General features: G+C 36.5%; 273 protein-coding genes, 4 tRNA genes, 3 pseudogenes and 4 riboswitches. Of the genes and pseudogenes, 219 read left to right on the top strand and 61 right to left on the bottom strand.

Annotated features, from left to right (window positions below; translation table 11 throughout):
- Positions 1 to 69 precede the first annotated feature (69 nt).
- The 4 genes from AB3I12_RS03730 to yqeK all read left to right on the top strand — a co-directional run bounded on the left by AB3I12_RS03730 (position 70) and on the right by yqeK (position 3,798).
- Positions 70 to 141: transfer RNA gene (locus AB3I12_RS03730), tRNA-Gln, on the top strand.
- Between the two features lie 9 nt (positions 142 to 150).
- A tRNA-Leu gene (locus tag AB3I12_RS03735) sits at positions 151 to 235 on the top strand.
- An 831-nt stretch (positions 236 to 1,066) separates the two neighbouring features.
- Positions 1,067 to 2,080, top strand: a complete 1,014-nt coding sequence (locus AB3I12_RS03740; RefSeq protein ID WP_063626847.1) for an acyltransferase — start codon at positions 1,067 to 1,069, stop codon at positions 2,078 to 2,080.
- A gap of 1,124 nt (positions 2,081 to 3,204) precedes the next feature.
- Positions 3,205 to 3,798 (top strand): bis(5'-nucleosyl)-tetraphosphatase (symmetrical) YqeK, encoded by a 594-nt coding sequence (gene yqeK, locus AB3I12_RS03745; RefSeq protein WP_063626849.1) that lies wholly within the window; start codon positions 3,205 to 3,207, stop codon positions 3,796 to 3,798.
- Positions 3,799 to 4,217: 419 nt separating this feature from the next.
- On the opposite strand, the gene tenA is transcribed toward yqeK, so the two are convergent.
- The 5 genes from tenA to AB3I12_RS03770 all read right to left on the bottom strand — a co-directional run bounded on the left by tenA (position 4,218) and on the right by AB3I12_RS03770 (position 8,392).
- Positions 4,218 to 4,901, bottom strand: coding sequence for a thiaminase II (gene tenA, locus AB3I12_RS03750; protein ID WP_063626851.1), 684 nt, complete (start codon positions 4,899 to 4,901; stop codon positions 4,218 to 4,220).
- A gap of 4 nt (positions 4,902 to 4,905) precedes the next feature.
- Positions 4,906 to 5,544 (bottom strand): thiamine phosphate synthase, encoded by a 639-nt coding sequence (thiE, locus tag AB3I12_RS03755; RefSeq protein WP_063626853.1) that lies wholly within the window; start codon positions 5,542 to 5,544, stop codon positions 4,906 to 4,908.
- On the bottom strand, positions 5,528 to 6,349 hold the full coding sequence (gene thiM / locus AB3I12_RS03760; RefSeq protein WP_063626855.1) for a hydroxyethylthiazole kinase: 822 nt from the start codon (positions 6,347 to 6,349) through the stop codon (positions 5,528 to 5,530). Before thiM ends, thiE begins: the two co-directional genes overlap by 17 nt.
- A 4-nt stretch (positions 6,350 to 6,353) precedes the next feature.
- Positions 6,354 to 7,157 (bottom strand): bifunctional hydroxymethylpyrimidine kinase/phosphomethylpyrimidine kinase, encoded by an 804-nt coding sequence (gene thiD, locus AB3I12_RS03765; protein ID WP_053766473.1) that lies wholly within the window; start codon positions 7,155 to 7,157, stop codon positions 6,354 to 6,356.
- Positions 7,158 to 7,232: 75 nt separating this feature from the next.
- A riboswitch (TPP riboswitch) is annotated at positions 7,233 to 7,331 on the bottom strand.
- A gap of 113 nt (positions 7,332 to 7,444) precedes the next feature.
- The gene (locus tag AB3I12_RS03770; protein ID WP_063626857.1) at positions 7,445 to 8,392 is read right to left on the bottom strand and encodes a sugar-binding transcriptional regulator; all 948 of its coding nucleotides are present in this window, start codon (positions 8,390 to 8,392) and stop codon (positions 7,445 to 7,447) included.
- 246 nt (positions 8,393 to 8,638) lie between these two features.
- Between AB3I12_RS03770 and AB3I12_RS03775 the strand changes: the two genes are divergently transcribed.
- Genes AB3I12_RS03775 through AB3I12_RS03800 form a run of 6 tightly spaced genes read left to right on the top strand, consistent with a single transcriptional unit; the run spans position 8,639 to position 13,981 of the window.
- Positions 8,639 to 9,172 (top strand): PTS glucitol/sorbitol transporter subunit IIC, encoded by a 534-nt coding sequence (locus AB3I12_RS03775; RefSeq protein WP_010737301.1) that lies wholly within the window; start codon positions 8,639 to 8,641, stop codon positions 9,170 to 9,172.
- 24 nt (positions 9,173 to 9,196) lie between these two features.
- Positions 9,197 to 10,234: a PTS glucitol/sorbitol transporter subunit IIB gene (locus AB3I12_RS03780; protein ID WP_063626858.1), complete on the top strand. Its 1,038-nt coding sequence runs from the start codon at positions 9,197 to 9,199 to the stop codon at positions 10,232 to 10,234.
- A gap of 15 nt (positions 10,235 to 10,249) precedes the next feature.
- A complete protein-coding gene (locus AB3I12_RS03785; RefSeq protein ID WP_063626860.1) occupies positions 10,250 to 11,323 on the top strand; it encodes a zinc-binding dehydrogenase in 1,074 nt (357 codons plus the stop codon).
- On the top strand, positions 11,320 to 12,315 hold the full coding sequence (locus AB3I12_RS03790) for a 2-hydroxyacid dehydrogenase (RefSeq protein ID WP_081248808.1): 996 nt from the start codon (positions 11,320 to 11,322) through the stop codon (positions 12,313 to 12,315). Before AB3I12_RS03785 ends, AB3I12_RS03790 begins: the two co-directional genes overlap by 4 nt.
- 40 nt (positions 12,316 to 12,355) lie before the next feature.
- A complete protein-coding gene (locus AB3I12_RS03795; RefSeq protein ID WP_034867482.1) occupies positions 12,356 to 13,603 on the top strand; it encodes an NAD(P)H-dependent oxidoreductase in 1,248 nt (415 codons plus the stop codon).
- 15 nt (positions 13,604 to 13,618) lie between these two features.
- Positions 13,619 to 13,981 (top strand): PTS glucitol/sorbitol transporter subunit IIA, encoded by a 363-nt coding sequence (locus AB3I12_RS03800; RefSeq protein WP_063626862.1) that lies wholly within the window; start codon positions 13,619 to 13,621, stop codon positions 13,979 to 13,981.
- A gap of 158 nt (positions 13,982 to 14,139) precedes the next feature.
- Here AB3I12_RS03800 and AB3I12_RS03805 read toward each other — a convergent pair whose 3' ends face one another.
- The 7 genes from AB3I12_RS03805 to celB form a co-directional block, all read right to left on the bottom strand.
- Entirely contained in the window at positions 14,140 to 15,135 is a 996-nt protein-coding gene (locus tag AB3I12_RS03805; protein ID WP_063626864.1) for a DUF916 and DUF3324 domain-containing protein, read from the bottom strand.
- Positions 15,136 to 15,151: 16 nt separating this feature from the next.
- Entirely contained in the window at positions 15,152 to 15,760 is a 609-nt protein-coding gene (locus tag AB3I12_RS03810; RefSeq protein WP_010719619.1) for a WxL domain-containing protein, read from the bottom strand.
- Between the two features lie 21 nt (positions 15,761 to 15,781).
- On the bottom strand, positions 15,782 to 17,140 hold the full coding sequence (locus AB3I12_RS03815) for an adhesive domain-containing protein (RefSeq protein WP_063626866.1): 1,359 nt from the start codon (positions 17,138 to 17,140) through the stop codon (positions 15,782 to 15,784).
- A gap of 458 nt (positions 17,141 to 17,598) precedes the next feature.
- Positions 17,599 to 18,207, bottom strand: coding sequence for an alpha/beta hydrolase (locus AB3I12_RS03820; RefSeq protein WP_063626868.1), 609 nt, complete (start codon positions 18,205 to 18,207; stop codon positions 17,599 to 17,601).
- A gap of 63 nt (positions 18,208 to 18,270) precedes the next feature.
- A complete protein-coding gene (locus AB3I12_RS03825; protein ID WP_034867486.1) occupies positions 18,271 to 19,245 on the bottom strand; it encodes a VOC family protein in 975 nt (324 codons plus the stop codon).
- Positions 19,246 to 19,402: 157 nt separating this feature from the next.
- Entirely contained in the window at positions 19,403 to 20,122 is a 720-nt protein-coding gene (locus AB3I12_RS03830) for a GntR family transcriptional regulator (RefSeq protein ID WP_010719615.1), read from the bottom strand.
- 214 nt (positions 20,123 to 20,336) lie between these two features.
- Positions 20,337 to 21,608 carry a PTS cellobiose transporter subunit IIC gene (gene celB, locus AB3I12_RS03835; protein WP_063626869.1) on the bottom strand — a complete coding sequence of 424 codons (1,272 nt, stop codon included), beginning with the start codon at positions 21,606 to 21,608 and terminating at the stop codon, positions 20,337 to 20,339.
- A gap of 153 nt (positions 21,609 to 21,761) precedes the next feature.
- Here celB and AB3I12_RS03840 point away from each other — a divergent pair, with 153 nt between their 5' ends.
- The 7 genes from AB3I12_RS03840 (at position 21,762) to thiD (AB3I12_RS03870) (ending at position 43,028) form a co-directional block, all read left to right on the top strand.
- Positions 21,762 to 23,159: a glycoside hydrolase family 1 protein gene (locus AB3I12_RS03840; RefSeq protein WP_063626871.1), complete on the top strand. Its 1,398-nt coding sequence runs from the start codon at positions 21,762 to 21,764 to the stop codon at positions 23,157 to 23,159.
- A gap of 315 nt (positions 23,160 to 23,474) precedes the next feature.
- The gene (locus AB3I12_RS03845; protein ID WP_063626874.1) at positions 23,475 to 30,299 is read left to right on the top strand and encodes a hypothetical protein; all 6,825 of its coding nucleotides are present in this window, start codon (positions 23,475 to 23,477) and stop codon (positions 30,297 to 30,299) included.
- A 145-nt stretch (positions 30,300 to 30,444) separates the two neighbouring features.
- A complete protein-coding gene (locus AB3I12_RS03850; protein ID WP_196763506.1) occupies positions 30,445 to 35,928 on the top strand; it encodes a hypothetical protein in 5,484 nt (1,827 codons plus the stop codon).
- A 72-nt stretch (positions 35,929 to 36,000) separates the two neighbouring features.
- Complete coding sequence (locus AB3I12_RS03855) at positions 36,001 to 37,455, top strand: hypothetical protein (protein WP_063626876.1); 1,455 nt, start codon at positions 36,001 to 36,003, stop codon at positions 37,453 to 37,455.
- A 148-nt stretch (positions 37,456 to 37,603) separates the two neighbouring features.
- Positions 37,604 to 41,326, top strand: coding sequence for a hypothetical protein (locus AB3I12_RS03860; protein ID WP_231105535.1), 3,723 nt, complete (start codon positions 37,604 to 37,606; stop codon positions 41,324 to 41,326).
- Between the two features lie 75 nt (positions 41,327 to 41,401).
- Entirely contained in the window at positions 41,402 to 41,842 is a 441-nt protein-coding gene (locus AB3I12_RS03865) for a universal stress protein (RefSeq protein ID WP_010719609.1), read from the top strand.
- 337 nt (positions 41,843 to 42,179) lie between these two features.
- Complete coding sequence (gene thiD / locus AB3I12_RS03870; protein ID WP_010737316.1) at positions 42,180 to 43,028, top strand: bifunctional hydroxymethylpyrimidine kinase/phosphomethylpyrimidine kinase; 849 nt, start codon at positions 42,180 to 42,182, stop codon at positions 43,026 to 43,028.
- Positions 43,029 to 43,223: 195 nt separating this feature from the next.
- Here thiD (AB3I12_RS03870) and AB3I12_RS03875 read toward each other — a convergent pair whose 3' ends face one another.
- Entirely contained in the window at positions 43,224 to 43,970 is a 747-nt protein-coding gene (locus AB3I12_RS03875) for a MurR/RpiR family transcriptional regulator (protein ID WP_034700219.1), read from the bottom strand.
- Between the two features lie 176 nt (positions 43,971 to 44,146).
- On the opposite strand from AB3I12_RS03875, the gene pfkB reads away from it, so the two are divergent.
- The 9 genes from pfkB (at position 44,147) to AB3I12_RS03920 (ending at position 52,781) form a co-directional block, all read left to right on the top strand.
- The gene (gene pfkB, locus AB3I12_RS03880) at positions 44,147 to 45,085 is read left to right on the top strand and encodes a 1-phosphofructokinase (RefSeq protein ID WP_063626878.1); all 939 of its coding nucleotides are present in this window, start codon (positions 44,147 to 44,149) and stop codon (positions 45,083 to 45,085) included.
- Positions 45,082 to 46,506, top strand: coding sequence for a PTS fructose transporter subunit IIC (locus tag AB3I12_RS03885; protein ID WP_063626880.1), 1,425 nt, complete (start codon positions 45,082 to 45,084; stop codon positions 46,504 to 46,506). The genes pfkB and AB3I12_RS03885 overlap by 4 nt, the downstream gene beginning before the upstream one ends.
- Positions 46,507 to 46,517: 11 nt before the next feature.
- Positions 46,518 to 46,976 (top strand): fructose PTS transporter subunit IIA, encoded by a 459-nt coding sequence (locus tag AB3I12_RS03890; RefSeq protein WP_063626883.1) that lies wholly within the window; start codon positions 46,518 to 46,520, stop codon positions 46,974 to 46,976.
- On the top strand, positions 46,977 to 47,954 hold the full coding sequence (gene lacD, locus AB3I12_RS03895) for a tagatose-bisphosphate aldolase (protein WP_063626884.1): 978 nt from the start codon (positions 46,977 to 46,979) through the stop codon (positions 47,952 to 47,954).
- A 358-nt stretch (positions 47,955 to 48,312) separates the two neighbouring features.
- Positions 48,313 to 48,624, top strand: a complete 312-nt coding sequence (locus AB3I12_RS03900; protein WP_010737322.1) for an LPXTG cell wall anchor domain-containing protein — start codon at positions 48,313 to 48,315, stop codon at positions 48,622 to 48,624.
- Positions 48,621 to 49,280 carry a WxL domain-containing protein gene (locus AB3I12_RS03905; protein ID WP_063626886.1) on the top strand — a complete coding sequence of 220 codons (660 nt, stop codon included), beginning with the start codon at positions 48,621 to 48,623 and terminating at the stop codon, positions 49,278 to 49,280. Before AB3I12_RS03900 ends, AB3I12_RS03905 begins: the two co-directional genes overlap by 4 nt.
- A gap of 28 nt (positions 49,281 to 49,308) precedes the next feature.
- The gene (locus AB3I12_RS03910) at positions 49,309 to 50,019 is read left to right on the top strand and encodes a WxL domain-containing protein (RefSeq protein ID WP_010737324.1); all 711 of its coding nucleotides are present in this window, start codon (positions 49,309 to 49,311) and stop codon (positions 50,017 to 50,019) included.
- 13 nt (positions 50,020 to 50,032) lie between these two features.
- Positions 50,033 to 51,046 (top strand): DUF916 and DUF3324 domain-containing protein, encoded by a 1,014-nt coding sequence (locus AB3I12_RS03915; RefSeq protein WP_063626888.1) that lies wholly within the window; start codon positions 50,033 to 50,035, stop codon positions 51,044 to 51,046.
- A gap of 13 nt (positions 51,047 to 51,059) precedes the next feature.
- Positions 51,060 to 52,781 (top strand): hypothetical protein, encoded by a 1,722-nt coding sequence (locus tag AB3I12_RS03920; protein WP_063626889.1) that lies wholly within the window; start codon positions 51,060 to 51,062, stop codon positions 52,779 to 52,781.
- A gap of 197 nt (positions 52,782 to 52,978) precedes the next feature.
- On the opposite strand, the gene cls is transcribed toward AB3I12_RS03920, so the two are convergent.
- Positions 52,979 to 54,430, bottom strand: a complete 1,452-nt coding sequence (gene cls / locus AB3I12_RS03925) for a cardiolipin synthase (protein ID WP_063626891.1) — start codon at positions 54,428 to 54,430, stop codon at positions 52,979 to 52,981.
- Positions 54,431 to 54,780: 350 nt separating this feature from the next.
- Between cls and AB3I12_RS03930 the strand changes: the two genes are divergently transcribed.
- The 3 genes from AB3I12_RS03930 (at position 54,781) to AB3I12_RS03940 (ending at position 61,368) form a co-directional block, all read left to right on the top strand.
- The gene (locus AB3I12_RS03930) at positions 54,781 to 57,447 is read left to right on the top strand and encodes a cation-translocating P-type ATPase (RefSeq protein WP_010719606.1); all 2,667 of its coding nucleotides are present in this window, start codon (positions 54,781 to 54,783) and stop codon (positions 57,445 to 57,447) included.
- Positions 57,448 to 57,831: 384 nt separating this feature from the next.
- On the top strand, positions 57,832 to 58,560 hold the full coding sequence (locus tag AB3I12_RS03935; RefSeq protein WP_034867499.1) for a class I SAM-dependent methyltransferase: 729 nt from the start codon (positions 57,832 to 57,834) through the stop codon (positions 58,558 to 58,560).
- Positions 58,561 to 59,142: 582 nt separating this feature from the next.
- On the top strand, positions 59,143 to 61,368 hold the full coding sequence (locus AB3I12_RS03940) for a putative mucin/carbohydrate-binding domain-containing protein (RefSeq protein ID WP_231105536.1): 2,226 nt from the start codon (positions 59,143 to 59,145) through the stop codon (positions 61,366 to 61,368).
- A 207-nt stretch (positions 61,369 to 61,575) separates the two neighbouring features.
- Here AB3I12_RS03940 and AB3I12_RS03945 read toward each other — a convergent pair whose 3' ends face one another.
- Complete coding sequence (locus AB3I12_RS03945) at positions 61,576 to 62,727, bottom strand: hydroxymethylglutaryl-CoA synthase (RefSeq protein WP_010719603.1); 1,152 nt, start codon at positions 62,725 to 62,727, stop codon at positions 61,576 to 61,578.
- A 185-nt stretch (positions 62,728 to 62,912) separates the two neighbouring features.
- Between AB3I12_RS03945 and AB3I12_RS03950 the strand changes: the two genes are divergently transcribed.
- The 3 genes from AB3I12_RS03950 to AB3I12_RS03960 all read left to right on the top strand — a co-directional run bounded on the left by AB3I12_RS03950 (position 62,913) and on the right by AB3I12_RS03960 (position 67,986).
- Positions 62,913 to 65,354, top strand: a complete 2,442-nt coding sequence (locus AB3I12_RS03950; RefSeq protein ID WP_081248809.1) for a hydroxymethylglutaryl-CoA reductase, degradative — start codon at positions 62,913 to 62,915, stop codon at positions 65,352 to 65,354.
- A gap of 221 nt (positions 65,355 to 65,575) precedes the next feature.
- A riboswitch (M-box (ykoK) riboswitch) is annotated at positions 65,576 to 65,743 on the top strand.
- Between the two features lie 281 nt (positions 65,744 to 66,024).
- Complete coding sequence (locus AB3I12_RS03955) at positions 66,025 to 67,164, top strand: FtsW/RodA/SpoVE family cell cycle protein (RefSeq protein WP_063626893.1); 1,140 nt, start codon at positions 66,025 to 66,027, stop codon at positions 67,162 to 67,164.
- A gap of 45 nt (positions 67,165 to 67,209) precedes the next feature.
- Positions 67,210 to 67,986, top strand: coding sequence for a phosphatase PAP2 family protein (locus AB3I12_RS03960; protein WP_034700241.1), 777 nt, complete (start codon positions 67,210 to 67,212; stop codon positions 67,984 to 67,986).
- A 249-nt stretch (positions 67,987 to 68,235) separates the two neighbouring features.
- Here the strand turns inward: AB3I12_RS03960 and AB3I12_RS03965 are convergent, their stop codons facing one another.
- The 3 genes from AB3I12_RS03965 to AB3I12_RS03975 all read right to left on the bottom strand — a co-directional run bounded on the left by AB3I12_RS03965 (position 68,236) and on the right by AB3I12_RS03975 (position 70,309).
- Complete coding sequence (locus AB3I12_RS03965; protein ID WP_034867500.1) at positions 68,236 to 68,952, bottom strand: hypothetical protein; 717 nt, start codon at positions 68,950 to 68,952, stop codon at positions 68,236 to 68,238.
- Between the two features lie 230 nt (positions 68,953 to 69,182).
- Positions 69,183 to 69,437 (bottom strand): hypothetical protein, encoded by a 255-nt coding sequence (locus AB3I12_RS03970; protein ID WP_010719598.1) that lies wholly within the window; start codon positions 69,435 to 69,437, stop codon positions 69,183 to 69,185.
- A 20-nt stretch (positions 69,438 to 69,457) separates the two neighbouring features.
- On the bottom strand, positions 69,458 to 70,309 hold the full coding sequence (locus tag AB3I12_RS03975) for an aldo/keto reductase (protein WP_034700247.1): 852 nt from the start codon (positions 70,307 to 70,309) through the stop codon (positions 69,458 to 69,460).
- 171 nt (positions 70,310 to 70,480) lie between these two features.
- On the opposite strand from AB3I12_RS03975, the gene AB3I12_RS03980 reads away from it, so the two are divergent.
- The 4 genes from AB3I12_RS03980 (at position 70,481) to tuf (ending at position 74,107) form a co-directional block, all read left to right on the top strand.
- Positions 70,481 to 71,485 (top strand): nucleoid-associated protein, encoded by a 1,005-nt coding sequence (locus AB3I12_RS03980; protein ID WP_010719596.1) that lies wholly within the window; start codon positions 70,481 to 70,483, stop codon positions 71,483 to 71,485.
- A 341-nt stretch (positions 71,486 to 71,826) separates the two neighbouring features.
- Entirely contained in the window at positions 71,827 to 72,207 is a 381-nt protein-coding gene (locus AB3I12_RS03985) for a VOC family protein (protein ID WP_010719595.1), read from the top strand.
- A 44-nt stretch (positions 72,208 to 72,251) separates the two neighbouring features.
- Positions 72,252 to 72,656 carry a GNAT family N-acetyltransferase gene (locus tag AB3I12_RS03990; RefSeq protein WP_063626896.1) on the top strand — a complete coding sequence of 135 codons (405 nt, stop codon included), beginning with the start codon at positions 72,252 to 72,254 and terminating at the stop codon, positions 72,654 to 72,656.
- A gap of 263 nt (positions 72,657 to 72,919) precedes the next feature.
- Positions 72,920 to 74,107: an elongation factor Tu gene (gene tuf, locus AB3I12_RS03995; protein ID WP_010719593.1), complete on the top strand. Its 1,188-nt coding sequence runs from the start codon at positions 72,920 to 72,922 to the stop codon at positions 74,105 to 74,107.
- Positions 74,108 to 74,212: 105 nt separating this feature from the next.
- On the opposite strand, the gene mprF is transcribed toward tuf, so the two are convergent.
- Positions 74,213 to 76,798 (bottom strand): bifunctional lysylphosphatidylglycerol flippase/synthetase MprF, encoded by a 2,586-nt coding sequence (gene mprF / locus AB3I12_RS04000; protein WP_010737339.1) that lies wholly within the window; start codon positions 76,796 to 76,798, stop codon positions 74,213 to 74,215.
- Between the two features lie 21 nt (positions 76,799 to 76,819).
- Positions 76,820 to 77,536 (bottom strand): alpha/beta fold hydrolase, encoded by a 717-nt coding sequence (locus AB3I12_RS04005; protein WP_010719591.1) that lies wholly within the window; start codon positions 77,534 to 77,536, stop codon positions 76,820 to 76,822.
- A gap of 211 nt (positions 77,537 to 77,747) precedes the next feature.
- On the opposite strand from AB3I12_RS04005, the gene AB3I12_RS04010 reads away from it, so the two are divergent.
- The 17 genes from AB3I12_RS04010 (at position 77,748) to AB3I12_RS04090 (ending at position 98,279) form a co-directional block, all read left to right on the top strand.
- Positions 77,748 to 78,380: a lysozyme family protein gene (locus AB3I12_RS04010; RefSeq protein WP_053766455.1), complete on the top strand. Its 633-nt coding sequence runs from the start codon at positions 77,748 to 77,750 to the stop codon at positions 78,378 to 78,380.
- Between the two features lie 144 nt (positions 78,381 to 78,524).
- Positions 78,525 to 79,307 (top strand): DUF368 domain-containing protein, encoded by a 783-nt coding sequence (locus AB3I12_RS04015; RefSeq protein WP_225792594.1) that lies wholly within the window; start codon positions 78,525 to 78,527, stop codon positions 79,305 to 79,307.
- A 167-nt stretch (positions 79,308 to 79,474) separates the two neighbouring features.
- Positions 79,475 to 81,796: a cation-translocating P-type ATPase gene (locus AB3I12_RS04020; RefSeq protein WP_196763512.1), complete on the top strand. Its 2,322-nt coding sequence runs from the start codon at positions 79,475 to 79,477 to the stop codon at positions 81,794 to 81,796.
- A 186-nt stretch (positions 81,797 to 81,982) separates the two neighbouring features.
- Complete coding sequence (gene dnaG, locus AB3I12_RS04025; RefSeq protein ID WP_063626901.1) at positions 81,983 to 83,824, top strand: DNA primase; 1,842 nt, start codon at positions 81,983 to 81,985, stop codon at positions 83,822 to 83,824.
- Positions 83,825 to 83,847: 23 nt separating this feature from the next.
- Entirely contained in the window at positions 83,848 to 84,957 is a 1,110-nt protein-coding gene (gene rpoD, locus AB3I12_RS04030) for an RNA polymerase sigma factor RpoD (RefSeq protein WP_010719586.1), read from the top strand.
- A gap of 374 nt (positions 84,958 to 85,331) precedes the next feature.
- Positions 85,332 to 87,665: a cell division site-positioning protein MapZ family protein gene (locus AB3I12_RS04035; protein ID WP_063626902.1), complete on the top strand. Its 2,334-nt coding sequence runs from the start codon at positions 85,332 to 85,334 to the stop codon at positions 87,663 to 87,665.
- Between the two features lie 201 nt (positions 87,666 to 87,866).
- Positions 87,867 to 88,730 (top strand): S1 RNA-binding domain-containing protein, encoded by an 864-nt coding sequence (locus AB3I12_RS04040; RefSeq protein ID WP_010719584.1) that lies wholly within the window; start codon positions 87,867 to 87,869, stop codon positions 88,728 to 88,730.
- 103 nt (positions 88,731 to 88,833) lie between these two features.
- Complete coding sequence (locus AB3I12_RS04045; protein WP_010719583.1) at positions 88,834 to 89,307, top strand: Fur family transcriptional regulator; 474 nt, start codon at positions 88,834 to 88,836, stop codon at positions 89,305 to 89,307.
- A gap of 92 nt (positions 89,308 to 89,399) precedes the next feature.
- Positions 89,400 to 90,287: a site-specific tyrosine recombinase XerD gene (gene xerD, locus AB3I12_RS04050; protein WP_010719582.1), complete on the top strand. Its 888-nt coding sequence runs from the start codon at positions 89,400 to 89,402 to the stop codon at positions 90,285 to 90,287.
- A gap of 18 nt (positions 90,288 to 90,305) precedes the next feature.
- The gene (locus AB3I12_RS04055) at positions 90,306 to 90,677 is read left to right on the top strand and encodes a hypothetical protein (RefSeq protein WP_010719581.1); all 372 of its coding nucleotides are present in this window, start codon (positions 90,306 to 90,308) and stop codon (positions 90,675 to 90,677) included.
- A complete protein-coding gene (locus AB3I12_RS04060; RefSeq protein WP_277749450.1) occupies positions 90,674 to 91,441 on the top strand; it encodes a segregation/condensation protein A in 768 nt (255 codons plus the stop codon). The genes AB3I12_RS04055 and AB3I12_RS04060 overlap by 4 nt, the downstream gene beginning before the upstream one ends.
- Positions 91,425 to 92,000 (top strand): SMC-Scp complex subunit ScpB, encoded by a 576-nt coding sequence (scpB, locus tag AB3I12_RS04065; protein ID WP_010719579.1) that lies wholly within the window; start codon positions 91,425 to 91,427, stop codon positions 91,998 to 92,000. The genes AB3I12_RS04060 and scpB overlap by 17 nt, the downstream gene beginning before the upstream one ends.
- The gene (locus AB3I12_RS04070; RefSeq protein ID WP_010719578.1) at positions 92,000 to 92,716 is read left to right on the top strand and encodes a pseudouridine synthase; all 717 of its coding nucleotides are present in this window, start codon (positions 92,000 to 92,002) and stop codon (positions 92,714 to 92,716) included. Before scpB ends, AB3I12_RS04070 begins: the two co-directional genes overlap by 1 nt.
- 80 nt (positions 92,717 to 92,796) lie before the next feature.
- Positions 92,797 to 92,920, top strand: a riboswitch (FMN riboswitch).
- A gap of 121 nt (positions 92,921 to 93,041) precedes the next feature.
- A complete protein-coding gene (locus AB3I12_RS04075) occupies positions 93,042 to 93,656 on the top strand; it encodes an ECF transporter S component (protein WP_010737347.1) in 615 nt (204 codons plus the stop codon).
- Positions 93,657 to 94,252: 596 nt separating this feature from the next.
- Complete coding sequence (locus tag AB3I12_RS04080) at positions 94,253 to 95,776, top strand: YfcC family protein (RefSeq protein WP_010719576.1); 1,524 nt, start codon at positions 94,253 to 94,255, stop codon at positions 95,774 to 95,776.
- A 151-nt stretch (positions 95,777 to 95,927) separates the two neighbouring features.
- A complete protein-coding gene (locus AB3I12_RS04085) occupies positions 95,928 to 97,268 on the top strand; it encodes a M20 family metallopeptidase (protein WP_063626904.1) in 1,341 nt (446 codons plus the stop codon).
- Positions 97,269 to 97,553: 285 nt separating this feature from the next.
- The gene (locus tag AB3I12_RS04090) at positions 97,554 to 98,279 is read left to right on the top strand and encodes an alpha/beta hydrolase (protein ID WP_025480478.1); all 726 of its coding nucleotides are present in this window, start codon (positions 97,554 to 97,556) and stop codon (positions 98,277 to 98,279) included.
- A 375-nt stretch (positions 98,280 to 98,654) separates the two neighbouring features.
- On the opposite strand, the gene AB3I12_RS04095 is transcribed toward AB3I12_RS04090, so the two are convergent.
- Positions 98,655 to 98,873: a ferredoxin gene (locus tag AB3I12_RS04095; protein ID WP_010719573.1), complete on the bottom strand. Its 219-nt coding sequence runs from the start codon at positions 98,871 to 98,873 to the stop codon at positions 98,655 to 98,657.
- Between the two features lie 30 nt (positions 98,874 to 98,903).
- Between AB3I12_RS04095 and AB3I12_RS04100 the strand changes: the two genes are divergently transcribed.
- The 5 genes from AB3I12_RS04100 (at position 98,904) to rpsA (ending at position 104,099) form a co-directional block, all read left to right on the top strand.
- Complete coding sequence (locus tag AB3I12_RS04100) at positions 98,904 to 99,932, top strand: helix-turn-helix domain-containing protein (RefSeq protein WP_063626906.1); 1,029 nt, start codon at positions 98,904 to 98,906, stop codon at positions 99,930 to 99,932.
- Positions 99,916 to 101,307, top strand: a complete 1,392-nt coding sequence (locus AB3I12_RS04105) for an ATP-dependent DNA helicase RecQ (protein WP_063626908.1) — start codon at positions 99,916 to 99,918, stop codon at positions 101,305 to 101,307. Before AB3I12_RS04100 ends, AB3I12_RS04105 begins: the two co-directional genes overlap by 17 nt.
- Before the next feature lie 84 nt (positions 101,308 to 101,391).
- Positions 101,392 to 102,018: an SAG1386/EF1546 family surface-associated protein gene (locus tag AB3I12_RS04110; protein WP_010719570.1), complete on the top strand. Its 627-nt coding sequence runs from the start codon at positions 101,392 to 101,394 to the stop codon at positions 102,016 to 102,018.
- 46 nt (positions 102,019 to 102,064) lie between these two features.
- Positions 102,065 to 102,742, top strand: coding sequence for a (d)CMP kinase (gene cmk, locus AB3I12_RS04115; RefSeq protein ID WP_010719569.1), 678 nt, complete (start codon positions 102,065 to 102,067; stop codon positions 102,740 to 102,742).
- A gap of 124 nt (positions 102,743 to 102,866) precedes the next feature.
- Entirely contained in the window at positions 102,867 to 104,099 is a 1,233-nt protein-coding gene (gene rpsA, locus AB3I12_RS04120; RefSeq protein ID WP_010719568.1) for a 30S ribosomal protein S1, read from the top strand.
- A 311-nt stretch (positions 104,100 to 104,410) separates the two neighbouring features.
- Here rpsA and AB3I12_RS04125 read toward each other — a convergent pair whose 3' ends face one another.
- Complete coding sequence (locus AB3I12_RS04125; RefSeq protein WP_063626910.1) at positions 104,411 to 105,283, bottom strand: ROK family protein; 873 nt, start codon at positions 105,281 to 105,283, stop codon at positions 104,411 to 104,413.
- A 224-nt stretch (positions 105,284 to 105,507) separates the two neighbouring features.
- Positions 105,508 to 107,451, bottom strand: a complete 1,944-nt coding sequence (locus AB3I12_RS04130) for a sucrose-specific PTS transporter subunit IIBC (protein ID WP_063626912.1) — start codon at positions 107,449 to 107,451, stop codon at positions 105,508 to 105,510.
- Between the two features lie 184 nt (positions 107,452 to 107,635).
- Between AB3I12_RS04130 and AB3I12_RS04135 the strand changes: the two genes are divergently transcribed.
- From AB3I12_RS04135 to AB3I12_RS04150, 4 genes are all read left to right on the top strand, one after another.
- The gene (locus AB3I12_RS04135; protein WP_063626915.1) at positions 107,636 to 109,075 is read left to right on the top strand and encodes a sucrose-6-phosphate hydrolase; all 1,440 of its coding nucleotides are present in this window, start codon (positions 107,636 to 107,638) and stop codon (positions 109,073 to 109,075) included.
- Position 109,076: 1 nt separating this feature from the next.
- Positions 109,077 to 110,039, top strand: a complete 963-nt coding sequence (locus tag AB3I12_RS04140; RefSeq protein WP_010737356.1) for a LacI family DNA-binding transcriptional regulator — start codon at positions 109,077 to 109,079, stop codon at positions 110,037 to 110,039.
- An 815-nt stretch (positions 110,040 to 110,854) separates the two neighbouring features.
- Entirely contained in the window at positions 110,855 to 112,165 is a 1,311-nt protein-coding gene (der, locus tag AB3I12_RS04145; protein WP_010719563.1) for a ribosome biogenesis GTPase Der, read from the top strand.
- Positions 112,166 to 112,409: 244 nt separating this feature from the next.
- Positions 112,410 to 112,685, top strand: a complete 276-nt coding sequence (locus AB3I12_RS04150; protein ID WP_002290178.1) for an HU family DNA-binding protein — start codon at positions 112,410 to 112,412, stop codon at positions 112,683 to 112,685.
- A gap of 533 nt (positions 112,686 to 113,218) precedes the next feature.
- Here the strand turns inward: AB3I12_RS04150 and AB3I12_RS04155 are convergent.
- Positions 113,219 to 114,961: a hypothetical protein gene (locus tag AB3I12_RS04155; protein ID WP_063626916.1), complete on the bottom strand. Its 1,743-nt coding sequence runs from the start codon at positions 114,959 to 114,961 to the stop codon at positions 113,219 to 113,221.
- A 266-nt stretch (positions 114,962 to 115,227) separates the two neighbouring features.
- On the opposite strand from AB3I12_RS04155, the gene AB3I12_RS04160 reads away from it, so the two are divergent.
- From AB3I12_RS04160 to AB3I12_RS04170, 3 genes are read left to right on the top strand one after another with little or no spacing between them, the layout of a single operon-like run.
- A complete protein-coding gene (locus AB3I12_RS04160) occupies positions 115,228 to 116,274 on the top strand; it encodes a hypothetical protein (RefSeq protein ID WP_063626919.1) in 1,047 nt (348 codons plus the stop codon).
- Positions 116,275 to 117,534 carry a tetratricopeptide repeat protein gene (locus tag AB3I12_RS04165; RefSeq protein ID WP_010719560.1) on the top strand — a complete coding sequence of 420 codons (1,260 nt, stop codon included), beginning with the start codon at positions 116,275 to 116,277 and terminating at the stop codon, positions 117,532 to 117,534.
- A gap of 5 nt (positions 117,535 to 117,539) precedes the next feature.
- Entirely contained in the window at positions 117,540 to 118,121 is a 582-nt protein-coding gene (locus AB3I12_RS04170) for a ReoY family proteolytic degradation factor (protein WP_010719559.1), read from the top strand.
- A gap of 176 nt (positions 118,122 to 118,297) precedes the next feature.
- On the opposite strand, the gene AB3I12_RS04175 is transcribed toward AB3I12_RS04170, so the two are convergent.
- On the bottom strand, positions 118,298 to 119,173 hold the full coding sequence (locus tag AB3I12_RS04175) for a YitT family protein (protein ID WP_063626922.1): 876 nt from the start codon (positions 119,171 to 119,173) through the stop codon (positions 118,298 to 118,300).
- A 159-nt stretch (positions 119,174 to 119,332) separates the two neighbouring features.
- On the opposite strand from AB3I12_RS04175, the gene AB3I12_RS04180 reads away from it, so the two are divergent.
- From AB3I12_RS04180 to AB3I12_RS04205, 6 genes and pseudogenes are all read left to right on the top strand, one after another.
- The gene (locus tag AB3I12_RS04180) at positions 119,333 to 119,686 is read left to right on the top strand and encodes a nucleotide pyrophosphohydrolase (RefSeq protein ID WP_010719556.1); all 354 of its coding nucleotides are present in this window, start codon (positions 119,333 to 119,335) and stop codon (positions 119,684 to 119,686) included.
- 26 nt (positions 119,687 to 119,712) lie between these two features.
- Positions 119,713 to 120,921 carry a CCA tRNA nucleotidyltransferase gene (locus AB3I12_RS04185; protein ID WP_063626924.1) on the top strand — a complete coding sequence of 403 codons (1,209 nt, stop codon included), beginning with the start codon at positions 119,713 to 119,715 and terminating at the stop codon, positions 120,919 to 120,921.
- Between the two features lie 264 nt (positions 120,922 to 121,185).
- Positions 121,186 to 121,641 (top strand): hypothetical protein, encoded by a 456-nt coding sequence (locus tag AB3I12_RS04190; protein ID WP_010751262.1) that lies wholly within the window; start codon positions 121,186 to 121,188, stop codon positions 121,639 to 121,641.
- A 231-nt stretch (positions 121,642 to 121,872) separates the two neighbouring features.
- Positions 121,873 to 122,148, top strand: a complete 276-nt coding sequence (locus AB3I12_RS04195) for a hypothetical protein (protein ID WP_010719553.1) — start codon at positions 121,873 to 121,875, stop codon at positions 122,146 to 122,148.
- 12 nt (positions 122,149 to 122,160) lie between these two features.
- Positions 122,161 to 124,245, top strand: coding sequence for a sodium:proton antiporter (locus tag AB3I12_RS04200; protein WP_063626926.1), 2,085 nt, complete (start codon positions 122,161 to 122,163; stop codon positions 124,243 to 124,245).
- Positions 124,246 to 124,329: 84 nt separating this feature from the next.
- Positions 124,330 to 124,550: pseudogene (locus tag AB3I12_RS04205) on the top strand (type IA DNA topoisomerase); the annotation flags it as partial.
- Between the two features lie 128 nt (positions 124,551 to 124,678).
- Here AB3I12_RS04205 and AB3I12_RS04210 read toward each other — a convergent pair.
- Together AB3I12_RS04210 and AB3I12_RS04215 are read right to left on the bottom strand one after the other, a co-directional pair.
- Positions 124,679 to 124,993 (bottom strand): multidrug efflux SMR transporter, encoded by a 315-nt coding sequence (locus AB3I12_RS04210; RefSeq protein WP_063626928.1) that lies wholly within the window; start codon positions 124,991 to 124,993, stop codon positions 124,679 to 124,681.
- A 3-nt stretch (positions 124,994 to 124,996) separates the two neighbouring features.
- A complete protein-coding gene (locus AB3I12_RS04215; RefSeq protein ID WP_010737365.1) occupies positions 124,997 to 125,326 on the bottom strand; it encodes a multidrug efflux SMR transporter in 330 nt (109 codons plus the stop codon).
- Positions 125,327 to 125,758: 432 nt separating this feature from the next.
- Here AB3I12_RS04215 and AB3I12_RS04220 point away from each other — a divergent pair, with 432 nt between their 5' ends.
- From AB3I12_RS04220 to AB3I12_RS04270, 11 genes are all read left to right on the top strand, one after another.
- A complete protein-coding gene (locus AB3I12_RS04220) occupies positions 125,759 to 126,526 on the top strand; it encodes a cyclase family protein (RefSeq protein ID WP_010737366.1) in 768 nt (255 codons plus the stop codon).
- A gap of 318 nt (positions 126,527 to 126,844) precedes the next feature.
- Positions 126,845 to 128,740: an ABC-F family ATP-binding cassette domain-containing protein gene (locus tag AB3I12_RS04225; RefSeq protein ID WP_063626930.1), complete on the top strand. Its 1,896-nt coding sequence runs from the start codon at positions 126,845 to 126,847 to the stop codon at positions 128,738 to 128,740.
- Between the two features lie 10 nt (positions 128,741 to 128,750).
- Positions 128,751 to 129,698, top strand: coding sequence for a thymidylate synthase (locus AB3I12_RS04230; protein WP_034700291.1), 948 nt, complete (start codon positions 128,751 to 128,753; stop codon positions 129,696 to 129,698).
- A 19-nt stretch (positions 129,699 to 129,717) separates the two neighbouring features.
- Positions 129,718 to 130,212, top strand: coding sequence for a dihydrofolate reductase (locus AB3I12_RS04235; RefSeq protein ID WP_010719546.1), 495 nt, complete (start codon positions 129,718 to 129,720; stop codon positions 130,210 to 130,212).
- 230 nt (positions 130,213 to 130,442) lie between these two features.
- A complete protein-coding gene (locus AB3I12_RS04240) occupies positions 130,443 to 131,285 on the top strand; it encodes a DegV family protein (RefSeq protein WP_010719545.1) in 843 nt (280 codons plus the stop codon).
- A 145-nt stretch (positions 131,286 to 131,430) separates the two neighbouring features.
- A complete protein-coding gene (locus AB3I12_RS04245; protein WP_010719544.1) occupies positions 131,431 to 132,324 on the top strand; it encodes an SGNH/GDSL hydrolase family protein in 894 nt (297 codons plus the stop codon).
- Entirely contained in the window at positions 132,324 to 133,025 is a 702-nt protein-coding gene (locus tag AB3I12_RS04250; RefSeq protein WP_063626932.1) for a YpmS family protein, read from the top strand. The genes AB3I12_RS04245 and AB3I12_RS04250 overlap by 1 nt, the downstream gene beginning before the upstream one ends.
- A gap of 29 nt (positions 133,026 to 133,054) precedes the next feature.
- The gene (msrA, locus tag AB3I12_RS04255) at positions 133,055 to 133,573 is read left to right on the top strand and encodes a peptide-methionine (S)-S-oxide reductase MsrA (protein WP_010737371.1); all 519 of its coding nucleotides are present in this window, start codon (positions 133,055 to 133,057) and stop codon (positions 133,571 to 133,573) included.
- The gene (locus AB3I12_RS04260) at positions 133,570 to 133,791 is read left to right on the top strand and encodes a YozE family protein (RefSeq protein WP_010719473.1); all 222 of its coding nucleotides are present in this window, start codon (positions 133,570 to 133,572) and stop codon (positions 133,789 to 133,791) included. Before msrA ends, AB3I12_RS04260 begins: the two co-directional genes overlap by 4 nt.
- Before the next feature lie 121 nt (positions 133,792 to 133,912).
- Complete coding sequence (gene lepB / locus AB3I12_RS04265) at positions 133,913 to 134,464, top strand: signal peptidase I (protein ID WP_010719472.1); 552 nt, start codon at positions 133,913 to 133,915, stop codon at positions 134,462 to 134,464.
- A gap of 217 nt (positions 134,465 to 134,681) precedes the next feature.
- Positions 134,682 to 135,695, top strand: coding sequence for a lipoate--protein ligase (locus tag AB3I12_RS04270; RefSeq protein WP_063626934.1), 1,014 nt, complete (start codon positions 134,682 to 134,684; stop codon positions 135,693 to 135,695).
- A 91-nt stretch (positions 135,696 to 135,786) separates the two neighbouring features.
- Here the strand turns inward: AB3I12_RS04270 and AB3I12_RS04275 are convergent, their stop codons facing one another.
- Entirely contained in the window at positions 135,787 to 136,185 is a 399-nt protein-coding gene (locus tag AB3I12_RS04275) for a VOC family protein (protein WP_010737374.1), read from the bottom strand.
- Positions 136,186 to 136,528: 343 nt separating this feature from the next.
- Here AB3I12_RS04275 and AB3I12_RS04280 point away from each other — a divergent pair, with 343 nt between their 5' ends.
- From AB3I12_RS04280 to AB3I12_RS04335, 12 genes are all read left to right on the top strand, one after another.
- Positions 136,529 to 136,975, top strand: a complete 447-nt coding sequence (locus AB3I12_RS04280) for a LytTR family DNA-binding domain-containing protein (protein ID WP_034700296.1) — start codon at positions 136,529 to 136,531, stop codon at positions 136,973 to 136,975.
- Positions 136,972 to 137,403, top strand: a complete 432-nt coding sequence (locus tag AB3I12_RS04285; RefSeq protein WP_063626935.1) for a hypothetical protein — start codon at positions 136,972 to 136,974, stop codon at positions 137,401 to 137,403. Before AB3I12_RS04280 ends, AB3I12_RS04285 begins: the two co-directional genes overlap by 4 nt.
- 667 nt (positions 137,404 to 138,070) lie before the next feature.
- Entirely contained in the window at positions 138,071 to 138,931 is an 861-nt protein-coding gene (ylqF, locus tag AB3I12_RS04290) for a ribosome biogenesis GTPase YlqF (protein ID WP_010719467.1), read from the top strand.
- On the top strand, positions 138,924 to 139,691 hold the full coding sequence (locus AB3I12_RS04295) for a ribonuclease HII (protein WP_010719466.1): 768 nt from the start codon (positions 138,924 to 138,926) through the stop codon (positions 139,689 to 139,691). Before ylqF ends, AB3I12_RS04295 begins: the two co-directional genes overlap by 8 nt.
- 61 nt (positions 139,692 to 139,752) lie before the next feature.
- On the top strand, positions 139,753 to 140,610 hold the full coding sequence (gene dprA, locus AB3I12_RS04300) for a DNA-processing protein DprA (RefSeq protein ID WP_063626937.1): 858 nt from the start codon (positions 139,753 to 139,755) through the stop codon (positions 140,608 to 140,610).
- 120 nt (positions 140,611 to 140,730) lie between these two features.
- On the top strand, positions 140,731 to 142,809 hold the full coding sequence (gene topA, locus AB3I12_RS04305) for a type I DNA topoisomerase (RefSeq protein WP_063626939.1): 2,079 nt from the start codon (positions 140,731 to 140,733) through the stop codon (positions 142,807 to 142,809).
- Positions 142,778 to 144,151 carry an FADH(2)-oxidizing methylenetetrahydrofolate--tRNA-(uracil(54)-C(5))-methyltransferase TrmFO gene (trmFO, locus tag AB3I12_RS04310; RefSeq protein WP_051092533.1) on the top strand — a complete coding sequence of 458 codons (1,374 nt, stop codon included), beginning with the start codon at positions 142,778 to 142,780 and terminating at the stop codon, positions 144,149 to 144,151. The genes topA and trmFO overlap by 32 nt, the downstream gene beginning before the upstream one ends.
- Before the next feature lie 282 nt (positions 144,152 to 144,433).
- A complete protein-coding gene (xerC, locus tag AB3I12_RS04315; protein ID WP_010737380.1) occupies positions 144,434 to 145,333 on the top strand; it encodes a tyrosine recombinase XerC in 900 nt (299 codons plus the stop codon).
- A gap of 39 nt (positions 145,334 to 145,372) precedes the next feature.
- The gene (gene hslV, locus AB3I12_RS04320) at positions 145,373 to 145,921 is read left to right on the top strand and encodes an ATP-dependent protease subunit HslV (protein WP_010719461.1); all 549 of its coding nucleotides are present in this window, start codon (positions 145,373 to 145,375) and stop codon (positions 145,919 to 145,921) included.
- A gap of 12 nt (positions 145,922 to 145,933) precedes the next feature.
- Positions 145,934 to 147,334: an ATP-dependent protease ATPase subunit HslU gene (gene hslU, locus AB3I12_RS04325; RefSeq protein WP_063626940.1), complete on the top strand. Its 1,401-nt coding sequence runs from the start codon at positions 145,934 to 145,936 to the stop codon at positions 147,332 to 147,334.
- 15 nt (positions 147,335 to 147,349) lie between these two features.
- Complete coding sequence (gene codY, locus AB3I12_RS04330) at positions 147,350 to 148,141, top strand: GTP-sensing pleiotropic transcriptional regulator CodY (RefSeq protein ID WP_063626942.1); 792 nt, start codon at positions 147,350 to 147,352, stop codon at positions 148,139 to 148,141.
- A 202-nt stretch (positions 148,142 to 148,343) separates the two neighbouring features.
- Entirely contained in the window at positions 148,344 to 149,219 is an 876-nt protein-coding gene (locus AB3I12_RS04335) for an aldose 1-epimerase family protein (RefSeq protein ID WP_034700304.1), read from the top strand.
- A gap of 163 nt (positions 149,220 to 149,382) precedes the next feature.
- Here the strand turns inward: AB3I12_RS04335 and plsY are convergent, their stop codons facing one another.
- Complete coding sequence (plsY, locus tag AB3I12_RS04340) at positions 149,383 to 150,021, bottom strand: glycerol-3-phosphate 1-O-acyltransferase PlsY (protein WP_010719457.1); 639 nt, start codon at positions 150,019 to 150,021, stop codon at positions 149,383 to 149,385.
- 103 nt (positions 150,022 to 150,124) lie between these two features.
- Here plsY and AB3I12_RS04345 point away from each other — a divergent pair, with 103 nt between their 5' ends.
- From AB3I12_RS04345 to pflA, 5 genes are all read left to right on the top strand, one after another.
- Positions 150,125 to 150,559 (top strand): CoA-binding protein, encoded by a 435-nt coding sequence (locus tag AB3I12_RS04345; protein ID WP_010719456.1) that lies wholly within the window; start codon positions 150,125 to 150,127, stop codon positions 150,557 to 150,559.
- 199 nt (positions 150,560 to 150,758) lie between these two features.
- Positions 150,759 to 152,783: a DNA topoisomerase IV subunit B gene (parE, locus tag AB3I12_RS04350; protein WP_010737383.1), complete on the top strand. Its 2,025-nt coding sequence runs from the start codon at positions 150,759 to 150,761 to the stop codon at positions 152,781 to 152,783.
- A gap of 11 nt (positions 152,784 to 152,794) precedes the next feature.
- A complete protein-coding gene (gene parC / locus AB3I12_RS04355) occupies positions 152,795 to 155,245 on the top strand; it encodes a DNA topoisomerase IV subunit A (RefSeq protein ID WP_010719454.1) in 2,451 nt (816 codons plus the stop codon).
- 274 nt (positions 155,246 to 155,519) lie between these two features.
- Positions 155,520 to 157,751 (top strand): formate C-acetyltransferase, encoded by a 2,232-nt coding sequence (gene pflB, locus AB3I12_RS04360; RefSeq protein WP_010719453.1) that lies wholly within the window; start codon positions 155,520 to 155,522, stop codon positions 157,749 to 157,751.
- 151 nt (positions 157,752 to 157,902) lie between these two features.
- The gene (gene pflA / locus AB3I12_RS04365) at positions 157,903 to 158,670 is read left to right on the top strand and encodes a pyruvate formate-lyase-activating protein (RefSeq protein ID WP_010737384.1); all 768 of its coding nucleotides are present in this window, start codon (positions 157,903 to 157,905) and stop codon (positions 158,668 to 158,670) included.
- A gap of 178 nt (positions 158,671 to 158,848) precedes the next feature.
- Here the strand turns inward: pflA and AB3I12_RS04370 are convergent, their stop codons facing one another.
- The gene (locus AB3I12_RS04370; protein WP_063626944.1) at positions 158,849 to 159,073 is read right to left on the bottom strand and encodes a hypothetical protein; all 225 of its coding nucleotides are present in this window, start codon (positions 159,071 to 159,073) and stop codon (positions 158,849 to 158,851) included.
- A gap of 9 nt (positions 159,074 to 159,082) precedes the next feature.
- Entirely contained in the window at positions 159,083 to 159,850 is a 768-nt protein-coding gene (locus AB3I12_RS04375; RefSeq protein WP_010737385.1) for a DeoR/GlpR family DNA-binding transcription regulator, read from the bottom strand.
- A gap of 465 nt (positions 159,851 to 160,315) precedes the next feature.
- Between AB3I12_RS04375 and AB3I12_RS04380 the strand changes: the two genes are divergently transcribed.
- Positions 160,316 to 162,550, top strand: a complete 2,235-nt coding sequence (locus AB3I12_RS04380; RefSeq protein ID WP_063626945.1) for a helix-turn-helix domain-containing protein — start codon at positions 160,316 to 160,318, stop codon at positions 162,548 to 162,550.
- A gap of 290 nt (positions 162,551 to 162,840) precedes the next feature.
- Here AB3I12_RS04380 and AB3I12_RS04385 read toward each other — a convergent pair whose 3' ends face one another.
- The 4 genes from AB3I12_RS04385 to AB3I12_RS04400 form a co-directional block, all read right to left on the bottom strand.
- Positions 162,841 to 164,145, bottom strand: coding sequence for an alpha-L-fucosidase (locus AB3I12_RS04385; protein WP_063626947.1), 1,305 nt, complete (start codon positions 164,143 to 164,145; stop codon positions 162,841 to 162,843).
- Positions 164,146 to 164,155: 10 nt separating this feature from the next.
- Entirely contained in the window at positions 164,156 to 164,641 is a 486-nt protein-coding gene (locus tag AB3I12_RS04390) for a hypothetical protein (RefSeq protein ID WP_063626948.1), read from the bottom strand.
- Between the two features lie 15 nt (positions 164,642 to 164,656).
- Positions 164,657 to 166,525 (bottom strand): beta-N-acetylhexosaminidase, encoded by a 1,869-nt coding sequence (locus AB3I12_RS04395; protein ID WP_063626950.1) that lies wholly within the window; start codon positions 166,523 to 166,525, stop codon positions 164,657 to 164,659.
- Between the two features lie 422 nt (positions 166,526 to 166,947).
- Positions 166,948 to 167,592 carry a DUF624 domain-containing protein gene (locus AB3I12_RS04400; protein ID WP_063626952.1) on the bottom strand — a complete coding sequence of 215 codons (645 nt, stop codon included), beginning with the start codon at positions 167,590 to 167,592 and terminating at the stop codon, positions 166,948 to 166,950.
- A 256-nt stretch (positions 167,593 to 167,848) separates the two neighbouring features.
- Here AB3I12_RS04400 and AB3I12_RS04405 point away from each other — a divergent pair, with 256 nt between their 5' ends.
- From AB3I12_RS04405 to AB3I12_RS04460, 12 genes are all read left to right on the top strand, one after another.
- A complete protein-coding gene (locus AB3I12_RS04405; protein WP_063626953.1) occupies positions 167,849 to 169,195 on the top strand; it encodes an alpha-L-fucosidase in 1,347 nt (448 codons plus the stop codon).
- A 33-nt stretch (positions 169,196 to 169,228) separates the two neighbouring features.
- Positions 169,229 to 170,182, top strand: coding sequence for a sugar ABC transporter permease (locus AB3I12_RS04410; protein ID WP_034867549.1), 954 nt, complete (start codon positions 169,229 to 169,231; stop codon positions 170,180 to 170,182).
- Between the two features lie 13 nt (positions 170,183 to 170,195).
- Positions 170,196 to 171,104: a carbohydrate ABC transporter permease gene (locus tag AB3I12_RS04415; RefSeq protein WP_034700323.1), complete on the top strand. Its 909-nt coding sequence runs from the start codon at positions 170,196 to 170,198 to the stop codon at positions 171,102 to 171,104.
- A gap of 32 nt (positions 171,105 to 171,136) precedes the next feature.
- A complete protein-coding gene (locus tag AB3I12_RS04420) occupies positions 171,137 to 172,759 on the top strand; it encodes an extracellular solute-binding protein (protein WP_063626954.1) in 1,623 nt (540 codons plus the stop codon).
- Between the two features lie 302 nt (positions 172,760 to 173,061).
- Positions 173,062 to 174,471 (top strand): glycoside hydrolase family 1 protein, encoded by a 1,410-nt coding sequence (locus tag AB3I12_RS04425; protein ID WP_010719440.1) that lies wholly within the window; start codon positions 173,062 to 173,064, stop codon positions 174,469 to 174,471.
- Positions 174,472 to 174,746: 275 nt separating this feature from the next.
- Positions 174,747 to 175,673 (top strand): manganese-dependent inorganic pyrophosphatase, encoded by a 927-nt coding sequence (locus AB3I12_RS04430; protein ID WP_010719439.1) that lies wholly within the window; start codon positions 174,747 to 174,749, stop codon positions 175,671 to 175,673.
- Positions 175,674 to 175,899: 226 nt separating this feature from the next.
- Positions 175,900 to 176,781: a DUF1803 domain-containing protein gene (locus AB3I12_RS04435; RefSeq protein ID WP_063626956.1), complete on the top strand. Its 882-nt coding sequence runs from the start codon at positions 175,900 to 175,902 to the stop codon at positions 176,779 to 176,781.
- A 1,313-nt stretch (positions 176,782 to 178,094) separates the two neighbouring features.
- The gene (locus tag AB3I12_RS04440) at positions 178,095 to 178,484 is read left to right on the top strand and encodes a hypothetical protein (RefSeq protein WP_010719436.1); all 390 of its coding nucleotides are present in this window, start codon (positions 178,095 to 178,097) and stop codon (positions 178,482 to 178,484) included.
- 4 nt (positions 178,485 to 178,488) lie between these two features.
- A complete protein-coding gene (locus AB3I12_RS04445; protein WP_063626959.1) occupies positions 178,489 to 179,253 on the top strand; it encodes an alpha/beta fold hydrolase in 765 nt (254 codons plus the stop codon).
- A gap of 520 nt (positions 179,254 to 179,773) precedes the next feature.
- Positions 179,774 to 180,721: a LacI family DNA-binding transcriptional regulator gene (locus AB3I12_RS04450; protein ID WP_063626961.1), complete on the top strand. Its 948-nt coding sequence runs from the start codon at positions 179,774 to 179,776 to the stop codon at positions 180,719 to 180,721.
- A 98-nt stretch (positions 180,722 to 180,819) separates the two neighbouring features.
- Positions 180,820 to 181,554, top strand: coding sequence for a hypothetical protein (locus AB3I12_RS04455; protein ID WP_010737399.1), 735 nt, complete (start codon positions 180,820 to 180,822; stop codon positions 181,552 to 181,554).
- 72 nt (positions 181,555 to 181,626) lie between these two features.
- Positions 181,627 to 182,679, top strand: a complete 1,053-nt coding sequence (locus AB3I12_RS04460) for a zinc-binding alcohol dehydrogenase family protein (protein ID WP_063626963.1) — start codon at positions 181,627 to 181,629, stop codon at positions 182,677 to 182,679.
- Positions 182,680 to 182,718: 39 nt separating this feature from the next.
- On the opposite strand, the gene AB3I12_RS04465 is transcribed toward AB3I12_RS04460, so the two are convergent.
- Entirely contained in the window at positions 182,719 to 183,384 is a 666-nt protein-coding gene (locus tag AB3I12_RS04465; RefSeq protein ID WP_010719430.1) for a YitT family protein, read from the bottom strand.
- Positions 183,385 to 183,511: 127 nt separating this feature from the next.
- Here AB3I12_RS04465 and AB3I12_RS04470 point away from each other — a divergent pair, with 127 nt between their 5' ends.
- The 10 genes from AB3I12_RS04470 to AB3I12_RS04515 all read left to right on the top strand — a co-directional run bounded on the left by AB3I12_RS04470 (position 183,512) and on the right by AB3I12_RS04515 (position 195,060).
- Positions 183,512 to 183,799, top strand: a complete 288-nt coding sequence (locus AB3I12_RS04470; RefSeq protein WP_034700338.1) for a hypothetical protein — start codon at positions 183,512 to 183,514, stop codon at positions 183,797 to 183,799.
- Positions 183,800 to 184,238: 439 nt separating this feature from the next.
- Positions 184,239 to 185,777: an ABC transporter permease/substrate-binding protein gene (locus tag AB3I12_RS04475; protein WP_063626965.1), complete on the top strand. Its 1,539-nt coding sequence runs from the start codon at positions 184,239 to 184,241 to the stop codon at positions 185,775 to 185,777.
- Positions 185,774 to 186,739: an ABC transporter ATP-binding protein gene (locus tag AB3I12_RS04480; protein ID WP_063626966.1), complete on the top strand. Its 966-nt coding sequence runs from the start codon at positions 185,774 to 185,776 to the stop codon at positions 186,737 to 186,739. The genes AB3I12_RS04475 and AB3I12_RS04480 overlap by 4 nt, the downstream gene beginning before the upstream one ends.
- On the top strand, positions 186,726 to 188,048 hold the full coding sequence (locus AB3I12_RS04485; protein WP_034700340.1) for an NAD(P)/FAD-dependent oxidoreductase: 1,323 nt from the start codon (positions 186,726 to 186,728) through the stop codon (positions 188,046 to 188,048). Before AB3I12_RS04480 ends, AB3I12_RS04485 begins: the two co-directional genes overlap by 14 nt.
- 391 nt (positions 188,049 to 188,439) lie before the next feature.
- Entirely contained in the window at positions 188,440 to 189,924 is a 1,485-nt protein-coding gene (locus AB3I12_RS04490) for a helix-turn-helix domain-containing protein (RefSeq protein WP_063626969.1), read from the top strand.
- Positions 189,925 to 190,305: 381 nt separating this feature from the next.
- Positions 190,306 to 191,778 carry a helix-turn-helix domain-containing protein gene (locus AB3I12_RS04495; protein ID WP_010719424.1) on the top strand — a complete coding sequence of 491 codons (1,473 nt, stop codon included), beginning with the start codon at positions 190,306 to 190,308 and terminating at the stop codon, positions 191,776 to 191,778.
- Between the two features lie 246 nt (positions 191,779 to 192,024).
- Positions 192,025 to 192,363, top strand: coding sequence for an LPXTG cell wall anchor domain-containing protein (locus AB3I12_RS04500; protein ID WP_223603537.1), 339 nt, complete (start codon positions 192,025 to 192,027; stop codon positions 192,361 to 192,363).
- Positions 192,364 to 192,418: 55 nt separating this feature from the next.
- Positions 192,419 to 193,048 carry a hypothetical protein gene (locus tag AB3I12_RS04505; protein WP_010737408.1) on the top strand — a complete coding sequence of 210 codons (630 nt, stop codon included), beginning with the start codon at positions 192,419 to 192,421 and terminating at the stop codon, positions 193,046 to 193,048.
- Between the two features lie 304 nt (positions 193,049 to 193,352).
- Entirely contained in the window at positions 193,353 to 193,859 is a 507-nt protein-coding gene (locus AB3I12_RS04510; protein WP_063626971.1) for a hypothetical protein, read from the top strand.
- Positions 193,860 to 194,157: 298 nt separating this feature from the next.
- Positions 194,158 to 195,060 carry a plasmid recombination protein gene (locus AB3I12_RS04515; RefSeq protein WP_080649354.1) on the top strand — a complete coding sequence of 301 codons (903 nt, stop codon included), beginning with the start codon at positions 194,158 to 194,160 and terminating at the stop codon, positions 195,058 to 195,060.
- A 107-nt stretch (positions 195,061 to 195,167) separates the two neighbouring features.
- Here AB3I12_RS04515 and AB3I12_RS04520 read toward each other — a convergent pair whose 3' ends face one another.
- From AB3I12_RS04520 to AB3I12_RS04530, 3 genes are all read right to left on the bottom strand, one after another.
- Complete coding sequence (locus AB3I12_RS04520; RefSeq protein WP_010737411.1) at positions 195,168 to 195,785, bottom strand: LysM peptidoglycan-binding domain-containing protein; 618 nt, start codon at positions 195,783 to 195,785, stop codon at positions 195,168 to 195,170.
- A gap of 355 nt (positions 195,786 to 196,140) precedes the next feature.
- Entirely contained in the window at positions 196,141 to 196,350 is a 210-nt protein-coding gene (locus AB3I12_RS04525) for a DUF378 domain-containing protein (RefSeq protein ID WP_010719419.1), read from the bottom strand.
- Positions 196,351 to 196,973: 623 nt separating this feature from the next.
- A tRNA-Leu gene (locus AB3I12_RS04530) sits at positions 196,974 to 197,056 on the bottom strand.
- Positions 197,057 to 197,124: 68 nt separating this feature from the next.
- Here AB3I12_RS04530 and AB3I12_RS04535 point away from each other — a divergent pair.
- From AB3I12_RS04535 to nagA, 4 genes are all read left to right on the top strand, one after another.
- Positions 197,125 to 197,286 carry a hypothetical protein gene (locus tag AB3I12_RS04535; protein WP_010719418.1) on the top strand — a complete coding sequence of 54 codons (162 nt, stop codon included), beginning with the start codon at positions 197,125 to 197,127 and terminating at the stop codon, positions 197,284 to 197,286.
- A gap of 143 nt (positions 197,287 to 197,429) precedes the next feature.
- A complete protein-coding gene (locus AB3I12_RS04540; RefSeq protein WP_010719417.1) occupies positions 197,430 to 198,647 on the top strand; it encodes a pyridoxal phosphate-dependent aminotransferase in 1,218 nt (405 codons plus the stop codon).
- 206 nt (positions 198,648 to 198,853) lie between these two features.
- The gene (locus AB3I12_RS04545) at positions 198,854 to 199,690 is read left to right on the top strand and encodes a helix-turn-helix transcriptional regulator (RefSeq protein WP_010719416.1); all 837 of its coding nucleotides are present in this window, start codon (positions 198,854 to 198,856) and stop codon (positions 199,688 to 199,690) included.
- Positions 199,691 to 199,764: 74 nt separating this feature from the next.
- A complete protein-coding gene (gene nagA / locus AB3I12_RS04550) occupies positions 199,765 to 200,913 on the top strand; it encodes an N-acetylglucosamine-6-phosphate deacetylase (protein ID WP_010719415.1) in 1,149 nt (382 codons plus the stop codon).
- Positions 200,914 to 201,078: 165 nt separating this feature from the next.
- Here the strand turns inward: nagA and AB3I12_RS04555 are convergent, their stop codons facing one another.
- The gene (locus tag AB3I12_RS04555; RefSeq protein ID WP_063626973.1) at positions 201,079 to 201,843 is read right to left on the bottom strand and encodes a DeoR/GlpR family DNA-binding transcription regulator; all 765 of its coding nucleotides are present in this window, start codon (positions 201,841 to 201,843) and stop codon (positions 201,079 to 201,081) included.
- Positions 201,844 to 202,060: 217 nt separating this feature from the next.
- On the opposite strand from AB3I12_RS04555, the gene ulaG reads away from it, so the two are divergent.
- The 7 genes from ulaG to araD are packed head-to-tail and all read left to right on the top strand — an operon-like array spanning position 202,061 to position 207,665.
- Positions 202,061 to 203,128, top strand: coding sequence for an L-ascorbate 6-phosphate lactonase (gene ulaG / locus AB3I12_RS04560; RefSeq protein WP_063626975.1), 1,068 nt, complete (start codon positions 202,061 to 202,063; stop codon positions 203,126 to 203,128).
- A 16-nt stretch (positions 203,129 to 203,144) separates the two neighbouring features.
- A complete protein-coding gene (locus tag AB3I12_RS04565) occupies positions 203,145 to 203,597 on the top strand; it encodes a PTS sugar transporter subunit IIA (protein WP_034866766.1) in 453 nt (150 codons plus the stop codon).
- A 12-nt stretch (positions 203,598 to 203,609) separates the two neighbouring features.
- The gene (locus tag AB3I12_RS04570) at positions 203,610 to 205,100 is read left to right on the top strand and encodes a PTS ascorbate transporter subunit IIC (protein WP_063626978.1); all 1,491 of its coding nucleotides are present in this window, start codon (positions 203,610 to 203,612) and stop codon (positions 205,098 to 205,100) included.
- Between the two features lie 43 nt (positions 205,101 to 205,143).
- Positions 205,144 to 205,443, top strand: coding sequence for a PTS sugar transporter subunit IIB (locus AB3I12_RS04575; RefSeq protein ID WP_010719408.1), 300 nt, complete (start codon positions 205,144 to 205,146; stop codon positions 205,441 to 205,443).
- 14 nt (positions 205,444 to 205,457) lie between these two features.
- A complete protein-coding gene (locus AB3I12_RS04580; protein ID WP_010719407.1) occupies positions 205,458 to 206,099 on the top strand; it encodes a 3-keto-L-gulonate-6-phosphate decarboxylase UlaD in 642 nt (213 codons plus the stop codon).
- A 2-nt stretch (positions 206,100 to 206,101) separates the two neighbouring features.
- Positions 206,102 to 206,962, top strand: a complete 861-nt coding sequence (locus AB3I12_RS04585) for an L-ribulose-5-phosphate 3-epimerase (protein WP_063626980.1) — start codon at positions 206,102 to 206,104, stop codon at positions 206,960 to 206,962.
- On the top strand, positions 206,949 to 207,665 hold the full coding sequence (gene araD / locus AB3I12_RS04590; RefSeq protein ID WP_010719405.1) for an L-ribulose-5-phosphate 4-epimerase AraD: 717 nt from the start codon (positions 206,949 to 206,951) through the stop codon (positions 207,663 to 207,665). The genes AB3I12_RS04585 and araD overlap by 14 nt, the downstream gene beginning before the upstream one ends.
- A 165-nt stretch (positions 207,666 to 207,830) precedes the next feature.
- Here the strand turns inward: araD and AB3I12_RS04595 are convergent, their stop codons facing one another.
- Positions 207,831 to 208,613 carry a MerR family transcriptional regulator gene (locus AB3I12_RS04595; RefSeq protein WP_063626982.1) on the bottom strand — a complete coding sequence of 261 codons (783 nt, stop codon included), beginning with the start codon at positions 208,611 to 208,613 and terminating at the stop codon, positions 207,831 to 207,833.
- A 178-nt stretch (positions 208,614 to 208,791) separates the two neighbouring features.
- On the opposite strand from AB3I12_RS04595, the gene AB3I12_RS04600 reads away from it, so the two are divergent.
- From AB3I12_RS04600 to AB3I12_RS04610, 3 genes are all read left to right on the top strand, one after another.
- Positions 208,792 to 211,395 carry an HAD-IC family P-type ATPase gene (locus tag AB3I12_RS04600; protein ID WP_063626983.1) on the top strand — a complete coding sequence of 868 codons (2,604 nt, stop codon included), beginning with the start codon at positions 208,792 to 208,794 and terminating at the stop codon, positions 211,393 to 211,395.
- Positions 211,396 to 211,590: 195 nt separating this feature from the next.
- On the top strand, positions 211,591 to 212,115 hold the full coding sequence (locus AB3I12_RS04605) for a hypothetical protein (protein ID WP_063626984.1): 525 nt from the start codon (positions 211,591 to 211,593) through the stop codon (positions 212,113 to 212,115).
- 15 nt (positions 212,116 to 212,130) lie between these two features.
- A complete protein-coding gene (locus AB3I12_RS04610) occupies positions 212,131 to 213,618 on the top strand; it encodes a flotillin family protein (RefSeq protein WP_010719401.1) in 1,488 nt (495 codons plus the stop codon).
- A 77-nt stretch (positions 213,619 to 213,695) separates the two neighbouring features.
- On the opposite strand, the gene AB3I12_RS04615 is transcribed toward AB3I12_RS04610, so the two are convergent.
- Positions 213,696 to 214,289 carry an aromatic acid exporter family protein gene (locus AB3I12_RS04615; protein WP_010719400.1) on the bottom strand — a complete coding sequence of 198 codons (594 nt, stop codon included), beginning with the start codon at positions 214,287 to 214,289 and terminating at the stop codon, positions 213,696 to 213,698.
- Positions 214,290 to 214,398: 109 nt separating this feature from the next.
- Here AB3I12_RS04615 and AB3I12_RS04620 point away from each other — a divergent pair, with 109 nt between their 5' ends.
- Positions 214,399 to 215,352, top strand: a complete 954-nt coding sequence (locus AB3I12_RS04620) for an aromatic acid exporter family protein (protein WP_034700359.1) — start codon at positions 214,399 to 214,401, stop codon at positions 215,350 to 215,352.
- Between the two features lie 111 nt (positions 215,353 to 215,463).
- Here the strand turns inward: AB3I12_RS04620 and AB3I12_RS04625 are convergent, their stop codons facing one another.
- The gene (locus AB3I12_RS04625; RefSeq protein ID WP_063626985.1) at positions 215,464 to 216,417 is read right to left on the bottom strand and encodes a Gfo/Idh/MocA family protein; all 954 of its coding nucleotides are present in this window, start codon (positions 216,415 to 216,417) and stop codon (positions 215,464 to 215,466) included.
- 183 nt (positions 216,418 to 216,600) lie between these two features.
- Here AB3I12_RS04625 and AB3I12_RS04630 point away from each other — a divergent pair, with 183 nt between their 5' ends.
- The 6 genes from AB3I12_RS04630 (at position 216,601) to AB3I12_RS04655 (ending at position 221,753) form a co-directional block, all read left to right on the top strand.
- Complete coding sequence (locus AB3I12_RS04630) at positions 216,601 to 217,137, top strand: hypothetical protein (protein WP_014834723.1); 537 nt, start codon at positions 216,601 to 216,603, stop codon at positions 217,135 to 217,137.
- A 14-nt stretch (positions 217,138 to 217,151) separates the two neighbouring features.
- Entirely contained in the window at positions 217,152 to 217,955 is an 804-nt protein-coding gene (locus AB3I12_RS04635) for a D-alanyl-D-alanine carboxypeptidase family protein (protein ID WP_034700361.1), read from the top strand.
- A gap of 9 nt (positions 217,956 to 217,964) precedes the next feature.
- The gene (locus tag AB3I12_RS04640; RefSeq protein ID WP_010737427.1) at positions 217,965 to 218,582 is read left to right on the top strand and encodes a glycoside hydrolase family 73 protein; all 618 of its coding nucleotides are present in this window, start codon (positions 217,965 to 217,967) and stop codon (positions 218,580 to 218,582) included.
- 22 nt (positions 218,583 to 218,604) lie between these two features.
- Positions 218,605 to 219,288, top strand: coding sequence for a hypothetical protein (locus AB3I12_RS04645; protein ID WP_010737428.1), 684 nt, complete (start codon positions 218,605 to 218,607; stop codon positions 219,286 to 219,288).
- 321 nt (positions 219,289 to 219,609) lie between these two features.
- Positions 219,610 to 219,707, top strand: a riboswitch (purine riboswitch).
- Positions 219,708 to 219,858: 151 nt separating this feature from the next.
- The gene (locus AB3I12_RS04650) at positions 219,859 to 220,440 is read left to right on the top strand and encodes a xanthine phosphoribosyltransferase (protein ID WP_010719393.1); all 582 of its coding nucleotides are present in this window, start codon (positions 219,859 to 219,861) and stop codon (positions 220,438 to 220,440) included.
- A gap of 2 nt (positions 220,441 to 220,442) precedes the next feature.
- On the top strand, positions 220,443 to 221,753 hold the full coding sequence (locus AB3I12_RS04655; protein ID WP_010719392.1) for a nucleobase:cation symporter-2 family protein: 1,311 nt from the start codon (positions 220,443 to 220,445) through the stop codon (positions 221,751 to 221,753).
- Between the two features lie 203 nt (positions 221,754 to 221,956).
- On the opposite strand, the gene AB3I12_RS04660 is transcribed toward AB3I12_RS04655, so the two are convergent.
- On the bottom strand, positions 221,957 to 223,234 hold the full coding sequence (locus AB3I12_RS04660) for a hypothetical protein (RefSeq protein ID WP_063626986.1): 1,278 nt from the start codon (positions 223,232 to 223,234) through the stop codon (positions 221,957 to 221,959).
- 335 nt (positions 223,235 to 223,569) lie between these two features.
- On the opposite strand from AB3I12_RS04660, the pseudogene AB3I12_RS04665 reads away from it, so the two are divergent.
- The 4 genes and pseudogenes from AB3I12_RS04665 to purB form a co-directional block, all read left to right on the top strand.
- Positions 223,570 to 224,499, top strand: a pseudogene (locus AB3I12_RS04665) (transposase); the annotation flags it as partial.
- A gap of 106 nt (positions 224,500 to 224,605) precedes the next feature.
- Positions 224,606 to 225,094 carry a 5-(carboxyamino)imidazole ribonucleotide mutase gene (purE, locus tag AB3I12_RS04670; protein WP_010719389.1) on the top strand — a complete coding sequence of 163 codons (489 nt, stop codon included), beginning with the start codon at positions 224,606 to 224,608 and terminating at the stop codon, positions 225,092 to 225,094.
- Positions 225,087 to 226,211, top strand: a complete 1,125-nt coding sequence (gene purK / locus AB3I12_RS04675) for a 5-(carboxyamino)imidazole ribonucleotide synthase (protein ID WP_172595681.1) — start codon at positions 225,087 to 225,089, stop codon at positions 226,209 to 226,211. Before purE ends, purK begins: the two co-directional genes overlap by 8 nt.
- A 13-nt stretch (positions 226,212 to 226,224) precedes the next feature.
- Complete coding sequence (gene purB / locus AB3I12_RS04680) at positions 226,225 to 227,532, top strand: adenylosuccinate lyase (protein WP_063626987.1); 1,308 nt, start codon at positions 226,225 to 226,227, stop codon at positions 227,530 to 227,532.
- A gap of 156 nt (positions 227,533 to 227,688) precedes the next feature.
- On the opposite strand, the gene AB3I12_RS04685 is transcribed toward purB, so the two are convergent.
- Positions 227,689 to 228,066, bottom strand: coding sequence for a hypothetical protein (locus tag AB3I12_RS04685; protein WP_010737435.1), 378 nt, complete (start codon positions 228,064 to 228,066; stop codon positions 227,689 to 227,691).
- Between the two features lie 261 nt (positions 228,067 to 228,327).
- On the opposite strand from AB3I12_RS04685, the gene purC reads away from it, so the two are divergent.
- The 42 genes from purC to holA all read left to right on the top strand — a co-directional run bounded on the left by purC (position 228,328) and on the right by holA (position 278,481).
- Entirely contained in the window at positions 228,328 to 229,044 is a 717-nt protein-coding gene (gene purC, locus AB3I12_RS04690) for a phosphoribosylaminoimidazolesuccinocarboxamide synthase (protein ID WP_063626988.1), read from the top strand.
- A 14-nt stretch (positions 229,045 to 229,058) separates the two neighbouring features.
- Positions 229,059 to 229,313 carry a phosphoribosylformylglycinamidine synthase subunit PurS gene (gene purS, locus AB3I12_RS04695; RefSeq protein ID WP_010737437.1) on the top strand — a complete coding sequence of 85 codons (255 nt, stop codon included), beginning with the start codon at positions 229,059 to 229,061 and terminating at the stop codon, positions 229,311 to 229,313.
- Position 229,314: 1 nt separating this feature from the next.
- Positions 229,315 to 229,986, top strand: a complete 672-nt coding sequence (gene purQ / locus AB3I12_RS04700) for a phosphoribosylformylglycinamidine synthase subunit PurQ (RefSeq protein ID WP_063626989.1) — start codon at positions 229,315 to 229,317, stop codon at positions 229,984 to 229,986.
- A 1-nt stretch (position 229,987) separates the two neighbouring features.
- On the top strand, positions 229,988 to 232,210 hold the full coding sequence (gene purL, locus AB3I12_RS04705) for a phosphoribosylformylglycinamidine synthase subunit PurL (RefSeq protein ID WP_063626991.1): 2,223 nt from the start codon (positions 229,988 to 229,990) through the stop codon (positions 232,208 to 232,210).
- On the top strand, positions 232,195 to 233,637 hold the full coding sequence (purF, locus tag AB3I12_RS04710) for an amidophosphoribosyltransferase (RefSeq protein ID WP_063626993.1): 1,443 nt from the start codon (positions 232,195 to 232,197) through the stop codon (positions 233,635 to 233,637). Before purL ends, purF begins: the two co-directional genes overlap by 16 nt.
- Before the next feature lie 13 nt (positions 233,638 to 233,650).
- Positions 233,651 to 234,694, top strand: a complete 1,044-nt coding sequence (gene purM / locus AB3I12_RS04715) for a phosphoribosylformylglycinamidine cyclo-ligase (protein ID WP_063626995.1) — start codon at positions 233,651 to 233,653, stop codon at positions 234,692 to 234,694.
- Positions 234,691 to 235,284 carry a phosphoribosylglycinamide formyltransferase gene (gene purN / locus AB3I12_RS04720; protein WP_010719379.1) on the top strand — a complete coding sequence of 198 codons (594 nt, stop codon included), beginning with the start codon at positions 234,691 to 234,693 and terminating at the stop codon, positions 235,282 to 235,284. Before purM ends, purN begins: the two co-directional genes overlap by 4 nt.
- A complete protein-coding gene (gene purH, locus AB3I12_RS04725; protein ID WP_063626997.1) occupies positions 235,277 to 236,812 on the top strand; it encodes a bifunctional phosphoribosylaminoimidazolecarboxamide formyltransferase/IMP cyclohydrolase in 1,536 nt (511 codons plus the stop codon). Before purN ends, purH begins: the two co-directional genes overlap by 8 nt.
- A 17-nt stretch (positions 236,813 to 236,829) precedes the next feature.
- Complete coding sequence (gene purD, locus AB3I12_RS04730; RefSeq protein ID WP_063626999.1) at positions 236,830 to 238,104, top strand: phosphoribosylamine--glycine ligase; 1,275 nt, start codon at positions 236,830 to 236,832, stop codon at positions 238,102 to 238,104.
- A gap of 119 nt (positions 238,105 to 238,223) precedes the next feature.
- Positions 238,224 to 239,138: an aldo/keto reductase family oxidoreductase gene (locus tag AB3I12_RS04735; protein WP_063627001.1), complete on the top strand. Its 915-nt coding sequence runs from the start codon at positions 238,224 to 238,226 to the stop codon at positions 239,136 to 239,138.
- Positions 239,139 to 239,246: 108 nt separating this feature from the next.
- Complete coding sequence (locus tag AB3I12_RS04740; RefSeq protein WP_063627002.1) at positions 239,247 to 239,762, top strand: hypothetical protein; 516 nt, start codon at positions 239,247 to 239,249, stop codon at positions 239,760 to 239,762.
- Between the two features lie 217 nt (positions 239,763 to 239,979).
- Positions 239,980 to 240,957, top strand: coding sequence for a GMP reductase (gene guaC, locus AB3I12_RS04745; protein WP_010719374.1), 978 nt, complete (start codon positions 239,980 to 239,982; stop codon positions 240,955 to 240,957).
- Between the two features lie 116 nt (positions 240,958 to 241,073).
- Positions 241,074 to 242,501 (top strand): PLP-dependent aminotransferase family protein, encoded by a 1,428-nt coding sequence (locus AB3I12_RS04750; protein WP_063627005.1) that lies wholly within the window; start codon positions 241,074 to 241,076, stop codon positions 242,499 to 242,501.
- Between the two features lie 457 nt (positions 242,502 to 242,958).
- A complete protein-coding gene (pdhA, locus tag AB3I12_RS04755; protein ID WP_010719372.1) occupies positions 242,959 to 244,068 on the top strand; it encodes a pyruvate dehydrogenase (acetyl-transferring) E1 component subunit alpha in 1,110 nt (369 codons plus the stop codon).
- A gap of 2 nt (positions 244,069 to 244,070) precedes the next feature.
- Positions 244,071 to 245,048 (top strand): alpha-ketoacid dehydrogenase subunit beta, encoded by a 978-nt coding sequence (locus AB3I12_RS04760; RefSeq protein WP_010737448.1) that lies wholly within the window; start codon positions 244,071 to 244,073, stop codon positions 245,046 to 245,048.
- Between the two features lie 26 nt (positions 245,049 to 245,074).
- Positions 245,075 to 246,712 (top strand): dihydrolipoyllysine-residue acetyltransferase, encoded by a 1,638-nt coding sequence (locus AB3I12_RS04765; protein WP_063627006.1) that lies wholly within the window; start codon positions 245,075 to 245,077, stop codon positions 246,710 to 246,712.
- Between the two features lie 7 nt (positions 246,713 to 246,719).
- Entirely contained in the window at positions 246,720 to 248,126 is a 1,407-nt protein-coding gene (gene lpdA / locus AB3I12_RS04770) for a dihydrolipoyl dehydrogenase (protein ID WP_010719369.1), read from the top strand.
- Between the two features lie 338 nt (positions 248,127 to 248,464).
- On the top strand, positions 248,465 to 251,686 hold the full coding sequence (locus tag AB3I12_RS04775; RefSeq protein WP_231105537.1) for a hypothetical protein: 3,222 nt from the start codon (positions 248,465 to 248,467) through the stop codon (positions 251,684 to 251,686).
- 403 nt (positions 251,687 to 252,089) lie between these two features.
- A complete protein-coding gene (locus AB3I12_RS04780; protein ID WP_081129106.1) occupies positions 252,090 to 252,623 on the top strand; it encodes a hypothetical protein in 534 nt (177 codons plus the stop codon).
- Between the two features lie 386 nt (positions 252,624 to 253,009).
- Entirely contained in the window at positions 253,010 to 253,315 is a 306-nt protein-coding gene (locus AB3I12_RS04785; protein ID WP_063627010.1) for a hypothetical protein, read from the top strand.
- A 3-nt stretch (positions 253,316 to 253,318) separates the two neighbouring features.
- Positions 253,319 to 254,308: a hypothetical protein gene (locus tag AB3I12_RS04790; protein WP_063627013.1), complete on the top strand. Its 990-nt coding sequence runs from the start codon at positions 253,319 to 253,321 to the stop codon at positions 254,306 to 254,308.
- A 479-nt stretch (positions 254,309 to 254,787) separates the two neighbouring features.
- The gene (locus tag AB3I12_RS04795) at positions 254,788 to 255,312 is read left to right on the top strand and encodes a hypothetical protein (RefSeq protein WP_155727567.1); all 525 of its coding nucleotides are present in this window, start codon (positions 254,788 to 254,790) and stop codon (positions 255,310 to 255,312) included.
- Between the two features lie 659 nt (positions 255,313 to 255,971).
- The gene (locus AB3I12_RS04800; RefSeq protein WP_063627017.1) at positions 255,972 to 256,466 is read left to right on the top strand and encodes a hypothetical protein; all 495 of its coding nucleotides are present in this window, start codon (positions 255,972 to 255,974) and stop codon (positions 256,464 to 256,466) included.
- Positions 256,467 to 256,585: 119 nt separating this feature from the next.
- Positions 256,586 to 257,485, top strand: a complete 900-nt coding sequence (locus AB3I12_RS04805; RefSeq protein ID WP_063627019.1) for a hypothetical protein — start codon at positions 256,586 to 256,588, stop codon at positions 257,483 to 257,485.
- 288 nt (positions 257,486 to 257,773) lie between these two features.
- Positions 257,774 to 258,049: a UPF0223 family protein gene (locus AB3I12_RS04810; protein WP_063627020.1), complete on the top strand. Its 276-nt coding sequence runs from the start codon at positions 257,774 to 257,776 to the stop codon at positions 258,047 to 258,049.
- Positions 258,050 to 258,053: 4 nt separating this feature from the next.
- Positions 258,054 to 258,842: an inositol monophosphatase family protein gene (locus AB3I12_RS04815; protein ID WP_231105538.1), complete on the top strand. Its 789-nt coding sequence runs from the start codon at positions 258,054 to 258,056 to the stop codon at positions 258,840 to 258,842.
- 151 nt (positions 258,843 to 258,993) lie between these two features.
- Positions 258,994 to 260,823 carry a translational GTPase TypA gene (gene typA / locus AB3I12_RS04820; RefSeq protein WP_368015553.1) on the top strand — a complete coding sequence of 610 codons (1,830 nt, stop codon included), beginning with the start codon at positions 258,994 to 258,996 and terminating at the stop codon, positions 260,821 to 260,823.
- Between the two features lie 721 nt (positions 260,824 to 261,544).
- Positions 261,545 to 263,296 carry a DNA helicase RecQ gene (recQ, locus tag AB3I12_RS04825; protein WP_063627024.1) on the top strand — a complete coding sequence of 584 codons (1,752 nt, stop codon included), beginning with the start codon at positions 261,545 to 261,547 and terminating at the stop codon, positions 263,294 to 263,296.
- A 162-nt stretch (positions 263,297 to 263,458) separates the two neighbouring features.
- Positions 263,459 to 263,761, top strand: coding sequence for a DUF1507 family protein (locus AB3I12_RS04830; protein ID WP_010719354.1), 303 nt, complete (start codon positions 263,459 to 263,461; stop codon positions 263,759 to 263,761).
- Between the two features lie 2 nt (positions 263,762 to 263,763).
- A complete protein-coding gene (locus AB3I12_RS04835; RefSeq protein WP_063627026.1) occupies positions 263,764 to 264,930 on the top strand; it encodes an FtsW/RodA/SpoVE family cell cycle protein in 1,167 nt (388 codons plus the stop codon).
- Between the two features lie 20 nt (positions 264,931 to 264,950).
- Entirely contained in the window at positions 264,951 to 268,379 is a 3,429-nt protein-coding gene (locus AB3I12_RS04840) for a pyruvate carboxylase (protein ID WP_010737454.1), read from the top strand.
- A 13-nt stretch (positions 268,380 to 268,392) separates the two neighbouring features.
- A complete protein-coding gene (locus AB3I12_RS04845; RefSeq protein WP_368015554.1) occupies positions 268,393 to 269,520 on the top strand; it encodes a CAP-associated domain-containing protein in 1,128 nt (375 codons plus the stop codon).
- A complete protein-coding gene (locus AB3I12_RS04850; protein ID WP_010737456.1) occupies positions 269,507 to 269,935 on the top strand; it encodes a YlbF family regulator in 429 nt (142 codons plus the stop codon). The genes AB3I12_RS04845 and AB3I12_RS04850 overlap by 14 nt, the downstream gene beginning before the upstream one ends.
- Positions 269,928 to 270,269: a YlbG family protein gene (locus tag AB3I12_RS04855; protein ID WP_010719349.1), complete on the top strand. Its 342-nt coding sequence runs from the start codon at positions 269,928 to 269,930 to the stop codon at positions 270,267 to 270,269. Before AB3I12_RS04850 ends, AB3I12_RS04855 begins: the two co-directional genes overlap by 8 nt.
- Before the next feature lie 122 nt (positions 270,270 to 270,391).
- Positions 270,392 to 270,973 carry a 16S rRNA (guanine(966)-N(2))-methyltransferase RsmD gene (gene rsmD / locus AB3I12_RS04860; protein ID WP_223603477.1) on the top strand — a complete coding sequence of 194 codons (582 nt, stop codon included), beginning with the start codon at positions 270,392 to 270,394 and terminating at the stop codon, positions 270,971 to 270,973.
- Positions 270,970 to 271,461 carry a pantetheine-phosphate adenylyltransferase gene (gene coaD, locus AB3I12_RS04865; protein ID WP_034700679.1) on the top strand — a complete coding sequence of 164 codons (492 nt, stop codon included), beginning with the start codon at positions 270,970 to 270,972 and terminating at the stop codon, positions 271,459 to 271,461. Before rsmD ends, coaD begins: the two co-directional genes overlap by 4 nt.
- On the top strand, positions 271,451 to 272,494 hold the full coding sequence (locus AB3I12_RS04870; protein ID WP_025480486.1) for a SepM family pheromone-processing serine protease: 1,044 nt from the start codon (positions 271,451 to 271,453) through the stop codon (positions 272,492 to 272,494). Before coaD ends, AB3I12_RS04870 begins: the two co-directional genes overlap by 11 nt.
- A gap of 596 nt (positions 272,495 to 273,090) precedes the next feature.
- Positions 273,091 to 273,378 carry a hypothetical protein gene (locus AB3I12_RS04875; RefSeq protein WP_063627029.1) on the top strand — a complete coding sequence of 96 codons (288 nt, stop codon included), beginning with the start codon at positions 273,091 to 273,093 and terminating at the stop codon, positions 273,376 to 273,378.
- Positions 273,379 to 273,941: 563 nt separating this feature from the next.
- Positions 273,942 to 274,637 (top strand): helix-hairpin-helix domain-containing protein, encoded by a 696-nt coding sequence (locus tag AB3I12_RS04880; RefSeq protein WP_063627032.1) that lies wholly within the window; start codon positions 273,942 to 273,944, stop codon positions 274,635 to 274,637.
- An 18-nt stretch (positions 274,638 to 274,655) separates the two neighbouring features.
- On the top strand, positions 274,656 to 275,138 hold the full coding sequence (locus AB3I12_RS04885) for a ComE operon protein 2 (protein WP_010719343.1): 483 nt from the start codon (positions 274,656 to 274,658) through the stop codon (positions 275,136 to 275,138).
- The gene (locus AB3I12_RS04890) at positions 275,131 to 277,401 is read left to right on the top strand and encodes a DNA internalization-related competence protein ComEC/Rec2 (protein ID WP_063627034.1); all 2,271 of its coding nucleotides are present in this window, start codon (positions 275,131 to 275,133) and stop codon (positions 277,399 to 277,401) included. Before AB3I12_RS04885 ends, AB3I12_RS04890 begins: the two co-directional genes overlap by 8 nt.
- Positions 277,402 to 277,437: 36 nt before the next feature.
- Positions 277,438 to 278,481: a DNA polymerase III subunit delta gene (holA, locus tag AB3I12_RS04895; protein WP_034700673.1), complete on the top strand. Its 1,044-nt coding sequence runs from the start codon at positions 277,438 to 277,440 to the stop codon at positions 278,479 to 278,481.
- A gap of 212 nt (positions 278,482 to 278,693) precedes the next feature.
- On the opposite strand, the gene rpsT is transcribed toward holA, so the two are convergent.
- The 8 genes from rpsT to AB3I12_RS04935 form a co-directional block, all read right to left on the bottom strand.
- Entirely contained in the window at positions 278,694 to 278,948 is a 255-nt protein-coding gene (gene rpsT, locus AB3I12_RS04900; RefSeq protein WP_010719340.1) for a 30S ribosomal protein S20, read from the bottom strand.
- Positions 278,949 to 279,349: 401 nt separating this feature from the next.
- On the bottom strand, positions 279,350 to 279,619 hold the full coding sequence (locus AB3I12_RS04905; RefSeq protein ID WP_005878685.1) for a hypothetical protein: 270 nt from the start codon (positions 279,617 to 279,619) through the stop codon (positions 279,350 to 279,352).
- Between the two features lie 318 nt (positions 279,620 to 279,937).
- Positions 279,938 to 280,069 (bottom strand): hypothetical protein, encoded by a 132-nt coding sequence (locus AB3I12_RS04910; protein WP_010719339.1) that lies wholly within the window; start codon positions 280,067 to 280,069, stop codon positions 279,938 to 279,940.
- A gap of 77 nt (positions 280,070 to 280,146) precedes the next feature.
- On the bottom strand, positions 280,147 to 280,602 hold the full coding sequence (locus AB3I12_RS04915; protein ID WP_010719338.1) for a DUF441 domain-containing protein: 456 nt from the start codon (positions 280,600 to 280,602) through the stop codon (positions 280,147 to 280,149).
- Positions 280,603 to 280,684: 82 nt separating this feature from the next.
- A complete protein-coding gene (locus tag AB3I12_RS04920; RefSeq protein ID WP_063627036.1) occupies positions 280,685 to 282,604 on the bottom strand; it encodes a heavy metal translocating P-type ATPase in 1,920 nt (639 codons plus the stop codon).
- Between the two features lie 180 nt (positions 282,605 to 282,784).
- Complete coding sequence (locus tag AB3I12_RS04925) at positions 282,785 to 283,618, bottom strand: undecaprenyl-diphosphate phosphatase (RefSeq protein WP_010737464.1); 834 nt, start codon at positions 283,616 to 283,618, stop codon at positions 282,785 to 282,787.
- A 165-nt stretch (positions 283,619 to 283,783) separates the two neighbouring features.
- Positions 283,784 to 284,488, bottom strand: a complete 705-nt coding sequence (locus AB3I12_RS04930; protein ID WP_053766367.1) for a histidine phosphatase family protein — start codon at positions 284,486 to 284,488, stop codon at positions 283,784 to 283,786.
- Between the two features lie 27 nt (positions 284,489 to 284,515).
- Positions 284,516 to 285,142, bottom strand: coding sequence for an MBL fold metallo-hydrolase (locus tag AB3I12_RS04935; protein WP_063627038.1), 627 nt, complete (start codon positions 285,140 to 285,142; stop codon positions 284,516 to 284,518).
- 638 nt (positions 285,143 to 285,780) lie between these two features.
- Here AB3I12_RS04935 and AB3I12_RS04940 point away from each other — a divergent pair.
- Positions 285,781 to 288,144, top strand: a complete 2,364-nt coding sequence (locus AB3I12_RS04940; RefSeq protein WP_063627039.1) for an ATP-dependent DNA helicase — start codon at positions 285,781 to 285,783, stop codon at positions 288,142 to 288,144.
- A gap of 134 nt (positions 288,145 to 288,278) precedes the next feature.
- Here the strand turns inward: AB3I12_RS04940 and AB3I12_RS04945 are convergent, their stop codons facing one another.
- A complete protein-coding gene (locus tag AB3I12_RS04945) occupies positions 288,279 to 288,770 on the bottom strand; it encodes a YajQ family cyclic di-GMP-binding protein (RefSeq protein WP_010719331.1) in 492 nt (163 codons plus the stop codon).
- A 152-nt stretch (positions 288,771 to 288,922) separates the two neighbouring features.
- Between AB3I12_RS04945 and AB3I12_RS04950 the strand changes: the two genes are divergently transcribed.
- From AB3I12_RS04950 to AB3I12_RS04975, 6 genes are all read left to right on the top strand, one after another.
- Entirely contained in the window at positions 288,923 to 289,870 is a 948-nt protein-coding gene (locus tag AB3I12_RS04950; protein WP_174270241.1) for a YitT family protein, read from the top strand.
- A 131-nt stretch (positions 289,871 to 290,001) separates the two neighbouring features.
- Complete coding sequence (locus AB3I12_RS04955; protein WP_010719329.1) at positions 290,002 to 290,346, top strand: metal-sulfur cluster assembly factor; 345 nt, start codon at positions 290,002 to 290,004, stop codon at positions 290,344 to 290,346.
- A 287-nt stretch (positions 290,347 to 290,633) separates the two neighbouring features.
- A complete protein-coding gene (locus AB3I12_RS04960; RefSeq protein WP_063627040.1) occupies positions 290,634 to 290,912 on the top strand; it encodes a DUF2089 family protein in 279 nt (92 codons plus the stop codon).
- The gene (locus AB3I12_RS04965; protein ID WP_010719324.1) at positions 290,905 to 291,195 is read left to right on the top strand and encodes a hypothetical protein; all 291 of its coding nucleotides are present in this window, start codon (positions 290,905 to 290,907) and stop codon (positions 291,193 to 291,195) included. The genes AB3I12_RS04960 and AB3I12_RS04965 overlap by 8 nt, the downstream gene beginning before the upstream one ends.
- A 431-nt stretch (positions 291,196 to 291,626) precedes the next feature.
- Positions 291,627 to 292,388 (top strand): class I SAM-dependent methyltransferase, encoded by a 762-nt coding sequence (locus AB3I12_RS04970; RefSeq protein ID WP_063627041.1) that lies wholly within the window; start codon positions 291,627 to 291,629, stop codon positions 292,386 to 292,388.
- Positions 292,389 to 292,471: 83 nt separating this feature from the next.
- Positions 292,472 to 293,008 (top strand): ClbS/DfsB family four-helix bundle protein, encoded by a 537-nt coding sequence (locus AB3I12_RS04975; RefSeq protein ID WP_063627042.1) that lies wholly within the window; start codon positions 292,472 to 292,474, stop codon positions 293,006 to 293,008.
- Between the two features lie 66 nt (positions 293,009 to 293,074).
- Here the strand turns inward: AB3I12_RS04975 and AB3I12_RS04980 are convergent, their stop codons facing one another.
- Positions 293,075 to 293,692, bottom strand: a complete 618-nt coding sequence (locus AB3I12_RS04980) for a LysM peptidoglycan-binding domain-containing protein (RefSeq protein WP_063627043.1) — start codon at positions 293,690 to 293,692, stop codon at positions 293,075 to 293,077.
- A gap of 343 nt (positions 293,693 to 294,035) precedes the next feature.
- Here AB3I12_RS04980 and AB3I12_RS04985 point away from each other — a divergent pair, with 343 nt between their 5' ends.
- The 3 genes and pseudogenes from AB3I12_RS04985 to AB3I12_RS04995 all read left to right on the top strand — a co-directional run bounded on the left by AB3I12_RS04985 (position 294,036) and on the right by AB3I12_RS04995 (position 295,084).
- On the top strand, positions 294,036 to 294,470 hold the full coding sequence (locus tag AB3I12_RS04985; protein ID WP_010719320.1) for a universal stress protein: 435 nt from the start codon (positions 294,036 to 294,038) through the stop codon (positions 294,468 to 294,470).
- A gap of 12 nt (positions 294,471 to 294,482) precedes the next feature.
- Positions 294,483 to 294,683: pseudogene (locus tag AB3I12_RS04990) on the top strand (hypothetical protein); the annotation flags it as partial.
- A 209-nt stretch (positions 294,684 to 294,892) separates the two neighbouring features.
- Positions 294,893 to 295,084, top strand: a complete 192-nt coding sequence (locus AB3I12_RS04995; RefSeq protein WP_010719318.1) for a hypothetical protein — start codon at positions 294,893 to 294,895, stop codon at positions 295,082 to 295,084.
- 80 nt (positions 295,085 to 295,164) lie between these two features.
- Here the strand turns inward: AB3I12_RS04995 and AB3I12_RS05000 are convergent, their stop codons facing one another.
- The gene (locus AB3I12_RS05000; RefSeq protein WP_010719317.1) at positions 295,165 to 295,422 is read right to left on the bottom strand and encodes a hypothetical protein; all 258 of its coding nucleotides are present in this window, start codon (positions 295,420 to 295,422) and stop codon (positions 295,165 to 295,167) included.
- Positions 295,423 to 295,585: 163 nt separating this feature from the next.
- Between AB3I12_RS05000 and AB3I12_RS05005 the strand changes: the two genes are divergently transcribed.
- The 3 genes from AB3I12_RS05005 to AB3I12_RS05015 all read left to right on the top strand — a co-directional run bounded on the left by AB3I12_RS05005 (position 295,586) and on the right by AB3I12_RS05015 (position 296,654).
- A complete protein-coding gene (locus AB3I12_RS05005) occupies positions 295,586 to 295,849 on the top strand; it encodes a hypothetical protein (RefSeq protein ID WP_010737474.1) in 264 nt (87 codons plus the stop codon).
- Positions 295,850 to 295,867: 18 nt separating this feature from the next.
- Positions 295,868 to 296,056, top strand: coding sequence for a hypothetical protein (locus AB3I12_RS05010; protein WP_010719315.1), 189 nt, complete (start codon positions 295,868 to 295,870; stop codon positions 296,054 to 296,056).
- A gap of 226 nt (positions 296,057 to 296,282) precedes the next feature.
- Positions 296,283 to 296,654 carry a YxeA family protein gene (locus AB3I12_RS05015; protein WP_053766359.1) on the top strand — a complete coding sequence of 124 codons (372 nt, stop codon included), beginning with the start codon at positions 296,283 to 296,285 and terminating at the stop codon, positions 296,652 to 296,654.
- Between the two features lie 76 nt (positions 296,655 to 296,730).
- Here the strand turns inward: AB3I12_RS05015 and AB3I12_RS05020 are convergent.
- From AB3I12_RS05020 to AB3I12_RS05030, 3 genes are all read right to left on the bottom strand, one after another.
- A tRNA-Gln gene (locus AB3I12_RS05020) sits at positions 296,731 to 296,803 on the bottom strand.
- A 45-nt stretch (positions 296,804 to 296,848) separates the two neighbouring features.
- Complete coding sequence (locus tag AB3I12_RS05025; RefSeq protein WP_063627044.1) at positions 296,849 to 297,268, bottom strand: hypothetical protein; 420 nt, start codon at positions 297,266 to 297,268, stop codon at positions 296,849 to 296,851.
- 58 nt (positions 297,269 to 297,326) lie between these two features.
- Positions 297,327 to 298,058: a C39 family peptidase gene (locus AB3I12_RS05030; RefSeq protein WP_034700662.1), complete on the bottom strand. Its 732-nt coding sequence runs from the start codon at positions 298,056 to 298,058 to the stop codon at positions 297,327 to 297,329.
- A gap of 346 nt (positions 298,059 to 298,404) precedes the next feature.
- Here AB3I12_RS05030 and AB3I12_RS05035 point away from each other — a divergent pair, with 346 nt between their 5' ends.
- The 3 genes from AB3I12_RS05035 to AB3I12_RS05045 all read left to right on the top strand — a co-directional run bounded on the left by AB3I12_RS05035 (position 298,405) and on the right by AB3I12_RS05045 (position 302,052).
- Complete coding sequence (locus tag AB3I12_RS05035) at positions 298,405 to 298,602, top strand: hypothetical protein (RefSeq protein WP_010719311.1); 198 nt, start codon at positions 298,405 to 298,407, stop codon at positions 298,600 to 298,602.
- Positions 298,603 to 298,711: 109 nt separating this feature from the next.
- On the top strand, positions 298,712 to 299,200 hold the full coding sequence (locus AB3I12_RS05040; RefSeq protein ID WP_010719310.1) for a hypothetical protein: 489 nt from the start codon (positions 298,712 to 298,714) through the stop codon (positions 299,198 to 299,200).
- A 395-nt stretch (positions 299,201 to 299,595) separates the two neighbouring features.
- Positions 299,596 to 302,052 carry a phosphatidylglycerol lysyltransferase domain-containing protein gene (locus tag AB3I12_RS05045; RefSeq protein WP_063627045.1) on the top strand — a complete coding sequence of 819 codons (2,457 nt, stop codon included), beginning with the start codon at positions 299,596 to 299,598 and terminating at the stop codon, positions 302,050 to 302,052.
- A gap of 556 nt (positions 302,053 to 302,608) precedes the next feature.
- Here AB3I12_RS05045 and AB3I12_RS05050 read toward each other — a convergent pair.
- Positions 302,609 to 303,205, bottom strand: a complete 597-nt coding sequence (locus tag AB3I12_RS05050) for a nitroreductase family protein (protein WP_063627046.1) — start codon at positions 303,203 to 303,205, stop codon at positions 302,609 to 302,611.
- 364 nt (positions 303,206 to 303,569) lie between these two features.
- On the opposite strand from AB3I12_RS05050, the gene AB3I12_RS05055 reads away from it, so the two are divergent.
- The 6 genes from AB3I12_RS05055 (at position 303,570) to pheT (ending at position 316,731) form a co-directional block, all read left to right on the top strand.
- On the top strand, positions 303,570 to 305,036 hold the full coding sequence (locus tag AB3I12_RS05055) for a peptide MFS transporter (protein WP_010719307.1): 1,467 nt from the start codon (positions 303,570 to 303,572) through the stop codon (positions 305,034 to 305,036).
- Positions 305,037 to 305,311: 275 nt separating this feature from the next.
- Positions 305,312 to 308,842, top strand: a complete 3,531-nt coding sequence (locus AB3I12_RS05060; protein WP_063627047.1) for a PD-(D/E)XK nuclease family protein — start codon at positions 305,312 to 305,314, stop codon at positions 308,840 to 308,842.
- Positions 308,839 to 312,555 (top strand): helicase-exonuclease AddAB subunit AddA, encoded by a 3,717-nt coding sequence (gene addA / locus AB3I12_RS05065; protein WP_063627048.1) that lies wholly within the window; start codon positions 308,839 to 308,841, stop codon positions 312,553 to 312,555. The genes AB3I12_RS05060 and addA overlap by 4 nt, the downstream gene beginning before the upstream one ends.
- Before the next feature lie 70 nt (positions 312,556 to 312,625).
- Entirely contained in the window at positions 312,626 to 312,967 is a 342-nt protein-coding gene (locus AB3I12_RS05070; protein WP_010719304.1) for a helix-turn-helix domain-containing protein, read from the top strand.
- A gap of 294 nt (positions 312,968 to 313,261) precedes the next feature.
- Positions 313,262 to 314,305 (top strand): phenylalanine--tRNA ligase subunit alpha, encoded by a 1,044-nt coding sequence (gene pheS, locus AB3I12_RS05075; protein ID WP_034699979.1) that lies wholly within the window; start codon positions 313,262 to 313,264, stop codon positions 314,303 to 314,305.
- Positions 314,306 to 314,310: 5 nt separating this feature from the next.
- Positions 314,311 to 316,731, top strand: coding sequence for a phenylalanine--tRNA ligase subunit beta (gene pheT / locus AB3I12_RS05080; RefSeq protein WP_063627049.1), 2,421 nt, complete (start codon positions 314,311 to 314,313; stop codon positions 316,729 to 316,731).
- Between the two features lie 62 nt (positions 316,732 to 316,793).
- Here the strand turns inward: pheT and trpS are convergent, their stop codons facing one another.
- Positions 316,794 to 317,804 carry a tryptophan--tRNA ligase gene (gene trpS, locus AB3I12_RS05085; protein WP_010719301.1) on the bottom strand — a complete coding sequence of 337 codons (1,011 nt, stop codon included), beginning with the start codon at positions 317,802 to 317,804 and terminating at the stop codon, positions 316,794 to 316,796.
- Positions 317,805 to 318,054: 250 nt separating this feature from the next.
- Here trpS and AB3I12_RS05090 point away from each other — a divergent pair, with 250 nt between their 5' ends.
- The 8 genes from AB3I12_RS05090 to AB3I12_RS05125 form a co-directional block, all read left to right on the top strand.
- Positions 318,055 to 318,792, top strand: coding sequence for an amino acid ABC transporter ATP-binding protein (locus AB3I12_RS05090; RefSeq protein ID WP_010719300.1), 738 nt, complete (start codon positions 318,055 to 318,057; stop codon positions 318,790 to 318,792).
- 13 nt (positions 318,793 to 318,805) lie between these two features.
- On the top strand, positions 318,806 to 319,621 hold the full coding sequence (locus AB3I12_RS05095; protein WP_010719299.1) for a transporter substrate-binding domain-containing protein: 816 nt from the start codon (positions 318,806 to 318,808) through the stop codon (positions 319,619 to 319,621).
- A 12-nt stretch (positions 319,622 to 319,633) separates the two neighbouring features.
- A complete protein-coding gene (locus tag AB3I12_RS05100; protein WP_063627050.1) occupies positions 319,634 to 320,281 on the top strand; it encodes an amino acid ABC transporter permease in 648 nt (215 codons plus the stop codon).
- Positions 320,282 to 320,296: 15 nt separating this feature from the next.
- Positions 320,297 to 320,953 carry an amino acid ABC transporter permease gene (locus AB3I12_RS05105; RefSeq protein WP_010719297.1) on the top strand — a complete coding sequence of 219 codons (657 nt, stop codon included), beginning with the start codon at positions 320,297 to 320,299 and terminating at the stop codon, positions 320,951 to 320,953.
- Between the two features lie 299 nt (positions 320,954 to 321,252).
- Positions 321,253 to 321,462 carry a hypothetical protein gene (locus AB3I12_RS05110; RefSeq protein WP_063627051.1) on the top strand — a complete coding sequence of 70 codons (210 nt, stop codon included), beginning with the start codon at positions 321,253 to 321,255 and terminating at the stop codon, positions 321,460 to 321,462.
- A gap of 519 nt (positions 321,463 to 321,981) precedes the next feature.
- Positions 321,982 to 322,296: a hypothetical protein gene (locus AB3I12_RS05115; protein WP_231105539.1), complete on the top strand. Its 315-nt coding sequence runs from the start codon at positions 321,982 to 321,984 to the stop codon at positions 322,294 to 322,296.
- 14 nt (positions 322,297 to 322,310) lie between these two features.
- Positions 322,311 to 322,835, top strand: a complete 525-nt coding sequence (locus tag AB3I12_RS05120) for a hypothetical protein (RefSeq protein ID WP_231105540.1) — start codon at positions 322,311 to 322,313, stop codon at positions 322,833 to 322,835.
- A 367-nt stretch (positions 322,836 to 323,202) separates the two neighbouring features.
- Positions 323,203 to 323,967 (top strand): hypothetical protein (locus AB3I12_RS05125; protein ID WP_368015562.1); only part of this gene is annotated, 765 nt, incomplete at its 3' end.

Here is a 323,967-nt window from a genome sequence, read left to right on the forward strand (position 1 = left end):
AGTGGTTAACGCACCGGATTGTGGCTCCGGCATTCGTGGGTTCGATTCCCATCATTCGCCCTTTCTTATTGGGGTATAGCCAAGCGGTAAGGCAAGGGACTTTGACTCCCTCATGCGTTGGTTCGAATCCAGCTACCCCAGTTTTTTTACGCCGGCGTGGCGGAATTGGCAGACGCGCTGGACTCAAAATCCAGTGCCCGTTAAGGGCGTGCCGGTTCGACCCCGGCCGCCGGTATCATAATGAACCCCTAATGTGTCTTACATTAGGGGTTTTCTTTTTGGTCTCTTTGTTAAATGATGTTGATAAAGAGAAATCTTAGAATCATTTGGACAGAAAGAAGAAAATTTCGGCTCTTTGTCAATAAGAACTGATGCGTGGTGTTAAAAAAAATCTGAGACAGAATGAGGTTCATTCTGTCTCAGATTTTTTTGTTATAGAGCCATTTTCTTTTTGAAGCGGACTATTGTCCTACTCTCTATACAGAAAATCATTCCACATCATGAAAAGAACCGTACCTACTGCCGTATAAGAAGCTAAAATGAATAGAGGTAATGAAGATGAAGAAAACGTTTTTCTATCTGATGATTTTTATGAGTTGCTATCGCTACTGCAAAGAGCAGAAAATAGTCATTATCATGGGTGAGGGTTCTACAGGGATTCAAACGTTAGATAGCCTATGATTTTTCTGGCTTCTAGGTATAGTGAAAGTCGTTTTTACCCACTCATCTGTGTTTGAAATGATTCATCTAATCAAACTGAGTAAAGAAAATACAATAATGGTAATCATCTAATTAAAAAAATAGGGATCTATCTATTGTTTTTTTGAATACCTCAATAGTTTAAAATTGCTCCCACTCTATACAATTATGAATTAAATGAATTGGACTTTAGTCTAATGTTTTTTACATTAATCAATACTATAATTAATATAGTATTGTGGATTTAAGAAATTAAAGAGGAAAGAGAAAATATAGATGTTAGAGTTAATTATCTCCAATTTTTTTTTGTACATATTCTATTTTTATTTCTAGCCTATTAAAGTCAAATTTGCTTGTTGGAGGGATTATGGATAATAAGAATCAAAAACTATTTATTGCTCAGTTTATTGCAACAATTTGTGTTGTTGTTATTCATTGTGGAACCATTACTAATCACCCGATAGTGCATTTTTTTCTAAAAAGTATGGTTTGTCGTATTGCTGTTCCATTCCTTTTTGTAAATAATGCATATTTCTTTCGGATAAATAGTAAGAGGGAAGGCTATTCGAAGATGTGGCTAAGAAGAATAGTACGTCTATATACTATAGTGTTTTTGCTGTACATTCCGTTTGGTGTTCAACTGTTACAAGATACAGTTGATATTCAGTGGAATTTATGGTCAATATTATTGGCATTGGTAGTTAGTTTCCTATATACTGGAAGCTTCTATCACTTATGGTATTTTCCTGCTTTGATAAGTTCATTAGCTATAGTTAAATATATGTTTCAAAGATTTAGATATAAATGGATTTTTCTGGTTTGCTTTTTATTTTTTTCTGTTGGTTCCCTTGAAACGTATTCCTTATTTATATCAAATCCAATGGTCATATCAGTTATGGAAAAATACTTTAATATTTTTTTTACTACAAGAAATGGGTTATTCTTTAGTCCACTCTTTATTTCCATAGGATTTGTTTTGGCTGATAATGTACATAATTTAGAAAAGCATCGAAAGTTATTAATATATGGACTAGTCGCTGCGTGTTTTTTAGGAGGAGTCGAAGGGATAATCACATTTTATAATCAAGGAATCGATAAGAATTTTATGTATTTCACAATCCCTTTTATTTTTAGTTTGTATGGACTGCTGGTTATTTCTAAAAGTAAAATCAAAAGTTTTGAAAATTTAAACTCCTATAGTAAGAATATATTCTTGTTTCATATGATACCTATTCAAATTTTTAATATGAGGCATGGCGAAATAACACCTATAAATGGATTATTCCGCTTGATGTTAGGGGTGTTTGTTCCAATAAGCATTGTTTTGTTTTACAATAAAATTGTGAAACAAATATCAATTTTTTACAAAATTAAAATGTGAGATGAATTGATGCAGCATATTTGTTTGATTATGCTGAATTAGGATTTAAGTCAGCAATCTTGTTTTGAAATAAATCATCTAGTTAAACTGAACTAAGAAAATACGAGATGGGTAATCATCTAATTAAAATAATCAGGGTTCTAGCTAAACCCCAGCCTTCGGGTATCATAGAACTTCTAATGGATCTTACATTAGGGGTTTTCTTTTTGATCTCTTTGTCAAATGATGTTGGTAAAGAGAAATCTTAGAATCATTTGGACAGAAAGAAGAAAATTTCTTTCTGTTCTTTTTATTTGGTTAAAATAGTATTACCAGGACAGATAGTATTCTAGTATCTCTAAAAACGAATAAACGGTGTTCAAACATCAGCTCCTTGAAATAAGCCTGAATTTTTCAAAACATGAGGAGCTGTTTCAAAAAATTCTTTCTTATTGTCATCAGAGCTACCCGATGTTTTCACGACCTCTGATTCACGGTGTTCAAAGAGCTGACCTTCGGCGATAAGTCAAAAAATCTCAAAACATGAGGAGCTATTTCGAGATTTTCATCCTTAATGCTCCTGCGATTACTCGTCGCAGTTTTTACTTGGTGAGCGCTCAGGTCAAGACATTCTTTTCACAACCTCATGAAATAATGAGGGAGAAGTAAGAAGTAGTTAGTCTCTAAGGATAAACGATCGCCTGTGATAGCTGGGTTATTAATAGGTAGTATGATAAAGTATGAGTAACATATAAAGGATGGTGAATCATATGAAAGTTTTTAAGTTTCTCGTTAAAATGTTCTTAGCTATAGTAATTCCTGCTTATGCCACTTATGGTTTGTTATCTGATAGGAATAAGTCAGACAGTAAGAAATCAAAACGCACTTAGATTGATTTGATGATTTTATTCGTTGTACCCTGATCCAGGGGAATCGAAAAGCTAAAAAGGAGCAAACATCAATTTTTCATACTGCAAATCAGTCTATCTTCATTTTTCTTTTAGCTTTTTTCCTAAAATCATCTGAGCTGATAGATGAAAGCTTAAAGGAGCAAAACTATCAGAGGATGGAATGATTGTCGAACTTTATTTTTGACCTTATTAATATATAATAATGTAAAGGTATTCATTGGAAGGTGAGTTAAAATGAAGAATATTATTGAGTATAAGATACCCTTTAGTTCTAAAAATATTGAAATACAAGTCAGAGAATTTTTGAATTATTATGGGAAAGATAAAACCGTCTTTCACTCGTATGAAGTAGCCAACAAGGCGAAAGAACTTGCAGAAAAGTTTAACGTACCAAAAGATAAAGCCTATCTTGCTGGTTTGTTACATGATATTAGCGTAGTCATTCCTGATGATGAAAGGATAGAACTACAAAAGAGTTTAGGGGAGGAAGTTCTAAAAGAAGAAGAGAAACTACCTATGATTCTCCACCAAAAACAATCAGTATGTATAGCAAAAGAACTATTCAATATCAAGGATAGAGAAATATTATCAGCTATTGAATGTCATACAACGCTTAAAAAAAATGCTTCTAGTTTAGATAAAGTTGTTTTCATTGCAGATAAGATTAAATGGGATAGAGACCATAGTGCTCCTTATTTAAAACAATTGAACAAAGCTTTAGACATCTCTTTAGATCAAGGGTGTAAAACCTATATTGAGTGGGCTTTAACGGATATTTTCGTTTTACATCCTTGGTTAAAAGACGCAATGTGTGACTTAGGAATGTGAGTTTATGGGAAATTTCTATTTGGTTCAATAAAGAATTTGTGCTTTTTTATGATTATATTTTCGTCAGTTAATTTTATAGAGAGATTACTATTTTTTATGTCGAATGAGTGCAATCACCGATGAGGACTAGACAAACGGTTATTCTCAAAGCAGTAAAAGACATACACAATTTTACTTAGTAGTTTGGCGTGATCAAATAAGTTCTTTCAGATTGATGGGGTGAATAACTTCATCTTAGCGGTAGTGTGGTAGTTTTTTATAAAAAAATCAGGACCGATAGAATACTCTATCCGTCCTACAATGGTTGAGTGTTCGTCTGGTATAGAGATTAAAAGGTGAGTGTCCTAGACTTAACATGTTTTACTAGATCTGCTTTAAATGAAAGCAGAAGAAGTTGTCTACTGAGATCACTATACAATTTATTCTGATAATGGAATCAGATTCATTTCTTCATGATAAGACATTTCCCAAAAAAGATACTCAAATTCCAAACTTGATATAAAAATTTGTTTTATTTTTTGTTGGTCCTTCGCACTTTTCATTTCGACTAATTCATCCAACAGGTCAAACATCCACTCAAATGATTTTTCAAAACTAGGATCTGCATATAAATCAATCCAGGAGCGATAGGGGTTCTTTTCTAAACTAGATTGATATCGTTTTTTTAAACGACTCGCATAATCGTAATAGGTCCAAGCACATGGAAGGATAGCTGCGATGATTTCAGCGACACCTCCACTATGGCCGATCGCTAGCATATTTGTTGTATAAGAGCGATTGTAAAAAGAAGGTTGTACGGTGTTAAATTCTTCTTTTTCAATAGCATAATCCAACATATATTGGCGATGTAAGTCAAGTTCTGTTGCTAGAATACTGTATTGTGCTTCAACAAAATGAAATAATTGATGTTCATTGTCTGATTTGGTGGCAGCTAATGCGAATACTTTAGCATATTCAAATAAATACAAGTAATCTTGTAGTAAATAAAATTGAAATGTCTTTTTAGCAAGAATACCTTTTCCTAATTCTTGAATAAATGGATGATTAAATCCTTTTTCCCAGCTGTCATAAGCTTCGATTTTTAAATTTTTTGAAAATGACATTGATTTACCTCCCAATCGTCTGATCAATCAATCCTAAAAGTTCCTGACTGGCTTTTTTGATATCTTTTTTTGACAAAATAGCAGATACGACAGCAAAACCTTGAATGGGAAGTGAGTGAAAAGCTGGGATTGTTTGCTGATTGATTCCACCGATCACAATGATTGGAAGCGAGATTTGCGCACAGATTTTTTCTAATTCTTCAGTTGTGACATGTATTGCATCTGGTTTGGTATCTGTAGGAAACATTGCACCGACTCCTAGATAATCCGCACCATTTTTTTCTGCTTCGATGGCTTCTTCAACCGTTTGTACTGAAACACCGATTAGTTTATCTGGTCCAAGATGCTTACGAGCTATATTTATAGGTAAGTCATTTTGACCTATATGGAGACCGTCTGCATCACATGCCAGAGCAATATCAAGGCGGTCATTGATGATCAAGGGAACGTTATATCTTTTGGTTAATCGCTTTATCTGTATGGCTTCTTCGTAAAACTTTCTAGAATCTAACTGTTTTTCTCGGAGTTGAACAGCAGTAACGCCTCCTTCAAGTGCTTGTGAGACAGCTTCTAGCAGTGTATTGGTAGTGAACAAGAGTGGATCTGTTACTAGGTAGAGCCGGTAATCAATCATCGAATGCAATATAGTCACCTCGTTCTGATAAGGTTTGATCCGTTAGTTTACTTATTTCATCTATTAAATGGGTGCGTAAACTACCTGTTCCTTTGGTTTTTGCCTTTTCAAAAGCTAATTCACCAGCAACACCCATTGCAATCACGCTACTTACGGCTGCTTCAAAAAAATCATCGGAATAACCACCACAAAAAGTAGCAATTAGAGAATCTAACATACAACCAGTACCAGTAACATGGCGCATTGCAGCACAACCATTTTTTACCTGCATCGTTCGAACACCATCTGAAACGATATCGATTGCGCCGGTTATGACGATGATACAGTGAAAAGAAGAAGCTAGTGTTCGTGCAATATTGATGACTTCAGTTTCTTTTTTTTGATTCACAAGCGAAGTGTCTACTCCTTTAGCTGAAGTTTGAATACCTGCTAGACAAAGGATTTCTGAATAATTTCCACGAATGACTGTAAAATGGATACTGTTTAATAACTTTTTAGTCACATCCATACGAAATTGAGAAATACCCACACCGACTGGATCGAATATGACCGGAATTCCATGCTTGTTCGCTTCTTTGCCAGCAAGAATCATCGAATCAACGGTTTGTTCATTCAAGGTTCCTATATTGAGAACGAGTGCATCCGTTTTAGCTGTTATTTCTGCTACTTCTTGAATCGCATCAGCCATTATCGGAGAACCACCAATAGCTAAAGTAATATTGGCACAATCATTGACTGTTACATAGTTCGTCAGATGGTGAACCAACGGATTGCATGCACGAATCTGTTGGATAATCGTTTCGAATGATGACATAAAATTACTCCTCTTCAACGGTATTTTGGTAAAGCGAGTAGAAATGATTCGTAGGACCATGTCCTTGACCGATCGCCAACGAATGTTGGATTGCAAGTGTAACGTATTTCTTTGCTTCACAGACAGCCTGCTCTAAAGATTTTCCTAGAGCTAATTCAGAAGCAATAGCAGAAGATAACGTACACCCTGTCCCATGAGTATTTTTGGTTTCGATTCGTTCTGCAGTAAAGTGATAGAATTTATTTCCATCAAAGAGCACATCAGTAGCTTCGCCAGATTTATGCCCACCTTTGATTAAAACAGCTGTTCCGCTATTTTCGTAGATGGTTCGTCCGACTTGTTCCATATCTGCTATTGATGAGATCGTACATTGAGCAATTTTTTCTGCTTCTGGGATATTAGGTGTAATCAAGTTAGCTAAGGGAAGAACCGTCTGAATCAGTGTATCAATCGCAGTTGGCTCCATCAACGCATTGCCGTTTTTAGCGTACATCACTGGGTCTAAAACAATATTTTGTGGTTGCCATTTTTTTAAACTTTCAGTCACTGCAAGCATTGTTTCTTGGCTAGAAAGCATCCCAATTTTTACGGCATCGGGAAAAATGTCTTCAAAAACCGCATCCATTTGATCTTTGATGATTTGAGGGGAAATATCTTGGTAGGTCAATACACGAACCGTATTTTCAGCTACGACTGAGGTGATAACCGACATTCCATACACTCGATGAGCAGAAAAAGTCTTTAAATCGGCTTGTATACCCGCGCCACCACTACAATCTGATCCTGCAATACTAAGCACTTTTTTCATCTGTAATCCTCCTTAAAATAGAAAAAGACATTCCCCTAGAAAGAAGAATGTCTTGTTTGTTTTGATTTCGCATCAACAAAAAGGACATTTGCTCCCTACGCTGGTATCAACCAAACAGGTTCAAAGGGTCAGGTTTTACCTTCTCAACGCAACAGCGTCCCCCTGCAAACAAAATCATATTTTATTACTTTTTAATCATAGCGGAAATAGTTAGGAGATTCAAGAGCAGATAAAGGAAACAGGTGAGAAACGGAATTGCTCTTACGTAACTTCCGTTTTTGTCATTGCTAAATATCCATATGGATCAAGTGATCCGCAATGGTGTCGGTAGTAATGATGGAGTCAATCAGTTGATTTTTACAAGCATAATAGATTCCTTGCCATTTCGCATCATCATAAGCAATAGCGATGGTTTCAGGAATCGCTTTAAGCTCTTCAAGACTTAAACCAACCACATGCTTATTGATTGGATGATTTACTTCTTGACCATCTTTATCATAAAAACGGGAGTTGATGTCCCCAACTGCACCAATCCCTCTTAATTGTGCCATTTCTTTTTTATTAGTATACCCGATTTCTTCCATCGTGTTGAAATGATCAGGGGAGGAGATACCGACAAGTGCTAATTCGACTTTTTTGGCTTCAGATAGAATTTTATCAATGTAGATATTACCTTCAAATTCTTGACGGATTATCTCATTAGAAACCAGTGCTGGAGTGTAAAGATATTTTGAAGAACCACGCGTCTTTCGAGCAAATTCATGGCAAAGTTGATTGGAGTGGATATCAAAATGATCATATCCCATGCCGCCGATTAATGGAATGAATGTTGTATCAGGATAATTCTCAAATGGAAATTGAGTAACTAAGCTTTTGATTGACTTTCCCCATGAAATCCCGATTGTTTTCGTAGCTGCAATCTTATCTTTTAAAGAAATTGATGCAATTTGTCCAACCATTTTCTCGATTTCTGGATAAGATAGATTCGTTGTGTCCACCACTTTAACAAAAGATAAGGCAAATTTTTTCTCTAGTTCGGTTTCTAATTCAATGGCATAGATATTTTCACTATTAATAAAAAATTCAATGAAACCTGCTTTTCGAGCATCAATTAACCATTTAGAAATGAGTGAACGAGAGACTCCCATTTTCTTAGCAATCTGTGCTTGTGTCAGACCTTCTTTATAATATAAAGTTGCTACTTTCACCATGTTTCTTTCTTCAGACTTACTCATTTTTTCCTCCAATTGATCGTTTAACTCCAGTTATTCACTTCACTTAAATAGATCAAGTCGATCGGGTAATCATAACTGTCATACATTTAATAAAAAACATTTCCATTTTTAGTGTACTTTATTTTTTCGAAAAAATCAATTGACATTAATTTTGTCAAATGATATATTCTTGGTGTGGTATCATATGACAAATGAATTGTCTTTTGATAAAAGCGCGCAATTTGATCTTAAAAGGAGGAATGGGATTTGAATTTTCTGGTGAAGTTGTCAGATGGCTTTATGGGAATGTTTCAAGCTGGAGCAGATACTTTTGTTGGATTTTTAACGACGATCGTTCCGCTGTTGATTTCTTTGATTCTTTTTGTAAACGCTCTAATAAAAATTATCGGAGAAAAAAGAGTATTTGGATTCATGCAACGATGTACGAAATTCACGTTATTACGCTATACATTGATTCCGTTTTTAGCGTGTTTCTTTTTAACAAATCCAATGTGTTATACATTTGGACGATTTTTAAAAGAAGAACACAAGGCAGCTTACTATGATGCAACGGTTTCAATGCTTCATCCCATCGTGGGATTATTTCCTCATGCAAATTCAGCTGAACTATTTGTTTATCTTGGTGTGGCAGCTGGCTTTGGTAAAGTGGGAAATCAAAGTGAATTAGGTCTAAGGTATTTATTAGCTGCTTTTATGATTATCTTAGTACGAGGAATCATTACAGAAAAAATTGCTCGTTTCTTAACACAAAGAGAAGCAAAAAAAACAACAGAAGCATAGACGAAACTGAGAATGGAGGTAGAGATGGAAGCGAAAAAACTAATTATCCATAAAGGAAATGGTGGCTGGGGAGGACCATTAACCATTCCGTTAAATGATGAACGTAAAAAGTACGTTATCAGCGTAACCGGTGGGGGTATTCATCCCGTCGCTGAAAAGATTGCGGAATTAGCTGGGGTAACAGCGGTTGATGCATTTAAAAATCCAGTGGAAAAAGAAGAAACCTTGTGTGCAGTCATTGATTGTGGCGGAACAGCACGCTGTGGAACGTATCCAAGAATGAAGATCCCAACAATCAACGTAAAATTGCAAGCGCCTTCTGGGCCGTTGGCGAAATTTATGACAGAAGATATTTTTGTTTCAGGAACAACGATTACAAACATAGAAATTATTAGTGAGAGCGAAGCTGCACAAGTACATAATAAAGAAGATAAGAATGAAAAAACATCAAATATCAACACAAATAAACCGGAAACAACTACAGAAATAACAAAAGAAACCACTGAAAAGAAAAATCATAGCAATAAAAAAGGTGGGGTTTTTGGCTTGATCGATACCATCGGACGTGGTGCGGGGAGCTTTATCAATATCATGTATCAAGCAGGGCGTGAAACGATCGATACCGTGCTAACAAATATTATTCCATTTATGGCTTTTGTTGCAACTTTGATTGGTATTATCAACTATACAGGAATTGGGGATATTATTGCGAAGTTTTTGTCACCTTTAGGCGGTAGCTTACTTGGCTTAGTTCTATTAGGTGCTATTACTAGTTTGCCGTTTTTATCTCCTTTATTAGCACCAGGGGCGGTGATTGCTTCGGTGATTGGTTTATTGATCGGAACAGAGATCGCTAATGGTACAATCCCGCCACATTACGCTCTACCAGCACTGTTTGCTATCAATTCACAAGTTGGCTGTGATTTTGCACCCGTAGGAATGACTTTGGGAGAAGCAAAACCAGAAACGATTTCTAATGGTGTGCCAGCTGTGTTGTTTTCGCGAATTTTAACTGGTCCGATCGCAGTTATCATTGCGTATGCCTTTTCAATTGGATTATAGAATAGGAGTGGGAAAATGCAACCTAAAAACATAACGTTTGGCTATTTAGCTGAGAAGAAGAATGCAAAGATCAAGGAAATGCCGATGCCTGAATTGGCAGAAGATGAATTGTTAGTAAAACAAGAAGCTTGTAACATTTGTACAACTGACTATCAACAATGGTTAGGACTTAGAGAGCATCAAGGCTATCCTATGGCTGGCGGACATGAATGTTCAGGAATTGTCATAGCAAAAGGCAAAGCTGTCGGCGATACCTACCAGATCGGCGATCGAGTCAGTGTACTTTATGATTATTGTGGTTACTGTGATGAGTGTAAATTTGGTGAAATTACGAATTGTGAAAACAAACGGCAATTTGGAAAGAATTATTCAAAAGAATTTTATGGGATTTTTGGATTTGCGAATTATTTTGTTCGTAAAGCCAAGAGCTTCGTCAAGATGAGACCAACTTTATCTGCCTCAGAAGCTGCTTTTGTCGAACCCTTATCCTCCGTCGTTCAAAATATGAAAAAATTACGAATAGTGCCTGGGAAAGAAACGATCGTGATCATCGGTGGAGGAACAATGGGACTTCTTAATGGACTAACAGCACGAGCAATGGGCGCAAGGGTCATTATTTCTGAGGTCATGCCTAAAAAGTTAGCTCTGATCAAGGAATTAGGGTTTGAAGCGATTGATGCAAGTCAAACCGATCCAGTCCAAAAAGTCAAAGAACTCACAAATGGGAGAGGGGCTGACAGCGTTATTGTCGCAGTTGGATCAACTTTGGCGATGAATCAATCCCTTGAGATGGTGAAAGAAAAAGATGGGAAAATCTCGATTTATGCTGCGGGTTATCCAGCGCCTGAAATGGCTATCCAGCCAAATACGATTCATTATATGCGTCTCGAAGTGATCGGTACGTATGCTTCCACATTAGAAGATTTTTATGACGCAGCTACACTCCTAAATGAAGGGCGTGTCGATGTATCAAAATTGATCGAAACCAAAATTCCATTAATGGATATTCAAAAAGCATTCGAGATCGCTAGTACCCCAGGAAGCTACCGGGTATCAGTTGTATTAAATGAGGAGGGGAATAAAGAATGATCAAATGTTTAGCAATCGCAGATTTATTTATCAATCGAGAAATGATGGAAGAAGGCTTAAAAGATTTAGCTACAAAAGGAATTTCTGTAGACATCAAAGAATGGCGGCATTCTGATTTAGATAGTCTGCAAAAAGATAATATCAAGATTGAAAAACATGGGTGTGATGCAGTCGAATTACCAGAGTATCTCTTAGAAAATATTGAAGAGTATCAGTGGATCATTACTCAATTTGCACCGATTGGTAAAAAAGTGATCGAACGGGCGGAAAATTTGGAATTAGTTGGCGTACTGCGAGCAGGTACAGAAAATGTCGCTGTTAACTATGCCGAAGAAAAAGGCATTGCTGTTTATAATACTCCTGGCAGAAGTAAGACTAGTGTGTCGGAATTTACTGTTGGTTTGATTTTGACAGAAATTCGAAATATCGCACGAGGAAATCAAAAATTAAGAGAGCATCAGTGGCAAAAGTACTATCCTAATGGGCTATTAGCACCTGAATTAAAAGAGTCAACGATTGGTTTAATTGGTTATGGCGAAATTGGCCAACGAGTTGCTCATTTGTTGCGACCTTTTGGATGTAACATTCTTTTCTTTGATGATTATTTTGATGGTACGTCCCCTGATACTCAAGTTAGCTTAGAGGAACTTGTGGAAAAAGCAGATATCTTTTCGATGCATTATCGATTGACTCCTCAAACAAAACATATGATCAATGAGTCGCATTTCAAGAAAATGAAACCTTCTGCTGTTTTCATCAATAGTGCCCGTGCTGGATTAGTCAATGAACAAGATTTGATTCAAGCATTAAGAAACAAAGAGATTACGGGAGCGGCAGTGGATGTTTTTGAACAGGAACCATTACCCGCAGACCATCCTTATCTAACATTAGATAATCTCACGATCACTCCTCATATTGCGGGCTCGACAATTGGTAATTTTGCCAATTCGCCTAAAATATTAGTGAACCGAATCTTTAGAGAATATTTATAAAAAAACATAAAAAATTGAATGAGTGGAGGAAATACATAAGATGACTTTATATGGTGAATTACAATTAAGAGAAAAAACAGGAAATCCAATCAAAGTGGGTGTAATTGGTGCAGGACAAATGGGCAGGGGAATGATTGCACAAATAGCGTCAATTCCAGGGATGATCGTAACAGGGATCAGCGACTTGTCCCTTGATTATGCACAAAAAGCGAAAGAAGCGTATCTAGCTTCGGCAAAAGTTAAAAATGATGTCCTTATTTCAACAGATGCTAAAGAAATTATTCACTCTGATTGGAATGAAGTAATCGTAGATGCTACTGGTGTACCTGAAGCAGGAGCAAAAATTGCGCTTGAAGCGTTATTAGCAAAAAAACATCTTGTCTTATTAAATGTTGAAATCGATATCACTATTGGACCTTTGATGCATAAACTCTATGATTCAGCAGGGTTGATCTATACTGGATCAGATGGCGATGAACCTGCAGCAACCACCGAATTATTTGAATTTGCTTCGTCTATGGGGATGGAAGTCTTAGTTGCGGGAAAAGGGAAGAATAATCAATTGAATATTTCCGCAAATCCGGCAACTGCTGAAAAAGAAGCTCAGAAAAAACAAATGGCTCCTCATATGCTAGCTGCTTTCCAAGATGGAACAAAAACAATGGCTGAAATGAATCTTTTATCAAATGCGATTGGCTATATCCCTGACAAGGTAGGTATGCATGGTTTGAAAGGGGATCTAGATTCTGTCATTACTTCGTTAGATTTAAAAGAAAATGGTGGGGTCTTATCTCAATTTGGTGTAGTGGAATATGTGGATGGTTTAGCGCCAGGCGTCTTTGTTATCGTTAAGGGGCAAAATAGCGAAGTAGCTGAAGAAATGAATTACTTGATGAAGAAAGGGGAACGGGATCATCATATCTTATATCGCCCGTATCATTTAGCAAGTTTAGAAACACCAATTACGATTGCAAAAGCTGTCTTACAACAAGATCATGCCATTGTTCCATTAGGCGCCCCAATTTCAGAAACCGTTGCGGTAGCGAAAAAAGATATTCAACCTGGGGATCATTTAGATGGAATCGGTGGTTTTTGTGTCCGAGGAGTACTTGAGACCCACGAAGAAATGAAGCGAGAGGGACATATCCCGATCGGACTGATCTCTGGAGAAGTAGTAGCAAAACGTTTTATACGGGCGGGTTCTTTCTTAACTGAAGATGACGTTGAACTAGATGCCAGTACCACTGTTTGGCAGTTACGTCATTTACAAGATACGACGTTATCATAGAAGGAGGAGAAAACCATGCACACAACAAAGATTGTTGAGGTTGGTTCTTTAGTGGAAGAATTTGCGGCAGAGTACTTAATGATTCTTTTCGGACAACAGGTACCACCTGAATTAAAAGACATCTGTGTGGTTCATAACAATCATGAAACGGCTAAAAATGTCATCAAAACAGGGGATATACTGACCATCGGCAACCAAGAATATCAAATCAAAGAAGTTGGCAGTGAAGCCAATCATAACTTTGAAACCCTTGGCCATATCTCCATTTATTTCCGCACAGGAGAAAACGAAGTTTTGCCAGGAGCAATCGTTGTAGAGCCTCAAATCTTTCCAGAGTTTGCGATTGGAGATACCATTCGATTTGGAGAATCACAATAAGAAGCTGTTAGTTAGAAATAAATAGATGGAATCACTGTTGTTCGTGAAAAAGAACAAATGAGGTTGGTGGTATATCCTTCGATAAAAACTATACCAGAAATAAAAACTAACTCTGCCTCGTGAAAATTTAGGTAGAGTTAGTTTTTGTTTGATAACAGTTATCGTTTTTTCTTTTTTACAATATACAGTAAAAAGACAATAATGAGGACGAGAGCGAAAATAATACCTCCAGCTAGCCAAAGGAGCCAATTGTTTTGCGGCTCATCCTTTGTAGTAGATATATTTTGTTCATTATAAGTTGCAGCTGTTTTTTGCGAAATAGTAAAATTTATCTTTTGCTGCCAATTGATTTCCTTGTTTTTGACATTCGTCATTAGCTGATAGGTTCCTGGTTCGAATTCTTTTCCTTCTAAAAAAATCAAATAGTCCGTGCCGCTGTTAGGGGCGAACGAAATGGGCTGGGTCCCAGTTAGTACTGGGGTTTGTTGTTGTTCTTTTTTGATCTCATAGTGTATACGAGCACTAGATAGATAAGTAGCATTAGTATTTTCCAAAGTTGCTTTGATGGCATTTCTCTGGTTGATTTGGGTAGGTGCTGCTTTTTTTAGTTCTAAGTTCGGTTGGATTTTGTTTAGTTGTGTTTTAAGTAAGACAGCAATCTCCCGAGAAAAAACATGTTGAATATTTCCTTGTATATCTTTTTTTGGTTCTTCTTGGAGGTAGAGCCCACCCGCAATTACTCCATCAAAATCTTTTTCTGGCATTTTGATGGTTAAAGGAATCTTTTTTTGTTCATGTCCCGCAAGAGTAAACTTTTGCTTATCAACAGAAACAATTTTCTCGATATCAATGGGCAAATTATTAGGACGATCTTGATTTCTACCAGAATATTCAACAACACCTAGTTGATTAGTCTTTGCACGATTAAAGGACGGAATGATCGTGATCTCAGTTTCTTTTAGATTCGTGACTAAGACATTCAAAGTCGATTCCTGTCCAGGTTTTAGTTGTAGATCAAAATAATTGTCGTTTGTTGATGGTGTTGATTCATTGCCTTGCATTTGTGCATCAAAACTTTGTAAGGATTCGCCGTAGACGGTAAGATTTCCCATCAGTAGAAAGAAGAAGGGTAGTATCCAAAACCACTTTTTCACGATCATTCCTCCTTTCTTAGTTGGTTGGACTGGATGAGAAAGTCCAATTTAATGTAGTAGTATATTGTTCGGCTACTTTATTTGTATTCGCTGGAACAGATAAGCTGAATTGATTAATCGCTAGTGCAGTATCGCCCGAGTTTTGACCTGCGGTTGCATCTAAAATCGTAGCATCTTGATTGAATACTTGGATCGCTAATTCATCGTTTTCATAGGCACTGGTAGGGGCTAACCCTAAGTTATTTGTAAGTGCGCCAAAAGATAAATTGAGCTGTGCACCTGATAGCTCAACATCATCCGCTGTTTTGAACTGGTCAGTTTGAGATAACTTGACTGTCCATGTAGCTGCAGGATTTCCTCGGTTGTCTCGAACTGCTACGGTTCCAGTAGTAGGTGTAGAGCCGGTTTGTTCACCTGTAGCAGTAGCAATCCAGTTTTCAGCAGCTGCAGTTTGCAGGGGATGATCCCCAAAGTCTAAATTAGTTGGTATACCGCCAGCATAGTCAAATTCAAGTGCGCCTTCCACATAGGCCACTTCTCCTTGGGTTTGTGAATCAGCAAAAACGAGAGAACTTGAAAACAAGCTGATCCCCAAGACAAAAAAAGATAACGTTTTCTTTTTCATTTCTTCTTCCTCCTAAATAAATTACGGTGTATCCGATAAGAGCCATTCCACCATTGTTTGGTAGGTTCCCTTTGTTTTCAGACTTTCTTTGGGAACCGCTAATGAAAACTGATTGATTGCTAATTGGACTTGACCAGGATCAGTTACACCATTTAATTTGAGTAATGTTTGTTGCGTGCCTATAGATAGAGGGACCATTTGATTAGCAGTACTTGTGATCCCAGTGATAGGAAAGGTAGTTGTTAAATCTGCTGTTGAGATTTGTAATTGGGACGTTAATTGATTGGTTCCGTTTTGCCAAGGACTAAGTTGTTGGACTTTTATTTGCCAATTTTTTACAACTGTCCGTGTATCAGTAATCGAAATTGACCCGGTAGTTACTTGATTGTTATTGGTGGCTACTAAGTGCTCATCCTGTTGGGTCTGGATCAAGTGCTGACCAAAGTTCAAGTGAGTCGGCAAGCTTGTGCTCTGCCAGGTGAGTGCTCCAGCTGAAAAATAAACAGGTGTTGTACCAGTAGTAGTTCCTAACTGAATCGTCGACTGATCTGTTTGAATAAAACCGCCCTTAAAATTAGCTGTTAGATCTTGGGTCAATTTGGGCGAAGATAAAAGAAATGGTAGCGAAACACTCGTATTACCTAAAATCGAAGCAGCAACCAAATTTTTACTATTATCAGAAGTTGGTGAATTTAAACTCGTAATAAATTGAGACAAAGCTGTGACAAAGGGGGACAATAATGTTCCTAAAACAGTCCCAATCAGCGGTAAAGCTTGGACGATCGTTAATAAATTTTGAATCCGATTTTTTAATGTCGTTGTCAGGATGGGTAATAGCCCTTGACTAATCGCTACGCCATACTGAGTGCTCGACCGTGGGACGATAGCTAGAGTAAGATTCTGGGCACCAAAAGTTTCCGAACGTAATTCTGACAATGCCTGATTAACCGCTGTTTTATTTTGTGTGGAAACTAAAGGTGAGTTGACGATCAACGAAATCACAGAGGTTATGGTCGGCAAAATCAATTGTAAAGGGGACTGACTAAGTGGCACAGTAACAGTAGTTTGAACAGTCGCATTCCCATTAGGTTGGATATACCCGACCATTTCAGTCGGTGCTTCTAAAATGGCATATTTATCGCCAGTTGTGATAACCCCAGCGCTGATGCCATTTTTTCCTTCAATGAGAAAAGTGACAGGGACATTTACTCGGTTTAAAAAAGGCGCATTTGGACTGGTTTGACTGTTATTAGTTGCGGTAGTCGTACCAAATAAATTTAACGAAACTGCTTGAACAACATTTGTTTGTGCAAGCACTGACAGAAGTGTCAATAACAGAAAGATTACTTGTTGAATCTGTTTTCTTTTTTTGTGAAGCATCGTGCCCCCTCCCTAATGAGTGAACCATATTAACTCGACAAAAAATTGGCGAACGCTAAAATGATTGCAACTCTGATTAATTAAACTATAGCAATTTTTCGGAAATCTAGCTAATCAAAAACTCATTTTTTTCTAATTTTTATAATAGAAATCCATATTCTACAGTTTTTTCAAATGAGGAATATTTCTATTTATCTTTAATATGATGCGTTTATAATGAGGGGGAGCCAAGAAGGATTTTCCAAAATGAAAGTTAAAAGAGATGATTTGAGAAAAATGGATAGTTGGATCTAGCACTTACATTCATTTTTCTGTTTCGTGAGTAGAGGTCGAAACAAAAAAATACGCTCCAAAAATTGTCGTTTTCACGTACAACCTTTGGAGCGTACCTCATTATAGAGTCTTTGAAAAAGAGACTTTGAAAAAATAATCCGATGCATCACAACCTTGGTCCAATATTAGTTAACCGAAAGCGAAGAAAGCCAACTTTTTGCGGCAATTAATTCAGCCTTTGTTAATTGATGACCAGTAAACGTTTCTTGGAATGTGAGGTGAGCTTTTTGCATTTCAAAATCTTTGATCAGATTCGTAATCGCTACAGAGGAGACGATTGGATCGGTCTTGCTGTAAGAAAGCCAGATCTGAGTATCAGTCATTATTTTTGCTGGATAATTGACGTTTAAAGACATTGGATGAAAAAGGATTCCTTTTCGCAGCTCAGTATTTCTCGATAATAGCAAGTGAGCAGCGATATTCGCTCCATTGGAATAGCCTACGATCACCCAGTCATGTAACGAGATGTTTTCTTTTTGGCTAACTGCTGAGATTTTATGATACAGAAGCGCTGTTTCTTCTGCTAAACTCTGGTAATCGAATTGATTCAATCCATTCCGTCGAAAGAAGCGATTCATTCCGTCTTCTTTGATTGAACCACGAAATGAAAGAATCGTAGCATCCGGTTCAAGGAACTGGACGGTTTCAAGTAAAGAATATTCATCGCCACCTGTACCATGAAGAAGGAGTAAATTTCTACTTGTTTGTTTTCCCGCTTGAAAAAAATATTCCATGATTTGACCTCTTTTTCTTGAAAGATATGCTTCTTGGAATCGAATGTCTGGATAGAAAGAAGATCATTCTCGTTGTTGGTTGGCATCCTGAGTATCGAAGGGACGAATGTACGCTTCGATTTCTTCTCTTTTACTTTCGAGTTGTGGTGGGAGTGATAGTTTTTCGCCAGCTGTATCTGCTGATTCATCTCCAAAAAAACCAGGTCCATCTGTTGCTAATTCAAAGAGAACGTGGGTGGCAGCTAAGAAGTATTCTGATTGGAAGTAGAAGCGATCCACAAACCCTGAACTTGGTACGTTTATCTGATTGATCACATGTATCCAGTGACGTAAGGCTTCTTCATCAGCGACACGCAAGGCAAGGTGATGGATATTGCCGAATCCTTCGATTGCTTTTGGTAAATCTGCTCGCTGTTCAACAATGATGCTTGCTCCATTACCGCCTTGACCGACTTCAAAGAGCGAAAAAGCTCCTGTTTGATCAGTAAGTTTAAACTCTAAAGTCTGTTCTAATAGTAACTGTAATGGTTCCATTTGACTCACTCGGACAAAAACTGGTCCCAAGCCTGTAATTGCATATTCTGATGGAATATTGCTGTTCTTCCAAGGAGTACCACCAGCAACACCTGTATTGTTTTCATCAGAAATCAATTGATAGAATTGATGATCAAAGTCTTCAAACTCCAGATATTTTTTTGAAAAACGTTCCTTGATCGCAGAGTGAAGAACATTCTTTTCTTCAAAGCGTTTGAACCAATAAGTCAATGCTTCATCAGTTGGTACTCGAAAGGACACTCTAGAAATCGTATCCGTTCCTTTACTTCCTTGAGGTTGATTAGGAAAAGCGAAAAAAGTCATGTCAGTTCCAGGGGAGCCGTATTCATCTGTAAAATAAAGGTGATACGTTTCGATATCATCTTGGTTGATCGTTTTTTTTACTAAGCGCATTCCTAAAATATCCGTAAAAAAACGATAAATTTTAGTGGGACTTGAAGTCATAGCGGTAACATGGTGGATGCCTTTGATTTGAGTATCCATGAGAGTTCCTCCTTTGCACTTACAAAAAGTAAGCGTTGTGTTAATTACAGTATAGTGAGTGGGAACGTTTCTGGCAATTATTCTGTTTGACTCCGCTCTTTTGTAAACATCAAAAAATCCGTTTCACAATAGTTTCCTATTTTTGAAACGGATTTTTTTAGTTTGAACGGACATCAAGTAAGGAATAGTTGCGGACATCAAACCGATTTCTACTAGATGAATATTCGATGGGCTGACCATCTTTTAGATAAACGACTTGTTGCACATCCAAAACAGGATCTATTTCCGAACAATTCAAGTATTCCTGATCAAAGTGCGTACTTTTATCTGCTGAAATTGCTCGATAGGCGCCTGCAAAATGAAGATTTAGATCTTGGTGCAAGTAATCATAGATAGAAGAAAGCAGATGTTCTTTTTTTAGCCCTGGAACTAAATGTACAGGCATAAATGTATGTTCCAAAATATAAGGTTCGTTGTCTAAAATTCGTAAACGGTGAATATTATAAACAGGTTGTTCGGCACCAATCATTAATTTTTCTTGAATAAATGGGTTCGGAAACTCGACATCAAATTGAATGATTTGACTCGTCAGTGAACGATGACGACGCTTCATTTGATGGCTGAGTCCCTCATACTCATTGGCAGGGGAGGTATCTTTCTCGATAAAAGGATGATCTAAAATTTTGGTTCCAGCCCCTCTTTGCGAATAAACTAATCCTTCCATAGCCAGAATATTGATGGCTTTTTTGATGGTCATTCGACTTGCGCCAAATTCTTCGACTAAAGTGATCTGATTAGGCAAAAAGCTGTTTGGTGGATATTCTTTTGAACGGATTCTTTCCCTTAAAACATTTGCGATTTCTTCATATTTTGGCACGTTATTCACCTCGTATTGAGTATAACGAAAGTTATTTCGTTCGACAAGAAAGAAATAACGAAGTTTAGTTGTTGAATCACTCATTTCAATGAAACAAGCATGAACAAATCAATTCACATCATTCCATGTTTTGACTGTTCATGCTAGATTATAAAATTTGCTTAATCTCTATTAGAAAGAAGATGATTTGCTTCACAGGTGAGTAGATAAGGCTTTACACAACGTCTAAATCAGGTTGTTTATCTAATACTTTTAAGAATGGGTACCAAATAAAAGCGACGATCACAAAATCGACTACTTGTAAGAGACCGCCTAGCCATGAATTGGTAGCTAAAACACCACTAGCAATGATCGGCACAGTCCACGGAACTGAAACACCTGTAGGCGGAGGAACGATGCCAGCTGCCATCATCAAGTAGTTGAACGTTGTCACGACCAAAGGAGCAACGACCCAAGGAATCAAAATGGTTGCGTTCAATACGATTGGTAGACCAAAAATTGCAGGTTCATTGACATTGAAGATTCCAGGTGCTAGCGCTAAACGACCAACATCACGGTATTGTTTTTTCTTCAAGACAAAAGCCATCAATAATACTACTGCTAACGTCATTCCAGAGCCACCGATACCAACGGTAAAGGTTTCCATAAATGGTTTTGTGATGATATGTGGTAGTTCTTTCCCATGCTGATAAGCTTCTAAATTATCAAGCATCAATGTATTCCAGATAGGGTCCATAACAGAATTAACAATAATTTGACCGTGAAGACCAAAGAACCACAAAAATTGAACAAAGAATAAGGCAATCAACGTGGCAGGTAAACTACTACCTAAACCAGTTAGAGGTTTTTGGATAACTTCATAGACTAAGTCATGAAGGTTCGCATTGAATACGCCAGTCATGACAGCGTTGATGATCAAGAAAACAGTCAATGTGACTACAGCTGGAATCAAAGCAGCAAAAGATTTCGTTACTGCAGGTGGTACGCCATCAGGCATTTTAATTTGCCAACCACGTTTGGTGATTCGACAGTAGATTTCCGCAGCTAAAAAGGCAGCAATCATTCCAATGAACATTCCTTTAGCACCTAGACGATCAAGTGATAGGACACCCGAAACTTCTTCACCACCAGCTGTTGTCATCACAAAAGGTGTGAGAATCAAAAAGCTTGCGAATGAAACAGCGCCACCAAAAATACCTTCTACATCATATGATTTTGATAAATAATAGCCGATACCAAATGTAACAAAAACGGACATGATACTCATCGTCGCATTTTGACCATTGCCAAAAAGGGTGCTTAACGTGCCTTTGGTACCATCACTGAGGAACGGTAGATTATTCACAACGACCACAATTGATCCAAACATTGTTAGCGGAAATGACAACATAAATGCATCCCGTAACACAGTTAAGTAACGGTTTTGCCCTAAAAGATTGGCTAAGGGCATAATTTTTTGAGAAAGTTTATCCATAAAACCATTCATTTTTTTCACCTCAAATTTATTTTGCAATCGATTACAAACGTAGTATAACGTCTGTCTGTTTAAATGTCTAGTCATTTTTATCAAAAGTATTGATTTATTTTCAGTGATTGTTTATGATTACGGTAATTACTAAAAGAATTGAGGGATTATGAAATGAAACACTACGATTTTCCAAAGAATTTTTGGTGGGGAACCGCCGCAAGTGGACCACAAACAGAAGGCAGAATCAAAGGAGATGGGAAAGGAGAAAACATTTGGGACTATTGGTATGATCTAGAGCCAGAAAAATTTTTCAATCAAGTTGGTCCTGAGAAAACCTCTCAAGTTTACACGAAATATCGAGAAGACGTTCAATTGATGAAAGAGACAGGTCATAATACTTTCCGAACATCCATTCAATGGAGTCGTCTATTCCCTAAAGGAAAAGGAGAAGTGAATCAACAGGCTGTATCATTTTACCGTTCATATTTTACAGAATTACTGGAGCAGGGAATTGAACCATTTGTCAATTTATATCATTTTGATATGCCTTTAGAATTACAACAAACAGGTGGCTGGTTGTCTCGTGATACGGTTGACGCCTATGTGGCCTATGCAAAAACCTGTTTTGAGTTATTTGGGGATTTAGTAAAGAAATGGTTTACCCATAATGAACCGATTGTTCCAGTAGAAGGCGGTTATCTCTATCAGTTTCATTATCCTAACCATATCAATCTAAAAGAGGCTATTCAAGTTGGTTTCCACGAAAATTTGGCAAGTGCCAAAGCAATTGAAGCCTATCATAAGATGGGACAAAAAGGAGAAATTGGAATCATTTTGAATTTAACTCCTAGCTACCCGCGAGACGAAACAAACCCTGAGGATGTCAAGGCTGCTAGAATCGCTGATGCTTTTTTCAATCGTTCTTTTCTTGATCCTGCAGTAAAAGGAGAGTTTCCATCAGAGTTGGTTGCTATTGTGAAAGAATTAGCGATAATGCCAGAGATGGGGCCCGATGATTTAACGATTATCAAAGAAAATACGATTGATCTATTAGGAATCAATTATTATCAACCTCGGAGAATCAAGGCAAAAGAAACACCGATTGATCATCAGAATGGACCAATGCCAGAAGATTATTTTGATTATTATGATATGCCTAATAAAAAAATGAATATCTATCGTGGTTGGGAAATTTATGAAAAAGGGATCTATGATATCTTGACGAATACGAGAGAGAACTATAGCAATATCAAATGTTATATCTCTGAAAATGGTATGGGTGTAGAAGGGGAAGAACGTTTCGTTAACTCGGAAGGCGTGATTGAAGATGATTATCGGATCACTTTTGTCACAGACCATCTGAAATATGTGCATCAGGCAATCCAAGAAGGAACGAATTGTGTGGGTTACCACATGTGGACTTGCATGGATAACTGGTCTTGGACGAACGCTTATAAAAACCGTTATGGACTGATTGCTGTCGATCTAAACAAAGACGGTAAACGGACGATTAAAAAGTCGGGCCATTGGTTTAAAACCGTAGCCATGAAAAATGGGTTTGAAGCCTAAAAATTTTTGTAAATAGTTTTTAGAATAAAAACGAATGAAACTGGGACAAAAAGTTGTGAAGTACAAAGGTCATAATCGCAATAAACGATTTTATTATTTTTACCAATCTTCAGAAATTTCAGCTTATCGGCTTATTTCTTGAGAATAAAAACTTTTTGTCTCAATTTCATTGGTTTATTACATAAAAAATGGTAGGAAACAATACTAAAAAGCAGTGTGAACCGACACAGTTATCCATACTAGTAAGAACAAGGATACGAGTGATTAAAATTTGTTGCAATTTACAAAAACGGACGATAAAGAAAAGGAGATCGAATGGAAAAAAACGAAGGTTTATTTAATGTATATTTTAAAGCAGATCGAGTGGACTATGGAAAAAATGGCTATGAATCTATCAATTTAAAAAATAACCCGAGTTTGATGTCAGATAGTATTTATTTATATAATCTTTTATTCATGAATAAGCCGGCATTTGTTCCAAGGGATTGGGAACAACACCAAGTTAACTTTGAAAGATATGTTATGCCGCGTTTAACTGTGAACGAACAAGCAATAGTTAGAGAATGGATAAATACTCTTCATAAAAATGAATTGTTACAGTACAGATCTTTAGAGGGAATGGCGAAAACTTACGTTACTTTTCATAAGCTGTTAAAAAAAATAACTAATGAAGCGGACCAAGCTTTTGAAGATCAGTTTAAAGATGTTCAGTCATTAGATCAGCAATCACGAAAGAAAACAATCGATATCTATAGTTTTTATCATAAGATTTCTAATGAAAAAACAGCAGAATCAACTAAAAGACTAGAAGCGCAGGTCAGTGATTTGTTGATCAAACCAGTGGTAAATAAAGGTGAAAATAGTCCTAATTGGTTTAATGATTTAGTGAGAGCAGTTATGGTTCTGGAGCGAGGGATAGAGTCAGAGAAACTAAAAACAAAAATATTTACTGAAATAAAAAAATCCGGTAATCAACCTGTTCTTGAAGAAAAATGGGATTCATTCATTAAAAACCATGCGATTCCACGCATGCAAAAAAATAATGGTTTGGATAAAGTCTATTATGAATTATCTCAAACAATCAATGTTTTGAACAAGAAAATTAAGGTATCTGTAGAAGAAGCACAGTCTGTTTCTTCTGTTTTTTATAATAAAATATTTCCCAATTTACTCCGTTTGCCTGACATGTCTCATCTGGAAAAAATAGCAATTTATGAAATTTATATCGATGAAAGTAACTTATTACCGAAAACCAAAAATAAAATAAAAAAAACTTTGGAGAAAAATTTATTAAAAAAAGAAAAAAAGAAACTTGAAGAAGTCAAGCTTTTAAAAAAACAAAATATTCAGATGATAGAAGAGGTAGGACCGCATGATTTATTAGCCCTTGAAGAAATACAGCGAGGAAAGCAAAAAGCAACAGTAGATTTTTTTACAGCTATTTATAAAAAGTATGGTGCATTAAATAGAACAACAATGACTAGAGAAAAATATTTAAGTGAAGAAGTACAGCGAGGAAAGCAAAAAGCAACGGGGGATCTTTTTACAGTTATTTATGAAAAGAATGGTGCATTGAATAGAACAGCAATTTCTAGAGAAGCGAAGAAATATTTAAGCAAAGTAGGCTATTTAGAATTTGAATTTATAGTACATAATAGTGAACAAAAAAATCATATAATAAAACAAGAATCCACTTCTTTAAGTGTACTTAAATCTATGCTTAAACGGAAAGATTTATCTCCTTATGCAGTGAAAGCTTATTGTTTAGCCTATTTAGAAGAGCGACAACTGGAAAGCAATATCAAAAAACTTTGGAGAAAACCTTTTTTGAAAGATTTAACACCAGAAGAGATTAAAGTAGTGGAGAATCTAGTTTCTGAAAAAAGATTATGTCTACAATTGGGGAAGGAAGTAGGACCAGAACTTGCAGTCAGATATGAAAGAAGCAATCAAGATAATCAAGTAGAACGACTGAAATTGTTCAATGAAATGGATCAAAAGGTTTTTTCAGTGACTTGTCGCCAATTCATCAAAGAGCAAGCTAAAAAATGTTTGAGTGCAACGAATTATACTCGATTTGAAGTAGCTCAAATGATACGAAATATAGAGAGAAAAAAAGGGTTACAGGAGAGAGAAAAAAACAATTTTTTTGATTCGATTATTAATAGTCAAGATTTATCTTCTAACGAAATTAGAGCCTATTGTCTAGCCTATTTAGAAGAGCAACAAATGGAGAGCAACATCAAAAAAAATTTGAGAAAACCTTTTTTGAAAGAGTTGAAACCAGAAGAAATATTGAAAGTGAAGAATCTAGTTTCAGAAAAAAGATTATATTTACAATTAGGAAAAGAAGTAGGTCCAGAACTTGCAACTAAGCTTGACAATAGCAAGGAAAGCGACCAAGTAGTCCTATCTCAATTGTTCAAAGAGATGGATCAAAAAGCTTTTTCGGTAACTTGTCGCCAATTCATCAAAGAGCAAGCTAAAAAACATTTAAGTGAAGAAAACTATGTGAGATTTGAAATAGGTCACGTGATACGAGAGGGAGAGAGTAAAAAAAATTTACAGGAATGGGAAGAAACAGATTTTCTTAATCCATTTCTTAGTCGCGAAAATTTATCTCCTAACGAAATTAGAGCTTATGAGATAGCTTATCTAGAAATGAAATACGAACCATTTAGCCAAATGAATAGTTGGAAAAAGAGTTTACAACAATATTTTGAGAAAAACTTAGCAAGTGAAGAAAGAAATGAAGTGCAAGCCTTAGTTCCTCAAAAAAGAGTTCTTATCCAATTGTCAAAAGAGCTAGATTTAAAAAACGTATTCCAGCTTGAAGAAATACAGCAAGGAAAACAAGAAGGAAGGCTTGGTTTTTTCACAGATATTTATGAAAAATCCTTTTCAACGACTAACCAAGAATACATCAAAACACAAGCAAAAATATATTTAAGTCCTGCTAACCATGCTGAATTTGCAGTGAAAAGTCAGATGCAAGATGCATTGAGAGAAAAAGGATTAAAGCTAGCGAATATTAAGTTTAGCGAAGATAAAATTCGGGTGTTTCTTGACCAGAAAACGCAATCACCACTTGAAATTAGAGCGTATTACTTAGCCTGTATAGAAGAACAAGTGATACCAATGGATATCAAAAAAAGTTTGATACACGCTTTGAAAAAAGTTTTAACTGTAGACGAAAATCTGAAATTGTCAGAACTCATTTCAGAACAACAAAGACTTATCCACTTGTCTGAAGAAATAGGCCCAGAACGTACATTGGAATTCTTAAAAATAAAAAAAGAAAACAAAGCAGCAACAATTGATTTCTTTACAGATTTATATAACAACGTATCTTCCTATACCCAACAATGGATAAAAGAACAGGCATCTTTACATTTAAATCGAAAAGAACATTTAGAGTTTACTAAAAAAGTCAAACTAAAAGAAATAATCAAAGAAGGTGGGCCTGATTTAAAAGCATCTGCAGTCTATAACCAACGTAAACGAGCATTCGAAAAAGCAATGAGTCTTCCAGTCATTGAAGAGCTGCAAGTGAAAAACGGGCTGCAACAAGTCAATGCTAATCTTTTAGATCCTCTTGAACTTAGGCGATTAAACAAGGAACAACTAATCGATTCTTTGGTCAAAGTCCAAGTGAGATTTCCACATTGGGAACAACGTTTAAAAGATCAAGCAATCGACCGCTCCATCTCGCATTTAAACGATTTAGAAAAAAAAGAGATCAAGACTTCTTTAAAAGTTGAAGAATTGAAAGGATTTTTAAATAAAGTTAAGTTTCATGATTCTGATGGATTTAGCTTAATTTGGGGTTATGCTAAATTTCACGTTGACAATGATCGTAGAATTATTAAACTCCAAAAAATTAAAGAACAACTAGATGAGATCGCGCCAGCCAATTTACTTCAGCCAGTTGTTGTAAAAATATTAACGAACAATAAGTGTGATTATCAAGATCTAAAACTAAGAGAAGCTATTGTGTCCTATGATAAAACAGCGATAGAAATCAATCATCAATTAAAAAGTGAATTTAAAGCAATGGGTGTAACATTTAAAGAGGTAAGTAGAAATCAAATACTAAGAAGAATATTCAAAAATCTTGATAAGGGACTAAAGTCAGAAAAAGAACAAATTGCGGAGGTTCTGTCAGATTCCAACTTACACTATAATAATTTACTAAATACATTGCTCGTTCAGTTTGAAAAGAAGGTACATGAGTATATTCCATATTTAGATACGTTGATTCAAAAGGATTATGAGGATAAAGGTGACGTGTCATTAACGAATAAAAGGATTTTAGAACTTGTAGAAAACGAACCGGGCCTTAAAGATTTACTCGTTTGTTGCCAAAATATGCTGCCTTCTTATCCTTTAAAAAATTATGCTCAGACGATTCCAATGGTGTCTACCTATTTTGCCAATTTAGCGCATCAAATTGAGGAAACATATCAAAGTCCAGGAAAAAAATTAGCAAAGCAAATTTTCATGCTAGGGAAACTGGATCCATTATATTGTGCAAAAATGATTCAGTACTTGAGCGCACAATACACTAATAAGCAACCTAACCCTTTACCAATACATCCAAATATTTTAATACAAAATAAAATGGAGAAGATAGTAGAAAGCTATCATGACCTATACCCACTTCCGTCCTTGCGTAGCGAATTGACTGGCAAAAAAGTAGTTAATAAAGTAGCTAATGAAGTAGTTGGAAATGTTGAAAGGCCAATCTCAATATCAATCATAGAGCAATCAAGTCAGCCGTTTGATTGGAATCCTTTTGTCATTTTAAATCAAGAAGTAAGACCGACTGAAACAGCTAAGGCAATTGTTGCGTTTCACAATAAATACCATGATCTAGAGATGACTAAGCAGTTTACAGCTTTTGCAACGAAACCAAGGCTTGAGAGAGAAAAAGACAAAACCAATACAACTAAAGAAGAAAGTCTCAAAGAAGTTGCCTATCAAGAATTTCTTAAGAAAAAAAAGAGCTATAAAAAATCAAAAAATTCCGCTGGAAGAGAGATTGCTCATAAAGAAATGGAACTAGCATTAAAAAAATATCAGCATATCGTGCAAAAAAAACAAGATCAAAAAGAATGTGCGAACAATATGGAGAATCAAGAATTAGTTCGAGCTGGTGTGTATTTGACTCAACAATTACAGTCAGATGAGCTGACGAATTATCTGGTGGAACGAATGATTGCTCCTGAAACCAGTTCGCCTGAAAATAGGAGACCCGCTAATGTTCAATTACAATATTTTATTAAAGAATTAGTACATGATTTAAATACAGCAACAGAAAGAGAAGCGGCAATTCAAACGATCATGCAACCCTATTTAAGTGTGGAAGAAAGACAAAAGTTTTATGCTTTTATGAAGCAGGATACGTATCTTCAACAGTTTCTTAAGCAAGAAAACCTATCGAAAATTGAATTAAAAGCATGTGTTAGTGCTTGCCTACATAAAAGTGATTTGCCATTTAAAGAACAAGTGGATCAGAAACTAGATGTTTTTTTAACAGACAAGGAACAACGTCAGTTGAAAGAAATGGTTAGTCAAAAAGAGATAGTACGTGTCTTAGCAGAACAACGGGATTATGAAACAGCAGTGAAATTTGAAAAGGTATTAAAGAAAGAAGAAGTAGGTGAGATAAATTGGCTAGTATCCATTTATAATGATACGCCATTCCTATTAATAAAAGAATCAATTACATCACTGATTGATTCTTCTTTTAATGAAGCAGATCGTATGCAATTTTATAATAAAATTAACTCTAACCATAAGCTGAAAGACCTTAGCAAACAAGTATCTCTTACTACAGCAGAGGGAGAAAATTCTCGGTCAAACAAGGAAGACATGTTTTCGTTAGTTTCTGCAATCAGTCCAGAAGTTGCAGAGAGGATAGAAGCAACTAACTTAAAACGATTGCCATTAATTACTGAAATAAAAGCCAATCTAGAAGAGAAAGGGATCAAGTATTATCTTCCTGAAATAATCAAAGAAATTGGAAAGATTGATTGGAACAACCATCAGGGAAATTCTGAAAATGAATTAATAAAAGAAAAATTGAGACAAGTAAGCATAACTTGTTCAGATGAGCAAATAGAAAATTGGAAAGATATATTTTTTGATAACTTTATAGAAGGCATAAGGATAGGGGATTTAAATGAACAAAAAGAAATATATCCTTTAAGTGGAATGGGAGTAACATTTAACACAACTATTGAAAAAATAAACGAACTTTTAAAGATAAAATATGAGAAACAATTGAATCAAGTGGAAAGCCCATCAATGAAGAAGTCTTTAGATGAGGCAAAAGAAAACTTAATCGAAGAAATTGAACAATCTGTGCGTATGATTAACCCAAACGATAAAAAAAGGACTATAGAAGATCAATTTGTTGAAAATTTTACTCATTGCAGAATTCAAAAGTATGGAGGAAAAGGTCTACAAGTCAAAAATATCTTAGAGGAATCACCTACATTGAAAAAGGTATTGTTAAAAAAATTACCCACTATTAATCTTTCTTACCCTATTGAATTACGTAAGCTAATCAATGAATGGTATGAAAATACCCCATTTTCTCCATTTTTAAAAGAATATTATGAAACAGAACAAGAAAGAATCCAAGTTGAGAAATCCATTTACAAATTATTTTATAATGATGACAATTATTGTGCAGAAAATATGCGTGTGATGCTTGTCGATTATGCGGGGATATCGGTAAGTTTAGACCCAAGAGATAGAGAAATGTATGGTTATCCCCTAAGAAAGAAGGCAGAATCAGTATTAGTGGGCTATAAAGAAGTAATGAAAAAACAAGGTATATCAAAGATACTTCCGAAAGAATTACAAGAATTGCAGAAAAACATTCCTGGGCAAAAAAAAAGTACTATGATCTCATTTGATTTTATCACGCAAAATGATCAATCAGTGAAGGGCAATCAAAGAACGCAAGTTAGCATGCAACAAATAATGGAAAAAGCAGGAAATTGCTCTACTAATTCACCATTGGTATCAGAAAGAACACACGGCACGTCAATAAACAGAGGTGAAAGCACAAATGAGAGGAGCATGCCTAACGATAGACAATTATCAGAAAAACTTAGTTATAATCGATGAATTCGGTAATCATCTTTCTTGAGTTCAGTATTCTTCCTGATTGCCATCTGACTTGAAGAAAAAGTCAGTCAATCTATTGATTGATAGAAAATTAGATAGATAAAAACATAATGAGGGCAAATTCTGAATAAAAGGAGCAAAACAAATGGGAAGAGACTCTTATAAGAAAGACTATATGCAGATTAAAGGAAGTAAAGTAACTTGTAAAGAAAATGAAGAGTGGATCACAATTAACCTAGACAGTAATCCCAACTTATTGGCGGCTAGTATTTATTTATTGAATAAATTATTAGATGAACAAGATGTACTACCTCGAAAGGATACGGAGGAGAAAAAAGAAATTTTAAAAACAAGTATATCAGAACGATTGGTAGGAGATCAGAAAAAAATTTTTTTAGATTGGCAAGAAGTCACCCAGGCAATCTCTGAAGGCAATCTTACAACACGACAAAAACTTATGGAGGTGTTCCATAAGAAAAGATTATTTTCTTTAGAAGAAAAGGCGAAAGTTTGTGTGCTGTTTCAAGAGTTGATAAACGATATCAAAGATAAAAAGGAAAAAAAGTTTAAAGAGCAATTTTATGCTAATTATTCATTAAATGATAACGAACTAAGTGAATCCATAGAAGTTTATCATTATCTATATCCATTCGAGAATGAGAAAATAGCCAAATCAATGAACAATATCGAACAACTATTTATTGATTTGGTGTCTCCTTCCAGTAGTACAGATAAAAGACGTAAAATGTATGATGTAGTCAGAGCCAGTTTGATTTTAAAACGGAAATTATCCTCGACACAATTGAAAAATGATTTACTCAAAAAAATGGTGGAACCTCAGGTTTTTTCCCATGAACAACCCGAGTTTGATACGTTTATGGAGATAATCGTTAACCCCTATCTTAAGAAAAATCCTGCCACAGATCCTGACTATAGTCGTTTTCCAATTGAAAACGAACAGGAACAAGTTGAATTATCCCTGACAAACGAGGTAGAACCATACTACTTATTAGCATTGAAAGAAGTCCGAAAAGGATTTAGAAAAGCATCAACAGAGCTATTCACACATATCTACTTACAGACAACGATTGAAGAGAAAAGAGATATCATTGATGGGTATGCAAAACAGTATTTAACTAAATTTGATTATTTGGATTTTATGTTCAGGATAAGACAACAACATATTCAGAAAAAATGGAATAAAAACAATTCTTTACAAGAAAATTTCCATCTGCTTCTAGATGGGAAAAGCAGAACGGCTTACGAGGAACGAGCGTATTATTTGGCTTATCTTGAAGAGACGACATTACCAAAGTCTCTAAAAGATACTTTGAAATACCTTTTATTGAACGAGCTATTTTCTGGTGAATACAGACAAGTGATAGAGCTTGCTCCTGAGAAAAGACAATTGTTGCTGTTGGCAAAAGAAATAGATATAGAGACTGTATATGAATTTGAAGCAATCCAACAAGGCAAAAAAAAGGTGACGTACGCTTATTTCTTAGAGTTATATGAAAAAACCAATTCGAAAAAGGTTCAAGAAATTATCACGGAACAAGCCAAAAAACACTTAACTGAAAGTAAGTATGTTGAATTTGAAATTTATACCTATTTTCAAGAAGAATTTAGAAGAAAATCGGTTACACAACCGAATGTAGATTTTAAAGAAAAAGTATTCAGACGATTTATTGAGAGGGAAGACTTATCTGCTAATGACATTCGAGCTTTTTACTTGGCGTATATAGATGCACAAAAATTTCCGAATGATATCCAAGTAATTATTGAAGAACACTTAACTAAAGATTTAACGGATAAAGAAAAAAATGAAGTGATAACGCAATCTTTAGAAAAAAAACAATTGTTACTGTTGGGGAAATACTTAGAAAGCGACATTATATTAGAACTTGAAGCAATCCAAAAAGGTAAAAAAAAGGGAACAGATGATTATTTTCTAGCGATATATAAAAAGAGTGACTCGATATTGGCTCGAGAAGTGATTAAAGAGCAAGCTAAAAAATATTTGACTGAAAGTAATTATCTGGAATTTGATATAAACATCCAACTCCAAGAGGAAAGTAGAAAAATAGACGTCACTTTACCGACAGTGGACTTTAAAGATGAAACACTACGGTATTTTGTTGACCATGAAGTATTATCCAAAAATGAACTGATTATTTATTGTCTAGCCTATCTTGAATTTAAAGAAATACCCAGTGATTTAGAAACAATAAGAAATTTAAAAAAAGCTGTCGTAACTCCAAGTCAAATCGATGTCGAGGATTTGGTTTTAGAAAAAAAACAACTTTTATCAATAGCTAACAAAATAGATCCAAGTGTATATGAAAGATTAAGAACTAACGCAGGAATATCAATCGGTGTCTTTACGGAGATGTATGAAAATGTGAAGTCTAATGAGCATCATCAATTTATTAATAAACAAGCACAATTATTTTTAGATGCTGAAAAACATTTAGAATTTAAAAAACGCATTGCACTTTATGAATTAAGCAAGTCTGACGAACTAACCTCTGAAGTTGCTTTTTTTATTGGACTGCAACGTCATTATCAACAAAAAAATGGGGAGAACCATCGAACGAAAGTCAGTCTCCAAGACATAGAAGAATTGAGGAAGCAAAACCTGTCTTTTCTAGCTAAGACGATGGTTTTAGATCAGAAATCTACCGAAGGAATAGAAAGCAAAAAAAACGATGAACAAAAAACTGTCAAGGAAGAATTAAAAGATTTCATTACTTTAATTTCTCGTTTTGATAGTAATGATTCATATACATTTATAGATAGTAATTTGAAAGATATATTCAGGTACGTCAGACATTATGCTCATCTGAGGAACCAAGTTTATTCTATACCACAATCAGTTAGAACGTTTAATAAATTGAAACATCTGAGGGTACCATTTATTGAAGAAAATAGAAGCAACTGGCTGTTCGTGTTAGATCTGAATGACAAGAAACAATCGAAGTATATCAAAATAATTAAACAATTCATTTTATTGCCTGAATGGCAATTTGTAGCTGAAATTGATCCTTTATTTATCGCTGTAAAGAAGAGAATAGAGAAAAAATTAGAACGATTTAGCCAAGAGGTGGAAGCAAGTCAACTGAAAACGGATGAAGAAATTTTAGCGATCGCAGAAAAAGACCCTAAAGTCAAAGAACTACTTACATACTATCAAAACATTGCTCCAGCAGTTCCGTTGAAAGATTTTGCAAAGGCGATGCCAACCGTCGTTGCTCATTTTAAAAATTCAGCACATCAACTTGCAAGAGAATACTTTGGAAAAGATGCGGAATTATCTCAACAAATTTATGAACTGGGAAAGCGAGACCTACCGTTTTGTGTAGATGTAATTAGGTATCTGCTATCAACTGACAATAATGAGAAAGCGAAAGGTATTCCGAAATCTTTTGATAAGGAAAGTCAAGAAAGAGCCGAATATATAATAGAAAATTATCATCAAAAGTTCATAAAGCCACAGCAAACTAAGCAATCGAAAAAAGTTCTACAAAAGGAAAGGAAAGAAAAGCAGATTGCAAATGACACCCAACTGAAAGAATTAGTAAGACATGGCGTTTATAATTATCAAATGGGTGAGGGGAAAGAAATACATATAGGACAGGCTAATATTGGTTCTGTTTCGGGCAACACTCGATTACAGCAATTTATAAAAGAACTAGCTGAAAATTTAGATACAAATATGCAAAGAGAAGCAGCGATTCAAACAGTAATGAAACCAAATTTAAGCTTGGAAGAAAGGAAAGAGTTTTACGCTTACCTAAAAAACGACCCGTTTCTTCCATTATTCTTACAGAAGGATAACTTATCAAAACTTGAATTAAAAGCTTATGTAGATGTTTGTCTTAAAAAAACAGACTTATCTTTTAAAGGGAAAATTTCTAGCTGTTTGAGGGATTATTTAACAGTAACTGAAAAAGAAAAGCTAAACAAATTGATTACTGAAAAAGAAGTCATCCGTGCAGTTGCAGAAGAAATCGATCATCAAACAGCATTGGAATTGGAGCAAGTAGTAAACCAAAACAAACAAGAGATTGATCCACTCGTAACTGTTTATCGTCAAACAACCTTTACAGCGATTAAAGAGTTTGTCCTACAACAAGTTGATTCATCATTGACTGGTGAAAATCGCTCTGAATTTTATCAGAAAATTGATTCTGCAGCTTCTATAAAGCATCTAGATCAGACTAATTTTGGGGCACACTTAACAAACAAAGAGGAATTAGGACAAGAAACTAAAATAGGCTTTCTTTCACTAATTAATGAAATGAAAGAAACATTAGAACAACAAAAAATTGCCTATTACTTTCCTGAAATAGTCGGAGAATTTAATTCTCATCAAGTAACGAGAGAAAGTTTGGAAAAATTAGGTATCCATTTTACAGACGAGCAAATGAAAAATTGGGAAGCTACATATAAAAAAGGCCCAATAGTAACCGATAATATTCAAATATCCATACTTCAAACAATCGCAAAAGTAATTGAAAAACATATGGAACGAAAAGGAACTTTAATAGAAGATATCCCCACCGAAAAAGAAGAAAAAAATAGCACAAAAGAAAGACTGAAAAAAGAAATCGAACAATCAGTAGCTAAGATTAATAAGAATGACCCTAGGATCAGTATAGAAGAGCAGTTTATAAATCATCTTTCGACTCAGCCAATCTTCAACCATTTAGTAAGGAAAGAACCCAAAATAGGGGAAAAATTATTGAAAAAATGTCAGAACAGACTTCCTTTTATTTCGCTACCTTCTTCAAAAGAATTTCTTCAGATGATGAATAGAGAGTTCCTCAAAAAACATACCGGGATTAGACGTTTTGCATTAGAATATGCGAGAGAAAAAAGAGCACGATTGTTTGAAGAAAGAAAAATTTATAAGTTGTATCAAGAAAATCCATTCTGGTGTTGTGAAAATTTACGAGTGATCCTCGTCAATTATGCTGGGTTCAAGAAGATAAAGTTAAACCCAATATATAGACCTGAATTATACTCTTTTCAAGTGGATAGGAGTTTTAGTCAGCAGAGATTACTAAATAAAGCCAAAAAAATAACCGATTTTTATATAGATATCTCTTTAGATTTAAAAAAAGTATTGCCTAAGGAACTTCAAAAAAAAGAATCAACGAATAAGGAAAGCCAAACTGAAGTATCATTTGAGTCAATAGTACGCGACCAAGAGAAGTTAAATAATGATATGGCTTTAACAGAGGCGAGAGAAAAGAAGAGGTTATTTCCTGCCACAAATCATTTTGAACCGAAAAGTAATTTAGGACAAATGGAGCCGTTAGACAAAAAACTGCGTTTGACTCAGATAAAAGAATCAGCGAATAAGGAAAGTCAAACTGAAATATCATTAGAATCAATAGTGATCAAGCATGAGAAGTTAAATAATGATATGGATGTAACAGAGACGAAAGAAAAGAAGAGACTATATCCTTTTCTTAGTCAATCCGAATCAGAAAGTAATGTAGAGCAAATGAAGTCGCTAGAAAAAAAGCTGCGTATGACTCAGATAGAAAAAGTAAGACTAGAAGGTTACAGCTCTAATGAGAGAAAAACGCATGAACAAGTTCAAAGACAAGCGAATCGCTGAGTTTTGTCATTGCTAGTAAATTAGTTGTTCCCTAAAAAACTAAGTATATTAATGAAGAACGGAGAAATGCAAATGGAAAGAGACTTTTATGAGAAAGAATATATGGAGATTAGAGGAAATGAAGTATCTTGTAAAGAAAATAAAGAGTGGATCACAATTAACCTATACAACAATCCCAACTTATTGGCGGATAGTGTTTATTTATTGAATAAATTATGGGATGAAAAAGATGTACTATATGGACATGTTTTTCAGAATAAAAAGGAAATTTTAGAAAAAAGTATATTGAAACGATTGCCAGAGAATCAAAAAAAAATATTTTTAGACTGGCAAGAGGTTACACAGTTAATCGCTAAGGCTGACTATGGAACAAGACAAAATTTTAGGGAGTTGTTCCTTAAAAAAAAATTATTTTCTTTAGAAGAAAAGGCAAATTTTTGTGTGGCTTTTCAAGAGTTGATAAACGATATCAAAGATAAAAAGGAAAAAAAGTTTAAAGAGCAATTTTATGCTAGTTATTCATTAGATGATAGCGAACTAAGTGAATCCACGGAAATTTATCATTATTTACATCCATTCGAGAATGAAAAAATAGTTAAATCAATGAATAATATCGAACAACTATTTATTGATTTGGTGTCTCCTTCTAGTAGTACAAAAAGAAAATGGGGGAATCAAATGGATGATGTAGTCCGAGCCAGTTTGATTTTAAACCGGAAATTATCCTCGACACAATTGAAAAATGATTTATTTAAAAGAATGGTGGAGCCCTATGTTTTTTCTGATAACCACCCCAACTTTAATACGTTTATGGAGACAACCGTTAACTCCTATCTTAAGGAACATCCCACCACAGATCCTGACTATAGTTATTTGCCAATTAAAAAAGAACAGGAACAAGTTGAATTATCTCTGACAAACGAGGTAGAACCATACTACTTATTAGCATTGAAAGAAATCCGAAAAGGATTTAGAAAAGCATCAACAGATCTATTTACACATATCTACTTACATACAACGATTGAAGAAAAACGATATATCATTGATGGCTATGCAAAACAGTATTTAACTACATTTGATTATTTGGATTTTATGCTCAGGACAAGACAACAACGACCTCAGGGAAAATGGAATGAAAATGATCGTTTACAAGAAAGTCTCCATCTACTCGTGGATGGAAAAAGCAGAAGGGCTTACGAGGAACGAGCGTATTATTTGGCTTATCTTGAAGAGACGACATTACCAAATTCTCTAAAAGATACTTTGAAATACCTCTTATTGAACGAGCTAACTTCTGCTGAAAAAGCACAAGCGTTAGAGCTTGTTCCTGAGAAAAGACAATTGTTACTACTGACAAAAGAATTAGATAGAAAGACTGTATATGAACTTGAAGCAATCCAACAAGGCAAAAAACAGGTAACAGATGATTATTTTTTAGTGGCCTTAGCGGCGTATAAAAAGACCGATTCGAAAAAGCATCAAGAAAAAATCAAAGAACAAGCCAAAAAATACCTAACGGAAAAGTAAGTATGTTGAATTTGAAATTCATACCCAATTTCAAGATGAATTTAGAAAAAAATCAGTCATACAACCAAATGTAGATTTTCAAGAAAATGGACTAAGTCGTTTTCTTAAGAGGGAAGACTTATCTGCTAATGAAGTTCGGGCTTTTTACTTGGCGTATCTTGATGCACAAAAATTACCGAATAATATCCAAATGATTTTTGAAAAAGTTTTGACTAAAGATTTAACGGATAAAGAAAAAAAAGAAGTGATAACGCTATACTCAGAGAAAAGGCAATTATTATTGCTGGCAAAATACTTAGAAAGCGATATTGTGTTCGAACTTGAAAAAATCCAACAAGGGAAAAAAAGGGGAACAGATGATTATTTCAGAGCGATATATAATAACAGTGTTTCGATACTAGCTCGAGAAATGATTAAAGAACAAGCTCAAAAATATTTGACTGAAAGTAATTACCTAGCATTTGATATAAACAACCAACTCCAAGAGGAAAGTAGAAAAACGGACTTTACTTTACCGACAGTTGACTTTAAAGATGAAGTACTACGGTATTTTATTGACCATGAAGTATCATCAAAAAGTGAAATGATCATTTATTATCTAGCCTACCTTGAAGCTAAAGAAATACCAAGTGATTTAGAAACAATAAAAAACTTGAAAAAAAATGTCGCAACCCCAAACCAAATCGATATCGATGAATTGATTTTAGAAAAAAAACAACTTCTAACAATAGCTAACGAAATAGGCCCAAGCGCATATGAAAGATTAAGATATGACATAGGAGTATCAATCGGCTTCTTTACGGAGATGTATGAAAAAGTGAATTCAGTTGATACTCAGCAGTTCATCAAAAATCAAGCACAGTTGTCTTTAGATGCTGAAAAACATTTAGAATTTAAAAAACGTATTGCACTTTATGAACTAAGCAAATCTAGTAAATTAACCTTTGAAGTTGACTCTTTTATTCAAAGACAACGTCATTCTCAACAAAAAAATGGGGAGAACTATCGAACAAAAATCAGCCTTGAAGACATAGGAAGATTGAGAGAGCATAATCTGTCTTCTCTAGCTGAGAGGATGGTTTATGTCCAGAAGTCTACCGAAGAAATAGAAAGTAAAAAAAACGATGAACCAAAAAGTGTCAAGGAAGAATTACAAGTTTTTCTTGCTCTAATTTCTCGTTTTGATGATGATGATAAATATAGATATATGGACAGTCATTTTGAAAATATATATAGTTCAGTCAAAAAAAAATCTCATAATGGGAAACACATTTTATCTCTACCAAAAAAAAATAAGGCTTTAAATAAATTAAAGGATAAGTGGGTACTGTATGATGAAGAAAAGGGAAGAAACTGGCAGTCAGTATTAGAACTTAATAAACAAAAACAATCGAATATTACCGGTTTTATTAGCCGAATCATTTTATTACCTACATGGCAATCTGTAGCCGAAATTGAGCCTTTATTTATCGCTGTAAAGAAGAGAATAGAGAAAAGATTAGAACGATTTAGCCAAGAAGTGAAAGCAAGTCAATCGAAAACGGATAAAGAAATTTTAGACCTTGCAGAAAAAGACCCTGAAATCAAAGAACTACTTACATACTATCAAAAAATTGCTCCGGCAGTTCCGTTGAAAGATTTTGCAAAGACAACGCCAACCGTCGTTGCTCATTTTAAAAATTCAGCACATCAACTTGCAAGAGAAGATTTAGGGGAAGATACAGAGTTATCTGAACAAATTTATGAGCTAGGTAAGCAAGACCTCCCGTTTTGTGCAGATTTAATCCAATATTTGGCATCAACTGGTATCAATGAAAAAGCGAAAGATATTCTAATATCTCCTAATGAGGAAAGTCAAAGAAGAGCCAAACAAATAATAGAAATTTATAATCAAAAGCTCGACATGGCGCAGCAAAAAAATATTTTGGAAACTGAAAAGAAGCAGCAGCAGATTGAGAATGATACCCAACTGAAAGAATTAGTAAGGAATGGTGTCTTTAACTTTCAAAAAGATAAGCGTAAAGAAATACATATAGGACAGGCTAATGTTGATTCTGTTACGAAAAATAAACAATTACAGCAATTTATCAAAGAACTAGCTGAAAAATTAGACACCAATATGCAAAGAGAAGCAGCGATTCAAACAGTAATGAAACCAAATTTAAGTTTGGAGGAAAGGGAAAAGTTTTACGCTTACCTAAAAAACGACCCGTTTCTTCCATTATTCTTACAGAAGGATAACTTATCAAAACTTGAATTAAAAGCTTATGTAGATGTTTGTCTTAAAAAAACAGACTTATCTTTTAAAGGGAAAATTTCTAGCTGTTTGAGGGATTATTTAACAGTAACTGAAAAAGAAAAGCTAAACAAATTGATTACTGAAAAAGAAGTTATCCGTGCAGTTGCAGAAGAAATCAATCTTCAAATAGCTTTAGAATTGGAGCGAGTAGTAAACCAAAACAAACAAGAGATTGATCCACTCGTAGCAGTTTATCGTCAAACGTCCTTTACACCAATTAAAGAGTTTGTCCTACAACATGTTGATTCATCATTGACTGATGAAAATCGCTCTGAATTTTATCAGAAAATTGATTCTGTAGCTCCTATAAATCAACTAGATCAGACTAAATGGAAGGCCCCCTCAACAAATAAAAATGTAAAACAAGAAAATGATAGATTCTTATTTTCATTGATGGATGAAATGAAAGAAACATTAGAGCAGCAAAAACTTGTTTATTACTTTCCAGAAATAGTTAAACAAATTTTGCCTCCTAAAATTAGGAATTTGGAGGAAATAGATAAAGAATATCAAATAACAAGAGAAAGATTAGAGGAAATAGGTATCCATTTTACATACGGGCAAATGCAAAAGTGGATAGACACTTTTGATGAAGGTCCTATAGTAAACGATAATAATCATATATCAATACTTAAAACAATTGCAAAAGTAATTGAAAAACATATGGAACGAAAAGGAATTCTAATAGAGAATATTCCAACCGACAAAGCGGAAAATAATATAGTAAAAGAAGAATTAATAGCAGCAATCGAACAATCAGTAGTCAAGATTAACAAGGATGACTCCGATAAAAGTGTAGAAGAAAAGTTTAGGGATCATCTTTCGAATTATCCAATTATTCTAAATTTAATAAAGGAACAACCTGAAATAGGGAAAAAATTACTGAAAAAATGTCAGGACAGACTTCCTTTTGTTTCGCTAACTTCTTCAAAAGAATTTCGTGAAATTGTCGATAATGAGTTCGCTATAAGAAATACTAAAATTAGGAAGTTTGCACGAAAACATGCCCCGCAAGTAAGAAACCAAACGACAGTAGAAAAACAAATCTATGATTTGTATCAAGAAAGTCCAGCTTGGTGCTGTGAAAATTTACGAGCGATCCTCGTCGATTATGCTGGGTTCAAGAATATAAATTTAAACCCAATATATAGACCTGAATTATACTCTTTTCAAGCGGATGGGGATTCTGATAAATGGAGATTACTGGGTAAAGCACAAAAAATAACGGATTTTTATACAGGTATCGCTTCAGATTTAAAAAAAATATTACCTAAAGAACTTCAACAAAAAGAATCAGTGGATAAGGAAAGCCAGACTGAAATATTAACAGAATCAACAGTGAGCGAGCATAAGAAGTTAAATAATAATATGATGGATTTAACAGAGACAGACGGAAAGAAAAGGTTATTTCCTACCACGGATCATTTTGAACCGAAAAGTAATTTAGGACAAATGAAGCCGCTAGAAAAAAAACTGCGTATGACTCAGATAAAAGAAAAAGCAAGCCAAGAAGGTTACAGCTCTAATGAGAGAAAAACGCATGAACAAGTTCAAAGACAAGCGAATCGCTGAGTTTTGTCATTGCTAGTAAATTAGTTGTTCCCTTAAAATAATCGTGCTACACTGATTGTAAAGGAGGCGGTTTCAATGGCAGACACCTATAAAAATATATTAGTAGCAATTGATGGATCAGAAAAAGCAGAAAAAGCCTTTTCTGAAGCAGTTACAATTGCAAAAAGAAATCAGGCAAAGCTACACATTTTGTACGTAAACGAAGTAACGGGTAACTATTTCGGTGATTTTGCATTTGTTACAACGAACTTACAAGAGGAATTAGATGAAGTTGCAGAAAACCAAATGAAAGAGCATCGCAACTTAGCAATTGAAAAGGGACTAACAGATATCGAGACGTATATTTTGTATGGATATCCGAAAACATTGATTGCAAATTTCAATGAATCAAAGGAAAAAATTGATTTGATTGTTATGGGGGCTACAGGATTGAATGCCGTGGAACGTGTCTTAGTTGGGTCAACTACTTCTTATGTAGTCACACATGCACCGTGCAATGTGTTGGTAGTAAAATAACGTCACTCGCTAGTTAGTGAGAGGATGCTAGACCTGAGCTGTGCACTGAAGAAGCAAATAAAAAAGTAAGCCGAAGAAGCTGAGCATCATCTCGTTTATGTCAGTATTCTTCGGTTTTTTTATGCTGTATTTTGCTTATTTCATCTTTTTAACTAATTAGTAAGTGATTAGTTAAAAAGATCACTATTCTTAAGGAGATATCTTGAATATTACTAATTTGACAAAAGCTGCAATCAACAATTGTCCATCCACTACGATTTGATTCCTTAAAGTAAGAAGTGGTATAGTTGTGTAGAATAGGGAATGAGTTGAAAAAATAAAAAAGGGAATGAAGTGTATGAACGACCAATATGTACAAGTCATGACGATCGCGGGATCAGACAGTGATGGAAGTGCAGGAATGCAAGCAGATATGCATACTTTCTTTACCCGTGGCGTCTATGGTGTATCAGTTATGACGGCTTGTGTGGCAGGAAATTCTTATGGGATCGGAGCAAGTGTGACCTTACCAAGTGCGTTCATTGATAAAGAATTTTCTTTGATCGCTGAAGACTACCAAATAAGAGCGGCTAAAACAGGTATGCTAGCTGATGCAGAATTGATTGAAACAGTAGTTAAAAATTATCAACAGTATAACTTTGGTCCATTAGTGGTCGACCCGGTAATCGTGACGAAGCATGGGAATCTATTATTAGAAGAAGCTGCTTTAAGTAGTCTGAAAGAAAAACTAGTACCGTTAGCGACTGTCTTGACGCCGAATTTCTATGAAGCAGAGAAATTAACTGGAAGAACCTTAACGACAGATGAAGATTATGTTCAGGCCGCTGTTGACTTACAGGCAATGGGTGCCAAAAATGTGATGATCAAAGGATTTCATACGAAAGAAAGTAATCAAGAAGAAGTAAGAGATTATGTGTTGCTGGAATCAGGACGATCATTTTGGTTAAGTGCAGTCTTTTATCCGACAGATCGAATCAACGGTACAGGAGACACATTGTCGGCTTGCATCGCTGCAGAATTAGCGAAGGGAAAAACAGTAGAAGAAGCAATCCGAACGGCAAAAGACTACGTCAATATTGCAATTGGTGAAGAAATCATTGTCGGTCACAAGTATGGTCCCATCAATCACTGGGCAGCAGAAAAGCAACTCTCAGCAAAAAACTGTTCTTCAAAAAAGAATCAATAGCTATCTAAAAGAATCGTTTTTTTTGCTTTTGTAATTTTTCAAAATAGTATAAGTAAATCATATAAATAGCTGGTTAAAGTAACCGAGAAAGACAGAGGAGGATCATTCATTGATGATCACTCCACTGTCTTTCGTTTGTTTTATTCAAAAAAAATAAGTTCATAGAGTATGAAAGTAAACGATTCGTTTTCTCTTTTACTCGCTTGTTCTCAATGCGTATGCATCTAATAAAATACGCGCTAATATCGACAATGGGAGTCTGGATCTTACTTCGTAATCAGGAAAAAATGAACCCTCTGATTTAAACCCAACAAAAGCGATTTCAATAAATTGCATCATACTAGAGTATTGATTCGCGGTTAAGAGTACCGTCCCAATCTCTGCGTTATAACAATTTTGAGCAGCAACTACTAATTCGCTTGTTTCGCCATTTAAAGAAACAAAAATAGCAATATCTTCTTTATGTAACGTTTTACTGATATTTTTGATGATTTCAGGATCAGTGTGAAGCTCACAGTATTTGCCTGCAAGTTGAAATTTAACCATCATTTCTTGGGCGATTAATTCTGAAAAGCCACGCGCAAAAATAATGATCCGACGTGCAACTTTGATTTTTTGGATGGCATCCTCAATGTTGCCGATTTCAATCATATTGATCGTACGAGTTACTTCTTCTTCATTTTTTAAAATAGCTTTCCGAATCCCTCGATCCACTTTTTCTAAAGTAGAAAAGTTGATCGTTTGATTTCCCTTTTCTTTTAAATGGTGTTTGAAAGAAGTAAAACCTTCATAACCTTTCTTTTTCATAGTTCGAACGATGGTTGCCGTTGACACATTAGCTAATTCACTCAGTTTGATGATCGAATAATCAGGAATATCTAAAATATGTGCCTCAATAAAACGCCACAAATATTGTTCAGACTCACTTAGCTTGTTTTCCATGTATGATCCCTCGCTTGATGTATAGAATAGAAAGAAATTGTGGCACTTTTTCTGTAGAAAAGAATAAAAACAAATGTTTTCTGCTATTTGTAAAAGTTTTCATTGAATATGTTTGATTATGAAAACATTTACAATAGGCTCTGCTTCATAATAAAGGAAAGAAGGGAGGGAGTCAATTGGCCGTTTATACGTGTACGTTAAATCTAGCAATTGATTTATTTATTGAAACGGATCAATTAAATCCTTTTGTTGTAAATCGCACGAATCAAGATGATATTCAAGCGAATGGTAAAGGTGTCAATGTGTCGCTGATTTTAAAAATGTTAGGTATCGAAAGTACAGCAATGGGGATTAAAGCAGGTTTTACTGGACAATATATCGAAGATTTTTTAAAAGAAAGAAGTATCAAAACGGACTTTTTAGAAGTTCCTGGGATGACTAGGATCAATGTATTTACTCAGGTAAAACAAGAAAATGCAGAATACAAACTGGTAAACAAAGGCCCAGAATTAACGAAAAACCAAGTGATGCAATTTTTAAAGAAAATTGAGAATCTTAAAATGGGCGATTATCTTTGTGTTTCAGGAAGCTTGCCTCAAGGTGTTTCTCCAGCAGTTTTAGTCGAAATCAGTCGCATTTGTCAAAAGAATAAAGTCTTTTTGATTATTGACAGCAGCTACTCCGAAATATTGGATTGTTTACCATACCAACCGTTTTTGTTAAAGCCAAACGAAGAAGAATTGCGAATATGGTTCCAGACAGAGAGGAATACCAAAGAAGCGTATATTTTTTATGGAAAAGAGTTGTTAAAACAAGGAGCTCAAAATGTGTTAATTTCACTCGGTAGTGAAGGCGCTTTATTTCTGAATAAAGAACAAGTATTATTCGGTAATTCGCCAAAAGGAATAGTAGTGAATACCGCATGTGCGGGTGACAGTTTACTAGGGGCATTTTTAGCTGGGTGGTTGAAACAAAAAACAATTCAAGAGTCATTGAAAGAAGGGCTCGCAGCTGGGAGTTCTACGGCTTTTCGTAAAGGGTTAACCGATTTTTCGGATGTTGAGGAATTAATGACACAAATCAATGTGATTCAAGAAGAGGGGGAGAAAGTATGACGAAGTATCAACTGATTGCAGCCACTGGTTGCCCAACAGGAATTGCCCATACGTATATGGCACAAGAAGCATTAGAACAAGCAGCCAAACGAAAAGGTATTACGATCAAGGTTGAAACGCACGGACAAATAGGAGTAGAGAATGAACTGTCACATGAAGAGATTCAAGAAGCTGATGCGGTAATTGTTGCAGCAGATAAAGATGTTCAGCCAGAACGATTTGCGGGGAAACGAATCATTGATGTTTCTGTTAGTGTGGGGATTAAAGAAGCAGATCGTTTGATTGAAGAGGCGCTAGCTGGTAAAGGCTCAATTGTAACAAAAGCTCAAGTAGCCGATACGATTGAAGATGTGGACCAGCGTTCCGCTAATTCACTGGGACACAGTGTCTATAAGAATTTAATGAATGGTGTTTCACATATGCTGCCATTTGTTGTAGCCGGTGGTGTTTTAATTGCTATCTCTTTTGCTGTGTGGGGCATTTATTCCTTTGATCCGACAAATGCCCAATACAATGCAACTGCTGCAATGCTGAAAAGTGTCGGAGATGTAGCGATGGGGATGATGGTTCCTATCTTATCAGCTTATATTGCAGAAGGAATTGCCAAACGACCAGGTTTAGTAGTCGGTTTAGTAGGTGGCTTGGTAGCAAATGCAGGAGGAACAGGCTTTTTAGGGGGGATTTTATCAGGCTTTTTAGCAGGTTACTTTATTCTACTTTTGCAAAAACTATTAAAAAACTTGCCAAAGTCATTAGATGGATTGAAAGCAATTTTTCTTTATCCCGTGATTGGTGTAGCGACGATTGGGACAATTATGGCCCTTTTAGCAGAACCAATGAGAATGATCAATGAAGGAATGATGAATTGGTTAGCTAGTTTTCAACATTCTAGTCCACTTGTTTTAGGAATCATTGTGGGATGTATGTGTGCATTTGATATGGGCGGACCAATCAACAAAGCGGCGTATGTCACTGGGACCGCTTTGCTAGCGCAAGGAAATACAACCTTTATGGCAGGAGTTTCTGCTGCTTGTATTGCCCCACCGTTAATTACCGGTTTTGCGACATTGTTTTTTGGTAAATATTTTGCGACAAATGATCGAAACGCTGGTTTAGTGAACTTTATTCTAGGTTCGACACATATTACCGAAGGCGCTATTCCTTTTGCTGCCAAAGACCCATTGAAGATTTTACCAATCATGATGTTTGGATCCTCGATTGCTGCAGTTTTAACCTATATTTTCGGGGTACAAGTCCCTGCTCCTCATGGTGGATTTTTAGTATTACCTGTTGTTACACATGGGGTGAAATGGCTGATCGCTATTTTAACTGGCTCTTTAATTGGCGGCTTTTTATTAGGATTTTTGCAAAAAAGAACTGTAACTATGAAAAATAAAATCATGGTTAAATCAATAGACTAGGAGATAATAAGATGGGTTTTATCCAAGAGCAAAATATATTTTTGAATCAAACAGGTCAAACTCAAAATGATATTTTTGAGTTTTTAGCTAAGAAAACCGTTGATTTGACTATTGCAGACAATCAAAAAGAAGTATTGGAAAAGTTAATTGAAAGAGAAAATGAAGGTACTACTGGAATGATGGACGGTTTTGCGATTCCTCATGCGAAAGCTTCAGCGATTCATCACCCGGCAGCGATTATTTTAAAACTAAAAGAAAAAGTAGTGTGGCAAAGTTTGGATGGTCAGCCAATCCAATTTATTATTGCTTTGTTTGTTCCCGATACACAAGCTGATGACGCGCATTTAAAGTTATTGTCAACAGTGGCACGTTTATTGATGCGTGATGATATAAGAGCTAGTTTAAAAGAAGCCAGTTCAGCAGATGAAATAGCCAAATTACTAAATAATCAGATAGACGAGGTAGCTTAAATGAAAAAGATCAGTCAAGGGAAACGAAACCATTTAAAAAATATAGTTGATGAAAATGGAAGGATCGGTGCCTTAGCAATTGATCAACGGGGCGCATTGAAGAAACTAATTGGTCAATACAGAGAAACAAACGATCGCGATATAGTTGGTTTTAAAGAAATCGTTTCAAAGGAATTAACACCTTATGCCTCAGCTATTTTGTTAGATCCGGAGTATGGATTACCAGCAGCGAAAGATCGTGCCCATAATACAGGACTATTATTAGCTTATGAAAAAACCGGTTATGATAGTTCGCTGCCAGGACGGTTACCAGATAGTTTGAATACTTGGTCTGTAAAAAGATTAAAAGAGGTGGGGGCAGATGCCTGCAAATTTTTATTGTATTACGATGTGGATGAAAACGAAGAAATCAATGAACAAAAGAAAGCCTATATCGAAAGAATCGGCTCAGAATGTCTTGCAGAAGAACTACCATTTTTTTTAGAAATCATTTCGTACGATGCGATTTGTTCTGATACAACGACAAAAGAATATGCAAAAATAAAACCGCGAAAAGTAATTGAAGCGATGCGGGAATTTTCAAAAGAGCGATATCATGTAGATGTATTAAAAGTAGAAGTTCCTGTCAATATGAACTTTGTCGAAGGCTTTGGGAAAGAAGCTGTGTATTCAAGAGAAGAAGCTAAAGCATTCTTTCTAGCACAAAGCGCTGCAACTGAACGTCCGTTTATCTTTTTGAGTGCAGGAGTTAGCACAGAATTATTTCAGCAAACATTACGATTTGCTCATGAAGCAGGTTCTGATTTCAACGGAGTATTATGTGGACGAGCTACTTGGGCAGAAGGAGTGCCACCATTTATGAAAGAAGGCAACGAAGCTGCAGTAGATTGGTTTCAAACCATTGGAAAAGAAAAGTTACATTCGTTAAACAACGTATTAGAGCAAACTGCTTCTTCCATATTCAATAAAATTCAATAAATCTTCATTTCATAATTTTTATACTGAAAGAAAAGTATCTATATTTGAGAAGGAAGTCGAAGAGCCAAAAGTAGTTTAACTTTGGGGCTCTTCGGCTTATTTTGTTTCATGAATGACCTAGTCTCAGCTAGTTTAGTTTAACTAGTTAAAAAAAATTCAAAAACCTCAAAAAACTCTCATTGAAAATTGTATGGCATACATTTATTACGTTGCTGGGAAAAGAGGAAGCGTGTATGATTCTGGTTTGAAAAGATATAGACCTATTTTTTGTTTTTGAGTGTTCTAACTAGTCAAGAACGAAAAATCGATCCTATCTGTCATTTAATAACTATTTAAAAAGGGGAGATGCAAAATACATGTGAAGACATTTCAAAAGATTGTTTTGTATGTTTTGATTTTTTTATCGGTCCAATTATCCGTTTTAAATGATGAAGTATTTGCTTCAAGTGAAAAAAGTCAGGTGGGGATCACCTTTAAAGGGGAGCTTCCGAAAGACCCAAGTACTCTATTTTCTGCATCTGAAAAAAATCAGGTAACAAAAAAAGAAGAAAAAACACGATTTCCACAGACAAATGACCGATCCTCGTTCTTTTTAGAATGGCTGGGTTTTCTTACTTTAGTGATAGGTCTATGGCAACTGTTCAGGAAAAGAAAGAAGGAACAACAGTGAAAAAAATAATCTTAACGACTGTATTACTCAGTACAAGTTTTTTAATGGGGGCTTTAACCGTACATGCCGATGATTTAAGTGGAAAAAGTACAGCAAAAATCGGCTTGACGAAACAAGATCCTGATCATCCAGTAGGGCCGATTGACCCTCTTGATCCAGATGATAACCCATCATCGAATCAACCTACTGGTAACACAGGTGATTTGCGTATTGACTATATCTCAAATATTGATTTTGGGACTCAAATGATTTCTGGGAAGACAGAGACTTACCAAGCAACAGCACCAGCTAACATGGTCGAAGCTCAAATCTCAGATTTACGAGGAACAGGGGCTGGTTGGAATCTGCAAGTAAGCTATGATCCAGCACAATCTGGTTTTTCTTCAGCTGATCAAACATTAAAAGGGGCAGAACTCACGCTACCAGTTGGGCAAACTAAAACTGTCGCAGATAGTCAATCCGCTGCGCCTGCTACAAATGAAATCACCGTCAATGATGATGCCCAAAATATCATGTCAGCAGTGAAAGATACTGGTCTGGGTACTTGGGCAGATGAAATGACAACGTCTCAAGTGAAGTTAAAAGTTCCTTCAGGGAATTTGGCAGGAGCCTACACGGCCACTTTAGTTTGGACATTAACTGATGCACCAGCATAGTTTTAATTAAAGGAGAAATGGAATAACAATGAAAAAACAAGTACTTTATACGCTAGCAACGGCCTCATTATTTTCTACTATTTTATTATCTACGATGGTGAAAGCAGACGAAACGATTGATGATTCAACTACTTCTACTGCAAAGATCACTTTTGATGGAACCAATACCGATCCGGTCACACCAGTCAATCCTAACGATCCGGATACGCCAGTTGATCCAAATAATCCGATTGATCCAGATGATCCAGATAACCATGGAACAGGAGACAATGGTCCATTATCGATCGATTATGTTTCGAATATTACATTTGGTACCAAAGATATTGCTACGACTGGACAAGTATATCATGCAGTCAATGCTTCCCCTTATGTCCAAGTAACGGATAAGCGTGGTGTAGAAGGTGGTTGGGTTTTGACAGCCTCAGCCTCAAAATTTACAGCTAGTGACAACTCAGAATTAAAAGGAGCCATTCTTTCATTTAAAAATGGTGAAGCAGCTACTAATTCAGATAATATCAGTAAAAAACCAGTGACGAATGATGTCGTTTTTGCCAATACAGAAGCACAAACGGTCATGACAGCAGATAGTTTAGCTGGAGAAGGCACTTGGGTAGATGTCTTTAATGGAACACAAGGAGACAATGCAAATGTGCAGTTAGCGGTTCCTTCAGGATCGGCACAAGCAAAAGAATATACGGCTACGATTACCTGGACATTGACGGCAGGCCCAACGGAATAGAAAGAGGAGTAAGATGAATAAACTACGAGCATTGATTGTTTTGGTTCTTGGATTATGGGTGACTATGTCGCCAATGTCCGTCTATGCTGATTCAAATGAATCAGCATATAGCGTTAGCGCGGATATTCCAGATTTCCAAGTTGACAAGAATCTTTCGTATTTTGATTTACACCTTCAGCCCAATCAACAAAAAACAATTAAGATCCATCTAGCGAATACTGGGAAAGAAACAGCTGCTTTTCTTGTGAACGTGAATAATGCTGCAACCAATAGCAATGGTGTGATCGATTATGGAAAAAATGAATTTAAAAAAGATCCGTCAGCCAAATACGAGTTGAATCAACTAGTAAAACCCAAAACACAAGAAGTAGAATTACCTGCGGGAAAAGCTGAGGATGTTCAATTCCAGATCACCATGCCAAAAACTGCTTTTAAGGGGATCGTTCTTGGCGGGATTCACGTTAGTAAGAAGGATGACATTAGCCAAAAAGCAAAAGGAACGGCGATCCGTAATAAATATGCCTATGTCATTGGCGTTAAATTACAAAATAGTTTGGTTAAAGTGACTCCTGACTTAAAATTAAAAAAAGTCAACGTAGGATTACAAAACTCGTATACGACAATCTTTGCAAATATCCAAAATCCGACAGCTACGATCATTAGTAAGGTGGCATTTGATGCTAAAGTGACGAAAAAAGACAGTAATGAGATACTGTATGAAACGAAAAAGGAGAATTTGTCGATCGCACCCAATACAAATTTTGATTTTCCGATCGGTTTGAACAAAGACAAAATCGCTGCAGGTAACTATACAGTGACCATTGATGCAAAAGAGCAAGGAACCACTCATCGCTGGCATATGACCTCTGATTTGACAATTAAAGCTGATAAAGCAAATAAACTAAATCATGATGCTGTGACAAATGAAAAGGGAATCCCTTATTTATCCCTCATTATCGGAATTGGACTATTTCTTGTGCTGATCATTTTATTTTTAAGTTGGAAATTACTGAAAGCAAAAAGGTAGGTGAGCTAGTCAAATGGATGCAAAAAAACAATTAAGACAAGAGCTCTTTATCTTTTTATTCTTTTTTTGTTTTTTGATCACTCTTTTCTTTTCTACTACTTCGGTGTTAGCGGATGTTACTTATCCAGAAAAGACGGAAGGACTCATTTTTGATGGGCATGTAAAAGCAACCATTTCTTATACAAAAGATCATGCACCTAATTACACATCTGTAGGCGATAAAATTACTGTCACGACGACTTTAGAAAAACAGGACGAAGGAATTCTGCCAGATGTGTACAAGCAGTCTTCTGTCGTGATTTTATATCCCGAAGAAACTCAAGGGCTAAAATTATTCGGGGATCCAGCCTTTACTTATCAGCCAATGAATGGGGAAAATCAAACAGGTGCCTTTATTGATAGCAATACACAGTTGCAATCAACGATGTTGTGGTATTTTAATACGAATGTAAAAATATTATATTCAGACGATATCACATATAACGGTAGGATGACCCAAATCTCTGACTCAGGTTTTACAGATGGAAACTACGACGATCAATATTCCTTACAAAAATTATTGCTTCATCAAGGGGATAAAGTGTCATTATCTTACCAAGCGGAGATCACAAAAGAAGCACTAACGAAAAGTAAATTTACTTTTCATACAGCTATTTTCGATAGTCAGACAGCTACGATTGACTGGAATAATTTCCTAACAGTATCAGCGCCAAAGATTCAAGAACTAGGCCTTTCTTTTGATGAAGCAACAAAAAATAAGCAAATCACTGTTTCAGATGAGCAGTCCTACCAAACAACATTGACAGGAAATTGGGTGGGCGATCAAAGCAATCTTTCTCCTGACTTGACGATCAATGGGCAAACGATCCCAGTATCAGTAACAGATTTTAAGGAAGACGGGACGTTTTCAATTCCTGTTGATTTGAAAAATCATGGGAAATTAGGAGATAATGCAGTTCATCTTAAGATCACTAACGGCACGCAAGTAGCTGAAGATGATGCAGTGCTATCACTTGTTCAAGCAGACACACCACCAGAGGTCAAACTATTAGAACCCACAAGTGAAGTCACGGTTTCACCGACCGATCAGTCACTAGTGATCAAAGGTCAATGGAAAGATAAAGAAAGTGAGAGTATCCGTGTTTTCTATCAATTAAATGGTACGGAAAATGTTTTAGTAGATTCTATTAGTAATGAAAAGAAAGATACGTGGACAGATTTTTGTCAAAAACTCCCACTAGATCAGCTCCAATTAGGAGAAAACCACGTAGAAATTTATGGAAAAGATGCGGAAGGACAGGTTTCTGAAAAGGAGAAATTGATTATCCAATTGGTTCAAGGAACGATTTCATTTAAACAGATTGATCCAGAGATGTTATTTCAAGATTTAGTGATCACAGGGCAAACGAGCCAATCAACGACACAAAAAGCAGTGAATGTGATAGTAGAGGATACAACAGGCAAGCCAAAGGATTGGGATTTAACCGTTAAACAAGTTCAACCGTTTAGTAATGGAGATCAAAAGTTAGCGGCTCAGTTAGCCTATCAAAATGACTCGGTCCGTTCAGTGATTTCAACGACACCTGTCAATCTTTCATTAAGACAGATCAATGATAGGGAGTATTCTTTACCTCAAGACCAAGATCATCAATTCCAACTAACAGTTGCTCCAGGAGGGAAAAGTGGGGTATATCAATCTGAATTAGAATGGACTATCGTAAAAGCTCCTGGATAGAGTCATTTTTTGATAAGAGACTTACTTCATTTTTCCGCTAGCAATTTTCGATGTTTCCTAATAAGCAATAGTTAAACATAAAGAAATAAGCCGAGAAATCCAGAAACAAAAAATGTTTCTGAAGCTCTTGGCTTTTTTTGTGGCTCAAGGAAAAAACACTAGTTTCTCATATTTTGTAAGTCTTTCCTGCGTATGATTTATAAGATAGGTGAAAACAAACGAGAAATTTGTTGTTTGAATAACAACCAGCCAGACATTTCTTTGACTGTTTCTGTGGTCATCGGTGTACATTGTTTTTCATCTTGTAAAAATTGATCTGCTAACTGGGTTAAAAAGGCTGGATCATAAATGACAGCACTGGTTTCGAAGTTCAACCGATAACTTCGAACATCTTGATTGGCAGAGCCCACCATACAAATTTCATCATCCATGATCAATGTTTTCGCATGTAAAAAACCATTCTCATAAACCAAGATTTGAACGTTTTCTTTGATCAATTGACGTGCATAATATTGGGTTGCTCGGTAAATAAACGGATGATCAGGTTTATTAGGAATCATGATCTTGACCTCTACGCCAGAAGAAGCGGCAATTTTTAAGGCAGCGATCACACTTTCATCTGGAACCAGGTAAGGTGTTTGAATCCATACCCGTTTTTTAGCAGCTGTGATCAATTTAATAAAGGATAATTTAATTTGTTCACGTTCGTTGTTAGGACCGCTTGATACTAGTTGAATCGAAGTATTTTTATGCTTGTCGTCTTTCCCAAGTTCTTTTTGAAAAAAGTAATCAAGATGATAGGCAACCTTCTTTTGTTCGGGTACTGAAACATTCCAATCCGTTAGAAAACGTAGCTGTAATAATGAAGCAGCAGCGCCATAGATTCGAATATGAGTATCACGCCAATAACCAAACTTTTTGGTTGGATTGACATATTGATTGGCGATGTTAAAGCCACCGGTATAGCCGATTTTACCATCGATCACGACGATTTTACGATGGTCGTGATAATTTAAGCGGAATCGAAGTAATGCTCTTTGTGACGTGACGAATGTGTGGACGTGACCACCATTTTGGATCAAACGGTTAAAGTCTTTCGGTTTAGTGCCGTGTGAGCCAAACGCATCATATAATAAGCGGACTTCAACCCCTTCAGCAGCTTTTTCTTCAAGTAATGTCAAGATTTGTTGTCCGATGTTGTCCGTGACGAATGCATAATATTCGATATGAATCGAATGCTTTGCCTGCCGAATATCACTTAATAGAGAAGTTAACTTTTGTTGACCATCTGTTAATAAAGTGACGGAATTACGTCGGGTTAATGGCATGCGATTCAAAGAAGAGAAGAAGTCAACAAATTGTTGATGCTCTTCATTATCCATGACGGGATCATAGTGATCGATCGTATCTCCTTTGAAATCTTGAAAATTTTCTAGTTCTTTCAAGTCGCTTTGTCTCAAATAAAATTTTTTCTTATCAGTCAATCCGCGACCGAAGAAGAGATATAGGATAAATCCAAGACCTGGAAGAGCAAATAGTACGAGCAACCACGCCCAGATTGCAGCTACGTCACGAGGTTTGATTAAAATAGTTACTAAAGCAATTAGTGCATTGATGAAATAAAGGATCGTGAGAATAGTGATAACCAAAATAGCTTCCTCCTTATTTAGAATAACAAACAGTATTATATCATGAGAATCCTTAGAATCCTAAATTTGAAGTTGCAGAGATTATAAAGTGATTTGAAAAAATAAAGAACCAAAAGGCAAAGTGGTTGCAATTTTCTATTCATTCATGTAGGATAAGAATATAGTTGAATATCTCCTTAGGGGAGTAACCGACAACGTTTGTTGTGATAATATCAACAGTAAGTTAACCATTTGGTTTTCTGGTATTGTATGAAATGGTGAGACCTAAGACAAATCCGCATTTGTCTTAGGTCTCTTTTTTTTCAGTCAGAAAACTTTTTGGTAACGAAAAACAAAATGGGGGATGGAATTTGGAAAACAAAGAACAGGCTCAGCAAGTTGTCTATAAAGAACCAATTGACTCGCTGATGCAAAAAACACAGAGCTCAATCGATGGTTTGAGTACATCACAAGCAAAAGAAAAGTTAGAAAGAGACGGATTGAATCAGTTAAAAGAAGCACCTAAGAAGCCAACGTGGAAATTGTTTTTAGAAACATTTAAAGATGCAATGGTTATTGTCTTGTTGATTGTCGCTTTGATTCAAATGGTCATGGGAGATTATATCGAATTTTTCGTTATTTTTGCCGTATTGATGTTGAACTCCGTGATTAGTGTGATCCAAACGAAGAAAGCAGAAGGTTCTTTAGAGGCATTGAAAAATCTTTCTGCACCTGATGCACGTGTGATTCGTGATGGAAAAGAAAAAACGATCCCTGCGAATGAACTGGTTGTAGGAGATATCGTTTTATTGGAAGCAGGAGATTATGTCCCTGCCGATGGTCGGTTGTTAGAAGCTGGATCATTGAAAGTGGATGAAGGGATGCTAACTGGTGAATCGACAGCATCGGAAAAAGAAGTAACTGATATTAGTCAGACAGTGCCGATTGGTGATCGTATCAACATGGTATTTAGTGGAACAATCATTACTTATGGTCGTGGGAAATTCTTAGTTACCGCTACTGGAAATAACACAGAAATCGGTGAGGTGGCAGGGTTACTTGAATCAACAACTGAACAAGTAACACCACTACAGCGTGGATTAGATAAATTTAGTAAGAAGTTAAGTTTAGCGATTTTAGCTTTATCGTTAGTTATTTTAGGTATCCAATTGTTCCGAATCTATCTTGGCGGCGGCACAGGTGATTTAACTGCTGATATCGTTAGTGCAGTAATGTTTGCAGTCGCTGTTGCGGTTGCTGCCATCCCAGAAGCATTACAATCAATCGTAACGATCGTTTTATCCTTGGGAACCAATAAAATGGCGAAACGACATGCTATTATCCGAAAATTACCAGCAGTGGAAACACTGGGTTCGACTAGTATTATTTGTACAGATAAAACTGGGACATTGACCCAAAATAAGATGACGGTAGTTGATTATTATCTAGCGAATGGTTCGACTGGAGATTTTACCGATGATCCAAAAAAATGGACAGACGATGAAAGACGCTTGATTGAAATCAGTGTATTAGCCAATGATGCTTCCATCAGTGAAGATGGTACGAAACTTGGAGATCCGACAGAGGTAGCGTTTATTGATTTTAGTGAAAAATTGAATCAACCGTATCAAGAAATCCGTAACAACTATCCAAGAAAAGCTGAATTACCATTTGATTCTGACCGAAAATTAATGTCGACTGCTCATAACATTGATCAGGGACACTATCTTTTTGTTAAAGGTGGACCAGATATCGTGTTTGCTCGCAGTAAAAAGGTCTTGCTAAATGGTGAAGTTGTACCAATGACAGAGGAATTGATGAAACAATTCAAAGAACAAAATGAAGCTTTCTCAAACAAGGCATTGCGTGTTTTAGCCTTTGCTTATCGCCCAATTGAAAGTCCAGAGTTGTCATTTGAAGATGAAAATGACTTGATTCTAGTTGGATTACTTGCCATGATTGATCCTCCAAGAGCAGAAGTCACACAAGCAGTTAAAGAAGCTCGAAGCGCTGGAATTAAAACGATTATGATCACTGGAGACCACAAAACGACTGCTGTTGCGATCGCGAAAGAAATTGGGATCTTTGCAGAAGGAGATCAAGCACTTACAGGGACAGAGTTAGATGAATTGACCGAAGATCAATTAAACGAAGTCTTGGAAAAAGTGACTGTGTACGCACGTGTATCTCCTGAAAACAAGATCCGAATCGTACGTGCATGGCAAACAAAAGGACACATTTCTGCGATGACAGGCGATGGTGTTAATGATGCTCCGGCCTTGAAACAAGCGGATATCGGTATTGCCATGGGTACGGGTACGGATGTATCGAAAGATGCGGCAGCGATGGTCTTGACTGATGATAACTTTGCTTCAATCGTTAGTGCCGTAGAAGTAGGACGTAATGTTTTTGATAATATCAAAAAGGCGATTGCCTATTTATTCTCTGGAAACTTAGGTGCGATCATTGCGATTGTCTTCGCTTTAGTTGCTGATTGGTCCAATCCATTTACAGCATTACAATTATTGTTTATCAACTTAGTCAACGACTCATTACCAGCGATTGCTTTAGGAACAGAAAAAGCCGAACCAGCTACAATGAAACGTCCACCAAGAGATCCAAATTCAGGAATCTTTACCGATAAAACATTGATCTCGGTTACTTATCGAGGCGTATTAATCGGTATCGCAGTCATTTTTGCGCAATGGTTAGGAATGCAACATTCGCCAGAATTTGGCGTAGCAATGTCGTTTTCTACATTGATCTGGTGTCGAACATTACAAACATTCCCTGCGCGTTCTAACACACAAACAGCGATCCAAGCAGGTTTCTTCGCAAATCGAAGCGTATTGTTAGCTGTTGTAGTATGTAGTGCATTGTATTGCTTGACGATGATCCCAGGCTTGAAAGAAGTCTTTTCAATTCCAGCAGCATTTGGTTTGACAGAAGTCTTTACGTCAATCGGGATTGCCTTAGTAACGATCATTTTAATGGAAATCACAAAACTGATCCTTGTACACGTACAAAAAGAGAAATAAAAAGGAATACCTGGGATAATTTTTTGATGTGCTATTCAAAAGTTAATAGCAGAGTATTTCACCAACTGGCTGGTATGGCTTCGGGATTCAACCGAATGTATACCAGCCAGTTTTTTGTTCAATGACATCTTTATTCTTTACTTGATGATAGCTGTCTAATATACATAGTGAAGAACTATATCGGCAATTTAAAAATTTGGCTCTGATGAGATAGAAAGAAAGGAAAACACATGTGAATCATGTATAATGAAAGGACAGAAATTTTAAAAATAATTATTTCGATAAGCCTAAGAGCAGGTTGGTTTTGGTTATGAATTAGTCAGTATATTATTTATTCCGAAAAGTGAAAAAGCGATATAAAAATAGAGAAATAGAGGAATGAAAATGAACGAAGAAGAATGGGACGCCTTTGCAAGCGATTACTACATGAATCAAAAAGAATCAGACAAAACAATTGTCCGTGATGTCATTGAGTATCTAAAAAAAGAAGCTGCATTACCAACTGAGAAAATAGTGGATGTAGCAGGTGGCGCTGGACGCTATCTAGCGATGTCAAAAGAAGCAACTACATATGAATTGATAGATTTTTCGGATGAAATGTTGAAGTTTGCTACTGAAGAAGCAGCTAGATTGGGGAGGGAAAACATTCATCTAACGAAACAGACTTTTTCTGAATTTCTGGAAAATGGAAAAACGTATGATTTTATTTTCTCTGCTTCTAATCCGGCTTTAGACGATTCCGTAAAGTTAAGTAGAATGTTAACAAAGATGAAAAAATATTGTGTCATCCTAAGAGTTGTCTCTTCTAAAGAAGATCTGTTTACATCGTTGGAAAAAAAATTAGGAATTTTCGAAGAAGATGCTGTGACTTCACCAGTAATAATGGATCAATTGGAAACTTATTTAAAAGATGAAGAATGGTCCTATAAAAGAAAAGAATTTACGTATACGTTTAAAGAAGAAATTACGGAAGATTTTATGAGAGCTTATTATCAAGAATATCTAGAAGAAACAATTTTTAAAGAGTATATTCAAAAATATTTTGACCCAAAAGAAAAAATTGTTAGTACAACGATGTTGACCTATCGGCTACTACTAATCAAGAAGGAGTGACCCAAAATGGGCATGACTAGTTTTGTTTACTCTAAGAATATAGAGAAAAACGATTTATCTCTTAGGACGGATTGACGAGGAATGACTTTTTGAACACCGTTTATCCGTCTTTAGAGATATGATGAGAAGAGACTGAGGCATGTTTTGATTGATTGGCTCAGTCTTTTTTTTGTTGTGGCTAATGGAGTAATCGAAAATTAACGTAAAAGAAAAAACACTTATATTTGCTTGTGTCTTAACAATTCACTCTAAGAAATCGGCCTAAAACTATTTTTTGACTGTTGGTTATCTTTCTAAAATAATAAACGGAGAAAAATGAGTTGTCAGATATATTGGTATTATGTTTTCTTAACTGTTTTAAATCATTTTTATTATTTTATAAAATAACAAATCATTGAAATGTTTGTTTTGGAAAATTATAGCTTGCATCTTAATTATTTCTTTAAAAAAATAGTTTAATTGAAGTGAAAGTATAATTTTTATTGTGGTTGTTGACTATTTTATTTATACTTAAATGTATACGATTGCTTTGTTTGATTAGATGGCAATTTGTATAAAATTACATAACAGGAGGTTTTTTGTTTGAAAAAGATTTTTTTGATAGGGTTATCAGTGTTATTTTTTGGTTGTTTGTTTTCTACGAATGTTCAGGCGCAAGAGGTAATTAAAAAAGAGATTTTTAGTATTCCTGAACCAACTTGGATCTTCAATGCAGGGATGAATAAAGGAAAAAATCATGATCGCCAGGATTTAGGATTTATCTTGCCAGAAAATGTTGAATTGAGGATTAGACAAACAAATAAACAATTCAAAAATAAATTAAGATTGAGATTGTTAGGTAATGCCTCAAGTATTGAAAAAAGTATCTTAGTTGATTCAGAATGGGTAAGTATAAGTGCAGATAATCCTTTAGTTCCGTTTATTGATACGCCATATGGAGAAGAAGCTGCTCAGATTGAATATGAAATCGTCACTTCTGAACGTATTAAACCATTACCAGTTTATAGTTATCATGGAGATGATACTATGTTTCTTTCAATGTGGGACAAGTTCGATGCTGAATATGCTTTGATTAAAGGACCAGATTTTCAATTACTTGTTCCTAAAAATGATAAAGAAAAAGTAAGAAACTTGAAAGATTACCGTTCCTTAGATGAATTGATCGAACATTACATCGAATTGTTTGGTTATTATAATCAAATCGCTGGTTTTGATAACTCATCTAAAGAAAATCAAAATGGAGTGAATCGCTTTTTCTTGAAAGCAGATAAAAACGGAGGTGTCGGTGCTTATTATTCTTCAGAATGGGCAGCAAATAGCTATAGCACAGTCGAGTGCTGGTTAACTGAAGACAGTTGGAAAGTGTTGCATGAAATTGCACATGGCTATCAAGCTGGCTTCGATAACATAGGGATGTATACAGGAGAAGTCTCGAATAACTTATTTGGTGTGCAGTATCAATATCTTATCTATGGAAAAGAAGCAGATGAAAAAGGTTGGCTATTTAATTATGGTAAAAAAGAAGAGGTAGAAAACGCACTATACGAAAAGCTAATCAATCAGAATGGAACTTATGCTGATGCTGATCTGCGCGAAAAATTAATTTTATTAACAATGTTAAAACAAAAAGCAAATGATGATTCGTTTACAAAGATGTATCAGGAATATCGTAAAATAGCTAATCAACCAGATTTTAATCGCAACGATTACCCATTACCTGATTTAATGAATCGTATCTATAGTGAAAATAGTCAACTAGATTTTTCAGGTGTTTTAGAGAAATGGGGATTGACGCTTGATCAAGTACAAGTTCAAAAAAACCGTGAGCATGGTTATCCGGCAGTCGCTTCTTTAGCTGATGTCGTACCAGAAAGTGAGTTGGCACGTGCGCGTGAATTAGTCGACCCATCTTATTTGATCAATTCTAATTTTGAGATGGTGCAAAATAAGGAGATTGCTGCGCTAAATCTAAAAGGTGATCTTACGATTGAATTAAGTTTGAAAGACTTAAACCTATTAAAAGGTTCCAAAATAACTTTAAAAGACGGAACGAAAGAAATAGCTACTCAAGAAATCACTGGAGGAGTAGTCACTTTTAAAAACATTCCTAATGGCATCTATTGTGCAGAATTCTCTGGAAATCAAATGATGTATTTCATCCCACAGAATAGTTATGTTTACGTGAAAGAAGCAACAAATCATGCGGTTATTACGTTGGACGAAGTAAAAGATAGCCAAGTCATTGATTTTCATGGAGTGAATGACAGGAAGTTTGGCTCATTTACATTTAGGACAAACAAGAACAGTGATACTCAAGAAGCAATTGTTTCAGTTACGCATTCGAGACCTCATTATCGTTATGAGAATGAAACTTATGTAAAAGTAATGGTCAAAAGTAGTACAGGAGAACTGAAATACGAAAAAACGATCGAAGGCATAGAGTCTGTTACTGGTGAAGAAAATGTATCATTGAAAATAGGTGATATCGTTGAAATTTATCATGCAGAACCTAAAAACCGCTTCATTTCTTCTGAAGGGATCGTTGATACTACGCAATCGACCAATCGTTGGGTAGTAACCCAATTTGGATTAGAAAACCTAGCTTTGAAAAATGATGCCAAAGAGGATCTCAAAAAAAGAATTACGTCATTAGCCACTCAACTTTGGGATAAAGAGTTAGTCAATCCGGTTCCAAGTGATCGATCACCAGAAAAGAAATTGTTATGGGTGATGATGGATCAAACAACATTAAAAGAAAAATCAGAATATCAAACTTTATATTATATACTATTCAAAAAATGGTTCTAAATATCAAGAAGCATCATATAGTTTATGAAATAGGATAGAAAATCAAATAGCGACTTACAGTTATTTATTGTCACAACAATGTTGACAAAAGTAATTGCAAGCCGCTATTTTTTGTTTTACTGCTTTTTGTAGCTATATGTTAAAAGTTGCTTTTTTGCAAACATTTTTGATTACCTATTAAATCAATCAGGCAGTTGTCTCATATGGTTACTTGTAGTAACGAATATCATTTTCAACTTTATAGATTGAAAATGGTACATCGGAAGAATATTCGGCTGTTTCCCCATGTTCAGGTAATTTTTCCTTGAAGATTGTTTCATATTGATCGACTGTGACAGCTTCTCTACCTTCTAACATTTCTTGATGTAGTTCAGTCAATAGGAAATCTTGATAGCCGTCTTGTAAGTAACCTGTGAAAAATTCACTGACAGCACCCGAACCATAGCTGAATAAGCCAATTCGATCACCTGATTTTAACACTTGTGAGTTCTCTAAAAGAGAAATCAATCCTAGATAAAGAGAACCAGTATAAAGGTTACCAATTCGCCGACTATAACGAATACTTTCTTCATAGCGAGTTAATAAGCGATTTTGTGTTTCTTCATCTGTCTGATCCAAGACACTTTGTAAGGCTTTTTTTCCCATTTTTGTGTAAGGAATGTGAAAACTTAGCGCATCATAGTCTTCTAAAGTAAATCCTGTTACCTCTTTATGTCGATTCCAAACTTTTTGAAAAGATTCGATATAAGTGGAGTTGGATAAAGGACCATCAACCACTGGGTATTGCGCATAATCAGGACGCCAAAAATCATAAATATCTTCGGTTAAGAAAGTACTATCGTCTTCGATAGTGATGATTCGTGGATCTTTGGTAACCATCATAGCGACAGCACCCACACCTTGTGTCACTTCTCCACCACTAGCTAGACCATAACGGGCGATGTCACTAGCGATCACTAAAACTTTTCGATCTGGATGATTTTTTACATATTCTTTTGCCATGTGGAGAGCAGCAGTTCCACCATAACAAGCTTCTTTTACTTCAAACGAACGAGCAAAAGGTTGGACTTTCAATAAATGATGGATAATTACAGCACTCGCCTTTGAATGATCGATGCCAGATTCCGTTCCTACGATAACCATATCGATCAGCTCGCGATCTTCATTTGTGACGATCCTAGTAGCTGCATTTGCTCCTAAAGTCACGATATCTTCTGACACTCGGTTGATGGCCATTTGATCTTGGCCAATACCGATATGGTATTTAGCAGGATCATCTCCCCGACGTTCAGCTAACTCTGTCATATCTAAATATAAATTTGGAATAAAAAAGGAAAGACGATCAATCCCTACTTTCATTTCAACACCTCTTTACTCATGATAAAAAAACTTACTTTACTAAAGTATCATAAAAAGATTAAAAGAAATATAAAAAAGCGAATATTTAAGGATTTGTAAAATTTATTCCTAGATTTTTTTGAAGCTATAGTGAGGTATTTGTTTTTAGCATAAACAATGGTATATTTTTCTAGGAGGTGACTGACTTGAAGGAAGTCGTTATTATAGATGCTGCGAGAACGCCAATTGGAAAGTATCGTGGCAGTTTAAGCAGTTTTTCTGCTGTAGAATTAGGAACAATCATTACAAAAGAACTGTTAGAAAAAACAGGTATCCATAAAGAAAACATCGATCAAGTAATATTTGGAAATGTATTACAGGCGGGGAATGGTCAGAATGTTGCCAGACAAATTTCTGTCAATAGTGGGATCCCTGTTCAGGTTCCTGCCATGACAGTCAACGAAGTATGTGGCTCAGGAATGAAGGCGGTTATTTTGGCTCGCCAATTGATTCAGTTAGGTGAAGCTGATCTAGTAGTCGCAGGAGGCACTGAAAGCATGTCACGTGCGCCACTGCTTCAGCAATATGAAGCAGAAAATGCAACTTATGAAGAGCCGATCTCAAGTATGGTCAATGATGGGCTGACAGATGCGTTCTCAAATGCACATATGGGCTTAACTGCTGAAAAAGTAGCGAACGAATTTTCCGTTACGAGAACAGAACAAGATCAATATGCGCTCAACTCACAAAAAAAAGCAGCTCAAGCTAGTGAAAACGGGGTATTTGAAGCAGAAATTATTCCCGTTACTTTACCTGATCAAAGAATCATGGATAAAGACGAAGCCATCCGAGGGAATAGTACACTGGAAAAATTAGGGACTTTGAAAACTGTTTTTTCCGAAAATGGGACTGTGACAGCAGGGAATGCTTCTCCGTTAAATGATGGAGCATCGGTATTGATTTTAGCTTCAAAAGAATATGCGATCAAACATGGGCTTCCTTATCTTGCAACGATCAAGGCTGTATCTGAAATTGGGATTGATCCGAGCATCATGGGAATTGCACCTATCTCAGCAATCCAAACATTATTGAAAAAAGCAGAAATTTCTATTGATCAAATCGATCGTTTTGAGATCAACGAAGCATTTGCGGCTTCATCGATCGTGGTCAATCGCAACTTAAAACTAGCTGAAGAAAAAGTCAATGTAGATGGTGGTGCCATTGCACTCGGTCATCCGATTGGTGCAAGTGGTGCTCGTATTTTGACAACATTAAGTTATGGCTTGAAACGAATGAACCAACAATATGGTGTGGCTTCTTTATGTATTGGTGGAGGCTTAGGACTAGCCATGTTACTTGAAGCAAATCTAGAAACGGAACAATCAAGTGACCAAAAAAAAAAGTTTTATCAACTGACGCCTGAACAACGTCGGAGTCAGTTGGTTAGTGAAGGAATCATCAGTCAATCACAAGCTGATGAATTAAAAGTAGGAACACTCTCTGAAGAAGTAGCCAATCATTTGATTGAAAATCAAATCAGTCAAGTTGAGATTCCTCTAGGGATTGCACCTAATTTTCAAATCAATGGAATCAAAAGGCAAGTACCGATGGCGACAGAAGAACCGTCTGTAATTGCTGCAGCCAGTAACGGTGCAAAAATATGTGGAGACATTACAGCAATTACACCACAACGCCTGATGCGTGGTCAGATTGTACTATCAGGGGAACTGGATAATCGAGGCATAACTGATGCTGTCATCGCCAGACAAGATGAACTACTAGCATGTGCGAATGCAAGTTATCCCTCGATCGTGAGACGTGGTGGTGGAGTGCAGGAAATCGCAACAAGAAACTTTAAGGGCAATAATTTGGATTACTTATCGATCGATTTCTTGGTTGATGTAAAAGATGCGATGGGAGCTAATATCATCAACGCTATCTTAGAAGGTGTTGCCCAGAAAATACGTTCCTGGTTTCCTAAAGAAGAGATTTTATTTAGTATTTTAAGCAATTTCGCAACAGAATCATTAGTAACAGCTAGTTGTGAGATTCCCTTCGAGCGATTGGGAAAAACGATTGAAGCAGGAAAGAGAATTGCTGAAAAAATCCAACAAGCTTCCGAGTATGCTAAATTAGATGTTTATCGGGCAGCAACACATAATAAAGGGATCATGAATGGCATCGAAGCTGTCATTCTTGCTACTGGAAACGATACGAGAGCTTGTGCAGCTGCCGTTCATGCGTATGCTGCGAAAGATGGTGCTTACCAAGGCCTGTCAGACTGGCAAATGATTGGAGATAAGTTAGTTGGACAATTAACGGTACCTTTGGCAGTGGCAACAGTTGGAGGGGCTTCTAGGATTCTTCCAAAAGCAAAGATTGCACTAGACATGTTGAAGATTGAATCAGCAAAAGAATTAGCTCAAATCATTGCTGCCGTCGGTTTAGCACAAAATTTAGCTGCTTTGCGGGCATTAGTGACAGACGGTATCCAAAAGGGGCATATGTCGCTTCAAGCTAGAGCCTTAGCGATCACAGTCGGGGCACAAGGAACTGAAATTGAACAAGTCGCTGAATTTCTAAGAAAAGCCGAAGGAATGAATCAGGACGTAGCTAGAAAATTTTTGATGCAATTACGTAAAAAATAAGTATTTATAAAAAAGAGAGACTGATTGGGATAACAGCAGAATGGATAAAAAGCTACTATTGTTTATTTATATGTTTATTCATATTATTCCTAGTCAAAAGCTCTCTTTTTTTGCTAATTGCCGGTAAAATTAAGGAAAAGGTTAAATATGACTAAATTTTTGCGAACTTTCTACGGGATGCTATTGTGAAATTGTTCGTTAAAGGATATACTTTTTTCAAATTTAATACTTGTTAGGCGAGGCTCCTAAACAAACATAGGCTATTGCGCAGAAACGTCGAAAGACGCCAATGTGTAAAACAGGAATTGTCGAATTAAGGCTCTTCATAAGATAGCTAAGAGAAATCTTTACGTTGTTTAGTGTCAAAACTCACACGATGAGATAGTTGTTGATGTACGCAACTTTAACAAATAAGCCGAAACTTCTAAAAATCTTTGCTGATTTTTGTGAATTTTCGGCTTATTTTTTGGAGTTGGATATTTACACCACTTACTTGAAAATAAATCACAGCACATTTTGATCACGCTACTTTTATTTTTCCTCATGTGAAAGTGACTCCTTTTGCCTAATAGAAAGGATGGCAAAATGGATACTAGTTGATAACGGATGTTTTGATAAGAAGATTAGAGAAATTCTGGTTACGAAAACTTTCGTTTAAGAGGTGTTGTGTGTGAAATCAAAATCATTTGAGTTTAATTATGCGTTATTTTTGCCGATTTTTCTCTTTTATTTATTAAGTATCGGTGTGCAATATGGAGCAGCAGTCTACGACCAAGTGCCTTATAAAACTATTGTTTTAAAACAAGTGATCTTTTGCATTGCTTCATTAGGACTTTTGTTACTGACACAAAAAATCAAGACAGCGTTATTGTTACGATTGTCTCCTTATTTTTATGCCATTTCATTAGCAATTATGAGTTTGCTCTACAAATTTTATGATCCGGTGATGTACCAATTAACCGATACGAAACGTTGGCTGAGGATTGGTAGTTTTACTTTTCAACCTTCTGAATTGGTTAAATTGACTTTTGCATTAGTTCTCGTTTATTTCACCTTGCTTTATGAAAAGAAAGTCAGTGAACGTTCCGTGAAAACGGATCTGATCTATGTCTTTCAAGTTCTGTTGATCAGTTTACCAACTTTCTTGTTGATGTATATGCAAAAAGATTTTGGGACAAGTTTGGTATTTATTATTTGTTTGGGGGCTCTGTTCATGATTGCAGGGGTCCATTGGAAGATCTTGGCCGTATGTGCTAGTTTTTTATTTATTATTGGGGTCATATTGATTTGTCTAGTTTTTACGAAATACGGTAATGAGATCCTCTATAGTCTGAACTTTAAGACGTATCAATTAGACCGGGTGAGAGCTTGGATCGATCCTTTTGCTTACAGTCAATCGATCGGATACCAACAATCACAAAGCTTATTGTCTGTTAGTGCAGGTGGATTTAGTGGACGACCAGCTGAAATACCACCAATCTATGTACCAGTACGTGAATCAGATATGGTATTTACTGTAATTGCCGAAACGTTTGGTTTTTTAGGTAGCGTGACCGTCGTTTTTCTATATTTCTATCTTTTCTACCAAGTTATTTACACTGCGATACAGACAAACAATAAAGGAAATCTATATCTAGCGGTAGTACTCGTATTTGGACTATTATTTCAAATCGTAGAAAATATCGGCGCCTCGATTGGTTTACTGCCTTTAACAGGAATTCCTTTGCCTTTTCTAAGTCAAGGAGGAACCTCTTTGTTGATCATGGGAGGCGGATTAGGTATGATTTTAGGTTTTAAAAAAGTAGAATAAGTCATTTGTTTAGTCAGATGAAGTTAGAAAGTAAGTGAAAGTTTTATGAGTGATTATCAACAAAAAGCACTGAAATTATCAATCGTTCCATTATGTCTTTTGATTGGATTGATTTTATGCGTAAAAATCAATCCTCCATGGTTCGAAACACTAGATTTAGCGGTTTATACAAAGATCGATTTACCTAATTTTCCACAACTAACAGCGATTGTTCGTTTGTTTGCTAAGTTAGCAACGATTGGTCCGACCTTATGTTTCGCCTTTCTTTTTGCTTTTTATATTTGGAAAAAGAATTACCATTTGTTAGCGATTTGGAATATCTGTAATATCTTTGCGGTTAGTTTTTTTGGGTATATTCTAAAAAAGCTCATTGCACGAATCAGACCTGCCGTTTCACAATTGGAAATACGTACGAGTTACTCGTTTCCTAGTGGACATTCTTTATTATCCTTTGCGCTTTTCCTAACAATTATCTTATCGTTAAGTATTATTTGGAGTCGTCAGGATACCAGAAGAGTTGCTTGGTATCTTATCAGCTATCCATTGCTGATTGCAGCAACTCGATTATATCTAAGAGTCCATTATCCAAGTGATATTTTAGCTGGATTTTCGTTAAGTGCAGTAGTAGTTTTATTGTCTTATGTTGTTTGTTTCTCTTTTATCTCCACAGATTCAATATTGAAAACAAGGCAATTAGAGAAGAAAAAAACGCTTTTTTCTAAAAAGCAAAAAGTAGTTTTAGGTCTTTTAGTCCTTTTACTAGCAGTAATTATTTCTGGTGTCGCTTACGAACTGAATGTCTTTTATCATGCACATGGGTAAGCTGGAAAAACATAACCAATAAACTAAGGGGAAGAGACCGCTTGGTTTTTTGGTTCTATCTTTTTTAAGATTGGTGAAGATTATTGACAACTTTTGGTGATTAAAAGTAATAGAAAAAATATTTTACTATAAAAAAATGAGCAGAGGGCAATTGCCTTTCTGCTCATTTAACATTTTATGATTTCTCATTACCGGCATCATTTGACAAAAAGCCGTTTTTTGATGCGGTGGATAGATTTGTGAAACTGGTTATCTTTCTGAAATAGCTGTTGCAGCAAACTGTTCGATCAATGGGATCAATGTCAGTTTCACTTTGTATTTGCGTTCTAACGCTTTTTCAATTGTAAATTGGTTTTCTGCTGTCATTGAAATTTCAGCTAATTTACGTGGTTCATCTGAGGTTTTCTCATAGATGACTGCTGCATCAGCTTCTTTTTCTACATAAAATTTTGGATATTCCGCTACTGCGCTTGAAAAATCAGCGAAATTCAAAGCGGCAGTTTCAGTTGAGCGTTGTTTTTCAGTTGTTTCCGCTTTTGATACTTCAGCTGTTTTAGGTGATTCCACAGGTTTTGAGTCAGCAACTTTTGTTTCAGCAACAGGTGTAGAAACCTCTTGAGCAGTTGGTTCATCATTTTTAAGACGTTGATCATTCCAATAAGAAACGATTTCAATCAATAAGTTGTCACGGAAGCGTTCAAAAATGTCTTTTTCTCCTGAACGGATTCGTTTTAAGACAGTTGTGAAATTATCATCAATCGGTACATTGATGCGAGTATCTTCATTTGTTTTTCCTGCAAGTCCAATCGTTAAGATGTGGCGGTCTTTCGGATCAAGCATGACTTGTAAAGGTAAGCCGTAACGACGTAGACTTTCATCCTCTAAAGAATGAAATAATTGACTTCTGATTCCATCTAAAGAAGGACGGAATTGATTGAGTAATTTTTGTTTTTGTTTTTTCTTCATATGTTCTCTCCTTCGCTCATACCCTTTCGATTATAAGAAAAAAAAGATGAAATGAAAAGGATTATACGAAAAAAACTTAGATATGTATGTATTATACGTAATTTTTCAGGAAAATATTTGTTTTTATCAGAAATGTTTCCTCTTTTTAGGTGTATATCAAAAGATAAGCCGATACGACACCGGCAAGAAAAACTCAGTGTGTATCGACTTATCACGATCATTGAAGTCAGCTACGTTGTTTTGGAACAAGGAATCAAAGCAAAGACAGACAGTTCAGGTGAATAGATCACTTCATGTCCTTGCCAAGTCGTAACCATTAGCGAATGATCGAAACGGTTGGTTAGCTCTTGGATTTTTTGATCATGGGACCAGTTACGTGCTGGGAAGTGTTGGATCTTGTCTGGTCCGATCAAAAAGATAAAATCAGGATGAAAAGTACGAGTGATTTCTTCTGAGAGCCTTTCTAAACGTTCAATCGGAGTCATTGTTATCAAACATCCTTAAATTAAAATTGGGTAGTATCTGGATCTTTTGCTTTACCAACTACGCCATCTAATTGATCGATTTGTTGCATTTCTTCTTCTGACAGTTCAAAGTCAAAAAGTTCAGCATTTTCTTTGATCCGACTAGGAGTTACGGATTTTGGCAGAGGCAAGAAACCATGTTGTAAGGACCAGCGTAAAGCAACCTGAGCAATACTCTTTTGATGGGCTTTGGCAATTTCCTGCATCTCTGGTACATCGAAAATTTTCCCTGTGCCAAGCGGGCTGTAAGCTTCCAGGATCATTTCGTGTTTTTTGGCATAGTCAACGACTGCTGGTTGTAATTCACCAGGAGCTAAGAAAATTTGGTTGACCATTGGCATGATCTTGGCTGTTTTTTGTAACGCATCCAGATGATGGGGCAAGAAGTTGCTGACGCCAATGGCTTTGATTTTTCCAGCTTCATACAGCTCTTCAAAAGCTCGCCAAGTTTGGGCGTTTGCTTCTTCCCAATTGTCACGGAAAGCCACAGGATTAGGCCAGTGGATCAAGAAAAGATCAATATAATCTGTTTGTAATTTTTGTAGTGATTCTTCAAACGAAGACATCACTAAGTCATAACTGTGATTGGCATTCCAAAGTTTTGTTGTTAGAAAAATCTCTTCTCTGGGAATCCCACTTTCTTTGATCGCTTGACCGACGCTTTCCTCGTTTTTGTAACCTTGTGCTGTATCAATGTGGCGATAACCAGCAGCTAGCGCTTCTTTGACTGAAGAAACTGCGACATCGCCATCCGGTGTTTGCCAAGTACCAAAACCAACAATCGGAATTTCATAACCATTTGATAAACGATACGTATTTGTTAATGAATCCATATTCTCAACTCCTTAATTTTTAGTTCACTTTTAAGTGTAGCGCATTTTCTCAAAAAAGGAATCCATTTTGTTTAGGAGACAATTATTTTTTTCAAAAAAAGGAAAATAATGATTTTCGTTCTGGTATTTTGTATTGATTTTCCGTAAACTAAACCAGAAGGGAATGAGAACATGGATATTTATTTAAAAAAAGCAATTATGCATATTATTGATCGTGAAACGGGATCACCCGTATTTTCTCAACAAGAATTGGATCTGACTAAAGAGTTTATTCGAGATTTTTTACAAAAGAAAATCCAAAAAATTTCTTCTGCACAAACTAAAACAGGACAGCTGTCACCTGAAAGTATGATGGCGAAACAAGTCCAGGACTGTCAAGAAAACTTTGTAGCAGCAAGTGAAGGGATCGTTCAACGCTGGTTCGAGATCTATCAAGAAAGCGAAGAAGCACCAAGCGCTGATGTCTTTGTTGTTTTGTATGAAGTAGATACGGTGATGTATGTGGCTTTGTTAAAAGTCAATTACCGAGAATCCTATACACATTTTGTAGAGGCAGACGAAACAGGAATCGCCAATCAATTGATTTTGAATCGAGCGATATTGGGGGCAAAATCCCAAAAGGCAGATGAAGCGTTTGCGGTGGCGTTAACTGATTTAACCTATGAATTGATTGAAAAAAAATATGAGTTTTCTGGAAAAAAAGAACTCTATTTTTCGGGGAGAGTCATCGAAAGTGTTCCTGCGCCTTCATTAGAAGAGAATGTCAAAGTGATCCAAAAAGTAGCTAAAAGTTTAGGGAAAAAATTTGAAACTGAAGAATTTGATCTAGTGGCTGATTTAAAAGAGGCTGTTTATGATACGATCGAGGAAAAGGGCAGACTAGACCATGAAATGATTGCGGAAAAAGTCTTCAAAGAAAATATCACAGCGAAATTAGCTTTTCAAGAAGAAGTCCAAGAACAGGGATTTGTTGCTGAAGCTTTGCCAGTCAGAGAAGTCCAAGAAATTTCTGAGAAAAAATTTGGTAAACAAAAATTCAAGTTATCCAATGGAATCGAATTGATCGTCCCTGTAGACGTCTACCGAAATCCAGATTTGATCGAATTTGTTAATAACCCAGATGGAACAATCTCAGTCATGATCAAAAATGTAGACGAAGTATTAAATCGTTTATAATTATTAAAAGAATGCTTATTCAGAGAATACAATAAAATGTAGCAGACAAGAAAAGAGCCAAGAGAAACTATAGTGAACGTTAAAAGTTGGATTAAAAAGTTAACTTTTTTCGGTCAGTATAAAGTTTTCCTTGGTTTTTTTGCAGGTGTAAACTATATAAGTAGTGCATATCTTTAGATGTTTCAGAATGACAGCTTTCTTTTTACCAGATAACACCATTTCTTTTGTGAACTGATCACTAAGAGCAAAAGCCAAAATAATCACATCATTCTTTATCAAATAAAGAGAAAATGGTATAAAGGATAGGAAGAGATAACGAAAATATAAAGGAGTGTTACAAAATGAAAGTTGAACATATTGCTATTTGGGTTAATGATTTAGAAAAAATGAGAGCGTTTTATGAGAACTATTTTGCTGCAGAAAGTTCAGAGAAATACACGAATCCTAAAACCCGGTTTCAATCTTACTTCCTGAATTTTACCTCAGGAAGTCGGATTGAATTGATTACAAAGCCTTTTTTATCAGATCGTGCAGTCGATACTTTTGGTTATGCTCATTTAGCAATTTCAGTGGGAACAAAAACAGAGGTGGATTCATTTGCTGAAACATTTGTAAAAGATGGCTTTCCACTGATCAGTGGACCAAGAACTACGGGCGACGGTTATTATGAAGCAGTTATCCAAGATCCTGAAGGAAATCTGATTGAGTTAACGACAGATTGAGACGGATTACATCATACAAAAATATAGCAAAGGATAGAAAGCACATGGAATTCAGCGAAGAGAAAAAAATTGACCTTGATGCATTGTTCGCGCTCTATACAGCTGTAGGATGGTCAGCCTATACGAATGACATCCAACAATTAGCTCTGGGAATCCAACAATCTCTCAAAGTGATAACGGTATGGGACGAACAACAATTGATTGGATTGATCCGTAGTGTCGGGGATGGCGAAACAATTCTTTACATTCAAGATTTGCTTGTTCATCCAGCTTATCAAAACATGGGGATTGGGACACAATTAATCGAAAAAATGGTACAAGCTTATCCAAAAGTCAGACAAAAAGTTTTATTGACAGAAAATGAACAACGAACCCGTCGATTTTATGAAAAATGCCAATTTAAATCGGTAGCGACACAAGAAATGATTTGTTTTTATCGCGAATATTGATAGTTACGAAAGAGCCCATTGTAGTGAAAACAAGGAGATAGTCACAACAATTACGCATGGTTGGCTGATGAAAAATTAGTCATTAATCAGCATAAGTGTTCTTGGTTGACTTTGACCAAGTTTGACGTATAATACAAATTGTTCGATACTTACAAAAAGTAAGGCGGACAGATTCTTTTTGGATTTTTCCAAAGAAGTCTATAATGGACAACAGATGAGAGCAAAACTTTAAAGCTCTAAATTAATTAGGAGGTTTGTTAATTATGGCAAAAGAACATTATGATAGAAGTAAACCACACGTAAATATTGGAACCATTGGACACGTCGACCATGGGAAAACTACTTTAACTGCTGCGATCACTACAGTACTAGGTAAAAAAGGCTTAGCAAATCCTCAAGACTATGCTAGTATCGACGCAGCGCCAGAAGAACGTGAACGTGGAATCACGATCAATACTGCTCATGTGGAATACGAAACAGACAAACGCCACTATGCACATATCGATGCACCAGGGCATGCGGATTACGTGAAAAACATGATCACGGGGGCAGCTCAAATGGACGGAGCAATCTTGGTTGTTTCTGCTACGGATGGCCCAATGCCTCAAACTCGTGAACACATTTTACTTTCTCGCCAAGTAGGCGTGAAATATTTGATTGTTTTCTTGAACAAAACAGATTTAGTCGATGATGAAGAATTAATTGATCTAGTAGAAATGGAAGTTCGTGAACTATTAAGCGAATATGGATTTCCAGGTGATGATACACCTGTAATCAAAGGATCAGCATTAAAAGCATTACAAGGTGATCCTGATGCAGAAGCAGCTATCATGGAATTGATGGACACAGTCGATGAATACATCCCAACACCAGAACGTGATACGGACAAACCATTATTGTTACCCGTCGAAGATGTATTTTCAATTACTGGACGTGGAACAGTAGCATCTGGTCGGATTGACCGTGGGGCTGTTCGAGTCGGTGATGAAATCGAAATCGTAGGGATCAAACCAGAAACGCAAAAAGCCGTAGTAACAGGAGTTGAAATGTTCCGCAAAACGCTTGATTACGGTGAAGCAGGGGATAACGTAGGTGTGTTATTACGTGGGATTCAAAGAGAAGACATCGAACGTGGCCAAGTGATTGCCAAACCTGGTTCAATTACACCTCATACTAAATTCAAAGCAGAAGTTTATGTTTTGACTAAAGAAGAAGGCGGACGTCATACACCATTCTTCAATAATTATCGACCACAATTTTATTTCCGCACAACTGACGTAACAGGAACAATTGTTTTGCCAGAAGGAACGGAAATGGTCATGCCTGGCGACAACGTAACGATCGATGTAGAATTGATTCATCCTGTTGCTATTGAAAACGGGACGACTTTCTCCATTCGTGAAGGTGGTCGTACAGTAGGTTCAGGTATCGTAACAGAAATCGAAGCCTAAGAACAAAGGATAGATAAATAAAAAAGACGCACGATTCAACAAGTCAGATGACTTTTAGAATCATGCGTCTTTTTTTCTTCCATCATTAGATATAAGTTGTCATATTCAGCGTTTTTGTAACCATTTCTTTAAACCTACTAATCGCTTTTTATGGTCAACTGGTGCATTATCAATGATCAATAATGCGATCATGACATAGGCAATCCAACTGTCACGTGAATAGGAAGTATAGCGGGAAGTCCAATGAGTCGCATATTTATCTTTATACTCACGCAAGCCGTGGAAAGAGTAAAAATGTGAACCAAATTCATAAACTAAGTAAGCGATTCGTTCTTGAATAAAACTTTTTCTTGAGGTTCCAACGTTGGATAATGGCGCCATCCCCAAGTTGAAAAACTCAATCTGTTCCTCTTTCATATACTCAAATAAATGAAGGAAAAGATAATCCATACTTCCAGCTGGTGCTTTCTCAGGATCATAACGCATCAAATCAATCGTGCCGATTTTGTTATCTGTGTAGGTTGGCATGATCGAAGCAAATGCTACTAAGTCTTGTTGTGGGTCTTTTAAAACAGCGATCGGTGCCCGCTGTAGATAATCTTCTGAGAAGAACCCCAGTGAAAAACCTTTTTCTTTTCGGCTTCCTAACCATTGATCAGAAATTTGTTTGAGTTCAGTCATCTGTGTCGCAGAAAAAGGTGGCTGAATAATCTCAAAAGTAAAACCTTCTCGGTCAATCCGATTCAAGATCGCACGTGACCCTTTCATTTTCTTTCCAGAAGTAGTGAAATTGGCTAATTCAACATGTGCTTCTTCGCCCATTTTGATGAAATCATAGCCAAATTCATGTAAAATCATCACGATTTCTTCACTCGTTTCATAAAAGACGGGTAGGTAACACAAACGATCAGTTTCTTCAATAAACGCTTCGATAGCAGCAGGAAAATCTTCTTTTTTACCCGAAGGATCGCCCATCACGATACATTTATTATTGTAACAAGCAAACTGTAATAAAACCGTTCCAACTTGGTCTTTTTCGTAAATAAACATGCGCTTGTCTTTTAAGAAAATCAATTGACTGTCAGAATTTCCGCCAAAGGTATGGAGGATATTTAACGCTTTTTCTTCATCCAACGGTTCGCCGACTTGCTGTTTCTTTCCTTGTAGGAAGTGGACGAAAAGAATGATGATAAAGCTTACTGCAATAATAGCAAATAATCCAGATAACCAAATCTTTTCTGACGGGAACAAAAAGAACGAAATAAAATGATGCTTACGATGAGGAAATGTTGGCAGATTATAAACACCAATAATGATGTAAAGCAACGCTAAAGCACCAATAATCACACCATCAATCGTCAACCATTCCCATGAATAAATGATTTGTTCTCTAAATAATTCATTTTTCGAAGCAATTACGATCAACAACAGTAACAATAGGAAAATAGCTGCAGTAAAGCTAAAGTCAATAATCGTCACATAAGATGCTGCTAAAAAGATCAGTGCAATAGTTGGCCAATAGGCTCTTTTGACTCTTGCAGCAATCCCACGCCCCATGATGACAAAGAGAAATCCTAACAACATACTTGGGAATTGAATAATAAAATGCAACCTTAACGGATTGATACTATGCAGCCAACGAAACTCGGTAAAAGCTTGTGGGATCGTTGCTGAAAGAACCATCATGATACCAGAAAAATATAAAAGGACGACGACGGCTTTATGAGCAATCTCTGTTGCCAGCTGCTTAGGAATACCAGAATAACGTTGATCAAAGGTTGAACCAATATTCTTAAAGAAAAAGACGATTCCGATCAAAAAAGGAATAATGTAATAAAAAATTCGGTACAGTAAGATCCAAACGACTACAGTTGCCTTTGGCACACCTATGGCAGAAAGACCGATAATCATCATGATATCAAAACTACCGATTTCACCAGGAATCATCGAGACGATTCCGATAACTGAAGCTGCGATAAAGAGCGGTATCGTTTGCCACAAATCGACTTTGATATCCATAAGTGCCCCAACTGCTAGAAAGGTGAACAAGACACCAGACCACTCTAAGATCGAGACAAGCAGCAATTGTCCTTGTGTTTTTAATGAGAGTCCTCCGAGGTAGCCCTCTTTTTTTAAGGTAGTGACTACAAAAACAAGTGGGAAGTATAACCCACCACCGATCAACCAAATCCAATACTGCTTAATAAAAGGCGCAACCGGTGCAAAAAAGACCATAAAAAAAGAAATCAAACTATAAATAGATAATCCAGCCATTAGAAATAAAAAGATCTTCGACAAAGCTTGCATCAACTGCTTACTGTCTTTTTTATGACCGTATAATTCGGAGCGTAATCCGATGCTGACAAAGCCGCCAAAACCGGCAACATTGTTGATGGTATTGATCAACCAACTTGTTTCAAATAAATAGCTCTTTTTTAATTTTTGTCCCAACAAGCGGTTAAGGATGATGTCATACCCAATCATCGGTGCAACAGATAGTAATCCAACAATGAGCATCAACCCCGTCTTCCAAAGTGGGATCGTTGCAAATGTTTCGGCTAATTGAGCAATCGATAGTGTTTTGCCAATATTGATCAATTCACTAACGATAATGACAACCACAGAAATTAAAAAGATTGTTTTAAAGAGACCTAAATGGTTTTTGAACCATTGTAAGGCTTGTTTTAACAAAAAAATCACCTACTATTCTTATTATTCAGACAAAAAATCTAATACTTCTTGATTGAAACGTTGAGGATCTTTTCTAGCTAACTGATGTCCTTGTTCGTTCACTAAAACAAAAGAAGCATTTGGGATCGTTTTTGCTAGGTAAAGGGAGTGTTGCAGTTTGATCACATCTTTTTTTCCAACAATAATCAATGTTTTACATTTGATTTTCTCTAAATCTGCTGTTGAAAGACCGATATCTTTTAACAACAATTTGATCACCAACAAATTTTTTCTAAGCGATGGGCAAACTAAAGAAAGCAACCACATACCAATATAATGACAGTAACTAAGCAGTCTCGCTGAGAATAAAACCCCTTTAACTAAAGTATTTCCTGAATTTAATATTAATCGGTGTACTTTCTCTGGATAATAACTTGAAAAGACCAATCCAAGATTAGCTCCATCACTAAAACCTAGTATATTTGCTTTTGTAATTCCTTCAAGTAGCATGATGGTATAAAGATCTTCTGCCATCAAACGAAAAGACAAGGTATTTGCTTGATTCGTTGAACGTCCGTGACCTCGACTATCGATGAGATAAACGGTATAAAACTGACTAAAGACAGGAACTTGCTCTGAGAAGAAACGACCACTGCCATCATTACCATGGAGTAAAAACAGAGGCATGCCATTTCCGCTTTTCTCATAATAGATCTCTGTTCCATCAGTCATTTTTGCATATTTCTTTTCTTTTTTCACATAATCACCTACTGGTTAAAGTATAACGACAATTCTCCTATAAGAGCAATTGTTTTCCTAAAAAAACAACGATCATTTTCGTAAGATAGTAAAAAATTCCGAAAAATTCAGTTTTTATTAAGGAAAGGAACAAATGATTAGTAAGAAATAGCCAAGAACGATAATAAATAGTAAGATAAAAAAAGATGTCAAAATAACTAGGTGAATGTTTATGAAAAAAAAGAAAAAATCAATCTTTCGAAGAATCGTCTCTTTTTTAGTGATTGTCTTGGTCATAGGAGTATTGATCATCTTAGGAAAAACCTATCAATCGATTAAAAGAGTAGAAAAGTACGAACCAGAAATAACAACAGCAATCAAAAAGTACCATATGGAAGAGTACGAGTCTTTGGTCAAGGGGATTATTTTAACAGAATCAAAAGGCAAGGGGATTGATTTGATGCAAAGTTCGGAAAGCGCCTATGGTAAAGCCAATGTGATCGATAATCAAAAAGAAAGTATCGATCAAGGAGTCAGCTACTTAGCAGAAATGATCAATGAGGCAAAAAAACAAGGATGTGATCTTGATACAGCTATACAAGCCTATAACTTCGGTAAGGATTATATTGTCTACGTAAAAAACCGAGGTGGGGAAAATACTATGGAGATAGCAGAAGAATATTCCAAAAATGTCTTGAGTCCACTTTTAGGTAATGAGAAAAAAACCAAGTATCGCTATTGGCGAGTCCCCTCATTGCTTTACAATGGCGGTTATCTTTATCATAATGGAGGGAACATGTTTTACACAAAAGTTGTCAAGATGAATGAAGACCTCATTGAGTTATATGACAAAGTTTTTAACTAATTGAGTGTAATGCTGAGATTTTTTGCTAGATCTTTATCTTATCAGAAAGAAGGAGTGCTCAAAAAAGTGGAAAAAGAACAAATCATAACAGAAAAGGTAGCGAAAGATTCAGGGAAAGACTGGCTATTGCGCTTTGTAAAGGGAATGTTTATCGGTTCGGGTTTTATTTTACCGGGGGTAAGCGGAGGCGCTTTAGCAGCTGTTTTTGGGATGTACGAACGATTGATCTCTTTTTTAGCTCATCTAACCAGAAATTTTAAAGAAAACGTGCTTTTCTTTTTGCCTGTTGGATTAGGAGGCATCAGCGGAGTCTTTTTGCTTTCCTTTTTGGTGAGTTTCTTATTAGGGACATATGAAACGACGATTTTATGGTTTTTTGTTGGGTGTATTGTAGGTACTGTTCCAGCGTTGTGGAAAGAAGCTGGAAAGAAAGGGCGGCAATCAGGTGATATCATCCTGATGATCGTCACATTGATCGTGGCTTATTTCTTTTTACTTTACGGATCACAACTATTTGATGGTCAAGTTGAACAAAACACAGTAACTTGGATCATCGCTGGCGGTCTAATCGGCTTAGGGATGATTGTTCCTGGACTGAGTCCCTCGAATTTTTTAGTCTATATGGGGTTATATAAGGCGATGGCTGATGGTTTCAAAGAAGCTCGCTTAGACGTGATTTTACCGATCGGTTTAGGTGCGGTAGTCTGCGTGTTGACGTTATCAAAGTTATTTGATTTTATCTTTTCTAAGGCATATAGTAAATTGTTCCATTTTATTTTAGGAGTTGTTTTTGCTTCGACGGTAATGATTGTTCCTACAGATTACACAAATTTAAGTTTACTAGGAATCATCTTTTGTCCCATTTTATTTTTTGCTGGTATCGCATTAGGTTGGTGGATGAGTCGTTTAGAAGAACAATATAAATAAAGGTTGAATGGCACATGATTTTTGCTGGGATTTCTCAGCGGCATAGAATCATGTGTTATTATTTTGTATAAATTTGTAAAAAATAAGTTGTTTTTAATAATAGAACAAGCTAGACTTAAATATATTGATTATTTTTTGAAAGTTGGCGAAAAATGGAAACGAAAGAAATGAAGGGTCTTACTCAGGAAGAAGTGAGACAAAAAATTTCCTCTGGGCAGCAAAATGATTACCAAGAGGATGCATCAAAAAGTACTAAGCAGATTCTTAGTGACAATATACTAACGCTGTTCAACTTTTTAAATTTTGGTATTGGGATTTGCTTACTATTGGTCGGTGCCTATTCCAATATGGCTTACCTGGCAATCATTGTGGTGAATATCATTATTGGTATCTATCAAGAAATCCATGCTAGAAATCTAGTAAGAAAGTTATCGATTGTTTCGCAATCAGAGGTACGAGTTGTCCGCGAAGGAAAAGAGCAGTCGATTTCAACGAAAGAATTAGTTTTAGGAGATGTCGTAAAGATTGGTGCAGGGGAACAGATTCCTTCTGATTTAAGAGTGATCTCAGGACGCGCAGAAGCCAATGAGGCACTATTGACAGGGGAGTCAGACCTGATTGTCAAAACCGAAGGAGATGAATTGCTTTCAGGTAGTTTCTTAACCAGTGGTTCTGTTTTAGCTCAAACGATTCGTGTTGGTGCAGACAACTATGCAGTTCGCCTAACGAGTGAGGCAAAAACCCATAAAGCGATTCATTCTGAACTTGTCGATTCTATTCGAAAAGTATCAAAATTTACTAGCTTCATTATCATTCCATTAGGTATTATTTTATTTTTAGAAGCGTTATTTATCCGTGATGCTTCCATTAAGATTTCTGTTATTGCTTCGGCAGCAGCATTACTAGGGATGTTGCCTAAAGGCTTAGTCCTTTTGATTAGTATTGCACTGACTACTGGTGTAACGAAATTAGCAAAGAAAAGAATCTTGGTCCAAGATATGTATTCGATTGAAACACTTGCTCATGTAGATACGCTTTGCTTGGATAAAACAGGGACGATCACTGAAGGAAAAATGAGTATCCAACGGGTCGAAGCCCTAAATCCTAAGTACGAAAAAGCGATTCCTGAAATCATGGGAACCTATCTAGCTGAAAGCAGTGACAATAATCTTACCATGCGGGCACTTAGAGATTACTTTCAAGTAGCTAATCGCTATACTGTGACTGAAAAGTTAGCTTTCTCTTCTGACCGAAAATGGGGAGCGATGGAGTTTCCTGAATTAGGTGTGATCTATGTAGGAGCTCCTGAACGTTTGGTTGAAAAATCACAACTGCCAGAAAGTTTGGTGGATGCTCAAGCAAATGGCTACCGTGTATTGATGCTGGGGGTCGCTCCTGAACAACATTTGACTGAAGGAGAGCCAAAAGGCGTTGAACCAATCGCGCTGTTTGAGATTGACGACCCAATACGTAAAAACGCGGAAGAAACATTAGCTTATTTACATGATGAAGGTGTGAATCTAAAGGTTATTTCAGGTGATAATCCGTTCACAGTTTCAAATATTGCCCGCCGTGCAGGCTTACCAAATTATGATTCGTATGTTGATCTTTCTACGATGACAGAAGAAAAAGCTGTCCGGGAAGCCGCTCATGAGTACACGGTCTTTGGTCGTGTGAGTCCACAACAAAAGAAAACATTAGTGAATGAATTAAAACAAAGTGGTGGAACTGTGGCTATGACTGGGGATGGAGTCAATGACGTATTGGCACTGCGTGAAGCAGACTGCAGTATCGCCATGGCTGAAGGAGACGGTGCAACAAGACAAATTGCTAATCTCGTTTTACTTGATTCTGATTTTACGACTTTACCAGAAGTCTTATTCGAAGGGCGTCGTGTCGTGAACAATGTGACCAAAGTTTCAGGTATTTTCTTTATCAAGACGATCTATTCGTTTATTCTTTCTATCTTATGCGCAATTACTGCAATCGGGTTTCCATTCATCCCAATCCAGATCACATTGATTGACTTAGCTATTGAAGGTTATCCTTCTTTCTTCTTATCGTTTGAACAAGATAAACGAAAGATTACCTATCGTTATTTACCAACAGCATTGATCAATGCATTGCCAAATGCATTGCTAGTCGTATTGAATATTATTGTGGTTTATATTTTAGGAAAAGTTTTGCCATTTACCCAGTTGCAAACGACCACTTTAATGTATTATCTATTGATCGGAATCAGCTGTATGGCAGTAGTCAAAGCGTGTTATCCATTTAATCCGTTGCGAATTTTCTTAGCGGTAACAACTGTTGTGGGGATTTATGTAGCAGCGATGCTTTTCCATCATCTGTTAGAAGTTGATCTTGGGTTAGGAACGGCTTGGCCATATTTCATTGGTTTTATGATCGTTAATATCATTTTGAGACTGATTTATGGAAAGACCAATATCCGTGACTACTTATTGAATAAATTAGCAACAACGAAATAAACCGTTGCTTGTTCTTAGAATGACAAGTATTATACTTGAAAAAGTTTAGAATTGTGATAGAATGAAACATGTATAATTGTGTCCTTTAAAATCGCACTGATTTTCGTTAGTGCGATTTTTTACCGGTTATTCTCCTGAGGTATCTCTTTGACAGATGCCAATTAGCTATTTACAGGGGGTGAAAGCATGGCTCAACGGATTCCTCAAGAAGTCATTGAAACGATTCGTGGACAAACGAATATTGTTGAGGTGATTGGTCAATACGTCCAATTAAAAAAATCTGGAAAGAATTATTTAGGTTTGTGTCCTTTTCATGAAGAACGAACACCATCTTTCTCGGTGGCTGAAGATAAACAGATTTTTCATTGCTTTGGTTGCGGAAAAGGAGGAAACGTCTTTACTTTTCTTCAAGAACTAGAAGGACTTAGTTTCCCAGAAGCAGTCGTCAAAGTTGCTGATTTTGAACAAATTCAGTTAGAAGATCAATGGCGCAAACAAACACTTCCCTTCGAAAATAGCGATTCAATTACAGGAAAATTGATTTTAGCGCATGAAAAAGCCGCAGAAGTATATCATCATATGTTGCTACACACGAAAGTAGGCGAGCAAGCTTTAGATTACTTACTACAACGTGGTTTGACACTAGAATTGATTGAAGAATTTGCGATCGGATTTGCACCGAATGAACGTTCATTTTTGAAACAAGTATTTAAAACTGAAGCATACGATCAAGAAGTGTTGGAACGTTCTGGTTTGTTTATCACTCATGAGGATGGAGGAATATCTGATCGGTTTTACCAACGTATCATGTTTCCTATCAGAAACCCTCAAGGGCGCACGATTGGTTTTTCTGGACGCTGGCTTGCACCAGAAAAAGGACAAGAAAAAGATCAACCCAAATATTTGAATAGTCCAGAAACAGAATTATTCAATAAAAGACAAGTGTTGTTCAACTTGGATAAAGCACGTAGTGATATCCGAAAAAGCGGTGAAGTTCTTTTATTTGAAGGTTTCATGGATGTCATTGCTTCTTGGCAAGCAGGTGTAAAAAATGGGATAGCTTCCATGGGAACGAGTTTAACGAATCAACAGATCCAGCAGATCGAACGAGTAACCAAAGAACTAGTTTTTTGTTACGATGGAGATAAGGCAGGATTCGAGGCAACGAATCGAGGGATCGAATTGTTACGACAAAATAGTCGATTGCAATTATCAATCGTTGTGATTCCGGAAAAACTTGATCCCGATGAATATTTACGTAAATATGGAAATGACTCCTTTAATGAACTGATCTTTCATGGTCGTGAAACGGTCTTTACTTTCAAGTCACGTTATTTGAAGCAAGACAAGAACCTGGAGAATGAAAAAGATAAAATCCAGTACTTAGAAGAGGTATCGAGAGAACTTAGTCAAGTTGTCTCGCCAATCGAACAAGATATGTATTTGTCGCAACTAGCGACCGAATTTCAACTTAGTCGTGAAACCCTGCAAAAGCAAATACGGGATTTTCGCAGGGAAAATCAAACGAATCGAACCAACCAACCAACGACATTGCCAGAACCAGCTATTTCACGGACGGCAATAACGAAAAAGAGACCGCTGACTCAAGTAGAAAAAGCGGAACAAATGCTCTTGTACAGAGTGTTCAAAGAGATATCTGTCCGTAATCTTTTGAAAGAACAGCAATTTCAGTTTATTCATGACATTTATGCAGAAGTATATTTTTTATTCGATGCATTTGTGTCACAACATGATGAATTCAACCTTGCGGAGTTTTTGGACTTTTTGCAAGATGAAAATTTAAGGCGTTTAGTGGTGGAAATCGAGTATTTGCGTGTAGCCGAAGAAAGCACACCAAGAGAAATCCAAGACTTATTGCGTGTAATCAGAAAGTCTAGTTTAGCTGATGAAATAACTTTAAAAAAACAAATGCAGCAAGAGGCTAGAAGAACTGGAAACAAGCAATTAGAATTGGAATTAACGATTGAGATCATTAATTTAACAAAACAGTTAAAACAAGCCGAATAGCTACTCAAGGGGGGCCTTCTTTTATGGCAAATGTAACAGAGAATAAAAAGTATGAAGCAGCAGTAGCAGCTTTTATCAAAGAAAACAAACCAAAAAGACAAGTCGTGTATGATGATCTTTCAAATAAACTTGCAACGCCATTCACATTGAATGCGGATGAGATGGATAAATTGATCCAAAAAGTCGAGGATGCTGGAATCAGCGTTGTTGATGAAAATGGAGATCCATCGATCCATAGCTTGAAGAGTGCAGAGAAAAAAGCGGAACAAGCAAAAACAGAAGATCTGTCAGCACCTACTGGTGTAAAAATCAACGATCCAGTTCGTATGTATTTAAAAGAGATTGGTCGTGTTTCCCTATTAACTGCGGAAGAAGAAGTAGCTCTTGCTTTAAAAATCGAAGAAGGTGATCAAGAAGCAAAACAGCGTTTAGCTGAAGCAAACCTTCGTTTGGTCGTAAGTATTGCTAAGAGATATGTTGGACGTGGCATGCAATTTCTTGATTTGATCCAAGAAGGAAATATGGGCTTGATGAAAGCTGTTGAAAAATTTGACTATCGTAAAGGATTCAAATTTTCAACTTATGCTACATGGTGGATCAGACAAGCAATCACTCGTGCCATCGCTGACCAAGCACGTACGATCCGTATCCCAGTGCATATGGTAGAAACCATCAATAAATTGATCCGTATCCAACGTCAATTACTTCAAGATTTAGGAAGAGAACCGACGCCAGAAGAAATTGGGGCAGAAATGGACCTTCCTACAGAAAAAGTACGTGAAATATTGAAAATCGCGCAAGAGCCGGTTTCTTTAGAAACACCAATTGGTGAAGAAGATGATTCTCATTTAGGAGACTTCATTGAAGACCAAGAAGCTACTAGTCCTGCAGAACATGCGGCTTATGAATTGTTAAAAGAACAATTAGAAGATGTTTTAGATACATTGACTGACCGCGAAGAAAATGTTCTCCGCCTACGTTTTGGTTTAGACGATGGTCGTACCAGAACACTCGAAGAAGTTGGGAAAGTATTCGGAGTAACACGTGAACGTATTCGACAAATCGAAGCGAAAGCGTTACGTAAATTACGCCATCCATCACGTTCAAAACAATTGAAAGATTTCTTAGAGTAAAAATAGGATTCAAATTTTGAATCTTATAGACAATGACTGTCTTTTAAAATAGCGAGTAGCCTTTAGTGAAAACAAAGTAGCACGGGATCAGAATAGATGATCCCGTGCTACTTTTTTAGTCAATAGCTGAGTCAAAAGCTTGAATCTGATCATAATAAACAAATAATTGATGCTCTATTAAGATTATGATGATGAAAACATAAATAATTGCGTAACTATGCGTAATTATAAGAAACTTTTTGTAAATTATTTGTTTTATTTTTACGAGTTATACTATTTGATATCCGTTTGATCAAAATAGGCTCTTGGCGAAACTTTCAGAATATGGTAGATTAAATGGTAGCGTAAACCTAACAAAAGGAGCCGATCGCTCAGTGATAAAAAAATGCCCAACGTGTGGATCAAAGAAAATCAAAGGAAAGTTGATTTGTCCTGATTGTGGTTACCAAATAAAAGAGCAAGACCAACACACGAATGAAGAAAAGAACAACAGTCAATTACCAATAGATTCTTCAGAAGAACATTTTCCTGACACGGAATTAAATGATCCAATCGAATGGTCAGAATTAACAGAGTTACCATTAGAATCGGTCATGGCCTTGTTTAAAGAAGAATCATCTGAAGAAACGAATCTAGCAGAAACTAATGATGCTGAAGATGTAGTCACTAAAAAGGCAAACAAAAAGCCGTCAACAAGTGAAGAAGGAACTGATTCGAAAAAACAAGTTAACGGCGATGAAATGACGGATGAACTCGAAGCAGAACAACAAAAAAGAGTAGCTGAATTAAAAGAATTTGTTGATCATGAAAAAGAAAATTCGATTTTATCTGCTTATATCAAAGCTCATAGAGAAGATACAACAGAAGAACATGCAGAAGAATTGATGCGAATGATCCAAGAGGAACTCGCAGCTAAAAATGCCAAAGAGACTGATTCAAAACAAGAAAGTACAGTGCCAGGAACTAACGAACGTGAAACGAAAGAAAAGGAAACAGTTGATACGAAGGATAGCGTTGTTCAGCCAACTGACCATCAAGCGATTGATCAAGAAGAAACGTTCGAAACGGCAACAGAAAAAAATCATGAACGCTTAACGGCACCCCAAACTTCAGAAGAAAATCAACTGCTTTCTTCTAAGGAACAAACTGAAGAACCAGTGCCCGCTTCAAAAACGACTCACGTCCAATCATCGTCAGAAAAACTTTTGATAGGAAAAAAAGAAGTCGAAGAAAAAACGAGTGCGGAAGATGTCGATAAAAACTCAACCCATGAGGACGAAGCGTTAAACGAAAATTTGAAACCTGAAGTTTCAGAAAAAGATATTCCGAAAGCAGCTCCATCACAAGAGAATCAATCAAACGGAGAAGTTCTAAAAGAAGAAATATCGAAAGAAGAAACAGCAAAAGAAGAAACAGCAAAAGAAGAAATATCGAAAGAAGAATCGGTAAAAGAAGAAGAACCAAAAGAAGAAATTCGTAAGAAAGATTCTTCAAAACCAGAAGCTATAGAAAAAACAGAATTATCAAATGAAATCGATCAAAGGACAGAAACGGAACAAAAAGAACCAGTTACATCAGCAAAGACTGATGAGGGGAAACGAAAAAGATCGAAAAAAGGACCGTATCTGGCTTTAGCAGCAATCGTCTTGCTCGGAGTCGGTGGTTGGGCTTATTATGACCATCAGCAAGATGTTCAGGCACAAATCGCTGCACAAGAAGAAAGACAAAAACAAAAGGTGGCAGATCTACAAACAGCCTTGAATGCTTTTTATACAGATCCGTCTCACCAGTTTATCCGTACTTCAATGATCAATCAAGACTTAGCTAAACTAAAGACTGATCTGAATGACGTAAAAAAAGAGAAAGAATACCCTGAATTAGAAAAAACATTCCAGGATATCCAAACCAAAATCAAAGATATTCAACGTGTCAACCAGTTATTTACTTCGGTAGTGATTGACGATGATCATTTAGCAGCTGATCCTAAACTAAAAGAGGATCAAGCCATTCAACCAATCACTACAAATGAAACTGCTTTTGGACGTCTGATCAAGCAAGCGCAAACCGAAGCAGAGGATCAATACAAACAATTGCAGACGGCTAAAGATAAAGTGAACGTTGTCTATCATGATAATCAAGTCGTAGACAGTGCGAACAGAGAGCAGTATGACGAAGCAAAAAATGCTGTAGAGCAAATCAAAAATGAAGAGCTAGCTGTCGCTTTAAAAGATCAACTAAAAAAAGTAGATGAAACCTTGACTGCGAAAGAGCAGAAAGAAGCACAAGCAAAAGAAGAAGCGAAAAAAGCTGAAGAAGCAAAAAAAGCAGCTGAAGCAGCCAAACAAGCTGCAGCTCTGGCTGCACAACATGCAAAATCTAGTTCAACTACCAATAAGACTAATTCAGCCAATCAACCCATCATGTCAACTCGACAAAGTGATGTGGCTGATGCATCTAATCCAGCATGGAATTGGGCACCAGGAGTCCAACAAAGTGTTATTGCTACTTGTATTCAACGAGGCTACATTGTGGCAGGTGGGTATAAACTAGAAAAAGCGAGAATCGAAAATGGTGAAGGTTACTATAATCTTTATGCTACTTCAACCCAATCTAATTTGATGCGTGGAATCGGTGAAAGTGCATTACCATTTTATATTGTGACGATCAATTGTAAAACAGGCTGGTTTGGCGGAAATGGCAGTCATTAATCTGCTAGATAGACAATGATCAAATACTACTCAGATATCGTAGATCGTATGGAACTAAGTGGATGACCATATAGGATCAGGTACACGATGTCTGAGTTTTTTTGCGACGTATAAGACCAAACCAACTACTAATCATGGGAACATTATGTTATGATAGCTAAGAAAAGATGGCTGAATCTTTTATAAATAAGGAGAAATAAGATGAATGAATTATTGGCAACAATATTTACCGGAATGGTAATTGATGAAAATGAAAAAAATTACTTTGTCCAGAAAAATGGACAAACTTTTGGATTAAGTAAAACCGAAGGGACCTATCGTATCGGTGAAGCAGTCGAAGGGTTTGGTTATCAAAATCAAAAACATGAAAATCGTTTTACTACGTTGATTCCTAAAAGTCGAATTGGTCATTATGCTTTTGGTACAGTGACTGCTTCACGAAAAGATTTAGGAGTATTCGTCGATATTGGATTACCCGACAAAGATTTTGTAGTCTCATTAGATGAACTACCAACGATGACAGAACTTTGGCCTAAAAAAGGCGATCGTTTAATGGTTGCTTTAAGAGTCGATAGCAAAGACCGAATTTGGGGTAGTTTAGCCGATGAAAAGATTTTTAAATCATTGAGTAAACGTGGAACAGAAGAAATCAAAAATAAAGACATTACAGGCGTTGCTTACCGCTTGAAACTGACCGGAACGTACGTCTTAACAGATGATTATTATATCGGATTTATCCACCCATCCGAACGCTATAATGAGCCGCGCTTAGGTGAACAAGTTAAAGGACGAGTAATTGGCGTGAGACCTGATGGAGTATTGAATCTTTCATTAAAACCAAGAGCATATGAAGCAATCTCTGATGATGCACAAATGATTTTAACGATCATCGAACGATCAGCAGATGAGCAAATCCATTTTACTGACAAATCTGATCCGGAAGATATCATGAAAACTTTTGGTATAAGCAAGGGAGCTTTTAAACGAGCAATCGGCAATCTATTAAAACAAGGACTAGTCAAACAAGAAGCAGGCGTAACGAAACGAATTAGAAAATCTAATTGAGAATACCTTGCATGTTTTTCTTAACTAGCTTATAATTATTTTAATTTAGAAAGAGATTCTTTTTGTTTGATTATAATTATTATAAATTGTCGGGGTTGAATACATGGTTATGAATGCGATGTCAGTAATGAAAAAAACGAAACAACAATTGCACGAGTCGGGGTTCAAATTAACCCCACAAAGAGAAGCAACTTTACAAGTACTTTTAGAAAATGAGAAAGAACATTTATCGGCAGAAGAAGTCTTTTTTCTAGTGAAAAAAAAGAGTCCAGAAATTGGGTTAGCTACTGTCTATCGGACGTTAGAGATTTTGACCGATTTGAAAGTCATTGATAAAGTCAGCTTCAATGATGGTGTTGCTCGCTATGACTTGAGAAAAGAAGGAGCAAAACATTTCCATCATCATTTATTGTGTTTACGATGTGGCACGATTGAAGAGGTTGAAGAAGATTTATTGTGTGAAGTGGAAGAAATTGTGGAGCAACGGTATCACTTTTTGGTAAAAGATCATCGCTTAACATTTCATGGTATTTGTCAAAAATGTTACACTAAAGAAAAAGAAAGCAAAACCGTCTGATTGCTAGACGGCTTTTTCTTTGCCTAGCTGTAAAATAGACTATCGAAAATGAAGGGTATCTGATATGATAGAAGAGCACGAGGTGGATTATTATGAATGAAGAAATTAATGATTATCTCCACTATTTGACGATTGAACGTGGCTTGTCATTAAATACGAGAAAAAGTTATGAACGAGATTTGTTACAGTATCTTCACTATTTAGAAGATGAGCAAATCACTTCCTGGCAAGATGTCGATCGCTACGTCGTGATCAATTATCTGGAAAAGATGCATGATGAAAAGAAAGCTCCAGCAACCGTGACCAGAATGATTACTAGCTTGAGAAGATTTCATCAATTCTTACGTCAAGAACGATTGACTGATCATGACCCGATGCAACACATTGATACGCCTAAAAAGGTTCAAAAGTTACCTAGTACCTTATCCTTGACTGAGGTTGAACGATTGATCGAAACACCTGATACAACCAAAAATCTAGGGATCAGAGATCGAGCAATTCTAGAAGTCATGTATGCAACAGGTATGCGTGTCAGTGAACTCGTTGGTTTAAAGCTAAGTGATCTTCACTTGTCGCTCGGCTTGGTCCAAACACTTGGTAAAGGGGACAAAGAACGGATCATACCTCTAGGTGATTATGCGATCCAATGGTTGGAGCGGTATCTAGACGAAGCACGCCCCCTCCTTGTAGCGAATCCTTCTGAAACGCATGTATTTGTCAATCATCATGGTACAGGGTTATCACGGCAAGGTATCTGGAAAAACCTTAAACAATTAGTGCGTGAAGCAGGAATCAATAAAGAGGTGACCCCTCATACTTTAAGGCATAGTTTTGCGACACATTTGCTGGAAAATGGTGCAGATCTTCGAACGGTACAGGAATTGTTAGGACATGCTGATATCTCAACAACACAAATTTATACACATATCACAAAGAAAAGAATGACGGATGTTTATAAGCAGCATTTTCCAAGGGCTTAGTCATAGGAAGGTGAAAAAATGTTAACACATTACCGAAAAGAAAATCGTAAAATTGCTATGGGACTGTTAAGTTTTCATAAGAAACTAACGGATAAATCGAATTTACTCAAAGAAATCAATACCTATGAAACAGAAGAAGGATATGAACTTTTTTTCTTCACACCAGAAGGTTCAACGAATATTCAAGGGATTATTGGTGTTTATTGGGGTGAAAATCAGGAATTGATTATTCACGATGTTTCATTGAATCCATCTTATCGGGGAGATCAGATGGGCTTTCAAATGCTTGATGAACTTCAAGAAAAATACCCAGACTTTTCCATACGACCAACAGAGATTACCCGTCCATATCTCGCAAAATGGGTCGATCGAAACAAGAAGAAAGAGTGAATATGGTGACAGAAATCAATATCAAATTAGATATATTTGAAGGACCCTTAGATTTACTCCTTCATTTGATCCAGCAAATGGAGATCGATATTTATGATATCCCGATTGCAACGATCACTGAGCAATACATGAGTTATATCCATACGATGAAAACTCTTGAACTTGCTGTTGCTGGAGAATATCTAGTGATGGCTGCCACGTTGATGGCGATCAAAAGCAAAACTTTGTTACCTGTTCAAGAAGCAATCATTGAAGATGAGTATTGGGAAGAGGACCCGCGTGACGAATTAGTCAATCAATTATTGGAATATCGAAAGTATAAGTATGCTGCAGAGCAGTTAACCGAAAAAGCCCAAGAGAGAAGCTTATATTATACGAAAGAACCAGTTGCAGTAGACGATCTCATTGGACAAGAGAAACCATTGAAACGTGGACAAGTCAAAAAGATTGATTTGTTTCATGCGATGGAAAAAATCTTAGAGCGAAAGAAATTCTCAGAGAAAGTTGAAAAAACGATTACTCCTGATGATACAACAATTGAAGAACGTATCATCTTTATTGAAGAGCGTCTTAAGCAACATCATAAGGGATGCTCTTTTGAGTCTTTTTTTGAAACGCCTTCGAAAACAGAAGTAGTCACTACATTTATGGCTTTATTAGAAATGATGAAAAATGGTCAGATCGTTGCGCAACAAGAAGGAAATTATGAAACAATTATGCTTTATCTAGCAGTAGGAGATACCAAAGATGACAAAATTAAGTGAACTTGAAGCCATTTTATTTATTGTTGGCGAGGAAGGAATCGGGTTAGAAGAAATCAGCTATCTGTTAACTATTACGAAAGAAGAGACAGTGGCTTTATTAACGGAATTAAAAACAAGATATGAAAATGATCCAGCTAGTGCTTTGCATATTTTGGAAACAGAGGCACATGTCGTTTTAACAACCAAAAAAGAGTTAGCGCCATTGTTGAAACGCTATGCCCAAGGGACGTCTAATACTCTCTCACAAGCAGCTGTCGAAACGTTGGCGATCATTGCATATAAACAACCGATTACCAGAGTAGAAATCGAACAAATTCGTGGGGTTCAAGTCTCAGGTGCCATTCAACGGCTAGCTGCTCATCAGTTGATTGAAGAAAAAGGACGCGTGGAAGGACCTGGACGACCTATTTTGTATGGGACGACTCCTTATTTTTTAGATTATTTTGGTCTCAACTCATTAAAAGACTTACCAGATATACAAGCAATGGAGCATTCATTAAACGAAGAGTCTTCACTCGACTTATTCTTTGATGAAATGGATGAAGGAGAACAGATATAATGGAAAGACTACAAAAAGTAATTGCGCATGCAGGGATCACTTCCAGACGTAAAGCGGAAGAATATATTTTGGCTGGACGAGTAAAAGTCAACGGCAAAGTAGTAAAAGAACTCGGAGTAAAAGTTAGCAAACGTGATTTGATCGAAGTAGATGAAGTGCCGATTTATCAAGAAGAATACGGGTACTATCTACTATATAAACCAAAAGGTGTGATTTCCGCTGTTGCTGATGACAAGGGGCGAAAAGTCGTAACTGATTTGCTTCCAATGGTGAAAGAACGAATTTATCCAGTAGGACGATTAGATTATGATACTTCGGGTATACTGCTCTTGACTAATGACGGTGATTTTGCGCAACGTTTGACCCACCCGAAACATGAAGTAGACAAAGTATATGTGGCGAAAGTCAAAGGGATTGCTACTAAAACAATGTTATCTCCCTTGACGAAAGGGATAAAAATCGAAGGGAAACGAACTTCACCAGCACGTTACCAAATATTATCTGTGGATCCTAAGACAAATCATAGTATCGTTGAATTGACTATCCATGAAGGTAGAAATCATCAGGTAAAAAATATGCTTCAAGCAGTTGGCTTACCTGTTCAAAAATTAAAACGAGAAAAATACGGCGATTTGACGCTTCAAGGCTTACGCCCTGGCGACTATCGTGAGTTGAACAAAAAAGAAGTCAGCAGTTTATTGAATCAATCAAAATGATTACTTACTTATTATAAGAATAAATGATTGCATTTTTTCTCAAGCGATGTATAATGTAAAGGTAAACAAAATTATAAATGGTTCGTCTTCAGGGGCAGGGTGAAATTCCCGACCGGTGGTTATAGTCCACGACCTACTTTACCTAAGTAGCTGAATCGGTGAAATTCCGATACCGACAGTATAGTCTGGATAAAGAAGATAGAGCTTATTTGACGTAGTTTTTTGCCAAATAACTCTAACTCTCCCTGTTATTGGAGAGTTTTTTTATTTGCAAAAAGTTCGTCGAAAAGTTCGCTGAAGAGGAGTCCTAACAGGAGGATTTCAAATGAAGAACACCCGTGTACAAAAAATGGTCGCTGTGGCATTATTTGCTGCGATCGGATTGGTTTTGCAATATATCGCATTTCCGATCATGCCAGCCTTTAGTTTTTTAAAGATCGATTTTAGTGATATCCCAGTACTGATCAGTATGTTTTTATTTGGTCCAGTTGCTGGATTGGTTACAGCTTTCTTACGATCGATCTTACACTTGATCACTACTGGCTTTTCACCAGATAATTTGGTAGGAGATACAGCCAGCTTTTTAGCAACAGCTATCTTTACCTTACCTATTTTCTACTTCTTCCGTAAGAAGACTCAAGTAGGGAAAAATAAGTTTTTAGGTGTGATTTCTGGTACGATCGCAATGACGATCTTCATGAGTGTCGCAAACTATTTTGTGATTACCCCATTGTACCTTATGTTTTTAGGTTTAAATGCTAATCAAATGTTAGGGATGCCGTTAGCTAATTATGTCCTGATCGGAATCGTCCCATTTAATATCATTAAAGGATTTATCGTCAGTGCTGCCTTTTTGGTTTTACACGCAAAATTATTGCCATGGTTAAGTCGGAAACAACACCAGTTGGCACAAAGACATACAGTGACGAACAACAAATAAATAGTACAGCAGCTCATGCTCGTTTATCCATTTTTAGAGGGAAGCATGAATTGATGCCACTTTCTTAATTATTTTATCATTAAAAAAATCAGTCAAGGCTCCTTAACTTTTACAATATAAAAAGTTAAGGAGCCGTTTTTGTCAGTACTAGTATTTCTGAAAAAGTAGTCCAACTATTAGAAAAAAAGGGGATGAGAAAATAAACATTGTTTTTTCTAAAAAGAATTCAAGGAAATAAAAAAATATCGGAAATTTTAATGAAAAAAAATTCATTAACCCACGTTGTGTAAGCGTTTTATAAACGGTGTTTGAGTATTTCTTTTGTTTATGCATAAAAATGTATTTTATGATTCAAAATGTGAAATTAATCACTTTTTGAATGATAAATAGTTTTGTTATAATGGAAGTGGAAAACGCTACAATTGTATTGAAAAAGCTTTACCTTAAATTTTATAGAGAAAGGAGTGAAAGCAGGATTTTTGAATAAAATTTGCCAAATCAATAGGTTATTGTTTTGGTTATCGTATTCTTTTTGATAAAATAACTGATGGAATCACTCTTATAAGATTCTAATGTTACAAGAAAGGGAGAAGAACATGGAACAAACAAAGAAGAAACAATTTCAAATGCCTTCAGCGTATACGGTCTTATTTATTATTATTGCGATTATCGCTGTACTAACTTGGTTCATACCAGCTGGACATTATAGTGTCAATGATGCAGGCAACATCATTGCTGGATCATATGAACGAGTAGAGCAAAATCCTCAGGGGCTATGGGATATCTTTATGGCACCGATTAATGGGATGCTAGGTGTACCTGCTGGGGAATTAACGAAAGAAACACCGGCTGCTATTCCAATTTCATTCTTTATTTTAGTTGTGGGTGGTTTCTTAGGTATTATCAATAAAACTGGTGCTTTGGATGCAGGGATTGCTTCCGTTGTAAAACGCTTTAAAGGGAAAGAAAAAATGTTGATCCCTGTGTTGATGATCTTATTTGCATTAGGTGGTTCAACTTATGGTATGGCGGAAGAAACTATTCCGTTCTATGCTTTATTGATTCCTGTTATGATGGCTGTTGGGTTTGATACAGTTGTTGCAGTAGCTATCGTTTTAGTAGGGTCACAAGTTGGTTGTTTAGCTTCAACCGTTAATCCATTTGCTACTGGGGTGGCTTCTCAAGCAGTTGGTATCTCAATGGGTGAAGGAATCGGGTTACGTTTCTTGATGTTCGTGGTATTATTGGCTATCTCAATTGCTTATGTCTACCGTTACGCATCTAAAGTGGAAAAAGACCCAACGAAATCACTTGTATATAAACAACGTGAAGAAGACATCAAACATTTTGATATCGATTCAATTGGTCGTCAAGAATCAATTACTAAAAGACAAAAACATGTAAATATCCTATTTTTCATTACCTTTGGTATTATGATCATAAGTTTGATTCCTTGGACAACATTGAATAAAAACTTTACGATTTTTGAATCATTAACTAACTGGTTAACAGGGTTACCTGTAGTCGGAACTGTTTTAGGTAAAAACATGCTTCCTTTAGGAGAATGGTATTTCCCAGAAATTACCATGTTGTTCTTAGTGATGGCTATTGTAGTGGCAATCACTTACGGAATGAAAGAATCAGTCTTTATTTCTGAATTCTTAGCAGGAGCTTCAGATTTGATCGGTGTTGCGATCGTGGTAGCTGTTGCACGTGGTATCCAAGTTGTGATGAATAATGGTTTAATCACTGATACGATCTTACATTGGGGTGAACAAGGATTAAGTTCATTGTCATCTAGTGTCTTCTTGATCTTAACGTTTATCTTCTATATCCCTATGTCATTCTTGATCCCATCAACTTCTGGACTAGCAGCAGCTACTATGGGAATCATGGGACCAATGGGTGAATTTGCAGGCGTTGGTAAAGATCTAGTTATCACTGCTTATCAATCAGCATCTGGTTTGGTCAACTTGATCACACCAACATCAGCAATCGTTATGGGGGCTGTTGCGATCGCTCGTTTTGATATTTCCGTTTGGTGGAAATTCACAGGAAAATTGATTGCTATCCTATTTGTAGCCATTTGTGTTATCTTAGGTGTAGCGGCAATGTTATAACAAAGTAGACAAAACCGTTGACTTAGAGTGTACATGGTTTTTTACTTGATGTGAATGGACAAGATCCAAGCTCAACTATTTATTGTTTGAAAAAAGAGGTTGTGTCTGTTGTTTTGACATAACCTTTTTATTATATTAGGAGGCTAGTAACATGAAACAATTTGTAACAAAACAACATCATGAACAAGCATTGGAATCTTTAAATGAATTGATTCGAATCCCTTCAGTTCTGGACGAATCAGATACTGGTGAAGGGCATCCTTTTGGGACAAAAGTGATCGAAGCATTGGATAAAGTGTTAGAAATCAGTGAAAATCTAGGATTTAAGACATTTAAAGATCCAGAAGGATATTATGGTTATGCAGAAGTCGGATCTGGCGATGAGCTATTTGGTATCTTGTGTCATATGGATGTCGTTCCAGCTGGCGATGAAAACAATTGGGATTCTAAACCATTTGAACCAACTGTCAAAGATGGTTGGTTGATTGGACGAGGATCACAAGATGACAAGGGACCTTCCATCGCTGCAATGTATGCTGTCAAAGCTTTGATGGATGCAGGCGTTGAATTTAATACACGTATCCGATTTATTTTTGGAACCGATGAAGAAAACTTGTGGCGTTGTTTAGATAAATACAACGAAAAAGAAGAAGGTATTACGCAAGGATTCGCACCAGATGCAGAGTTTCCATTGATTTATGCTGAAAAAGGATTACTACAAGCTTACCTAACTGGACCGGGAACATCTGAATTTTCAGTTAAAGCTGGTGGCGCACTGAATGTCGTTCCAGATGCAGCTCCTTATGCTGGTGAAAAATTAGCTGAAGTCAAAGAAGCATTGAAAAAACATGGATTTGACTTTGAAGATCAAGGAGAATCAATTGTCGTTCTTGGAAAAAGTATCCATGCCAAAGATGCAGCAGAAGGTGTCAATGCAATCTCTCGTTTAGCGATTGCTCTTTCTGAAGTATTTGATTTTGCTCCAATCAACTTCTTAGGTCAATTAGTTCAAGAAAATGCTACTGGTGAAAACGTGGTAGGAAAAACGGTGGATGAACAATCTGGCGAATTGACAATGAACTTTGCTAGTCTGGAAATCACTCCTGAACAAACTAAAATCGGGGTCGACATGCGTATCCCAGTAACTTTCAAAAAAGATGAACTCGTAGAAAAACTAACAGAAACTGCTAAAAAGTATGAGTTGACTTATGAAGAATTTGACTTCTTAGATTCCCTTTATGTTCCATTAGACAGTGAATTGATCAAAAATCTTTTAGGAACTTACCGTGATATTACTGGTGATATGACTGAACCATTTGTATCTGGCGGTGCAACTTTTGCACGGACGATGAACCAATGTGTAGCATTTGGTGCAATGTTCCCAGATACCCCTGATTTTATGCATCAGGCAAATGAACGTTGGGAACTAAGCAGCATGTACAAAGCAATGGAAATCTATGCAGAAGCTGTTTACCGTTTGTGTGGAAAATAATCATTTGAAATGCTCAACTAAATACACTTTAGTTCAATAGAGAACGAAACTGCTCTCTTACTGTTAAAGGCTGATGAAGGTCAATGTACATTCATCAGCCTTTTTTTTGTTATAGTGGGTCTTGTTGAGGGGAAGAGTCAGGTCTAAGAAAGATCGCATTTAGTGCCACTGGCTAAACAAATTTATTCTTTTTCAAGAAAAAAGAGTTGCAATTTATTCGTATTTTATTTAGTGTGAATTTATAATCGATCAATAGGTACGATAAAAGGAGAATAGGTGAGAGATGTGAAGATATTTAAGCGAGTATTAATTGGTATAATTATTTTTTTGGGGCTAGCAGGAGGCGCTGGGTACTACTATTTACAACAAAATACCTATGAACCATCTAGTCAAGCAAGTCAAATAGCCCAAAATGGAAAGGATAAAAAAGATTATTTATTTTTTGAGACGAAAGAAAAAAGTCAAAAACCACTGGTTATTTTTTATCCAGGTGCTTTGGTTGAACCAGCTAGTTATAGTGTCTGGGCTGAACAATTAGCAAAAAGTGGGTACTCCGTAGCAATCGCTAAGATGCCTCTTGACTTAGCCATACTTAGTGGGAATAAGGCAGATAAGATCAAAGAAGACTTTTCAAATCGAAATTATGTGATTGGTGGACACTCATTGGGGGGCGTCATGGCGAGTCGTTATGCTAATCAGCATTCTTCTGACAAACACTTAAAAGGAATCTTTTTCTTAGCAAGCTATCCTGATGAAAAAGGTACATTGGCGAAAACGACATTACCTGTATTAAGCCTGACTGCTTCTAATGATAAAGTCTTGAATCAAAAAGCCTATGAATCAGCTAAAGAATATTTACCTGAGCAAACAGAATATGTTTCGATTAATGGAGGAAATCATGGCGGATTTGGCAGCTATGGGGAACAAAAGGGAGACGGTAAAGCTAAGATTACAAACGAAGACCAACAAACAGCGATTACCAATACGTTAATCAATTGGTTAGGAGAATAGAGTTCCAGACCTAAATCTTACAGCTCACTTTAAAAATGAGTAAAAAGTGTGCATCAGCTCTTTGAAAAAAGCTTGAATTTTTTTAAACATGAGAAACTGTTAAAAAAAAATTCAAGCTTATTGTTATCGTAGCTTCCCGCTTCTTTCATGACTTTATCTAAGGCAGTTCAGAAGTCCATTTATCAGAAACTTTGCCGAAGAGCTACATAAGTCACAATCTTTATATAAATAGACTAGGGATAAATCAACTCAAACTTTCACTTGAACATAGAAAGAAATTTGTTCAAACACCATTTCCAGGTCAACTGCCTACTTTTCAAATCATCATTATTAGAAACACTTACATTGATCTATATTCATTTGGTTAACTAGTTTTCATGATTTCTCTAATAAAATAGCTCTTACTGGACATTTTTGATAAGCTTTTCTGACGGCTTCCTCGTCAGTTTGAGAAACAAATTGCTGATGAGCTTCTGGTTCTTGCGCAAATAAAACGATTCCTTCTTCATCATAATCAAAGATATCTGGGGCTTCGATTTGACAAAGACCACAAGCGATACAGCGCTCAGGTACTAATTTACATAGTAATGACATTTTGACCATCCTATTCTTAAGGGGAGTAATATGACTTCATTTATTTTAGCTTTATTTTCAACAAGAAACAAGTTAAGGATCAGCTCCTTATACCAAGTTATCACAGGAAAACGAACGAGTTCGGTATTGATTTATAGTTTTTTAAACCATTTATTATTTATACATGGTAGTTTTCCTAAAATGAATCAAGAAGAATTTACACGTATCATTGACCAATTAGTTGACCAAAAGTTCCTTATTCAGCTAGAAGATGGCGTGATGATCACTCATTTAGGTGAAAAAGCTTTAGCAGAAGAAATAATTGATCTAGAAGGGCTCCATTATGATCGTTATGGCAGAACCGCTGAGAATTGTTGGCGGTTGATCAAGTTTGCTGTTCAAGTTGTCTCTCATCTGGTAAATAATAAAAAGGAATACTTACCGATTGAAACTAGTCCCTATTATACTATCCAAGTAAAAAAATGGTTAGCTGACACACAACTAGATCGACAAACCTTAGCAAAAAAATTAAGCCAAGAACTGAGTGAAATCTTTTCAACGATGACATCTGAATCGGCTAACTTTCTGGCCAATCAATTTTCAGGTATCAAGTCACTTGGTCTATTAACTTATCAATTAACAGAAATAACCAATGAAGTGCAACGTGAATTGTATGAAGCAAAGCAAGTACACCTGCTGCTAAAAACAATCGAAGAAAAAAAAGATTCGTTGCTTTTTCAATTGGTTTCACCACTACTTATGCAAAACTTCAATCAAAGTATGTTAACGACGAGAAAACTGATTTTATCTGGATGCTCAATTGATGAAGTAATGAAGATACGTCATTTAAAAAGAGGAACAGTAACCGATCATTTGATCGAATGGCAACTTTATTTAACTGATTTTCCTTATCAAAAAATGATCACCAAGCAGACATTTAAGCGACTAAGTCAACTATCGAACATCAAAGAATGGAATTATCGAGAATTAAATGAAGTCGCACCACTAGACTATGGAGAGTTTCGTTTTTATCAAATTGGTGTATTGAAAGGGGAACTGAAGAATGTCGCTGAAGGATGAACTACAAAAACGTTTTGGATTTACTTCGTTTCGTTCAGGACAAGAAGAAATCATCCAGTCTTTATTGAATGACCAAGATGTCCTCGCAGTGTTACCGACAGGAAATGGGAAAAGCCTATGCTACCAACTGACCGGTTATCTGCGTGAAGGAATGGTTATCATTGTTTCACCTTTGCTTTCATTGATGGAGGATCAGGTGATGCAACTACAGAAACAAGGAGAAAAGCGAGTTGTTGCTTTCAATAGTTTACTATCTAGAACAGAACGATATTATGTGTTAAATCATTTGTCCAATTATAAATTTTTATTTTTAAGTCCAGAAATGTTGACGCAAAAAGATGTGATAGAACAATTACAAAAACAAAAAATTGGGTTATATGTGATCGATGAGGCGCATTGCGTTTCTCAGTGGGGGGTAGATTTCCGTCCGGAATACCAACAACTAGGAGAAATTGCTCAGAAATTAGGCTCTCCAGTAACGCTTGCCTTGACAGCAACCGCTAGTACAGCCGTGCAACATGATATTGAAACTGTCTTGTTTCAAGAAGTGCCAGTTCGAATTATCCATTCGGTTAATCGACAAAATATTGCTTTATATGTCAAAAAGACTTCCCAAAAAGAAGCTGATCTAGAGGACCTGATGAAACAAGCAAAAGGCTCGATGATTATTTATTGTGCGACAAAGAAAGAGGTAGAGCGTTTGTATCAGCTATTTCGCTCACGTTTTACTATCGGCTATTATCATGGTGGATTAGAGGCATCACAAAGGCGACAGTTGCAACAACAATTTAGTCAAAATAAACTTCAATTTTTGATTGCGACGAATGCTTTTGGTATGGGCATCGATAAGCCAGATATCCGTTATGTTGTCCATTACGATTTACCAGATAGTTTAGAAAATTATGTTCAAGAAATCGGGCGTGCGGGAAGAGACCAACAGGCGAGTGAAGCGATTCTTTTATACAAAGAAAATGACGAACGCATTCATTATTTTTTTAATCAACTTTCTAGAGAACAACGACAAAGTTTTGAAATTTATCTGCAATATCATAGCAATGAACAAGAACAATTCGATGAGATTCAACAAAAATGGTTAGAAATAATTGCACAAACGAGCAATCCGCAAGAGTGGTTAAATCGGCTAAAACGTCAAGAAAAAGAAAAGGAATATCGACTACAACAAATGCTTCATTATGTCAATGCAAAGACTTGTCGAAGAGCGCTGATTCTTGAATACTTTGGGGAGAAACTGATAAAAAAACCAGAAAAATGTTGTGATATTGATGGAGCAGTCCTTACGAGTCAGGAAAATAGAGAAGTCAGCCCATCTGTAGAGCTAAAACAGTGGCAAGATATTTTACTAAATTTATTTTAAAAAAACATTGGATAGAAAATTTATAAGACAATCGCGTTCTGGCTATGGTATAATATTCACGATAGAAATTAGGAGGTTAATAAGTTGAGCAGAAAAGATAGACATCATTCATCAGAAAATAATGAAACACAAGAGCCATGGGAACAACCGATTTATGACACTGAAGACGAAGTTTCTTCAAGAAGTTCTCAACGACAACAAAAGAAAGGCAACACGCTGTTTTTGTCTCTCTTCTTAGTATTATTAGTATTGTGTATTGCAATTCCAGCGGGAGCTTACTTCTGGATTAGAAATGGGTCTTCCAATGCTTCAAGTGCATCATCAACTACAACAACGTCTTCTGTAGTGGAAAGTACGACCTCATCAGAAGTATCATCAACAAAAGAATCAAGTACGGAGCCTGAAAGCACTACTCAGACAGAATCAGTAGTAGCAAGTACACCACAAAGTACTACTGTACCAGAGGAAACAACGCCTTCGACAACGTCTACTTACCAACAAGAAACACAACCAACTAGCACGGTAGAAGAAGCGACAACACCATCCTCTTCGGCTGCTGCAGATGGATCAACAGTGACTGTTCAACCAGGTGACGGACCTAAACAAGTAGCTGAACGTGCCGGGATCACTATTGATCAATTATTTGCATTAAATGGTTTAGATCCAAATAATTATATGATTTATCCTGGACAACAATTAAAAGTTAAATAATCTTAGCCGCGATCTGCGGCTTTTTTTTTGAAAAGGGAGTTATAGCATGACACAAATCAGTATTGCAATAGATGGACCTGCTTCGTCAGGTAAAAGTACTGTTGCAAAAATTTTGGCAAAAGAATACAACTATATTTATACCGATACAGGCGCCATGTATCGTGCCATTACGTATCTAGCGATAAAACATCAAGTACCTTTTGGAGATGAAGAACAACTCGTAAAGCTGATCCAAGCCTATCCAATCTCTTTTATCCAAGAGACAGACGGTCAACACGTTTTGGTGGCAGACCAAGATGTAACTACAGAAATTCGTCAGCCAGATGTGACCAAGGCAGTTTCTGAAGTTTCTGCTCATCAAAAAGTACGTGAAGCACTGGTTTCGATCCAACGTAAAATTGGTGAACATGGTGGGGTTGTAATGGACGGCCGAGATATTGGTACTTCTGTTTTACCTCAGGCAGAAGTGAAAATATTTTTAGTAGCAAGTGTAACAGAACGGGCACAAAGACGCTATAAAGAAAATATTGAAAAAGGGATACCAACAGAGTTGGAAACTCTTACGAAGGAAATCCAAGAGAGGGATCATTATGATTCTACAAGAAAAGTATCCCCTTTAAGACAAGCGGATGATGCCATTCGAATCGACACTACTGGAAAATCGATTACGGAAGTTGTCCAATCCATCAAAAAAGTGGTCACAGAAAAAGGCTATCTTTTGTAAAAAGGGAAAAACTCAGGATTTTTAGGGTAAACCAAACGAAATCGCTTTATTTTTTTTTAATAATCAATTAAACTAAAATTAGTACCGTTGTTACGGCAGAATGTTGGTTAGGAGGACAAATGTTATGACAGAATTTGAACAAAATCAAACAGAAAACAGTCAATCAATGGAAGATGCAATGAATAGCGTCCAAGAAGTAAACGTTGGAGACGTTGTATCCGGCGAAGTTTTAGTAATCGAAGATAAACAAGTTGTGGTAGGAATCGAAGGTGCCGGAGTTGAAGGCGTCGTTCCTGCTAAAGAATTGTCTACTTCACCTGTTGAAGATATCAACGAGGTAGTAAAAGTAGGAGATACTCTAGAACTTGTAGTTATCAGTACTATCGGAAAAGATAAAGAAAACGGTAGCTATTTGCTTTCAAAACGCCGTTTGGATGCCAAAAAAGTTTGGGAAGATATCGAAAAAGATTTCCAAGCAGGTAATATCATCGAAGCACCTGTGACGAATGTCGTAAAAGGCGGCTTAGTCGTTGATGTAGGTGTTCGTGGTTTTGTACCAGCTTCAATGGTGGAAGATCATTTTGTTGCTGATTTTTCAGAATACAAAGGTCAAACATTGGCGTTCAAGATCGTTGAGATCGAACCTTCAGAAAACCGTTTAATTCTTTCACACAAAGCAGTTGTGGAAACGGAAAAAGAAGAAAAGAAAAAAGAAATTCTAGCCAATATTCACGAGGGAGACGTTATCGACGGACGAGTAGCTCGTATTACTGATTTTGGTGCTTTCGTTGATTTAGGTGGAATTGATGGATTGGTCCATGTTTCTGAGATCTCACATAGCCATGTGGCGAAGCCTAGTGATGCTTTAGCAGTTGGGGATGAAGTAAAAGTAAAAGTTCTTTCGATTAATCCTGAACAAGAACGTGTTTCTCTTTCAATTAAAGACACGTTGCCTGGGCCTTGGACTGATATTGAAGAAAAAGCCACTGTTGGTTCAGTTTTAGATGGAAAAGTGAAACGTTTGACAAGCTTTGGTGCATTTGTAGAAGTATTCCCAGGGGTAGAAGGTCTGGTTCATATTTCTCAAATCTCTCACAAGCACATCGCTACACCTCATGAAGTACTTCATGAAGGGGATGAAGTGCAAGTAAAAGTTTTAGAAGTACATCCTGAAGAACATCGTATTGCCCTTAGCATCAAGGCTTTAGAAGAAAAACCAGCATCGGAAGAAGAACCAAAAGATGTTGAAACCTATGAATTACCAGAAGAAAATACTGGTTTCACAATGGGTGATCTTTTAGGTGATGCTTTGAAAGAAGAAGTCGAAGAAACGACTACTGATGATTCAGAAAAATAAAATTTTTGAGTGTTCATTCTAAAAAGAATGAAATGAGACAAAAAGATCAATCAATGTTTACAACATTGATTGATCTTTTTCTGTTATTATCACTAGAACTAGTTAAACTCACAAATCGAGTGAAAGATAAAACCAACTGCTGTGAGAAGGGATAAGGAATACCTAATAAAGTACATCGTTTAGACCATACCCAATGGCTGTGCAAATGCCATATTGTATTCACAATTGGAGATATTAGATAGATGATTTGCTTAAACTATTTATCAGAGCTGGAGATTTCTGTCAAACTACTATCAAAACTCTATCATTGTTTAATTAGAAGCTATTTTTTGGGCTAGCCCTAAACAACCGATAATTCCAGCTTGATCTCCTAATTTTGGAAAAACAATATATTCTTCTATTTTCGGATGAGCAACATAATTCTGATTAAGTTTTGAAAATTCACGATGAATTTTCTCTTGTAAGTGTACTTGTTTCATTACACCGCCACCTAGAATGATAATATCCGGTGAAAACATCATTGTAGTATTATGAATGCATTGGGCAATGTAAAAAGCTTCCATGTCCCAAAAAGGATGATCTTCCTTTAAATCTTGACCTTTAATTCCTATTCTCTTTTCGATAGCAGGTCCTGCTGCCATACCTTCTAAACAATTTTGATGATAAGGGCAGTTACCCTTAAAGTGATCGTCAGGGTGATTACGTACAATCATATGTCCCATTTCCGGATGACTGAATCCCTCGATAAATCTTCCATTTTGCAGTGCACCACCACCTATACCTGTGCCAACTGTATAATAAACAACTAATGAATGGTCTTGACCATGTCCAGCTATATATTCTCCATAAGCTGCAGCATTGACATCAGTTGTCCAATAAAAAGGAATTTTCTCAAAATTTCTTTTTAGATAACCAATAAAATCAAAATTTCTCCACGGTATTTTAGGTGTTGAGGTTATATATCCATATGTTTTCGATTCAGGATGGATATCAATAGGTCCGAAAGAACCAACAGCAATGCTGGACAATTCTGTTTCATATTTTTTGAAAAAAGAAACAACTTGTGGCATTGTTTCTCCTGGATTCAAAGTTTCAAAACTCACTCTCTCAATAACCTCTAATTGTGCATTACCAACTGCACAGACAAATTTTGTTCCTCCTGCTTCAATTGCACCGTATAGCATAAAACATTTCTCCTTATAGTTAAAGATGATTTCATGGGCAGTTATGCATTTAACCAATTTATTGTTCAGATTTTTAAAGAATTTAACTCGTTTATTTGTTATTTTCTTTTGAAAAATCGCTATTATTCCAGTTAATACATACATCAGATCGCGCATTGCCCTTTAAATTATCCGTTTATTGATGTTTTGGTTAGAAAGAATAATCAGTACTATTGACTATTACATTATTCAACTTCAAGTAAATCAGTAGTAGCGGTAACTGTTCCTTTAATAAGTGGTGTCACTTTTGAATAATATGCGGTATTTGTCACAATAACCATTGTTGTATCATCAAGTCCTGCTTCTTTAATTAGCGTACGATCAAACGTTCCAAGGATATCTCCTTTTTTTACTTTTTGATTAGCAGTAACTTTTTGTATAAATCCTTTACCGCCCATCGATACGGTGTCAATACCAATGTGAATCAGTATTTCAGCGCCATCATTCGATTTAAGACCGTAAGCATGTCCAGTCTCAAATGTAACTTGAATAGTACCGTCTACTGGAGAATAAACAGTGTCCCCAGTTGGTTTAATCGCAATACCTTTTCCCATAGTCTCTGAAGAAAATACTGGATCATTTACTGCATCAAGTCCAATCACTTCACCTGCAAGGGGACTAACGATTGTCTCTGAAGAATGATTTGTTTTAGTAGGTTCGCCAGAAGTAACTGTGGATTGTTGGGTGTTTTCTGAATGATTCGTCACTGTTTGATCCGTAAGAGCTTCTGCTGCAAAGATGCCTGAAGCTTTTGTTTTTCCATAAAAGTAAGTAATTGCAAAAGCAATCGCAAAGCTAATTAATTCACATAGTAAATAAAATGGGATAGAGGTTGCATTAATTGAAAGAAATCCAAGAAAACCTGCTGAACCAAGTGATACAGCAACTACTTTCAGTAGACCTGCTACTGCAGCGGCAACTCCCGAACCAATTAAAGCACAGAAAAATGGGAAACGATATTTTAAATTGACACCAAACAGAGCTGGTTCAGTAATTCCAAGAAGAGCTGATACCCCTGCAGAGGAAGCAAGACTTTTTGTTTTAGCATTTTTAGTCAAGAACCAGATGGCAAATGTTGCAGCACCTTGGGCAACGTTCGCCATAGAAGCAACTACAAATATAAAGTCTCCATGTCCAATACCATTAGTCCATGCTGAAAGTAACTGCGTTTCAATTGCAGGAAATGATTGATGAAGACCTGTCATAACGATTAACGAGTAAGTTCCACCAAAAATACCCATTCCAATAAATCCGGTTGCATTATATAGCCAAACGATCGCATCTGTAATCCCGTTAGAAAGCAATAACATGACAGGGCCGATGACTGTGAAGGTTAGAAAGCCGGTAATGATTACAGATAATAAGGGGGTAAATGTAAAGTCAACGGATGATGGAAGTTTTTTGTGAAAAAACTTTTCCAGTATTGATAATAGCCAAACAGCTGCTAACACAGGAATGACTTGATAAGCATAGTTAGTTTGTGAGACATGATAACCAAAAATATTCCAATATTCCATAGAACCACCAAGTTGTGGTGTTGTCATAATCATTCCAATTGCAGCACCAAGGAACTGGTTGGCTCCAAAACGTTTAGCAGCGGAAATACCAACTAGAATAGGTAAAAACATAAATGGTGCAGCGGACATCAGTTGGATCATTGAGGAAATACCTTCAATCGCAGGATACATTTCTTCAATTGATTTTGGTCCAAAAAGTCCAGCAGCTGTTAAAAAGTTTTGTAATGCCATTAATAAACCACCTGCAACAAGGGCAGGTATAATTGGAACAAAAATATCTGATAATAATTTAATTAATGCCATAATGGGGTTGAATTTTTTATCTTTACTAGCAATTTGTTTTAAATCATCTGTTGAAATTTCCGAAAGTCCAGTTTTTTTGATAAGTTCGTCATAAACGAAATTAACATCACCTGCACCGATAATCACTTGATATTGTCCATCAATTTTAAATGTGCCTTTCACATCTGGATTTTCGTCTAAAGCTTTTTGATTCACTTTCGTGTCATCTTTTAGTACGAGACGAAGACGTGTAGCGCAGTGTGCAGCTGCAATAAGGTTATCTTTTCCGACCGCTTGTATTACGTCGGAAGCTACTTTACTGTAATTCATTCGAATCACTCCTTTTTTATTTTTACGTGAAAACGGTTCACTGAAATGCAAATTTATTTTAGCATATCTTAAAAATATGTCAAACGTTTGTCATATAATTTATTTTTTTAAATGAAATGATTGATTTTTCAACGGAAAACGTTTACCATACTAGTTGTAAAAAGATAAATTGAAGGAGTAAAATATGAACCTACCTCGAGAAATACGATATCGTGCTTATTCTGATTGGACTAAAGATGAGATGGATAAAGTTAAGGATAATGTAAAACGATCACCTTGGCGTGCTAGCTATCATATCGAACCTAAAACAGGATTGTTAAACGATCCTAATGGTTTTTCTTTTTTTAACGGAAAATATACGCTTTTTTATCAAAATTGGCCATTTGGAGCTGCTCATGGGTTGAAAGAATGGGTGCACACTGAATCAGAAGACTTAGTTCATTTTCATGTAACAGGAGCAGAACTTCTTCCAGACACAAAACGAGATAGCCACGGCGCTTATTCCGGTTCTGCATATGAAATAGAGGGGAATCTATTCTTACTCTATACAGGAAACGTTCGAAATGAAAATTGGGAACGTGATACACTTCAAATCGGAGCATGGATGGACAAAGACTACAACATTACGAAAGGTGAGAATGTTCTTATTCATCCACCTGCTGATGTAACTGATCATTTTCGTGATCCACAAATGTTTAATTATGAAGGACAATTGTATGCGATTGTTGGAGCACAAAATTTAGAAAAATCAGGCTTTATCAAACTTTACAAAGCGACTGACAATAACGTGGAAACATGGGAAGAAGTTGGCAACCTTGATTTTGGCGGCACTGGTTCAGAATACATGATTGAGTGTCCAAACCTGGTATTTGTAGACAAAAAACCTGTTCTTATTTATTGTCCTCAAGGGTTGGATAAATCTGAGCTTAATTATGGAAATATCTACCCAAATACTTTTAAGATCTGTCAATCGCTTGACATAGAAAAAGTAAAACTTGTGGGCACTTCAGAAATTCAAAATCTTGATTATGGATTTGAAGCGTATGCGACTCAAGGATTCAATACTCCTGATGGTCGTGCTCTGATTGTCAGTTGGATTGGACTACCTGATATCGATTATCCAACTGATAAGTATGATTATCAGGGAGCAATGAGTCTTGTAAAAGAACTTTCAATAAAAGATGGTAAACTTTACCAATATCCAGTAGAAGCTATTACATCATTACGTGCTAGTTCTGAACAATTTACAGCAAAAGCAGAAACAAATAATACTTATGAGCTTGAACTAACGTTTCCTCCAAATCAGAAATCGGAGTTACTTCTTTTCTCTGATAGTAAAGGAAATGGGCTTAGTTTGATTGTAGATACCAAAGAAGGAAAAATTATTTTAGATCGCAGTAAAGCAGGCATTCAATATGCCACTGACTTTGGTACGATTCGTGAATGCTCAATTGATACTAAAGAAACAATTGCTAACATTTTTGTAGATAATTCAATCATTGAGATTTTTATTAATAAAGGAGAAAAAGTATTTACTAGTCGCGTATTCCCTGAGAAACACCAAAATGGTATTCAACTTAAATCAGGTGAACCGACTGGAAAATACTTTGAATTAAAATATTAATATGGTAGCAAAATTATCTGATGTCGCTGAACTAGCTGGAGTTAGCCCAACTACCGTTTCACGTGTCATTAACAATAAGGGATATCTATCGGAAAAAACAAAACAAAAAGTTCATGAAGCTATGAAAACTCTTGGTTACAAACCTAATAATCTAGCACGTGGACTTCAAGGAAAGTCACCCCAACTTATTGGGCTTATTTTTCCTAATATCAGTAATATCTTTTACTCTGAACTGATTGAGTATCTGGAAATCGAATTATTCAAACATGGCTATAAAACAATTATTTGCAATAGTCAGAACGATCCTGCTAAAGAGCGGGAATATATTGAAATGCTTGAAGCGAATCAAGTTGATGGGATTATCTCATCTAGTCATAATCTTGGAATTGCTGATTATGAGCGTGTGGGAGCACCTATTGTCGCTTTTGATAGAAACTTAGCTCCCAATGTTTCCATTGTTTCTTCAGACAACTTTGAAGGTGGAAAACTGGCTGCTAAAACGTTACAAAAAAATGGTTGTCAAAATAGTATTATGATTACAGGAAATGACAATACGGATTCTCCAACAGGGTTACGTGCGCTTGGTTTTTCTTTTCAAAATCCAAATGGCAAAGTTTTCAAAATTCCTAATAATCTCTCTACGATTCGTCGAGAAATGGAAATCAAGTCGACGATCCTAAGTCACAAACCAGATGGTATTTTTGTTTCTGATGATCTAACAGCCATTCTTACTATGAAAATTGCTCATCAGCTTAAACTTAATATCCCAGAAGATCTAAAAATTATTGGCTATGATGGAACATCTTTTGTTGAGAAATTTTTCCCACAATTGACCACAATCAGACAACCAATTGATGAAATCGCAAGTCTGATTGTTGATGTTCTTCTGAAAAAAATGAAGAATGAAAAGACAAGCAAGGATTACATTTTGCCAATCTCATTACTTCCTGGAGGGAGCATTTAACGTCAAATTCTTTTCTTGATGTTTATCACATTCGTTCAAAAAAATTTGGAGCTGATCGCTTCTTTCATGACCTTATCCACATGGTTCAAGAAGTTGCTTTGACAAAAAATTGCCGAAGAATACCAAAAATAGGAGGAACTATTTTTGGATTCTTCGGCTTATTTCTCATAGCTAGATATGGCACAACCTTTCCGACTGTAGATTAATGAAATATGCATGTCCAGTTTTACAAGCTATTTAAAAGAAAAAGGACGTTAATAATTTCTGGTAAACATGAAAATAATAATTTGAGTTTGAAAATCAATATTTTTGGGCATCAGGCTATATTGTAGGCACAGTGGGACTAATGAAGTGACCATAAGAAAACACAGGCTAGAATAAGGAATTAGGATATTGCGCTAGATAAACTGAGAGTTTGAGAATATGAAGATCGTTGAAAGAATGAGAGTGAAGAAAAGAGCTTTCACATATCATGAAACAATAAAAAGAGTAGAAAATGAAAACGAGAGAAACAAATTATGCTATAATCAAATGTCACTGATCGATTTTAAGTTCAGTAGTGTGTGAATATTTAGGCTAACGCTCATCTAGCGGTTCTGAATATGGTTTTTAGGGTTATTTGAACAATGTAGTTCTTTAACCAAAGAAACAAGAATAAAAGATGGTTTCCTAGGGTTCAATATTCACTTTGATGTTTTATGAAAAAAAGTTGTCCAATGAATAAATACTTGCGTAATTTTAGCGAACAATGCTTGAAAGTTCGCAAAGCTTTCGTTACACTAAGTAAGATTGGAAACTTGTGAGGAGGAAAAAATATGGCAAATCCAACAATTGCAATCGTTGGCCGCCCGAACGTCGGTAAGTCTACGATTTTTAACCGCATCGCTGGCGAGCGTATCTCGATTGTCGAAGATACTCCAGGAGTAACTCGCGATCGTATTTATGCTAAAGGCGAATGGTTAGGTCGAGAATTCAGTGTGATCGATACAGGTGGGATTGATTTAGGTGACGAACCATTCATGGATCAAATCAAGCATCAAGCAGAAATCGCGATTGAAGAAGCAGATGTCATCATCTGTGTTGTCAGCGGACGTGAAGGGGTCACCGATGCAGATGAAGTAGTAGCAAAAATTTTATACCGTAGTAATAAACCTGTGATTTTAGCAGTTAACAAAGTGGATAATCCCGAAATGCGAAATGATATTTACGAATTTTATTCATTAGGATTGGGTGATCCATATCCAGTGTCAGGGAGTCACGGTTTAGGGATCGGTGACGTATTAGATGAAGCAATTAAACACTTTTCAAATGATGGGGAAGAAGAAGAGGATGATACGATCAAATTTAGTTTGATCGGCCGCCCAAATGTTGGGAAATCTTCATTGATTAATGCGATTCTAGGAGAAGAACGAGTGATCGTTTCGGATATAGAAGGAACAACTAGAGATGCTATCGATACTCACTTTGTATCTGATAATGGACAGAAATTTTTAATGATCGATACTGCAGGAATGCGTAAGCGTGGAAAAGTATATGAAAATACCGAAAAATACAGTGTGATGCGTGCGATGCGTGCTATTGACCGTTCCGACATCGTTTTGATGGTTTTGAATGCTGAAGAAGGAATCCGTGAGCAAGACAAACGGGTAGCTGGATACGCTCATGAAGCTGGACGTGGTGTGATCATCGTGGTAAACAAATGGGATCTTGTCAAAAAAGAAACCAATACGATGCGTGATTTTGAGCAAGAAATTCGTGAAGAATTTCGTTATTTAGATTACGCGCCAATCGTCTTCGTATCAGCAGTCACAAAACAACGTTTAGAACGTTTACCTGAAATGATCGAAGAAGTAAGCATGAATCAAAACTTGCGTGTGCCGTCTGCTGTCTTGAATGATATCATCATGGATGCAGTAGCGATCAACCCGACTCCAACAGATAAAGGGAAGCGTTTGAAGATTTTCTATGCTACGCAAGTGGCTGTAAAACCACCAACCTTCGTCGTTTTTGTTAACGAAGAAGAGTTGATGCATTTTTCTTATGAACGTTTCTTAGAAAATCAAATTCGTAAAGCATTTACTTTCGAAGGAACTTCGATCCGAATCATTCCAAGAAGACGAAAATAGGCATTTTACCACATCGGCAGATTTTTTTCAAAAAAAATAGGTGGTTTTGTTTATTACGTTTTTATGACTAAAAAAAGCACGTGAAAAATGGTAAAAACCTTGCTATTAAGCGGTTTATATGATATCGTGATAACAGAATATTGAACTAGATCAATATTTCTTTTAAACTTCTGGACCACTCAGAATGTTTTTAACTAAACTGATGTTTTACATCATATCTCTTGTGGAGGAGGTGAATCTATCCATGGCAAACAAAGCAGAATTAATCGAAAAAGTTGCTTCAGCTACTGACTTAACTAAAAAAGATGCAACTGCAGCAGTCGATGCTGTATTTTCAACTATTCAAGATGCTTTAGCTAACGGCGAAAAAGTTCAATTAATCGGTTTTGGTAACTTTGAAGTTCGCGAACGTGCTGCACGTAAAGGACGTAATCCACAAACTGGTGAAGAAATCGAAATCCCAGCTAGCAAAGTACCTGCATTCAAACCAGGTAAAGCATTAAAAGACGCTGTTAAATAATACGGCTCATAAAAAAGCGCTTGTGGCTTTAAGCTGCAAGTGCTTTTTTATATTTCCTATTGTTTTGAGTTTTAGAGTGAAGAAATTAGGAGACGAAGGGTACTTTGCGTCTCCGTTATTTATGAATCTGAGATATAAATCTTATTTTTTAGTTTAAAATGAGTAATGGTCTACAAGAAGCAACTTCTCAGCAATAAGCGATGATTTTCTAAAATAGGAGAAGCTATTTCAAAAAATCTTTTCTCATTGTCATCGAAGCTCCCGATGCTTGCAAAACCTCTGATTTACGCTCTTTTCACAACCTTGCTTTAAACAATAATAAAAAAATCTGGGACAGAATGAACCGTATTCTGCCTCAGATTTTTTAATACAAAACTTCTCAGTCATTATTGACGAAAAGCTATTTTTTCAAGCTATCCTAATGAATAAGATAGTCGTTATTTTTACAACCTCTTATTTATTCAAAGTTGCTTGCTTCGCTCATTGTCTCATTTTTCTATCTGGCTGTTTAGAAAAAATCTTTTGCTCATCGGTTATTGCGTGCGTTTGTTTTTACTGAAAAATTTGCATCGTTTGCTCATATAGTAAGCAATGATGATAACCACTGTTAATATTCGGATATAAATAGCTGATCTGAATAGTTTACCTGGTTTATATCCTACAATAATTTCATTTGTACCAATCTTTGGAGAAATTCTTAGAGCGCCTATTGAAGTCAGTGAATATTGTGCTTCACTTCTAGATTTTCCATTGATTATGAGAGAACTATTGTGGTAAATGATTACTGGTAAAGTTATTTTATTTGTATCTTTAGCAGTGAAAGTTAGATGTATATTCCCTTGTTTGTCAATTGATCTTTTAAGAGGGATAGAATTGTGTAAAACGTCCTCTTTATAAGCTTTGTAAGGATCTTCCAATTGTCCACCACTAGCAGGTAAATAGTCAGCCATCGGTTTTCTGTGTATTTGTAAAGCAGCAGATAGATCAGCATTGCCTCCAAATAGGTGACGAATATTACTTGCATTACTTTCTAAGGTTTCAGCAGCACTGGTGTCTTTAGAAAGTGGGGCATCACTATTCCAGATAGCTGCTGTATCCGAAATTAAAGCATAGCCACCTGTTAAATTTAACAATGAAAAAGTCAGTAATAGTGGCACACTGATTTTTAAAACCGATTGTTTCTCTAAAGTTACAAAGGCTTTTTGAATGGTAAAACCGAACCCTAGTATTAATAAGATACATGCGATGCAACCCAGTCTTTGTGGAAATTGCATTTTGCGAACAAATGTAAAATAATTGCCGATATCATTCCAAGGAATGTATTTAGAAGAGACAAGTAAAAAGAATGCTCCGACTAAGTTGATTGTTTTTTCCAACACATTGAGTTTATTAAAGTGGACGATAGTAAACACAAGTTGAAAAACAAATATCATAGAAAGGATTAGTCCAAAGTTTGTCCAGCCAATTGAACCAAACGAAAGTGAAGTACTATTCGATAATAGATCAGTTACTGCGTATGGTGGAATCAAGGTATCATTGGACAAATCCAGAAAAGCAGTAAACGTATTGAAAGAAAGACCGATAGCGATCACCACTGCTAGCAGAGCCTGTTTGATTATTACTAGTTTTTTGTTCGAGTGAAGAAAACCCACAAGGAAAAAGGGAATCAAAGCGGCTACGGCTAGTAAGGTTGAAAACATATGGACAGATAGCAATAATGAAATGGTTCCTCCTAGCACCACAGGTTGGATTGGGTTTTCCCGATTTCTTATCATTCTAACAGCTGGAATAAAAATAAGAGGTAAAAAGGCAGCACCCCAACCAGAAAAATTTTGGGCAAGAGTATAGTAAAAAATGGTAGGTGTACCCATGTATAAAATAGCCATCCCAGTAGCGATTTTTTGCTCTAAATGGCAGTACCGTCCAAGGAAATACATCGATGTACCGGCAGTGAAGTAACACAGAAAAGTAGATACAAGTTGGAATCTGAACCAAGTTTTAAAAATTAAAAGTAACAGTCCATGTAAATAGGCAAAGTCGGTTCCATAAAGGGCATTGATGACTCTTCCCGATTGGCTAAAACCGTAGATGGATTGGAAATAATTAAACGTGCCATTTTTTAATTGCATAGCCGTGTCATAGAAACGGTTCATATGAAATACCCAGTCATTTGAAACAATGAGTGCATGTTTATAAATTTGAGGTGAAACCATAAAAAAAGCACATAGGGAGATAATTAAAATTGCTGTAACTGATTTTTTATTTATTTTTGACAAAACTTATCCCTCATTTTTGATGAAATTTAGTTGAATAAAATTGCTTAATCCATTTCTCCGTTTTATAAAATGAAAAGCAAAGTCCTATATAATCTTTTACTTCGTATTACAGTATACCATGCCCGATTTATTACACAAGAATTCTTTAAATAGGTGCTCTTAAATGTAGGTGAATTACGAAGTTTTTCTATATTCTCCCAAGAATTTACCCTATTCTTTTCCGATTTTACTTACTAATGGTAAAATAAAGAAAAGGAGGGGTGCTTATGGAAATCGACTATCAAGGACAAGAAGAACAAACAAAAATCTATTATGGGGAAACGTTGGTCAGCCAGCTGAAAACAATAACGATTGATCAGCCTGTTTTATTTTTGACGAACCAACGGTATTACGATTTGTTTGTTGAGAAAATCAACCAACAGTTTCCTAACCCAAGTGAGATTGATTGGTATATCTGTGCCAATACTCAATGTAATCACTTAACAGAACTAAGTAATCTTGTGACATTTGCAAAACGATATCCTGAAAACCAATCCTTACTTATCATTGGGTTTGGGAATGAGGGAATCATGGATTTAGCAGGTTTTTTCCAGAAGCATACCTCACTTGCATCAACATTATGGCTAATTCCAGTATCGATTCGTTCAATGGCCCGGGCATTAACTCCTCAACGAAATATTTTACAATTGCCAAATCAAGTCGTCTTGCGAACGTCCAACCTTCCAGAACGAATTGTTTACGATCAAACAATCAGTGAAAAACAAGGGGAAGGGAAACAAATAGATTTTTTGACTTTGATAACATGTGGTTTAGTTTGTGATTATCATTTTTTACAAAATCTCTATAAAAACTATCCGCAACCAAGGCAGTTATCTCAGCGGGCTTTTACGGGGATGCTGGAAGAAATGATTACTTTTTACCAAGTAGATGCGGAAAATCTCTCAAATTATGGTAAACTATTTGAACAAGCTTTTTACCTAACAGAAAATGGTCATTTGTTATCAGCTAGTATGAAAAAACTATTAGGAATGCTTTTTCATCTTACTTGGAATGTAGGACTAGCGGATATGTCCTTTCAATTGAAAAATTTTTTTATCTGGTTGAAACATCTGGGTTATCCTATCGATTGGCCAGAACAATTATCAAAAATTGATTATTTAGAAAATGTCTTACTTCTAGCGGAAAAAAGCAAAAAAATTCTTGTTTTGAAAAAAATTGGTATAATAGAGAAATATCAATCGCCAAAGGAACAAGAATTAATACAAACAATGAAATCTTATGACGAGATTATTAGTGAGATTAGAGGGATTTAAATGAATACAAATAGTGAAAAAATGTTACAAGCATTGTCAGAGGAAGATTTGGCGCAAGCTCAGTTATATCTGACACAAGCTTTGAAAGAAGATCCGGCCGATGTTTTGGCTGAATTAGGGGAAGAACTCTTAGCGATTGGTTTTTTAGAAGAAGCAAAGCAAATTTTTGAACAGTTAGTGAAACAGTACCCCGAAAATGATGAGTTATTCATTCCATTGGCGGAAATTGCGATTGAAGATAATGAAATCGATCAAGCATTTGAATATCTGGAAAACATTTCAAAAGAAAGTGACTACTATCCTCAAGCTTTATTAGCAATTGCTGATTTATATCAAGTAATCGGTATTCCTGAAGTCAGTGAAGCGAAATTAAAGGAAGCAGCTGCGTTGTTGCCTGATGAACCATTGATCCAATTTGCTTTAGCCGAACTTTACTTTTCAGTCGATCGTTTTGCTGAAGCTGCAACGATCTATCAACTATTATTATCAAGTAATATTGATGAGATTTCTGGCATCTCTATGCAGGAACGTTTAGGACAATCTCTAAGCATGCAAGGAGAGTTTGAAGCAGCAATCGAACCATTGGAACAAGCATTGCAGGAAGAACGGACAGATGATCGCTTATTCCAGTTAGCTTTCACCAATCTGCAGCTAAAAGAAAATGAAAAAGCGATCAATTATTTACAAGAATTGAGAGAAGTAAATCCCCAATATCAATCTCTTTATCTTTATTTAGGTCAAGCATTGCAAGAAGAAGAATTGATTGAAGAAGCGCAGAAAGTTCTTGAAGATGGGATCAAAGAAAATCCTTATCAAGTAGAACTCTATCACTTAGCTTCTGAAAATGCGTATCGCCTACATGATAAAGAAAAAGCAGAAAAACTATTATTAAATGCGTTGGAATTAGGTGAAAAACAAGACGAAACATTATTAACATTAAGTAATTTGTATTTAGATGAAGAACGTTACGAAGATGTAATCAAGAGTATCGAGCAAATGGAAGAAACTGCAAATCCATATGCGGAATGGAATTTAGCCCATGCCTACAATGAATTAGAGGACTTCACGCTAGCAGCTGTTCATTATGAACAAGCGTATCACGAATTGGAGCATGAACCTGATTTTCTAAAAGAATACGCCTTATTCTTACGAGAAGAAGGACAATTGACAAAAACAAAAGATCTACTTACTCATTATTTAGAATTGGAACCTGGAGATTTGGAGGCATTATCAGTATTAGACGACCTAGCAGAGAGGTGAGTAAAATGCTAATAGATGTAAAGGAAAAAAAGAATTTCTTAACTTGGATGGTCAATCATGTTTCATTTAGTCGCAGAGAGGTTTTTTGGATTTTGAATTACTTGGCTAATCATGAAGCAATCTTAAGTAATGTTCATTTTGTTGAAGGAGCGAATCAAGCAAATCGGGGATTACAAATCAGTGACCTTTCTTTCGATGGAGAACCAATGAAATTATTTCTCGAGGGGAAAGAGTTTACCGATACTGATCAAATTTTTCATGAAATTCGATTAAATTGGAAAAGACCGCTATATGTAGAATGCCTTTTTGAAAATGCTTGGCAGACAAAAGAGTATTTAATGGTTTTAGAAGAGAACCCCTTTGCATCTTGGAACGACTCTATTAGTGAAGAAGATCTTGAACTAGTCGAGCAATATCTCAAAGAGAAAGAACAAGCAGCCCATCTCAAAATGCTTTACTTACAGATTGATCAAGCGCTTGAAAAAGGGGATAAAGATGCTTTCCTGGAATTGTCTGATGAAGTTAATCGTGAAATATTAAGCAAGAACCAAGTAAAAGGCGAACATGCAGGAAAGAATCCTAACTAAGGATACTTTTATCTAACCGTTTATTCGTTTTTAAAGATACTAAAAGAGACTGAGGAAAGTTGATATGCTCCCCCTATATAGGACACTGAAATATAAAAGTCCTGTATAGGGGGATTTTGTATGCCAAAAAGAAAGATGAAACTCACTCCAGAAAAACGAGTAGAACTAGGAGAGAGCTATATTCGCTTAAATAACTTAGTCTGTGGTTTAAGATAAGTGAATCCTTCTCCTTCGACCTCATGGACATTGATGATCGATAGAAAGGCTTTTTCATCGATTTCATGGACGATTCGTTTCACTTCATTCAATTCACTCGAACTAACCACCATATAGATAATTTTTTTAGAATGACCAGAAAACCCACCTTCACCACTTAAAAAAGTAACGCCACGTTCTAATCCAGTCATCAGCAGTGGGGCAATTTCTTCATTTTTGTTTGAGACGACTAAAATCCCTTTAGCTGAGTAACCGCCATCTAAGATTGAATCAATGACACGGCTGAAAACATAAGAAACAATTAACGTATACATCATGCGTTTCAAGTCAATGTAAGTCAATGAAGCCAACAAAACGATAACATCTAATATCAGTAAAGATCGACCCATTGAGATCCCATAATTCTTTTCTAATATACGAGCAATGATATCACTTCCACCGGTAGTTCCACCCATCCGATAGACCAGACCACTTCCAGTTCCGGCAATTAAGCCAGCCAATAATGAGACGATCAGTAAGTCATGTTGAAGATTGATTTGTAAAGGAACACGTTGCCAAATCCATAAAAATGCAGACAACGAAACTGTTCCTAAGACGGTATAAGCGAGTGAACGTTTTCCTAAAATTTTTCCACCAATCAAAATCAAAGGTATATTGATCAATAGCGTAGAGTAGGCAGGATCAATCCCAAAAAGTGCGCGTAAGATCAAAGTGATCCCTGAAACGCCACCTTCTGCTAAATGATTCGCAATATTTAAATAAACGAGTCCAAACGCATAAATACTTGTACCAACCATAATCATTACGACTTCTTTAACTGTTTTCATTGAGATCATCAAACCACTCCTTCGATAAACCGACTAATATTTTCGCAATATTTCATTCTTTTTACATCACATTACTCAATGTAGCACGTAATCTTTATTTTCTCAATCGCTCTTGCCTAGGATTTGGACGTAGTTTTTGGTAAGATAAATAGGAAAGGTGGAGAAGAAATGACAAAAGAACGTTCTTTAAGAAGTATGCAACAGGAAGTAGATGACTATATCCAACAGTTTAAAGTAGGCTATTTTTCTCCATTAGCTCAAATGGCACGCTTAACAGAAGAAGTCGGGGAGCTGGCTCGAGAAGTCAATCATACATACGGTGAAAAAGCGAAGAAAGAAACGGAGCCCAACAATTCTGTAGCAGAAGAATTAGGTGATGTTTTATTTGTCACTATGATCATGGCAAATTCCCTGGAAATCGATTTAACGGATGTATTTGAAAAAAATATGGAAAAATTTAATCGCAGAGATCACAATCGCTTTGAAAGAAAAGAAGCAAATAAGGATGATAAAAAAGCGTAAGCCATCAAGTTGGAAGAGGGAAAACAATGAAACTAAAACAATTACCAAGAGAATACCAAAAAGCGATTCCTGTCTTGAATAAATTGGAGCAAGCGGGTTTTGAAGCTTATTTTGTCGGGGGAAGCGTCAGAGATATCTTGTTGGATCAACCCATCCATGATGTAGATATCGCAACAAGTGCATTCCCAGAAGAAATCAAACAACTTTTTCCGAAAACCATTGATATCGGCATTGAACATGGCACCGTTTTGGTCTTGGCTGAAGAGGAACAATATGAAATCACGACCTTTCGGACAGAATCGACCTATCAAGATTATCGTCGTCCAGATCATGTCGAATTTGTCCGTTCACTTGAAGAGGATCTAAAAAGACGTGATTTTACGATCAATGCATTTGCATTAAAAGAAGATGGTCAAATCATTGATTTATTTGACGGGTTAGCTGATTTAGAAAACCAGATCCTTCGAGCAGTAGGCGATCCACAGGAACGGTTTCATGAAGATGCTTTGCGTATGATGCGTGGGATTCGATTTGTTAGTCAAATTGGGTTTACACTCGAGCAAGAAACGGCTGCGGCCATTCAGGCCAACCATTCATTATTAGGAAAAATTTCTGTCGAACGGATTAATGTGGAATTCATCAAAATGTTATTAGGGAAAGAGCGTTCTACAGGATTGAGAACATTCGTTGAGACGCAATGTTATATTTATTGTCCAGGTTTAAGAGACTATGGTGAAGCCTTGTTACGTTTTGCCGATTTACCAGATGAACCATTGCAAACTGAAAGTCAGGCGTGGGTATTGCTGATCGATCAGTTAGGGCTTCAAGAAAGTGAGATCCGACCTTTCTTAAAGGAATGGAAATGTTCCAACCAAATGATTCGAGAAGTTCAAATGATCGTTCATGGATTGATTCAACGTAAAAGACAGATGTTGGAACCAATGGTACTCTATTGTTTGGGAAAAGAGAACGCTTTGAAGACAGAAGAACTCATGATTTATTTTGGTGAAACACCTCAACTAGATCAAGTAGCAAAGCGCTATGATCAATTACCGATTACATCCATGCGAGAATTAGCAATTGATGGGAAGAAACTTCTTAGTGTGAGTGACAAGAAACCAGGGAAATGGGTCAGTGATGCACTTCAAGCTGCAGAAAGAGCAGTGGTAGAGGGAGATTTAGCAAATGAAGCAAGTGCCCTTGTTGATTATCTCCAGCAAAATAACCATTTATAGATTTTGATGAATGTCGAAGTCGCGCTTTAATAGAGATTCTGAAAGAAGCAATCAGCTCTGAGTAATAAGTGAGGAATTTAAAAACTTCTCCTATTTAGAAAATCCTCGCTTATTGCTGGGGAGTTGCTTCCGGATTTTTTTGTCAATAGTGGAACGCTTCTAAAGTTTCACATCTTTGAAAAAACTTTAGATGTGACCTTCACGTGGGATGTGTGCTAAACTAAAAGGGAACCAGAATAAATGACGTCAAAAGGGGATTTTTTTATGAGTAAAGAAATGACAGCGCTAAAATTTTATTTCCGAAACGGCGAAACGTGGACGATCAATCGTCGCCATATTGGTGATTTGTGGATCAAACAAATAACAACGAGTTTTGGACGAATCAATGGTAGTGAATTTATGGAAATCCATCCTTGTGCTGGATTTAAGATCGAAATTTTTCACGAAGGTGATTCCGTAGCAACTCACGACATCAACTTAGGTGGATTAGAAATGGGCATGTTCAACCGTGCATTAAAATATGAAGATATTGAGCGGATGGAGATCCTTTATCGCAATGGTACACCTGACCTAGTTTATTTCCCTTATCTTGATAAAGGAACAGAAGGATTGGATAATCAATACCAATCAACTAAAATCAGTGAAAAAACAGGTAATTTATACATCGTGATCAATCCGGATCAACGTGTTGAAGATATCTATGGCGAGTTTTTTGAATAAAACCAAAGTTTAATGGATAGCTGAGAAAGGAGCGGAAATGGTTTCCCAGCTCCTTTTTTGGTGTGTTTTCCGCACTTGATATTTTCTTCCATTTGGAATAGAATGAGTTTCTGAAATTCAAGCAAACTTATTCTTCGAATCCAGCTGAACTTGTCTAATAAAGGGGAATCCTTTTCCTTTTAACGTTCAGTGTTTCATGAAGATCAAGTTTGCATTTAGGAGATCTTAAAAATGAGGAAGAGCTTTGAAGAACAAAAGAAACTGTTGCATGATCGTTATGGTGCGTTTTCAATGGAAGATCGTCGGCAAATCCTTTGTAAGCTGCGGAAGAAAAATATCATCATGTACCGTCAGCTTGAGCGATTGAAACATGATTTGCTACGTTTAGAATCAAAGCGAGTACAGTGTGAATTAGAAGGAAACAATGTACAAGCAGAAGTGGTAGAAAACAAAATATTGAAGAAAAAAGAACAATTTCTAAAGGTACTCGCTCAAAATAAAAAATAAAGGGGACGGACCATGGAATTTGCTGAGTTAGTGATCGTATTTGCTGTAACGATCACCTTATCTAATATAGCTAGCCGCATTTTACCTATGATCCCAGCTCCACTGATCCAAATATTTCTTGGTATCATCTTAGGCTTAACAGAATGGGGCCAATCGATCAACTTTGAACCAGAACTCTTTCTAGTGATGATCATTGCGCCGTTGCTTTTTCGTGAAGGAGAAAAAGCTGATGTATCCTCGATCCTGAAAAACTTTGATACGATTTTATTTCTGGCTTTTGGAGGGGTAATCCTGACATTAGTCGGGGTTGGTTTCACGCTGTCGTTTTTATTACCCAGCGTGCCATTAGCTGCTTGTTTTGCTTTTGGAGCGGCTCTTGGACCAACCGATGCTGTCGCTGTCAGCTCGCTCTCTGGACGGGTGAATATCCCAAATAAAGCGATGCATATTTTAGAAGGCGAAGGATTATTGAATGATGCTTCAGGTGTTACCGCCTTTCAATTTGCATTAGCTGCATTGATCACGGGTTCTTTTTCTGCAGCCAACGCAGGATTTACACTTGTGTTTTCTAGTATAGGAGGAGCTGTCGTTGGCTTTTTACTTGTCTGGGTCAAACGAAAAGTGATTAATCTGATTGAGAAGGCTTCTGCCAGAGATGTGACAGGTTACTTGTTAATTGAATTGCTATTACCGTTTTTAGCGTATGTTTTAGCAGAAGTATTTGATGTTTCAGGGATTATTGCCGCAGTAGTAGCTGGGGTATTGCAAGCTTCGGGATTTAGAAAAATCTCGGTGTTTGATGCGGAGTTATCAAGTTTGTCCGATAGTACATGGACAACAATCACATTTACGCTGAATGCGTTAGTTTTTATTTTTTTAGGAATCGAATTAACCCAAGTATTTTCTCCAGTTTGGGGAGATGGGCTTTATTCAAACTGGTTGCTGTTAATCACGATTTTGTTGATCTCAATGATCTTATTTATGATTCGCTTTGTTTCGATCAGTCTTTTTTATTTATTTAAATATAAAGGAAAAGAATTCAAGGAACAATTGAATGAGATTTTGATTTTAACTTTTGGTGGTGTGAAAGGAACGGTTAGTTTAGCAACGATTTTCATCTTACCTTTCACGATTAACCAAATGATTTTTTATCAGCGCTCTTTATTATTATTTTTGACGGCAGGTGTTATTTTGGTAACACTGATCGTAGGCATTGTGGTTTTACCCCTGTTGACAGAAACGGAAGAGGTAGTGAAAACAGATTTGAATGCTTTAATGATCCTAGAAGAAGTCATTGAAGTATTGAAATCTGAAATCAAAACGTTAGATAAAGATTCAAAAGAATATTTAGCAACTGAAGCAGTGATCGAAAACTATCAAGAGCGTATCCGTGATCTATATTTAAAAGATCTTTCTGATGATGAAAAGCAAGAAGTACAAGAAATTCAAGCATTGATTTTATCCATCGAACGTGATGGATTAGATAAAAGTTATCGTTCTGGTAAGCTTTCCTCAAATGGCTATCGTTTTTATTCACGATTTCTTGCTAATTTTGAACACTCTATTACTAGTCAGGTACTGTCGTTTGTCGGCTTCTGGTTTATTTTTGTTCGACGGTTGATTCGGATCATCTTACATCCCAAAATGTTCTGGCAACGACAAAAATCAGATCGAAAGACACTGATTTCCGAAAAAGATATTCAAGAAATTCGGGAAACCTATCAAAAAAACACACAATTGATCATTGAGAGTTTAGAAAACCTAACCGATGTTTATGATGAAACAATGGTCAACTTTTTCATCCAACAACGAAAAATGGAAGGCATCAAAATGGCTTCAGGAAATTTGATCTCCTCTTGGATGATCCAACAAGACAGTCTTTATTCCAAAAAAATGTTGCGTGGCTATTACTTAGAGCGCAAAATCGTTGATGAGTATGAAGAAGCTGAGAAGATCACGACTTTTTCTGCTAATAGTTATCGGAAAAATATTAATTTACTGGAATCCTATACTATGAATAAGCCAGTTGATGATTTTTCATTTAAATTCGCATTGCGGGCAAGAAAACGTTCGCTTCCGGCTAAAAAAGTTGAGTAAGTGCTCAGCGTGATCAAATCTGGGTCAGAATGAACCTCATTCTGTCTCAGATTTTTTGTTATTTCACGTTGATTCATTGATGGTATGAATGATAACCCATGGTATAGTTTACTCTTGCAGCAAAAAGGTATACCAGTAAGTTTGTCCTTAGGTAGAGTCCAAACCCCAACAACATCTATGATCTACCAATTGCAAGAAAAGATCAGGAACATCAAGAAAAACCTTACTTTGAAGGAAAAGCCCAGATAATCGCTTAAAACGGAGAGTTTTGTGCCAAGCTTGATCCGAATGAAACTCAAATCACATAAGAAGCATTTGAAGCGTATTTAAAAGAAAATGGCTTTCAATTAGCAAAACAGCTTTAGTGATAGTAGAAGAGACTGAGACAAGTTTTGTCCCAGTCTCACAAATGACAATAGATTCTTCAATTTAATTAGCTAACTAGTTTTAGGCCAATCACAGAAAATAAAATAATAATCATGGAAATAAATTGCAGCCAGTTCATTTTTTCTTTAAATAAAAATACTCCAAGGATCATTGAACCAATGGAACCAAAAGCTACCCAAATACTATAGCTAACCCCAGCTTCTAATGTATTCATTGAATGCGATAAAAGTAGTAAACTAGAGGCTGCAGAAATAATAGTTATAATACTCCAATTTATTTTTTTAAATCCGTGTGAATTTTTAAGAGAAAAGACCATTATGATCTCTGCTATTCCTGCTAGTATAAGATAAAGTATATCCACAGATTATTCCTCCTTTGTTGTGATTTTTAGACCCAAAATTCCTATAACTAATAATGCAGAAAACAATATTTTTTGCACAGATACACTTTCATTCAGAAATAAAATACCAAAAATGATTGTTCCAACTGCACCTATTCCAGTAAACACTGTATATGCTGCTCCAGTAGGTAAGCTTTCCATACCTTTAGCAAATAAATAAAAGCTAATAACAACGAGCAAAATCGTCAAAATGGAATAGAAAAAATGATGGAAATTCTCTGATTTTTTTAAACAAAGTACCCAAAAAATTTCTAAAAAACCTCCGAAGATAACGTAAAACCAGTTCTTCTCCATTTCGTACCTCCTTAAGAAAAATTAGATATCAGAAGACAAAAAAGGGATTGGATAAGAGTAATCTTATCCAATCCCTTAGGATCCTCCGATATTCGAAAAAAATTGTAATATATTTTTCTATTAATGTAAAGAAGATATTTCTTCTAGTCTCGAAAAATCAAGTAAAGTATACTATGTTGGACTTCCACATTATAAAATCAATAGGATAAATGACAATTATTTTTCAAGATTTTCTTCACCTTTCTAATCGTTGTAAACTGATAAAAGCATCGTTCTTAATGTCTATTCTTTATTTAATGACATAATTCAATGATTGTCCATCAGACTATCACTATAAAAAATAAATTCAAAAATCATCAAAAAAAAGTAAAATAGAAAAATTTTTTTAGTTAATATTAAAACTTAGATAATCATTCAAGGAGTTGTTAGACATTGAAATTAGTTGACTTAAGTATCACTATAGAAAATGATTTGCCCAGTGATCCAGAGGAAATGATACCTAAAATTTCATACATTGATCATGAACAAAGCGTCAACGATATGCTTCGTTTCTTTGGAACAGCAAAAAAAGAACACTTGCCTGCTGGTTTAGCATGGGCGATCGAAAAAATTCACTTGACTACGCATTCAGGTACTCATTTAGATGCTCCTTATCACTACCATCCAACAATGGATAAAGGTAAGCCAGCTTGGACAATTGAGCAAATTCCTCTTGATTGGTGTTACGGTAATGGTGTTGTATTTGATTTTTCAAACAAACCAGACGGATATCGATTAGAAATCGAGGATTTTAAAGAAGCTTTAGATGCGATGGACTATCGATTAAAAGAAAAGGACATTGTTTTAATTCGGACTGGAGCAGATCAATATTGGGGAACATCAAATTACTTAATCAGTGGGTGCGGTGTAGGAAGAGAAGCAACTTTATGGCTACTCGAACAAGGAATAAAAGTGGTAGGTACCGATGCTTGGTCATGGGACAGACCTTTACCATTCATTGCAAAAGAATTTGATAAGACCGGAGACCCTTCACTTATTTGGGAAGGGCATTTTGCAGGAATCGAGAAATCTTATTGTCAGCTTGAAAAATTAACCAGTCTTGATCAATTACCTTCCACGGGGTTTAAAATCAGTTGTTATCCGATAAAAATTAAAAATGCTAGTGCTGGTTGGGTTAGAGCAGTAGCTATAATCGAATAATTAACATCTTTCTAATTATTTTTTATAATAGGAACGTTATAGATAGTCAAAATATAAAATTTTTTTTATTTTATAGATACAAAAAAAGCACACTCCTTTGATTTTTGTTTAGGCACTTTAATCATACAAGGTTGTGTGCTTTTTGTGTACCTTAAAAAAATGAGGCAATAATCAGATTTTTTCTAACTATTATCCCACTCTAATGAAAAAATCAACACTATCTTATTTTCTCCCTTTATTTTGTCTAAGATGACAATAGAAAAATATCCGTAATTAAATTATTTTATGATACAATAACCAAGATGAGGAGGGAATGGATTGAAAGAATTAAAAGTAACTGACCTCAATAAAACGTATGGTGAAAAAGAACTATTTAACCAGATTTCTTTTTTGATCCACGAAAAAGACCGAATCGGTTTGATTGGAACTAATGGAACTGGAAAAACAAGTTTATTAAATATTTTAGCAGGTATCGACAGTGGGGATGGAGATCGACCAACAGTTTTTTATCCGAATGATTATCGAATTGGATATTTGTCACAGACAACCGAATTTTCTGATGAATTGACTGTACTTCAAGCGGTTTTTCAAGGAAATAGTCCATTAATCCGTACCGTGAGAGAATATGAGGAAGCTTTGCTTGTATTAGCTGAGAATGGCGAGGACGAGAGCGTTCAGAGACGTTATGCCAAGGCAGAAGAACAAATGAACAAAGAAGATGCTTGGAGCACAGATACAAATGCTAAGATTATCTTACAAAAATTAGGCATCAGTGAATTAGACAAAAAGATTGGCGCACTGTCAGGCGGACAAAAAAAACGTGTAAGTTTAGCACAAGTCCTAATCGATGAGCCTGATTTATTATTATTAGATGAACCCACGAACCACTTGGATTATGAAGCGATTGAATGGTTAGAAAATTACTTAAAACAGTATCGTGGATCGTTATTAATGGTCACCCATGATCGTTATTTCTTGGATCGAGTGACGAATCGCATTTTTGAACTATCATTTGGACAACTACACGAGTATCGAGGAAATTATGAAGCTTATATTTTAGAAAAAGCTGAAAGAGATCGTGTGGAAGTGGAACAAGAAGAAAAACGAAAGCGCCTGTACAAACAAGAATTAGCCTGGATGAGAGCTGGAGTTCAAGCACGCGGAACGAAGCAACAAGCACGCATCAATCGTTTTGAGGATCTTAAAGAAAACTTGTATCAAGTCAATCATGAAGCAGACCTCGAATTGAATATCGCAACGAAACGTTTAGGAAAAAAAGTATTAGAGATCAAAGATGGAACATATGCTATTGAAGGGAAACTGCTGATCAACCATTTAGATTTGTTGATTCAATCACGAGAACGTTTAGGGATCACTGGGAAAAATGGTGCCGGTAAATCAACCTTACTGAATATTTTAGCGGGACGTATTCCTTTAGATAATGGTACGTTTACGGTTGGTGAGACTGTTCGTATCGCCTACTATACACAAGAAAATGAAGAGATGAATCCCGAAAAACGCATGATTGCTTATTTGCAAGAAGCAGCTGAAGAAGCTCAAACGGCAGAAGGTATGCAAATTGGTGTGGCTGAATTATTGGAAAGATTTTTATTTCCTCGATTTATGCATGGCACATTGATCAAAAAATTATCTGGTGGCGAAAAACGTCGACTATATCTATTGAAATTGCTGATCCAACAACCTAATGTTTTACTCTTGGATGAACCAACGAATGATTTAGATATCGCCACACTGACCATTTTAGAAGATTATTTCAAGAGTTTCCCAGGTGCCGTGATTACTGTATCACATGACCGTTATTTCTTAGACAAAGTAGCAGAAAAATTATTAGTTTTTCAAGGAAATGCTAAGCAAGAATTATATTATGGGGATATGTCGAGTTATTTATTGACACAAAAAGATACAGCGCCTTTAGGTAAAGAAAAAATGAATGAACCAACGAAGCCGGCTGCTGACGTTAAAAAGGAAACAAAAAAGAAACTTTCTTATTTAGAGCAAAAAGAATGGGAAACGATCGAAGATGAAATTGCTGAATTAGAAGAACAGATTTCAGAGCTGCAAGAAGAAATGAATCATCAAGGAGATAACTTTACTCGTTTACAAGAATTACAAGCAAACGTTTCACAAGCAGAAAGCAAATTAGATGAGAAAATGGCTCGTTGGGAATACTTAAGCGAATGGGTAGAAGACTAGGAGGAAAAAAATGGAGCAAGCATATCTTGATTTAGGCAGGAAACTACTAGAAGAAGGACATGAAAAAGGCGACCGAACAGGCACCGGTACACGCAGCATTTTTGGCTATCAAATGCGGTTCGACCTACAAAAAGGATTTCCATTATTAACAACGAAACGGGTTCCTTTTGGGTTGATTAAGAGTGAATTGTTATGGTTTTTAAAAGGTGATACGAATATCCGTTATCTTTTACAAAATAACAATCATATCTGGGATGAATGGGCGTTTGAACGATATATCAAAAGTGATGAATACCATGGGCCAGATATGACTGATTTTGGCCATCGAAGCATCTCTGATCCTGAGTTTAATAAACAATATCAAGAACAAAGTCAGCTATTTTGTGAAAGAATTTTAACTGATGACGCATTTGCTGAAAAATATGGCGATTTAGGTCACATCTATGGGTACCAGTGGCGCCATTGGGAAACGAAAGATGGTGGGTTTATCGATCAAATCAAGGAAGTGGTCGAAGCAATCAAAAAAACACCTGATTCAAGACGTTTGATTGTGTCTGCTTGGAATCCAGAAGATGTTCCTAGTATGGCGTTACCGCCTTGCCACACGATGTTTCAATTTTATGTTCATGATGGTCGTTTAAGTTGTCAATTGTATCAACGGAGTGGTGATGTATTTCTAGGTGTGCCTTTCAATATTGCCAGTTATGCTTTGTTAACTCATCTGATTGCGCATGAAACTGGATTAGAAGTTGGTGAATTTATCCATACTTTAGGTGATGCTCATCTCTATTCAAATCATGTGGAACAAATGAAAGAACAACTTTCAAGAGAAATGCGTGCGTTTCCTAAATTAGTTTTAAATACAGAAAAAAAATCTGTGTTTGACTTTGAAATGGATGATATCAAGGTTGAAGGCTATGAACCTCATCCAGCAATCAAAGCGCCAATCGCAGTATGAACACAGAAAGGATGATGAAATGTTAGCTGCTATCTGGGCACAAGATGAAAATGGGTTGATCGGTAAAGAAGACCAACTGCCTTGGCGATTACCCAATGATCTGAAGTTTTTTAAACAAATGACTGAAGCGAATACTTTAGTTATGGGAAGAAAAACATTTGAAGGTATGGGAAGTCGTCCGTTGCCTAACCGTCAAACAATCGTGATGACAAGAGATCGTGATTACCAAGCTGACAATGTCATGGTTATGCACGAGATTGAAGAAGTATTGGATTATGCAAAGGAAAACGATGGCATTTTGTTCGTTGCGGGAGGATCAGCTATTTATAAAGAATTTCTTCCTTTTTGTTCGGTGCTGTATCGTACAGTCATCCATCATTCTTTTACAGGGGATACTTATTTTCCAGAAGTTGATTGGGATCAATGGTCATTAATCAATATCAGCCAAGGGGAGATGGACGAAAAAAATCCATATGCCCATCAATTTGAAACATATCAACGAAAAAGAAAATAAATAACCGATGAAAAAAGGTATTTCCTGAAAGCTTGTTTAGCACATTTTGGGAAATATCTTTTTTAATAAAGTTGAAAGGATCAATACCCATCTTTGGATGAAAACGGAATCGTTCGTAGAGGTATTTAATGAAAAAACGTCTGTTGTCTGTTATACTTAAAAAAGAAATTGCCTTTATTAGTACTTGTTGTAAACCAAAAGGCATCTTGTTAAAGGAAGAGTGAGATAGTATGACAAATGTAAAAATCGTAACAGATTCTTCTTGTACAATGGAAAAAAGTGTGCGAGATAACTTAAATATCCAGGTGATGCCGCTAGCTATCATGATCGATGGCGTGGTCTATCCTGATGACGATCAATTAGGTGGAGAAAAATTCATGGATATGATGGCTCAAGCTAAATCATTACCAAAAACGAGTCAACCGCCAATCGGTGAATTTATTTCAACCTATGATCAACTTGGCGAAGATGGCAGTGAAGTTATCTCGATCCATATGACTAAAGGTTTGAGTGGAACGGTTGAAGCGGCCCGTCAGGCAAGCAATCTGACTAAAACGAAAGTGACTGTCATCGATAGTGATACAACCGATCAGGGGCTGTCCTTCCAAGTGATCCGTGCTGCTGAACTTGCACAAGCAGGAAAAAGTGCTGATGAGATTCTTGAAGAAATCAAAAAAGTACAAGAAAATACAAAATTATATATTGGGATCTCCACATTAGATAACTTAGTCAAAGGTGGGCGCATTAGCCGAGCAACTGGTTTATTGTCAAGTGTATTGAACATACGTGCTGTGATGAATTTCACTCATGGAGAGTTGATCCCAGTTGCTAAGGGTCGAGGAAAGAAAACCTTTGACAAATGGTTCAATAATTTGAAGAAAGAATTAAAAGAACTACCAAATGTTCGGCAAATTGGGATCTCTCATGCAGATGCTCAAGAGCTTGCTCAAGAATTTAAAGAAGGACTACAAGAATTATTTCCTGATATGACGATTCCTGTTCTACACACGAATCCAGTTATTGCAACACATACGGGGAAAAACGCCTTTGCAATCATGTATTACGTTGACTAAATCAAGAGGATAAATCATTGGTCAGTTAGCCATTGATTTTATCCTTTTTTTCTTTATAATAATTCTTATTTTTTTCAGAAACACTACCTTTTTATTTTAATTTTTGATAACATAAGAAACAATCGAATAATATGAGGTGAATGATATGAAATTAACAAAACGACAACTATTGCTCGTTTTGTTCCCATTACTTATCGCTATATTTGTATATTTAGGACTATCTTTATCGATTCCAAAAGCTAAACCGCTATTAAAACCAGCAGCGACAGTTAGTCAAAAGACGGATCAAAAAGAAAAAATCCATTATGTAGCTATCGGCGATTCGTTAACTGAAGGAATAGGAGATCAAACGAAACAAGGTGGTTTTGTTCCATTAGTAGCCAACGATTTAAAAGATCGCTATGATCTGACTGCTGTTGAAATTGAAAACTATGGGGTAAACGGTGAACGGAGCGATCAAATTTTAAAACGGCTCAAGAAAAATTCAGAGATTCAAACAAACATTAAATCAGCTGACTTTATCACTTTGACAGTGGGTGGAAATGACTTAATGAAAGTGATTCAAAACGATCTATTTGGGATCAGTATCCAATCATTTAAGCGACCATTACAAAAGTATCAGAAAAATGTTGAACAACTGATCGAAGAAATTAGGAAGTTAAATGGTCACGCACCGGTTTACATCTTAGGTATTTATAATCCATTCTATTTGAATTTCCCTGAGATTAAAGACATGCAGACGATTGTGAACAACTGGAATGCTGGGACTGAGTCTGTTGTCAAAAATGCGGACAACTGCTATTTTATCCCAATCAATGATTTGCTATATCAAGGGTTAAACCAAAAAGTTGGCGTAACTGAAGAAGGAACGAATCAGTCAAGTACTAGCGAAAGTACGTCAAATAGCAAAAATAATGTATTGTATGAAGAAGATCATTTTCATCCTAATAACTTAGGCTATCAATTGATGGCAAATGCTGTACGAGATGAATTAATTGAAACGCAAGACCAATGGTTGCCAAGGGAGGATCAGAAATAATGGAAAAACGCTCAAAAAAGGTTTCGACAGAAACGAATACTGAAATTCAAAAGAAAAATTATTGGAAATGGGCTTTTTTGATCCTTTTAGGGGTTGTTCTTGGATCAAGCATCTTTTTAGGTACTCGGATTTTTGCGAATCGAGAACCGGATTTTGCTAAGGTGCCAGCGATCACCCAAAGACAAGGAGATCCAGTCTTGACCATCAACACCAATAAAGAAAAGGTCAATCAAATGATCAGTTTTTTCTTGACAGATTATCAAAAAGACCAAGGTATTCAATATAAATTTTATCTTGAAAATGAAGCGATGTTGAATGGTACGTTTGAAGTATTAGGATTTCCAATCAACTTTTATCTGTACTTTGATCCATATGTGATGGAAAATGGAAATGTCCAATTAAAAGCGAAAAGTCTTTCGATCGGCACATTGAGTTTACCGATCAAAGATATCATGAATATGATCAAGCGAAATTATAAGTTGCCTGATTGGATTGAAATCAATACGGATGATTTGACGATCATGCTACGTTTAGATCGCTTCCGTATGCAAAATGGTATGTACATCAAAGCAGATAAAATTGATTTAGTGAATGATGACATTCGTTTTAGTCTATATCTACCTAAAGAAACTGGTGAAAAGACAACGAGCAATAAAACGATAAAGAATACTGATACCACCGACACGAGTGTAACGAAGTAAACAGTGGGTCATTGATGGGAGAGAGAAGGATGGAAAGAGCAATTTTTGCTGGAGGATGCTTTTGGTGTATGATTCAGCCCTTTGATACGCTACCAGGGATTCATACGATCATGTCTGGCTATACAGGTGGACATGTGCCATCTCCAACCTATGAACAAGTCAAATCTAAAACGACTGGTCATACAGAAGCGGTAGAGATCATCTATGATCCAGAGAAAATATCATATCAAGAATTAGTGGAAATTTATTGGCAGCAAACCGATCCAACGGATGCATTTGGGCAATTTGAAGATCGTGGCGAGAATTATCGGCCGGTTATTTACTTTACGACAAATGAACAGAAGAGAATCGCGGAAGAAAGTAAAAATCGATTAGCGGCTAGTGGTCGGTTTACAAAACCGATCGTGACCACGATTGAAAAAGCACAACCATTTTATTTGGCTGAGCCAGAGCATCAAGATTATTATAAAAAAAATCCTGAAAATTTTGAGCGAAACCATGCAAGAAGAGCGGCTTTCGTCAAAGAAAACTGGGAGGAAAGAATGTGAATCAAAGCTTCTATCATTATTTAATGACTCTTCGTGGCGGTAAACAAGCAGATCAACAATCTGTTTTCGCCACAGAAGCAGGGAAAGATATCCAGTTTCCTAAACATAGTACGAGTTATGAAGAAATTTCCGATTATCTAGAATTGAATGTGGATTATTTGTCATCTATGGATATATTTGATGAGGTGTGGGAAAAATATTTAGAAAACAGCCATTGATTCTGCGTTTGTTTTCTTCATTTTTTAGAAAAGATCAAAAAGGAAACATCTAGTCGCATTTTTTGTTTTTTTTTTCTATAATAGAGAAAGAACGATAACCTTGAGAGTGGAATGATGGATATTGACAAAAAAACAACGCTATATCGACCGTTTTTGGCTTATAATCAAATATATACTTTGCTCCATCTTGATCGCTTTTATTTTAAGAGGATTTCTTCTTATTCCAGTGCCAGTGGAAGGTAATTCGATGGAAAACGTCTTGAAACAAGGTGACATGGTTGTAATGGAAAAATTTTCTGAAATCAGACGGTTTGACGTAGTTGTTTTTCAATTGGCTGATGGAACGATTTATATCAAACGAGTGATCGGGTTGCCAGGAGAGACAATTAGCTATGAGAATGATCAGCTGAAAGTGAATGGAAAAGTGGTCGAAGAACCTTTTCTAACGAAAAATAGAAAGTCAGATCATGAAAGTAGTCCTTATACAACGGACTTTACTCTGGAAGAATTAACGAATAAGACAAAGTTGCCAGCCGACAGTTACTTTGTTTTAGGGGACAATCGACGTGTTTCGAAAGACAGTCGCTCCTTTGGTATGATTACAGGAAGCGAAATATTGGGTAAGGCTCGCTTTGTTTACTATCCCTTGAACGAGATAAAATGGATTGGGTAAAGAAAAGAGATCATTCAGCATGATTTCAAGGCGCTAATGCCACCGCTAATTTGTTTTAGAGTGAAGCGACCTCCAAAAGTTAGATTTTCTGGTCTAACTTTTGGAGGTCGCTTTTTTACTTGATTAAAATAGTACAATTAAGATATAAAATGAACTAATTTCTTGCCATTTTATGTTCTAAAAGAGATGATAGGAGAAAAAGTAAGAAGGGATAAAAGTGCGCTATCATATCATGGAAAGTTTAGATATTCGGAGAAATCTAGCAACAGAAGAATATCTTATGAACAGTTTTGACAGTGATGAACCTTTGTTTTTATTATATATTCAAAAACCTTGTGTGATTATTGGACGAAACCAAAATAGTTATGAAGAAATCGATCTCAAGTATTTAAGGGAAAAAAACGTGACACTCACTCGGCGAACCTCAGGTGGAGGTGCTGTATATGATGACTTAGGAAATCTAAGCTTTAGCTTTGTGACCAGCAAAAATGCAATGAAATTTGGTGAATATGAATCCATTACCTCGCCTATTATCACAGCATTAAGAAAAATGGGCGCAACCAAAGCAGAAGTTGGTGGACGTAATGATATGTATATCGAAGGAATGAAATTTTCAGGGAATGCCATGTATACGAAAAAAAATCGGTTATACTCACATGGTACACTGATGTACGACGTTGATTTGTCCGTTCTTGATAAAATTTTGACGGTTTCCAAAGAAAAGATTGAGTCTAAAGCAACGAAATCAGTAAAAAAAAGTGTGACGAATCTTAAACCATTTTTAAAGGAAGAATATCAATTTGAAAAAAACGCTGATTTTCGAGATGCACTGATTTGTGAGGTCTATCAGGTCAATGATCTGCAAGAAATTGAAGATAAAAGGGTAGATTTGACGAAGAAAGATGAACAAAACATTGAACAAATCGTCCAGAATCGTTATGCCAATGATGATTGGGTCTATGGTGAAACACCAAGGTTTTCGGTGAAACGCAGAATCAGGCTCCCAAAAGTTGGAATTGTGGATGTCCGTTTGTCGACACTGCATGGGAGAATCAATGAGATTCGTTTTTATGGTGATTTTTTTGGACAAAAAGATGTAAGTATTCTTGAACAACAATTACTTGGTCAAAAATTTATTTATGAAGAAATAAAAAACGCATTAAATGATATGACTGTTTCAGATTATATCTTTCATTTTAATAACGAAGATCTACTAGCACTACTATTTTAGTCAAACAAGCCAAAATAAGTGTATAGGAGACCAAGATAATTTATCTAAAAAAGCCTTCCATCTCTTTTTCTAATGGAGGGCTTTAAAAAATTTACATTTTCATCCAGACAGGCTCTAATGTATTTCCATCTAAATCTTGGACTTCAAGTGAAAACATTTCTTCTTCAGACATGCCCATATCGACTTCATGGTAGCTTCCGCCATTTTCTTTCGCCGTATTCGCAAACTTTTTAACTTCATCCGCATTTGCTACGCTAAAAGAAATCAAAGCACCACTCGTTTTTTTATTGTCTGCAATTTCTTTGTCTTTTAAGAATTTTTTGTAAAAACCGTGAGAGAGTAACATGATCCAAAATGTGTCGTCCCAAACCACAGCGCTTGCTTCGTCAGTTGAAAATTCTTCATTTTTCTTAAAGCCCAATTTTTCATAAAAAGCAACAGACTTGTCTACATCTTCAACGGGGAAATTAACAAAAACCATACTGTTCATTTGTACCTCTCCTTTCTTTTATCCTATCATCTATTAAAATGTAAACGTTGTCAAAAGATGCGTGCTGAAAGAATTCTTCTTTACAGTTTTATAAACGTTCATTGAATATATTTATCGGCAGAATACTAGAAAAAACGATTAAACCCAATCGAATGTCGTTCATCATTAAAGACAGGAACATTCTTCATTTGAAGAAGCAGGGTACACCTGGATAGGGAGGAAGTATTGAAATGTTTCCTATCTCTTGCAATCTTCTTGCGAAAAAGTGCAACCTCATGGAAAGGAATTGAATATGGTATGCGTACGGCTTAAACTGAGAGTATCAAAGCAAGGAGGAGAAAATTTGAGAATAAAATTTGGAATTGATAATCACATTGCACAGGATACAGTGAAGGTAACTACCCATTCTTCTTGCGAAAAAACGTGGGGGAGAATAAAAGAAGCTATTCTGACTACGGAGCAAACAATCGTAGTAATTGATGCAAAAACAAATAAGAAAGTTTCCAGGCTATTAAGTGATGTCTCCTCAATCGAGTCAAAAGAACAGATGTGTCATGTCGTTTTTACATCAAATGAGAGGTATCTATTAGCTGTACGGTTAAAAATAGTTGAGAAGCAATTTACAAGTTACGGATTTGTGCGGATCAACATTAGTACGCTGGTTAATCGATCTTTTATTAAAGCTTTTCGTTCTACGGATAATGCACGGGTTGAAATTGAAATGAAAAATGGTTCTAAATTTATTGTGAATCGTCACTATGTAAAAAAATTTAAGGAGATGTGGGTATGAGTAAACAGATAAAACATAATTTTTTTCAAACGTTCTCGTTAAGCAGCATCTGGTTGATATTTATAATAACAAGCTTCTTTGCGAAAGGACAGATGATCCATGTTTATTTTCTTTGGCACGTAATGGGTGTTAGTCTAGTTTGTGCATTAGTTTTTGGTGTGATGTATGATGCGCTTTGGAATCATCTTACACTGAAACCAGTCAGTAATATTTTGATTGCGACTGTCGGGAATACAGTTGCGGGTTTAGCGATTTTCAATTTGCTTTCATTCAAACTGCCTATGGAAATTTCATCAATTAATCTTTTGGCAATTTATCTTATTTTAAATTTGATCTTACACACCATTGCTTTTTATCTATACGCAAATAATGAGAGCAAAAAGCAAGCAAGAGAGTTAAATAAAAAAATAAATAACTCAATCGATTAAACGTTAGAAAGCAGGTTGGGGGAGTCCGCTCATTTTTAACTGAAAAAGGATAATCAATAGTTGATGATTCCAAAACTCAGAGTTGATAATTAAGTGAAAAAATATCTCAAATTATATTGAGTAATGGATCACGAAGAGGTCTTAGAGGATGTGTTATCTCACCAATTTGTTGCATGGAGGAATCAAGAATCCAGAGAATGGAAAATGCCAAAATGAGAGTGCGATTAGGAGGGAAATATGATAAAATACGGAACAGGCGCCTTTTTGTTATTTATAATGATGTATTTTCTTTTTATTAATAGTAATAAAAGTACAAAACATGTTTGATAAAGAAAAATACCCTAAGGCGTTGGGATTTAGTATTATGATAGAAGGATTATTCTGCCGAACCACTGATGAATAAAAAGCGGTATCCACTTTAAAAGATTGTAAAGTCAGGATAAATGCATAAAAATAATCGCTGATCTAAGGTTCATGGTAGTATGGATAGTTGCAGAGCTGCTTTTGAAAGAGTCTACCCAATAATTGCTTTGAATAATATAAGGAAAATGAGCCCAATCAACTTACTCGATGGTAGTAGACTTGTAAGCATAGATTTACTAAGGTTAAATATGATAATGTAAGAATAAGGTTTGAAATCCTTATATGAAAGGAATGAATTTATTCTATGACGATCCAATGGTTCCCAGGGCACATGGCAAAAGCCCGTCGTGAAGTTTCTGAGAAAATGAAATATGTCGATATCGTCTTTGAATTAGTCGATGCGCGATTACCTTTGTCTTCACGTAATCCAATGCTTGATCAGATCATCCAACAAAAGCCAAGGTTGGTATTATTAAATAAAGCTGATCTAGCAGACCCCCAACAAACGAAGTTATGGCAAACGTATTTTCAACAACAAGGTCATCAAGCATTAGCGATTACCGCTCAAGAGAGTAAAGGGATCAAAGCGTTGATTCCAGCAGCCAAAGAAGCACTAAAAGAAAAAAGGGCACGTGATGCCGCTCGAGGGATCAAACCACGAGCAATCAGAGCCATGGTTTTAGGTATTCCAAATGTCGGGAAGTCAACATTGATGAACCGCTTAGTTGGGAAAAAAATTGCGCAAACAGGTAATAAACCTGGTGTGACAAAAGGACAACAATGGTTGCGCCTAGGTAGCGAATTAGAGTTATTAGATACGCCAGGAATCTTATGGCCTAAATTTGAAGATGAAGAGATTGGTAAAAAACTAGCACTAACCGGAGCCATTAAAGACCAGTTAGTTCATTTAGATGATCTCGCTATCTATGGCTTAGATTTTTTCGCTCGATACTATCCAGGAAGAATCGCAGAGCGCTATCAGTTGCCAGAAGAAGCAGAACAACAATTAGCACCTGAATTATTGATGACGATTACTGCAAAGCGTGGCTATAAAGATGATTATGATCGTGGTAGTGAAGTGGTAGTCTTCGATATCCGTCAAGGAAAACTTGGGCGTTACACGTTAGATCGATGTGAAGAAATGGGGAAAACAAGCGATGAGTGAATCGATCCAAAGTATCAAGGAACGATTAAAAACAGTGACGTCGTTAACTGATCCCTTCATTGCCGAACTAAAGCAAGATCAGCGAAAAGGGGTACAACAAGCGCTTCTATCCTTTGAGAAACAAGTAAAAAAAACGGCATTGATCCAAGAAAAATATTTGGAAATGTCATTATTTGAGAATCAGGCATATGAACAAGGATATGAATGGATTGCGGGGATTGATGAAGTAGGGCGTGGGCCTTTAGCAGGGCCAGTAGTAGCGGCCGCTGTCATCCTACCTAAAGACGAACCGATCCTTGGATTAAATGACTCGAAACAATTATCAGAAAAAAAACGAGAACTGCTTTATGACCAAATCCAACAAAAAGCACTTGCTATCGGTATCGGCATCATTGATGAAAAAAAGATTGATGAGGTCAATATTTATGAGGCAAGCAAACTAGCAATGATCCAAGCTGTAGAAAAGCTGGCGATACGTCCAAATTATCTCTTAATTGATGCCATGACACTGGATTTGCCAATCCAGCAAGAAAAATTGATCAAGGGAGATGCTCGTTCAGTTTCTATTGCGGCAGCAAGTATCATTGCAAAAGTTTATCGTGATGATTTAATGAAAAAATATGATGAACTATATCCAGGTTATGGGTTTGGCCATAATGCTGGTTATGGAACGAAAGAACATCTACAAGGCTTAGCAACACAAGGAATTACCCCTATTCATCGGCGCTCTTTTGCACCGATAAAAAATTATTTATCTTAAGATGTTTGACCGTCTCTTGCGTATTTTATTTAAAAGTAACTTCGAGAGGCGGTTTTCGTTCATGGATCAGATTGAAGGATTTTTACTTAAATTAGCTTATGCGAAAGGAATTAGCAGTCAAGGAAAATGGGCGGTTGTCCAGGCTTTATTGGAAGCTCAAACAAGCGAGTTGTCTTCTTATGAAATCATTGAAATCGCAAAAATTGTTCGTCATCGAGAAAAATTTCAAGAAAGTTGGCGGCAAATCAATCAAAATTTTGCGAAATTGAAAACAGCTCAGTCATTCATTACTTGTCTTGACCCGTGCTATCCCCCGCAACTTTTTCATCTTGCGACACCACCGATTCTTTTATTTTATTCTGGTGATCTTTCTCTACTAAAACAAAAGATGCTCAGTGTGGTTGGGGGCAGGAAGACCTCGGTCTTGGCAAAAAAAGTTGTACATGAACTTTTAACTCCGGTCATAGATGCTAACTATGTCATCGTTAGTGGCTGTGCCAAAGGAATCGATACATACGCACATTTGGCTGCGATTAAAAATACTGGAAAGACGATTGCGGTAATCGGTACAGGAATTAAAAAAGCCTACCCAAAGGAAAACCAATTTCTTCAAGCAGAAATTGGAAAGAATCATCTTTTACTTAGTGAATATCCACCATACGAAGGACCAAAACAATACCGCTTTCCCATGAGAAATCGAATCATTGCTGCTTTGTCACAAGGCACTTGTGTCATTGAAGCAAAGCAAAAGAGTGGTTCTTTGATAACAGCACAACAAGCGTTAGAAATCGGTCGAACTGTTTTTTCTGTACCTGGAAATATTTTGACACAATACTCAACTGGCTCCCATCAACTAATTCAAGATGGTGCTGTTTGTGTGATTTCTGGTGAAGATTTATTGTTCGAGTTGAAAGAATAACAGGAACTTCTCATTTGATTTTCTTGACAAACGTTTTCTGAATGGATATGATAAGCTACGATTTGTATGAGTCCGCTTAATATAGTAGGAACATGTCAATGGAAAGGAGTCCATTCAGTAATGGCATATAAATATTTAGTGATTGTGGAATCACCTGCAAAGGCCAAAACCATTGAAAAATATCTTGGTCGTAATTATAAAGTAATGGCCAGTGTCGGTCATATACGTGATTTACCTAAAAGTAAAATGGGAATTGATGTCGAAAACAACTATGAACCCCATTATATTTCAATTCGCGGAAAAGGCGATGTGATCAAAAGTTTAAAATCAGCAGCAAAAAAAGCGCAAAAAGTTTATCTTGCAAGTGACCCGGATAGAGAAGGGGAAGCAATTGCTTGGCATTTAGCCTATTTACTAGGTTTAGATTTATCAGAAAAAAATCGTGTGGTTTTTAACGAAATTACTAAGGAAGCGGTAAAAGCAGCCTTCAAGGAACCAAGAACGATCGACGTGGATTTAGTGGATGCCCAACAAGCAAGACGGGCGTTAGACCGCTTGGTGGGCTACTCCATCAGTCCAATCCTATGGCGCAAAGTCAAAAAAGGATTAAGTGCTGGAAGAGTACAGTCTATTGCATTAAAAATTATCATTGATCGTGAAAAAGAAATCCGTGATTTCATTCCAGAAGAATACTGGAGCATTGACGGTAATTTCAAAAAAGCACGTAAAAAATTTAAAGCAAACTTTTGGGGAATTGATGGCAAGAAAAAGAAATTGCCTGATGCCCAATCCGTAAAAGAAGTTACTGATCGTATTGATGGACCAGATTTCACCGTTCAAAAAGTTGAAAAGAAAGAACGGAAACGAAATCCAGCAAACCCATTTACTACGAGTAGCCTACAACAAGAAGCTGCTAGAAAATTGAACTTTAGAACACGGAAAACGATGATGGTTGCACAACAATTATATGAAGGAATCTCCTTAGGTAAGCAAGGGACTGTAGGTTTGATCACTTATATGCGTACCGATTCAACACGGATCGCTGAGACTGCGAAAGCAGAAGCGGCTACCTTCATCGAAGAAACTTACGGGAAAGAATTTTCTAGTCATGCACAACGTAAAATCAAAAATGCGCAAGGTGCGCAAGACGCCCATGAAGCAGTTCGCCCGACAAGTGTCCTACGTACTCCTGAGGAAATCAAACAATATTTAGACAAGGACCAATTAAAACTCTACACCCTTATTTGGTCACGATTTGTTGCTAGTCAAATGACACCAGCGATATTAGATACCATGAAAGTTACCTTAGAACAAAATGGCGTACTTTTTATTGCTAATGGCTCTAAAGTTAAATTTAAAGGGTTCATGCAAGTCTATGTTGAAGGCAGAGATGATGGGAAAGAAGATAAAGAAAATATCTTACCAGAACTAGCACAAGGGGACATTGTTCAATCAGTGGACATTGAACCGAAGCAACATTTTACGCAACCGCCAGCAAGATTCAGTGAAGCAACTTTAATCCGTGCTTTGGAAGAAAATGGTGTGGGACGCCCTTCCACTTATGCGCCAACGCTGGATACGATCCAACGACGTTACTATGTTAAATTGACACAAAAACGCTTCGAACCAACTGAATTGGGTGAAATCGTCAATTCTTTGATTTGTGATTTCTTCCCCCAAATCGTCGATATCCATTTTACCGCTGAAATGGAAGGTGATTTGGATAAAATTGAAGAAGGAAAAGAAGCATGGATCGAAGTGGTGGATCGTTTCTACAAACCATTTGAAAAAGAATTGACCAATGCAGAAGAAAAAATCGAAAAAATTCAAATCAAAGATGAACCGGCTGGATTTGACTGTGATATTTGTGGGCATCCGATGGTTATAAAATTAGGAAAGTATGGTAAATTTTATGCATGTAGTAATTTTCCTGATTGTCGAAATACGAAACCAATTGTTAAAGAGATCGGTGTGACTTGTCCAGTTTGTCATGAGGGTCAGGTGATTGAACGCAAGTCTAAGAAAAACCGAATCTTTTACGGGTGTTCACGTTTTCCAGACTGTGACTTTACTTCTTGGGACAAACCAGTAGGTCGAAATTGTCCGAAATGTGACCAGTATTTAGTTGAAAAGAAAGTCAAAGGCGGAAAACAAGTCGTATGTATCAATGGCGACTATGAAGAAGACATTCAAAAATAAAATGAGAAGAGGTCTTTATTTGAAAACTGTTAATGTAATAGGTGCAGGATTAGCTGGAAGTGAAGCAGCTTGGCAAGTCGCTCAAGCAGGTGTTCCTGTTCGTTTATACGAGATGCGCCCAGTGAAATCAACAGAAGCACACCATACAAGTAATTTTGCAGAGTTAGTCTGTTCCAACTCCTTGAGAGGGAATAGTTTAGCAAATGCAGTAGGTTTATTAAAAGAAGAAATGCGACGGTTAAATTCAGTCGTGATCACTTCAGCTGATGAAACAGCTGTTCCAGCTGGCGGTGCCTTAGCAGTGGATCGGGATTCTTTTTCTGAGACGATCACACGTAAAGTCAAAGAACACCCGCTAGTAACAGTCATCAATGAAGAAATCACTGAAATTCCAGAAGGGATCACGATCATTGCTACTGGTCCCTTAACCTCTCACCCGTTAGCTGAAAGTATTAAAGCATTCAATGGTTCTGACGGATTCTATTTTTATGATGCAGCAGCACCGATCGTAGACAAAGCAACGATCGATATGGATAAAGTCTATTTAAAATCACGCTATGATAAAGGGGAAGCAGCTTATCTAAACTGTCCAATGACTGAAGAAGAGTTTAAAGCATTCCACGAAGCTTTAACAACAGCTGAAGTAGCCGAACTTAAATCATTTGAAAAAGAAAAATACTTTGAAGGCTGTATGCCGATCGAAGTGATGGCTCAGCGTGGCTTTAAAACAATGCTGTTTGGTCCAATGAAACCAGTTGGATTAGAAGATCCAAAAACCGGTAAACGCCCTTATGCGGTGATCCAGTTACGTCAGGACAATGCCGCTGCCTCATTGTATAACATCGTTGGTTTCCAAACGCACTTAAAATGGGGAGAACAAAAACGGGTTTTCCGTATGATCCCAGGTTTAGAAAACGCAGAATTTGTCCGTTATGGCGTAATGCACCGCAACAGTTTTATGAATTCACCAGAATTATTGAAACCAACTTATCAATCAACGAAGCGTGAAGACTTGTTCTTTGCAGGACAAATGACTGGTGTGGAAGGTTATGTTGAAAGTGCAGCTAGTGGTTTGCTTGCAGGGATCAATGCTGCTCGTTTAGCTAAAGAAAGTGAGCCGATTGAGTTTCCACGAGAAACAGCGATTGGGAGTATGGCGTATTATATTACACATGCTGAAGGAAAACATTTCCAACCAATGAATGCGAATTATGGTTTGTTCCCTGAATTACCAGAGCGCATTCGTGACAAAAAAACACGTTATGAAGCGATTGCTCAAAGAGCACTTCAGGCAAATGAACAAATAAAAAAAGAATTAATTGATGAAGTAACAGCTCAGTAACATGAAGTGAGCCCGGGACAAAGGTGTTCCGGGCTCTTTACTAGGCATAAAATAAATATACAACACATCTTTTATTTGCAGTGTTCCAAAAAAAATTTTTTCTTTTGGTAAAAAATGAGTAAATATCAGATTAAAAAAAAGGTTGTAATCTAAGAAATTTGTCAAATTAATTGTTTCAATTGTGAACAAACTTAGAAATATTGATTAAATTCTGACAATTTATTTGTTTTTTTAATTTTGCTATGCTAAATTTATCTCTGGGATTAAAAGGAAGGTGATAAAATGCTAGAACAAACGTGGAAAGATAAGTTTTTACGTTATTTAATCGTGGAACGTGGTTACTCTGAAAAAACACGAGAAGCATACGAGGAAGACCTCACTAATTTTGAAAGATTTCTTACAGAATCAGGAGAGGATGATTTATTAAAAATCAATCACTTAGATGTTCGAGTGTATTTAAGTTACCTAACTGATGAAAGATATAGCAGAAATTCGATCAGTCGTAAGATTGCAAGTCTGCGCTCTTTTTATCAATACCTTTTAAAAGAAGAAGTGATCAAAGAAAATCCTTTTTCTTATGTCCACCTAAAAAAGAAAAATTTGAAACTACCTCGCTTTTTTTATGAGAATGAAATGCAAGTATTATTTGACAGTGTCAAAGGAGAAAAACCTTTAGATTTGAGGAACCAAGCGCTATTAGAAGTTCTTTACGGTTCGGGGATTCGATTAAGCGAGTGCAGTAATTTGAAACTAGCAGAAATCGATTTCGACTCCGAAGTCATGTTGATTCATGGTAAAGGGAATAAAGAACGGTATGCACCACTTGGTTCATTCGCACAAGATGCCTTACAAGAGTATTTTGAAAAAGGGCGAAAGGTGCTGATGGATAAATACCACAAGAGTCATGACTATGTTTTTGTGAACCATCATGGTGAACCAATTACGCCAACAGGGATCGAGTATGTATTGAATCAAGTGATTAAAAAGAGTAGTTTAGATAGTTCGATCCATCCACATATGCTGCGGCATACCTTTGCTACACACTTGCTGAATAATGGTGCAGATATGCGGACAGTTCAAGAGCTGTTGGGTCATGCTAATCTATCTACTACACAGATCTATGCTCACGTGACAAAAGAAAGTTTACAAAAAAATTATCGCTCGTTTCATCCAAGAGCGTAATAGAAAAGGATCAGTAATCTTAATTGGGAGGAAATAACTATGGTAGAATCACAATTTCATTCAACGACGATTTGTGCCGTTGAAAAAGATGGAAAATTTGCAATGGCAGGTGACGGTCAAGTTACAATGGGCGAATCCGTGGTGATGAAAGGAAGCGCAAGAAAAGTCCGTCGAATCTATAATGATGAAGTCATCGTAGGATTTGCTGGAAGTGTCGCAGACGCATTTACATTGGAAGAAAAATTTGAAGGCAAATTAAATGAATACAATGGTAATTTACAGCGAGCTGCAGTGGAATTAGCGCAAGAATGGCGGACACAACAGTCCATGCAAAAACTAGAAGCAATGTTGATCGTAATGAATGAAAAAGAAATGTTATTAGTTTCAGGTACTGGGGAAGTGATTGCACCAGATGATGGAATTTTGGCCATTGGTTCAGGAGGGAATTTTGCATTAGCTGCTGCTCGAGCAATGAAGAACTACGCACAAAACGACATGAGTGCCAAAGAAATCGCAGAAAATGCATTGAATATTGCAGCAGACATTTGTATCTTTACAAATCATAATATTATTGTGGAAGAATTATAGAGGTGAAGAAGAATGTATGAATTAAAACAAACACCAAGACAAATCGTTAATGAATTAGATCAATATATCATTGGACAACAAGCAGCTAAAAAATCAGTTGCGGTCGCTTTGCGCAATCGCTATCGCCGTTTACAATTAGATGAAAAAATGCAACAAGATATCACACCTAAAAATATGCTGATGATCGGACCAACAGGGGTAGGGAAGACAGAGATCGCTCGCCGATTGGCAAAAATCGTCAACGCTCCTTTCGTGAAAGTAGAAGCAACGAAATTTACAGAAGTAGGTTATGTTGGTCGAGATGTGGAGTCGATGGTTCGTGATCTAGTAGAAAATGCGATCCAGATCGTTGAAAAAGAACAATATAGCCGTGTATATACTGAAGCTAAGAAAAGAGCAGAAAAACGATTAGTAAAAGTGCTGGTTCCTGGAATTAAAAAAGAACAAAAACAAACAGGAAATCAATTTGAACAAATGATGAACATGTTCAATGTTGCGCAACAAAATACAGCAGAACCGCAAGAAGAAGTGACTGAAGAAATCCGTGTCAATCGGAAAACGGTTCTAGAACAATTACAAAAAGGTTTACTTGATAACCGTCAAGTAACAATCGAAATAGAAGAACAAAAGAAACCAGCTCCGATGATGAACAATGGTTTGGAACAGATGGGCATTGATTTAAATGAAACATTAGGGGCGCTAACACCGAAGAAAAAGGTTGAGCGCACGTTAGCAGTAAAAGATGCACTTGAACTGTTGATCAAAGAAGAATCAAGTAAACTAGTCAAAGATGCTGACATCCATAGTGAAGCCATTCAATTAGCACAATCAAGCGGGATCATTTTTATTGATGAAATCGATAAAATCACTTCAAAATCACAACAATCTGGTGAAGTATCACGTGAAGGCGTCCAAAGAGATATCCTGCCAATCGTTGAAGGTTCACAAGTGAACACGAAGTATGGAGTTATCCAAACGGATCACGTCTTATTTATTGCTTCTGGTGCCTTCCATTTATCAAAACCAAGTGATTTGATTCCAGAATTGCAAGGACGGTTTCCAATACGTGTAGAATTAGATGATTTAACTGCAGATGACTTTATTAAGATCTTGACTGAACCAAACAATGCACTAATCAAACAATACGTAGCATTGATTGGCACAGAAAATGTTTCAGTAGTCTTTACGAAAGAAGCAATTGAGAAAATCGCTCAAATCGCTTATGATGTAAATCGCGATACGGATAATATCGGAGCTAGACGTTTGCACACGATCTTAGAAAAATTGTTAGAAGACTTATTGTTTGAAGCACCTGACATGCAAATGGGAGAAATCACGATTACGGAAGCATATGTAGAAGAAAAATTAGGTTCGATTGTAGCAAATGAAGATTTAAGTCGTTTTATTTTATAAAATCGGAGGAAGAAAATGACGGATTTATTAACAAAAACCCGCAATATCAACAAATTATTACAACAAAAAAATACTTTCGATCTGCGAGCTGATTTACCTTATGATAAAATGGCTGTGACATTAGGTGCTATTTTAAATAGTAACGTCTATATCATCAGCAGTGAAGGAGTCTTATTAGGCTATGATGAACGTCATGATGTCAACAATGAACGGATAAAAATGATGTTTGTTGAAAAGCAATTTCCCGATTCTTATACTGACACAGTTGATCAATTGAACAAAACGGAAGCCAATATTCCGATCAGTAGTGAAATGACTGCTTTTCCTTTTGAAGCAAGAGAAAAATACCCATTTGGTTTGACGACAGTAGTCCCTATTTTTGGTGCTGGCGAGCGGTTAGGAACCATTATTTTATCAAGGATGGAACAAGCCTTTACCGATGAAGACCTAGTGTTAGCTGAATATGGTGCGACGGTAGTCGGTATGCAGATCCTTTATCAAAAATCACGTAGTATTGAAGCGGATGTCAGAAGTGCAACAGCTGTCCAAATGGCGATCAATACTTTGTCTTACAGCGAATTGAAGGCAGTTCAAGCGATTTTCGATGCCTTAGAAGGCGATGAAGGACGTTTAACAGCATCCAATATTGCGGATAAAATTGGGATCACTCGCTCAGTGATCGTCAATGCATTACGTAAATTAGAGTCAGCTGGGATCATTGAATCACGCTCCCTTGGGATGAAAGGGACGTATTTAAAAGTTCTAAATTCCAGATTCAAAGAAGAATTAACAAAACACAGTTACTAAAAATCTATGACCGATTGATTAGATGAATCTATTCAGTAGGAACGAAGTAAACAAAAAGAGTCTCCTTTAGGTTTTCTTTTCGCTGAAACACACGAGTAATGCCAAGGATGATTCGGATACTTCTTGTTGGAAAAAATAAGAATAGCTTAGGACCTGAGACTAGCTATCTCAGGTCCTAAGATTTAACGGTGGAGGAATTATAATGACTGTAATCATTCAAAATGATCAATTGATTGCTGAAATTGCTGAACATGGAGCAGAATTGGTCAGTTTAAAATCAAAGGATAATAATCTTGAGTATATTTGGCAAGCTGATCCAGCGTATTGGGGAAGACATGCGCCCGTTTTATTTCCATTTGTTGGAAGATTAAAGGATGACCAATACACGTACCAAGGAAAGACTTATTCAATGGGGCAACATGGCTTTGCGAGAGATATGGATTTTGAAGTAATCGAACATGGTCAAGAATTAGCCAGCTTTTTGTTAAGAAGCACACCCGAGACCAAAAAAAATTATCCTTTTGATTTTGAATTAGTGATTTCTTATGAATTAGGTGGAGATGGGATCACCGTTCATTATCAAGTGGCTAATACTGGAGAAGAAGAAATGTTCTTTTCGATTGGGGGTCACCCAGCCTTTAATGTTCCTCTGGAAGAAGGATTGACTTTTGATGATTTTTATCTTGCGTTTTCACCTAAAAAATCACGTTTGCGTTTACCTTTAAGTGGGCCATATATCGATATGGAACAAAAAACACTTGGACAAACAAATACCAACCTTGCATTAGTACACGATCTTTTTGAAAATGATGCACTAGTATTTGAAACGAAAGGATTGAACGCTTATGCCATCCGTAGTGAAAAATCTAGCCACAGTGTGACATTGAGTTATAAAGATATGCCATATGTTGGGATTTGGTCACCTTATCCAAAAGAAGCGCCTTTTGTTTGTATCGAACCTTGGTGTGGTATCGCAGATACAGTAAACAGCTCGGGAGAATTGATGGAAAAAGCTGGAATCAATCAACTAGGCGCACATGAAATTTTTCAAACAAAATATTCGATTACGGTAAAATAGTGGTTATCCTAAAGTTGTTTGATTTCAATTAATCAGAGGAAATCAGGTATAATGATTCATGTTCCCTTTATTTTGCTAATCGTTTCTTTTCGCTTCTTAACGAATCAATCATTTAAAAGCTAAAAAAACAGTTGGCTGATTAGTCAACTGTTTTTCTCTCAGGTCAATTTTTTTTCTTACTACTATTCAATCCGAATGGGATACGACTTTCTGTATGGTTTTTGATTCGTAGGATATTCTCTTTATGGCGATAGAAAATAAAGGCAGAAACCAAAAATGCAATGATCGTCAATAGCCAGTTTTGCTTAGGTAAGATACCAGGTGCGATGTAAGGAAGGATAATCGTTGATAAAGTGATCAAAGTTGCACTGATCATACTTGTTAAACTTACCATACTAGTACAAAAGAGCGTAACAACGAAGATGATACTGGAATAGATAAAAAATAGAGGATTGAATCCAAGTAACATTCCAGCACTTGTTGCAACTGCTTTGCCTCCTTTGAAGCCAGCGAAAATAGGGAATGTATGACCTAAGATCGCACAAACACCAAACCATAGGGGATTAATGGTTGTAACGTGGAAAATAACTGGTAAGCAAGTTGCCAAGGTTCCTTTCAAGATATCCATGAACAACACAATTGTACCTGCTGTTTTTCCTAAAACTCTAAAAGTATTGGTGGTGCCAGTATTTCCGCTACCATGTTGGCGGATGTCTTTTTTGAAAAATAATTTACCTATCCAAACCCCCGAAGGAATCGAGCCTAGAAGATAGGCAAGTACCAATAATAAAATTAATTTCATTGTTCTACCTCTTTCAATTTGAAACTAATATTTATTTTATCATGAATAAAGTACGTGAACAATTGGAAATACTTGAAAGAGTGAACGAAAGGGAGTATTATTTATGTCATTTGAAAATCCAACACAAGAAAAAATCTTCGATTATTTAAAAACAGCAAAAACGATTGCAATTGTTGGTTTGAGTAATAAGGAAGAACGAACAAGTTACCAAATTGCTCGATTTCTGCAAGAACGGGGATATCGTATCATTCCGGTGAACCCATTATTAGCAGGAGAGATCATTTTAGGCGAAAAGGTCTATGCGTCGCTACAGGAAATCCAAGAACCGATCGATATCGTGGATATTTTTCGGCGTAGTGAATTTTTGCCAGAGGTAGCTGCTGACTTTTTACAGACTCAAGCAAAAGTATTTTGGGCGCAATTAGGTATCGCAAATGAAGAAGCAGCAAACAAGCTTCAATCAGCAAATCGCAAAGACATCGTCATGGATCGTTGTATAAAAATCGAGTGGAACAATATGAACGAAAAAGATAACTAAATGTTTGCATTTTAAATAACGTGAAATATTTAATCGGCAAGACAAAAGCGAACAATAGGATAAAAAAGATAGTATTCTCAAAGGTTAGTTAGTAATTAAGTTTTAATTCTTTCCTAACCTCTTTTTTTTCATGCGTATTTCTAGTATGATTATCGTGATGCGGTTTTAACCGTAAAGTATTATTGAAGGAGCGTTTGCCTTGGCAAAAAAAGTAAAGAACGAATATAATGATGCATCGATCCAGGTTCTTGAAGGATTAGAGGCAGTTAGAAAACGACCAGGAATGTATATCGGGTCAACGGATAGCCGGGGCTTACATCATTTAGTCTATGAGATCGTTGACAATGCGGTTGATGAAGCTTTATCTGGATATGGAAATGAAATTGATGTAACCATTCATGAAGACAATAGTATCACTGTGACAGATAGCGGTCGTGGTATGCCAGTTGGGATGCATGCTTCTGGTATCCCCACAGTTGAAGTGATTTTTACTGTACTACATGCCGGCGGAAAGTTCGGTCAAGGAGGATACAAGACCTCAGGGGGACTACACGGTGTCGGAGCAAGTGTGGTCAATGCTTTATCAAAATGGTTGGTTGTTACAATCGTCCGTGATGGGATTGAATACCAACAAAAATTCAGCAATGGTGGTAAGCCTGATGGTACACTGAAAAAAATCGGGAAAACCAAGAAATCCAATGGAACGACAGTTCATTTCTTACCAGATGACACGATCTTTTCCACTACTAAATTTTCTTATGATATTTTATCTGAACGTTTGCGAGAATCAGCTTTTCTTTTAAGAGGAGTAAAAATCACACTTTCTGATCTGCGTGGTGAAGAACCAATTAAGGAAGTTTTTCACTACGAAGAAGGGATCAAAGAATTTGTTGACTACCTAAACGAAGAAAAAGATACATTGACACCAGTTGTTTATTTTTCTGGTGAAAAAGACGGTATCGAAGTCGAAGTTGCTTACCAATATAATGATGGATATTCAGAAAACGTGTTGTCATTTGTGAATAATGTCCGAACGAAAGATGGAGGCACCCATGAAGTCGGTATGAAGTCAGCAATGACAAAAGCCTATAATGAATATGCTCGAAAAGTGGGCTTACTGAAGGAACGAGATAAGAATCTCGAAGGTAGTGATTTTAGAGAAGGTTTAGCAGCTGTTCTCTCCATTCGAGTACCTGAGAATCTCTTACAATTTGAAGGGCAAACAAAAGAAAAATTGGGTACACCAATTGCCCGTACGGCAGTAGATAATGTCATTGGAGAACAAATGGGCTTTTATTTACAGGAAAACAGTGAAATGAGCCAAATGCTGGTGCGAAAAGCAATCAAAGCCCGAGAAGCTCGTGAAGCTGCCCGAAAAGCTCGAGAAGAAAGCCGTAATGGGAAAAAACGTAAAAAAGGTGAATCATTACTCTCAGGAAAACTGACACCTGCTCAATCACGAAATCCGAAAAAGAATGAATTATACCTCGTGGAGGGAGACTCTGCTGGCGGTTCAGCAAAACAAGGAAGAGACCGTAAATTCCAAGCCATCTTGCCTCTTCGTGGGAAAGTGATCAACACTGAAAAAGCAAAAATGCAAGATATCTTGAAAAACGAAGAAATCAATACGATGATCTATACGATCGGTTCAGGTGTTGGACCTGAGTTTTCAATTGAAGATTGCAATTATGACAAAATTATTATCATGACCGATGCGGATACCGATGGTGCACATATTCAAGTGCTATTACTGACGTTCTTTTATCGTTACATGAAACCATTGATTGAAGCAGGAAAAGTGTATATCGCATTACCACCGCTTTATAAGGTTTCTAAAGGTCAAGGAAAAAAACAAGTGGTCGAATATGCTTGGACAGATGATGAATTAGCAGCGACCATCAAAAAAATTGGTAAAGGCTATATGTTGCAACGCTATAAAGGACTTGGAGAAATGAATGCAGAACAATTGTGGGAAACTACCATGGACCCAGCCTCTCGAACGTTGATTCGCGTGAGGATAGATGATGCTGCTCAAGCGGAACGTCGCGTGACGACATTAATGGGGGACAAAGTTGAACCTCGCCGAAAATGGATCGAAAATCATGTGCAATTCACGTTAGAAGAAGATGGTAGTATCTTAGATAAAAAAGAAGATATTGAAAATACAGCTACGTCCAATGAATTGTTCGATGAAGAGAAACAATCTGAATTAGTAGAAGAATAGGAGGTCACCTAATGGAAGAACGTCAAGAAGTCCAAGAACTAACCCTAGAAGAAGTGATGGGTGACCGCTTTGGACGTTACTCAAAATATATTATTCAAGAAAGAGCATTGCCAGACATCCGAGATGGATTGAAACCCGTTCAAAGACGAATTTTATTTGCGATGAATAAAGATGGCAATACTTTTGATAAAGGATTCCGTAAATCTGCCAAATCTGTCGGAAATATCATGGGGAATTATCATCCTCATGGGGACAGTAGTATTTATGAAGCCATGGTTCGGATGAGTCAGGATTGGAAGCTAAGAGAAGTACTTATAGAGATGCACGGAAATAACGGTAGTATGGATGGTGACCCACCAGCTGCTATGCGTTATACAGAAGCACGGCTCTCCCAATTAAGTGGTGAAATGTTGGCAGATATTGAAAAAAATACGGTTGATCTTGTATGGAACTTTGATGATACTGAAAAAGAACCAACTGTGTTGCCAGCGAGATATCCAAACCTATTAGTCAATGGTTCAACGGGAATTTCCGCTGGTTATGCTACGGAGATCCCTACCCATAACTTAGCAGAAGTCATTGATGGTACGATTTACCTCATTGATCATCCCCAAGCGAGTTTAGAGAAACTAATGGATTATATCCCTGGTCCTGATTTTCCTACTGGGGGAATCTTGCAAGGAAAAGCAGAAATCAAAAAAGCTTATGAAACTGGACGTGGAAAAGTCATTCTACGATCAAAGACTAAAATTGAAGCGATTAAAGGGAACAAGCAACAAATCGTGATTTCCGAGATCCCTTATGAAGTAAATAAAGCCACATTAGTGAAGAAAATGGATGAAATCCGTTTAAATAAAAAGATCGATGGCATTGCAGAAGTTAGAGATGAAAGTGACCGCACTGGATTACAGATCGTGGTTGAATTGAAAAAAGATGCTAACGCACAAGGTATCCTCAATTACCTGTTTAAAAATACTGAACTACAAATCAATTACAACTTCAATATGGTAGCTATTGATCACATGACACCGCATCAAGTGGGGTTAAAAGATATTTTAAGTAGTTATATTGATCATCGAAAACAAGTGATCACGAAACGAAGTCAATTTGATTTAGAAAAAGCACAAAAGCGCCAGCATATCGTAGAAGGTTTAATGAAAGCTTTGTCGATCTTGGATGAAGTCATTGCCACGATTCGAGAAAGTAAAGATAAGAAAAACGCGAAGCAAAATTTAGTCGAAGTTTTTCAGTTTACGGAAGAACAAGCTGAAGCAATCGTGACGTTGCAACTATATCGTCTAACAAATACGGATATTACGGAATTACGTAAAGAATCAGAAAGCTTAATAGCACAAATCACTGAATTGAACAAAATTCTATCTAATGATAAAGAATTATTCTCAGTCATGAAGAAAGAACTTCGTGAGGTCAAGAAAAAGTATGCTAATGCACGTTTAACGACAATTGAAGACGAAATCGAAGAAATCAAAATTGATACAAAAGTGTTAGTAGCACAAGAAGATGTGATTGTCAGCGTAACGAAGGAAGGTTATGTGAAACGGACTAGTCTACGTTCATATAGTGCTTCTAAACCAGAGGAAATCGGCATGAGAGAAGGGGACTATCTCTTGTATTCTGGTGAACTAAATACCTTGGATCATGTGTTGTTGATCACCAATAAGGCAAATGTCATTTATCGTCCTGTCCATGAATTGCCAGATTTAAAATGGAAAGATGCTGGAGAACATATTTCACAAACGATTGTCAATCTTTCGGTTGATGAATCGATTCTAGCTGTTTTTCCATACAAAAAAATCGAAGCAGAAAAAACATTGGTCTTCATCAGTAAAAATGGCTGGGTGAAACAAACTCGAATGACCGAATTTGAACCATGGCGTACTTATAAGAGTCGTCCGTTAAGTGGCATGAAACTCAAAAGTGACGATGATGAATTAGTTGCGTCTTACTTGGTAGAAGGTCAAACGGATTTAGATCTCTTTTTAGTCACCTACCAAGGGATGGGGTTACGATATCCATTAGAAGAAGTACCTGTGGTAGGAGCAAAAGCTGCTGGCGTTCGTTCAATCAACCTCAAAGACGAAGATACTGTCGTTAACGGGTTACTCGTTTTGACAGAAGGAGATACGCCAATCATCATCGTCACTCAACGTGGTGCGGTAAAACGGATGCTTGCGCAAGAAATTAGTCAAACCTCTCGAGCAAAACGTGGTGTTACGGTTCTACGTGAACTAAAGAAAAACCCACATCGAGTTATTCATATGTCTGAAGGAAACGCCAAAGAAATAATGATCATCAATCAAAAAGGTCAAGAGCTAATGATTGACCCAACGGATTATCCGATTGGCGATCGAACGTCTAATGGCTCATTTGCAGTTGACGAGAAAAAAGGCGGCGAAGTGATCAAAGTTATTGAGCCACCTGAAGTAGCCATTACCGATTAACTGTTATAGTTTTTTTGAAAGAAGGTAGATCTGTTTTAATACAGAACTACCTTCTTTTTTCTGATTATTAAAAAATTATAAATATTAAGATAAAAAAATATGAAAGTGTTCACAATTGCTAAAGCTTGGTATATTAGCGTTTGTTGATATAAGTGAATAAAAACGCCATCTTTTGTTAAATAAAAAACAAGAAAACCCTTGCAAAGATGCTCGTCTGTGTTATACTAATCACGTAAAAACTGTTACATAAAACAGATAACGGGAGGTCCATACAATGGAGCAATGGAATGGATTTAAAGGAACGAAATGGAAAGAAGGCGTAGATACAAGAGACTTCATCCAAAATAACTACACTGAATACCGTGGAGACGACAGCTTTTTAGAAAAACCAACTGAAGCAACAGAAAAGCTTTGGGCAGAATTACAAAAACTAAATGATATTCAATTTGAACGCAATGGCGTTTATGACATGGACACAGAAATCGTTTCAACGATTACCTCACATGATGCAGGTTATTTAGACAAAGATCTTGAAAAAATCGTTGGTTTACAAACAGATAAACCATTGAAACAAGCATTTATGCCATTTGGTGGTATCAATATGGCTAACAATGCATTAACAAGTAATGGTTACACACCTAATGATGAGTTGACACATATCTTTAGCGATTGGCGTAAAACACATAACCAAGGTGTATTTGATGCCTACACAGCTGAAATGCGTGCAGCACGTAAAAACAAAATCATTACAGGCCTTCCAGATGCTTATGGACGTGGACGAATCATTGGTGACTACCGTCGTATCGCATTGTATGGTATTGACTATTTGATGGAACAAAAGAAAAAAGACCATGATATGACAGGTTTCCATACAATGGATGAAGAAGTCATTCGTCTTCGTGAAGAAATCACAGAACAATATCGTGCTTTAGCACAAATGAAAGAAATGGCTGCAAAATATGGCTATGATATCTCTAAACCAGCTGCTAATGCAAAAGAAGCAGTACAATGGTTATACTTCGGTTATTTAGCAGCAATCAAATCACAAAATGGTGCAGCAATGTCAATCGGACGTATCTCTGCTTTCTTAGATATCTATATCCAACGTGACTTAGATAATGGCGTGATCACCGAACAAGAAGCACAAGAATTGATCGATCACTTAGTCATGAAATTACGTATGGTGAAATTTGCCCGTACACCAGAATACAATCAATTATTCTCAGGATTCCCAATCTGGGCGACTCTTTCAATCGCTGGAATGGGCTTAGATGGACGCTCATTAGTAACTAAGAATGATTTCCGTCTATTGCACACATTGACTAACATGGGTCCTTCTCCTGAACCAAACTTAACAGTTTTATATTCAGAACATTTACCAGAAGGCTTCAGAACTTATGCAAGTAAAATTGCAATCGAAAGCTCATCTATCCAATTTGAAAATGACAATCTTCTTCGTGAACAATGGGGTTCAGATGATTGCGCTATTGCATGTTGTGTATCTGGAACAGTTGTTGGAAAAGACATGCAGTTCTTCGGTGCTCGTGCGAACTTAGCAAAAGCATTATTATACGCAATCAACGGTGGGGTTGATGAAGTAACTGGTGCCCAAGTTGCCCCTGAATATCGTCCAATCACAGCTGATGTATTAGACTTTGAAGAAGTAAAACACAAATTTATGAATGTGATGGACTGGTTAGCTGAGTTATATGTGAATACATTAAACATCATCCATTATATGCATGATAAATATTCTTATGAAGCAGCTCAACTGGCATTGATGGATTCAGATTTGAAACGTACATTTGCAACAGGGATTGCTGGAATCTCTCATGCAGCGGATAGCTTGTCAGCGATCAAATATGCAGATGTGAAACCAATCCGTAACGAAAAAGGAATTGCCGTTGATTTCGAAGTAACTGGCGACTTCCCTAAATACGGAAATGATGATGATGCAGCAGATGAGTTAGCAGAATGGATCTTAGAATACTTTATGACACAAATCAAACGTCATAAAACTTACCGTAACTCCACACCAACAACGTCATTATTAACAATCACATCAAACGTGGTTTATGGTAAAAACACTGGTAACACACCTGATGGACGTGAAGCAGGTAAACCTCTTGCTCCTGGGGCAAACCCAAGTTACAATGCAGAACAAAATGGATTGTTGGCAAGTCTTAACTCAACTGCTAAAATCAATTATGGTTATGCACGTGACGGGATCTCTAATACGCAAACGATCAATCCTTCCGGTCTTGGAAAAGATGAAGAAACACGTATCGGCAACTTGCGTAATGTATTAGATGGTTACTTCTCTAAGGGAGCGTACCATTTGAACGTCAATGTATTTAGTAATGATCTATTACGTGACGCTATGGAAAATCCAATGAAATACCCTAACTTGACGATCCGTGTCTCAGGTTATGCTGTTAAATTCCGTGATCTAACGAGAGAACAACAATTAGACGTATTGATGAGAACATCACACGATAGAATGTAAAGCGGAATAAATAATACGATCTATCATTAAAAAGAACGATTGAAAAAGGTTGAGGGCAAGGCGGTGGTCTTTGCCCTCGTCTTTTCCTAGCAATCGGTTGATTCAAGTGTCTTTTGAAATAAAATGAAATCAAAGAAAAGAAGTGATCCTTATGGAAGAAAAAACAATTGGCTATGTTCATTCGATCGAAACGTTTGGTTCTGTAGATGGACCAGGCGTTAGATTCGTCGTTTTTATGCAAGGTTGTCGCATGCGTTGTGAATTTTGTCATAATCCTGATACATGGAATATAGGCGGAGGAAAAGAATATACGGCGGATGAACTATTAGACCAAGCAGAGCGCTATCGTTCCTATTGGGGTTCAGAAGGCGGTATCACTGTTAGTGGAGGCGAACCTTTATTACAGATCGATTTTTTGATCGAACTGTTCAAGAAAGCGAAAGAGCGTGGTATGCATACTACGCTAGATACTTGTGGGAAGCCTTTCACGCGTGACGAACCATTCTTTTCTCGTTTTCAAGAATTGATGAAGTATACTGAATTGTTACTGTTTGATATCAAACACATCGACAACGAAGAGCATAAAAAGTTAACACGTTGGGATAATGAAAATATTTTGGAGATGGCGCAATATCTTTCTGAAATCAATAAGCCAGTGTGGATCAGACACGTATTAGTTCCTGAACGCAGTGACTATGATGAATACTTGATTCGGCTAGATGACTTTATCAAGACATTGAACAATGTAGCTAAAGTAGAGATTCTACCTTACCATACGATGGGGAAATATAAGTGGGAAACACTTGGCTTAGATTATCCACTAGAAGGTATTGAACCGCCAACAAAAGAAAGAGTCGAGAATGCCAAACGACTACTTCACACAGAAGACTATCGAGGATATCTCAGCAATAAGAACTGAGTAGCTGTGTAAAATCAAATCTGGGTCAGAATGAATCTCATTCTGTCTCAGATTTTTTGTTTCGCACAAAGCGCACGAAAATGTGACTGAAGAATCCTCCAGTCACATAAATGATAGAGCCAATTAAGCAATGGCCTCAATACTGTATGTTCATTTTTTAGTGATACCAAAACACTTTTTATAGCGGATTGTCTTGTTTGAGGATCTGTGATTTCAGGTCAACCAATAGCTTGATGTAGGTGTGCTGTTTCTTTTGATGAAGCAAATAAGTGCTGTTTGAGTCACCTGCTTTTTGAGAAGAAAAAGGGTGAGTAACAAGGGCGTTTGTTTGGCTGGTTGCAAAAGTTCTATCAACAAGTTGGACAATGAGAAATATTGGATGCTCCAATCGTTTTTTGTCCATTTATATTTCTCATTCAGTGGGATACACCAAGTGAATGTCATTTTTTTCAATGATTCTATGATAAATCTTAGGCGGTTTTTTATTGGTAACAATCGCATCATAATCATAATAATCACCTATCTTGAAAAAATGAGTAGAGTCAAATTTCGTTTCGTCAGCCAATAAAACAATCTCTTGTGCTTTATTCATCATTTCTTTTTTGATTTGTGCTTGATTGAAGTTTGCTTCATAAATCCCTTCATGGTCGAGCCCCCGGCAAGATAAAAAGGCAGCATTGAAACGAAAGGAACTGGTAATGGGATCAAGTGTATTTGAAATAACTGTACTAGCATTAAGTTTGACTTCACCGCCAGTCAAATAAATTTTTAAAGATTCGTTCTGACATTCACTTAACTTTAAAGCTGTACGCAAACCATTGGTAATGATAATTAAGTTAGGTATCTTAACAAGTAGTGGAATAAGGTGTAGAACCGTACTGCTGGAATCTAAAAAAATACACATACCTGGTGCAATAAAATCTCGTGCTAATTCACTGATGATCTTTTTTTCCGGGATATTACTGGCTTCTCTTTGAAGATAAGTATATTCCATGTTTGTCGTTTCGTTCAAGATCGCCCCGCCCCAAGTTCTACGGATCAATTTTCGTTTTTCTAGCTCAAGTAATTCTCTGCGAAGTGTACTTATACTACAGTGAAGGTGAGTACAAAGTTCTTTGGAAGTTGCTTGTTTCTTTTTTACCAAATAGCTTAAAAGATCGCTTGTACGTCTAGTCTCCATTTTTTTCTCCAAGTTTTTCTTTTATTATAGCGCTTTCTTTTTGCGAATAAAATGCTTTTGAATAAAAATGAATGAGTTGAACAAAAATCTTGCTAATTTTTGAACAATGATCAAAATTTTAAGCAAGGATTTCCTTTATTTAGAAAGCGCTTTATAATCGAGGCATACATACGTTGGAATAAAAGGAAACGATGGAAGAATAACTGATAAAAATTAGATTTGTGATATATGTAAATAAAATGTGGCGGCAAAAAGCTGGGTTGTCAGGATAAAGAAAATGGTTCTATGAAGTTGATGGATCAGCTTTTTTAGGTATCTTCATCGGGATCAGCAGCCTGTAGATATCTATTCATTGACCAGTGCGGATGGAATTGTGAGGAGTAATTATAGAAATGAAAAGTTGCTATTTATAACTAAAGCCCTAGATAACACGACAGGATTAGCTAAAGAATCAAGGAGGGACATATGGTACGAGAAGTTGCTACTAACGGGAAAAATAAACAGCACAGACAGCTTTCTAAGTCGATTTTATCTTATCTTTTTGTCTTTCTAGTGCCTTTTTTTATGGTATCGTTAATTTGGTTTCATACGGCTAAAGAAAGCATTAATCAGCAAGTTGTTTTGACAGCCAAGAACCAGTTACTCCAATTGAAGTACTCATCTGAAAATAAGTTTTTGCAATTGGATAATATCACTCAACATATTCCTTATAACACCAATCTTTCACCTGGAAGGCTTTCCCATAGTTATTATGCTCGTGAAGGACAACTTAGCTTGCAACAATATAAGCTAAGTAATGATTTTGTTGAGGAAATTTATCTTTACTACAAAGAAAACCCAAATACATTGTTTTCATCTGCCGGTAGCTTGACAGTGGACAATTTTTTGCAACGAAAAATCAATAATCATTCGCTTGATAAAAAAGAGCTGCTTTCACATCTTGATAACGATATTCCAACTGGACTAACCCTGAAAAAAGAACCTAATTCCACACAACTTTTTTACATTGTTCCAATTAAAGATGCAGAAATGCATTTTTATGGCGCAGCAATCTATTCAATCAATCTTTCGATTTTGAATAAGCTGTTGAATCTTTCCAATAGTGATGGTATCAGTACCAACTATCTGATTGATGACTCGTATCGTATTCTAGCAGCAGATACCAGTAATAACAAACTAACGGCGCATTTGCATCAGCCCAAGCAAATTCAAATGATCTTGCAACAGGATAATTTTTACTACAACCATCGAAACTATCTTGTCCAGTCTTTGAATAGCAGGGATTTGAATATGTCATTTGTTTCTGTAATGGATCCATCACAAGCTTTGACAAAGATCAATACCATCCACCAAAAGTTTTTAAAACTTTTTTTTGTGATATTTGTGTTTGGTCTAGTGCTTGTAGTGATTATAGGTACTCGTTTTTCACAGCCGATCCGCAACATTGAAAAATTGATTGATCAATATTATCGAAATAAAATCGGTGTAGCTGTTTCCAACGGGAATGTCTATGAAACGTTGGCGCAATTTTTGAACGAACATGAAGAGCTACATAAAGAAATTAAACGACAGACTCCCCATGCGAGAGAACAGGTCCTTAGAAAAATTTTAGGAGGGAAATTTAAGTCTCCAGAAGATTCATTAGTTCTACTGAACTCTGTCCAAGTACATTTTACCGGTACTTGCTATTTTGTCGTCGTAGTTGATTATCCTATCCAGAGCATTGACGACACAGCTAATGAGTTACCGCTGAAAGTAAGTGGAAAGAACTTTTCGGGATATGGTACAGAGATCCTATCTGCAGGAGTGACCGCCTATATCTTTAGTACCTATGAAAAAACTAGTCACAAGAAAGTTGTAATAGAGATGATTCAGCAACTAAAAAAAGTGTGTTACGGTACTTTTAGGATAGGAGTAGGAAATAGTACTGAAAACCTTACGAAGATCAATGCTTCTTATATTGAAGGTTTGGCCGCATTAGACTATTCAACAGTAGAAAATAACTTTGTTTTCTATAATGAAATTCCAAGTGAAGAGTCTTCAACTAGCATTAATTACCCAGATGGAGAAAAACTGAAATTGATTCAAAGTCTGCGTCAAGGAGACTTAACGATCGCTGCGGAAACGATTGAATCGTTGATTGAGCGGGGGATTAAAGAACATTTTTCTTATAGTGGACAAAAAATGTATGGTTTTTATCTATTAAATGCAGTTGCTAAAGTAAGTAGTAATTTGCAAAATAAAACAATTTTGAAAAAAGCAGAAAGAAGTGCCAAGTTTAGTAATTTACTCGAATTGAAGCAACAATTATTAATGCTCGCAAAAATGATCTGTGAGGTTATGCAAGTTAAGCCACAAAATCAAGAGTCTGTGCTGAAAAAAGAATTGTTCGAATATCTTCACAAAAACTATGCTTCTTCCCAATTATCTATGGAAAAGTTGGCAGATGAATTTCAACTTTCAGTTTCGTATCTTAGCCGTTTTATCAAAAAAGAAACAGGTACTACTTTTTCAAAATATCTGCAAGAATTGCGGCTAGAAAAAATCAAGCAAGACTTAATAGAAACTGATTTGCCAATAAAAACGATTATTCAAAAGAATGGATATTATGATGTTTCAAATTATACGAGAAAATTCAGGACGAACGTTGGTGTGACTCCAGGTCAATACCGAACAATGAATAGAGAAGGAAGTTTATAAGTCAACTTTATAAGCAAGAAATAGGAGTAAACTAAGGGAAACATCGAACTGGAGCAGGACGAAGCAGTTATTTTATTTCCAGTTTTGAGCTTCTAACTAAAAAAAACAAAAGCAAATAATTGTAAAAGACTGAAATAACTACCCAAATTGTTGCTTTTTCAGCATACAACTTGGGTAGTTATTCAAATGTTTTACGATATTTCTCACTAAAAGTATGTTTTTACAAGCTTTCGATGCCAGTATTTTTTGTGAATCGACGAAGGAAGTATCATCTGCTTTATATTTGCTCTTTAATCGTCTTTCAAGGTAATTTCAATTACTGGGATCAGCACATCAGGCTTGATGATTGGCAAGGTGATGACAAGATCTTCTGGAGCAATGACTGCTTCTGTAGAAGTAATCACTTCGTCCGGATCAAATCCTCGATAAAAAATTTCCGAGCCATCATTGAGCAGACGAATAAACTCAACTTTACCTGCTAATCCTTTAAGATGAAGGTTGCGGTAAGGATAAGAAAAGAGATGCAGATAAAGCTTGTTTCCATTTTGTGTATATCGGCAATCGTCAGGAGCTTCAAAGGCGCTATATGAACAGCCAATGACAGATGCTTTGTGAAGGGTCATCCAATCCCCGATAGCATGAAGCCGTTCCAACGTTTTCGTATCAATCATTCCTCGTGGATTAGGACCAATATTCATCAAGAAATTCCCATTTTTTGAAACGGTATCAATCAGCATTTTCAAAAGCATCTCACTACTTTTCCATTCCATATTGTCACGGTCATACCCCCAAGTGCCATACATTGTCTGACAGGCTTCCCAGATAACAGGCATGCCGTTTTTCTCTAATGGTTTATCAGGTTGAAACTGTTCTGGAGTAGTGATGCCATGGCCTAAATCAAGTCGATCATTCAATAGGAGATGAGGTTGCAGTTCTAAGCAGAGCTTTTCTAGTGCTTCGCTATCCCAATCAATGTGCCCTTTTCCTTTTGACCAACCCCAATCGCGGTGGCTGTAAGAAAAATCGAACCATAAATAATCGATTTTTCCATATTCTGTCAGTAGTTCTTTGACTTGTTCGCAAAGATAGCGTTGATAAATCTTGATATCTCTTTCGGAATTTTTTTCTCGCAGTTTCTGGTTCTCTCTTTCAGGATGCAGTCCGTCCAGTGGGAAATGTTCATGGCGCCAATCGATCAGTGAGTGGTATAACCCGATTTTGATCCCGACTTTGCGAAAAGCCGGGAGTAGCTCTGCCAGAAGATCTCGTCCAAAAGCAGTATTGGTGATTTTGTAATCAGTTTGTTTCGTATCCCATAAGGCAAAGCCTTCATGATGTTTTGTCGTGAATACCATGTATTTCACCCCACAACGAGCGGCTTCTTTTGCCCAAGCATCTGCATCAAACAAATCAGGGTTAAAATGCTGAAAATATTTTTTTGAATATTCCTCTAAAGAGACTTGTTCTGTGGTCATAAACCATTCGTGTCTAGCTCCCACACTGAACAAGCCAAAATGGATAAACAAACCAAAACGATCATGGATAAACCAGTTAGGATCAGGATAGTCGGTGGGCCAATTATTGAATTTTTTCATATGAACACTCCTAATTTAAAAATTGTGTATTTGTCATTGTTGTTTCTTTGATTTTCCATTCATTCTCTTCCAAAATAAAGGTGTGACATGCCGTTGTGATATGATCTCGATACGCCTTCTTCCCATGATTCACTGTTTTTTGTTCTGCCGCTACTAACATCGATTGAGGTGCTTGTTTGATTACTTCGAAAGAAAGCAGTTCATGACTGACATCATAGTCTTTAAAAAATTGCTGCATTTCTTTTGCGGTCGCGTTATGTGCATCTTTGACTAGTGTTGCTAAATAGTCATTCAGATTTTTATCCGTTGCAGCCTTTAAATTTTGTTGCAAAAGCTGATGGCAGATGTTCGCAGTTCTTTGATTATTGATTTTCCCAGTGATTTTAGTAGATGTCTGTTTTGCTTCGACACGAGGCACGTTTCTGACAAGCTGAGAAGCAGCAGTGACCAACAAAAAAATACTCAGAATGACCAAAAAAAGAGTTCTCTTTTTCATTTTTTATCCCTGCCTTTAGATATCTGATAGTTTACTAGCACTATAAATTCCATGGAACAAGTTTCGCCCGACACCGCTTGCTGTTTTGAAAGGAGCATCGAAGGGTAAAGGCGTTTGCTCAAGCTCAGGCAATTGCTTGATTTCTCCTGTTAAAAATTTATTCAGTCGCCAAATGGTTGTTTCTATCCGACTTTTTAAGGCACCGTAACGAAGATCGATAATTTCATAGCCAAAGGGTTTATTCCATTCAAACCATAGCTGGCGATGGAGGTGTTGCAACTCATTGATCTTTTTGGTGAGAACTTCCAGTTCGTGAAGGATTAGTTGTAACTGGTCCTTCCTTTTTGATTGGTAGGCTCGATAAGAGCGACCGATCAAATTTGTTTTTATAAAAAGGACTTGTGCTAATTTCTGATAAAAAGTAAACATCGTTTGTGTGTCCTCATTAGCTGTTACGCTAGATAGTTTCTCACTTAAGTCCTTATAATGCGAAGGAAGTTCTAAATTTTGCAGATCAACATCGTAAAGACCGTATAATAGATCTTGATAAAGTGCCAACTTACTACTATTTGATCCATCAGGGTTATTTTTTGCTACACCTTTCGTCTGGTCAAAAGCATCTAGCAGTAAAAAATCATCAGCCTCAAGATGGTGGAAGAGACGGAAACGCTCCTTAATCAATTCCATGCTTACTTCAGGAGCAAATTGTTCCTCGCTGAATTGTTGTAATCCTAACAAACTTGCGAGGATCGGTGTTTCAGCACTATCATCGCCCCATAAAGTAGCATAAACTTCGTTGATTTTTTCCTCTTTTGCGACAGAAAGACTAGCTCTTGTCGTTTCAAATGATTTTCCATAATTTGGTGCAAGACCATTCCACGTCCAGATACCGCCCGCAAAAACGATCGGCCGTTGCAATTTTTTATGATTTGAAAAATGCAATTGGTACTCTTCTTTTGAATGATGGTAATAATCCCAATAAACCATACTAATTTCAGGAATCTTTGCAATCAAATCTTCTGGAAAATGTACATCTTTATCGTAATAGTCTCCTGACTTTGAACCGATTCTAAAAAACATATCGCTCCACATCATGGGCTGTAACTGATAGTTCCTGCAGATTTCCATTACTTTTTTCAGATGCTTTTCCATAATATCAAAGCGATCGATCAAACCATGCTGGGTTAAATAATGACCACGTCCCAGATCATGAGCTTCGTCCATCCCGATATGAATTTTTGACGTTTTAAAAGCGGCTGCGATCACAGAAATTGCACGATCTAAAAATTGATATGTTTTTTCCTCTTCCACAAGGAGAATATCACTTGTATCTCTCATGCCATTGGCAAATCCCCATTTTAGCGGATTAGTTAAATGAGCCAGCGTTTGAATACAAGGAATCAGCTCGATCCCTACCGTCTCTGCAAAAGCATCCAACGCCTTTAATTCCTCAAGAGAATAGGCACCACGACAATAACCAAAATAAGGATAATCAGGGATTTGATACGTATCTTCCATATAAAGCATGCAGCTATTTAATCCCATCTTGCTACAAAGAACAAAAAAGTGTTTCAGCTGATCAACAGTCATCACAGCATTTCTAGAAAGATCTACCATGGGCCCAATTTTTTCAAATTGCGGAAACTCTTCATAAACAAATTCTTCTTCACAGCGATCTAACCAGAGTGACAGCGCTCGAAAAAGATGGGCTTTTTCCTGAAAATAGATAAACGTTTCGTTTTCTTTATTTTCAATTTTTAATGAACCGTTGCGCTGAATCAGTTGGAATGGTTTTCCATTATCTGAAATAGTTAACGCTAATTCGTTTGTCGCAATTTCAAAAAAATCACGCATGACATCTGTAAGTTCGATTGAAACTTGCATAATAACCTCCTTTAAGTAATCGTTTTCATTTTCAGTATATAGCACTTGTAAAAAAAGAAAATAACTAGCTTGAAAGTACATAATCTGTTTATTTGACATAGTGAAAGTTGATGAATATACATAGTCGATCAGCTTCTGGAAAATAATAAATGAAAGAAAAAACGAAAGGGATAAGTAACAGGTAGTAGCCTTAGCAAAAATTGAAAAAAGGCTTGAGTCAACGATTGGCAGAAGGTTCCCTTTGATGGCGACAATTATGAATAAGGAGTGAAACAGACATTTGGCTTTTACCTAAAGGGCTGACGAATCGCATTGTAGATTGTAAGTTAAAAAAAGAGCTATTATTGAGGTTTCCTTGTAAAATCTCCTTGCAGTTTTGTTGCAGCTTTTAGCTGTTTGTTTGATTTAAGGTTTGTTTTTTGTTATTGCGTTAACGTACGATTTTTTTCTTCAATTTTAATCATTGATTGCAAAGAGAACCAACTTAATGGCAAACAGAATAAAGGCACAAAAGCCACGATTGTCAAAATTGGGAAAAAGGTAGAGACAGCCGTCACGACAAAGATCCCCAGAATAATCGCTACGGTTTCAATCAAGCTACACAAAGATAGAAATAATGCTTGTTTGAAATATTGTGTGAATGACAAATCATAACGTAAAAATACTGGGAATAAATAAAGAATGACTATGACAGTTGCGATAAATAATAATAAGATCCCCATATGAATGAAAGGATTTTGTAAATACACAGCTGCAATTCTCAGATCCATCCATAGAAATCCTAGTAACATGCCAGCAGCATAGCCTAGTTGATTTGTTGAAATAAACAGATTATTGAAGCTTGCTTGAAAATCTGAATATAAGACTTGAGGAATTTGTTTTTCTTCAAATAAATGATAGAAAAATTTGAGAACGGTAACACTTGCGGGAAAAGTTCCTAGTAGAATACAACCTTTTAATACCGATAAAAACCAAAATACTTGGAGCTTGATGAGAAAAAGCAAGAATTTTCCTAAAGAATAGGTGAAATCAAAAATAGAATGTGGTGATCGTTTATGTTGATTCATAGCTAAAACCTCCTTGTATTAGTCATACAGCTCTTTTTATTATAGTAAGGTTTATTTATGTTTTCTATCAGTATGCGATTATTACATAGCTTTTTCTACTTTTACATAGTTACTTTCCGACTAAGAGATAAGATATAGATATCCTCTAAATAAGTTACGCTTTATGCTGTTTTTACATAGCTTATGCTTTTTACATATTGCTGTTGCCTTGCTTTTTTTGTAAATTTAAAGCACAAACATGAAAGGGGTTTCATAAATGGCGATACGCGGAGATATCGAAGTACCTAAAGAGGTTGAATTAGATCATAGGACTTATCCAGAAACAGAAATGCTAAAAGAACGATTAGAATGGTTTCAAGATTTAAAACTTGGCGTGATTTTTCACTACGGACTTTATGCTCAAGCAGGAATCGTAGAATCTTGGCAACTTTCTGAAAAAGACCTTTGGGCAAGAGAAGGGCGTGAGTTTCGGAAAGATTTTAAACAACTGCAACTAGACTACTGGAATTTGATTAAAGAGTTTAACCCAGAAAAATTACAGGCAAAGAAATGGGCAAGTATATGTAAAGAAGCAGGCTTTAAGTATTGTATTTTTACAACGAAACATCACGATGGGTTTAATATGTACAATACTCTTGAAACAGAATATAAGGTTGGCGGTAAACAAAGCCCATTTAAAAGAGATATTTTAAAAGAAGTTTTTGAGGCTTTTCGTAAGGAAGAAATAGCAACAGGAGCCTACTATTCAAAAGCCGATTGGTATTCGCCGTTTTATTGGTTGGATGACGATACGATTAAGGGGCGTCATGCGAGCTATGATACGGAACGTTACCCAGAAATTTGGCAACGTTACGTAAGTTTTGTTCATAATCAGATTAAAGAAATCACGCATAACTATGGTCATGTGGATCTTTTATGGTTAGATGCTGGTTGGTGTGGACAGAAAAAAGAAGACCTGGAAATGGATCGATTAGCAGAAATCGCTCGTGAGAAGCAACCGGAATTAATTATTGTGGATCGTATGATGGGGGGCAGACATGAGAACTATGTGACCCCTGAACGAAAGGTGCCAGAACTAGCTGAAATTCCCAAGAAAGTTTGGGAAAGTAATATCCCGATTGGTGATGATTGGGGCTATGTACCAAATGATCGCTTTAAGAGTTCCCAAGAACTATTGGAAACTTTTGTCGATGTGGTCAGCAAAGGTGGGAATTTGATCTTAGGAGTTGGGCCAAAACCAGATGGTACCTTTACTGATGAAGAAACCAAAATCTTACAGGAAATTGGGGATTGGCTAAATATCTATGGAGAAGGAATCTATGAAACTCGCTCACGACCTAAAGAATGGCAAAATCAGTGGAAATTAACATACAGCAAAGATCAAACCATACATTATGCCTTTCAAAGTATTCGCTTTACACAAGAAAAAATATTTTTAGCTGACATTGAGGCCGATAAATATCATGTGATTAAAGATTTATCTACAAAAAAAGAATTAGAAGTATATACGGAAGAAGATCAAATATATATCCTCAGCAGTGAATTAGAGAAACCAGCAATTGGGCTGATTGGTCTTGAAATTTTAAAAAAGCCACAAGGATAGAGATGAGTGAACTTCATAAAAGGAGGTTAAAAAATGGCTGATGCATTACTTGATGTCAATAAAGAAAAAGAGAAAACAAAATGGTCAGAGATCAAAAAAAAATTATATAAAAGCCGACAGCTGTATGTTTTTGTCATTCCAGCATTGGTGGTGGTTGCTGTTTTTTCTTACGGTCCCATGTACGGCGTGATTATAGCATTCAAGGATTATATCCCGTCATTAGGAATTTTTGGAAGTCCTTGGGTAGGATTTAAGCATTTCCAACGTTTTTTTGATTCCTACTATTTCTGGGATCTAATTAAAAACACGTTAGGTATCAGTATATATTCTTTGGTCGTAGGATTTCCGCTACCGATTATATTAGCACTAGCACTAAATGAGTTGAAAGATGGAAAATTTAAAAAATTTACGCAGACAGTGACTTATGCACCTAATTTTATTTCAGTCGTTGTCGTTTGCGGTATGTTAATTGCTTTTTTGACGCCTTCCACCGGTATTATTAACCATCTACTGGTTTTTCTAGGTTTTGAGCGAATTAGTTTCATGACAGATCCTCGTTGGTTTAAAACGATCTACGTATTATCTGGGGTTTGGCAAGGAACAGGATGGGGTTCAGTGATTTATTTAGCTGCATTATCTGGTGTTGATACACAGCTTCATGAAGCTGCAACTGTTGATGGTGCAACGAGATGGCAAAGAATCTGGTATATCAACCTACCGACTATCATTCCTACTATGGTTATTTTACTGATCATGAATGTGGGGAGTTTGATGTCATTAGGTTATGAAAAAATCCTGTTGATGCAAAATGCGTTGAATATGGATTCTTCAAATGTGATTGCCACGTTTGTTTACAAACAAGGGTTGCTTGACGCACAGTACAGCTATGCATCAGCTGTCGGACTGTTCAATGCAGCAATCAACGCATTTTTATTGATCACAGTAAATAAAATTTCGCGTAAAGTCAGCGAAACAAGTTTATGGTAATGGAGGGAAAATAATGTATTCAAAAGCGATCCGATCATCGAAAGGTGACAAATTTTTCATGTTTCTCATCTACTTGTTTATTGCCATTGCCCTTTTGTTGGTTATTTATCCGTTGATTTATGTTATAAGCGCATCTATATCTAGTCCGACCTCCGTCAATTCTGGAGAAATGTGGTTATTGCCAAAAAAGATCACTTGGGATGGTTACAAAACGATTTTTACGTATAAAAGTATCTGGCAAGGTTACCGGAACACGATTTATTACACATTACTAGGAACATTTATCAATTTATTATGTACACTTCCTTGTGCATATGCTCTAGGAAGAGCAGAATTTTATGGGAAAAATCTATTTATGAAGTTTTTGATGGTTCCTATGTTTATCAGTGGCGGTTTGGTACCTACTTATTTATTGATTAAAAATCTAGGGATGAATGATTCGATTTGGGCGTTAGTTATTCCAGGGGCCGTTTCAGTTTATAATATTGCAATTACACGTACTTTCTTTCAATCTACCATTCCTAGAGAAATGGAGGAAGCGGCATTGATTGATGGATGTTCTGACTTTCAGATATTTATGAAGATTGTTTTACCATTATCAATGCCAATTATTGCAGTAATGGGACTATTTTGCGGAGTGGCCCATTGGAATAGTTATTTTAGCGCGTTAATCTATTTAACAAACAAATCAATGTATCCGCTTCAATTAATCCTGCGAGAGATTTTAGTGAATCAAGATTTAACAAAAGGAACAACAGAGATGACAGCAGCGGCAGCAGAAGTGGCTTATAGTAAACAACAGCTTGCACAAGTCATTAAATATGGAGTAATGATCGTTTCGACATTACCAATCATTATGATCTATCCGTTTTTACAAAAGTACTTTGTTAAAGGTGTCATGGTTGGTTCTTTGAAAGGCTAACTAAAAAATAAATAAGAGAGTGAGTGAAATGAATGAAAAAATGTTATTTAGTAATTGCATCATTAGTGTTGACAACAACTCTTTTGGGTGCTTGTGGGAACAAGGGAAATACTGCTGGAAAAGAAGAAACTATTGCCGTTGAAAAAACCGGAATGCCAATCGTCAAAGAAAAAATCAACATGACGATGATGGCGCCTGGTGGAGAAGCAGAATGGGATGAGTTAGCTTCGGCTAAAGCGTTAGCGGAATTAACTGGAATCAATTTTGATTATATTACTCCGCCAAGTACAGATTTTGAAGCGAAATTGAATTTGGCTTTTGCTTCTGGTGAGTTACCAGATGTTATTTTTGGTGCAGGAAGTGGTCTTTCAAATGCCAAACAATCAGATTATGGATCACAAGGAATTTTAATTGCCTTGGAGGATTTGATTGATGACTATGCGCCAAATTTAAAGAAAATCCTTGATGAGAACCCAGAGTTCAAAAAATCAATTACTGCACCAGATGGTCACATTTATTCTTTACCACGATTATATCCAGAAGATACCTCTAGCCCTCTTTATATCTCACCTTTATGGTATAACGGCGAGTGGCTAGAAAAATTAGGGGTAACCGAATTGCCAAAAAACACGGATGAGTTATATAAATTGTTGAAGCGATTCAAAGAAGAAGACCCCAACGGTAATGGCAAACAAGATGAGATTCCGTTATCAGACGGCAACAAGTTGGCAATTATTCGTACGTGGTTGCTACCTGCTTTTGGTATGAAATCTTTAGGAATCGAAGAAGTTAACGGAAAAGTGCGTTATGCTGCTGCATCAGCTAACTATAAGGAATATTTAACGTATATGAATAAACTTTATTCAGAAGGATTGCTGGACCCAGAAGTCTTCTCGCAGTCAGAAGAAAAGTATCAAGGAAACACACAAACAGATAAAGTCGGTTTATTTGGCGCGTATGCTTCATATATGGCTACTGGTAAAATGCCTGAGGAGTCTTTATCAGATCCAATGTTTTCACCAGTTACTTCAAGTATTCAAAAAACACCTTTAGCACCAGGTCATCCTCGTGTAACAACTGGAACTTTTGCGATTACCAATAAATGTAAAAGTCCAGAGGCAGCAATGCGATGGGCGGACTATCTTTACACAGAAGAAGGACAAGATTTAATGACAAAAGGTCCAGAAGGGGCATTTTGGAAATATGAAACAAACGATTCTGGAGAAAAAGTTCGGGTATATACAGGTGAAAATAAACAAAAGATGGAAGAAGACCGTGGGAAAATTGCAATGGATTATGGCTTAGTCGTACCGGGATTAGAAGACGATTATGCCCAAAGTGTTTTAGCTAATGTCAACGATCCTGATCCTAGTGTATGGACGGAATTTCGCATGAAAGAAATCAACGAGAAAATCATGCCCAATACCGAGGTACCTTTCCCAATTGTTTATATGACGAAAGATGAAGCAGATCAAATTGCGATCAACGCGACGGACATTCGGACTTATGTAGAGCAAATGGAAGCTAAATTTATTACAGGTGTGGAAAGTTTGGCTAAATGGGATGAATATGTCAGTACATTAAAATCAATGGGATTAAATGATTTTGTCAGCACTTATCAAAAAGCATATGATCGTTGGGCTAAAACCGAATAATCATCTTTAACATCAAAGTGGACGTTTGGGATGTTCCTAGCGTCTAGCTTTGTTTGAACAAAACATCAAGAGTTTGGAGAAACCAAAATGAGATCATTAGCAACTAGCATAGCGATGATGGTCAAACAAATGGTTTCATGATAAAGATCAAAGAGAACGAGTATCACACTGACTAAATAATTTTGCCAAATCATGGTAAATATAAATGAGAAAAAGAATGAACCAACATGAACGATGATCATTGGGTTCACTGACTGAAGGGAATCAGTGGATAAAACGATAGAAAAGGAAGGAAATTTTAAATGGATACATTTCCACAAAACTTTCTGTGGGGAGCAGCGGCTTCTGCCCCTCAGACAGAAGGAGCTGCTTTGGTTGATGGCAAGAGCCCATCAACTTGGGATAAGTGGTTTGAAATAGAACCAGAATTGTTTTATAACGGAACAGGACCAGAAAATACCTCTAATACGTATTATCAATACAAAGAAGATGTTGCCTGTATGAAGGCAATGAATTTAAATTCCTATCGGACATCGATTGCTTGGACGCGTCTTTTACCGGATGGCAAGACATTAAATCCGCAAGCTGTTGATTTTTACCGAGCCTATTTTCAGGAAATGCTGGATAATGGCATTGAGCCGATCATCAATTTGTTCCATTTTGATATGCCTTGGTGGCTGATGGAAAAAGGTGGCTGGGAAGTTCGTGAGTCAGTGGATCATTTTGCATTTTACGCAAAGACTGCGTTTGAAGCTTTTGGCGATTTAGTAAAAAAATGGGCGACGTTCAATGAGCCTCTTGTACACATCGAATGTGGGTATATGGGAGATGCACATTGGCCCAAGGTGCATGATTTTAAACGAGCTATACAAGTTGCCTATCACACACTACTAGCGCATGCGAAAGCTGTAAAGGAGTACCGGGGCTCTTCTTTTAATGACGGACAAATTTCTATCATTCTCAATTTAGCACCCGTTTACTCTAAAAGCGAAGAAGCTGAAGACGTGGCTGCTGCAAAATGGGCAGACCTGTTTTATATTCGCAGCTTTCTGGACTGTGCGGTACGAGGTACTTTTCCAGAAGAGCTGGTAGAGGTATTACGAGAAAGTGATTTGCTTCCTAAAACAGAAACAGGTGATAAAGAAATTTTTGCGGAGAATACAGTAGACTTTATTGGTTGTAATTATTACCAGCCGTTACGTGTTCAAGCACCTCAAGAAAAGAAACGACCAATCACAGGACTAAGAGATTTATTCCGAGGTTATGATTGGCCGGAGAAACGAATTAACCCACATCGTGGCTGGGAGATTTATCCGCGGGGAATCTATGATATTGCGATGCGGTTAAAAAACAGTTATAGCAATATCCCTTGGTATATTTCAGAAAACGGGATGGGTGTGTCGCAAGAAGAACGGTTCAACAATAAAGAGAATATGATTGACGACAACTACCGAATTGATTTTTTATTTGAACATTTGACGCAACTGCAGCAGGCAATCTCAGAAGGTTCTCCTTGCTTTGGGTATCATATGTGGACATTTGCTGACTGTTGGAGTTGGTTGAATGCCTATAAAAATAGATATGGTTTTTATCGTGTCGATCTGGACAATGGCTATAAACGGTTACCGAAACAATCAAGTTTATGGATGGCACAGGTAATCGCTGAAAACCGCTTAGTTGAACCGTTTGCTCAAAACTCAAGTAGTCATTAAAGGCTAGTAAAGAAAAAAAACGATAAATGATTTACTTTTCCCAACTTTTTCTTTCAGTACAAAGAGTTCTGCAATGAAATGAGTAATGGCATGGCCAACTTTTTAAATGACTGTTCCATGGTACTTCGCGCTATCAAAAATTTTGTTTACGATTCGTTGATATAAAAGTAAGATGGATCGAAATTTCTTCCATCCTAGAAATTATAGCGTCAGTATTGCTTCTTTCGGTTTTTTTGCTATTATTAAGTAGGAGAAACCATAAAGGAGCGAGACAAATGTCAAAAATTTTAGTTTTTGGTCACCAAAATCCAGATACAGATGCAATTGGAGCGGCAATCGCCTTTTCACACTTGCAAAATCAACTAGGAAAAGAAACTGAAGCTGTAGCTTTAGGTACACCTAACGAAGAAACACAATATGCATTAGATTACTTTAAGTTATCTGCCCCACGTGTCGTTCAATCAGCAAAAGAAGAAGCAACACAAGTGATGCTAGTGGACCATAATGAATTTCAACAAAGTATTTCTGATATTGCAGAAGTAGAAATTTTAGCGGTCGTTGATCATCATCGGATTGCAAATTTTGAAACAGCAAATCCACTTTATTACCGAGCTGAACCAGTAGGTTGTACAAGTACAATCATTTTGAAGTTATATAAAGAAAACCAAGTAGAACTTCCTAAAGAGATTGCTGGCATTATGCTTTCTGCAATTTTATCTGATACATTGCTATTCAAATCACCAACATGCACATCAGAAGATGAGGCAGCTGCAAAAGAACTTGCAACAATTGCAGGCGTTGATTTGACAAGCTATGGGTTAGATATGTTAAAGGCCGGTACAAATCTTAGCGATAAATCAGCTGCAACCTTACTTGATCTTGATGCCAAAAGCTTCCCAATGGGAGAAGCTAATGTCCGTATTGCACAAGTGAATACAGTCGATTTAAGCGAAGTAATGGCTCGTCAAACGGAACTGGAAGAAGCGATGACTGAAGAAATGGCTAAAAATGGATATGACCTCTTTGTCCTAGTGGTAACGAATATCCTAGATAGCGATTCGGAATTATTAGTTGCAGGTCAAGGATTAGATAAAGTCGAAGAAGCTTTCCAAGTTAAATTAACGAACAATCGTGCCTTATTAAAAGGTGTTGTTTCTCGTAAGAAACAAGTCGTTCCTCAGCTAACAGCAGTTTTTAACTAAGCTAGCTAAGGGGTTGCTAACACCTTTTATTCGATTTATTAAAGAGCCTGACAGCTATTTGTTCCAGGCTCACAATGCCAGCCTAGCTTGTTCGATCAAAATGAGGTTGGAACAGAAGTGATCCAGCTTTAAAAAATAAGCCGAAGAATCCGAAAATAGTTGCTCGTATTTTTGGGATTCTTCGGCCTATTTCCGATTGAGCTAGGGAAAACGAGAAGGGGAAAAAATGAACTATTTTTATTCACATAATCACCAGCAGTTGCTTAGCAAACTAGTAAACAATGCTGTTTTTCCAACTTTGATTGAGTATTTGCATCATCATCAAGAAGAAGACATTATTTTGAGAGAGTTGAAAAAAAATTTTGATCAACCGAAATTTGAAGCTTTTCTTGATCAGTTGATTGATGAAAATCTAATCAAGCGGGAAAATCGTCGTTATAAGTTGAATTTTCCAATATTTGAAGAAGAAACTTATCAAAAAGAAATTGAAGAAGCTGCAGCCAAGATTTTACAAGCTATTAGTCCTTTGTCGCAAACGGAAAAACAGTTGGTTATGGGAAATGAATGTTGGCAAGAATGTTTCGTGTCTAATTCAACCTATTTTTATGCAACCTTAGAAGATCTTATTCCTGTGACGAGACAGGTTGCTGGCAATGAGAATTATCGATTTGTTTCTTTAAATTATCATAACAAGTTATCTTATTCTCTTGCCAATTATTTTTATTTACAAAAGAAACAATTACCTGTGCCATCAGAATTTTTAAAACTTGTAGAACTGATCGGTGACGTCAACGAAACTTATTATTTTGATCAAGTTGAAGTAATCATTGAGCGTATCCAAGCTCAAAAATATAAGAATCGTCGTTCCAGTATCTTCTTTGATTCACTGATCTTGTCGAATACTGTTAAAGTTGTGAAAACTGATGATCAGCTCAACTATCAATTAGCATTGCCGTTGGTTAAAACGGCAAACAGCAGAAGACAACTACCCAAAATCGCTGCTGGAAGAACCGTGGAAGAGCATGCTTATATTGCTAGAAAAGTCTATGATCGTCTTATCAAGGAATTAAATTTAGCAGATTTTTCTTATATAGAAAAAATCAACTGAAAAATTTTTAGACTCAACTGTTAATAATCCTCAGACATCAAAGTTATCAGAAATGACTAGCTTTGATGTTTTTTATGTAAAGTTCAATCATTTATGTCTATTGTAAAGGATTCTTTATTAGCAATATCATCCGAAAAATAAAAAAAACAGTTCAAGGCACTTAGACTTACTTGTCCTGAACTGTTTTTCTTATTTGCCACATCATCATTCCTAAACACGAAATGAAGAGTAATTCAAGAAAATTACTAGTGATTTGAATATTTGCTGGATCAAAAGTTGGCGCTAACGCTAATACAAGAAAAGAAAAGACACTATAGACAAAGCAGAATAGTGGGATTAGTTGCATTAAAAGTGGCAAGTGTAACTTTTTGAATATTAGTGAAAAAATAAAGTAAGTAAAGATGGATAAAATGATAACCAGTCCATTCAGTATAAAAAAGAACAATGAATTTTGGTTAAAGGAATAGAATAAAACGGTCAGCAATGCGAGCAACCTAGATGCAACAAAAATTGTAGCAGCTTCATCCATCTTTTTAGGGATTTGTTTTTTCACATATGTTCGAAAAGCCAATGAAAAAATAAAACCACACAAAGATGAAAGAATTAACAAGAAGAGGCTCTCATCTACCTGACTTAAACCGGGGTGATCTAACAATAACCAGCCAAAGGCATTACATGGTATATCGGAAGATCTGAAATAGGAATAGCATAAGAACAAAAAAAGTGTCAATAGGGCGAAAAGCGTCCCTATGTGCAAAAATGTACTTGTCTGTCGTTTCGTTTTCATATATTCTCCTGATAAAAATAGTGTTAATCAGATATATGATAACAAAATGATGAGTATATGTCGATGCTTTTTAATGGAAATAAAAAATAAAGGCTTTTTTTATATGGTAAATTTCATTTTAACTTCAATTACAAGTTTTCAAACTAATTTAATTAAAGGTTTTACTAATGATGTGCCTCACTTAAATGTTTTTATTCACAAAGAAATTTAGTGACAACATTGATTATTACTTATGAGTTAATAATAGATCAGTTTGATGTAGATTTTCCCAAAAGTATATTTATTCTCTATTTTAAAAAGGAGAAGTTTGAACATGAAATGCCTGAAAAAAGAATTAAGTTTTTTCAGAACTAGACAGTCAAAATGAGGAGCATGACAAAAAATCAAGAGGTACTCATAGGTTGTTAGGTCATTTTGATTGTGAACGATTATTTGGAAAAAAGAAAAAATTAAAATTTAAGCCTTTTTTGTTCTAAATGATGATAAAACGATTATAATAGAATTATAAAGAGAGTTGGTGATACGAATGAAAATAATAAACCGAGCCATAGGAGTCACTCATGTTCTCAGTGTTGCCTCTTGTGGGTATTTAGATTTATATTCACTTCAGCAGCCCATCGTAGCCAATAATAATATCTTTCAGATATCATTGACCGATAGCTTGCTTTTAAGTATTTTTTTATTTTCCGTGATCTTTATCGGAAATATTTTTGGCAGCTTTGCTAGTTTTTTTAATTTCACAATTTATCCACTGCTTACCTTAGGATTAGGACTAGCTGGTCTTTTAGCATTATTGCTCTTTTCAAGAACGATGAGCTTATTTTTGATTTTGTTTGGTACGATTTGTTTATTTCAAATTGTGGTTAGTGGATGGGAAATATTTCGTTCGACTATTTTGATGAAGATCGGAGACTAAAGAAGTGAATCCAATTATATTAAAACGTAAAGTAAATAATATTCCATTATTAGAAGTTGTCCTAACTGAATTAAGAGCTGAAAAAATTCCGATAATTATTTATTATCATGGTTGGCAAACGAGTAAAGAATTAGTTTTGACACAAGGAAGAAAGTTTGCTAAACAAGGATTTCGTGTCTTACTACCAGATGCAATGAACCATGGTGAAAGAAAGCAAATAGTTTCTGCTATTCCTTCCTTTACCTTTTGGAATAGTATTTATGGAAACTTATTTGAATTTGAGACTTTATTGAAGCACTTAGAAAAACGAGATGTTCTTCATGAAAAAGTAGCCGTAGGTGGCGTTTCAATGGGGGGGATGACGACTTGTGCGTTGTTAACAAAACATCCGCATTTGGTTGGTGGTATTTGTCTGATGGGTTCCCCTGCGCCTGAACAGTATGCTAAAGAAATTTACAAAAGAGCTCATCAGTACCAATACATACTGCCGAACGATTATTTTGATTTAATTTCTTGGGTCGAAAAATATGATTTATCTTTGCAGCCAGAAAAACTAGCTGGGCGACCTTTATATTTTTGGCACGGTGAAAAAGACGAGAAAATTCCCTTTCAACAAACCAATGATTTTGTGAAAAATAATCAAAAAGAGCGTTATGGTCAAGAAATTGTTTTTGATTATTCGCAAACCGAAAAGCATATGGTAAAAGTCCCATTGATGGATACAGCAACCAAATTTTTGGTGCAAATGATGAATGGACCCAAAGAATAGAAAAGACAGGTGTATTCTAATTTTTTATAACAATTTAAATAGATAGAGAAGTAAACAATACTATGAAATAATCGAAGTTGAGGTTGAGAAATAAGCGTTTAGCATCAAGAAATACGAAAGAATATCCAAAAATTGACAAGAAACACAAACACTGGTTTTTTCTGTTGATGGATACTTACTAGGTGTTTCTCAAATTTTTAGTCAATTTCGGCAAATTTTTTGATGTTGTTGCTCCTTAAACACCGTTTATTCGTTTTAGAGATACTAGAAGAGGAGGCTATTTTTGGCTTAGTCTCATTCTTTGCTATTTTCTAGTTCATATCTGAAACTAGAAAATAGATGGAGATAACGTACATTTTTCTAATAAAATGGAGTAACTGGCTTTCGATTCTAGTGAACTTTTATTAAAAAGATGCTGGCGTGCAGATGATTTTTACGATATTTCTACATTTTATCGCTTTCAAGTTTGCTATAATGATAGAAAACAGAAAAAAGTTTTCTATTGTGAAAGGAGCAACCTATGCCAACATTAGCTGATGTTGCTAAAAAAGCAAATGTATCCAAAATGACGGTGTCTCGTGTCATCAATCACCCGGAACAAGTAACGGATGAGTTAAAAGAATTAGTTTTTTCTGCGATGGCAGAATTAGATTATCGCCCCAATATTGCAGCAAAAGCACTCGTTTCTAATCGGTCACAAATCATCAAACTTTTCATCCTTGAAGAGATTGATACAACAGAACCGTATTATATGAATTTATTGATGGGAATTGCAAAATGTATTGGAAAAGCGCACTATTCTTTGCAGTTGGTAACCAATAATGCATTTGACGTAGGGTCTTGCGACGGCTACATCATTACAGGGGTGAGAGAAAAAGATTTTGACTGGATCGACCGATTGGAAAAACCAGTCGTCCTTTTTGGTGAAAATCGTTTTGGCTATGATTATGTAGATAGCGATAACCATTATGGCACAGCAAAGGCTTCACAATATGCTATGGAATGCGGTTACGAGACCATTATTTATATTGGGATTGACGAGGATGAGCCATTTGAGTTATCAAGAGAAGCAGGCTACCTTTCAGTTATGGAAACAGCCAACATGAAGCCGCAAATATTACGTTTCCCAAATCATTCGACAATGGCAGAGAAATATCTTGCCGATCATTGGTCAACTATTAAACCAAAGACTTGTTTTATTTGCAGCTCTGACCGATTAGCTTTAGGGATTGTAAGAGGTATTGCTAAAGAAAAGGGGAAAATTCCTGAAGATTTTGGAGTCATTGGCTTTGATGGCGTATTTTTAGACCAAATCAGTTCACCCAAATTAACTACGGTAAAACAAGATATCGTACGAATGGGTGAAGTTTGTGGTGAAATGTTGTTAAAAAAAATTACCGAAAAAGGAGAAAGTCAAGGATACCGTCGATTTTTCCCTGAATTGGTCATTCGAGAAACGACCAGATGACTGTCGAAAGAGGTTAAATTTAGTTATGGTTACTATGGAAAATGAAAAAATTATGCTATGATTGAGAAAAGTTCCATTTATGAGAAGGATGGTTTAAAATGAATGAAATTAGACGGAAACATTTTCGTTTTCCTGCCTATGATGACGAAATTGGCGTCAAACTAGCAAAAAACCAAAGGCGTGTTTTATTTGATGGACAGGATGATCTATTAACCGAAAACAATAATCAACCAATGTTTGAGCAAATGCAAGAATTTCACTTTGCTCAAGGCGATGCTAGAGAACAACGCAAACGTCGAAATTTGAGCAATTCAAAAAAATCAACAATTCCAAAAGAAAATTTAGTCAGACACAAAGAACAGCTTCCTGATTATCATACGCATCAAGCAAGTAATCGCCCATTGACTAATCAGCGGACGAGAAAAGCGGCTGATTCAATGAATAGTCAGAAGAGTCAAGAGCAGCACACAAGTACCAAAGCCTATACATCGAACCAACAAAAAAATGGTCGTGGGCGTTCTTACTTTGTACCTAAGTATGTGCCAGCATCAATTATTCCTGATCCAAAAGTATCTAGTATTTCTGACGCAGAACTAGTTGATTCAATGAAAAAAATGAAAGATTCATATTTGTTATTTGATAATGAACCGGTACCTTACCAAACAAAAAAAGCCGGCTCTCCTTCTGTACAACCTTTTAACAAAGCTGAGAAAGAACCACTCAGTGCGACATCAAAAAGAAAAGATAAAAATCATGGTGTTTTAGAAAGATCATTAAAAGGATTGATAGAAGAACAAGGGAATTCTTTGGGAGAAAATAGCTATTTTAAATAATGGAAAGCCTGGATAACTCCTTTCGTGGATTGATCCAGGTCTTTTTGTATAAAGAAAGAAGGAAAGGTTTCTATGAAAAAACAAATGAAGCAAATAGGGTTTTATGAGGGATTACCATTGACTGACAAAAATAGTTTTTTAGAAAAGTTGGCAGAAACTCCGGTTCCTAAAAACAGGGAGTTATTGGTGGAGATTTCAGCGGTTTCAGTGAATCCAGTGGATGTAAAATTTAGAATGCAGACGCCAAAACAAGAGTCTTTAACTGTTTTGGGATTTGATGCGGTAGGGAGAATAGTTGCAAAAGGTCCCCAATCTGAAAATTTTGAGATAGGAGACCGTATTTATTATGCTGGTTCAGCAAAACAACCAGGTAGTAACCAAGAATATCAGTTGGTAGATGAACGAATTGTGGCAAAAGCACCAGAAAATCTCACGGACGAAGCTAATGCAGCATTACCGTTAACTGCGATCACCGCCTATGAACTCTTATTTGAGAAATTTCAATTGATTCCTAAAGAATCAGCGAATAAAGGTAAAAAAATATTGGTCATCAACGGTGCTGGAGGTGTCGGTTCGATTCTCACACAATTAGCAAAATGGAGTGGGTTAGAGGTGGTTGCGACAGCCAGCCCCAAAAACTTTCAATGGTTAAAAGAAAATGGGGTCGATCATCCAATTGATTACCATCAAGAGTTAAAGCCTCAACTAGAAAAGGTTGGGATAAGCACCGTCGATGTCGTAGCGGTTTTACATGATATCCGTCCCTATCTAACTGAGCTGGCAGAAATGATTCAACCTATGGGGAAAATTGGGATGATCGTAGGACTTGATGGACCAATCGATATTGCAAGTTTTAAAAATTTATCTGTTTCATTTGAATGGGAGTATATGTTTACTAAAACGGATTATGGTCAACTAATCGAGACACAAGGGGAAATATTAAAACATTTGACAGCATTGGTAGAAGAAGAAAAAATCCATACTACTTTAGGAAAAGTATACAGAGAAGGCATCAGCAAAGAGACTTTAAAGCAGGCAACGAAAGAAGTAGAGACTGGAAAAGTACATGGTAAAGTAGTGATTACTGGAGGTTTTGCTAGTAACGAAATAGCGACTGAAAAGTAGAAATATACTTTTCAGTCGCTAACCAATCATTTAAGAATGTTATTCAAATTGTTCTGCAGAATCAAGAGTATCAAAAGGTTCTTTTGAACGATTTGCAGAAAAAGGATTGAGAGAACCTTTTACTTCGAGATATTTCACTTTGTTTAACGTATAAGATAAGATGGAGCAACTGAGTAAGGTATAAACAAAATGTGTTACATCCAGATATAATAAAGAAACAACCAAGATACCAAATGTAATCAAGAATAGACTTTTACCGATCTTGATATGGAAATATTTTTCAAAGGCTTGGTAAATAATGTCTGTTCCGCCAGTGCTTCCACCAAAGCGAAAGACCAGACCACAACCGATACCAGATAATACACCAGTCATCAGGCTATTGAGTAAAAGATTGTGGACAGCAAAATGGACGTTTAGTCCTTCCCACAAATGTAAAAAGAACACTAAAGCAAAGGTTCCGACAATCGTTCGCAGAAAAGCCTGCTTACCAAAAATGAATAATGAAACCAATAGCAATGGTAAATTGATAATAAGTGATGTAATGGAAGGAGCAAAACCGAATAAATTATTAAGTAAAAGGGCAATTCCTGTTACACCACCATCTGCTAATTTAGCAGGAATATTGATCCCGGTCACAGCTAAACCATAAAGTGCAGCGCCAAAACTGATACCAACCAGATCAATTAATAGATTTATTTTTTTCATTCTCAAACCTCTTTTCTTTTGAAAATTTTCAGCAACTTCTTTATTATACTTATTAGTTAAGAATCTTCAATAGATAATTTGAAAATTTTTTTCAACATTTAAAGGATGTTCAAGGAAAGGAGTAACTATGCGAGCAGCTGATCTATTAACACTCATCACAACTTCTCCAACGAAAAGAGAGTATAAAGGCATCTATTGTGATCTTCATGATAATCTGCAGGCTTTGACGAGTATTCAAAAAAAAGGTGAGACTCAATGTGTGTTTTTATTTGAACCAAATAAACCCAATCTGCCGATGAAAGAGTTGCTTGTTTTCTTGATGAAAAATCGTGAAAAAGAAATTTTGTATCAAAAAGGTCAAGAATTTTACCCATTATACGGAGTGAAAGAAAGAGCAAACCAGCTAGTCATTTGAGAAAAAATAGGAATTTCGAGAAAAATTGAACGTTTATGACTCTAAAACGATCATTTATTACTTTTTTTTATCTTTGAACAAAACTTACAGTATAATAATTTATGAACAAGCCAGTAAAAATTATCTCCCCCACGAGGTTTCTGCTTTACTGGCTGTTTTTTTATATTCAAATAAATTAGACACATTTCTCGTTCAAATTCGTGAGATGTGTCTTTTTTTATATAAAAGAAATACATAGAGTTTGAAGAAATAAATTTCCTCTTTCTTTCCATTTATTGATTAAGGACTTTATTGCTAGTTTGAAGCATATTCAGAGAATTGCCGGGGTGTTGGATTTACAAATGATGAACTACGCATCTTTTTTGTTCTTTTCAGACAACTTAGTTGGGGATTTTTTCGTCTATGTTTATACTTAAATTAGAATGGAAAGGAAGATCCTATGAATAATTTTTTTCAAACGCTTGTTGAGCGAAAAGGAGAATTGATCTCCGCAACATTTCAGCACTTATCAATTTCATTAATTGCCTTATTGATTGCGATTGTTATTGCAATCCCATTAGCTATTTGGGCAGTGAACCATAAAAAAATGGCAGAAGTATTGTTGCAGATAACCAGTGTTTTACAGACGATCCCATCTTTAGCTTTATTAGGATTGTTGATCCCCTTCGTTGGAATCGGAACAGTGCCAGCGTTGATTGCATTAGTGATCTATGCGTTATTACCAATTTTTCAAAATACGTATATCGGACTTAGTGAAATTGATCCATCCATTGAAGAAGCAGCAGTTGCTTTTGGTATGTCACGCATGAGACGGTTGATCAAAGTGGAATTGCCAATCGCATTACCTGTTATTATTTCAGGTATTCGGACAGCCCTTGTCTTGATCATTGGAACAGCAACGTTAGCAGCATTGATCGGTGCCGGTGGCTTAGGAACGTTTATCTTATTAGGAATTGATCGAAATACGCCAGTTTTGACTCTGATTGGTGCAATCAGTTCAGCTTTGTTAGCAATTATTTTCAGTAGTTTAATCAGACTTCTTCAACATTTGAAACCTCGATATACAGTTATCACTTTATTGCTTATCTTTTTGGGAATCGGTGGAATATCTTTGTATCAAAGCGGACTCTTTAAAGAAGATAAGGTGACAATTGCTGGGAAATTAGGTTCAGAACCAGATATTTTGATTCAAATGTATAAAGAATTAATTGAAGATAATTCAGATGTTGAAGTTGAATTAAAACCGAACTTCGGCAAAACCAGTTTTCTTTTTAGTGCATTGGAGAATCAACAGATCGATATTTATCCGGAATTTACAGGAACTGTTTTAGAAAGCTTAGTTAAAGTACCTGATGACTTAAAAAATAAAGAATTGAATGAAAAAGAAACCTATAATCAAGCGAATCGCTTATTAGGTGAACAATTTGAAATGACACTTCTTCAACCAATGGCGTATCAAAATACCTATGCTTTAGCGGTGAAGCGATCATTTGCCAAAGAAAATGGGCTAAAAACCATTTCTGATTTGGGAAAGATTGAAGATCAGATAAAAGCCGGTTTCACATTAGAATTTATTGATCGTTCGGATGGCTATAAAGGAATCCAAGAACTTTACAAGCTTAATTTTCCAAGTGTCCAAAGTATGGAACCAAGTTTACGCTATCAAGCCATCGATAACGGAGATGTCAATGTAGTAGATGCTTATTCGACTGATAGTGATCTAAAACAATATGACCTTGTCACCTTAGAAGATGACCAGGGATTATTTCCAGATTATCAAGGAGCTCCTTTGATGACCAAAGCCTTTGCGAAGGAACATCCAGAAATCGTTACAGCTCTAAACAAGCTCGCTGGCAAAGTAACAGAATCTCAAATGATTGAAATGAATTATCAAGTGAATGTAGAAAAACAACAACCTGCGGAAGTAGCGCATGCATTCTTGGAAAAAGAAGGACTACTGAAGGAGGGGAATAAATGAATAATCTGATAGAATTCAAGCAAGTCCAAAAGAAATTTGGCGAAAAATATGCAATTAAAGAACTAAACTTATCGATTGAACAAGGGGAAATCTTTGTTTTGGTGGGTCCCTCTGGTAGCGGGAAGACGACCTCGCTTAAAATGATCAATGGTCTATCTCAGCCGAGCGCAGGGGAGATATTCTTCAAGGGTAAATCGTTAAAAGACTATGATTTACAAAAAATGCGGTGGAAAATGGGCTATGTTTTACAACAAATTGCGTTGTTTCCAACTATGACTGTCCAACAAAATATCGAAGTTATTCCAGAAATGCTAGGATGGGAAAGAAGAAAAAGAGAAAAAATAGCTGACCAATTACTTGAGAAAGTCGGACTTGATCCTACAATCTATCGAAATAGAATGCCACAGGAATTATCCGGTGGAGAGCAACAACGGATCGGTATCGTCCGTGCTTTGGCAGCTAGCCCAGAAGTTATTTTGATGGACGAACCATTTAGTGCTTTAGATCCTTTGTCTCGAGCTTCTTTACAAGACCTTGTACTTTCCTTACATCAAGAATTAGGCACAACGATCGTCTTTGTGACGCATAATATGGATGAAGCCATAAAATTAGGAGATCGGATCGCTGTCATGAAAGAGGGCGAATTAATTCAATGTGACCAACCCGACCAGTTGTTGACTCAGCCTAAAAATGAATTTGTACGGAGCTTTTTTGATGAAACGATTCAACAAAAACAACAAACAGTAAAAGAGCTGATCGTAGCTGACGATTACAGCAAAGGAATTCATCAAGCGGATTTTCCAGATGTTTACTTAAGTACACCGCTGACTGAAGTATTCGAATTATTGATCCAACATGAAGCAGTAAATATTCGAGAAAATGAGGAAAATCTAGGGGAGATTACAAGAAAAGATATCTTCACTTATTTATCTAGAAAGGAAAGAGAAAATGAAAGAATATGATGAAGTTGTGATTGGTTCTGGCGTAGCTGGTATGAGCGTGGCTTATGGGTTAAAAAAAGCAGGGAAGAACGTCTTGATCATCGAAGAAAATCTTTGGGGTGGTACTTGTCCTAATCGAGGATGTGACCCTAAAAAAATTCTACTAAATAGTGTGGAAGCAAGAAAACGAATTGAACAGTTGTTGGGTAAAGGATTCAGCGAAGTACCAACTGTTGATTGGCAAGAACTACAAGCATTTAAGCGCAGTTTTACAGATCCAGTTTCAAAGAATCGTCAAAAAGAATTAGCAGCAGCTGACATTGATTATCTAGCTGGAACAGCACGCTTTATCAATGAAAATACGATCATGGTAGGAGAAGAAAAAATTTCAGCTGAACATTTCATTCTTGCTACTGGTCAACGACCATCGATTTTACCTATTGATGGGAATGAATTTTTACAAACAAGTACTGACTTTTTATCATTAAGTGAATTGCCTCAGGACATTATTTTTATTGGTGCAGGCTATATTGCATTTGAATTAGCGATGATCGCTCATGCTTCAGGAAGCAATGTCACGATCGTTCACCATAATCAACGACCATTAAAAGCATTTGACGAACAATTGGTCAAACAACTAGTTAAACAAATGGAAGCAGCCGGGATTCGATTTGTTTTTGATTTTGAGTCACAGCGAATCATTCAAGAAGGAACGCACTATTCCTTGCAGTCAAACGATCAAGAACTACAGGCAGATGCGATTTTTTGTGCCACTGGAAGACAGCCAAATGTTGAGCGACTAGACCTGGAAAAGGCGAAGGTAGAAACAACGAAACATGGTGTTGTTGTTAATGACTATCTTCAAACGAGTAATCCAATGATTTTTGCTTGCGGGGATATCATCTCACGGACAGAGCCAAAATTAACGCCAGTTGCTACCTTTGAAGGAAATTATGTTGCAAACTATGTATTAGGAAATACTAAAGAAAAAATTAGTTATCCTTCCATTCCTACGATCGTTTTTACTAGTCCGAAATTGGCTCAGGTCGGGGTAACAAAAAAACAACTCACTGGACAAGAAGAAGTAGTAGAAATTGATATGACCAATTGGTTTACCTATCATCGTGTGAATGAACCACTTGCTAAATCCCAAATGATCTATGACAAAGCTGGGTATTTGATTGGTGCCAGTGTCCTTAGTGAACAGGCAGATGATTTAATCAATGATTTGAATTTATTGATCAGTCAACATACAAAAAAAGAAGAATTAGAGCAATGGATCATGGGTTATCCAACGGTAGCGAGTGATTTATCCTATTTATTGAAATAAAAAATACAGTGTATTGATTATGTAAAAAAACGATTAAATATAAAAAAATAAACGCTTAAATCTGTGGCTGAAAATGTCCTCGAATTTAGGCGTTTTTTCTATTGTAGTGAAAATGATAAAAAGATTATTTTAGTGAAAGGCTCTTTATGGAGTTCTCTAAAAGATCCGGTAGTAAATATTTTAATAATAGATATCTTGAGTGTTATTTTTATTAAAATATTACCTCGCAGAAAAGCACGAATCTTATAGGTTGATCACTACTTTTTTAATATTATTATACTTATATTTTAATGAAATGGTAGACATACTTATTTTCGTACATTAAAATTAATAATAGAGGAGAATAGAGAAAACAAAGCGTTTGTAAATTTTGAGGGATTAGGAGGGGAAAATGAAGCAATTACTAACGAAACAAAGTTTAAGACAGCTAGCACTCTTAGAGTTACTCTGGAGCAACGAATGGCTGACGATTGCAGAGATCGTCAAAAAAATAGGTGGGGTTGAAAAAACGATCCGAACAGACATCAAACAACTGAATGAAATAATTGAACCTTTAAAAATAGAGACTTCGGTAAAATATGGCGTTTTTTTAAGTAAAGACTTAGGTGTTTCAAAATCATATGTTTATTCGCTTTTTTTACAAAAAAGTGTCGAATGTCAAATGTTGGAAATGATATTCATCAATCCCATGATGAAAAGAGGGGAACTATGCGATCAACTCTTTATTTCAGAAACACAACTCAATCGATTACATAATAAAATGAATATTTTAATGAAAAAATACGAAATAAAAATCACAAATGATTTGAAATTGATCGGTCACGAAAAAAATATCCGTAAACTTTTCTCTAGTTTGTTCTATGAAAAATACCTTTCACCCGATTTACTTTTTAAAACAGAAGAATTTCAACTGATTGATACAGTACTTGATATTTTTTATAAACAAAATAAAGAGAAGATGGTTATGGATGATCAACATCATTTTTTATTGAATAAAATGCGAATGAGATTATGGGTGGCTGCCTATCGTTGTAAATCTAGCTCATTCTTTAAACAAGAGGAAGATTATTTTAATTATTCTATGATTACTGGAGATCGAGAATTAAACAAAAGGTGGCAAGCTGTGTTTGGTATCGAACTATCAGAAGAAGTTTTGTTTAACCTGTTTGAGTATTTTCATGCTCCATTCAAATTAAATGAACGATGCTTACAACTAGGGACTAGTCAATCGATCTTACAAACAAGACTGGAAAATCTGATTTTGGAAGTTAGCTATGAATTTAAGATTAAATGCCAGAACAAAACAGCTCTACTTCAGGCCGTTATGTGGCGGATACTTCGTACGATCGGTCCAACGCATATTTTAAATAACGTTGAAGAAGATTTTGTCTGCGAATTAATGAATGATCGACAAGATATCGTTTTAAATTTGAAAGCTAAATTCAGTGAAATTTATGACGATCTAACCGTTCATTCTCTAGATAAAAAAAATATGATTTATCAATCCATTTATACTTTAGTTTCACAATGGTCTGAATTTCGTTCGGAAATACGTAAGCCAACGATTAAAATCCACGCTGCATTGCTATTAGATGCACCAGCCGGGCATTTAAAAATGCTAAAAGAAGAAATCGAATATCATTTTAGAAATACATATGAAGTTGATATTTTATTGCCAATAGCACAAAATTCTGTGAATCAGCTAAAACACTATGATTGTGTCCTAACCAATGGCTTTAATACTGGCGATCTAGGAGATGTGAAAATTATTGGTGTCCCTAATTATTTTGGAGAAGAATTTGTCAAAAAACTACATCATTTTTTGATCAACAAAAAGGAAGAATTACACGTTTTTAGAAAGAATATACTCATCTAAAAGCAAAACAAGTTGAATATACATATTGAGAAAGAGGCTGAACGATACAGTAACAATCATAGTAGTATTTCCGAATGAACATCCAAAGAGCAGTTATCGTTACATTAACTATAAAAAAAGTGAGCGTGCTATTTAGTGAAAACGATTCTGTTTGTTGCATAGATCTACCTAGTAAAGGGACCCGAGATGAATGATTGTCTTTGGTCTCCTATTTTTTTACTTTGCATCACGAACAACTCAATGGATCGTTGGAAAAAATAAAAGATTATGAAAGATATTTTACCAAGGGCTCGGTATATTAAGGTTATTTTTAAAGATTGGGATATGCTAAAAATAAAACAAGGAGTATTTATCTGTTAGGAGAGGAGAGATGTAATAGAAATGAGAGAAATATTAGACGGGCGTTTGAGACGCCAATTGAATATTTTAGAAATCCTTTGGAATACGGAATGGATTACGACTGCGGAATTAGCTGAAAAAATTGATAGTTCAGAAAAAACCATTCGAAATGATCTATCTCAAGTCAACGAAATGATTGAGCCTCTATCAATTGAAACTTCTTTTAGAGCAGGAATCATTTTAAAGAAAGATATCACAACGCCTAAGTCATTTATCTATTCAAAAATTCTTGAAAAGAGTCTAGAATACACATTACTGGAAACGATTTTCCTAGGAAAAGTTACTTCTAAAGAAGAGCTTAGTGATTTGCTTTATATTTCAGAAACTCAGGTATCAAGGGTAATTAATCGAATCAATCAAGAAATCCGGTTTTTCGATTTTCAAATTACCAATCAAATCAAAATTATCGGAAACGAAGGGAATATCAGAGACTTCTTTTCAGTCTATTTTTCTGAGAAATATCATTTGCCCGAAAAATTGATACAAAAAGAAGAAAGAAATTTGATTTCAGAGATCATTGATATATTCATCAAAGAAAATACGATATGGGCAATTGTGAACAATGACCATCATTTATTTTTGGGAAATTTAAAATTTCAATTGTATGTCTGTTTTACACGATTGAAGCAAGGCTATCAATTAGAAGTTAACGAGATACCTTTTCATTTTACACATCTAATGAACGAAAAAAAACTAGTAGAAAAAATACATAATGTCTTTGGCATCAAAAGTGTAAAAGAAAATCTTCAGCAATTATTTTATGAATTCCATCAGCCAATTAATCCAATAGCTCGCTTTCATTCAGAAGGAGTTGAAATCGATTCGGTCTCAATAAAGAAACAGATCGGCTATGTGATTACTTTGCTGGAAGAACGTTTTGGATTACTTTGCGAGAATCGAGATAAATTGATTCATGATATTTATTGGACGACCATGAGTTCGGTGCGACCTACTTATATTTTATACAATAAAAAAACGGATTTTTTTGAAAATACGTTGAAGGTAAGTCCTGAGTTAGTTACCGCATTAAGAGATGAATTTTTTGATATTTACTTTTCTCTTGGTAATCCATTTTTATCTTACTTAGATGAAATGATCCAGCAATCCATCTTCAAATTATTAACTTCTTGGTCTGAACTATGGGTACGCGTGAGAGAAAGTAAAGCAAGTATCAATGTAGCACTTTTATTGGATAGCTCTTACGATCATATGCGGATGCTCAAAGAGGAAATTCAATTTTATTTTAGACATAATATCAAAATTGAGATACTCGATCCTACTACTCAAATACAAAAGGGCTATTTACAAAAGTTCGATTGCCTTTTAACAGATGTATATTCGCCTGACCATTTCGGTATTCCAACGATTGGGATGTCTAGTTATTTTGATGAAGATATCATTAATAAATTAGTTGATTATTACCATATAAAAGTTAATTCCAGTATGGATAGTTAGTTTGCACTATAACTATAAATTTCGGAAAAGTTTCCGCTTATCAACTGATATGGCTAAAAATTAAGTATTATTTTTAGATGTTCTAAGCTAATCATCTTTTTGTTACATAACAATTACTAATGGAAAAGGTATTTACCAATCTATCGGTAAAACTTGGTTTTCATTCTATTTTATTTTTACGGATAATATTATTGTGGAGGTTGCGTCGTTAAAGTATTGGAGGTGAAGAGCGAAATAAAAAGAGTGATGTATTACTTGATAGGTGTTTTAATGGTTAGTCTTTTCATTACAACAAACTGTCATGCACAAACCACAAATGAACAAACGATTCAAGTTGAAGCAATAATAGGAGTATGGGATGCGGACGCAGATGCCAGTACAATTGATAACGTAAGTGACGCAGGAACCAAAGAAAAAGCAACTATAACGATCACACCATCTGATTCAGGTTCTTCAAAAAAAGTGAGACTTCCACAAACTGGTGAACAATTGAGCGTTTATATGATGTTACTTGGAACAATTGTATCCCTTTTCTCAACGGTTATGTTGATTGAGCTCAATCGAGAAAAAAACTATATCATGTAATTTTATTTTTATGGAAATGTTGTGAGACGTTTTCAGCGAGGAGAGAGACAGAATAATGAAGAAGTTGACAAATGTGTTACTAGTATCATCTATTTTATTAGGTGGATTTGGAATTGGAACAATGAATGCAAGTGCAGAAACAGTTAAAGATAATGAATTAGGCTGGATTCCTGGATTAAGTGACCCTGAGGATGACAGCGCAACTATTCAAGGAAAAGATAATGCACAAATTGGAGTGGATGGCTGGATTGGTCCATGGGATCCGGTCGGACCGGAAGATGTATCTTATGTTGACATCACTGTACCTACAAAAGTACGTTATGCAAATGCGGTAACAGATGATGGCCAGCCACTTCCTAATATCTTATCACCTATTTATACCGTAACAAATAATTCTAGTGCACGTAGAGTCAAGATTGAAATATCAAAATTTGAAGAAAAAAGTCAATCGGGTGTAAGACAAGATTTATACTTTACACCAACAAATGAAGCGGGCGTCCGTTTACAAAGTGTTGCGGGTCAATTTCTTAATAGCCCTACTTATTTAACAGAATTAGATAAATCTTCATCTAAAACGTTAAAATTCGAAGGAAAAATCGCTGAAGGATTTAAAGAAAATCAAGTGGTTAGACCAAGTTACGAAATAACGTTTAATTTCACTGCTTTAAAAGATACTGAATCATAAAAAAGCGTGATTTGTTTCATTTATATCATATATTATTGGAATCCCCAGCAGAATAAACAGGGAATTTCGCACATAGTAACAATGACATGACTGTCTTAGAATACCATTTAGCAGGATTCCAAATAGTTGGAGTTCTGCTAATCATTGAAAGTATAAACTGTTGGAACGAAAGAAACTAGTTGATCAACAAAAAAACATGTGGATTGTTTGAAAAGAAATAAAGGTAAATGCTTAACGAATGATTTTTTTATCCATCTGGTTGAGACGATTTGTTTTTGATTTTATCAGAAAGGGAGATTTTTAAATGGCACATAAAGCAAAACAAAGAAAAAAAAGCACATATATCCTGATAACCTTCTCTGTAGTACTTTTGATATTGGGGATCAGTGGATACTTCTATTTTAATCAATCTCCCCCTCAAGTCGTTACAGGATTGCCAGATTTTGATGAGAACATCACTCAGTTGAATAATGGCGAATTATTAAAAAAGATGCAGGAAGAAGTCGATAAAGACAATGTTCGGATTGTATTGAAGCATGAAGTCGAATTAAATAAAGAGAGAAAAGCCCACGTGGATGTACGTAATGTGGGTGTCAACTCCTATAATATACAAGTAGAATACTATTTAGCATCTAATCAAAAAAAATTATATGTTTCAGGATTGATTCCACCCAACAATGGGATTGAATCGGTTGCTTTCAAGAATATGCCTTCCTCGGGTACGCATGGCATAAAGATATATTATAAAGTATATAATGAAAAAGAACTAATCAATACAACAACCATTGATGGAACACTCCGTATTGATTAACGAATCATAGCTAGCATAATAAAAAATAGTTATTTAGAGGCGGGCCAAAGCTTGCTTTATTATCTTAGTTCACTCGAAAATTCACGAAGTAGGTTTTGTTTTAACTGGTTTACTTGGGATCCTTTAAAGAGGGTCCTTTTTTATTTCACTAAAAGTACATAATTACCAAGAAATAGGAATTTTTCGGTTTGTTTTTTCGGATAGAATTAACTAAACTTTAGATGAAAACGTTGTTTATTTACTTGTTTGAAAGATTCACATAGTAAGAAGAAAGTAAGGAGGCAGAACTATTAAATCAATCAAATTAGAAAAAACGGATTATCGATTTTATGAATTAGAACAAGTCCAAAGACATAATCAAAGAGAAATAGTTGAATCAAGTATTGTACAACCAGATAAAACATCTTTAAATTATGATGTTTTAAATAAGAAATTTATTGACTATAAAAAGATCATTAGAAAATATTTGACCCATTTATCTTCAACAAAATCGATTCATTCTAATTGGACAATATTAATTGAATGGCGAATCATCTTTAAAGAATCGGCATTAAAAAAATTATCAGTAAGAGAAACAAAACTATTTTTTTTACAAATTGTTCAAACCTTTCAAAAGCTATACGGTCTATCGAATATCATTTATGCACATGTTCATTTTGATGAAGAGAAACCACACTTACATATTGGCCTAATACCCATGAAAGAAGGACGTCTCAATTCTGCTTATATTATGTCCAAATATAAAAACTGTGAAATAGAAACAGAATTACTCAAAAAGTTAGAAGCAGTTCTTCAACAAAATAAGACATCCATCTATCGAAAAAAATCGACAAATGATCATATGAAAGAACAATTGAATGCTGAGTATCAAGAATACAAAGAACTGTATACTAAATTACTTCACCACTCGTTGTTGCCTTCTGAGGTGGGGATGAAGAAACCAGGAAGAGAAACAGATAACTATTCAAATCATATGACAGACGAAAAGAGTAAAACAATAGACGAATTACATAAAGAAAACAATTATTTGAATTCATTAGTGAAACGATTGAAAGCAGAGAACAACTATTTATTGAACGTCATGAAAGAAACAAAAAATAATTTTGAGCAGTTAGACAAACACAACTGTTCAAAAAACACGATGAACGAACCACCATTTGCCAAACTGGAATTAGAAAATCGAAATTACCAAAAAAATTGACAGAAAGGATACTATTTCTGCCAATTTTTTTCATTTACGCTTTGCTTAGTAAAAAAAAACGAAGATCCTAAAGAGGGACCTTCGCTTTTTAAACAAGCTATTTTATATTAGTACCAACCGTTTGCTTCCCAGAAAGATTTAGCTGCTTCCCATGAGCCGTAACGAGAAGATACGTATTGTTCAGCAACTCGTTCTTGGTTTGCTGCTGAATAGTCACCATTTAAGTAAGAAGAATCTAATTGGTAACGTCCGATGTAACGACCGTTTGTTGCTGTATAAGAACCGCTAGATTCTTTTTGAGCGATCCATTCTTTCGCTGAGCTTGTGTTTGTTGTTGCTGGTGTTGCTTGTGCCGCTGTTTGCGTTGCTTGAGCAACTGGTTGGGCAGGTGCTGCTTGTTGAACTGGTTCTTGCTTCACTGGTTGTTCAGCCACTGTTTTTGTTTGAGCAGGCGCTTGGTAAGCTGTTTGTGTTGTTGCTGCTTGTTCGCCTGTTGGGATTGTTAATTGTTGACCTGAATAAATCAAGTTGATGTTTGAGATTGAATTTTTTTCTGCAATAGTTTGGATCAAGGAGTTATCACCAACGTATTTTTGAGAAATCGTTGATAGCGTATCACCTGATTGAACGGTATAAGCTTCGTCCGCATGTGCAGATGTTCCCATAAAGAATAGTGCGCCGGCAGTCAAAGTTGTTCCTAATAGTAATGTTTTAAGTGATTTCATGTAAAAGCTCCTTCGTAAATTTAAAAATAGTTTTGTTGTGACCAACGAGGAATACTTTACCACGGGGATATATTTCATAGGTAATAGCTTTATGACAAATCTACCTTTTTTGTAATATTTGAAGTAACATATGTAATCGAAAACGATTTCTTTGTCGTAAAATCAAGCATAATGTCTCTGAAAAGAGTAGCTGTCTAGTTATTAAGAAAAGGTTAATCTCACGTTTTTTTGTAGAAAAAATCTCTCTTTTGTCTCGAATAACGCTTACATGAATATAAATAAAAACAGTCATGAGCATACAAACTAACGCTCATGACTGCTTTATTTATATTAGGAACAGAGGATAATTAAAAAATTATCGTTCTACTCTATTTGTAATAAGTGGAAAGAATTTCAAACAATAAATAGCACAAATTCCTACGATAATATAGATCGCTTTAGCTAGAATTGTCGTAGATCCACCTGCAATAGTAGCAACTAAATCAAATTCTAATAAACCAACCAATAACCAATTTAATCCACCAACGATCAACAATGTTAAAGCAATAATGTCTAAAGTTTTCATTTGTTATTTCTCCTCTCCATATTTGACATACTCTAATTATAAACTAATTTTTATATTAGTACTAAAATACTGCTTAAGCTTATAAAATAAGGTTATAAGCTGGTAATGTCATCTTTATTTATAAGAATACGAGTTTGATGATGAGAAAAAAATGAAATATATAAGTCAAGAAAGAGAAATGTCCAATGGAAAGCAAAAGGATTCAAGAACTGTAAACAAGCGTTACACTATTTAAAAGAATCGATTGAATAAGAGTTCAATTATGGTTCCTAATATTCATCGTTCTCATAATTCTTTTACAGTATAGGTCATAGGTTGTAAGTATAAAAAATGATCAAGATGGGCAAAATAGAAGGCATGCAGATAAAACAATACTGATTTCATTGCTTAATCGTAATAAGGAGAAATAATCAAAAAAGCTATCTTATGAAACATAAGAAGGAACTGTCCATAGTAATCATTAGCAGTAAATTAACAGGAAGAGTAAAATAGAAAGAAGAATTTATGCGTAAAATTATCAGAAGTCAGGTCGTTTAGTATAACGAACAGTAAGTTTATTAATAAGACGTGAATAAGAAAACAAAAAAACGTAGAGCACGGAATGCTCTACGACTAGTCATTGATGCAGACGATGGGATTTGAACCCACACGAGCGTACGCTCACAAGACCCTCAATCTTGCATGTCTGCCGTTCCATCACGTCTGCGTATAATAACAATAAATTAATGATAGCGAGTATTTCCGCAGATGTCAAGATGAAAAGGGAGAGAAAAAGTGGAAAAATATGATGGGGAGTTTTCTATCTTAGGAATGAGTGTTGGGCTAATTCTTGGTATTGTATTGAAAGATTTGTCTGCCGGAATTTTTTTGGGTGTTATTTGCGGAATTGCTATGGACTGGGGTGCGAATTTATTCAATGAATATCGACGGAAATGAGTTTGAAAACTAACTAAAATTTCTTATGGTTTTACTTAAAATTGTGGTAAATTTTAGAGGGATAGAGTATGATATTGAAAATAAGTAAAAAATAAAAAATCAGAAATTTCTGTTTATTTTGAAATGAGGGATTGGATAGCGTTATGAGAGAATTTGAAAAATCCAATAAACTAGAAGGCGTAAGCTACGACGTACGTGGACCTGTGTTAGAAGAAGCCGAACGTATGCAAGAAGAAGGGATCAGTATTTTAAAGTTAAATACTGGAAATCCTGCCCCCTTTGGATTTGAAGCGCCAAATGAAGTGATACGTGATTTGATTATGAATGCACGAGATTCAGAAGGCTATTCTGATTCTAAAGGCATTTTTTCAGCAAGAAAAGCGATTGAACAATATTGTCAAATCAAAAAGTTTCCCAATGTGACGATCAACGACATTTATACAGGGAATGGAGTCAGCGAACTGATTACAATGTGTATGCAAGGTCTACTTGATAATGGGGATGAGGTTTTAGTTCCGATGCCTGATTATCCATTATGGACGGCTTCAGTATCACTGGCTGGTGGAAAACCTGTTCATTATATATGTGACGAACAAGCAGAATGGTATCCTGATATTGATGACATTAAATCAAAAATAACGAGTAGAACAAAAGCAATCGTGATCATCAACCCAAATAATCCAACTGGAGCATTGTATCCAAAAGAGATTTTAGAGCAAATCGTGGAGATTGCTCGTCAAAATCAATTGATTATTTATTCTGATGAAATTTATGATCGTTTAGTCATGGATGGTTTAGAACATATTCCAATCGCTACCTTGGCACCAGATTTATTTGTCGTGACGTTGAATGGTTTATCTAAATCCCATCGTGTTGCAGGATTTCGTGTTGGCTGGATGGTGTTGAGTGGAGATAAATCACATGTTAAAGGCTATATTGAAGGATTGAACATGCTTTCTTCGATGCGTCTTTGTTCCAATGTATTGTCTCAGCAAATCATTCAGACGGCATTAGGTGGTTATCAAAGTGTGGATGAATTATTATTACCTGGTGGGCGTATTTATGAGCAACGAGAATTTATTTACAATGCCATTAATGACATTCCCGGACTTTCTGCAGTAAAACCTAAAGCAGCGTTTTACATTTTTCCTAAGATTGATACGAAGCGTTTCAATATTTTAGATGACGAAAAGTTTGTTTTAGATTTCCTACATGAACATCATATCTTGCTGGTTCATGGTGGGGGATTTAATTGGCATCAACCGGATCATTTTAGAATCGTTTATTTACCAAAGATGGATGATCTGAAAACGACTGCTGTCAAAATGCGTGAATTTTTATCGACTTACCGACAAAAATAGCCTGTCATGGATGTTTTTACTCAAAAGAGCCGAACTCAAGTTTTGGCTCTTTTTGGTGTGAGAGATGAAATAATCACTAGCTAAATCAAAAATAAGGAAGGAAAAAAGTCGGACAAGTTTTTGATAGGACTTTTCTTGATGTTTCTTCTTCCGTAAAGTAAAATATTGGTATAATGCGAATACGCATATTTTGAAGGAGGATGCTTATGGAAACGTTGGTCGCTTCCTTTGGTACAATCATAAAAGAAATTCGAAAAGAACAGAAGATGACACAAAAAATGCTTTCGCAAGATATTTGTTCACAGAGTGTTTTAAGCAGAATTGAAAATAATGAAGAGCTACCAAATGTTGTTGTAATGGCACAAATTTGCCAACGTTTAGGCGTAACGATCGATCATGTCATGCGTTTATCTCATGGGAAAATTCGAGCGGTCTTAAAGAATTTTGAGTTAACAGACTTGTATTTTCAGCAACGAGATTATCGCAAGCTGGAACAAGTGTTAAAATCGCCAGAGGTTACAGAAAATTTGTACGAAGCTGCGGATTTTCAAAAATATTATTATTATTTAGGCGTCTGTGAATTTACATTACGAAAAAATATTACTCAAGCACTTAGTTATTTAAAAGAAGCGCTCTCCTATTCGACGTTAAAAGATCGAACACAAGTGACGGACGTTGAGATCCAGCTAGTCAGTTGCATTGGCAAAATCTATGGCGTAGCTGGCAAAACTGCGGAAGCTAGGTACTATTTAAGTCGTAGTATCCAACTCTTCCAAGAGACGATCCAAGATCGAACCAAAAGTGAGTTTACTCAAATTTTTTATAACTATGGAAGCTTTTTGTTGCACCAAGGAGAAATTGAACTATCTTTAGAACAAGTAAATCAAGGAATACGGTGGGCGCAAGATAAAAATAGTTATTATTACCTTAACGATTTATTTATTTTAAAGAGTTTGATTTATAAAAAGAAAGGTGAAATCAATAAAGCTCTCTTTTATGAAGAATTGGCACAATCAGTTAAAAAAATAGCAAAAAGTCTCTAAATGGTGTAGACCATTCTTGACTTATCTCCAAAATAAGAGTACCTTTAGGATAGAAAATCAAAGGAGAGAGAAGAATGAGAACTTTTATCTACGCAGACAAATTCTTTTTGTCATCCGGTGTCAAAAATGCAGGTTATCTTGAAATCACTGATGGTCTTTTTGGGGAGTATACCCAAAACACACCTGAAGGAGAAGTCAATATCATTGATCAAAGCGGAAAATGGATCGCTCCTGGTCTAGTTGATACGCATATTCATGGCTATATGAACCATGATGTGATGGATAATGATGCAGAAGGTGTGAAAGCAATGTCAGAAGGATTGCTTTCTTGTGGAGTAACATCGTTTTTACCAACTACTTTAACATCAAGTAAAGAACGTTTAAAAGATGTAGCTGAAACAATTGGAAAAATGTACCAAGAAGCTCCTGGAGCAAAAATTAAAGGAATCTATTTTGAAGGACCATTCTTTACGGAAGAACATAAAGGGGCGCAAAATCCAAGTTATTTTGGAGACCCTGATCTTGATACTTTCCATGAATGGCAAGAAGCTTCTGGCGGACTGATCAAAAAAATTGCCCTAGCCCCAGAACGAAAAGGCGTTGAAGAGTTTGTCAAACAAGTGACAGATGAAGGCGTGGTTGTTTCATTGGGTCATAGTAATGCGACGATCGATGAAGCACAAAAGGCAGTAGAAGCAGGTGCTAGTGTCTTTGTCCATGCGTATAATGGCATGCGTGGATTAAATCATCGTGAACCTGGAATGGTTGGTGCGCTACTATCGCTAGAACATGTTTTTTCAGAATTGATTTGTGATGGGCATCATGTTCATCCAAATGCTGCTCAAATTTTAATGGAAAAAGCAGGTCATGACCATGTGGCATTGATCACTGATTGCATGATGGCTGGTGGAATGCCTGATGGCAATTATAATTTAGGAGAATTTCCAGTGGTCGTGAAAGATGGAACTGCTCGCTTAGAATCAGGTAATTTAGCAGGAAGTATCTTGAAATTAAAAGAAGCAATCAAAAATGTAGTAGACTGGGGATTAGCTACACCTGAACAAGCTGTGATGATGGGAAGCTTAGTACCAGCAATCAGCTGCAAGATCGATGATACTTGTGGCAAGATCGCAAAAGGACGGGACGCTGATTTTATCGTATTGAATCCAGATATGACTTTAGAAGCAACATACCTAGATGGTGTAGAACGTTATCACGCTTAATAAAAAGACTGTTATTAAGTAAGCAAGAGCGAACCATCGCTGAAAGGCTGGTTTGAAGAGCTTTGACTTAATGGATCAGGTCATTTTGTTTGAACATCATTTGTAAATAAGCAAAAGCCGATGTGGCTGGGACAGAATCTTGTTCTATTCACACCGGCTTTTTTTTTAACTGATTTGGATGACTTTCACCCCAACATTGTTGATTTCAGCGATTACTTTTTCAGAACAAAACTGGTCAGTAATCAAATAATCAAAAACAGAAATATCTGCAATTTTAAATTTTGATGTTAAACCAATTTTGCGATGATCAGCAACTAGAATTTTACATTTAAACGTTTGACGAATCATCATTTCATTGATCGTTGATTCATTGAGAATTTTAGTTGTTACGCCATTATCGATCGACACACCACTGCAACCAATGATACAGACATCAGCATTCATTGAAGAAATGGTATTTAATGCGATATCACCCACTAATGCTTCTTTTGGAAAGCGCATCTCACCTCCAGTCAAGATATAATTGCAGTTTTCTTTATGAGGGGAGTAAGTGATTTTTACGTTATTTGTGACAATTGTCAGGTGATTGGCACATACATATTCAACCACTTTAAGTGCAGTAGAACTAGAATTAATGAATACGGTATCATAATCATTGATGTATTTACAAGCTTCACGAGCGATTGATTGTTTTAGTCGTTCTGGTCCAGATTGATCAAAGTCTGTACGATTATCATAATTATAAGAACAGAACCCGTAATGACGAATGATCTCATTTTTTTCTTCTAATAAATTTAGGTCTCTGCGTATTGTACTAATAGAGACTTTTAAAGATTCAGCTAACTCATATGTTGTCATTTGCTCTTTTTGTTGTAATCGCTCCAAAATATCCTTTTGACGCTTCTCAATATTGACAATGGAATTTTTCATTATTTACCCTCCTATATGTCGTTTGTATATATGATTTTTATTACTTCAAAAATTCATATAAAGTTTATTAACTACATCTATCATACTAAAAAAATCAATTAACTAACAAAAACGATCATATAAATAATAAACACTCATATAAAAGGGTTTTCATGTTTGACGCCGCATATTATGATTTAGATGTCAACAAAAGAAAGTTCTTGAGAGGAGCATTACAATGAGCAAACATGTCAATGATGTCACAAAAGAAAATTGGGTTTTAGAAACATTTCCTGAATGGGGTACCTACTTGAATGAAGAGATCGAAGCAGAGGAAGTAAAAGAAGGAACGGTTGCGATGTGGTGGTTAGGTTGTACCGGGATTTGGTTAAAGACGCATAAAGGGACAAATATTTTGTGTGATTTATGGTGTGGGACAGGTAAACGTAGTCATGGAAATGGGATGATGAAAAAAGGGCATCAGATGATGCGAATGAGTGGGGTTCAAAAAATGCAACCGAACTTGCGGACGCAACCTTTTGTGATTGACCCTTTTGAAATGAAAAGTGTAAACGCTTTAGTTGTCACGCATATCCATTCGGATCATTTGGATATCAATACAGCAGCTGCTGTTCATCAAAATTGTCCGAATGCAAAATTCATTGGTCCTCAAGAAGTAGTAAATACTTGGTTGAACTGGGGAATTCCAAAAGAGAAAACGATAATCGTCAAACCAGGAGATGAAGTCAAAATTGAGGATGTAACTATCGTTGCTTTAGAAGCATTTGACCGTACAGCATTAGTCACTTGTAAAGATCCAGAGGAAACTTTAAAAGGGAAAATACCTCAAGAAATGGATGAGATCGCTGTGAATTATCTATTTGAAACATCGGGTGGAAATATTTATCATGCTGGAGACTCTCATTATTCTAATATGTTTGCGAAACATGGGAACGAACATACTATTGATGTTTGCCTAGGTGCATATGGTGAAAATCCACGAGGTATCACGGATAAAGTGACTTCTGTCGATATGTTGCGAATGGCTGAGTCATTAAAGGCTAAAGTAGTCATCCCTGTTCATTATGATATCTGGGCAAATTTTATGGCTGATCCAAAAGAAATTACCGAAATATGGAAGTTTAAAAAGGATCGCTTGAAGTACGATTTTAAACCATATATCTGGCAGGTAGGAGGCAAGTTTACCTATCCAACGAACAAAGACGACCTGGAATTTAATTTCTACCGTGGTTTTGAGGATGTATTTTCTGTAGAAAACGATACACCATTCCCGTCATTCTTATAGAAAAGAGGCTAACAACATGTTGAAATATTTTTTGGATCAAGGCTTGGTGAAATATTCCGATAAAGAAATTACTGATTGGAAGGAAGCTGTTGCTGAAAGCTGTCAACTATTATTAGATAAAAAGTTGATTGATCAAAGTTACGTAGATGAAATCATCCAATGTGTAGAAGAACATGGTCCTTATATCGTGATTGTTCCCAAAGTGGCAATGCCACATTCTTCAGCAGATAGTGAAGGAGTTTATGGAACAGCTATCTCATTCACTAAAATGAAAAGACCCATTCAATTCGACCAAGAAGAAAAATCAGCAAGTTTATTCTTTACTTTAGCAGCCAAAAATGTAGATCAGCATATGGAAAATATTCAAAAATTGTCTGAGTTGTTGATGATAGATGGGCTAATTGATCGTTTGGCAGATACCGATTCGATTGAAGACTATCGAGTGGTGATGCAAGAGTATAACTTATAGGAGGAAAAAAGAATGGCTGATTTTTTATTGAGCATTTGGACTTATTTCGCTACAAACATCTTAACTCAACCAGCTTATCTGATTGGTTTTATTGTACTGCTAGGGTACATTCTCTTGAAACGTCCATTTTATGAGTGTATTGCTGGTTTCTTGAAAGCAACAGTCGGTTACTTCATTTTGACGGTTGGTTCAGGAGGATTAGTAAACAACTTCCGCCCCATTTTAGTAGGTTTAAAAGAACGGTTTAATCTGGATGCGATGGTCACCGATCCATATTTTGGACAAAATGCCGTTGACTCTGGATTAGAGGAAACATTTGGTCGTACATTTGGGGATGTCATGATTTTACTTTTGATTGCTTTTGTTATGAATATCTTACTCGTTCGTTTTCAAAAATATACAAAATTACGTTCGGTTTTTACAACTGGAAATGTTCAGATTCAACAATCTGCAACTGCTTTTTGGATATTATTATTTTGTTTTCCCTCTTTAGGAAGAATTCAAGTTCTGATTTTTATGGGACTGATTTTAGGCTGTTATTGGGCAGTAGCTTCTAATTTAACAGTTGGTATCACCCAGGAGTTAACCGAGGGCGCTGGTTTTTCTGTGGCACATCAGCAAATGTTTGGTATCTATATATTTGCGAAGTTAGCCGAGTTTTTAAAGAAACGTGATCAAAAAAAAGAACACTCTAAAAAAGTGGATAAAAAATTGGAAGATATTGAATTACCAGGTTTTTTATCTATATTTAATGAAAATATGGTAGCAACTTCTTTATTAATGCTTTTATTTTTTGGAATTATTTTGTTAGTGCTAGGAAAAGATTATTTGATTCAAGCACAGTTTATGAAAGAAGGACAAAGTTTCTTGTTCTATATTATGACAACATCATTGAATTTTGCTGTCTACCTAGCCATTTTACAATTAGGAGTCCGTACTTTCGTGGATGAGCTAACACAATCTTTTCAAGGGATCTCAAATACAATCCTACCAGGTGCGGTTCCTGGGATTGACGTAGCTGCTACTTTTGGTTTTGGTTCACCTAACGCCGTAACCATTGGCTTCTTGTTTGGTGCCTTAGGTCAATTTTTGATGATTGCCTTACTCATTTTGTTCAAATCACCAACCATCGTGATTGCTGGTTTTATTCCACTGTTCTTTGACAATGCAGTTATCGCAGTTTTTGCCAACAATCGAGGTGGTTTCAAAGCCGCCTGTCTGTTCCCATTTCTTTCTGGAATCATTCAAGTTGGTGGATCGGCCGTTTTTGCAACTTGGATCGGCATGTCAAAATATGGTGGCTATCTCGGTATGTTTGACTGGGCCACTGCTTGGCCATTATTTACTGTAATGATGAAGTTTTTGGGGTATGTTGGTATCGCATTAGTCGTGGTTGGGCTATTGATTATTCCACAATTACAATACCGTAAAAATCCAGACGGGTACTTTTTGATCGTCGATGATTATGATCAATATGCAGAAAAATATCACAACGAGAATTAAATACAACAATAAAATTAAAATGAACACATAGGAGGAAAACATAATGAGAATTTTAGTATCTTGCGCAAACGGGTCGGGAACAAGTTTGATGATGATGAGAAGCGTCGAAAAGGCAATGAAAGAACTAGGTGTGTCAATTACCAAAATCCATCATTGTGCAATTTCTGAAGGAAAAAGTTCTGCGACTCAGTATGATGTCGTTTTTACACCAGTCAATTTTTTGAATATGTTTATCCAAGCAGAGAAAAAAGGAATTACAGTGATTGGCATTAAAAATGTCATGTCAGCCAAAGAAATTGGTGAAAAATTTGCTGAATCAGCGTTGTATCAAAAATCTAAATAAAAGAGGAAGACAAAATGAGCAGACCAAAATTACAGATTGCTTTGGATCATAATGATTTAGAACAAGCATTAGCTGATGTATTTCAAGTAGGGGATATTGTCGATATTATTGAAATTGGAACCATTTTATGTCTGCAAGAGGGGCGCAAAGCCATCAGCTGTATTCGTAGCATGTTTCCAAGGAAAACAATTGTTGCTGATACAAAATGTGCGGATGCCGGGGGAACGGTAGCCAAAAATGTAACTGATGCCGGTGCGGATTTTATGACTGTTATCTGCTGTGCTACTCTGCCAACCATGGAAGCAGCTCAAAAAGAAGTGAAGGCATTGCAAGTCGAACTGTATGGGGATTGGACCTATGAACAAGCAGCTGAATGGCGGAGGATCGGTATCCAACAGGTGATCTATCATCAAAGTCGAGATGCATTACTTTCTGGTGAAACTTGGGGAGAACGGGATCTGACAAAAGTAAAGAAATTGATAGAAATGGGCTTTGCAGTTTCTGTGACAGGTGGATTAAACGTGGAAACATTGAAATTATTCGCAGGGATTGAAGTGGAAACTTTTATAGCTGGAAGAGGGATTTCTAGTGCGGACGATCCTGCAAAAGCAGCCAATGATTTTAAACAAGAAATGATTCGCATTTGGGGGGAATAGACTTGGCTCAAATCGGAATTTATGAGAAGGCACTACCAAAAGATATCTCTTGGAAAGAGCGCTTTTTATTAGCAAAGGAACTTGGCTTTTCCTTTATTGAGATGTCGATTGACGAGACAGATGAACGCCTAGCTCGACTCAATTGGTCTGACGAGATGATCAATCAAATACGCAAAGACATGAAAGAGACGGGTATACGGATCAATTCCATTTGTCTGAGTGGTCATCGCAGGTTTCCTTTTGGCTCTTCAAATGAAGCGTATCGGATAAAAGCCAAAGAATTGATGGTCAAAGCGATCCGACTTGCTCAGCGCTTAAGTATCAAAATTATCCAAGTAGCCGGATACGATGTCTATTATGAAAAAAAAACAAGGCTATCACGAAAATTATTTATTGAAGGACTTGAAGAAAGCGTCAAAATAGCTTCTGAATATGGAATAATCTTGTCAATTGAAATTATGGATGATCCATTTATGAATTCAATCACTAAATTTTTAGAAATCAAACGCCAGATTGATTCACCATATCTTCAAGTCTACCCAGATCTTGGTAACCTTTCGGCTTGGCAAGAAAACGATCCAGAACGTGAACTAGAAAAAGGGATCAATTGGATTTCTTCCATCCACTTAAAGGATACCTATCCAGTAACAACTGAATCATCAGGTCAATTTCGTGATGTTCCTTTTGGCGCAGGCTGTGTTGACTTTGATGGTTTGTTAAAGAAACTCAAACAGATGAATTATAATGGGTCATTTTTAATTGAAATGTGGAGTGAAAAAAATCCGGATTTTAAAAAAGAAATCGCAGCAGCAAAGAGCTATCTTTATCCGAAGCTAAAGGAGGCAGGTTATGAGTTTGCGTAATCCGATCATTAAAGAAATGAAACAACGTGTTTATGAAGCAAATTTGGCACTACCTCAATATGGACTAGTTAAGTTGACTTGGGGCAATGTCAGTGAGATTGATCGAGCGCTTGGGGTGATCGTGATCAAGCCAAGTGGTGTAAAGTATGAACAGATGGCTCCCGAACAAATGGTAGTGACTGATCTAGCTGGAAATCCGCTAGAAGAAGATGGGATGAAGCCCTCTTCTGATTTATCGACTCATGTGATTTTGTATCAAGCTTTTGAAAAAATCAATGCTATCGTCCACACGCACTCCACTCATTCAGTCATGTGGGCGCAGGCTGGTCGAGACTTGCCTGCCTATGGAACAACTCATGCGGATGCTTTTTATGGAACGATTCCTTGCACACGGCAATTAACTGAAAAAGAAGTTAAAAGTGCTTATGAAAGAAACACTGGTCATGTGATTGTTGAAACGTTTCAAGAGAGACAATTAGCTCCCACTGAAGTTCCTGGTGTATTCGTTTATGGACATGGCCCATTTACTTGGGGTGAAACCCCTGCAAAGGCGGTAGAGAATAGCTTGATCTTAGACGAAATATGCTTAATGGCTAAAGAAAATGAAAAAATTAATCCTGCTATGCAATCTATTCCACAATATCTTTTAGATAAGCACTACTATCGAAAACATGGGATGCATGCATATTACGGTCAAAAATGACGAAGCTTGCGGGGGCTTACTTGAAGTCTTCACATTTATTGATTCGTAGCACTTAGTAGCAAATTTTTATTCTTGATTTATAAAAGAGTTACTATGTCTGAGTTTGATGTCTGATGTCAAACTCAGACGTAGTTTTTTCTTGTATAAATACTTAGTTATCCAAAGCTACGATTCAACTAAAATTTCTAAACGCGTCACATATTCTTCTGGCTTATTCGTTTCGTGAAAATCAATCAGATAAGATTCATAAAATGGACTGGCTCTATGAAGCGAATGGGTAGTCAGGTAGTTCATGATGGTAGCAATTCCTTTCTTCCTTTGTTCATAGTCACCTTTAAAACTATAACTAAGATAATTTCCAGCAGGGAGTATCTCAGCATCCTCATTTTTAATCGTAAGGTCAGGACAAAAATAAAATACTTGATAGGTAAAAGGATCTTCTTCTAAATGGATGATACTACCAAAAAGATTTTGATTATTAGTGCTTAATAAAGGTTCGTATTTTTTATGAAGTTCTTTTAACGAAAAGTCGATTTGTTCATCCGTCGCAACCGTAGAAGCTTTAAGAATCAGTCTTTTCGGTTGCTGCACTAATAGCACTTCTTGATAGTCTATGTTCTCTGCTTCTTCAATTAACTGGACACGTTCTTTTAAAAGCTCGATTTTTTTTTGTGAGTCACTGATGAGTTGATGAAGTGCCTCGATTTCAAAAGCTAATAATTCTTTTGTCTTGCTGATTTCTTTTTGCTTCAAATAATCGGCGATCTCAGTAATGGAGACGTCAAAATAACGTAGGTCACGGATGGTATTCAGTTGTTCAATGTGTTCGTAAGAATAATTTCGATAGCCATTTTCATCATAATCCGGTGTAATCAAACCTAATTTTTCATAATAGCGTAAAGTATGGGCTGTAATATCATAGAGCTTTGCTAATTCATTGATTTTCAAATCATCACTTCCATTGATCAGTCATTTTAAGTAAGGTTATTTTACTACGAAACGTGGGGGAAATGTGAATGGAATTGATTTTCTTATTCTACATAGATAGATTTGCTTAAATTTTTCTTGACCTTAGAGTCACTCTAACCTTTATGATTTGATCAGTAAGAATTATTGGAGGAAAAAAATGAAAGAATGGTACACCTTATCAATCATAGAAATCAAAGAAAAATTAATGGTAAAAAAAGCAATGAACGAACAAGAAAGGAACGAACGACAACTTAAGTATGGAAGAAACGTCTTAGAAAATGGTATTAAAGTTCCAGAATGGAAAAAATTTCTTTCTTACTTTCATGATGCACTGATGTACATTTTACTAGGAGCTGCGATCGTTAAGCTTTTTACAGGCGCATATATTGAAGGCAGTATGATTTTTTTAGTTGTTTTCTTAAATGCGCTGATCGGCTATTTACAAGAGCGAAAGGCAGCTTCATCTTTAGACAGCATTGCGGAATTACTTAGTGAAAAAGCAGTCATCATCGAAAAGGGACAGCAAAAAGAGATTGCACCAGCTGATTTAGTGGTGGGTGATCAACTCGTATTGGCTGCTGGAGATATCGTTTCTGCAGATGTTCGTTTGAGTGAAACGTTCAATTTACAAATCGATGAAGCAATTCTTACTGGAGAAACCCATGCGATCCAAAAGACGACCAACCCGTTACCGCTTGAGACACCTTTAGCGGAACAAACAAATATGGCTTTTTCTGGGACTAAAGTGGAATCAGGTAGAGGAATAGGGATCGTAGTCGCTGTCGGAACTGCTACAGAAATTGGAAAAATCAGCACTTCATTAGGGTCGATCTCTGAACAAGAAACGCCTTTATTGAAGAAGATCAAGGAAATGAATACTAGTATATTTAAAGGAATCGCTGCGTTGATTTTATTGCTATCTACCGTATCCTACTTTTATTATGGCATGACTTGGGGCTATATAGCGACAGCTGTCATTGCCTTGATCGTGTCTTCTATCCCAGAAGGACTTCCTTCGATCTTAACGATTATTTTATCTTCGGGTGTCAATCGGATGGCAAAGAAACAAGCAATCGTCAAAAATCTACCTACAGTTGAAACGTTAGGGGCAATGACAGTAATTTGTTCAGATAAAACAGGAACACTGACTAAAAATGAAATGACATTGGTTAGCTTAGCGACTAGAGAAGCGAACTATGGGGTGGAAATGCTTGAAGAAAAAAACTGGACCAAAAATGAGACTTGGCTTGTTGAAGCGATGCATAATTGTCAAGAAACCCAACTAACTCAAGGAGTATGTCCAACTTCAGGTAATGCCACGGAATTAGCTTTATTAAAATGGACCAATCAACAACCGATCGAACTTTATCCAGTCGTTGATAAAATCCCTTTCGACTCAGCTTACAAATATATGGCGACCGTCCATGAGATTGCAGGAAAAAGGATCTTATTTGTGAAAGGTGCGCCAGATGTTTTACTGAATAAAGTGCAATATGAACTGGGATCAGATGGAAGACAACAACAGATAGATTATGCTATGTGGTTACAAAAAAACGAACAATTAGCGCAAACAGGCCAACGTGTCTTAGCGTTTGCAATGAAAGAGTTAAAGGATCGTGAATTGTCACATGAAGAATTAACGAATGAGCTAGTGATGATTGGACTTAGTGGCATCATTGATCCGCCAAAGGAATCAGCTATTGCTTCAGTCAAGGAAATGCAACAAGCAGGGATCAGAGTAAAAATGATCACTGGCGATCATCAAGCAACAGCAAAAGCGATCGCTGAGGAATTAGGTTTAAAAAATGCTAAATCGGCGATTACGGGAACGGAACTAGATCAATTGACAGAAGAAGAATGGAAGATCGCTGTCCGTGAGAATGATGTTTTTGCTAGGACGACACCTGAACATAAATTGGCTATTGTGACCTATCTCCAAGAACAAGATGAAATTGTTGGAATGACTGGGGACGGCGTTAATGATGCGCCAGCTTTGAAAAAAGCCGATGTCGGGATCGCTATGGGAATCAAAGGGAGCGATGTTAGCAAACAGGCAGCAGACATGGTGTTGGTAGATGATAATTTTGAGACCATTGCAAAAGCCGTGAAAGAAGGACGACGTATTTTTGATAATTTGAAAAAGACGATTCTCTTTTATTTGCCAACTTGTTTAGCCCAAGGATTACTGTTGCTCTTTTCATTGGTAGGAAATTTCCCATTACCTTTAACTACTGTACAAATCTTGTGGTTAAATCTAGTCGCTTCGATCACCCTTTCATACGCATTGGGTTTTGAAAAAGCAGATCAAGATGTTATGAATCGTCCACCGAGACCAATTAACGAAAAAATCCTATCAAAATATGCACTTTTGCGTATTTTATATGTTGGGATCATCATGACTATTTTAGGGTTCGTTGCAATGGATTTTGTTCCTGCTGAAACGAAACAAACCGTTCTGGTCAATGCGATGGTTTTTGGACAAGCCTTCTACATGGTTAATTGTCGAAGAGTGACTGAATTTAGTCTGACAAAAGATCTTTTTGAAAATCGGGCATTACTCTATTCGATTGGAGCGATGATCCTCTTACAAGGATTGATGTTAGTGTTCCCACCATTAAAAATTGCGATTGGGACAGTTTCATTGACTGTCCAAGAAGTAAGCATCAGTTTACTACCTGGATTGGTTTTATTCCTTCTTGTTGAATTAGAGAAAGCTTTTGTAGGGATGACGGTAAAATCAACTCACAAACTAGATGCATGAGCCATTTTCTTTTTAAAGAAAAGAAGCGAACAAAAATAATAAACGATCGCATCAAAGTTCTTTTGTTGCCGGTGGGGTGTCCGCCCCACTGGCTAAATTGTCATTGGGAAATTGGTAAAACAAAATTATCGATCAAACTATACAGAAAGTTATTCTATTGGTATGATAGAACAAAACAGAGGAGGAGGCGATTACATGATTGGAGGGGTGGCATTAGAGACGATTTATTGGTATACACTTTTAACTTGTGCGGGGATTGCAGTTTTTCTGCTAGTCTTTGGAGATATTTTTGATTTCGATGGTCCAATAGACCCGATACTCATTGTCCCTTGGCTAACTTTTACCAGCCTGTTTGGGTATTTAGGAGAGCGCTTAACAGAATTAGATTCGCTGTTTCTATTGATTTCAAGTGGGGCGATTGCAACTGTTTTAGTGTTTTTGCTCAATTTTTATGTCCGAATGCCGATGAAAAATGCTGAAAGTACGTTGTCTGCATCAGAAAAAACTCTTGAAGGACAGATGGCGATCGTAGTTACACCCATACCATTAAAAGGGATGGGAGAGATCCAATTAAAAATTGTGACTGGTTCGATTACGCGACCTGCATGCTTTTATGCCCCACAAAGTTCACCAGCTAAGCAAGGGGAACAGGTCTTGATCATTGAAGTAAAAGAAAGAGTTTGTTATGTAACGCCTTATGAAGGCATGCTAAAAATATGAAGGAGTGTATAAGAAATGGAAATATCAGGAGTTTATATCGCAATTGCTATTGCAGTCTTGATCATTTTAATGTTACTGATCGTCTTTGTAGCAAAATATCAAACTGCCAAACCAGATGAAGCATTAATTATTAGCGGGAGTTATTTAGGCAGTAAAAATGTCCACGCAGATGAAAGTAATAATAAAATCAAAATCGTTCGTGGTGGCGGGGCATTTGTTTTACCAGTTTTCCAACGCTCGAATCGGATCAGTCTCTTGTCAAGCAAGTTAGATGTTTCGACGCCAGAAGTCTATACTGAACAAGGGGTACCAGTGATGTGTGATGGCACCTCGATCATCAAGATTGGTTCTTCAGTGGAAGAGATTGCGACTGCTGCAGAACAGTTTCTAGGTAAAACACGTGAGGAACTTGAAAATGAAGCAAGAGAAGTTTTGGAAGGGCATCTTCGTTCCATTTTGGGTTCGATGACTGTAGAAGAAATTTATCAAAACCGCGACAAATTTAGTCAAAGCGTTCAAGAAGTAGCATCTGTTGATTTAGCGAAAATGGGATTGATCATTGTTTCGTTTACGATCAAAGAAGTCCGTGATAAAAACGGTTACTTAGATTCTTTAGGGAAACCACGGATCGCCCAAGTGAAACGTGACGCAGATATTGCGGAAGCAGAAGCGTTAAAAGAAACACGTATTAAAAAAGCAGAAGCTGAAAAAGATTCTCAAGCAGCGGAACTACAAAGACAGACGGAAATTGCAGAATCAATCAAAGAAAAAGAATTAAAACTAGCTTCTTACAAGCAAGAACAAGATATTGCAAAAGCCAAAGCAGACCAAGCCTATAACTTGGAAAGCGCTCGGGCGCAACAACATGTTGTTGAACAAGAAATGGAAGTAAAAGTCATTGAACGACAAAAACAAATTGAATTAGAAGAAAAAGAAATCATTCGTCGTGAGAAACAATACGATTCAGAAGTGAAGAAAAAAGCCGATGCGGATCGTTATGCCAAAGAACAAGAAGCACAAGCTCAAAAGGTAAAAGAAGTAACTGAAGCCGAAGCTGAACAATTCCGCGTTGAAGCACTGGCACAAGCCGAAGCCAATAAAACCCGGTTAGCTGGTCAAGCGGAAGCGGAAGCGACTTTAGCCAAAGGAGCGGCCGAAGCTGAAGCCAAAGCCAAAATCGCAGATGCGTTCAAAGAATATGGGGAAGCAGCGGTCTTGAGTATGGTAATCGAGATGTTACCACAATTAATGAAAGAAGCAGCACAACCATTAGGAAACATTGAGAAAATCTCAGTGGTTGATACCAGTAACGGGTCAAGCGAAAATGGCGGAGCAAACCGGGTGACTAACTATGCTACCAATCTTTTAGCTTCCACTCAAGAAACGTTGAAAGAAACAACAGGATTAGATATCAAAGACATTATCGAAAATCTCTCTAATCGTGGAACGATGAAACAAGTTAATCTCTATGAAAACGGGGAACAACCCGATCAAGCAGAATAACTATTGTTTAAATTAGTTAGAAAAATAAACAAACCAGTTTCTTTCATGTTGAAGAGACTGGTTTGTTTATTTATGTATTAGCTATTTTTGTGTTTTTTGATCTGTTCTTCGACTTCTGCCAAATTTTCTCTAAGCAACGCTTCTTTTTTTTGCAGCTCAACTAAGTCTTCTACAAGCTCTTCTTTCTTTTCTGTCTCAGGTGGACGGAGAAAGAAATTGATTCCGATGGCGATAAAGGTTCCAATGAATGTGTCTAAGACTCGTTGGATCGCATATAAAGAGGATTCGCCTTGAGGAACGCTCAGGGCAATCAACAACAAAGTGGCGATTGCTGAGATGATCCCAGAATTATTATTGATTCCGTCAGATACCACGATGACGATGACCACTAGAACCGGCAGCAGAAATAATTCCACTAAAAAATCATTGTGAAAATAGTTCTTTACTAAAAAATAGATGATTCCGAGAAAGCCGCCGATTGAATTGCCAATGATTCTTGAACGACCAAAGGAAACAGTAGTGGTTAAATCTTGGCGCAAGGAAAAAACAGCTGACAATGCAGCAATCATCGGTAGTCCTCGATCAGTGACGTGGAAAAATAAAATACATAAAAAAACTGCTAATGCGCTTTTTATTGTTCGCATTCCTAAACGAAAACGGCCAAATTCCATCGCTTATTCTCCTTTTAGTCCTTTTTAATAGGATAACGAACTTTTAAAGAGATTGCTAGTTTTTAGCTAAGTCTTTTAGTATAATTCTAAGAAAAGAGAGGGGTTGCTTATGCGTATCGGAATGAGGACCGTGAAAACAGTGGTTAGTAGTATGTTGTCCATGGTTACCGCCCAAATGTTTTCATTATTGTTTTGGCCTTCAGCAGGAATCATTGCTTTGTTAAGTGTGGGCAACACGAAGCGTTCAACTTTAAGAACTGGGATGTTAAGGATTGCGGCATTTATTTTAGCGACTGTGATTGCTTTTATTAGTTTTTTTATTTTTGATTATACGATCTTGGGGTTTGGCTTGTTCCTACTACTGTTTATTCCTCTGACTGTTGGGTTAAAATTGACGGATGGAATTGTCGTAAATTCTGTGCTAGTCACACACTATTTAAGTGAAAAAAATATGAGTTGGTCGTTGATCGGTAATGCAGCAAGTTTAATGGCTATCGGTGTCTTTTTTGCACTAGTAGCGAATATCTATATGCCGGATATCAAAAAACAGCTACAAAAAAATCAACAATTGATCGAAGAAGAGTTTCGTATCATTTTAAACAACATGGCTGATTTCCTACTGACTGGAAGAAATACCAACAATCAACTGCTTTGTGATAAATTGTTGGCTTTTGTAAGAGAAAGTCAGAGCGATGCTAGGAAGTACCAAGAGAATTACTGGGTGAAACAAACGCAATACTATGAAACGTATTTTTCCATGCGTCGAACCCAAATCAACGTGATCAAAGATATGCAGGGAAATCTGGATCGAATCCAAGATCCGGTTCCTTATGGCAAGCATATTTACGGCTTGTTGGTTTATACTGCAGAAACTTTTTCCGAAAAAAATGATGGAAAAGAATTATTGAAGCGGATTGAAGAAGTCTACGAACTATATCGGGACATGGCTATGCCCAAAGAACGTTTAGAATTTGAAGATCGAGCAGAATTGTTTCAATTTTTGCAATCCTTTAAGAGCTTTATTGAAATCAAAGCGGAATTCTCGCAACAATCGATTGGTTAAATTATTCAGTTCAATGAATGAAATAAAGAGAAGCTGTTTAAGCATTGGAGATGTCTCCGTTGCTTAAACAGCTTTTCATGTGTTGAAAAATTCCGGCTTATTTCAAGGAGCTTATTTTTGCCAAAGTTTTTGCATCCCATCAAGGATCTCGATGACATCGTGGGTCAGAAACAACGAACGGTTAGGGAGTTCGCCTTTAATAGTTTTGACCATATTTTCGATTTCATAATTCATGGCTTGCGCGGTGCTGCCGCTTTCGATCCATTCTTTTGTCCCGTCATTGAAGATGATCTCCGCACGATCCGCACGAGGGTAATCGGTGATGGTGATATAGCCTTCTTCAAAGGCAACGATTCCCACTTTAGGCATTTTGGCTTGGAAAGTCAGACTGATCGTTGCTAACTCATTTTCTTTATTCCTTAAAATAGTCACTGACTGTTCATCCACACCTGTTTCAAATGGTACCATTGTTGATGCAATAACTTCTGGTTGAGAGCTCAAAAAGAAACGAGCAAACGAGACGGCGTATGTCCCAATATCTAATAAAGCACCACCAGCTAATTCAGGATTGAAAAAGCGATTGGTTGGATCGGGATCTTTATAGCTGCCAAATGGTGCTTGAATCATTTTTAATGCCCCAAGCTTGTTTGTATCGATCAAAGAACGTAACTGTTGATACAATGGCATATTGAAAATCGTCATCGCTTCTGCTAACACTAGATTCTTTTCTTCTGCTAATTTCATTGCTTCGGTCAGTTCTTTTTTATTCATGGTGATCGCTTTTTCACATAAAACATGCTTATTCGCTGCTAATGCTTCCATGATATGTTGACTATGTTGACGATTGGGAACGGCAATATAAATAATATCGATTTCTTGGTCAGTAAGCATTTCTTGATAACTACCATATGCTTTAGGAATATGATAGCGTTGTGCAAATGCTTCTGCTTTATCTATTGTTCGTGAAGCAACTGCTGCCAACTCGCTTGTTTCTTGGTCAAAATGTTCCGCAAACTCATGTGCAATATTTCCTAAGCCAATGATTCCCCATTGATACTTTTTCATACTTCAAAACTCCTTCTCGTGTTATATTTAATATAGTGAATGAAATGAAAAAATGCTATTGTCCTTGTTTAATTATACCAAATGAATCGTTAAAATTTGTGTTAGAGTACTTTAATAAGAAAAAGTAAAGTCGTAGTGAATTTTTTTGAAATTTAAGTAAAATGAGTAGAGGGGGAAACTTTTATGCATCAAGTTTATGTTGATTTGATTCTTAGTGTATTACTGGAACAGTACGCAACAGAAAAGAATTTTTTAGAGGACTATTTAGTAATTGACGAAGCGCAGTGGGAAGGCTGGAAACGAGGAGAGAAGAACCTTCCATCTGAAACCATGCAGAAAATCAAAAACCTGTTTACTGATTATGAATGGATGCTTACGCAAAAGATTTTACGACAAACGATCATTTTCCCTGAGAAAAGGACGACTGCAGTGGCAGAGTATAAACAAATCAAAACGAGAATCGCTCAAAAATGGTTAACGGATGGTCCTGCCAAAGTCGAATTGATTCCATTAAAAAACGATCAATATCTTACAGGGTTCCTTGACTTGAAGGTAAGTATTAATTATGATGAATGGGGTTATGACGACATCTTGAACTTTCGATTACCTGCAGACGTTCAAAGACAGATCGAAGGCGAGAAATTGGAACTGTTGGATTGGGTAAACGAGAATTTAGAAGAAACCTATGTTCATGAAAAAAATGAACATAAAAAGGAATGAGAGGATTTTTAAGAGTGAATAAAGTTTTAGGGTTTGGAGCAGTTGTGATCATGGTTGCCGCAATGGGGTACATCTTTGTAAGCGAGCAACACATGAAATCTGACGTCCAAGCAGAAAATCAAACAACTGAACAAGTAACCAAACAGACAACAAAGAGTTCCAAAGAAACTAAAGTGAAGGATTCTACCAAAAAAAGTGAAGATTTACCAAAGGTTCAACCGACCGATTGGGATCTTGTCTTGGTAGGACCTGATCATAAAATCGAAAAAGAAATCAATGAAGACACGCAGCTGGCATCACTGCCCAATGGTTATTTGATCGATAAACGTATCGAATCCCATTATGAAGATTTTGCGAAAGCAGCACAATCTGCAGGTTTTCCTTTAGTGATGGTCTCCGCATATCGTTCGGTTGCAGCACAGCAACAGGTGTTTACACAAAATGTCCAAGAAGTGATGAGTAGTCAACATGTTTCAGAGGAAGAGGCGACAGCAATCACGAAACAAACAATCACCGTCCCTGGACATAGCGAACATCATACAGGCTTAGCGGTCGATGTAGTGGATGAAAATTGGTATAATAATTATCCTTCACAGCTTTTAGAGGCAAGTTATGGAGATCAACCAGGGGCAAAATGGATTGCTGAAAATGCGCCTAAATATGGATTTATCATACGTTATCCTAAAGATCGTCAAGATATTACAAAAATCACGTATGAACCATGGCACCTACGTTATGTTGGAGAAGAAAGTGCGGCCTATATTTCGAAACATGATATCACATTAGAAGAATACTTAGAACAATTACAAAAGAAATAGGAGTAGTGAATGGCCAAAAAAAAATGGAAGAAACAAAAACGTAATTCATTACGCTTGATTGCTGTGATTTTTGGTGGAATATTGTTGATGATAGCTTTTGTTCTCTCTTTACGAGGCTTGTCAGCGCCTCTTGTTGGGCAAGAACAGAATAACAATGAGGCACAAACGCATCAACAATTTATTGATCGATTAGCTCCTCATGCGAAAGAATTACAAACCGGCTATGGCGTTCTCCCAAGTATCATTTTAGGTCAGGCAATTCTTGAATCAAACTGGGGCGAGAGTACGTTAGCCAGTCAATACAATAATCTTTTTGGAATTAAAGCATATGGTGATCAAAAAAAGGTCAATTTAGAAACAAAGGAATTTGTGAATGAAGAATGGGTCACGATCCAAGGAGATTTTCGTGTGTATGATTCATGGGAACAATCGATGGACTCTCACACACAACTTTTTGTGAATGGGGTAGATTGGAATCCAGCATTATATGAAAAAGTGATCACGGCTACGAACTATCGTGAAGCTGCCCAAGCACTGCAAGACGCAGGCTACGCAACTGACCCTTCCTACGCACAAAAAATTATCCAAGTCATTGAAACCTATCACTTGGATCAATATGATCAATAACTATGAAAAAGGGAGTGGCAAGATGGCAGAGCAATTTACCCCTGAAATTATGACCGAGCTACGAAAAGATATCGTTAGAGTACCTGAGGTCATTATGGAGGCAAGTGGTATTAAGATTTTTGGAAAACTGATCCGATCGATTATTTTTACTACTGATATAGCAATTGTCCGTAATACAAATGCAAATGCCGTGATTGCTGTGTACCCATTTACTCCGCATCCTGCAATCACTAAAAGTATTATCGAAGCAGCAGACATTCCAGTCTTTTCAGGTGTTGGCGGAGGTCTAACGCAAGGCACGCGCTCTTCTTACATGAGCTTATTCGCTGAAGCGCAAGGATCGTTAGGAGTCGTTTTAAATGCGCCCACACCACTTGAAACAGTTCAAGAAGTTTGTCGTGCAGTGGATATCCCAGTGATTAGTACAGTGACATCGAAATATACAGAAATCGATGAAAAATTGGCAGCAGGTATTACGATCATCAATATCAGTGCAGGGAAAGAAACAACTGAAACGGTAAAATTTTTCCGAGAAAAGTATCCGGAACTACCGATTATTGCTACTGGTGGTCCAACAGATCAAAGCATCTTGGATACGATCAAAGCTGGAGCGAACGCTATTACCTATACTCCTCCAAGTAACGGGGAATTATTTAGTCGTAAAATGGAAAAGTATCGACAACTTGAAAAGCAAGAGGAATCATAAAAATCAAAAACAAGTCAAAAAAGAGAAAAAATCGTGGCACTCACGTAAATTCTCTTTTTTCTCTTTATTTCTGTCAGAAATACCGAACAACCTTGCTGAATGAGATCAAAAATATTAGATTTTAGAAAAAAATAGTGAAAGTTGGTTGTCACTTTCTGAAACAGATGTTAAACTGTTTTCATCGTTTGGAACAACAGCTAACATTGAAAGTGCCAACCAACGATTATGAATGCTTGAACCAATCAACACATTTTATTAAAGCTACTTCTAGACTACTTGAGCAAAATAGATCACTATTTTGTTTCTTAAGAGGATCGAAGGAACGTAGTGATATAGCCCACTTATATATCGTCATGATAAGGATGACAGTTTCTAGCCAGCACCGTAAATGCTGGACTATAAGTGAAAGAGTGTCTTGCACCCTTTTTACTTATTTAGTAAAAGGGTTTTTTTGTTTAAAAAGCAGGCATTTCTGCGTATTTCGCACGAGCTTGAAACCTTGAAAGGGTGATCCATGAGGTCGAATAGTGGTTAGCTTTGATATCAATAAATGAAAAAGGGGCAAATAAAGTGAAAGAATTAGTGGAACGTATTCAAAAAGATGGCCGTGTGCTAGGTGAAGGCGTCTTAAAAGTAGATAGCTTTGTGACACATCAAGTGGATCCGGTATTAATGGAACAAATAGGGCAACGATTTGCGGAAGTTTTCAAAGATCAAGGAATCACTAAAGTGGTAACGATTGAAGCTTCTGGAATTGCACCAGCTTTATTTGTGGCGCAGACATTAAATGTACCAATGATTTTTGCCAGAAAAGCCAAAAGCTTGACGATGGATGAAGAATTGTTGACTACTTCTGTTTATTCCTTTACAAAACAAGTGACTAGTACGATTTCTATCTCTCGTAAATTTTTATCTGCAGAGGACAAGGTTTTAATCATTGATGATTTCTTAGCGAACGGTCAAGCGGCGAAAGGGTTGGTTGAATTGTGCCGCCAAGCAGGTGCAGGAGTCGAAGGGATCGGCATCCTGATTGAAAAATCGTTCCAAGATGGCCGTCAGCTATTAGAAGAAATGGGCTTGAAAGTTGTTTCATTGGCACGAATTGCGGCATTATCCAACGGACAAGTTGAATTTCTTGAGGAGGATGCATAAAGGTGGAGAAAGAAACAAAAAATGGCCAAGCCGCAGTATTAGGTTTACAACATCTCTTAGCAATGTATGCTGGGGCAGTTGCTGTTCCTTTGCTGATCGGTACGGGACTAGGGTTTAATCAAGAGCAAATGACGTACTTGATCTCGATTGATATTTTTATGTGTGGCTTAGCAACATTATTACAATTGACGGTTAATCGTTTTTTTGGTATTGGGTTGCCAGTTGTTTTAGGTTGTGCTATTCAAGCAGTTGCACCACTGATCCTTATTGGGAGCGACCAAGGTGTTGGGGCAATTTATGGTTCGATTATCGCTTCTGGTATTTTTGTTGTTTTAGTGTCTGGATTTTTCTCAAAGATCAAACGTTTATTTCCACCGATCGTGACTGGGACAGTCATTACCGTGATTGGATTGACGTTGATTCCAGTTGCAATCGAAAAAATGGGCGGTGGCGATTCATCTGCGACTAATTTTGGAAATCAAACCAATTTATTACTAGCTTTCGTTACAATTGCACTGATCGTCGGAGTGCAAATGTTGGCTAAAGGTTTTGTTCGCTCGATTGCTGTACTGATCGGTTTAGTTGGCGGGAGTATTTTAGCTGCTGTACTGGGAATGGTGGATTTAAGTGCGATTGGTCAAGCGCCTGTTTTTCACGTACCTCAACCTTTTTATTTTGGAAAACCAACTTTTGATGTCTGGTCGATCTTGTTGATGATCATTATTTCTATTGTGAGTATGGTAGAGTCAACAGGTGTTTACTTTGCGCTAGGGGATATCACTGGACAAAAAGTGGGCGAAGAAGAATTGAAAAAAGGCTATCGTGCCGAAGGTCTGGCGGTTATTTTAGGTGGGATTTTCAATACATTCCCTTACACTGGTTTTTCTCAAAATGTTGGGCTAGTCCAACTTTCTGGTATCAAGACAAGAAAGCCAATTTATTTCTCTGCAATTTTTTTGATTATTCTTGGATTATTTCCTAAAATAGGTGCTTTGGCACAAATCATTCCAGAGCCAGTTCTAGGTGGCGGCATGTTAGTCATGTTTGGGATGGTTGCTGTTCAAGGTATTCGGATGTTGATGGAAGTTGATTTTACGAATGACAAAAATCTCTTGATTACTGCTGTTTCGATTGGTTTTGGCTTAGGATTCAATATTATGCCGACTTTATTTAGCCAATTACCCCCAACAGTTCAAATGTTTACGGGGAATGGGATCGTCATGAGTAGCGTGACAGCGATCGTTTTGAATCTTATTTTTAACGGGTTGAAAAAAGATGAAGAGATTATTGAAGAAGCATTAGCAAAAAAATAACTTGAATCGTCCTAAAAATGAGACTGAGACAAAAGTAACATCTTCGAAAAATAAGCAGGGATTGACCAAAAAGTTGAAAAGCAAATTTTGGAAATTCCTGCTTATTTCTTGACGCTAAATACCTTTGTCTCAACCTCGTTCTAGTTTATTTCTTTATGTATACGCTAAAATCAATATTCTATACTTATTATATGCTATTTATGCTATGCAAAAGAGGAACCCCGCTCTGATTTATCTGGTTGTTTACTTTTTTCAGTTTGTTTCCCTTGACTTAAAATTTCACTTTGTTTTTCCTTCGCATTATCTTTTAGATCAATAAATGTACTTTGCCCCCTCATTGTTGCAAATTCCTTTTTTTGGTCAGCTAAATTTTGAACTATTTTTATTGAATTATTAATTTTTTCCGAAAGTATTTTATTCGAATTTTCTAAGTTTGTCAAATCATCCTTGAATTTGGGATCAATTTGTTGGGTTACTTGTGTATTTTTAGATAAATGATTCACCTCATTCATCAAAGTTTTGAGATTCGTTTTTAAAGCATTAAGCTTAGCTTGTTTTTCTTGACTTATGGGTAACATTTTATCTATTGCTGCTTCACTCTCCATTATATATGCTGCTTTATCTTCAGATATCGTACTCAATTGACCCTTATACATTGCTATATTTTGATCTTTTGTGTCTAACTTTTTCGTTAAATCTCTCTTTTCTCCTGTAAAATACACTATAATTTTATTGAAAAATGACGAATTATCTATTTCATTTATTTGATTTTTTATGTTCTTTCGGCTCTTTTCTTCTTTACTTAATTTATCTTGGATGTCAGGCACTTCTTTATCTAGCAGGGACATTTTATGTTTATTATCTTTAACATACTGCACAGTGTTTGTGATTTCCTCAAATTGGTTTTCTTTGAGTTTTCCATTTTTATCAGGACTGTTAGTCGTTAAGTTATTGTATTTTGCTTCTAACTGGTTGTTTGACTTTTTAAAATTGTCCATATACACCTTAATTTTTTTATCATCAGGTTCTCCTCTTTGTTCTCTCTTTGCTTGTAACATGCCCAAATTAGCCGTTGCTTGTTCTGCCTCTTTCGCTTGTTGCTGTCGTTGTACTTTGGGTTTATTTATGTTTTCCATATGATTGTATCTGTTTTTGGCATATTTAAGTTTTTCTGATATTTTTAATGCTTCATTGCCAAAAGGATCGGATATCCGAGCATGCTGCATTTCCAATTTATCCATTTGTGCTTTTGCTGTATTTATTTCTTTTGCGCTAAATGCTGGTTGATCCTTTTCTTCTTGATGATGACTTTTCATATATTCCAAGCATTTATTTTCTTTTTCGTAGTTTTCTTTCGCCACTTTGCTCGCTGATGAATATTCATGTTTCACATTAAGGGCTTGTTTTGCTTTTTCAGTTATTTTTCTTTGGCTGTTAATCTCATCTTTTGTAAAGTAAAACCCTTCATACCATTCTTCCATATCTTCACTCCTCTATTTTTATTCATAGTTCAATCTTAACACGTTAAGATTATTGTTATATTCTAATAATTTCTTTTGTTAGGAAAAGATGAAAAATTACTCTTTTCTTCTACTTGTATAATGGATAATTACATAAATCTATACAAAGGATATGATAGTTCCCACGAAATTTATTGTTTCCATTTACAAAAACATACTAAGATTAGAGAGTGGGACAATAGTCAGAAAAAATCTGATTATTGTCCCATTTTTTGATTTTAAGGCACACAAAAAGCACACAACCTTGTATGATTCAAGTGATTAAAAAAAATCAAAGGAGTGTGCTTTATGTTTAAAAATAATACCATCAACCAAACAACTTTACCACTAGATGTAGAACATTTACTGATGCCGCCTTTATGCGGATGAAAGACGATTATATGCGAAATGGACAGCTCAAACCAGGTTATCATTTACAAATCACCACCGAAAATCAGTATGTTTTTAGCTATGAATTATTTCCGAATCCCACAGACACCAAAACATTGAAGCCATTTTTAGATAGTTTTTTAGACCAACATAAGGAGTTGCCGGAGTACATTGTGGCAGATGCAGGGTATGGTAGCGAAGAAATTGACATGTATATCAACGATGTTTTACATAAAATCCCCTCGATTACCTATGGAAGTTACCACAAAGAAAATAAAAAGAAGGACAAGGAGAATCCGTTTAACGTGGAGAATTGGCGTTATCTTGAAGAACAAGACACCTATATTTGCCCAGCGAATCGTCCGGTACCGTTCAAAAATTATAGTCGCAGAATAGATAACGGTGGCTTTATTCGAGATTTCAAAATCTATGAATGTGAGGATTGTCGGAACTGTCCAGTCCGTCGTCAATGTACGCGTGCGAAAAGTGAACAAAATCGAAAAATTCAAGTAAATAATAATTGGCGCTATTTCAAAGCAGAATGCAGAAAAAAGCTTCTAGAGGAGAAAACTGGTTCGATTTATCGGAAACGAAAAATGGATGTCGAACCCGCGTTCGGATATCTAAAGGCTAGCTTGGTGTTCCATTGTTTCCATTTACGTGGAAAACAAGGAGCAACGATTGGTATTGGTTTGGCACTGATGGCATTAAATTTAAGAAAATTAGGAAAATATATGGAGAGGAAAGTGCGCATAACAGAAAAAATAAGTTCGATTTTGACAATAAACATCAAAATCGAACTTATTTTCTTTTTGAGAAAGAACTATTGTCTCACTCTCGTTTTTTCTCTGATATAAATACCGAACGTTGGAGCTGAAAATCTTTATAATATTCGAAAATTCTTTGACATCAAAAAAACCGATTGCTAAAATATGAATGTGAAAGTAGAGAAAGGAGAAATGTATGACAATCAAGGTTGCGGTAATTATGGGGAGTACATCTGATTGGGAAACGATGAAAAATACTTGCGAGATTCTAGAAGAGTTTGAGGTGGCTTATGAAAAGAAAGTCGTCTCTGCGCATCGTACACCTGATTTGATGTTTCAGTATGCCAAAGAAGCACGAGCAAGGGGAATCAAAGTGATCATTGCTGGAGCAGGTGGAGCCGCTCATCTGCCAGGAATGGTGGCTTCTCAAACAACCTTACCAGTAATTGGCGTTCCGGTACAAACACGAACATTGAACGGATTAGATTCGCTATTATCTATTGTCCAGATGCCTGGTGGTGTTCCTGTGGCAACGACGGCGATTGGAAAAGCGGGGGCAATTAACGCTGGACTACTTGCGGTTGAGATGCTTTCAATGTATGATTTAAAGTTGGAGGCTAAGTTAGCGAAAAGACGGTTAATGTTAGCTGAAACTGTGATAGAAAGTAGTGATCAACTTGGTTAAACCTTTGTTGCCTGGATCAACGATCGGAATTGTCGGTGGCGGACAATTAGGACGGATGATGGCGATCAGTGCAAAAGAAATGGGCTTTAAAGTAGGGGTTCTTGATCCTGTAACGAATTGTCCAGCAGCTCAAGTAGCTGATTGGTATATTCAAGGAACATACGATGATACTTTTGCATTGGAAGAACTTGCTAGACGAACAGATGTTATCACGTATGAATTTGAAAACGTCAGTGTGGAAGCATTAAATGCCATTTCTTCTATGTCGTTTATTCCTCAAGGAACTGATTTATTGGCGATCACCCAAGATCGTCTTTTAGAAAAATCTTTTTTAGAAACGAATAATATCGTTATTGCCCCTTATGCGACAATTGTTAGTCCAACCGATATTCAAGATGCCATTGATGGTATTGGTTATCCTTGTGTGTTGAAAACGACACGAGGTGGATATGACGGCAAGGGACAATACGTCTTGAAAAGTCGGGCAGACCTTGCGCCAGCAATGGATTTACTAAGGGAAGGGACCTGTGTATTGGAAGCATGGATCCCCTTTGAAAAAGAAATCTCGATCTTAGTTGCTGGAAACGGACAAGGGGATTATAGTACATTTCCAGTGGTCGAAAATATCCACCGCAACAACATTTTACATGAAACGATTGCACCAGCAGCAATCGCTGATGAGGTTGTTGAAGAAGCAGAGCGGATCGCTCGAGTCATCGCTGAAGGAATGAGCTTATCTGGCGTACTTTGCATTGAAATGTTTTTAACAAAAACTGGTGGTTTATATGTGAATGAATTAGCACCACGACCTCACAACTCAGGGCATTACTCCATTGAAGCATGCTCGATGAGTCAATTTGATGCCCATATTCGGGGAATATGTGGTTGGCCATTAAGTAAAAAAGTCCGTTTATTGAGTGAGGCAGTGATGGTCAATGTATTGGGCGAGCAGTTATTAGAAAGCTATCATTTGATCGATAAAAAACCAGATTGGCAATTTCATTTTTATGGGAAAGCACAAGCGAAAAAAGGTCGTAAAATGGGGCATATTACTATCGTAACTGAAGACATTCAACAAACTTTGGATGAAATAAAGAAAACCAATATTTGGGATTAAAGGAGAAAAATTGATGTTAGAACGTTATACACGACCTGAAATGGGCAATATCTGGACAGAACAAAACAAATACCAAGCTTGGCTGGAGGTAGAAATTTTAGCTGACGAAGCATGGGCAGAATTAGGAGAAATTCCTAAAGAAGATGTCAAAAAAATTCGTGAACATGCATCTTTTGATATTGAACGTATTTTGGAAATTGAAAAGGAAACACGTCACGACGTTGTTGCCTTTACTCGAGCAGTTTCTGAAACATTAGGCGAAGAACGTAAGTGGGTCCACTACGGCTTAACGAGTACTGATGTCGTGGATACAGCTTATGGCTATCAAATCAAACAAGCAAATGATATTTTACGAGATGATTTGAAACGTTTTACGGCAATTATTGGTGAAAAAGCTAAAGAACATAAGTACACAGTGATGATGGGAAGAACGCATGGCGTTCATGCTGAACCAACGACATTTGGCTTGAAATTAGCTACTTGGTATTCAGAAATGAAACGAAATATTGAACGTTTTGAGTATGCAGCCAAAGGTGTTGAAGCAGGTAAGATATCAGGAGCGGTAGGAACATTTGCGAACATTCCGCCATTTATTGAAGAATATGTGTGTGAAAAATTAGGGATTCGTCCGCAAGAGATCTCTACGCAAGTGCTCCCACGTGATCTCCACGCAGAGTACTTTGCGACTATGGCATTGATTGCTACCAGCATCGAACGTTTTGCAACAGAAATCCGTGGTTTGCAAAAATCAGAAACGAGAGAAGTAGAAGAGTTCTTCGCTAAAGGACAAAAAGGATCTTCAGCAATGCCTCATAAACGAAACCCGATCGGTTCAGAAAACATGGCTGGACTTGCTCGAGTGATTCGTGGTCATATGGTCACAGCCTATGAAAATGTTTCGTTGTGGCATGAAAGAGATATCTCTCATTCGTCAGCAGAACGAATCATTTTACCTGATACAACAATTTTATTGGACTATATGTTGAATCGTTTTGGAAATATCGTAAAAAATCTGACGGTCTTTCCTGAGAATATGAAACGTAACATGGAAGCTACTTTTGGCTTGATCTATAGTCAACGTGTGATGTTGAAACTGATTGACAAAGGTATGACCAGAGAAGAAGCTTACGACTTGGTTCAACCTAAAACAGCTTATGCATGGGATCATCAAGTTCAATTTAGACCTTTACTTGAAGAGGATCCAACGGTTACTTCTGTTTTATCAAAAGAAGAGATCGATGACGCATTTGACTACCATCATCACTTGAAAAATGTGGATGTGATCTTTGATCGTGTCGGTTTAGGAGAAAAAGACAAATAATCAAAATGAGTGGCTTGCTTCGGATTGCTAGAAGCAGCCACTCTTTTACTGATATGTAATAAAAAAGAACCTTGACTCAGATAACTCAACTGGTCGGGGTTCTTTTTAGCTATTTTGATTCATTTCATGATGTTGCTTGATAATAGCATGAGAAAACTATCCGTAAAGGGCTTGAGCGGAATAGTTAAAATGTTTAGTATGAAGCAAACTCAATAATTCTTCGATAAAAGTATAATCAAATTCTTGCTGATCATAAGTGACTTGGATACGATAATGATTTTTGAATAATTTTTGTTCGTGTATCTGACTGATCACGAGTTGATGTTCAGAAAATGTTTGATATTCAAATGTGCGCTTTCGACACTCAGTGTGGCGCTTTGCCGCACGACGGATTTTTCTGAAGGTATAAAAACTCGTATCTTTATTACATAAGTAGACATCTTTGATAGACAACAGGTCATTATATAAACGTGACGTTTCCTCGGGCGATAAATCCATTAAAAAACATTGGGCACAAACTGCGGCCTCTTCCATTTCGCTACCTCCTTGAATTCCTTGAATAAATATCCAGAATCATTCTAATCCTACTATAGCATCAATTATTATAGGTGTAAACGCTTATTATTTTTCCGAGGAAGAATTTTTGGATCAAATACGAACATTAGACAATTTTAATGCTATAAATGTACATGTTTTTGTTGAATAGGATAAAAACACTTGTTAAAATTTAAAGTGAAAAGACGAACAAAAAAATAATGCTTGTTGTGATCGTCAAGAATTTAAGGAGATGTCGAAATGGAACAGAAGGATTTGCTGTATGAAGGAAAAGCCAAAAAAATGTACCATACTTCAGATGAACAGGTTATTTGGGTGGAATACTTGGATCAAGCTACGGCTTTGAATGGCTTGATGAAAGACCAAGTAAATGGAAAAGGGGAACTGAACAATCAAATCACAAGTAAAGTCTTCCATTATTTATCCGAACAAGGGATTGCCAATCACTTTATCCAACAAATCGGAAAAGCCGAACAATTAGTGAAAAAATTAAATATTCTTCCCTTAGAAGTGGTAGTCAGAAATAGTGCAGCTGGTAGTTTTTCAAAACGGTTGGCAATTCCTGAAGGACAAAAATTACCCACACCAATTGTCGAATTTTATTACAAAGACGATCAATTAGATGATCCATTTATCAATGATGAACATGTGCTGTTTTTACAAATTGCAGATGAAGATGAAATTACTGAATTAAAGACACAGGCTAGAAAAATCAATCATTTGTTAATCCAACTATTTGAGAAAATCGATTTACAGTTAATTGATTTCAAACTGGAATTTGGGAAAACAGCTACGGGCGAAATCGTATTAGGAGATGAAATTTCGCCTGACACTTGTCGGTTATGGGATTTGAAAACAAACGAACACATGGACAAAGATGTTTATCGACGAAAAATTGGGGAAATTGTCCCAGTATATCAAGAAGTTTTGACACGTTTAACACAAGTTGGTTTATGAGAGGAGAAAATGAAATGTATTTTGTAAAAGTTTATGTCACCTATAAAGATTCTGTATTAGATCCTCAAGGAGAAGCAGTGAAAAATGCGGTCCATCGTTTGGGATATGAAACTGTTGAAGATATCCGAATCGGTAAATATTTTGAGATCCAAGTTTCAGCAGAAGCTAGCGCAGTAGAGGAAACGATTGAAGGGATCTGTGACAAACTATTAGCTAACGTCAACATGGAAACGTATCGTTATGAAATCGAACAATTGGAGGGAATCTAGCATGAAATTTGCCGTGATTGTCTTTCCTGGTTCAAACTGTGATGCGGATATGCTGTGGGCAATTCGTGACATTATGGGAGTAGAAGCTGAGTATGTTCGTTACGATGAAACCTCTTTACAAGGTTATGACGGCGTATTGCTCCCTGGTGGTTTTTCCTATGGCGATTACTTGCGGTGTGGAGCTATTGCTCGTTTTTCAGCTATCATGAATGAAGTCGTTCGTTTTGCTGAGGAAGGAAAACCAGTCTTTGGTACATGTAATGGGTTTCAGATCCTTACAGAAGCAGGTCTCCTTCCAGGCGTGCTAAGAAAAAATGAGTCTTTGCGCTTCATTTGCAAAACTGTTCCTTTGAAAGTTAACAACCAGACAGCCTTTACTTCGGAGTATGAAACCGATGAGATCATTCAGTTGCCTGTCGCTCATGGCGAAGGAAATTATTTTTGCGATGATCAAACGTTGCAAGAGTTAAAAGCCAATAATCAAATCGTTTTTACTTACGCTGAGAATATCAATGGTAGTGTCGCAAATATTGCAGGGATCACCAATAAAGCAGGAAATGTGTTGGGAATGATGCCTCATCCAGAACGGGCAATGGAGGCGTTACTAGGATCAGAAGACGGAAAACGATTTTTTGCATCGATGTTAAAAAATTTTGGAAAGGTGACTGTCTAAGATGAAAACACGGAATGAACCAAGTCCCTTAGAGATCAAAGAAAAGAAAATTTATGCTGAATGGGGATTGACAGACGAAGAATATCGAATGATCGAAGAAGATATTTTGGGGAGAATGCCCAATTACACCGAAACAGGTTTGTTTTCAGTCATGTGGAGCGAGCATTGTTCTTACAAAAATTCTAAACCGATTTTACGAAAGTTCCCAACAAGTGGACCGCATGTTCTTCAAGGTCCAGGAGAAGGCGCTGGTATCGTGGATATCGGTGATGGTCAAGCAGTTGTGTTTAAAGCGGAAAGTCATAATCACCCTTCAGCAGTAGAACCTTATGAAGGAGCGGCAACCGGTGTTGGTGGGATCATCCGTGATATTTTCAGTATGGGTGCACGTCCGATTGCTTTACTTGATTCCTTACGTTTTGGCGAGTTAGACCAACCACGAACCAAGTACTTATTGGAAGAAGTAGTCGCAGGGATTTCTGGGTATGGTAATTGTATCGGAATACCGACGGTTGGAGGAGAAGTAGCGTTTGATCCTTGTTATGAAGGGAATCCGTTAGTTAATGCCATGTGTGTAGGGGTGATCGATCACAAAGACATTCAAAAAGGGCAAGCTTCTGGTGTGGGTAATTCGATCATGTATGTCGGTGCGAAAACAGGACGCGACGGCATTCACGGTGCGACTTTTGCTTCAGAAGAGTTCAGTCAAGAAGAAGAACAGCAACGTTCCGCAGTCCAAGTAGGCGATCCTTTTATGGAAAAACTATTACTTGAAGCTTGCTTAGAATTGATCCTGGAACATGCGGACATTTTAGTAGGAATCCAAGACATGGGCGCTGCCGGATTGGTTTCTTCAAGTTCAGAAATGGCATCAAAAGCTGGATCTGGTTTGATTTTGACATTAGATGATGTACCACAACGAGAAACAAATATGACTCCTTACGAAATGATGCTTTCAGAATCACAGGAACGAATGTTGATTTGTGTAAAAGCTGGGGCAGAGGAAAGAGTCAAAGAATTATTTAAAAAATATGATTTGGATGCTGTTACGATTGGAGAAGTCACCGATGATGGCTTGTATCGCTTGTACCATCATGGGGAAGAAGTAGCTAACTTACCAGTTGATGCCTTAGCCGAAGATGCACCTGTTTATGAAAAGGCAGTGCAAGAACCCGCTCGAATCGAAAAATTTAAACAGTTAGGGCAATATCAACCAATCATTGAAGATGCGAATCAATTATTGCTAGATTTATTGAAACAACCGACAATAGCTTCAAAACATGCGATTTATGAAACCTATGATTCTCAAGTACAAAACAATACAGTAGTTTCCCCTGGAAGTGATGCTGCCGTATTGCGTATTCGTGGAACTGAAAAAGCAATTGCTATGACGACTGACTGTAATGCCCGCTACCTTTACTTGAATCCTGAGATAGGTGGGCAAATCGCTGTTGCAGAGGCTGCCAGAAACATTGTTGCTAGCGGCGGACGCCCATTAGCAATCACAGACTGTTTGAATTATGGTTCTCCTGATAAACCAGAAGTATTTTGGGAATTGGTCAAATCAGCAGACGGGATTGCCAAAGCATGTGAAGTCTTTGCGACACCTGTGATCTCCGGAAATGTTTCTTTATACAATGAAACGGATGGCAAAGCGATTTATCCTACCCCGATGATCGGCATGGTCGGATTGATCGAAGACCACCAACACATCACCACTCAATCTTTCAAAATGGCGGATGATTTGATTTATCTTGTTGGTGAAACTTATGACGATTTCAATGGTAGTGAATTGCAAAAAATGCAATTAGGAAAAATTGAAGGGGACATCGAGCATTTTGATCTATTGACGGAACAACAAAACCAAGAAAGTCTACTGGCGGCTATTCAAGCAGGAGTGGTAACCAGTGCGCATGATTGTTCGGAAGGCGGTTTGGCTGTGGCGTTGGCTGAAGCAACTTTTGGTACCCAACTGGGATTAGATGTCACAGTAAATCTGACGACAGCACAACTTTTTTCAGAGACACAATCAAGATTTGTGGTCACCATCCTTCCAGAAGATCGTGAGGAATTTGAACGTTTGATGGGCGAAAAAGCAAGTTGTATCGGTAAAGTGACTGAGTCAAGTAATATCGTGATCCAAGCAAGTGATGGGGAAATCCATCTAGCTGTTACAACAGCTAAAAAATGCTGGGAGGACGCAATCGAATGTCTTATGAAGTAAAAAGTTTAAATGAAGAATGTGGGGTGTTTGGTGTCTGGGGACATCAAGAAGCATCGAGTGTGACGTATTTCGGGCTTCATAGTCTTCAGCATCGTGGTCAAGAAGGTGCTGGGATCGTTTCAAATGATCAAGGGAAACTATTGGGACACCGGGATCTAGGTTTACTCTCAGAAGTTTTCAAAGATCAAAGAAAGCTAGCTGCACTCTCTGGACAAGCAGCGATTGGACATGTGCGTTATGCTACAGCAGGTAATGGTAGTGTGGACAATATCCAACCCTTTTTATTTAAATTTTATGATCAGTCAATCGGTCTAGCTCACAATGGTAATCTTACGAATGCCCGTTCATTGAGAACGTCGTTAGAAAAAGACGGTGCGATTTTCCATTCCAATTCAGATACAGAGATTTTGATGCATTTGATTCGTCGAAGTAAAAAAACAACATTACTCGATCGTTTAAAAGAAGCATTAAATGAAGTGAAAGGCGGTTTTGCCTATTTGCTTTTAACAGAAGATGCCATGATCGCCGCTCTTGATCCGAATGGTTTTCGACCTTTGGCAATCGGACAAATGAAAAATGGTGCATATGTGATTGCTTCTGAAACTTGTGCACTGGAAGTCATCGGTGCGCGGTTTATTCGAGATGTTCGTCCAGGGGAAGTAGTGATCATTGATGACTCGGGCTATACGATCGATACTTATACGACCGAAACCCAGTTAGCGATTTGTTCCATGGAATATATCTACTTTGCACGACCAGATTCAAATATCGCTGGTGTCAATGTACACACTGCTCGTAAAAATATGGGGAGAAATTTAGCACAGGAAGCGCCAATTGATGCTGACATGGTTGTAGGTGTTCCAAATTCTTCGCTATCAGCAGCCAGTGGCTATGCCGAAGCTAGTGGCATCCCTTATGAGATTGGACTAGTAAAAAATCAATACATTGCCAGAACCTTTATTCAACCAACACCAGCATTAAGGGAACAGGGTGTCAGGATGAAACTTTCGGCTGTCAGAGGAGTTGTTGAAGGGAAACGAATCGTGATGGTGGATGATTCAATCGTTAGAGGAACAACGAGCCGGCGAATCGTACGTCTATTAAAAGAGGCAGGAGCAAAAGAGGTTCATGTACGAATTGCTTCACCACCGTTAAAATATCCTTGTTTTTACGGCATTGATATTCAAACGAGAAAAGAACTAATTGCAGCGAATCATAGTATCGAAGAAATCAGACAATGTATTGAAGCAGATTCATTGGAATTTTTAAGTGAGGATGGGTTGATCCAAGCAATCGGATTAAAAGAAGCAGCTCCTTATTCTGGGTTATGTATGGCTTATTTTAATGGTGATTATCCGACGCCTTTATACGACTATGAAGAAAAATACCGTGAATCATTGAAAGAAAAAGTATATTTTTTTCAATAAAGGAGGAAGTAACATGAGCAATGCCTATGCGAATGCTGGTGTGGATGTAGAAGCTGGCTATGAAGTAGTAGAACGAATCAAGAAACACGTGAAAAAAACAGAGCGACTAGGGGTAATGGGTGCTTTAGGCGGTTTTGGTGGCTGTTTTGATTTAAGTTCTTACCAATTAAAAGAACCAGTTTTGGTATCAGGGACAGATGGGGTAGGAACAAAATTGTTAGTAGCCATCGAAGCGGATCAACATGAAACAATCGGAATCGATTGTGTGGCGATGTGTGTCAATGATATTTTAGCTCAAGGTGCGGAACCTTTATATTTCTTAGACTATTTAGCTACTGGAAAAAATGATCCACAAAAATTAGAAAAAGTCGTCGCTGGCGTGGCGGATGGTTGTGTAGCAGGTAATCTTGCGTTGATCGGTGGCGAAACCGCAGAGATGCCAGGGATGTACGCGGAAAATGAGTATGATCTTGCTGGTTTTGCAGTTGGGGTTGCAGAAAAGTCGCAATTGATCACAGGAAGTGAAATCGAAGTTGGTGATGTTCTGTTAGGCTTACCTTCTAGCGGGATTCATTCAAACGGCTATTCATTGGTTCGGAAAGTGTTTTTTGAACAAAATAGTTACACATTAACCGATCAGATAGAGGGTCTGTCTGAAACACTGGACCGAGAATTGTTAAAGCCGACAAAAATCTATGTATCAGCTTTGCTGCCAATCATAAAAGAACAAAAGATCAAAGGTGCGGCACATATCACTGGTGGTGGATTCGTAGAAAATATTCCTCGGATGTTGCCGGAAGGAACGGCCGCGCAAATTCAATTAGGTTCATGGCCTAGCTTGCCGATTTTTGATTGTCTCCAACGTTTAGGTGAAATCCCTGAACAAGAGATGTATGAGATTTTTAATATGGGTATTGGAATGGTTGTAGCAGTAGCAGCTTCTCAAGTCGATGAAGTCATTGAAAAAATCAATGAGCAAGGAGAAGCGGTTTATCGAATCGGTGAAGTAATTCCCTTAAAAAATAAAACAGTGTTGTTTGATGAGGAAGAAAAATGAAGATTGCCGTATTTGCTTCAGGAAATGGCAGCAACTTTCAAGCTTTAGTTGACTATTTTCGGGAAAATAAGTTGCCAGATACCTTTGAATGGCTTTTTTGTGACCAGCCGAATGCTTTTGTCTTAGAACGGGCAGAAAAGTTACATGTACCATTTCATTTTTTTTCACCAAAAGAATTTTCATCTAAAAGAGAATATGAAGAAAAAATTTTAGAGATCCTAGTGGAAAAAGAAATTGAACTCATTGTATTAGCAGGATACATGCGGATTATTGGTCCGACTTTATTGAATGCTTATGAGTCAAGGATCATTAATATCCACCCCTCTCTTTTACCTGATTTTCCTGGCTTACATGGGATTCGTGATGCGTTTGCTGCGAAAGTCAAAGAAACAGGTATAACGATTCATTACATTGATAAAGGGATAGATACAGGACCCATCATTCACCAAGAAACCATAGAGATCACGAAAGAAGACACATTGGATAGCTTAGAAGCAAAGATTCATCAAATCGAACATCAGACCTATCCTAAAATAATCGAAGCAGTCATCAAAGAAATGCAAAAAGTGGAGGAAGAAAAAAATGACTAGAGCATTGTTAAGTGTATCGGATAAAAAAGGAATTGTTGAATTTGCCAAGGGATTACAAGCTTTGGAAATTGAGATTATTTCAACTGGGGGCACCAAAAAAGCACTTGATGAAGCGGGAATCTTGACCATCGCAATCGAAGATGTCACTGGCTTTCCTGAGATGATGGACGGACGTGTCAAAACTTTGCATCCTAAGATTCATGGGGGATTATTAGCACGTCGTGATCTTGCTAGTCACAGAGATGCAATGGCAGCTTCTGAGATTTTGCCGATTGATTTTGTTTGCGTCAATTTGTATCCTTTCAAAGAAACAATCATGAAACCGGATGTTAGTGAAAAAGAAGCCATTGAAAATATTGATATTGGTGGACCAAGTATGTTGCGTAGTGCTGCCAAAAACCATGAATTTGTCACGGCGATCGTTGATCCGAACGATTATCCAATTGTTTTAGATGAACTGAGAAATCAAGGGACTACTTCTCTAGCGACACGTCAGAAACTGGCAGCGAAAGTATTTCGTCACACAGCAGCCTATGATGCATTGATTGCTCAATATTTAACGGAGCAAGTGAAGGAAGAAAAGACGGAAAAATTGACTCTTACTTTTGAACGCAAGCAAGACCTCCGCTATGGCGAGAATAGTCATCAGCAAGCTGTCTTTTATCAATCTGCTCTACCAGAACGTTATTCGATTGCTCAAGCAAAACAGCTTCATGGAAAAGAACTATCTTTTAATAATATTCGTGATGCAGATGCTGCTTTGCGGATCATGAGTGAATACCAAGAACCAACAGTCGTAGCACTCAAACACATGAATCCTTGTGGTATTGGCTCAGCTCGCACGATTTTCGATGCTTGGCTAGCAGCTTATGAAGCAGATCCTGTTTCGATTTTTGGTGGGATTGTGGTATTGAATCGGGAAGTCGATTTAGCAACAGCTCAAGAAATGCACAAACTCTTTTTAGAAATTATCATTGCACCGTCTTATACACCAGAAAGTTTAGAAGTTTTAAAAGCCAAGAAGAATTTACGATTATTAACGGTTGACTTTAACTCGCAATTAACAAAAGCATCTAATGAAATTGTTTCAGTTCTTGGAGGGTTACTCGTCCAAGAAAAAGATACAGCAATGGAAGAACCAACTACGTGGCAAGTAGTAACCGATCGTCAGCCAACATCTGATGAAATGGCTGCATTAGCATTTGCTTGGAAAGCTGTTAAGCACGTCAAATCAAATGCGATCGTTGTAAGTAATCGGTATCAGACACTAGGGATTGGTGCGGGACAAATGAATCGTGTCGGTTCTGTCAAACTTGCGATTGAACAAGCTGGAGAAAAAGCACAAGCAGCTGTTTTGGCAAGCGATGCTTATTTCCCAATGGATGATTCGGTGGAATATGCAGCTAAACACGGAATCAAGGCGATCATTCAGCCTGGTGGAAGTATCAAGGACCAAGCATCGATTGATATGGCTAATAAACATGGAATTGCCATGGTCTTTACGAACGTCCGTCATTTTAGACATTAAGATAGAAGGAGTAAGAAATGAATATATTGATCATAGGATCTGGTGGGCGTGAACATGCGATTGCGAGTAAAATCTTACAAAGTCCGCTAGTCGAAAACGTTTATTGTGCACCGGGGAATCCTGGCATGACACGTGATGGGGTCAAAATCGTTGATATTAAAGAAACTGATCATCAAGGATTGATCGAGTTTGCTAAGAAAGCGTCGATTACTTGGAGTTTTGTTGGCCCAGAAATTCCATTACTAAATGGGATCGTAGATGATTTTAAAAAAGCGGAATTAAAAATATTTGGCCCAACGAAAGCTGCCGCATTGATCGAAGGATCTAAGAGTTTCGCCAAAGAATTGATGGAGCGTTGTCAGATTCCAACTGCTGAATCTAAAACTTTTACCAACTATCTTGAAGCCAAATGGTACATCGAAGAGAAGGGTGCCCCAATTGTGATCAAAGCGGACGGTTTAGCTGCTGGCAAAGGCGTGGTCGTAGCGATGACAAAAGCCGAAGCGTTACAGGCAGCCAGCGATATGCTGGAAAAACATCGTTTTGGACAAAGTGGACATCAAATCGTTGTGGAAGAATTTTTAGAAGGAGAAGAGTTCTCTTTGTTAGCGTTTGTGGATGGCGAAGCAGTTTATCCAATGGAAATCTCACAAGATCATAAACGAGCGTATGATGGAGATCAAGGACCGAATACTGGAGGGATGGGTGCCTATTCTCCAGTACCTCACATTTCTGAAGCAATCATTGAAGCGGGGATCGAAAAAGTAATAAAACCTGCAGCGGAGGGGATGAGCGAAATTGGTCGTCCGTTTATCGGTGTATTGTATGCGGGATTGATCGCCACTTCAGATGGACCGAAAGTGATTGAATTTAATGCGAGATTTGGCGATCCTGAGACACAAGTCATTTTACCTCGATTGAAGAGTGACTTGGCGCAAGTGATCACTGATTTGTTAGACCATAAGCCGGTTCATTTAATTTGGGAGGAAACTGGATATCGTTTAGGGGTTGTAGTTGCAGCAGAAGGTTATCCTAATCAGTATTTGACTGCTATGGATTTGCCCGATTTTCCTGAAGAGGAGGCAACTGTCTATTATGCGGGTGTTCAAGAGGAAAAAGGAAATTTAAAAGGTTCAGGTGGTCGAATCTACTTAGTGGAGTCCTATGGGGAAACAATTGAAGAAGCGAGGGAAAAAATATACAACGTGTTAGAATCAAAAGATACAAAGGGGACATTTTATCGGAAAGATATTGGAATGAAAGCAATCAACGTTTTTTCTAAGAATCACTAGCGCAACAAAAAGGGGGATAACATTTTTTTCTTTTTTGAGAAAAAAGTGGCATGCCTCTTTTTGCCCCCTTTTTGAAGTAAATGTGTTAAAATCTAATGGGAAAGAAAGGAATGATTTTAATGAAACAGATTCAATTGGGAACTTCAAATCAAAAGGTGTCATCGGTCATTCTCGGATGTATGAGGATTAATGGTGCTGAACGTCCAGAACGTATTGTTGAAACTGCTTTTGATAACGGTATCAATTTTTTTGATCATGCGGATATCTATGGTGGTGGAGAATGTGAAACCATCTTTGCTAGTGCATTAGCAAAAACTTCAATAAAGAGAGAAGAGCTATTTATTCAAACAAAATGTGGGATTGTTCCCGGTGTGATGTTTGACTTTTCCAAAAAGCACATCATTGAATCAGTAGAAGGTAGCCTCAAACGGTTAAAAATGGATTATGTTGATGCGTTGCTATTACATCGTCCCGATACCTTAGTTGAACCTGAGGAAGTGGCAGAGGCATTCGATGAATTAGAAAAGTCAGGTAAAGTACGTTATTTCGGTGTAAGTAATCAGAAACCAATGCAAGTCGAATTGCTAAAGAAATACGTCAAACAACCTTTGTTGATCAACCAATTGCAATTTGGATTGAAACATTCTGGAATGATTGATCAAGGGATCCATGTGAATATGACAGATGAAGCTAGCGTTGACCACGATGGTAGTATCTTGGATTATTCACGTTTGAATGAAATGACGATCCAAGCATGGTCGCCTTATCAATATGGTTTTTTTGAAGGGGTATTTATCGGTAACGAAAAGTTTCCTAAATTGAATCAAAAATTAGCAGAACTTGCTGAAAAATATCATACAACGCCAACAGGTTTAGCTTCAGCTTGGATTTTACGCCATCCTGCGAATATCCAAGTGATTGCAGGAACGATGAATGTAGGGCGAATCAAGGAAATTGCACAAGCATCAGACGTTGAACTGAGTCGTGAAGACTGGTATGCGCTGTATCGCGAAGCTGGCAATATCCTACCATAGACATGAAAAAACATTGAATGAAACAGTCATTAGTTGCTTGTTCGCTAATGACTTCTACATATATTGATGCGAGGAACGTCACTAAGAATCTACGAAAAGGGGAGTAAAATGGGATATCTAAATAAATGGGACAATAATTCGTCAGTGCCAGAAAGTGAGCTAAACGCTCATAGAGCAGCGTATGAAAATGTCAGTGATGGTAAAGAAGCGAAAGGCAATCTAAAACTAGACCCCCAACGCTATAGTCTTGGAGTAATGACACACGCAATAAATAAAACGAAATCTGCAAAATCAAATAAACCTAATAGAGCTCTACCTGGAATGATCCAAGAAATAGCGCAAAGCTATTTTAGCCCTAAAGTACTTGCTGGTATGGAGAAATTCAAAAAGGATAGAGAAAAAGAGCTAGAAAAAAGTTCGAACATTTCGCAAACAAAGTTATCTAAAGATAAAGAAAACCCTGATAATCAAAATCAAGTTTATAAAAGGTTGAATGCCATTATCACTGGCGCTAAACAGACACTCGTTCAAACCGGAACTCTGAATAAAAACGATCAAGAGAAAACAAACCAATCAAAAGAAGCTGGAAATCAACAAAAGAATGAACCACCTGGTAGAGATTGAGTAGCTATAAGCGACAAACAGCTGATTGTTTATTTGTCGAAAAGTTTGATGGCTAGACAGTGTTATTTAAGATTAAGGAGTTTTTATTTTTTTGTTTATATTCCCCTTGATTTTTTAGTTTAAATACGGTAAATTACATAAGGTGCTAAAAATAAACACCCAAAAAGCAAATAATGTTCGTGTTTTACTGAATTCGAACATCAGGAGGATCATGTCCATGAAAGTGTTTGATTACGAAGATATTCAACTCATTCCTAATAAATGTATTGTAAGTAGCCGTTCAGAATGTAACACGACAGTGACACTAGGAAAGCATACTTTTAAAATGCCTGTTGTCCCTGCGAATATGCAAACGATCATCGATGAGTCAATTGCACAATTTTTAGCAGAAAATGGTTACTTCTATATTATGCATCGATTTGATGAAGCAGCAAGAATCCCCTTTGTGCAAAAAATGAAGGAGCAACAATTGATTACTTCAATCAGTGTTGGCGTAAAACAAGAAGAATATTCATTTGTTGAAGAATTAGCACAGTTAAATTTAGTTCCTGATTATATCACGATTGATATTGCGCACGGTCATTCAAATGCGGTGATTGAAATGATCCAACATATCAAAAAACATTTACCAGAAACGTTCGTTATTGCAGGAAACGTTGGTACACCAGAAGCTGTTCGGGAATTAGAAAATGCCGGAGCTGATGCAACAAAGGTTGGAATTGGACCTGGTAAAGTTTGTATCACAAAAATCAAAACCGGTTTTGGTACCGGTGGTTGGCAACTTGCTGCCTTAAGATGGTGTGCGAAAGCTGCCAGAAAACCGATTATTGCTGATGGGGGTATTCGTACCCATGGTGATATTGCAAAATCCGTTCGTTTTGGCGCAACAATGGTTATGATCGGTTCGCTATTTGCCGGACATGAAGAATCGCCTGGTGAGACAATGGTGGAAAATGGCGTAGTGTACAAAGAATACTTCGGCTCTGCCTCCGAGTTTCAAAAAGGTGAAAAGAAAAATGTAGAAGGTAAGAAAATTTGGATCCAACATAAAGGGTCTTTGAAAGACACGTTGGTTGAAATGCAACAAGATTTACAATCTTCTATTTCTTATGCGGGTGGGAAAGATATTGAAGCTATTCGCAAAGTAGATTATGTGATTGTTAAAAACTCCATTTTTAACGGAGATACCATTTAATAGCTATTAAAAAGCAAAGTAGATGCTCTCGCATCATGCTTTGCTTTTTCTTTGCTTTTCGATCCCTTTTTTATAAGATAAAATAGGCAGTAGAAGAAAGAGGAATGGAGAAGAACATGTGGGAAGTCATAGATAAGAAACAAAGACCAATTTATCGACAAATTATGGATCAGGTGATGAAAAATATTGAAAATGGGAATTTAGATCCCAACGTACCATTGCCCTCTGAAAGAAAATTGGCAGTTATTTTTCAAACAAATCGCACCACTGTGGTTCGAGCGTTGGATGAATTACGAGATCTTGGCGTTCTTATCAGTCGCCGAGGCAGTGGACGCTTTGTGAATCAAACCGAATGGGGGCGGTATTCTGTCCCGAGAGTGAATTGGCGCGAATTATTTTCCCAACGCTATGAACAAATCGATGATAGTTATGAAAAAATGATCGAAGTAGGAAAACTGAACCCTTATTTTCTCGATTTATTTTCGAGCGAGATGCCTACAGACTTATTACCAAACGTTCAATTTCCAGCATACTCAATGAATGAGATTATTGAAAAAGAGCAACAAATCACCTGTCTAGGTTATCTTCCATTAGTAGCAAAAATAAAAAATTACTTGATCGAAAAATTTTATTTTGATTTTACTAAAACGCAATTATTAGTTACGAGTGGGGGTCAACAGGCTATTTTTCTAATTTTACAGACGATTTTATCTAGTGGTGATGCTATTGCGGTAGAAGCGCCTTCGTTTTTTTATCGTTTGTCCTTATTTAAAGCGACAGGGATTCGTCTATTTGGTGTACCCATGGATAGCGAAGGTATTGAGCTGGATAAGCTAGAAGTGTTGATCAAGAAAAATAAATTGAAAGCTGTCTTAGTCAATCCAAACTTTCAAAATCCAACAGGGAAAGTGATGTCCCAAAAACGTCGCGAAGCATTAGTGACCCTTTGTCGCAACTATCAATTACCGATCATTGAAGACGACGTTTTTAGTGACTTATCCTTTCATGATAGTGAAAAGCATAAACCAACTGCGATCCATTCGATTGATCCGGAAAATGTTTTATATATCGGATCATTATCTAGGGTATTAGGACAAACGACCAAGATAGGTTGGATCGTTGGGCTGCGTTCCTTTATCGACCGCTTAGCGAAAGCGCAGGAAATGATGGAATTTTCGATGAGCATCTTTCCCCAAAATGTGGCGATGACTGTATTTGAAGAAAGTTATAGCACAAAGATCGCCATTGTGAGGGAAGAATTATACAAAAGAAGCTTGACACTGGTTGAATGGGAAAAAACGCAAAACTTTTTTGAAGTCTGGCCCATTTATGGTGGGTACTATGCGTGGATTACGTGGAAAGGACAGCAATTGACAAGAGATATTGCGGAAGAATTGATCCGCTCAGGGTTAGGCATTGCACCAAGTTTTTTGTTTGGAGAAGAGACCAACGGGTTGCGTATCAATTTTAGTCGTTTAACTGAAGAAAGGCTACCATTTTTTCAAGCGGAAATGGCAAAATTAGCAAAACGTTTATCCGTTTAATTCATGATCAAAAGAACAGGTTCATGTGCAACAGTTAAGGAGATTCCTTGCTGTTGCTTTTTAATTGAAAAAAATACACATATAGTAGAAAATTAAAAGAGGGATGATTGTAAAGAAAATCACTAATTAATAAAAATTTTTTCTGTTTGTTGGAATAAGGTATAACAATGTGCGGATTCAATGATAACAGTAGAGAGGAGTAGATAGAAAATCAGGACTAATTTTGTACAAAAGATGTAAACCGCTTTCTTGATTGTGATGTTGTTCACTATTTGCGTGGTTAAGCGGATTGTTACAAATTTTTAAAAACGTGAATTTTTTTGCTTTTAGCTTGTATTTCTTAATGATCCATGATAATTTATAAAAGAAGACGGTTGGATATTGATACAGTTTATATATCTGTTTCAATCGCAGAAAGATGAGATTTTCTTATATGATGAGAGAGGAATGTGTACAAATGGCAAAAAAGAAATTACCACTAGACTTTAATGCGTTATTAGATGAAGTCAATTCAGATTTTCCAGTATACCAAGCGCTTGACCAAAATGGTAAAGTAGTAAACCCTGATCTTGTTCCTGATTTATCAGATGAACAATTAGTAGAATTAATGACTAGCATGGTTTGGTCTCGTGTATTAGACCAACGCTCAACAGCTTTAAACCGTCAAGGGCGTCTAGGATTCTTTGCACCAACAGCTGGTCAAGAAGCTAGCCAACTTGCAAGTGCATTTGCTTTTGAAAAAGAAGACGTATTACTTCCTGGTTACCGTGATGTCCCCCAATTAGTAAAACATGGATTGCCTTTAGCACAAGCTTTCTTATGGTCACGAGGACATGCGGCAGGGAATTTTTATCCAGAAGAATTGAAAGCTCTACCACCACAAATCATTATTGGTGCGCAGTACATCCAAGCGGCTGGTGTGGCTTTAGGATTGAAAAAACGAAACAAAAAAAATGTGGTCTTCACTTATACAGGTGACGGCGGCTCTTCTCAAGGTGATTTTTATGAAGCAATCAACTTTGCTGGAGCTTATCATGCAAATGCTGTATTTTATATTCAAAACAATGGCTTTGCAATCTCAACACCTCGTGAAAAACAAACAGCTGCTAAAACATTAGCGCAAAAAGCTGTGGCAGCCGGGATTCCAGGGATCCAAGTAGATGGTATGGATCCATTAGCAGTTTATACAGTATCTAAAATGGCACGTGATTGGGCAATCAACGGGAATGGTCCAGTCTTGATTGAGACATTGACTTACCGTTATGGTCCGCATACTTTATCAGGAGATGACCCAACTCGTTACCGTTCAAAAGAAACAGATGACGAATGGCAGAAAAAAGATCCATTGATCCGTTTCCGTAACTACCTAACAGAAAAAGGTCTATGGTCAGAAGAAAAAGAAGAACAAGTAATTGAACAAACAAAAGAGGAAATCAAAGCAGCGATTGCTGAAGCAGATAAGATTCCAAAACAAAAAGTTTCTGATTTCTTAAAAAATATGTTTGAAGTGGCACCACAATCAATTAAAGAACAAATTGCAATCTATGAAGCGAAGGAGTCGAAATAATCATGGCACAAAAAACAATGATTCAAGCAATCACAGATGCCCTAGCACTTGAACTTGAAAATGATGAGAACGTAATCGTTTTTGGTGAAGATGTTGGGAAAAACGGTGGAGTTTTCCGTGCAACGGAAGGATTGCAAGAAAAATTTGGCGAAGAACGCGTTTTCGATACCCCATTAGCTGAATCAGGGATTGCTGGTATGAGTTTTGGGTTAGCTTTAGAAGGTTTTCGTCCAGTACCTGAAATTCAGTTCTTTGGATTTATTTTTGAAGCCATGGATGAAGTAGTCGCACAAATGGCACGTACAAGATATCGAATGGGTGGGACTAGAAATCTACCGATCACGATTCGTTCACCATTTGGTGGTGGGGTTCACACACCAGAACTTCATTCAGATAACTTAGAAGGATTGATTGCTCAATCTCCAGGAATTCGCGTAGTCATTCCATCAAATCCTTATGATGCAAAAGGATTATTGATCTCTTCTATCCGCAGCAATGACCCAGTTGTATTTTTGGAACATATGAAACTTTATCGTTCATTCCGTGAAGAAGTTCCAGATGAAGCTTATGAAGTACCATTGGACAAAGCGGCAATTACTCGTGAAGGAACAGACGTTTCAATCATTACCTATGGCGCAATGGTTCGTGAAGCGATCAAAGCAGCTGACAATCTTGCGAAAGAGGATATTTCAGTAGAAGTCGTTGACCTAAGAACAGTCGCACCGCTAGATATTGACACAATCATTCAATCAGTTGAGAAAACTGGTCGTGTGGTAGTCGTTCAAGAAGCGCAACGACAAGCAGGTGTAAGTGCCCAAGTGATTGCTGAAATCTCAGAACGTGCGATCCTTTCATTAGAAGCACCAATTGGACGTGTAGCAGCACCAGATACTGTTTTTCCATTTGGACAAGCTGAAAACATCTGGTTACCAAATGCGGCTGATATTGAAGCAAAAGTCAAAGAAATTGCAGAATTCTAAGAAATAAGAAGGGACGTAAGTAAATCATGGCATACCAATTTAAATTACCTGACATTGGTGAAGGAATCGCAGAAGGCGAAATCGTCAAATGGTTTGTCAAGCCAGGCGATACCATCAATGAGGATGATACGTTATTAGAAGTTCAAAATGATAAATCAGTAGAAGAAATTCCATCCCCAGTTACTGGGACAGTGAAAAACGTCATCGTACCTGAAGGAACAGTCGCGAATGTTGGCGATGTACTGGTAGAAATCGATGCACCAGGACATGAAGACAACGAAACAAGTGGCGATGCTGGAGTAGCAGCGAAAGAGCAAACACCTGAACATCCAGCTGCTGAACCAACTGAAGCTAGTGCCGATGGTGGGGTCTTTGAATTTAAATTACCCGATATTGGTGAAGGAATCGCAGAAGGTGAAATCGTTAAATGGTTTGTGAAACCAGGCGATACCATCAATGAAGATGACACATTGTTAGAAGTACAAAACGATAAATCGGTAGAAGAAATCCCGTCACCAGTGACTGGAACGGTTAAAAACATCTTGGTATCAGAAGGAACAGTTGCAACTGTTGGTGATGTATTAGTAGAAATCGATGCACCAGGACATAATAGTGCGCCTTCTACTACATCAGAAAAAACAGCTGAATCAACTGATGCTAAAGTAGAAACTTCTGGTTCAGCATCAGTAGCTGAGGCAGCTGATCCTAACAAACGTGTTTTGGCTATGCCATCAGTTCGACAATTTGCTCGTGAAAAAGACGTGGATATCACACAAGTCACTGCAACTGGTAAAGGTGGACGTGTGACAAAAGAAGATATTGAAAGCTATCTATCAGGTGGGCATGCGAGTCAAACAGCATCAGCTGAACCAGCTGCACCTGCGACAGAAAAAGCGGTTGAAGCGAAAGCTGAAAGCAAGCCAGCAGCACCAGCAAAAGCGTTCAAATCTAATTTAGGTGAATTGGAAGAACGTGTAGCAATGACACCGACACGTAAAGCGATTGCTAAAGCAATGGTCAATAGCAAGCAAACAGCGCCACATGTTACTTTACATGACGAAGTAGAGGTTTCTAAACTTTGGGATAATCGTAAGAGATTTAAAGAAGTGGCAGCTGCGAATGGGACAAAATTGACTTTCTTGCCATACGTGGTAAAAGCATTAACTGCTACTGTGAAGAAATTCCCTATTTTGAATGCGTCAATTGATGATGCGAACCAAGAAATCGTTTATAAAAATTACTATAACATCGGAATCGCAACTGATACAGATCATGGCTTGTATGTACCAAATGTAAAAGATGCAGACCGTAAAGGGATGTTTGCGATTGCGGATGAAATCAATGAAAAAGCAAAACTAGCTCATGAAGGTAAATTAGCAGCTGAAGATATGCGAAATGGCACTATTACGATCAGTAATATTGGTTCTGTAGGTGGTGGCTGGTTTACACCAGTAATCAACTACCCTGAAGTAGCAATTTTAGGTGTGGGAACAATTGCACAACAACCGATCGTTAATGGTGAAGGTGAAATCGTTGTTGGACGAGTGATGAAACTTTCCTTAAGCTTTGATCACCGTATCGTAGACGGAGCAACAGCTCAACAAGCAATGAACAATATCAAACGACTTTTAGCTGATCCTGAGTTATTGATGATGGAAGGATGATAAACAAATGGTAGTTGGAGATTTTGCTGTAGAATTAGACACAGTTGTAATCGGTGCGGGACCTGGTGGCTATGTTGCTGCCATCCGTGCTGCTGAAATGGGACAAAAAGTGGCAATCATTGAAAGAGAATACATCGGTGGTGTTTGTTTAAACGTTGGTTGTATTCCTTCAAAAGCGCTGATTGCTGCAGGACATCATTATCAAGAATCTCTTGATTCAACTTTATTCGGTGTCACGAGTGAAAATGTCACACTTGATTTTGCAAAAACACAAGACTGGAAAGAAAATAAAGTAGTGAAAACACTGACTTCTGGTGTTGGCTTCTTATTGAAAAAACACAAGGTAGAAACAATCGAAGGCGAAGCATTCTTCGTCGATGATCATACATTGCGTGTGATCCATCCCGATTCTGCTCAAACGTATTCTTTCAATAACGCAATCATTGCCACTGGCTCCCGTCCGATCGAAATCCCAGGATTCAAGTTTGGCGGACGTGTACTTGACTCAACAGGCGGCTTAGCTCTAAAAGAAGTACCAAAAAAATTCGTCATTATTGGTGGCGGAGTTATTGGAGCAGAATTAGGTGGAGCCTATGCTAACTTAGGTGCTGAGGTAACGATTCTTGAAGGTTCTCCTCAAATTTTACCTACCTATGAAAAAGATATGGTGAAATTAGTGGAAGACGACTTCAAGAAAAAAGGTGTGACAATCGTAACCAATGCAATGGCGAAAGAAGCTGTTGATAATGGGGACAGTGTGACAGTCAAATATACTGTTGACGGTAAAGAAGAAACAGTGACAGCAGATTATGTTATGGTAACAGTTGGCCGTCGTCCAAATACTGACGATATGGGATTAGAACAAGCGGGTGTCGAAGTCGGTGAACGTGGATTGATTCCAGTGGATCAACAAGGGCGTACGAACGTGCCAAACATTTTTGCAATTGGGGATATCGTACCAGGTGCTGCTTTAGCGCATAAAGCAAGTTATGAAGCAAAAATTGCTGCAGAAGCTATCTCAGGTAAGAAAGTAGCAGTTGACTATAAAGCAATGCCTGCGGTTGCCTTTACAGATCCAGAATTAGCTTCTGTTGGGATGACGATCAAAGAAGCAAAAGAAGCTGGTATTGAAGCTACTGCATATAAATTTCCGTTTTCAGGAAATGGACGGGCGTTATCGCTTGCAAAAACAGAAGGTTTTATCCGTTTAGTGACGACCAATGAAGACAATGTCATCATTGGAGCGCAAATCGGTGGTGTAGGTGCTAGTGATATGGTTTCTGAGCTTGCTTTAGCCATTGAATCAGGAATGAATGCCGAAGATATTGCGTTAACGATCCATCCACATCCATCGCTAGGTGAAATTACGATGGATGCTGCTGAACTCGCTTTAGGTTTACCAATCCATATTTAATTTAGCAATTGGGATATTTTATCCGAACTGTTTCAAAAAAAGTATGGATGCTGGCGATAGTTGCCAGGTTAAAAACATCTTTTTGACAAATTGAATTGATACATGATCGATGAAACATCAAAGTTAGCAAAAACTGCTAGCTTTGATGTTTTTTTTGTAGTCTTTTCAAAACCTCTTTTTCTGAAAAAAGAAAAAAGAAAGTCAAGCTTTTTGAAAGAGGGTGTTAGAATAAATGTGGTAAAAGCAATCAGATCAGCATATTTCTATATCAATGATTTAACTAGCGGAACTAGTTGTTTACTAATTAATTTTTAATCACTTTAAAGGAGATTGACTTTGTGAGAAAAGAAACGATTAAAACATTTCAAGGAGACTGTCATGAGAATGAAAAGAATAATGAAATTGGCGGTCCTAACAATTCAATTAAAAAGAGAAATGAAAGGATTATAGAAGCATACCAAACAGAAAATACATCGATAGCAGGACTTGCTGAGCGATTTGGAGTATCAAAGAGAACCATTGGAAATGTAACACACAGTCTAAAAGAGCAAAATCTGCAACAGCAAAGCTTAACGAATGAGACAACTAAAGAAAAGGAAGAGAGCAATAATCAAAATATCGAAGCATATTTAGCAGGAGACTTGTGGGTAAGTAAACTTGTTAATAAATTTAACGGATCAGCGAGAACCATTTTGATGAAAATAAAGAAAGCAAGAGAACAGAAGGAAGAGATGCAATATAAAACATCGTCAGAAAATGAAATTTTACAGTTAGATAGAAATAGTTTTGAGCAAAGGGAAGAGTTAGTGAAGCAACAAGAGCTGATTTCAGAAGTTCTTCTAAAAGATGAGCTGGAACAGGTACATCCTGCTCAGCCAAGGTCTTTAGAGGACAAAGTCATTTCATTAAGAAAACAAAAAAGTGTTGATCATGACAGCCAGTCAAAAAAATACAATCTCAATGACAGTTCAAGCAGAAAAAGAAAGATGCAAGAAAATAAGGACCCAGAAAAGTTTTCACTATCGGCGTTCCCAATTGATAAAAATAGTTTGAAAACATCGAGTGTGAAACCTAAGAAGCCAAAGAAATCTCATGTACTTCATGAAGTAGAAGAATATTCACCCAAACTATCACAAATAAGCAAACAAATACATACAACAGAGAATGAGCATTTAATTGATGAGAACCAACAGGATAAACTTCAAGGGATCGGTCCTCAACAAAATAAAAACTTTTCTTCATCACTTCCTTTACCAAATAAATTGGAGGAAGCAACAAGTAGTGAGAATCATATCTTCAATAGCAAACAAGTGCAAGTAACTGGAAGTCATCTAAGAGAAAACCAAGAGGAACACCCAATTTTATCAGAGACAGAAGGTGAATTTGGAAATAGCTTGTTCGATAGTTTATCTGATTTTGACTATTCAAATGAGTCCAATGAAGAACGTTCGTTTTTTCAAAATTCAGCAAATTTATCCGATGAATTGTCAAATCATAATCTCACGACAGAAAAAATAGTGGAAGCATTAATGGAATTTGACGAGACGTTAGACTCAGGAAAAAATCTAGTGGACTATGTGAACGGATCGAATGAACTTCCAAAACAATCTAATAATGATTTATTCGAAGATTTATCAAATGATAGTCTCACGACAGACGAAATAGTGGAAGCATTAATGGAATTTGACGAGACGCTAGACTCAGCAAAAAATCTAGTGGACTATGTGAACGGATCGAATGAACTTCCAAAACAATCTAATAATGATTTATTCGAAAATTTATCAAATGATAGTCTCACGACAGACGAAATAGTGGAAGCGTTAATGGAAATTGATGAGACGTTAGACTCAGGAAAAAATCTAGTGGACTATGTGAACGGATCGAATGAACTACCAAAACAATCTAATAACGATTTATTCGATGATTCATCAAATGATAGTCTCACGACAGACGAAATAGTGGAAGCGTTAACGGAAGTTGATGAGACGTTAGACTCAGGAAAAAATCTAGTGGACTATGTGAACGGATCGAATGAACTTCCAAAACAATCTAATAATGATTTATTCGAAGATTCATCAAATGATAATCTCACGACAGAGGAAAAAGTGGAAGCGTTAATGGAAGTTGATGAGACGTTAGACTCAGGAAAAAATCTAGTGGACTATGTGAACGGATCGAATGAACTTCCAAAACAATCTAATAATGATTTATTCGATGATTCATCAAATGATAGTCTCATGACAGAAGAAATAACGGAAATATTAATGAGATTTGATGAGACATTAAACTCAGGAAAAAAACCAATGAAGTATGTAATGGAATTAAGTGAACGTCAAGAATCGAACAAATTATTCGATGAATCGTCAAATAGTCAACAGGTAGAATATCCTATAATGGAACAAACAATGGCAGGAAAAACAGTTAATCAGCCTGGTTCGGAAAATAATCAAGTAAACTTTATAGAGGATCAGAATCAGGAATATCTGATTGATGAAGAAAAACATCCCCAGAATCCGCATAACATACATAATGATAGGGGCACAGGTGAGTTTATACAAAAGAAACAGGATAAGAGTATAAAAAATTCAGAAAACACCCTAGTGAATAAGCCAATCAAACAAACCGATAAGCAGCCTATTCCTCAAACGGGGCATACTCTTTCTATTCTTCCACAAAATGTCACTAAGAATGATTATTTAAAATATATTCAACTATATCAATCCATTCAATCAGTTATCACAAGAGAGACATTTTGTAACCTATTGAAATTGTCAAATGATAAATTTCAAAAGTTGCTTAAAGATGAAGATGTTGTTCCCGATCAGTCAACAAATGGTGAATCAGAATATCTAGAGAATAATAGGAATACGTACTCGAAAGACTATAAATTAGAAATGGTCCTGTTGTATCTCAATTCTCAACATCCTTACGAATCTCTAGCGCAATTTTGTGGGGAGAAAGAAATATACCCTGCTCTCTTTAAATCATGGCTAAGAGATTATAAAAATGAGAAGTTAACTCGCAAAACAATATCGACTATCGAAGAGTTGATGGGTAGAGAACAAACTGGAGAAAATCTGGATTGTACTGATGAAGTGAAGGTAGCCTGTGTACTTTTAAGTAGAGTTTGCTCAATGAAGAAGAGAGAATTATGTAACAAATTGAATATCAGTGATGGGGGGTTAAGACATTGGGAATCTAAATACGACCGGACACATAGAAATGAGCAGAGCAAAAAAATAACAACTCTCCAAGAATTAGAAAATAGGAATCTAAATTTAGGGAAACTGAATTGTAATGAGGAAGTCAAAAGAGAATGTGTTCTTTTATTAAATAAAAAAAACAGGAATGAAATATGTGAAAAGTATCATTTGAACATTAAAACATTTTATGGTTGGACCATTAAATATAAACAACTACTTAATGGTACAGAAAAAAAATCAAAAAAACGCCAAACCTTTTCATCGAATGTCGGCAAGGCAAAAATTACAGCAGCAGACAATAATGCGAAGATAGTTCATGAACAAGGGAAGAGTCCAAATTTATTTTTGAGAAATTAAAGGATTCAATAAAATTCTAGCCAGTTAATCACAAGTAAAATTGGAATGAACATTAGATACAATGAAAATAAACCGACAAATTATGTTGACCAAGTCCAATGAATTAATCTTGGTCGAACATTTTTTTCTCAAAAGAAGAAAAAGTGAATTATTTGTTAGAACATTCGATGTTAAAATAGATAAATAATAAATGAATAAAAAAGGATATGATTATGGAAAAGAAGTCAAATTCCTTAGATTGCATTATATGAACGTTTATAAGTCCCTGATAGTATTTTTAGCGGCTGGACAAAAGCTATGGTTAAGTTGTTATTAAACAGAAACTCACAAAGACGGTAAACTTGTTTTATAAATATTGAATACAACAAAGATTTAGCAGCTACGTTAGAAAGAAAGGTCGGGAATGATGAGTAAAAGAGAAGAAGGGGTTTATGTTGACCCTCATACAAAAGATGTCAGGTGCCATTCTCAATGGGACGATATTAGAAAAATCATCAACAAGAATCAAATGAACTATTTCAATCATCTATCAAAACTCTTTGAAAAAAAGCCGTTAATTTATTTTGAAATTGAAAAAAAAATGATGGATAAACAGAATATTAAAGGTATCTCTTTATTGGTTTTGTTAAAAAGGGAAGGAAAAGGTCTGGCATCCAGCGAATTATTTTATCCACCATTGAAAAATATTCGAGAGATTATGATAAAAGGATTAATGAAGGAATGTAGACAACAGGCATTCATTCAATTGAATGAAAAATACCAACAAAATGGGCATAGAATTGTTGAAATCACAGACCCATACTTTATATCATCTGACAATAAAGAAGAAAAACGTGATCTAGTGGGGATAAGAGAACATCTGAAGAAGGAGTTCGCAAAATATCCTAAAGAAGAACAAAGTGTAAAAATAGAGGAGAATCGAGATAATCGCTTTTAGCTCTTTGTCCAGCCGGATAAGGTTAGTTAATAAATATCAAAATTAGGCTTTTTACAACTAATGTTGGTAAAGAGAAATCTTAGAATAATTAGGACAGAAAGAAGAAAAATTCCTTTTTGTCCTTTTTATTAGCTATAGATTGTTAGGTTTAGAGTATTTAAGGTATCTTTGATAAGTTGAGTATAAGACAGCTTGAATCCTTTTATGACTTGGTCAGTCAAATTCATTCTAAATGGTTTCGAGGTGTCTTTTCTTATTTTTACCTTTTTTTCTGAAAAATAAAAAAGCAATTGGATCGACACATTTCGATATCAATTATTTGATTGTTTAGCGGAAGTAGTTATTTACTAATTTAATGTTAAATTACTTTAAAGGAGAGTGACCCTATGAAAAATGAAACGATTGTAATCCCTCAAGAGGGCTATCATGTAGGTGATGAGAATGAGGAAATAAAAGGTTCGAATGATTTAAACGAGGCAAATGAAGATCATCGTTTGCTTCACCAAGACTCGGGCAATTTATTCAACCCTATATTAAAGGATAAACTTCCGATAGCTCAAACAGTGGAAGTGTCAGACAATACAGTTCACACAAAAAGAAAACAAATGTTTGATGAGCAGGAATCAGTTAATCTTCAAGGATGGGACGAATTATATAATCCGCTGTTAAATGGCAATTATACGATAGAGTAAGCAGTGAAAGTGTTAGGTGATATATATGAACCAAAAAGAATACGAATATCTGATGAGGCGAAATCAAATGAACATCAAGAACAATCTGATCCTCATAATCGAAATATAAGTGACTTTACAGAAAAGGAAATACAAGATAAGCGTACGAAAAGTTCCAAAAACATCCCAGTGGCTCAGGCAATCAAACAAATTGATAAGCAGCCTATTTCTCAAACGGCGCACTCTCTTGAGCTTGCTCTACCAAAAAAAGTCAATAAAACATATCCTAAAGTGGATTACGTTCAACTATATCAATCCATTCAATCAGTTATCACAAGAGAGACATTTTGTGACATATTGGAATTATCAATTGATACATTTCAAAAGTTGCTTGAATATGAAGAGGTTGTCCCCGATCAGTCAGCCAATAGTGAATCAGAACATATAGATAAAAAAGAGAAGTTAACTCATAAAATAATATCGACTATCGAAGAGTTGAGGAGTAGGGAAAAAACTGAGGAGAATCTGAATTGTACTAATAAGGTTAAGGAAGCTTGTGTACTTTTATGGAGAAGTGAACGATTAACGCAGAAAGAATTGTGTGACAAATTGAACATTTCTGATGGGAATTTAAGAAGATGGAATTATAGATACGATCAAGCGCTTGGAAATAAAAACATAATAACAACTCTCGAAGATTTAAAAAATAGGGAGCTAGGGCCAGGGAATTTGTCTTGTCCAGCTGAAGTTAAAGCAGCGTGCGTTCGTTTACTTAAGAATAAAGAAATGACTAAAAAGCAAATATGTGAATATTATCGTTTGGTTCCGAAAACGTTGCATAATTGGACTAAAAATTATGATCTTTTACTAAAAGAAATAGAAATAAAATCACAAGGACTTCAAACTTTTTCAGCAAGTATTGGAAATGCTAAAATTACGGCTACAGAAAGTAATATAAGGATAGAACATAAACAAGATACGAGTCCAAATTTAATTTTTGGCGGAAGGACGTAATAAAATTCTAACAGGATAATCATTAGTAAAATCGAATAAACCTTAGAAAAAAATAAAACAAACAAAAAATTATTCAGAAAAAGACCAAGAATTTGATTTTGATCGAACATTTTTTTCTAAAAAGAAGAAAAAGTGAATTATTTGTTAGAACATTCGATGTTAAAATAGAGAAACAATAAATGTATTAAAAAGGAATTGATTATGGAAAATAAGTGAAATGCCTGAGAGTGGATGTATAGACGTTTGTACATAAGTGGTAGTGTTTCTGATAATTGAATAAAATGATCTGAGCAAGTGCTGTTGAACAGAATCTTACAAAAACAGTAAACTTATTTATTAACGGAACATACTAAAGATACAGCAGCCAAAATAATGAATGGAGATTTATTGCCAATAATAATGACTTGAATTTATTCGTTAGAAAAAGATTCAATAAAAATGAATCAAGTCAAATATAATAAAAAGAAAGGTCGGAAATGATGAGTCAAAGAGAAGAAGGCACTCAGGTACCTCCTAATATAGACGATATCAATCGTCTTCCACAACGGAACGATATTATGAAAATTATCAAAAAGAATCAAATGAACTATTTCAACCATCTATCAGATCTCTTTGAAAAAAATCCGTTAGCGTATTTTGAAATTGAAAAGACCATTATGGATAAATACGAAATTAAAGGTATTTCTTTATTGCTTTTGTTAAAGCGAGAAGGAAAAGGGCTTGCTTTCAGCGAATTATTTTATCCGCCATTGAAAAATATTCGAGATTTTATGATAGCAAGATTAATGAAGGAATGTAGACAACAGGCGTTCATTCAATTGAATGAGAAATACCATCAAAATGGGCATAAAAATGCTGAAATTACTGGTCAATATATTAGTCAAACACTTTGTGATAAAGAAGAAAAACATGATTTAATGGCAATAAGAGAACGTTTGCAGAAGGGTTTCGTAGCATCTCATACAGAAGAACAACGTGTAAAAACAGAAGATAAATCGAGATAATTATAGCTCTTAGTTCTTTATCAAATCTAATAAGATTTCTAATAAACATCAAAATTAGTAACTTCAACTAGTTTTGATGTTTTTTGCTTCACATTAAAAGTATGTTCTTTCAGCATTTCTTGTAGTAACTAGGAAAAAGTAGCGTTTTCTCAATCATAGTTAGTTGGTATCTCTTTGTGGTAACAATAAGCTGAAATTCATGGGGAAAGTAAATGATCCACGACTTCATTTGCTGTTGAATAGTGCTATAAAAAATTCCGCATAATAACCTACAACACTCCATTATACTAAAAATTTTTCATATACAGTGTTGTAATATGAACATAATTTTCAAAAAAAAAAATAAAAGGGCTCTCATTGTAACCGATTTCATGATAAGCTTTTTTTATAAAAAAGTTAATGAACTTATCTAGCTTAATTGGCAATAATTTTAGACTACGGTGATAGAATATGAAAATTGGAGAAAAAAGAGAAAACATCAAAACAATTTGCACACGCACTTATCTAGTTTGAATGATAAGATCTCGGTTACAACACAGAAAATTCAAATCAATCAGATGAGCGATGCTCTACAAACCACAAATAAAAAATGATATAAAAGTAAAAAGTATTGAGAGGGACGTTAGAGAGTTATGTAAAAAAAGAAATGGGGTAAAAAGATGAAGTTTACTCAAATACAAAAAATTCATGTAAATCCAAATGTTGGCAATGTGAATCGACATAATGACTATCGAACAATCCAACGTATATTTGAGAAAAGTGCATACAATTATTATATTCATTTAACAGATTTATTTGAGAGAGAACCATTGAGGTATGCTGAAATTGAAAATATTATATATGAAAAATATAAAATCGAAGGTCCTTCTTTATTAGATGCGCTAAAAAGAGAAGGAAAAGGGTTCCAACGCAGTGAATTATTATGTGCAAATGAAGGTTTTAGAAAAAGTGTCATCAGTGCGTTGTTTATAGAATGCCAAAAAGAATCTAGAATGGAAATTATTGCCAATTATTATAAAAATGGGAATGATATTGTAGAAACGACATTCCCTGATTTTAGTCGTCTAATAGGCGAAAATAATCGCAGAGAAAAAGAAGCATTCGAACAAAGAGAAAAAAAGAATAGAAGTAAAGCGATTGAACGCGATACATAAAGGTTTATCTCATAATAAGAAAATAAATGTAATTGATACTCGGAGCATCTCTCAGTCTATACTTAATGTAGAACTAAATAGATAGCAATTATTAATATTTTGTAGGAGGTAGTCAACAGATGAATAAAGAAGATAATAAACTAACAAAATCTTTTTTACTTAGGCCAGACAAAGATCTTCAAACTTTTGCACATTCAAATAAGATTAGTACCAAAAGTATGAAACAAATATTAGAAGAAAAGCTAAAATTTCCATGGGAAAGATTAACCGATTATTTACCAGAGCTATTAGAAAAATCAAGCTATCATTGTATCGTTGAAAAAATTTTGAGTGAACATTCAGAGTTTGGTAAAGTTGTTCCTCTCAGTGAAGAGGCCAATAGGGAAATAAGCATTATTATGAATAAAATAGGAATTTCTGAACAATCTCAGTTCAGTGAAATTTTACCCAAAGCAATTTTAGAAAATCCAATAAGTTTGGAGAGTTTTTCTGAAAATTTAGAAAAATATGTTTCTTCGTCTGAATTTACGATGTATATTAATGCAGCAGAGATTCCAAGTACTATATCATCAGAAGAGATACTTAGCGATAATATAATAAATTTTGAACTAAACAAAACGATTCAAAAATACAATGAACTAGCTGTTAATGGAGGAAATATCATTACTAAACGAGATGTTAAAAGCACCTTACTTCATTATTTAAGTAGAAAGGATAATGAATCATATAGGCCTAAGGTCGATACAGAAGTACTTATTGAAGTTGTTGTCAAAGCATTGCCACATTGTCATTATATTAAAAATTCGTCTTTATCCTCTCAAAATTGGTTCTATAAGATTTTTTTAGAAAATGAAGGGAATTCTAAATTTGCTGAGCTACAGAAGGGGATGTTTAAATTAATTTCAAAAGATGAAACATACACTGCCACTAAAATAAATGAACAATATCGGATAAATCATAGTTTTGCTAATGAAGCGTCTATGAGCTCGTTAAATATACCTGAACATGAAGGACGTTAGTTTCATATGAAATCCCTTAGGAAAAGTAAAAATGTTAGATCTTTTCCTCTTATCTTAATAAATAAACCTACGTCACCGACAGAATTTATTTTCTCTATTTTGTTAGTGACGGTTCTTTGTATGAATGTGTGAATTTTTATAGACTATTACTTATTTTTCTTAGCTAGCGATATAAAATAGTTATTCAACTATAAATTAATTATGTAAACTAGAAAATCGAAACTATTTGGTTATGTACTTATTCTTATGATACACTGATTTTGACTATAGGAAATAGGAGAATGAAGTATGCAAGATTATCAATACCCGCTTGATTTAGATTGGACCACCGAAGAAATGGTCATTGTGATGAAGATGTGGGAGGATTTAGAGTTAGCGAATGAAAAGGGCATCGATAATGCTCGGTTTTTAAAATCATACAAACAATTCAAAACGGTTATTCCATCTATTGGAGAAGAAAAAAAATTAGGAAAAGAATTTGAAAAAGTATCAGGTTATTCATTGTATCGAACAGTTCAAGCAGCAAAAAAGAATCAGAAAAAAATCCTAAAAATGAATGGGTGAGAACATGAATAAACAAGAACTGATCCATCAGATCAAAATTTGGCTTAAAGAAGCAGCTGAGAAAATCCGTAGGGTACAAATCAAGACGTTGAAGGTTGATCAAAAAACCAATCGAAAAGATCTGGTTACCAATATGGATCGTGAAGTCCAAGCTTTTTTGATTGAAAAGATTCAGGCGTATAATCCAGAAGCAAAGATTCTCGCAGAAGAAGAAGGTTACAGTGAGTTAGAAAGCTTTGAAGGGCAAGTATTTGTTATTGATCCAATTGATGGAACCATGAACTTCGTACTTGAACAAGAGAATTTTTGTATTATGTTAGGCGTTTATCAAGATGGTGTTGGACAACTTGGTTTTATTTATGACGTGATGAAAGAAGCGCTGTATTGGGGTGGAAAAGATTTAGGTGTTTATATGAATGACCATCCGTTAACTAAGCCAGAAGACCTTCGTTTAAAAGATGGACTTATTGGTTTGAACGGTTATCTTTTTAGTCATAACCGGTGGAATGTTCGAACGATTGGTGAACAAAGTATGGGTGTTCGTATTTATGGATGTGCAGGACTAGAAATGATTGCACTTTTAAAAGGAAAACATATTGGTTATATTGCAAATTTGAGCCCGTGGGACTATGGCGCAGGGAATGTTTTACTCGCTGAATTTGGAATGAAATATAGCGGTATCTCAGGAGAAAAGCTAAAATTTCGAGGAAGAGAATATTATATTGCGGCTACACCTCAAGCCTATGATGAAATTCGGGCACTTATTGCTGCGGCTGATTCGCTAAATAAGTAAAAAAACCGAAAAATTAAGAAAAATATGGCTAAAATATTAATTTTCTCGAAAAAATGAAAACATTTTACTATATTTCATGAAAAAAGTTTGCTATAATAAACAGTCGAGTAAAATTGCACTGTCATAAAGAACCGAGAAGGAGTTAGTTACATTGAACTATAGAAATGATATCCGTAACGTAGCGATCATCGCCCACGTTGACCACGGAAAAACCACATTGGTTGATGAATTATTGAAACAATCAGATACATTAGACGCACACACACAATTACAAGAACGTGCGATGGATTCAAATGCTTTAGAAAAAGAACGTGGAATCACGATTTTAGCAAAAAATACCGCAGTTGATTATAAAGGGATTCGTGTCAATATCATGGATACACCTGGGCATGCGGACTTTGGTGGCGAAGTTGAACGAATCATGAAAATGGTTGACGGCGTTGTCTTAGTAGTTGATGCTTATGAAGGAACGATGCCACAAACTCGTTTTGTTTTGAAAAAAGCGCTAGAACAACATATTACACCGATCGTAGTTGTGAATAAAATTGATAAACCTTCTGCACGACCTGAGTTTGTTGTTGATGAAGTATTAGAATTATTTATTGAACTAGGTGCAGATGATGATCAATTAGATTTCCCAGTTATCTATGCTTCAGCATTAAACGGAACATCTAGCTTGTCTGATGATCCAGCTGATCAAGAACCAACAATGGCACCGATCTTTGATACAATTGTTGAAAAAATCCCTGCGCCAGTAGACAATAGCGATGAACCATTACAATTCCAAGTATCATTGCTTGATTATAACGACTATGTTGGACGTATCGGGATTGGTCGTGTCTTCCGTGGAACGATCAAAGTAGGGGACCAAGTTGCCTTACTAAAATTAGACGGTTCAGTTAAAAAATTCCGTGTAACTAAATTATTTGGTTTCTTCGGCTTGAAACGTTTAGAAATTGACGAAGCAAAAGCTGGAGATCTAATTGCCGTATCAGGAATGGAAGATATTTTCGTCGGGGAAACAGTGACACCTGTGGACCACCAAGATGCTCTGCCAATTCTACACATTGACGAACCAACACTGCAAATGACTTTCTTAGTGAATAATTCACCATTTGCCGGCCGTGAAGGAAAATATGTCACTGCTCGTAAAATTGAAGAACGCTTGATGGCTGAGTTGCAAACGGATGTTTCATTGCGTGTTGAACCAACAAATTCTCCAGATGCTTGGACTGTTTCTGGTCGTGGAGAACTTCATTTGTCAATCTTGATCGAAAACATGCGTCGTGAAGGTTATGAACTACAAGTATCGCGTCCTGAAGTTATCGAAAAAGAAATTGATGGCGTGAAATGTGAACCTTTTGAACGTGTTCAAATCGACACACCTGAAGAATATATGGGTAGCGTAATCGAATCATTAAGCTTACGTAAAGGTGAAATGCAAGACATGATCCATACTGGTAATGGACAAATCCGTCTAACATTTTTAACACCAGCTCGTGGCTTGATCGGTTATTCAACTGAATTCCTTTCAATGACTCGTGGCTACGGCATCATGAACCACACATTTGATCAATACCTACCAATGTTACCAGGTCAAATCGGTGGACGACACCAAGGTGCATTAGTATCGATTGATACTGGAAAAGCAACAACTTATTCAATCATGAGTATCGAAGAACGTGGAACTGTTTTTGTTGAACCAGGTACAGAAGTTTATGAAGGCATGATCATTGGCGAAAATAGCCGTGACAATGACTTGACTGTTAACATTACGAAAGTAAAACAAATGACTAACGTTCGTTCTGCTACCAAGGACCAAACATCTGTTATCAAAAAACCAAAACAATTGACGTTAGAAGAATCGTTAGAATTCTTGAATGACGATGAATATTGTGAAGTAACACCGGAAAGTATCCGTTTAAGAAAACAAATCTTAAACAAAAATGCACGTGAAAAAGCTTCTAAAAAGAAAAAATAATCATTTGTTCACCTTGTTGATACAGTGATGTTTAGCTTTGAGAAATAAACCGAAGAAGTCCAAAAATAGGAGTAACTATTTTCGGGCATCTTCGGTTTATTTTTTGTTCAGATGACTGGTAAATCAGCATTAAAGTGGATGAAAAGAAAAATACTGTCTGCAAATTTTGCTTCTCAATTTTTTAGAACGTATTCAATTGTTTGAAATTAAAAGGAGAGAATTGTTTTTCCTTTTTCTAAAATTGTTATCTGTGGAGAAGTTAATAAAAATTAAAAGAAAAATTCAATAAGTACGCTAAAAGTTTATTAAAAGTCTTTTTAAAATCTTTAATTACCTCGGTTTTTGTTTCACGAAAAGCGAAAGTTTCACAAAAAGTATGTTGTACTTGATTGCTTGGAGAAGTAAAATATAATTGACGTATTATAGTTATAGAGCGACAGTTTTTTGACATAAAGCTGAATTTCGTAAATCATGGGGAGCTGTTTCGAGATTATCATCCTTAATGCTCCTGCGATTACTCGGCGCAGTTTTTACTTGGTGAGCGCTCAGGTCAAAGCGCTCTTTTCACAACCTCTTATTCACGGTGTTCAAAGAGCTGACCCTCGGCGATAAGTCAAAAAATCTCAAAACATGGGGAGCTGTTTCAAGATTTTCATCCTTAACGCTCAGGTCAAAGCGCTCTTTTCACAACCTCTTAAATCAACTAAAAAGTAGGGATAAAATGAATGATATATTAAAACAATACTTTGGTTATGAAGTATTTCGCCCTGGACAAAAAGAAATTATCCAAAAGGTACTTGGTCATGAAGACGTCCTAGGGATCATGCCTACAGGAAGTGGGAAGTCCATTTGTTATCAATTGCCAGCATTGATGCTGGATGGCTTGACTGTGGTCATTTCTCCTTTGATCTCTCTGATGAAAGATCAAGTAGATGCTGCCAATCAGTTAGGCATTTCAGCGACATTTATCAATAGTTCATTGGATAGTTATGAGACTGCTTCTCGGTTTCGATTACTCGAACAGCAACAAATCCAATTATTATATGTTGCGCCAGAACGGTTTATCATGCCAGATTTTATCCAATCAATGAAACGTTGGCACGTGCAACTGATAGCGATTGATGAAGCGCATTGTATCTCACAATGGGGACATGATTTTCGTCCAAGCTATCTTCATATGGCAGAAACATTAAGCACGTTTGATCAACGACCGGTCATTGTGGCATTGACTGCTACTGCAACAAAGCAAGTAGCAGAAGATATTAAAAGACTTTTAAAGATACCAATGGATAATCATATTCAAACGGGTTATGCACGAGAAAATCTACGTTTACAAGTAGTAAAAGATCAAAAAAAAGAGCAGTACTTAATTGAGTATCTGCGTATCAATAAAAAGCAATCAGGGATCATTTATGCCGCTACCCGCAAAGAAGTTGATCGAATCTATCATTTGTTAAAGAAATTTGATTTCAGTGTTGGCAGATATCATGGTGGGATGAGTGAAAGCCAACGAACAGAAATCCAAGAAGACTTTTTATATGACCGTACAGAATTATTAGTTGCAACGAATGCTTTTGGCATGGGGATCAATAAGAGTAACATCCGCTTCGTCATTCACTATCAGATTCCTGGTTCTTTAGAAGCTTACTATCAGGAGGCGGGACGAGCAGGTCGTGATGGGCTCTTAAGTGAGGCTGTCTTGTTGTTTGCTCCCCAAGATATACAGGTCCAAAAATTTTTTATCCAACAATCTCAACGAGAAGAGTCACAAAAACAAAAAGAATACGAAAAATTAAAAGCAATGACGGAATACGTCTACATCGAATCCTGTCTGCAACAATATATTCTTACTTATTTTGGCGAAAAAAGTATCCCATGTGGAAGATGTGGTAACTGTTTAGATGAACGTGAACTAGTCGATGTAACGACTGAAACACAGATGGTGTTGTCTTGCTTGAAACGCATGGGTGAAAATTATGGGAAACAATTGTTGATGAAGGTATTAGCTGGTTCGAAAGAACAAAAAGTCAAGATGCTAGGTTTTCAAGCGTTATCAACTTACGGCTTATTAAAAAAATGGGCACAAAAAGATATTCTTCAGTTGATCGAGTATCTTATTTCTGGTGGTTATCTGTATTCAATGAACGGTGAATACCCCACGTTGAAAGTAACGGAACTAGGAATCGAAGTGTTAAAAGGGAAACAAAAAGTATTTAAAAAAGAAGCTGAAAAAGTCCAACAACTTTCTGATGAAGAAGCTGACACCTTATTTGAAACGCTAAGAGAGTTACGAACTGACTTAGCTTCTGAAGCAGGCGTGCCGCCTTATGTGGTTTTTTCAGATGCGACTTTAAAAGAAATGAGTCGACAACGTCCAAAAGATCGACTTTCTTTATTGCAGATAAAAGGGGTAGGACAAAGCAAGTTAGACAAATACGGGGACGCTTTTTTAGCACTGATACTTTCTAGTTAAGTAGTGTATCGTTTGTAAAATTAGTGCATCTATTGTTTTTGCTCATGATAGGCTAGCAAATAGTAAAAAAAGAAGAAAATCCCTGAGCGAAAACTGGGATTTTTCCCCGTTAGAATTTTAAGTATGTTATAATAAATAAACTTAGAATGGGGGTAGGCTTAGATGGATTCTCTATCAAATGAATTTGCAGTTCAAGTGCTTAAAGATGAATCAGAACGAATCAAACGCTTGATCAAAAATCAAAAAAATAGCCTGTGTATCTCACAATGTAAGGCATTTGAAGAAGTAGTAGATACGCAAATGTATGGCTTCTCACAACAAGTCGGATTTGCCGTTCGTGTAGGCATCATCGATAAAACGGAAGGTCAATTGTTGCTGAGTGAGCTAGAGCGTGAACTGAACCGATTATATAGTGAGGTTTACCAAGAAAATTACGATAAAAAAGAAATTGGCAAGGAGGAGTAAACTTGCCTAAGAAAGTAAAAAAAAGGCATTTATTAAACTATAGTATTTTGATTCCTTACTTGATTCTATGTATTTTAGGTTTAATCATGGTCTATAGTTCATCATCTTATTTATTGCTAGAAAATGGAAGCAGTCCTTCCGCCTCTTTTTTTAACCAAAGTTTGTTTTGGGGCGTTAGCTTAGTAGCTATTGGACTTTTATATAAAATGAAAACATCCGTATTAAAAAATCAACGACTGATTATGGCAGCTATTGCTGTACTGACAATCTTGCTATTGATCGTTTTATTCTTCGGGAAAGAGATCAATGGAGCGAAAGGATGGCTTCAAATCGCTGGATTCTCTCTCCAGCCAGCTGAATACTTAAAGATCATTGTGATTTGGTACTTAGCATTAACGTTATCTAAAAGACAAAGAAGCGTTCAAAAAGATTTTGTTTCTACTGTTAAAAGACCGTTACTGTTAGTGTTGGCACTAACAGCGCTAGTTGCTATTTTACCCGATTTTGGTAATGCAACTGTCATTTTTTTAATTATCTTAGTCTTACTTTTGGCTAGTGGTATCAACTACGTTTATACGTTGATCGTTGGGGTCGGTGGGGTTGGCTTGAGTGCTTTTGCAATCTGGCTAATCAATATCACCCACGGGAAAATATTTCCCGGACGTTTACAATATATCTATAACCGATTTGCCATTTATCAAAATCCTTTTTCTGACGAGTTGAACAAAGGTCATCAATTAGCTAATGGTTATTATGCGATGTTCAATGGAGGGCTTTTTGGTCGAGGTCTGGGAAATAGTATCCAGAAAAAAGGTTTTTTAAATGAAGCGCAGACGGACTTTATTTATGCCATTGTGGTAGAAGAGTTAGGCGTGATCATGGGGATCTTGATTCTTGCTTTACTGTTTTTCATGATTGTTCGGATCTTTTTGGTGGGGATTCGCTCAAAAGATCCATTTAATTCTCTATTATGTATTGGGATTGGTGCCATGTTCATGATCCAAATATTTATCAATTTGGGAGGGATAACCGGCGTTATTCCGTTAACTGGGATCACTTTCCCATTTTTGAGTCAGGGAGGATCTAGTTTATTGATGTTATCCATTTGTGTTGGCTTCGTCTTGAATATCAGTGCAGATGAAAAACGAAAAAGTTTAGGTTTATACTAAAAAGATGTAGGAGTGGTTTGATGGAAAAAGTTTTAGTTGCTAACAGAGGAGAAATTGCTGTACGAGTGTTTCGAGCATGTACAGAATTAGGAATTAAAACTGTAGGTATCTACGCAAAAGAAGATGAGTATTCCGTGCACCGGTTTAAAGCAGATGAAGCATATCTAGTTGGCGAAGGGAAAAAACCGATTGACGCTTACTTAGATATTGAAGGGATTATTGCCATTGCGAAAGCCTGTGGAGCGGATGCGATCCATCCAGGCTATGGGTTGTTATCTGAAAATCTAAGTTTTGCAAAACGATGCAAGGAAGAAGGCATCACTTTTGTAGGACCAGACTTACATCATTTGGATATCTTTGGTGACAAGATCAAAGCAAAAGCAGCAGCTATCGCAGCTGGAATTGCTTCGATTCCTGGGACTGATGGACCGATTGAAAAGGTCGAAGATGCTTTGTCTTTTGCTGAAACGTACGGTTATCCGATCATGATTAAAGCCGCTCTAGGTGGTGGGGGACGAGGAATGCGTGTCGCCCATGATGAAAAAAGCGCTCGAGAAGGCTATGATCGTGCGAAAAGTGAAGCAAAAGCGGCTTTTGGCAGCGATGAAGTGTATGTTGAAAAATATATTGCAAATCCTAAACACATCGAAGTCCAAATTTTGGGCGATAAACATGGAAATGTGATCCATTTATTTGAAAGAGACTGCTCTGTACAAAGACGTCACCAAAAGGTAGTAGAGGTAGCACCTTGTGTCTCCATGTCGACTGAACAACGCGAACGCATCTGTCAAGCAGCCGTTCAATTAATGAAACACGTTGGTTACGTCAATGCTGGGACGGTTGAATTTTTAGTTGAAGGAAATGACTTTTATTTTATCGAAGTCAATCCTCGAGTCCAAGTGGAACATACGATTACAGAGATGATTACCGATGTGGACATCGTGACTACTCAATTATTGATTGCCCAAGGGAAAGATTTACACAGTGAAATTGGTCTGCCGCAACAAGCAGATATCAAACTAAATGGTTCTGCGATTCAATGTCGGATCACTACAGAAGACCCGTTGAATCATTTTCTTCCTGATACAGGGAAAATCGATACTTACCGTTCACCTGGTGGTTTCGGAGTGCGTTTAGATGTCGGTAATGCTTATGCAGGATATGTGGTTACCCCATACTTTGATTCACTTTTAGTCAAAGTTTGTACGCATGCGGCAGATTTTGATACGGCAATCCAAAAAATGGAACGTTGCTTAAAAGAATTTCGGATTCGTGGAGTCAAAACCAATATCCCATTTATGTTGAATGTGATTTCCCATCCTGAATTTCAATCGGGAAACGCTAAAACGACATTTATCGATAATACAAAAGAATTGTTTGAGTTCCCTCGTTTACGCGACCGTGGAAATAAAACAATGAAATACATCGGTGAAATTACCGTGAATGGCTTCCCGGGAATCAAAAATGGTGAAAAACCATTTTATGAATCTCCTCGGGTACCGAAAGATTTGATTAAACGCCCAGATTATCTGACAGCAAAAAATGTTTTAGATTCTGATGGTTCGGATGCGTTAGTCCAATGGATCAAATCGCAAGAAAACTTGTTATTGACTGATACGACATTTAGAGATGCTCATCAAAGCTTATTAGCAACTCGTGTTCGTACGAAAGACTTTAAAGAGATTGCTCAATTGACCGGTGAAGGATTACCTGAACTATTCTCAAGTGAGATGTGGGGAGGAGCAACCTTTGACGTCGCTTATCGCTTCTTGAATGAAGATCCTTGGCAAAGATTAAGAAAGATCCGAGCATTGATGCCAAATACGCTGTTACAAATGTTGTTCAGAGGTTCAAATGCAGTCGGTTATTCCAATTATCCGGATAACGTCTTAGTAGAATTTGTGAAAGAAGCAGCGGCTCAAGGAATTGATGTGTTTCGAATCTTTGACAGTTTGAACTGGGTACCGCAAATGGAAAAAAGTATCCAAGCGGTTCGAGACACAGGTAAGATTGCAGAAGCTGCGATCTGCTATACCGGAGATATCAATGATCCTAGTCGTGCAAAATATAATGTCCAATATTACAAGGACATGGCGAAAGAACTAGAACAACTTGGTGCGCATATCATTGCGATCAAAGATATGGCTGGCTTGCTGAAACCACAAGCTGCTTATCGCTTGATCAGTGAATTAAAAGAGACTACTGATCTGCCAATCCACCTTCATACACATGATACGAGTGGAAATGGAATCATTACCTATTCTGCAGCTTCGAAGGCTGGGGTAGATATCGTTGATGTGGCGATGAGTGCGATGAGTGGGAATACAAGTCAACCAAGTATGAGCAGTTTGTATTATGCTTTGGTCAACGGTCCACGGTTGCCAGAGATCAATATTCAAAATGCACAACAATTGAATCATTACTGGGAAGATGTCCGTATGTATTACAAACCATTTGAGAACGGTTTGAATGCACCAGAAACAGAAGTATATATGCATGAAATGCCTGGTGGACAATACTCTAATCTCCAACAACAAGCCAAAGCAGTTGGTTTAGGAAATAAATGGGATGACATCAAACAGATGTACCATACAGTGAACCTGATGTTTGGTGATATCGTGAAAGTTACCCCTTCATCAAAAGTTGTAGGAGACATGGCCTTGTTCATGGTTCAAAATGATTTAACGGAGGAAGATATCTATGAAAAAGGTGAAACATTGAGTTTCCCAGAGTCTGTGATTACTTTCTTCCAAGGAGAGCTAGGACAACCGGTTGGAGGATTCCCGGAAAAATTACAAAAGATCATCCTTAAAGGACGAGAAGCGATTACTGAACGTCCTGGAGCTTTAGCTAAACCAGTTGATTTCCAACAAGTCAAAGCAGAATTAGCTGAAAAAATCGGCTATGAACCTAAACAAGAAGAAGTGCTGAGCTACTTGATGTATCCGCAAGTCTTTTTAGATTATCAAGCGGCCTATAATCAATTTGGTGATGTGACATTACTTGATACACCAACATTCTTCCAAGGGATTCGCTTAGGAGAAACGGTGAATGTTCAGATTGAAAAAGGCAAGATTTTGATTATTCGCTTGGATGAAATCGGCGAACCAGATATTGAAGGAAATCGTGTCTTATTCTTTAACTTGAATGGCCAACGTCGTGAAATTACAGTGAACGACCATTCGATCATCAGTACTGTACAAACACGTGTGAAAGCTGAACCAACAAATCGTGAACATATCGGTGCAACGATGTCTGGTTCTGTATTAGATGTATTAGTCAAAAAAGGGGATCATGTTAAAAAAGGCGATACATTGATGATCACGGAAGCAATGAAAATGGAAACGGCAATTGAAGCTCGTTTTGATGGTGAAATTGCGCATGTCTATGTAACAGATGGCGATGCGATCGCTTCTGGTGATTTATTGATTGAAGTAACTGAAAAATAAAGGTGGGAAAAAGATGAAACGGCTAGGGTTATTTGGTGCGATATTGTTATCAGTGATCATTGCATTTTACATGCAGCCGGTGTTGTTTCCTCCTAAACTTGAAGTAAAAAAAAACTCAGAGCAAATCACTCAAAATCAAATGACTACGTGGAAATACCAGAAGTTGGAAACATCTGGCTTTTCCACGTATGTTGGTCAATCAGTTGATGAATTAGAGCAACGTTTTGGTGATCCCTATGAACGCTTGACGAGTGGGTTTGGTTTTGAAACAAGATATTACCATGATCAAATCAATCACTTATCCTTTGAAGCGAATATCACAAAAGATAAAGTTTCCACGATTAAAGTATTAAATACGGACAACTCAACGATTACTCCTTTTTACTTAGGGATGACAATGCAAGATCTAACTGAGATCACCACGATCTATACGAATTTTAATTTTCAATACAATGGAACAGATGTCGGGATCGAATTGATGGAAGAAGATATGAATTATCGACCGTTGATTGCGTTTGATAATGATACGTTTGCTATTTTATTCTTCGACCAAAGTAGTAATGGACTGTTTTCGATCGTTTATTTGGATAAAGCTAGTTTGTTGAAACTTCATCCCTATCAAGTATTTGGTTCAGACTTACCGCAATATAAAATAGACGATCAAGTAGATTGGGCTGAAATCAATCAAGCAAAAGAAGGTCATAGTGTTCGATTGTTGAATCAGTTAAGGCAATTGGATCGCTTACCACTTTATAAGCAGACGACCGGTTTTTCTACTCAAACGAAATTGCTTTTAAGTGATTATCTTAATAGACCAGAAGATATTTTGACGAAAGAACGATTAGCAGAATGGCAACAAATAGCGGGTAGTACAAACGCAACTGCTAAGTTTTCATTGACTACTGATGAAATTGATTCGTTAGTCGCAAAAAGAAAGCTTCCCCAATCGACCGGTGTCTTTACACATCCAGTGATTGATCCAACGTTTACATTTTTATTTTTGTATAGTGATCCGTACTATCACGACCGCTTTTTAGTTAACACTTCCGATCTATTAGGAATTGCTTTTTCAAAAGAAAATATGTTAGTCTTAATGCAAGAAGAAGGTAAGGAGAGTACCGATAGCAGTGATAATCAATGAGGAATTATTTGCCTTAGAAGATCAATGTCAGAGCTTATCCGATTGTATCAAAAAAAGCGAGACGATGAAAAAATATTTAAAAGCTAAAAAAGTGATGGAACAATCAGCGGATGTCAATTTATTGATTAATGATTTCTCAATAAAAAAAGAACAGTTTGAAAAAGTTGTTCCTTATCAAAAATATGCACCAGAATTTCGAGAGAAGCAAAGAGCTGTTCGGTTAGCCAAACGTCAACTTGATTTGCATGAAAAAGTAGCGGATTTTCGTTGTATGGAAACACAATTGCAAGATCTATTGGATAAAATTAGCCAGCAGTTAGCAGAAACGGTATCGTTGACGATTAAAATTGATGCGGGAAATCCTTTTTTTGAACAAAAGGGGCGTAGTGGATGTGGAGGTAACTGTCATGAATGATGAAAAAAATGAATTTCAACTAACGAAACGACGTGGGTTGATTGTCTGGGTATACAGTTTGAAACAATTAAAAAATTTGAAGAAATTTGGATTGCTTCATTACGTTTCACGTAAAATGAAATATGTCGTATTGTATTTGAATGAAGACACATTTGAGCAAACTGCAGAACGAATCAACAAACTTCATTTTGTTCGCAAAGTTGAACGCTCTTATCGTCCAGACGTCGAAATGAACTTTGCTGATAAGATTGGTACGAAGCAACCAGTCAAAGAAGAAGGTTTTGAGATTGAGGAGATCAACACTAAGATTCGTTTAGCAGACCATGTCTTTTAAACCTGTTTTGTGTAAATCATTCATCTCTTAAATAAAAAAGATAAAAATAACTTGAGAAAGCATGAAATTAATGGCGATCCAAGTTTTTTTATCTTTTTTTTTGGTATACTAGTAACAGCACGATTTTTAAAAGGAGTGAGTCAATGCGAGTCATATCAGGAACATATGGTGGACGACGCTTAAAGAGTTTAGCAGGGGCTAATACACGTCCCACCACAGATAAAGTGAAAGAATCGATCTTCAATATGATCGGTCCTTACTTCGACGGAGAAACAGTCTTAGACCTATTTTCTGGTAGTGGCGGGTTAGCTATCGAAGCAGTTTCTCGTGGCTGTGGGCATGCCTTTTGTGTAGACAAAAATTACCAAGCGCTAAAAATAATCCAAGAAAACATTAAAGTAACAAAAGAGCCAGAAAAATTCACCACGTTAAAACTTGATGCGGACAAAGCCATCGAAAAGCTGGCAAATGATCAGCAAAAATTTGATTATTTATTTCTTGACCCACCATATGCCAAACAAAAAATTCTTGACCAAATAATCAAAATGACGGAGCTGGACCTTTTTAATGATTCGGCAGTTATTGTATGTGAAACTGATAAAACAGTGGAATTACCAGAAAAGATTGCTGATTTTACGCAAATCAGAAAACAAACGTATGGTATTTCAACTGTGACTATCTACAGAAAAGAGGAAGACCTATGAAAAAAGCCTTGTTTCCAGGCAGCTTTGATCCGTTCACGAATGGGCATTTAGATATGGTCGAACGAGCAGCAAAAATGTTTGATGAGGTCATCATTGGGGTATTTGTGAATACGTCAAAAAAACATCTATTTACCGTTGATGAAAAAGTTACATTGATTACTCAAGCTGTTCGTCATCTTCCGAATGTTAAAGTGTACCACCAGGAAAATCAATTAACAGTCGAGATTGCGAATGAATTAGCTGTTCAAACCATCATTCGTGGTATCCGTAGTGTAAAGGATTTTGAATATGAACGGGATATTGCTCAAATGAACCATCATTTAAATCAAGAAATCGAGACGGTCTTTTTATTGGCTAAACAAGAATATAGTCACGTTAGTTCTAGTTTATTAAAAGAAGTCTTACACTTTGGGGGAGATGTCAGTGACTATCTTCCATCAGTAATCAACGAAGCGTTAGCTGGAAAGCGTGAAAATGATGGACTTTAAAAGATGGTTAAAGACAATTCTTGTCATTTTTTTAGGGATATTTATTATTGGGTTCGTGGTAATTCCACTTCCTTTTTATGTGGAAGCACCAGGAGCAACCATCAATTTGAAAGAGCTGATTACCGTCAATGGGAAAAAGGACAAAGATTCAGGTTCCTTTTCATTAACTTCAGTGGGCATCCGTCGAGCAACTGGTTTTACAGCAGTCAAAGCCAAGCTAGCACCGTTTGAAGATTTGATTAGCGCTGAGGAGTTGACTGGCGGGGCGACTAGCGAAGAATACAATCAAATCCAACAATATTATATGGAGTCTTCCCAAAATGCAGCGATTGAGCAAGCACTAAAATTGGCAGGGCGCTCTTACCAGATGGAATTTAAAGGTGTCTATGTCATGAGTGTCGAGAAGAATTCCAATTTCTATGGAAAATTAGCAGTTGGTGATACAGTCACAAAAGTTGATGGACAAACCTTTAAAAGTGCAGAAGCATTTATGAAGTATGTCAAAAGTAAAAAAGTCGGCGATACGGTCACGATCACCTATCTCCGAGATGGCAAAGAAAACGAAACTTCAGGTAAATTGATCGAACTGCCAACGGATAATAAAGCAGGGATTGGGATTACTTTAACCGATCATACGAGTATCAAGTCGGATACAGATGTAATGATTAATTCAGGATCAATCGGAGGGCCGTCTGCTGGTTTGATGTTTACCCTGGAAATCTATGAACAATTGACCGGTAAAAATCTTCGTCAAGGGAAAGAAATTGCTGGTACTGGAACGATCAATAGCGACGGTGAAGTTGGGCGAATTGGTGGTATTGATAAAAAAGTGGCTAGTGCAGACAAAGCTGGCGTTGAAATATTCTTTGCACCGGATGATCCAATCTCAGATGAAATCAAGAAGAAACATCCAGAAATCAAAACCAATTACGAAGAAGCCAAAGCTGCTGCGAAAGAATTGAACTCTTCAATGAAAATTGTACCAGTGAAAACCGTCCAAGATGCCCTTGATTATTTAGAAAAGATGAACTAAAGATTCATTATAAATCGTTTTGTTTCAACAACATTTTTTTATCGTTGTTCATGAAACGGTTTTTGAACGAATAAATAGACAGACAAAATTTCCTTTAAGATTGATGTTTTCAATGACTCAGCCTTAGCGGAAAGCTTGTCTGTCTCTTTTTTATAGAGAAACTAAAATGAATAGAAACTAGCCATGAAGGGATCTATGTGTATGAGGTAAGCTTTTTATATTCGTTTGATCAGTAAAGGTAAAGTTATTTTTAACTGCGTCAGTTGATAAAGAGTTTAAACTTATTATGGAAAAATTTTTGGTGAAATGAAAAAATAGGAAATAAAGTGAAGATGTATGATATAATCGAAGGACAGAAAAATGAATACAGTAAGATGATCAGATCGTTCTAAGTCAGTGTTTTTTTACTGATTCCCTAGTAAAAACTACGTTGGCACACAGCTTTTAATTTTTACATTTATCCGATTCATTGGGTATTCTGAAAATAGAGGAAAGAGCTGGAGAATTTTATTCTTGAAATCTATTTAAAACCAACTACCACTTTTATTTTGTGATCAAGTCCTGTTTGTTTTTCTAAATTTACTTGGAGAGGATTAATGATGAGAAAAAAAGCGATTCTAATTATAATGATTCAATTAGTGATTTATGTTAGCTCAATCATAGGTGCGTTTATGAATAGAGGAGTTATTACAAATTGGCCTTTTTTACTTTTGTTATTCGGAATATGTATCGGTAATTTTGTGCCAATCGAGTATCGGACTAGTTTCAATTCTACTGATCCTGGGATTATTCTAAAAAATCATACAAGACGGTTAGAAAACATTATTTACATGATCGTTACATGTCTCGTAATCGTACTAGTTACCTATCTGGATATGGTATAACGACTAGTTTAGACAATGGAATATTTTGTCCGTAAAAAAATATCTTATAAAATCTATGTAAACTAGCTCACGATTATTCATGAGGAAAAGCGAGTCTTTGACATATTTAGGATAGTTGAACACTTGGAAAGTTGATGTAGTTGAGGCATTGCTCTTTGGCATAGTGAGAATAATTGTACATAGCCGCTAGAGAGACAGTGGCAAAGATATCGGATTTAGGATTACTTAGGTCGGGTACATGCTCAAAAAAATCAAGGAAGAGCTTCGCTAAGAGTGTGAACTTGAAACTATTTTTCAAAAACGGATAGAAAAATAGATAAACATCAAAGTCAGTAAAAGTGATTTTGATGGTTTTTGCTAGGTAATGAAAAGAGAAATATAGACCCTATGTCAACGCCTATTCCTGAAATGTTTAAAGGTATGAAAGATTCATTTTTCATAAAAATAATTGTCCCAAAAGTAGGTTTATTTTCATGTAGAAAAATGGTTTGACGTATTTAATCATGAAGAGAAAAAACTTCTTCATAATTTAATGAAAGGAAACCAATCGGAAAATTGTCACAATGAGCGAAGAATGGAAAAACAAACGAAAGCGTTTCTATAGTTCCAACTTTTCTTCACCAAAATTTGTGATCGGAGGGATCTTTGGCGTCATAGGAGTCATCATCCTTGGTGGAATGATGGTTCATTTTTTCAGTCAATCAAGTAAAAAGGATCAACTATTTTTGACAAACCAATCGATTGAAGCTCCGGAAAAGAACAGTTCTGAAACGAAACCAATTGATGAAACGGTGAGTACATCGACTAGGTCAGTGATTTATGTCGATGTGAAAGGAGCGGTGAAACAACCTGGAATGTACGCTTTTGTGGCAGAAGATCGGGTATTTGATGTTATTCAAAAAGCAGGTGGGCTGACGGAATCAGCTGACGAGAAACAGATCAACTTTGCAGCAAAAATAACGGATCAACAAATGCTGTACGTTCCTGAAGTAGGCGAAGAAATTCCAGAAAGCTCAAATGCTAGTCTAGCGACGGTAGATTCAGCGGACACAAACCCAGATCGAGTGCATCTTAATACCGCTAATCTTTCGCAATTGCAACAAATACCGGGGATCGGTGAAAAAAAAGCCCGAGAAATTATTCAGTATAGACAAGATAATGGATCGTTCAAAAGTATTGACGAGCTTCAAGAAATAGACGGAATTGGTCAGAAGACAGTTGAAAAAATCAAAAACTTCGTTACAATTACTATAGAATAAACGATAGAGGTGGCTAATATGAGCAATGAACGGATTCCTTGGGACCAATATTTTATGGCTCAAGCAGTATTATTATCATTGAGAAGTACTTGTACACGATTAGAAGTCGGCGCAACTTTAGTAAGAGAAAAACGGATCATTGCTGGAGGCTACAATGGCGCTGTTAGTGGGGATGTTCATTGCATTGATGAAGGCTGTTATATCGTCGATGGTCATTGCTTGCGAACGATCCATGCGGAAATGAATGCTTTATTACAATGTGCAAAACTAGGCATACCTACGGAGGGCGCAGAGATTTACGTGACTCATTTCCCTTGTTTAGCTTGTACAAAAGCCTTATTACAAGCAGGAATCAAAAAAATCAACTATTTACATGATTATCGAAATGATCCGTATGCACAATCATTGATCGAACAATTAGGTGCAACTGTTCATCAAGTATCATTGGATTCTACTCACTTTTCTAAACTCCAAAAAGAATTATCAGGAGAACATGTTTAGTAGATTTTGTGATCAAACACAGAATCGATTCATTTTTCCAGCGATTTCTTCGATTTTTATTTGTTTGTTTTATTATACAGACAGATGGCATTATCGTTTGATTTTCGCTGGATTTTTTTTGTTTTTTTTACGGAAAGAAAATAAACAAATTATTGGTTTAAGTCTCATTTGTAGTACGCTGGTTTTATTTTCTTGCTGGCTTAAAGAAACAAAACCAATCGATGATCAAAGGACGTTGGAACGTATCATGGTCGCCTCAGACACAGTGAAAATGAATGGAGATTTAGTGACTTTTATTGGGCACACAACGGACAAGCAAAAGATTTCTTGCAGCTATTATGCCAAATCTGAACAAGAAAGAAATTCTTTTCTTGTTCTTAGACATGAAGCGATTGAATTAATTGTAGTCGGGGATTACCAAGAAACTTCCAAACAAAGGAATCCTTATGGGTTTGATCAAAAAAAGTATGACCAAATACATCGGATCAAAGGACGCTTTCAGATACGCCAGATCAAAGAACATTTAAATCGTAATGCTTGGCAGAATATGCTGAGCAGAACACGAGGAAGGTTTATTACGTTTATTCAAGAACACTTTAGTCACAAGGTGAGTGTCTATATGAATGCTTTGATCTTTGGCTATAAAGATAGTCAGTTTTTAGCATCAGAAGACACATATAAAGAAACTGGCTTACTTCATTTATTCAGTTTGTCAGGCATGCACATCCAAACTTACTTAGGTTGGCTCTATTATCTGTTTCGCAGAGGAGGGATGACATTAACTGCTAGTTATCTCCCACTAGCTGGGGGGACTTTGGGGTATTTTAGCTTATCTGGGGGCTCTGTGTCAGTGAAAAGAGCGGGGCTGTCATTCTTATTGAAATTAGGACTAAAACTCCTCAATGTCAAATTTTCTTCTTTCGATCATTATTCGATTATTTTATGGATACTTTTGCTGATCGAGCCGCTTTGTCTTTTCCAAGTAGAGGGCCAGCTAAGTTTAGGAATGAGCTTCTTCTTTCTTTTGTTGTCTCGCCCAACCACTAAGTTTCAAAAGTTCACTACTATCGTGTTATTTAGTATCGGCATCATGCCACTGACAGCTTGGCATTTTTATGAGTGGCCACTATTAGGGAGTATGTTGACTCTTCTTTTTGCTCCTGTTTTTAAGAAAGTATTTCTTCCTTGTTTGACGTTTTTATTTGTTTTTGGCAGGGTATTACCTCCAAGTGTTAGCGAGTTGCTTAATTCTTTTTTAGTCCATTTCGAGAGCTTACTAGATTCGTTGAGATTTGCCAATCTAGTGATTGGGCGACCGAATGGCTGGTTGTTAATATTTAGTTTAGGCTTTCTTTTATGGCTTATAGAGAAAAAGCAACATGAACCATTTCAATGCGTGACAGCTGCACTCCTTGTGCCCATTATTCTCATTTTTGGTCGTTTTCTTCAATTCGGAAGTAGTATCACTTTCAACGACGTAGGGCAAGGAGACAGTATTCTTTTTAAAGCGCCGTTTTTAAAAGAAATCGTTATGATTGATACTGGTGGAAAATTGGGTTTTCAAAAAGAAGCTTGGCAAGAGCGAAGGGTTAGACCACCTGCAGAGTTCAATCTTGTCCCATTTTTAAAAGGAAATGGCATCCGACACATCAATAAACTGATATTGACGCATGACGATATCGATCATGTGGGAGAAATTACGACATTAGCAAAACATTTCAAGATCGATACGATTTATATTGGTTGGGGAGCTGGCAAAAGTACCTGGCTCCATACGCAGTTGCAGAAATTGGAAAAAGCAGGAACTACTATTTGTGAAGTCAGGCAGGGTGATTGGATCAAAGGTTATTTTGATTTTTTTGTGTTGTCTCCGATTACCCAGGGGAAGGGGGAGAATGAAGATTCAATTGGCTTGTCAGTGACTCATCAATCCTGTCGTTTTCTCTTTTTAGGTGATTTAGATCAGCATGCAGAAGAAAAGATCGGAAACGCTTATCCAGATTTAAAAGCGGATGTGATCAAATTAGGACATCATGGCAGCCGCACATCTAGTCATCCACAGTTCATTTCGCAATTAGAAGCAACCTATGGTGTTTTATCCTGTGGCGTGAATAATTTATTTGGTCATCCTCATGAAGACGTACTAGCGACGTTAAAGCAGAATAAAGTCACTCCTTTGCGTACCGACCGTCAAGGCGCAATTACTTTTAAATGGCATCCCTTTTGGTATCCAGAGGGGAAGATCCACACAATGATAGACTAGCAATTCCCAGCTACTCATGGTAGGATAAATTTGAAAGTGGTGAACGAAATGAGTATTCAAGCAGATTTACAAAAAATCCGTAAAGAAAAGCTTGCGCCTTGTTATTTGATTCTAGGTACTGAAAAATATTTACAGGATCAGGTAAGAGCAGAAATCCAGAAAAAAATTCAAATCGATAGTCAAGATGACTTGAATTTCTTAAGTTTTGATATGGGGAATGCTAGTATTGATGAGGTGGTTGCTGAGGCAGAGACTTTGCCATTTTTTGGTGATCAACGCCTAGTATTTGTAGAAAATCCCTACTTTTTAACAGCTGAAAAAGTGAATAATGGGATTGAACAAAATACGGATCTACTGATTGATTATTTAAAAGAACCTTTAGAATCAACAGTTTTAGTGTTTTTTGCTCCCTATGAGAAATTAGATGAGCGAAAAAAAGTAACGAAACAATTAAAAAAAGCTGCTGTGACCATCAATGTTCAGCAATTGAATGAAAAAGAAGTACGTCAGTATTTATTGAATACACTGGAAAATGCACCGTTTCAAATGGACCGTAAAGCGATTGATCTGTTTTTAAGGTTAACGGATCTCGATCTATCAAAAATGATGAGGGAATTGAATAAATTACTATTGTATGGGCAACAACAAGAACTGATCACTGTTAAAGAAGTGGAACAGTTAGTCCCTAAAACCTTGGAACATAATCTTTTTGATATGACACAATATATTCTTTCCGGGAAAACAGAACAAGCGCTGCGGTTGTTTGAAGACTTAATTACCCAAGGAGAAGAAACCATTAAGATCAATGCCATCTTGCTTTCACAAATACGTTTGTTTTTACAGACCAAGTTTTTGATGAAAATCGGTTATCAGCAGGCTAATATTGCTGAGACTTTAAAGATACATCCTTACCGTGTAAAATTGGCGATGCAAGAGGTACGTAAATTTGATGAAAAGATCCTAAGGCGTTTATTTGACGATCTGGTTGAAATGGATTACCAAATCAAAAGTGGTAAAATCGAAAAAGAATTAAGCTTTCAATTATTTGTCTTACGAACAGGTCAGCTTTTGAAGAGTTAAAAAGAAGAGAAAAACAATCGAAATAAATCCAAAAAGAACGCTTGAAACGATGATGTTTTGAGCGTTTTTTAGACATCAATTGTTTTAGAGTAGGAAGTGCTGAGTCAGCCGCAGCTGGTTTACTAATAAAAAGAATGGAAAGAAACCCAACAGAAGGGAGATCGAATAGACTGTTTGAGACAAAATAAAAAAACCGGCCGTAGCCGATTTCCTTATTTAGCGATTTTTTTGCTTAAACGAGATTTGTCGCGGTTAGCTTTGTTTTTATGAATTAGACCTTTTGTTTCAGCCATATCAATAGCTTTAACAGCTTCTTTATATAACGCATCTACGTTTTCAGCACCTGAAGCTACAGCATCTTCAAATTTTTTGATTGCAGTACGCATAGCGCTTGTTTGAGATGAATTTTTAACGTTCGCATTTTCGCTTGTACGAACACGTTTGATTGCAGATTCAATGTTTGGCATTAGTTTCACCTCCGATAAATTAAGTTCTTACGCGTGTTACCGCATAATTCAACATTCATTATTATACCTAAATGAAGTAATCTTTGCAATATGAACATGACAAGTTTTTTTCCTTAACACTAAAAGAAACTTAATTCTAGGCTCTACTAGCATTGAAAGAGAAGGAAAATGGGCAAATAAAAAACGCTATTGTGGGAGACAATAGCGTTCAACCAAAGCAGATAAATTTATCTTTTTAAACAAAATTTGAATGGGACTGTTTGGTACTCGAACATTATATAACAAAGCGAACCGTTTGCAAAGCTTTTTTTGAAAAGGGATACGTTCCTTGTAGACTAAGCAATCATAACGATACCATTCTTTAGTTATTTTATAACCGTTAACCGTTGGTGTGTCTAAATTTATTCCGGAGTCCCAATAATTTTAATGTATTCATCAATATTTTTGATCATCATTTTTTTGATGACTAATTGATTGCGGCGGTTCCATTTTCCACTGACTTCTAATACATATTTATTTAAAGGGAGCCGAAGAATATATTTTGCCAAGTAACGATCTTTCAACAGACCGTTGATGACACGATCTTCCAGTTGAAGATTTAAGCCAGTCAACATCATAGGTTGTTCTTGTAAGACATACGTATCAATTAAAAGACCTTCAAAGGTTTCCATGAGCGTTTTCCTTTCTATATATAAAGCATAATAGCGAATGATTAAAAATATAAGTGATGCTATCTTGTGTTCTAGTATAACAAAAAATGAAAGGAGGAGCCAAAAAGAAATGAGGATTATTTAATAATATTTTAGGAAACATAAAAGGAGGTAAGTGGTGTAGGGGTAAGAGGAAGAGGTAGGAACATTAAAAACATACTTGATGAAACTCACGCAACTTTTATCAAGTAGATTCCATAAGTAAAGATAAATGAAAAAACAATAAACCCGATAGATAAAGTTTGTTTACTCCATCTATCGGGTTTACTTTTTTCACGATCAATTAAAGTAGGTATTGAACACATTTTGGATCAGATCTGGAAATAAAAGATAAGCTAGTCCTAAAATCAATACGATCGCTAATAAAAACCAACCAACCGTGCCGATAAAGTATTTTAATTTTTCTAACATGTGATCACCTCGGAATAAGTATATCACGAACGATTCGATTCAGAGGACTCAAAACACTTTATCTGTGATCGATTTTTTCATTTACTTAAAGAAAATAATTGCAAGAGACAATAGGTAATACCAGAAGCAATGACTGGACCAGCAGCGATCCCTTTTAAGAAAACGACTCCGAGAATTGTTCCAAAAACCAATGCAACAGTAATCTGCGGGTCTGAAGCAATCAAACCGACTCCTTTGGAAGAAAGGACGGCTACTAGACCACCACAAAACACAGCAATCCAACCGATGGGTGATTTAAAGGCATCTAGTAAATCTTTTAAGCCAATCTCGCCAGTAGCGATTGGAACTAAAATAGCAGCTGTGATGATGGTGACTCCTAGATTAATTCCTTTGCCTTGAAGCCAAGTAAGAAACACTTTCGATGTCGGTATCAATTTGACTAGTAATATAAAACCTGTAGCGATGATCAAGCTTTGATTTTTAGCAAGCAGGGCAACAAGCATGATCAATCCAAGAAAAATCCAACTTTCCATAAAAAAAGAACCTCACTTTCCTGCCATCAATCATATCATTTTTTCAACGGTTACAAAAGTGAGGTTCATCAGAGTGGAAAAACTAGATAGAGTGGTGATTCGGCTGTAAGGGACAGCCAGTGCAACGTGATTTTTTGGAAGTATCTTCAGGTAAGGGTTTCAATAAACGTAACCCATTTAAGATAACCAAGATCGTGCTTCCTTCATGACCAATCACGCCAAGAGGTAAATTTAAAAATTGCAGAAAGTTAGAAAGGATCAGTAAACAAATCACTGTAAGAGAAAAAATAATATTTTGCTTAATGATTTTCTTCATTCTTAGTGAAAGACGGTGGGCATAACTTAATTTTTGCAAGTCATTTTTTACCAAGACGATATCAGCAATTTCCATAGCGACATCCGTTCCTTGTCCCATGGCTACTCCTAGTGAAGCAGTTGCAAGAGCTGGGGCATCATTGACACCATCACCAACCATTGCTGTGACAGCATACTTTTCTTTTTGCTGTTGTGCATAGTGTGTTTTATCCGATGGCGTGCAGTCAGCCAGTAAGTGTTGAACACCAATTTTCTCTGCAATAGCTGCAGCAGTCCCTTGGTTATCTCCAGTGATCATGCTGGTATCAATTTGCTGGTTATTGAAATAGTCAATGACTTGTTGGGCATTTTCTTTCGGCACATCTAATAAGCCGATGAGTGCTATCAATTGATTGTCTTTGGTTAAAACAATCACTGTCTTTCCCTGTTGTTCGAGTAAATGAATTTTATCAAGAAGTTCTTTTTCAGCTATCGACGTTTTTTCTGGTTCCCATTTACCTACAATCCACTGAGCTTCTTGGTAAACTGTTCGTAAACCAAACCCCGTGATTTCTTCGATTGGTAATTTTTGGATGTCTTTTGGTATAGCAATGTCAAAATGTGTTACGATTGCTTGAGCTAAGGGGTGCGTTGTTTTTTGTTCCATTGAAACTAAGATTTGTTGCGCCAGATTCTGATCTTTTACAAAATAGCTATCAGTTACTATCGGTTTACCTTTCGTTAAAGTTCCGGTTTTATCAAAGGCAATTGCTTTTAAATCAGCTAATTGTTCTAAATGGAGTCCACCTTTGATCAGCATACCGTTGCGGGCAGCGTTAGAAAGGGCTGCTAGTGTTGCAGGTGTCGCAGAGGCAACCAACGCACAAGGAGAGGCGACAACCAGTAAAACCATTCCCCGATAAAAACTTTCTTGAAAACTCCAGCCAAAAATGAAATATGAAACAAGAATCATTAATGGAACAACGACTAACACACCTTTAACGTAGGTATTTTCAATACGAGAGATAAAAGAAGCGGTCTTTGTAGGGGTGCTTTGTGCTTTTTCAACCAGCTGGATGATTTTAGCGAAAACGGTCTCATCACTTTTTTTAGTCACCTGTAGGATCAAAGGATTCCCTCGATTGATCGTTCCTGCAAATAACTCATCATGAGGAACTTTTTCAACTGGTACAGATTCACCACTCAATGTTGCTTCATCAACCGTTGCTTGTTGACTTTCTAAATAGCCGTCAATTGGGATCGTTCCACCTTTTGGGACAAATACCCGATCATTGATCTTAAGATCAGTTACAGCTATTTCTTCTAATTCTTCGTTTGCAGTTAAACGTTGTGCTTTTCGTGGCTGTAGATTCATTAAAGCGGTAATTTCTTGCTGACTTTTACTGGTCGTATATTCTTCGAGAGCGCCACTTAAACAGAAAATAAACGTAAGCATCGCACCTTCTAAAAAATCACCGATTAAACAAGCGCCAATTGCTGCCAAGGCCATCAATAAGTCAACATTCAATGTGTTTTCCTGCCAGAGTTCGGTCAACCCTTCACGAGTCTGCTTGAAACCACCGAATGAGATGGCTCCTAAATAAAAGATGATACTTAGAAAAGGCACAAAAGATTGAGTAGCCAAACCTAAAATTATAAGTAATAAACAACCGATTGTCGGGATAAATGTCTGTATTAAACGAGTCATATTTGTTTCCTCCTTTACAAAATCAATATACCACACGAAAATTCTAATTGATAATAAAAATCGCTAAATGAGAACGATAATAGTTATCATTTAGAATAACGCGTTTTTGGAAAGGGGATAATTAGAATAAATATAAAAAAACACCGTAATCATACGGTGCTTTGACTTCGTTTTATTCAGTTACATTGCGATAAACCAGTAACCAATCAAAATGATCCCTAAAATGATACGATACCAACCAAAAATTGTAAAGTCGTTTTTCTTCAAATAACTTAACAAGAATTTGATGGCTAAAACGGAGACAATAAATGATACGAGGGTTCCAACGAGTAAAATAATCGTTTCTTCCATTTTAAAGGAGTTTCCTTCAGCTAGATACTTCACGATTTTTAAACCACTGGCACCAAACATCACTGGGATACCAAGGAAAAATGAAAATTCTGTTGCTACAAATCGAGAAGCACCAATCAAAATGGCTCCGAGGATCGTAGCTCCTGAACGAGAAGTTCCAGGAACTAACGCTAATACTTGGAATAATCCAACCAGTAACGCCGCTTGATAAGTAAAATCGTTTAAGGTTGTCCAACGTGGTGTTTTTGTCTTGTTTCTTTTTTCCACAACAATGAATGCAATCCCATAAACGATTAAGACGATCGCAACTGGTAGAAATTTATGAAAATGTTCTTCTAACCAATCATCTAAAGGTAATCCAATAATAATTGCTGGAATACAAGCGACTACGACTTTGAACCATAATGTCCAAGTATCTTTTTTCTCAATAGTGGTTTTGCTTGGAGAAAAGGGATTTAATTTATGAAAATATAAAACGACGACTGCTAAAATAGCACCTAATTGAATAACGACGTTGAACATCGACATAAACTGTGTGCTAGCGTCTAGCTTGATAAACTGATCTGCTAGGATCAAGTGACCAGTACTACTGATCGGCAACCACTCGGTAATCCCTTCGATAATTCCTAAGATAGCTGCTTTGATGATATTTGCAAAAAACATACGGACCTTCCTTCCCAAATAAAATACAGTATTAAGTATACCGTTCTTTCTAATGAAAACCAAATGCTTTCTTGATGTTAAGAAAAACTTGAGAAATAGCAAGAGGGTATAAGAAAGCGAGTACTCAAGTGAGTACTCGCAAACCAGTGTTTGATAACAGAATGATTATAAGAAAGAATCCCGCGAGTGTTTTTTTCCCTGCTCAATGTAACTAGTATCGTTGATTCCTTCAATTGAAAAATTGCCTTTTTCATACGTCACTTTTGTCACGCTGCCATTTAATAAGCCTGCTCGAACAGGTTGATGTACGTCAATTAGACTGAGTAAAAAGCCAATCGTCAACCCATGAGAAACAACTAGGACGTTGCCACCACCATTTTTTTCGCAATGGTGCGCAATGTCTTCAAATCCTGACCATACACGATTTTTTAAAGTATCGTAGGTCTCAGCCCAGCCAGCGGTATCCAGGTTATAAATAGCATTAGCAATTTGTTCAAAAGTTACGTCCGTCGTGAACATCTCATCATAAGTTTTGAAGTTTAATACTCGGGGGATAACTCCCCACATTTCCATGTCATAGCCACCTTCTAAGGAGCCAAAACACCATTCACGAATCCTTTGATCGATAAAGTAAGGGATATCTTTTCCTTTGGCATGTTCACTGAGGATGATACGTGCCGTTTCAATAGCACGACCACTATCGCTAGAATAAGCAAAAGAAAAATCAACGTCTTTCAATCCTTTTCCAAGATAGTGGATTCCTTCTTGGCCTTGTTTGGTGAGTGGTGTGTCACACCAACCTTGGACACGTTCAATCGTATTGAACATCGTTTTTCCGTGTCTGACGATGTAAAGAGTGGTTTTAGTCATATTTACAGCCTCCAATCGATTTGTTAGTTAAGCATTAAAGAAAGGGTTGGTTCTTTTTTCATGTTCAATGGTCGTAGCATCTCCATGCCCAGGATAAACGGCAAATTCATCTGGCAACACAAACAGCTGGGTTTGAATACTGTGTAGCAGCTGTTCCAGATTTCCAGTATATAGATCGGTTCGACCGATACTGCCTTTAAATAGTGCATCACCTGATACGACAAAATCATCAAAGATAAAGCTGACACTTCCAATCGAATGGCCAGGTGTAGGGACGACCCGAAATGTCATATTCCCTAGACGATAGGTTTTCATTTCAAATTCATATTCAGCAGGTGAAACAATGATATTCGCAATGTCATCATGTCTTCCCAAACCAGAAAGATTCAATATCGGATCGCCTAACCAACTTTGTTCTAATGGACTAACATATACAGGGATCTGATAAAACTGACGAAGTTCTTCGACGGCTCCGATATGGTCATAGTGGGTATGTGTTAGTAAAATCGCTACGGGTTGTTGTTGCGTTTTTTCGATTTGCGTTTTGATTTTTGCTGCATCTTCACCAGGATCAATAATCAGTAAAGCTTCATCGTTATAAACCAAATAACAATTTTCTTCGATCATCCCAGTTTTGATTTGTTCAATATGCATAAAGAGTTCCTCCTGATCGCTTACTTAATTCTAGTATAACTCAATTGATAAGATGAAACAAAAGACCCTACTTGAGGAATGGTCCACGGTGAATCTAAATCGAATTGAATGAATAATAAATGAATTAATTGAATTAATTGAATATAGTAGAGCTGAGTCATGTTTTTTTGTAGCCGAGTTTTCTTGCTTCCTAAATGAACCACTTATTTCAATGACAAGATGTAAAATAAAAGTATTGAGAGATTTTAAACAAGAGGACAGAAAATTCTCACTTCTTTTTAATAAGTTGGTGTTAGAGTGAGCTCATCCAAAAATCCTAATTCTATATCCTATTCGAGCTTGCGACAGTGATGTCCAACTCTGAAAAACAAAGGGAAGCATCCGAAAATGCAAAAAGCTATTTTCGGATGTTTTACTTTACTTTCAAGTGAACGATGATGAATGTAAAGGGAGAGAGATATCTGAATAATGTAAACAAATCTATAGCTTTGTAAACATACTTATGAAAGGAAAAAGTGAGTAAATAGTAGTATTTCTTTCATTTGCTGAGGTTTATAAATCGGTAAATGAATAAGAACAATTTTTGTATTTTGCGATTCTTTTCTTTTTCAGGTAAGCTTATAGTCAAAGGAGTGGGAGTGGTGAAGCAATCAAAAATATCGGTACGTAACCTTGTTGAATTTATCTTAAGGCGTGGCAGTATCGACAATCGTAAAAAAAGTAACCATACCGCACTGGAAGGTGCCAAGATCCATCGGAAGCTTCAAAAAGATGCTGGAGAAGACTATGAAAAAGAAGTCTTTTTAAAGACGACTGTCCACTTCGAGGAATACCAGCTAATCATAGAAGGGCGAGCAGATGGCGTGTTCCAAAAAGAAGGCATCTATTATATTGATGAAATAAAAACTTCGGAACCGAGGTATGAAGACTTAGAAAAAGAACAAATTGAATTATTTTTCCATCAAGCAAGAACCTATGCTTATATTTATTGTCATGAACATGATTTAAAAGAAATTAATTTGCAACTAACTTATTATCAAACTACTGAAGGAATCATTACCCGAAAAGTTGAGCATCAAACCATCGAACAATTAAATGAGTTTTTTAAAAAACTTACAGATGACTATAAAGAATGGCTGATTTTTCAAGAGAATTGGCGTACCGTTCGAAATGCTTCTTTGATGGCTTTGAAATTCCCCTATGACAACTACCGTAAAGGTCAAAGAGAGTTAGCAGTCGCTGCCTATAAAACGATTCGTACAAAACAAAAATTATTCGTCGAAGCACCGACAGGAACTGGAAAAACAGTTTCTACACTGTTCCCCGCTTTGAAAGCAATAGGAGAAGAAGAGGGAGAACGCATTTTTTATTTAACGGCTAAAACAATCACGAGACAAGTCGCTGAAGATGCTTTGGAGGCGTTAAAAGATGTGGGTGCTGAGACCAAAAGTGTGACTTTGACAGCCAAAGATAAGATTTGTTTTTTAGACGAAACAACATGTAATCCAGATCAATGTCCGTATGCCAACGGGTATTACAATCGGATCAATGAAGGATTATGGGATTTATTGAATCATGAAAATCAAATCACCAGAGAAGTTATTGAAACCTATGCGAAGAAACATACGCTATGTCCTTTTGAGTTGTCGCTAGATGTGAGTTTATGGTGTGATGTGATTATTGGGGATTATAATTATTTGTTTGATCCGACTGTTTATTTACGACGTTTTTTTGAAGGCGAAAAAAATGAGGATCATCTTTTTCTGATTGATGAAGCCCATAATTTGGTCAGTCGTTCCCGAGAGATGTACTCCGCAAAACTTTCATATCGAAGCGCTAGAAACGTCTATGCACTTATTCCAAAAGAATTTAAAAAGTTAAGACGACGTTTTAATAAGTTACTTAAAGCGTTCGATCAGATCCAGGAAATTTCAAATGAAGATGGGTGGACCTACCACCATCAAAAAGCACCCGCGGACACATTGGTTAATGCTGGTTATCAATTGAGTGAGCACATCCAAGAGTGGTTGGCAGAGTATCCTGAACATGCCATTCAAGAGACTTTACTCCCCTTTTATTTTGACTTACTTCACTTTTTGAAAATCAGTGAATTTTACGATGATCATTATGAAACAACTGTAGAGAAAACTTATCAAGATTTCATCATCAAAGCATTTTGCATCGATCCTAGTGATTTTTTAGAACAATCGTTAGCTAAGGGGAGAAGTAGTATCTTATTTTCCGCTAGTTTTTCGCCATTGTCTTATTACCAAGAAACGCTAGGAGGAAAAGAGAGCTTAGCTTATCGCTTGCCAAGTCCTTTTCCAGAAGAAAACCAAAAAGTGCTGATCACAAATTATTTAGAAACAACCTATCGTAAACGAGAAGAGAACATGCCTCGATTGATTGAAACGATCCAACATTTTACAAAAGAAAAGATCGGAAATTACTTGATATTTTTCCCCTCTTACCAATATTTGGATCAGGCAGTGACAGCCTTTCAAGAGAAACATCCAGATGTTAAGGTGCTGATTCAAGATACCATGATGAGTGAAATTGAGAGAGAAACATTTTTGAAGCAGTTTCAAATTGATCCAGACGAAACCTTACTAGCTTTTTGTGTGTTAGGCGGAATCTTTTCAGAAGGGATCGATTTAAAAGGAACCCGATTAATTGGCAGTATGATCGTTGGCGTTGGATTACCACAAATGAACCATGAGCAGGAGTTGATCAAAGAATATTATGACGAAAAAGATCAGCTGGGATTTGCTTATGCGTACCAATTACCTGGTATGAATAAAGTCTTACAAGCAGCGGGGCGTGTCATTAGAGATGCCAGTGATCAGGGAATCGTCTTGTTAGCAGATCAGCGTTTTACTCGGTTGGATTATCGCCAATTATTTCCAAGACATTGGCAGTCAGCGACCACTGTTAGAAACCTATCTGAACTCACAAAAGAAATCACCGATTTTTGGCACAAAAGTAAATCATTGGAGATGTGAAATTACTCTAGCGCTAGTAGTTTAAAATTAAAAACACCTGAATCAACCACAAACGACTGGTAGATTCAGGTGTCTTATCTGTTCAAGCGCGTATTTGATCAATTGTTTCATTGTCTGACAAGTAAAGCTATCTGTTAACGATAGTTAGTAAACTGAAGTTCGATTGGCAGATCTAATTTTCGCAATAAAGCAATCACCGCTTGAAGGTCATCACGGTTTTTTCCAGTTACACGAATTTGATCTTCTTGAATCTGGGTTTTTACTTTAATCTTTGAATTTTTGATCTCAGTTGTGATTTTCTTGGCATTTTCCCGATCAATGCCATTGATAAGTTCAGCGGATTGGCGTGCTTTTCCTCCAAGGGCATGCTCTGATTCAGAGAAATGGATATTTTTGATTGGAACATTTCGTTTGTTTAATTTACTGAACAAGACATCTTTGATTTGTTCGATCTTGAAATCATCGTCACTGAGAATGGTTAATTTATTGTTATCAAATTTGATATCAATAGTCGAATCTTTAAAATCAAAACGGTTGGTTAATTCTTTTATTGTTTGCTGGATCGCATTTCTGACTTCCTCGATTGTGACCTCTGAAACAATGTCAAAACTTGCATCTTTTGCCATAGTGATCCTCCTGATTTGTTTTTATTTTATTGTATCATAGTCAAATGATTGTGTTGAAGCTTTACTAAAATTATTCTCATTTATGATTCAAGTATTTTAATTTAATTCATAACCTGTTATTCTTACAATTGGAATAACTTTGAAAGGAAGAGGTGCTTGTGAGTAAGATTATGACAGTGTATCAAAGAAATGAAATATTAAAAAAGATTGTGGTTATCTTAGTCACCGGATTGACCGCAGCGGTTGCCTTAAATTATTTTTTGATTCCAGCAAACGTCTTTTCCGCAGGGATGAATGGGATTGCCCAAATCATTGCCTCGTTATTATCTGACTGGCTCCACGTAAAAGTGGACACAGGTGCCTTTATCTTTATTTTGAATATCCCTGTCTTTATTCTAGGGTTCTTGAAAGTAGGCAGACGAGCAACGATTTTAAGTTTTGTCAATGTAGTAGCCGTATCGGTAGCAACTACCTTACTTCCCACTGGGCAGGTGACGGACAATATTTTAATGAATGCCTTAGTCGGCGGTGTTTTGTTAGGTGTTGGTGTAGGGATCTCACTTAAAATGGGGTTTACAACTGGAGGAATGGATATTATTTCTTTAGTCCTTTCACAAACTACAGGGAAAACCGTTGGAAATTATATGTTGATGTTAAATGGTTTGATCGTGGTGATTGCGGGCTTTCTTTTTAACTGGGAGAGTGCGCTCTATACGATTATCTCTATCTATGCCATGACCCAAGTGATTGATGCGATTCATACAAGTCATCAAAAAGTGACCGCCATGATTGTGACGGTTAAACCAGATGAAGTGACCGCAGCGATCGCTCAAAATATGGTTCGAGGAATGACCCTCTTACCATCAATCGGTGGCTATTCTAAAAAAGAAGGTAAAACGATCATGATGGTGATCACTCGTTATGAAATGTATGATTTAGATCAAATCGTCCATGAAATCGACGAAGATGCTTTTATCAATATTTTACCAACGCATTCGGTATTTGGCCGTTTTGCTAATGAAAGCGAACAAAATCTTTACCGTTCTACGGGTGTCTTTCCCGAAATAAAGAAAACTCCTTCAAAAACTAAAAAACAATAATTGATTTAAATAAGTCAGAAGAATTTTCTGTTTTCAACCTGCTAAATGAGAATAGAACCTCTCGATTCTCATTTACAAATGAGCAAAAAAAGAGTATGATAAATGAAAATTGCATGAAGGAGTGCTGCAAGATGAGCGAAGCAAACCAAAAATGGTCTGCAGAAGAAGTCAACGAAATCAAGGAACGAATCTTAGCTGCCTTAGAAATGGTCATCGACCCTGAACTAGGGATCGATATCGTCAACCTAGGCTTGATCTATGAAATCGAATTTGATCCAGAAAACGGAGAAACAGTCATTAAAATGACCTTAACAACCATGGGTTGCCCGTTAGCTGATATCCTAACTGAATCAATCCACGACGCCTTAAAAGAAGTGCCAGAAGTAACTAAGGCAGAAGTCAAACTAGTTTGGTATCCAGCCTGGACGACCGATAAGATGAGTCGCTATGCACGAATTGCACTTGGTATCAGATAATTTTGACACGGGTTTCATATTCAACGAGTAAACAACTTTTAAACTCCTTTATCAACTTTTAGAAAAAGTTGGTGAGGGAGTTTTTGTTTTGTAAAAATTGATGCTGGATGAAGTAAAATTGTCAAAATATGAATAAATGATAACGACTTTTATCCCTTTCTCTTTTTCTATTCAAATCGCATCTCGAAATTCTTTATAAATTATACTTAATAAATTAAGTTGTGTTTTATTTTTAACAATGTTAAACTTTGTTTAATTATATTTATGTTTTGTTGGGAGGTTAATGAATGGAATGGTTTTTTAATTTAGAACCTGAGGAACAAGTATTTATTAAGAAATTTTTGTTGGCATCAGGTTCCTTAAAGCAGTTAGCAAAAGAGTATGAAGTTAGTTACCCAACAGTAAGATTAAGGTTAGATAGATTAATTGAAAAAATAAAACTTTTTGATATAAAGCAAGAAGATTCTTTTGAAGTATCAATGATGCAACTCGTGATTAACGAAAAAATAAGTTTAGACGTAGCAAAAGAAATTATAAAAAAACATAGGGAGAGTATAGATGAATAATATAATACAACTTCTATTTATTGCTGGTGTGATTGGGTTTCAAACCTTAAGTGGTTATATAGGGAATAAATATATGGGAGCGATCTTACCAGTGATTTTCAGTGGTTTAGTTGTTTTTATCGTTTTGACAGGTCATTTAAATCTAACATTTAGAAATATATTAATGCCTATTGTTGGTTTGATTACATTGATCTGTATTTATGAAGGCGGAAAAGAATCAAAGAAAAAAAAGACAATAAAAGAAATGGAAAAAATGAAAGCAAAGGATATCTTGAATCAATAATGAGTTATTGGCTGATACACTAACTTAAACTCTTTTAACAGCTTTTAGTAAAAGCTGATAGAAGAGTTTTTTTCTATGTAAAATATTCAGATAGCTGATGTACTGAAATGTTGTCCAATAAAAGATGAAGGAAAGCTTGACCCACATAAGAAAGAGTTATAGAAGGAGCCGTAGAAGTCCCAAAATTTATAGATTTCACACTATCTAACATTCTAAGCAAACGCACAAAACAGTTTTTTAGTAAGCGTTTTCTGTTCCTGGTTTTCATGATATACTATTTTTAAGTCAATCAAAAGGAGAATGAACATGAGAAAACAACGAGGTAGCTACTCGATATAGTGGAATGGATAGACCTATATCGAGTATGCTTTATCCAATCGACTATATCGCCGTCAACGATTATAAAATCATAATGACTGGAGCGATAAAAGATGATGGACCAATTAAAAAAAGAGTGGCTTAAAAGTGAGGAACAACAGAAAAATTTTACTGGCTGGGATTTTTCCTATTTAGATGGGAAATGGTCGTGTGAAGAGCCTCCGTGGGATTACCGAGAGCTTGTTTTAAATTATTTAACTCCAACTATGTCTCTATTAGATATGGGAACAGGTGGAGGTGAATTGTTACAAACATTTAACCATCCTTATGAACAGACAGCAGTAACGGAAGGGTATCCGCCTAATTACCAGCTATTATTACAAACCCTTGCCCCTCAAGGTGTAACCGTAAAATTTGTGGGGGAAGAGGACGTATTGGATTTTCCAGATGATTCATTTGATCTAGTGATCAATTCTCATGAATCTTTTGCAGTAACTGAAGTGAAGCGTGTCTTGAAAGCGGATGGGTTATTTATTTCTCAACAAGTAGGAGATTTCAACGGGTTGAATTTGGCTTCTCGTTTGATGCCAGAAGTAAGGAAAAAATGTTTTGATTTTCATCTTTCCCTAGTGAAAGCAGAACTAGAACAGCACCATTTTGATCTTTTGTTTTGTGACGAAGCCTATTTGAATCAACAATTCTTTGATATGGATAGTTTGATCTTTTATGTACGGACGATTGAATGGGAGTACCCAGGATTTACAGTTGAGAAAAATTTCAAAGAGTTATTGGGACTTTATGAAGAGTTGAAACGACATGGTGCGATTTATAATTTGCAACATCGTTTTGCTTTTGTTGCTCGTAATACAAAATAATGAACACATAAAAGTTACTACAAATCATTTTGAAATTCCTTATGGTGAGCAGGTGATTTAGCAAAAAAGAGGGGGTGCGTTATATGCGACCAAAATCAAAAGATGAATTGCTTGAAAAAGCAAACAGCCAATTCGATGATTTATGGAAATTAATTAACGGTATGAGTGAGGAAGATCGCAAGCAATCCTTTCAATTTAGTGAAGAGTTTTTGGCGAAAAAAAAGGAAGCACATTGGCGACGAGACAAAGACTTAAAAGATGTATTGATCCATTTATACGAATGGCATCAACTATTGTTACGATGGCTTGAAAGCAACTTTAACGGAGAAGAAAGAAATTTCTTGCCTGAACCGTATAATTGGCGAACCTACGGGAAGATGAATGAAGAGTTTGTAGAAAAGCATCAAACAACTTCTTTAGTGGAAGCTGAAAACTATTTGAAAAAAAGCCATGAGCAAGTAATGAAAAAATTAGACGCCTTGAGTAATGAAGAGTTATTCCAGAAAAAGCAATTTGCATGGGTGGGGAATACCACATTAGGTAGTTATTTCATTTCTGCAACTGCCAGTCACTACGAATGGGCGATGAAGAAGTTAAAACAATCTCAAAAAAATAAATGAATAGAATCAATAAAAAAGCGAAGATCCTAAAGAGGGATCTTCGCTTTTTAAACAAGCTATTTTATATTAGTACCAACCGTTTGCTTCCCAGAAAGATTTAGCTGCTTCCCATGAGCCGTAACGAGAAGATACGTATTGTTCAGCAACTCGTTCTTGGTTTGCTGCTGAATAGTCACCATTTAAGTAAGAAGAATCTAATTGGTAACGTCCGATGTAACGACCGTTTGTTGCTGTATAAGAACCGCTAGATTCTTTTTGAGCGATCCATTCTTTCGCTGAGCTTGTGTTTGTTGTCGCTGGTGTTGCTTGTGCCGCTGTTTGCGTTGCTTGAGCAACTGGTTGAGCAGGTGCTGCTTGTTGAACTTTTTCTTGCTTCACTGGTTGTTCAGCCACTGTTTTTGTTTGAGCAGGCGCTTGGTAAGCTGTTTGTGTTGTTGCTGCTTGTTCGCCTGTTGGGATTGTTAATTGTTGACCTGAATAAATCAAGTTGATGTTTGAGATTGAATTTTTTTCTGCAATAGTTTGGATCAAGGAGTTATCACCAACGTATTTTTGAGAAATCGTTGATAGCGTATCACCTGATTGAACGGTATAAGCTTCGTCCGCATGTGCAGATGTTCCCATAAAGAATAGTGCGCCGGCAGTCAAAGTTGTTCCTAATAGTAATGTTTTAAGTGATTTCATGTAAGATCTCCTTCATAAATTTAAAAATAGTTTTGTTGTGTCCAACGAGGAATACTTTACCATGGGAAAATATTTCATAGGTAAAAGCTCTATGACACTTTGTAACAAAGATACGTTTTTTGTAACAAACAGATTATCATAAAATGTGAAAAACAATGAGAAAACCGTCATAAACGTTTAAAATAAACCACTAACAAGGACAATTGATGAGAAAAATAAACACTAGAAACAAGTAAAAAAAAGCTACATTTTTTGAAAATAAATACGAAATAATTGAAAACAGCGTAATTTTTTTTAAATTTAGCATGTGATGTTACAATAATAGAAACAAGGAGGCGATAACATGAGTAAGAGATATCAAAAAATAATGGTAGCTGTCGATGGGTCTAAGCAATCAGAACAAGCTTTTTTGGAAGCGCTAGATTTAGCGAAAGATAATGAAGCCGAATTATTTATCGTTTCGATCATCAATAAAGTAGAGTTGACACATAGCGCCTACGCATTTTCAAAAATCTATGCAGAAGAAAAACAGAAGATAGAAGTCGAAATGTTAAAAAAGATCCATGATGCGAAAGAATATGGGATCAATGACATCCATGCTATTGTTGAAACGGGTGACCCACGTAACTTGATTGGGACGGTGTTTCCACAACAAGAAGCGATCGATTTGATTGTCATGGGGGCTACTGGTAAAGGAGCAATCCAACAAGCTTTAGTCGGCTCTACAGCATCTTATGTTGTTACTCATGCGCCCTGCAGTGTGTTAGTGGTCAAATAAGGAGGGGAAAGAATGGTACGTCCACAAGAGGTTACAGCTCCTAAAGAAAAAATAGAAATCCTCAAAATTTTAGAAGATGGTACGCAGACGAAAAAAGGTTATTCTGTTGCTTTAGTGAAATGGTCAGGCAAAACAGCGATTGCCTTACGCTGGGATGGTGATAGTCTGCAGGAGAAAGGATTTCCTGTCACTGTAAATGGGTACCATCCAGCTTGATTCGTTTTGCCAGATCGATTAACAGATCTTTATAGTAGAGACTATCGGGAGTACCAAGAGTCGATCCGATTTATCACGTCAAGTGATCAAAAAGAATAGCTTTTGTGCTGCGGAAGAAAGTTCATTGTGTGAAAGAATCGTAAACATTCAACATTGAGACAACCTTTTATATCAATAGGTTCCTAATAACTGAAGTAGGTGAAAAGATGAGTGCTGGTGATGTATTGAATGAAGTCAAGCAACTATGTAAAGAAAAGAAGTACGAAGAAGCAAAAATTTTGATTGAATCAAATAAAGAATTGCTAGAGGACAAATTTTCTGTTGCCCAACAGTTTATTGATTTAAAACAAGCATCAATCCTTGAACGGTTCAAATCTTTCTTTGGTGTAAATGAATGATCAAAAATGAGTGTGAAAAAGTGGTTGCTCACTTTTTTCACACTCATTTTTTGTTCGATTGTTCACAATCTATACACACACTAATCTTGTTTATTTAATAAATAAAATATCCAAAGTATCAGTATAATGACTGAAATAACTAAACTAATGACATGTCTAATTAAGACAGAAGGGATTTCCCAATGGCGGAAAGAAAAGATTTGATAAGTAAAATAGATGCTTGGAAGAGAAACAAGTAAAACAGATAGTTTCTTTTTTGTCCAATTTATGTAATAGAAAAGAATACTTAGCATGATGAAAAATGGAATGTAAAAAACAAGCTGACCAATCGCAATCACGAGAGTGCCTCCCAGAATAATAATGATATCTGATACAAAATAACATTTTGTATCAAATGATGCAAGTATTTCTTTAATTGATAACCAAGAAGGACATACAAAGGTTTTTGATTAACAAGAAGTTTCTTGCTATAATTGATCCGAAAGAAAGGATGAAATTTTCATGGATCAAGTAATGTTAGAAGTCGATTTACATTTAGTAAACAATATACGTGTGATTTACTATGTGGTCAGTAATAGTGTAGAAAAAAGAGTACTGATGAATAAAATCAATGGTATTCTGACGAAAAAAGGTGTACACCAATTCAGCAGTAGCGAAGACAATTATTATAGTATACCTGTTGAAAAAGTTTTATATACAACGGTAAATGTCAGAACAGACCTAGATACAAAAGTAGATCATGAACCAATTTTTACTACGTATTGATTGTGACGGAGGAGAACAATGAATCCATACGAAGCACTTATCCAAGAATTGATTGACGGAAAAATTGAAAAAATTGAGGTCAAAAGAGAAGAGGTCATGCTTTTTCGTGAAGCGTGGCTAAAATTAGAGAATCGTAAATATGTCGTAGGTAAGGCATTATTGAACGGGAATGTAGTTTATCATTATGATCCAACTAGGCTGTATTAATTACAAGAAATTAATCATATGGCAAAATTGTTGCTCATGATTTTATCATTAAAAAAAACGCTTGAAATGGTTTTAGCCGTTTTGAGCGTTTTTTAATATTGAGCATTATTTAGAACAAGGGTGAGCAAAAGCTTTTGTGCCAAAGTCGGAGAAAAATCTCCAACTAGAGGCGGATGATGCCGTTTATTTTTATGGATATAATGAAATAAAAATAGGAGGTAGAAAAATGAAAGTAGTAAAAGTAGTTATTGGAACGGTATTATTTGCAGGAGTCGCATTAGTTGGCTTGAAGTTTTATACGCAAAACGCCCACGATGAGATGGCAGGTGTGGTAGACCAATTAAATCCGTTGGTAACAAAAGGAGAGGTATACGTCAAGACGAAAAAACCAGATGAAGTCAATTCATATGGAACAGCGACTTATATCCAAAAAGCTGCCGATCAAAAGGGACATAAACGAACGATTGAATTTACAGGTTTATCTATTTTAAAAGAAGGACATTATTTAAAGATCATTAATAAGGGCGCTCACGTCGAGTCATATGAAGAAGTTGACAAAAAAGAAGTACCTAAAAAAGCATTAGCTATCATTGGATAAATATAATTTTATTATGTAAACTTAAAGAGAATATAAAAAAACCAATCAGAAACTCAGTTTCTGATTGGTTTTTTTATTGGGATGGTAGGGTTCGAACCTGCAATTGCTTGATTCAGAGTCAAGTGCCTTACCAGTTTGGCTACATCCCAATCAAACAATTTGATCATAGCATGACACAAGAAAAATGCAAGTGATCACGCTTTATCCAACTTTTCTTTGACAATGATCATACGTTTTTCTAACTTTCTGATTAATGCAGATGGAAGTGGGATCAAATTGGCAATCGATAATGTATTAGAAAGTAACTGAAATTCTTTTAGTGGAGCATCGATGATTCGATAGATCGTTGCCAAACGTTCGATGTATTCAAAATGTGTATAGTTTGTTTGTGAGATTAAAAATTTCAATAAATCAATCGCTTTTGCATAATCTTTCTCAGAATAATAGGCTAATGCTTGACGATAAAGTTTGATCTGTAACTCATTGAGTGAAACTGGGCTATAGCGATCCGTCCATTCCTTGACGGAAACTTTGGTTGGTGTATGACCATTTACATCACGAACGAAAATAATCGGAATTTCATTAGGATCTATTCTTTTATGAATTTTTTCCATTTCCCTCAATCCTTTCCATCATATTTAGCTAGAGTATAATGTATTTTTTATAAAAATACTAGCTTTTCTCTAAAGTCAACATTTGACCACCCATTGAGGTGAAAATTGCCTCAAAATCTTTGATTGCTACGGGTCTATTTTTTTCTCCATAAGGATCATTTACATAAATATTGTCATTGTCATAACCAGTAACTACACAGGCATGGTTTAATGGTGTCACTTTTACTTGCCCATTGTTTGTTTGCCAAGTAACAAAATCAGTATCAGTAGGCACTTGGAAATCTAAAGTAACGGAGGCCCACACAGGCTTTCCTTGTTGTAAAGCTTTCTTAATGTCATTGATTGTTGCATCGGTTTTTGGAAGAGTATGATAATCTGTTTTTACGATTGTCTGTGCCAACGAAGCGATAGGCGGGACATAGACGCCCATTGCCCAATCTCCACCGCTGATGTCCCCAACAAACCCTTCATTAGGATCGCCATGTGTACCATCAGCATTAAAAACAGGAACGTAATTCAATTGTTGAGCTAACTGGTTTTTAGAAGTCTCGTAACCATAATAAGAAAGCAGCATGGACAGTGAAGTAACTTCACAGCCATTTCCTAACGCTGGCTCGGTGAATTGGCTTTCCAAGGGGACATCAAGTAAAACTTGTTTTTTAGCATAACTACTCACTTTTTCAGTATCCTTTCCAACATTGTGTGAATGGTGAAAATAAGTGGTGGCAGAAAAAATAACGAATAATAGGACTGCCAAGAATAATATTTTTTTACCAATGAATCTTTTCATAATAATTCCCCTTTTTTCTGATATTTACATATTATAATGCTTTTTTTTAAAAATAAAATAAAAAATTTGACATGTTGTTTTCCAAATTTAAAATAAGAAGACAAAAGTCCTGAAAAATCACAGGATCAATAGCCGAATAATTTTTTTTAAATTGAAAAAAATGTTTCGATTTATTGATAGTTTTTAATTGTGAAAACGAAAACAGTACGCTATAATGCCAGTAAGGTCGAAATAAATCGCAGGTCAAATAACAAATGTTTTTAGATGATGTTTATTTGAAAGAGCAATTACTGTTTGAAAAAAACAGTTACCTTATAAAAGAGCTTGGTAGTTTAGGAGGATTTTGATGACGGAAGAAATGATTAATTTAGGAGAGCAATATTCATGTAAACCGATTGGGTTTACAAAAGCAGTTATCGGAGAAGTTGTTTCAAAAATGACGAATTGTGCCGTAGTCAAAGTTGCTCAATGCGCAATGGAAGATCAAGAGTTATTAGAAGAAAAAGCAAGTATGGTTGTTGCAAAATACGAAACATTTGAATAAGAAGAAATGATTTTGGACGTACAGTAACGAAATCGGTACTGTATGTCCTTTTGCTTGTAATTTTTATTTCTTTTTCGAGTATTTGGAAAGAGAAAAGAGGTGTAGTTAGATGATTAGTATATTTACTTTACTATTATTTTTATTTGTCTTTGTTATGTGTTTGTTTTTATGGTTGGTACGTCGAGAAATCGTCTATCGAACGGTTAGAAATCGCTGGGTTTACTTAGTCGTGCCTTTTCTGGCTATCTTAGTTCTTTGGTTTACGCTGATTAGTCAACCAACTGCAGATGAATTGGCAAAAGGGGTCTTGTCAGCGCTAATTTTCATCAGCTTTTTGCTAGATAGTCGTGGTATAACAGAAGATGGGCTTGTTCTAAATAGCTTTGATAAAAAAGGTGTTCCTTTTTCTGAGATCAATAAAATCGTTTTGTATCAACCGGAAGGATCTTCCATCATAAAAATGAATTTCTTTCGTAACGGTTGGCGTGGACCCATGCTGAAATTTTCTGTATCAATGGAAGAGTTGGTCACTTTTTTAGCACAGCATTTAAATGATGATGCCGAAATTGATATTATGATTGATTCTGATCAAGAGTAAGTTACTTTAGAATAAGAACAAAGAACGATAGTGAGCGATATATGGGATGAACCTATTTCGGAGTCGCATATATAATAAGAGACTGAGGCAAGTATTAGCTCGGTCTCTTTTTTCTTTGCCTTGCAGACGCTAGATTACACAGCATTTCAAAATAATTCTTCGTATGAGAAAGAGTTTGTTTATTTATTTTTGAATCGTTGCGATCACTTTTATAATAACATTAAAAAAATTGTTCCACTAATTTGATATATATTAGCTCTATTATAATGAAAGGACTTTTAATTTTAATGAAGAGGATGAAACTCAATTTTTTCAAAATTATATTCTCACTATTCATTTTTTCGATCTCTGTTTTAAAAATAAATAGTGAACTTTCTACCATTAGGTTAAGCAAAGTGTTACAAACAATTAGTAATGAATCTATCTTAAAAATTTTCAGTTTGTTTTTAGTAGGTGCTTTAGGCATTTTCATTCTTTGTCTCTACGACTTTGCATTGATCCGAAAACTGAAGACGATGAAAATTTCTAAAATAAAACTATTAAAAATCAGCTGGATTGCCAATTCATTCAATGCAGTTTTGGGATTTGGTGGAATTTTTGGTGCCAGCGTACGTTATAATTTCTATAAAAACTATATTGACCAAAGCAGAGTAAACCAACTAAAAAAAGCGATTTCGCTATTATTGATCTCATCTATTTCTGGTGTGGGCGTATTATCTGCAATGGTGCTGCTAAATGTTTTTCCAGAAAGTCATTTATTAGAGGGAAATGATACGATCAAGATTGGTTTAATTGTCAGTGCTTGTTTGTTGCCTCTATATATCGGCTACATTAGTATCAAACCGCCACTTCCAGCTGCGAGATGGTTAGGTTTACAATTCACGATCGTATCAACGATTGATTATCTCACTTCTGGTATTGTGATGTACGTCGCGTTTCGTTTTCTTAACTTGCAGGTTCAATTCGTTGATATGGAAAGTATTTTTATTTTAGCAACGATTGCTGGAATTATTAGTATGGTACCAGGTGGTTTTGGTGCGTTTGATGTCATTTTCCTTTTAGGCGCTACACAGGAGCTGCAGATAGATAAAGAAGCAGTATTGATGGCGCTGATTCTGTATCGTTTAGCGTATTACTTCATTCCACTATTGTTTGGTTTATTGTTCAGTGTGAGTGAAGTTCAAATGCTGATTAGTCAAAAAATCAGCAATAATCAATTTACGATTCTTACGAAGGAATTTACGACAGTAGTATTTTCGATTACGCAAGCACAGATGAAGCAAATTGGAAGAACGCTCAGCACAGCCATTTTTCTATTTTGTTCATTAACATTTTTATTTGATTCATGCATTTTATTTTTTGAATATGCATATATGGGAATGAAGTCGGCTTTTTTTATTGCGCCAATTTACGTATGTCTGAGCATTTTATTACTGACAGATGTCGTAGGGATTTATAAAGGGGCGATCGATACTTGGAAAATGTTGCGTTTCAAACTGATGTTATTAGCACTTTGTCAGTTTTATCTTTTTTGGGAAGACCAAAGTTTGACAGCCCTCTTATTAACAACGGTATTATTTGTAGATACTCTATTTTATAGGAGATGGTTAGAGGTCGAAGTCATCAAACAAAGTGTTTTAGAAAAATTGATTTGGACTTTAGCGTGTCTCTATGTATTTGATAGTCTAACTGAAATTTTTCCGATATTGCCTAGACAATCATTCTTTATTCTGAGTGGAACGACACTATTATTGCTTTTACTTTCTGGGCTTTGGTCAGTTATACACCGAAGAAGAAAAAGGAAATCATTAAAGCTTGATTTAAAGCTATTAGATGATGCTGAATATCGAAATTTCTTAGAACAAAATGGTGGAAATCACTTAGCTCATTTAGGTTTTTTAAAGGAAAACCGAGTTGCGTGGTGGGAAGATGTTGCAGTGATTTATCAAGAAAATAACCATTATCTCTTTATTTTAGGTGATCCAGTTGGTAAACAAGAAGCCATTTTTCCTTTTTTGAAAACTTTGGTGTCTAAAGCGAATCAATTAGGCAAACGAATTGTTTTTTATCAAGCTTCCACACAGTACCTTAGTTTTTATAATGATCTAAATTGCGAATTTTTCAAGTTAGGAGAAGAAGCAGTCATTGATTTATCTGAGTTTTCACTATCAGGGAAGAAGAAGAGAGGGTTTAGAGCAACATTAAACCAAATGGAAAAACTAGGGTATACGTTTGAAATCATCGAACCGACAATTGTTTCAGAGTCATCAGAAAGCTTGGGCTCAATTTCTTCGGAATTTTCACCAACATCACAGTTATCCCATGATCGTGAACTGTTGTCAGAATTGAAAGAAGTATCTGATCAATGGTTAAGGTCAAAAAATGAGATGACTTTTTCTGTCGGACGATTTGAGAAGGAATATTTAAATTGTGCAGCAGTTGGTATTATAAGAAATCAAGAACAAAAAATTGTTGGCTTTGTTTCCATGATGCCAACTTATACTAATGAGACCATTTCAGTCGACTTGATCCGTTGGTCTATCAGCGAAGAAGTGGCAATGATGGATGCTCTTTATTTATATTCCATCCTATGGGCTAAGGAACAAGGTTATCAAAAATTCAATTTAGGAATGGCTCCGTTCTCTTCTACTTATAAAAACACAATTAATTTAGAGAATACGTTTATTTACAGCGTCTATAATAATACTCAGTATTTGTATTCATTCAAAGGGTTAAGGAAATACAAAGAAAAATACAAGCCTCAGTGGGCTGCAAAATATCTCGTTTACGAAAATAAAACCTGGGTGTTGAAAAACTTATATGCTTGTTATAAATTAATTCATTCAAAATAATAGAAAAAGATGATAGTCGTAACAAAGCCATTAGGAAGAGGTTGAGACAAAAGTGTTTAGTATCAAGAAATAAGAAGGAATTTCCGAAAATTGACAAGGAACACAAAAACTCATTTTATTCGTTTTAGAGATACTAGAAGAGACTGAGACAACTTTTGTCCCAGTCTCTTCTAGTATCTAATTTTTTAAGATCATTAAAGGTATCTCTAAATTTTTTAGTGAAATTTGATAGAATTTATTAATAGGCAAGTCTAATAGAACGCATGAATAGACTATTTTAAGATTTTTATGTAATTAATGTAACAAGTCCTTCTGGTTAAAGGTAGGATAAAAGAAAATTGATAAAGAGCTCAGGGCGACCTTCGCCCCGAGCTCTTTATCTTTAGTAGTTTAATATAGACAGAAATGGTATCACAGAGTGAACATTAAACCATAAGCAGACACTTTTAAGGAGTTGAAAAGCTATTTTAAAAATGTGCACTTATTGTTCAAGTTAAAGCACGCTATTCACAACCATTAAAGTATTGGGCTAAAAGTTGGTTATTACATAGAGGTTTTAGTTAAATACACGGAAACGATCTTTGTCGTTCATATATTCTTTTTCTCCAGCTGGTGTTTCTGGTGAGCCAAACACTAATTGAGAACGTAGTTTCCAATTAGATGGGATGTTCCATTCTTTAGCGACAGCTTCGTCAATTACTGGATTGTAATGTTGCAAGTTAGCTCCTAAACCTTGTTCTGTTAAGGCTACCCATGTATTTGCTGTAGCAATCCCATTTGATTGTTCTGACCAATCTGGGAAGTTGTCAGCATATAATGTAAATTGTTCTTGGAGATTTTTGATGATATCTGTATCTTTAAAGAACAAGACTGTTCCATAGCCTTTTTTGAAGCCAGCTAATTTATTTTGCGTATTTGGAAAAGCTTCAGCAGGTGTCAATGGGCGAAGAGCTTCTTCGGTCATTTCCCATAATTTTTCGTGAGCATCTCCAAAAAGAATGACTGCTCGTGTTGATTGTGCATTAAATGCAGTTGGACTTTCTTTGATTGCTTCTTTGATCAAAGCTGTTAATTCTTCATTTGATAGTGTTACGTTACGTCCTAAATCATAGATAGAACGACGGTTTTGCAAAGTTGTTGTAAATGTTGTCATGGTGAAATCTCCTTTAGTTGCGATCTGCATATTTTATGAGTACAAACGAAGTATATCACCTTACAAAAAGTAAGTGAAATAATATGCTCACAAAAAATAAGTAAATTTTTTAATGAATATTAAAATAATAGAGGTTATTTTAGTTAACGTTTCCATTGTTGTTAAACTAAGTAAAAATCGATCATTTTAAAATAGCAATATATAATTATTAAATATCTGTATATTTTTTATTATCATTTTCCCATTAAATTTTATTCGTTTTTATAGAAAATAAGTATATATTTCTTAAATAAGTTTTTTAGTTAAATTTTTCAGTGAATATTTATAGTATTTTCTGAAAATTTAAAGAATTGGGGTATGGATTATGGAAAATCAACAAGACAAGGGCTTCTTCGGTCAGCCGAAGGGGTTGTCAACATTGTTCTTCACAGAGATGTGGGAACGATTTAGTTATTATGGTATGCGTGCGCTGTTGCTTTACTACATGTACGATACTGTAGCAAACGGTGGACTTGGATTACCTACCGCAACAGCATTAGCAATTATGTCAATTTATGGTTCACTGATTTATATGTCTAGTATCATCGGTGGTTGGGTTTCAGACCGGGTACTAGGTGCAAAAAGAACTGTTTTCTTCGGTGGAATATTTATTATGCTTGGGCATATCGTCTTAGCATTGCCATTTGGTGTTTCCACTTTATTCGTCTCAATGGCTTTGATTATCTTTGGGACAGCCTTTTTGAAACCAAATGTTTCCGGAATGGTTGGACATCTTTATTCAAAAACTGATTTAAGACGAGATGCCGGCTTCTCTATTTTTTATATGGGAATCAACTTAGGTGCGATGTTAGCACCGATCATCGTAGGAACGATCGGACAAGAATACAACTACCATCTTGGCTTCTCATTAGCTGCAATCGGAATGTTCTTTGGACTGTTACAATACGTGATCCAAGGACGTAAAACGTTGGATGGTATAGGAACAGTTGCTCCTAACCCATTAACAGCAGCAGAGCGTAAAAAATTCATTCGTAACTTAGTCATTGCTTTAGTTGTGATTGTAGCAATCTTTGGTGGCGCACAAGTCACTGGGCATTTAACCATTGATTTCTTTGTCAATTCAATTAGTGTTTTAGGTATTCTTTTACCGTTATACTATTTTGTTAAAATGTTAACAGCTAAAAATGTTACAGCAGAGGAAAAACCAAAAGTATGGGCGTATATCCCATTATTTTTAGCAGCGATCATTTTCTGGTCGTTACAAGAACAAGGATCTTCCATCTTAGCTCTGTTTGCACAAGAACGGACACAATCAACATTGTTCGGTATGAATATTCCAGCTAGTTGGTACCAATCATTGAATCCGATTTTCATCTTCGTCTTGACACCAGTATTTGTTACATTGTGGACGAGATTAGGAAAACGACAACCATCAACAGTAGTGAAATTTTCACTAGGACTATTATTTGCTGGGTTATCTTTCTTATTAATGATGTTACCAGGCATGCTTTATGGCACAGATAGTAAAGTAAGTCCAATGTGGTTGATCGGCAGCTTCTTCATTGTCGTAATCGCTGAATTATGCTTATCACCAGTTGGCTTGTCTGCGACAACAAAATTAGCACCTAAAGCTTTTGAATCACAAACCATTGCTATCTGGTTCTTGGCAGATGCTTCTTCACAAGCGATCAATGCACAAATCGCGCGTTTCTATACACCAGGTACTGAATCTGCTTATTTCGGAATTGTCGGTGTCGTAGCAATCGTCGGAGCAGTTGTATTGTTTATGATCAAAGAACCAATCAAAAAATTGATGGGTTCCATTCATTAAATCAAATGAAGTTATAAAAGAAAGCACCAAAGCTAGTGGAAATAACTAGCTTTGGTGCTTTTTTTATATGGATAAGTATAAGAAATAAGTAAAGGATAGCAATTGATGGATGTGAATCGCAAGAAGTAGTCTTAAACTTTTTTTGAGAGGATTTGGTAAAATAATCTCTATAAGCGCAAACAATTAATTTCTAAAAAAATAGGAGAAAGAACAAATGTTCAGTTGTTTTTGGTATAATGAATGAGGAATGAATCTAAGGAATAAGGAGAGGGAAAATGTCTTTACAATTTATTCTCGGGACAGCCCGAAAAGACCACCGTACAGCGTTGATTGATGAATCAGTCGAATGGTTAGCAAAAGATAGCATGCACCAGGTATTTTTCCTTGTACCTAACTATAATAAATTTGAACAAGAACAAGAAATCTTGACAGAGCTGCGTCAAAGAAGTGGCAAAACGTCATTTAGTACAACGAATGTCCAAGTCTTTAGTTTTTATCGTTTAGCGTGGTATTTGTTGCAGCAAACAACGTTATTGTCTGGTAATGAACTTTCAGAATCTGGTTCGGCAATGATCTTGCGACAGATCCTAGAAAAAAATGAAGAAAATTTAACGATTTTTCGGGGAGAAATCAATAAAAAAGGGTTTATTCGCCAGTTGCAAGAATTGCACAATGAATTACGTATTGGAAATATTTCACCTGAAGATCTTGTCTTTTCAGAACTTGCGGATACGGTAAAAGCTGAAAATCAACAGTTGAAAATGAAAGATCTTCAATTGATTTTTACAGCTTTTGAAGAAGAATTGGTCCAACGTGCGCTGCAATCTGAAGATGCTTTGACCATTTTGGCAAATTATTTACAAACGCAAGACATGTCTAAGGTGAAATTTATCGTTAGTGGTTTCACTCGAGTCAATGCGCAAGAATATCAATTGTTACAGGTCATGATGGAAAAGGGACAGCTAGTGATTGATTTGCTTCTTGATCGTTCTTATATCACGGATATGCCTGAAGTGTTGACATTGTTTCATGAAACAGGAAAGCTCTATTTCCAACTGATCAACAGTGCCAAAGAACGAAGAGTGCCGGTTTTAGTGGAAAAATTTGCCCCAGAACATGAAAGACCGCTTGCACTCATGCACTTGCAAAAAATGTGGGAAGAAACTTCTAGCAACAAAAAAAGCCAGCCGCTGAAGGTTGGGCAACAAGAGGCGTTGAGAATTTGGGAAGCAGAGAACGCCACCGAAGAAGTCAGACAACTAGCTGTGGAGATCCGTCGTTTGGTCAGCGAGGAAAATTATCGCTATCGTGACATTCAAGTGTTAACGAAAGATATGGCGTTTTATGGTAACTTGCTACAACCTGTTTTCAAAGAAATGGCGATTCCTTTTTATATTGATGAAGAGCAGTTGATGGAGAATCATCCATTGATCGAATGGATCAATAGTTTATTCGCTTTAGATCGGTATGCCTATCGTTTGAATGATATCATGCGTTTTTTCAAAACTGAATTATTCATTTGTGAAGCGGATGATACACTAGACTTAACCAGTTGGCGTGAGCAAAGAAATCAGTTCCGAGCAAAATTAGATGTCACAGAAAATGTAGCACTTGCTTATAACTATCAAGGTTCATACTGGACGAGAGAAAAAGATTGGCAGTTCGTGTCTTACGATTTTGAAGCAGAACAACTGGAAGATGTTCAAGAATTAGAAAAACGCTCGAATGATATTCGGCACTTCTTCAAAGAGAAAGTCCCAACATTTTTTGACAAGATAAAAAAATGTAAAAATGGACAAGAAGGCGCGACGGTCTTTTATCGTTTTTTGGTGAACAGTGGCGTACAACAACAATTAGTTTTTTGGCGAAATCAAGAAATTGAACGAGGTAATTTAGCAGCAGCCCGAAACCATGAGCAAACATGGGGGGCGTTGATTGATTTACTGGACGAGTATTCGCTCATTTATGGGGAATCTGAATTTGACTGGCATTTGTTTCAGGAAATCATTACCAGCGGGTTAGAAAATTTAAGTTATGGGAAGATTCCTACAGCAATCGACCAAGTACGCATCAACCGCTTGGAACTGGTACGATCAAACCAGGCGAAAGTCACGTTTGCCATTGGCTTGAATGATCAAGTATTTCCTGATCGGCACGAAACGAAAGGCTTGCTTTCTAGTGAGGAAAGGGAAACGTTGAATGCTCGTTTAGCGGAAGAGAAATTTTTATTTGATCCCGCAAAAGAGAACTTGTCTTTTGAACCATTGCAAGCCTACTTGGTGTTTGCTTCAGCCACTCAGCGTCTATACCTCAGTTACGCTCAAAGTTATGATACAAACACGTTGAAAATCTCTCCTTATTTGAAACGAATCATGGAATACTTGATGATCCCAGCTGAAAGAAAAGAGCATTTGGTTTTAGACAGCGATCCGAGTTGTTATATCGGTACGTATCGTAGTGGGATCAATACAATCAATCATATCTATCGTTTAGCAAAGGAAGAGAAGAAAAAAGTTCCGGTGTATTGGCGCCAACTAAGAGAGCAGATCTTGCAATCACAATGGCGAAATTTTGCGTTGCGCATTTTTGAAAGTCAAGAACATCTGAATGTCCCGGTGTCATTACCTAAAAAGATGGCAGAGGAACTCTATGGTAAAGATATTTATACCTCTATTTCCAGATTAGAAAATTTCTATAATTGTGAATATAAATATTTTGTCCAATTTGGTTTGAAACTGAAAGAACGAATGGTCTATGGTTTAACGCCGGCTGCTACAGGTGATTTTTATCATGAATCATTAGATCGTTTCTTTAAATTACTATTTTCAAATCAGATATCGCTAGTAGAAATGACCGATACACAACGTAAAGAGTTTACTGAAAAAGTCTTGCAAGACGTCTTTGGCGAGTTACGCTTTGAAATTTTAGATAGTTCAGCTCGAATGAACTATATTCGTTATCAGTTAGGACAAACGATCCAAAAAGTAGCTTGGGCATTACAAAAGCAAAGTAAAAATACAGGGATGAAGCCCCTTCAAACAGAAATATTGTTTGGCCAAATTGCGGGCGCTCAAGGTATCCCAGGGTTGGAATTACCACTGAATAATGGAGGGAAACTACATGTTCGTGGGAAGATTGATCGTGTGGATGTTGCTGTTGAACAAGCGGATACCTGGCTTAGTGTTGTCGATTATAAATCAAGTGGACGTTCCTTTGATGTTACCGAAGCTTACTACGGGATGGCTATGCAACTGTTGACCTATCTAGACGTGGCGTTGATGGATGCTGTCAAATTGACTGGAAAAGCATTGGTTCGACCAGCTGGTTCCTATTATTTACATGTCCATAATCCGATTTTGTCTGAAGCAAATGAAATTGAAAAAGAGACATTGAAAAAATTCAGTTATGACGGCATCTTTGTCGATGAACCTGAGTTATTGGAAGTATTAGATCATTCACTGGAAGCAAAAGAGAACTCTTTGATTTATCCGATCAAGAAAAATGCGAAAGATGTCTATCAAAAGGGAAGTTTTAGTAAAGAAAAATTCTATACAGAACAGGAACTCCAACTTTTTATGGCGCATAATCGTGCGAATATGCGTTTAGCAGGGGATAAAATCACGTCAGGGGAGATCAAACTTAATCCAGCATACAAAGACAAGGAGCGGCTTGCTTGTCAAATGTGTCCTTTTAGAAGTGTTTGTACGTTTGATGTGATGTTGCAAGAAAACAATTATCACCGTTTAGAAAAATTAAACAAGGAAGAAGCCCTGCGAAGAATAGAAAAAAGGAGTGAGGAAGAATGACCAAAATTCCTTTGAGACCAGAAAACGAACGATTCACTGACGAACAATGGCAAGCCATTTTTGATCAGGGAGATAACTTGCTGGTATCAGCTTCCGCTGGTTCTGGAAAAACCACAGTGCTTGTCCGTCGAGTAATCGAAAAACTAAAAATGGGGTTCAATATTGATGAACTTTTGATCGTGACGTTTACAGAAGCGGCAGCGAAAGAAATGAAAGAACGGATCCAAGAAGCTTTACAAGAAGCAGTCAATAGTGAAAGCGATCCGGCACGCCAACAACATTTCACGAAACAGCTGATTTTATTGCCGAGTGCTAATATTTCTACTTTACATGCTTTTTGTTTAACGGTTATCCGCCGATTCTACTACTTGATCGATATTGATCCAGTTTTTCGGATGTTAACGGATGAGACAGAAACGATCTTAATGAAAGAAGATGTTTGGGATGAATTACGCGAGGCTTGTTATAGCGAAGATCGGGAAGAGTTTTTCCAATTAACAATGAATTTTTCAAATGATCGTTCAGATGATGGATTGACCAATCTGGTTTTCTCTCTTTATGAATTTGCGCGAGCGAATCCTGATCCCAAACGTTGGTTAGATCAATTAGTGGATAACTATCGTTTAGATGATGGATTAGCTCATTCACCATTGTACCAAGAACAATTGCGACCACTTCTACTTACAGATATGGCACAAAGTGTGCAACTTTATGAAGAAATGGTTGGATTAGCGCAAGAAGAAGGTCTGGAAAAAATGTTGGAACAAGTTGCAGGAGAAAAAGAACAAGTCCAACGCATTTATGATCACTTATTACAAGATCAATTGCCGGAAGCCTATACGGGTTTAGAAACATTGACTTTTACTACTTTTAAAAGCAGTCGCAAAGCAGAGCTAAAAGAACGTTCAGCCGAAGTTAAAAATTTAAGAGATCAGGCGAAAAAAATCATTCAGAAAATTGGAAAAACATATTTTCCGATTTCTCCTGAACAATTGACCGAACGGACGAAAAAAGCTGCTGTCCTAGTGGAAGAGCTCACGAGTGTTACCAAACGTTTCATGGATGGCTTTAGCCAACGAAAAAGAGAAAAGGGAGTAGTAGATTTCAATGATTTAGAACATCTTGCCTTGCGAATCTTGACGACTCAAACAGAAGAGTCATGGCTTCCAAGTGAAGCATCAAAGCTTTATCGTAAGCAATTCAAAGAAGTAATGGTCGATGAATACCAAGATATCAATCAGTTGCAAGAAGCTATCCTTTATTGGCTTAGACAGCCTGATCCAACAAACGGCAATTTATTCATGGTTGGGGATGTTAAACAGTCGATTTACTCTTTTCGACTAGCTGATCCTAGTTTGTTTATTGAAAAGTATGAAGCATTTTCAACAGCTGACGGTGGAAGACGGATTATTTTGGCAGAAAACTTTCGTTCTCGTAAGGAAGTCCTGTCATTTACCAATCTAGTGTTCCAACAATTAATGGACCCTGTTGTGGGACAAATCGCTTATGATGATGCTGCACAATTACGATTAGGATTTCCCGATTTCCCCGAAGTCGATCGCTTTGAACCAGAACTATTGATTTACGAAAAAGAAGAAGAGCCAAACAGCGACCTTCCAATTGATGAGAATCTAGAGGACAAAACAGAAGGCGAACTTTTTATGACGGGCTTAAAAATCCGCGAACTGATTGATGAAAAATTCCTGATCTATGATAAAAAAATGAAACAGAATCGTCCTGTCGAATATAAAGATATCGTACTTTTAACACCTACAAAGAAGAATAATCTGACGATTTTAGAGATCTTTAAAACATTGGATATTCCTTTAGAAATGAATGATGCCCAAAATTATTTTCAATCTACTGAACTACGTACGATGATTTCTTTGCTACAATTGATTGATAATCCATATCAAGATATTCCATTGGCAGCCGTTTTACGTTCACCGATCGTAGGACTGATTGAACCAGAACTGGCACAGATCCGTTTAGCTGATCGAACGCATACCTATTATGATGCGGTGCTGGCTTACCAAACAGCAAATCAGAATGAATTAGCTGATAAATTGCGCCATTTCAATGACCAACTCGAATTGTGGCGGGAACTGGCTCGGCGGTCTTCAATCACTGACTTGCTGTGGGAGATCTATTTACAAACCGGTTATTTAGAATATGTAGCAGGTTTACCAGCCGGTGCCCAAAGACAAGCAAATCTTTATGCCTTGGCTGATCGTGCAAAAGCGTATGAACAAAGTTCGTTTAGAGGGTTGTATCAATTCGTTCGCTTCATCGAAAAGATGCAGGAAAAAGACAAAGATTTAGCGGAGCCGGTGATTTCATCCGCCGATAATGCCGTCCGAGTCATGACGATTCATGCAAGTAAAGGCTTAGAATTTCCTATTGTCTTTTTATTAGATATGACCAAACAATTCAATTTGCAAGATTTAAAAAAGCGATATGCTTTTGAAGAAAAACTAGGTGCGGGGATTCGTTATATGGACCCTGATACTCGGGTGTTGTATGATACCTTGCCTTACCAAGCAATCAAATCAGCCAAACAAAATAAGTTATTGTCAGAGGAGATGCGTAAACTCTACGTTGGTTTGACCCGTGCGGAACAAAAATTATTTATTATCGGCTCGTATAAAAATAAAGAAGATACCTTGAAGAATTGGTCAGAAGCTTCTGAACAAACCGAATTAGTCTTAGAACCAACGACTCGATTAAAAGGGAATAGCAGCTTGATGAGCTGGATCGGTCTTAGTTTGATGCGTCACCCATTGATGCAAAACTATTTTACCGAAGCAACCATTCTTTCAGAATTAAAAAACTCTGATAGCCAATTTGCGATTACTTGGATGAATCAACAATCTCTGCTTGAAAAAAGGCAACGTTTAATAGCGCAAGAAAACGATGCTGCCGAAAATAATGACGTGGATCAAACACCACTATCACCTGCTTTGAAAGCACGACTCGATTATCGTTATCCTTTCAAAGAGTCGACACAAACCACAAGTTATCAATCAGTTTCTGAAATTAAACGTTTATTTGAAGATCCAGATGATACGCTTGATGCTAAACTTGTCTGGGAAAGTAATGAAACAAGAGGGTTAAACCGCCAATTCCGTTATACGCAAGATACATTGGCTGAACCACGTTTCTTACAAAAAACGCAACAGGTTTCAGCTGCGGCAATCGGAACTGCAACACACTATTTATTGCAATTGCTGCCATTAGAAATGCCGACTACTGAGTCGATCCAAGCATTGCTAGATGAATTAGTCAAAAAGCGTTTAGTGGATCAAAAGGTAGCCAAAAAAATTGATTTTTCTGCTATTCTTTGGTTTTTTGAAACCGAGCTAGGAAAAGAATTGATCAAGCAAAAAGCGCATGTCAAACGGGAACAACCGTTTTCAATGCTGTTACCTGCAGAACGGGTCTTTGAACAATACCCAAATGAAGAAGATGAATTGCTGATCCATGGGATCGTTGATGGTTATATCGAATTATCCACGACGATTCAATTATATGACTTTAAGACGGATTTCATTTTAGATCGCAACGATGAAACAGCGATTGATGCTGTCATTCAAAAATATCGTGGGCAATTGAATCTCTATCAACAGGCGTTGACAGAATCTTTAGAAAAGCCTGTCACAGATGTCTTTCTTGTCTTATTAAGCGCAAAGAAAATAATAAATATTAATAAATAATAATAATTGAGCAACTAGGACTTACACTTTGTAAGTAATATGCTATACTCTTAGCAAAGAGGTGAGTAAAATGGAGCTAACACAGACAGAGTTCACTTTATGTCCTAAATTTGAAAAGACCTTTTCGATTTTAGGTAAAAAATGGAATGGGCTGATTATTGATGTATTGCTTGAAAATGGTCCGCAACGCTTTGTTGATCTCGCAGCTAAAATACCTATGGTGAGTGATCGGGTTTTAGTTGAACGATTAAAAGAACTTGAAAAAGAAAAAATCATCGCCAGAAACTTCTCATGTAAAGAGTCCAGCCGTTCAGAATATATGTTAACTGAAAAAGGAGCGGATCTTCAAAAGGCCATTGTTCAGTTACAGGTTTGGAGTGAAAAATGGGTGACAGAAGAAGAATGCAGTTGATTTTGGAAGTGAAATCTTGTAAACTGGCATTAGATGAATAGCTAAAGAACGCTGACGAAAAAGAGTAGTTTGGCTAAACCAGTCCAGGGAGATCTGTCATAGACTGTAAGCAGATCCTGAGTTTGAAAAATGAAGTTCACTTTCTGAGTTCGTCTGATTTATTCAGACCGGCAAATGTCGTTAAAAAAGTAAGTGTACGGTTTTGACCGTAAATTAGGATGGTAACGCGAAGACCTCGTTCCTTTGTAGGAATGAGGTCTTTTTTGTATTTGAATTTGAAGGAGGAAATAGGGAATGTCTCTACAAGCCCAATTAGAAAGCTTGAAAGAAGCCACAATCGTTAAAATAGCGACAGCACACGATTTAAAAGAATTAAATCAAATTCGTGTAGAAACTTTAGGAAAAAAAGGACCAATCACCGAAGTTTTACGGGGAATGAAGGATCTAAGTCCTGAAGAACGTCCGAAAGTTGGTAGTTTTGCCAATGAGATTCGTGATCTGTTGACAGCAGAAATTGAACGTAAAAAGCAAGCGTTAGAAGAAGCGGCACTTGCAACAGCTTTAAGCAAAGAAACAATTGATGTGACCTTGCCAGGACGTCAAGTCAAACAAGGAAACCGCCACATCTTGACACAAATCATGGAAGAAATCGAAGACATCTTTGTCGGAATGGGCTACCAAATTGTTGAAGGGTATGAGGTGGAGTCTGATCATTATAATTTTGAGCGAATGAACTTACCAAAAGACCACCCAGCTCGTGATATGCAAGATACTTTTTATATTTCAGAAGAGATCTTGATTCGTACGCATACCTCACCAGTACAAGCACGTACGATGGAAAAACATGACTTTTCAAAAGGTGCACTTCGAATGATCTCACCTGGGAAAGTATTCCGTCGTGATACAGATGATGCTACTCATAGTCACCAATTCCATCAAATTGAAGGATTAGTGATCGATGAAAATATTACGATGGGTGACTTAAAAGGCACGTTAGAAGTCGTAATGAAAAAGATGTTTGGTGAAGAACGTGAGATTCGACTACGTCCTAGTTATTTCCCATTTACTGAACCATCTGTTGAAGTGGATGTCAGCTGTTTCAAATGTGGTGGAGCTGGCTGTAATGTCTGCAAGCACACCGGTTGGATTGAAATCTTAGGAGCTGGGATGGTTCATCCAAATGTATTGAAAATGTCAGGTATCGATCCGGAAAAATACTCTGGTTTTGCTTTTGGCCTTGGCCCAGATCGAGTAGCAATGCTACGTTACGGTGTCAATGATATTCGTAATTTCTATCAAAATGACTTGCGTTTCTTAAGTCAGTTCAAAGGGGAGTAAAAAGCATGTTAGTTTCTTATAAATGGTTAAATAAATATCTTGATTTGTCAGCAGTTACGCCAAAAGAACTAGCTGATAAAATGTCAGTGACTGGGATCGAAGTGGAAGGAATCACGGTTCCTGAAGAAGGCTTAAAAAAAATCGTAGTCGGCGAAGTCAAGGAATGCGTACCACATCCTGATTCCGATCATTTATCGATTTGCCAAGTGGATATCGGTGAAGAAGAACTTTCACAGATCGTTTGTGGCGCGCCTAACGTGAAGGCAGGGATCAAAGTCATCGTTGCTTTACCTAATTCACGGATCGCAGGGAATGTAAAAATCAAAAAAGGGAAAATGCGTGGTCAAGTTTCTAATGGGATGATTTGTGCCTTACAAGAAATTGGCTATCCAGATAGTGTTGTTCCCAAAGAATATGCTGAAGGAATCTACTATCTTCCACAAGAGGCAGTCAATGGAGAGCCCGTCTTTTCTTATTTAGACATGGACGATTCAATTATCGAGTTATCGATTACACCGAATCGCGCAGATGCTTTATCTATGCGAGGAGTAGCATATGAAGTGGGGGCGATTTATCGTCAAACACCTCATTTTGCAGAGGAAGAATTAGTAGAAGCAGCACGTCCGGCAAAAGACAAAATCAAGGTGACAGTCGAAGATCCAGAAGCTGTGCCTGCTTATCAAATTCGAATCATTGAGGGCGTAAAAATCCAATCTAGTCCACAATGGTTACAAAATATCTTGATGAATGAAGGGATTCGACCAATCAACAACGTAGTAGATATCACAAACTACATCTTACTGTTGTTTGGACAACCATTACATGCGTTTGATTATGATCGGCTAGGATCACAAGAAATCGTCGTCCGTCAGGCAAAAGCAACAGAAAAAATCGTTACGTTAGATGGCGAAACACGTGAGTTAACACCGGAAAATCTCGTGATCACTAATGGAGAACAACCAGTCGCTTTAGCAGGTGTGATGGGCGGCTTGGATTCTGAAATCACTGAGACAACGACTACGGTTGCTCTAGAAGCAGCTTTGTTTGATCCAATTTCGATCCGTCGAACAGCGAAACAATTCAATTTAAGAAGTGAATCTTCTGCTCGTTTTGAAAAAGGAATCAATCAAGCAACAGTTGCTGAAGCATGTGACGTTGCTGCTGCAATGATCGTTTCGTTAGCAGGCGGTGAGGTTCTTCAAGGTGCGGTTGCTGGTTCGACTTATCAAGTAGAAGACGTAACAGTAACGATCACTCTCTCACGAATCAATCATTATCTAGGAACTGACTTAACAGTGAAGGAAGTAAATGAGATTTTTGAAGCACTTGGCTTTGGCTATCAAAGTGAAGGGGAAACGTTCACCGTTACTGTTCCTCCTCGTCGCTGGGATATCAAGATTGAAGCGGATATTATTGAAGAAGTCGCTCGTATCTATGGTTATGATCGCTTGCCTTCCACATTACCAAGTGGAGAGACTGTTGCAGGAAGTTTGACCCAAGAGCAAGCAACAACACGCAAGATCCGTACATTACTTGAAGATAGTGGTTTACATGAAGCCATCAGCTATGCTTTGACAACGGAAGAAAAATCTCGTCAATTTACAATCAAAGATTCCTTAGTTACACGTCTTGATTGGCCAATGAGCGAAGACCGTTCTGTCTTACGAATGAACTTGATCAGTGGGTTACTGGATAATGTGAACTATAACGTAGCTAGAAAAAATAGTGATGTCGCTTTTTATGAAGTTGGAAGAGTCTTCTATCAAGAAAACGATCCATTGACTCATTTGCCGCAGGAAGTGAAACATGTTGCTCTTGCATTGACAGGTACTTGGCAAGATAAAAGTTGGCAAACTCAAGCAGAAGTAGTTGACTTCTATACGATCAAAGGTCTTTTAGAAAACTTGTTTGAACAATTAGGAATAGCAACAGAAATTTCTTATCAAGCAACTGATAGTTTGAAAGACATGCATCCAGGAAGAACAGCGGAAATCTATTTAGGTGAAACAGTGATTGGATTTGTTGGACAGGTTCATCCGAATACAGCTAAAGAATACGATGTTCCAGAAACCTATGTTGCAGAATTTGACTTGAGCTCAGTGATCGAAGCTGCTCAAAAAGGGATGACTTTCCATGCGGTGACAAAATTCCCTTCCGTTTCTCGTGACATTGCAATGTTAGTTGCAGAAACAGTAACCAATCAAGAAATCGTAACGGTTATCCAGTCTGCTGCAGGTAAGTTCTTAACAGACATCCAATTGTTTGATGTGTATCAAGGAAAAAATATCGAGGAAGGACATAAGTCAATGGCTTACAGTCTGACATTCGAGAATCCTGAAGCAACGATGACAGATGAAGAAATTAACCGATCAATGACTAAGATCGAAAAAGCACTAAGTGAAACAGTTGGTGCAAATATTCGTTAAACTGTAAAAAAAGACGCCCTCACAAAGAATGAGGACGTCTTTTTTATTCATTAACAAGCCAATCAGTTAAAATAATTGATTCCCATTGCAGTTTTGACTTCTGCTAGAGTTTGAGCAGCGACTTTCGCAGCTGCTTCACTACCGTCTCTTAGGATTGCCATCACAGCGGCTGGATCTTTCGCTAATTCTTCTCTTCTAGCACGAATTGGAGCAAACTCTTCTTCCAAAACATCAATCAAATAGCGTTTGATTTTTACATCACCTAGACCACCACGACGATAATGAGCTTTCATTTCTTCAATTGCGTTTTTGTCTTTTCCAAACACATCAAGATAAGTGAATACCATATTGCCTTCGACTTGACCTGGATCTTCCACGTGGATGTGATTTGGGTCTGTGTACATACTCATTACTTTTTTCTTGACCACATCAGCAGGATCAGAAATATAGATGCCATTACCCAATGACTTGCTCATTTTTCCATTCCCATCGATGCCAGGCAAACGGCCCATTCCTTTTGGTGGGAAAACGCCTTTTGGTTCCACTAAGACGTCGCCATACGTGTGGTTGAAACTTTGAACTATTTCTTGCGTTTGTTCAAGCATTGGTTTTTGATCTTCACCAACAGGAACTAAATTCGCTTTGAAAGCTGTGATATCAGCAGCTTGCGATACAGGATAAATAAAGAATCCAGTTGGGACACCTTCACCAAATTTTTTCTGTTCGATTTCTGTTTTAACTGTAGGATTACGACGGACACGCCCGACGCTGACTAGGTTTAAATAGTACATAGTCAATTCAGCTAATTCTGGTATTTGCGATTGGATAAAAAGCGTTGATTTCGTAGGATCTAATCCAACAGCTAAATAGTCTAAAGCAACTTCAAGTACATTTGAAGAAACCTTCTCAGGGTTTTTAGCGTTATCGGTTAGGGCTTGCATATCTGCAATCATTACAAAAAGTTGATTGTTTTCATCTTTTTGCATTTCTACCCGTGTTTTGAGTGATCCTACATAATGCCCTAAATGTAACTTGCCAGTCGGGCGATCACCTGTTAGAATAATATTTTTCAAAAAAAACACCTCTTTACGATTTGTAAGACTAAGCACTTAATATCTTACCGTTTTTTGGAGGAAGAAACAACCGTTCTAAATCAAAAGACGAACAAATTGCAGAAAAATAGCAGATGTAAGAAGCAAAGGAGAAAAATAACGAAAGAAAGTTTCAAAGAAACTTTACAAAATACGTAAGTTTCAGATATAATATGTTCTATTATATATCTTTAAATGTTTTCTTACTAAATAATAATGGGAGTGTAATGATATGGCAATGATTAAATTTGATAACGTGGAAAAATACTACGGCAAATTCCATGCTTTGAAAAACATAAACCTCGAGTTTGAGAAAGGGGAAGTCGTCGTTGTCATTGGTCCTTCAGGTTCAGGTAAAAGTACAATGTTACGATGTATCAATGGATTAGAAACGATCTCTTCTGGAAGATTGTTAATCAATGATATCGACCTTCAGGACAAAAAAACAAAATTGACTGAAGTCAGAAAAAATGTTGGAATGGTTTTTCAGCATTTTAATCTATATCCTAATAAAACCGTTTTAGAAAACATTACACTTGCACCGATTAAAGTATTAAAGCAAGATCAAGCAAGTGCAGTGAAAAACGCGGAAAAATTCTTAGAAAAAGTCAACATGCTCGACAAAAAAGATTCTTATCCATCTATGTTATCTGGAGGACAACAACAGCGTGTGGCAATTGCCAGAGGTTTGGCGATGAATCCGGAAATGCTGTTATTTGACGAGCCTACATCTGCTTTAGATCCGGAAATGATCGGGGATGTACTTGATGTAATGAAAAAATTAGCTCGTGATGGGATGTCAATGATCGTCGTGACCCATGAAATGGGATTTGCAAAAGAAGTAGCAGATCGGGTTATTTTCATGGCGGATGGCCAAGTATTAGAAGATAGCCGCAATGTAAAAGACTTCTTTGAGAACCCTAAAGAACCTCGGGCACAACAATTTATTAGTAAAGTAATCAATCATTGATAGGAGGAATAAAATGCGTAAGAAAACAATGATTCGTTTGCTTTTCCTTTTGGGTCTGGTCTTTTTGATATTAGCAGGCTGCAAAGGAAAAAGTGTCGCTGAAGAAAATATTCTGGAACGAAGTAAGCAAAACAACACCATAACGTGGGGTGTAAAATACGATACTCGCTTATTTGGGATGATGGATATCAAAAGTAGTACGGTTCAAGGATTTGATATCGATATCGCTAAAGCGATTACGCAAGAGATTCTTGGAAAAGATGGGAAAGCAGAATTTGTGGAAGTTACCTCTAAAACACGGATTCCGCTATTAAAAAATGGAAATATTGATGCGATTATTGCGACAATGACCATTACAGATGAACGAAAAAAGCAAGTTGATTTTTCTGATGTTTATTTTGATGCCGGACAATCTTTATTAGTCAAAAAAGGAAGCCCGATTAAAAGCGTAGATGACTTAAATGCTGAAACAACTGTGCTCGCAGTCAAAGGATCAACTTCTGCAGTAAATATCCGAGAACATGCTCCAGACGCAAAAATTCTTGAACTAGAAAACTATGCCGAAGCGTTTACTGCTTTACAATCAGGACAAGGAGATGCTATGACGACCGATAATGCCATTTTGTTGGGAATGGCTGACGAGAACCCTGACTATACTTTAGCAGGTGGGACGTTTACCAATGAACCTTATGGAATTGCGATCAATAAAGGACAAACAGAATTTTTGGATGCCGTAAATCAAGCGTTAAAAGAACTCATTGCTAACGGCACATATGATCAGATTTACCAAAAATGGTTCCCAGATACCACCCAAGGAAAAGTGAATTAAGGAGGGGAAAGAATGGCTGAGTTGCTGCAAACATATGGATCAACCTTCTTAGAAGGGTTTAAAATCACTATCTATTCAAGTGTGTTAGCTTTATTATTTAGTTTGATTATTGGAACACTGATGGCAATTTTTCAATTGTCAACGAACAAAGTGATCAGTGGACTAGCTAAAGCGTACGTGGAATTTTTTCGAAATATCCCGTTGTTGATTATTGTGATGTTCTTTTATGTCGTCGTTCCGATCTATTGGATTAGTTTCGATGGCTTTCAAGCAGGGACGATCGGTTTGACGATCTATACTTCGGCATTTATTGCAGAAACCGTTCGTTCAGGAATTCAAACAGTGCCAAAAGGGCAAACAGAAGCGGGTTTATCAGCTGGTTTGACCTATGCGCAAACGATGCGGTTTATTATTTTGCCGCAGGCTTTCAAGATCGTCGTACCACCATTAGGAAACCAATTCATTAATCTAGTCAAAAATTCATCGATTTTAGCTATCGTTGCTGGGTTAGATTTAATGTATCAAGGGGACTTAATTGCCAGTGAAACTTTCAACACTTTTGATACCTATATCATCGTGGGTCTTTTTTACTTAGTAATTACATTACCTTTGTCTTACTTGATGACATATTTAGAGAAAAAATGGGCAGTTCGTTCATAGGAAGGGGAGAACAAAATGGATTTTAGTGGTGCTTTTTCATGGATGAATATCCGCTTCTTATTAGAAGGATTAAAAGTGACTGTGGAGGTTTCATTATTTTCAATCATCTTTAGTTTTTTGATTGGCGGGATTTGTGGTGTGGTTCGTTTTGCTAATATACCTTATTTTTCAAAAATACTAGGAATACTAATTGATATTATCAGAAATCTTCCATTGCTATTGATCATTTTCTTTACGTATTTTGCCTTACCACAAATCGGTATCCAAATGAATATTTTTTGGTCAGCCGTAGCAGCATTGACGATTTTTGAATCGGCTATGTTATCAGAAATTTTTCGAGCAGGGTTGAATGCCGTTCCTAAAGGACAAATGGAGGCTGGTCTTTCCACAGGATTGTCTTATGTAGAAACGATGAGAATTGTCGTTTTACCCCAAGCATTTAAATCAATGATCCCAGCAATCGTGAGTCAGCTGATTTCATTGATCAAGGATACATCATTAGCAGTGATCATTTCCTTACCTGAATTGACTCACCAAGCACGAATTGTTTACGGCCAAAATACCAATTATGTATTGCCAATGTTTGTGGCAATGACATTGATGTATTTTGCTGTCTGCTATGCTTTATCCTTACTTTCTTCCTATTTAGAAAAAAGAAAGTACAGCTATTAGTCAAAAACTTAGCATGCTCGTTGTTCAATGAAAATTGTTCAGCGAGTATTTTTATTTGATTCGTCAATGTAAAACTTAGATCGTTTTTCTCTTCAACGATATTGTGAGAGAAAGTAGTCTTAGACAAAGATCAGCTTAAAAACATAGCTTACAGTTTTGTTCGTTCAGGTCATTTAAAAATATGGACTGTCTTGACAGTAGGAAGTATACTAAGTGTCGTTAGGTAAACGTATTGAAATGAGAGGATGCCTAACAGAGTATGTGGTAACTATAATGGATAGAGAAAGAGATGTTGTTAGATGGAAGAGATTATGAATGCTTTTCAAGCAAACCCGATATTTTCTACGGGATGTATTATTTTTATCATAGGTGTGTTAATTTTTTGTTTTGGAAGAAAATTATTTTTCGTTCGTTGGCTATTGGGAGATACCAGTATGTTCGGACAACTATTTTGGGGACTGATTTTATCAGGTATCGGACTAGCAATCATTGTCTATTATCGAATGTAATTGACTAATTGTATACGAATGATCCATTGCTTGCGACAAACAGGAAATGGTAAAAAGAAAGAAGTTTCTGTAAGATTTTCTAGAAATTTAGTACATTTTTTGTGTAAGAGTTCGTTTATTTAGGAAAATGTCAAAAATGAATGAACAAATTGGTCGGTTAGAAAACCAGCTGTTCTGAACGACTGCTAAAGCAAAAAAGGGGAGCTTGCGTGAAGTAGAAGTACGATGTTCTAGTGGTCGATAGATCATTCAATCAACGATTTGTGACAAACAGAAGTGGCTAAATTAAGAATCTTCAATTTTAATCTAGTATAGGCAGTCATCATCCATTCTCTATAAGTGGGTGATGACTGCTTTTTGACAGAATGGTTATCGGATATTAACTCGAAAACCAACATGTTTAGTGATAGAGATATCAGATGCCAAAAAATTCTTTCTGCAGAAATAAAAGTTACTTAGCTACTCCTTTTTTCTGATAGTTTAACAAGGTAGTATATAACTTTTAAAGGAGAGAATAACATGTCAAATGATAAACAAAAAATAGCAGTAATACGGACAGGAAGTCAATATGCTATTGCTCTTCAACTAATCAAGGATCATAAGCTTGTGAGGGGAGAAGCTAATAGTTCGGAAAAGTTAGCAACATTAGGTAAAATTCTTTCTAACTATAAGAGAGATTCTGCAGAAGGGATTATCTTTTATCTTCCGCTTCTTCCAGAAGAGAAAAAACTGTTACGACAAAGGAACATCCAAATGAATAGTGATGATAGAATAGTAGTGGATGATAAAAATAAAACCTTTTATATTAACTACCTTAATCAAAGTATGATTTAAGCAAAAAAGCAGTTTTGTCGAAAGAAACAAAACATGCACTAATTCAAGACCTTGATAAATTCTATTTCGATTCTTTGGACCTTAACAGGTTTACTTCCTTTATTTATGATTTAGCTGTGATCGCTAGAAGAGATGTTCAGACACTTTTGAAGAAGCAAACGCCCAAGATAGAAAAATTAATAAAAAAGGCTAGAGAAGATAAAGCGGTTGATCAAGTGAAACAAAGATTTAAGATGAACAGACACTATACTGAAATTCCCCCAACACTAATGGTGCAATTTCAAGACGAGTTGAAAAAATCTGAATACATAAGCAAAAAGAGGCAAAAAATAGAAATTGTGAAATTAAAAAATGAATATAAGTCTCCAAGTAAACCAAATGAAAGACAGGAATATTTCAAGATGAGTGTAAAAGAATTTCTTGAAAAAGGAAGCTCAGAACAAAGAAGTCTTACGAAAAAAAGAATTGAGCAATTAAAAACATCTGTACTACCAAAGTCACAGGCATATCTAAACAAAAAGGATCAATTTCAAAGATAGTGATCAATAAACTCTAAAAATAATTACATAGTACATGAGCTCGGGTTGTTAATCAGAAAAAAATTGGATGAACGACCCGATTTTTTATAGCTAAATCAAAATGGGATTAAAGAATCAATGAAATATTATGAAAGGAACTGTTATGTATAGGACTACTCAAATACAATTTTTTGATGCATAATTCTTTGAAAATACTATTCTTGACCTTGTATTCTCAGAAACTAAAAGTAGTAACCTAGAATTTTAATCAATTAAATGATATTTAATTACAAAAATTTCTTTTCTCGGAAATAAAAGTTTTTTATGTATTCTTTTTTTCTGATATTTTGATGAAGTAATAATATAAAATTTTAAAGGAGAGAATAACATGCCAAACATGGAACAGAAAAAAGAAACAAATCAAAAAATTGCAAATAATGAAAGCGGACGACCTCGAAATACTTTGTATAATCATGCTACTATAGCTTTTCAACTAATCGAAGAGTGTAAACTTGAGGAGGGTGAACCTGTTAGTTCGGAAACATTAGCAGCAATAGGTGAATTTCTTTCTGAACTTAAAGATGATGTAGCAGAAGGGGTCATCCAACGACTTCCACTTCATCCAGATGAGAGCAAACTCATACAACCAAACAACCGAATAGAGACCCAAAATACAATAGAAGTAACTAGCCAAAATAAAAATTTTTATATTGACTACCTTAAGACAAGGCATAAGATTCACTCAGATACACGTTTGCCGAAGGAAACAAAAGATGCACTAATTGGAGACCTTAATAAATTTAAGTTTAATCCCTTGACTCCTGATACGTGTATAGCATTTATTCATGATCTAAAAATAATCGCTGAACAGGACGCTAAGGAACTTATAGGAAATCAAACGTCAAGAGTGGAAAAATTAATTGAAGAAAGAAAAGAAAATGAAGCGGTTAAGCAAGCGATAGCACGTTTTATGAAGGATAGACACTTTACTAAACTTAACCCCACCATATTGGAGCTATTCATAGATGAGTTGGAGAATAGACCAAGAATAAGCCGAGAGAGACGAGAAAAAGAAATTGAGAAGTTTAAGAGTGAATATAACTATGATGAAAAAGAATATTTTAAGGTAAAAGCAACAGATCAAGTTTCATTA

Source organism: Enterococcus sp. C65 (assembly GCF_040887165.1).
Classification (GTDB): Bacteria; Bacillota; Bacilli; order Lactobacillales; family Enterococcaceae; genus Enterococcus_B; species Enterococcus_B hirae.

Bases quoted from the DNA above. Each gene is read 5' to 3' on its own strand.
- AB3I12_RS04200 (WP_063626926.1), top strand. From the start codon at position 122,161: ATGGAATTTGCTGAGTTAGTGATCGTATTTGCTGTAACGATCACCTTA.
- AB3I12_RS04245 (WP_010719544.1), top strand. From the start codon at position 131,431: ATGAAATTAACAAAACGACAACTATTGCTCGTTTTGTTCCCATTACTT.
- pheS (WP_034699979.1), top strand. From the start codon at position 313,262: ATGTCTCTACAAGCCCAATTAGAAAGCTTGAAAGAAGCCACAATCGTT.
- guaC (WP_010719374.1), top strand. From the start codon at position 239,980: ATGAAAGTGTTTGATTACGAAGATATTCAACTCATTCCTAATAAATGT.
- AB3I12_RS05105 (WP_010719297.1), top strand. From the start codon at position 320,297: ATGGATTTTAGTGGTGCTTTTTCATGGATGAATATCCGCTTCTTATTA.
- AB3I12_RS04840 (WP_010737454.1), top strand. From the start codon at position 264,951: ATGGAAAAAGTTTTAGTTGCTAACAGAGGAGAAATTGCTGTACGAGTG.
- AB3I12_RS04520 (WP_010737411.1), bottom strand. From the start codon at position 195,785: ATGAAATCACTTAAAACATTACTATTAGGAACAACTTTGACTGCCGGC.
- AB3I12_RS03915 (WP_063626888.1), top strand. From the start codon at position 50,033: ATGAATAAACTACGAGCATTGATTGTTTTGGTTCTTGGATTATGGGTG.
- pdhA (WP_010719372.1), top strand. From the start codon at position 242,959: ATGGCAAAAAAGAAATTACCACTAGACTTTAATGCGTTATTAGATGAA.
- dnaG (WP_063626901.1), top strand. From the start codon at position 81,983: ATGGCTCAACGGATTCCTCAAGAAGTCATTGAAACGATTCGTGGACAA.
- AB3I12_RS04975 (WP_063627042.1), top strand. From the start codon at position 292,472: ATGCGACCAAAATCAAAAGATGAATTGCTTGAAAAAGCAAACAGCCAA.
- AB3I12_RS03780 (WP_063626858.1), top strand. From the start codon at position 9,197: ATGGAAGCGAAAAAACTAATTATCCATAAAGGAAATGGTGGCTGGGGA.
- AB3I12_RS04645 (WP_010737428.1), top strand. From the start codon at position 218,605: ATGGCAGAGCAATTTACCCCTGAAATTATGACCGAGCTACGAAAAGAT.
- AB3I12_RS04760 (WP_010737448.1), top strand. From the start codon at position 244,071: ATGGCACAAAAAACAATGATTCAAGCAATCACAGATGCCCTAGCACTT.
- AB3I12_RS04415 (WP_034700323.1), top strand. From the start codon at position 170,196: ATGTATTCAAAAGCGATCCGATCATCGAAAGGTGACAAATTTTTCATG.
- AB3I12_RS04045 (WP_010719583.1), top strand. From the start codon at position 88,834: ATGGTTATGAATGCGATGTCAGTAATGAAAAAAACGAAACAACAATTG.
- AB3I12_RS04020 (WP_196763512.1), top strand. From the start codon at position 79,475: ATGAAGGGTCTTACTCAGGAAGAAGTGAGACAAAAAATTTCCTCTGGG.
- AB3I12_RS04605 (WP_063626984.1), top strand. From the start codon at position 211,591: ATGATTGGAGGGGTGGCATTAGAGACGATTTATTGGTATACACTTTTA.
- AB3I12_RS03810 (WP_010719619.1), bottom strand. From the start codon at position 15,760: ATGAAAAAGAAAACGTTATCTTTTTTTGTCTTGGGGATCAGCTTGTTT.
- AB3I12_RS04105 (WP_063626908.1), top strand. From the start codon at position 99,916: ATGTCGCTGAAGGATGAACTACAAAAACGTTTTGGATTTACTTCGTTT.
- AB3I12_RS03970 (WP_010719598.1), bottom strand. From the start codon at position 69,437: ATGACTCCGATTGAACGTTTAGAAAGGCTCTCAGAAGAAATCACTCGT.
- AB3I12_RS04285 (WP_063626935.1), top strand. From the start codon at position 136,972: ATGAGTAAACAGATAAAACATAATTTTTTTCAAACGTTCTCGTTAAGC.
- msrA (WP_010737371.1), top strand. From the start codon at position 133,055: ATGGAAAGAGCAATTTTTGCTGGAGGATGCTTTTGGTGTATGATTCAG.
- AB3I12_RS04610 (WP_010719401.1), top strand. From the start codon at position 212,131: ATGGAAATATCAGGAGTTTATATCGCAATTGCTATTGCAGTCTTGATC.
- AB3I12_RS04165 (WP_010719560.1), top strand. From the start codon at position 116,275: ATGAATACAAATAGTGAAAAAATGTTACAAGCATTGTCAGAGGAAGAT.
- AB3I12_RS04885 (WP_010719343.1), top strand. From the start codon at position 274,656: ATGAGCAATGAACGGATTCCTTGGGACCAATATTTTATGGCTCAAGCA.
- AB3I12_RS04795 (WP_155727567.1), top strand. From the start codon at position 254,788: ATGAGTCAAAGAGAAGAAGGCACTCAGGTACCTCCTAATATAGACGAT.
- AB3I12_RS04545 (WP_010719416.1), top strand. From the start codon at position 198,854: ATGGAAACGTTGGTCGCTTCCTTTGGTACAATCATAAAAGAAATTCGA.
- AB3I12_RS04430 (WP_010719439.1), top strand. From the start codon at position 174,747: ATGTCAAAAATTTTAGTTTTTGGTCACCAAAATCCAGATACAGATGCA.
- AB3I12_RS04095 (WP_010719573.1), bottom strand. From the start codon at position 98,873: ATGTCATTACTATGTAAATTAGTACCTGAGCGCTGTATCGCTTGTGGT.
- AB3I12_RS04175 (WP_063626922.1), bottom strand. From the start codon at position 119,173: ATGATCTCAATGAAAACAGTTAAAGAAGTCGTAATGATTATGGTTGGT.
- AB3I12_RS04500 (WP_223603537.1), top strand. From the start codon at position 192,025: ATGTATTACTTGATAGGTGTTTTAATGGTTAGTCTTTTCATTACAACA.
- AB3I12_RS04455 (WP_010737399.1), top strand. From the start codon at position 180,820: ATGAATGAAATTAGACGGAAACATTTTCGTTTTCCTGCCTATGATGAC.
- AB3I12_RS05070 (WP_010719304.1), top strand. From the start codon at position 312,626: ATGGAGCTAACACAGACAGAGTTCACTTTATGTCCTAAATTTGAAAAG.
- AB3I12_RS03795 (WP_034867482.1), top strand. From the start codon at position 12,356: ATGACTTTATATGGTGAATTACAATTAAGAGAAAAAACAGGAAATCCA.
- rpoD (WP_010719586.1), top strand. From the start codon at position 83,848: ATGGCAAATGTAACAGAGAATAAAAAGTATGAAGCAGCAGTAGCAGCT.
- AB3I12_RS04540 (WP_010719417.1), top strand. From the start codon at position 197,430: ATGAGAGAATTTGAAAAATCCAATAAACTAGAAGGCGTAAGCTACGAC.
- AB3I12_RS04440 (WP_010719436.1), top strand. From the start codon at position 178,095: ATGAAAATAATAAACCGAGCCATAGGAGTCACTCATGTTCTCAGTGTT.
- purC (WP_063626988.1), top strand. From the start codon at position 228,328: ATGGAACAGAAGGATTTGCTGTATGAAGGAAAAGCCAAAAAAATGTAC.
- AB3I12_RS05060 (WP_063627047.1), top strand. From the start codon at position 305,312: ATGTCTTTACAATTTATTCTCGGGACAGCCCGAAAAGACCACCGTACA.
- AB3I12_RS04740 (WP_063627002.1), top strand. From the start codon at position 239,247: ATGGGATATCTAAATAAATGGGACAATAATTCGTCAGTGCCAGAAAGT.
- purL (WP_063626991.1), top strand. From the start codon at position 229,988: ATGAAAACACGGAATGAACCAAGTCCCTTAGAGATCAAAGAAAAGAAA.
- AB3I12_RS04160 (WP_063626919.1), top strand. From the start codon at position 115,228: ATGGAAATCGACTATCAAGGACAAGAAGAACAAACAAAAATCTATTAT.
- AB3I12_RS04490 (WP_063626969.1), top strand. From the start codon at position 188,440: ATGAAGCAATTACTAACGAAACAAAGTTTAAGACAGCTAGCACTCTTA.
- dprA (WP_063626937.1), top strand. From the start codon at position 139,753: ATGGATCAGATTGAAGGATTTTTACTTAAATTAGCTTATGCGAAAGGA.
- AB3I12_RS04400 (WP_063626952.1), bottom strand. From the start codon at position 167,592: ATGAATCAACATAAACGATCACCACATTCTATTTTTGATTTCACCTAT.
- AB3I12_RS04805 (WP_063627019.1), top strand. From the start codon at position 256,586: ATGAATAAAGAAGATAATAAACTAACAAAATCTTTTTTACTTAGGCCA.
- AB3I12_RS03825 (WP_034867486.1), bottom strand. From the start codon at position 19,245: ATGGATACTCAAATCAAAGGCATCCACCATGTTACCGCTATGACTTCA.
- AB3I12_RS04140 (WP_010737356.1), top strand. From the start codon at position 109,077: ATGGTAGCAAAATTATCTGATGTCGCTGAACTAGCTGGAGTTAGCCCA.
- ylqF (WP_010719467.1), top strand. From the start codon at position 138,071: ATGACGATCCAATGGTTCCCAGGGCACATGGCAAAAGCCCGTCGTGAA.
- AB3I12_RS03840 (WP_063626871.1), top strand. From the start codon at position 21,762: ATGAAACACTACGATTTTCCAAAGAATTTTTGGTGGGGAACCGCCGCA.
- AB3I12_RS04435 (WP_063626956.1), top strand. From the start codon at position 175,900: ATGAACTATTTTTATTCACATAATCACCAGCAGTTGCTTAGCAAACTA.
- AB3I12_RS04250 (WP_063626932.1), top strand. From the start codon at position 132,324: ATGGAAAAACGCTCAAAAAAGGTTTCGACAGAAACGAATACTGAAATT.
- AB3I12_RS04085 (WP_063626904.1), top strand. From the start codon at position 95,928: ATGAAACAATTTGTAACAAAACAACATCATGAACAAGCATTGGAATCT.
- AB3I12_RS04630 (WP_014834723.1), top strand. From the start codon at position 216,601: ATGCATCAAGTTTATGTTGATTTGATTCTTAGTGTATTACTGGAACAG.
- AB3I12_RS03890 (WP_063626883.1), top strand. From the start codon at position 46,518: ATGGGTTTTATCCAAGAGCAAAATATATTTTTGAATCAAACAGGTCAA.
- AB3I12_RS04125 (WP_063626910.1), bottom strand. From the start codon at position 105,283: ATGCTATACGGTGCAATTGAAGCAGGAGGAACAAAATTTGTCTGTGCA.
- AB3I12_RS04890 (WP_063627034.1), top strand. From the start codon at position 275,131: ATGTTTAGTAGATTTTGTGATCAAACACAGAATCGATTCATTTTTCCA.
- AB3I12_RS04135 (WP_063626915.1), top strand. From the start codon at position 107,636: ATGAACCTACCTCGAGAAATACGATATCGTGCTTATTCTGATTGGACT.
- parC (WP_010719454.1), top strand. From the start codon at position 152,795: ATGGAAGAACGTCAAGAAGTCCAAGAACTAACCCTAGAAGAAGTGATG.
- AB3I12_RS04230 (WP_034700291.1), top strand. From the start codon at position 128,751: ATGGAGCAAGCATATCTTGATTTAGGCAGGAAACTACTAGAAGAAGGA.
- cmk (WP_010719569.1), top strand. From the start codon at position 102,065: ATGACACAAATCAGTATTGCAATAGATGGACCTGCTTCGTCAGGTAAA.
- AB3I12_RS04800 (WP_063627017.1), top strand. From the start codon at position 255,972: ATGAAGTTTACTCAAATACAAAAAATTCATGTAAATCCAAATGTTGGC.
- AB3I12_RS05115 (WP_231105539.1), top strand. From the start codon at position 321,982: ATGTCAAATGATAAACAAAAAATAGCAGTAATACGGACAGGAAGTCAA.
- AB3I12_RS04915 (WP_010719338.1), bottom strand. From the start codon at position 280,602: ATGGAAAGTTGGATTTTTCTTGGATTGATCATGCTTGTTGCCCTGCTT.
- AB3I12_RS04425 (WP_010719440.1), top strand. From the start codon at position 173,062: ATGGATACATTTCCACAAAACTTTCTGTGGGGAGCAGCGGCTTCTGCC.
- addA (WP_063627048.1), top strand. From the start codon at position 308,839: ATGACCAAAATTCCTTTGAGACCAGAAAACGAACGATTCACTGACGAA.
- thiM (WP_063626855.1), bottom strand. From the start codon at position 6,349: ATGTCATCATTCGAAACGATTATCCAACAGATTCGTGCATGCAATCCG.
- AB3I12_RS04955 (WP_010719329.1), top strand. From the start codon at position 290,002: ATGAGCGAAGCAAACCAAAAATGGTCTGCAGAAGAAGTCAACGAAATC.
- AB3I12_RS04570 (WP_063626978.1), top strand. From the start codon at position 203,610: ATGGCTGATTTTTTATTGAGCATTTGGACTTATTTCGCTACAAACATC.
- AB3I12_RS04380 (WP_063626945.1), top strand. From the start codon at position 160,316: ATGGTACGAGAAGTTGCTACTAACGGGAAAAATAAACAGCACAGACAG.
- AB3I12_RS04335 (WP_034700304.1), top strand. From the start codon at position 148,344: ATGACTGTAATCATTCAAAATGATCAATTGATTGCTGAAATTGCTGAA.
- AB3I12_RS04905 (WP_005878685.1), bottom strand. From the start codon at position 279,619: ATGGAAACCTTTGAAGGTCTTTTAATTGATACGTATGTCTTACAAGAA.
- der (WP_010719563.1), top strand. From the start codon at position 110,855: ATGGCAAATCCAACAATTGCAATCGTTGGCCGCCCGAACGTCGGTAAG.
- AB3I12_RS04190 (WP_010751262.1), top strand. From the start codon at position 121,186: ATGAGTAAAGAAATGACAGCGCTAAAATTTTATTTCCGAAACGGCGAA.
- AB3I12_RS04130 (WP_063626912.1), bottom strand. From the start codon at position 107,451: ATGAATTACAGTAAAGTAGCTTCCGACGTAATACAAGCGGTCGGAAAA.
- AB3I12_RS04855 (WP_010719349.1), top strand. From the start codon at position 269,928: ATGAATGATGAAAAAAATGAATTTCAACTAACGAAACGACGTGGGTTG.
- celB (WP_063626869.1), bottom strand. From the start codon at position 21,608: ATGAATGGTTTTATGGATAAACTTTCTCAAAAAATTATGCCCTTAGCC.
- AB3I12_RS04945 (WP_010719331.1), bottom strand. From the start codon at position 288,770: ATGGCAAAAGATGCAAGTTTTGACATTGTTTCAGAGGTCACAATCGAG.
- hslV (WP_010719461.1), top strand. From the start codon at position 145,373: ATGGTAGAATCACAATTTCATTCAACGACGATTTGTGCCGTTGAAAAA.
- AB3I12_RS03965 (WP_034867500.1), bottom strand. From the start codon at position 68,952: ATGAAGAAAAAACAAAAACAAAAATTACTCAATCAATTCCGTCCTTCT.
- hslU (WP_063626940.1), top strand. From the start codon at position 145,934: ATGTATGAATTAAAACAAACACCAAGACAAATCGTTAATGAATTAGAT.
- AB3I12_RS03865 (WP_010719609.1), top strand. From the start codon at position 41,402: ATGGCAGACACCTATAAAAATATATTAGTAGCAATTGATGGATCAGAA.
- AB3I12_RS04460 (WP_063626963.1), top strand. From the start codon at position 181,627: ATGAAAAAACAAATGAAGCAAATAGGGTTTTATGAGGGATTACCATTG.
- AB3I12_RS04995 (WP_010719318.1), top strand. From the start codon at position 294,893: ATGAGTGCTGGTGATGTATTGAATGAAGTCAAGCAACTATGTAAAGAA.
- lacD (WP_063626884.1), top strand. From the start codon at position 46,977: ATGAAAAAGATCAGTCAAGGGAAACGAAACCATTTAAAAAATATAGTT.
- xerD (WP_010719582.1), top strand. From the start codon at position 89,400: ATGAATGAAGAAATTAATGATTATCTCCACTATTTGACGATTGAACGT.
- AB3I12_RS04735 (WP_063627001.1), top strand. From the start codon at position 238,224: ATGAAACAGATTCAATTGGGAACTTCAAATCAAAAGGTGTCATCGGTC.
- AB3I12_RS03945 (WP_010719603.1), bottom strand. From the start codon at position 62,727: ATGAAAGTAGGGATTGATCGTCTTTCCTTTTTTATTCCAAATTTATAT.
- AB3I12_RS04600 (WP_063626983.1), top strand. From the start codon at position 208,792: ATGAAAGAATGGTACACCTTATCAATCATAGAAATCAAAGAAAAATTA.
- AB3I12_RS04465 (WP_010719430.1), bottom strand. From the start codon at position 183,384: ATGAAAAAAATAAATCTATTAATTGATCTGGTTGGTATCAGTTTTGGC.
- AB3I12_RS04070 (WP_010719578.1), top strand. From the start codon at position 92,000: ATGGAAAGACTACAAAAAGTAATTGCGCATGCAGGGATCACTTCCAGA.
- AB3I12_RS03920 (WP_063626889.1), top strand. From the start codon at position 51,060: ATGGATGCAAAAAAACAATTAAGACAAGAGCTCTTTATCTTTTTATTC.
- AB3I12_RS04880 (WP_063627032.1), top strand. From the start codon at position 273,942: ATGAGCGAAGAATGGAAAAACAAACGAAAGCGTTTCTATAGTTCCAAC.
- AB3I12_RS03800 (WP_063626862.1), top strand. From the start codon at position 13,619: ATGCACACAACAAAGATTGTTGAGGTTGGTTCTTTAGTGGAAGAATTT.
- AB3I12_RS04185 (WP_063626924.1), top strand. From the start codon at position 119,713: ATGAAACTAAAACAATTACCAAGAGAATACCAAAAAGCGATTCCTGTC.
- purB (WP_063626987.1), top strand. From the start codon at position 226,225: ATGTTAGAACGTTATACACGACCTGAAATGGGCAATATCTGGACAGAA.
- AB3I12_RS03820 (WP_063626868.1), bottom strand. From the start codon at position 18,207: ATGGAATATTTTTTTCAAGCGGGAAAACAAACAAGTAGAAATTTACTC.
- tenA (WP_063626851.1), bottom strand. From the start codon at position 4,901: ATGTCATTTTCAAAAAATTTAAAAATCGAAGCTTATGACAGCTGGGAA.
- purN (WP_010719379.1), top strand. From the start codon at position 234,691: ATGAAGATTGCCGTATTTGCTTCAGGAAATGGCAGCAACTTTCAAGCT.
- AB3I12_RS04275 (WP_010737374.1), bottom strand. From the start codon at position 136,185: ATGAACAGTATGGTTTTTGTTAATTTCCCCGTTGAAGATGTAGACAAG.
- AB3I12_RS05035 (WP_010719311.1), top strand. From the start codon at position 298,405: ATGACGGAAGAAATGATTAATTTAGGAGAGCAATATTCATGTAAACCG.
- AB3I12_RS04470 (WP_034700338.1), top strand. From the start codon at position 183,512: ATGCGAGCAGCTGATCTATTAACACTCATCACAACTTCTCCAACGAAA.
- AB3I12_RS03845 (WP_063626874.1), top strand. From the start codon at position 23,475: ATGGAAAAAAACGAAGGTTTATTTAATGTATATTTTAAAGCAGATCGA.
- AB3I12_RS04055 (WP_010719581.1), top strand. From the start codon at position 90,306: ATGTTAACACATTACCGAAAAGAAAATCGTAAAATTGCTATGGGACTG.
- AB3I12_RS04100 (WP_063626906.1), top strand. From the start codon at position 98,904: ATGACTTCATTTATTTTAGCTTTATTTTCAACAAGAAACAAGTTAAGG.
- ulaG (WP_063626975.1), top strand. From the start codon at position 202,061: ATGAGCAAACATGTCAATGATGTCACAAAAGAAAATTGGGTTTTAGAA.
- AB3I12_RS05015 (WP_053766359.1), top strand. From the start codon at position 296,283: ATGAAAGTAGTAAAAGTAGTTATTGGAACGGTATTATTTGCAGGAGTC.
- AB3I12_RS04510 (WP_063626971.1), top strand. From the start codon at position 193,353: ATGGCACATAAAGCAAAACAAAGAAAAAAAAGCACATATATCCTGATA.
- AB3I12_RS04170 (WP_010719559.1), top strand. From the start codon at position 117,540: ATGCTAATAGATGTAAAGGAAAAAAAGAATTTCTTAACTTGGATGGTC.
- AB3I12_RS04870 (WP_025480486.1), top strand. From the start codon at position 271,451: ATGGACTTTAAAAGATGGTTAAAGACAATTCTTGTCATTTTTTTAGGG.
- rpsA (WP_010719568.1), top strand. From the start codon at position 102,867: ATGACAGAATTTGAACAAAATCAAACAGAAAACAGTCAATCAATGGAA.
- AB3I12_RS04815 (WP_231105538.1), top strand. From the start codon at position 258,054: ATGAATAAACAAGAACTGATCCATCAGATCAAAATTTGGCTTAAAGAA.
- AB3I12_RS05090 (WP_010719300.1), top strand. From the start codon at position 318,055: ATGGCAATGATTAAATTTGATAACGTGGAAAAATACTACGGCAAATTC.
- AB3I12_RS04405 (WP_063626953.1), top strand. From the start codon at position 167,849: ATGGCGATACGCGGAGATATCGAAGTACCTAAAGAGGTTGAATTAGAT.
- AB3I12_RS04970 (WP_063627041.1), top strand. From the start codon at position 291,627: ATGATGGACCAATTAAAAAAAGAGTGGCTTAAAAGTGAGGAACAACAG.
- AB3I12_RS04080 (WP_010719576.1), top strand. From the start codon at position 94,253: ATGGAACAAACAAAGAAGAAACAATTTCAAATGCCTTCAGCGTATACG.
- AB3I12_RS04660 (WP_063626986.1), bottom strand. From the start codon at position 223,234: ATGGAAGAATGGTATGAAGGGTTTTACTTTACAAAAGATGAGATTAAC.
- scpB (WP_010719579.1), top strand. From the start codon at position 91,425: ATGACAAAATTAAGTGAACTTGAAGCCATTTTATTTATTGTTGGCGAG.
- AB3I12_RS05005 (WP_010737474.1), top strand. From the start codon at position 295,586: ATGGATCAAGTAATGTTAGAAGTCGATTTACATTTAGTAAACAATATA.
- AB3I12_RS04765 (WP_063627006.1), top strand. From the start codon at position 245,075: ATGGCATACCAATTTAAATTACCTGACATTGGTGAAGGAATCGCAGAA.
- AB3I12_RS04920 (WP_063627036.1), bottom strand. From the start codon at position 282,604: ATGACTCGTTTAATACAGACATTTATCCCGACAATCGGTTGTTTATTA.
- AB3I12_RS04475 (WP_063626965.1), top strand. From the start codon at position 184,239: ATGAATAATTTTTTTCAAACGCTTGTTGAGCGAAAAGGAGAATTGATC.
- AB3I12_RS04345 (WP_010719456.1), top strand. From the start codon at position 150,125: ATGTCATTTGAAAATCCAACACAAGAAAAAATCTTCGATTATTTAAAA.
- AB3I12_RS04965 (WP_010719324.1), top strand. From the start codon at position 290,905: ATGAATAATATAATACAACTTCTATTTATTGCTGGTGTGATTGGGTTT.
- AB3I12_RS04480 (WP_063626966.1), top strand. From the start codon at position 185,774: ATGAATAATCTGATAGAATTCAAGCAAGTCCAAAAGAAATTTGGCGAA.
- AB3I12_RS04555 (WP_063626973.1), bottom strand. From the start codon at position 201,843: ATGAAAAATTCCATTGTCAATATTGAGAAGCGTCAAAAGGATATTTTG.
- AB3I12_RS04450 (WP_063626961.1), top strand. From the start codon at position 179,774: ATGCCAACATTAGCTGATGTTGCTAAAAAAGCAAATGTATCCAAAATG.
- plsY (WP_010719457.1), bottom strand. From the start codon at position 150,021: ATGAAATTAATTTTATTATTGGTACTTGCCTATCTTCTAGGCTCGATT.
- AB3I12_RS05095 (WP_010719299.1), top strand. From the start codon at position 318,806: ATGCGTAAGAAAACAATGATTCGTTTGCTTTTCCTTTTGGGTCTGGTC.
- AB3I12_RS03850 (WP_196763506.1), top strand. From the start codon at position 30,445: ATGGGAAGAGACTCTTATAAGAAAGACTATATGCAGATTAAAGGAAGT.
- AB3I12_RS05025 (WP_063627044.1), bottom strand. From the start codon at position 297,268: ATGGAAAAAATTCATAAAAGAATAGATCCTAATGAAATTCCGATTATT.
- AB3I12_RS04370 (WP_063626944.1), bottom strand. From the start codon at position 159,073: ATGGACAAAAAACGATTGGAGCATCCAATATTTCTCATTGTCCAACTT.
- AB3I12_RS04575 (WP_010719408.1), top strand. From the start codon at position 205,144: ATGAGAATTTTAGTATCTTGCGCAAACGGGTCGGGAACAAGTTTGATG.
- AB3I12_RS04625 (WP_063626985.1), bottom strand. From the start codon at position 216,417: ATGAAAAAGTATCAATGGGGAATCATTGGCTTAGGAAATATTGCACAT.
- purD (WP_063626999.1), top strand. From the start codon at position 236,830: ATGAATATATTGATCATAGGATCTGGTGGGCGTGAACATGCGATTGCG.
- thiD (WP_053766473.1), bottom strand. From the start codon at position 7,157: ATGAAAAAAGTGCTTAGTATTGCAGGATCAGATTGTAGTGGTGGCGCG.
- codY (WP_063626942.1), top strand. From the start codon at position 147,350: ATGACGGATTTATTAACAAAAACCCGCAATATCAACAAATTATTACAA.
- AB3I12_RS03935 (WP_034867499.1), top strand. From the start codon at position 57,832: ATGAACGAAGAAGAATGGGACGCCTTTGCAAGCGATTACTACATGAAT.
- AB3I12_RS04390 (WP_063626948.1), bottom strand. From the start codon at position 164,641: ATGAAAAAGAGAACTCTTTTTTTGGTCATTCTGAGTATTTTTTTGTTG.
- AB3I12_RS04845 (WP_368015554.1), top strand. From the start codon at position 268,393: ATGAAACGGCTAGGGTTATTTGGTGCGATATTGTTATCAGTGATCATT.
- AB3I12_RS03855 (WP_063626876.1), top strand. From the start codon at position 36,001: ATGGAAAGAGACTTTTATGAGAAAGAATATATGGAGATTAGAGGAAAT.
- AB3I12_RS05100 (WP_063627050.1), top strand. From the start codon at position 319,634: ATGGCTGAGTTGCTGCAAACATATGGATCAACCTTCTTAGAAGGGTTT.
- AB3I12_RS04935 (WP_063627038.1), bottom strand. From the start codon at position 285,142: ATGCATATTGAACAAATCAAAACTGGGATGATCGAAGAAAATTGTTAT.
- AB3I12_RS04240 (WP_010719545.1), top strand. From the start codon at position 130,443: ATGACAAATGTAAAAATCGTAACAGATTCTTCTTGTACAATGGAAAAA.
- AB3I12_RS05055 (WP_010719307.1), top strand. From the start codon at position 303,570: ATGGAAAATCAACAAGACAAGGGCTTCTTCGGTCAGCCGAAGGGGTTG.
- AB3I12_RS04810 (WP_063627020.1), top strand. From the start codon at position 257,774: ATGCAAGATTATCAATACCCGCTTGATTTAGATTGGACCACCGAAGAA.
- tuf (WP_010719593.1), top strand. From the start codon at position 72,920: ATGGCAAAAGAACATTATGATAGAAGTAAACCACACGTAAATATTGGA.
- AB3I12_RS03990 (WP_063626896.1), top strand. From the start codon at position 72,252: ATGGAATTCAGCGAAGAGAAAAAAATTGACCTTGATGCATTGTTCGCG.
- AB3I12_RS03785 (WP_063626860.1), top strand. From the start codon at position 10,250: ATGCAACCTAAAAACATAACGTTTGGCTATTTAGCTGAGAAGAAGAAT.
- AB3I12_RS04960 (WP_063627040.1), top strand. From the start codon at position 290,634: ATGGAATGGTTTTTTAATTTAGAACCTGAGGAACAAGTATTTATTAAG.
- AB3I12_RS03980 (WP_010719596.1), top strand. From the start codon at position 70,481: ATGGATATTTATTTAAAAAAAGCAATTATGCATATTATTGATCGTGAA.
- AB3I12_RS05010 (WP_010719315.1), top strand. From the start codon at position 295,868: ATGAATCCATACGAAGCACTTATCCAAGAATTGATTGACGGAAAAATT.
- AB3I12_RS03770 (WP_063626857.1), bottom strand. From the start codon at position 8,392: ATGAGTAAGTCTGAAGAAAGAAACATGGTGAAAGTAGCAACTTTATAT.
- AB3I12_RS04780 (WP_081129106.1), top strand. From the start codon at position 252,090: ATGATGAGTAAAAGAGAAGAAGGGGTTTATGTTGACCCTCATACAAAA.
- pflA (WP_010737384.1), top strand. From the start codon at position 157,903: ATGGAAGAAAAAACAATTGGCTATGTTCATTCGATCGAAACGTTTGGT.
- AB3I12_RS04830 (WP_010719354.1), top strand. From the start codon at position 263,459: ATGGATTCTCTATCAAATGAATTTGCAGTTCAAGTGCTTAAAGATGAA.
- AB3I12_RS04375 (WP_010737385.1), bottom strand. From the start codon at position 159,850: ATGGAGACTAGACGTACAAGCGATCTTTTAAGCTATTTGGTAAAAAAG.
- AB3I12_RS05110 (WP_063627051.1), top strand. From the start codon at position 321,253: ATGGAAGAGATTATGAATGCTTTTCAAGCAAACCCGATATTTTCTACG.
- nagA (WP_010719415.1), top strand. From the start codon at position 199,765: ATGAGAACTTTTATCTACGCAGACAAATTCTTTTTGTCATCCGGTGTC.
- AB3I12_RS03875 (WP_034700219.1), bottom strand. From the start codon at position 43,970: ATGGAAAACAAGCTAAGTGAGTCTGAACAATATTTGTGGCGTTTTATT.
- coaD (WP_034700679.1), top strand. From the start codon at position 270,970: ATGAAAAAAGCCTTGTTTCCAGGCAGCTTTGATCCGTTCACGAATGGG.
- purS (WP_010737437.1), top strand. From the start codon at position 229,059: ATGTATTTTGTAAAAGTTTATGTCACCTATAAAGATTCTGTATTAGAT.
- AB3I12_RS04235 (WP_010719546.1), top strand. From the start codon at position 129,718: ATGTTAGCTGCTATCTGGGCACAAGATGAAAATGGGTTGATCGGTAAA.
- AB3I12_RS04685 (WP_010737435.1), bottom strand. From the start codon at position 228,066: ATGGAAGAGGCCGCAGTTTGTGCCCAATGTTTTTTAATGGATTTATCG.
- AB3I12_RS05040 (WP_010719310.1), top strand. From the start codon at position 298,712: ATGATTAGTATATTTACTTTACTATTATTTTTATTTGTCTTTGTTATG.
- xerC (WP_010737380.1), top strand. From the start codon at position 144,434: ATGCTAGAACAAACGTGGAAAGATAAGTTTTTACGTTATTTAATCGTG.
- AB3I12_RS04750 (WP_063627005.1), top strand. From the start codon at position 241,074: ATGTGGGAAGTCATAGATAAGAAACAAAGACCAATTTATCGACAAATT.
- purF (WP_063626993.1), top strand. From the start codon at position 232,195: ATGTCTTATGAAGTAAAAAGTTTAAATGAAGAATGTGGGGTGTTTGGT.
- AB3I12_RS04385 (WP_063626947.1), bottom strand. From the start codon at position 164,145: ATGAAAAAATTCAATAATTGGCCCACCGACTATCCTGATCCTAACTGG.
- AB3I12_RS04295 (WP_010719466.1), top strand. From the start codon at position 138,924: ATGAGTGAATCGATCCAAAGTATCAAGGAACGATTAAAAACAGTGACG.
- AB3I12_RS04640 (WP_010737427.1), top strand. From the start codon at position 217,965: ATGGCCAAAAAAAAATGGAAGAAACAAAAACGTAATTCATTACGCTTG.
- AB3I12_RS05050 (WP_063627046.1), bottom strand. From the start codon at position 303,205: ATGACAACATTTACAACAACTTTGCAAAACCGTCGTTCTATCTATGAT.
- AB3I12_RS04180 (WP_010719556.1), top strand. From the start codon at position 119,333: ATGACAAAAGAACGTTCTTTAAGAAGTATGCAACAGGAAGTAGATGAC.
- AB3I12_RS04040 (WP_010719584.1), top strand. From the start codon at position 87,867: ATGAATGAATTATTGGCAACAATATTTACCGGAATGGTAATTGATGAA.
- AB3I12_RS03975 (WP_034700247.1), bottom strand. From the start codon at position 70,309: ATGGATTCATTAACAAATACGTATCGTTTATCAAATGGTTATGAAATT.
- thiD (WP_010737316.1), top strand. From the start codon at position 42,180: ATGAACGACCAATATGTACAAGTCATGACGATCGCGGGATCAGACAGT.
- yqeK (WP_063626849.1), top strand. From the start codon at position 3,205: ATGAAGAATATTATTGAGTATAAGATACCCTTTAGTTCTAAAAATATT.
- AB3I12_RS04485 (WP_034700340.1), top strand. From the start codon at position 186,726: ATGAAAGAATATGATGAAGTTGTGATTGGTTCTGGCGTAGCTGGTATG.
- purM (WP_063626995.1), top strand. From the start codon at position 233,651: ATGAGCAATGCCTATGCGAATGCTGGTGTGGATGTAGAAGCTGGCTAT.
- AB3I12_RS04930 (WP_053766367.1), bottom strand. From the start codon at position 284,488: ATGACTAAAACCACTCTTTACATCGTCAGACACGGAAAAACGATGTTC.
- lpdA (WP_010719369.1), top strand. From the start codon at position 246,720: ATGGTAGTTGGAGATTTTGCTGTAGAATTAGACACAGTTGTAATCGGT.
- AB3I12_RS03960 (WP_034700241.1), top strand. From the start codon at position 67,210: ATGAGTGATTATCAACAAAAAGCACTGAAATTATCAATCGTTCCATTA.
- rpsT (WP_010719340.1), bottom strand. From the start codon at position 278,948: ATGCCAAACATTGAATCTGCAATCAAACGTGTTCGTACAAGCGAAAAT.
- pheT (WP_063627049.1), top strand. From the start codon at position 314,311: ATGTTAGTTTCTTATAAATGGTTAAATAAATATCTTGATTTGTCAGCA.
- purH (WP_063626997.1), top strand. From the start codon at position 235,277: ATGACTAGAGCATTGTTAAGTGTATCGGATAAAAAAGGAATTGTTGAA.
- AB3I12_RS04150 (WP_002290178.1), top strand. From the start codon at position 112,410: ATGGCAAACAAAGCAGAATTAATCGAAAAAGTTGCTTCAGCTACTGAC.
- AB3I12_RS04410 (WP_034867549.1), top strand. From the start codon at position 169,229: ATGGCTGATGCATTACTTGATGTCAATAAAGAAAAAGAGAAAACAAAA.
- AB3I12_RS04925 (WP_010737464.1), bottom strand. From the start codon at position 283,618: ATGTTTTTTGCAAATATCATCAAAGCAGCTATCTTAGGAATTATCGAA.
- AB3I12_RS04075 (WP_010737347.1), top strand. From the start codon at position 93,042: ATGAAGAACACCCGTGTACAAAAAATGGTCGCTGTGGCATTATTTGCT.
- AB3I12_RS04910 (WP_010719339.1), bottom strand. From the start codon at position 280,069: ATGTTAGAAAAATTAAAATACTTTATCGGCACGGTTGGTTGGTTTTTA.
- AB3I12_RS03885 (WP_063626880.1), top strand. From the start codon at position 45,082: ATGACGAAGTATCAACTGATTGCAGCCACTGGTTGCCCAACAGGAATT.
- AB3I12_RS05030 (WP_034700662.1), bottom strand. From the start codon at position 298,058: ATGAAAAGATTCATTGGTAAAAAAATATTATTCTTGGCAGTCCTATTA.
- AB3I12_RS04980 (WP_063627043.1), bottom strand. From the start codon at position 293,692: ATGAAATCACTTAAAACATTACTATTAGGAACAACTTTGACTGCCGGC.
- AB3I12_RS04215 (WP_010737365.1), bottom strand. From the start codon at position 125,326: ATGGAGAAGAACTGGTTTTACGTTATCTTCGGAGGTTTTTTAGAAATT.
- AB3I12_RS04875 (WP_063627029.1), top strand. From the start codon at position 273,091: ATGATGAGAAAAAAAGCGATTCTAATTATAATGATTCAATTAGTGATT.
- AB3I12_RS03790 (WP_081248808.1), top strand. From the start codon at position 11,320: ATGATCAAATGTTTAGCAATCGCAGATTTATTTATCAATCGAGAAATG.
- AB3I12_RS03910 (WP_010737324.1), top strand. From the start codon at position 49,309: ATGAAAAAACAAGTACTTTATACGCTAGCAACGGCCTCATTATTTTCT.
- araD (WP_010719405.1), top strand. From the start codon at position 206,949: ATGAGTTTGCGTAATCCGATCATTAAAGAAATGAAACAACGTGTTTAT.
- AB3I12_RS04495 (WP_010719424.1), top strand. From the start codon at position 190,306: ATGAGAGAAATATTAGACGGGCGTTTGAGACGCCAATTGAATATTTTA.
- recQ (WP_063627024.1), top strand. From the start codon at position 261,545: ATGAATGATATATTAAAACAATACTTTGGTTATGAAGTATTTCGCCCT.
- AB3I12_RS04420 (WP_063626954.1), top strand. From the start codon at position 171,137: ATGAAAAAATGTTATTTAGTAATTGCATCATTAGTGTTGACAACAACT.
- trmFO (WP_051092533.1), top strand. From the start codon at position 142,778: ATGGCGACTATGAAGAAGACATTCAAAAATAAAATGAGAAGAGGTCTT.
- AB3I12_RS04580 (WP_010719407.1), top strand. From the start codon at position 205,458: ATGAGCAGACCAAAATTACAGATTGCTTTGGATCATAATGATTTAGAA.
- AB3I12_RS04505 (WP_010737408.1), top strand. From the start codon at position 192,419: ATGAAGAAGTTGACAAATGTGTTACTAGTATCATCTATTTTATTAGGT.
- AB3I12_RS03985 (WP_010719595.1), top strand. From the start codon at position 71,827: ATGAAAGTTGAACATATTGCTATTTGGGTTAATGATTTAGAAAAAATG.
- AB3I12_RS04615 (WP_010719400.1), bottom strand. From the start codon at position 214,289: ATGGAATTTGGCCGTTTTCGTTTAGGAATGCGAACAATAAAAAGCGCA.
- AB3I12_RS04620 (WP_034700359.1), top strand. From the start codon at position 214,399: ATGCGTATCGGAATGAGGACCGTGAAAACAGTGGTTAGTAGTATGTTG.
- AB3I12_RS04525 (WP_010719419.1), bottom strand. From the start codon at position 196,350: ATGAAAACTTTAGACATTATTGCTTTAACATTGTTGATCGTTGGTGGA.
- AB3I12_RS04985 (WP_010719320.1), top strand. From the start codon at position 294,036: ATGAGTAAGAGATATCAAAAAATAATGGTAGCTGTCGATGGGTCTAAG.
- AB3I12_RS04195 (WP_010719553.1), top strand. From the start codon at position 121,873: ATGAGGAAGAGCTTTGAAGAACAAAAGAAACTGTTGCATGATCGTTAT.
- AB3I12_RS03815 (WP_063626866.1), bottom strand. From the start codon at position 17,140: ATGCTTCACAAAAAAAGAAAACAGATTCAACAAGTAATCTTTCTGTTA.
- purE (WP_010719389.1), top strand. From the start codon at position 224,606: ATGACAATCAAGGTTGCGGTAATTATGGGGAGTACATCTGATTGGGAA.
- AB3I12_RS04010 (WP_053766455.1), top strand. From the start codon at position 77,748: ATGAAAAAAAAGAAAAAATCAATCTTTCGAAGAATCGTCTCTTTTTTA.
- AB3I12_RS04395 (WP_063626950.1), bottom strand. From the start codon at position 166,525: ATGCAAGTTTCAATCGAACTTACAGATGTCATGCGTGATTTTTTTGAA.
- AB3I12_RS04565 (WP_034866766.1), top strand. From the start codon at position 203,145: ATGTTGAAATATTTTTTGGATCAAGGCTTGGTGAAATATTCCGATAAA.
- topA (WP_063626939.1), top strand. From the start codon at position 140,731: ATGGCATATAAATATTTAGTGATTGTGGAATCACCTGCAAAGGCCAAA.
- AB3I12_RS04015 (WP_225792594.1), top strand. From the start codon at position 78,525: ATGTTTATCGGTTCGGGTTTTATTTTACCGGGGGTAAGCGGAGGCGCT.
- AB3I12_RS03740 (WP_063626847.1), top strand. From the start codon at position 1,067: ATGGATAATAAGAATCAAAAACTATTTATTGCTCAGTTTATTGCAACA.
- pflB (WP_010719453.1), top strand. From the start codon at position 155,520: ATGGAGCAATGGAATGGATTTAAAGGAACGAAATGGAAAGAAGGCGTA.
- AB3I12_RS04785 (WP_063627010.1), top strand. From the start codon at position 253,010: ATGAAAAATGAAACGATTGTAATCCCTCAAGAGGGCTATCATGTAGGT.
- purQ (WP_063626989.1), top strand. From the start codon at position 229,315: ATGAAATTTGCCGTGATTGTCTTTCCTGGTTCAAACTGTGATGCGGAT.